The organism is Burkholderia seminalis, assembly GCF_001718535.1.
Classification (GTDB): Bacteria; Pseudomonadota; Gammaproteobacteria; order Burkholderiales; family Burkholderiaceae; genus Burkholderia; species Burkholderia seminalis.
On the sequence record NZ_CP013398.1, the window covers coordinates 1985482 to 2446854 of the forward strand.

At 67.5% G+C, this 461373-nt stretch carries 412 protein-coding genes, 13 tRNA genes, 1 other RNA gene and 4 pseudogenes (2 of these 430 cut by a window edge); 156 read left to right on the forward strand and 274 right to left on the reverse strand.

The genetic code is table 11. The features are described 5' to 3' along the window. The 3 genes from WJ12_RS08955 to WJ12_RS08965 form a co-directional block, all read left to right on the forward strand. Window positions 1-794: the 3' portion of a M16 family metallopeptidase gene (locus tag WJ12_RS08955; RefSeq protein WP_226103849.1), read on the forward strand. Its footprint begins 676 nt before the window's first position; the window shows 794 of its 1470 coding nt (coding positions 677-1470); its start codon lies off the left edge, out of view; the stop codon is at window positions 792-794. Next, window positions 791-2137: a M16 family metallopeptidase gene (locus tag WJ12_RS08960; RefSeq protein ID WP_059557612.1), complete on the forward strand. Its 1347-nt coding sequence runs from the start codon at window positions 791-793 to the stop codon at window positions 2135-2137. The genes WJ12_RS08955 and WJ12_RS08960 overlap by 4 nt, the downstream gene beginning before the upstream one ends. 229 nt (window positions 2138-2366) lie before the next feature. Continuing rightward, the gene (locus tag WJ12_RS08965) at window positions 2367-2621 is read left to right on the forward strand and encodes a hypothetical protein (protein ID WP_034186779.1); all 255 of its coding nucleotides are present in this window, start codon (window positions 2367-2369) and stop codon (window positions 2619-2621) included. 168 nt (window positions 2622-2789) lie between these two features. Here the strand turns inward: WJ12_RS08965 and WJ12_RS08970 are convergent, their stop codons facing one another. The 7 genes from WJ12_RS08970 to WJ12_RS09005 form a co-directional block, all read right to left on the reverse strand. Next, window positions 2790-3758, reverse strand: coding sequence for a lysozyme inhibitor LprI family protein (locus WJ12_RS08970; RefSeq protein WP_226103848.1), 969 nt, complete (start codon window positions 3756-3758; stop codon window positions 2790-2792). A gap of 286 nt (window positions 3759-4044) precedes the next feature. Further along, entirely contained in the window at window positions 4045-4611 is a 567-nt protein-coding gene (phaR, locus tag WJ12_RS08980) for a polyhydroxyalkanoate synthesis repressor PhaR (protein WP_034186777.1), read from the reverse strand. Window positions 4612-4735: 124 nt separating this feature from the next. Continuing rightward, the gene (locus WJ12_RS08985; RefSeq protein ID WP_006491801.1) at window positions 4736-5476 is read right to left on the reverse strand and encodes a 3-ketoacyl-ACP reductase; all 741 of its coding nucleotides are present in this window, start codon (window positions 5474-5476) and stop codon (window positions 4736-4738) included. Window positions 5477-5596: 120 nt separating this feature from the next. Then, window positions 5597-6778, reverse strand: a complete 1182-nt coding sequence (locus WJ12_RS08990) for an acetyl-CoA C-acetyltransferase (RefSeq protein WP_069245635.1) — start codon at window positions 6776-6778, stop codon at window positions 5597-5599. Window positions 6779-6877: 99 nt separating this feature from the next. After that, complete coding sequence (phaC, locus tag WJ12_RS08995; protein ID WP_059561596.1) at window positions 6878-8758, reverse strand: class I poly(R)-hydroxyalkanoic acid synthase; 1881 nt, start codon at window positions 8756-8758, stop codon at window positions 6878-6880. A 360-nt stretch (window positions 8759-9118) separates the two neighbouring features. Continuing rightward, window positions 9119-9958 carry a peptidoglycan editing factor PgeF gene (pgeF, locus tag WJ12_RS09000; RefSeq protein WP_059561885.1) on the reverse strand — a complete coding sequence of 280 codons (840 nt, stop codon included), beginning with the start codon at window positions 9956-9958 and terminating at the stop codon, window positions 9119-9121. A 6-nt stretch (window positions 9959-9964) separates the two neighbouring features. Then, window positions 9965-11176 (reverse strand): RluA family pseudouridine synthase, encoded by a 1212-nt coding sequence (locus WJ12_RS09005; protein ID WP_034188624.1) that lies wholly within the window; start codon window positions 11174-11176, stop codon window positions 9965-9967. A gap of 41 nt (window positions 11177-11217) precedes the next feature. On the opposite strand from WJ12_RS09005, the gene WJ12_RS09010 reads away from it, so the two are divergent. Continuing rightward, window positions 11218-12042, forward strand: coding sequence for an outer membrane protein assembly factor BamD (locus WJ12_RS09010; protein ID WP_034188625.1), 825 nt, complete (start codon window positions 11218-11220; stop codon window positions 12040-12042). Between the two features lie 121 nt (window positions 12043-12163). Here WJ12_RS09010 and WJ12_RS09015 read toward each other — a convergent pair whose 3' ends face one another. The 3 genes from WJ12_RS09015 to WJ12_RS09025 form a co-directional block, all read right to left on the reverse strand. Continuing rightward, a complete protein-coding gene (locus tag WJ12_RS09015) occupies window positions 12164-14413 on the reverse strand; it encodes an ATP-dependent DNA helicase (RefSeq protein WP_034188626.1) in 2250 nt (749 codons plus the stop codon). Between the two features lie 55 nt (window positions 14414-14468). Continuing rightward, on the reverse strand, window positions 14469-14684 hold the full coding sequence (locus tag WJ12_RS09020; protein ID WP_006478692.1) for a YdcH family protein: 216 nt from the start codon (window positions 14682-14684) through the stop codon (window positions 14469-14471). A 76-nt stretch (window positions 14685-14760) separates the two neighbouring features. Then, window positions 14761-15510: a hypothetical protein gene (locus WJ12_RS09025; protein WP_049028415.1), complete on the reverse strand. Its 750-nt coding sequence runs from the start codon at window positions 15508-15510 to the stop codon at window positions 14761-14763. Between the two features lie 160 nt (window positions 15511-15670). Between WJ12_RS09025 and WJ12_RS09030 the strand changes: the two genes are divergently transcribed. Beyond that, on the forward strand, window positions 15671-17995 hold the full coding sequence (locus WJ12_RS09030) for a Tex family protein (protein WP_034188628.1): 2325 nt from the start codon (window positions 15671-15673) through the stop codon (window positions 17993-17995). 102 nt (window positions 17996-18097) lie between these two features. Here the strand turns inward: WJ12_RS09030 and WJ12_RS09035 are convergent, their stop codons facing one another. From WJ12_RS09035 to ndk, 17 genes are all read right to left on the reverse strand, one after another. Then, window positions 18098-20014, reverse strand: coding sequence for a potassium transporter Kup (locus WJ12_RS09035; RefSeq protein WP_049036608.1), 1917 nt, complete (start codon window positions 20012-20014; stop codon window positions 18098-18100). Between the two features lie 276 nt (window positions 20015-20290). Continuing rightward, window positions 20291-20887: a phosphoribosyltransferase gene (locus WJ12_RS09040; protein ID WP_006485899.1), complete on the reverse strand. Its 597-nt coding sequence runs from the start codon at window positions 20885-20887 to the stop codon at window positions 20291-20293. Window positions 20888-20894: 7 nt separating this feature from the next. After that, a complete protein-coding gene (locus tag WJ12_RS09045; protein WP_034188630.1) occupies window positions 20895-22241 on the reverse strand; it encodes an adenylosuccinate synthase in 1347 nt (448 codons plus the stop codon). A gap of 113 nt (window positions 22242-22354) precedes the next feature. Beyond that, window positions 22355-23503, reverse strand: coding sequence for an ATP phosphoribosyltransferase regulatory subunit (locus WJ12_RS09050; protein WP_034188631.1), 1149 nt, complete (start codon window positions 23501-23503; stop codon window positions 22355-22357). A 101-nt stretch (window positions 23504-23604) separates the two neighbouring features. Next, the gene (locus WJ12_RS09055; protein WP_009687995.1) at window positions 23605-23796 is read right to left on the reverse strand and encodes a DUF2065 domain-containing protein; all 192 of its coding nucleotides are present in this window, start codon (window positions 23794-23796) and stop codon (window positions 23605-23607) included. Window positions 23797-23832: 36 nt separating this feature from the next. Next, on the reverse strand, window positions 23833-24732 hold the full coding sequence (gene hflC / locus WJ12_RS09060) for a protease modulator HflC (RefSeq protein WP_059561599.1): 900 nt from the start codon (window positions 24730-24732) through the stop codon (window positions 23833-23835). 15 nt (window positions 24733-24747) lie between these two features. Beyond that, window positions 24748-26088 (reverse strand): FtsH protease activity modulator HflK, encoded by a 1341-nt coding sequence (hflK, locus tag WJ12_RS09065; protein WP_059561603.1) that lies wholly within the window; start codon window positions 26086-26088, stop codon window positions 24748-24750. 47 nt (window positions 26089-26135) lie between these two features. Continuing rightward, on the reverse strand, window positions 26136-27311 hold the full coding sequence (hflX, locus tag WJ12_RS09070; RefSeq protein ID WP_175029016.1) for a GTPase HflX: 1176 nt from the start codon (window positions 27309-27311) through the stop codon (window positions 26136-26138). A gap of 72 nt (window positions 27312-27383) precedes the next feature. Continuing rightward, complete coding sequence (gene hfq / locus WJ12_RS09075; protein WP_006399927.1) at window positions 27384-27623, reverse strand: RNA chaperone Hfq; 240 nt, start codon at window positions 27621-27623, stop codon at window positions 27384-27386. A gap of 152 nt (window positions 27624-27775) precedes the next feature. Further along, the gene (gene der / locus WJ12_RS09080) at window positions 27776-29113 is read right to left on the reverse strand and encodes a ribosome biogenesis GTPase Der (RefSeq protein ID WP_049029189.1); all 1338 of its coding nucleotides are present in this window, start codon (window positions 29111-29113) and stop codon (window positions 27776-27778) included. Window positions 29114-29360: 247 nt separating this feature from the next. Continuing rightward, on the reverse strand, window positions 29361-30506 hold the full coding sequence (bamB, locus tag WJ12_RS09085; RefSeq protein WP_034188636.1) for an outer membrane protein assembly factor BamB: 1146 nt from the start codon (window positions 30504-30506) through the stop codon (window positions 29361-29363). Window positions 30507-30548: 42 nt separating this feature from the next. Beyond that, the gene (locus WJ12_RS09090; protein WP_049028713.1) at window positions 30549-31178 is read right to left on the reverse strand and encodes a tetratricopeptide repeat protein; all 630 of its coding nucleotides are present in this window, start codon (window positions 31176-31178) and stop codon (window positions 30549-30551) included. Window positions 31179-31233: 55 nt separating this feature from the next. Further along, window positions 31234-32574 (reverse strand): histidine--tRNA ligase, encoded by a 1341-nt coding sequence (gene hisS, locus WJ12_RS09095; protein ID WP_034188638.1) that lies wholly within the window; start codon window positions 32572-32574, stop codon window positions 31234-31236. 20 nt (window positions 32575-32594) lie between these two features. Beyond that, the gene (ispG, locus tag WJ12_RS09100; RefSeq protein WP_034188974.1) at window positions 32595-33899 is read right to left on the reverse strand and encodes a flavodoxin-dependent (E)-4-hydroxy-3-methylbut-2-enyl-diphosphate synthase; all 1305 of its coding nucleotides are present in this window, start codon (window positions 33897-33899) and stop codon (window positions 32595-32597) included. Between the two features lie 112 nt (window positions 33900-34011). Next, a complete protein-coding gene (locus tag WJ12_RS09105; protein ID WP_059561607.1) occupies window positions 34012-35025 on the reverse strand; it encodes a helix-turn-helix domain-containing protein in 1014 nt (337 codons plus the stop codon). 163 nt (window positions 35026-35188) lie between these two features. Next, window positions 35189-36328, reverse strand: coding sequence for a dual-specificity RNA methyltransferase RlmN (rlmN, locus tag WJ12_RS09110; RefSeq protein WP_006484457.1), 1140 nt, complete (start codon window positions 36326-36328; stop codon window positions 35189-35191). Window positions 36329-36383: 55 nt separating this feature from the next. Then, window positions 36384-36809, reverse strand: a complete 426-nt coding sequence (gene ndk, locus WJ12_RS09115; protein WP_006478674.1) for a nucleoside-diphosphate kinase — start codon at window positions 36807-36809, stop codon at window positions 36384-36386. Window positions 36810-37058: 249 nt separating this feature from the next. Between ndk and WJ12_RS09120 the strand changes: the two genes are divergently transcribed. Further along, on the forward strand, window positions 37059-37757 hold the full coding sequence (locus WJ12_RS09120) for a Bax inhibitor-1/YccA family protein (protein WP_006761414.1): 699 nt from the start codon (window positions 37059-37061) through the stop codon (window positions 37755-37757). A 63-nt stretch (window positions 37758-37820) separates the two neighbouring features. Here the strand turns inward: WJ12_RS09120 and rlmD are convergent, their stop codons facing one another. Further along, entirely contained in the window at window positions 37821-39125 is a 1305-nt protein-coding gene (gene rlmD, locus WJ12_RS09125; protein ID WP_233622711.1) for a 23S rRNA (uracil(1939)-C(5))-methyltransferase RlmD, read from the reverse strand. 318 nt (window positions 39126-39443) lie between these two features. Here rlmD and WJ12_RS09130 point away from each other — a divergent pair, with 318 nt between their 5' ends. Further along, the gene (locus WJ12_RS09130; protein ID WP_059561610.1) at window positions 39444-40298 is read left to right on the forward strand and encodes an endonuclease/exonuclease/phosphatase family protein; all 855 of its coding nucleotides are present in this window, start codon (window positions 39444-39446) and stop codon (window positions 40296-40298) included. Between the two features lie 30 nt (window positions 40299-40328). On the opposite strand, the gene WJ12_RS09135 is transcribed toward WJ12_RS09130, so the two are convergent. The 10 genes from WJ12_RS09135 to ffs form a co-directional block, all read right to left on the reverse strand. Beyond that, window positions 40329-41105, reverse strand: a complete 777-nt coding sequence (locus WJ12_RS09135) for a 3'-5' exonuclease (protein ID WP_034188642.1) — start codon at window positions 41103-41105, stop codon at window positions 40329-40331. 3 nt (window positions 41106-41108) lie between these two features. Continuing rightward, on the reverse strand, window positions 41109-42197 hold the full coding sequence (gene rpoS, locus WJ12_RS09140; RefSeq protein ID WP_034188643.1) for an RNA polymerase sigma factor RpoS: 1089 nt from the start codon (window positions 42195-42197) through the stop codon (window positions 41109-41111). A gap of 11 nt (window positions 42198-42208) precedes the next feature. Next, a complete protein-coding gene (locus WJ12_RS09145; protein ID WP_049028267.1) occupies window positions 42209-43096 on the reverse strand; it encodes a peptidoglycan DD-metalloendopeptidase family protein in 888 nt (295 codons plus the stop codon). 5 nt (window positions 43097-43101) lie between these two features. Beyond that, window positions 43102-44034 (reverse strand): protein-L-isoaspartate(D-aspartate) O-methyltransferase, encoded by a 933-nt coding sequence (locus WJ12_RS09150; protein WP_034188975.1) that lies wholly within the window; start codon window positions 44032-44034, stop codon window positions 43102-43104. Then, complete coding sequence (surE, locus tag WJ12_RS09155) at window positions 44031-44792, reverse strand: 5'/3'-nucleotidase SurE (RefSeq protein ID WP_034188645.1); 762 nt, start codon at window positions 44790-44792, stop codon at window positions 44031-44033. The genes WJ12_RS09150 and surE overlap by 4 nt, the downstream gene beginning before the upstream one ends. A gap of 209 nt (window positions 44793-45001) precedes the next feature. After that, complete coding sequence (locus WJ12_RS09160) at window positions 45002-46207, reverse strand: CaiB/BaiF CoA transferase family protein (RefSeq protein ID WP_059561612.1); 1206 nt, start codon at window positions 46205-46207, stop codon at window positions 45002-45004. 48 nt (window positions 46208-46255) lie between these two features. After that, window positions 46256-46852, reverse strand: a complete 597-nt coding sequence (gene recR / locus WJ12_RS09165) for a recombination mediator RecR (protein ID WP_006478665.1) — start codon at window positions 46850-46852, stop codon at window positions 46256-46258. A gap of 31 nt (window positions 46853-46883) precedes the next feature. Beyond that, complete coding sequence (locus tag WJ12_RS09170) at window positions 46884-47210, reverse strand: YbaB/EbfC family nucleoid-associated protein (protein ID WP_014896896.1); 327 nt, start codon at window positions 47208-47210, stop codon at window positions 46884-46886. Window positions 47211-47305: 95 nt separating this feature from the next. Further along, window positions 47306-49669: a DNA polymerase III subunit gamma/tau gene (locus WJ12_RS09175; protein ID WP_059561615.1), complete on the reverse strand. Its 2364-nt coding sequence runs from the start codon at window positions 49667-49669 to the stop codon at window positions 47306-47308. A gap of 127 nt (window positions 49670-49796) precedes the next feature. Continuing rightward, window positions 49797-49895, reverse strand: an RNA gene (gene ffs, locus WJ12_RS09180) — signal recognition particle sRNA small type. A gap of 390 nt (window positions 49896-50285) precedes the next feature. Here ffs and trxA point away from each other — a divergent pair. From trxA to WJ12_RS09220, 8 genes are all read left to right on the forward strand, one after another. Continuing rightward, entirely contained in the window at window positions 50286-50612 is a 327-nt protein-coding gene (gene trxA, locus WJ12_RS09185; protein ID WP_006402348.1) for a thioredoxin TrxA, read from the forward strand. A gap of 194 nt (window positions 50613-50806) precedes the next feature. Then, on the forward strand, window positions 50807-52069 hold the full coding sequence (gene rho, locus WJ12_RS09190) for a transcription termination factor Rho (RefSeq protein WP_006478662.1): 1263 nt from the start codon (window positions 50807-50809) through the stop codon (window positions 52067-52069). 124 nt (window positions 52070-52193) lie between these two features. Continuing rightward, window positions 52194-52694, forward strand: coding sequence for a MerR family transcriptional regulator (locus WJ12_RS09195; protein ID WP_034188648.1), 501 nt, complete (start codon window positions 52194-52196; stop codon window positions 52692-52694). Then, window positions 52691-54247, forward strand: coding sequence for an MFS transporter (locus WJ12_RS09200; protein WP_034188649.1), 1557 nt, complete (start codon window positions 52691-52693; stop codon window positions 54245-54247). The genes WJ12_RS09195 and WJ12_RS09200 overlap by 4 nt, the downstream gene beginning before the upstream one ends. A gap of 38 nt (window positions 54248-54285) precedes the next feature. After that, window positions 54286-55119 carry a M90 family metallopeptidase gene (locus WJ12_RS09205; RefSeq protein ID WP_034188650.1) on the forward strand — a complete coding sequence of 278 codons (834 nt, stop codon included), beginning with the start codon at window positions 54286-54288 and terminating at the stop codon, window positions 55117-55119. 157 nt (window positions 55120-55276) lie between these two features. After that, a complete protein-coding gene (locus WJ12_RS09210; protein ID WP_034188651.1) occupies window positions 55277-55540 on the forward strand; it encodes a type B 50S ribosomal protein L31 in 264 nt (87 codons plus the stop codon). A gap of 110 nt (window positions 55541-55650) precedes the next feature. Continuing rightward, on the forward strand, window positions 55651-57483 hold the full coding sequence (locus WJ12_RS09215; RefSeq protein WP_156444825.1) for an ArnT family glycosyltransferase: 1833 nt from the start codon (window positions 55651-55653) through the stop codon (window positions 57481-57483). 2 nt (window positions 57484-57485) lie between these two features. Further along, the gene (locus WJ12_RS09220) at window positions 57486-58847 is read left to right on the forward strand and encodes an MATE family efflux transporter (protein WP_034188653.1); all 1362 of its coding nucleotides are present in this window, start codon (window positions 57486-57488) and stop codon (window positions 58845-58847) included. An 11-nt stretch (window positions 58848-58858) separates the two neighbouring features. On the opposite strand, the gene lipA is transcribed toward WJ12_RS09220, so the two are convergent. The 6 genes from lipA to WJ12_RS09250 form a co-directional block, all read right to left on the reverse strand. Next, window positions 58859-59824, reverse strand: a complete 966-nt coding sequence (gene lipA, locus WJ12_RS09225; RefSeq protein ID WP_059561620.1) for a lipoyl synthase — start codon at window positions 59822-59824, stop codon at window positions 58859-58861. 2 nt (window positions 59825-59826) lie between these two features. After that, the gene (locus WJ12_RS09230; RefSeq protein WP_049030975.1) at window positions 59827-60942 is read right to left on the reverse strand and encodes an acetoin dehydrogenase dihydrolipoyllysine-residue acetyltransferase subunit; all 1116 of its coding nucleotides are present in this window, start codon (window positions 60940-60942) and stop codon (window positions 59827-59829) included. A gap of 4 nt (window positions 60943-60946) precedes the next feature. Further along, the gene (locus WJ12_RS09235) at window positions 60947-61951 is read right to left on the reverse strand and encodes an alpha-ketoacid dehydrogenase subunit beta (protein ID WP_034188656.1); all 1005 of its coding nucleotides are present in this window, start codon (window positions 61949-61951) and stop codon (window positions 60947-60949) included. 67 nt (window positions 61952-62018) lie between these two features. Next, on the reverse strand, window positions 62019-63002 hold the full coding sequence (locus tag WJ12_RS09240; protein ID WP_034188657.1) for a thiamine pyrophosphate-dependent dehydrogenase E1 component subunit alpha: 984 nt from the start codon (window positions 63000-63002) through the stop codon (window positions 62019-62021). Window positions 63003-63078: 76 nt separating this feature from the next. Further along, window positions 63079-63855 (reverse strand): SDR family NAD(P)-dependent oxidoreductase, encoded by a 777-nt coding sequence (locus WJ12_RS09245; RefSeq protein WP_034188658.1) that lies wholly within the window; start codon window positions 63853-63855, stop codon window positions 63079-63081. Between the two features lie 59 nt (window positions 63856-63914). Then, complete coding sequence (locus WJ12_RS09250; RefSeq protein WP_069245636.1) at window positions 63915-64973, reverse strand: ATP-NAD kinase family protein; 1059 nt, start codon at window positions 64971-64973, stop codon at window positions 63915-63917. Window positions 64974-65492: 519 nt separating this feature from the next. Here WJ12_RS09250 and WJ12_RS09255 point away from each other — a divergent pair. Then, window positions 65493-67409: a sigma-54-dependent Fis family transcriptional regulator gene (locus WJ12_RS09255; protein WP_069245637.1), complete on the forward strand. Its 1917-nt coding sequence runs from the start codon at window positions 65493-65495 to the stop codon at window positions 67407-67409. A gap of 19 nt (window positions 67410-67428) precedes the next feature. Here the strand turns inward: WJ12_RS09255 and WJ12_RS09260 are convergent, their stop codons facing one another. Both WJ12_RS09260 and WJ12_RS09265 read right to left on the reverse strand, forming a co-directional pair. Next, on the reverse strand, window positions 67429-67863 hold the full coding sequence (locus tag WJ12_RS09260; protein WP_034188661.1) for a carboxymuconolactone decarboxylase family protein: 435 nt from the start codon (window positions 67861-67863) through the stop codon (window positions 67429-67431). Beyond that, the gene (locus WJ12_RS09265) at window positions 67847-68308 is read right to left on the reverse strand and encodes a MerR family transcriptional regulator (protein ID WP_034188662.1); all 462 of its coding nucleotides are present in this window, start codon (window positions 68306-68308) and stop codon (window positions 67847-67849) included. The genes WJ12_RS09260 and WJ12_RS09265 overlap by 17 nt, the downstream gene beginning before the upstream one ends. Before the next feature lie 286 nt (window positions 68309-68594). Here WJ12_RS09265 and WJ12_RS09270 point away from each other — a divergent pair, with 286 nt between their 5' ends. Together WJ12_RS09270 and WJ12_RS09275 are read left to right on the forward strand one after the other, a co-directional pair. Continuing rightward, the gene (locus WJ12_RS09270; RefSeq protein ID WP_059561639.1) at window positions 68595-69206 is read left to right on the forward strand and encodes a ComEA family DNA-binding protein; all 612 of its coding nucleotides are present in this window, start codon (window positions 68595-68597) and stop codon (window positions 69204-69206) included. Between the two features lie 88 nt (window positions 69207-69294). Continuing rightward, window positions 69295-69726, forward strand: a complete 432-nt coding sequence (locus tag WJ12_RS09275; protein ID WP_034188664.1) for a YidB family protein — start codon at window positions 69295-69297, stop codon at window positions 69724-69726. Window positions 69727-69844: 118 nt separating this feature from the next. On the opposite strand, the gene clpB is transcribed toward WJ12_RS09275, so the two are convergent. Together clpB and WJ12_RS09285 are read right to left on the reverse strand one after the other, a co-directional pair. Next, complete coding sequence (gene clpB, locus WJ12_RS09280; protein ID WP_034188665.1) at window positions 69845-72442, reverse strand: ATP-dependent chaperone ClpB; 2598 nt, start codon at window positions 72440-72442, stop codon at window positions 69845-69847. Window positions 72443-72599: 157 nt separating this feature from the next. Further along, the gene (locus WJ12_RS09285) at window positions 72600-73118 is read right to left on the reverse strand and encodes an Rrf2 family transcriptional regulator (protein WP_049035025.1); all 519 of its coding nucleotides are present in this window, start codon (window positions 73116-73118) and stop codon (window positions 72600-72602) included. 252 nt (window positions 73119-73370) lie between these two features. Here WJ12_RS09285 and WJ12_RS09290 point away from each other — a divergent pair, with 252 nt between their 5' ends. Then, window positions 73371-73931, forward strand: coding sequence for a group III truncated hemoglobin (locus WJ12_RS09290; RefSeq protein ID WP_059561642.1), 561 nt, complete (start codon window positions 73371-73373; stop codon window positions 73929-73931). A 51-nt stretch (window positions 73932-73982) separates the two neighbouring features. Here the strand turns inward: WJ12_RS09290 and WJ12_RS09295 are convergent, their stop codons facing one another. From WJ12_RS09295 to WJ12_RS09320, 6 genes are all read right to left on the reverse strand, one after another. Next, window positions 73983-74459: a molybdenum cofactor biosynthesis protein MoaE gene (locus WJ12_RS09295; RefSeq protein WP_034188668.1), complete on the reverse strand. Its 477-nt coding sequence runs from the start codon at window positions 74457-74459 to the stop codon at window positions 73983-73985. Window positions 74460-74469: 10 nt separating this feature from the next. Beyond that, complete coding sequence (gene moaD / locus WJ12_RS09300; RefSeq protein WP_034188669.1) at window positions 74470-74727, reverse strand: molybdopterin converting factor subunit 1; 258 nt, start codon at window positions 74725-74727, stop codon at window positions 74470-74472. Between the two features lie 19 nt (window positions 74728-74746). After that, on the reverse strand, window positions 74747-75994 hold the full coding sequence (locus WJ12_RS09305) for a molybdopterin molybdotransferase MoeA (RefSeq protein ID WP_034188670.1): 1248 nt from the start codon (window positions 75992-75994) through the stop codon (window positions 74747-74749). Window positions 75995-76228: 234 nt separating this feature from the next. After that, complete coding sequence (gene thrC / locus WJ12_RS09310; protein ID WP_069245638.1) at window positions 76229-77680, reverse strand: threonine synthase; 1452 nt, start codon at window positions 77678-77680, stop codon at window positions 76229-76231. Window positions 77681-77694: 14 nt separating this feature from the next. After that, window positions 77695-79023: a homoserine dehydrogenase gene (locus tag WJ12_RS09315; protein ID WP_069245639.1), complete on the reverse strand. Its 1329-nt coding sequence runs from the start codon at window positions 79021-79023 to the stop codon at window positions 77695-77697. A 53-nt stretch (window positions 79024-79076) separates the two neighbouring features. Further along, window positions 79077-80315: a pyridoxal phosphate-dependent aminotransferase gene (locus WJ12_RS09320; RefSeq protein WP_034188673.1), complete on the reverse strand. Its 1239-nt coding sequence runs from the start codon at window positions 80313-80315 to the stop codon at window positions 79077-79079. A 317-nt stretch (window positions 80316-80632) separates the two neighbouring features. On the opposite strand from WJ12_RS09320, the gene WJ12_RS09325 reads away from it, so the two are divergent. The 9 genes from WJ12_RS09325 to WJ12_RS09365 all read left to right on the forward strand — a co-directional run bounded on the left by WJ12_RS09325 (window position 80633) and on the right by WJ12_RS09365 (window position 89004). Further along, window positions 80633-81007, forward strand: a complete 375-nt coding sequence (locus tag WJ12_RS09325; protein WP_012328660.1) for an Mth938-like domain-containing protein — start codon at window positions 80633-80635, stop codon at window positions 81005-81007. Window positions 81008-81130: 123 nt separating this feature from the next. Then, window positions 81131-82807, forward strand: a complete 1677-nt coding sequence (locus WJ12_RS09330; RefSeq protein ID WP_034188674.1) for a glycosyltransferase family 39 protein — start codon at window positions 81131-81133, stop codon at window positions 82805-82807. 13 nt (window positions 82808-82820) lie between these two features. Beyond that, a complete protein-coding gene (locus WJ12_RS09335; protein WP_034188675.1) occupies window positions 82821-83192 on the forward strand; it encodes an SMR family transporter in 372 nt (123 codons plus the stop codon). A 129-nt stretch (window positions 83193-83321) separates the two neighbouring features. After that, window positions 83322-84473, forward strand: a complete 1152-nt coding sequence (locus WJ12_RS09340) for a DegT/DnrJ/EryC1/StrS family aminotransferase (protein WP_069245640.1) — start codon at window positions 83322-83324, stop codon at window positions 84471-84473. A gap of 6 nt (window positions 84474-84479) precedes the next feature. Beyond that, complete coding sequence (locus tag WJ12_RS09345; RefSeq protein ID WP_049032769.1) at window positions 84480-85532, forward strand: glycosyltransferase; 1053 nt, start codon at window positions 84480-84482, stop codon at window positions 85530-85532. Beyond that, window positions 85529-86476 (forward strand): formyltransferase, encoded by a 948-nt coding sequence (locus WJ12_RS09350; RefSeq protein ID WP_034188678.1) that lies wholly within the window; start codon window positions 85529-85531, stop codon window positions 86474-86476. Before WJ12_RS09345 ends, WJ12_RS09350 begins: the two co-directional genes overlap by 4 nt. Next, entirely contained in the window at window positions 86473-87528 is a 1056-nt protein-coding gene (locus WJ12_RS09355; protein ID WP_006482864.1) for a bifunctional UDP-4-keto-pentose/UDP-xylose synthase, read from the forward strand. The genes WJ12_RS09350 and WJ12_RS09355 overlap by 4 nt, the downstream gene beginning before the upstream one ends. 13 nt (window positions 87529-87541) lie before the next feature. Then, entirely contained in the window at window positions 87542-88438 is an 897-nt protein-coding gene (locus tag WJ12_RS09360) for a polysaccharide deacetylase family protein (RefSeq protein WP_034188679.1), read from the forward strand. 104 nt (window positions 88439-88542) lie between these two features. Next, window positions 88543-89004, forward strand: coding sequence for a peroxiredoxin (locus WJ12_RS09365; RefSeq protein ID WP_006756046.1), 462 nt, complete (start codon window positions 88543-88545; stop codon window positions 89002-89004). A 191-nt stretch (window positions 89005-89195) separates the two neighbouring features. Here WJ12_RS09365 and WJ12_RS37095 read toward each other — a convergent pair. After that, window positions 89196-89436 (reverse strand): annotated as a pseudogene (locus WJ12_RS37095) (hypothetical protein); the annotation flags it as partial. Between WJ12_RS37095 and WJ12_RS09370 the strand changes: the two are divergent. Together WJ12_RS09370 and WJ12_RS09375 are read left to right on the forward strand one after the other, a co-directional pair. After that, the gene (locus tag WJ12_RS09370; RefSeq protein WP_059561658.1) at window positions 89332-91128 is read left to right on the forward strand and encodes a PhoH family protein; all 1797 of its coding nucleotides are present in this window, start codon (window positions 89332-89334) and stop codon (window positions 91126-91128) included. The pseudogene WJ12_RS37095 and the gene WJ12_RS09370 sit on opposite strands and share 105 nt — an antisense overlap. A 237-nt stretch (window positions 91129-91365) precedes the next feature. Beyond that, window positions 91366-92433 carry a C40 family peptidase gene (locus tag WJ12_RS09375; RefSeq protein WP_059561661.1) on the forward strand — a complete coding sequence of 356 codons (1068 nt, stop codon included), beginning with the start codon at window positions 91366-91368 and terminating at the stop codon, window positions 92431-92433. 148 nt (window positions 92434-92581) lie between these two features. Here the strand turns inward: WJ12_RS09375 and WJ12_RS09380 are convergent, their stop codons facing one another. From WJ12_RS09380 to WJ12_RS09425, 10 genes are all read right to left on the reverse strand, one after another. Beyond that, a complete protein-coding gene (locus tag WJ12_RS09380; protein WP_034188682.1) occupies window positions 92582-93592 on the reverse strand; it encodes an inorganic phosphate transporter in 1011 nt (336 codons plus the stop codon). Window positions 93593-93602: 10 nt separating this feature from the next. Further along, window positions 93603-94229 (reverse strand): DUF47 domain-containing protein, encoded by a 627-nt coding sequence (locus WJ12_RS09385; RefSeq protein WP_034188683.1) that lies wholly within the window; start codon window positions 94227-94229, stop codon window positions 93603-93605. Window positions 94230-94367: 138 nt separating this feature from the next. Then, window positions 94368-95750, reverse strand: a complete 1383-nt coding sequence (locus tag WJ12_RS09390) for a replicative DNA helicase (RefSeq protein WP_006486249.1) — start codon at window positions 95748-95750, stop codon at window positions 94368-94370. 135 nt (window positions 95751-95885) lie between these two features. After that, window positions 95886-96338 (reverse strand): 50S ribosomal protein L9, encoded by a 453-nt coding sequence (rplI, locus tag WJ12_RS09395; protein WP_021156519.1) that lies wholly within the window; start codon window positions 96336-96338, stop codon window positions 95886-95888. Between the two features lie 27 nt (window positions 96339-96365). Next, window positions 96366-96641, reverse strand: a complete 276-nt coding sequence (rpsR, locus tag WJ12_RS09400; RefSeq protein ID WP_011657068.1) for a 30S ribosomal protein S18 — start codon at window positions 96639-96641, stop codon at window positions 96366-96368. Between the two features lie 4 nt (window positions 96642-96645). Continuing rightward, complete coding sequence (gene priB, locus WJ12_RS09405; RefSeq protein ID WP_034188684.1) at window positions 96646-96945, reverse strand: primosomal replication protein N; 300 nt, start codon at window positions 96943-96945, stop codon at window positions 96646-96648. Between the two features lie 40 nt (window positions 96946-96985). Continuing rightward, a complete protein-coding gene (rpsF, locus tag WJ12_RS09410) occupies window positions 96986-97360 on the reverse strand; it encodes a 30S ribosomal protein S6 (protein WP_004193673.1) in 375 nt (124 codons plus the stop codon). A gap of 240 nt (window positions 97361-97600) precedes the next feature. Further along, window positions 97601-98491, reverse strand: a complete 891-nt coding sequence (locus tag WJ12_RS09415) for an anti-sigma factor family protein (protein WP_069245641.1) — start codon at window positions 98489-98491, stop codon at window positions 97601-97603. After that, window positions 98481-99122 (reverse strand): RNA polymerase sigma factor, encoded by a 642-nt coding sequence (locus WJ12_RS09420; protein WP_069245642.1) that lies wholly within the window; start codon window positions 99120-99122, stop codon window positions 98481-98483. The genes WJ12_RS09415 and WJ12_RS09420 overlap by 11 nt, the downstream gene beginning before the upstream one ends. 162 nt (window positions 99123-99284) lie before the next feature. After that, the gene (locus tag WJ12_RS09425; protein WP_031399242.1) at window positions 99285-100196 is read right to left on the reverse strand and encodes a LysR family transcriptional regulator; all 912 of its coding nucleotides are present in this window, start codon (window positions 100194-100196) and stop codon (window positions 99285-99287) included. 172 nt (window positions 100197-100368) lie between these two features. Between WJ12_RS09425 and gcl the strand changes: the two genes are divergently transcribed. From gcl to lysM, 4 genes are all read left to right on the forward strand, one after another. Further along, entirely contained in the window at window positions 100369-102144 is a 1776-nt protein-coding gene (gene gcl / locus WJ12_RS09430; RefSeq protein ID WP_034188687.1) for a glyoxylate carboligase, read from the forward strand. 42 nt (window positions 102145-102186) lie between these two features. Then, window positions 102187-102996 (forward strand): hydroxypyruvate isomerase, encoded by an 810-nt coding sequence (hyi, locus tag WJ12_RS09435; RefSeq protein WP_069245643.1) that lies wholly within the window; start codon window positions 102187-102189, stop codon window positions 102994-102996. A 41-nt stretch (window positions 102997-103037) separates the two neighbouring features. Then, window positions 103038-103931: a 2-hydroxy-3-oxopropionate reductase gene (locus tag WJ12_RS09440; protein WP_034188689.1), complete on the forward strand. Its 894-nt coding sequence runs from the start codon at window positions 103038-103040 to the stop codon at window positions 103929-103931. A 458-nt stretch (window positions 103932-104389) separates the two neighbouring features. Then, window positions 104390-104860, forward strand: a complete 471-nt coding sequence (gene lysM, locus WJ12_RS09445) for a peptidoglycan-binding protein LysM (RefSeq protein ID WP_034188690.1) — start codon at window positions 104390-104392, stop codon at window positions 104858-104860. Between the two features lie 88 nt (window positions 104861-104948). Here lysM and WJ12_RS09450 read toward each other — a convergent pair whose 3' ends face one another. Next, on the reverse strand, window positions 104949-105971 hold the full coding sequence (locus WJ12_RS09450) for an asparaginase (RefSeq protein ID WP_069245644.1): 1023 nt from the start codon (window positions 105969-105971) through the stop codon (window positions 104949-104951). Window positions 105972-106242: 271 nt separating this feature from the next. Between WJ12_RS09450 and WJ12_RS09455 the strand changes: the two genes are divergently transcribed. From WJ12_RS09455 to WJ12_RS09465, 3 genes are all read left to right on the forward strand, one after another. Next, the gene (locus WJ12_RS09455) at window positions 106243-106533 is read left to right on the forward strand and encodes a PsiF family protein (protein ID WP_011549641.1); all 291 of its coding nucleotides are present in this window, start codon (window positions 106243-106245) and stop codon (window positions 106531-106533) included. Window positions 106534-106803: 270 nt separating this feature from the next. Beyond that, window positions 106804-107253 (forward strand): membrane protein, encoded by a 450-nt coding sequence (locus tag WJ12_RS09460; RefSeq protein ID WP_034188692.1) that lies wholly within the window; start codon window positions 106804-106806, stop codon window positions 107251-107253. 231 nt (window positions 107254-107484) lie between these two features. Beyond that, on the forward strand, window positions 107485-108072 hold the full coding sequence (locus tag WJ12_RS09465) for a BPSL1445 family SYLF domain-containing lipoprotein (RefSeq protein ID WP_034188693.1): 588 nt from the start codon (window positions 107485-107487) through the stop codon (window positions 108070-108072). A gap of 105 nt (window positions 108073-108177) precedes the next feature. Here the strand turns inward: WJ12_RS09465 and WJ12_RS09470 are convergent, their stop codons facing one another. The 9 genes from WJ12_RS09470 to mltG form a co-directional block, all read right to left on the reverse strand. After that, window positions 108178-109242 (reverse strand): glycosyltransferase family 4 protein, encoded by a 1065-nt coding sequence (locus WJ12_RS09470; protein ID WP_034188694.1) that lies wholly within the window; start codon window positions 109240-109242, stop codon window positions 108178-108180. Window positions 109243-109479: 237 nt separating this feature from the next. Then, the gene (locus WJ12_RS09475) at window positions 109480-110655 is read right to left on the reverse strand and encodes an AAA family ATPase (RefSeq protein WP_069245645.1); all 1176 of its coding nucleotides are present in this window, start codon (window positions 110653-110655) and stop codon (window positions 109480-109482) included. A gap of 44 nt (window positions 110656-110699) precedes the next feature. Then, the gene (locus WJ12_RS09480) at window positions 110700-111872 is read right to left on the reverse strand and encodes a mechanosensitive ion channel family protein (RefSeq protein WP_069245646.1); all 1173 of its coding nucleotides are present in this window, start codon (window positions 111870-111872) and stop codon (window positions 110700-110702) included. 89 nt (window positions 111873-111961) lie between these two features. Continuing rightward, window positions 111962-112318, reverse strand: coding sequence for a Rap1a/Tai family immunity protein (locus tag WJ12_RS09485; protein ID WP_006485939.1), 357 nt, complete (start codon window positions 112316-112318; stop codon window positions 111962-111964). Between the two features lie 118 nt (window positions 112319-112436). After that, window positions 112437-113147 carry an ankyrin repeat domain-containing protein gene (locus WJ12_RS09490; protein ID WP_034188697.1) on the reverse strand — a complete coding sequence of 237 codons (711 nt, stop codon included), beginning with the start codon at window positions 113145-113147 and terminating at the stop codon, window positions 112437-112439. A gap of 45 nt (window positions 113148-113192) precedes the next feature. Then, window positions 113193-113972, reverse strand: a complete 780-nt coding sequence (locus WJ12_RS09495) for a TatD family hydrolase (RefSeq protein ID WP_069245647.1) — start codon at window positions 113970-113972, stop codon at window positions 113193-113195. 123 nt (window positions 113973-114095) lie between these two features. After that, complete coding sequence (locus WJ12_RS09500; RefSeq protein WP_034188699.1) at window positions 114096-115124, reverse strand: DNA polymerase III subunit delta'; 1029 nt, start codon at window positions 115122-115124, stop codon at window positions 114096-114098. Window positions 115125-115143: 19 nt separating this feature from the next. Beyond that, window positions 115144-115764: a dTMP kinase gene (gene tmk, locus WJ12_RS09505; RefSeq protein ID WP_034188700.1), complete on the reverse strand. Its 621-nt coding sequence runs from the start codon at window positions 115762-115764 to the stop codon at window positions 115144-115146. Next, window positions 115764-116783: an endolytic transglycosylase MltG gene (mltG, locus tag WJ12_RS09510; protein ID WP_034188701.1), complete on the reverse strand. Its 1020-nt coding sequence runs from the start codon at window positions 116781-116783 to the stop codon at window positions 115764-115766. Before mltG ends, tmk begins: the two co-directional genes overlap by 1 nt. Before the next feature lie 77 nt (window positions 116784-116860). On the opposite strand from mltG, the gene ygfZ reads away from it, so the two are divergent. Then, on the forward strand, window positions 116861-117895 hold the full coding sequence (gene ygfZ / locus WJ12_RS09515; protein WP_069245648.1) for a CAF17-like 4Fe-4S cluster assembly/insertion protein YgfZ: 1035 nt from the start codon (window positions 116861-116863) through the stop codon (window positions 117893-117895). A 76-nt stretch (window positions 117896-117971) separates the two neighbouring features. Next, window positions 117972-118823 carry an NRDE family protein gene (locus WJ12_RS09520; RefSeq protein WP_069245649.1) on the forward strand — a complete coding sequence of 284 codons (852 nt, stop codon included), beginning with the start codon at window positions 117972-117974 and terminating at the stop codon, window positions 118821-118823. A 16-nt stretch (window positions 118824-118839) separates the two neighbouring features. Here the strand turns inward: WJ12_RS09520 and WJ12_RS09525 are convergent, their stop codons facing one another. The 7 genes and pseudogenes from WJ12_RS09525 to WJ12_RS35860 form a co-directional block, all read right to left on the reverse strand. Beyond that, window positions 118840-119280, reverse strand: coding sequence for a GNAT family N-acetyltransferase (locus WJ12_RS09525; protein ID WP_049034503.1), 441 nt, complete (start codon window positions 119278-119280; stop codon window positions 118840-118842). 39 nt (window positions 119281-119319) lie between these two features. After that, complete coding sequence (locus tag WJ12_RS09530; protein ID WP_069245737.1) at window positions 119320-120279, reverse strand: alpha/beta hydrolase; 960 nt, start codon at window positions 120277-120279, stop codon at window positions 119320-119322. Between the two features lie 155 nt (window positions 120280-120434). Next, on the reverse strand, window positions 120435-120914 hold the full coding sequence (locus WJ12_RS09535) for a PaaI family thioesterase (protein ID WP_034188705.1): 480 nt from the start codon (window positions 120912-120914) through the stop codon (window positions 120435-120437). Continuing rightward, complete coding sequence (locus tag WJ12_RS09540; protein ID WP_059561688.1) at window positions 120911-121225, reverse strand: Dabb family protein; 315 nt, start codon at window positions 121223-121225, stop codon at window positions 120911-120913. The genes WJ12_RS09535 and WJ12_RS09540 overlap by 4 nt, the downstream gene beginning before the upstream one ends. 259 nt (window positions 121226-121484) lie before the next feature. Then, a pseudogene (locus WJ12_RS36740) lies at window positions 121485-121721 on the reverse strand (IS3 family transposase); the annotation flags it as partial. Between the two features lie 36 nt (window positions 121722-121757). Continuing rightward, on the reverse strand, window positions 121758-122915 hold the full coding sequence (locus WJ12_RS09545) for a sensor histidine kinase (RefSeq protein ID WP_069245650.1): 1158 nt from the start codon (window positions 122913-122915) through the stop codon (window positions 121758-121760). Between the two features lie 226 nt (window positions 122916-123141). Further along, window positions 123142-123336, reverse strand: coding sequence for a hypothetical protein (locus WJ12_RS35860; RefSeq protein WP_156810492.1), 195 nt, complete (start codon window positions 123334-123336; stop codon window positions 123142-123144). A 417-nt stretch (window positions 123337-123753) separates the two neighbouring features. Here WJ12_RS35860 and WJ12_RS09550 point away from each other — a divergent pair, with 417 nt between their 5' ends. Beyond that, window positions 123754-125895: a glucosidase family protein gene (locus WJ12_RS09550; RefSeq protein ID WP_069245651.1), complete on the forward strand. Its 2142-nt coding sequence runs from the start codon at window positions 123754-123756 to the stop codon at window positions 125893-125895. Between the two features lie 71 nt (window positions 125896-125966). Here WJ12_RS09550 and WJ12_RS09555 read toward each other — a convergent pair whose 3' ends face one another. From WJ12_RS09555 to WJ12_RS09575, 5 genes are all read right to left on the reverse strand, one after another. Next, complete coding sequence (locus tag WJ12_RS09555; RefSeq protein ID WP_034188751.1) at window positions 125967-127367, reverse strand: GGDEF domain-containing protein; 1401 nt, start codon at window positions 127365-127367, stop codon at window positions 125967-125969. A 261-nt stretch (window positions 127368-127628) separates the two neighbouring features. Continuing rightward, entirely contained in the window at window positions 127629-128807 is a 1179-nt protein-coding gene (locus tag WJ12_RS09560) for an acetyl-CoA C-acyltransferase (RefSeq protein WP_069245652.1), read from the reverse strand. 43 nt (window positions 128808-128850) lie between these two features. Next, window positions 128851-129483 (reverse strand): bifunctional nicotinamidase/pyrazinamidase, encoded by a 633-nt coding sequence (gene pncA / locus WJ12_RS09565; RefSeq protein WP_034188753.1) that lies wholly within the window; start codon window positions 129481-129483, stop codon window positions 128851-128853. A gap of 44 nt (window positions 129484-129527) precedes the next feature. Then, the gene (locus WJ12_RS09570; RefSeq protein WP_059561732.1) at window positions 129528-131612 is read right to left on the reverse strand and encodes a 3-hydroxyacyl-CoA dehydrogenase NAD-binding domain-containing protein; all 2085 of its coding nucleotides are present in this window, start codon (window positions 131610-131612) and stop codon (window positions 129528-129530) included. A gap of 189 nt (window positions 131613-131801) precedes the next feature. Continuing rightward, window positions 131802-133445, reverse strand: a complete 1644-nt coding sequence (locus tag WJ12_RS09575) for a 3-(methylthio)propionyl-CoA ligase (protein ID WP_069245653.1) — start codon at window positions 133443-133445, stop codon at window positions 131802-131804. A gap of 151 nt (window positions 133446-133596) precedes the next feature. Here WJ12_RS09575 and WJ12_RS09580 point away from each other — a divergent pair, with 151 nt between their 5' ends. The 5 genes from WJ12_RS09580 to WJ12_RS09600 all read left to right on the forward strand — a co-directional run bounded on the left by WJ12_RS09580 (window position 133597) and on the right by WJ12_RS09600 (window position 137428). Continuing rightward, window positions 133597-135165: a protein adenylyltransferase SelO gene (locus WJ12_RS09580; protein ID WP_069245654.1), complete on the forward strand. Its 1569-nt coding sequence runs from the start codon at window positions 133597-133599 to the stop codon at window positions 135163-135165. Between the two features lie 45 nt (window positions 135166-135210). Then, window positions 135211-135642, forward strand: a complete 432-nt coding sequence (gene msrB / locus WJ12_RS09585) for a peptide-methionine (R)-S-oxide reductase MsrB (RefSeq protein ID WP_034188757.1) — start codon at window positions 135211-135213, stop codon at window positions 135640-135642. Between the two features lie 144 nt (window positions 135643-135786). After that, window positions 135787-136317, forward strand: a complete 531-nt coding sequence (locus tag WJ12_RS09590) for a septation protein A (RefSeq protein ID WP_034188758.1) — start codon at window positions 135787-135789, stop codon at window positions 136315-136317. Between the two features lies 1 nt (window position 136318). Next, entirely contained in the window at window positions 136319-136627 is a 309-nt protein-coding gene (locus WJ12_RS09595) for a BolA family protein (protein WP_034188759.1), read from the forward strand. A gap of 18 nt (window positions 136628-136645) precedes the next feature. After that, entirely contained in the window at window positions 136646-137428 is a 783-nt protein-coding gene (locus tag WJ12_RS09600; protein WP_034188760.1) for a peptidylprolyl isomerase, read from the forward strand. Between the two features lie 132 nt (window positions 137429-137560). On the opposite strand, the gene WJ12_RS09605 is transcribed toward WJ12_RS09600, so the two are convergent. After that, window positions 137561-138106, reverse strand: coding sequence for a GNAT family N-acetyltransferase (locus tag WJ12_RS09605; protein ID WP_069245738.1), 546 nt, complete (start codon window positions 138104-138106; stop codon window positions 137561-137563). 5 nt (window positions 138107-138111) lie between these two features. Beyond that, on the reverse strand, window positions 138112-142176 hold the full coding sequence (gene purL, locus WJ12_RS09610; protein ID WP_059561740.1) for a phosphoribosylformylglycinamidine synthase: 4065 nt from the start codon (window positions 142174-142176) through the stop codon (window positions 138112-138114). A gap of 329 nt (window positions 142177-142505) precedes the next feature. On the opposite strand from purL, the gene WJ12_RS09615 reads away from it, so the two are divergent. The 3 genes from WJ12_RS09615 (at window position 142506) to pgi (ending at window position 147141) form a co-directional block, all read left to right on the forward strand. Beyond that, entirely contained in the window at window positions 142506-143807 is a 1302-nt protein-coding gene (locus WJ12_RS09615) for an FAD-dependent oxidoreductase (protein ID WP_059561744.1), read from the forward strand. Window positions 143808-143862: 55 nt separating this feature from the next. Next, window positions 143863-145407 carry an NAD(P)H-hydrate dehydratase gene (locus tag WJ12_RS09620; RefSeq protein ID WP_034188763.1) on the forward strand — a complete coding sequence of 515 codons (1545 nt, stop codon included), beginning with the start codon at window positions 143863-143865 and terminating at the stop codon, window positions 145405-145407. Between the two features lie 111 nt (window positions 145408-145518). Then, window positions 145519-147141, forward strand: coding sequence for a glucose-6-phosphate isomerase (gene pgi / locus WJ12_RS09625; protein WP_059561747.1), 1623 nt, complete (start codon window positions 145519-145521; stop codon window positions 147139-147141). Window positions 147142-147213: 72 nt separating this feature from the next. On the opposite strand, the gene WJ12_RS09630 is transcribed toward pgi, so the two are convergent. Next, the gene (locus tag WJ12_RS09630) at window positions 147214-147915 is read right to left on the reverse strand and encodes an ABC transporter ATP-binding protein (protein WP_034188765.1); all 702 of its coding nucleotides are present in this window, start codon (window positions 147913-147915) and stop codon (window positions 147214-147216) included. Between WJ12_RS09630 and WJ12_RS09635 the strand changes: the two genes are divergently transcribed. After that, on the forward strand, window positions 147914-148582 hold the full coding sequence (locus WJ12_RS09635; RefSeq protein ID WP_034188766.1) for an arylesterase: 669 nt from the start codon (window positions 147914-147916) through the stop codon (window positions 148580-148582). The genes WJ12_RS09630 and WJ12_RS09635 overlap by 2 nt on opposite strands. Window positions 148583-148652: 70 nt before the next feature. Here the strand turns inward: WJ12_RS09635 and WJ12_RS09640 are convergent, their stop codons facing one another. Beyond that, window positions 148653-150587 carry a SurA N-terminal domain-containing protein gene (locus WJ12_RS09640; RefSeq protein ID WP_069245655.1) on the reverse strand — a complete coding sequence of 645 codons (1935 nt, stop codon included), beginning with the start codon at window positions 150585-150587 and terminating at the stop codon, window positions 148653-148655. A 607-nt stretch (window positions 150588-151194) separates the two neighbouring features. Here WJ12_RS09640 and WJ12_RS09645 point away from each other — a divergent pair. Beyond that, on the forward strand, window positions 151195-152586 hold the full coding sequence (locus tag WJ12_RS09645) for a DUF1254 domain-containing protein (protein WP_167361871.1): 1392 nt from the start codon (window positions 151195-151197) through the stop codon (window positions 152584-152586). 257 nt (window positions 152587-152843) lie between these two features. Here the strand turns inward: WJ12_RS09645 and WJ12_RS09650 are convergent. From WJ12_RS09650 to tig, 6 genes are all read right to left on the reverse strand, one after another. Beyond that, window positions 152844-152920 (reverse strand) — tRNA-Asp (locus WJ12_RS09650). Window positions 152921-152943: 23 nt separating this feature from the next. Continuing rightward, window positions 152944-153019: transfer RNA gene (locus tag WJ12_RS09655), tRNA-Val, on the reverse strand. A 205-nt stretch (window positions 153020-153224) separates the two neighbouring features. Beyond that, window positions 153225-155648, reverse strand: a complete 2424-nt coding sequence (gene lon, locus WJ12_RS09660; RefSeq protein WP_012328699.1) for an endopeptidase La — start codon at window positions 155646-155648, stop codon at window positions 153225-153227. 197 nt (window positions 155649-155845) lie between these two features. Next, entirely contained in the window at window positions 155846-157117 is a 1272-nt protein-coding gene (gene clpX / locus WJ12_RS09665) for an ATP-dependent Clp protease ATP-binding subunit ClpX (RefSeq protein ID WP_006489345.1), read from the reverse strand. A 164-nt stretch (window positions 157118-157281) separates the two neighbouring features. After that, window positions 157282-157935, reverse strand: coding sequence for an ATP-dependent Clp endopeptidase proteolytic subunit ClpP (gene clpP / locus WJ12_RS09670; RefSeq protein ID WP_010092137.1), 654 nt, complete (start codon window positions 157933-157935; stop codon window positions 157282-157284). A gap of 140 nt (window positions 157936-158075) precedes the next feature. Next, the gene (gene tig / locus WJ12_RS09675) at window positions 158076-159422 is read right to left on the reverse strand and encodes a trigger factor (RefSeq protein WP_034188768.1); all 1347 of its coding nucleotides are present in this window, start codon (window positions 159420-159422) and stop codon (window positions 158076-158078) included. Window positions 159423-159809: 387 nt separating this feature from the next. On the opposite strand from tig, the gene WJ12_RS09680 reads away from it, so the two are divergent. Together WJ12_RS09680 and WJ12_RS09685 are read left to right on the forward strand one after the other, a co-directional pair. After that, window positions 159810-160955, forward strand: coding sequence for a glycerate kinase (locus WJ12_RS09680; RefSeq protein WP_069245656.1), 1146 nt, complete (start codon window positions 159810-159812; stop codon window positions 160953-160955). Between the two features lie 62 nt (window positions 160956-161017). Continuing rightward, the gene (locus WJ12_RS09685; protein WP_069245657.1) at window positions 161018-161467 is read left to right on the forward strand and encodes a MarR family winged helix-turn-helix transcriptional regulator; all 450 of its coding nucleotides are present in this window, start codon (window positions 161018-161020) and stop codon (window positions 161465-161467) included. 170 nt (window positions 161468-161637) lie between these two features. Here the strand turns inward: WJ12_RS09685 and WJ12_RS09690 are convergent, their stop codons facing one another. Both WJ12_RS09690 and WJ12_RS09695 read right to left on the reverse strand, forming a co-directional pair. Continuing rightward, window positions 161638-162636: a 2-dehydropantoate 2-reductase gene (locus WJ12_RS09690; protein ID WP_069245658.1), complete on the reverse strand. Its 999-nt coding sequence runs from the start codon at window positions 162634-162636 to the stop codon at window positions 161638-161640. Window positions 162637-162742: 106 nt separating this feature from the next. Continuing rightward, window positions 162743-163888 carry a helix-turn-helix transcriptional regulator gene (locus WJ12_RS09695; protein WP_049029568.1) on the reverse strand — a complete coding sequence of 382 codons (1146 nt, stop codon included), beginning with the start codon at window positions 163886-163888 and terminating at the stop codon, window positions 162743-162745. A gap of 302 nt (window positions 163889-164190) precedes the next feature. Here WJ12_RS09695 and WJ12_RS09700 point away from each other — a divergent pair, with 302 nt between their 5' ends. From WJ12_RS09700 to WJ12_RS09715, 4 genes are all read left to right on the forward strand, one after another. Beyond that, the gene (locus WJ12_RS09700; protein ID WP_034188774.1) at window positions 164191-165237 is read left to right on the forward strand and encodes a porin; all 1047 of its coding nucleotides are present in this window, start codon (window positions 164191-164193) and stop codon (window positions 165235-165237) included. Between the two features lie 22 nt (window positions 165238-165259). Further along, window positions 165260-166468 (forward strand): MFS transporter, encoded by a 1209-nt coding sequence (locus tag WJ12_RS09705; protein ID WP_069245659.1) that lies wholly within the window; start codon window positions 165260-165262, stop codon window positions 166466-166468. 14 nt (window positions 166469-166482) lie between these two features. Next, a complete protein-coding gene (locus tag WJ12_RS09710) occupies window positions 166483-167592 on the forward strand; it encodes a class II histone deacetylase (RefSeq protein WP_069245660.1) in 1110 nt (369 codons plus the stop codon). Window positions 167593-167703: 111 nt separating this feature from the next. After that, window positions 167704-167934, forward strand: a complete 231-nt coding sequence (locus WJ12_RS09715) for a hypothetical protein (protein ID WP_069245661.1) — start codon at window positions 167704-167706, stop codon at window positions 167932-167934. A 64-nt stretch (window positions 167935-167998) separates the two neighbouring features. Here WJ12_RS09715 and WJ12_RS09720 read toward each other — a convergent pair whose 3' ends face one another. After that, window positions 167999-168292, reverse strand: a complete 294-nt coding sequence (locus tag WJ12_RS09720) for a hypothetical protein (protein ID WP_069245740.1) — start codon at window positions 168290-168292, stop codon at window positions 167999-168001. Between the two features lie 199 nt (window positions 168293-168491). Beyond that, window positions 168492-168578: transfer RNA gene (locus WJ12_RS09725), tRNA-Leu, on the reverse strand. Between the two features lie 237 nt (window positions 168579-168815). On the opposite strand from WJ12_RS09725, the gene hpnD reads away from it, so the two are divergent. Further along, window positions 168816-169649: a presqualene diphosphate synthase HpnD gene (hpnD, locus tag WJ12_RS09730; protein WP_034188778.1), complete on the forward strand. Its 834-nt coding sequence runs from the start codon at window positions 168816-168818 to the stop codon at window positions 169647-169649. 10 nt (window positions 169650-169659) lie between these two features. On the opposite strand, the gene WJ12_RS09735 is transcribed toward hpnD, so the two are convergent. The 3 genes from WJ12_RS09735 to WJ12_RS09745 all read right to left on the reverse strand — a co-directional run bounded on the left by WJ12_RS09735 (window position 169660) and on the right by WJ12_RS09745 (window position 172864). Then, window positions 169660-170880: a DUF1501 domain-containing protein gene (locus tag WJ12_RS09735; protein WP_069245662.1), complete on the reverse strand. Its 1221-nt coding sequence runs from the start codon at window positions 170878-170880 to the stop codon at window positions 169660-169662. Between the two features lie 67 nt (window positions 170881-170947). Next, window positions 170948-172450 carry a DUF1800 domain-containing protein gene (locus WJ12_RS09740; protein WP_069245741.1) on the reverse strand — a complete coding sequence of 501 codons (1503 nt, stop codon included), beginning with the start codon at window positions 172448-172450 and terminating at the stop codon, window positions 170948-170950. Between the two features lie 135 nt (window positions 172451-172585). Next, complete coding sequence (locus tag WJ12_RS09745) at window positions 172586-172864, reverse strand: hypothetical protein (protein WP_034188780.1); 279 nt, start codon at window positions 172862-172864, stop codon at window positions 172586-172588. 257 nt (window positions 172865-173121) lie between these two features. Here WJ12_RS09745 and ompR point away from each other — a divergent pair, with 257 nt between their 5' ends. The 4 genes from ompR (at window position 173122) to WJ12_RS09765 (ending at window position 176600) form a co-directional block, all read left to right on the forward strand. Next, a complete protein-coding gene (gene ompR / locus WJ12_RS09750) occupies window positions 173122-173856 on the forward strand; it encodes an osmolarity response regulator transcription factor OmpR (RefSeq protein ID WP_006478565.1) in 735 nt (244 codons plus the stop codon). A gap of 40 nt (window positions 173857-173896) precedes the next feature. Continuing rightward, the gene (locus WJ12_RS09755) at window positions 173897-175258 is read left to right on the forward strand and encodes an ATP-binding protein (protein WP_034188781.1); all 1362 of its coding nucleotides are present in this window, start codon (window positions 173897-173899) and stop codon (window positions 175256-175258) included. Window positions 175259-175447: 189 nt separating this feature from the next. Next, window positions 175448-175996: a peroxiredoxin gene (locus WJ12_RS09760; protein ID WP_006478563.1), complete on the forward strand. Its 549-nt coding sequence runs from the start codon at window positions 175448-175450 to the stop codon at window positions 175994-175996. 76 nt (window positions 175997-176072) lie between these two features. After that, window positions 176073-176600: a carboxymuconolactone decarboxylase family protein gene (locus WJ12_RS09765; protein WP_011352388.1), complete on the forward strand. Its 528-nt coding sequence runs from the start codon at window positions 176073-176075 to the stop codon at window positions 176598-176600. A 96-nt stretch (window positions 176601-176696) separates the two neighbouring features. Here WJ12_RS09765 and ispF read toward each other — a convergent pair whose 3' ends face one another. Both ispF and ispD read right to left on the reverse strand, forming a co-directional pair. Further along, window positions 176697-177182: a 2-C-methyl-D-erythritol 2,4-cyclodiphosphate synthase gene (ispF, locus tag WJ12_RS09770; RefSeq protein ID WP_034188783.1), complete on the reverse strand. Its 486-nt coding sequence runs from the start codon at window positions 177180-177182 to the stop codon at window positions 176697-176699. A 28-nt stretch (window positions 177183-177210) separates the two neighbouring features. Continuing rightward, on the reverse strand, window positions 177211-177921 hold the full coding sequence (gene ispD, locus WJ12_RS09775; RefSeq protein ID WP_059561773.1) for a 2-C-methyl-D-erythritol 4-phosphate cytidylyltransferase: 711 nt from the start codon (window positions 177919-177921) through the stop codon (window positions 177211-177213). Between the two features lie 107 nt (window positions 177922-178028). Between ispD and mfd the strand changes: the two genes are divergently transcribed. From mfd to WJ12_RS09795, 4 genes are all read left to right on the forward strand, one after another. Further along, the gene (gene mfd, locus WJ12_RS09780) at window positions 178029-181499 is read left to right on the forward strand and encodes a transcription-repair coupling factor (RefSeq protein ID WP_034188785.1); all 3471 of its coding nucleotides are present in this window, start codon (window positions 178029-178031) and stop codon (window positions 181497-181499) included. 105 nt (window positions 181500-181604) lie between these two features. Beyond that, window positions 181605-182825, forward strand: coding sequence for an acetylornithine deacetylase (gene argE, locus WJ12_RS09785; RefSeq protein WP_059561776.1), 1221 nt, complete (start codon window positions 181605-181607; stop codon window positions 182823-182825). 59 nt (window positions 182826-182884) lie between these two features. After that, on the forward strand, window positions 182885-183904 hold the full coding sequence (locus tag WJ12_RS09790) for a threonine/serine dehydratase (protein WP_034188787.1): 1020 nt from the start codon (window positions 182885-182887) through the stop codon (window positions 183902-183904). Between the two features lie 46 nt (window positions 183905-183950). Continuing rightward, window positions 183951-184478 carry a DUF3574 domain-containing protein gene (locus WJ12_RS09795; RefSeq protein WP_082744777.1) on the forward strand — a complete coding sequence of 176 codons (528 nt, stop codon included), beginning with the start codon at window positions 183951-183953 and terminating at the stop codon, window positions 184476-184478. An 86-nt stretch (window positions 184479-184564) separates the two neighbouring features. On the opposite strand, the gene WJ12_RS09800 is transcribed toward WJ12_RS09795, so the two are convergent. After that, window positions 184565-187081, reverse strand: coding sequence for a penicillin-binding protein 1A (locus tag WJ12_RS09800; protein WP_059561779.1), 2517 nt, complete (start codon window positions 187079-187081; stop codon window positions 184565-184567). Window positions 187082-187523: 442 nt separating this feature from the next. Here WJ12_RS09800 and WJ12_RS09805 point away from each other — a divergent pair, with 442 nt between their 5' ends. From WJ12_RS09805 to WJ12_RS09820, 4 genes are all read left to right on the forward strand, one after another. Further along, window positions 187524-188204 (forward strand): PspA/IM30 family protein, encoded by a 681-nt coding sequence (locus tag WJ12_RS09805; RefSeq protein ID WP_034188789.1) that lies wholly within the window; start codon window positions 187524-187526, stop codon window positions 188202-188204. A gap of 80 nt (window positions 188205-188284) precedes the next feature. Further along, window positions 188285-189466: a tetratricopeptide repeat protein gene (locus tag WJ12_RS09810; protein ID WP_034188790.1), complete on the forward strand. Its 1182-nt coding sequence runs from the start codon at window positions 188285-188287 to the stop codon at window positions 189464-189466. A 237-nt stretch (window positions 189467-189703) separates the two neighbouring features. Beyond that, the gene (mscL, locus tag WJ12_RS09815) at window positions 189704-190135 is read left to right on the forward strand and encodes a large conductance mechanosensitive channel protein MscL (RefSeq protein ID WP_006487991.1); all 432 of its coding nucleotides are present in this window, start codon (window positions 189704-189706) and stop codon (window positions 190133-190135) included. A 331-nt stretch (window positions 190136-190466) separates the two neighbouring features. After that, window positions 190467-190913: a hypothetical protein gene (locus WJ12_RS09820; RefSeq protein ID WP_027784713.1), complete on the forward strand. Its 447-nt coding sequence runs from the start codon at window positions 190467-190469 to the stop codon at window positions 190911-190913. Window positions 190914-190979: 66 nt separating this feature from the next. On the opposite strand, the gene WJ12_RS09825 is transcribed toward WJ12_RS09820, so the two are convergent. Next, window positions 190980-191873 (reverse strand): NAD(P)-dependent oxidoreductase, encoded by an 894-nt coding sequence (locus WJ12_RS09825; RefSeq protein WP_034188791.1) that lies wholly within the window; start codon window positions 191871-191873, stop codon window positions 190980-190982. A gap of 135 nt (window positions 191874-192008) precedes the next feature. Between WJ12_RS09825 and WJ12_RS09830 the strand changes: the two genes are divergently transcribed. Continuing rightward, on the forward strand, window positions 192009-192218 hold the full coding sequence (locus WJ12_RS09830) for a dodecin (RefSeq protein ID WP_006493215.1): 210 nt from the start codon (window positions 192009-192011) through the stop codon (window positions 192216-192218). A 221-nt stretch (window positions 192219-192439) separates the two neighbouring features. Continuing rightward, on the forward strand, window positions 192440-193369 hold the full coding sequence (locus WJ12_RS09835) for a LysR substrate-binding domain-containing protein (protein WP_034188792.1): 930 nt from the start codon (window positions 192440-192442) through the stop codon (window positions 193367-193369). A gap of 106 nt (window positions 193370-193475) precedes the next feature. On the opposite strand, the gene WJ12_RS09840 is transcribed toward WJ12_RS09835, so the two are convergent. Continuing rightward, window positions 193476-194888 (reverse strand): 8-oxoguanine deaminase, encoded by a 1413-nt coding sequence (locus WJ12_RS09840; RefSeq protein WP_059561780.1) that lies wholly within the window; start codon window positions 194886-194888, stop codon window positions 193476-193478. A 509-nt stretch (window positions 194889-195397) separates the two neighbouring features. On the opposite strand from WJ12_RS09840, the gene uraH reads away from it, so the two are divergent. Then, window positions 195398-195751, forward strand: a complete 354-nt coding sequence (gene uraH / locus WJ12_RS09845) for a hydroxyisourate hydrolase (protein WP_034188794.1) — start codon at window positions 195398-195400, stop codon at window positions 195749-195751. Window positions 195752-195803: 52 nt separating this feature from the next. Further along, window positions 195804-196997, forward strand: coding sequence for a urate hydroxylase PuuD (locus WJ12_RS09850; RefSeq protein ID WP_034188795.1), 1194 nt, complete (start codon window positions 195804-195806; stop codon window positions 196995-196997). A gap of 100 nt (window positions 196998-197097) precedes the next feature. On the opposite strand, the gene WJ12_RS09855 is transcribed toward WJ12_RS09850, so the two are convergent. Together WJ12_RS09855 and WJ12_RS09860 are read right to left on the reverse strand one after the other, a co-directional pair. Further along, entirely contained in the window at window positions 197098-197508 is a 411-nt protein-coding gene (locus WJ12_RS09855) for an ACT domain-containing protein (protein ID WP_034188796.1), read from the reverse strand. Between the two features lie 70 nt (window positions 197509-197578). Continuing rightward, window positions 197579-198499, reverse strand: a complete 921-nt coding sequence (locus WJ12_RS09860; protein ID WP_059561785.1) for a LysR substrate-binding domain-containing protein — start codon at window positions 198497-198499, stop codon at window positions 197579-197581. A gap of 131 nt (window positions 198500-198630) precedes the next feature. Between WJ12_RS09860 and WJ12_RS09865 the strand changes: the two genes are divergently transcribed. Next, complete coding sequence (locus tag WJ12_RS09865; RefSeq protein ID WP_059561790.1) at window positions 198631-199446, forward strand: aminotransferase class IV family protein; 816 nt, start codon at window positions 198631-198633, stop codon at window positions 199444-199446. A 16-nt stretch (window positions 199447-199462) separates the two neighbouring features. On the opposite strand, the gene WJ12_RS09870 is transcribed toward WJ12_RS09865, so the two are convergent. Continuing rightward, window positions 199463-199867: a RidA family protein gene (locus WJ12_RS09870; protein WP_034188799.1), complete on the reverse strand. Its 405-nt coding sequence runs from the start codon at window positions 199865-199867 to the stop codon at window positions 199463-199465. 152 nt (window positions 199868-200019) lie between these two features. Here WJ12_RS09870 and WJ12_RS09875 point away from each other — a divergent pair, with 152 nt between their 5' ends. Further along, window positions 200020-200982 carry a LysR family transcriptional regulator gene (locus WJ12_RS09875; RefSeq protein ID WP_059561792.1) on the forward strand — a complete coding sequence of 321 codons (963 nt, stop codon included), beginning with the start codon at window positions 200020-200022 and terminating at the stop codon, window positions 200980-200982. Window positions 200983-201064: 82 nt separating this feature from the next. Here the strand turns inward: WJ12_RS09875 and WJ12_RS09880 are convergent, their stop codons facing one another. The 11 genes from WJ12_RS09880 to WJ12_RS09930 form a co-directional block, all read right to left on the reverse strand. After that, a complete protein-coding gene (locus WJ12_RS09880; RefSeq protein WP_034188801.1) occupies window positions 201065-201577 on the reverse strand; it encodes an ureidoglycolate lyase in 513 nt (170 codons plus the stop codon). Further along, a complete protein-coding gene (alc, locus tag WJ12_RS09885; RefSeq protein WP_059561796.1) occupies window positions 201574-202587 on the reverse strand; it encodes an allantoicase in 1014 nt (337 codons plus the stop codon). The genes WJ12_RS09880 and alc overlap by 4 nt, the downstream gene beginning before the upstream one ends. 62 nt (window positions 202588-202649) lie before the next feature. Continuing rightward, window positions 202650-203171, reverse strand: coding sequence for a 2-oxo-4-hydroxy-4-carboxy-5-ureidoimidazoline decarboxylase (gene uraD, locus WJ12_RS09890; RefSeq protein WP_069245663.1), 522 nt, complete (start codon window positions 203169-203171; stop codon window positions 202650-202652). Then, window positions 203168-204121, reverse strand: a complete 954-nt coding sequence (puuE, locus tag WJ12_RS09895) for an allantoinase PuuE (protein ID WP_034188804.1) — start codon at window positions 204119-204121, stop codon at window positions 203168-203170. Before puuE ends, uraD begins: the two co-directional genes overlap by 4 nt. A gap of 148 nt (window positions 204122-204269) precedes the next feature. Next, on the reverse strand, window positions 204270-205061 hold the full coding sequence (locus WJ12_RS09900; RefSeq protein ID WP_034188805.1) for an aspartate/glutamate racemase family protein: 792 nt from the start codon (window positions 205059-205061) through the stop codon (window positions 204270-204272). Between the two features lie 10 nt (window positions 205062-205071). Beyond that, a complete protein-coding gene (locus WJ12_RS09905; RefSeq protein ID WP_034188806.1) occupies window positions 205072-206556 on the reverse strand; it encodes an NCS1 family nucleobase:cation symporter-1 in 1485 nt (494 codons plus the stop codon). 149 nt (window positions 206557-206705) lie between these two features. Continuing rightward, window positions 206706-207410, reverse strand: a complete 705-nt coding sequence (locus WJ12_RS09910) for a GntR family transcriptional regulator (RefSeq protein WP_034188807.1) — start codon at window positions 207408-207410, stop codon at window positions 206706-206708. A gap of 308 nt (window positions 207411-207718) precedes the next feature. Continuing rightward, window positions 207719-208657, reverse strand: coding sequence for a muramoyltetrapeptide carboxypeptidase (gene ldcA, locus WJ12_RS09915; RefSeq protein ID WP_034188808.1), 939 nt, complete (start codon window positions 208655-208657; stop codon window positions 207719-207721). 82 nt (window positions 208658-208739) lie between these two features. After that, window positions 208740-209336 carry a tRNA adenosine(34) deaminase TadA gene (gene tadA / locus WJ12_RS09920; RefSeq protein WP_049034427.1) on the reverse strand — a complete coding sequence of 199 codons (597 nt, stop codon included), beginning with the start codon at window positions 209334-209336 and terminating at the stop codon, window positions 208740-208742. Next, window positions 209333-209734: a DnaJ family domain-containing protein gene (locus tag WJ12_RS09925; protein WP_034188809.1), complete on the reverse strand. Its 402-nt coding sequence runs from the start codon at window positions 209732-209734 to the stop codon at window positions 209333-209335. The genes tadA and WJ12_RS09925 overlap by 4 nt, the downstream gene beginning before the upstream one ends. 280 nt (window positions 209735-210014) lie before the next feature. Then, window positions 210015-211232, reverse strand: a complete 1218-nt coding sequence (locus WJ12_RS09930) for an MFS transporter (RefSeq protein ID WP_059561799.1) — start codon at window positions 211230-211232, stop codon at window positions 210015-210017. A gap of 289 nt (window positions 211233-211521) precedes the next feature. Here WJ12_RS09930 and WJ12_RS09935 point away from each other — a divergent pair, with 289 nt between their 5' ends. From WJ12_RS09935 to WJ12_RS09975, 9 genes are all read left to right on the forward strand, one after another. Beyond that, entirely contained in the window at window positions 211522-212292 is a 771-nt protein-coding gene (locus WJ12_RS09935) for a GntR family transcriptional regulator (protein ID WP_034188811.1), read from the forward strand. Continuing rightward, entirely contained in the window at window positions 212289-214028 is a 1740-nt protein-coding gene (locus WJ12_RS09940; RefSeq protein ID WP_059561802.1) for a fumarate reductase/succinate dehydrogenase flavoprotein subunit, read from the forward strand. The genes WJ12_RS09935 and WJ12_RS09940 overlap by 4 nt, the downstream gene beginning before the upstream one ends. Before the next feature lie 11 nt (window positions 214029-214039). Next, complete coding sequence (locus WJ12_RS09945; RefSeq protein WP_034188813.1) at window positions 214040-214285, forward strand: 4Fe-4S dicluster domain-containing protein; 246 nt, start codon at window positions 214040-214042, stop codon at window positions 214283-214285. A gap of 31 nt (window positions 214286-214316) precedes the next feature. Beyond that, window positions 214317-215312, forward strand: coding sequence for a HEAT repeat domain-containing protein (locus tag WJ12_RS09950; RefSeq protein WP_059561805.1), 996 nt, complete (start codon window positions 214317-214319; stop codon window positions 215310-215312). Next, window positions 215309-215587 (forward strand): gamma-butyrobetaine hydroxylase-like domain-containing protein, encoded by a 279-nt coding sequence (locus WJ12_RS09955; RefSeq protein WP_059561807.1) that lies wholly within the window; start codon window positions 215309-215311, stop codon window positions 215585-215587. The genes WJ12_RS09950 and WJ12_RS09955 overlap by 4 nt, the downstream gene beginning before the upstream one ends. A 97-nt stretch (window positions 215588-215684) precedes the next feature. Continuing rightward, window positions 215685-216563: an NAD(P)-dependent oxidoreductase gene (locus tag WJ12_RS09960; protein WP_049032642.1), complete on the forward strand. Its 879-nt coding sequence runs from the start codon at window positions 215685-215687 to the stop codon at window positions 216561-216563. A gap of 8 nt (window positions 216564-216571) precedes the next feature. Beyond that, window positions 216572-217060, forward strand: coding sequence for an NUDIX hydrolase (locus WJ12_RS09965; RefSeq protein WP_059561809.1), 489 nt, complete (start codon window positions 216572-216574; stop codon window positions 217058-217060). Window positions 217061-217157: 97 nt separating this feature from the next. Further along, the gene (locus tag WJ12_RS09970) at window positions 217158-217607 is read left to right on the forward strand and encodes an acetyltransferase (RefSeq protein ID WP_059561812.1); all 450 of its coding nucleotides are present in this window, start codon (window positions 217158-217160) and stop codon (window positions 217605-217607) included. 389 nt (window positions 217608-217996) lie between these two features. Beyond that, window positions 217997-218614 (forward strand): 3'-5' exonuclease, encoded by a 618-nt coding sequence (locus tag WJ12_RS09975; RefSeq protein WP_049032646.1) that lies wholly within the window; start codon window positions 217997-217999, stop codon window positions 218612-218614. A gap of 117 nt (window positions 218615-218731) precedes the next feature. Here the strand turns inward: WJ12_RS09975 and WJ12_RS09980 are convergent, their stop codons facing one another. Next, window positions 218732-219169 carry an ester cyclase gene (locus WJ12_RS09980; protein WP_059561815.1) on the reverse strand — a complete coding sequence of 146 codons (438 nt, stop codon included), beginning with the start codon at window positions 219167-219169 and terminating at the stop codon, window positions 218732-218734. Between the two features lie 158 nt (window positions 219170-219327). Between WJ12_RS09980 and WJ12_RS09985 the strand changes: the two genes are divergently transcribed. Further along, a complete protein-coding gene (locus WJ12_RS09985; protein ID WP_059561817.1) occupies window positions 219328-219891 on the forward strand; it encodes a TetR/AcrR family transcriptional regulator in 564 nt (187 codons plus the stop codon). Window positions 219892-220174: 283 nt separating this feature from the next. Here WJ12_RS09985 and WJ12_RS09990 read toward each other — a convergent pair whose 3' ends face one another. After that, the gene (locus tag WJ12_RS09990; protein ID WP_059561820.1) at window positions 220175-221332 is read right to left on the reverse strand and encodes an epoxide hydrolase family protein; all 1158 of its coding nucleotides are present in this window, start codon (window positions 221330-221332) and stop codon (window positions 220175-220177) included. Further along, window positions 221329-222258 (reverse strand): NmrA family NAD(P)-binding protein, encoded by a 930-nt coding sequence (locus tag WJ12_RS09995; RefSeq protein WP_059561823.1) that lies wholly within the window; start codon window positions 222256-222258, stop codon window positions 221329-221331. Before WJ12_RS09995 ends, WJ12_RS09990 begins: the two co-directional genes overlap by 4 nt. A 117-nt stretch (window positions 222259-222375) precedes the next feature. Here WJ12_RS09995 and WJ12_RS10000 point away from each other — a divergent pair, with 117 nt between their 5' ends. Next, complete coding sequence (locus tag WJ12_RS10000) at window positions 222376-223272, forward strand: LysR family transcriptional regulator (RefSeq protein WP_059561825.1); 897 nt, start codon at window positions 222376-222378, stop codon at window positions 223270-223272. Between the two features lie 150 nt (window positions 223273-223422). Here WJ12_RS10000 and guaA read toward each other — a convergent pair whose 3' ends face one another. The 3 genes from guaA to guaB form a co-directional block, all read right to left on the reverse strand. Then, complete coding sequence (gene guaA, locus WJ12_RS10005) at window positions 223423-225042, reverse strand: glutamine-hydrolyzing GMP synthase (protein ID WP_034188823.1); 1620 nt, start codon at window positions 225040-225042, stop codon at window positions 223423-223425. A gap of 107 nt (window positions 225043-225149) precedes the next feature. After that, a complete protein-coding gene (locus WJ12_RS10010; protein WP_069245664.1) occupies window positions 225150-225755 on the reverse strand; it encodes a hypothetical protein in 606 nt (201 codons plus the stop codon). 6 nt (window positions 225756-225761) lie between these two features. Further along, entirely contained in the window at window positions 225762-227222 is a 1461-nt protein-coding gene (gene guaB / locus WJ12_RS10015) for an IMP dehydrogenase (RefSeq protein WP_034188825.1), read from the reverse strand. Between guaB and WJ12_RS35865 the strand changes: the two genes are divergently transcribed. After that, window positions 227221-227457 (forward strand): hypothetical protein, encoded by a 237-nt coding sequence (locus WJ12_RS35865; protein WP_156444829.1) that lies wholly within the window; start codon window positions 227221-227223, stop codon window positions 227455-227457. The two genes, guaB and WJ12_RS35865, sit on opposite strands and share 2 nt — an antisense overlap. Before the next feature lie 42 nt (window positions 227458-227499). Here the strand turns inward: WJ12_RS35865 and WJ12_RS10020 are convergent, their stop codons facing one another. Beyond that, window positions 227500-228303, reverse strand: a complete 804-nt coding sequence (locus WJ12_RS10020) for a DUF2182 domain-containing protein (RefSeq protein WP_059561831.1) — start codon at window positions 228301-228303, stop codon at window positions 227500-227502. A gap of 30 nt (window positions 228304-228333) precedes the next feature. Beyond that, complete coding sequence (locus WJ12_RS10025; RefSeq protein WP_049034476.1) at window positions 228334-229098, reverse strand: DUF899 domain-containing protein; 765 nt, start codon at window positions 229096-229098, stop codon at window positions 228334-228336. A 112-nt stretch (window positions 229099-229210) separates the two neighbouring features. On the opposite strand from WJ12_RS10025, the gene WJ12_RS10030 reads away from it, so the two are divergent. The 3 genes from WJ12_RS10030 to WJ12_RS10040 all read left to right on the forward strand — a co-directional run bounded on the left by WJ12_RS10030 (window position 229211) and on the right by WJ12_RS10040 (window position 232230). Further along, window positions 229211-230431: a hypothetical protein gene (locus tag WJ12_RS10030; RefSeq protein WP_059561833.1), complete on the forward strand. Its 1221-nt coding sequence runs from the start codon at window positions 229211-229213 to the stop codon at window positions 230429-230431. Window positions 230432-230462: 31 nt separating this feature from the next. Continuing rightward, the gene (locus WJ12_RS10035; RefSeq protein WP_059561897.1) at window positions 230463-231149 is read left to right on the forward strand and encodes a Vgb family protein; all 687 of its coding nucleotides are present in this window, start codon (window positions 230463-230465) and stop codon (window positions 231147-231149) included. A 115-nt stretch (window positions 231150-231264) separates the two neighbouring features. Next, window positions 231265-232230 carry a DMT family transporter gene (locus WJ12_RS10040; protein WP_059561836.1) on the forward strand — a complete coding sequence of 322 codons (966 nt, stop codon included), beginning with the start codon at window positions 231265-231267 and terminating at the stop codon, window positions 232228-232230. Window positions 232231-232274: 44 nt separating this feature from the next. Here the strand turns inward: WJ12_RS10040 and WJ12_RS10045 are convergent, their stop codons facing one another. Together WJ12_RS10045 and WJ12_RS10050 are read right to left on the reverse strand one after the other, a co-directional pair. Beyond that, window positions 232275-232598: an RnfH family protein gene (locus WJ12_RS10045; protein WP_059561839.1), complete on the reverse strand. Its 324-nt coding sequence runs from the start codon at window positions 232596-232598 to the stop codon at window positions 232275-232277. Between the two features lie 4 nt (window positions 232599-232602). Next, window positions 232603-233040 carry a type II toxin-antitoxin system RatA family toxin gene (locus WJ12_RS10050; protein ID WP_034188832.1) on the reverse strand — a complete coding sequence of 146 codons (438 nt, stop codon included), beginning with the start codon at window positions 233038-233040 and terminating at the stop codon, window positions 232603-232605. Window positions 233041-233138: 98 nt separating this feature from the next. Here WJ12_RS10050 and smpB point away from each other — a divergent pair, with 98 nt between their 5' ends. Beyond that, complete coding sequence (gene smpB, locus WJ12_RS10055) at window positions 233139-233585, forward strand: SsrA-binding protein SmpB (RefSeq protein WP_006478511.1); 447 nt, start codon at window positions 233139-233141, stop codon at window positions 233583-233585. Window positions 233586-233740: 155 nt separating this feature from the next. Here the strand turns inward: smpB and WJ12_RS10060 are convergent, their stop codons facing one another. The 3 genes from WJ12_RS10060 to ppsA all read right to left on the reverse strand — a co-directional run bounded on the left by WJ12_RS10060 (window position 233741) and on the right by ppsA (window position 237734). After that, entirely contained in the window at window positions 233741-234670 is a 930-nt protein-coding gene (locus WJ12_RS10060) for an SPFH domain-containing protein (protein ID WP_059561841.1), read from the reverse strand. Between the two features lie 33 nt (window positions 234671-234703). Next, entirely contained in the window at window positions 234704-235138 is a 435-nt protein-coding gene (locus tag WJ12_RS10065; protein WP_059561899.1) for an NfeD family protein, read from the reverse strand. A gap of 193 nt (window positions 235139-235331) precedes the next feature. Continuing rightward, window positions 235332-237734: a phosphoenolpyruvate synthase gene (gene ppsA / locus WJ12_RS10070; protein ID WP_059561843.1), complete on the reverse strand. Its 2403-nt coding sequence runs from the start codon at window positions 237732-237734 to the stop codon at window positions 235332-235334. Window positions 237735-238110: 376 nt separating this feature from the next. Between ppsA and ppsR the strand changes: the two genes are divergently transcribed. Beyond that, window positions 238111-238926 carry a posphoenolpyruvate synthetase regulatory kinase/phosphorylase PpsR gene (gene ppsR, locus WJ12_RS10075; protein ID WP_034188836.1) on the forward strand — a complete coding sequence of 272 codons (816 nt, stop codon included), beginning with the start codon at window positions 238111-238113 and terminating at the stop codon, window positions 238924-238926. A gap of 100 nt (window positions 238927-239026) precedes the next feature. On the opposite strand, the gene WJ12_RS10080 is transcribed toward ppsR, so the two are convergent. The 16 genes from WJ12_RS10080 to rpsB all read right to left on the reverse strand — a co-directional run bounded on the left by WJ12_RS10080 (window position 239027) and on the right by rpsB (window position 254655). Continuing rightward, window positions 239027-239809 carry a TrmH family RNA methyltransferase gene (locus WJ12_RS10080; protein ID WP_049031460.1) on the reverse strand — a complete coding sequence of 261 codons (783 nt, stop codon included), beginning with the start codon at window positions 239807-239809 and terminating at the stop codon, window positions 239027-239029. Next, a complete protein-coding gene (rnhB, locus tag WJ12_RS10085) occupies window positions 239806-240450 on the reverse strand; it encodes a ribonuclease HII (protein WP_034188838.1) in 645 nt (214 codons plus the stop codon). The genes WJ12_RS10080 and rnhB overlap by 4 nt, the downstream gene beginning before the upstream one ends. After that, complete coding sequence (gene lpxB, locus WJ12_RS10090; RefSeq protein WP_034188839.1) at window positions 240447-241616, reverse strand: lipid-A-disaccharide synthase; 1170 nt, start codon at window positions 241614-241616, stop codon at window positions 240447-240449. Before lpxB ends, rnhB begins: the two co-directional genes overlap by 4 nt. Before the next feature lie 3 nt (window positions 241617-241619). After that, window positions 241620-242408 (reverse strand): acyl-ACP--UDP-N-acetylglucosamine O-acyltransferase, encoded by a 789-nt coding sequence (lpxA, locus tag WJ12_RS10095; protein WP_059561845.1) that lies wholly within the window; start codon window positions 242406-242408, stop codon window positions 241620-241622. 58 nt (window positions 242409-242466) lie between these two features. Further along, window positions 242467-242934: a 3-hydroxyacyl-ACP dehydratase FabZ gene (gene fabZ / locus WJ12_RS10100; RefSeq protein ID WP_006495559.1), complete on the reverse strand. Its 468-nt coding sequence runs from the start codon at window positions 242932-242934 to the stop codon at window positions 242467-242469. Window positions 242935-243063: 129 nt separating this feature from the next. Beyond that, window positions 243064-244143 (reverse strand): UDP-3-O-(3-hydroxymyristoyl)glucosamine N-acyltransferase, encoded by a 1080-nt coding sequence (gene lpxD, locus WJ12_RS10105; protein ID WP_034188841.1) that lies wholly within the window; start codon window positions 244141-244143, stop codon window positions 243064-243066. A gap of 16 nt (window positions 244144-244159) precedes the next feature. Beyond that, window positions 244160-244657: an OmpH/Skp family outer membrane protein gene (locus WJ12_RS10110; RefSeq protein ID WP_034188842.1), complete on the reverse strand. Its 498-nt coding sequence runs from the start codon at window positions 244655-244657 to the stop codon at window positions 244160-244162. A gap of 64 nt (window positions 244658-244721) precedes the next feature. Then, window positions 244722-247031 carry an outer membrane protein assembly factor BamA gene (bamA, locus tag WJ12_RS10115; protein WP_034188843.1) on the reverse strand — a complete coding sequence of 770 codons (2310 nt, stop codon included), beginning with the start codon at window positions 247029-247031 and terminating at the stop codon, window positions 244722-244724. 61 nt (window positions 247032-247092) lie between these two features. After that, entirely contained in the window at window positions 247093-248478 is a 1386-nt protein-coding gene (gene rseP, locus WJ12_RS10120) for an RIP metalloprotease RseP (protein WP_059561848.1), read from the reverse strand. A gap of 11 nt (window positions 248479-248489) precedes the next feature. Next, the gene (locus WJ12_RS10125; RefSeq protein ID WP_049031464.1) at window positions 248490-249686 is read right to left on the reverse strand and encodes a 1-deoxy-D-xylulose-5-phosphate reductoisomerase; all 1197 of its coding nucleotides are present in this window, start codon (window positions 249684-249686) and stop codon (window positions 248490-248492) included. Between the two features lie 15 nt (window positions 249687-249701). Beyond that, window positions 249702-250523, reverse strand: coding sequence for a phosphatidate cytidylyltransferase (locus tag WJ12_RS10130; RefSeq protein WP_059561850.1), 822 nt, complete (start codon window positions 250521-250523; stop codon window positions 249702-249704). After that, a complete protein-coding gene (gene uppS, locus WJ12_RS10135; protein ID WP_034188847.1) occupies window positions 250517-251299 on the reverse strand; it encodes a polyprenyl diphosphate synthase in 783 nt (260 codons plus the stop codon). The genes WJ12_RS10130 and uppS overlap by 7 nt, the downstream gene beginning before the upstream one ends. A 49-nt stretch (window positions 251300-251348) precedes the next feature. Next, window positions 251349-251909 carry a ribosome recycling factor gene (frr, locus tag WJ12_RS10140; protein WP_027787089.1) on the reverse strand — a complete coding sequence of 187 codons (561 nt, stop codon included), beginning with the start codon at window positions 251907-251909 and terminating at the stop codon, window positions 251349-251351. A gap of 91 nt (window positions 251910-252000) precedes the next feature. After that, the gene (gene pyrH, locus WJ12_RS10145; protein WP_011352459.1) at window positions 252001-252714 is read right to left on the reverse strand and encodes a UMP kinase; all 714 of its coding nucleotides are present in this window, start codon (window positions 252712-252714) and stop codon (window positions 252001-252003) included. A gap of 156 nt (window positions 252715-252870) precedes the next feature. Then, complete coding sequence (gene tsf / locus WJ12_RS10150) at window positions 252871-253752, reverse strand: translation elongation factor Ts (protein ID WP_034188848.1); 882 nt, start codon at window positions 253750-253752, stop codon at window positions 252871-252873. A gap of 162 nt (window positions 253753-253914) precedes the next feature. After that, a complete protein-coding gene (rpsB, locus tag WJ12_RS10155) occupies window positions 253915-254655 on the reverse strand; it encodes a 30S ribosomal protein S2 (RefSeq protein ID WP_006483818.1) in 741 nt (246 codons plus the stop codon). A 377-nt stretch (window positions 254656-255032) separates the two neighbouring features. Between rpsB and map the strand changes: the two genes are divergently transcribed. The 3 genes from map to WJ12_RS10170 are packed head-to-tail and all read left to right on the forward strand — an operon-like array spanning window position 255033 to window position 260490. Next, window positions 255033-255848, forward strand: coding sequence for a type I methionyl aminopeptidase (gene map / locus WJ12_RS10160; RefSeq protein WP_069245665.1), 816 nt, complete (start codon window positions 255033-255035; stop codon window positions 255846-255848). 45 nt (window positions 255849-255893) lie between these two features. Further along, entirely contained in the window at window positions 255894-258470 is a 2577-nt protein-coding gene (locus WJ12_RS10165; RefSeq protein WP_034188850.1) for a [protein-PII] uridylyltransferase, read from the forward strand. Window positions 258471-258486: 16 nt separating this feature from the next. Further along, on the forward strand, window positions 258487-260490 hold the full coding sequence (locus WJ12_RS10170) for a pseudouridine synthase (RefSeq protein WP_063896739.1): 2004 nt from the start codon (window positions 258487-258489) through the stop codon (window positions 260488-260490). A gap of 79 nt (window positions 260491-260569) precedes the next feature. On the opposite strand, the gene def is transcribed toward WJ12_RS10170, so the two are convergent. The 5 genes from def to WJ12_RS10195 form a co-directional block, all read right to left on the reverse strand. Beyond that, the gene (gene def, locus WJ12_RS10175) at window positions 260570-261103 is read right to left on the reverse strand and encodes a peptide deformylase (RefSeq protein ID WP_034188851.1); all 534 of its coding nucleotides are present in this window, start codon (window positions 261101-261103) and stop codon (window positions 260570-260572) included. Then, entirely contained in the window at window positions 261100-263175 is a 2076-nt protein-coding gene (gene ligA, locus WJ12_RS10180; RefSeq protein ID WP_034188852.1) for an NAD-dependent DNA ligase LigA, read from the reverse strand. The genes def and ligA overlap by 4 nt, the downstream gene beginning before the upstream one ends. A 165-nt stretch (window positions 263176-263340) precedes the next feature. Beyond that, a complete protein-coding gene (locus WJ12_RS10185) occupies window positions 263341-264627 on the reverse strand; it encodes a cell division protein ZipA C-terminal FtsZ-binding domain-containing protein (protein ID WP_059561856.1) in 1287 nt (428 codons plus the stop codon). A gap of 85 nt (window positions 264628-264712) precedes the next feature. Then, window positions 264713-268225 (reverse strand): chromosome segregation protein SMC, encoded by a 3513-nt coding sequence (gene smc, locus WJ12_RS10190; RefSeq protein ID WP_059561858.1) that lies wholly within the window; start codon window positions 268223-268225, stop codon window positions 264713-264715. A 139-nt stretch (window positions 268226-268364) separates the two neighbouring features. Continuing rightward, entirely contained in the window at window positions 268365-269306 is a 942-nt protein-coding gene (locus WJ12_RS10195; protein ID WP_034188855.1) for a DMT family transporter, read from the reverse strand. Between the two features lie 166 nt (window positions 269307-269472). On the opposite strand from WJ12_RS10195, the gene dapC reads away from it, so the two are divergent. From dapC to cls, 6 genes are all read left to right on the forward strand, one after another. After that, entirely contained in the window at window positions 269473-270705 is a 1233-nt protein-coding gene (gene dapC, locus WJ12_RS10200) for a succinyldiaminopimelate transaminase (RefSeq protein WP_034188856.1), read from the forward strand. A gap of 44 nt (window positions 270706-270749) precedes the next feature. Further along, a complete protein-coding gene (gene dapD / locus WJ12_RS10205; protein ID WP_059561861.1) occupies window positions 270750-271577 on the forward strand; it encodes a 2,3,4,5-tetrahydropyridine-2,6-dicarboxylate N-succinyltransferase in 828 nt (275 codons plus the stop codon). Beyond that, window positions 271577-271945, forward strand: coding sequence for an ArsC family reductase (locus WJ12_RS10210; RefSeq protein ID WP_006478478.1), 369 nt, complete (start codon window positions 271577-271579; stop codon window positions 271943-271945). Before dapD ends, WJ12_RS10210 begins: the two co-directional genes overlap by 1 nt. 90 nt (window positions 271946-272035) lie before the next feature. Continuing rightward, the gene (gene dapE / locus WJ12_RS10215) at window positions 272036-273175 is read left to right on the forward strand and encodes a succinyl-diaminopimelate desuccinylase (protein WP_059561866.1); all 1140 of its coding nucleotides are present in this window, start codon (window positions 272036-272038) and stop codon (window positions 273173-273175) included. Between the two features lie 11 nt (window positions 273176-273186). After that, window positions 273187-274095, forward strand: coding sequence for a 50S ribosomal protein L3 N(5)-glutamine methyltransferase (prmB, locus tag WJ12_RS10220; protein ID WP_034188858.1), 909 nt, complete (start codon window positions 273187-273189; stop codon window positions 274093-274095). A gap of 108 nt (window positions 274096-274203) precedes the next feature. Continuing rightward, window positions 274204-275643: a cardiolipin synthase gene (gene cls, locus WJ12_RS10225; RefSeq protein ID WP_034188859.1), complete on the forward strand. Its 1440-nt coding sequence runs from the start codon at window positions 274204-274206 to the stop codon at window positions 275641-275643. A gap of 37 nt (window positions 275644-275680) precedes the next feature. Here the strand turns inward: cls and WJ12_RS10230 are convergent, their stop codons facing one another. Next, window positions 275681-276160, reverse strand: coding sequence for a glutathione peroxidase (locus WJ12_RS10230; protein ID WP_034188860.1), 480 nt, complete (start codon window positions 276158-276160; stop codon window positions 275681-275683). Window positions 276161-276296: 136 nt separating this feature from the next. On the opposite strand from WJ12_RS10230, the gene WJ12_RS10235 reads away from it, so the two are divergent. Next, window positions 276297-278228, forward strand: a complete 1932-nt coding sequence (locus tag WJ12_RS10235; RefSeq protein ID WP_069245666.1) for an ATP-binding cassette domain-containing protein — start codon at window positions 276297-276299, stop codon at window positions 278226-278228. A gap of 145 nt (window positions 278229-278373) precedes the next feature. Here WJ12_RS10235 and WJ12_RS10240 read toward each other — a convergent pair whose 3' ends face one another. The 3 genes from WJ12_RS10240 to alr form a co-directional block, all read right to left on the reverse strand. Beyond that, window positions 278374-278640 (reverse strand): DUF2866 domain-containing protein, encoded by a 267-nt coding sequence (locus tag WJ12_RS10240; RefSeq protein WP_034188862.1) that lies wholly within the window; start codon window positions 278638-278640, stop codon window positions 278374-278376. Window positions 278641-278787: 147 nt separating this feature from the next. Then, window positions 278788-280164: a DNA repair protein RadA gene (gene radA / locus WJ12_RS10245; protein ID WP_059561868.1), complete on the reverse strand. Its 1377-nt coding sequence runs from the start codon at window positions 280162-280164 to the stop codon at window positions 278788-278790. 11 nt (window positions 280165-280175) lie between these two features. Continuing rightward, window positions 280176-281246 (reverse strand): alanine racemase, encoded by a 1071-nt coding sequence (gene alr / locus WJ12_RS10250; RefSeq protein ID WP_034188864.1) that lies wholly within the window; start codon window positions 281244-281246, stop codon window positions 280176-280178. A 218-nt stretch (window positions 281247-281464) separates the two neighbouring features. Between alr and lplT the strand changes: the two genes are divergently transcribed. Together lplT and thiD are read left to right on the forward strand one after the other, a co-directional pair. After that, the gene (gene lplT / locus WJ12_RS10255; RefSeq protein ID WP_034188865.1) at window positions 281465-282772 is read left to right on the forward strand and encodes a lysophospholipid transporter LplT; all 1308 of its coding nucleotides are present in this window, start codon (window positions 281465-281467) and stop codon (window positions 282770-282772) included. 58 nt (window positions 282773-282830) lie between these two features. Further along, window positions 282831-283640 (forward strand): bifunctional hydroxymethylpyrimidine kinase/phosphomethylpyrimidine kinase, encoded by an 810-nt coding sequence (gene thiD / locus WJ12_RS10260; protein ID WP_059561871.1) that lies wholly within the window; start codon window positions 282831-282833, stop codon window positions 283638-283640. An 18-nt stretch (window positions 283641-283658) separates the two neighbouring features. Here the strand turns inward: thiD and WJ12_RS10265 are convergent, their stop codons facing one another. Genes WJ12_RS10265 through tsaB form a run of 4 tightly spaced genes read right to left on the reverse strand, consistent with a single transcriptional unit; the run spans window position 283659 to window position 286861 of the window. After that, the gene (locus WJ12_RS10265) at window positions 283659-284621 is read right to left on the reverse strand and encodes a DUF1853 family protein (RefSeq protein ID WP_059561874.1); all 963 of its coding nucleotides are present in this window, start codon (window positions 284619-284621) and stop codon (window positions 283659-283661) included. Beyond that, window positions 284618-285610: a uracil-DNA glycosylase gene (locus tag WJ12_RS10270; protein WP_059561876.1), complete on the reverse strand. Its 993-nt coding sequence runs from the start codon at window positions 285608-285610 to the stop codon at window positions 284618-284620. The genes WJ12_RS10265 and WJ12_RS10270 overlap by 4 nt, the downstream gene beginning before the upstream one ends. After that, entirely contained in the window at window positions 285597-286097 is a 501-nt protein-coding gene (gene rimI / locus WJ12_RS10275) for a ribosomal protein S18-alanine N-acetyltransferase (RefSeq protein ID WP_034188869.1), read from the reverse strand. The genes WJ12_RS10270 and rimI overlap by 14 nt, the downstream gene beginning before the upstream one ends. Beyond that, entirely contained in the window at window positions 286094-286861 is a 768-nt protein-coding gene (tsaB, locus tag WJ12_RS10280; protein ID WP_034188870.1) for a tRNA (adenosine(37)-N6)-threonylcarbamoyltransferase complex dimerization subunit type 1 TsaB, read from the reverse strand. The genes rimI and tsaB overlap by 4 nt, the downstream gene beginning before the upstream one ends. A gap of 147 nt (window positions 286862-287008) precedes the next feature. Between tsaB and WJ12_RS10285 the strand changes: the two genes are divergently transcribed. From WJ12_RS10285 to aceA, 3 genes are all read left to right on the forward strand, one after another. Beyond that, a complete protein-coding gene (locus WJ12_RS10285) occupies window positions 287009-287278 on the forward strand; it encodes an acyl-CoA-binding protein (RefSeq protein WP_034188871.1) in 270 nt (89 codons plus the stop codon). A 361-nt stretch (window positions 287279-287639) separates the two neighbouring features. Then, window positions 287640-289190, forward strand: a complete 1551-nt coding sequence (locus WJ12_RS10290) for a DEAD/DEAH box helicase (RefSeq protein WP_034188872.1) — start codon at window positions 287640-287642, stop codon at window positions 289188-289190. Between the two features lie 397 nt (window positions 289191-289587). Beyond that, complete coding sequence (gene aceA / locus WJ12_RS10295) at window positions 289588-290895, forward strand: isocitrate lyase (protein ID WP_059561878.1); 1308 nt, start codon at window positions 289588-289590, stop codon at window positions 290893-290895. A 204-nt stretch (window positions 290896-291099) separates the two neighbouring features. Here aceA and WJ12_RS10300 read toward each other — a convergent pair whose 3' ends face one another. Further along, the gene (locus WJ12_RS10300) at window positions 291100-291534 is read right to left on the reverse strand and encodes a universal stress protein (protein WP_034188874.1); all 435 of its coding nucleotides are present in this window, start codon (window positions 291532-291534) and stop codon (window positions 291100-291102) included. A gap of 129 nt (window positions 291535-291663) precedes the next feature. Then, complete coding sequence (locus WJ12_RS10305; RefSeq protein ID WP_034188875.1) at window positions 291664-292599, reverse strand: LysR family transcriptional regulator; 936 nt, start codon at window positions 292597-292599, stop codon at window positions 291664-291666. Window positions 292600-292753: 154 nt separating this feature from the next. Between WJ12_RS10305 and WJ12_RS10310 the strand changes: the two genes are divergently transcribed. Together WJ12_RS10310 and aceB are read left to right on the forward strand one after the other, a co-directional pair. Then, window positions 292754-293515 carry a haloacid dehalogenase type II gene (locus WJ12_RS10310; RefSeq protein ID WP_034188876.1) on the forward strand — a complete coding sequence of 254 codons (762 nt, stop codon included), beginning with the start codon at window positions 292754-292756 and terminating at the stop codon, window positions 293513-293515. Window positions 293516-293582: 67 nt separating this feature from the next. Beyond that, a complete protein-coding gene (aceB, locus tag WJ12_RS10315) occupies window positions 293583-295175 on the forward strand; it encodes a malate synthase A (protein WP_034188989.1) in 1593 nt (530 codons plus the stop codon). A 123-nt stretch (window positions 295176-295298) separates the two neighbouring features. Here the strand turns inward: aceB and WJ12_RS10320 are convergent, their stop codons facing one another. Then, window positions 295299-295715: a gamma-glutamylcyclotransferase family protein gene (locus WJ12_RS10320; protein ID WP_034188877.1), complete on the reverse strand. Its 417-nt coding sequence runs from the start codon at window positions 295713-295715 to the stop codon at window positions 295299-295301. Window positions 295716-295970: 255 nt separating this feature from the next. Here WJ12_RS10320 and WJ12_RS10325 point away from each other — a divergent pair, with 255 nt between their 5' ends. Next, complete coding sequence (locus WJ12_RS10325) at window positions 295971-296849, forward strand: AraC family transcriptional regulator (protein WP_059561881.1); 879 nt, start codon at window positions 295971-295973, stop codon at window positions 296847-296849. Window positions 296850-296872: 23 nt separating this feature from the next. On the opposite strand, the gene WJ12_RS10330 is transcribed toward WJ12_RS10325, so the two are convergent. The 9 genes from WJ12_RS10330 to gltX form a co-directional block, all read right to left on the reverse strand. After that, window positions 296873-297337 (reverse strand): GNAT family N-acetyltransferase, encoded by a 465-nt coding sequence (locus WJ12_RS10330; RefSeq protein WP_034188879.1) that lies wholly within the window; start codon window positions 297335-297337, stop codon window positions 296873-296875. Between the two features lie 337 nt (window positions 297338-297674). Beyond that, window positions 297675-297751 (reverse strand) — tRNA-Asp (locus tag WJ12_RS10335). 73 nt (window positions 297752-297824) lie between these two features. Continuing rightward, a tRNA-Glu gene (locus WJ12_RS10340) sits at window positions 297825-297900 on the reverse strand. Between the two features lie 65 nt (window positions 297901-297965). Then, window positions 297966-298042, reverse strand: a tRNA-Asp gene (locus WJ12_RS10345). A 79-nt stretch (window positions 298043-298121) separates the two neighbouring features. Then, window positions 298122-298197, reverse strand: a tRNA-Glu gene (locus WJ12_RS10350). Window positions 298198-298260: 63 nt separating this feature from the next. Beyond that, window positions 298261-298337, reverse strand: a tRNA-Asp gene (locus tag WJ12_RS10355). A gap of 81 nt (window positions 298338-298418) precedes the next feature. Continuing rightward, window positions 298419-298494: transfer RNA gene (locus WJ12_RS10360), tRNA-Glu, on the reverse strand. A 137-nt stretch (window positions 298495-298631) separates the two neighbouring features. Continuing rightward, a tRNA-Ala gene (locus WJ12_RS10365) sits at window positions 298632-298707 on the reverse strand. Between the two features lie 127 nt (window positions 298708-298834). Continuing rightward, the gene (gltX, locus tag WJ12_RS10370; RefSeq protein WP_059561959.1) at window positions 298835-300244 is read right to left on the reverse strand and encodes a glutamate--tRNA ligase; all 1410 of its coding nucleotides are present in this window, start codon (window positions 300242-300244) and stop codon (window positions 298835-298837) included. Window positions 300245-300523: 279 nt separating this feature from the next. Here gltX and WJ12_RS10375 point away from each other — a divergent pair, with 279 nt between their 5' ends. Beyond that, window positions 300524-301438, forward strand: a complete 915-nt coding sequence (locus WJ12_RS10375; protein ID WP_034188881.1) for a patatin-like phospholipase family protein — start codon at window positions 300524-300526, stop codon at window positions 301436-301438. Window positions 301439-301573: 135 nt separating this feature from the next. On the opposite strand, the gene WJ12_RS10380 is transcribed toward WJ12_RS10375, so the two are convergent. From WJ12_RS10380 to WJ12_RS10405, 6 genes are all read right to left on the reverse strand, one after another. Continuing rightward, entirely contained in the window at window positions 301574-302248 is a 675-nt protein-coding gene (locus WJ12_RS10380; protein ID WP_034188882.1) for a C40 family peptidase, read from the reverse strand. Window positions 302249-302376: 128 nt separating this feature from the next. Continuing rightward, entirely contained in the window at window positions 302377-303999 is a 1623-nt protein-coding gene (locus WJ12_RS10385) for an ABC transporter ATP-binding protein (protein WP_059561962.1), read from the reverse strand. Next, window positions 303996-305093 carry an ABC transporter permease gene (locus tag WJ12_RS10390; protein ID WP_034188884.1) on the reverse strand — a complete coding sequence of 366 codons (1098 nt, stop codon included), beginning with the start codon at window positions 305091-305093 and terminating at the stop codon, window positions 303996-303998. Before WJ12_RS10390 ends, WJ12_RS10385 begins: the two co-directional genes overlap by 4 nt. A gap of 48 nt (window positions 305094-305141) precedes the next feature. Next, complete coding sequence (locus WJ12_RS10395) at window positions 305142-306185, reverse strand: microcin C ABC transporter permease YejB (protein ID WP_069245667.1); 1044 nt, start codon at window positions 306183-306185, stop codon at window positions 305142-305144. 51 nt (window positions 306186-306236) lie between these two features. Further along, window positions 306237-308120, reverse strand: a complete 1884-nt coding sequence (locus WJ12_RS10400; RefSeq protein WP_034188886.1) for an extracellular solute-binding protein — start codon at window positions 308118-308120, stop codon at window positions 306237-306239. Between the two features lie 150 nt (window positions 308121-308270). Further along, window positions 308271-308636, reverse strand: coding sequence for a hypothetical protein (locus tag WJ12_RS10405; protein WP_034188887.1), 366 nt, complete (start codon window positions 308634-308636; stop codon window positions 308271-308273). A 296-nt stretch (window positions 308637-308932) separates the two neighbouring features. Between WJ12_RS10405 and WJ12_RS10410 the strand changes: the two genes are divergently transcribed. From WJ12_RS10410 to WJ12_RS10425, 4 genes are all read left to right on the forward strand, one after another. After that, window positions 308933-312151, forward strand: coding sequence for an efflux RND transporter permease subunit (locus WJ12_RS10410; RefSeq protein ID WP_034188990.1), 3219 nt, complete (start codon window positions 308933-308935; stop codon window positions 312149-312151). Continuing rightward, window positions 312141-313316, forward strand: a complete 1176-nt coding sequence (locus WJ12_RS10415; RefSeq protein WP_069245668.1) for an efflux RND transporter periplasmic adaptor subunit — start codon at window positions 312141-312143, stop codon at window positions 313314-313316. The genes WJ12_RS10410 and WJ12_RS10415 overlap by 11 nt, the downstream gene beginning before the upstream one ends. Next, the gene (locus WJ12_RS10420) at window positions 313309-314724 is read left to right on the forward strand and encodes an efflux transporter outer membrane subunit (RefSeq protein WP_069245669.1); all 1416 of its coding nucleotides are present in this window, start codon (window positions 313309-313311) and stop codon (window positions 314722-314724) included. The genes WJ12_RS10415 and WJ12_RS10420 overlap by 8 nt, the downstream gene beginning before the upstream one ends. Before the next feature lie 110 nt (window positions 314725-314834). After that, complete coding sequence (locus tag WJ12_RS10425; protein WP_034188890.1) at window positions 314835-315092, forward strand: DUF4148 domain-containing protein; 258 nt, start codon at window positions 314835-314837, stop codon at window positions 315090-315092. Window positions 315093-315165: 73 nt separating this feature from the next. Here the strand turns inward: WJ12_RS10425 and WJ12_RS10430 are convergent, their stop codons facing one another. Genes WJ12_RS10430 through WJ12_RS10440 form a run of 3 tightly spaced genes read right to left on the reverse strand, consistent with a single transcriptional unit; the run spans window position 315166 to window position 317928 of the window. Continuing rightward, the gene (locus WJ12_RS10430) at window positions 315166-315831 is read right to left on the reverse strand and encodes a response regulator transcription factor (protein WP_059561975.1); all 666 of its coding nucleotides are present in this window, start codon (window positions 315829-315831) and stop codon (window positions 315166-315168) included. Between the two features lie 19 nt (window positions 315832-315850). Then, a complete protein-coding gene (locus tag WJ12_RS10435) occupies window positions 315851-317242 on the reverse strand; it encodes a sensor histidine kinase (RefSeq protein ID WP_034188991.1) in 1392 nt (463 codons plus the stop codon). A gap of 11 nt (window positions 317243-317253) precedes the next feature. After that, the gene (locus tag WJ12_RS10440) at window positions 317254-317928 is read right to left on the reverse strand and encodes a response regulator transcription factor (RefSeq protein WP_034188892.1); all 675 of its coding nucleotides are present in this window, start codon (window positions 317926-317928) and stop codon (window positions 317254-317256) included. A gap of 218 nt (window positions 317929-318146) precedes the next feature. On the opposite strand from WJ12_RS10440, the gene WJ12_RS10445 reads away from it, so the two are divergent. Continuing rightward, window positions 318147-318446 (forward strand): DUF4148 domain-containing protein, encoded by a 300-nt coding sequence (locus WJ12_RS10445; RefSeq protein ID WP_034188893.1) that lies wholly within the window; start codon window positions 318147-318149, stop codon window positions 318444-318446. 113 nt (window positions 318447-318559) lie between these two features. Here WJ12_RS10445 and cyoD read toward each other — a convergent pair whose 3' ends face one another. The 13 genes from cyoD to cysS form a co-directional block, all read right to left on the reverse strand. Continuing rightward, window positions 318560-318892: a cytochrome o ubiquinol oxidase subunit IV gene (gene cyoD / locus WJ12_RS10450; RefSeq protein WP_011352504.1), complete on the reverse strand. Its 333-nt coding sequence runs from the start codon at window positions 318890-318892 to the stop codon at window positions 318560-318562. Then, entirely contained in the window at window positions 318893-319501 is a 609-nt protein-coding gene (gene cyoC, locus WJ12_RS10455) for a cytochrome o ubiquinol oxidase subunit III (protein ID WP_034188894.1), read from the reverse strand. After that, window positions 319501-321507, reverse strand: coding sequence for a cytochrome o ubiquinol oxidase subunit I (gene cyoB / locus WJ12_RS10460; RefSeq protein ID WP_034188895.1), 2007 nt, complete (start codon window positions 321505-321507; stop codon window positions 319501-319503). The genes cyoC and cyoB overlap by 1 nt, the downstream gene beginning before the upstream one ends. Window positions 321508-321510: 3 nt before the next feature. Beyond that, complete coding sequence (cyoA, locus tag WJ12_RS10465) at window positions 321511-322398, reverse strand: ubiquinol oxidase subunit II (protein WP_034188896.1); 888 nt, start codon at window positions 322396-322398, stop codon at window positions 321511-321513. Next, complete coding sequence (locus WJ12_RS36355) at window positions 322325-322564, reverse strand: hypothetical protein (RefSeq protein WP_167361858.1); 240 nt, start codon at window positions 322562-322564, stop codon at window positions 322325-322327. The genes cyoA and WJ12_RS36355 overlap by 74 nt, the downstream gene beginning before the upstream one ends. A gap of 103 nt (window positions 322565-322667) precedes the next feature. Further along, on the reverse strand, window positions 322668-324197 hold the full coding sequence (locus WJ12_RS10470) for a complex I subunit 4 family protein (protein ID WP_034188897.1): 1530 nt from the start codon (window positions 324195-324197) through the stop codon (window positions 322668-322670). A gap of 481 nt (window positions 324198-324678) precedes the next feature. Then, window positions 324679-326067 carry a glycosyltransferase family protein gene (locus WJ12_RS10475; RefSeq protein ID WP_069245670.1) on the reverse strand — a complete coding sequence of 463 codons (1389 nt, stop codon included), beginning with the start codon at window positions 326065-326067 and terminating at the stop codon, window positions 324679-324681. Window positions 326068-326272: 205 nt separating this feature from the next. Continuing rightward, window positions 326273-326366, reverse strand: a tRNA-Ser gene (locus WJ12_RS10480). Window positions 326367-326476: 110 nt separating this feature from the next. Further along, complete coding sequence (locus WJ12_RS10485) at window positions 326477-327730, reverse strand: aspartate kinase (protein ID WP_034188899.1); 1254 nt, start codon at window positions 327728-327730, stop codon at window positions 326477-326479. A gap of 354 nt (window positions 327731-328084) precedes the next feature. Further along, the gene (tilS, locus tag WJ12_RS10490) at window positions 328085-329506 is read right to left on the reverse strand and encodes a tRNA lysidine(34) synthetase TilS (protein ID WP_069245671.1); all 1422 of its coding nucleotides are present in this window, start codon (window positions 329504-329506) and stop codon (window positions 328085-328087) included. Between the two features lie 46 nt (window positions 329507-329552). After that, window positions 329553-330524 carry an acetyl-CoA carboxylase carboxyltransferase subunit alpha gene (locus WJ12_RS10495; RefSeq protein WP_006478433.1) on the reverse strand — a complete coding sequence of 324 codons (972 nt, stop codon included), beginning with the start codon at window positions 330522-330524 and terminating at the stop codon, window positions 329553-329555. A 103-nt stretch (window positions 330525-330627) separates the two neighbouring features. Further along, a complete protein-coding gene (locus WJ12_RS10500) occupies window positions 330628-331455 on the reverse strand; it encodes a DNA-3-methyladenine glycosylase family protein (protein ID WP_034188901.1) in 828 nt (275 codons plus the stop codon). 43 nt (window positions 331456-331498) lie between these two features. Continuing rightward, a complete protein-coding gene (cysS, locus tag WJ12_RS10505) occupies window positions 331499-332896 on the reverse strand; it encodes a cysteine--tRNA ligase (RefSeq protein WP_034188902.1) in 1398 nt (465 codons plus the stop codon). Between the two features lie 233 nt (window positions 332897-333129). Between cysS and WJ12_RS10510 the strand changes: the two genes are divergently transcribed. The 4 genes from WJ12_RS10510 to WJ12_RS10525 all read left to right on the forward strand — a co-directional run bounded on the left by WJ12_RS10510 (window position 333130) and on the right by WJ12_RS10525 (window position 335872). Next, a complete protein-coding gene (locus WJ12_RS10510; protein ID WP_083262742.1) occupies window positions 333130-333852 on the forward strand; it encodes a tetratricopeptide repeat protein in 723 nt (240 codons plus the stop codon). 40 nt (window positions 333853-333892) lie between these two features. Continuing rightward, window positions 333893-334468: a peptidylprolyl isomerase gene (locus WJ12_RS10515; RefSeq protein WP_034188904.1), complete on the forward strand. Its 576-nt coding sequence runs from the start codon at window positions 333893-333895 to the stop codon at window positions 334466-334468. 88 nt (window positions 334469-334556) lie between these two features. Next, window positions 334557-335048: a peptidylprolyl isomerase gene (locus WJ12_RS10520; protein WP_006478428.1), complete on the forward strand. Its 492-nt coding sequence runs from the start codon at window positions 334557-334559 to the stop codon at window positions 335046-335048. 23 nt (window positions 335049-335071) lie between these two features. Continuing rightward, on the forward strand, window positions 335072-335872 hold the full coding sequence (locus WJ12_RS10525; RefSeq protein ID WP_034188905.1) for a UDP-2,3-diacylglucosamine diphosphatase: 801 nt from the start codon (window positions 335072-335074) through the stop codon (window positions 335870-335872). Between the two features lie 52 nt (window positions 335873-335924). On the opposite strand, the gene cysE is transcribed toward WJ12_RS10525, so the two are convergent. Both cysE and WJ12_RS10535 read right to left on the reverse strand, forming a co-directional pair. Further along, complete coding sequence (cysE, locus tag WJ12_RS10530; RefSeq protein WP_034188906.1) at window positions 335925-336698, reverse strand: serine O-acetyltransferase; 774 nt, start codon at window positions 336696-336698, stop codon at window positions 335925-335927. A gap of 296 nt (window positions 336699-336994) precedes the next feature. Continuing rightward, window positions 336995-337819, reverse strand: a complete 825-nt coding sequence (locus WJ12_RS10535) for an RNA methyltransferase (RefSeq protein WP_049030217.1) — start codon at window positions 337817-337819, stop codon at window positions 336995-336997. A gap of 280 nt (window positions 337820-338099) precedes the next feature. Here WJ12_RS10535 and WJ12_RS10540 point away from each other — a divergent pair, with 280 nt between their 5' ends. Both WJ12_RS10540 and WJ12_RS10545 read left to right on the forward strand, forming a co-directional pair. Continuing rightward, complete coding sequence (locus WJ12_RS10540) at window positions 338100-338903, forward strand: inositol monophosphatase family protein (protein WP_034188908.1); 804 nt, start codon at window positions 338100-338102, stop codon at window positions 338901-338903. 318 nt (window positions 338904-339221) lie between these two features. Then, complete coding sequence (locus WJ12_RS10545) at window positions 339222-340844, forward strand: NAD(P)/FAD-dependent oxidoreductase (RefSeq protein ID WP_034188909.1); 1623 nt, start codon at window positions 339222-339224, stop codon at window positions 340842-340844. Window positions 340845-340962: 118 nt separating this feature from the next. Here WJ12_RS10545 and WJ12_RS10550 read toward each other — a convergent pair whose 3' ends face one another. Further along, on the reverse strand, window positions 340963-341658 hold the full coding sequence (locus WJ12_RS10550) for a methyltransferase family protein (RefSeq protein ID WP_059561985.1): 696 nt from the start codon (window positions 341656-341658) through the stop codon (window positions 340963-340965). Window positions 341659-342023: 365 nt separating this feature from the next. Between WJ12_RS10550 and WJ12_RS34620 the strand changes: the two genes are divergently transcribed. Next, window positions 342024-342560 (forward strand): 2'-5' RNA ligase family protein, encoded by a 537-nt coding sequence (locus WJ12_RS34620; protein WP_082744779.1) that lies wholly within the window; start codon window positions 342024-342026, stop codon window positions 342558-342560. 64 nt (window positions 342561-342624) lie between these two features. Here WJ12_RS34620 and WJ12_RS34625 read toward each other — a convergent pair whose 3' ends face one another. Continuing rightward, complete coding sequence (locus WJ12_RS34625) at window positions 342625-343203, reverse strand: nucleotidyltransferase family protein (protein ID WP_124609714.1); 579 nt, start codon at window positions 343201-343203, stop codon at window positions 342625-342627. A 253-nt stretch (window positions 343204-343456) separates the two neighbouring features. Between WJ12_RS34625 and mutS the strand changes: the two genes are divergently transcribed. Both mutS and WJ12_RS10560 read left to right on the forward strand, forming a co-directional pair. Then, window positions 343457-346114, forward strand: a complete 2658-nt coding sequence (gene mutS / locus WJ12_RS10555) for a DNA mismatch repair protein MutS (protein WP_059561987.1) — start codon at window positions 343457-343459, stop codon at window positions 346112-346114. Then, entirely contained in the window at window positions 346095-347366 is a 1272-nt protein-coding gene (locus tag WJ12_RS10560; RefSeq protein ID WP_059561990.1) for a hypothetical protein, read from the forward strand. Before mutS ends, WJ12_RS10560 begins: the two co-directional genes overlap by 20 nt. On the opposite strand, the gene WJ12_RS10565 is transcribed toward WJ12_RS10560, so the two are convergent. Next, entirely contained in the window at window positions 347346-347891 is a 546-nt protein-coding gene (locus WJ12_RS10565) for an FKBP-type peptidyl-prolyl cis-trans isomerase (RefSeq protein WP_034188913.1), read from the reverse strand. The two genes, WJ12_RS10560 and WJ12_RS10565, sit on opposite strands and share 21 nt — an antisense overlap. A 32-nt stretch (window positions 347892-347923) precedes the next feature. Here WJ12_RS10565 and WJ12_RS10570 point away from each other — a divergent pair, with 32 nt between their 5' ends. After that, a complete protein-coding gene (locus tag WJ12_RS10570; RefSeq protein WP_059561992.1) occupies window positions 347924-349144 on the forward strand; it encodes a cupin domain-containing protein in 1221 nt (406 codons plus the stop codon). A gap of 56 nt (window positions 349145-349200) precedes the next feature. Next, a pseudogene (locus WJ12_RS37100) lies at window positions 349201-349447 on the forward strand (hypothetical protein). Here the strand turns inward: WJ12_RS37100 and WJ12_RS36360 are convergent. From WJ12_RS36360 to WJ12_RS10620, 11 genes are all read right to left on the reverse strand, one after another. Further along, the gene (locus WJ12_RS36360; protein ID WP_006487056.1) at window positions 349448-349651 is read right to left on the reverse strand and encodes a hypothetical protein; all 204 of its coding nucleotides are present in this window, start codon (window positions 349649-349651) and stop codon (window positions 349448-349450) included. A gap of 103 nt (window positions 349652-349754) precedes the next feature. Next, the gene (locus WJ12_RS10575; protein WP_059561995.1) at window positions 349755-350531 is read right to left on the reverse strand and encodes an MBL fold metallo-hydrolase; all 777 of its coding nucleotides are present in this window, start codon (window positions 350529-350531) and stop codon (window positions 349755-349757) included. 4 nt (window positions 350532-350535) lie between these two features. Further along, a complete protein-coding gene (gene bamC / locus WJ12_RS10580; protein ID WP_034188916.1) occupies window positions 350536-351681 on the reverse strand; it encodes an outer membrane protein assembly factor BamC in 1146 nt (381 codons plus the stop codon). A 111-nt stretch (window positions 351682-351792) separates the two neighbouring features. Then, entirely contained in the window at window positions 351793-352695 is a 903-nt protein-coding gene (gene dapA, locus WJ12_RS10585) for a 4-hydroxy-tetrahydrodipicolinate synthase (RefSeq protein WP_034188917.1), read from the reverse strand. A 46-nt stretch (window positions 352696-352741) separates the two neighbouring features. Next, complete coding sequence (locus WJ12_RS10590) at window positions 352742-353344, reverse strand: class I SAM-dependent methyltransferase (protein ID WP_059561997.1); 603 nt, start codon at window positions 353342-353344, stop codon at window positions 352742-352744. 8 nt (window positions 353345-353352) lie between these two features. Further along, the gene (locus tag WJ12_RS10595) at window positions 353353-354555 is read right to left on the reverse strand and encodes a tryptophan--tRNA ligase (protein ID WP_006487046.1); all 1203 of its coding nucleotides are present in this window, start codon (window positions 354553-354555) and stop codon (window positions 353353-353355) included. An 8-nt stretch (window positions 354556-354563) separates the two neighbouring features. Continuing rightward, window positions 354564-355226 (reverse strand): site-2 protease family protein, encoded by a 663-nt coding sequence (locus tag WJ12_RS10600; RefSeq protein WP_034188919.1) that lies wholly within the window; start codon window positions 355224-355226, stop codon window positions 354564-354566. Window positions 355227-355273: 47 nt separating this feature from the next. After that, the gene (locus WJ12_RS10605; protein WP_034188920.1) at window positions 355274-355906 is read right to left on the reverse strand and encodes an L-threonylcarbamoyladenylate synthase; all 633 of its coding nucleotides are present in this window, start codon (window positions 355904-355906) and stop codon (window positions 355274-355276) included. A 69-nt stretch (window positions 355907-355975) separates the two neighbouring features. Continuing rightward, window positions 355976-356806, reverse strand: coding sequence for a 3',5'-nucleoside bisphosphate phosphatase (locus WJ12_RS10610; RefSeq protein ID WP_059562000.1), 831 nt, complete (start codon window positions 356804-356806; stop codon window positions 355976-355978). Between the two features lie 82 nt (window positions 356807-356888). Then, window positions 356889-357779, reverse strand: coding sequence for an alpha/beta fold hydrolase (locus tag WJ12_RS10615; RefSeq protein ID WP_059562003.1), 891 nt, complete (start codon window positions 357777-357779; stop codon window positions 356889-356891). A 141-nt stretch (window positions 357780-357920) separates the two neighbouring features. Further along, complete coding sequence (locus WJ12_RS10620; RefSeq protein WP_059562005.1) at window positions 357921-358778, reverse strand: ferritin-like domain-containing protein; 858 nt, start codon at window positions 358776-358778, stop codon at window positions 357921-357923. A 143-nt stretch (window positions 358779-358921) separates the two neighbouring features. Here WJ12_RS10620 and WJ12_RS10625 point away from each other — a divergent pair, with 143 nt between their 5' ends. The 3 genes from WJ12_RS10625 to WJ12_RS10635 all read left to right on the forward strand — a co-directional run bounded on the left by WJ12_RS10625 (window position 358922) and on the right by WJ12_RS10635 (window position 360913). Next, entirely contained in the window at window positions 358922-359446 is a 525-nt protein-coding gene (locus WJ12_RS10625) for a gamma carbonic anhydrase family protein (protein ID WP_034188924.1), read from the forward strand. Between the two features lie 25 nt (window positions 359447-359471). Then, on the forward strand, window positions 359472-360422 hold the full coding sequence (gene hslO, locus WJ12_RS10630; RefSeq protein WP_034188925.1) for an Hsp33 family molecular chaperone HslO: 951 nt from the start codon (window positions 359472-359474) through the stop codon (window positions 360420-360422). Between the two features lie 134 nt (window positions 360423-360556). Further along, a complete protein-coding gene (locus WJ12_RS10635; protein ID WP_049034861.1) occupies window positions 360557-360913 on the forward strand; it encodes a hypothetical protein in 357 nt (118 codons plus the stop codon). An 87-nt stretch (window positions 360914-361000) separates the two neighbouring features. Here the strand turns inward: WJ12_RS10635 and ftsB are convergent, their stop codons facing one another. The 9 genes from ftsB to WJ12_RS10680 all read right to left on the reverse strand — a co-directional run bounded on the left by ftsB (window position 361001) and on the right by WJ12_RS10680 (window position 371962). After that, window positions 361001-361426 carry a cell division protein FtsB gene (gene ftsB / locus WJ12_RS10640; RefSeq protein WP_059562008.1) on the reverse strand — a complete coding sequence of 142 codons (426 nt, stop codon included), beginning with the start codon at window positions 361424-361426 and terminating at the stop codon, window positions 361001-361003. A gap of 81 nt (window positions 361427-361507) precedes the next feature. After that, a complete protein-coding gene (gene eno / locus WJ12_RS10645) occupies window positions 361508-362791 on the reverse strand; it encodes a phosphopyruvate hydratase (protein ID WP_006478406.1) in 1284 nt (427 codons plus the stop codon). Window positions 362792-362897: 106 nt separating this feature from the next. Then, on the reverse strand, window positions 362898-363752 hold the full coding sequence (gene kdsA / locus WJ12_RS35875) for a 3-deoxy-8-phosphooctulonate synthase (protein WP_034188928.1): 855 nt from the start codon (window positions 363750-363752) through the stop codon (window positions 362898-362900). Between the two features lie 3 nt (window positions 363753-363755). After that, window positions 363756-365408 (reverse strand): CTP synthase, encoded by a 1653-nt coding sequence (locus tag WJ12_RS10655; RefSeq protein WP_034188929.1) that lies wholly within the window; start codon window positions 365406-365408, stop codon window positions 363756-363758. A gap of 181 nt (window positions 365409-365589) precedes the next feature. Continuing rightward, on the reverse strand, window positions 365590-366435 hold the full coding sequence (locus WJ12_RS10660) for an alpha/beta fold hydrolase (RefSeq protein ID WP_034188930.1): 846 nt from the start codon (window positions 366433-366435) through the stop codon (window positions 365590-365592). Window positions 366436-366560: 125 nt separating this feature from the next. After that, complete coding sequence (locus tag WJ12_RS10665) at window positions 366561-369044, reverse strand: DNA internalization-related competence protein ComEC/Rec2 (RefSeq protein ID WP_059562010.1); 2484 nt, start codon at window positions 369042-369044, stop codon at window positions 366561-366563. Window positions 369045-369101: 57 nt separating this feature from the next. Then, entirely contained in the window at window positions 369102-369890 is a 789-nt protein-coding gene (locus WJ12_RS10670; protein ID WP_059562012.1) for a TatD family hydrolase, read from the reverse strand. 67 nt (window positions 369891-369957) lie between these two features. Further along, window positions 369958-370716 (reverse strand): lipoprotein-releasing ABC transporter ATP-binding protein LolD, encoded by a 759-nt coding sequence (gene lolD, locus WJ12_RS10675; RefSeq protein WP_080287859.1) that lies wholly within the window; start codon window positions 370714-370716, stop codon window positions 369958-369960. After that, a complete protein-coding gene (locus tag WJ12_RS10680) occupies window positions 370709-371962 on the reverse strand; it encodes a lipoprotein-releasing ABC transporter permease subunit (protein ID WP_034188934.1) in 1254 nt (417 codons plus the stop codon). Before WJ12_RS10680 ends, lolD begins: the two co-directional genes overlap by 8 nt. 162 nt (window positions 371963-372124) lie before the next feature. Between WJ12_RS10680 and WJ12_RS10685 the strand changes: the two genes are divergently transcribed. The 5 genes from WJ12_RS10685 (at window position 372125) to WJ12_RS10700 (ending at window position 378859) form a co-directional block, all read left to right on the forward strand. Continuing rightward, entirely contained in the window at window positions 372125-373189 is a 1065-nt protein-coding gene (locus tag WJ12_RS10685; RefSeq protein WP_124609693.1) for a regulator, read from the forward strand. 14 nt (window positions 373190-373203) lie between these two features. Beyond that, entirely contained in the window at window positions 373204-374901 is a 1698-nt protein-coding gene (gene recJ, locus WJ12_RS10690) for a single-stranded-DNA-specific exonuclease RecJ (RefSeq protein ID WP_059562018.1), read from the forward strand. Between the two features lie 167 nt (window positions 374902-375068). Then, window positions 375069-376173 (forward strand): peptide chain release factor 2 gene (gene prfB / locus WJ12_RS34640; RefSeq protein ID WP_124609692.1). Its coding sequence is split into 2 segments (ribosomal slippage): window positions 375069-375149 and window positions 375151-376173, totalling 1104 coding nucleotides; the frame shifts between segments, so codons are not numbered across the junction. 73 nt (window positions 376174-376246) lie between these two features. After that, window positions 376247-377773, forward strand: a complete 1527-nt coding sequence (gene lysS, locus WJ12_RS10695; protein WP_034188937.1) for a lysine--tRNA ligase — start codon at window positions 376247-376249, stop codon at window positions 377771-377773. A 345-nt stretch (window positions 377774-378118) separates the two neighbouring features. Further along, window positions 378119-378859: a glycine zipper 2TM domain-containing protein gene (locus tag WJ12_RS10700; protein WP_034188938.1), complete on the forward strand. Its 741-nt coding sequence runs from the start codon at window positions 378119-378121 to the stop codon at window positions 378857-378859. A 145-nt stretch (window positions 378860-379004) separates the two neighbouring features. On the opposite strand, the gene iscX is transcribed toward WJ12_RS10700, so the two are convergent. From iscX to WJ12_RS10760, 12 genes are all read right to left on the reverse strand, one after another. Then, the gene (gene iscX, locus WJ12_RS10705) at window positions 379005-379214 is read right to left on the reverse strand and encodes a Fe-S cluster assembly protein IscX (protein WP_021157676.1); all 210 of its coding nucleotides are present in this window, start codon (window positions 379212-379214) and stop codon (window positions 379005-379007) included. A gap of 19 nt (window positions 379215-379233) precedes the next feature. Beyond that, entirely contained in the window at window positions 379234-379575 is a 342-nt protein-coding gene (fdx, locus tag WJ12_RS10710; RefSeq protein WP_034188939.1) for an ISC system 2Fe-2S type ferredoxin, read from the reverse strand. Window positions 379576-379670: 95 nt separating this feature from the next. Then, the gene (gene hscA / locus WJ12_RS10715) at window positions 379671-381539 is read right to left on the reverse strand and encodes a Fe-S protein assembly chaperone HscA (RefSeq protein WP_034188940.1); all 1869 of its coding nucleotides are present in this window, start codon (window positions 381537-381539) and stop codon (window positions 379671-379673) included. 54 nt (window positions 381540-381593) lie between these two features. After that, a complete protein-coding gene (gene hscB, locus WJ12_RS10720; RefSeq protein WP_006491598.1) occupies window positions 381594-382121 on the reverse strand; it encodes a Fe-S protein assembly co-chaperone HscB in 528 nt (175 codons plus the stop codon). Window positions 382122-382215: 94 nt separating this feature from the next. Next, on the reverse strand, window positions 382216-382539 hold the full coding sequence (iscA, locus tag WJ12_RS10725) for an iron-sulfur cluster assembly protein IscA (RefSeq protein ID WP_011885413.1): 324 nt from the start codon (window positions 382537-382539) through the stop codon (window positions 382216-382218). 66 nt (window positions 382540-382605) lie between these two features. Next, window positions 382606-383013 (reverse strand): Fe-S cluster assembly scaffold IscU, encoded by a 408-nt coding sequence (gene iscU, locus WJ12_RS10730; protein ID WP_006481982.1) that lies wholly within the window; start codon window positions 383011-383013, stop codon window positions 382606-382608. A gap of 67 nt (window positions 383014-383080) precedes the next feature. Further along, on the reverse strand, window positions 383081-384304 hold the full coding sequence (locus WJ12_RS10735; protein WP_034188941.1) for an IscS subfamily cysteine desulfurase: 1224 nt from the start codon (window positions 384302-384304) through the stop codon (window positions 383081-383083). A gap of 65 nt (window positions 384305-384369) precedes the next feature. Next, window positions 384370-384909: a Fe-S cluster assembly transcriptional regulator IscR gene (gene iscR / locus WJ12_RS10740; protein WP_006401955.1), complete on the reverse strand. Its 540-nt coding sequence runs from the start codon at window positions 384907-384909 to the stop codon at window positions 384370-384372. A gap of 117 nt (window positions 384910-385026) precedes the next feature. Further along, window positions 385027-385509, reverse strand: coding sequence for a low molecular weight protein-tyrosine-phosphatase (locus WJ12_RS10745; RefSeq protein ID WP_059562021.1), 483 nt, complete (start codon window positions 385507-385509; stop codon window positions 385027-385029). 101 nt (window positions 385510-385610) lie between these two features. After that, window positions 385611-385838, reverse strand: a complete 228-nt coding sequence (locus WJ12_RS10750; protein WP_034188943.1) for a hypothetical protein — start codon at window positions 385836-385838, stop codon at window positions 385611-385613. 129 nt (window positions 385839-385967) lie between these two features. Further along, a complete protein-coding gene (locus WJ12_RS10755) occupies window positions 385968-387377 on the reverse strand; it encodes a lactate utilization protein B (protein WP_059562024.1) in 1410 nt (469 codons plus the stop codon). Window positions 387378-387410: 33 nt separating this feature from the next. After that, window positions 387411-388133 carry a (Fe-S)-binding protein gene (locus tag WJ12_RS10760; protein WP_059562027.1) on the reverse strand — a complete coding sequence of 241 codons (723 nt, stop codon included), beginning with the start codon at window positions 388131-388133 and terminating at the stop codon, window positions 387411-387413. A 184-nt stretch (window positions 388134-388317) separates the two neighbouring features. Here WJ12_RS10760 and WJ12_RS10765 point away from each other — a divergent pair, with 184 nt between their 5' ends. Next, window positions 388318-389127: an IclR family transcriptional regulator gene (locus tag WJ12_RS10765; RefSeq protein WP_034188946.1), complete on the forward strand. Its 810-nt coding sequence runs from the start codon at window positions 388318-388320 to the stop codon at window positions 389125-389127. Between the two features lie 87 nt (window positions 389128-389214). On the opposite strand, the gene pbpG is transcribed toward WJ12_RS10765, so the two are convergent. After that, window positions 389215-390384: a D-alanyl-D-alanine endopeptidase gene (gene pbpG / locus WJ12_RS10770; RefSeq protein WP_034188947.1), complete on the reverse strand. Its 1170-nt coding sequence runs from the start codon at window positions 390382-390384 to the stop codon at window positions 389215-389217. Window positions 390385-391036: 652 nt separating this feature from the next. Between pbpG and WJ12_RS10775 the strand changes: the two genes are divergently transcribed. Next, window positions 391037-391603 carry a phasin family protein gene (locus tag WJ12_RS10775; RefSeq protein WP_034188948.1) on the forward strand — a complete coding sequence of 189 codons (567 nt, stop codon included), beginning with the start codon at window positions 391037-391039 and terminating at the stop codon, window positions 391601-391603. 204 nt (window positions 391604-391807) lie between these two features. Here WJ12_RS10775 and lpdA read toward each other — a convergent pair whose 3' ends face one another. The 4 genes and pseudogenes from lpdA to WJ12_RS37180 form a co-directional block, all read right to left on the reverse strand. Continuing rightward, window positions 391808-393580 carry a dihydrolipoyl dehydrogenase gene (gene lpdA, locus WJ12_RS10780; protein ID WP_069245673.1) on the reverse strand — a complete coding sequence of 591 codons (1773 nt, stop codon included), beginning with the start codon at window positions 393578-393580 and terminating at the stop codon, window positions 391808-391810. Window positions 393581-393863: 283 nt separating this feature from the next. Continuing rightward, window positions 393864-395516: a dihydrolipoyllysine-residue acetyltransferase gene (gene aceF, locus WJ12_RS10785; RefSeq protein WP_059562034.1), complete on the reverse strand. Its 1653-nt coding sequence runs from the start codon at window positions 395514-395516 to the stop codon at window positions 393864-393866. A gap of 67 nt (window positions 395517-395583) precedes the next feature. Next, window positions 395584-398280: a pyruvate dehydrogenase (acetyl-transferring), homodimeric type gene (gene aceE / locus WJ12_RS10790; protein ID WP_034188951.1), complete on the reverse strand. Its 2697-nt coding sequence runs from the start codon at window positions 398278-398280 to the stop codon at window positions 395584-395586. A 136-nt stretch (window positions 398281-398416) separates the two neighbouring features. Next, window positions 398417-398634: pseudogene (locus WJ12_RS37180) on the reverse strand (hypothetical protein); the annotation flags it as partial. Here WJ12_RS37180 and fixL point away from each other — a divergent pair. The 4 genes from fixL (at window position 398554) to WJ12_RS10810 (ending at window position 405177) form a co-directional block, all read left to right on the forward strand. Then, the gene (gene fixL, locus WJ12_RS10795; protein WP_034188952.1) at window positions 398554-401070 is read left to right on the forward strand and encodes an oxygen sensor histidine kinase FixL; all 2517 of its coding nucleotides are present in this window, start codon (window positions 398554-398556) and stop codon (window positions 401068-401070) included. The pseudogene WJ12_RS37180 and the gene fixL sit on opposite strands and share 81 nt — an antisense overlap. After that, the gene (gene fixJ, locus WJ12_RS10800) at window positions 401067-401705 is read left to right on the forward strand and encodes an oxygen response regulator transcription factor FixJ (RefSeq protein ID WP_006493245.1); all 639 of its coding nucleotides are present in this window, start codon (window positions 401067-401069) and stop codon (window positions 401703-401705) included. Before fixL ends, fixJ begins: the two co-directional genes overlap by 4 nt. A gap of 242 nt (window positions 401706-401947) precedes the next feature. Then, window positions 401948-402808, forward strand: a complete 861-nt coding sequence (folD, locus tag WJ12_RS10805; protein ID WP_034188953.1) for a bifunctional methylenetetrahydrofolate dehydrogenase/methenyltetrahydrofolate cyclohydrolase FolD — start codon at window positions 401948-401950, stop codon at window positions 402806-402808. Window positions 402809-403089: 281 nt separating this feature from the next. After that, the gene (locus tag WJ12_RS10810) at window positions 403090-405177 is read left to right on the forward strand and encodes a M3 family metallopeptidase (protein ID WP_059562036.1); all 2088 of its coding nucleotides are present in this window, start codon (window positions 403090-403092) and stop codon (window positions 405175-405177) included. A 58-nt stretch (window positions 405178-405235) separates the two neighbouring features. Here the strand turns inward: WJ12_RS10810 and dinB are convergent, their stop codons facing one another. Beyond that, complete coding sequence (gene dinB, locus WJ12_RS10815) at window positions 405236-406399, reverse strand: DNA polymerase IV (protein ID WP_059562040.1); 1164 nt, start codon at window positions 406397-406399, stop codon at window positions 405236-405238. A gap of 137 nt (window positions 406400-406536) precedes the next feature. Between dinB and WJ12_RS10820 the strand changes: the two genes are divergently transcribed. Then, a complete protein-coding gene (locus WJ12_RS10820; RefSeq protein ID WP_059562043.1) occupies window positions 406537-407229 on the forward strand; it encodes an aspartate/glutamate racemase family protein in 693 nt (230 codons plus the stop codon). 116 nt (window positions 407230-407345) lie between these two features. On the opposite strand, the gene WJ12_RS10825 is transcribed toward WJ12_RS10820, so the two are convergent. After that, window positions 407346-407422, reverse strand: a tRNA-Met gene (locus tag WJ12_RS10825). Window positions 407423-407605: 183 nt separating this feature from the next. On the opposite strand from WJ12_RS10825, the gene xth reads away from it, so the two are divergent. Continuing rightward, window positions 407606-408382: an exodeoxyribonuclease III gene (gene xth, locus WJ12_RS10830; RefSeq protein WP_034188957.1), complete on the forward strand. Its 777-nt coding sequence runs from the start codon at window positions 407606-407608 to the stop codon at window positions 408380-408382. Window positions 408383-408403: 21 nt separating this feature from the next. On the opposite strand, the gene WJ12_RS10835 is transcribed toward xth, so the two are convergent. The 4 genes from WJ12_RS10835 to glnA all read right to left on the reverse strand — a co-directional run bounded on the left by WJ12_RS10835 (window position 408404) and on the right by glnA (window position 414876). After that, window positions 408404-410512 (reverse strand): prolyl oligopeptidase family serine peptidase, encoded by a 2109-nt coding sequence (locus tag WJ12_RS10835; protein WP_059562045.1) that lies wholly within the window; start codon window positions 410510-410512, stop codon window positions 408404-408406. Between the two features lie 89 nt (window positions 410513-410601). Continuing rightward, window positions 410602-412110, reverse strand: a complete 1509-nt coding sequence (ntrC, locus tag WJ12_RS10840) for a nitrogen regulation protein NR(I) (protein ID WP_059562047.1) — start codon at window positions 412108-412110, stop codon at window positions 410602-410604. A gap of 46 nt (window positions 412111-412156) precedes the next feature. Continuing rightward, on the reverse strand, window positions 412157-413299 hold the full coding sequence (gene glnL / locus WJ12_RS10845) for a nitrogen regulation protein NR(II) (RefSeq protein WP_034188960.1): 1143 nt from the start codon (window positions 413297-413299) through the stop codon (window positions 412157-412159). Window positions 413300-413460: 161 nt separating this feature from the next. Further along, on the reverse strand, window positions 413461-414876 hold the full coding sequence (gene glnA / locus WJ12_RS10850) for a type I glutamate--ammonia ligase (protein WP_017331833.1): 1416 nt from the start codon (window positions 414874-414876) through the stop codon (window positions 413461-413463). A 404-nt stretch (window positions 414877-415280) separates the two neighbouring features. On the opposite strand from glnA, the gene WJ12_RS10855 reads away from it, so the two are divergent. Then, complete coding sequence (locus WJ12_RS10855; protein ID WP_006478364.1) at window positions 415281-415745, forward strand: rhodanese-like domain-containing protein; 465 nt, start codon at window positions 415281-415283, stop codon at window positions 415743-415745. A gap of 112 nt (window positions 415746-415857) precedes the next feature. Here WJ12_RS10855 and WJ12_RS10860 read toward each other — a convergent pair whose 3' ends face one another. From WJ12_RS10860 to hrpA, 5 genes are all read right to left on the reverse strand, one after another. Beyond that, the gene (locus WJ12_RS10860) at window positions 415858-416673 is read right to left on the reverse strand and encodes a competence/damage-inducible protein A (protein ID WP_049034902.1); all 816 of its coding nucleotides are present in this window, start codon (window positions 416671-416673) and stop codon (window positions 415858-415860) included. Beyond that, the gene (locus WJ12_RS10865; RefSeq protein WP_034188962.1) at window positions 416670-417497 is read right to left on the reverse strand and encodes an EI24 domain-containing protein; all 828 of its coding nucleotides are present in this window, start codon (window positions 417495-417497) and stop codon (window positions 416670-416672) included. The genes WJ12_RS10860 and WJ12_RS10865 overlap by 4 nt, the downstream gene beginning before the upstream one ends. Window positions 417498-417608: 111 nt before the next feature. Beyond that, on the reverse strand, window positions 417609-418583 hold the full coding sequence (locus tag WJ12_RS10870) for a sterol desaturase family protein (RefSeq protein ID WP_034188963.1): 975 nt from the start codon (window positions 418581-418583) through the stop codon (window positions 417609-417611). A 16-nt stretch (window positions 418584-418599) separates the two neighbouring features. After that, window positions 418600-419589, reverse strand: coding sequence for a YVTN family beta-propeller repeat protein (locus WJ12_RS10875; protein WP_034188964.1), 990 nt, complete (start codon window positions 419587-419589; stop codon window positions 418600-418602). A 180-nt stretch (window positions 419590-419769) separates the two neighbouring features. Beyond that, entirely contained in the window at window positions 419770-423975 is a 4206-nt protein-coding gene (gene hrpA / locus WJ12_RS10880; protein WP_059562048.1) for an ATP-dependent RNA helicase HrpA, read from the reverse strand. Between the two features lie 23 nt (window positions 423976-423998). Between hrpA and argA the strand changes: the two genes are divergently transcribed. Together argA and WJ12_RS10890 are read left to right on the forward strand one after the other, a co-directional pair. Continuing rightward, window positions 423999-425378, forward strand: a complete 1380-nt coding sequence (gene argA / locus WJ12_RS10885) for an amino-acid N-acetyltransferase (protein WP_034188966.1) — start codon at window positions 423999-424001, stop codon at window positions 425376-425378. Between the two features lie 50 nt (window positions 425379-425428). Beyond that, the gene (locus tag WJ12_RS10890) at window positions 425429-425704 is read left to right on the forward strand and encodes an oxidative damage protection protein (protein ID WP_006478357.1); all 276 of its coding nucleotides are present in this window, start codon (window positions 425429-425431) and stop codon (window positions 425702-425704) included. A 106-nt stretch (window positions 425705-425810) separates the two neighbouring features. On the opposite strand, the gene WJ12_RS10895 is transcribed toward WJ12_RS10890, so the two are convergent. The 3 genes from WJ12_RS10895 to WJ12_RS10905 form a co-directional block, all read right to left on the reverse strand. Beyond that, window positions 425811-427223 carry an MFS transporter gene (locus tag WJ12_RS10895; RefSeq protein ID WP_059562051.1) on the reverse strand — a complete coding sequence of 471 codons (1413 nt, stop codon included), beginning with the start codon at window positions 427221-427223 and terminating at the stop codon, window positions 425811-425813. Window positions 427224-427311: 88 nt separating this feature from the next. Next, window positions 427312-428538 (reverse strand): CaiB/BaiF CoA transferase family protein, encoded by a 1227-nt coding sequence (locus WJ12_RS10900; RefSeq protein ID WP_059562053.1) that lies wholly within the window; start codon window positions 428536-428538, stop codon window positions 427312-427314. Beyond that, window positions 428535-430286 (reverse strand): acyl-CoA dehydrogenase family protein, encoded by a 1752-nt coding sequence (locus WJ12_RS10905; protein WP_059562058.1) that lies wholly within the window; start codon window positions 430284-430286, stop codon window positions 428535-428537. The genes WJ12_RS10900 and WJ12_RS10905 overlap by 4 nt, the downstream gene beginning before the upstream one ends. Window positions 430287-430464: 178 nt before the next feature. Here WJ12_RS10905 and WJ12_RS10910 point away from each other — a divergent pair, with 178 nt between their 5' ends. From WJ12_RS10910 to cysC, 3 genes are all read left to right on the forward strand, one after another. Beyond that, window positions 430465-431367: a LysR family transcriptional regulator gene (locus WJ12_RS10910; RefSeq protein WP_059562060.1), complete on the forward strand. Its 903-nt coding sequence runs from the start codon at window positions 430465-430467 to the stop codon at window positions 431365-431367. A 96-nt stretch (window positions 431368-431463) separates the two neighbouring features. After that, window positions 431464-431538 (forward strand) — tRNA-Val (locus WJ12_RS10915). Window positions 431539-432159: 621 nt separating this feature from the next. Continuing rightward, entirely contained in the window at window positions 432160-432702 is a 543-nt protein-coding gene (cysC, locus tag WJ12_RS10920; RefSeq protein ID WP_034188971.1) for an adenylyl-sulfate kinase, read from the forward strand. A 226-nt stretch (window positions 432703-432928) separates the two neighbouring features. On the opposite strand, the gene WJ12_RS10925 is transcribed toward cysC, so the two are convergent. From WJ12_RS10925 to hutH, 10 genes are all read right to left on the reverse strand, one after another. Then, window positions 432929-434314, reverse strand: a complete 1386-nt coding sequence (locus WJ12_RS10925) for an aspartate aminotransferase family protein (RefSeq protein WP_069245674.1) — start codon at window positions 434312-434314, stop codon at window positions 432929-432931. A 28-nt stretch (window positions 434315-434342) separates the two neighbouring features. After that, window positions 434343-435680 carry a glutamine synthetase family protein gene (locus tag WJ12_RS10930; protein WP_034190391.1) on the reverse strand — a complete coding sequence of 446 codons (1338 nt, stop codon included), beginning with the start codon at window positions 435678-435680 and terminating at the stop codon, window positions 434343-434345. A gap of 12 nt (window positions 435681-435692) precedes the next feature. After that, complete coding sequence (locus tag WJ12_RS10935; RefSeq protein WP_034190390.1) at window positions 435693-436499, reverse strand: gamma-glutamyl-gamma-aminobutyrate hydrolase family protein; 807 nt, start codon at window positions 436497-436499, stop codon at window positions 435693-435695. Between the two features lie 750 nt (window positions 436500-437249). Continuing rightward, window positions 437250-438047: an N-formylglutamate deformylase gene (hutG, locus tag WJ12_RS10940; protein ID WP_059560186.1), complete on the reverse strand. Its 798-nt coding sequence runs from the start codon at window positions 438045-438047 to the stop codon at window positions 437250-437252. A 54-nt stretch (window positions 438048-438101) separates the two neighbouring features. Next, window positions 438102-439478, reverse strand: a complete 1377-nt coding sequence (locus WJ12_RS10945) for a formimidoylglutamate deiminase (RefSeq protein WP_034190388.1) — start codon at window positions 439476-439478, stop codon at window positions 438102-438104. Window positions 439479-439541: 63 nt separating this feature from the next. Further along, entirely contained in the window at window positions 439542-440765 is a 1224-nt protein-coding gene (hutI, locus tag WJ12_RS10950) for an imidazolonepropionase (protein ID WP_069245675.1), read from the reverse strand. Between the two features lie 4 nt (window positions 440766-440769). Further along, the gene (locus WJ12_RS10955) at window positions 440770-441381 is read right to left on the reverse strand and encodes a HutD/Ves family protein (protein WP_059560180.1); all 612 of its coding nucleotides are present in this window, start codon (window positions 441379-441381) and stop codon (window positions 440770-440772) included. A gap of 2 nt (window positions 441382-441383) precedes the next feature. Further along, on the reverse strand, window positions 441384-443072 hold the full coding sequence (gene hutU, locus WJ12_RS10960) for a urocanate hydratase (RefSeq protein ID WP_034190385.1): 1689 nt from the start codon (window positions 443070-443072) through the stop codon (window positions 441384-441386). A gap of 39 nt (window positions 443073-443111) precedes the next feature. After that, the gene (gene hutC / locus WJ12_RS10965; protein ID WP_059560177.1) at window positions 443112-443807 is read right to left on the reverse strand and encodes a histidine utilization repressor; all 696 of its coding nucleotides are present in this window, start codon (window positions 443805-443807) and stop codon (window positions 443112-443114) included. Between the two features lie 4 nt (window positions 443808-443811). Continuing rightward, window positions 443812-445335, reverse strand: a complete 1524-nt coding sequence (gene hutH, locus WJ12_RS10970; protein WP_034190383.1) for a histidine ammonia-lyase — start codon at window positions 445333-445335, stop codon at window positions 443812-443814. A 214-nt stretch (window positions 445336-445549) separates the two neighbouring features. Here hutH and WJ12_RS10975 point away from each other — a divergent pair, with 214 nt between their 5' ends. Beyond that, window positions 445550-446470, forward strand: a complete 921-nt coding sequence (locus tag WJ12_RS10975) for a glutamate/aspartate ABC transporter substrate-binding protein (RefSeq protein ID WP_059560174.1) — start codon at window positions 445550-445552, stop codon at window positions 446468-446470. A gap of 21 nt (window positions 446471-446491) precedes the next feature. Here WJ12_RS10975 and WJ12_RS10980 read toward each other — a convergent pair whose 3' ends face one another. Next, on the reverse strand, window positions 446492-447247 hold the full coding sequence (locus WJ12_RS10980; RefSeq protein WP_059560171.1) for a 4'-phosphopantetheinyl transferase family protein: 756 nt from the start codon (window positions 447245-447247) through the stop codon (window positions 446492-446494). A gap of 122 nt (window positions 447248-447369) precedes the next feature. Further along, complete coding sequence (locus WJ12_RS10985) at window positions 447370-448410, reverse strand: alpha/beta hydrolase family protein (RefSeq protein ID WP_059560169.1); 1041 nt, start codon at window positions 448408-448410, stop codon at window positions 447370-447372. Window positions 448411-448659: 249 nt separating this feature from the next. Here WJ12_RS10985 and WJ12_RS10990 point away from each other — a divergent pair, with 249 nt between their 5' ends. From WJ12_RS10990 to WJ12_RS37030, 3 genes are all read left to right on the forward strand, one after another. After that, complete coding sequence (locus WJ12_RS10990; protein WP_059560166.1) at window positions 448660-449604, forward strand: LysR substrate-binding domain-containing protein; 945 nt, start codon at window positions 448660-448662, stop codon at window positions 449602-449604. Between the two features lie 156 nt (window positions 449605-449760). Continuing rightward, entirely contained in the window at window positions 449761-450993 is a 1233-nt protein-coding gene (locus WJ12_RS10995; protein ID WP_034190378.1) for an MFS transporter, read from the forward strand. Then, window positions 450984-451106 carry a hypothetical protein gene (locus tag WJ12_RS37030; RefSeq protein WP_034190377.1) on the forward strand — a complete coding sequence of 41 codons (123 nt, stop codon included), beginning with the start codon at window positions 450984-450986 and terminating at the stop codon, window positions 451104-451106. The genes WJ12_RS10995 and WJ12_RS37030 overlap by 10 nt, the downstream gene beginning before the upstream one ends. A gap of 30 nt (window positions 451107-451136) precedes the next feature. On the opposite strand, the gene WJ12_RS11000 is transcribed toward WJ12_RS37030, so the two are convergent. The 3 genes from WJ12_RS11000 to WJ12_RS37185 all read right to left on the reverse strand — a co-directional run bounded on the left by WJ12_RS11000 (window position 451137) and on the right by WJ12_RS37185 (window position 454035). Then, entirely contained in the window at window positions 451137-452615 is a 1479-nt protein-coding gene (locus tag WJ12_RS11000) for a cryptochrome/photolyase family protein (RefSeq protein ID WP_059560198.1), read from the reverse strand. A gap of 299 nt (window positions 452616-452914) precedes the next feature. Then, window positions 452915-453895 (reverse strand): hypothetical protein, encoded by a 981-nt coding sequence (locus tag WJ12_RS11005; RefSeq protein WP_059560195.1) that lies wholly within the window; start codon window positions 453893-453895, stop codon window positions 452915-452917. Window positions 453896-453912: 17 nt separating this feature from the next. Beyond that, window positions 453913-454035: an SDR family oxidoreductase gene (locus WJ12_RS37185; protein WP_226103845.1), complete on the reverse strand. Its 123-nt coding sequence runs from the start codon at window positions 454033-454035 to the stop codon at window positions 453913-453915. A gap of 365 nt (window positions 454036-454400) precedes the next feature. Between WJ12_RS37185 and WJ12_RS11010 the strand changes: the two genes are divergently transcribed. Then, window positions 454401-455768 carry an MFS transporter gene (locus WJ12_RS11010; protein ID WP_034190376.1) on the forward strand — a complete coding sequence of 456 codons (1368 nt, stop codon included), beginning with the start codon at window positions 454401-454403 and terminating at the stop codon, window positions 455766-455768. After that, a complete protein-coding gene (locus tag WJ12_RS11015; protein WP_059560163.1) occupies window positions 455755-456801 on the forward strand; it encodes a lactonase family protein in 1047 nt (348 codons plus the stop codon). The genes WJ12_RS11010 and WJ12_RS11015 overlap by 14 nt, the downstream gene beginning before the upstream one ends. A gap of 21 nt (window positions 456802-456822) precedes the next feature. On the opposite strand, the gene WJ12_RS11020 is transcribed toward WJ12_RS11015, so the two are convergent. Next, on the reverse strand, window positions 456823-457860 hold the full coding sequence (locus WJ12_RS11020; protein WP_059560160.1) for an AraC family transcriptional regulator: 1038 nt from the start codon (window positions 457858-457860) through the stop codon (window positions 456823-456825). Window positions 457861-458060: 200 nt separating this feature from the next. Between WJ12_RS11020 and WJ12_RS11025 the strand changes: the two genes are divergently transcribed. Beyond that, on the forward strand, window positions 458061-459170 hold the full coding sequence (locus WJ12_RS11025) for a fatty acid desaturase (protein WP_059560156.1): 1110 nt from the start codon (window positions 458061-458063) through the stop codon (window positions 459168-459170). 18 nt (window positions 459171-459188) lie between these two features. Here the strand turns inward: WJ12_RS11025 and WJ12_RS11030 are convergent, their stop codons facing one another. The 3 genes from WJ12_RS11030 to WJ12_RS11040 form a co-directional block, all read right to left on the reverse strand. Further along, window positions 459189-459809, reverse strand: coding sequence for an HAD family hydrolase (locus WJ12_RS11030; RefSeq protein ID WP_049029398.1), 621 nt, complete (start codon window positions 459807-459809; stop codon window positions 459189-459191). A gap of 132 nt (window positions 459810-459941) precedes the next feature. Beyond that, window positions 459942-460808 carry a hypothetical protein gene (locus WJ12_RS11035; RefSeq protein WP_059560153.1) on the reverse strand — a complete coding sequence of 289 codons (867 nt, stop codon included), beginning with the start codon at window positions 460806-460808 and terminating at the stop codon, window positions 459942-459944. 51 nt (window positions 460809-460859) lie between these two features. After that, window positions 460860-461373 carry the 3' portion of a TerD family protein gene (locus tag WJ12_RS11040; RefSeq protein ID WP_034190370.1) on the reverse strand. The gene runs 143 nt beyond the window's last position, so the window shows 514 of its 657 coding nt (coding positions 144-657); its start codon lies beyond the right edge, outside the window — the gene reads right to left on this strand; it ends in the stop codon at window positions 460860-460862.

The following is a 461373-nucleotide window of genomic DNA, read 5'->3' on the forward strand; positions in this document are numbered from 1 at the left end:
CACACCCCTACCACCATCCCACCATCGGCTGGCGCAGCGACATCGAGCATGCGAGCGTGGACAAGCTGCGCCGCTTCTACGACACCTTCTACTGGCCGGACAATGCCGTCGTCATCCTGGTCGGCAATTTCCGGCCGGACCAGGCATTGGGCTGGATCAAGCAGTATTACGGCGGCATTCCGCGCGCGCCCCAGCCCATCCCGGTGGTCACGACCGAGGAACCTCCGCAGCAGGGGCCACGACGGCTGGTGCTCAAGCGCGCTGGCGCGACAGGCAATCTGATCATCGCCTTCAAGGCGCCGCGCGCGCTCGACCCCGATGCGGCGGCCCTGACCGTCCTGGGCCTGGTATTGAGCCAGGGCAAGAGCAGCCGGCTGTATCGCGCACTGGTCGACACCGCGGTTGCCACGCATGCCGGCGCCAGCTTCCATGCGCTGCGTGATCCCGGCCCGTTCGTGGTGACGGTCAGCCTGCCGCCCGACGCGAAACACGAGCAGGCCGAGAAAGTCGTCTGGACCGAACTGGAGCGAGTCAAGACCGAGGGCGTCACGCGCGACGATATCCAGCGGGTGCTGGGCCCTTACCGGGCCGATCAGATCTACCAGCGTGACGGCGTCGGCTTGACGTCCGCCCGATTGGGCCACGCGGTCTCGCTGGGCGACTGGACACGGTTCGTCACCGAGCTCGAAGAACTGGAGAAGGTGACGCCCGCCGATGTGCAGCGCGTCGCCCGCAAGTACCTCGTTGAAAACCAGAGCACCACCGGCTGGTTCGTTCCGGAGAAATCGTCATGATGCAGGCTCGTTTCAACCATCTGCGGACGTGGTTCGTGTGGTTCGCCGTGCTGTGGCTGCCTGTTGCCGCTCATGCGGGCATCGCCGATCGCATCGTGCGCACCCAGGCCGGCAGCATCGCGCTGCTGACCTATTCGATGTCGCCGCGGGAAATGGTGTCCGTTGCCGGCGTGATGCCGCTGGGCGATGCCGACACGGCCAGCAAGGCAGCCAATCCCGCCGTGCCGTTGCTGACGGGCATGTTGCTGCAGGAGGGCAGCACCCGTCGCGACAAGGTGGCGATCTCCGCGCTGCTGGAGAGCCTGGGCGCCCAGTTGTCGTTCCGGACCGACGGAGGCTACGTCGGCATCTACGGCCAAAGCCTGACCAAGGATTTGCCGACGCTGATCGACCTGATGGCCGAGCAGTTGCGCCGGCCGGCCTTCAAGCCGGAGGAACTGGCCAAGGCCAAGACGCGGCTGGAGGCCGCGGTCCGCAACGCCGCGGAAAACCCGTCGGTCCGGGCCAGCGAGGCGCTGAACCAGTCGATCTACCCCGCCGCGCACCTCAACGCCCCGGTGCCGCGCGAGCGGATGCTCGAGGCCATCGCCGCCGCCACGCTGGACGACATCAAGGCCTTTCATCAAGCCTATTACGGGCCTGCACACATGACGCTGGTCGTGGTCGGCGGCGCGGACCCTCGCCGCCTGCAGTCCCTCGTGACCGAAGCGTTCGCGGGCTGGAGCGGCGGCCAGGCGCTCGTGCGGCGGGGGCCGCCGCGCAAGGCAAGTCAGCCCGACATACAGCGCATCGCCATGGGGGACAAGGAATCCATCAGCGTGATGCTGGGTCAGGCCATCGACCTGCGCGCCAACGATGCCGACTACCTGCCGCTCAGCGCGGCCGTCAACATCCTGGGCAACGGCTTCACCGGCCGGCTGATGGCAGGGGTGCGCGATCAGGAGGGCCTGACCTACGGCATCCGTGCCGGCCTGTCCGGGCTCTCGCTGATGGACGGCGGATTCGTCATCACCAGCAGTTTCGCCCCGCCTCTGCTGGACAAGGGCGTCACCAGCACGCGCCGCATTCTGGACACCTGGTGGAAACAGGGCGTGACGCAGGCGGAACTGGATGCCCGCAAGGACGGCATGATCGGCCGCCATCAAGTCGCCATGGAAACGACCGGCCAGATGGCCGCCATGATCGCCCAGACGGTGCTCCAGGACCGCCCGCTGAGCGACCTGGACACCTATCCCGAGCGCGTGCGCGCGTTGACCGTCGAGCAGGTCAACACCGCCATCCGCACGTACCTGGACCCCGGCAAGATGACGTTGGTGGAAGCGGGCACGTTTGCGGAGAAATAACCGCAACCTCGCTTCGTTCCGCGCCGCGCCCGGCTTCGGCCGGGCCGCCGCCATCGCACTGCCACGGCTCTCCAACGGGAGGTTCGCTGCAACGCTCGTGGAACATCCTCGACGCGTGCGGACTCGAGTGCGCCGGAGCCCGGCGCACGACAATCGCCCCGGACGCGAGGCGCCGTTATGCGAGAATCGGAACCTCCAACCGCTTCACACCACCCATGACGGGGCTCGCATGACCACCCACATCACGATCGAATTCACCGAACACGCAGCGGAAGCCGTCGGCGAGCAAACCAGCACCAGTTTCTCCTACGACCAGGGCGCGCATGTGCCGCAACCGGGCGACTTCGTCGAGCTCGAGCATTCGCGACAGACGTTCCTCGTGATCGGCCGCGTGTTTTCGCTCAAGGCGAATTACTGCGCCGTCAAGCTCGTGCTCGACCTTCCTCCGCCGGACGACGATCAGGACTTCGGTCCCGCGCACTGAGCACCGCAGCAACGCATGCCATCGGCCCGAACCGATGACCACGCAGCGCACGCGTGCGCGACATCGCAGTCGACGATCGATCGACATCGGCTGCGCACGAAACCCCTGCCGACGAAAAACGACCCGGCCCGCGATCGCGGGCCGTGCAGGAACATGAAGCGTTGCCCGTCACCGCGCATCCGGAAACACCGGCGCAGTCAGACACCGCTCGAACCACACTGCATCGTCGCCGTCGCCGATCGGCCACATTTCCGCATCCAGTTGCGGCATGCCCGCGGCCGGCGCAGGCGCGCGGCCATCCACGCCGGACGCACCGGCCCGTACCCATCCTGACTGCGCGCCGCCGCCATCGCACGATTGCGCATGCGCCTGCGCCTCGCAGAACGCCACCGGATGCACCTTCCCGCCGACGGTCGCACTCACCGAGCGGTATTGATAGACCGCGCCGGTCGCCCAGTCCTCGCTCTGGCTGCAGATCCGCGCACGATGCTGCACGTGGACCGCGCCGAAGCACGCGTAGGACACGTGCGTGCCGCTCGCGTCGTCCGGAATGAAATCGCAGTTGCCATCGAAACCGGTCAACGGGCCGCCGGTATATTTCGCGAGCCACTGCCGCTCGGCCAGCGCCCGCGCGATCAGCCCTTTGGCCGACCGATCGGCCAGCATCGCCGTGCGCCGATCGATGGCCTTGCGCACTTCGTCGACCGCCATCGGATGGCCATCGTAATCGGCATCGAGTCGGTTGTTGCGTGCGCCGATCCAGCGCCGCTGGCTGCGCACGAGCATGTCGCGGATCGCGGCGTCCGGCGCGGCCTTCAGCGCGCCCGCATAGGCCGTATTCATCCTCGCGTCGGCTGCCCGCAGCGCGGGGCTCGCGCAGATGCGCTTCTCGACCGGTTGCACGGCCTTCGCGCAATCGATCGCCAGGGCCGGCAAGGCCAGGCCCATGCCACACATGAACATCGAAGCAAGACCGGCGAGCCTGCCGGCCGATGCCATTCGAATCCCTCGCATGCGCTCTCTCAATCGGTTTGTTGTTCTTGGTCGCGCCGGGTCGACCCGGCATCGCCTGTATCGTCGCAACCGGAACCGGTACCGCGCGTCACCGTGCAGCGCCGCTTCGGGTGCGACAGGCACACACCCCGCGCCGCGGTGCGAACGCACGCGCTCCGGCGCAGCGCACCCCGGCTTTCATTCGTTGATGACGGGATCTCGATCGACTGGACGACGGTCATGCACGCCGTTGCCCGGCACGCGCATCGGTGCCGACGATCATGAACGACCGTCGGCGGCATCTCACGGCAGGCAGCGGCCGCGCATCGTCATGCCCGAACACACGATCGGCTGCGCTGCCCGCGCTGCTTTGCGGCCCCGTCGCCCGACGGCTCGCGCCGCCGCGGCCGGCGTGCCGCGCCACGATTAATTACTTCTTTTCCGGCTCCGACGCACCCGGCTGCTTGAACGGGAACGTGCTGAACATCGACTTCGCCTGGTTCTGCATCTGCTCCTGCATCTGCACGAACATGTTCTTCGACTGCTCGATGTAGCTGGTCATCATCCCCTGCATCATCGGCGCCTGCATGTTCATGAACTGCGACCAGACTTCCGGATTCATCGCGTTGGTGTCGTACAGGTTCTTCGACTGATCCGCGAGCTTGTTCTGGATGTCGATGAACGCCTGGATGTTCTTTTCCAAGTACGTGCCCATCATGCCCTGCATCGCATGGCCGTAGAAACGGATGATTTGCGACAGCATCGACGACGAGAACATCGGCACGCCGCCGCTTTCCTCTTCGAGAATGATCTGCAGGAGGATGCTGCGCGTCAGGTCTTCGTTGGATTTCGCATCGACGACCTTGAAGTCCTCCTGCTCCAGCACGAGCTGCTTGACGTCCGTGAGCGTAATGTACGTGCTTGTCTCGGTATCGTAGAGCCGGCGGTTCGGGTACTTCTTGATGAGCCGTTCGGCAGTCTTCTTTGTAGTAGTCATGTAACGCCTTTCAGTGCAGCGTAGCGCAAGCGCAAGTGACGAATCCCCGCCGCCCGAATCCGGGAGGCGGGGGCCTTCGGAACCCACCCGGCTGCGCGGCCACCCGGCCCGCGCAGCCCGGGCGTCAGCCCATGTGCAGGCCGCCGTTCAGCGAGAAGTCGGCGCCCGTCGCGAAGCCGGAATCGTTCGACGCGAGCCACGCGACGATCGAGCCGATTTCCTCCGGGCCGCCCAGACGCCGCACCGGGATCGTCGCGACGATCTTCTCGAGCACGTCGGGACGGATCGCCTTCACCATGTCGGTGCCGATGTAGCCCGGCGACACCGTGTTGACCGTCACGCCCTTCGTCGCGACTTCCTGCGCGAGCGACATCGTGAAGCCGTGAATGCCGGCCTTCGCGGTCGAGTAGTTGGTCTGGCCGAACTGCCCCTTCTGGCCGTTCACCGACGAAATGTTGATGATGCGGCCCCAGCCACGCTCGACCATCCCGTCGATCACCTGCTTCGTCACGTTGAAGAGGCTCGTCAGGTTGGTGTCGATCACGGCCGTCCAGTCTTCATGCGTCATCTTGCGGAACACGACGTCGCGCGTGATGCCCGCGTTGTTGACCAGCACGTCGATCTCGCCGACTTCGGCCTTGACCTTGTCGAATGCTTCCTTGGTCGAGTCCCAGTCGCCGACGTTGCCTTCCGACGCGATGAAGTCGTAGCCGAGCGCCTTCTGGTCCTCGAGCCACTTCACGCGGCGCGGCGAGTTCGGGCCGCAACCCGCGACGACCTTGAAGCCGTCCTTCGACAGACGCTGGCAGATGCTGGTGCCGATGCCGCCCATCCCGCCCGTTACGTACGCAATTCGCTGAGACATGAATCTCACTCCATTTTTTGGTTTCGAGAGCTATCGAGGCTCCCTCTGACTTCACGTGGCGCCGGCCGAAGCCGCAATCGGCCGGCGCCCGGATTCGGTTCGACGGTGACGAACAGCCGGTTACGGGCGCTCGACCGCGAGCGCGACACCCATCCCGCCGCCGATGCACAGCGACGCCAGCCCGCGCTTCGCGTCGCGCTTGGCCATCTCGTGCAGCAGCGTCACCAGGATCCGGCAGCCCGACGCGCCGATCGGATGGCCGATCGCGATCGCCCCGCCGTTCACGTTCACCTTCGACGTGTCCCAGCCCATCTGCTTGTGCACCGCCAGCGCCTGCGCCGCGAACGCCTCGTTGATTTCCATCAGGTCCAGGTCGCCCGGCGTCCAGCCCGCGCGCTCCAGGCACCGGCGCGACGCCGGCACCGGGCCCATGCCCATCACGCTCGGATCCACGCCCGCGTTCGCGTACGCCTTGATCCGCGCCAGCGGCGTCAGGCCGAGCGCCGCCGCCTTCTGCGCCGACATCACCAGCACCGCCGCCGCCCCGTCGTTCAGCCCCGACGCGTTCGCCGCCGTCACCGAGCCGTCCTTCGTGAACGCCGGCTTCAGACCGGCCAGCGATTCCGCCGTCACGCCGTGACGCACGAATTCGTCGGTGGCGAACTGCAGCGGCTCGCCCTTGCGTTGCGGAATCGACACCGGCACGATTTCATCGTCGAAACGGCCGGCCTTCTGCGCGGCTTCCGCCTTGTTCTGCGACAGCGCCGCGAACGCGTCCTGCTCCTCGCGCGTGATCCCGTATTCCTTCGCGACGTTCTCCGCCGTGATGCCCATGTGGTACTGGTTGTACACGTCCCACAGGCCGTCGACGATCATCGTGTCGACCAGCTTCGCGTCGCCCATCCGGAACCCGTCGCGCGAGCCCGGCAGCACGTGCGGCGACGCGCTCATGTTCTCCTGGCCGCCCGCGATCACGATGTCCGCGTCGCCCGCGACGATCGCGTTCGCCGCCAGCATCACGGCCTTCAGGCCCGAGCCGCACACCTTGTTGATCGTCATCCCCGGCACCGCGTTCGGCAGCCCGGCCTTGATCAGCGACTGCCGCGCCGGGTTCTGCCCCGAACCGGCCGTCAGCACCTGGCCCATGATCACTTCGCTGACCTGATCGGGCTTCACGCCCGCACGCTCCAGCACCGCGCGGATCACCGTCGCGCCCAGCTCCGGCGCTGCAATCTTCGCAAGCGAGCCGCCGAATTTGCCGACCGCGGTCCGCGCGGCCGATACGATCACTACGTCCGTCATTTCCCTTTCCTCCAGGCCCGCACGACACGGCGCATCGTTACCGGCCCTGTTAAAAAAACTGCGGTGCTCCGGACAGCGTGCGCCGCTGTCCGGTTTTCGTCAATCGCGCTGCAATACGTAGCGCCCGGGTGCCGGCTCGATCACCGGAAACTGCGCGGAACCCGCCTCGGCCGGCGGCGCCACCTTGCGGCCGCCGTACGCATCGAGCCATTCGACCCACGTCGGCCACCAGCTGCCCGGCTGCTCGGCCGCACCGGCGAACCAGTCGTCCGCGGATTCGGGCAGGTCGTCGTTGACCCAGTAGCTGCGTTTCTTCTTCGCCGGCGGATTGATCACGCCCGCGATATGCCCCGACGCGCCGAGCACGAATTTCAACGGGCCCGACAGGATCGACGTCGACGCGTAGGCCGTCTGCCACGGCACGATGTGATCCTCGCGCGAACCGTAGATGAAGGTCGGCACGTCGATCAGCGACAGGTCGACGGATTCGCCGCATACGGTCAGCGCGCCCGGCTCGCGCAGCTTGTTCTCGAGATAGGTATTGCGCAGGTACCACGCGTACATCGGGCCCGGCAGGCTGGTCGAATCGCTGTTCCAGTACAGCAGGTCGAACGGCGCGGGTGTGCGGCCCTTCAGGTAGTTGTCGACGACGTAGTTCCACACGAGGTCGTTCGGACGCAGGAACGAGAACGTGTTCGCGAACTCGACGCCGCGCATCAGCCCCGGTGGCGTGCCGTTCTTGCCGCCGATGGTCTGCTCGCGCATCTGCACGTGCGCCTCGTCGACGAACACGTCGAGGATGCCGGTATCGCTGAAGTCGAGCATCGCGGTGAGCAGCGTCATCGACGCGGCCGGATGTTCGCCACGCGCGGCAAGCACCGCGAGCGCGGTCGCGAGCATCGTGCCGCCGACGCAGAAGCCGAGCGTGTTGATCTGCTCGCGGCCGCTGACCTGCTGCACGGCGTCGATCGCCGCGAGCAGCCCTTCGTTCATGTAGTCGTCCCACGTCTTGTGCGCGACCGATGCGTCCGCATTGCGCCACGACACCAGGAACACCTGATGACCGTTCGACAGCGCATGCGCGACGAGCGAATTCTCGGGCTGCAGGTCGAGGATGTAGAACTTGTTGATGCACGGCGGGACGATCAGCAACGGCCGCTCGAACACCTTGTCCGTCTTCGGCGTGTACTGGATCAGCTGGATCAGGTCGTTCTCGTAGACGACCGCACCTTCAGTACACCCGAGGTTCTTGCCGACCACGAACTGCGATTCGTCGGTCTGCGAAATCTTGCCGCGCTGCAGGTCGCCGAGCAGGTTCATCATCCCCTGCCGCAGGCTCTCGCCCTGCGTGTCGAGAATCGATTTCTGCGCGTCGGGATTGAGTGCGAGGAAGTTGCTCGGCGCGGCGGCGGCCGTCCATTGCTGGACCGTGAAGCGGATGCGCTCGCGCGTCTTCGGATCGGTCTGAAGCGAGTCGGCGAGTTCCTGCAGGTAACGCGCGTTGAGCAGATACCACGCAGCCGCGAACGCATGCGCGGGCGACGACTTCCATGCGTCGCCGCTGAAGCGGCGATCCTTCAGTTCGGGGGCCTCGAGCTTCGCGGCGGCAGCCTGCTGCATCAGCGTCATGCAATCGCGCGCGTAGTCGGCCTGCAGCGCCTGGAGCCGTTCCGGCGGAATCGCGGCAACCGGCAGCTTCAGCCCCGCGAACGGCGACGCCATGCCGCCAAGCCCCGCGAGGCCACCGAGATCGGGCATCGACGGCATCTGGAACGGAAACGAAGCCGGAAACTGGAAAGTCGCGAACGGATTGACGGTGGCCGATGCAGTCGCGGCGCGCGCCGGATCTGCAAAACCGCGCCACGCGTTCAGCCACGACTCGAACATCTGCTGCATCGGCTGGGCGGCCGGATCAAAACCGGTGCTGCCTGCGGAAGTGCCCGCCTGAGCGGACGTCGACGAATTTTTCGATGCTGTCATTACCTGCCTTACCGGTGATTCGTGAGCGTCAATCGTGAAATCCTGCTCGCGCGCGGCGTGCCGGCTGCGAGCCGGGCCGTCATGCTCTGGAGAGGCGTCTCCAGATTCTGCCGCAGTGCGGTATTTTTATCATTATCGTTTTCCCCATGTGAAGCGCCAAGTCAAACCACTGAACATTTCTGCACGGAGATAATCCGCGTGCAACAGGCGGGACAAGGGTTCCGGCGAAACATAAACCATTTTGTCCGGCTTGACTTCGGGATTTTCCATTCAGTTGCGCATGCGATGCCGCAGTGCCGTCTAAATATCGAGATAACCCGATTTCGCGACGCGGCAAATCCCGCACGCATGCGCATGCCGTCAATCGGCCAGCCAGATCGCCGCTGCCATGCGGCCCGTCACGCGATCGCGGCGGTACGAATAGAAGCGTGCCTGTTCGGCGACCGTGCAAGCCGCCCCGCCGCTCACGTGCGCGACGCCCGCACGGGCGAGACGCAAGCGCGCGAGCGCGTACAGATCGGCGAGAAACTTGCCGGGCGCGCCCTCGATCGCAACGAACGCGAGCCCGGTTTCATCATGCTCCGACTGCGGAGCCGTGTCGAGAAACGCGTCGCGCACGTCCGCGCCGACCTCGAACGCCTGCGGGCCGATCGCCGGCCCCAGGTACGCATGCAGCGTGTCCGTCGCGCCGCCGGCAAGCGCCGCGACGCGAGCCGCGGTCTGCTCGACGATGCCGGCCGCGAGCCCGCGCCAGCCCGCGTGCGCGGCGCCGACCGCGCGGCCTTGCGCATCGCACAACAGCACGGGCAGGCAATCCGCGACCATCACGACGCAGACGGCGCCGGCCCGGTCCGTGACGCTCGCGTCGGCCCGCACCGGCGCAGCAGCCGCGGGCGCCGCCGCGATCACCTCGTCGGCGCGGACGATGTCCGCACCGTGAACCTGCTCGAGCCACGCGGCGCTCGACTGGCCCGCGAGGGCGAGCAAACGCGCGCGATTCGCGGCGACACGGGCCGGGTCGTCACCGGTGTGCAGGCCGAGATTCATCCCGCCCGGCCGCGCCTCTCCCTCCTGCCAGCGCCCGTAAGGGCCTTCGCTCACACCGCCGTCGCGCGTCGTGATCAGCGCGCGCACGCGCGGCGACACCTGCCAGTCGGGCTGCACGCAGTCCTGCCACGTCAACGGCGCCACGTTCGTCATCGGCACTCACGCCTCCTCGTCGTCTTCCAGGTACGGCTCGTCATCGTGATACTCGCCGCCGAAATCGTCATCGTCGTAGACACCATCGTCGTCGTCGAATTCCTCGTCGCCCTGCCCGAAACCGAGCGCCGCGACGAGCGTGTTCAGGTCGTCCGGCAGCGGACAGCGCCATTGCATCGCCTTGCCCGTGACCGGATGCACGAGGCCGAGCCGCCACGCATGCAGCGCCTGTCGCGCGAAGCCGTCCGGCAGCGGCGTGACCGAACGCTTGCCGCGCGCGCGCCCGTAGACGGGATCGCCGAGCAGCGGGTGCCCGATGTGCGCGCAGTGCACGCGGATCTGGTGCGTGCGGCCGGTTTCGAGATCGCACTGGATCGCCGACACCGGCTGACGTTGCCACAGACATGTGTCAACCGTACGGAAATGCGTGCGGGCCGGCTTGCCCGACGCGCCGGTGACGACGGCCATGCGCGTGCGCTCGCGCGGATCGCGGCCGATCGGCGCGTCGATCGTGCCTTCCTCGGGCATCGTGCCCCACACGAGCGCGAAGTAGCGGCGCTTCACCGTGCGGGCCTGCAACTGCCGCACGAGGTCCGTCTGCGCGGCCAGCGTGCGCGCCACCACCATCAGGCCGGAGGTTTCCTTGTCGAGCCGGTGGACGATTCCCGCGCGCGGCAGGCCGGCCGCCGCGTCGCCGTAGCGATGCAGCAGCCCGTTGAGCATCGTGCCGCTCCAGTTGCCGGCGGCCGGATGCACGACGAGGCCGGCCGGCTTGTTGATCACGACGAGCGCGTCGTCCTCGTAGATCACGTCGAGCGGCACCGGCTCCGGCGTGAACGCGAGCTGCTCGGGCAGCAGGTCGGGCACGAGCGCGATCTTCGCGCCGAGCGGCACCGGCTGGCGGATCTTCGCCGGCGCGCCGTCGACGAGCACGCGTTGCGCCTCGATCCAGCTCTGCAGGCGGCTGCGGGAGAATTCGGGGAACAGCTGGGCAAGCGCCTTGTCGAGGCGCTCGCCCGCGAGCGACAGCGGCACTTCGACGACGCGCGGCGCCTCGTCGACCGCCGCGGACGGTACGACGGGCGGCTGCATGACGTCGCCGGCCAGATCGTCATCGAGGGAATCCCCCGACGCAGCGTCGGCGGGCCGATCGCTTGGGCTATAATCTTCGCGATTTGGTGTGCCCGGCTGGGCATTCTGCGAACTTGAACGGGTCATTTAGACTGGGTCACCGAGACTTGAAGCTAGGACATGCGAGCATGATGAATTCGACCAAACGCACGGCCAGAACCGCCGCCGCCCGGGCTGCGGCGGTAGCGGCCGCGGCCCTCATCGCCGGCTGCCACGGCTTGCCGCAGAAGCAGGACGAGACGGCTACCTGGTCGAATAACAAATTATACTCAGAGGCCCAGGACGCACTGTCCGGCGGCGACTGGGGCAAGTGCGCGAAATATTTCGAATCGCTGCAAGGCCGCGATCCGTTCGGTCATTTCGCGCAGCAGGCACAGATCAACGTTGCATACTGCAACTGGAAGGACAACGAAGCGGCCGCCGCCGACCAGGCCGTCGACCGCTTCATCCAGCTCCACCCCGATCATCCGGATATCCCGTACGCGTACTACCTGAAGGGGATGATCCACTTCAACGACGATCTCGGCCTGTTCGGGCGCTTCTCCGGCCAGGACATGAGCGAACGCGATCCGCAGGCGCTGCGCGAGTCGTACGATGCGTTCAAGGTCGTCGTCGACCGCTTCCCGAAGAGCAAGTACGCGCCCGATGCAGCGGCACGGATGCGCTACATCGTCAACGCGCTCGCGTCGCACGAAGTGCACGCGGCCGACTACTACTACCGTCGTGGCGCCTACGTGGCGGCAATCAACCGCGCCCAGCTCGCGATCAAGGATTACAAGGGTGCGCCGGCGATCGAAGATGCGCTGCACATCATGATCCTGTCGTACAACAAGCTGAACCAGCCGCAGCTCGCCGAGGACACGAAGCGCGTGCTCGCGGGCACGTTCCCCGACAGCCCGTACGTCACGGGCCATTCGCGCCCCGGCGCGAAGAAGTCGTGGTGGCAGTTCTGACGAACCGCGCGGCGCAACGCCCGTTGCACGAACAAAAAACCCGGCCATCGAGCCGGGTTTTTTATTGGCGCCGCAATCCGGCGCCGCGGGGGCGATCGCGCGGCGCCGGCCGCGCGGATCGTCACATGCGTTTGTCCGAGCGATGCTCGTCGAAGAAATCCTGCACGACCGCGATCTCGCGCGTGCGCTTGAACGGCGGCAGGCTCTGCCAGATCCGGCGCCCGTAGGGCTTGTCGACGAGCCGCGTGTCGCAGATCATCAGCACGCCGCGATCCGTCTCCGCGCGAATCAGCCGGCCTGCGCCCTGCTTCAGCGTGATCACGGCCTGCGGCAGCTGATGCACGGCGAACGGGCTCAGGCCCTTCTTCGTCAGGGCATCGAGACGCGCGGCCAGCACCGGATCGTCCGGCGGGGCGAACGGCAGCTTGTCGATCACGACGAGCGACAGCGCGTCGCCGCGCACGTCGACGCCCTCCCAGAAACTCTGGCTGCCGACCAGGATCGCATTGCCGTATGCGCGGAAACGGTCGAGCAGCTCGGTGCGGCTCGCATCGCCCTGCACGAGCAGCGGCGTGTTCCAGCCGCGCGATTCGATGACATCGCGCAACTTCGACGCGATCCGGTCGACCGCGCGCAGCGTCGTGCACAGCATGAACACGCCGCCGCCGGACGCCTCGATCGCCGGCAGCGCGGCATCGAAGACGGCATCGGTAAACGCCGGCGAAGACGGCTGAGGCAGGTTGCGCGGCACGTACAGCAGCCCTTGCGACTGGTAGTCGAACGGGCTCGCGAGCGTCATCGAGCGGCGCGAGCTGAGGCCCATCTGCGCCGCGTAGTGCGTGAAATCGCCGCGCACCGACAGCGTGGCCGACGTGAACACCCATGCCCGCGGGACACCTGCACGCTGCTTCGCGAAGATCGGCGCGACCGACAGCGGCGTTTCGTGCAGCTGCACGGTATGCGCGAACACCTCGACCCAGCGCACCTTCTCGTTCGGATCGCCGTCGGAGGTCGCCTTGTCGCCGGCCGCTGCCGCGTCGGCCTGCGCGGCCGCCTCCGCCGCGCCGGGCGCGACCCAGCCGGCCAGCAGATCCTGCAGCTCGCGCGCGCGCCGCAGGCACGCGCCGAGCGACTCCGCCCGCTCGGCCTGGCTCGCGAGCGCCGACGCGAGCGCGTCGAGCGCCACGTCGAGCGCGTCGAGCGCGCCGAACATCGGATGATCGTCGCCGAGCTGCGCCAGCGACATGCGCACGATCTGGTCGTTCGCGAACGCGAGGCGCAAGTCGCGCGCCGCACGTTCGAGATCGCCGCCGAGCTTCACCCACTCGACCGCGTCGCGCGCGTGGCCCAGGCCCTCGGCCACCGTGTCGCGCGCGAGTTCGAGGATCTGCGTGGTCGACAGCGTCTCGCCGAAGAACAGCGTCGCCGTCTCCGGCAACTGGTGCGCTTCGTCGAAGATGACCGTGTTCGCGTTCGGCAGCAATTCGGCCATCCCGGTGTCGCGCAGCATGATGTCCGCGAAGAACAGGTGATGGTTGACGACCACCACGTCGGCCTGCTGCGCCTCGCGCCGCGCCTGCATCACGAAGCATTCCTTGTAATGCGGGCACTCCTGGCCGAGGCAGTTGTCGCGCGTCGACGTGACCATCGACCACACGGGCGCCGTTTCCGGCACGCTCGCGAGCTCGGCCTTGTCGCCGCTCTTCGTGATCTTCGCGAAGCGGACGATCTCCTGCAGATACGCGGTGTCCTGCCGCGACGGCAGGCGGCCGTTGTCGGCCGTGCGTTGCAGGTAGTAATGGCACAGGTAGTTGGCGCGCCCCTTGAGCATCGCCACCGACACCGGCACCGCGAGCGCGTTGCGCACGGTCGGGATGTCGCGCTGGAACAGCTGGTCCTGCAGGTGTTTCGTGCCGGTCGACACGATCACCTTGCCGCCCCACAGCATCGCGGGCACGAGATACGCGTAGGTCTTGCCGGTACCCGTACCGGCTTCGACGATCAGCGTGTTGTCGGCCGCATCGGTGTCGGATTCGGCTGATGCGGCGCCGTCCGCGCCCGGCTCGGCTGCCTTGTCGCCGTCGCCGAGGCGGCGCGCCGGCCGCTTGCGTGTTTCGAAGATCTCGGGCTCGGGCATCCGGCGCGCGGACGCTTCCATCGCCGACGCGACCGCGCGCGCCATCTCGATCTGCGAGGTACGCGGCCGGTAGCCGTCGAGCGCGCGCGCCAGCAACCCGCCCTCGCCGAAAATCGTGTCGAGTTCGTCGACGCGCTTGCGGCTCAGCTCGAAGGTGCCTTCGGGCGCACGAGCGCGCCCGGCGGACGTCGCGTCACGCCGGGCATCGGGGGTGGCTTCAAGCGGTGAATTCAAGGCAAGCGTTCCTGTGTCCAGCGCCCGGGCGGCGCCGGCGCTTGCCAGGCCGCGCTCAGGCGCGCTTATCCGGTTCGAGCTGCGATTGCAGCAGAATGATTTTGTCCTTGGCTGCCAGCTTTTCCTTCTTCAGCCGGTGCAGCGTGATGTCGTCGATGTCGGAGTGCCCTTCCTTCAGCTCGATCTCCCGAGCGAGCTGCTGGTGCTGCTCCTGCAATGCAGCCAAACGGTTGTGCAATTCCTGCTGCTGTTCCGTGTGACGGTTTTGCATAGTTGCCTCCTCATCGAAGCAGCGCGGCGGCTGGCATGCCGACGCGCCCGAGACTGATCCCGATCAATCCAACACGTTACTGCCCCTGCTGTTGCTGCTTGGCCTTCTCGGCCGCTTCCTGCTGACGTCGCTCGACATCGGCCTTGTGCTGCGCGGCTTCCTTCTGCTTCTGCTCGTAGCGCGCGGCGTTGTCCGCCCGCTCCTGCGCCTTCTGCGCCGCCTGCTGGTGCGCCTGGTCGAGCTTGCGCTGGAAGTCGCCCTGCTTCTGGTCGTATGCCTGCTTGCTCGCCGCGCGCTGCGGCCCTTCCGCGCCGCGCTGCGCCTGCTTCAGTGCATTCTGCTCCTGCTTGTCGCGGAACGCAGCCGCGTTCGCCGCATCGTTCGCCGCCCGCTGCGGCGCTTCCGCCGCGTTCTGCGCCTGCTTCAGTGCCTGCTGTTGGTCGCGCTGCTGCGCGCGCACCGCGCGCTGCTCGTCGTTGAGCGCGAGTTGCTCCTGACGGATGCTCGCGCGCTCGTCGCGCATCTGGTCGCGCGCCTTGCCGAGACAGTGATTGACGAAAAAGGTGCTGTAGCAATTATGCTCGGCCACCGCATAACGATAATCGTTTTCCGCGGTGCGTTGATTGAGCACTTTTTGACGGGCGTCGAAATCCGGTGCGGCGGAGGCCGCAACGGGCGCGGCCGCGACGGCGTCCGGCGCGGTTGCGCCCGAGGCTTGCGCGAACGCGCCGGAAGGCCCGGCGGACAAAGCCGCGGCGAGCGCTGCGCCGAGCGCGACGAGAGAAATTCGGGAAGTTGGCAACGTCGTAGGAAAGCTGCGGGACATGTGTCAAATTCTATCACCCCCGGCTGGACGCTCCGCCATTTATGGCAAAATGCCCCGCTTCACTCACCCGCGGCATCAGGCCCGTCGGGCCCGCCATGCAGCCCGCCGCGTCGGGCCTGCCGGCCCGCGCCGCGATTTCAGCAGGCAGATCATCCACGACATGACGGAAACCGTAGCACTCAAGATCGTACAGCGCATCGCCACCGAACTGTCCGTCCAGCCGCGCCAGGTCGCGGCGGCCGTGCAACTCCTCGACGAAGGCTCGACCGTTCCGTTCATTGCCCGGTACCGCAAGGAAGTGACCGGCAACCTGGACGACACGCAGCTGCGCCAGCTCGAGGAACGTCTCCTGTATCTGCGCGAACTCGAGGATCGCCGCGCGGCGATCCTGTCGAGCATCGACGAACAGGGCAAGCTGACGGACGAACTGCGCGCCGCGATCGACGCGGCCGACAGCAAGCAGGTGCTCGAAGACCTTTATCTGCCGTACAAGCCGAAACGCCGCACGCGTGCGCAGATCGCCCGCGAAGCCGGCCTCGAGCCGCTCGCGCAGGCCCTGCTCGCGAACCCGCTGCTCGACCCGCAGGCCGAGGCGGCCGCGTATGTCGACGCCGACAAGGGTGTCGCCGACGTGAAGGCCGCGCTCGACGGCGCGCGCGACATCCTGTCCGAACAGTTCGGCGAAACGGCCGAGCTGCTCGGCAAGCTGCGCGACTACCTGCACAACCAGGGCGTCGTGTCGTCGGCGGTCGTCGAGGGCAAGGAAAACGAGGAAGGCGAGAAATTCCGCGACTATTACGACTACGCGGAAACGATCAAGACCGTGCCGTCGCACCGCGCCCTCGCGCTGTTCCGCGGCCGCAACGCGGGCGTCCTGACGGTCAAGCTCGGCCTCGGCGAAGAGCTCGACGCGCAGGTGCCGCATCCCGGCGAGGCGATGATCGCGCGCCATTTCGGCATCGCGAACCAGAACCGCCCGGCCGACAAATGGCTGTCCGACGTCTGCCGCTGGTGCTGGCGCGTGAAGGTGCAGCCGCATATCGAGAACGAACTGCTCACGCAACTGCGCGAAACGGCCGAAACCGAGGCGATCCGCGTGTTCGCGCGCAACCTGAACGACCTGCTGTTGGCCGCGCCGGCCGGCCCGAAGGCCGTGATCGGTCTCGACCCCGGCCTGCGCACGGGCGTGAAGGTCGCGGTCGTCGACCGCACCGGCAAGGTGCTCGCGACCGACACGATCTACCCGCACGAGCCGCGCCGCGACTGGGACGGCTCGATCGCGAAACTCGCCCGCATCGCCGCGCAGACGCAGGCCGAACTCATCAGCATCGGCAACGGCACCGCGTCGCGCGAAACCGACAAGCTCGCGAGCGAACTGATCGCGAAGCACCCGGAGCTGCGCCTGCAGAAGATCGTCGTGTCCGAAGCCGGCGCGTCGGTCTATTCGGCGTCCGAGCTCGCCGCGAAGGAATTCCCGGAGCTCGACGTATCGCTGCGCGGCGCCGTGTCGATCGCACGCCGCCTGCAGGACCCGCTCGCGGAGCTCGTGAAGATCGAGCCGAAGGCGATCGGCGTCGGCCAGTACCAGCACGACGTGAACCAGCGCGAACTCGCGCGTTCGCTCGACGCGGTCGTCGAGGATTGCGTGAACGCGGTCGGCGTCGACGCGAACACCGCATCGGTCCCGCTGCTGGCGCGCGTGTCGGGCCTGAACGCGACGCTCGCCCGCAACATCGTCGACTACCGCGATGCGAACGGCCCGTTCCCGTCGCGCGAGCACCTGCGCAAGGTGCCGCGCCTCGGCGACAAGACCTTCGAGCAGGCCGCCGGCTTCCTGCGCATCAACGGCGGCGAGAACCCGCTCGACCGCTCGTCGGTGCACCCGGAAGCCTATCCGGTCGTCGAACGGATGCTCGCGAAGATCAACAAGCGCATCGACGACGTGCTCGGCAACCGCGAAGCGCTGTCGGGCCTGTCCCCGACGGAATTCGTTGACGAACGTTTCGGCCTGCCGACCGTGCGCGACATCCTGTCCGAACTGGAGAAACCGGGCCGCGATCCGCGGCCGGAATTCAAGACCGCGACGTTCCGCGAAGGCGTCGAGAAGGTGTCGGATCTCGTGCCGGGCATGACGCTCGAAGGCGTCGTGACGAACGTCGCCGCGTTCGGTGCGTTCGTGGATATCGGCGTCCATCAGGACGGCCTCGTCCATGTGTCCGCGATGTCGACGAAGTTCATCAAGGACCCGCACGAAGTCGTGAAGGCCGGCCAGGTCGTCAAGGTGAAGGTGCTCGACGTCGACGTGAAGCGCCAGCGCATTGCGCTGACGATGCGCCTCGACGACGACGCGGCAGCGCCCGGCATGTCGTCGCGCGGCGGCCAGGATCGCGGCAACGCGGCGCGCGGCGCGGCTCGCCCGCAGCGCTCGCGCGAGCCGGAACCGGCCGGCGCGATGGCCGCGGCATTCGCGAAGCTGAAGCGCTGAACACGCGAAAGCCGCCGCCAGAAGAAAGCCCGCCGAAAGGCGGGCTTTTTTATGCACCGGCAGCCGTGGCGCGCGGCTGAACGGCTCGCGCGCCGCGTCCGGTCAGATCTCGATCTTCGTGCCGAGCTCGACGACGCGGTTCGCGGGAATCGAGAAGAAGTCGGTCGGCTTCGCGGCGTTCTGGTGCATCCACGCGAACACGCGCTCGCGCCAGATCGACATCCCGGGCAGGTGGGTCGGCACGACCGTTTCGCGTGCGAGGAAGAACGACGTGTCCATCAGCTCGAACGTCATGTCGTGCGCGCGGCCGAATTCCTCGAGAACGGCCTTCACGTCCGGCGTCTCGTTGAAGCCGTACTCGGCCTTGACGATGTACAGCCCGCCGCCCGCATCGCGCGAGGTCTGGCGCTTGTCGTCGCGCACATAGGGAAAGTCGCGCGTGACGAACGTCAGGAAAATGGTCCGCTCGTGCAGCACCTTGTTGTGCTTCAGGTTGTGCAGCAGGCTGACGGGCACGAGCTTGTCGTTGCCGGTCAGGTAGATCGCGGTGCCCGATACGCGATGCGGCGGATGCGCGAGCAAGCCCTGCAGGAACGGCTCGAGCGGAATACCGTCGGCCGCCGTGCGTTCCTTGACGATGTGACGCCCCTTGTACCAGGTCATCAGCAGGAAGAACAGCAGCGCGCCGATGCCGAGCGGCAGCCAGCCGCCCTGCGCGACCTTCAGCAGGTTCGCGCCGAAGAAGCCGAGGTCGATCGCGAGGAACACGGTGATGATCGCGCCGACCAGCAACCGGTTCCAGTTCCACACCTTCACCATCACGACGCACGCGAGCACCGTGGTGATCACCATCGTCGCCGTCACCGCGATGCCGTACGCGGCCGCGAGATTGTCGGAGCTCTTGAAGCCGACCACGATGCAGAGGATCACGAACAGCAGCAGCCAGTTCACGACCGGCACGTAGATCTGGCCGATCGCGAGCTCGGACGTGTGCAGCACCTTCATGCGCGGCACGTAGCCGAGCTGGATCGCCTGCGACGTCAGCGAATAGGCGCCCGAGATCACGGCCTGCGACGCGATCACGGTCGCGACCGTCGACAGCACGACGAGCGGCAGCAGCCCCCATTCGGGCGCCAGCAGGAAGAACGGGTTTTCGATCGCTTTCGGATTCTGGATCAGCAGCGCGCCCTGGCCGAAGTAGTTCAACACGAGCGACGGCATCACGAGCCCGTACGCGGCGATCCGGATCGGCTTCGCCCCGAAGTGGCCCATGTCCGCGTAGAGCGCTTCCGCGCCGGTCAGCACCAGCACGACCGAGCCGAGCACGACGTAGGCCTGCAGCAGGTGGTCGGCCATGAACGACGCCGCGTAATACGGGTTGACGGCCGCGATGATGCCCGGCACGCGCACGATGTGGTACACGCCGAGCGCCGCGATCACGACGAACCACAGCACCATGATCGGGCCGAACAGCTTGCCGACCAGTGCGGTGCCGTGACGCTGGATCCAGAACAGCGCGATCAGGATCACGATCGTGATCGGCAACACGAGGTGGGACAGGTGCGGCGTCGCGATTTCGAGACCTTCGACCGCCGACATCACCGAGATCGCCGGCGTGATCACCGCGTCGCCGTAGAACATGCACGCGCCGAAGATCCCGAGCGCCATCAGCGCGCCCGCGACGCGGGTCTTCGAGTCGAGCGGCCGCAGCGACAGCGCCATCAGCGCCAGCACGCCGCCTTCGCCGTTGTTGTCGGCCCGCATCACGAACAGCAGGTACTTGACGCCGACCACCAGGATGATTGCCCAGAACAGCAGCGAGATCACGCCGAGAATCGATCCTTCGGTGAGCGGAATGCCGTGTGCGGGGCTGAACGCCTCCTTCAGCGAATACAGCGGGCTGGTGCCGATGTCGCCGAACACGACGCCGATGGCTGCTATCGCTAGCGCCCGCATCGAGTGTTGTTGCGTCGAATGCGGCGCGTGTGCGGCGTCGGTCGCGTGGATCGTGTCGTTCATATGAAGCGTAATAATCGGGTCCGGGTCGGACAAAACGAGCGCTATTCTACTCGCGCCCCCGTGAAACGCCGCCCTGCTCTGTTGCCTTGGAACCACGTGATCCACGCTGCGCATGCAATCCGGCGCGAGCTGTGGCAGGGCTGCCATCATAGCCGGGGCAGCGCCGTCTGCCTACTATCGGATTCGTGAAACGCACCGCCCGACGCCCCCGCCGCGCAATGAAAAACGGCGCCGCAAGCGGCGCCGTACCAGGCTTTCCTTCGATCGGCCACGCGCTTACGCGCCCGAACCGTCGCGCTGCGCGCGACCGCGCTTGATCCACGCCTCGAGGTTGTGCGGACGCACCGTGTCCCACTCCTCGAACGGCTGATGAATCCACGGATTCGTCGGCAGAAACTGCGTGTGATAGTCGGGCTTGACCTTCGAGCAACCCTTGTACCAGAGGACGGCCGAGCGAACGGCCGTCACGGACGGGTAACGCTCCTTCAGGTGCTCCTGCACGCGCGCGAGCGTGACGCCCGAATCGACGAGATCGTCGACCAGCAGCACGTTGCCCGCGAGGTTGCCGCGCGTCATCGTGATGTACTGAGCGATGTCGAGCTCACCCTGCTCGGTGCCGGCCGCTTCGCGGTACGAACTCGTCGCGAGGATCGCGAGCGGCACGTCGTAGATGCGCGACAGCTGGTCGCCGACGCGCAGGCCCCCGCGAGCGAGGCACAGGATCTGGTCGAACTTCCAGCCCGACGCGTGCACCTGGAGCGCGAGCAACTCGATCAGACGGTGATACTCGTCCCAGCCTACCCACAGGTTCTTGTCGTCGTTGCGCGGATCGGTCATCAAGTCTGCCGCCGTCATCGTGATTTGCTGCGTCATCTTGGAATTACACCTTGAACGGATGGCGGAGCAGGATCGTTTCGTCGCGGTCCGGGCCCGTCGACACCATGTCGACCGGCACGCCGGCCACGTCCTGGACACGGGACAGGTATGCCTGCGCGTTCACCGGCAGCGCATCCCACGTCTTGATGCCGACCGTGCTTTCCTTCCAGCCGGGGAAGGTTTCGTATACGGGTTCGCAACGCGCCACGTCGGCGGCGCCGCGCGGCAGGATGTCCACGTCCTTGCCGTCGATCTTGTAGCCGACGCACAGCTTGACTTCGTCGAGGCCGTCGAGCACGTCGAGCTTCGTCATGCACAGGCCCGACACGCCGTTGATCTGGATCGAGCGGCGCAGCGCGGCTGCGTCGAGCCAGCCCGTGCGGCGCGGACGGCCGGTGACCGAACCGAATTCCTTGCCGACGTTCGCGAGCGTGACGCCGACCTGGTCCTGGCGCTGCGGATTGTCCGCATCGTACAGTTCGCTCGGGAACGGGCCCGAACCGACGCGCGTGCAATACGCCTTCGTGATGCCGAGGATGTAGTTGAGCTTCTGCGGACCGACGCCCGCGCCGGCCGACGCCGCACCCGCGACGCAGTTGCTCGACGTGACGAACGGATAGGTGCCGTGGTCGATGTCGAGCAGCGTGCCCTGCGCGCCTTCGAACAGCAGGTTCTGGCCCGCGTTGTTCGCGTCGTACAGGCGGCGCGACACGTCGGCCACCATCGGCTTCAGGCGGTCGGCATAGCCGAGCATCGTGTCGAGCGTGGCCTGGAAATCGACGGCCGCGCCGCCCAGGTACTGGGTCAGCACGAAATTGTGGAAATCGAGGTTTTCGCGCAGGCGGTCGGCGAAGGTCTTCGCGTCGAACAGGTCCTGCACGCGCAGCGCGCGACGGCCGACCTTGTCTTCGTACGCCGGGCCGATGCCGCGGCCGGTCGTGCCGATCTTGCCCGCGCCCTTGCGCGCTTCGCGCGCCTGGTCGATCGCGATGTGGTACGGCAGGATCAGCGTCGTGGCTTCGGAGATGAACAGACGGTCGCGCACGTTCACGCCGGCTTCTTCGAGCTCGCCGATTTCCTTGAACAGTGCTTCGGGGGACAGGACGACGCCGTTGCCGATGTAGCAGGCGACGCCTTCACGCATGATGCCCGACGGAATGAGGCGCAAGATCGTTTTCTTGCCGCCGATGATGAGGGTGTGGCCGGCGTTGTGACCGCCCTGGAAACGCACGACGCCCTGAGCGTGGTCCGTCAGCCAGTCGACGATCTTGCCCTTGCCTTCATCACCCCATTGCGTTCCCACGACGACGACATTGCGCCCGGGAGTCACGTTCACTGCGCTGGCAGACATGTTGATTCGTTAGCTGGTTAAAAACGTATTCTACCTATGTTCGCGGGCGATTCCGAATTTTTCCGTTTCGCTTCAACGATATGCACGTCGAAGCACGGCCCGCGAACGCCTGTTTATCGGGGTTCGACCACCCATGCGCCGTCGCGCTCGACGAGCGAACGGTCGCATGCGAATTCGTCGAGCACGTGGTCGTGGCCGGGCAGCGCCTGGATCACGACCTCGCCCGCATCGCGCAGCGCGGCGACGGCCGCGCCCAGCGCGTCGTCCTGCGCCCACGGCGCGAGAATCGCGGTGCCGCGCGCCTCGACCGGCGAGATCCGCGCGAGCTCGCGCAGGTCGAGCGAGAAGCCCGTTGCCGGGCGCGCACGGCCGTACGCCTGGCCGACGTGGTCGTACCGGCCGCCGCGCGCGATCGCGTTCGGCACGCCGTCGATGTACGCGCTGAACATCGCGCCGCTGTGGTACGCATAACCGCGCAGGTCGGCGAGGTCGATCGCCACTTCCGCGCCCTTCGCCTGCGACGCGAGCTGCGCCAGATCGTCGAGCGCCCGCGTGATTTCCGGCAGCACCGGCAAGCGTGTGCGCGCCTCGGCGAGCACGCCCGCATCGCCGTAAAGGCTCGGCAGCGCGCGCAGCGCGGCGCGCGTATCGGCGCCGAGATCGTCGGTGAGTTCGTTCAGGAGCGGCACGTCCTTGCCCGACAGCGCGTCGTACAGCGACTCGCCGCGCTCGGCGGCCTGCGCGTCGCGCGCCAGCAGCGCCGCGAGCACGCCCGCATGGCCGAGGTCGAGACGGATGCGCGACAGGCCCGCGAGATGCAGCGCGTCGAGCATCAGCTGCTGGATCTCGAGGTCGGCTTCCAGCCCGGCATGCCCGTAGATTTCGGCACCGATCTGGATCTGCTCGCGCGTCGCGTGCAGGCCGCGCGGGCGCGTATGCATCACATGGCCGGCGTAGCACAGGCGCGTCACGCCCTGGCGGTTCAACAGGTGCGCATCGATCCGCGCGACCTGCGGCGTGATGTCGGCGCGCAGGCCGAGCGTGCGGCCCGACAGCTGGTCGACCAGCTTGAAGGTGCGCAGGCGCAGGTCGCTGCCGCCGCTCGTCAGCAGCGACTCGAGATACTCGAGCAACGGCGGCATCACCATTTCGTAGCCGTACGAACGGAAGCGGTCGAGCAGCCTGCGGCGCAGCTCCTCGATCTTGCGCGCTTCCGACGGCAGTACGTCGGCGATATTCTCGGGAAGTAACCAGGTCGACATCGGTACGGTCCTACGACGGGAAACGGCGCGCGCCACGCGCGCCGCGAGTTGAATCGGAACTTCGGAATCGGGCGGGACGGACGGCGGATGCGCCGTCCGGATCACGTGGCGAGCAGCAGCAGCACGAGCCCGAGCGCCATCACGATCAGGCCGCCGATCCGGATATGATGCGGCGGCCGCTCAGCTATTCTACGAAACGTGTCGCGCCAGGCGACGGGAAACACGAAGGGGAACGCCCCCTCAATGATCAGCATCAGCGCTACTGCGAGCAACAACGAGCCAGCCAGGTCCATGCGAGCGACGGCGCCGCTCGACGCGGCGCCTCAAAGTCAATGTTTGCGGGGAGCAGGCGCCGCCGGTGCGGCGCCGCCCGTCGGGCTGCGCATGAAGCGGAAGAACTCGCTGTCGGGATCGACGACGATGATGTCGTTGCGCTTGAACGTATTCCGGTAGGCCTGCAGGCTCGCGTAGAACTGATAGAACTGCGGATCGCGGCCGAACGCATCGGCGGCAATCGTCGCGGCCTTCGCGTCGCCCTCGCCCTTGATCGTCTGCGCGGACTTGTATGCGTTCGCGAGCACGGCCTGCTGCTCACGTTCGGCATCGGCCTTGATCCGCTCGACGTCGGCCGCGCCTTCCGCACGCACCTGCGCCGCCTGATCGCGCAGCGTGCCGATCATCCGTTGATAAACGGCATCCGTCTGTGCAGCCGGCAGGTCGACGCGCGTCAGCTGGACGTCGACGACGTCGACGCCGAAGCCCGACGCCTTCGCCTTGACCGCATCGCGGGCCGCATCGGCGATCGCGCGCTGGCCGCCGAGGGCGTCGTCGAGCGCGCGCTGGCCGAACGCGTCGCCGAGCGCACCCTTCAGCGCGCCGGCCAGGCGGTCGGCAGCCGCAGCCGGATCGCCGCCGGTCGCCGTGAAATACTTCAGCGGATCGCTGATCCGGTACTTCACCGCATACGCGACGAGCAGGTCGTGCTTGTCCTGGGTGGCGAGCTGCAGCGGATCGGACGACTCGAGCGATTGCAGGCGCGTGTCGATCAGCGTGACCGTCTGCAACGGCGGCGGCAGCTTGAAGTGGAGGCCCGGGCCCGCGAGTTCGGGCTGCGCGCCGTCACGACCGGACAGCACGGCCGCATGACGCGGATCGACGGTCAGGACCGTCGAGGACGCCGCGAAGGCAACGATCACGATCGCGACGACGAGCGCAATGATTCGGTTCATGTTCTGCGCTCCCCGTTACTTCGTATCGTCTTCGCGCGACCGGCTGCGAAACACTTCGCGCGATCGCAGCACGTCGACGCCCGACGCCGCGGCCGCCGGTGCGGCGCTCGCGGGTACGGCGGCGGCCGGCGCAACGGCTGCCGGTGCCGACGCCGCATCGGGCGCGGATGCGCCGGTCGACGCCGCGGCGTTCTGCCGCCCCTGCTCGACGAGCTTGTCGAGCGGCAGGTAGACGACGCTGTTGCCGCCCTTGTTGCCGACGAACACCTTCGTCGCGTTCGAATAGATTTCCTGCATCGTCTCGAGGTACATCCGCTCGCGGATCACCGCGGGCGCCTTCGAGTACTGCGCGTAGACCTGCTTGAAGCGGTCGGCATCGCCCTCGGCTTGCGTGACCACGCGATCGGCATACGCCTTCGCTTCGTCGACGAGCTTCGCGGCGTCGCCCTGCGCCTTCGGCAGCAGGTCGCTTGCATACGCCTGCGCGGCGCGCTTCGCGGCCTCGCGCTCGTCGCGTGCCTTCGCGACTTCGGCGTAGGCGGCCTGCGTCTGCTCGGGCGCCGCGACGCTCTGCATCGTGACGGCCGTCACCTCGAGCCCCGACTGGTAGCGGTCGAGATCGCGCTGGATCGCGGTGGACAGCTGCTCGCGCAGCGCGTCGCGGTCCTGGTTCAGCATGTCGGCCGCGCTGCGCGTGCCGACGATCGCGCGCACCGCGGCCTGCGCGGCCTGCGAGACGCTGCGCTCGGGGTCGACGCTGCGGAACAAGTAATCGGTGGCGGAACGGATCCGGTACTGAACGATGAAACGCACGTCGACGATGTCGGCATCGCGCGTCAGCATCGCCGCTTCCTTCACGTTCGCCAGACGCACGACGTTGTTGCGGCCGATCTCGATCGAGCGGACCTGCGACGTATCGACGATCTCGTGGGACGCGAACGGATACGGCGGGCGCCAGTGCACGCCCTGGCCAACCGTGCCCGACAGCTTGCCGAGCTGCAGCACGACGCCCGTCTGGCCGTCCTGCACGACGAACAGCCCGCTGCCCGCGTAAACCGCGACCAGCACGCCGATCACGATGCCGACGCCGACTCGCGCGGCCCGGCCGTTGTCGGGACGCAGGCCGTTGCCGCCCTTGCCGCCGAACAGGCCGCTCAGGCGCCGGTTGAAGTTGCGCCACATCTCGTCGAGATCGGGCGGACCATCGCCGTCGCCGCCTTGCGGACGCTTCGATTCATTCGAACGCGGACGGGATCCGTCCTTGCCATTGCCTTCGCCGCGTCCCCAGCGGGGATCGTTGATCGACAGCAAGGCACGCATCCGCCGCCAGGTAATCCGCTCGTTGTATTCGTTCACCAGAGTTTGTTCACCAGATAAGACGCCGGCGAACCGGCCGAGGCCGGTTAGCGCCCGTGTTCGGAAATCGTGTGGTCTTCGTGTGGTTCAGCGGGTGCGCCGTCGAGCGCGCCGCTGGGTAACGTCGCGCTGGAAAGGTGTTCCGCGGAGGCGATTTCGGCGATGGCGGCACGCAACGTATCAAGACCCTGACCGGTGCGCGCGCTCAAAAAGACGCGCGAAATATTACCATATTCGTCCCGCTCGACCGCGTCGCCGCGGGCCGCCAGCTCAGGCACCGCGTCGATCTTGTTGAACACCAGCACCTGCCGGATCGTGTCCGCGCCAATCTCGTGCAGCACGCCGTTGACCTGCTCGATCTGCTCGAGCCTGACCGCGCTCGATGCATCGACCACGTGCAGCAGCAGATCCGCGTGGATCGTTTCCTCGAGGGTCGCGCGGAATGCCGCGACGAGCTGGTGAGGCAGCTCGCGGATGAACCCGACCGTATCGGACACGACGATCTGGCCGACCTCGTCGCCGAGGTACACCCGCCGCGACGTCGTGTCGAGCGTGGCGAACAGCTGGTCGGCCGCGTACGCCTGCGCTTTCGTCAGCGCATTGAACAGCGTCGACTTGCCCGCGTTCGTATAGCCGACGAGCGATACCGACATCGTGCCGCTGCGCGCGCGCTGCCGACGCTGGGTGCTGTGCTGACGGCGCAGCCGGTCGAGCCGCGACTTCAGCATCTTGATGCGCTCGCCGATCAGCCGGCGGTCGGTTTCGAGCTGCGTTTCGCCGGGGCCGCGCAGGCCGATACCGCCCTTCTGGCGTTCAAGGTGGGTCCACGCGCGAATGAGCCGCGTCGACAGGTATTGAAGCTGCGCGAGTTCGACCTGCAGCTTGCCTTCATGGCTGCGGGCACGCTGCGCGAAGATGTCGAGGATGAGGCTGGTGCGGTCGACCACACGCCTGTTAAGTGCCTGCTCCAGATTGCGTTGCTGGGCCGGCGCCAGGGCGTGATTGAAGATGACGATTTCGACATTGTGCGCGTCGCAGGCAAGCCGCAGTTCTTCGGCTTTGCCGCTGCCGATGAACATCTTGGCATCGGGACTGGAGCGACGACCCGTGAGGGTGACGGCGGGACGGGCCCCCGCGCTGGAGGCGAGAAGACTGAGTTCTTCGAGACTGGCTTCGAAATCGGTCTTGCCGAAATCGATGCCGACGAGCGCTGCGTTGATCAAATTATCGGGTGTCAAGATAAGGCGGCTGGCATCGGTCGCTCGCGGCGACCGGATGCCGGCCGCTGCGATAGGTTAGGACGAGGCTTCCGCGTCCGGGTGGAAATTCACCGGGCGCGCCGGCACGACCGTCGAGATGGCGTGCTTGTAGACCATCTGGGTCACCGTATTACGGAGCAACACGACGTACTGGTCGAACGATTCAATGTTCCCTTGCAGCTTGATGCCGTTGACGAGGTAAATCGAAACGGGAACGTGCTCTTTGCGCAGTGCGTTCAAAAACGGGTCTTGTAACAATTGCCCTTTGTTGCTCATGGCGTACTCCATCTTTTTTTGCAGGTTGATCTGGATTGGCGGGAAAGAAAAAGAGATCCGGCGCCAATCGCTACACTATAGCTGATTTTGCCTGCCCCGCCCGCCGCGCAGGCCTTACGGCCTACCCTTGCGGGACGCATGACAGGCGTGCGTCAGCCCTTGTCCGCGTACGGGTTGTTCGACGAACGGAACTCTATGCGCAATGGAGTCCCGGTCAGCGAGAAAGTTTCGCGGAACCGGTTTTCGAGGTAGCGCTTGTAGGTTTCCGTGACCGCGTCGAGCGCGTTGCCGTGGATGACGATCAGCGGCGGATTCTGGCCGCCCTGGTGCGCGTAGCGCAGCTTCGGACGCACCGGGCCGCGACGGCGCGGCTGCTGGAATTCGACGGCCTCGATCAGCGCGCGCGTGAGCTTCGGCGTCGGCAGCTTCGCCATCGCCGCCGCGTACGCGTCGTCGACCGAGCGCATCAGCGCGCCGATGCCCGTCTTCTTCGCGGCCGAAATGAAGTGCGATTTCGCGAAATCGAGGAATTTCAGCTTGCGGGTCAAATCCGCTTTCGCGCGGTCGCGCGCGTGCTCGTCGAGGCCGTCCCACTTGTTGACGCCGATCACGAGCGCACGGCCCTGCTCGACGACGAAGCCGGCGATGTGCGCGTCCTGGTCGGAAATGTCCTGCTGCGCATCCAGCAGAAGAATGACGACGTTCGCGTCGGAGATCGACTGCAGCGTCTTCACGACCGAGAACTTCTCGATCGCCTCGAACACCTTGCCGCGGCGGCGCAGGCCGGCCGTGTCGATCAGCGTGTATTTCTTGCCGTTGCGCTCGAAGTCGACGTAGATCGAATCGCGCGTCGTGCCCGGCATGTCGAACGCGATCACGCGATCCTCGCCGATCAGCGCGTTCACGAGCGTCGACTTGCCGACGTTCGGACGGCCGACGATCGCGATCTTGATGCCGCGCGACGGGTCGTTCTCGTCCTCTTCCTCCGGACGGTCGGCGTAAGCCACCGCCAGCGCCTCGTTGATCATGTCGGTCACGCCGTCGCCGTGCGCGGCCGAGATCGCGCGCGGGTCGCCGAGCCCGAGCTCGTAGAAGTCGGCCGCGACCGCCGTGTACCGCATCCCCTCGGCCTTGTTGACGACGAGGAAGATCGGCCGGCCGGTCTTGCGCAGGTAGTCGGCGATCGACTTGTCCTGCGGCGCCAGCCCGTTGCGGCCGTCGACGATGAACACGACGATGTCGGCTTCCTCGACGGCCTGCCGCGTCTGGCGCGCCATCTCGTGCAGGATGCCGTCCTTCGCGACGGGTTCGAAGCCGCCCGTATCGACGACCAGGTACGGCCGTTCGCCGACGCGCCCTTCGCCGTAATGGCGATCGCGCGTCAGGCCAGGCAGGTCGGCGACCAGCGCATCGCGCGAGCGCGTGAGCCGGTTGAACAGCGTGGATTTCCCCACATTGGGGCGCCCAACGAGGGCAATGACCGGTTTCATCTGTGTTTTCTACGGTGATGCGCAGCAGCGGGAGGCCCGCTGCTGCGGGCGGCTGCGCTGAATGAAAATATCACGAATTCGCGCCGCGCCGGATGCGCGCGCCGGGCGCGCGTTGCGCGCCGTCGTCTTTCGTCTCGAACTGCCTTTCAAATACCGAGCGGCCGGGAGCACCGGCCGCCTTCATGCTGCACGGCCGGGGCGCGCGGGACAAGCCCGCCGCGCCGCGGCCACACGTGTTTCCTGCTTATCAGCGCGGACGGAATCCGTACAGGCCGCCGTCCTTCGTCTGCACGACGAGCGTATTGCCCGCGAGGACCGGCGCCGCCGTAATCGCGCTGCCGTCGGTCTTCATCCGCGCGATGAAGCTGCCGTCTTCGCGCGACAGGAAGTGCACGAAGCCCTTGTAGTCGCCCATCACGACCGCGTGCCCGAGCAGGTACGGCACGCCGACGTCACGGCTCTTCAGCTTGTCGTTGCGCCACAGCTGGTTGCCGGACGCCGCGTCGTACGCCGTCACGACCGACCAGTCGTCGCCGCCGGCGACCACCGAATCGTCCTGCGCCAGACCGCTGCGGCTCGAGAACGGCTTTTCCCACAGCGGGCGGCCCGAGTTCGCGTCGAAGCAGCCGAGCTGACCCTGGAACGTCACCGCGCAGGCTTCCGCGCCGACGAGCGTCGGCGGGCCGCTGACGTCGTTGATGCGCTCGACCTCGGTCACGCCCTTCGGGAACGACACCGGGGTCTGCCAGAACGGCTCGCCCGTCTGCAGGTTGATCGCGACGAGACCGCCGCCCGGGAAGCCCGCCAGCACCGCCGCGTCGCCCGCGAACGTCATGCCGGCCGACACGCGCAGGTTCAGCGGCACCGCGCGGTTGCGGTAGTTCCACTTCTGCTCGCCCGTCTGCGCGTTGAACGCGATCACCTGGCCGTCGATCGTGCGGACGATCACGAGGCCGTTGCCGACGAGCGGCGGCGAGAAGATCTCGCCCTGCACGCTGGTCTTCCACAGTTGCTTGCCGTCCGGACCCAGCACGAACACGCCGCCCTTCAGCGCGCCGACCGCGGTCAGGTTGCCGTCGCTGCCGACCCCGGCCGACAGGTCCGAGCCAACCTTCGCGCGCCAGACGGTCTGGCCCGTCTTCGCATCGATCTTCTCGACCGAACCGTTTTCGCCCGCCGCATAAACGGCGTCGCCCACGGCCACCGGCGAGAACAGGTAGCGCCCGCCCTTGCCGACGCTTGCCTTCCAGACCTGTTGCACGTCCATGACGGGCTTGAACTCGGTCAGCGGCGTCGGCACGCGGCGCGCGTCCTTCGACGACGAGCAGGCCGCCAATGCGAGGACAGCCGCCGCGCAGGCGACGGGCACAGCGTAACGTTTCAGCAAATTCATCGGTTAGCGAAGCAGAAGTTAAGAGGTTGAGGGGACCGCGATTCAGCCGCCGAGCGCGTCCAGCTTGAACTGCACGAGCTGGCGCGCAGACTGGTCGTCCTTCGACAGGCCGTCGAGCGCGAGCTTGTAAGCGGCGCGCGCATCGTCGGTCTTGCCTTGCGCGGCCAGCAGATCGCCGCGGCGATCGGCCACGAGGCCCTTGAACGCTTCGACCGGCGTGCCCGACAGCAGCGTGAGGCCCGCGTCGTACGCCTTTTCGTCGAGCAGCAGCGACGCGAGGCGCAGCTTCGCGATCTGCTTGTACTCGTCGTCCTTGGCGTGATCGACCGCCCATTGCAGCTGCGCCTTCGCGCCCGCCGCGTCGCCGGCCGCGTACAGCGTCTTCGCGGCCGTGAGCGCCGTCATCTGTGCATACGGCGTGCTGCCGAACTTGTCTTCCATGTCGGCGGCCGCGCGGGCCATCGTCGCCTTGTCGTTCGCGGCGGCGGCCTTCTGGACCTGCTCGTACAGCCCGGACGCCTCGGCAGCCTGACGGCGCTGCCAGTAGTTCCAGCCGTTGAAACCGGCCGCGACGACGAGCGCCGCGAGCACGATCCACGTGGTGAGGTTGCCCCAGCGGGCCCACCACGCCTTGAGACTTTCAATCGATTCTTGTTCGTCGTGATAACTCATCGGCGAGCGATTCCTTCCTGTTCAGGCCTTTCTTGTCGAGCGAACGCCGGCGCGATCAGTCGTCGCCGTCTTCGGCGGATGCAACCATCGCATTGATTAGGAATTCGGTCAAGCTTTCGACCGGTACGGTCTGCTGAACGTTCTTTTCCCCGTCCGCGCCCGCACCGCGCAGCGCTTTCACGCCCACCGTGCCGTTCGCGACTTCTTCTTCGCCGAAGATCACCGCGAACGCGGCGCCGCTCGCGTCGGCCCGCTTCATCTGCGACTTGAAGCTTGCCGTCGCGCCGTCGGCGCTGCAGTGGAAGATCACGTCGAGGCCCGTATCGCGCAGGCGCTCGGCCGCGATGAACGCCTGTTCGCGCGCGGTCTCGCCCTGGTGCACGACGTACACGTCGACGCCTTCCTGCTCGGGCGCGAGATCCTCTTCCTTCAGCAGCTCGAGAATCCGCTCGATGCCCATCGCCCAGCCGCACGCGGCGGTCGGCTTGCCGCCGAGCTGCTCGATCAGCGGATCGTAGCGGCCGCCGGCCGCGACCGTGCCCTGCGCGCCGAGCTTGTCGGTCACCCACTCGAACACGGTCAGGTTGTAGTAATCGAGGCCGCGCACGAGACGCGGGTTGATCTTGAACGGAATGTTGTTCGCGAGCAGCAGGCGCTGCAGCCCTTCGAAGTGCGCGCGCGATGCCTCGCCAAGGAAGTCGATCAGCTTCGGCGCGTTCTGCGCGATCTCCTGCAGCGCGGGATTCTTCGTGTCGAGCACGCGCAGCGGGTTCGTATACAGACGGCGCTTCGCGTCCTCGTCGAGCACGTCGGCGAACCGTTCGAGGTACTTGATCAGTTCGACGCGGTGCGCGGCGCGCTCTTCGGCCAGGCCGAGCGAGTTGATCTCGAGCTTGATGCCGGTCAGGCCGAGGTCGTCCCACAGGCGCTGGCACATCATGATGATCTCGGCATCCGCATCGGGACCCGCGAAGCCGAGCGCCTCGACGCCGACCTGATGGAACTGGCGGTAGCGGCCGCGCTGCGGACGCTCGTGACGGAACATCGGGCCGATGTACCACAGGCGCTTCGGGCCGTCGTACAGCATGTTGTGCTCGATCGACGCGCGCACGACGGCCGCGGTGTTTTCCGGGCGCAGCGTCAGGTTCTCGCCGTTCAGCGCGTCGGTGAAGCTGTACATCTCCTTCTCGACGATGTCGGTGACTTCGCCGATGCCGCGCGTGAAGAGCTGCGTGTGTTCGACGATCGGCGTGCGGATGTTCTGGTAGCCGTATGCGCGCAGCAGCGATTTCACGGTTGCTTCGAAGAACTCCCACAGGCCGGCATCCTGCGGAAGGATGTCGTTCATGCCCTTGACGCCGGTGAGCTTCTCGATCTTGCGTTTCTGTTCAGTCATCGTTCGTGTGTGTGGACGAATTAGTTCAGGGCCTCGGTGCGGCCGTAATTGCGTGCGACGTAGTCGCTGACGATCTGCTGGAATTCCTCGGCGATCCGCTCGCCGCGCAGCGTCTTGACCTTCTCGCCGTCGATGAAGACGGGCGCGGCCGGGTTCTCGCCCGAACCCGGCAGGCTGATGCCGATGTTCGCGTGCTTCGATTCGCCCGGACCGTTGACGATGCAGCCCATCACCGCGACGTTCATCTTCTCGACGCCCGGATACGCCTTGCGCCAGACCGGCATCTGCTCGCGCAGGTAGGTCTGGATCTGCATCGCGAGTTCCTGGAACAGCGTGCTCGTCGTGCGGCCGCAGCCCGGACACGCGATCACCATCGGCGCGAACGAGCGCAGACCCATCGTCTGCAGGATTTCCTGGCCGACGATCACTTCACCCGTGCGCGACGCGCCCGGCTCCGGCGTCAGCGAGATGCGGATCGTGTCGCCGATCCCTTCCTGGAGCAGCACGCCGAGCGCGGCCGTCGACGCGACGATGCCCTTCGAGCCCATGCCGGCCTCGGTCAGCCCAAGGTGCAGCGCAAAGCCGCAGCGGCGGCCGAGCTCGCGGTACACGGCGATCAGGTCCTGCACGCCGCTGACCTTGCACGACAGCACGATGCGGTCGCGGCCGAGGCCGAGTTCGACCGCCCGTTCGGCCGAGCCGATCGCCGACTGGATCAGTGCCTCGTACATCACGCTCTGCGCGTCCCACGGCTGCGAACGCGCGCCGTTCTCGTCCATCATGCGCGCGAGCAGATCCTGGTCGAGGCTGCCCCAGTTCACGCCGATCCGCACCGGCTTGTCGTACTTGGCCGCGGCCTCGATCATCTGTGCGAACTGCGTATCGCGCTTCGCACCCTGGCCGACGTTGCCGGGGTTGATCCGGTACTTCGACAACGCCTCCGCGCAGCCCGGGTAGTCGCGCAGCAGCAGATGGCCGTTGTAGTGAAAATCGCCGACGAGCGGCACGGTCACGCCCATCCGGTCGAGCTGCTCGCGGATCGCCGGCACGGCGGCCGCGGCCTCGGGCGTGTTGACCGTGATGCGCACCAGTTCGGAGCCCGCGTTCGCGAGTTCCTTGATCTGGATCGCCGTGCCGATCGCGTCGGCCGTGTCGGTATTCGTCATCGACTGCACGCGCACCGGCGCGTCGCCGCCGATCGTCACGAGCTGCCCGCCCCAGCGGACATCCACCGCATGCGATACGCGGCGCGGCTGATGCCCGCCGAACACCGGCTCGGTTGAACAAATCTGACTGCTGCGTGGGGATTGAGCTTCGGATTGCATCGATAGATCCATTTACGCGGAATGCGCCGCGACACGGCGCATGAATTGAAAAAGCGCCGTGCCCTCACGGCCTGCCGAGATCGACGACAGGCCTTCGCCACGGCGCTTGACGTCAGGGCAACGTGAACCGTGCCACATTACCCCGCGCTGCCGAATATTTTGCCGGATCGACAGGTTTTCCGTCGAACGCGACTGTGTCGAGGCCCGCCTTGTTGCCGATCGTGACCTTGAACGGCCCGTCGCCGGCGACCTGCTTCGTCTCGCCGGCCCGCACCAGCGCCGAGAACAGCTCCTTGCCGTTCTTGTCGCGCACGCTGAACCAGCAATCCTGCTTGACCTTCAGTTCGATCATCGACTGGCCTGCCGCGACCGCGACGCTCGCCGGCTGGACCGGCACGGCGGCGCTCGCCGCCGCCGCCGCGACCACGACCGGCTGCGATGCCGCGGCCGTCGCCACGGGCGCCGGGACAGCGGATGCCACTGCCTGCGCCGGCGCCGCGGATGCCGCCGCCGGGGCCGGAACGTCGTTGGCGGAGACGGTCGACGCGCCGCTCGCGGCCGCCTCTTCGGCAGCCGCCGGCGAGGCAGCCGAGGCGCTCGCCGCCGACGCATGCTCCGCGTCATTGCCCTTCAGGCGCGCGAGCAGGCCCGACGAATCGCCGCCAGTGTGCCACATCAGTACGGCGACCACCGCGACGACGACGATCGCCGTTCCCCACAGCCACGGATGATGACGCGACGAGCCGCCCAGCGGAATCGACACGCGGCCGCGCGGCAGATCCGTCCCCGACGACGCGGGCATCGACAGGTCGACTTCCGGCACCCCGCGCTCACGGCGCAACGCCTGCGCGAACGGCTCCGGATCGACGCCGAGCATCTTCGCGTAGCTGCGCACGACACCGAGCGCGAACGTCACACCGGGCAGATGGCTGATGTCGCCGGCCTCGAGCGCCCGGAGCTTCTGCGGTGCGACCTTGAGTCGCGCCGATACGTCGTCGACCGACCAGCCCTTCGTCTCCCGAAGCTGCGCCAGCCGGCTGCCGACCGCCGCCAGCGATTCCAGTCCCGCCGGTGCCGGTTTCGCGGCATTCGTCTCTGCGCCGTTAGTCGGCTGCGGCTCACTCATCCTTGTCCTCGCGTCGATTCTTCTTCACTGGCGGGCGCCGCCGGCCCTGCCGGCCGACACCCGCAACTGTCCATACCATGCGCGGCGCCGAGGCGCCGCGACCGATCGCTATTCGCGTGTTGCACCGCCAAAGGGTTCGGGCGTCCCCGGCCAGGTGCCCCCGTCAAACTGCCCGAACTTCGATGATTTTTCCTGCTGCACCCGTTCGCTCCGCCAGGCGCGTGCGGTCCTTCACCGCGCCGGCCAGCTGGCCGCACGCGGCATCGATGTCGTCGCCGCGCGTCTTGCGCACGGTCGTGACGACACCCGCGTCGATGAGGACCTGCGCGAAGCGCTTGATCTGCTCCGGCTTCGAGCGGATGAGGCCCGATTCCGGAAACGGATTGAACGGGATCAGATTGAACTTGCACGGCACGTCGCGCGTGACGGCCAGCAGTTCGCGCGCATGCGCTTCGGTGTCGTTGACGCCGTCCAGCATGCAGTATTCGAATGTAATGAAGTCACGCGGCGCGACTTTCAGATAGCGCTGGCATGCAGCCATCAGCTCGCGAAGCGGATACTTCTTGTTGAGCGGCACCAGCTCGTCGCGCAGCGCATCGTTCGGCGCGTGCAGCGAAACGGCCAGCGCGACCGGCAACTCGGCGCCGAGGCGATCCATCATCGGCACCACGCCGGACGTGGACAGCGTCACGCGGCGGCGCGACAGGCCGTACGCGTTGTCGTCGAGCATCAGCCGCATCGCGGGAACGACCGCGCTGTAATTCAGGAGCGGCTCGCCCATGCCCATCATCACCACGTTGGTGACGACCCGTTCGGCCTTGCCGTTCGGGCCAGGCGCGCGGCCCAGCGACGCTCGCAATGCAAATTCGGCCATGCGGAGCTGGCCGATGATTTCGGCTGTCGACAGGTTGCGGGAAAAGCCCTGCTTGCCCGTCGAACAGAAGCGGCAGTTGACCGCGCATCCGGCCTGCGACGACACGCACAGCGTGCCGCGCGTCTCTTCCGGGATGAACACGGTTTCGACCGCATTGCCGTTTCCGACGTCGATCAGCCACTTGCGCGTGCCGTCGGTGGAAACGTGATCGCTGGCGATCTCGGGCATCACGATCGACGCGCGGCCCTTGAGCTTTTCTCTCAGGGACTTCGCGAGATCGGTCATGCCGTCGAAATCGCCGGCGTTGTACTGGTGGATCCAGCGCTGCAACTGCTTGGCGCGGAACGGCTTCTCGCCCAGGCTGCCGCAGTACGCGACAAGACCCTCGGCATCGAAGTCGAGAAGATTGACGGAAGTTTCGCTCGTCATGATGTGCTGCCTTGCCGCGTACGCTGAATCCTGCCTACTTGCTGTCAGCCAGGGCTTAACGCGAGTAAACGTTCATTTCCGGGAAGAAGAACGCGATTTCGACCGCTGCCGTTTCCGCAGCGTCCGAGCCGTGAACGGCGTTCGCGTCGATGCTGTCGGCGAAATCGGCGCGGATCGTGCCCTTTTCCGCCTTCTTCGGATCCGTCGCGCCCATCAGGTCGCGGTTCTTCAGGATCGCGCCTTCGCCTTCCAGAACCTGGATCATCACCGGGCCCGAGATCATGAAATCGACGAGGTCCTTGAAGAACGGACGCGCTGCGTGAACCGCGTAGAACTTCTCTGCGTCAGCACGCGACAGGTGTGCCATGCGCGATGCGACGATCTTCAGGCCGGCGCCTTCGAAACGGCTGTAGATCTGGCCGATCACGTTCTTTGCCACCGCATCCGGCTTGATGATCGACAGGGTGCGCTCGATTGCCATAAAAACTCCAAAAAATTAAGAAGTTACAGGTTCAAATGAATCCGCTATTGTAGCACGATCCCGTGTATCATTGCGATTGAACCCTTACACACGTGAAAGGTTCCGAATCCATATGTTTTCTGCCGCACGGCCATTGAAACCTCCCGGCACGGAACGTATCTTAGCCATAGCTGCTCCGGTTTGCTGCGCCGCACACCGCGTGCGCCGAACCGGCCCCGGACGCTCACGCGTTCAATGTTAGGAGAAACCATGAACGACTATCCGTACAATTTCGGCCGCGGCGGTTCCGTCAGCACCGCCGAGGTGCGCAACCGCGTGCTGCGGAACACGTACTGGCTGCTCGCGCTGTCGATGGTGCCGACCGTGCTAGGCGCCTGGGTCGGCGTCGCGACGGGCTTCTCGCTGTTCGCCGCCACGAGCCCGATGATGAGCCTGCTCGCGTTCTTCGCGATCGCGTTCGGCTTCATGTTCGCGATCGAGCGGACGAAAAACAGCGCGGCCGGCGTGTTCGTGCTGCTCGGCTTCACGTTCTTCATGGGCCTGATGCTGTCGCGGCTGCTGAGCTTCATCCTCGGCTTCTCGAACGGCCCGTCGCTGATCATGCTCGCGTTCGGCGGCACCGGCATCATCTTCGCCGCGATGGCGACGATCGCCACCGTCAGCAAGCGCGATTTCTCGGGCCTCGGCAAGTGGCTGTTCATGGGCGTGATCGTGATCCTGCTCGCGTCGGTCGCGAACATCTTCCTGCAACTGCCGGCGCTGATGCTCACCGTGTCGGTGCTCGCGATCGCGATCTTCTCCGCATACATGCTGTTCGACGTCCAGCGCGTCGTGAACGGCGGCGAGACGAACTACATCTCGGCCACGCTCGCGATCTACCTCGACCTGTACAACGTGTTCACGAACCTGCTCGCCCTGCTCGGCATCTTCGGCGGCAACCGCAACTGACGTTCGCGGGGCTCCATGAAAAAACCGGCCTTCGGGCCGGTTTTTTTACGTCCGCCGCCCGGCTCAGTCGCGCTCGAACAGCGCGATCGATTCGACGTGCGACGTATTCGGGAACATGTTGACGACACCGGCGCCCTTCAGCCGGTAACCGGCCTCGTGCACCAGCAGGCCCGCGTCGCGTGCAAGCGTCGACGGGTTGCACGACACGTAGACGATGCGCTTCGGCAGCGGGCCTGCGCCGCTCTGCGCGATCTCGGCCAGCGCCTTCGACACCGCGAGCGCGCCTTCGCGCGGCGGGTCGATCAGGAACTTGTCGAAGGCGCCAAGCGCGCGGAGGTCGTCGCCCGTCACCTCGAACAGGTTCCGGCACGCGAACGTCGTGTGGCCGTCGACACCGTTTTCGCGTGCATTCGCGAGCGCGCGCGTCGTCAGCGTGTCGCTGCCCTCGATGCCCATCACTTCGCGCGACAGCCGCGCGAGCGGCAGCGTGAAGTTGCCGATGCCGCAGAACAGGTCGAGCACGCGGTCGTCGCGCGACGGCGCCAGCAGGCGCAGCGCACGCCCCACCAGCACACGGTTGATCTGATGATTGACCTGCGTGAAGTCGGTCGGCTTGAACGGCATGCGGATCCCGAATTCCGGCAGCGTGTAGTCGAGCGGCACGTCGAGCGGATAGAACGGCGTCACCGTGTCCGGGCCCTTCGGCTGCAGCCAGAACTGCACCTTGTGCTCGTCCGCGAACGCGCGCAGCAGCGCTTCGTCGTCAGCATTGATCGGCTCCAGCACGCGCAGCACGAGCGCCGTGACTTGCGAACCGACCGCCAGCTCGATCTGCGGCATCCGATCGCGGATCGACAGCCCCTCGACGAGCCGGCGCAGCGGCACCAGCATCGCCGACACGTGCGGCGGCAGCACTTCGCAGCTCGTCATGTCGGCAACGTAGCTGCTCTTCTTCTCGTGGAACCCGACCAGCACGCCGCCCTTCTTCGCCACGTTGCGCACGGTCAGCCGCGCACGGTAGCGATAGCCCCACGACGGGCCGTGGATCGGCGCGAACATCGTTTCCGCGCGCAGCTTCGCCAGGTGCCACAGGTTGTCCTCGAGCACGCGCTGCTTGACCGCCACCTGCGCACGCATGTCGAGATGCTGCATCGAGCAGCCGCCGCAGGTACCGAAGAACTTGCATTTCGGCTGCGTGCGCATCACGCTCGGGCGCAGAATATCGACAACCGTCGCCTGCTCGTAGCTCGGCTTGCGGCGGTAGCTCGAATAGGTCACGCGTTCGCCCGGCAACGCGCCCTCGACGAAGATGACCTTGCCCGGCTCGCCGTCCTCGGTGATCGTGCGGCCGACACCGCGCGCTTCCATGTCGAGCGATTCGATCTCGAGAACCGGGGCGGGCCCGGGCGCGACGGGCGCATTTTTCGATTTGCGCGCAGAAGTGGGGACGGCTTCGGACACCAGCTTTTCCTGACAAACGTTGAAGAAGGCGAGATTGTAGACGACGAAGGCCCGTACCGCCCGCTTTGGATGGCGCGACCGTCGATACTCGATCAGGGACGGCCCTGCATGGCGCCGAAACTCGCGCAGCCGGCTGACAGCCCACGGCCCACGGGCGCGCAAGACACTGGAACGCGCGAGGGCGCGGCCCTGACGCCCGACGCCCAACCGGCAGGAGATTCGACCATGCGACTGATCGACTGGAACATCCAATGGGGTCGGGACGCGGACGGCGTCGTCGACCTTTCCCGCACCGTCTCGACGATCCGGCGGCTCGGCGATTTCGACGTGCTGTGCCTGCAGGAGGTCACGCGCGGCTTCGGCGCACTGCCCGGGCAGCCGGGCCCCGACCAGTTCGCCGAACTCGCGGCGCGGCTGCCCGGCTACACGATCATCGAAGCGATCGGCGCCGACCTGCCGGCAATCGAACCGGGCGCATCGCGCCGCCAGTTCGGCAATGCGATCGCGACGCGGCTGCCGGTCGGGCGCGTGCTGCGCCAGTGGCTGCCGTGGCCGGCCGACGCCGGCGCGCCCTCGATGCCGCGCGTCGCGCTCGACGTCGAACTGCAGGCGCCCTTCGGCGCGCTGCGCGTGGTGACGACCCATCTGGAATATTATTCGGCGCGCCAGCGGCTCGCACAGGTCGATGCGTTGCGCGGCCGGCATCGCGAGGCCTGCGCGCACGCGAAACACCCGGCGCCGGCCGAGACTGCCGAGGGACCGTTCAGCGCGACCGGCCAGCCGTGCGATGCGATCGTCTGCGGCGACTTCAACAGCGCATTCGACAGCGACGCGTACCGGCGCTTCCTGGCCCCGATCGCGGACGCGCCGCGCTTCGTCGACGCTTGGGTCGCGCGACACCCGGGCCGCGCGCCGCCACCGACGGCCGGCGTCCACGATACGGCGCAATGGCCGGAAGGGCCGCTCGCGTGCGACTTCGTATTCGTGACCGAGACGCTGCTGCCGCGCGTCGTGTATTGCGAGATCGAAGGCGACGTGCGCGCGTCCGACCATCAGCCCGTGCTGCTCGAGCTGGCCTGACCGCGCCGATTGCGGCGCCGGCCGCCCGCGCTACGCGTCGAAGCCGGCCAGGTACTCGACCCAGTGCGGCGCCGGCTCGAGCGCGAGCGCATTCTTCACGATCAGGATCTCGTCCGCATACTCGCTCGGTGTCAGGCCGCCGCGCATCAACTGGAACCGGCAGTACAGCAGATAGGTGTTGACGACGTCGGTTTCGCAATAGTTGCGGATTTCGTCGATCCGGCCATCGCGGAACGCCGGCCACACCTGGCTGCCGTCCATCCCGAGCTTGCCCGGAAAGCCGCACAGCTTCGCCAGCGCGTCGAGCGGCGCGTTCGCGCGCGCCTGATACATCGCGAGCACGTCCATCAGGTCGGTATGCCGCGTGTGATAGCGCGAGATGTAGTTGTTCCACTTGAATTCGCGGTCGTCCTCGCCGAGATCCCAGTAGCGGGTCGCGGGGATACCGTGCACGAGCGCGCGATAATGGAGCACCGGCAGGTCGAAGCCACCGCCGTTCCACGACACGAGCTGCGGCGTGTATTTCTCGATCACGCGGTAGAACGACTGGATCAGCGTCGCTTCGTTGTCCTGCGGCGTGCCGAGCGAGCGCACGCGAAAACCGTTGTTGTCGCGGAACACGCACGAGATCGCGGCGATCCGCTGCAGGTGATGCGGCAGGAAATCGCTGCCGGTCTTCTCGCGGCGCGCGGCGAATGCATGTTCGGCCACCGCGGCATCGTCGAGCGTTGCAGGGAGGTCTTCCAGACGGCGAATGCCGTCGACATCGGGAATCGTCTCGATGTCAAAAACAAGAATCGGAGTCATCGGTTACAGAACGGCGTCCTTGCGCACGCCGTTGGAGGCAAAGAACCGCTTGAGGCGCACCAGCGCTTCCTGCTGGATCTGCCGCACGCGCTCGCGCGTCAGCCCCATCTCGTCGGCGAGCTCCTCGAGCGTCGCCGGTTCGATGTGGTTCAGGCCGAAGCGGCGTTCGATCACGTGCCGATGCTTGTCCGACAGACGCGACAGCCATGCGCGCGTCAGCGTCTCGAGCTCGCGGTGCTGCACCTCGGCATCGGGCGACTGGCTCTGGTCGTCGGGCAACAGGTCGAGCAGGCTGCTCGCGGGATCGAGGTCGAGCGGCGCGTCGAGCGACGCCGTATGCTCGTTGAGCGCGAGGATGTCGGTGACTTCCTCGGCGGTCTTGCCGGTGAGATAGGCGATGTCGTCGATGCTGGCTTCGCGGCGCTCGGCCGCCTCGCCCGTCGACATCGAATTCTTTTCGAGGTGGCGCTTCGCGCGCAGCACCTGGTTCAGCTCGCGGATCACGTGCACGGGCAGGCGCACCGTGCGGGCCTGGTTCATGATCGCCCGTTCGATGCTCTGCCGGATCCACCACGTCGCATAGGTCGAGAAACGGAACCCGCGCGTCGGGTCGAACTTCTCGATCGCGTGCATGAGGCCGAGGTTGCCTTCCTCGATCAGGTCGAGCAGCGGGACGCCGCGGTTCAGATACCCCTTCGCGATACTGACGACGAGACGCAGGTTGCGCTCGATCATCACCTGCCGCGCCTCGAATTCGCCGGCCTTCGCCAGGCGGGAATAGCGCTGCTCTTCCTCGACGGTCAGCAGCGGCTTCACGCTGATTCGGTTCAGGTAATGCTGGATCGTGTCGGCCGTGAGCTCGGCCTGCAGCAGCGTGCGGAAATCGTCGACATCGGGCGATGCTTCCGGGCGGCCTTCGCGCTCGTCGTCGCCGCCGTCCACCTCGGCGTCGCGTGCCTCGATATCGCGCTCGTTGTCCGCGATATCGTCCTCGTCGTCCGTCGAAGCACCAGCTCGCCCCACCGATGCTTGCGTGGCACGACTGATCTTCTCAGATTCGGCTTGCGGCTCGTGGCGCTTCGATTTCGGCATGGTCGTCTCGGTTATTGAGGCGGCAAATACTTCAGCGGATCGACAGGCTTACCCTGCCGGCGAACCTCGAAATGCAGCATCACGCGGTCGGCGTCGCTGTTACCCATCTCGGCGATCTTCTGCCCCTTCGTTACCGCGTCCCCCTCTTTTACCATCAAAGCGCGATTGTGTGCATACGCCGTGAGGTAAGTTGCATCGTGTTTGATGATAATGAGGTTGCCGTAACCACGCAGGCCATTGCCGGAGTAAACGACGCGGCCGTCCGCTGCCGCCTTCACGGCCTCGCCGGCGGACCCGCCGATATTGACACCCTTGTTCTTCGCGTCGTCGAACCCGTTCAGCACGGGGCCGCGCGCGGGCCACGCGAACGTCACGGGGCCGCTCGGGGCCGCCGCCGTATCGCTGGATCCGGTCGCCGCGGCCGGCGGCGTCGCGAGCGTGGACGACGTGCCGGCGGCCGGCGTGGCCGGACCGCTGCTCAGCGGCGCGGTCGCCACGGCCGCACCCGCGATCGGCGCGGTGGCCGGTGCGCCCGCAACGGCGGCACCGCCCGGCGGCGCCACGCGCAGCAACTGGTCGACTTCGATCTGGTTCGGGTTCGCCAGGTTGTTCCACGACGCGATGTCGCGATAGTTCTGCCCGTTCTCGAGCGCAATCCGGTACAGCGTGTCGCCCGGTTTCACGCGGTAGAAGCCCGGCGGCGGCGGGCCGAGCGGCACCGCGGGCTGCGCGGCGCCGGTCGTGCCGAGCGAGCCGGAGCGATCGACGACAGGCGCGTTGTCGAGCCGCGTCGCACAGGCGGCCAGTAGCGTGGAGAGCGCAGCCACACAGATCGCGCGCTGGGCGAGCGTGAGCGGTTCCCTGGATCGGTTGTTTTGCATCGCGCGCAACATACTCATCGGTTTCAAATCACTCCGGATTTTAAAGGGACAAAGAAAACGCGATCAAGCCGGGACTCTCGCCATTGCGCGTGCGCGACGCGCTCGACGAGCGTGAGCACCTGGTGCTGCCCGCTCTGCGCGCCGACCGGCGCGACGAGCCGCCCGCCGATCGCGAGCTGCTCGAGCAGCGCTTGCGGCACGTCGAGCCCCGCCGCCGCGATCACGATCGCGTCGAACGGGGCCGCGGACGGCAGGCCGACACGCCCGTCGCCGTAGTGCAGACGGATGTTCGGCACGCGCAGCGGCCGCAGGTTCAGCTTGGCGCGCTCGTAGAGCGGCTTGATGCGTTCAATCGAATACACGTCGCGTGCCACGTGGCTCAGCACGGCGGCCTGATAGCCGCATCCCGTGCCGATCTCGAGGACGCGCTCGAGTGTGCGGCCGGCCATCGCGAGCTCGATCATGCGCGCGACGACCGACGGCTTGGAAATGGTTTGCTGGTGGCCGATCGGCAACGCCGAATCCTCGTAGGCCTGCGTCGCGAGCCCCGGATCCACGAACATGTGGCGCGGCACCGCGGCCATCGCGTCCAGCACGCGCGCGTCGGTCACACCGTTCGCACGCAGTCGTTCGACCATCCGCTCGCGCACCCGTTCCGACGTGAGCGCGAACGCGCCGGCCGGCGCGACGCTCGGCGCAGCCGGTTTCGGCATCGCGGGCTTCGGCGCGGTCGGCTTCGGCGCGGTCGCGGGCTTCGCGGCGACGGGACCGGGCAACGCCGACCGCCCGGCAGCGGGCTTTACCGCAACCGGTTTCAGCACGGCAGCGGGCTTGTCGGCCGCCTTCGACACCGCGCCCGCCGCATGGCGTTCACCGGTCCGACCTTCCGATTTGCGTGGCGCTCGCTTGAGATCTTCGAGCGCGAGCGGAAACCGCTTCGCGCGCTCGCCGCTCATGAAGCCCGCCCTCCGGCGCGCGCCCATTCGCGCGTCGCGGGCAGCATCTGCGTATGCGTGAGGTCGAGCTGCAGCGGCGTGATCGACACGAAACCGTTTGCGACGGCGTGGAAATCGGTGCCGTCGCTCGCGTCCAGCGCCGCGCCCGCCGCGCCGATCCAGTAGACCGGCTCGCCGCGCGGGTCGGTCTGGCGAATCACCGGCTGCGACGGATGACGCTTGCCCAGGCGCGTGACCTGCCAGCCCTTCAGCGCGTCGTACGGCAGGTTCGGAATATTGACGTTCAGCAGCGGGTTGCCCGGCAGCGGATGCGCGAGGTAGTGCTCGACGATTTCCGCGGCGACGCGCGCGGCGTCCGCCAGATGGGCCCAACCCTTGTCGGCCAGCGAGAAGGCGATGGCCGGCACGCCGAACATGATGCCTTCGGTGGCGGCCGCAACTGTCCCTGAATAGAGCGTGTCTTCGCCCATGTTCTGGCCGTTGTTGATTCCGGAAACGACGAGATCCGGCCTCGCGCCGGCCATCCCCGTCAACGCGACGTGCACCGAATCGGTCGGCGTGCCGTTCACGTAGAAGAAACCCGTACCCGCCGCACGCTGCACCGACAGCGGCCGCGACAACGTGAGGGAATTCGACGCGCCGCTGCAGTTCTGCTCGGGCGCGATCACCGTGAGCTCGCCCAGCGGCTGCAGCGCTTCGCTGAGCGCGGCGAGACCGGGGGCAAGATAGCCGTCGTCGTTGCTGAGTAGGATTCGCATCCGGCGATTGTAACCGAGGAAAGATGGCGCGAGAGCGACAGTCCGGCGAGCGCGGACGGACGGGGCACGCATGCGCGCACGGTGCGCCGCCGCATTGCGCGGCGGCCTTCCGCATGCCCGGGAAAACGCGTGGCTGCCCCGGGTTTTCCTTCTCGAAAGCCGTCCCGTCGCGGATCTGGCGCGACGCGACAGGTCCGCGGGCGCTTCCCCTAGATCGCGCCCGCTTCGCGCAGCGCGGCGATCGCCTGCGCGTCGTAGCCGAGGCCGCGCAGCACCTCGTCCGTATGCTCGCCGAGTTCCGGCCCGAGCCAGCGCGTTTCACCCGGCGTATCCGACAGCTTCGGCGTGATGTTCGGCAGCGGAATGTCGGTACCGTCGGCCAGCTTGAAACGCTGGATCATCTGCCGCGCGACGAACTGCGGATCGGTGAACATGTCGGCGGCGCTGTAGATGCGCCCGGCCGGCACGTCGGCCGCGTTGAGCACGACGAGCGCCTCGTCGATCGTGCGCGGCGCGAGCCACGCGGCGATCGCGTCGTCGATCTCCCGCGTACGCGGCACGCGCCCGTCGTTTTGCGCAAGCGCGGGATCGTCGGCGAGGTCGTCGCGTTCGATGGCCTTCATCAGCCGCTTGAAGATCGGGTCGCTGTTGCCGCCGATCACGATGCTGCCGTCGCGGCACGCATAGGTATTCGACGGCACGATGCCCGGCAGCGACGCGCCGGTGCGCTCGCGCACCATCCCGTACACGCCGTATTCGGGCACCACGCTTTCCATCATGTTGAAGACGGCCTCGTACAGTGCAACGTCGACCACCTGCCCCGCGCCGCCGTTGACCTTGCGGTGATGGAGCGCCATCAGCGCGCCGATCACGCCGTGCAGCGCGGCGATCGAATCGCCGATCGAGATGCCGATGCGCGGCGGCGGCAGATCGGGATAACCGGTGATGTGACGCAGCCCGCCCATCGATTCGGCGATCGCGCCGAAGCCGGGCCGGTCGCGGTACGGGCCCGTCTGACCGTAGCCGGACAGGCGCACCATCACGAGGCCCGGGTTGTCGGCCGACAGCACGTCGTAGCCGAGCCCGAGCTTCTCGAGCAGGCCCGGACGGAAGTTTTCGATCACGATGTCGGCCTCGCTCGCGAGCTGACGCGCGATCGCCTTGCCGGCGTCGGCTTTCAGGTTGAGCGTGACCGATTTCTTGTTGCGCGCCTGGACGGACCACCACAGCGACGTGCCGCCCTGCTCCGGGTGGAGCTTGCGCCACTTGCGCAGCGGGTCGCCGCCGTTCGGATCCTCGATCTTGATCACTTCCGCGCCGAATTCGGCAAACAGCCGCGACGCGAACGGCCCCGCGATCAGCGTTCCGAATTCGAGCACTTTGACGCCCGCGAGCGGGCCCTGGGTGGTGCTCATGTGTCTCCCTGGCATGAGGAACGGCGCCGCCTGCCGGCGGCGCCCGGCTTACATCGTGCGGCGATCGAGCATCGCGCGGGCGATGGTGCCCGCGTCGACGTATTCGAGCTCGCCGCCGACCGGCACGCCTCGCGCGAGACGCGTGACCGCGAGGCCGCGCGCCTTCAGCGTCTGGCCGAGGTAATGGGCGGTGGCTTCGCCCTCGTTCGTGAAGTTGGTCGCGAGGACGACCTCCTTGACGACACCGTCGGACGCGCGCCGCACGAGGCGGTCGAAATGGATTTCCTTCGGGCCGATCCCGTCGAGCGGGCTCAGTCGCCCCATCAACACGAAATACAGCCCGCGGTACGTCATCGTCTGCTCGAGCATGATTTGATCGGCAGGCGTCTCGACGACGCACAGCAGCGTCGGATCACGCTCCTCGTCGCTGCAGACCTCGCAGATCTGCGCTTCGGTGAACGTGTTGCACTTCTCGCAGTGCTGCAGGTGCTCGGTCGCGAACAGCAGCGACCGGCCGAGCCGCTCCGCGCCCTCGCGGTCGTGCTGCATCAGGTGGACCGCCATGCGCTGCGCGGATTTCGGCCCGACACCGGGCAGCACGCGCAACGCTTCGACGAGAGCGGACAGGGCGGACGGCTGTTTCATACGGCGGCAAACGGTGGCACGGACGCCGCGCTCAGAACGGCAGCTTGAAGCCCGGGGGCAGCGGCAGGCCCGACGTCATGCCGCTCATCTTTTCCTGCGACGTCGCTTCGGCCTTGCGCACCGCGTCGTTGAACGCCGCGGCGACGAGATCCTCGAGCATGTCCTTGTCGTCCGCGAGCAGGCTCGGGTCGATCGCGACGCGACGCACTTCGTTGCGGCACGTCATCGTCACCTTGACGAGGCCGGCGCCCGACTGCCCTTCGACTTCGATCAGCGCAAGCTGCTCCTGCATCTTCTTCATGTTTTCCTGCATTTGCTGCGCTTGCTTCATCAGTCCGGCGAGGTTGCCTTTCAACATGGGAATACTCCTTCTTGATCGTGTGAAAACCGGCACGCGGCGCGTGCCGGCCAATGTGTGCGGGGCGTGATTGTGCCTGTCGCGGGGCGGTCAGTTCAATGCAGCGTCGGCGGCACGCCGTCCGGCGCCGAATCGGCGAGCGGACGGATCGAGCCGTCGACGATGCGCGCACCGAAGTCGCGCACGAGCTGCTGGACGAACGGATCGCCGTGAATCTCCTGCTCGGCCTCGCGCTGGCGTGCCGCGCGCGCGGCCGCGTCGAGCGCCGCCGCGGTGCGCCGCGCGGGCCCGACCTCGACGGCTACCTCGACCGGCTTGCCGAGCGCATCGGCCAGCGCCGCCTTCAGCTTCGCCACCTGCGCGGCGTCCGCGTACTGCGGCACCGGCACCGAAAGTTTCAGGGTGGTCGCATCGACGGCCGTCAGTTCGCTGTTGAACGCGAGCTGGTACGCGACGCCCTTCAGCGGCAGGCGCGCGGCCAGCGCCGGCCATTCGCCGTCGAAACCGACCGGATCCAGCGCGATCGCGGGCGGCAACGGGCGCGTGTCGACCGGCGCGGACGGACGCGCTTCCGCCGGCTTCGGCGTCACGCGCACATCGTCGGGGCCGCTGTCGAACACCGGCACGAAGCCGTCGTCAGGGCCGCCGAACATCTCGTCGGCGCTGAGCGGCACGTAGTCGTCGGGCGGGATGTCCTCCCACGGCGGCGACGTCGGGCGCGCATCGGCAGCCTGCGGCGCACGGGCGGCAGCACGCGGCGTCGGCACCTGCACGGCGGGACGCGGCGCGGCCGGCTTTTCGACGACCGGCTGGGCGACCGGCTTCGGCGCGGCGCCCGCACGCCCGCGATCGGACGACACGCGCATTCCTGCATTGCGCAGCACGTCGAGCGCGGCGGCGGCACCGCCTGCGCGCGCGGCCGGACGGGCAGCCGGTTCCGGCGACGCAGCGCGCGGTGCCGGCGCGGCCGGTGCGGCCGGCTCCTCGATTCGCGATGCAACCGCGGCGACGCCGGCCGCGGGCAGCTCGGGTTCGTTGCGGGCGGGTGGCGGCACGTCGCTGGCCGGCGCCGCTTGCTGCGCGACATCCGTTCCAGCCGGCTGCGTTTCGACGACAGGTGCGTCGACCGACGCAGGCGCCTGCACCTGAACGGCAACCGGCTTCGCCGCCGGCGGGCTGGCTTCTTCGCCGGATCGAGCCGGCGCCGGACGCGCGGCGGGGACGATCGGCGCAGCCGCCGCAGCCGGCGGACGCGCCGCCTCGGCGGGCGCAGCCGACACCGGCTTCGCCGCAGCGGCCGATGCCGCGGCAGCGCGCGGAGCCGGCACGGCACGCGGCACGGACGGCTGGCCGCCCGGCGCACCGCCGGCGGCAACAGCCGGCTCGAACGCGAGCATCCGCAGCAGCGTCATCGTGAAACCGGCATATTCGTCCGGCGCGAGACCGAGCTCCGCGCGACCGACCGTCGCGATCTGATAGAACAGCTGAACCTGCTCGGGGCTCAACGCCTCCGCGAAGCGGCGCAGGTCGGCCGCTTCCGGCCATTCGTCGAGTACCGATCCCGGCGCGAACTGCGCCCACGCGATCCGGTGCAGCAGGCTCGCGAGATCCTGCAGCGCGGTCGAGAACGACAGGCTGCGCAGCGACATTTCGTCGGCGATCGTCAGGATTTCGGGGCCGCTGCCGGCCGCGAGCGCGTCGAGCAGGCGCACCATGTAAGTCTGGTCGAGCGCGCCGAGCATGCCCGACACGGCCGACTCGGTCACTTCGTTCGCCGAATAGGCGATCGCCTGGTCGGTGAGCGACAGCGCATCGCGCATGCTGCCCTGCGCCGCACGCGCGAGCAGACGCAGCGCCTGCGGCTCGAACGTGATGCGCTCTTCGCCGAGGATCCGCTCGAGATGCGACACGATGTGCCCGGCCGGCATCTGCTTGAGGTTGAACTGCAGGCAGCGCGACAGCACGGTGACGGGAATCTTCTGCGGATCGGTCGTCGCGAGGATGAACTTGACGTGCGGCGGCGGCTCTTCGAGCGTCTTCAGCATCGCGTTGAACGCGTGGTTCGTCAGCATGTGCACTTCGTCGATCATGTAGACCTTGAAGCGCGCATCGACGGGCGCGTACACCGCGCGCTCGAGCAGCGCGGCCATCTCGTCGACGCCGCGGTTGCTCGCGGCATCCATTTCGACGTAGTCGACGAAACGGCCCTCGTCGATCTCGCGACAGGCGCGGCACACGCCGCACGGCTGCGACGTGACGCCGGTTTCACAGTTGAGCGCCTTGGCGAAGATCCGCGACAGCGTCGTCTTGCCGACACCGCGGGTTCCGGTAAACAGATAGGCGTGATGGAGACGCCCGCCGTCGAGCGCGTGCGTGAGCGCCCTGACGACGTGCTCCTGGCCGACGAGCGAAGCGAAATCCTTCGGACGCCACTTGCGTGCGAGAACTTGATAGGTCATCGGGAAATTGTATCAGTAACGCTGCGTCGCGCCGACACGCGAAACGGTGCGGAGAACGGGCAAGGTACGGGTCGAACGGAGTGTGACGCGGAAATAAAAAACGCCCGGCGAACGGGGCGAGAAGGAAGGTGACGAGCCCAACCCTCGGCACTGGCGGAAAACGATTGTGGCTGCTTCGTTCCCGACCTGACCAGGTTCACCGCCCCACCATGCGAGGAGGCCCGTCACGGCATATTCTATCACCGCTCCCGGACAAATGCGACCGTTTGTTCGCCTCAATGCAAATATCGCCGGGCAAACCGGCGCGCCATCCGTTCGCACGACGCACATGCGCACCCGCCCCTTGTAATCCGCCGGCCAGCCTCCACCTGCGTGGCACAACGGTCGAACGCCGCGTCGTACCCCTACTCGCGTAGCGGCTACTATCGCCGCCCGCAGCAGATAGCAATTTAGGCTAATATGACGCCCGAACGACCCGCGAGCCGCGGCATGCAGCGCCCACGCCTCTCCTTTCCGGGGAGCGGAGTGACCTGCCGCAGCGGCCGGCAGCCTACGGCGGCCGGTACGCCGCAACGCGCAAGCAGGCAGTCCCCGAACCGTAAGAGGTATTGACCCAATGAGCGAACAGATCAAACACATCAGCGACGCATCGTTCGAACAGGACGTCGTCAAGTCCGACAAGCCCGTGCTCGTCGATTTCTGGGCCGAATGGTGCGGCCCGTGCAAGATGATCGCCCCGATCCTCGACGAAGTCGCGAAGGACTACGGCGACAAGCTGCAGATCGCGAAAATCAACGTCGACGACAACCAGGCGACGCCCGCAAAGTTCGGCGTGCGCGGCATCCCGACGCTGATCCTGTTCAAGAACGGCGCGGCCGCCGCGCAGAAGGTCGGCGCGCTGTCGAAGTCGCAGCTCACCGCATTCCTGGACAGCCACCTGTAATACGGGCAGGCTCACGGACGTGTTGTCAGCCGGCAACACGTCCGTCGCCAAGCCGCCGATCGCTCGCTCAAGCGCGAATCGGCCTATGCTAGAATTAAAAAACGTCGACAAGACGCATTTAAGTCTCTGAGCGCTTCCGCTCGCCCTCCTCCCTTATTTCTTTCGTCGCTTCTCCTCCCTGGCGGGTTCTCCGTATGCATTTATCCGAGCTCAAGTCTCTGCACGTCTCCGAACTGATCGAAATGGCCAATGGCCTGGAGATCGAAAACGCGAACCGCCTGCGCAAGCAGGAGTTGATGTTTGCCATTCTTAAAAAGCGCGCCAAGACGGGAGAGACGATCTTCGGCGACGGTACGCTCGAAGTGCTGCCGGACGGCTTCGGTTTCCTGCGCTCGCCGGAAATGTCGTATCTCGCCAGCACCGACGACATCTACATCAGCCCGTCGCAGATCCGCCGCTTCAACCTGCACACCGGCGACACCATCGAAGGTGAAGTCCGCACGCCGAAGGACGGCGAGCGCTACTTCGCGCTGGTGAAGGTCGACAAAGTCAACGGGCAGCCGCCCGAGGCCTCGAAACACAAGATCATGTTCGAGAACCTCACGCCGCTGCACCCGAACAAGCCGCTGTCGCTCGAGCGCGAAATGCGCGGCGAAGAAAACGTCACGGGCCGCATCATCGACATGATCGCGCCGATCGGCAAGGGCCAGCGCGGCCTGCTCGTCGCGTCGCCGAAGTCGGGCAAGACCGTGATGCTCCAGCACATCGCGCACGCGATCAAGCAGAACCACCCGGACGTGATCCTGTTCGTGCTGCTGATCGACGAACGCCCTGAAGAAGTGACCGAAATGCAGCGCTCGGTCGCCGGCGAGGTGATTGCCTCGACGTTCGACGAACCGGCCACGCGCCACGTCCAGGTCGCCGAAATGGTGATCGAGAAGGCCAAGCGCCTCGTCGAAATGAAGCACGACGTCGTGATCCTGCTCGACTCGATCACGCGTCTCGCCCGCGCGTACAACACCGTGATCCCGGCGTCGGGCAAGGTGCTGACGGGCGGTGTCGACGCGAACGCACTGCAGCGTCCGAAGCGCTTCTTCGGCGCGGCGCGCAACATCGAGGAAGGCGGTTCGCTGACGATCATCGGCACCGCGCTGATCGAAACCGGCAGCCGCATGGACGACGTGATCTACGAAGAGTTCAAGGGCACCGGCAACATGGAAGTGCACCTCGAGCGCCGTCTCGCGGAAAAGCGCGTCTACCCGTCGATCAACCTGAACAAGTCGGGCACGCGTCGCGAAGAAATGCTGATCAAGCCCGAGATCCTTCAAAAGATCTGGGTGCTGCGCAAGTTCATCCACGACATGGACGAAGTCGAGGCGATGGAATTCCTGCTCGACAAGATCCGCCAGACGAAGAGCAACTCCGAGTTCTTCGACCTGATGCGTCGCGGCGGCTGATCGCCCTCGCCTCGCAAAACGGCCGCCCGCGCATCCAGCCCGGCGGCCGTTTTTTCGCCTCAACCTGAACGTGAACGTACAGGTTGATCTATAATCGCGTCATCGCCCGCCCCTCCGACGCCCGATGCCGAACGACACCTCCCCCGCACTGCTGACCGTGAGCGACGCCGCTTCGCGGCTCGGCGTCACGCCGCGCACGCTGAAATATTACGAAGAGCGCGGGCTCGTCACGCCGTCGCGCAGCGAAGGCCGCTACCGCCTCTACGACGAAGCCGATCTCGAGCGTTTCGCGCGCATCCTGCGGCTGCGCGCGCTCGGCTTCTCGCTGCACGGCATCACCGAAATGCTGAAGCGCCCGCTGGAAGAAACGGGGGACGGCCGGCGCCGCTATTCGGACGCGTCGCTGCGCGACATCCGCACGGGCCTCGCCGAACAGATCGACACGCTCGACCGGCGGATCGCGGCCGTCCAGCGCGAACTGAAGGAAGCCGTCGCACTGCGCAAGGAACTGCAGCACGACATCGACTACGTCGAACGGCGCCTCGCCGGCGAAAACCCCGACGCGCTCATCGCGCAGCGGCGGGCCGAAGCCGGCACGCGACGCCCCCGCAAGGATCGCGAATGAATGCGGTGCCCGGCCGAGCGCCGCTGTGGAGCCGCGCCAACCTGCGCACGGACCTGTTTCCGTGGGCGCTCGCGCTCGTCACCGGCATCGACTATTTCGACAACGCGGTCTTCTCGTTCTTCGCGAGCTACATCGCGGGCGGCATCAACGCATCGCCCGACGAACTCGTCTGGTCGTCGAGCGCGTACGCGGTCACGGCCGTGCTCGGCATCCTGCAGCAGCAATGGTGGGTCGACCGGCTCGGCCATCGCCGCTACGTCGCCGGCTGCATGCTGATGTTCTCGTGCGGCGCGATCGCGTCGGCGCTCGCCGACACATCGCTGCAACTCGCGTTCGCGCGCGGTTTCCAGGGGTATTTCATCGGCCCGATGATGGGCGCCTGCCGGATCCTGATCCAGATCAGCTTCAAGCCGCAGGAACGGCCGCCCGCGACGCGGGCGTTCCTGATCATGATCCTGCTCGGCAGCGCGCTCGCGCCGATCGTCGGCGGACTGCTCGTCGCGCATTCGACCTGGCGTGCACTGTTCGCGTGCACGGCACCGGCCGGCATCGCCTTCGCGATCCTCGCGCTGCTCACGCTGCCCGACTCGGGCCGCACGCCCGACGACGAACGCGGCTCGGGACACTTCTGGCCGTACGTCGTATTCGCGCTCGCGCAGGGCGCGCTGCAGATCGTGCTGCAGCAGGTGCACTACCAGCTCTACAGCGGTTCACCGATGCTGATCCTGCTGACGATCGCGGGAGTCGGCGCGCTCGCGTGGTTCGCGTATCACCAGTGGAACCACCCGACGCCGCTCGTGCGGCTGCATGCGTTTCGCGAGCGGACCTTCCAGGTCGGGCTGCTGCTCTACATGTTCTATTACTACGAGACGACGGGGTTCAGTTACCTGACGTCGCGCTTTCTCGAAGGCGGGCTCGGCTATCCGGTCGAGAACGCCGGCCGCCTGGTGGGCACGATGTCGCTGATTTCGGCCACCGCGCTGTTCGCGTACCTGCGCTACGCGAAACTCGTCGCGCACAAGAAGTGGTTCGTCGTGCCGGGGTTCGCGATCGCCGTCGCGGCCGCGCTATGGATGACGCGCATGACGCCGCAGGTCGGCGAGGCCGCGCTGATCGTCCCGCTGCTGCTGCGCGGGCTGCTGCTGCTCTTCATCGTGCTGCCGGTCGCGAACCTGACGTTCCGGATCTTCGCGATCGACGAATACACGCACGGCTACCGGCTGAAGAACATCGTGCGGCAACTGACGATCTCGTTCGCGACGTCGTCGGTGATCATCGTCGAGCAGCACCGCGTCGCCGTGCACCAGACGCGGCTCGTCGAGCGTGCGAACGTGTTCGACCCGCTGTTCCAGCAGACCGCCGACGCGCTGACGCACAGCTACGCCGCCGCCGGCCACGCGCTGAACGAGGCGCACGCCCTCGCGATCGCGTCGATCGCGCGAATGGTCGCGCAACAGGCATCGTTCCTCGCATCGCTCGACGGGTTTTACTTCCTGGCGGGCGTCGCGCTGGTCGGCGGCGTCTTCGCGGCATGGCAAAAAGAGATCGATTGAGTTAAAAGACAGGCTTTGGATTATCGTCAGCCGTCTCCATGCTTTCAAAACTGACCCGCTGGTTCGACGACCGCCGCCGCGACCGCGCGCTGCGCAGCCACCCGATCTCCGACACGCTGTGGCAGGACACCGTCGAGCGCCTGCCGTTCCTCGCGGCGCTGGCGCCCGACGCGCTCGGCCGGCTGCGCGAGCTGACGAGCCTGTTCATCGCGAAGAAATCGTTCTCGACCGCGCACGGGCTGGCGCTGACCGACGAGATGATCGTCGCGATCGCTGCGCAGGCCTGCCTGCCCGTGCTGAATCTCGACCTGTCGCTGTACGACGGCTGGGTCGGCGTCGTCGTGTATCCGGGCGAATTCGTGATCCGCAAGACCGTGCAGGACGAGGACGGCGTCGTCCACGAGGTCGAGCAGGACGCGAGCGGCGAGGCCTGGGAAGGCGGGCCGGTGATCCTGTCGTGGGAAGACGCGCAGATGACGGACGGCCGGGACGCGTACAACGTCGTGATCCACGAATTCGCGCACAAGATCGACATGGTCAACGGCGCGGCCGACGGTTATCCGCCCCTATTTCGCCGCTGGCACGCGCCGCACCTCGACGCGCAGGCCTGGGCCGACGTGTTCGAACACGCGTACGACCAGTTCTGCGCACGCGTCGATGCGGTGCCGGACCGTGCATGGGCGCGCTTCGAGCGGGACTCGCTGATCGATCCGTATGCGGCCGACCACCCGTCGGAGTTCTTCGCGGTGTGCAGCGAGGCGCTGTTCGTGCGGCCGAAAGCGTTCGAGTCCGAATTTCCGGAGCTGTACCGGCTGCTCGCGCGTTACTACCGGCAGGATCCGGCCGGCACCGGCGCACTCGACGCGCCGTGAAAATTATTCGTCAACCATCTGATTTTCTGGCATAATCGCCGTTTTTCGACCTTAGGCAAGTGGCTCGCGCCGGGCTTGACGTCAACCGAATCGCGCCAGTTTGGGCGGCAAGGCACGGCAAGCGGCGGGTTGGCTACCGCTCTCACCAAGGAAAATCATGAAACCTGGCATTCACCCGGACTACCGCGAAGTCGTCTTCCAAGACATGTCGAACGGCTTCAAGTTCATCACGCGCTCGACGATCCAGACGCGTGAAACCATCGACCACGAAGGCAAGACCTACCCGCTCGCCAAGATCGAAGTGTCGTCGGAATCGCACTCGTTCTACACGGGTCAGCAAAAGATCATGGACACGGCAGGCCGTGTCGAGAAGTTCAAGAACAAGTTCGGCGCACGCGCCAGCGGCAAGATCGCGAAGTAAGCTTCGCATCGGCATCGCACAAAAGGGCAGCCCAGGCTGCCCTTTTTCGTCTCTGCTCGCCCGGAAGCGTCCGGGCATCGACCTGACGCGGCGCGGCCGGCGCGTCTACAATGCCGGATGCTCGAAACCGGCTCGCCCGCGCGCAACCGCGCCAGGCGCCCGCCCATAACAAAACGCTCATCTGCATGAAGCCTGTCGTCCGTCTCACCGCCTCCGCCACGCGCGCGCTCCCGCGCTGGCTGCTGCTCACGCTCTGCCTCGTCTACGCGGCGTTCGGCCTGTTCGGCCGCGACCCGTGGAAAAACGAGGACGCGGCGGGCTTCGGCGTGATGTGGACGATGGCCAAGGGCAGCTGGCACGACTGGCTGCTGCCGAACCTGGTCGGCAAGTTCATCACGACCGACGGACCGCTCGGCTACTGGCTCGGCGCGCTGTCGATCCGCGGCCTCGGCCCGTGGGTCGATGCCAGCAACGCGTCGCGCGTCGACACCGGCGTGCTGTTCTGCGTCGCGTGCGCTTTCGTCTGGTACGCGGCCTACCTGCTCGGCCGGCGCGCCGAGGTGCAGCCGTTCAAATACGCATTCGGCGGCGAACCCGAGCCGCGCGACTACGGCCGCACGCTCGCCGACGGCGCGCTGCTGGTGCTCGTCGCGTGCTTCGGCCTCGCGGAACGCGGCCATGAAACGACGCCGCAGCTCGCGCAGTTCGCGTGGATCGCGATGCTCGTCTACGGGATCGTGCGCGGCATCGACAAGCCGCTGCAGGGCGCGCTGTGGTGGGGCGTCGCGATCGGCCTCGTCGCGCTGTCGGGCAACCCCGTGCTGGTCGCCGCGCTGCTCGCCGGCACGGCCGCGCTGTGGCTCGTCACGCCCGAGATGCGCAACCTGCGCCTGCCGCTGGTCGGCGTGCCGCTCGCGGCCGCGATCTTCGCGCTGTGGCCGCTCGCCGCCTTCATCGCGGCGCCCGACGACGCCGCCTGGTTCTTCAACCAGTGGATCCACGGCAGCCTGATGCGCTTCTCGGGGCCGCCGACCGCCGTGCTCGGCTATGCGGCGAAGAACCTGCCGCTGTTCACGTGGCCGGCGTGGCCGCTCGCGATCTGGGCCTGGTGGAGCTGGGCCGGCATGCGCCGCCGCGCGCACATCGCGATTCCGCTGTCGGTTGCCGTGCCGCTCGTCGCGCTCGTGATCCTGCAAAGCCAGCAGTCGAACCGCATGTACATGCTGCTGCTGCCGCCGCTCGCGGTGCTCGCGACGTTCGCGCTGCCGACCCTCAAGCGCGGCGCGATCAATGCGATCGACTGGTTCGCGGTGCTGAGCTTCACGATCCTCGGCACCTTCGTATGGCTCGTATGGCTCGCCTCGCTCACGGGCTTCCCGCATCCGCTCGCACGCAACCTCGCGCGGCTCGTGCCCGGCTACGAACCGCATTTCAAGATCCTGTCGTTCATCTGCGCGGTGATCGTCACGGTGTGCTGGTGCTTCCTCGCGCGCTGGCGCATCTCGCGACAGCCGAAGGTGCTGTGGCGCAGCGTCGTGCTGTCGGGCGCCGGCACCACGCTGATGTGGGTGCTGCTGATGACGCTGTGGCTGCCGATCGTCAACTACGGCCGGACCTATCGCGATGTCGCGCAACAGATCGCCGTGCACCTGCCGTCCGACTACGAGTGCATCTCGCCCGTGCGGCTCGGCGATGCGCAGATCGCGACCTTCGCGTATTTCGGCAACATGCACTTCGACTTCTCCGGCGACTGCGACGTGATCCTGCGCCAGGATCGTTCGGACTTCGGCGAGCCGAGCGCGATGTCGCAGTATGTGTGGCGCCTCGTGTGGGAAGGCCGCCGCGTCGCCGACCGCGATGAGCGCTTCCGCCTGTACGAGCGCATCGAGCGGCCGAAGACGCCCGTCAAGCGGCGTCCGCCGCGCCGCCAGGCGGCCGATTGACGATGTTCGGCGACATCCGCCGGATCGTCGGTCTCGCGTGGCCGGTGCTCGTCGGCCAGCTCGCGATCATCGCGTTCGGCGTGATCGACACCGCGATGGTCGGCCGCTATTCGGCCGTCGATCTCGCCGCGCTCGGGCTCGGGTCGTCGATCTACGTGTCGATCTATATCGGCCTGACGGGCATCCTGTCCGCGCTGCAGCCGATCACCGGGCAGCTGTACGGCGCGCGGCGCTATGCCGAAATCGGCGAGGAAGTACGCCAGGCGCTGTGGCTCGCGCTGCTGCTCGCGATTCCCGGCTTCCTGCTGCTGCATTTTCCCGAGCCGCTGCTGCGCATCGCGCATGCGCCTGCCGCGCTGCACGAGCGCACCGTCGACTACCTGCGCATCCTGTCGTACGGGCTGCCCGCCAGCCTCGTCTTTCGCATCTACAACGCGCTGACCAACGCGGCCGGCAAGCCGCGGCTCGCGATGATCCTGCAGATCGGCGCGCTGCTGCTCAAGTTTCCGCTCAACGTGTGGTTCATCTTCGGCGGGTTCGGCGTGCCGGCCCTGGGCGGCCCGGGCTGCGGGCTCGCCAGCACGCTGATCAACTGGGCGCTCGCGCTGATCGGCTACACGCTGCTCGCGAAGCTCGACGTGTTCGCGCCGCTCGCGATCTTCTCGCGCTTCTGCTGGCCCGTCTGGGCACGCCAGAAGGCCATCCTCAAGCTCGGCGTGCCGATGGGCCTGTCGTACCTGATCGAGGTCACGTCGTACACCTGCATGGCGCTGTTCATCGCGCAGTTCGGCACGACGACGCTCGCCGGCCACCAGATCGCCGGCAACATCGGCGCGGTGCTGTACATGACGCCGCTGTCGATCGGCGTGGCGGCGTCGACACTGGTCGCGCGCGCGCTCGGCGCCGGGCGCCCGGAAGAAGCGCGGCTGCTCGGCCGGCACAGCGTGATGTTCGCGTGCGGCGTGGCGGCCGCCTACGGCGTGCTCGTGTTCACGCTGCGCCCGCTGATCATCGGCGGCTATACGCCGAACCCGGCCGTCGCCGCGGCCGCGATGCCGCTCGTCGCGATCGTCGCGTGCTACCACTGCTTCGATGCGCTGCAGGTCACGTCGGCGTTCGTGCTGCGCGCGTACAAGGTCGCCGTCGTGCCGACCGTGATCTATGCGGTCGCGCTGTGGGGCATCGGCCTGAGCGGCGGCTACGTGCTCGGCTTCGACGTCGGCGGCATCGCTCCCGCATGGCTGACGGGCGCGCGCGGCTTCTGGTTCGCGAACACCGTCAGCCTGATGCTCGCGGGCGCCGGGCTCGTGCTGTACCTGCGCCGCGTGAGTCGTGCGCACGCCTCCGCCGCCACCGCCGCCTGACGCACGGCCCGCTACGCGTCCTCCAGCACGTCGGCCGCGTGATACGACGACCGCACGAGCGGGCCGGCGACGACTTCCCTGAAACCGAGTGCGAGCGCCTCGCCGCGCCACGCGGCGAACGCCTCAGGGCTCACGTAACGCCGCACCGGCAGATGGTGCGCCGACGGCGCGAGATACTGGCCGAGCGTCAGCACGTCGACGTCGTGCGCGCGCAGGTCGCGCAGCGTGTCGCGCACTTCGTCGTCACGCTCGCCGAGCCCGAGCATCAATCCCGACTTCGTCACCAGCCCCGGCCGCGCGCGCTTGGCCTGCAAGAGCAGGTCGAGCGAACCGCGATAGTCGGCGCCCGGCCGCGCCGCGCGATAGTGCGACGGCACCGTCTCGACGTTGTGGTTGAACACGTCCGGCCAGGCCGTCGACAGCGCATCGAGCGCACGCGCCACGCGGCCGCGGAAGTCCGGCGTCAATACCTCGACACCGATGCCGGGCACGCTCGCGCGCACCGCCGCGATGCACGCGGCGAAATGCGCGGCGCCGCCGTCGCGCAGGTCGTCGCGATCGACCGACGTGATCACGACGTAGCGCAGCCCGAGCGCGGCGGCCGCGGCGGCCAGCCGTGCCGGCTCGTCGGGATCAAGCGGCTCGGGACGGCCGTGCGCGACATCGCAGAACGGGCAGCGCCGCGTGCACAGGCCGCCCATGATCATGAAGGTCGCGGTGCGCTGCGCGAAGCATTCACCGATGTTCGGACACATCGCCTCCTCGCAGACGGAATGCAGCCGATGCTCGCGCAGCACGGCGGCCATGTCGGCCACCGCCGCGCTCATCATCGGCCGCGCGCGCAGCCACGACGGCTTCGGCAGCGCCGCGCCGGCCGCGGGCTCGACGCGCACCGGAATGCGCGCGAGCTTGTCGCGGCTGCGCGCGCCCGGCTGGCCGAGCGCCGTGAGGCTAGATCGTTCGGGCGCGGCAGCCATCGTCACGCTCCGAGAAACGCGACGATCAGGCGGTTCACGTCGGCGGCCGCCTCCATCTGCACCATGTGCCCGCTGCCGGCGATCACCTCGGCACGCACGCCGTCAGGCAGGCCCCGCGCATGCTGGGCGGGAATCACCTGGTCGCGCTCGCCCCAGATCACGAGCGTGCGCGGCGCAAGCGTCGCGAGCCGGTCGCGGAACACGCGCCGCTGGGCGGCGCCGTCGAACGCGGCGTTCGCGATCTTCTCCAGTGCGGCCTGCACGCCTTCGAGCCGCTTGTACTTGACGAGATCCTCGACGAGCTGCCGCGTCACCAGCGCGTGGTCGGCGAACAACGCGCCGAGGTGCGGCTTCAGCGTGTTGCGGCTGTTGCCGGCGACGAAGCCGTCGATGTAGGCACGGTTGATGTCGGTGCCGAGCCCCGCGCTCGCGATCAGCGTCAGCGACGCGACCCGTTGCGGCGCGCGCTCGGCCGCCGCCATCGCGACCGCGCCGCCCATCGAATGGCCGATCAGGTGCGCGTGCTCGATGTGCTGCGCATCGAGCAGCGCGAGCACCGCATCGGCGAGTTCGTCGAGGCTGCCCGTATCGAGCGCCTTGCCCGACTCGCCGTGACCGGGCAGGTCGAGCGCCCACACCGGCCGGTGCGCGGCGAGTTCCGCGTGATTGAACAGCCAGTTGTTCAGGTCGCCGCCGAAGCCATGGATCAGCACGGCAGGCGTGCCTGCCCCGTCGCCGAGCTTCAGGAAGCGCACCGTGCGGCCGCCGATCTGCGCCTTCTCGGGCTGCGGGCCGGCAGCCTCGTCGGTGGCGGCGCTCGGCACGAAATCGCGCTGGAAGTCGGCGATCGCCGCATCGATGTCGGCATCGCTCGCCTCGGCGGCCGCGACGACGCCGAGCAGCGCGCCGACCGGCAGCGTCTCGCCTTCCTGCGCGACCTGCCGGCGCAGCGTGCCGTCGAACGCGCACTCGACGCCCGACGAGATCTTGTCGGTCTCGACGTCGAGCAGCTCATCGCCCTTCGTCACGCGTTCGCCGATCGCCTTCAGCCAGCCGTTGACCTGCCCCTGCTCCATCGACAGCCCCCACTTGGGCATCGTGATCATGTGAATCGACATCGTGTCAGCTCCTCGTCTTCAGGACCGCCTGCGCAATCGCATCGGCGGACGGGATGTACAGGTCTTCCAGCACGCTCGCGAACGGCGCCGGCGTATGCGGCGCGGTGACGAGCCCGATCGGCGCCTTCAGCGAATGGAACGCGCGCTGCGCGACGAGCGCGGCGATGTCGGTCGCGATCGAGCAGCGCGGATTCGCTTCGTCGACGACCACCACGCGCCCCGTGCGTTCCGCGCTTTCGAGAATCGTCTCCTCGTCGAGCGGCGACGTCGTGCGCAGGTCGATCACGTCGCACTGGATGCCGTCCTTCGCGAGCTTCGCGGCCGCGTCCATCGCGAGATGCACCATCCGGCCATACGTGACGATCGTCACGTCGTCACCGTCGCGAACCACGTTCGCCTCGCCGAACGGAATCGCATAGGACTCCTCCGGCACGTCGCCTTCGCGCGTATAGAGCAGCTTGTGTTCGAGGAAGATCACGGGATCGTTGTCGCGGATCGCCTGGATCAGCAGCCCCTTGGCGTCGTACGGCGTCGACGGGCACACGACCTTCAGCCCGGGAATGTGCGTGAACAGCGACGTCAGCATCTGCGAGTGCTGGGCGGCCGCGCGCAACCCGGCGCCGTACATCGCGCGAATCACGACCGGCGTCACGGCCTTGCCGCCGAACATGTAGCGGAATTTCGCGGCCTGGTTGAAGATCTGGTCGAAGCACACGCCCATGAAATCGATGAACATCAGTTCCGCGACGGGCCGCATCCCGCATGCGGCCGCGCCGACCGCCGCGCCGATGTAGCCGCCCTCCGACAGCGGCGTATCGAGCACGCGGCCCGGAAACTTGTGGAACAGCCCTTTCGTCACGCCGAGGACGCCGCCCCATGCATCGTCCTCGCCCGGCGCGCCCGCGCCGCCCGCGTTGTCCTCGCCCATCACGATCACGCTGTCGTCGCGCGCCATTTCCTGCGCGAGCGCTTCGTTGATCGCCTGCGAATAAGTGATCTTCCTTGCCATGTCTGTCTCCTGGAATGTTCGGTTTGCCGTGCCGGCCGCGATGTCAGGCCGCGATGTCAGGCCGCGCTCACGGATACGACACGTAGACGTCGGCCAGCAGGTCGGCGGCATCCGGCACCGGCGCGGCCTTCGCCTGCGCGACCGCGTCGTCGATCAGCGCCTTGACCTGCGCGTCGACCGCGCGCAGGTCGGCCGTCGTCAGCGCTTCGGCGCGCACGACACGCGTCTCGAAATGCTTCAGGCAGTCCTTCTCGTCGCGCAGCTTCTGTACCTCGCCCGGCGCGCGATAGGTTTGCGCATCGCCTTCGAAATGGCCGAAATAGCGCGTGAACTTCACCTCGACCAGCGTCGGGCCGCCGCCGTTGCGCGCGCGCTCGACGGCTTCGCCGAGCGCTTCGTGCACCGCGAAGAAGTCGAAGCCGTCGACGATCACGCCCGGCATCCCGAACCCGTTCGCGCGGTCGGCGATGTTGTCGGTCGCGACCGACCAGCTCGACGACGTCGCTTCCGCATAACCGTTGTTTTCGGCGACGAAGATCGCGGGCAGGCGCCACACCGACGCCAGGTTCATCGATTCGAAGATCACGCCCTGGTTCGACGCGCCGTCGCCGAAGAAGCACACGCCGACACCGCCCGTCTTCTTGTGCTTCGCCGCGAGCGCCGCGCCGCACACGAGCGGGCCGCCCGCGCCGACGATCCCGTTCGCGCCGAGCATCCCCATCGACAGGTCGGCGATGTGCATCGAGCCGCCCTTGCCGTGGCAGACGCCCGTCTTCTTGCCGTAGATCTCGGCCATCATCCCGTGCACGTCGACGCCCTTCGCGATGCAATGGCCGTGACCGCGGTGCGTGGTGGCAACGTAGTCGGCGAGGCCGAGATGCAGCATCGTGCCGACCGCGGACGCCTCCTCGCCCGCGTACAGGTGAACGAAGCCGGGAATCTCGCCGGTCGCGAATTCGACGTGCAGGCGCTCCTCGAATTCGCGGATCGTGCGCATCAGCCGGTAGGCGTCCAGCAGCGTGTCCCTGCTGAGCTGGGTCGAAGCGGTCATGTGTGTCTCCTGGTAGGTTTGACTGCGAATGCCGCCGCGTCCGTGCCGCGGCGGCGGATTGCACGGCCGGCGGCCGTCAATGGAACGTGAAACCGCCGTCGACGTTCACGGCCTGGCCCGTCACGTTGTCCATCGTCGCGAAGAACAGCGCGAGCCGGCCCATGTCCTCCGGCGTCTGCGCGCGGCCCTGCGGGATCAGCGTCAACTGGTGCCGCTGCCACGATTGCTCGACCGTTTCGCCGTCGGTCTTCCATGCGTCGGACAACCGGTCCCACATGTCGGTCCGGACGATGCCGGGGCAGATCGCGTTGACGGTCACGCCGTCGCGCGCGAGTTCCTTCGCAAGCGCGTTGGTGAAGCCGACGACCGCGAATTTGGATGCGCTGTAGTGCGCGAGATTCGGAAAACCCTCCTTGCCCGCGATCGACGCGACGTTGATGATCCGGCCGCGACCCTGTGCCTTCAGGTGCGCGAGCGCCGCGCGGCAACCGAGGAACGTGCCCTTCGCGTTCACGTCCATCACGACATCCCAGTCGCGCTCGGTCAGTTCGGCGACCGGATGAATGCTGATCACGCCCGCGCAGTTCACGAGGATGTCGAGCCCGCCGAGTTCGGCGAGCGCCTGCGCGACCATCGCGTCGACCTGCGCGGCCTGCGTGACGTCGACCTTCGCGACCGCCGCCCGGCGGCCAAGCGCACGCACCTCGCGCGCGGTGGCGTCGAGCGCGTCGTCGAGCAGGTCGGCCAGCAGGATGTCGGCGCCCGCGCCGGCAAGCGTCAGCGCGATGCCGCGGCCGATGCCGCGCGCGCCGCCAGTGACGATGGCGACCTGTCCTTCGAGAACGGTTGTCATGACGATGTCTCCTTGAAAATCGTGCTGGATGGCGAAGCGTCCTGCATCAAACCGGATGCTCAGTCGCGCCACGCGCCGGCGCTGCGCAGCAATTGCCGCGACGACGCGTAGCGCAGCGTGCGGCCGACGTCGACCGTCAGCGGTCCGCGCCAGTCGAGCGAGATTTCGTAGCGCTCGCCGCACGCGACCTCGATCTCGCGCTCGCCGTCGAACGCGAGCGTGCCGCGTTCGAACGGAATCACCTGCCACGTGTCCGGCTCGAGCCGCTCGCAACTGCGCATCACGACGCGATCGACGCGCCCCGGCGCGATCGGCGCGACGAGCGGCGTGCCGGCTGCCTTGCCGGCTTCCGCGAAGCGCATCGCAAGCCCGTGCGGCGCGCTGCGTTCGAGCGGCGCCCACGCGCCGCCGAGCGCGGACAGCCCGATGCCGTCCGGTTCCGCGAAGGTCAGGTAGAGCGCGTCGAGGTCGTCGGACCCGGAGATCGCACGTGCGCCGATGAAGCGCTGCCGCGCGGCGCACACGTCGACGAGCGCGATCTCCTCGCGCCCCGGCTGCGCGCCCGCCGCACAGCGCACGACGAGCCGCTTGTTGCGCACAAACGCGACCTCGGCGGGCACGGCGCCGGTCGCGGCGAGCCCTGCCGCGACGCCGGCGACGGTCGCCTCGCGATGTTCGGGAAACGCATTGTTGGTGCCGGTGGACAGCGCGACGAGCGGCGTCGCGCCGCAATGCGCGGCCACCGCGCGATGGGTACCGTCGCCGCCGAGCACGACGATCAGCGCGACTTCCATCCGGTGCAGGTACGCGGCGCCGGCCTGCGTGTCGGCGACGGTATCGGTGATCGGCAGGTCGACGAACTCGACCTCGGGCCAGCGTTCGTGCGGCGCGACCGCGCGATGCGTGTCGATCGCGCGCAGTAGCAGCGTCGCGATGCCCGTGCGGTCGCGCAGCGTCAGCACGCGCTCGACGCCCATCGCACCGAGGCCGGCCAGCAGGCGCACGATCATGTTCGCCTTCTCGGCCGTCGGAAACACGGATGCATGCGTCGTGAGGCGGCGGATGTCGCGCCCCGATGCGGGGTTCGCGATCACGCCGACGGTAACGGGCGTCGTCACGGGTTCGTCTCCATCCAGTGGACCGGCCATGCCGGCCCGGTCTGTGTCGTCCGCTGCCATCGACGGGCGGCGGATCGTCGTCGCCGACGCGACCGCATCGGCTTGCCCGTGATCTCTGCAAGCGGCGTGCCATCGTCGCTGCGACGACCGCGGAACCCGCGTGCACACTGGCGCGACAGGCAGGCACGCGTTCGCGCTTCGTGACCGTGGCGACACGGCACCTGGCGAATCCACCCGTGCGTCTCACGCAGCCGATGCGACGAAACGATCGCCCCGGCCTCTGCGCTTGCGCGCCGCCCTGCCCGCAAACCCCGCACGCGCGCGGCTCGACGCGGGCGTCGGCCAGCCGGACGGCCACCGTGCGCCGTGCATGCGGATGTCTCACGCGCGCGCGACACGGCGAGCGACCGGTGAGACGAACGTCTCACGCCGGCCGCGTGCTGCGATGCAATGTGATCCGCCGAACGGGATGTGCTACAAGAACATCGCATTCCCCGCCGTACGGAACCGGAGCCGACCATGCCCTACGCCGTTCCCCAGGCCCAGCACGCCGACCGCGTGCTCGGCGCGCTCGCCGGACGCCTGCCCGCGCCGGCCGACTCCGCGCGCCTCGTATCGTCGTGGCAACGGTCGCTGGAGCGCTACCGTCTCGACCCCGCTTCGTCGATCGGCCCGCGTGTGCTGACCGCGGCCGAGCTGCGCGAAGTGCGCGACAAGGAAGAGGCGTTCCTGCGCGCGTCGGGCCAATGCCTGACGCGGCTGCACGACATGATCCGCGTCGCCGACTACTGCGTGATGCTGACCGACGCGCACGGCGTGACGATCGACTACCGGATCGACCGCGAGCGCCGCAACGACTTCCGCCATGCGGGGCTGCACATCGGCTCGTGCTGGTCGGAAAGCGAGGAAGGCACCTGCGGCGTCGCGAGCGTGCTGACCGATCTCGCGCCGATCACCGTGCACAAGACCGATCACTTTCGCGCGGCGTTCACGACGCTCACCTGCAGCGCCGCGCCGATCTTCTCGCCGGGCGGCGAACTGATCGGCGTGCTCGACGCGTCGGCCGTGCATTCGCCCGACGGCCGCGACAGCCAGCGCCTCGTCTACCAGCTCGTGCGGCAAAGCGCGGCGCTGATCGAGGACGGCTACTTCGTGCACAGCACCGCGCAGCACTGGATCCTGTTCGGGCATCCGAACCGTCACTACGTCGAGGCGCAACCGGAATGGATGATCGCGTTCGACGAATGCGGCAACATCGTCGCCGCGAACCGGCAGGCACGCGACGCGCTGCCGGCGCTGCGCGAGCCGCGCCATATCGACGAGATCTTCGATGCGACCGAGATGCCGCTGCGCGACGCCGCGCGGCTCGATACGATCGTCGCGCTGCGGCTGCGCGCCACCGGCGCACCGCTCTATGCGCGGTTGCGGGCGCCGCTACGACGCGCGGGCCGCGAGCCCGGCACCGTATCGCGCCGCGCGGGCACCGCGCCGCGCAACGTCGGCGCGCTGACGCCGTTCCTGCACAGCAGCGATGCGCATATCGCGCAACAGGCCGAACTCGCGCTGCGGGTCGCGAGCAAACGGCTGCCGATTCTCGTGCTGGGCGAAACCGGTGCGGGCAAGGAGGTGTTCGCCCGCGCGATCCACGACGCCGGCGCACGGCGCGCGCGGCCGTTCGTCGCCGTCAACTGCGGCGCGCTGCCCGACGCGCTGATCGAGAGCGAACTGTTCGGTTATGCGGCCGGTGCGTTCACCGGCGCACGCAAGCACGGCGCGCGCGGCAAGATCGCGCTCGCCGACGGCGGCACGCTGTTTCTCGATGAAATCGGCGACATGCCGCTCGCGCTGCAGACGCGCCTGCTGCGCGTCCTCGCCGACGGCGAGGTCGTGCCGCTCGGCAGCGATACGCCCGTGCGCGTCGATCTCGACGTGATCTGCGCGACGCACCGCGATCTCGCGCGGATGGTGGCCGACGGGACCTTCCGCGAAGACCTGTACTACCGCCTGAGCGGCGCGACGTTCGAACTGCCGCCGCTGCGCGCACGCACGGACGTGCGCGACGTGATTGCCGCCGTGTTCGCCGAGGAAGCGCAGGCGACCGGCCACGTGCTCACGCTCGATCCGACGCTCGCCGAACACCTCGCCGCGTACGCGTGGCCCGGCAACGTGCGGCAACTGCGCAACGTCCTGCGCTACGCGTGCGCGGTGTGCGACGCCGCGCGCGTGACGCGGCGCGACCTGCCGGCCGAGCTCGCCGCTCAACTCGGCGGTGCTCCGCCGGGCGCACTGCCCGACGACGAACGCGGCCGCATCGTCGCCGCGCTCACCGCGCATCGCTGGCGGCCCGACGCGGCCGCGCAGGCGCTCGGCATGTCGCGCGCGACGCTGTACCGGCGCATCGCGAAGTACCGGATCGTCGCACCGCACCGCGCGTGACGCGCGGGCGCACGCTCCGTCATGCGGGCTGCCCGGCCGCTTCGTTCGCATCGTCCGTCACGCCGGCCGTTTCGTCGCGCCGCTTGAACACCTCGTGCGCGGCAAACAACGCGTTCAGCGCGGCCGGCATCCCCGCATACACGGCCATCTGCATGAACACCTCGACGATCTCGTCGCGCGTGCAGCCGACGTTCAGCGCGGCCTCGATATGCACCTTCAACTGCGGCTGCGCGTTGCCGAGCGCGGCCAGCGCCGCGATCGTCGCGATTTCGCGCGCTTTCAGGTCGAGCTGCGGCCGGCTGTAGATGTCGCCGAAGCTGAATTCGACCAGGAGCCGCGCGAAGTCCGGCGCGATCGGCGCCAGCGCCGCGATCACGCGTTCGCCCGCTTCGCCGTCGATTTCCTTCAGTTTGTTCCAGCCGCGCGTGTAGCGATCCTCAACGAGTCGTTCCATCGTGTCCGTCCTGTTCCGATAAAGAGAGAGAAGGTTTCGCCCGTCGTTCCGTTTCCCGTTCCTGCGCCTCGTAGTACGCGATCTTGTCGCCGATCGCATCGAGGTTCGCCTGCAGCTCCGCGATATGCGCGCGCACCGCGTCGCGATGCGCGACCAGCAAGTCGCGCCGCGCGCCGAACGTCGACTCGCCCTGCTCGCGCAGCACCGCGAACGCCTGGATCTGCGCGATCGGCATGCCGGTCGCCTTCAGGCGCATCACGAAGGCCAGCCCGGCAAGGTCGGCCGGCGCATAGAGCCGGTGCCCGGCCGCCGTGCGCGAAATCGCGCGCAGCAGCCCGGCCTGCTCGTAGTACCGCAACGTGTGCGTCGACACGCCCGTCAGTTCGGCGACTTGCCCGATCGTCAGCGGACCGGCGGAGGAGGATGGGGATACGGTTTTCGACATGGCAGGAACAAGGTTAGGAGTTAGAGTTCACTCTAAGTCAAGCGTGATCGCACGGCCAGCGCGACGACGATCCGCTCGCCCCCGGCGACACCGTAAACAATGGTCAAAAGCGGCGCCCGGCGCGGGTTTCGGCCTTTACAGCACCGCAAGCCTTCAGCAAGATTCAGTCAGCCTGTCTTAAAAAGGGCACGCATTTGTCCTATGCTTAACGGCGACGCCCGGCCACCTCGCGCCCCGCCGTCCGTTGCAACAGCCATTCATCCGTCAGAACCAGGGAGCCTTTGCCATGCTGAAAAAGCTGCTGATGCTGTTCGTCGCGCTGTCGCTGTCGCTCGCCGCCGGCCTTGCCGCGGCCGTCGAAGTCAACACGGCCGACCAGGCCGCGCTCGAATCCGTGAAGGGTCTCGGGCCCGTGAAGTCGAAGGCGATCATCGACGAACGCACCAAGAACGGCCCGTTCAAGGACGCCGACGATCTCGCGAACCGCGTGAAGGGTCTCGGCACGAAGTCGGTCGGGCATCTGGAGGAAAACGGCCTGACGATCGGCGGCTCGTCGACGCCGCCGAAGGGCGTCAAGCTGTCGAAGCCGGCCGCAACGGCACCGGCCACCACGCCGGCCACGACCTCGGCAGGCACCGCATCGACGTCCACGACCGCGACGGCCGGCACGACGGCTGCGACGCCGGCCCCGGCGGCCAGCGCATCGGATGCGGCGGCGAAGCCGGCCAAGGCGAAGCGCGCATCGAAGAAGGAAAAGGCAGCGGCCGCGGCGGCGGCATCCGCCGACGCGGGTGCGAGCGCACCGGCCGCCGCGTCGTCCACGAAGGCGACGAAGGGTTCGAAGAAGAAGAGCAAGAAGGACAAGGCAGCCTCCGCCGCCGCGGCGTCGGGCGCCTGATGTGCGCCGCGCGCGCGACGGCGTGCGCGCGGCATTCGTTCAACGGGCGCCGTCGTCACGGCGCCCTTTTCAGTGAAGGTGAAGAACCATGGGTCTCCTCGACATCGTTGGCGGTCTGATCGGCGGCCAGGCCGGCGGCAACTCGCAAAGCGCGCTGATCACCACCGCGCTCGAATTCATCAACAACCAGCCGGGCGGCCTGAACGGCCTGATCGAGAAATTCAAGGCCGGTGGCGCCGGCGACATCATCGGTTCGTGGGTCGGCAACGGCGAAAACCAGCCGATCTCGGCCGACACGCTGCAGAACGTGCTGGGCTCCGACGTCGTCGGCTCGCTCGCGAGCAAGGTCGGCATCGACCCGTCACAGGCCTCGTCGATCCTCGCGCAGGTGCTGCCGCACGTGGTCAACGGCGCGACGCCGAACGGCGAAGTGCCGGCCGGCGGCCAGGTCGACACGTCGAACGTGCTCGGCACGCTCACGCAGCTCGCCGGCATGTTCGGCGGCAACAAGCAGGGCTGAGCGTCCCGGCCCGCGCGGCGGCCCGTTCGGCCGCCCCATAAGCAAACACCCCGCCGAGGCGGGGTGTTTGTTTTTGCGCGCCCGGCGCGAACCGGGCGGGCCAACCGATGGCAGGCGATCAGTGAACGACGCGGTCGAACACGAACTTGCCGTCGTTGACGTCGACCGGAATCACGTCCTTCGGACCGAAACGGCCCGCGAGGATCAGCTTCGCGACCGGGTTCTCGATCTCCTGCTGGATCGCGCGCTTCAGCGGCCGCGCGCCGAACAGCGGATCGTAGCCGACCTTGCCGATCTGTTCGAGCGCCGCCGGCGACACGTCGAGCGCCATGTCGAGCTTCGCGAGCCGGTCGTGCAGGCGGGCGAGCTGGATCTTCGCGATCGACTCGATGTTGCTGCGGTCGAGCGCATGGAACACGACGACGTCGTCGATCCGGTTCAGGAACTCGGGGCGGAAATGCTGCTTCACCTCGAGCCACACCGCGTCCTTGATCTCTTCCTGCGGCGCGCCCGTCATCGCCTGGATCACCTGCGAGCCGAGGTTCGACGTCATCACGATCACCGTGTTCTTGAAGTCGACCGTCCGCCCCTGCCCGTCCGTCATGCGGCCGTCGTCGAGCACCTGCAGCAGCACGTTGAACACGTCCGGGTGCGCCTTCTCGATCTCGTCGAGCAGGATCACGCTGTACGGCTTGCGACGCACGGCTTCCGTCAGGTAACCGCCTTCCTCGTAGCCGACATAACCCGGCGGCGCGCCGATCAGCCGGGCGACGCTGTGCTTCTCCATGAACTCGCTCATGTCGATGCGGATCAGGTGCTCTTCCGAATCGAACAGGAACGACGCCAGCGCCTTGCACAGCTCGGTCTTGCCGACGCCCGTCGGGCCGAGGAACAGGAACGAGCCGTACGGACGGTTCGGATCGGCGAGACCCGCGCGCGAACGACGGATCGCATCGGCCACCGCACTGATCGCCTCGTCCTGCCCGACCACGCGCTCGTGCAGCTTTTCCTCGATGTGCAGCAGCTTCTCGCGTTCGCCCTGCATCATCCGCGACACGGGGATCCCGGTCGAGCGCGACACGACTTCCGCGATTTCCTCGGCGCCGACCTGCGTGCGCAACAGGCGCGGACGCGTCGGGTTGTGCTGCTCCTGCTCTTCGGCCTGCGTGACCTGCTTCAGTTGCGCCTCGAGCTGCGGCAGCTTGCCGTACTGCAACTCGGCGACCTTCTCCAGCTTGCCGTCACGCTGCAGCCTCGCGATGTCCGCGCGCACCTTCTCGATCTCTTCCTTGAGCTGTGCGCTGCCCTGCACCGCGGCCTTCTCGGCGGTCCAGATCTCTTCCAGGTCCGCGTACTCGCGGCCGAGGCGCTCGATCTCTTCCTCGATCAGCTGCAGGCGCTTCTGCGACGCTTCGTCCTGCTCCTTCTTCACGGCCTCGCGCTCGATCTTCAGCTGGATCAGCCGGCGGTCGAGCTTGTCCATCTCTTCGGGCTTCGAATCGATTTCCATCTTGATCTTCGAAGCGGCTTCGTCGATCAGGTCGATCGCCTTGTCGGGCAGGAAGCGGTCGGTGATGTAGCGGTGCGACAGCTCGGCCGCGGCGACGATCGCCGGGTCGGTAATGTCGACGCCGTGGTGCAGTTCGTACTTCTCCTGCAGCCCGCGCAGGATCGCGATCGTCGCCTCGACGCTCGGCTCGTCGACGAGCACCTTCTGGAAGCGGCGTTCGAGCGCGGCATCCTTCTCGATGTACTTGCGGTATTCGTCGAGCGTGGTCGCGCCGATGCAGTGCAGCTCGCCGCGCGACAGCGCCGGCTTCAGCATGTTGCCCGCATCCATCGCGCCTTCGGCCTTGCCCGCACCGACCATCGTGTGGATTTCGTCGATGAAGACGATCGTCCGGCCTTCGTCCTTCGCGATGTCGTTGAGCACGGCCTTCAGGCGCTCCTCGAATTCACCGCGATACTTCGCGCCGGCGAGCAGCGCCGCCATGTCGAGCGACAGCACGCGCTTGCCCTTCAGCGTCTCCGGCACTTCGCCGTTGACGATCCGTTGCGCGAGCCCTTCGACGATCGCGGTCTTGCCGACGCCCGGCTCGCCGATCAGCACCGGGTTGTTCTTGGTGCGGCGCTGCAGGATCTGGATCGAGCGGCGGATTTCGTCGTCGCGGCCGATCACCGGATCGAGCTTGCCCGCACGGGCCCGCTCGGTCAGGTCGACCGTGTACTTCTTCAGCGCCTCGCGCTGGCTTTCCGCATCCTGGCTATGCACCTGCGAGCCGCCGCGCACCGCGGCGATCGCGGCTTCGAGCGCCTTGCGCGTGAGGCCGTGCTGGCGCGCGAGCTTGCCGGCTTCGCCCTTGTCGTCGGACGCGGCGAGCAGGAACATTTCACTCGCGATGAACGTGTCGTTGAGCTTCTGCGCTTCCTTGTCGGCCTGGTTCAGCAGCCCGGCCAGTTCACGGCCGATCTGGATGTCGCCGCCCGTGCCCGTCACTTGCGGCAGGCGCGAAATGGCTTCGTTCAGCGCGCCTTGCAGCGCCTGCACGTGAACACCCGCGCGCGACATCAGCGAGCGGGCGGACCCGTCCTGCTGCGCGACCAGCGCCGCGAGGACGTGAACGGGTTCGATGTATTGATTGTCGCGGCCTGCCGCGAGGCTTTGCGCGTCCGCGAGTGCTTCCTGGAACTTGGTGGTGAGCTTGTCGATTCTCATTTAGTCGAGACCTCCAATTTTCGATTAACACCAAGATAAGGATGGTTATGCGGCTTTCAAGCCAAATTCGGGTTGATTCAGCGCAAAAATTGCTGGATAGGCCGGAAGCGGCCCCGGGACGGGCCGCGTTCGGATCGCGGGACGCGGCGCGCGCGCGTCAGCCGGCCGCCGACGGCGGCTCGGCGGTCGCCGATGGGTCGTCCGGCGACGATTCGGCACGCACGGGCACGACCGGACGGATGCCGAGCAGCGCCGCGAGCGGCGACGCGGGCTCGGCCAGCTCGCCGAGCCGGTGACGGTCGAGCTCGGCGAAGAACGCATCGCGCGCGGCCGCCAGCACGCCTTTCAGGCGGCACCGCGGCTCGATCACGCAGCCGCGCGATTCGCCGCCGTCGGTCGCGAAACAGCCGACCAGCGCGAAGTCGCTCTCGGTCGCGCGCACGACCTGGCCGACCGTCAACTCGAGCGATGCCGGGAAGAGCCGCAGCCCGCCGTTGCGGCCGCGAACCGTGTCGACCCATCCCAGCTCGCCGAGCTGCTGCACGACTTTCATCAGATGGTTCTTCGAGATGCCGTAGGCATCCGAGATCTCCTGGATCGTCGCGAGCCCCTCGCCGCGCACGGCAAGGTACAGCATCACGCGCAGCGAATAGTCGGTGTAGTCAGTGAGTCTCATGGACGGATACGGAAATGATCGATCGTGCCCCGATGACGCGGGCCGGGCCGATCGCGGGGCGTGCGGGGGCCGGCTGACGGTCCCGTTCCGCGACCCCGGGTTGCCGGGATCGCGTGCGCGCAATAAGATGCATGACACTTGCGCGTTTTTCAGCGGGTATTGGACGCTATTTTGCGACAAAATCCGACCGGCGTCCTGCCTGCCCTCCCGCCACTGCCCGTCAGCACTCCGATCTACCGGCCCCTTTTTGCCATGAATGCCCTGCCCGCCTCGCCCGAAACCGCACCGGCCCGCCCTCGCGACACCGAGCCGACCGAAGACAACATCCGCGCGCTCGTCTACGCGTTCTACGACCGCGTGCGCGCCGACCCGCTGCTCGGGCCCGTGTTCGACGCGAAGCTGGCCGGCCGCTGGGACGACCATCTGCCGAAGATGGTCACGTTCTGGTCGAGCCTCGTGCTCGGCACCAAAGGCTATCGCGGCAACGTGCAGCAGGCGCACCAGCCGCTCGACGGGATCGAGCCGGCCCATTTCAGCCGCTGGCTGGCGCTGTTCCTGAGGACCGTCGAGGCGCGCTACGCGCCGCCCGCGGCGATCCGCTTCATGGCGCCCGCGCTGCGGATCGCCCAGAGCCTGCAGTTGAGCCGGTTCGGCTGGGATTATCGGATTCCGCCCGAGCAGCAGGCGCTGCTCGATGCGATCGCGCCGCGCCGCCGCGACGCGGGCGACGATCCGCACGCGCTGCCGTCGCGTGCCTGCGGCGAACCGTTTCCGACGAAGATCGTCGGACGCAGCGCCGACCCGGACGCGTGACGCGCGGCCCGTGACGCCGGGCGCACCACCCGCGGCAGATCGACGCACCGCCTAGCGCGGCGTATTGCCCGACTCGACGCCCCAGCGCGCGAGCGCGGCATCGTCGGTGCTGCGCGCATCGACCCAGCGCTCGCCGTCCGGCGTCGTTTCCTTCTTCCAGAACGGCGCCTCGGTCTTCAGATAGTCCATCACGAATTCGCACGACGCGAACGCATCGCCGCGGTGCGACGCGACCGTCGCGACCATCACGATCTGGTCGAGCGGCAGCAGCCTGCCGACGCGATGCACGATCGCGACGTCGATGCCCGGCCAGCGCCGGCCGGCCTCGGCGGCAATCTTCTCGAGCGCCTTCTCGGTCATCCCCGGATAGTGCTCGAGCTCCATCGCGGCAACCGAATCGCCTTCGTTCAGGTCGCGCACCGTGCCGACGAAACACGCGACGGCGCCGATCTTCGGGTTGCGCGCGCGCAATGCCGCGACTTCGGCATTCAGATCGAAATCGTCGGCCTGGACTCGTACCGTTGCCATCGCGCGCCCCTCAGCCGCCCGTCACCGGCGGAAAGAACGCGACCTCGCAGCCTTCGGTGAGCCGCGTGTCGGGATCGGTCATCTCGTGGTTGCAGGCCATGCGCAGCGCGCGCCCCTCGGCGAGCGTCTCGGCCCATACGCCGCCGCGCACGCGCAACCAGGCGCGCACGTCGCCGACGGTCGTCACGCTGTCCGGCACGGTTGCCGCTTCGTCGGCGACACCCAGTGCCTCGCGCACGCTTGCAAAAAATTTCAGCTGAATCTTCATGGTTCGGGAAGCCGTCGCGTTACGACAGCAGTTCGGAAAACGGAATGAAACGGACGGTCTCGCCGGCGCTGATCACGTGCTGCGGCGGGTTGTCGATCAGGCCGTCGCCCCAGACCGTCGACGTCAGCACCGCCGAGCTCTGGTTCGGAAACAGGTCGAGCCCGCCGGCCGCGTTGACGCGCGCACGCAGGAATTCGTTGCGCCGGTCGCCCTTGCCTTGCGAAAAGTCCGCGCGCAGCGACAGTGCGCGCGGCGCGACGTCACGCACGCCGGACAGGCGCAGCAGGAACGGCCGCACGAACAGCAGGAACGTGACGAAGCTCGACACGGGGTTGCCAGGCAAGCCGATGAAGTGCGCGTCCGCACGCTCGTCGCCGCGGCGCACCGCGCCGTACGCGAGCGGCTTGCCGGGCTTCATCGCGATCTGCCACAGCGCGAGCCGCCCTTCGGCCTCGACGGCGGGCTTCACGTGATCCTCGTCGCCGACCGATACGCCGCCGCTCGTCAGGATCACGTCGTGATCGCGCGCGGCCTCGCGCAGCGTGTCGCGCGTCGCGGCGAGCGAATCGGGCACGATCCCGTAGTCGGTCACGTGGCAGCCGAGCCGCTCCAGCAACCCGCGCAGCGTGAAGCGGTTCGAGTTGTAGATCGCGCCGGGCTTCAGCGGCTCGCCCGGCATCGTCAGTTCGTCGCCGGTGAAGAACACGGCGACGCGAATCCGCCGTGCGACCGACAGCTGCGCGCAGCCGACCGATGCGGCCAGGCCGAGCGCCTGCGGCGTGAGCCGCGTGCCGGCCGGCAGGATCACCGAACCCTGGCGGATGTCCGCGCCCTGCGCGGTGATCCATTCACCGGCCTTCGGCGTGTGCAGGATCTCGACCGCGTCGCCGTCGGCCGATGCCTGCTCCTGCATCACGACCGCGTCGGCGCCGGGCGGCACCGTCGCGCCGGTGAAGATCCGCGCGGCCGTGCCGGCCGCGAGCGGCCCAGCCGGATGGCCGGCCGGAATGCGCTGCGACACCGGCAACCGCCGATCGCCGTGTAGCAGGTCGGCGACGCGCACCGCATAGCCGTCCATCGCGCTCGTATGCATCGGCGGCACGTCGAGCGGCGAGCTCACGTCGGCGGCCAGCACGCGGCCGAGCGCATCGAGCGTGGCGACGGTCTCCGCGCCGGGCAGCGGCTTCGCGGCATCGAGCAGCGCGGCGAGCGCCTCGGCGGTCGACAGCATCGGCGCGCGCGGCGCCGCGGGATTCGGGTTCGACATCGATGGAATCGGGGATCGTTGGAGTCAATACGTCATTGTAGCGACGCCGTCGCACCGGCGCGCGATATGGCGGACATGCGAAAACTGTGATCGGCGCGAACGCGCGGGTCTGGCACTTGTTTCGCGCGACAGGCCATGCCCGGGCGCCAAACGAAACGGCCGGAACCCCGATCCGTTCGACGAATCGGCGTTCCGGCCGTCCCGCGCAGCCGGGCCCGCGGGCCCGGCCGTGCGTCATGCACCCGTGTGGGCGACGATGAAGTCCTTCACCTGCCGGGCATCGGCCTTCACGACCTCGAAGCGCTGCGGCAGCGCCTCGAGCCCGTCGAACGCGGCCGGCCGCTCGGCTTCGCGATCGAGCGCCTCGCGGATCGTCTCGCCGAACTTGATCGGCTGCGCCGTCTCGAGCACGACCATCGGCACGCCGGCATCCAGGTGCTCGCGTGCGACCTTCACGCCATCGGCCGTGTGCGTGTCGATCATCGTGTCGTAACGCGAGAACACGTCGCGAATCGTCGCGATCCGGTCGGCGTGGCTGCTGCGGCCCGACACGAAGCCGAACTCGGCGACGCGCGCGAAATCGCCGCTCGCCGCGAGATCGAAACCGCCCTTCTCCTCGACGTCGCGGAACAGCTGCATCACGCGCGCCGGATCGCGGCCGAGCAGGTCGAACACGAAACGCTCGAAATTCGACGCCTTCGAGATGTCCATGCTCGGGCTGCTCGTGTGATACGTATTCTCGGCGCTGCGCACGCGATACGCGCCCGTGCGGAAGAACTCGTCGAGCACGTCGTTCTCGTTGGTCGCGACCACGAGCTTCGCGATCGGCAGCCCCATCATCCGCGCGATGTGGCCCGCGCAGACGTTGCCGAAGTTGCCCGACGGCACCGTGAACGACACGCGCTCGTCGTTGGACTGCGTCGCCGCGAAGTAGCCCTTGAAGTAGTACACGACCTGCGCGACGACGCGCGCCCAGTTGATCGAATTGACCGTGCCGATCTTCTGCTGCGCCTTGAACGCGTGATCGTTCGACACGGCCTTCACGATGTCCTGGCAGTCGTCGAACACGCCTTCCACCGCGAGATTGAAGATGTTCGGGTCCTGCAGGCTGAACATCTGGGCCGTCTGGAACGCGCTCATCTTCTTGTGCGGCGACAGCATGAACACGCGCACGCCGGCCTTGCCGCGCATCGCGTATTCGGCCGCGCTGCCCGTGTCGCCCGACGTCGCGCCGAGGATGTTCAGCGCTTCGCCGTGCTTCGCGAGCGTGTACTCGAACAGGTTGCCGAGCAACTGCATCGCCATGTCCTTGAACGCCAGCGTCGGGCCGTTCGACAGCTCGAGCAGCGACAGCGCCGCGCCATGCTCGGTGCCGAGCGTCTTCAGCGGCGTGATGTCGGACGCGTTCTCGCCGTGGCGCGTGTTGCGGTACACGTCGGCCGTGTACGTGCGGCGTGTGATCGCGCGCAGGTCGTCGGCCGGCACGTCGTCGCAGAACTTCGACAGGATCTCGAACGCGAGATCCGCGTACGACAGCGTGCGCCAGCGCGCGAGCTCGTCGGCGGACACCCGCGGATACTCGGCCGGCAGGTAGAGCCCGCCGTCCTTCGCGAGACCGCCGAGCAGGATGTCGGAGAACGTATGGCGCTCGCCGATGCCGGCGCCGCGCGTGGAGATGTAGTTCATGTCGCTTTCCGTCCTCAGTTCAGCGCTTCCATGCGCAGCTTCGTCACATTCGACACGACCGTCGCGAGGCGCTCGATCTGCGCGATCGCCGCATTGACGTTCTTCTCGACCGTTTCGTGCGTGATCAGGATGATGTCGGTTTCGCCCTTCGCGTCGTCGACCTGCTCCGACTCCTTCTGCAGCAGCGCGTCGATCGAGATGCCCGACGCGGCGAGGATGCGCGTGATGTCGGCCAGCACGCCGGTTTGATCGGCGACGCGCAGGCGCAGGTAGTAGCCGCTCGTCACTTCCTCGATCGGCAGGATCGGCGTGTTCGACAGGCTGTCCGGCTGGAACGCGAGATGCGGCACGCGATGCTCGGGGTCGGCCGTATGCAGGCGCGTGACGTCGACGAGATCCGCGACCACCGCCGACGCGGTCGGCTCCGCGCCCGCGCCCTTGCCGTAGTACAGCGTCGTGCCCACCGCATCGCCGTGCACGACGACCGCGTTCATCGCGCCCTCGACGTTCGCGAGCAGGCGCTTCTCCGGGATCAGCGTCGGGTGCACGCGCAGCTCGATGCCGTTCTCGGCGCGACGCGTGATGCCGAGCAGCTTGATCCGGTAGCCGAGCTCTTCCGCGTAGCGGATGTCGGTCGCGTCGAGCTTGCTGATGCCCTCGACGTAAGCGCGGTCGAACTGCACCGGCACGCCGAACGCGATCGCGCTCATGATCGTCGCCTTGTGCGCGGCGTCGACGCCTTCAATGTCGAAGGTCGGGTCGGCTTCCGCGTAGCCGAGTTCCTGCGCGGCCTTCAGCGCGGTCGCGAAATCGAGCCCGCGGTCGCGCATTTCCGACAGGATGTAGTTGGTCGTGCCGTTGATGATGCCCGCGATGTACTGGATGCGGTTCGCGGTCAGGCCCTCGCGCAGCGCCTTGATGATCGGGATGCCGCCGGCGACGGCCGCCTCGAACGCCACCATCACGCCCTTTTCGCGCGCGGCCTCGAAGATCTCGGTGCCGTGCACCGCGAGCAGCGCCTTGTTCGCCGTCACGACGTGCTTGCCGTTCGCGATCGCGCGCAGCACGAGCTCGCGCGCGATGCCCGTGCCGCCGATCATCTCGGCGATGATCGCGATCGACGGATCGTCGACGACCGAATTGAAATCGTCGGTGATCTGCGCGGCGGCGGCATCACCGCCAAGCACGGCCCGCGCCTTGGCCGGATTACGCACGGCAATGCGCGCGACCTCGATGCCGCGCCCCGCGCGTCGCTTGATTTCTTCCTGGTTGCGGCGCAGCACCGTGAAGGTGCCGCTGCCCACCGTGCCGAAGCCCAACAGGCCAACTTTGATCGGTTCCATGCTGCGTGTGATCGATGAGTAAGAAGTAGTGAATTCCGCGTGACCCTGCCCGCTCAGGCCGAGTGGCGCTTGCGGTAGCCGTCGAGGAAGCGTGCGATCCGGTTGATCGAATCGGTCAGGTCGTCGAGGTTCGGCAGGAAGACCACGCGGAAGTGGTCCGGCGTCGCCCAGTTGAAACCCGTGCCCTGCACCAGCAGCACACGCTCCTCGAGCAACAGGTCGAGAATGAACTGCTGGTCGTTCTGGATCGGGTAGAGCTTCGGGTCGAGGCGCGGGAACATGTACAGCGCGGCCTGCGGCTTCACGCAGGTCACGCCCGGGATGGACGTCAGCATGTCGTACGCGAGCTCGCGCTGCTTGTACAGGCGCCCGCTCGGCACGATGAGTTCGTTGATGCTCTGGTAGCCGCCGAGCGCCGTCTGGATCGCGAACTGCCCGGGCACGTTCGCGCACAGGCGCATCGACGACAGGATACCCAGCCCCTCGAGGTAATCCTTCGCGCGCCGGCGGTTGTCGCCGCCGAGGCCCGACACGGCCATCCAGCCCGCGCGGTAGCCGCACGAGCGATAGCTCTTCGACAGGCTGTTGAACGTGACGGTGATCACGTCCTCCGACAGCGAACCCATCGCGGTGTGCTCGAGGCCGTCGTAGACGATCTTGTCGTAGACCTCGTCGGCGAACACGATCAGCCCGTGCTGGCGCGCGATCTCGAGCAGCTCGAGCAGCAATTCGTCGGAGTAAAGCGCGCCCGTCGGGTTGTTCGGGTTGATCACGACGATCGCCTTCGTGTTCGGCGTGATCTTGCTGCGGATGTCGTCTAGATCGGGCATCCACGCGTTCTGCTCGTCGCACACGTAGTGCACCGGCGTGCCGCCCGACAGGCTCACCGCGGCCGTCCACAGCGGGTAGTCGGGTGCGGGCAGCAGCACTTCGTCGCCGTCGTTCAGCAGCGCCTGGGTCGCCATCACGATCAGCTCGGACGCGCCGTTGCCGATGTAGATGTCGTCGAGGCCGACGCCCACGACGCCCTTTTCCTGCGTGTAGTGCATCACGGCCTTGCGCGCCGAGAACACGCCCTTCGAATCGGAATAACCCGACGACGACGGCAGGTTGCGGATCATGTCCTGGATGATCTCGTCCGGCGCGTCGAAACCGAACGGCGCGAGGTTGCCGATGTTCAGCTTGATGATGCGGTGGCCTTCTTCCTCGAGGCGCTTCGCGTGCTCGAGCACCGGGCCACGGATGTCGTAGCAGACGTTGAGCAGCTTGTTCGACTTCTGAATCGGTTTCACGACGACACGGTTCCTGGGTTGGCCTTGCGGCCGGGGGGACGGGATCAAAACTGGAAAGCGGCCGGTCTGTGCGCGCTGTCTAGACTGGGAAAAAGCGGGCGGTCGGACGCGGCTTGTGGCGACGCACGACGCAAGTGGCGCCCGGGGGCGGCCAAAAAGTTATAATTTAGCGGATTTTGGCCGACTTTCGCAATGCACCATAGCCGCGCCGGGCCCGCGCCGTCAGGCGTCCCCATGTGGCCAGGCGCGCGAAACCGGCCATCCGGGCCCCTGCGGCCCTTGCGATACATGCCCTTACGGAACCGCGGAATACCGATTTGAAACTGCACCAGGACACGAGCGGCGCGCTCAATACCGTCACCGGCTACGGCCCCGATTACGTCGACGTCAATCTCGAACGCCATGAAACGAGCGTCATCGTGCTGCCCGGCGCGCCGGTCCAGGCATGGCCGGTGTCGTCGTTCGACGCGCTCGCGCCCGAGCATTTCGCGATGCTGCTCGACCCGACGCCCGAGCTCGTGATCTTCGGCAGCGGCGCGCGGCTGCGCTTCCCGCACCCGCGGCTCGTCGCGGCGCTCACGGCGAAGCGGATCGGCGTCGAGACGATGGATTTCCAGGCGGCCTGCCGCACCTACAACATCCTGATGGCCGAGGGCCGCAAAGTCGCCGCCGCGCTCTTAATTGAACGTTAATCCCCGATGCGGTAAAACTCGGGCCGGCGCAACGGGTCGATCCCCCGATCGGTCCGGCCAGGCCGCCCGCCGCCGGCACAACCCGCCGGCGGCCCGTCACCCCAACCAACAGGCTGAAAATCCATGAACGATACGCCCTCGAGGCTACCGCTCAACCGCATCACGCTCGTCCTCCTGATCGTCGCGCTCGCGATCGTCTGGTTCGCGCCGCTCGGGCTGCGCCACCTGATCCCGAGCGACGAAGGCCGCTACGCGGAAATGGCGCGCGAGATGTTCGTCACCGGCGACTGGATCACGCCGCGCTACAACGGCTACAAGTACTTCGAGAAGCCGCCGCTGCAGACCTGGCTGAATGCGCTGACCTTCGCGTGGTTCGGCATCGGCGAATGGCAGGCGCGCCTCTACACGGCCGTCGCGAGCTTCGCCGGCGTGCTGCTCGTCGGCTACACGGGCGCGCGCCTGTTCAACCCGCTGTCGGGCTTCCTCGCGGCCGTCGTGCTCGCGAGCTCGCCGTACTGGAACCTGATGGGCCACTTCAACGCGCTCGACATGGGGCTCGCGTTCTGGATGGCGCTGTCGCTCTGCTCGCTGCTGCTCGCGCAGCGGCCCGGGCTGCGCCCGGCCGCGGTGCGCGGCTGGATGTGGGCATGCTGGGCCGCGATGGCGCTCGCGGTGCTGTCCAAGGGCCTCGTCGGCCTGATCCTGCCCGGCGCCGTGCTCGTGCTCTATACGCTGATCGCGCGCGACTGGGCGCTGTGGAAGCGCCTGTACCTGGTCAGCGGCCTCGTGATCTTCTTCGCGATCGTCACGCCGTGGTTCGTGCTGGTGCAGCAGCGCAACCCCGAGTTCTTCAACTTCTTCTTCATCGTCCAGCAGTTCCGCCGGTACCTGACCCCGGAACAGAACCGCCCGGGCCCGCTGTACTACTTCGTGCCGGTGCTGCTGGTCGGCTTCCTGCCGTGGCTGTCGGTCGCGTGGCAGAGCATCCGCCATGCGCTGCGGATGCCGCGCCAGCCGAACGGCTTCTCGCCGATGCTGGTGCTGCTGATCTGGAGCGCCTTCATCTTCCTGTTCTTCAGCACGTCGCATTCGAAGCTGATCTCGTACGTGCTGCCGGTCGCGCCGGCGCTCGCGCTGATCATCGGCGCGTACCTGCCGCTGATGACGGCCGACCGGTTCCGCCGCCACCTGCTCGGCTACCTCGTGTTCTTCGTCGCCGCGGCGTTCGGGATCATCTTCCTCGCGTACCAGGGCGATGCCCGCACGCCGAACGCGCTGTACCGCGCGTTCCAGATGTGGCTGTACGCGGGCCTCGCGGTCTCGGCCGCGCTGACGCTCGCGGCCGCGTGGCTGAACCGCCGGACGGGCGCGGCCGCCGCGCTCGCCGCGTTCGGCGCCGCATGGCTCGCGTTCGGCACGATCGGCGGCACCGGGCACGACGAGTTCGGCCGCTACAGCTCGGGCGCGCTGCTCGCGCCGGCCGTGCGCGCCGAACTGGCGAAGCTGCCGCCCGACACGCCGTTCTACTCGATCGAGATGCTCGACCATACGTTCCCGTTCTACATGGGCCACACGACGATCATGGTCCAGCGCCAGGACGAGCTCGCGTTCGGGATCTCGATGGAGCCGAACAAGTGGATTCCGACGGTCGCCGAATGGATCGCGCGCTGGAAGCAGGAAACCCATGCGCTCGCGATCATGCCGCCCGGCCAGTACGACGCGCTGGTCAGCCAAGGTGTGCCGATGCGCGTGATCGCGCGCGACAACCGCCGCGTGATCGTCGAGAAACCGCAATCGTAAGGACGCCCCTCGCATGAATCCCGTTTCGTTCGTCTGCATCATCACCGGCGTGATGCTCAACGCCTGTGCGCAACTGCTGCTGAAAGCCGGCGTCAACGCCGTCGGGCACTTCGAATTCAGCCGTGCGAACATCCTCCCGGTCGGCCTGAAGATCGCGACCCAGCTGCCGATCATCGGCGGCCTCGGCTGCTACGTGCTGAGCGTCGTGGTCTGGATTCTCGGGCTGTCGCGGGTCGACGTGTCGATCGCGTACCCGATGCTGTCGCTCGGCTACGTGGTCAACGCGTTCGCGGCGTGGTACCTGTTCGGCGAGGTGCTGTCGGTCCAGCGGCTCGTCGGGATCGGCATCATCCTGATCGGCGTGCTCGTGCTCGCGCGCAGTTGAGCATGCCCCGCGGCGTTAAGTGTCCGCCTACAAAAAATCACGGTGCGAATCCGCCAACCGGTGTTTAATGCCGGTTTCGGGCGGATCGCCCGACCCTTTTATTACACGCCATTACAGGCCAACGCGTTCATGAGCCAGACTACCGCTCCGTTTCTGCCGTTCACCCGACCGGAAATCGACGAGGAAACCATCCAGGGCGTCGTCGACGTGCTGCGCTCGGGCTGGATCACCACCGGCCCGCAATGCCAGAAATTCGAGGCCGCGCTGTCCGACTACTGCGGCGGGCGGCCGGTCCGCGCGTTCAATTCGGGCACCTGCACGCTCGAGATCGGCCTGCGCATCGCGGGCGTCGGTGCCGGCGACGAGGTGATCACGACGCCGGCGTCGTGGGTCTCGACCAGCAACGTAATCATCGAAACGGGCGCGACGCCCGTGTTCGCCGACATCGATCCCGTCACGCGCAACATCGACCTCGACAAGCTCGAGCAGGCGATCACGCCGCGCACGAAGGCGATCATCCCCGTGTTCCTGTCCGGCCTGCCGGTCGACATGGACCGCCTGTACGCGATCGCGCGCACGCACAAGCTGCGCGTGATCGAGGACGCCGCGCAGGCGTTCGGCTCGACGTGGAACGGCAAGCGCATCGGCGCGATCGGCGACATCGTGTCGTTCAGCTTCCACGCGAACAAGAACCTGACGACGATCGAAGGCGGCGCGCTGGTGCTGAACAACGAGGACGAAGCGACACTCGCGCAGAAGTACCGGCTGCAGGGCATCACGCGCACCGGCTTCGACGGGATGGACTGCGACGTGCTCGGCGGCAAGTACAACCTGACCGACGTCGCCGCCCGCGTCGGCCTCGGCCAGCTGCCGCACATCGAACGCTTCACCGCGCAGCGCCGCGCGCTCGCCCGCGCGTATTTCGCCGCGTTCGACGGCGGCGCGGCCGTGAAGCTCGGCGCCGGCCTGCCGGTTGCCGACTTCGCGAACAGCAACTGGCACATGTTCCTGATCACGCTGCCGCTCGAGCGGCTGACGATCACGCGCGCCGAATTCATGGCGCAGCTGAAGGAACGCGGCATCGGCACGGGCATCCACTACCCGGCGATCCATCTTTTCACGCTGTACCGTGCGCGCGGCTTCAAGGAGGGAATGTTCCCCCACGCCGAACGGTACGGCGCGTCGACCGTCACGCTGCCGCTGTTCACGCAGATGACGGAAGGCGACGTGCGTCGCGTGGTCGACGCCATCAACCAGATTTGTGAACAATACGGAAAATAAGCGTACATGAGTCACCTTGAAGCACGCGCCGGGCATCCGGGGGCCGGCCATCCGGTCGCCGGGCACCTGGACGCCGGTCGGCCCGAAGTCTCGGTCATCATCCCCGTATACAACGAGGAAGACGGCCTCGCCGCGCTGTTCGCGCGGCTGTATCCGGCGCTCGACGCACTCGACACGTCGTATGAAGTGATCCTGATCAACGACGGCAGCCGCGACCGCTCGGCCGCGATGCTCGCCGATCAGTTCCACGTACGGCCCGACACGACGCGCGTCGTGCTGCTCAACGGCAACTACGGTCAGCACATGGCCATCCTCGCGGGCTTCGCGCAGTCGCGCGGCGAGATCGTCATCACGCTCGACGCCGACCTGCAGAACCCGCCCGAGGAAATCGGCAAGCTGATCGCGAAGATGCGCGAGGGCTACGACTACGTCGGCTCGATCCGCAAGCAGCGCCAGGACAGCCTGTGGCGGCGCAAGGCGTCGCAGATGATGAACCGGCTGCGCGAGCGCATCACGCGCATCAAGATGACCGACCAGGGCTGCATGCTGCGCGCGTACAGCCGCCGCATCATCGACACGATCAACGTGTGCGGCGAAGTCAACACGTTCATCCCCGCGCTCGCGTACACGTTCGCGCAAAAGCCGACCGAAATCGAGGTCGCGCACGAGGAACGCTTCGCAGGCGAATCGAAGTATTCGCTGTACAGCCTGATCCGGCTGAACTTCGACCTCGTGACCGGCTTCTCGGTCGTGCCGCTGCAGTGGCTGTCGTTCATCGGCGTGATCCTGTCGCTCGGCTCCGCCGCGCTGTTCGTGCTGCTGCTCGTGCGCCGCTTCATCGTCGGCGCGGAAGTGCAAGGCGTGTTCACGCTGTTCGCCATTACGTTCTTCCTGCTCGGCGTGATCATCTTCGCGCTCGGCCTGCTCGGCGAGTACGTCGGCCGCATCTACCAGCAGGTGCGCGCACGGCCGCGCTACCTGATCCAGGCCGTGCTCGAGCAGCACGACGGCGTGCCGCCGGTGCCGGCCGACGCGAACCGCACGGGAGCCGGGCAATGAAGCCGCGCGCGGTCGTCTTCGCGTATCACAACGTCGGCGTGCGCTGCCTGCAGGTGCTGCTCGCGCGCGGCGTCGACGTCGCGCTCGTCGTCACGCACGAGGACAACCCGAACGAGAACATCTGGTTCGGCAGTGTCGCGTCCGTCGCGGCCGAGCACGGCATCCCGGTCGTCACCCCGGCCGATCCCGCCGATCCGGCGCTGCGCCGCGCGGTATCCGACGCGCGGCCCGACTTCATCTTCTCGTTCTACTACCGGCACATGCTGCCGGTGGACCTGCTCGCGATCGCGCCGCGCGGCGCGTACAACATGCACGGTTCGCTGCTGCCGAAATACCGGGGTCGGGTACCGACCAACTGGGCCGTGCTGAACGGCGAGACCGAAACCGGCGCGACGCTGCACGAGATGGCTGCGAAGCCCGACGCGGGCGCGATCATCGGCCAGACCGCGGTGCCGATCCTGCCGGACGACACGGCCGCGCAGGTGTTCGACAAGGTCACGGTGGCCGCCGAACAGACGCTCTGGCGCGTGCTGCCCGCGCTGCTCGCCGGCGAGGCGGCGCACCTGCCGAACGACCTGTCGAGCGGCAGCTACTACGGCGGGCGCAAGCCCGAGGACGGCCGCGTCGACTGGTCGAAACCGGCCGCGCAGGTCTACAACCTGGTGCGCGCGGTCGCGCCCCCGTATCCGGGCGCGTTCACAGACGTCGACGGCACGCGTTTCGTGATCGCGCGCGCGCGTCTCGCGGCGCCCGGCAGCGCGGCAGCGGCCGCCGCGGCGGATTTGCCGCCCGGCCTGCACGTAAGCGATAATGCGCTATTCGGCGTCTGCGGCGACAGCCGCGCCTTGTCCATTCTCGAGCTGTGGCAGCAGCGCGACGGCAGCGAAACCGTCGTGACGCCCGCGGAATTCGCGCAGTTCATTCATTCTTCCCGTCATTCATGAAAGCAAAAAAAGTCCTGATCCTGGGTGTGAACGGCTTCATCGGCCATCACCTGTCGAAGCGCATTCTTGAAACCACCGATTGGGAAGTGTTCGGCATGGACATGCAGACCGATCGGCTGGGCGACCTCGTCAACCACGAGCGGATGCATTTCTTCGAAGGCGACATCACGATCAACAAGGAGTGGGTCGAGTATCACGTGAAGAAGTGCGACGTGATCCTGCCGCTCGTCGCGATCGCGACGCCGGCCACCTACGTCCAGCAGCCGCTGCGCGTGTTCGAGCTCGACTTCGAGGCGAACCTGCCGATCGTGCGTTCGGCCGTCAAGTACGGCAAGCACCTCGTGTTCCCGTCGACCTCCGAGGTCTACGGCATGTGCTCGGACGAGCAGTTCGATCCGGACGCGTCGGCACTCACCTACGGCCCGATCAACAAGCCGCGCTGGATCTACGCATGCTCGAAGCAGCTGATGGACCGCGTGATCTGGGGTTACGGGATGGAAGGCCTGAACTTCACGCTGTTCCGCCCGTTCAACTGGATCGGCCCGGGCCTCGACTCGATCTACACGCCGAAGGAAGGCAGCTCGCGCGTGGTCACGCAGTTCCTCGGCCACATCGTGCGCGGCGAGAACATCAGCCTCGTCGACGGCGGCTCGCAGAAGCGCGCGTTCACCGACATCGGCGACGGCATCAGCGCGCTGATGAAGATCATCGAGAACAAGGACGGCGTCGCGTCGGGCAAGATCTACAACATCGGGAATCCGAAGAACAACTTCTCGGTTCGCGAACTCGCGCACAAGATGCTCGAACTGGCCGCGGAATTCCCCGAGTACGCCGACTCGGCCAAGCAGGTGAAGCTCGTCGAAACGACGTCCGGCGCCTACTACGGCAACGGCTACCAGGACGTGCAGAACCGCGTGCCGAAGATCGACAACACGATGCAGGAGCTCGGCTGGGCGCCGCAGGCGACGTTCGACGACGCGCTGCGCAACATCTTCGAGGCGTATCGCGGCCACGTCGCCGACGCGCGCGCGCTCGTCGAACAGCAAGGCTGACCGGGACGTTCGCTTGGCTCGTATCGTCCTCAAGATCGACGTCGACACGCTGCGCGGCACACGCGAAGGCGTGCCGAACCTCGCGCGCATCTTCGATCGCTTCAGCGCGCGCGCGACCTTCCTCTTCAGCCTCGGGCCCGATCACACCGGCTGGGCGCTGCGGCGGGTGTTCCGCCCGGGTTTCCTGAAGAAGGTGTCGCGCACGTCGGTGGTCGAACACTACGGCGTGAAGCAGCTGATGTACGGCGTGCTGCTGCCGGGCCCCGACATCGGCCGCCGCGCGATCGCCGACATGCGCGCGATCCACGAGGCCGGCTTCGAATGCGGGATCCACACGTGGGATCACGTGTACTGGCAGGACAACGTCCGTGCGCGCGATCGCGACTGGACCGCGCGTGAAATGCAGAAGAGTCACGCGCGCTTCATCGAGATCTTCGGCGCGCCGCCCGTCACGCACGGCGCGGCCGGCTGGCAGATGAACGATGCCGCGTTCGAGCAGATCGACGCGTGGGGCATGCGCTACGCCTCCGACGGGCGCGGCCACTCGCCGTACCTGCCGGTCGTCGGCGGCCGCACGCTGTCGCACGTGCAGATGCCGACCACGCTGCCGACGCTCGACGAAGTGCTCGGCATCGACGGCGTCGACACGCACAACGTCGCCGCGCACCTCCTCAAGTTCACCGAAACCAATCCGCACGACCAGGTGTTCACGCTGCATGCGGAACTGGAAGGCCAGAAGCTCGCGCCCGTGTTCGAGCAGCTGCTCGCCGGCTGGCGCGCGCAAGGCCACACGTTTGCGACGATGGGCGACTACCACGCGACGCTGGACCGCGACACGCTGCCATCGTACCCTGTCACGTGGGGCGAAATCCCCGGCCGCTCCGGCGAACTGATCGTCCAGCCCGACTGAGTCCGCGCGCGAGCCGGCGGCGCCCGCAGCGCCCTGCCGCGCGTTGCCGGGACGCCGCACCGCGCCGCCGCAGCGGCGCCTTTCCATAACAACAGGAGAAACACGTGTCTGTCGAAGTTGACCGTCAAGTTCCCGATTTCACCGCACCGGCCACGGGCGGCGACATTTCGCTGTCCGACCTGAAAGGCAAGAAGCTCGTGCTGTACTTCTATCCGAAGGACAACACGCCGGGCTGCACGACCGAAGGGCTGCAGTTCCGCGATCTCTATCCGAAGTTCAAGAAAGCCGGTGCGGAAGTCATCGGCGTGTCGCGCGACAGCCTGCGCTCGCATGACAACTTCAAGGCAAAGCTCGAACTGCCGTTCCCGCTGATCTCCGATGCCGACGAAGCGCTGTGCGCGCTGTTCGATGTCATCAAGATGAAGAAGATGTATGGCAAGGAAGTGCGCGGAATCGAGCGCTCGACGTTCCTGATCGACGCCGACGGCGTGCTCCGTCAGGCATGGCGCGGCATCAAGGTGCCGGGTCACGTGGACGACGTGCTAAGTGCTGTACAAGCGCTTTGAGGCGCGTTATATTGGGCCGCAATGAATGCCCGTTCGACCCATATTTCTCGTAGCTGCGCCGGTGCTCGATGCGATGCTTCCCGGCACCTGACGCGCATCACGACATCAGCCGAGCCGCATGTCCCTGTCGACGGGGCAGCGGCTTTTTTTATGGATTGCGCGCCGGCCCTCCCGGTCCGGCCCTAACCGCATCAAGGAGCTGATCGACACTTAGGCGAACCGGCTAGACGAATTTCCTGTGCGCCACCGCGCGCAAACTGCGTCTACGTCACGCAGGATGCGATCAGCGGCGCACGCCATGCGACACGATTCCTCCCGAGGGACACCATGCCTTTGCCTACCCCCCCCAGCAAGCTCGGCAGCCTGCTGCCGCCCGACGAATACAAGGCGAAAGCGCGGCCCGCGAAAGCCGCGAAGAAATCCGCCGAAGGGGACGCATCCACAGCCGGTGACTATGGTCCGGCCAGCGTGGCCCAACCGATGATCGAAGCCGCGAACACGGCCGCGCCGCTGCGTGCCGTCGCGTCTTCGGCGCCTGATGCCGCACCCGCGCGCGGCCGCAAGACCAAGCAGACGGCCGCGCTGCTGCAGCCGATGCCGGCCCCCGCCGCACCCGCGGCGCCGGTCGTCGCGCGCAACGACAAGCCGGCCGCCGGCAAACCCGCCGCCGCGCCCGCGCGCGACGCCGGCGCCGCCACCAAGTCGCGCAGCCGCAAGCCCGCCGAGGCCGAACTGCAGAAACTGTTCGTGCTCGACACCAACGTGCTGATGCACGACCCGAGCAGCCTCTTCCGCTTCGAGGAACACGACGTCTATCTGCCGATGATGACGCTCGAGGAACTCGACAACCACAAGAAGGGGATGTCGGAAGTCGCGCGCAACGCACGCCAGGTCAGCCGCACGCTCGACGCGCTGGTCGCCGACGGCGGCCCGATCTCGGACGGCATCCCGCTGTCGCGCCTCGGCAGCCGCGAGGCGCTCGGCCGCCTGTACTTCCAGACGAAGCTCGCCGACATCGCGCCGGTCGAAGGCTTGCCCGTGGGCAAGGCCGACAACCAGATCCTCGGTGTCGTGCGCGCGCTGCAGCGCGACCGGCCCGACCGCCAGGTCGTGCTGGTGTCGAAAGACATCAACATGCGAATCAAGGCGCATGCGCTCGGGCTGCCCGCGGAAGACTACTTCAACGACCAGGTGCTCGAGGACTCCGATCTCCTGTACAACGGCGTGCGCGAGCTGCCGCAGGATTTCTGGACCAAGCATGCGAAGGGCATGGAGAGCTGGCAGGACACGAAGACGGGCACCACGTACTACCGCGTGACGGGCCCGCTCGTCGCGTCGATGCTCGTCAACGAGTTCGTCTATCTCGAACCGCAGAACGGCGAGCCGACGTTCCATGCGATCGTCCGCGAACTGAACGGCAAGACGGCGCTGCTGCAGACGCTGCGCGACTACAGCCACCACAAGAACAACGTGTGGGGCATCACCGCGCGCAACCGCGAGCAGAACTTCGCGCTGAACCTGCTGATGAACCCCGAGATCGACTTCGTCACGCTGCTCGGCCAGGCCGGCACCGGCAAGACGCTCGTCGCGCTCGCGGCCGGCCTCGCGCAGGTGCTCGACGACAAGCGCTACAACGAGATCATCGTGACGCGCGCCACCGTGCCCGTCGGCGAGGACATCGGTTTCCTGCCCGGTACCGAGGAAGAGAAGATGCAGCCGTGGATGGGCGCATTCGACGACAACCTCGAGGTGCTGCAGAAGACCGACGACGCGGCCGGCGAATGGGGCCGCGCCGCAACGCAGGAACTGATCCGTTCGCGCCTGAAGGTGAAGAGCATGAACTTCATGCGCGGCCGTACGTTCGTCGACAAGTACCTGATCATCGACGAAGCGCAGAACCTGACGCCGAAGCAGATGAAGACGCTCGTCACGCGCGCGGGCCCCGGCACGAAGATCGTGTGCCTCGGCAACATCGCGCAGATCGACACGCCTTACCTGACCGAAGGCAGCTCGGGCCTGACCTACGTCGTCGACCGCTTCAAGGGCTGGGGCCACAGCGGCCACGTGACGCTCGCTCGCGGCGAACGTTCGCGGCTGGCCGACTACGCGTCGGACATCCTGTAACGCGGCCTGCCGGCCGATCGGCCGGCTGTCGACGCCACACGGCGCTCCGTTTCCGGAGCGCCGTTTTTATTTGGGGTCGAAGAAAAAAGTAACGCTTCGTCACGCAAAAGCGCAGTTTACGCGCGAAACTTCAAGTAAATTCTCAAGAATGGTTGCTTAAGCCCCGTCCGAGCGTCTACCATCGGGTCTGTCTGTTGTCATACGATTCGCGAGCGCGCCGCGCTCGCCCGCCTTGCCATGCTTCGAATCTGGGTTCCCGTCGCCGTCGTTTCCCTGCTTGCGGCCTGCTCCAGCGTGCCGCCGCAGTCGGCATCGCGTTCCGCGTCGGGCATGAAGATCACGACGCCGCGCGCGTTCCCCGCTCCGGCCAATTTCCCGAAATTCGTCGATCACAGCGTCGGCCAAGAAGAAATCTCGATCCAGGCGATGAGCCTCGTCGGCATCCCGTATCGCTGGGGCGGCAACACACCGACGAGCGGCTTCGACTGCAGCGGGCTCGTGCGCTACGTGATCGGCCGCGCGGCCGACGTGAACCTGCCGCGCACGACCGCCGACATGAGCGGCCGCGGCGTGTCGATCGAACCCGACGAGATCGCGCCGGGCGACCTGATTTTCTTCAATACGACCGGGCGGCCGCATTCGCACGTCGGCATCTATGTCGGCAAGCTGCGCTTCGTCAACGCACCGTCGACGGGCGGCACCGTGCGGCTCGACTACCTGACGAACCCGTACTGGGCCAAACGTTTCGACGGTATTCGCCGCGTCGCGCCGCCGCGCACGGCGCCGACGCCGTTCGATGCGCCGACCTACGAGGCGAAGCGCGACGAGCCGCGCACGCCGCCGGCGGTCGCAGCCGCGCCGGTGGTCGTGACGACCGCGGCGGCGCGGCAGCCTGCCTATGCGCCACAGCAAGCACGCGTGACGCAGGCACCCGCGCCGGTCGTCACGGCCGCCGCCGCACCAGCGGCCCCCGCCGCCGATCCGTACGAACCGCCTCCGCCGCGTGTGCAGGCCGCCCGGCAGCAGGCAACGTCGATGAACGATGGCATGACTGCGATGACGGCCAATGCAGCACCCGCCGTCCAGGCGGAGTCCGGCACGCAGATTCCGACGACGGCGCTGACCGCCGCCCAGGCTGCCGCGTTCGACGACGAACCGCCTCCGGCGGCCGCATCGGCATCGCCACGCAGCATCGAGCCCGCACCCGTGCAGGTCTGGCGCGCGTCGACGCAATCCGCGCCCGTCAGCCCGCGTACCGGCACCGCGGACGATCCGATCGCGCGGTTCGCGAACGGCAGTTACTGACCGGTTGCCCGGCCGTCGACGGCAAGTCCCGTCGGCGACCTCTGTCGGCGCCCCGCCCGTTCCGTCGCCCACTCGCCGCTCCAAAAGAAAATGCGCCGCAGCCTTTCGGCTTGCGGCGCATCGGATGTCGATCCGGCAGTGTCGGCAATCAGAAGATCTGGTGGCCGAGCCACCATCCGCCGGCCGCGAACAGCGCGGCGGCGGGCAGCGTCAGCACCCACGCCCACACGATGTTGCCGGCGACGCCCCAGCGCACGGCCGACAGCTTCTGGGTCGCGCCGACGCCGACGATCGCGCCGGTGATGGTGTGCGTGGTCGACACCGGAATGCCGAGGAACGACGCGAGGAACAGCGTCATCGCGCCACCGGTTTCCGCGCAGAAACCGCCGACCGGCTTGAGCTTCGTGATCTTCTGGCCCATCGTGCGCACGATGCGCCAGCCGCCGAACAGCGTGCCGAGGCCCATCGACAGGTAACACGCGCCGATCACCCACGCAGGCGGCGCATCGGCGCCGGCCGACGCGTAGCCGCTTGCGATCAGCAGCATCCAGATGATGCCGATCGTCTTCTGCGCGTCGTTGCCGCCGTGGCCGAGGCTGTACAGGCCGGCCGACAGCAGCTGCAGACGGCGGAAACGCCGGTCGACCTTGCTTGGCGCGGTACGGAAATACAGCCACGACACGCCGAGCATGAACAGCGAACCGAGGATGAAGCCGAGCAGCGGCGAAATGAAGATGAACGCAACCGTCTTCAGCAGCCCGTCGATGTTCAACGAGCTCCAGCCCGACTTCGCGAGCGCCGCGCCGACGAGGCCGCCGATCAGTGCGTGCGACGAGCTCGACGGAATCCCGTAATACCACGTGATCACGTTCCAGCCGATCGCACCGACCAGCGCGCCGAAGATGACGTAGTGGTCGACGATTTCGGGATCGATCGTGCCTTTACCGACGGTCTGCGCGACTTTCAGGTGGAAGATGAAGTACGCGATGACGTTGAACGCCGCCGCGAACACGACGGCCTGCTGGGGCTTCAGCACCCCGGTCGACACGACGGTGGCGATCGAGTTCGCCGCGTCGTGAAAGCCGTTCATGAAGTCGAATACGAGCGCGACGAGCACCAGCGCCGCGACCATCCATAGGGCGAGTTGTATCGAATGCATCGTGGTCCGCTCAGGCGTTTTCCAGCACGATGCCTTCGATGATGTTCGCGACGTCCTCGCACTTGTCGGTGATCTCTTCGAGCAGCTCGTAGATCGCCTTCAGCTTGATGAGCGTCTTCACGTCGTCTTCCTCGCGGAACAGCTTCGACATCGCCGCGCGCAGCACGCGATCGGCCTCCGACTCCCAGCGGTCGATCTCCTCGCATTGCTTGAGGATCTGTGCCGACTGCTTCATGTCGGACAGCAGCCCGACCGCCTGTTGCACGTGCTGGGCCGACTGCGTAACGATGTGCGCGAGCTGGCTCGCCTCCGACGTGACCGAACGCACGTCGTACAGCGACACGGCCGTCGCGACGTCTTCCATCAGGTCGAGGATGTCGTCCATCGTCGTGATCAGCTTGTGGATCTCGTCGCGATCGAGCGGCGTGATGAAGGTCTTGTGCAGCAGATCGATCGCCTCGTGCGTGAGCTTGTCGGCGGCCTTCTCGGCGGTCTGCACGTTTTGCTTGTGAATCTCGGCGTCGGCGAGATTGTCGATCAGCAGTTCGAGCTCGCGGCCACCGGAAACGATGTGCTTCGCGTGCGCGTTGAAGAGTTCAAAGAACTTGCCCTCGGTGGGCATGAATCGACCGAACATGGGATTCCTGAGAGATTGTCAAACTACTGTCACGAAAACGGGCGACATTGTACCGTTTTCGGTTGCGACGCGACGCGCGCATATGCGCGCGCCGGGATTGGATACAACGTTTGGCGATTTAGGCCTTTACAAGCGGCGTCACTCGCCGTAGAAGGTCTGCGCCCCTGCAAAGTTATCGAACTTCGTATATTGACCCAGGAACGTGAGCCGAACGGGGCCGATCGGACCGTTACGCTGCTTGCCGATGATGATCTCGGCCGTTCCTTTGTCCGGGCTGTCCGGATTGTAGACTTCATCGCGGTAAATGAACAGGATCACGTCCGCATCCTGTTCGATTGCGCCTGATTCGCGCAGATCGGACATCACCGGACGCTTGTTCGGGCGCTGTTCGAGGCCGCGGTTCAGCTGCGACAGCGCGATCACCGGCACGTCGAGCTCCTTCGCGAGGCTCTTCAGCGATCGCGAGATTTCCGAGATTTCGGTCGCGCGGTTCTCGCCCTGCGACGAACCCGACATCAGCTGCAGGTAGTCGACGATGATCAGGCCGAGCTTGCCGCATTGCCGCGCAAGACGCCGCGCGCGCGAGCGCAATTCCATCGGGTTCAGGCCGCCCGTCTCGTCGATGAAGAGCTGCGCCTCGCTCATCTTCTGCACCGCATGCGTCAGCTTCGGCCAGTCCTCGTCCGTCAGCCGGCCCGTCCGCATCCGGTGCTGGTCGAGCCGGCCGATCGAGCCGAGCATACGCATCACGAGCTGGGTGCCCGGCATTTCCATCGAGAACACCGCGACCGGCAGCCCGTACTCGACCGCGACATATTCGCCGATGTTCATCGAAAACGCGGTCTTGCCCATCGACGGCCGTCCCGCCACGATGATCAGCTCGCCGCCGTGCATCCCGGACGTCATCCGGTCGAGGTCGACGAAGCCCGTCGGCGTGCCCGTGACGTCGCTCGGATTCGCGGTGTGGTACAGCGTGTCGATCCGCTCGACGACCTGCGTGAGCAGCGGGCCGATCTCGAGGAAGCCCTGGTTGCCGCGCGCGCCCTCTTCCGCGATCGAGAACACCTTCGATTCGGCTTCGTCGAGCAGCTGACGGACTTCCTTGCCTTGCGGATTGAACGCGTCGGCCGAGATTTCGTCGGCAACCGACACGAGCCGGCGCAACACCGCGCGATCGCGCACGATTTCCGCATAACGACGGATGTTCGCGGCGCTCGGCGTGTTCTGCGCGAGGGCGTTCAGGTACGCGAGGCCGCCGACGTCGTCGGCCTTGCCGGACGTGGTCAGCGCTTCGTACACGGTCACGACGTCGGCCGGCCGCGTCGACGCGATCAGGCGGCCGATGTGCTCGTAGATGATCCGGTGGTCGTAGCGATAGAAATCGCCCTGCGACAGGAAGTCGGCAATCCGGTCCCATGCCGCGTTGTCGAGCAACAGGCCGCCGAGCACCGACTGCTCGGCTTCGACCGAATGCGGCGGGACTTTCAGCGATTCGATTTGAGGATCTTGCGGCGCGTTCATGGGTTGGGATTATCGCGAATAGATCGCTGCAGCGCTACCGCTCAGGCGATCGGGCAATAAAAAAGGCAGGCCCCGGTTGCCCGGGCGCCTGCCCTTGTCCGGACGACGGAAGCCGCCCGGAAAGCCTGCGTACGCTTACGCGTGGTCGCCGATCACGTTGATCGTGACGTCGACGACGACGTCCGTGTGCAGCGCGACCTGCACGTTGTGCTCGCCGATCATCTTCAGCGGGCCTTCCGGCATGCGAACTTGCAGCTTCTCGACTTCGAAACCTGCCTTCTTCAGCAGTTCCGCGACGTCGCCGTTCGTGACCGAGCCGAACAGACGGCCGTCAACGCCCGACTTCTGCGTGATTTCGAACGACTGGCCGTTCAGCTTCTCGCCGACTGCCTGCGATGCCGCCAGCTTTTCAGCGGCGATCTTTTCGAGTTCAGCGCGGCGCACTTCGAATTCGGCGATCGCTTCCTTCGTTGCACGGCGAGCCTTGCGGTTCGGGATCAGGAAGTTGCGAGCGTAACCGTCCTTGACCTTGACGATGTCGCCGAGGTTACCCAGATTGGCGACTTTTTCCAACAGAATGATTTGCATTCGAATTCTCCTTATTGCGTCGCCTGATTACGCCTTGTGCTGATCGGTGTACGGCAGCAGCGCGAGGAAACGCGCACGCTTGATGGCCGTATCCAGCTGACGCTGATAGTGCGCCTTCGTACCCGTCAGACGAGCCGGCGTGATCTTGCCGTTTTCGCCGATGAAGTCCTTCAGCGTTTCCGTGTCCTTGTAGTCGATCTGGTCGACGCCTGCAGCCGTGAAACGGCAGAACTTCTTGCGCTTGAAGAGCGGGTTTTGTTGCTGACGACGCTTGTCGAATTTCTTACCAGTCGGGCGGGGCATGATTTCAGTCCTTTCCAATGTCCTGCAATGCTGTGATGTGAAACACCAAGGTTCTCGCGTTGCGGCTTTTCTTGGCCAGGAAGCCCGTGAACAGCGTTTCGACGCCCATTTCACGACTCTCCAGCCTGCCGCTCGCCTCACCGGCCGCCACCGCCTCGATCGTCATTTCGACCTGACGGGGGATGCCTGCCTCGACGACTTCCGTGCGGTGCTGCAATGTGGCGCTAGCGATCGGAACACCTGCCGGCGTATATCGCACCGGTGCGCGTTCGACGACGCTCGCCGTCAATTGCAACCTGTTCACGAGAGTGGCGCGCTCCTTGATGGCTTAATGAATGACGAACTTAAGCCTGCGCTTCGGTCGGCTGAGCTGCAGCCGCCTTCTTGGCTTCTTCGCGCTGAACTTCCTTCATCATCGGCGACGGGCCGGTTTCGGCCTTCTTCATCTTGACGATGAGGTGACGCAGCACGGCGTCGTTGAACTTGAACGCGTGTTCGAGTTCGTCGAGCGTCGTCTGGTCGCACTCGATGTTCATGCAGACGTAGTGAGCCTTCGCGAGTTTCTCGATCATGTAGGCCAGTTGGCGACGGCCCCAGTCTTCGACACGGTGGATCTGGCCACCGTGCGACGTGATCGTGGACTTGTAGCGCTCGATCATCGCGGGCACTTGCTCGCTTTGATCCGGGTGCACGATGAAGACGATTTCGTAATGACGCATTACACACTCCTTGTGGATTAAAGCCACCCGGGCGTCTGAACCGGTGTGGCAAGTGAGAAGCCGAAGATTCTAACCCGATTACGGGGCGCATGCAAGGCCAATCAACGATCGGCACGCGGATTCGGCCATGTTTTCAAAGACTTGAACGGACGGGCCGGCGCATGTGCTCGCCTGTCGGCTCTTTTTATCGGGGCCCGAACGCCCGCCGCGCGCGCGGCGGGGCGCGGCCGGCGTCGCGCATCACTCGCCGCGCGTGCCCGACAGCCGCGCGTCGAGCGCCGTCCGGAACGCCGTGAGCGCCGACGGCTCGGCGTCGGTCACGGCCCACCACGTCATCCCGGCCGCGTCCCAGCGGTCGAGCGCATAGCCCTGCGACACGGTCGTGTACGGGGCCGCCGGCCCTTCGCCGGCCGGCCGCACGTAGACGTCGATCACGTGCTGCCGGTAGCGGTACACGAGCACCGCGACGCGACGCCGCCCGACGTAGTCGAGCCGCCCGCCGACCAGCGCGAAGCCGTCCGCCGCGAGATCCTCGACCGGCGGCGCATAGTCGAGCCGGCCGTTGAACCATGGCTTGACCGTGTGGCGGTCGGTCGAGATCACGTCGATGTCGCGCGCCGACAGGCCGGCCCGCACGTGGCTCGAGACGAGTTCGTCGACGGTGCGGTCGGTGTCGGCATGGCGCGCGGACAGCGTCATCCCGCCCGCCGCCGCGAGCGCCACCAGCAGCGCGACGCCCCAGCCGAGCCCCGGCCATGCGGCGACGCGCGGCCCGACGCCGGCCGCGGCAGGCCGTGTCGGCCCGCCCCGCCCCGCCAGCCAGGGAAACCAGCCGCGACCGCGCGGACGCGGCTGCGATCGAGGCTCGGGCCGAAACCCCGCGCCCGCCGGCTCGCGAACGGGCGCGTCGGCCGCGGCCGGCAGACCGGCCAGGATGCCCGCCCGCAGCGCATCCGGCGCACGGTGGTAATCGGCCTGCCGCACGGCCTGCACCAGCGTGACGATCCGCGCGCGTTCGCGGCGGCACGCATCGCACCCTTCGACATGCTGCTGGACCCGCAACGCATCGGGCGCCGACAGCTCGCGGTCGACGTCCGCGTCCAGCAACGCGCGCGCTTCGTTACAGTCCATCGATAGCCTCCGATGCGGTTCCGCCGGCCGGCGTACGGGCCGGCCTGCCTTCGGGCGCCGGTGCCGGCGCGCCGCCCAGCAGCGCGGCCAGCTTGCGCCGGCCGCGCGCGAGCCGCGACATCACCGTGCCGACCGGCACGTCCGCGATCGCCGCGATCTCGCGGTAACTCAGGTCCTCCATCTCGCGCAGCACGAGCACCTCGCGGTACTCGGGCGGCAGCTTCGCGAGCGCCGCATTCACGAGCCGCACGTTCTCGCCGCGCAGCAGCTGCGCGAGCGGATCCTCCGCCGCCGGCTGCCAGTCGTCGGGCACGTCGGTGTCGTCCAGCGTATCGGGCAGCGCGACCTCGTGCGCATGCGTGCGGCGCCGCCACTCGGTGTACCAGGTGTGGCGCACGATCGTCAGCAGCCATGGCCGCGCGTTGTCGCCGCGACACGAATCGACGAAGCGCAGCGCGCGCATGCACGCGTCCTGCACGACGTCGTCCGCGTCGCCGGCATTGCCGCTCAGCCAGCGCGCGAGGTTGTACGCGGCGTCGAGATGCGGCAGCACGAGCGTGCGAAACCGCTCGCCGCGCGCGACCGCGTCGTCCGCCGCCCGTTCATCGACCGCCTGTCCGGCTTGCCCCACATGGCCTCCCTGGTCCCGGCGGCCGATGCCGCGCCCGTTCCGCGCACGGCGCCCGGACAGACCGGCAGCGTGCGCGCTCGATGACCATACCGTTGCTGCGTCGAGTTTATTCCCGCGCCGGGGGCACGAAGCGAAAAAAAGCGCCGGGGCGCCCGCCGCTCGTTACGGCGTGGTGCTCCAGTAGCCGGGGCGCGCATACGCGGCCCTCAGGTAGTCGATGAAATAGCGCACGCGCGCCGGCACGTAGCGCTGCTGCGGGTAGACCGCGAGGATGTCGTAGTCGGGCAGCGCGTATTCGTCGAGCACGGTCTCCAGCTCGCCCGTCTCCAGCTGCGCGGCGATTTCCCAGGTCGAGCGCCAGCCGAGCCCGAGCCCCTCGGCCACCCAGCGGTGCAGCAGCTCGCCGTCGTTGCAGTCGAGGTTGCCGGTCACGCGCATCGTCGCGATCTTGCCGTGGCGCTGGAAATACCAGCCGCGGTTCTGTCCGCCCTGCAGGTTGAAAGCCAGGCAGTTGTGCTTCAGCAGGTCGTCGAGCGATTTCGGCCGGCCGTGCCGGCGGAAATACCCGGGCGTGCCGCAGACGACGCGCCGGTTCGACGCGAGCTTCACCGCGACGAAGTTCGGATCGACGGCGCCGCCGATCCGGATCGACAGGTCGTAGCCTTCGCGCACGAGATCGACGACGCGGTCGGTCAGGTTGAACGACAGCTGCATCTCGGGCTTGTCGGCCAGAAAGCCGGGCGCATGCGGCGCGACGTGCTTGCGCCCGAATGCGGCCGGCGCCGAGACGATCAGGTGCCCGCTGACCGCGCGCCGCCCGGCGGCCAGCTCGTTCTCTGCCTGGTCCCATTCGGACAGCAGCCCGCGGCAGCGCTCGAGGAACGCGGCGCCCTCCTCGCTGACCACCAGCCGCCGCGTCGAGCGGTACATCAGCTTCACGCCGAGGCGTTTCTCCAGCGCGTCGATGCGCCGCCCGAGCACCACCGGCGACACCCCCTCCTCGAGCGCCGCCGCCGCGAGGCTGCCGGCATCGGCAACCCGCACGAACGTCTCGATCTGCTTGAAGCGATCCATCTCCTGTCTCCGTCTCTGTTCCGGCCCCGCGAGAAGCCCCGTCAGGCCGTCATTCCATACTTTTAGTTTCGAAATAAGCGACTTGGGCGGATCTTATCAAACCTTTCCTGCATCCCTAAAGTGTCCCCAACAGACCCATTCGCAAGATCCGCCACATATCAAGGAGACATTCATGGCCAAGATGAGAGCCGTCGACGCGGCAGTGCTCGTGCTCGAGAAGGAAGGCATCCAGACCGCGTTCGGCGTGCCGGGCGCGGCGATCAACCCGTTCTACTCCGCGATGCGCAAGTCCGGCGGCATCAGTCACGTGCTGGCGCGCCACGTCGAAGGCGCATCGCACATGGCCGAAGGCTTCACGCGTGCGGCGCCCGGCAACATCGGCGTGTGCATCGGCACGTCGGGCCCCGCCGGCACCGACATGATCACCGGCCTCTACTCCGCGTCCGCCGACTCGATTCCGATCCTCGCGATCACCGGCCAGGCGCCGCGTGCCCGCCTGTACAAGGAAGACTTCCAGGCCGTCGACATCGAGTCGATCGCGAAGCCCGTCACGAAGTGGGCCGTCACCGTGCGCGAACCGGCGCTCGTGCCGCGTGTGTTCCAGCAAGCCTTCCACCTGATGCGCTCGGGCCGTCCGGGCCCGGTGCTGGTCGACCTGCCGATCGACGTGCAGCTCGCCGAAATCGAATTCGACATCGACACGTACGAACCGCTGCCGGTCTACAAGCCCGCGGCCACCCGCGCGCAGATCGAGAAGGCGCTCGCGATGCTCAACGACGCGGACAAGCCGCTGATCGTGTCGGGCGGCGGCGTGCTCAACGCGGCGGCCGAAGACCTGCTCGTCCAGTTCGCCGAAACGATCGGCGTGCCGGTGATCCCGACGCTGATGTCGTGGGGCGCGATTCCGGACGACCACCCGCTGATGGCCGGCATGGTCGGCCTGCAGACGTCGCACCGCTACGGCAACGCCACGCTGCTCGCGTCCGACTTCGTGCTCGGCATCGGCAACCGCTGGGCGAACCGCCACACGGGCAGCGTCGAGGTCTACACGAAGGGCCGCAAGTTCGTGCACGTCGACATCGAGCCGACGCAGATCGGCCGCGTGTTCGGCCCGGATCTCGGCATCGTGTCCGACGCGAAGGCCGCGCTCGAGCTGTTCGTCGCCGTCGCACGGGAATGGCAGGCCGCCGGCAAGCTGAAGGACCGCGGCGCATGGGTCGCGGAATGCCAGGCACGCAAGCGCACGCTGCAGCGCAAGACGCACTTCGACAACGTGCCGGTCAAGCCGCAGCGCGTGTACGAAGAGATGAACAAGGTGTTCGGCCGCGATACCTGCTACGTCAGCACGATCGGCCTGTCGCAGATCGCCGCCGCGCAGTTCCTGCACGTGTTCAAGGCGCGCAACTGGATCAACTGCGGCCAGGCCGGCCCGCTCGGCTGGACGATCCCCGCCGCGCTCGGCGTGCGTGCCGCCGACCCGAGCCGCCCGATCGTCGCGCTGTCCGGCGACTACGACTTCCAGTTCATGATCGAGGAGCTGGCGGCCGGCGCGCAATTCAAGCTGCCGTACGTGCACGTGGTCGTGAACAACTCGTACCTCGGGCTGATCCGCCAGGCCCAGCGCGCGTTCGACATGGACTACTGCGTGCAGCTCGCGTTCGACAACGTGAACGCGCCGGAATTGAACGGCTACGGCGTCGACCACGTGGCCGTCGCGGAAGGCCTCGGCTGCAAGGCGCTGCGCGTGTTCAAGCCGGAAGAGATCGAGCCGGCGCTGCGCCAGGCGCAAACGCTCGCGGAACAGTTCAGCGTGCCGGTGGTCGTCGAAGTGATCCTCGAGCGCGTGACGAACATCTCGATGGGCACCGAAATCGACGCGATCAACGAATTCGAGGATCTCGCCGAGAAGGCCGAGCACGCGCCGACCGCGATCTCGATGCTCGACTGAACCGCCAGACCATTTGACTGACCGACCGAAGAGGCTTAGCTCATGCCGAAGTTTGCTGCAAACCTGACCATGCTGTTCAACGAAGTGCCGTTCCTCGACCGCTTCAAGGCGGCCGCCGACACGGGCTTCGACGCCGTCGAATTCCTGTTCCCGTACCCGTACGCGAAAGAGGAACTCGCCGAGCGGCTCGAGACGCACCGCCTGCGCCTCGTGCTGCACAACCTGCCCGCCGGCAACTGGGACCAGGGCGAGCGCGGCATCGCCTGCCTGCCCGATCGCGTCGGCGAATTCCAGGAGGGTGTCGGCCGTGCGATCGAGTACGCGAAGGCGCTGAAGGTGCCGCAGCTGAACTGCCTCGTCGGCATTCCGTCGGCAAGCACCGCGCGCGACAAGACGTTCGTCACGATCGTCGACAACCTGCGCTTCGCGGCCGACGCGCTGAAGCGCGCAGGCATTCGCCTGCTCGTCGAGCCGTGCAACAGCTTCGACATTCCGGGCTTCGCGCTTAACCGTTCGTCGGAAGGCCTCGACGTGATTCGCGCGGTCGGCTCGGACAACCTGTTCCTGCAGTACGACATCTATCACATGCAGCGCATGGAAGGCGAACTGGCCGCGACGATCGAACGCAACCTCGCGTCGATCGGCCACGTCCAGCTCGCGGACAACCCGGGCCGCAACGAGCCGGGCACGGGCGAGATCAACTACGCGTTCCTGTTCGCGCTGCTCGACCGGCTCGGTTATGCCGGCTACGTCGGCTGCGAATACAAGCCCCGCACCACCACGACGGAAGGCCTCGGCTGGCTGCAAAGCGTCGCCGGCTGCGCACCGGGCTCGGCGCGTCGCGCCGCCTGAGTCGTCCCCTTCCCGTCATCCGCCCAATAGGAGACTTTCACATGGCAACCATCGGTTTCATCGGCCTCGGCATCATGGGCGCGCACATGGCGCGCAACCTGCTCAAGGGCGACCACCAGCTCGTCGTGAACGGCGCGTTCCCGATCCCGGACGATCTGCGCGCGAGCGCGAAGGTCGTCGCGAACTCGACCGAAGTCGCGCAGCACGCCGACATCATCATCTCGATGGTGCCGGATACGCCGGACGTGCGTAACGTGCTGTTCGCCGACGACGGCGTCGCGAAGGGTCTGACGGCCGGCAAGCTCGTGATCGACATGAGCTCGATTTCGCCGCTCGACACGCAGGCTTTCGCGAAGCAGATCAACGCGCTCGGTTGCGACTACCTCGACGCACCGGTGTCCGGCGGCGAGGTCGGCGCCCGCGAAGCGACGCTGACGATCATGGTCGGCGGCCCGGAGAAGGCGTTCGAGCGCGCGAAGCCGCTGTTCGAGAAGATGGGCAAGAACATCACGCTCGTCGGCGACAACGGCGCCGGCCAGACCTGCAAGGTCGCGAACCAGATCATCGTCGCGCTGAACATCGAGGCCGTCGGCGAAGCGCTCCTGTTCGCCGCGCGCTCGGGCGCCGATCCGGAGCGCGTTCGCCAGGCGCTGATGGGCGGCTTCGCCGCGTCGCGCATCCTCGAAGTGCACGGCGCGCGGATGACGAAGCGCACGTTCGATCCGGGCTTCCGCATCGAGCTGCATCAGAAGGACCTGAACCTCGCGCTCGACGGCGCACGCAAGCTCGGCCTCGCGCTGCCGCATACGGCCAGCGCGCAGCAGCTGTTCAGCGTGTGCGCATCGCACGGCGGCAAGGCATGGGATCACTCGGCACTCGTACGCGCGCTCGAGATCATGTCGAACTTCGAGATCGGCCAGACGCCGGCCGCGTAACGCGACTGCCGCACCGCGCGTTTCCGCTGCAATGGCGGAGGCGCGCGACAGACATGCGCGAACCGGCCGCGGCCGGTCGCATCGATGCGCGGACACGCGCGCATCACGGTGGGGCGCCCCGCCCTGCATCGCCAACGGCGTGCGGGACGGGGCGAAAAACGCCGCTCTGGGCTGAGAGCGGCGTGGTGGGGTCCGCAGCGGCACCCGGCGGCGCCGGGGAAGCCTTGGTCGGTCAGACGTCGTCGTCGGGTGTCCGCCTGTCGGATTTCGCGTATTACATTTCTTTACGTTCGAGCGCGCGATTTTTCATGCAATCGTCGCGCTGAACGCCTACACTTTCGCCACGCCTTTCGAGAAAACCGCCGCGCTTGCGTTCACGTTCGTGAATGCGCCCAGCGCGGTGTTTTTTTCGCCACTTCATGGCGCGTTTTCTGTTCAACCACCTAAGGAGTGCAGCGATGGGTCTTCTTTCGTTTATCAAAGAGGCGGGTGAAAAACTGCTGGGTCATGCCGATGCGCAAGCAGCGGAAGATCCGAATGCCGCAAACCAGACCGCGGCCGATGCGATCAAGAATTACATCAACTCGCAAGGGCTCGACACGTCGAACCTGACCGTCGCGTTCGACGGCGCATCGCGCACCGTCACGCTGTCGGGCAGCGTCGCCGACCTCGACACGAAGGCGAAGGTCAAGGTCGCGGCCGGCAACGTGCAAGGCGTCGCGGGCGTCAACGACGACGATCTGCAGCCGGACGATCCCGAAGTGCAGTATCACGACGTGAAGCCGGGCGACACGCTGTCGGCGATCGCCAAGGAAGTGTATGGCGACGCGAACAAGTATCCGGCGATCTTCGAAGCGAACAAGCCGATGCTGTCGAGCCCGGACCGGATATACCCGGGCCAGAAGCTCGTGATTCCGCCGCAGTCCTGAGCAAACTTGCCGGACTGATGCAAAAAAGGCAGGCCGATGGCCTGCCTTTTTCATGGGCGCCGCGCGCCGCCCGACCGGCCTGTCGCCGTTACAGCGTGTCGAATGCGCGCTGCAGCGCGTCGCGACCGACAATGCCGTTCGCGAGCGCGAGCATCAGCAGCACGCGTGCCTTGAACGGATTCAGCGAGCCCGCGCTGACGAAACCGAGCGCATCGTCGCTCGCGGCGCCGTTGCGCATCACATGCCCCGACCCGACGCGCGACGCGCGGACCACCGCCACGCCGGCCTTCACCGCATCGGCGAGCGCCGCCTGCAGCGTCGCATGGATCGACCCGTTGCCGGTGCCCGCGACGACGAGGCCGCGCACGCCGGCAGCCACGAGCGCGTCGACGGCCGTGCGCGTGACGCCCGCATAGCTCGCGACGACTTCGACGGGCGGCCACGCCGCGGCGATCGACAGCTGCGAGTCGCGCGAACGCGTGACACGGCGCGCGAATTCGACGCGGCCGTCCTGCACCCAGCCGAGTGCGCCCAGTTCCGGCGACTGGAAGGCGTCGACCGCATAGGTGCTCGTCTTCACGACGTCGCGCGCGGCGTGGATCCGGTTGTTGAACGCGACCAGCACGCCTTGCCCGCGCGCGGCCGGATGGCCGGCCACCGTCACCGCGTTCAGCAGGTTGAGCGGGCCGTCGGACGACAGCGCGGTCGCCGGCCGCATCGCGGCCGTCAGCACGACCGGCTTGTCGCCCGTCACGACCAGATGCAGCGCGTACGCGGTTTCCTCGAGCGTATCGGTGCCGTGCGTGATCACGATGCCATCGATCGCCGGATCGGCCATCAGCGCGTCGATCCGCGCGGCAAGCGTGTTCCACAGCGGCAGCGCGAGATCCTTGCTGTCGATGCTGGCGATCTGCTCGGCGTCGATGCGCGCGACCGACGCGAGCGCCGGTACCGCGTCGACCAGGAAATTGACGCCGAGCGCGCCGGCCTGGTAGCCGGCCGTGCTGGCCGCGTCGGGCGCGGCGCCGGCGATCGTGCCGCCGGTAGCGAGCACGGCGATGCGCGGCAGCGCCGCCGCGGACGAAGGGGATGCGGGATTCGGAGTATTCATGGCCGCGATTGTAATGGCTCGCGGCCGGGATCCGGCAGGTTCCGGCGCGGCGGCCGATGCCGACGGCCGCGCATCATGGTTTGTCCCGATCGCCCGGTCGCATGCGCGGTCAACGGCCGTGGCGTCCGCAACGTTATAGAAAGTGCCGTTGTGGTGTTTTCACATGGATTTGCCATAATCGGAGCGCACGGCGCGATGCGGCCCTATCCGCAACGCGGCGTGCTTCGTGACGGCGTCGATAACACGCAATTCACCCCATGGGAGTGTCGAAATGAAAATCCAATCGCTCGTAGCCGCAGTGCTGCTCGGCGGCATGCTGGCTTCCCCCGCATTCGCGGCGAACAGCCAGCAGGACAAGATGAAGGCCTGCAACACCCAGGCAGCCGGCAAGACGGGCGACGAACGCAAGGCGTTCATGAAGGACTGCCTGTCGGCGAAGCCCGCGAAGGCGATGACGCAGCAGGAAAAGATGAAGGCGTGCAACACGCAGGCCACCGGCAAGAAGGGCGACGACCGCAAGGCGTTCATGAAGAGCTGCCTGAGCAATCAGCCGGCCGCCTGAGTTCCGGCGCTCCCGTATCGAATGCCGCGCACCGCTCCGGCGGGCGCGGCATTTTTCGTTTTCGTTGCACGTGCATCGACATGCGCGGTTCCCCTCCGTCCTCCCCCTTCCCGCCCCGCTTTTCCGGCCCGCTGCCCAGGCACCGCCACATGGTGCGGCAATTCGCCGCGTTTTCTTCTATGATGGCTGCAACGCGGCCCACCCAAGTACAAGAAGCGCCATCGGGCCGCCCTCGAGACGGACGCGCACGCGCGTCAAACGGAGGCTTGGATGGCATGGAGACAACACCGCTGGTTCCGCCGCTGGCTGATCGTGATCGTGTTCTGGGCCGTGCCCGTCGCGATCGTCGCCGTGCGCGAGATCCGCGAGGAAATGGCCTACAACAAGGCGGACCTGCAGCTCGCGCTGACCACCTGGCAGCTCACTGAAGCCCAGCAAGCCGCCGGTGCCGCCGCGAAGTGCCACGGGGATCCTGACGAGGCGCGCGCGGCCGGCTGCCCGGCCGACGTGCTGGCCGCCAACGCGCCGCGCCAGCAGGCGGCCCGCGACGAATACGTGGTGCGCCGCAATACGCTCGCCGGCTACCTGTGGCATGCGTTCGTCGGCTACTGGGTCGTCCCGGCCGCGTTCCTGTTCGCATGCGGGGTCGTGATCGCGCTGATCCGCCGCGCGCTGCGCCGCCCACCGATCAAGCCGCCCGTCCCGCCCGTCACGCATTGATGTGCGGCGCAAACGCCGCCCTCCCGTCGATCGATCGACCGCCGCCGTGCACCGAATCCACCCGGCGCGCAGGCGCCGGTCCGTCCGTTGGCGCGCCGCGACACCCCCGCGCGATTTGACGCTTTTTCACGTGCCGACGAAAAGAGGCTGTAATCCGCTGTGTTATAACTGCCGACGTGATCCGCTCCATGAGCGAGACTCACTCCGAACATCATCCGATGGAGAAGAACGATGCAAAAACGGAATCTTGTGCTGAAAGCCGCCGCTGCGCTCATCGTCGGTAGCCTCGCGCTCACCGGTTGCACCACCACCCCGGACAAGCCGGACAACGCCGCCACCAACGCGTCGAAGCGCCAGTCGATCGACGCGAGCGTCGACGCCACGCTGTCGCGCATGTACTCGACGGTCAAGGGTTCCCGCGAACTCGTCGCGAAATCGCGCGGCGTGCTGGTCTTCCCCGACGTGATCCAGGCCGGCTTCATCGTCGGCGGCCAGTCGGGCAACGGCGCGCTGCGCGTCGGCGGCAGCACGGTCGGCTACTACAACACGTCGTCGCTGTCCGTCGGCCTGCAGGCCGGTGCGCAGTCGAAGGCGATCGTGTTCCTGTTCATGACGCAGGAAGCGCTCGACGAATTCCGCGGCTCGGACGGCTGGGCAGCCGGCGCCGGCGCTTCGGTCGCACTCGTGAAGATGGGCGCGAACGGCGCCGTCGACACGACCACGGCCACCGCGCCGGTCCAAGTCGTCGTGCTGACGAACGCGGGCCTGATGGGCGACGTGTCGATCAACGGCACGAAGGTCACGAAGCTCAAGATCTGACGCTGACGCACCGCCCGTGCGCGCCGCGCGCGGGCCATGCGCAAACGGCGATGTCCCTGCGGACATCGCCGTTTTTTCATCCGTCCGCGTGCCGCGTCGGCGCGTTCAGGTCGTCGAGTCGATCACCTTGAAGCGCGAGCGTTTCTGCGCGCGGATCACCGACTGGTAGACGTCGACGTACTGCTGCGCCATCCGGCGCGACGTGAAGCGCTCCTCGAAGCGCTGCCGCACGCGCGCACGCGGCAGCAGGTGCAGCCGGTTCACGGCGGCCACCGCGCTGATTTCATCCTCGACGATGAACCCCGACACGCCCTCGTCCACCACCTCGGGCACCGCGCCGCGATTGAACGCGACCACCGGCGTGCCGCACGACATCGCCTCGATCATCACCAGGCCGAACGGCTCCGGCCAGTCGATCGGAAACAGCAGCGCATGCGCGCCCGACAGGAACTCGGCCTTCTGGTGATCGGCGATCTCGCCGATGTATTCGACGTGCGGCAGCGCGAACAGCGGCTTGATCTCGCGCTCGAAGTACTCCTGGTCGGCCGCGTCGATCTTCGCGGCGATCCGGATCGGCAGCCCGCACTGGCGCGCGATGCGGATCGCGGTATCGACGCGCTTTTCCGGCGAGATGCGGCCGAGGAACGCGAGATAGCGCGGCTCGACCGGTTGTGGCATGTACAGCGTGTCGGGCAGCCCGTGATAGACGGTCGTCAGCCATTTCGCCTGCGGCAGCGGCTGGCGCTGCGAGTTCGAAATCGAGATCACCGGCGCCGTGTTGAACGTGTCGAACACCGGCTGCTGCTCGGGCAGGTCGAGCCGGCCGTGCAGCGTCGTCACGTACGGCGTCTCCTGCCGGTTGAAGACCGAGAACGAGTAGTAGTCCATGTGGAAATGGAGCACGTCGAAATCCTTCGCGCGGCGCGCGACCGTCTCCATCAGCAGCATGTGCGGGGCGACGCGGTCGCGGATCGACGAATCGAGCCGCAGCGCGCGCGGCCACACGGGCTCGAGCCGGGCCCGTGTCGTCGAGTCGCCGCTCGCGAACAGCGTCACGTCGTGGCCGAGCTCGACGAGCGCCTCGGTGATGTAGGACACGACGCGCTCGGTGCCGCCGTACAGCTTCGGCGGCACGGATTCGGTCAGCGGGGCGATCTGCGCAATTCTCATGGTCCACGTCTCCTGTGTCCTTCCCTGGCGGCCCGGCCGGCGGGCGATCGCGCATTGCGCGCGCCCGACCCTTGCAGCGCTGGCCGGCAAGGCGCCAGCCGCCTATCTCGACATTATTCGCGATCCCGCTGCCGGGAGCCGCCCGTCTTGCATTTTATGGGCGTTGTTACAGACAGGATACATTCCGTTCGCGGGGCAGCCGCCTCCACCGCGCACGGCCGAATCGATCCGGCCCCGTCAACGCGACGGCCACTTCCAGGCCGGCAGGTCGCGCGTGTCGGCATCGACGAGCGCGGTCGCGCCGAGCTGCTTGTCGAGCACCAGCGATTCGCAGCCGGCCTCGCGCTCGAGCGTCGCGATCAGCCGCGCCGCGTGCGACACGACGAGCACCTGCGAGCGCCGCGCGGCCTGCGCGATCAGGCGGCCAAGCGCGGGCAGCAGATCGGGATGCAAGCTCGTCTCCGGTTCGTTCAGCACCATCAGCGCCGGCGGGCGCGGCGTCAGCAGCGCGGCCGCGAGCAGCAAGTAGCGCAGCGTGCCGTCGGACAGCTCGGCCGCCGCCAGCGGCCGCAGCAGCCCCGGCTGGCGCATCAGCACGTCGAACCGGCCGCGGCCGCCCGGATTGTCGATCTCGACCGACGCACCGGGAAACGCGTCGTCGATCGCCGCGTCGAGCGCGGCCGCGTCGCCGATTTCGCGGATCGTCTGCAGCGCGGCGGCGAGATCGGCGCCATCGTCCGCGAGCACCGGCGTGTGGGTGCCGATGTGCGACTGGCGCGCCGGCGCCTGCGCATCGGTCCGGAAATGGTCGTAGAAGCGCCACGACCGGATCCGCTCGCGTACCGCGATCATCTCGGGCGCGCCGGTCGGATCGGCGAATTCGGTCATCATGCTGTCGAAGCTCGCGACCGGCTGCGGAATCGTCCACCAGTCGCCCGACGCGGTGCGCGCGCGGATCTGCGCGCCCTGCCGGTCGACCAGCAGCGTCGACGGACGCGGCAGCGCGCCGCCCCAGATGCATTCGCGCTTGACCACCGGATCGAGCGCGAACTGCGAATGGCTCGCGACCGGCAGGCCGAGATCGATCGAATAACCGAAGTCGGCGCACGCGAAGCCGAGCTTCAGGCTCACGGGCCCCTTGCGCACCGTGCCCGTCACCGGCGCATCGCCGTCCAGCATCGCGCGCGAGAAGCGCTCGGGGCCGGCCCACAGCGTCGACGGCAACCCGCCCTCGCGGGCGAGCGACGGGATCACGCGGCCCTGCGCGGTGTCGGCGAGCAGCCGCAGCGCGCGGTACACGCTCGACTTGCCGCTGCCGTTCGGCCCCGTCACGACGTTGAGCGCCGCGAGCGGCACGATCAGCTCGCGCAGCGAGCGGTAATTGGCGATGGCAAGCGTCTTCAGTGCGGTCATGGGAAGAGGGGAATCCTCCGTGGCGGACAGGCGCCGGGCCGCGCTCAGCGGCCGTCGACGGCCTGCGGATCGGCCGCGGTATTGGCCGCCGTGCTGGCGGCAGGCTGCCGCGCGTGCGGCCGTTCGGGATTCGGCGCGTCCGGCGCGGATTCGTGCGGATACAGCTCCATCCGGCTGCGCGGCAGGCATTGCGGGTAGCGGTCCTGCAGGTATGCGATCAACCCTTCGCGCACGCGGCAGCGCAGATCCCAGCACGACGACGCATCGGCCGCGCTGACGAGCGCGCGCAACTGCATCGTGCGCTCGGTCGCGTCGGTGACCTGCAGCACCTGCACGCGGCCGTCCCACTCGGGCGCCGCATGGACGAGCCGCGCGAGTTCCTCGCGCAGCGGCGCGAGCGGTGTCCGGTAGTCGACCGACAGGTAGACCGTGCCGATGATTTCCGAACTGCTGCGCGTCCAGTTCGTGAACGGGTTCTCGATGATCCATTGCAGCGGCACGACGAGGCGCCGCTGATCCCACAGCCGCACCGACACGAACGAGCCGGTGATTTCCTCGATGCGCCCCCACTCGCCCTGGATCACGACCACGTCGTCGAGCCGGATCGGCTGCGTGAGCGCGATCTGCAGCCCGGCGATCAGGTTGCCGAGCACCGGCCGCGCGGCGATACCGGCAACCAGCCCCGCGACGCCGGCCGACGCCAGCAGGCTCGCGCCCACCTGACGCACGTTCGGGAACGTCATCAGCGCGGCGCCGGTGCCGATGATCACGATCAGCACCATCACGGTCCGCACGAGCACCTTGGCCTGCGTATGGATGCGCCGCGCCTGCAGGTTGTCGGCCGTATCGATCGGATGGGCCTGGATGATCGCGTCGCCGACGCCGGCCGCGAGCCGCACCAGCAGCCACGTGAGCGACACGATCGAGCCGACCGCGGCCGCGGTGCGCATGCCGCGCACGAACGACATGCCGTCGTCCGCCTGGACCCACACGAACTCGAGCGCCAGCAGCGCGAGCACGACGAGCGACGGCTTGTCGATGTAGCGCAGGATCGCGCTCATCAGCGGATACGGCTGCGCGACGCGCTTGACGATGCGTGCGCCGAGGCGGTGCACGACCGCGACGACCAGCATGACGATGACCGACACGGCCAGCGTGCCGAGCCACGCATGCAGCGGCGCATCGGCGATGCGCTGCAGTTCCTCGATTGAAATCATCGGCGCCCTTGGGTGATGAGGCGTGCAGCCTCGTCCTGGGATGCGTCGGCGACGTCCGGGCCGCGCATGCGCCCGGACACGGCGTCAGGTCAGTTGCCGCTCCTGCACGGAAACGCCTTGCCGAGACCGAGCGACACGGCGGTGCTCGCGTTGTAGTCGGCCAGCTTCGGATTTTCCGCGATGTACTTGCGCACCGCGTCGGTCATCTGCTGCGCCCGGATGTCGGGCGGCAGGCAGAAATACTGGCCGACGCGCGGCCCCGTGGTGCCGCCGATCGCGTCGATCGTGTTGTAGACGCCGTCGGCGGCGCCTTCGATATAGGCCGCGCACGACGCCCGCGACTTCACGTCCGTCTTCGCGCACAGCCGGTCGAGATCCGCGCCCGTGAAAGCCGCCGCCGACAACGGCACGGCAAACGCCGCGGCACAAAACATTGCGCGCAACATGGTGTTCCTTATATCAATGCGGCCCGAGGCCGCCTGCTGCCTTGGCCGGCGCGGCGCCGGGCACCCTGCTCCGGCCGGAATCCGGCCGGCCGGGCGCACCGTCCCGCACCGAAAACCGTCATTTTGCACTCTTTTGCGCATCTGCCGGCGTCGCCGCACCAATGCGCGTCGTCCGCTTGCTCAGGATCTCGATCGCGTCCGGCGCGTTGTAGTGCTTCGCGAACTCGAGCGCGGTGATGCCGAGCTGGTTCTTGACCTGCGGATCGGCGCCCTGGTCGAGCAGCAGCGTGACCGTCGACGCATGGTTGCCGCGCGCGGCCATCATCAGCGGGGTCGTGCCGTTCGGCGACGCCGTGTCGATGTAGGCATCGTGGTCGAGCAGCAGCTTCACGACCGCGTCCTGGCCGTTGGTCGCCGCGTAGTGCAGCGGCGCCCAGCCCTTCTTGCTGACTTCCGCGCCCTTGTCGATCAGCAGCTTCGCGAGGCCCAGGTCGCCGTTCAGCGACGCGAGCATCAGCGCGTTCTCGCCGGCCTTGTCTTCCTTCTCGAGGTCGACGTTCGGCGTCGTCGCGATCGCGGCCGCGACCTTGTCCGACTTCTCGCGCGCGGCGATCACCAGGATCGGATCGCCGTTCGGCGCGAGCGTGTTCGGGTCGAGCTTGCCGCTCTTGAGCTGCTTGCCGATGTCGGCGATGTCGTCGAACTTGACGGCCTTGACGATCGCGTCGAGCGACTCGGCATGCGCGCCGGCGGCGGCGAACAGGCCGCTCGCGACCAGCGCGGCGGCAACGAGGGCGCGTTTGGGCAGATGATTGGTCGGCTTCGTCATTGTTGTGGGCTCCTTCCCTGGGTTGTGTCGGCTGCGCGCACGTCGTTAGCGGGCGATCTTGAACAGCCGGAAAAAGTTCTGCGTCGTCGCATCGGCGAGCGCCTCGACGGCCATCCCGCGTTCGGATGCGATAAAGCGTCCGACATGGCTGACGTACGCAGGTTCATTCGGCTTGCCGCGATACGGCACCGGCGCGAGGTACGGCGAGTCGGTCTCGATCAGCAGCCGGTCGAGCGGCATGCGCCGCGCGACGTCCTGCACGTCGGTCGCGTTCTTGAACGTGACGATGCCCGACAACGAGATATGGAAGTTCTGCGCGAGCGCCTGCTCGGCGACGGACCACGGCTCGGTGAAGCAGTGCATCACGCCGCCGGGCACGTCGGCCCGCTCCTCGGCCATGATCCGCAGCGTGTCTTCCGACGACGCGCGCGTATGGATGATCAGCGGCTTCATCGTCGCGGTCGCCGCGCGGATGTGCGTGCGAAAGCGTTCGCGCTGCCATTCCATGTCGGCGATCGAGCGGCCTTCGAGGCGGTAGTAGTCGAGGCCCGTTTCGCCGATCGCGACGACCTTCGGGTGCGCGGCCAGCTCGACGAGCTCCGCGAGCGTCGGCTCGCGCGCGTCCTCGTGATCGGGATGCACGCCGACCGACGCGTAGACGTTGTCGTGCGCGTCGGCGATCGCAAGCACGTCGGGCAGCGTCTCGAAATCGACGGACACGCACAGCGCGTGCGTGACGTCATGCTCGCGCATGTTCTCGAGAACGGCCGGCAGGCGGTCGGCCAGGCCCTTGAAATTGATGTGGCAGTGAGAGTCGACGAACATCGTGTTTCCTGAATACGTAAGACGCGCGCTCACGCGCTCGCCGGCATGCGGCGACGGGCCGCGTCGCCGAGTGGTCCGTTCGATCCGTTCACCATTTCGCAACCCACGGGAAGCAATACCGGATCACGCGAACATTTCCCGATATCCGAGAAACAATTCCTCGAATACGAGCCGTGCATTGAGCGGATGGTTCTCGACCGTCCGCTGCCGCGTCACGGCTTTCATGAAACGCGCGAACGCGTTCGCGTCGACCGCCTCCGCGCAACGCGCGAGCGCCGCCGCGTGCATCGGGAAGTAGCGCGGCGCGCCCGCCATCCGCTGCGCGAGCAGATCGTACAACCAACGCTGCAGCCAGCCGAGCACCAGCGGCACCGGCAGCTTCTGCAGCGTCTCGCCGCACGCGAACGGATCGCATCCGGCCCCGGCCGCGAGCTGCCCGAGCGTGTAGTCGCGCAGCGGGCGGTTCTCGTCGCTCGCGAGCGCCAGCGCGGCGAGCGGCGCGCCGCCGGCTTCCGCGAGCAGCGCGCGGGCGTGGTCGACGCCCTGCGCCGCGAGCCATGTCTCGGCCGCGTCGGGCGCCGGCACCGTCATCGGCCACTGCCGGCAGCGGCTGATGATGGTCGGCAGCAGGCGGTCGATACGCGCCGACACGAGCAGGAACACGACGCCGGACGGCGGTTCCTCCAGCGTTTTCAGCAGCGCGTTCGACGCGGCGACGTTGAGCGCCTCGGCCGGATACAGCACGACGACGCGCGCGCCGCCGCGGTGCGAGCCGACCCCGCAGAAGTCCAGCAGCGCGCGCACCTGCTCGATCTTGATTTCCTTGCTCGGCGCACGCGTCTTCTTGCCGCCTTCGTCCGCGTCGGCCGGCTTCGCGTCGTCCGCGGCGCCCGGCGCTTCGCCCGCCAGCGCCTCGGGCAGCACGATCCGGTAGTCCGGATGGTTGCCCTGCGAGAACCACGTGCAGGCCGCGCAGGTGCCGCACGGCTCGCCGTTCGGCCGCGGCGATTCGCACAGGAAGCCCTGCGCGAGATGCTGCGCGAACTGCAGCTTGCCGATCCCGGCCTGGCCGTGCAGCAGCAGCGCATGCGGCCATTGCGCGCGCAGCTGCTGCAGGCGGTTCCAGTCGTCGGTCTGCCACGGATAGATCATGTGGTGCGTTCCTTGCGGGTTACAGCGCGGCGAGCACGCGTTCGAGCTGCTGGCGGATCTCGGGAATCGACTGCGTCGCGTCGACGATCGCGAAACGGTGCGGCGCCTCTTCCGCGCGCCGCAGATATTCGCCGCGCGTACGCGAGAAGAACGCGTCCGATTCGCTTTCGAACTTGTCGGGCATGCGCGCGGCGCCACGGCGCTCGCTCGCGACGTGCGGCGCGACGTCGAACAGCACCGTGAGGTCGGGCTGGAAACCGCCCTGCACCCAGCGCTCGAGCGTTTCGAGCTTGTCGCGCGGCAGCCCGCGGCCGCCGCCCTGGTACGCGAACGTCGCGTCGGTGAAACGGTCGGACACGACCCAGTCGCCGCGCGCGAGCGCCGGCTCGATCACGAGCGCGAGATGCTCGCGGCGCGCGGCGAACATCAGCAGCGCTTCCGTCTCGAGGTCCATCGGCTGGTTCAGCAGGATCTCGCGCAGTTTCTCGCCGAGCTGCGTGCCGCCCGGCTCGCGGGTGACGACGACCTGCCGGCCGGCCGCGGCCAGCTTGCCCTGGAGCCGTTCGCAGAACCATTGCAGGTGGGTGGTCTTCCCCGCCCCGTCGATGCCTTCGAACGTGATGAATTTACCGCTCGCCATTATTGACCTCGTATGTACTTGTCCACGGCCTTGTTGTGATCGCCCAGCGTGTCCGAGAACACGCTCGTGCCGTCGCCCTTCGCGACGAAATAGAGCGCGCTCGTCGGTGCCGGATTGATCGCCGCCTGCAGCGCAGCGACACCCGGCAACGCGATCGGCGTCGGCGGCAGGCCGCGTCTCGTGTAGGTATTGTAAGGAGTGTCGGCCTGCAGGTCGCGCTTGCGCAGGCGGCCGTCGTACGCGTCGCCGAGCCCGTAGATCACCGACGGATCGGTCTGCAGCGGCATGCCGATGCGCAGCCGGTTCGCGAACACGGCCGCGACGAACGCGCGGTCGGCCGCGTGGCCCGTTTCCTTCTCGACGATCGATGCGATCGTCAGCGCTTCGTAAGGCGACTTGTACGGCAGCCCCGGCACGCGGGCGGCCCACGCCTCGTCGAGACGCGTCTGCATCAGGTGATACGCGCGCCGGTAGATGTTCAGGTCGCTCGTGCCCTTGTCGAACAGGTAGGTATCGGGGAAGAACAGCCCCTCGCCGCTGCCGCGCTGCACGGCGCTGTCCGATGCGCCGATCGCACGCAGCAGCTCGGCGTCGCTCATGCCGGCCGTCGAGTGCGACAGGTCGGGATTCGCATCGAGTTCCGCGCGCATCCGCTTGAAGGTCCAGCCTTCGATGACCGTCGCGACGTACTCGTTCACGTCGCCGCGCGCGATCTTCTGCAGCACCTCGTAAGGCGTGATGCCGGTCTTGAATTCGTAGTTGCCGGACTTGAGCCGGCTCGACAGCCCGAGCACGCGCGTCATCGCGACGAACCCGAACGGTTCGACCGGCACGCCGCCGCGCTTGAGCTGCAGCGCGACGCTCTTCACGGTGCTGCGCGGCTTGATCGTGACGTCGAGCGATGCCGAGCCCAGCAGCAGCGGCCGGGTCGCCCAGTAATACCCGCCGCCCGCGCCGGCAGCGGCCACAACGACGGCCAGCGCCACGATCGTCGCGGCGCATTTCTTCAGTAGGGACATGGAAACGTGACTCAGGTAAGACCCATATAATACTTGCTCGCCTTCGTCAAAGTCAGGGTTGACTGTTCCCTCATTCCATGAGCACACCGTTCGCTTCACCGGCTGCCCAGGCCGCATCTGCCTCGCTCCCCGTTTTCCCCCGCCCGTCCGCCGCCGATTTCGACGCGCCGGGCGCCTGCATGCCGCTGCCGCAGTTCGGCGTGATCGACGTGGCCGGCGACGACGCCGCGACATTCCTGCACAGCCAGCTGACCAACGACATCGAGCACCTCGATGCCGCGAGCGCACGGCTGTCCGGCTATTGCTCGCCGAAGGGGCGCCTGCTGGGGTCGTTCCTCACCTGGCGCGCCGGCCACGACGTGCGCCTGCTCGTGTCGAAGGACGTGCAGCCGGCCGTGCAGAAGCGGCTGTCGATGTTCGTGCTGCGCGCGAAGGCGAAGCTCACCGATGCAAGCGACACGCTCGCGGTGGCCGGCTTTACGGGCGACGTACGCGACGCGCTGTCGGGCATCTTCGACGCGCTGCCGGACGGCGTGCACGTGAAGGTCGACGGCCCGGCCGGCGCGCTGATCCGCGTGCCCGATGCGGCCGGCCGCAAGCGCTATCTGTGGATCGGCCCGCGCGCCGAGGTCGACGCGCGCCTCGCGGCGCTCGCCGGCACGCTGCCGGTCGTGTCGCCGGCCGTGTGGGACTGGCTCGACATCCGCGCGGGCGAGCCGCGCATCACGCAGCCGGCCGTCGAACAGTTCGTGCCGCAGATGGTCAACTTCGACGTGATCGGTGCCGTTAACTTCAGGAAAGGGTGCTACCCGGGCCAGGAAGTCGTCGCGCGCAGCCAGTACCGCGGCACGATCAAGCGCCGCACCGCGCTCGCGCACGTCGCCGGCGACATCGATACCGTGCATGCCGGCGTCGAGCTGTTCCACAGCGACGATCCCGGCCAGCCGTGCGGGATGATCGTCAACGCGGCGGCCGCGCCCGCCGGCGGCGTCGACGCGCTCGTCGAGATCAAGCTCGCCGCGCTCGACAACGGCACGGTGCACGTCGGTTCGGCCGACGGCCCGGCGCTCGCGTTCGACGCGCTGCCGTACGCATGGCCGACGGAAGCGTGACGCACTGACAACCCATTCGGGCGCCGGCTCGCGAGTCGCAGCCGGCGCCCGATGTTTCCTGCGAGAGATTCGCCCGATGTGTCTGATTGCCTTCGACTGGCAGCCTGATGCCGCCGCCGGTCCCGTCTTTACCCTCGCCGCCAACCGCGACGAGTTCTTTCGCCGGACCAGCGCGCCGCTCTCGTGGTGGGAAGATGTGCCGGGCGTCCTTGCCGGCCGCGATCTCGAAGCGGGCGGCACGTGGCTCGGCGTTTCGCGCGACGGCCGGTTCGCCGCGCTGACGAACTACCGCGCGCCGTTCGACATCCGCGCGGGCGCACCGACCCGCGGCAAGCTCGTGTCCGATTTCCTCGGCGGCCCGCCCGTCGCGCCGCTCGAGTATCTCGGGCAACTTGCCGAGCATGCGGCCGTCTACAACGGCTTCAACCTGCTCGTCGGCGACTGGCGGCGGCGCGAACTCGCGTGGTTCTGCAACCGTGCGCCCGAAGGTGAAAGCAAGGTCGCCGCGCCGGTCGCGGTCACGCCCGGCGTGCATGCGCTGTCGAATGCGCGGCTCGATACGCCCTGGCCGAAAGTCGTGCGCAAGCGCGCGGAACTCGGCACGCTGCTCACCGACGATCCGACCCCGCCGCTCGACGAGCTGATTGCACTGATGCGCGACCCGCACGTCGCGGACGACGACGCGCTGCCGCACACCGGCATCCCGATCGAGCGCGAGCGTGCGCTGTCGGCCGCGTTCATCGAGACGCCCGAATACGGCACGCGCGGCACGACCGCGCTGCGCGTCACGATGAAGGAAGGCGTGCGGCTGACGGTGGAGATCAAGGAGCGCTGCGACGACGACGGTTCGCACCGTACCGTGCGGCCGGGTTCGTTCGAGCGCGCGTTGACGTTCGACATCGACGTGGCGTCGGCACGGCCGCGCTGAACGCGCGCCTTTCGCGCTACGGCGCGCGCGTCATCTCGACATGCGGCACGCCGGCCTCGACGAACGGTTCGCCGACCGCCGCGAAGCCGTGCCGCACATAGAACGCCACCGCCGAATCCTGCGCATACAGCCGCACGGCGGCTTCGCCGCGCCGCCGCGCGGCCTCCAGCAGCGCGTTCAGCACGGCCGACCCGACGCCCTGCCCGCGCGCGTCGGCCAGCACCGCAACGCGGCCGATCGTACCCGACGGCAACAACCGTCCCGTGGCGACCGCACGGCGCGTGCCGGTTACCGCGTCGATCCGGTACGCGACCGCATGCAGCGACAGCGGATCGTCGTCGTCGAGTTCCCATTCCGGCGGAATCTGCTGCTCGCGCACGAACACCGCGTCGCGAATCCGCGCGGCGTCGCCGCCCAATACCGCCCAGTCGCCCGTTTCCACCACGCCGTCCGTCATCGCAGCCTCCCTGCGACGCGCGCCTTCGAGCGCCCGCCGTCAAATGTCGTCGAATGCGGCCTTCAGCGCCGCGACCGCATCGCCATGCGCGGCCCGCACCTCGGGCACGTAGCCGCCCATCTTGAAGAATTCGTGAATCATCCCCGGATAGCAGACCAGCGTGACCGCATTGCCGGCCGCGCGCAGCTTGTCCGCGTACGCGGTCCCCTCGTCGCTCAGCGGATCGTATTCGGCCGTCGCGATCCACGCCGGCGCGACGCCCGCGAACGACGGCGCGCCACGCGTGCCGTCGAGCGGCGCGAAGCGCCAGTCGTCGCGATCCGCCGGATCACGCACGTATTGCGTGAAGAACCACTGGATCGTGTCCTGCGTCAGCAGGTAGCCGTTCGCGAGCCGCGCGTGCGATGCGGTGTCCTGGTAACCCGTCACGCCCGGATAGATCAGCATCTGCAGTGCCAGGCGGATGCCCGCATCGCGCGCGAGCACCGCGCAGACGGTGGCAAGCGTGCCGCCCGCGCTGTCGCCGCCGACCGCCAGCCGTGCGGCGTCGATGCCGAACGTGGCGGCTTCGCGATGGAGCCACCGCAACGCGTCGTCGGCGTCGTTCACCGCGGTCGGAAACCGGTGTTCGGGCGCGAGCCGGTAATCGACCGACAGCACCGCGCACTGCGCATCGCGCGCGAACATCCGGCACAGCGCATCGTGCGTGTCGACGCTGCCGACCGTGAAGCCGCCGCCGTGGTAGTAGACGAGCGCGGGCAACGGCTCCGCGAGGCTCGGCGCGACCGGCAGGTACAGCCGCGCACCGATCGTGCGGCCGTCGCGCGTCGGCACGACGCACGCCTCCACCGCATGCATCGGCGCCGGCGCGACATCGAGGATCGGCGCGCTCTTCTCGTACGCGGCGCGCGCCTGCTGCGGCGTCTGGTGGTGATAGGACGGGCGTTTCGCGCGCTCGATCATGTCGAGCACCTGGGCGATCTTCGGATTCAGCGGCATCGGGGAAAACAGCGCCTGCGCGGCGCCGTGAACGGACAAGCGTGCATGATGCCACGCCCGAATCAGGCAGGCGTGACGCGCGATGTGCCGGCTTTCCGTGCCGCCAAACGCAACGGCCCTGTCCGACCAGCAGACCGGGCCGTGCGCCCGGGTGCCTACGCGTCGCTCGGGCCGGGCTGGGCGTCCGGCGCGGTGCGCGAACGCTGCCGCTTGATGTCGCGGCCGACCGCGAGCCGCCGCATGTACTTGAACGTGCCGAGCGCCTTCGCGACGAAATTGCCGTCGCTGTCGCGCACTTCGCCTTCGCAGTAGGCCATCGTCGTCGAGCGGTGCATCACACGCCCATAGGCGCGCAACTCGCCGCGCCCCGGCTGCATGAAGTTCACCTTCATCTCGACCGTGACGACGCCAACGCCGTCGTCGGTCAGGCTGCGCGCCGCCATCGCGAGCGCGATGTCGGAAAGCGTCATCGTCACGCCGCCGTGCGCGATGCTCCACGTGTTCATGTGCCGCTCCTCGAGCGGCAGCACGATCTCGCTCGCCCCATCCTTCGCGGACACGAGCTGCACGCCGAGCAGGTCGACGAACGGGCTTTCGATCGACGGGCCGTCCGTCGGGGTTGCCGCGTCGCTCATCGTGTGCTGTCAACGATGTAGTCGACGCACTCGCGCGATTCGGCGACCGCGACGACGAATTTCTTCACTTCCTGGTGGACCGGGTGCACCTGGTACGCGTCGAGCGCGGCCTTGTCCGCGAAATCGGATACGAGCACGATGTCCGCGGTCGCGTCGAGGCCCGGCGTCGCCACGCCGACGTCGATCTGCAAGGTGCCTGGTACGAGGTCACGGCAGCCTTCGAGCTTTTCCTTCAGCTTCAGCGCGTTCTGTGCGCGCGTCGCGCCTTCGGCCGATTCCTTCAACTTCCACATGACGATATGTCTGATCACTTCGGTTGCTCCAGTTTCTGTTGGTTCGGCACTTTGCCATAACCCTTTGCCAGTCGGGCGCTTCACGCCCTTCCGTCGTTCGCTTGCGTGCGCCGGAAATCGTGCCCGGCCGAGAAAAAAAGGGGGTATTACTTCAACCCTCTCGGGACGATACCCCTTTTCCACCGTTTCGCTTACTGAGGCTGGTCCAATTTCCGTCCCGGTCTTGGAGGGAAAATTCCGGCTCTTCGGGGTGGGCCGAATCGGCCCGGTCGGTACGCTAGCGGACGAATTCCATCGATGTCGTCCGCTGTAGCGCGGCGCGAGGGCGCGCCTCGTTATGGTACCCGCACCAAACTTCGATTTGGCGTCTGGCGTTCTTCTGCGACAAGAACCCATTTGCCGGCCGGCCTGCCGGGGCGCGAGCAGTCAATCTCCACGCCGTTCTCATACGCCCGTTTGTCGAGCGCCTTCGAATGAATTCACTGCCATCATCAACCTCGATATAGCCGGGAATCTCAGAACAACGCGCCCCCACGAAACCCACTCCGCATCACTGCCGCTCGACACGAGCTCCGGGACGCTCGTTTCGCGCACCTCTCGGCAGATGTACCGAGAAAACTGTTTCCGTCGAATCGGACCGCGCCTCGATACGACCCTGATGTGCCTTGGCGATCTCGCTGGCGATGTACAAGCCCAACCCCAATCCGACATCGTCATCGACGTTTTCCGATCGGTCGGATCCACGCTGAAGCGGATCGAAGATCCGGTCGAGCGTGAGCCGATCGATAGCGGGCCCCTTATTCCCGACCTCGATATGCGCCTCTGCGTCGTCCGAAGTCGCCGTCACCCGCACGGGTGTATCGGGCGCTCCATACTTGACTGCGTTGCTCACCAGATTGCTCAGGAGCTGCTCGAGCCGCTGATCATCCCAGTCACCCCGCAGGTCGCCGTTCACCTCGAGATTGATCTCGCGATTCGGATGAGCCGTCTGCAATTCGTCGACCACATTGCCGAGCACTTGCACGAGATCGGCATCGCGGCGCACGACGTTGATACCGAGCCCGAGTTGCGTCCGGTTGAAATCGCAGAGATCGTCAAGGAGAGCGTGCATGCGCCCGCCGCTGCGAATCAGCCGGGCCGCGGCCTCCGATATGTCTTCTCCGGCATTGAGCGCGGCCAAATAGGACGCTGTTATCTGAATGGTCTGCAGCGGCGTGCGCATATCGTGACCCAGCATACCGAGCAACAAGTTGCGGGCCAGCTCCACCTGCTCGGTAAAAAAAGCAACGGATTCCGCGAGCGCCTGATCGATCGCCTCATTGAAGCGAATCATGTCGTCCACATGAGGTGCGTCCGGCTGGCATGCGTCGATCCACAAGCGCAGCACACTGGCACGCAGCGCCCGATACTCGGCCGTCAATTGATTGATGTTGAAGCCTCGACGGGCGCGCAGGACGGCATGCGTCTGCGCGGCCGTTTTCTCCGCGTTCACCGGTTCGGGCGCCCGTCCAAGCGATTTTTCATGTTGCTCCGCCGTCGTTTGCGGCGTATCGATGTCCTCGGCCACCGCCTGCAGGATCTGACGCGCGTGATCGCGTAGCCCATGCGCGTCCATGCTCCGCGCAGCCGGCAGCAGCGTGGCGGCAAATGCCTCCCACTCCACCAGGATCGGCTCCATGTTCTGAACGATGAAATCAGCTAGACGCATGTCGCCTCTCACAATGGAATAAACGGTGGATGGCTTCCGACGCTCCGCGACGATATCACGTGAATATGGGCAATCGAAGGTGCCGCGTCGCGGACGGGCAGCGCGCGGCCGTCGCAACCGCGAAAAAACGCGTACCGAATCGGCGGTCGTCCGTTCCGGCGACGATATCTGCTCTTTTACCGCATCGAACACCGACGGCGCCGGCCGCATGAACGGCGACGGGCGCTCAGGACCCGGCGGCCTGAACACGCGAACTGCGGTTTCCCGGCAGGAACGAGAATTGCACGGCTTCGCGCGCCGCTCCGACCACGGCCGGCATGAACGAGACGATTCCCTTGCTTTCCGGCGTCAATCGCCGGTATGAAACGCCATTGCCGATCGTTTCGCCATCGGATATCCGGACCGCGTTATCCAAATCCATTCAATCGCATATTTTACCGACCCAATGCGTAACAATTTCAGTCGGCTTTTCAATTCCGAATTACAAAATCACAAAACATTATTGACTTCGGCTTTCCAGGAAATCTAGAATCCCTACGACGGCTTACGTTTCGATTTCTTCTGCCGCACGCAATTCGCCACGCACCCGTGCGAGGGCCTGCCGCATTGCTTTCCCTTGCTGCATCAAGGCCGCACCCTCTGCTGCCGCGGTTTTCTGCTTTTACCAATCGCTCGCTTATTTACCGCCTATTTCTCTTTTTCAAAACGGCGCTACACCCCGATCAATTCCAGTCATTCACCAGAAAAGAATGACCGCGACACGAGACCAAACGGACCCAAGATCCGTTGATTCGCACATCCAGATAAAAAATCGCCATTCATCAGGAGGGACATCAACATGCATCGCCTTGCGAAGTCGCTGTGTCTCGGGCTCGTCTGCGCCGGCCTGCTCGCGGCCTGCAACGACGACGACGTTCAGTCGAACACCCCGCCGTCGAACCACGCCGCGCTGTCGTTCCGCATGGACACCGGCGGCCAGATCAACGCGTTCTACCGGCAGGACAAGGTTGCCGCGCACCTGCTGGTGCGTTCGTCGACGAAGCCGCGCCTGCTGGTGGTCTTCCCCGCCGGCAACAGCGGTACGGGCCTGTGGTTCGACGACACCGCGCAACCGGTGAACTGGAGCCTCGACACGCCGCCGTCCGCGCTGTCGGCACCCGACGCGCGCGGCCGCCCGCTGTACGGCATCGGCGCCGACGTGTCGGTCGACACCGGCACGCTGACGATCCGCCAGGGCGTGCTCAGCAACGTGCGCTTCCTGCGCGACTTCAACGGCGGCGCGACGATTCCGCAGCAGATCCTCACCGCGCCGACGGTCCAGGGCGGCACCGCGCAATGGCAACGCGACCGGATCGACGGCGCGCCCGGCTATGCGTTGCGCATCACGCTGCGCGACGGCGGCAGCATCGCGCCGGCAGCGGGCGGCAAGCTCGTGCTGAACGCGCCGGCCGGCTCGCACACGCTGAAATTGCACATCGATGCGCTGTCGGGCGAGACGCCGCTTTCGCCGATCACGCGCGCCGACCTGTTCGCCCCGTCCGTGAACCCCGACCCGGTGAGCCAGAACGTGCTCGAATTCCTGAGCTTCAACGACAAGCTGCTGGCCGGCTCGTGGCAGTACGACACGTACTTCGGCCGCGATACGCTGATCTCGGTCCGCATGCTGATGCCCGTGCTCGCGCCCGCGGCGATCGAGGCCGGCCTGTCGTCGGTGCTGAGCCGCCTGTCGGCCGACGGCAAGGTCGCGCACGAGGAAGGCATCGGCGAATTCGCGCTGGTCGACAACCAGAAGAACGGCAAGCCGAACGATCCGACGCCGACCTACGACTACAAGATGATCGACAGCGACTACCTGCTCGCGCCGATCGCGGCCGCGTGGCTGATCGACGATACGCGCGGCCAGGCGCGTGCGGCGGCGTATCTCGCACAGCGCGGCAGCGACGGGCAGACCAACGGCAGCCGCCTGGTCGTCAACCTGCTGCACGTCGCGACGACCGCGCAGGCGTTCGCGCAACAGCCGTCGGTCGCGAACCTGATTCACCTGCGGCCCGGCGAGATCGTCGGCAACTGGCGCGACAGTACCGACGGGCTCGGCGGCGGCGTCTACCCATACGACGTGAACGCGGTGCTCGTGCCGGCCGCGCTGCGCGCGGCGAACGCATTCCTCGCGCGCGGCCTGCTCGATCCGTATCTCGATGCCGGCCAGCGCGCGACGCTCGCCAACACGGCGAACGAGGCGACCACGTGGGAGACGCAGGCGCCGCCGCTGTTCCAGGTCAGCGTGCCGGCCGCGCAGGCGGCCACCGACGTGTCGGCCTATGCGCCGTCCGCCGGCGTGCCGGCCGGGGCCGCGCCCAGCGCGCCGCTCGCGTTCTACGCGCTGTCGCTCGATCAGCAAGGCAACCCGATTCCGGTGATGAACTCCGACGGCGGCTTCGCGCTGCTGTTCGGCTCGCCGCCGGACGACCAGCTCCAGCGGATCGTCGGCGACGTCACGCGGCCGTTCCCGACGGGGCTCGTGACCGATGCCGGGATGCTGATCGCGAACCCGGCGTATGCGAGCCAGGCACTGTGGCCGAAATTCACGAGCTCCGCGTATCACGGCACGGTGATCTGGTCGTGGCAGCAGGCGATGTGGGTCGCCGGGCTCGATCGTCAGCTCGCGCGCCAGGATCTGTCGGGCGCGACCCGCGCGCTGCTCACGCAGGCACGGCAGACGATCTGGCAGGTGATCTCGAACGGACGCGACATGCGGACGTCCGAGATGTGGACGTGGTCCTACGTAAAGGGCACGTACCAGACCGATGCGTTCGGCACGCGCAGCGCGGATGCGACCGAGGCCAACGCGGCCCAGCTGTGGAGTACGACGTATCTCGCGATCCGCGATCCGCAGCAGCGCGCGGGCAAGTACTGGTGGCAGGCATCGCAGCGGATGCAGGACACGCAGCCGAAACAGGCGACGGCGCTGGCGTCACGCTAGCGCCGCGCGGGCCGACCGGCATGCAAAAGCCCCGGGGCGTCGCCGCCTCCGGGGCTTCGATCGACGATGCATCACCGCGACACGACGCGATTCCGCCCTTCCCGCTTCGCCTGATACAGCCGCTCGTCGACCACCCTCAGCAACGCATCGACCGTACTCCCGTCGACGCCATATTGCGCGACGCCGACGCTGACCGTCACCTGCACGCGCTTGAAGTCCAGCCCAAACGGCGAACTCGCGATCGACGAACGCACGCGCTCGGCCGTCATCCGCGCGCCTTCGAGCGGCATGTCCGGCAGCAGCGCCATGAACTCCTCGCCACCGACGCGCGCAAGCCCGCCCGCCGGCCGGATCGCCTCGAGGCACTGGCGCACGACGCCGCGCAGCACTTCGTCGCCGATCTGGTGCCCGTAGGCATCGTTGATGTTCTTGAAATTGTCGAGATCGAGCGCGAGCAGGCAGAACGGCGTGCCGTCGCGTTCCGCCCGCACCATCTCGCGCTCGACCTGCGCGATGAACTGCCGGCGGTTCGACGCGCCCGTCATCGGATCGGTCGCGGCCATGTACTCGAGCTTCTGGTTCGTGCGCCGCAGCTCCTGCAGCGCGCTCTCGGTGCGCGCCATCGATTCCGACAGCCGGCTCATCAGGTCTTCCTGGCTGTAGATCGCCGAGAACGAGCGTGTCGTCTGCAACGCCTGCACGACGCCGTAGCTGAGCAGGAAGAAGCCGCCCGCGAAAATCGCGTGCGCCAGCCACCACATGTGATTCCACGGCTTGCCGAGAATGAATGCGAGCGAAGACAGCGCGAAGGCCATGATCGACACGCCGTAGATCACCATCAGCGGCGAGCGGATCCGCCGCGCGAGCAGCACGCAGACGTTCAGCAGCGAGAACACGAGCGCGCCGCCCTCCATCGACAAGCGCGTACCGAGCGCGCCGGCGATCGGCGAATACGCAAGGTAGGCAACGACGACGTCGACGATCACGAAGAACACGATCCACGGCAGCCACGTTCGCGCGCTCATGCGCCTCTCGATCCGGTCGGGCGGACGCGAATACGACAGCAGGCCCGTCAGCAGCAGGATCGACATCACGAGCCGCGACGCGGGCCCGTACAGCAGGAACAGCCAGATATTGTGGTGCGCCATCCCGGTGAACGCACCGTGCAGCGCATAGATCATCGCGAAGCCGAGAAAGCCGAGCGTCAGCCAGCGCAGCAGCGGCTCGCCGGACGACCGGTAGCACACCCACGTCACATAGGTGACGAACGCGCCCTCGAGGGTAGCGGCCGCAATTGCGATTTCATGGAATGCGTGGTTCTCGAACCCGACGTGCGGGTCGCTGAAGAACCACAGGTAGGCGATCAGATACGCAGGCAGCAACGCGAATCCGACCAGCAGGCATTTCGCGTAAAGCCTCGCGGCCGCGCTGACGACGCGCGGCGGTTCCCCGGCTGCATAGGTCGTACTCATTCGGTCCCCGGTCGGTCTGCTGCGTTGGTTCGAACCTTCGCGGCACGGATCGCGCCATGCGCGATCCTGCCCATCGTGCCGAAAGGCAAATGTCAGAGCAAGTATAGGTGGGGCAATTCGTTTGACAAGTCAGGGGAAACGGCATTGCCGGGCGCACGCCTTTTGCTTCCCGATTGTTTCGAATCGCGGCGCTGCCGCACCGATTGATGTCGCGGCCGCGGGCGTCGCCGAAGCGAAACCGCGGCCGCGACCGGCCAAAGATCAGAGGATTTCGAACAGACCGGCCGCGCCCTGCCCGCCGCCGATGCACATCGTGACGACCACGTACTTCACGCCGCGCCGCTTGCCTTCGATCAGCGCGTGGCCGGTCAGGCGAGCGCCCGACACGCCGTACGGATGGCCGACCGCGATCGCGCCGCCGTTCACGTTCAGGCGATCCTCAGGAATCCCGAGCGTGTCGCGGCAGTACAGCACCTGTACCGCGAATGCTTCGTTCAACTCCCACAGGCCGATGTCGTCGACCTTCAATCCGGCCTGCTTCAGCAGCTTCGGCACCGCGAACACGGGGCCGATGCCCATCTCGTCCGGCTCGCAGCCGGCCACCGCGAAGCCGCGGAACACGCCCATCGGCTGCAGCCCTTCGCGCTGCGCGGCATCGGCGCTCATCACGACACACGCCGACGCGCCGTCCGAGAACTGGCTCGCGTTGCCGGCGGTGATCACGCCGCCCGGCACGGCCGAACGGATCTTCGACACGCCTTCGAGCGTCGTGTCGGGGCGAATGCCTTCGTCGGCCGATACCGTCACTTCCTTCGTGAACAGGCGGCCCGTCGCCTTGTCGGCGATGCCCGCGAGCACCGTGATCGGCACGATCTCGTCGCGGAACCGCCCGGCTTCCTGCGCGGCCGCGGCGCGCAGTTGCGACTGCACGCCGTACTCGTCCTGCCGCTCCTTCGAGATGCCGTAGCGCTTCGCGACGTTCTCGGCCGTCTGCAGCATGTTCCAGTAGATTTCCGGCTTGTGCTGGACGAGCCAGCCTTCCTGGATCATGTGCCGGTTCATCTCGTTCTGCACGCACGAGATCGATTCGACGCCGCCGGCGACATAGACCTCGCCTTCGCCCGCGATGATTCGCTGCGCGGCCAGCGCGATGGTCTGCAGCCCCGACGAGCAGAATCGGTTCACCGTCATCCCCGGCACGGTCACGGGCAAGCCCGCGCGCAGTGCGATCTGGCGCGCGATGTTCGCGCCGGTCGCGCCTTCGGGGTTCGCGCAGCCCATGATCACGTCCTCGACGCGAGCGGGGTCGAGCTTCGCGCGTTCGAGCGCGGCGGCGACCACGTGGCCGCCGAGCGTCGCGCCGTGCGTCATGTTGAATGCGCCACGCCAGGATTTCGCCAGCGGCGTGCGTGCGGTCGATACGATTACGGCTTCGGTCATGCGAGTCTCCTTCGGTGCTGCCCTGAATCGGATGGGAAATGCGCTACGCCGCCGGGCGCGCGCCCGCGGACGTCACATGCGCGACGCCCGCTGCCTGCATCTGCTGCCATGCGTGCGCGAGCGACCCGTTCAGGTCGATCGCACGGCACGCATCGTTGATCACCGCGGCGTCGAACCCGGCCGCGCGCGCATCGAGCGCCGACCACGCGACGCAATAGTCGGTCGCGAGCCCGCAGCACCACACGCGCTTCGCGCCGAGTTCGCGCAGGTAGCCCGCGAGCCCCGTGCGCGTCGTGCGGTCGGCTTCGACGAACGCGGAATAGCTGTCGACCTGCGCGTCGCCGCCCTTGCGGATTACGAGCCGCGCGTGCGGGATGTCGAGGTCGCGATGCAGCGCCGCGCCGTCGGTGTCCTGCACGCAATGCACGGGCCACAGCACCTGCTCGCCGTACGGCAGCGCGAGCGTGGAAAACGGCTCGCGGCCCGGATGGTTCGCCGCGAACGACACGTGCTCGCGCGGGTGCCAGTCCTGCGTCAGCACGACCTGGTCGAAGCGCTGCGCGAGCGCGTTGATCACCGGCACGACCGCATCGCCGTCCGGCACCGCGAGCGCGCCGCCCGGCATGAAGTCGTATTGCACGTCGATCACGAGCAGGACGTCGTCGGTGCGTTTCATTGCGTGTCTCCAGACAGGATCGGCCGCGCCGCCATGCGGCGGCGTCAGCCGTTGAACCCGCGGCCGGCCTTCGCCAGTTCCGCGATCGACGGCGCGAGCTGCCATGCGTCGCCGTTCGGTGCCGCCGCATAGCGGCGAATCGCGCGCTCGACGTTGTAGAGGCCGACCGTGTCCGCATACAGCATCGGGCCGCCGCGCCACAGCGGGAAGCCATAGCCGGTCAGGTAGACCATGTCGATGTCGGATGCCTTCGACGCGATCTTCTCCTCGAGGATCTTCGCGCCTTCGTTGACGAGCGCGAACACCAGCCGCTCGACGATCTCGTCGTCGCCGATCTTGCGCCGCTCGACGCCGCGCTCCTTCGAATACGCGACGACCATCTCGTCGACGAGCGACGACGGCTTCGCCTTGCGATCGCCCGGCACGTAGTCGTACCAGCCGCCGCCCGTCTTCTGGCCGAAGCGGCCCTGTTCGCACAGGCGGTCGGCGATCTTCGAGTACTGCAGGTCGGGTTGCTCGACGTAGCGGCGCTTGCGGATCGCCCAGCCGATGTCGTTGCCGGCGAGGTCGCTCATCCGGAACGGCCCCATCGCGAACCCGAACTTCTCGATCGCGCGGTCGACCTGCGCGGGCAGCGCGCCTTCCTCGAGCATGAACAGCGCCTGGCGGATGTACTGCTCGATCATCCGGTTGCCGATGAAGCCGTCGCACACGCCCGACACGACCGCCGTCTTGCGGATCTTCTTCGCGACGGCCATCACGGTCGCGAGCACGTCCTTCGCGGTCTGCGCGCCGCGCACGACCTCGAGCAGCTTCATCACGTTCGCCGGGCTGAAGAAGTGCATGCCGACCACGTCCTGCGGACGCTTGGTGAACGCCGCGATCTTGTCGACGTCGAGCGTCGACGTGTTCGACGCGAGGATCGCGCCCGGCTTCGCGACTTCGTCGAGCTTCCTGAACACCTGCTCCTTCACGCCGAGCTCCTCGAACACGGCCTCGACGATCAGGTCGGCGTCCTTCAGGTCGTCGTAAGAGAGCGTCGGCGCGATCAGCGCCATGCGCGCGTCGAGCTTCTCCTGCGTGAGCTTGCCCTTCTTCACCTGCGCGTCGTAGTTCTTGCGGATCGTCGCGATGCCGCGCTCGAGCGCTTCCTGCTTCGTCTCGAGCAGCGTGACGGGCAGGCCCGCGTTGATGAAGTTCATCGCGATCCCGCCGCCCATCGTGCCCGCGCCGATCACGCCGACGCGACGAATCTCGCGCAGCGGCGTGTCGGACGGCACGTCGGGAATCTTGCTCGCCGCACGCTCGCCGAAGAACGCATGGCGCAACGCGCGGCTTTCCGGCGTCATCATCAGCGCGACGAAACCTTCGCGCTCGGCGATGCTGCCCTGGTCGAAGCCGTTCAGCACGCCCGCCTCGATCGCATCGATGCACTTGTGCGGCGCGGGGAAATTCGGCGCGGCGGCCTGCGCGGAATTGCGCGCGAACTGAATGAAGCCCGCGGCGTTGTCGTGGACGATCTTGCGATCGCGCACCCGCGGGTGCGGCCCTGGCCGCGCGCCGGCCTTGCGCGCGAACGCGACGGCCGCCTCCAGCAGGTCGCCGTCGGCCATCTCGTCGAACAGCCCGCTGTTCGCCAGTTGCTCCGACGGCACCGGTGCGCCCGACACGATCATGTTCAGCGCGGTCTCGAGCCCGACCGCGCGCGGCAGGCGCTGCGTGCCGCCCGCACCCGGCAGCAGGCCGAGCTTCACTTCGGGCAGCGCGACCTGCGCGCCGGGCGCCGCGACGCGGTAATGCGCGCCGAGCGCGAGTTCGAGGCCGCCGCCCATCACGACGCTGTGCAGCGCCGCGACGACGGGCTTCGCGCTCGCTTCCACCGCGCGGATCACGGTGTGCAGCGTCGGCTCCTGCAGTGCCTTCGGCGTATTGAATTCGGTGATGTCGGCACCGCCCGAGAACGCGCGGCCCGCGCCGGTCAGCACGATGGCCGTGACCGACGGATCCTGCGCGGCGCGATCGAGCGCGTCCATGACGCCCTGACGGGTCGACAGGCCGAGCCCGTTGACCGGCGGATTGTTGAGCGTGATGACGGCCACGCCGTCGCGAGTCGAGTAATCCACTGCCATCTGCCTGCCTCCATGCATCGCGCGCCGGGTTGGCTGCGCTTCATTGTGCGCGGTCGAACAGCCGCATGTCCGGATGAACTGAGGCAGCATACAACGAAAAAGCACGGTCGTTCAATTTGAATTTTGTTGCCGATCCGGGGACGGATCGGGCGACCGGTTCGCGGGCCGTCGCCGGCCCGGGCGCGATGCTTACGGCTCGCCCACCGCCGTCGGCAACACGTAGTCGCGGAACGTCTCGCGCAGCTTCAGCTTCTGCAGCTTGCCGGTCGCGGTGTGCGGCAGCGATTCGACGAACACGACGTCGTCGGGGATCCACCATTTCGCGACCTTGCCTTCGTAGAACGCGAGCAGCGTGTCGCGGCTCAGGTTCGCGCCTTCGCGCGGCACCACGACGAGCAGCGGGCGCTCGGTCCATTTCGGGTGCGCGCATGCGATGCACGCGGCTTCGGCCACGCCCGGGTGGGCGACCGCGACGTTCTCGATGTCGATCGAGCTGATCCATTCGCCGCCCGACTTGATCACGTCCTTGCTGCGGTCGGTGATCTGCAGGAAGCCGTCGGGATCGATCGTCGCGACGTCGCCGGTCGGGAACCAGCCGTCCGACAGCGGCGATTCGTCGCCGCGAAAGTAGTGATCGATCACCCACGGCCCGCGCACCTGCAATTCGCCGAACGCGACGCCGTCCCACGGCAGCTCGTGGCCGTCCTCGCCGACGATGCGCATGTCGACGCCGCAGATCACGCGGCCCTGCTTTTCCAGCAGCCGGCGCTGCGCGTCGAGCGGCCGCTGCGACTGCGCCCAGTTGAGCTTCGCGAGCGTGCCGAGCGGCGACAGCTCGGTCATTCCCCATGCATGGATCACGCGCACGCCGTATTCGTCCTCGAACGTGCGCAGCATCGCGGGCGGGCACGCGGAGCCGCCGATCACCGTGCGGTTCAGCGTCGAGAAGCGTACGCCGGCTTCGCGCATGTAGTTGAGCAGCCCGAGCCACACGGTCGGCACGCCCGCGGAAAACGTCACGCGCTCGGCCTCCATCAGCGCGTACAGCGACTTGCCGTCGAGATCCTTGCCGGGCAGCACGAGCTTGCCGCCGGTCAGCGGCACCGCGTACGGCAGCCCCCACGCGTTGACGTGGAACATCGGCACGACGGGCAGCACGGCGTCCATCGCGGACAGGTTCATCGCGTCGGGCAGCGCGGCGCCGTATGCGTGCAGCACCGTCGAGCGGTGCGAATACAGCACGCCCTTCGGGTTGCCGGTCGTGCCCGACGTGTAGCAGAGCCCCGACGCCTGCTGCTCGTCGAGGCGCGGCCAGTCGTAGCGGCCGTCTTCGGCGTCGACGAGCGTTTCGTAGCAGAGGTACGGCGTCGCGCCCGTCGGCAGGTGCGCGGCATCGGTCATCGCGACCCAGCCCTTCACGTGCGGACACTGCGGCGCGATGGCGTCGACGAGCGGCGCGAAATTGATGTCGAAGAAGACGTAGCGGTCTTCAGCGTGATTGACGATGTACGCGATCTGCTCGGGAAACAGGCGCGGGTTGATGGTGTGACAGACGGCGCCCATCCCGCCGATCCCGTAGTACGCCTCCAGATGCCGGTAGCCGTTCCACGCCAGCGTGCCGACGCGGTCGCCGGCGTCGACGCCGAGCCGCGCAAGCGCCTGCGCCAGCTGCTTCGCGCGGCGCTCGCAATCGCGGTACGTATAGCGATGCAGGTCGCCCTCCACGCGCTTCGACACGATCTCCGTGTCGCCGGCGTGCCGCGCGGCATGCGAAATCAGCGAGGACACCAGCAGCGGCACGTCCATCATCTGGCCCAGCAACGGCTTACCCATCGTCTTGTTCTCCGTGAGGATGCGAATCGGTGACCGGCCCCTGCAACGCGCCCGTCAGCGGCCCCGGACGGGCGTGGCGCACGGTGCGCGCGCCGCCATGCGGGCGGCGCGGCGCCGCCTTACAATATCGGCTTACCCAGAGGCGCTCAACATGTCGTTTTCCCGAAGCGCAGCCGATGCGGCTGACACTCTCCCCGACCTCGCCGCCACGCTCGGCGCGCCCGCCGCAGGCGCGTTCGTCACGCTGGGCGACGCGTTTCATACGCGGCTGCCGGCCGCGCCGCTTGCCGCGCCGTACGTCGTCGGCTTTTCCGGCGAAGTCGCCCGGTTGCTCGACCTGCCGCCGTCGCTGGCCGCGCAGCCCGGCTTCGCCGAGCTGTTCGCCGGCAATCCGACGCGCGACTGGCCCGCGCACGCGATGCCGTATGCGTCCGTGTATTCCGGCCACCAGTTCGGCGTGTGGGCCGGCCAGCTCGGCGACGGCCGCGCGCTGACGATCGGCGAACGCACCGGCACCGACGGCCGCCGCTACGAGCTGCAGCTGAAAGGCAGCGGCCGCACGCCGTACTCGCGGATGGGCGACGGCCGCGCGGTGCTGCGCTCGTCGATCCGCGAATTCCTGTGCTCGGAAGCGATGCATCACCTCGGCATCCCGACCACGCGCGCGCTGACGGTGATCGGTTCCGACCAGCCGGTGGTGCGCGAGGAAATCGAGACGTCGGCCGTCGTCACGCGCGTGTCGGAGAGCTTCGTGCGCTTCGGCCACTTCGAGCACTTCTTCTCGAACGATCGCCCCGACCTGCTGCGCCAGCTCGCCGATCACGTGATCGACCGCTTCTATCCGGCCTGCCGCGACGCGGACGATCCGTACCTCGCGCTGCTCGAGGCCGTGACGCTGCGCACGGCCGAGCTCGTCGCGCGATGGCAGGCCGTCGGCTTCTGCCACGGCGTGATGAACACCGACAACATGTCGATCCTCGGTGTGACGATCGACTACGGCCCGTTCGGCTTCGTCGACGCGTTCGATGCGAATCACATCTGCAACCACTCGGACAACGGCGGTCGCTACGCCTACCGGATGCAGCCGCGCATCGCGCACTGGAACTGCTACTGCCTCGCGCAGGCGCTGCTGCCGCTGATCGGGCTGCAGCACGACATCGCCGACGACGATGCGCGCGCCGAGCGCGCGGTGGACGATGCGCAGGACGTGCTCGCGACCTTCCCCGAGCGTTTCGGCCCCGCGCTCGAACGCGCGATGCGCGCGAAGCTCGGCCTCGAACTCGAACGCGAGAACGACGCCGACCTCGCCAACAAGCTGCTCGAGACGATGCACGCGAGCCACGCGGATTTCACGCTGACGTTCCGCCGCCTCGCGCAGATCTCGAAGCACGACGCGAGCCGCGACGCACCGGTGCGCGACCTGTTCATCGACCGCGAAGCGTTCGATGCGTGGGCGAACCTCTACCGCGCGCGGCTGTCCGAGGAAACGCGCGACGACGCGGCGCGCGCGGTTGCGATGAACCGCGCGAACCCGAAATACGTGCTTCGCAACCATCTGGCCGAAGTCGCGATCCGGCGCGCAAAGGAAAAGGATTTTTCGGAAGTCGAGCGGCTCGCGCAGATCCTGCGCCGCCCGTTCGACGAACAACCGGAGCATGAAGCGTACGCGGCGTTGCCGCCCGACTGGGCCGGGTCGCTCGAAGTGAGCTGCTCGTCCTGAGCCCGCAACCCGCGCGTATCGACCGACCGATCAGGAGAACCCCACATGTCCCACGATTCCGACGACAAGACCTTCCCGTACCAGAAGGACGACGCCGAGCTGCGCCGCCGCCTCACGCCGATGCAGTACGAGGTCACGCAGCACGCGGCGACCGAGCGCGCCTTCACCGGCGAATACACCGACACCGAGGATGCCGGCATCTACAAATGCATCGTCTGCAGCACGCCGCTGTTCGAGTCCGGCTCCAAGTTCCATTCCGGCTGCGGCTGGCCCAGCTACTTCAAGCCGCTCAACGGCGAGGTGATCGACGAGAAGGTCGACTACTCGCACGGGATGGTGCGCGTCGAGGTGCGCTGCAACCACTGCGGCGCGCATCTGGGCCACGTCTTCGAGGACGGCCCGCGCGACAAGACCGGTTTGCGGTACTGCATCAATTCGGCTGCGTTAAACTTCGAGTCCCGACCCGAAAACGACTGAGCGGCGCCGGGCGGATCGGCGGGGTCGACTCTCGCCGGCCGGCCAGCCCCGGGCTGGCCGCCCCGATCCGCGACGGTGGTGCCTGGCGGGTCCCTACAACGGTGAAAGGCCGCGCGAGCGGCCTTTCACGCAGCTGCGAGCGCCATGAAATTCCTGTTCGATCTGTTTCCGATCATCCTGTTTTTTGTCGCCTTCAAGGTCTGGGGCATCTTTACCGCCACCGCCGTCGCGATCATCGCGACACTGGCCCAGGTCGCATGGGTCGCCTTCCGGCACCGGAAGGTCGACACGATGCTGTGGGTCAGCCTCGGCGTGATCGTCGTCTTCGGCGGCGCCACCCTCGTCCTGCATGACGAGAAATTCATTCAATGGAAACCAACTGTGCTGTACTGGTTGTTTGCGATCGGGTTGCTCGCCGCGCGTTATGCGTTCAGCAAGAACCTGATCGAGAAGATGATGGGCAAGCAGCTCACGCTGCCGACGCCCGTGTGGGACAAGCTGAACGTCGCATGGGCGCTGTTCTTCGCGGTGCTCGGCGTCGCGAACCTGTATGTGGTACACAACTTCACCGAATCGCAATGGGTGAACTTCAAGCTGTTCGGTACGACGGGCGCGATGGTCGTGTTCATCATCCTGCAGAGCCTGTGGCTCACGAAATACCTGAAGGACGAGTGACATGACGGACGCCTTTCTCCACGCCTCGCCCGACGAGCGCATCGCGCTGATCGAGGCGCGCCTCACCGCGTCGCTGGCGCCGCTGGCGCTCACCGTGCGCGACGACAGCGCGCAGCACGCGGGCCACGCCGGCGCGGCCGCCGGCGGTCATTTCACGGTCACGATCGTCTCGGCCGCCTTCACGGGCAAGCCACGCGTCGCGCGGCACCGGCTGGTGTATGATGCGCTCGCTGATGCGATGCAGCGCGGCATTCACGCGCTCGCGATCGTGGCTTATACGCCCGAAGAATTCAACGAATCTTCAATCTAGTCTCATTAGGAATTCCCGATGATCCTGAAATCCCCCCGCCTGTGGGTCGCGGCGGCTGCTTTCGCAGCGGCACCGGCATTCGCCCAGAACATCGCCGTCGTCAACGGCACGCCGATTCCGAAGTCGCGCGCCGACGCGATGGTCGCGCAGCTCGTCCAGCAAGGGCAGACCGACGGCCCGCAACTGCAGCAGGCCGTGCGCCAGGAACTCGTGAACCGCGAAATCCTGATGCAGGAAGCAATCCGCGAAGGCATCCCGAATCGTCCGGACGTGAAGGCGCAGGTCGCCGTCGCGCAGCAGACCGTCGTGCTGCGTTCGATGATCGAGAGCTTCCTGAAGAAGAACCAGCCGACCGACGCCGAAGTGAAGGCGCGCTACGACGACCTCGTCAAGGGCGCGGGCGGCAACCGCGAATACCACCTGCACCACATCCTCGTCAGCGACGAGCAGCAGGCGAAGGACCTGATCGCGAAGATCAAGGCCGGCGCGAAGTTCGAGGATCTCGCGAAGCAATACTCGAAGGATCCGGGTTCGGGCAAGAACGGCGGCGATCTCGACTGGTCCGATCCGAAGGCGTACGTGCCGGAATTCGCGGCAGCGGCGCAGAAGCTGCAGAAAGGCCAGATGACCGACACGCCGGTGAAGACGCAGTTCGGCTGGCACATCATCCGCGTCGACGACATCCGCGACATCGCACCGCCGCCGCTCGAGCAGGTCAAGGCGCAGATCGCGCAGCAGCTCGTGCAGCAGAAGCTGCAGGCGTTCGAGGAAGGCCTGCGCCAGCAGGCGAAGATCCAGTAACGCCGGCGCGCGTCGCCCGCGCAACGAAAGAAAGCCGCTCTCCGGAGCGGCTTTTTCTTTTGATGCGCCGGACCATGCCATGCAAAAGGCCGCTCCTCAGAGCGGCCTTTTCCGTACCGGACGCGACCCGCGCTACGCGGGATAAAACACGTCGTGATAGCGCACGTCGCCCGATGGCGGCGGTGCCGATTCGTCGAACGACAATGCGAGGAAATACTCGGGCGGCACGCCCGGAAACACGATGCCGTCACGCGGTTCGAACCCGAAACGCGCATAGTACGCCGGCTCCCCGAGCACGACGCAGCCGCGCGCGCCGAGCCGGCGCAGCGCGTCGAGCCCCGTGCGCACGAGCCCCGCGCCGATGCTCTGCCGCTGGCAGTCGGGCAGCACCGCGAGCGGCGCGAGCCCATACCATTGCTGGCTGCCGGACGGCGCGCCGCCGATCGCCACCGGCGAGAACGCGACGTGGCCGATGACGCGCCCGTCGCGCTCCGCGACGAGCGACACGCTCAGCGCGCCGTCCGCGCACAGCGCATCGACGATACGCTGCTCGAACTGCCCGCCCTGCGGCTCGCCCGCGAACGCCGCGCGGATCACGCGGCCGATCGCGTCGGCCTCGCTCGCGCGTGCGTCGCGCAGCGTGACGACCTCGACCGGCGCGTGCGGATCGAACATCATCGGGATCAGCCGATCCAGCGGCGCGCGTTGCGGAACACGCGCATCCACGGGCTCGCTTCACCCCAGCCTTCCGGATGCCAGCTCATCGTCACCGTACGGTGCACGCGCTCCATGTGCGGCATCAGCACCGAGAAGCGGCCGTCGGCCGTCGTGACCGACGTGATGCCGGCCGGCGAGCCGTTCGGGTTGAACGGATAACGCTCGGTCGCCTCGCCGCGGTGGTCGACGTATCGCATCGCAACCGCGACGCGATCGATGTCGCCCTGCTGCGAGAAATCCGCATAACCTTCGCCGTGAGCGACCGCGACCGGGATCCGCGAGCCTTCCATCCCCGCGAAGAAGATCGACGGCGACTTCTCCACTTCGACGAACGAGAAGCGCGCCTCGAACTGCTCGGACTTGTTGCGCGTGAACTTCGGCCACGCTTCCGCGCCCGGGATCATCGACGCGATGCTCGACAGCATCTGGCAGCCGTTGCAGATGCCGAGGGCGAACGTGTCGGGGCGCGCGAAGAACGCCGAGAACATGTCGGCGAGGTTCGCGTTGAAACGAATCGTCTTCGCCCAGCCTTCGCCCGCGCCCAGCACGTCGCCATACGAGAAGCCGCCGCACGCGACCGCACCCGCGAAATCGGCGAGCGTCGCGCGGCCGGCGAGCAGGTCGCTCATGTGCACGTCGTGCGCGTCGAAGCCCGCACGGTCGAACGCGTAGGCCGTTTCCAGGTGCGAATTCACGCCCTGCTCGCGCAGGATCGCGACGCGCGGCCGCGCGCCCGTCGCGATGAACGGCGCGGCGATGTCGTCGGCCGGATCGAAGCTCAGCACCGGCGAGATGCCCGGATCGGCCGCATCGAGCAGCGCGTCGTATTCGGCGTCCGCGCAGGCGGGGTTGTCGCGCAGGCGCGCGATGCGCCAGCTCACTTCGCTCCACGCGCGATGGAGTTCGGCACGCGGCGCGTCGAAGATCTTCTTCGCGTCGCGGTACACCTCGATCACGTCGCGGTCGTTGACCGAGCCGATCACGTGCGAGCACGCCGACAGGCCGAACTCGCGCAGCGCGCCGAGCACCGCGTCGCGGTCGGCCGCCCGCACCTGCACGACGGCGCCGAGTTCTTCCGAGAACAGCGCGCGCAGCGTGCGGTCGTCACGACGGCCGCTCGTCTGCTTCGCCCAGTCCTTCGCGTCGCCGTAGTCGGATTCGTGGTTCGGGTCGAGCGTCAGCATGTCGACGTTCAGCGACACGCCGGCGTGGCCCGCGAACGCCATTTCGCACACCGTCGCCCACAGGCCGCCGTCCGAGCGGTCGTGGTACGCGAGCAGCTTGTCTTGCGCATTGAGCGACTGGATCGCGGTGAAGAAGCGCTTCAGGTCTTCGGCGTCGTCGACGTCCGGCGTCGTGTCGCCGACCTGCTGCGTGACCTGCGCGAAGATGCTGCCGCCCATCCGGTTCTTGCCGCGGCCGAGATCGATCGCGATCAGCACGCTGTCGCCCGCGTCGGCGATGCGGCGCAATTGCGGCGTCAGGTGACGGCGCACGTCCTCGACCGGCGCGAACGCGGAGATGATCAGCGACACCGGCGACACCACTTCCTTCGCGACGCCCTGCTCGTCCCACTTCGTCTTCATCGACAGCGAGTCCTTGCCGACCGGGATGCCGATCCCGAGTGCCGGGCACAGCTCCATGCCGATCGCCTTGACCGTGTCGAACAGCGCGGCGTCCTCGCCGGCCGTGCCGCACGCGGCCATCCAGTTCGCCGACAGCTTCAGCTTGTCGAGCGACGCGATCGGCGCGCTCGCGATGTTCGTGATCGCCTCGCCGACGGCCATGCGGCCCGATGCGGGCGCGTCGATCACCGCGAGCGGCGTGCGCTCGGCCATCGTCATCGCCTCGCCCTTGAAGCCCGCGTAGTCGAGCGCGGTCACCGCGCAGTCGGCCACCGGCACCTGCCACGGGCCGACCATCTGGTCGCGCACCGACGTGCCGCCGACCGAACGGTCGCCGATCGTGATCAGGAACGACTTGCTGCCGACCGTCGGGTGCTTCAGCACGTCGATCGCGACTTCCGACAGCGCGATGCCCGTCACGTCGACCGGCGCGCGCTCGGTCGTCACGCGCGCGACGTCGCGATGCATGCGCGGCGGCTTGCCGAGCAGCACTTCCATCGGCATGTCGACCGGGTATTCGTCGGCGCCCGTCGCTTCGTCGTCGACCAGCTTCAGCTGGCGCTCGTCGGTCGCGACGCCGACCACCGCGAACGGGCAGCGCTCACGCGCGCAGATCGCCTCGAAGCGCGGCAGGTCGGCCGGCGCGATCGCCAGCACGTAGCGCTCCTGCGCTTCGTTCGACCAGATTTCGCGCGGCGACAGGCCCGATTCCTCGAGCGCGACCTTGCGCAGTTCGAAGCGCGCGCCCTTGCCCGCGCCGTCGACGATTTCCGGGAACGCGTTGGACAGGCCGCCCGCGCCGACGTCGTGGATGCTCAGGATCGGGTTTTCCGCGCCGAGCTGCCAGCAGCCGTTGATCACTTCCTGCGCGCGCCGCTCGATTTCCGGGTTGCCGCGCTGCACGGAGTCGAAGTCGAGCTCGGCCGTGTTCGCGCCGGTCGCCATCGAGCTCGCCGCGCCGCCGCCCATCCCGATCCGCATGCCGGGGCCGCCGATCTGGATCAGCAGCGAGCCGGCCGGCACGTCATGCTTGTGCGTATGCTGATCCGCGATGTTGCCGAGGCCGCCCGCGATCATGATCGGCTTGTGATAACCATGCACCTTCCCGCCGACGTTCTGCTCGTACACGCGGAAGTAGCCGCCGAGGTTCGGGCGGCCGAATTCGTTGTTGAACGCGGCGCCGCCGAGCGGGCCGTCGATCATGATCTGCAGCGGCGACGCGATGCGGTCCGGACGGCCGTACGGGCCGTGCGCGTCGTTCGGGTTGCGCTCGCCGACCGGCTGCGCCGCGTCACGTGCGTTTTCCCACGGCTGGCGGGCGTCCGGCAGGTCGAGGTTGGACACGGTGAAGCCCGTCAGGCCGGCCTTCGGACGCGCGCCGCGGCCCGTCGCGCCTTCGTCGCGGATCTCGCCGCCCGCGCCGGTCGCCGCGCCCGGGAACGGCGAGATCGCCGTCGGGTGGTTGTGCGTCTCGACCTTCATCAGCGTGTGCGTGAGCTCGGTATGGCGGCCGTAGCGCTCGCCCGGCTCGCCGGCCGCGCCCGCGTTGCGCGGGAACCAGCGCTCGGCTTCGGCGCCCACCATGATCGACGAGTTGTCCGAATACGCGACGATCGTGCCCTGCGGGCTCAGTTTTTCGGTGTTGCGGATCATCGCGAACAGCGACATGTCCTGCGCTTCGCCGTCGATCGTCCACTGCGCGTTGAAGATCTTGTGGCGGCAGTGTTCGCTGTTCGCCTGCGCGAACATCATCAGCTCGACGTCGGTCGGGTTGCGTTCGAGCTTGCGGAACGCGTCGACCAGGTAGTCGATCTCGTCGTCGGCGAGCGCGAGGCCCAGCTCGACGTTCGCGCGCTCGAGCGCGCCGCGGCCGATACCCAGCACGTCGACGGTCGACAGCGGCTTGGCCGGCAGTTCGTCGAACAGGTGCTTCGCGTCGTCGCGCGCCGCGACCACGCTTTCGGTCATCCGGTCATGCAGCGCGGTCGCGACGGCCGCGCGCGCCTCGTCCGACAGCGCCTTCTTGCCGCCGAGCAGGCCCGACTTCAGCGTGACCGTGAATTCGACGCCGCGCTCGATGCGGCGCACGTGCGTGAGGCCGCAGTGCTGCGCGATGTCGGTCGCCTTGCTCGCCCACGGCGAGACGGTGCCGAAGCGCGGCAGCACGACGAAGGTCTCGGTGGCGCCCTTCTCGCTCGCCGGCTGGAACGGCGCGCCGTAGTGCATCAGCGCGTCGATGCGCGCGCTGTCGTCGGCCGACAGCGGCTCGGCCGCATTGACGAAGTGCAGGAACTGGCCGCGCACCGCGACGATGTTGGCGTCGATTTGCCTGAGCGTGTCGAGCAGACGGGTTTGACGGAAATCGGAGAGGGCCGAAGCGCCGGGAAAACACGAGAAGTGAGCCATGGGCTGGACTGACGTCGATGAGTCGCGCGAGGTGGCGACGTGGGGCGAAAGGAAGGCCGTAATTATACCCGGAAGTCGAGCGCCCAAGACCGGCGATCGGTCGTCCGCATGCACCGCGACGGTGCCCGGGTACGTGCCGCGCGCGGCGGCCCGCCAGGCCGGCCCGCACGGGTGCGCTGGCAGGCCGCCGTGGTGCGACCGCACGGCGCATGTTCGCCCGCCGCCGGTTCCGGCGCTTTTGGCGCTATCATTCCGGGTTCACCGGGCCGGGGGCCTCAGCGAATTTTCACCGGGCAGCGTGCGCGCCACCCGTCATCGAAGCAATCTCCATGGATGTCATCGTCATCGGCGGCGGAATCAGCGGCGTCGCCACCGCCTACCAGCTGCGCGCGGCCGGCCATCGCGTCTGCGTGGTCGAACGCCACGCGACCGTCGCGCAGGGGGCGACCTACGGCGACGGCGGCGCGCTGCTGCCGAGCCCGCTCGACGTCTGGTTCGGCCCGACCTTCATGCGCCAGCGCCAGCCGCGCGACAGCGGCATCGTCTACAAGCCGGGCCTCAACGGCGGCGTCCGCCGCTTCGTCAAGCAGCTCGGCACGCTGCGCGAGCCCGACGCGTTCGCCGCGCAGTACGCCCGGCTGCGCCCGCTGATCGACGCATCGCGCGACACGCTCGCCGACATCGAGGCGCGCCTCGAACTCGAATTCGAGCAGAAGCCCGGCATCCTGCACGTGGTGCGCGACCCGCGCGACTGGGATGCGCTGCAGCCCGCGCTCGACCTGCTGCGCACGCTCGACCAGCCGTACCGCACGCTCACCGCCGCCGAATGCGCGGCGCTCGAACCGTCGGTACCGGCCGAGCCCGGCTTCGCCGGCGGCGTGCTGCTCGAAACCGAGCGCACCGGCAACTGCCCGCTGTTCGCGAAACTGGTCAAGCAGACGCTCGACGAGCACGGCGTGCAGTTCCGCTTCGGCGCGGACGTCGCCGCGATCCGCGTCGACAGCGGCCGCGCCGCGGTCGAGCTCGCGCCGTCCGGCAACCGGACCGCGGCCCGGGCGCGCGAGGTCGACGTGATTTCCGCCGACGCGATCGTGGTCGCCGCCGGCGCCGGCAGCGTACCGTTGCTCGAACGGCTCGGCTGGCGCCTGCCGCTGCACCCGGTGCGCGTCCACACGCTCACCGCGCCGGTCGCGTACGAGGAACACGCGCCGCACCTGAGCGTCGTCGATTCGATCAAGCGGATCTCGATCACGCGCACCCACCAGCGGCTGCGCGTCGGCGGCGGCGCCGTGCTGCAAAGCCTCGCCGACACCGCGAAGCCGCTCGCCGAGCCGCTGTCCGAGGCCGCGCTCGCGCTGCTCGGCCAGGCCGTTCACGACTGGGTGCCGGGCGCCGCGAGGATTTCGGCCGCGCTGTCGTGGCAAGGCATGCAGCTGCTGTCGCCGGACGGCCTGCCCGTCGTGGGTCCGACCCCGCATCCGCGCGTGTTCGTCAACTTCGGGCATGGCCCGACCGGCTGGGGCCTCGCATGCGGGTCTGCTAAAGTGGTGACCGACTACCTGGGCGGCGACGCCCGGCAGTGGCCCGCCGACACGCTCGCCGCGCTCGGCGCCGGCCGCTTCACCCCCTGACCGCCACGCGGGCTCGCCCCGTGGCGGCATCCTTGCCAGCCGCCACGATCCCGCGATGACCGTTACCCGCCCGCTTCCCGATTCCGACCCGATCGCGCTGCTGCGCGTCGCCGACCTGCGCGCGGCCGAAGCCGACGCCGCCGCGGCGCTGCCGCCGCACACGCTGATGGGCCGCGCGGGCGCCGCCGCCGCGCACTGGCTGTCCGAGCGCGTCGCCGGCGACGACCGCCCCGTCTGGTTCGCGGTCGGCCCCGGCAACAACGGCGGCGACGCGCTGGTGGCCGCCGCGCACCTCCAGCAGCTCGGTGTCGCGACGCAGGCGTGGATGCCGGTACCGGTCAAGCCGGACGACGCGCAATGGGCGCTCGGCCTCGCCCGCACGGCCGGCGTGCCGCTGTCGGCCACACCGCCCGCCTCGCTGGACGAATACGCGTGGGTCGTCGACGGGCTGTTCGGCATCGGTCTCGGCCGCGCGCTCGACGGCGCATTCGCCGAGCAGGCCGCGCGGATCGCCGCGCATGCGCGCAACGGCGGCCGGGTGCTCGCCCTCGACGTGCCGAGCGGGCTCGACAGCGATACCGGCCGGATCGTCGGCGCGGGTGTCGCCGTCGCGGCCACCCACACGCTCACCTTCATCGGCGCGAAACCGGGCCTCTACACGGGCGACGGCCGCGACCTCGCCGGCGCGATCGACATCGCATCGCTCGACGTCGCGCCGCCCGCCGCGCCGGCCATCGTGCTGAATGCGCCCGCGCGGTTCGTGGCGGCGCTGCCCGCGCGCGCGCATTCGTCCCACAAGGGTACGTACGGCAGCCTGGCGGTGCTCGGCGGCGATACCGGCATGTGCGGCGCGCCGATCCTGGCCGCGCGCGCCGCGCTGTTCGCCGGCGCCGGCAAGGTGCACGTCGGCTTCCTTGGCGCCGGCGCGCCGCCGTACGACCCGCCGTTCCCCGAACTGATGCTGCACCCGGCCGACGGCCTCGATCTCGATGCGATGACCGCGCTCGCCGCCGGCTGCGGACTCGGTATGCGCGAGGCCGCGGCGACCCTCGTGCGCGATGTGCTCGCGCACGCCGCCGCGACGCTGCTCGATGCCGACGCGCTGAACCTCGTCGCGACGCACGCGGATCTCGCGGCCGCCGTCGCCGCACGCGGCGCGCACGGCCATCCGTGCGTGCTGACGCCGCATCCGCTCGAAGCCGCGCGGCTGCTCGGCGGCGACACGGCCGCCGTGCAGCGGGACCGCGTCGCGGCCGCGCAGGCGCTTGCCACGCGTTATGCGGCGATCGTCGTGCTGAAAGGCTCGGGCACGGTGATTGCGGCACCCGACGGCCGCGTGACGATCAACCCGACCGGCAACGCGGCGCTCGCCACGGGCGGCACCGGCGACGTGCTCGGCGGCCTGATCGGCGCGCTGCTCGCGCAGCGCGTCGCGCCGTACGAAGCGGCGCTCGCGGGCGTCTACCTGCACGGGCTCGCCGCCGACACGCTGACCGCGAACGGCATCGGCCCGGCCGGGCTCACCGCGGGCGAACTCGCGCCGATGGTCCGCACGCTGATCAATCGCCTTTTTTATCCGTCGCCGCGCGCCGACACGTAACGCCGCTATACTGACTGCCCCGCCGCACGGCGGGCCCTCTCGTCCGCCGGCCTTCCGATCCCGATGAGCCGGCGCGGCATTCCTCCCGATTCACGCTTCACTCGAACCGCCATGACGCTGAATTCGCTCCCCGCCTGGACTGCCCTTCAATCCCACTTCGAACAGATCCGTCACGCCCGGTTGCGCGACTGGTTCGCGCCGGAAAACGACCGTGCGCCGACCCGCGCCGAACGCTTCACGATTCCGGGCGGCGGTCTCGCGGCCGATTTCTCGAAGAACCGCATCGACGACGAAACCCTGCGCCTGCTCGTGCAGCTCGCACGCGACGCAGGTGTCGAAGCGCGCCGCGACGCGATGTTCGCGGGCGAGATCGTCAACCCGACCGAAGGCCGCGCCGCGCTGCATACCGCGCTGCGCGCGACCGACCCGCAAGCGCCGTTCCACGCGCAGGTGAGCGCCGAGCGCGCGAAGATGGCAACCTTTGCGCGCGCCGTGCGCAGCGGCACCTGGACGGGCTACACGGGCAAGCGCATCCGTCACGTGATCAACATCGGCATCGGCGGTTCCGATCTCGGCCCGAAGATGGTCGTGCATGCACTGCACCACGTCGCGACGCCGGAAATCTCGACCCACTTCGTGTCGAACGTCGACGGCGCCGATCTCGCGCGCGTGCTCGAACAGGTCGATCCCGAGGAAACGCTCGCGATCATTGTGTCGAAGACCTTCACGACGCTCGAGACGATGACGAACGCCCGCTCGCTGCGCGACTGGTTCGTCGCGCGCGGCTGCCCCGAGGACGCGCTGTCGAAGCACTTCGTCGGCGTGTCGGCGAACCCGGCCGAAGTCGTGAAGTTCGGCATCGCCGCGGACAACGTGTTCGAAATGTGGGACTGGGTCGGCGGCCGCTATTCGCTGTGGTCGGCGGTCGGCCTGTCGATCATGATCGCGATCGGCCCCGAGCAGTTCGACGAACTGCTGGCCGGCGCGAACGACATGGACCGCCATTTCCGCGAAGCGCCGCTGGAACGCAACCTGCCGGTGCTGCTCGGCCTGATCGGCATCTGGTACCGGAATTTCTTCGGTTCGCAGAGTTATCTCGTCGCGCCGTACTCGGAAGCGCTGCACTACCTGCCGTCGTACCTGCAGCAGCTCGAAATGGAAAGCAACGGCAAATCCGCGCGCCTGGACGGCACCTTCGTCGATTACCCGACGTCGGCCGTCACGTGGGGCGAGCCGGGCACCAACGGGCAGCACGCGTTCTTCCAGATGCTGCACCAGGGGCCGACGATCGTGCCGATCGACTTCATCGCGGTGCTGACGCCCGAGCATCCGCTCGCGAGCCATCATCCGAAGCTGCTCGCGAACTGCTTCGCGCAGAGCGAGGCACTGATGCTCGGCCGCACGCTCGACGAAGCGCGCAAGATCGCCGGGCCCGGCAAGGAGGCGCTCGCGCCGCACCTGACGTTCCCCGGCAACCGCCCGACCACGACGCTGCTCGTCGATGCGCTGACGCCGCGCACGCTCGGCGCGCTGATCGCGCTTTACGAACACAAGGTGCTCGTGCAGGCAACGGTGTGGGACATCAATCCGTTCGACCAGTGGGGCGTCGAGCTCGGCAAGATTCTCGGCAAGGTGGTCGAAGCCGACCTGTCGGCCGAGTCGGTCGATCCGGCGAAGCACGACTCGTCGACCACGGCGCTGATCGAGCGCGCCCGCGCGGCGCTGAAGCGCTGACGCGACGGCGTCATGCCCGTGGCGGCCGCGCGGCCCACCCTGCGCGGCCGGCAGAACGATTCACGCGTGGCGCTATGCCGTATGCGGTGTGACGATGCGGCCGGTGTCGAGCGTCACGGTCGTCTCGCAGCGGCGCGCGAGTTCGGCATCGTGCGTGACGAGCACGAGCGTGGCGCCGTGCGTGCGGTTCAGTTCGAACATCAGGTCGATGACCGCATGGCCCGTCGCCGCGTCGAGACTGCCGGTCGGCTCGTCGGCGAACAGGACCGCCGGGCGCGTGACGAACGCGCGCGCGAGTGCGACGCGTTGCTGCTCGCCGCCCGACAACAGCTTCGGGTAATGCGCGGTGCGTTCGCCGAGCCCGACCTGCACGAGCAGCGCGCGGGCCCGGTCGGCTGCCTCGCGCGCGCTGATGCCGCCCCGCAGCTCGAGCGGCAGCATCACGTTCTCGAGCGCCGTCAGGTGCGGCATCAGCTGGAACGACTGGAACACGAACCCGACCGCGCCGTTGCGCAGCGCGGCGCGCTCGTCCTCGTCGAGCTGGTCGAGCACGCGGCCGAGCAGGCGAACCGTGCCGCTCGTCGCGCTGTCCAATCCCGCAAGCAGGCCGAGCAGCGTCGATTTGCCCGACCCGGACGCGCCGACGATCGCGAGGCTGCTGCCCGGCTGCACCGCAAGCGTGATGCCGTCGAGGATCGTCAGCTCGCCCGTCGCATCGGCGACCCGCTTGCATACGTCATGGACTTCGATGATCGGATCGGTAATCTTGAACATGAACACGACATTTCGCTGGAAAAGACGCACGGCGCTCACCGCGCTGCTGGGCACCCTGTTTGCCACCACGCTACCGGCACACGCCGCGACGACGCCGACATCGGGCCAGCCCGTGATCGCCGTGCTCGGCGACAGCCTGTCGGCCGAATACGGGCTGCCGCGCGACACCGGCTGGGTGGCCTTGCTGCGGCAGCGGCTCACGACCGAGCGAATCGATTATAGCGTCGCGAACGCCAGCGTCAGCGGCGACACCACGAGCGGCGGCCGTGCGCGGCTGCCCGCGGTGCTGCAGCGGCTCAAGCCGTCGATCGTCGTCGTCGAACTCGGTTCGAACGATGCGCTGCGCGGCGTGCCGCTCGCGACGACCGAGCAGAACCTGCGCGACATCATCGCCGACGCGCGACGCGCACAGGCCCGCGTCGTCCTGGTCGGCATGTACGTGCCACCCAACTACGGCCCCGACTACACGCAGAAGTTCCACGCCGTCTATACGCGACTGTCGAAGGATCTCGGCGTGCCGCTCGTGCCGTTCCTGCTGGCCGGTATCGAGAACAAGCCCGAGATGTTCCAGGCCGATCAGATGCATCCGTCGCAGCAGGCGCAGGGCGTGCTGCTCGACAACGTGTGGCCGGCGCTGAAGCCGCTGCTCGGCAAGCCGCGCGGCTGACGCCGCCGCCCGGCCGGAAAACAAAAAGCCCCGCTCGAAGCGGGGCTTTTTGTTGCGTGCGAAACGATGCTCAGTCGTCGCCGTCCTGCTTCTGGCTGGACGGCGAACCGTACAGCTTGACCTTCGAGCGATCGCGCAGCGCGCTCAGATAGGCCTCGCCTTCGCTCTGTGCGTCGACTTGCGCCATCTGCTGCTGCGCGGCCGCCAGTTGCTGAGGATCGACCGCCGAACCGGGGATCACCGCGTTCACGCGGTAGATCGCATAGCCATCCGCGCCGAGATCGACCCCGACGTAGGCCGGCAGCGTCTTCGCATCGACCTTGTAGACGGCGCTCAGCGCAGCCGGCGTCAGGCCTTGCGACTGCGTGCGCGACACCTTCTGCGCAGCCGAGAACCCGTCGGCCGATTTCGACTTCTGCAGTTCGGCGAGCTTCGCCGCGCCATCCTTCTTCGCGAGTTCCGCAGCCTGCTCGGCGACGACCTTCTGACGCACGACGTCCTTGATCGCGTCGAGCGCGGGCACGGCCGCCGGCTTGTAGTCGGTCACGCGCGCCGAGATCAGCGTGTTGTTGCCGACGTCGATCGCCTGCGTGTTGTTCCGGTTCTTCACCGAGTCGTTCGCGAACACGGCAGCCAGGAACTTCGGATTGTTCAGCGGGCTCGTCGGCGGCAGCTGCGGATTCGGCGTCGGCGTGACGGTGGCCGTCTGGATCGTCAGCTTGTACTTGTCCGCGGCCGGCTGCAAAGTTTTCGCCTTTTCGTAGACGGTCGACGTGAAGCCTTCCGCGTTGTCCGTGAACGCCTTCGACGCGTACTGCTGCTTCAGGTCGGCCGCGATCTGGTCCTTCACGTCCGCGAACGGCTTCACGGCCGCCGGCTTCACTTCGGTCGCCTTCAGGATGTGGAAGCCGAGATCCGACTGCACGACACCGCTCACGTCACCCTGCTTGAGCGCGAACGCGGCATCGTCGAACGCCTTGCCGCCGGCCGTCGAGCCGCGCGTGATGAAGCCGAGGTCGCCGCCCTTCGCCGCCGACGGCGCGTCCTGCGAGTTCTTCTGCGCAATCTGCGCGAACTGATCCGGATGCGCCTTCACGTCGGCGAGCAGTTGCTCGGCCTTCGCCTTGGCCGCTGCCTTGTCGGCCGCGCTCGCGCTGCCCGGTGCGGCGATGAAGATGTGGCTCACGCGCACCTGCGCTTCGGTGCGGAAATGCGTCGGGTTGTCGTCGTAGAACTTCTTGATGTCCGCGTCGGTCGGCTGCGCGCTCGCGGCGGCCGCGGCCGGCGAATAGACGAGGTACTGGATCGTCGCGGTCTCCGGCGCCGCGAAGCTCTGCTTGTGCGCGTCATAGTACGCGGTGAGCTGCGCGTCGGTCGGCTGGACCTTCGCGGCGAAGTCGCTCGTCTTCAGCACGAGCGCCTGCACTTCGCGCTGCTGCGCGGCGAGTTCGGACAGGCGTTGCGCGAGGCTCTTCGGCGTGAACGCGCTCGACACGATGCTGGCCGGAATCTGCTGCAGCGCGAGGCTGTAGCGCACGCGCTCCTGATACTGCTCGGGCGTCATCCCCTGGAACGACAGCAGCTGCGCATAGCGCTCGACGTCGATCGAGCCGTCGGGCTTCTTCAGCGACGCGATCATCGGGTCGCTCATCAGTGCGTCGCGCACGGCATTGTCCGATGCGGTCAGGTGCAGACGTTGCGTCTCGTCGGCCAGCACGCGTTGCTGGATCAGGCCGTCGAGCACCTGCTTGCGATGCTCGGGCGTATCGAACATCTTGATGTCGAACTGCCCGCCGAGTGCCTGGCGCGCCTGGTCGATCTGCTGGCGGAACGCGCCGTCGAATTCGACCCGCGTGATCTTGTGCCCGTTGACTGCCGCGACGTTCGCACTATCGTCGAAGAAGCCGCGGAAGCCTTGGATCCCGACGAAACCCAGCCCCGGCAACACGATCAGGAGCAGGAGCGCCATCATCAGGCGCTGGTGATTACGGAAGAAATCGAGCATGCGTGACGGGAAAATTGGACAAAACGCCCGATATTACAACATACGGGGTGGGACGGGAGAAAAGCGGCGACGCCCGCGGCAGGCACCATCGGAAGTACGAGCAAAAATACCCGCCTTTCGGCACGGGGCGCACGCCATCACCGGCCCCTCCTCGCGAAGCTCCGACAGCCACTCGCCCAATTGTCGCCTTCCCATCGCGGCGGCCCCGGCTCGCGGCACACGATCATTCGTTCGCCGAGCGGGCTTGCCTGATGCGGCGCTGCCGCCATCGGCACCGACGACCGCAAGGCAGGGCCGGGGCCGCGAATCGAGCCAGTCAATGGAAGACGCCGGACACCGGGGCACACGACACAAGCCTGGCATGCGCGTCCGGGTCTTTGGCCGCGAGCAATGCGACGGCCGGAAAGACGACAAGGATCGACCGCACGACGCTGATCGGTCGATACCGCCCTAACGAGTCGTCGGACTTTGCATATCGAAAATAGATCGTTCGTGCCGCATCGCAAGCCGGATACGCTTTCCGCGCCGTGCAGCCCGTGCCACGCTCATCGACGGAACGATGAAAGGGTGCGGCCCATTCGACCATTCGACCATACCGCACCATTCGATGAGTTTTCTTCACCACGCGCGCCTCGCCGCATTCGCTGCCTCCGTCGGCCTGCTGGCCGGCTGCAACGGGGACAGCGTCGACAGCTCGGGCGCTTCGCCCGTCGCGACGGAAAATGCCGCGAACAGCGCCACGCTGTTCACGATCCCGCTGTACCAGTTCTACGCAACGCGACAGAGCTACATCGCTCAGGGCCTCGCGCCGAATACGTTTCTGCACAATCGCCAGCTGTCCGATGCTTCGTCCACCTCGGTGACGAAGCCCAATCACGACACGCTGTATTCCATCGCCATGCTTCAACTGGACGCGGGCCCTGTTCAGATCGACACGCCCGCCAGCGGCACCCGCTACTTCTCGCTCGCGCTGATGGATGCCTATACGAACAACTTCGCGATTCGCGGCACGAGCGCCGACAACGGCATCGCGAAGGTCTTCTGGGTCGTGGGGCCGAACTGGCAGGGAACCGCCCCGGCAGGCATCACCGTGCTCCGCTCGTCGACCAACGCGGTGTGGGCGTTGGCGCGGACTTACGTGAGCGATGCGAACGATTATCCCGCGGCGTGGGCCGTCCAGAATCAACTGGTCGTGTCGCGACCCGCCGGAACCGGTGTCGCGGCGTGGGACAGCGTGGACACGCAAAAGCCGCCCGGTTATGCCAACTGGCCATCGTATTTTCAGTACGTGAACCGGCTCTTGAAAAAGAGTCCGCCGACGCCGCAGGATACGGCCGTGCTGACGAACGCGCTCGACGTGATAGGCATAGGCCCGACGCAGACCTTCAACCCGTCGTCTGCCGACGCGGCATCGATCGACGCAGGCGCGGCACAGGCGCTGGCGAGTCTGACGGGCGGCGGGACGCAGCAAGCCGCCGCCCAGACGAGTACCGACGCGAATGGCTGGACAGGCGGTCCGGCCGATGTCGGCAACTATGGAACCCAATACACGCTACGGGCGCGCGTTGCGCTGAACGGCCTCGGTGCGCTGCCCGGCAGCGAAGCGATTTACTACACGAGTACGGGAGCGGCGAACGCGTCGGGGGCGAATTACGACGGCAACGGCGTCTATCAGATGACCTTCCCGGCGGGACAGCTTCCTCCGGCGCGCGCCTTCTGGTCATTGACGCTGTACGGCGGCACGAACCAGGCGCAGGCATTCTTTTATCCGAATCCCGATCGAATCTATGCGCTGTCCTATCCGGCGTCGAACTTTCAGTTCGCGAGCGACGGCTCGCTCGTGCTCACCATCAGCCATGTGCGACCCGCGGGCGTACCCGCCAGCAACTGGCTGCCGGCTCCCGCTGGCGCGTTCAATCTGACGCTGCGCACCTACCTGCCGGACACCCCGCTCCTGAACGGAACCTACAAGCTGCCGCCGGTGATACGCGTTCAGTAAGGCCTCCCCGCGCGAGCCGGAAAACCGGCACCTCTGCGCCGAGAACCATGAAAAACCCGCGATCGCGTTCGAGCCGTCGCGGGTTTTTCGTTCCGGCGGCCGCGTGCCGGCGTTTCCTGTCGTATTGTTTGCTGCCACTCCGCTCGCCGGGCATCGCAAGGTCGAGCCTTGCCGGCGATCATCCCCGCAGTCATGCACGCACACGAATCGAACGCACAAACAACAATGCCCGCACGAGGCGGGCATGGTTGTTTGTTTGGCGGAGCGGACGGGACTCGAACCCGCGACCCCCGGCGTGACAGGCCGGTATTCTAACCGACTGAACTACCGCTCCTTGGTCTGGCTGAATCGGGAAACTGGTGGGTGCTGAGGGGTTCGAACCCCCGACCTACGCCTTGTAAGGGCGCCGCTCTACCAGCTGAGCTAAGCACCCGTTTCCGATTCGTTCTGACTGCGATCTGCGTTTCCGCATCAACAATCAGCGAGCCCGCAAGTTTAATTCATCCCCGATCATTTTGCCAAGCCTGAACGTGAATTTTTTTAAACGCCCGCACATGCGTTTGGGATGCCCATAAAAAAACCCGCGGACACGCCGCGGGTTTCGTGAGCCACCGTCAGCAACGACGGCGCTCAGGGTCTCAGTGCTTGACGACTTCCGTCGAGCCGGCATCCTTCGCCGCCTCGCCGACCGGTGCTGCCGCCTTCGCTTCTTCTTCCGGCGGCAGCGGCGTCGGCGAACGCTCGAGCGCGAGTTCCAGCACCTTGTCGATCCAGCGGACCGGCACGATCTCGATCGCGTTCTTCACGTTGTCCGGAATGTCCGCGAGATCCTTCACGTTCTCTTCCGGAATCAGCACGAGCTTGATGCCGCCGCGATGCGCGGCCAGCAGCTTTTCCTTCAGCCCGCCGATCGGCAGCACTTCGCCACGCAACGTGATTTCGCCCGTCATCGCGACATCGGCACGCACGGGGATACCCGTCAGCACCGACACCAGCGCGGTCGTCATCGCACCGCCTGCGGACGGACCGTCCTTCGGCGTCGCGCCTTCCGGCACGTGAATGTGAATGTCCTGCTTCTCGAACGCTTCGTCCTTGATGCCCAGACGCCGCGAACGCGAGCGCACGACCGAACGCGCAGCCTCGACCGACTCCTTCATCACGTCGCCGAGCGAACCCGTGCGGATCACGTTGCCCTTGCCCGGCATCACCGCGGCTTCGATCGTCAGCAGATCGCCGCCGACTTCCGTCCACGCGAGGCCGGTAACCTGACCGACCTGGTTTTCCTTCGCCGCGAGGCCGAAGTCGTACTTGCGCACGCCGAGGAACGTGTCGAGGTTCTCGCCGTCGACCTTGATCGCGCCCGATGCCTTCTTCAGCAACAGCATCTTCACGACCTTGCGGCAGATCTTCGACACTTCCCGCTCGAGCGAACGCACACCGGCTTCACGCGTGTAGTAGCGGATGATGTCGCGGATCGCCTGCTCGGTGACCTCGATCTCGCCGTCCTTCAGCCCGTTGTTCTTCTTCTGCTTCGGCAGCAGGTAACGCTGGGCGATGCTGACCTTCTCGTCTTCCGTGTAGCCCGACAGACGAATCACTTCCATCCGGTCGAGCAGCGGCGGCGGGATGTTCAGCGAGTTCGACGTCGCGACGAACATCACGTCCGACAGGTCGAAGTCGACTTCGATGTAGTGGTCGGCGAACGTGTGGTTCTGTTCGGGATCGAGCACTTCGAGCAGCGCCGACGACGGATCGCCGCGGAAATCCATGCCCATCTTGTCGACTTCGTCGAGCAGGAAGAGCGGATTGCGCACGCCGACCTTCGCAAGGCTTTGCAGGATCTTGCCCGGCATCGAACCGATGTACGTCCGGCGGTGACCGCGGATCTCGGCCTCGTCACGCACGCCGCCGAGCGCCATCCGGACGAACTTGCGGTTCGTCGCACGGGCGATCGACTGGCCGAGCGAGGTCTTGCCGACACCCGGAGGCCCGACGAGGCACAGGATCGGCGCCTTGACCTTGTCGACGCGCTGTTGCACCGCGAGGTACTCGAGGATCCGTTCCTTCACCTTCTCGAGGCCGAAGTGATCCTCGTCGAGCACCTGCTCGGCGTTCGACAGGTCGTTGTTGACCTTGCTCTTCTTGCGCCACGGCAAGCCGATCAGCGTGTCGATGTAGTTGCGCACGACGGTCGCTTCCGCCGACATCGGCGACATCAGCTTCAGCTTCTTCAGCTCGGCATCGGCCTTTTTCTTCGCTTCCTTCGGCATGCGCGCGGCGTTGATGCGCTTCTCGAGTTCCTCGAGATCCGCCCCTTCCTCGCCTTCGCCGAGTTCCTTCTGGATCGCCTTGACCTGCTCGTTCAGGTAGTACTCGCGCTGGCTCTTTTCCATCTGGCGCTTCACGCGCCCGCGGATGCGCTTTTCGACCTGCAGGATGTCGATCTCGGCTTCGAGTTGCGCGAGCAGGTGCTCGAGGCGCTCGATGACCGGGAACATTTCGAGGATGTGCTGCTTCTGGTCGAGCTTCAGCGGCAGGCGCTCGGCGATCATGTCCGCGAGGCGGCCTGCTTCGTCGATACCCGACAGCGACGTGAGGATCTCCGGCGGGATCTTCTTGTTCAGCTTCACGTACTGGTCGAACTGCGACACGATCGCGCGACGCAGCGCTTCCGTTTCAGCGCTGTCCGCGTGATCGGGCTCGAGCGGCATCACGTCGCAGGAGAACTGCGTCTCCTGTTCTTCGATCGACAACGCCTTCGCGCGCTGCAGGCCCTCGACGAGCACCTTCACGGTGCCGTCCGGCAGCTTCAGCATCTGCAGGATGTTGGCGATACAACCGACCTCGTACATGTCCTTTTCGGTCGGTTCGTCCTTGGCCGCGGTTTTCTGGGCGACGAGCATGATGTGCTTGCCGCCTTCCATCGCTGCTTCGAGGGCCTTGATCGATTTCGGCCGGCCCACGAAGAGCGGAATCACCATGTGCGGGAAAACGACGACATCCCGCAGCGGCAGCAGCGGGAGCGTGATGCGTTCCGGCGGAAGAAGTTGGGTGCCTGACATTTCATTTCCCCATGAGTGGAATCAATTGTTCGGTAATTGAGGCCGCCACAACGAATTGCAAGCCTTCAAGTGCGGGAAATATTCGGTAAGAAAGTAACCACCGCGTGTCGAGTCAGAGTTACCCACAAGATAAACGAAAAAAAGCCGCCCACGGTCTCATGAACGGCCTTTTTCGCTGAACATCGTCGGCAAGCCGGTCAGTTCGAACCCGCCACCTTCGGCGTGTCCTCGTAGATCAGCAAGGGCTTGCCGTCGCCATCGATGACGTTCTCGTCGATGATGACCTTGCTGACCCCTTTCATCGTCGGCAGCTCGTACATCACGTCGAGCAACGCCTGTTCGATGATCGAACGCAAACCGCGCGCGCCGGTCTTGCGGCGGATCGCCTTGCGGGCGACTGCCTGCAGCGCGCCCGGCCGGATTTCCAGCTCGACGCGCTCCATCGCGAACAGCTTGTGATACTGCTTGACGAGCGCATTCTTCGGCTCGACCAGGATCTTCATCAGCGCGGCTTCATCGAGCTTGCCGAGCGTCGCGACCACCGGCAGGCGGCCGATCAATTCGGGGATCAGACCGAATTTGATCAGGTCTTCCGGTTCCGTTTCGCGCAGCACCTCGCCCGCGTCGCGTTCCTGCTTGCTCTTGACCGTCGCGCCGAAGCCGATGCCGGTTTTCTCGGTGCGATCGGTGATCACCTTTTCGAGACCGTCGAACGCGCCGCCGCAGATGAACAGGATGTTGGTCGTGTCGACCTGGATGAAATCCTGGTTCGGGTGCTTGCGGCCGCCCTGCGGCGGCACCGACGCCATCGTGCCCTCGACGAGCTTCAGCAGCGCCTGCTGGACGCCCTCGCCCGACACGTCGCGCGTGATCGACGGGTTGTCCGACTTGCGGCTGATCTTGTCGATTTCGTCGATGTAGACGATCCCGCGCTGGGCCTTGTCGACCTCGTAGTTGCAGTTCTGCAACAGCTTCTGGATGATGTTCTCGACGTCCTCGCCGACGTAGCCGGCTTCGGTGAGCGTCGTCGCGTCGGCAATCACGAACGGCACGTTCAGCAACCGCGCGAGCGTCTGCGCGAGCAGCGTCTTGCCGGAGCCCGTCGGGCCGATCAGCAGGATGTTGCTCTTCGACAGCTCGACGTCGTCCTTCTTGTCGAGGTGCTTCAGGCGCTTGTAGTGGTTGTACACGGCCACGGCGAGGATCTTCTTCGCGCGCTCCTGGCCGATCACGTACTGATCGAGGATGTCGCGAATTTCCTGCGGGCTCGGCAGATCCGACCGCGACAGGCTGGCCTCGACGCCGGCGGCAGCCGCCTCGTCGCGAATGATCTCGTTGCAGAGGTCGATACATTCATCGCAGATGAACACCGACGGGCCCGCGATGAGTTTTTTCACCTCATGCTGGCTCTTCCCGCAAAACGAGCAATACAACAGCTTCTCGCTGTTCGAACCTTTTTTGTCCGCCATGAATGTAGAGCCTCCGGACAGGTAAATGACATGATACGCCGAATGCTCCGGACGCCGCGCCTAGGGCGCGACCGGAGCCGGCCGGATGCGCTTGCCGCAGATGCTCGGCGCGTGCGGAACATCGCCGGGGCGCCGCGCGAATCGGGGCGGCACCCCACTTAAGGTCACGGGCGCTTCAGCAGCACCTGATCGATCAGCCCGTACGCTTTCGCGTCTTCGCTCGACATGAAGTTATCACGGTCGGTGTCGCGCGCGATGCGCTCGACGTCCTGACCCGTGTGTTGCGCGAGCAGCTGGTTCAGCCGCTCCTTCAGGTAGAGGATTTCGCGGGCCTGGATCTCGATGTCGGACGCCTGGCCGCGCGCGCCGCCGAGCGGCTGGTGGATCATCACGCGCGAGTTCGGCAGCGCGAAGCGCTTGCCCTTCGCGCCCGACGCGAGCAGGAACGCGCCCATGCTGGCCGCGAGCCCCATGCACAGCGTCGACACGTCCGGCTTGATGAACTGCATCGTGTCGTAGATCGCCATGCCGGCCGACACCGACCCGCCCGGGCTGTTGATGTAGAGGCTGATGTCCTTGTCGGGATTCTCGCTCTCGAGGAACAGCAATTGCGCGACCACGAGATTGGCGGTCTGGTCGTTCACTTCGCCGACCATGAACACCAGGCGCTCCTTCAGGAGACGCGAGTAGATATCGTACGAACGCTCGCCGCGGCCGCTCGTTTCGACGACGATCGGCACCAGCCCCAGCGCTTGCGCCTCGAAACCCTGCGGCGCGTTCGAAGCAAGCATGTCCAGCAATTCAGCGCGAGTGATCATTCAATGAACCTTGTTCGAATGGAAAATTGAACGGAAGGAAGCCGCCCGCTCAATCGCCATATTAATGGCAACCGTGCGCTTGACGTAAAAACGGCGTGCGGGCCGTCGCTCCGACAGCCGGCACGCCGCTAGAGCAGCACTTACGCTTGCGCCGATGCGCTCGCGAGTGCCTCGAAGCTCACTTCCTTGTCCGTCACCTTCGCCTTGCCCAGCACGAAATCGACGACGTTGCTTTCAACGACGAACGCTTCCATCTCGGCGAGGCGCTGCTGGTTGGAATAATACCAGCGGACCACTTCCTTCGGGTCTTCGTAGCTCTTCGCGAACTCGTCGACTTCCGCGCGGATCTGTTCCGGCTTCGCTTCCAGGCCGTTTGCCTTCACGAGTTCGGCCAGCACGAGGCCCAGCTTCACGCGACGCTCGGCCTGCTCGGCGAACATTTCCGCCGGGATCGGCGCGTCCTTCGCGTTCGGCACGCCGCGCTGCGCCAGATCCTGGCGAGCCATTTCGACGAGGCGTTGCTGGTCCTGCTCGATCAGCGCCTTCGGCACCTCGAGTTCGGAGATCTTCAGCAGCGCGTCCATCACCTGGTTCTTGACGATCGACTGCGTGCGGCGCTTCGCTTCGCGCTCGAGGTTTTCCTTGATCTCGGCGCGCATCTTCGTGAGGTCGCCGTCTTCGATGCCGAGCGACTTCGCGAATTCGGCGTCGATTTCCGGCAGGTGCGGCCACTCGATCTTCTTCATCGTGACCGTGAACTGTGCCGTTTTGCCGGCGACGTCCTTGCCGTGGTAATCCTCAGGGAACTTCAGGTCGAACGTGCGTTGTTCGCCGACCTTCAGGCCCAGCGCCGCCGTTTCAAATTCCGGCAGCATCCGGCCTTCGCCGAGCACGAACGGGAAATCTTCGGCCGTGCCGCCCTGGAACGCGACGTCGTCGATCTTGCCGACGAAGTCGACCGTCACGCGGTCGCCGTTCTTCGCTGCGGTGTCCGCGCCGCCGTCGCCGTGCTCGCCGGCTTCGCCGCGGGCGTGGAAGTGCACGCGCTGCTTGCGCAGGATGTCCAGCGTGCGGTCGATTTCGGCGTCGCCGATCGACGTCGTCGAGCGCTCGACTTCAGCCGTCGCCAGATCGCCGATCTTCACTTCCGGGTAGACCTCGAACGTCGCGTCGAACGCGTATGCGTCCTCGGCCTGTTCCTGCTTCGGCTCGAAGCTCGGCTGGCCGGCGACGCGCAGGTTTTCCGCGCGGCTGATCGTGAAGAATTCCTGGCCGATCTTGTCGCTCAGCACTTCCGCCTCGACCTGACCCGCGTACTGTTGCGCGACCATCTTCAGCGGCACCTTGCCCGGGCGGAAACCCGGCATGCGCACGTTCTTCGCGAGTTTCTGGATACGGGCGTCGATTTCCTTCTGCACCGTGTCTTTCGGCAGGGAAATCGTCACGCGGCGTTCAAGCTTGCCGAGGTTCTCAACAACGTTAGCCATGGCTTCAATCGTCCTAAAATTATTCGAGCGAATCGGGTTTTCCTTGCCGTGCCTGCCTGCGGCCGCGGTGCGTCGCACGCGCTCGCCGCGCCGGAGCGCCACGCCATCCCTGCACGCGCCGGATGGCTAGCGCAAGCGGCTCGGAGCACGGCTTTGGCCGGAAGAATCGACTATTCTAGCAAACAATTTTCCTCGTACCGCCAGATCAGCACGTCGCACCTGCATCCCCGCCGGGCAGACAGCCCCTCGCACCGCAATGCGAGCGGATCGCGGCTATGCCGAACGCCGTATCCTCCCCAGCCCCGCCATCCTGTAAGCTCCGATGGAGCGTGACCCGCCATGACGGTCCCGCCATTCTTCACACCAATCACGCCTTCCGGAGACACCATGCCGCAACACCCGTCCGCGCCTGTCGTCGTTATCGCGCCCGATTCGTTCAAAGGTTCGCTTTCCGCCGAACAGGTCGCGGACGCGATCGCCACCGGCATCCGCCGCGCGCGGCCCGACGCGGTCGTGCGCTGCTGCCCGATGGCCGACGGCGGCGAAGGCACGCTCGACGCGATGCTGGCGGGCGGCGGCACGCGGCGCACGCTGCGGGTGGCCGGCGCGTCGCTCGCGGCACGCGACGCGGCGGTCGGCGTGATCGACGCGCGCACGGCGATCGTCGAGACGGCCGAGATCGTCGGCATTACCGACGCGGTCGGCATGAGCGTGCCGGTCGACGCGCGCAGCACGCGCGGAATGGGCGAGGCGATCCGCGCGCTGCTCGACGACGGCGTGCGCCGCTTCTTCGTCGCGCTCGGCGGCAGCAGCACCAACGACGCGGGCGCCGGCCTGCTCGCCGGCCTCGGCCTGCAGTGCTTCGACGCCGGCGGCCAGCCGGTCGAGCCCGTGCCGTCGCGGCTCGCGGATATCGCGCGCATCGACGCGTCGGCACTCGACCCGCGCCTGAAGGACACGGAATTCGTCGGCATGTCCGACGTCGACAACCCGCTGACGGGCGCGCACGGTGCGACCGCCGTGTTCGGCCCGCAAAAGGGCGTGACGCCCGAGCAGGTTGCGACCCTCGACGCCGTGCTCGCCCGCTTCGCCGACCTGCTCGAAACCGCGCTCGACCGCCGCGGCCGCGACCTGCCGGGCGCGGGCGCCGCCGGCGGCCTCGGTTTCGCGCTGCACATGCTCGGCGCGCGGTTCGAAGCGGGCGCCGAAGTCGTCGCGCGCCAGGTCGGACTCGACGCCGCGCTCGCCGGCGCCGACTGGCTGATCACCGGCGAAGGCCGCTCCGACGTGCAGACGCTGCACGGCAAGGCGCCGTTCATCGCGTGTCGTCACGCGCGGGCCGCCGGCGTGCCTGCGTCGCTGCTGTCGGGCGCGGTCGATCCGGCCGCGCTGCCGCGCCTGTCCGAGCATTTTTCCGGCTGCTTCTCGCCGGCTCCCGGGCCGATCACGCTCGACGTCGCGATCCGCGACGCGGCCAATCTGCTCGCGAACGAAGCGGAACAATTGACGCGCCTGAAATACGGTGCACACTGACCGTTGACCCGAGCGTGCGATACAGGAACAATCGGGCCCGCCCTTTTTCTTCAGGATTCGACATGAAAGGCCGTCAAGCCGGGCTCGATCAGTTTCTGACCTATCGCCTCCATGCGCTCACGAAGCGCTCCGACCGCGGGATCGGCGAGGTGTACCGGCACAAGCTCGACATCTCGCTGCCCGAGGCGCGCGTGATCGCCGCCGTCGGTGCGTTCGGTCCGTTCTCGATCATGGATCTCGCGCGTCACACCAATCTCGACAAGAGCCAGGCAAGCCGCGCAGCCGAGGCGCTGTTGCGCCAGGGCCTGCTCGAGCGCAGCGCGAGCGAGGAGGATGGCCGGATCGTGCTGATCGCGCTGACCGCCGACGGCCGCGCGCTGCACCGCAAGATCATGCCGATCGTGCGCAAGTGGAACGACGGCCTGCTGTCCTGCCTGTCCGACGGCGAACGCCAGACGTTCGAGCGGCTGCTCGACAAGGTCGTCGCGCACGCCACCGAGCGGGACGACTGAGCCGAATCAGGAGCGCCGCGCCAGCCCTATTGATCCGACGAATTCGACGGGCCGCCCACGTTGCTTGACCGGCAACGCGGGTGGCCCGCTTTGCGTCACGCGGCGGGCGCGGCGAACGTCCCGCGCTTCGCCGCTGCCGTGCGGCGGCGCCTGGCGGCGCCCGGCACGCGCTAGAGCCCGCTGTTCGCCGCGCGCTGGCGCAACAGTCCGAGCACCGCGTCGCAGTACGGGGTCGGCACGCCAAGCTTGCGGCCGAGCTCCGGGAATACGCCGAGGATCGGCCCGATCTCGAGCGACCGTCCTGCCTCGACATCCTGCAGCATCGACGTCTTGAACGCGCCGAGCTTGCGCGTGACCGCGATCCGCTCGGGCCCGCTCATCCCCGTGGACAGGCCGAGCTTCGCGCCGATCGCGGCCGCTTCCTCCATCATCCGCAGCGCGAGTGCCTGCGTGAACGGATCGTCGAGCAACTGCTCGGCCGTCGACCCGGTCAGCGCACTCAGCGGATTCATGTTCATATTGCCCCACAGCTTCGTCCAGATCTCGGCCCGGATCGCGGGCGTCGACTCGACGTCGAAACCGCCCGCCACAAGCGCCGCGGCAAACCGCGCCGTGGCCGCGGCGAGTCGCTGATCCGGCGCGCCGACGATCAGCCGGTTGCCGCGCCCGCGGCGCACGACGCCCGGCGCGTCGGTACTCGACGACAGATGCACGACGCAGCCGATCGCCTGCGCGGGCGGCAACGCGGCGGACACCGCGCCGGCCGGGTCGACCGCATCGAGCGGCACGCCGTCGAGCGAGCCCGCGAGCCCGTGCGTGAACCACCACGGCAACCCGTTCATCGCCGCGACGATCACGGTGTCGGGCCCGACCAGCGGCGCAATGCGCGCAGCCAGCGCCGGCAGCGCCTGCGCCTTCAGCGCGATCACCACGTAGTCCTGCACGCCGAGCGCATGCGCATCGTCGCTCGCCCGCACCGGCACCGACGCGGCATCGCCGCCTTCGTCGATCACGCGCACGCCGTGCGTGTTCAGCGCGTCGAGCGTCGCGCCGCGCGCGTATGCGCTCACGGTCATGCCGGCCCGCGACAGCGCGGCCGCGAGCAATCCGCCGATTGCACCGACACCGACCACCGCCGCGCGCACCGACCCTGAATTCGTGTCGTTCATGATGGAATTCCGTCTCCTGGGAGCTGACGAGCATAACGCTCAATAGTTGTGGGCACAACCATTTACACGGGAATGGGCCACACGCCCCCGCTCGCGCTCGTTCGCGTCAGCGCGGCACGCCGCCGGCATCGAGGGGCGCGTCGTCGGCCACGCCGCCCGTGGCGCCCAGCACGCCCGCGATCTGGCTCTTGTCGTGCATGCCGAGCTTGCGGTACGCGCAGCGCAGGTAGTGGCGCACGGTGGTCGGCGAAATGGCCATCTGTTGCGCGACCTCCTTGTGCGACCGCCCGGCGCCGTAATAGCGGATCGCCGCGAGCTCGCGCGGGCTCAGCCGGTCGAGCAGCGAGCGCGGCCGCGCTTCGATCTGGAACAGCCCCGCGACGGGCACGCACTGGATGCGCAGCGCGTCGCCGACGAAAGGCTGGCCCGACTGGCGCCGCAGGTGCGCGACGAGCGGCTCCGGCACGCGCGCGCCGGCCCAGGCCGGCCACTCGGTGCGCAGTACGTCGTCGAAACCGTGATCGGCATGGTGGAGCACCCCGAAGCTGTCGCACAGCGCGCGCGCCGCCGGCGCCGCCGTCTCGGCGCGCTCGCGCGTGAGCTGCGCGGCGCGATTGATCGTCAACGCGGCCGCGAGATGCGGAATCACCTCCTCGAAGCGACGCGCATCGTCGTCGCCGAACGGACGATTGAGCCCCTGCCGGTAAATCGACATGAACGTCGTCAGGCCGAAACGGCGATCGAGCGTGGATACGCACATCAGCTGCGCGAGCCCGTACTTCACGCACCAGTCGCGAAACCGTGCATCGAGCCCGGGCTCGACGACCGTGAGCCGCACCGCGCGACCAGGCGCGCCGTGCAGCGTGCGGTGCGCGAGCGGATCGCAATCGCGCACGCGCTTCCAGTCGATGAAGAACGCGTGCGGCAAACGGTACAGGAAGCTGTTGTGCATCACGGGGCCGGTCGGCGCGTGGGTCGCGACGCCAGTCCACGCGGCGTCGAACGGAATGAGCGCCTGCAGCAGCGAAAAAAACCGACATTCGAATTCGCCGATGCCGGATTGCGCGGCCACGGCGTACAGGTCGAGCAGCATGAGGCCGAGTTCGCGCTGTGCCGCGTCGCCGCGCGTGACGCCGTCGAAATCGGCGCGCCGGGACGGCAGCGGCGGCCACGCGAATTCGTCGAGCACGATGGCGGCCGGCACGTCGCGCAGCGCGTCGAGATCCTGCCCGATATCCGTCGTGATCCTCACCTTCCGCTCCCCTGCCCGATCGGGCTGCTGATGTGCGCAACGGCACCGGCCGATTATAGCCAGCGGCTTTTTTGGCGGGCCACGGCGCCGGAACGGGCGCCAGCCCCATCCATTTGAACGGTGCACGGCACGTTGCTGCTCCGCAGCACGCCGCTGCGCGGCTTCGCTCCGCGCTGACGCCGTGCACCGCGGGTTTTCCGCACCGTTCATCTGGACGACTGTTCGACGGTTTTCCCGCTGCGGACACTCCGTCGCGACCACACCAACGACACACCGATGCAGCACGGCATGGAGAACCCCACGTGACGAAATCCCGCTTCATCCGCACGGCCGCGGCCACCGCGACGCTTGCCGCGTGCAGTGCCGCCGCGCAGGCGCAGTCGGCCCTCACCCTGTACGGCGCGCTCGACGCCGGCGTGCAATACCTGACGCATGCCGACGGACGCCACTCGGCCGTGCAGTTGCAGAACTACGGCATCCTGCCTTCGCAGGTCGGGATCAAGGGCCACGAGGATCTCGGCGGCGGCTGGCGCGCGCTGTTCAAGCTCGAACAGGGCCTCAACGTCAACGACGGCACCGCGACCGCACCGGGCTACGCGTTCTTCCGCGGCGCGTACGTCGGCATCGCGGGGCCCGTCGGCACCGTCACGCTCGGCCGGCAGTTCAGCGTGCTGTTCGACAAGACGCTGTTCTACGACCCGCTCTGGTACGCGTCTTACAGCGGCCAGGGCGTGCTCGTGCCGATGCAGGCGAACTTCATCGACCATTCGGTGAAGTACCAGTCGCCGACGTTCGCGGGTGTCGACGTCGAGGCGCTCGCCGCGACGTCCGGCGTCGCCGGCAATACCCGCGCCGGACGCGTGCTCGAACTCGGCGGCCAGTACACGAGCAACGGGCTGTCGGTCAGCGCGGTGCTGCATCAGGCGCACGGCGACGTGTCGGCGGCCGACGACGCGTCCGCGCGGCGCCGCGAACTCGGTACGCTCGCCGCGCGTTATGCGTTCGCCACGCTGCCGCTCACCGTCTATGCGGGCGTCGAACGCCTGACCGGCGACCTCGATGCGGCGCGCACGATCGTCTGGGGCGGTGCGCGCTACCAGACGTCGAGCGGGATCGGCCTGAACGCGGGCGTCTACCACACCGATTCGCACACGCCCGCCATCGGCCACCCGACGCTGTTCATCGCGAGCACCACGTACGCGCTGTCGAAACGCACCGTCGCGTACGTGAACCTCGGCTACGCGCGCAACAGCGGCCAGAGCTCGCAAACCGTCTACGAGTACGACCCGACGCCGCTCGCCGGCGCGTCGCAGTTCGGCGCGATGGTCGGCATGTACCACCTGTTCTGACTTCCCCCAACGAGATCCCGCCATGAAAACCCTGTCCCCGGATGCCGCATGCTCGCCCGACGGCCGTGCGCCGGCCTTCGCCCGCTCGACGCTCGCCGCGCTCGTCGTGTTCGCGGCCATCACGCCGCTCCTGCTGCTCGTTGCACCGGCCGTGGCCGGTCAGCTCGCGACGCAACTCGGCTTGTCGGCGTCGCAGATCGGCACCTACTTCTTCGTCGAACTCGGTGCGTTCAGCCTCGCGACCGTGCCGTCGTACCTGTGGCTCGGCCGGGTCGACGCGCGCCGCGTCGCCGCCTTCGCGATCGCGCTGTTCGGCGCGGGCAACCTGCTGACCGCACTGTGGATGCCCGGCTTTGCCGCGCTGCTCGCGCTGCGGGCCGTCACCGCGCTCGGCGGCGGTTCGCTGATGGTGCTCTGCATGACGAGCGCGGCGACGAGCGAGAACAGCGACCGTGTGTACGGCCTGTGGGTCGTCGGCCAGCTGATCGCGGGGGCGATCGGCCTGTTCGTGCTGCCGCACGTGTTCGCCGCGTTCGGGCTGCGCGCGCTGTACGTGGCGCTCGCCGGGCTCGCCCTGCTCGCGGCGCCGTTGTCGCGCGGCTTTCCGTCGTCGCTCGGTACGCGGACGGCAGCCGCGCGCACCGCACGCGGCGATGCGATGCAGACGCCGCGAAGCTGCGTCGTGCTCGCCATCGGCGCGGTGCTGACGTTCTATCTCGCGATCGGCAGCGTGTGGACGTTCGCGAGCCGCGCGGCGGCCGACGCCGGGCTCGATCCGCAGTCGACCGGCAACGTGCTCGCGATCGCGAGCGTGATGGGGATCGCCGGCGCGGCGCTCGCGTCGTGCGCGGGCGGCCGGCTCGCGCGACGCGCGATGCTCGCGGCCGGTTACGCGCTGCTCGCGGCGTCGCTCGTCGCGCTCGCCGCGATGCATGACACCGGCGGCTACAGCGCGGCGATCTTCGCGTTCAAGTTCGCGTGGACGTTCGTGCTGCCGTTCATCCTCGCGACGGTCGCGCAGATCGACACGTCGGGCCGGCTCGTCGCCACGCTCAATTTCGTGATCGGCGCCGGCCTTGCCGCCGGCCCGCTGCTTGCCGGGCTGATGCTCGACGCCGGCAGCACGATGCGCACGTTGTTCATCGCCGCGACAGCCGTCGCGATCGTGTCGTTCGCCGCGCTGCGCCATATCGATCGCCGCGCGCGCGCCTCCGCTTCCCCCCAACCGTGACAGGTCACGCATCCATGAATCGCACTGCCTTCTTCACCGACGAACGCACCTTCTGGCATACCGGCGGCACGCACGCGCTGTTCTTCCCGGTCGGCGGCTGGGTCCAGCCGCCGTCGAGCGCGGGCTACGCGGAATCGCCCGACTCGAAGCGCCGCTTCCTGTCGCTCGTCCAGGCATCGGGCCTGGCCGCGCAACTCGACCTGCGCGGCGCCGAGCCGGCGACGAGCACCGACCTGCTGCGCATTCATCCGGCGCACTATCTCGACGCGTTCCGCGCACTCAGCGACGCGAATGGCGGCGACCTCGGCGATCTCGCGCCGTTCGGCAAGGGCAGCTACGAGATCGCCGCGCTGTCCGCCGGCCTCGCGATCGCGGCCGTCGATACGGTCGTCGGCGAGCGCGCGGCCAACGCGTTCTCGCTGTCGCGGCCGCCCGGCCACCACTGCCTGCGCGACCGTCCGATGGGCTTCTGCATGCTGGCGAACATTCCGATCGCCATCGAGGCCGCTCGCGCGAAACACGGTATCGAGCGCGTCGCGGTGATCGACTGGGACGTGCATCACGGCAACGGCACGCAGTCGATCTACTACGATGACCCGGACACGCTGACGATCTCGCTGCACCAGGACCGCTGCTTTCCGCCCGGCTACAGCGGCGCGGACGATCGCGGCGAAGGCGCGGGTATCGACGCGAACCTGAACGTGCCGCTGCTCGCCGGCAGCGGCGACGACGCGTATCGCTACGCGTTCGAGCGAATCGTGCTGCCTGCGCTGGAGCGCTTCCGGCCCGAGCTGATCGTCATCGCAAGCGGCCTCGACGCGAGCGCCGTCGATCCGCTCGCGCGCATGCAACTGCATACCGACAGCTACCGGTTCATGACGCGTGCGGTGAAGGAGGCCGCGCAACGCCATTGCGGCGGGCGGCTCGTGATCGTCCATGAAGGCGGCTATTCGGAGGCATACGTGCCATTCTGCGGACTCGCGATCGTCGAGGAACTGGCCGGCATTCGCACCGACGTCGCCGATCCGATGCTCGATCTCGCGATCGCCCAGCAGCCGGGTGAACGGTTCGTCGCGTTCCAGCGCGCGCTGCTGGACGAACTGGCTGCGTCGTTCGGGTTGTAACGCGCGGGAACGGACGTGACGGGGCCGGCCCGCGCCGGCCCTTGCGCGATCCGTGCGGATGGGGTTTCCTGTGCCTTTACCCCTGTTCCGGCTCGAGGCCGCACTCTTCCGATGAAATCGTCCCCGCGCGATGACAACGACAACACCAGAACGCGCCGCCAGCCGTCGAAGCTGGTCCTGAACATCGCCACCGTCACGGTCGGCCTCATCACGTTCGCGATCGGCGCGGCGTGGGTGATCTACAGTTGGGTCGTCGATCGCGAAGCGCAGTATTTCGCCATTCCGCTGGTGTTCTCGGTGCCGGTGATCGTGGCGGTCGCGATCCGAAGTTTCTGGGAGTAGGCGCGCCTGGTACCGGGCTTGTTGCAGATGAAGCGGCGAACCCCGCGATTCGCTCGCACGCCGGTCACAGGCCGGGACGCGGGCACGGATTGGGCGCCGCGCCCTGATATCCGCCGACGACGGCACCCAGTGCGGCGCCAGCCAGCGACTTGCCGAGCACTTTCAGCACACCCTCGGTCGACAACGGCTCGCCGTTCAACATCACCCGCCCGGAATACGCGGAGCATGCCGACGGCGATGCAACCGTCTGCACGGGCCTCGCGCTCCATGCGACGTTGTCGGCCGGCGTATTGGCCATGGCCGGCGCGGACAGCATCAGCGCCAGAACGGAAATCGGGATGTGTAGGGTGTTCTTCATCGGCGGCCCCTCGGTGTATTTGTGCTTCTTGTATTCGATCGCGATATGACACATTACACGCGGCCGAATTTCCGTGTGCGTCCATATGGACCTGCGTCCCGGCAAGAAAAACGGCCATCAAACGAAAAAAGCGCTGCGGTCAGTCGACCGGCAGCGCTTTTTTGGGGAACCGCCCCTTGACGGGTGCGTATCCGACTTCTGGTGCGTGAGGCCGGACTCGAACCGGCACACCCTTGCGGGCGTCAGGACCTAAACCTGGTGCGTCTACCAATTTCGCCACTCACGCGCATTTCCGTCGCCTGACCGCGCGGCACGCAAGATGCGTGCGCCACGCGCCCGGGACTTTCATGCCGGCCCGAAAACCGGCACGCCCGATCAGGCGAGCGCGAGATTCTACCCGATCCGTGCAGCCTTGTCTCGCCCCGCCGGCACCCATCGTGCAGCGATGCTAGAATGCCGCGCTCGACGTTTCGGCACCGCGCCGCCGCGCGTCCCCCGAACCCGCCCCCACCCGATTCCGCCCGTGAACTTCGACGACTACTGTCAGCAAAAGGCCGCCCCCGCGGGCTCCAGCGTCTACTACGCGTTGCGTCAGGCGCCGCTCGCCACGCAGCCGCGCCTGACGGCGCTGTTCGCGCTGCGCCGCGAACTCGAGGAAACCGTCAAGGAAACCAGCGACCCGACCGTCGGACACACGAAGCTCGCGTGGTGGCACAAGGAACTCGCGGCGCTGGCCGACGGGCAGCCGTCGCACCCCGTCACGAAGGCACTCGCGCAGCATCACCCGGCGATCGCGGCCGAGGCCGATGCGTTGCGCACGCTCGTCAACGGCTACGGGATGGATCTCGAACAGGCGCGCTACCTCGATTTCGCGAACCTGCAGCGCTACATCGCTCAGGCGGGCGGCACGTTCGCGTCACTGGTTGCGCGCGCAAGTGCCGCGAACCCGGCCGACCCGCAGCCGTGGGCCGCGGAGGCCGGCCGCGCGCTGATGCTCGCGCAGTTCGTGCAGGAACTCGGCAACGACGCGCGCCACGGCCGCATCTACCTGCCGATCGACGAACTGCAGCGCTACAACGTGACCGCGGCCGATCTGCTGAATCGCCGCTACAGCCCGGCCTTCACCGAATTGCTGCAATTCCAGACGGCCCGCGCGCGCGAAGCGCTCGCCGCCGCCGACGCGGCGATCCCCGCGTCCGAACGCCGCGCGCAGCGCACGCTGCGCGCGCAGATCGCGCTGGCCGGCGCGCTGCTCGACGAAATCGAGCGCGACGGCTACCAGGTGCTGCACCAGCGCATCGCGCTCACGCCGATCCGCAAACTGTGGATCGCGTGGCGCGCGTCGCGGCGCCGCTGACCCTTACGCGTCACGCCTTCAACAGCGGCAGCGTGTCGAAGCGCTGCTGCAGCACGCGCGTCGCGTCGAGCCCCCACCACGGCCCGAGCACGGTGGCATAAAGCTGGCGGAAATCGACCGCGACCGGCAGGTTGCCGTTGCCGTCGAGCCGGCCGAGCGCGGGCGGCGCGCCGTACAGCCCGCCGGCCACGCGGCCGCCCATCACGAAATGCGGCGCGGCCGTACCGTGATCGGTGCCGTTGCTCTGGTTCTCGCGCACCCGCCGCCCGAATTCCGCATACGTCATCACGAGCGTCTGGTTCCAGCGCCCGAGTTCGATCAGCGCGCCACGCATCGCGCTCATCCCTTCCGCGAACTGCTTGAGCAACGCAGCCTGCTGCCCCGGCTGGTTCTGGTGCGTATCGAAACCGTTGAGCGTCAGACGCAGCACCGCGACGCCATCCCGCGCGCCGGGCCCGGACGCCTCGCACGCGGCCAGCACCTGCATCGCGGTCTTCACCGACGTGCCGAACGCGCCGGCCGGGAAGGCCGTCCTGAACTCGCGCATGCCGCCGCGCGGCCGCAGCCGGTCGGCCGCCTTCACGATGTCGTTCTCGACGTCGATGATGTGCGCGAGCGCCGGGTTCTGCTCGCGCAGCGACGACGGCTCGGCGAGCCGCGCCGCCCGGATGAACTGCGCGGGGTTGACGAGCGCGATCGCACGCGCGCCGTTCGACAGCGGCCCCATCTCCGCGCTGCCGAGGACGACGCCGTCCGCCGCGAAACCGGGCGGCACGGGCGCCTGCGCGAACGTGCGCGTCAGCCACCCTTCATGCAGATACTGGTCGGACCGCGATGCGGTGTCCCAGATCTCGATCGAACGGAAATGCGACAGGTTCGGCTGCGGATAACCGACGCCTTGCACGACCGCGACCTGCCCGTCACGCCACAGCGGCATCAACGCCGCGAGCGACGGGTGCAGCCCCGTGTGCGCGTCGAGCTGCAGCACCTGCTCGCGCTTGATGCCGATGCTGCGCCGGAACTGGTAGTACAGCGGGTCCGCGTACGGCACCACCGTATTGAGGCCGTCGTTGCCGCCCTTCAGCTCGACGAGAATCAGCACGTTCGCGTACCCGGCCGCCGGTTGCCGCCCCGCCTGCGCCGCGGAAGCGGCGATCGCGGGCGCTTGCCACATCGACACGCCGGCCGCGGCCGCGGCGCCGGTCAGCGTCAGAAAATCACGTCGGTTCATCGCGCATCCTTTGGTTCGCCGTCCGGCACGTTTGCCGCGGCGGCGCCCCGCTTCGTCGTCGTTTGCATCATTTCAGCTGATAGGCCGGATCCATCAGCAGCGCCTCGAGATACGCGCTGCCGGTCGAATCCGTGTCGATCGCCGCGACCGGCGACAGTTGCAGCACCGCGTGCTGCAACTGAAGCTCGGTCGACAATCCGGCGATTGCCTGCGGCCGCGCGCGATATTGCGCGAGCCAGCGTTCGAGGTCGAACCGCAGCCCGCCGCGCGCGGGCCTGGCCGGCGTGCCGCGCATGCCGGCCGCGGACGCCATGTCGGCCACCGGCATCGCATGCGCCCGCGCATTCGGCGGCGGCGCCATCGGATGCGCGGGCACGCGCATGCCGGCCGTCTCCGTCGCGCGGAACAACTGTTCGACGAACTGCTTGCGCGACAGCAGCGTGGTGCTGTTGATCCACAGCGCGCCGCCCGGCCAGCCTTTGACGTTCGGCGGATAGAACAGGTTCTGCCCGAGCGTGCGCACGGTGTTCGCGAGCATCTGCGGATCGCCGTACGCCACGTCGAACAGCCGCACCGACCCGACGACGAACTCGGCCGGCGACTTGACGAGCACGCCGCGGTTGCGCGGATCCCAGAACGCGTCGGTCGACCACAGCGCGGCGAGCGCCGCGCGAATGTCGTAACCGCTCGCGCGGAACCGTTCGGCGACCGTATCGAGCGCCCCCGGATCGGGCGTGTCGGACACGAACTCGCGCCACAACTTGGCGGCGATGAAACGCGCGGTGCCCGGCCGCTTCAGCAGGATGTCGAGAAAGCCGTCGCCGTCGAACGGCCCCGTTTCGCCGAGAATCGTCTTCTCGCCGGCGTCGTGGGTGTCGGGCCGCACCTCGAAGCGCAGCGTATCGGGATCGATCGTCCAGCCCGTCATCGCGCGCGCGGCCTCGGTCACGTCGACCTGCGTGTAATGCCCTTCGCCGAGCGTGAACAGCTCCATCACCTCGCGCGCGAAATTCTCGTTCGGACGCCCCTTGCGATTGCTCGCGCCGTCGAGATACTGCAGCATCGCCGGATCCTTCGCGACCGCATGCAGCAGCGTGCCGAAGTTGCCGAGCGCCTCGCGGCGAAACAGCGCGTTCTGCGCGGCCATCGTCTGCGGGTAAGGCACCTTGTCCTGGCCCGACGTGAAGTGCCCGTGCCAGAACAGCGTCATGCGCTCGGTCAGCGGCGACGGCGTGACGACCATCTCGTTGACCCAGGCGGCACGCAATTCATCGTAGCGGCGGTTGCGCTCGCGCTGCTCGTCGCGCCGCATGTCGGGCGTGAGCGCCTGGCGCTGCGCGCGCGTCGGCGGCGGCTCGGCGATCCAGTCGGGCCATGTCGTCACGGGTTCGCGGCGCACGCTGCCGAGCGTGTCGGCCACGATCTGCGCGCGCGTCATGCCGACGACACGCGCGACGTCGGCGGGCGCGGGAGAGAAACCGGTGCGACTGAGGAAAAACAGCGCGTCGTCGGCATCGAGCGGCGACTGCATGGCAAGCGACGACGCCGGTATGGCAGCGTTCGCTTTCATCGTCATGGACTCTCCCGGAACGCACCGGCGGTGCGGATGCCGGTACAACGGCATTCGGCACGCGAAAGTTGACCGAAAAAGTGCTACGAATTCTTTCTGCGCGGGGCGGGCCGCGCAGGGCAAGGACGGCACGTGTCAGCGCTTGTACAACTCGCGAACGGCGTCTTCGATGTGCTGGCGCAACAGGTGCCGCTCTTCGGGCGTCATGTGCCCGTCGCGGCGGCGCTGTTCGAGATCGGGGGGCACGGCGGAACGAACCGTCGCCTCGGCGGCACGGTCGGGCTGCGGCGCTTTGCCGCGCGGCAGCTTGCGCGACGGTGCGCCCTGCTCGGGGCGCTGCGCATACGCGAAGTTCGACGCATACGGACCGGCGAGCGCGATCGTCAGCGTCAGTGCAATCCGGAAAGATCGCATGACCGTCCTCGCTTCTTTGGTCGATTTGTTCCCTTCGTCACGCGGCAACCGGCTACCTCTGGTACTTGAAAAACCCTGCGGAAATCGGGTGTACAAAGATGAAAGATGGAGTGCAGGGAGTATCTACCGAATTTCGGCTTCGAGTAAAGGAATCTATATAGCCTGCCTTTACTCGGCGCGACACTACGGGTAAATTTTGTAACCGACTGTAACGCACGAAAATACGTGGCCGTGCGTCAATTCCCATTCGCGATAAGATGCCGATCATGGAAACGAAAAACCCCTCCAAGATTCTCGTCGTTGACGACGACCCTCGCCTGCGCGATCTGCTGCGCCGCTATCTCGGCGAACAGGGTTTCAACGTATACGTCGCCGAAAACGCGACCGCGATGAACAAGCTCTGGGTACGCGAGCGTTTCGACCTGCTCGTGCTCGACCTGATGCTGCCGGGCGAGGACGGCCTGTCGATCTGCCGCCGCCTGCGCGGCAGCAACGACCGCACGCCGATCATCATGCTCACCGCGAAGGGCGAGGACGTCGACCGCATCGTCGGCCTCGAGATGGGCGCCGACGACTACCTGCCGAAGCCGTTCAATCCGCGCGAACTCGTCGCGCGCATTCATGCGGTGCTGCGCCGCCAGGCGCCGGCCGAACTGCCGGGCGCACCGTCGGAAACCACCGAGGTGTTCGAGTTCGGCGAATTCTCGCTGAATCTCGCCACGCGCACGCTGACGAAGTCCGGCCAGGAAATCCCGCTGACGACCGGCGAATTCTCGGTGCTGAAAGTGTTCGCGCGTCATCCGCGCCAGCCGCTGTCGCGCGAAAAGCTGATGGAGCTCGCGCGCGGCCGCGAATACGAAGTGTTCGACCGCAGCCTCGACGTGCAGATCTCGCGCCTGCGCAAGCTGATCGAACCGGATCCGGGCAGCCCGCGCTTCATCCAGACCGTCTGGGGCCTCGGCTACGTGTTCATCCCGGACGGCGCCGCCTGACCTTTCTCCCTCCCGGTTTCGCCCGTCCACGGCCCGTCCCATGCGTATCGACCGGCGCCTCCTGCAGCTCGCGTTCGGCGGGCTGTTCTGGCGCACCTTCCTGCTGATCGCGCTGCTGATCTCGGTCAGTCTCGCCGCGTGGTTCCAGAGCTTTCGCGTGATCGAGCGCGAGCCGCGCGCGCAGCGCGTCGCGCTGCAGCTCGTCGCGGTCGTCAAGCTCACGCGCACCGCCCTGCTCTATTCCGATCCCGATCTGCGGCGCGCGCTGCTGCAGGATCTCGAGAGCAACGAGGGCGTGCGCGTCTACCCGCGCGAAAAGACCGACAAGTTCAAGCTGCAGCCCGACGAATCGCTGAACCGCCTGATCGAACACGACATCCGCAGCCGCCTCGGCGACGATACCGTGATCGCGCAGTCGGTCAACGACATTCCCGGCGTGTGGATCAGCTTCAAGATCGACGACGACGATTACTGGGTCGCGCTCGACCGCGACCAGCTCGACAACGTCACGGGCCTGCAATGGGCCGGCTGGGGGCTGTTCGCGCTCGCGCTGTCGCTGTTCGGCTCCGCGTTCATCACCAGCCTCGTGAACCGGCCGTTCTCGCGGCTCGCGCTCGCCGCGCGCCAGGTCGGTTCGGGCCAGGCGCCCGAACCGCTGCCCGAGCGCGGGATGGGCGTCGCGGCCGACACCAACCGCAGCTTCAACCAGATGGTGCGCGACCTCGAACAGCTCGAGGCCGACCGTGCGCTGATGCTCGCGGGTATCTCGCACGACCTGCGCACGCCGCTCGCGCGGCTGCGGCTCGAAACCGAGATGAGCCCGTCCGACCAGGCGACCAAGGACGCGATGGTCGACGACATCGAGCAGATGGACCGCATCATCGCGGCCTTCATCGACTACGCGCGCCCGTCGCAGCGCAAGCCCGAGCCGGTCGACCTGTCGTCGATCGCGCAGGAAGTCGCCGCGCGCGTCTCGGGCGAGGACGGCGTCGAGATCCGCACGCGGCTCGCGCCGAGCGCGATCATCGAAGCGGACGAGACCGACATGCGCCGCGTGATCGGCAACCTCGTCGAGAATGCGCGCAAGTATGGCCAGAGCAAGCAGGACGGCGTCTCGCGCATCACGGTCGAGACCCGCGTGTCGCATGCGCGCGTCGAGCTGTCGGTGAGCGACGAAGGACCCGGCATCCCCGAGGATCAGCTGCCGCTCGTGATGCGCCCGTTCTACCGCGTCGACACCGCACGCACCAAGGCGGACGGCACGGGCCTCGGGATGGCGATCGTGCTGCGGCTCGTCGGCCGCTATCGCGGCGCGCTGCGCCTGCGCAACCGGAACCCCGACGCGGGCCTCGAAGTCACGCTCGAATTCCCCGGCGCCGGCAAGGCGCGTGCGACCGCGTGACACGCTCGCGCCTGCCTCCCGCGCGTCACACTATCGATCCGGTTGAAAAAAGCTATGAGGATAGTTAGTCAAAATCTATTGAAGTGTTTTACTAATAGTGTTATAGTTTGCCTCATGCTGTCACATCATCGTTGCAGCACCGAGGTAGCTTGACTCAGTCTTCTTCCCCATTCACACAGGAGTATCCGCATGAAAACCGTGGGCGATAAACTCGAAGCTTTCACCGTCGTAGCCGCGAAGCCGGGCTTCAACAATCACGAGGAAAACGGCCAGTCGGCGTTCGAGACCGTCACCGAAGCGTCGTTCCCGGGCAAGTGGAAGATCATCTACTTCTATCCGAAGGATTTCACGTTCGTGTGCCCGACGGAAATCGTCGAGTTCGCGAAGCTGACGAAGCAGTTCGAAGAGCGCGATGCCGTCCTGCTCGGCGGCAGCTCGGACAACGAATTCGTCAAGCTCGCATGGCGCCGTGAGCACAAGGACCTCGACAAGCTGAACCACTACTCGTTCGGCGACGTCAAGGGCGAGCTGATCGACCAGCTCGGCGTGCGCGACAAGGAAGCCGGCGTGGCCCTGCGTGCAACGTTCATCGTCGATCCGGACAACACGATCCAGCACGTTTCGGTGAACAACCTGAACGTCGGCCGCAGCCCGGAAGAAGTCCTGCGCATTCTGGACGGCCTGCAGACGGACGAACTGTGCCCGTGCAACCGTGCAGTCGGCGGCGCAACGCTGTAAGCGCATCGATGCACGAAGCCCGCGGCGCACGTCCTGCCTGCGGGCTTTTTTAACGGCCAACCCATAGGAGATATCAATGGAATTCATCGACTCGATTAAGGCACGTATCCCCGATTACGCGAAGGACATTCGCCTGAACCTCGACGGCACGATCTCGCGCTCGTCGCTCGAAGGCACCGACGCGGTGGGCGTCGCGCTGGCGGCGGCCATCGCGGCGAAGAGCACCGTGCTCATCAAGACGATCCGCGAAGCCGGCGTCCTGTCGCCCGAAGAGACGAACGCCGTGCTGACGGCGGCCGCGCTGATGGGGATGAACAACACCTGGTATCCGTATGTCGAGATGGCCGACGACGCCGACCTGAAGACGCAGCGCGCCGAGCTGCGGATGGGCGCGTATGCGACGCACGGCGGTGTCGACAAGCGCAAGTTCGAGATGTACGCGCTCGCCGCGTCGATCGTCGGCAAGTGCCACTTCTGCGTGAAGTCGCACTATGCGCTGCTGAAGAACGAGCAAGGCATGACCGTCACGCAGCTGCGCGACGTCGGCCGCATCGCGTCGGTGATCAACGCCGCCGCGCAGGTGATCGCCGCCGAAGGCGAATAAGCGGTCGCGTGCCGTGCGGCAGCCATGCCGCGTGGCGCCCGCTTCAAACGACGATGCCACGCCGACGCGTGGCATTTTTCATTGCACCGGCAGCCGTCAGCCGCCCTGCTTCACCAGCAGCGCGGCGGCCTGCGCCTCGATGCCTTCGCCGCGGCCGAGATAACCGAGCTTCTCGTTGGTCTTCGCCTTCACGTTCACGCGATCGAGCGGCAGCCCGAGATCGGCCGCGATGTTCGCGCGCATCCCGTCGATATGCGGCGCGAGCTTCGGCGCCTGCGCGATCACGGTGCTGTCGACGTTCTGGATCGTGAAACCCGCCGCCTTCACGCGCTCGGCGCACGCACGCAGCAGCACGCGGCTGTCCGCGCCCTTGAACGCCGCGTCCGTGTCGGAGAAATGACGGCCGATGTCGCCGAGCGCCGCCGCGCCGAACAGCGCGTCGGTGATCGCGTGCAGCAGCACGTCCGCGTCCGAGTGGCCGAGCAGGCCGCGCTCGTACGGAATCGTCACGCCGCCGATGATGAGGGGGCGTCCTTCGACGAGCTGGTGCACGTCGTAGCCTTGTCCGATTCTGAAATCCATGCGTGTTCCGATTGAGAGGGGGTGAATGTCAGGAAGCGTTCGCGGCACGCGCGAGGATCGCTTCCGCGAGCGCGAAATCTTCCGGGTACGTGACCTTGAAATTGCGCAGGCTGCCCTGGACGACGCGCGGCGTGTGGCCCGCCCATTCGATCGCGCTGGCCTCGTCGGTCAGGTCGTGCCCTTCGCGCTGCGCGCGCAGGATCGCCTCGCGCAGCATGCCGATGCGGAACATCTGCGGCGTCTGCGCCTGCCACAGCGCGTCGCGCGATTCCGTGCGCGCGATCGCGTCGCCGCCGGCCGGCACGCGCTTGAGCGTATCGGCCACCGGCAGCGCGACGATGCCGCCGACGGGGTCGTCCTTCAGCGTCGCGACGAGCGTGCGGATCAGCGCCGGCGTGATGCCCGGGCGCGCCGCGTCGTGCACGAGCACCCAGTCCTGGTCGGTCGCGCCGAATTCGGCCAGTTCGAGCAGCCCGTTCAGCACCGACGCCTGCCGCGAGCCGCCGCCGCAGCGGCGCACCGCGAAACGCAGGCCCGCGAAGCGGCGCGCGTCGAAATGGGAATCGTCGGGCGCGAGCACGACGAGCGTCTGCGCGAACTCGCTGCACGCGTCGAACGCGGCGAGCGTGTAGTGCAGCAGCGCGCGGCCGGCCAGCGTGCGGTATTGCTTCGGCACGGCCGAGCCGGAACGGCTGCCCGTGCCGGCACAGGGAATCAGGGCGAAAAGTCGGGGAGTCACGAAGGGAAACGCCGGAAAGATGAAATCGAGAAGCGGATTTTATAATAGGTCTTTCGTCTCGACCGGCGCACCGCGATGCGCCCGTGCACGCCACCCCTGTCGTCCCTATGCCAGATAACGCTTCCAACCCGTCAGCCTCCCCCGTTGCCCGCGTCAAGCCCGGCCAGCGCTTCGCCTTCGACGGCGCGCACGGCTCCGCCGACGCGCTCGCCATCGCCCGTTATCTCGCCGACAACCGTCAGGACGTGCCGCTCCTCGCGGTGATCTGCGCGAATGCGGTCGACGCGCAGCGGCTGTCGCAGGAAATCCGCTATTTCTCGCCCGACGCGCGCGTGCGCCTGCTCCCGGACTGGGAAACGCTGCCGTACGACACCTTTTCGCCGCACCAGGACCTCGTGTCCGAGCGGCTCGCGACGCTGCACGACCTCGGCGAGGGCCGCTGCGACATCCTGCTCGTGCCCGCGACCACCGCGCTGTACCGGATGCCGCCCGCGTCGTTCATGGCCGCGTACACGTTCGCGTTCGCGCAGGGCGAGCGGCTCGACGAGGCGAAGCTGAAGGCACAGTTGACGCTGGCCGGCTACGAGCACGTGAGCCAGGTCGTGCGGCCCGGCGAATACTGCGTGCGCGGCTCGCTGATCGACCTGTACCCGATGGGCTCGCCGCTGCCGTACCGGATCGACCTGTTCGACGACCAGGTCGACTCGATCCGCGCGTTCGACCCCGACACGCAGCGCAGCCTCTACCCGGTGCGCGACGTGCGCCTGCTGCCCGGCCGCGAGTTTCCGTTCGACGAAGCCGCGCGCACGGCCTTCCGCAGCCGCTGGCGCGAAACCTTCGAAGGCGACCCGAGCCGCGCGCCGATCTACAAGGACATCGGCAACGGCGTGCCGTCGGCCGGCATCGAGTACTACCTGCCGCTGTTCTTCGACGAAACCGCCACGCTGTTCCACTACCTGCCGCAGGACGCGCACCTCGTGTTCACCGGCGATCTCGAGGCGTCGATCCGCCGCTTCACCGCGGACACGAAGCAGCGCCATGCGTTCCTCTCGCACGATCGCGAGCGGCCGATCCTCGAGCCGCAGCGGCTGTTCCTGTCCGACGAGGATTTCTTCGCGTTCGCGAAACCGTTCGCGCGCGTCGTGCTGCCCGCGCAGCCGGCCGGCGGCTGGGCAACCGCGCTGCCCGAGCTGACCGTCGACCGCCATGCGGACGACCCGCTCGCGTCGCTGCGCACCTTCGTCGAAACGTCCGGCAAGCGCGTGCTGCTGACCGTCGAATCAGCCGGCCGCCGCGAGACGATCCTGCAACTGCTCGCCGAGCATCACCTGCGCCCCGCGTCGAACGACCACTTCGCGGGCTGGCTCGCGAGCGACGAACGTTTCGCGCTCGGCGTCGCGCCGCTCGCGAACGGCTTCGCGGTGCCAGGCGAAGGCTACGCGGTCGTCACCGAAACCGAGCTGTACGGCGCGCTCGGCCGCCGCGCGGGCCGCCGCCGGCAAGAACAGGCGAGCAACGTCGACGCGATGGTGCGCGACCTGTCGGAGCTGAAGGTGGGCGATCCGGTCGTGCACTCGCAGCACGGCATCGGCCGCTACCTGGGCCTCGTCTCGATGGATCTCGGCGAAGGCGAGACCGAATTCCTGCATCTCGAATACTCGGGCGAAAGCAAGCTCTACGTGCCCGTCGCGCAATTGCACGTGATCTCGCGCTACAGCGGCGCCGACCCCGACAGCGCGCCGTTGCACGCGCTCGGCTCCGGCCAGTGGGAACGCGCGAAGCGCAAGGCCGCGCAGCAGATCCGCGATACGGCCGCCGAGCTGCTGAATCTGTACGCGCGTCGCGCGGCCCGCGAAGGCCACGCGTTCACGCTCGACCCGCGCGACTACGTGAAATTCGCGGAAAGCTTCGGCTTCGAGGAAACGCCCGACCAGGCCGCGGCGATCGCGGCCGTGATCGGCGACATGACGAGCGGCAAGCCGATGGACCGCCTCGTGTGCGGCGACGTCGGCTTCGGCAAGACCGAGGTCGCGCTGCGCGCCGCGTTCATCGCGGTGCTGGGCGGCAAGCAGGTCGCGCTGCTGTCGCCAACCACGCTGCTCGCCGAGCAGCACACACAGACCTTCGCCGACCGCTTCGCGGACTGGCCGGTGCGGATCGTCGAGCTGTCGCGCTTCAAGACCACGAAGGAAGTGAACGCGGCGATCGCGCAGATCAACGAAGGCAGCGTCGACATCGTGATCGGCACGCACAAGCTGCTGTCGTCGGACGTGCAGTTCAAGCGCCTCGGCCTCGTGATCATCGACGAGGAACACCGCTTCGGCGTGCGCCAGAAGGAAGCGCTGAAGGCGCTGCGCGCGGAAGTCGACGTGCTGACGCTCACCGCGACGCCGATCCCGCGCACGCTCGGGATGGCGCTCGAAGGGCTGCGCGATTTCTCGGTCATCGCGACCGCGCCGCAAAAGCGGCTCGCGATCAAGACCTTCGTGCGCCGCGAGGAGGAAAGCGTGATCCGCGAGGCAATGCTGCGCGAGCTGAAGCGCGGCGGCCAGGTGTACTTCCTGCACAACGAAGTCGAGACGATCGAGAACCGCAAGGCGATGCTCGAGGCGCTCGTGCCCGAGGCGCGGATCGTGATCGCGCACGGCCAGATGCACGAGCGCGAGCTCGAACGCGTGATGCGCGATTTCGTCGCGCAGCGCGCGAACGTGCTGCTGTGCACGACCATCATCGAGACCGGCATCGACGTGCCGAGCGCGAACACGATCATCATGCACCGCGCGGACAAGTTCGGCCTCGCGCAGCTGCACCAGCTGCGCGGCCGCGTCGGCCGCTCGCATCACCAGGCCTATGCGTACCTGCTGGTCCACGATCCGCAGTCGCTGACCAAGCAGGCGCAGCGCCGGCTCGAGGCGATCCAGCAGATGGAGGAACTCGGCTCGGGTTTCTATCTCGCGATGCACGACCTCGAGATCCGCGGCACCGGCGAGGTGCTCGGCGACAAGCAGTCGGGCGAGATCCACGAGATCGGCTTCCAGCTCTACACGGACATGCTGAACGACGCGGTGAAGGCGCTGAAGAACGGCAAGGAGCCCGACCTCACCGCCCCGCTCGCCGCGACGACGGAAATCAACCTGCATGCGCCCGCGATCCTGCCGGCCGACTACTGCGCGGACGTGCAGGAGCGGCTGTCGCTGTACAAGCGGCTCGCGAACTGCGAGCACGGCGACGCGATCGACGGCATCCAGGAGGAGTTGATCGACCGCTTCGGCAAGCTGCCGCCGCAGGCGCACGCGCTCGTCGAGACGCATCGGCTGCGGATCGCCGCGAAGCCGCTCGGCATCGTGAAGATCGACGCGAGCGAGGCCGCGATCGGGCTGCAGTTCGAGCCGAATCCGCCGATCGATCCGATGCGGATCATCGAGATGGTGCAGAAGCACCGGCACATCAAGCTCGCGGGCCAGGACAAGTTGCGCATCGAGACGCGCTCGCCCGATCTCGCGATCCGCGTGTCGACGATCAAGGAAACGCTGCGCGCGCTCGGCCCGAAACAGGGCGCGGCCGCCGCGGCGCGCTGACGCGATACCGGCGGGCGCGACGTTGCTGCACCGCATCGCGCCCGACGAAGGCGGGCCGGCGCGTTTTTGAGTATGATTTTCCCATTCATCAGACGGAGTTTTGCCATGTCCACTCTCGACGCGACGGCGCCTTCCGCCGCAACCCGGGGCGACGAATCGCTCGTCAGCCTGCCCTGGGTCAAGCAACTGGTGTCGATGGACACGACGAGCCGCGTGCCGAACCTCGGCCTGATCGAGACGGTACGCGACGCACTCGCCGCGAAGGGCATCGCTTCGACGATCACGCACGATCCGCGCGAAGGCTGGGCGAACCTGTTTGCCACCGTGCCCGCGCACGACGGCGCGACGAACGGCGGCATCGTGCTGTCGGGGCATACCGACGTCGTGCCGGTCGACGGCCAGCAATGGGACAGCAACCCGTTCGCGCCGGAGATCCGCGACGGCCGCCTGTACGGCCGCGGTACCTGCGACATGAAGGGCTTCATCGGCGCGGCGCTCGCGCTGCTGCCCGAGATGCAGGCGACGAAGCTCGCGAAGCCGATCCATTTCGCGCTGTCCTACGACGAGGAAATCGGCTGCGCGGGCGCGCCGCTGATGATCGCCGACCTCGTGAAGCGCGGTGTGCAGCCGTCGGGCTGCATCGTCGGCGAGCCGACCAGCATGCGGCCGATCATCGCGCACAAGGGCATCAACGCGTACCGCTGCTGCGTGCGCGGCCACGCGGCCCATTCGTCGCTGACGCCGAAGGGGCTCAACGCGATCGAATATGCGGCACGCCTGATCTGCCATATCCGCGACATCGCCGACCGCTTCCGTGCCGAAGGCCCGTTCGACGAACTGTACGACGTGCCGTTCACGACCGCGCAGACGAGTACGATCCAGGGCGGCAACGCGATCAACACGGTGCCGGCCGAGTGCCGCTTCGATTTCGAATTCCGCAACCTGCCCACGCTCGACCCCGAGCAGATCTTCACGCGCATCGAGGCGTATGCGCGGGAAACGCTGCTGCCGCAGATGCTGCGCGAGCATCCGAACGCCGCGATCGAGCTCTCGAAGATCGCCGCGGCGCCCGGCCTCGATGCAACCGAACAGGCCGCGATCACGCAGCTCGTGCGCGCGCTGACGGCCGACCAGGACAAGCGCAAGGTCGCGTACGGCACCGAGGCCGGCCTGTTCGAACGCGCGGGCATCCCGAGCGTCGTGTGCGGGCCCGGCAACATCGAGCAGGCGCACAAGCCGAACGAGTATGTCGAGCTCGCGCAGCTCGCCGGCTGCGAGCAGTTCCTGCGCAAGTTCATCCGCAGCATGTCGGTCGACGCGCACTGACTGCCTCCCGCCACGCCGGCCCGCGTGTGCGGGCCGGCCCACTCCGCCACCGCCACGTCATGCCGACCGAACAACAGGGCACCGCCCATACGACGATCGACGGCGAGCCGATTCCGACGCTCGACGAAATCGCCGCGCAGCATTTCGCTTTGTCGCCGTGGGTCGCGCGCACGCCCGTGTTCGAGCGCGCCGACCTGCCGTCCCTCGAGGGCACGCACGTCAACTTCAAGTTCGAGCTGCTGCAGGCGAGCGGCAGCTTCAAGGCGCGCGGCGCGTTCACGCACCTGCTCTCGCTGGACGAGGCGCGCAAGAACGCGGGCGTCACCTGCGTGTCGGCCGGCAATCACGCGGCGGCCGTCGCGTATGCGGCCATGCGGCTCGGCAGCAGCGCGAAGGTCGTGATGTTCCACACCGCGAGCCCGTCGCGCATCGCGCAATGCAAGCAGTACCGCGCGGAAGTCGTGCTCGCGGGCAGCGCGTCGCAGGCCTTCGATCTCGTGCGCCGCATCGAGGCCGAGGAAGGCCGCTTCTTCATTCATCCGTTCAACGGCTATCACACGATCCTCGGCACCGCGACGCTCGGCTACGAATGGGCGACGCAGACGCCCGACCTCGACGCGGTGATCGTGCCGATCGGCGGCGGCGGGCTCGCGGCCGGCATGGCGACCGCGCTGCGGCTCGCGAACCCGCGCGTACACGTGTACGGCGTCGAGCCGGAAGGCGCCGACGCGATGAGCCGCAGTTTCGCGGCGAATCACACGATCAAGATGAGCGCGATGCAGACCATCGCCGATTCGCTGATGGCGCCGCACACCGAGGAATACAGCTACCAGCTGTGCCGGCGCCACGTCGACCGCATCGTCACCGTGTCCGACGACGCGCTGCGCGCCGCGATGCTGTTCCTGTTCTCGCACCTGAAGCTGTCGGTCGAACCGGCCTGCGCGGCCGCGCTCGCCGCGCTGCTCGGCCCGCTGCGCGAAACGCTGCAGGGCAAGCGCGTCGGCGTGCTGCTGTCGGGCACGAATACCGATCCCGCCACGCTCGGCATGCACCTCGCGCACGCGAAACTGCAGCACTGACCCCACATCGGGCACCGACGAACCACCCTAGGGTTATCCCCAGATTATGTTGACAGCCCTGTTGATAACCCGCCGGACACGCACGCAAGTGGTTGAGCGCGCAGCATTTTGCGCGCGCGAAGGTCGATCGTCACGAAATGAGCAGACACGCACGCTGGTCGCATGCGCGGCGGCGCTCACGCTGCTCGCCGGTTGCGCGACGGCGCCGTCGCCCGTCGCGCAACCGGTGTCCTGCACGCAACCGGGCGAAAGCCGGATGCTGCAGGCCGACCTGCTGTTCGGGCGCGACGTCACGGGGCGCGGTCCCGTCACCGATGCGGAACGCGCGACGTTTCTCGCCGACACGGTCACGCCGCGCTTCCCCGACGGCCTCACCTACTGGGACACGCACGGACAGTGGCGCGACCGCGCGACCGGCGGCGTCACGCGTGAAGACAGCTTCGTGATCCGTATCATCGCCGACGATACACCCGACACGCGCACACGGCTCGCCGCGATCCGGCTGGCGTACATGCAGCGATTTCACCAGCAATCGGTCGGCGTGACGATCGCGCCGGCCTGCGTATCGTTCTGATTCACCTTCTCCTGCTGCTCGCGACTCGCACAAGAAAAACGGGCGCCCGAAGGCGCCCGTCGCATGTCCGAAGCACCGCGTATCGCTTACTTGTTCTCGAACATGTCCATGATCTGCTGCTTCTCCTGCGGCGTGACGGGCGGCGGTGCCAGCCCGGCCGCGCCGGCCGAACCGAGCGCGTCGTTCGCGCTGATCGCGTTCTCGGCCGGGTTGATGTCGACGTTCGCGACGAAGCCGTTGCCCGGCGTGCGATCGGCGTAGTACAGCTCGCCGTCGATCGTGGTCAGGCCGTCCGGCATCGGCATCTGCTGCTCGGGCACGCCGTTCAGCGCGGTGCGCATGTAGTTCACCCAGATCGGCAACGCGAGCTGCGCGCCGAATTCGCGGCTGCCGAGGCTCTTCGGCTGGTCGAAACCCATCCATGCGACCGCGACGAGCGACTGCTGGTAGCCGGCGAACCAGCCGTCCTTCGCGTCGTTCGTCGTACCCGTCTTGCCCTGCAGGTCGCTGCGGCCCAGCACGTTGGTGCCGGCCCCCGTGCCGGCCGTCGCGACCGAGTGCAGCAGGCTGTTCATCACGTATGCGTTGCGGCCTTCGATCGTACGCGGCGCCGTGCCGCCCGCGATCACCGGCTGCGACTTCTGCAGCGGCTGGCCGCGCGCGTCGTCGACTTCGGCGATCAGGTACGGATCGACCTTGTAGCCGCCGTTCGCGAATACCGCGTAGCCGGTCGCGAGCTGCAGCGGCGTGACGAGGCCCGCGCCGAGCGCCATCGGCAGGTAAGGCGGCGTCTTCGCCGGATCGAAGCCGAAGCGCTGCGTCACGTACTGCTGCGCATACTGCGTGCCGATCGACGCGAGGATCCGGATCGACACGAGGTTCTTCGAACGCTGCAGGCCGGTGCGCATCGTCATCGGGCCGTCCGGCTGGTCGTCGTCCTTCGGCTCCCACGCAGTGCCGCCCGGCACGCTCGGCGGGAAGTACAGCGGCGCGTCGTTGATCATCGTCGCCGGCCCGAGCCCCTTGTCGAGCGACGCCGAGTAGATGAACGGCTTGAACGACGAGCCCGGCTGCCGCCATGCCTGCGTCACGTGGTTGAACTTGCTCTTGTTGAAGTCGAAGCCGCCCACGAGCGAGCGGATCGCGCCGTCCTGCGGCGCAATCGCGACGAGCGCGCCTTCGACCTGCGGCAGCTGCACGACCTGCCAGCCCGTCTTGCCGTCCTTCAGCACGCGCACGACCGAGCCCGGCTTGATGCGCAGCGCGTTGTTCGCGCGCGGGCCGAGCGCGGCCGACACGAAGCGCAGCCCGGCCGGGCCGATCGTGGTGGTCGCGCCGCCGACGAACTGCACCTCGACCGCGTTCGGCGACGCCGACAGCACGACCGCCGATTGCAGGTCGCCGTTGTCCGGATGATCGGCGAGCGCGTCGTCGATCGCCTCGTCGCGCTCGTCGCCGGCCGCGGGCAGGTTGATCGACGCCTCCGGCCCACGGTAGCCGTGGCGGCGCTCGTAGTCGAGAATGCCGCGGCGCACGGCCTGGTACGCGGCTTCCTGGTCGGCCGAGTTGATCGTCGTCGTGACGGTCAGCCCGCGCGTATAGGTTTCGTCCTTGTACTGCTGGTACATCATCTGCCGCACCATCTCGGCGACGTATTCGCCGTGCACCGCATACTGGTTGCCCGGCGTGCGCACGTGGATCTCTTCCTTGATCGCTTCGTCGTACTGCGGCTGCGTGATGTAGCCGACCTCGAGCATGCGCTTCAGGATGTACTCCTGGCGCACCTTCGCGCGCTTCGGATTGACGACCGGGTTGTACGCGGACGGCGCCTTCGGCAGCCCCGCGAGCATCGCCGCCTCGGCAAGGGTGATGTCTTTCAGGTCCTTGCCGAAGTACACGCGCGCGGCGGCCGCGAAGCCGTATGCGCGCTGGCCGAGATAGATCTGGTTCATGTACAGCTCGAGGATCTGGTCCTTCGTCAGGGCCTTCTCGATCTTGTACGCGAGCAGCATTTCGTAGATCTTGCGCGTATAGGTCTTCTCGCTCGACAGGAAGAAGTTGCGCGCGACCTGCATCGTGATCGTGCTCGCCCCCTGCCGCGCGCCGCCGTGCATCAGGTCGGCCACGCCCGCCCGCAGGATGCCGACGAAGTCGACGCCGCCGTGTTCGTAGAAGCGGTAGTCCTCGATCGCGAGCACGGCCTTCTTCATCACGTCGGGAATGTCCTGGAAGCGCACGAGGCTGCGGCGCTCCTCGCCGAACTCGCCGATCAGCACGTGATCGGCCGTGAACACGCGCAGCGGCACCTTCGGCTGGTAGTTGGTCAGCGCGTCAAGCGACGGCAGCTGCGGCGCCATCACGACCAGCGCATAGCCGACGATCAGCGCGCCGACGATCGCCAGCGTCGCGAACAGGCCGGCGAACCACAGCGCGACGCGCGAGCCGAACGTGCGGCGGCGCCCGCCGCCGCCGCTGCGCTGCTGCGCGCGGCGGTCGTCACGATCGTCGTCATCGGGGTAATAGGCCCCGGACGGCGAACGGCGCAGCGTGTAGTGGGGTTCGTTCCTGTCGGAAGAAGAAGGCGGTCGTTTGATAATTGGCATGTCGGAATGGCGGGCGGTCGTGGCGCCCTCGAACGCATGCGGAAATGCAAGCGGATGAATCAGAGTGGGTGCATCGAGATGCGGCTGTCACGTCGACAGACCCCGCCGCGCGGCGATCCGTTCCCGCGACGTGACAGCGCATTTTAATGAAATCGACCGGGCGCCTTCGCGATTTTTTGTAAAAATTCCCGCAATGCCGTGATTTGCGGAACGTATTGTCGGCCTCCTCGGCCTATGATGGACACGCAATGGGGCGTGTCGCCGGCTTTTTCTTTCAACCGCGAAAGGTTTGGTATCCCGATGCGCACGCCGCTTGAACTCACGCGTTTAAGCCGTATTTAAGTGAACCGGTGGTGTAATATCCGCCGGCTCACGCGGGTCGGAACCGGCCCGCGGCGGGCACGGCCGCGAATGCGCGGCGCCTTTAACCACGGAGGATTTCATGTCGCTTTTCGACTCTATTTCGCGCACGATCAAAGGCCTGCTGAACGATGCGGCCGATTCGGTACAGGATCCGTCGCGCGACGCACGGCAGATCGTGCGGGAGCTCGACGACAGCATCGGCCGCGCCGAGAACTCGCTGATCGAGATCGAGGCACAGGTCGCGACCCAGCGCAGCAAGCGCGATGCGGCCGACGACAAGGTGAAGAAGTACGAGGACGGCGCGAAACGTGCGCTGCAGTCCGGCGACGAAGCGCTCGCCCGCGAGGCCCTCGCCGCGCAGTCGAACGCGGAAGCCGAGCGCGATGCGCTCGCGGCCGAGCTGACGACGCTCGAGCCGTCGGTCGACAAGCTGAAGGGGCAGATCGCCGACATGCGTCAGCGCCGCAACGACCTGAATGCGCGCTCGAACATCCTGCAGGCCAAGCAGGAAATCGCGCAGGCGAAGGACGTCGCGGCCAGCGCGCTGGGCGGCATCGGCGGCAAGAACCTGTCCGAGGATTTCCAGAAGCTCGAGGACAAGGTCGCGCTGCAGAACGCGCGTTCGGACGCACGCCTGAATTCGGCCGACACGTCGAGCGGCAAGGCGCTCGACGACAAGCTCGCCGCGCTGAACAAGGGCCCGTCGGTCGAGGATCGCCTCGCCGCGCTGAAGAAGCAGCTCGACACGCCCGCGCAGTAACGGCAAACGTGCCGCGCCCCGGCCCGGGTGCGCGGCGCGAACCGATCGTCAGGAGACGGGCGCCTGCGCCCGGTTCGACCATGAAGAAATCTCTCGCCGCACTCGGCCTCTCGCTGATGTTGCTGTCGTCCGCCGCGTTCGCGGTCCCGTCGCTGCAGCAGGTCGAGCAATCGATCGCGCAGCGCAACTGGCAACAAGCCGACGCGCAGCTGTCGCAAGTCATCGACGCCCATCCGAACAACGCGCACGCGCGCTACCTGTATGCGCAGGTGCTGGACCGCGAGGGCCGCGCGTCCGACGCGCTCGCGCAGCTGCAGCGCGCGAAATCGCTCGATCCGCAACTGCGCTTCACCGATGCGTCGCGGTTCGCACAGACGGAGTCGCGCATTCGCGCCGACGCCGCGCGCGTGAGCGGCAACGTGCCGTCGGCCACGCAGGCCGGCACGCTGCAGCCGGGGCTCGCCCCGGCCGTCGCGCCGGCCGAAAAACACGGCCCGTCGACCGGCATGTGGATCGGCCTCGGGCTGATCGTCGCCGTGATCGCGCTGGTGCTGCGCTGGACGCTGCGGCGCGCACGCACCGCCGACAACGGCCGCGCCGACGACGAACGCCGCACGCAGCTCAAGCGCGCGACCGACGTGCTGAACGACATCCGTCCGCTGAAACTCGACGCGAAGCTGTCGACGGCGCCCGGCGCCGCGGCGCTCACGGGCGAACTCGAAACGATCGAGGCCGACGCGCGCACGCTCGTCGAGACGCTGTCGAACGGCAAGAATCCGGTGCCGCCGTATCGCGTCGATGAACTCGAGCAACGCCATGCGAGCGTGAAGGCCCGCGTCGAAGGCCGGCCCGACCCGGCCGCGCAACCCGCGGCACCGGCGAACGGCAGCGGCTCCGTGTACGCGCAGGAAGCCGATCGCATGACGGGCGCGCAAGGCCAGCCGTATCAGCAGCCCTACCCGCCGCAACAGCCGTATCCGCAACAGCAGCCGCCCGTCGTGATCCAGCAAGGCGGCGGCGGTTTCGGCGGCGGGATGGGCGGGCTGCTGACCGGCGTGCTGCTCGGCGAGGCGATGTCGGGCGGCCGCGAGCGCGTCGTCGAACGCGACGTGATCGTCGACGGCGAGCGCCGCCGGCAGGAAGCCGACCCGGGCTTCGACCTCGGCCGCGGCGACGATTCGAACTGGAGCGACGGCAGCGGTAGCGGCGGCGGCATGGACCTCGGCAGCAACGACGACGGCTGGACCGACGACAACACCTGAGCACCCACGCACCGGGCGCCGGCGCGCATGCCGGCGCTCCGTCACGCACGCCATGCTCCGCTGCACGGCCGGCCGCGCCCACGCGCGGATTTGTCAATCATTTCAAGATGGACTACCGGCAATGGGGAGCGTTCGTTATCATGCGGCCATCGGCGTGCCACCGACCCTCATTCGACGCAAAGCAATCCTGCGCGTCGCGGCACGCCTCCCCTCGCCCCAACCAGGAGAAAGCCGCTCATGAGCATCATCAAGGAATTCAAGGAGTTCGCCGTCAAGGGCAACGTGATGGATCTCGCCGTCGGCGTGATCATCGGCGGCGCATTCTCGAAGATCGTCGACTCGGTCGTGAAAGACCTCATCATGCCGGTCATCGGCGTGCTGACCGGCGGTCTGGATTTCTCGAACAAGTTCGTTCTGCTCGGCACCATCCCCCCGACGTTCAAGGGTAATCCCGATTCGTTCAAGGACCTGCAGGCCGCCGGTGTCGCCGCATTCGGTTACGGCTCGTTCATCACCGTGGCGATCAATTTCGTCATCCTCGCGTTCATCATTTTCCTGATGGTGAAATTCATCAACAAGCTGCGCAAGCCGGAAGAAGCCGCGCCGGCCGCGACGCCGGAAGACACCGTGCTGCTGCGCGAGATCCGCGATTCGCTCAAGCAGCGCTGAGCGCCAAGCGCTCCGCCCGCCAGGCCCGCCGCGTGCGGGCCTTTTTATTGCGCGCGGCGCACCGCCACAAGCGGCCTATCTCACTTTTTTGTGACGGGCGAATGCACGCGCGGGAAAAGCAGGTCTATGATGGAGACTAAACGACAGTACGGGCGCCAAGACGCTGGCTGTGTCGATCATGGCGAGCAGGTCGACGGGAGACATTGATCGTCGTACTGCACGAATGCAGCATTTTCGTGTGCTATAAAGGATCGACATGCGGCGTACATAGCCGGGAGTGGGTCGCATGAAAGTGCCGCATTTCTTGCAATTGTTTTTGAGGCGAGTGTTTATGTCCTTCCCGAAAAAACGTCGGCGTGCGCAACAGGATGGCCAGGAGTCGTTCCTCGCGGTCTTGCGCCACTCGAAACCGTTTGCGCAACTCGACACCAAGATTGCCCGCGCCCGTGCGCAGGACGAACCCGTCCTCTATGCGCACGTGCTGCCCGGTCTCGACGTGCTCCTGTGCAGCGTGCGCGGCGCCCAGCCGCCCTATCCGGCGATCGCGGAGCTGCGCAAGCGCTGCATCGAATCGATCGCCAACGCGCTCGAGCAGCCGCTCGACGGCCTCGAAAACGGCGGCTACTGGTACGAGGCGAACGGCTTCGGCTTCCTCGTATTCGCGAGCCGTGCGCGAGCGCGCATCCTGCCCGAGTTTGGTGCAGGCACGAAAGCGAGCCTGCGCGGCGGGCTCGGCCGCCAGAACGCCGGCGACACGACACCCCGCTCGCTCGGTTGATTCGCCAGCCATTCGATGGGCCGCCTCCGGGCGGCCCATCTGTCATTCACGCGCTCCGCTTGCCCATCACGATGCCTGCCCGCGGCCGTTGCCCGGCCGCACGATGTCGATGAACGCGGCGAAATCCGCGCCCGCGAGCCCCTGCGCGGCACCGAGCCGCAGCACCTGCTGGACGGTGGCCGACACGGGCATCACCGCGCCCGTGTCGCGCGCGGCATCGGCAATCGCATCGACATCCTTCTGGAACGTGCCGAGCGCGCCGATCGGCGGATGACCGCCCGACGTCATGCGCGGCACGAACGTCTGCAGCAGCACCGAGTCGGCCCAGCCGCCGGCCAGCGCCTCGGCCAGGCGCGCGGCGTCGATGCCGCTCGCCTGTGCGAGACCGACGGCCTCGGCGATCGCCGTGACCGTCGCGGTGACGATCGCCTGGTTGCACAGCTTCGCCGTCTGGCCCGCGCCCGCGTCGCCCATGTGCGTGACACGCGACGCGTACGAGTCGATCAGCGGCCGCACCGCGTCGAGATCGGCCGCGCGGCCGCCCGCCATCACCGCGAGCGTGCCGGCCTGCGCGCCCGGCACGCCGCCGGACACCGGCGCATCGACCCAGCCGACCCCGAGCGCGGCCGCGCGCGCCGCGTAGTCGCGCGTCGCCGCGGGCGGAATGCTCGAATGATCGACGATGCGCAGCAGGCGGCGCGCAGCCGCGTCACCGGAGAGCAGCCCGTGCTCGCCGAACACGACGTCGCCGACCGCACGGCCGTCGAGCACGCACACGAATACCGTCTCGACACGTTCGGCCAGTTCGCGCGGCGTGCCGGCCACCTGCGCACCGTCCCCGACCAGCGCCTCGGCCTTGTCGCGCGAACGGTTCCACACGCTGACGCGGTGCCCCGCCGCCAGCAAATGCCGAATCATCGGCGCGCCCATCAATCCCGGTCCGCAAAATCCGACTTCCACGATGTTCCTCGTCTCCAATACGGGTTGCACTTGCCGCCCATCATACCTATCACTCAAGAAGCCGGGCACGCGCGGCACCGCTTCGGGACCGCGGCTTGCACCGGCAATACGGACCGATATCCCAGGGAGCGCATCATGAGCGACCACGTGTACAAGATGATCGAGCTGACCGGTTCGTCGCGGCAATCGAGCGACGACGCGATCCGCAACGCGATCTCGAAAGCCGGCAAGACGCTGCACAACCTGCACTGGTTCCAGGTGACCGAAACGCGCGGCCACATCGAAGGCGACCAGGTCGTGCACTGGCAGGTCACGCTGAAGGTCGGCATGCGCATCGACGACTGACGCATCCGTCGCCTCACCCGCCGCGTCGCGATCCGGATCCGCGCAATACAGACCCGCGCGGCGCCGCGCGTCCCGCATTTCACCTCGTTCGGGCCCCTTGTCGCGGCCCGACCGGCGGGTAGCCGCGGGTATCCATCTCTTGACGCTGCTTTTCGTTCATATTAAAAACAATATACCCACCCCATCCCTCGATCAGCCCAGCCATATAAACCGGAGATAACATGAGTCAGCAACGCGAGGCGATCGACACGTACCTCTTGCGCGTCTTGCACACCTTGTTGATGGAGCGCAGCGTCACGCGCGCGGCCGTCAAACTGAACCAGTCGCAACCGGCGATCAGCGCCGCGCTGCGACGCCTGCGCGACATCACCGGCGATCCGCTGCTGGTGCGCGGCAAATCCGGCATGGTGCCGACCGAATACGGGCTGCGCCTGCTCGAGCCCGTGCAGAACGCGTTGCGAGAAATCGAGCGCATCAAGTTCCAGCAGCACAACTTCGACCCGGCCACGTCGATCCGCTGCTACCGGATCGGCTGCCCCGACTACCTGAACGTGCTGTTCGTGCCGACCGTCGTCGAGCGTTTCCGCCTGGCCGCGCCGAACGCGACGCTCGAGTTCCATTCGCTCGGCCCCGCGTTCGACTACGAGCTCGCGCTGGAAGACGGCAAGCTCGACATCGTCGTCGGCAACTGGCCCGAGCCGCCCGAGCAGCTGCACCTGTCGAACCTGTTCGTCGACGAAATCGTCTGCCTGATGAGCAACACGCACCCGTTCGCGAAGCGCGGCGGGCTCACGCTCGACCAGTACCTGAACGCGCCGCATCTGGCGCCGACGCCGTACTCGGTCGGCCAGCGCGGCGCGATCGACGTGCATCTCGCGCGCGAGCGGCTCAAGCGCCACGTGGTCGTCACGCTGCCGTACTTCAACCTCGCGCCGTACGTGCTCGTGAAGTCGGACCTGATCTTCACGACCACGCGCCTGTTCGCCGATCACTATGCGAAGTTCCTGCCGCTGTCGGTCGTGCCGGCGCCGCTCGACTTCCCGCCGATGCAGTACTACCAGCTGTGGCACGAACGCTGCCATTACTCCGACGAAGTGCGCTGGCTGCGCGGCCTCGTCGCCGAAGCCACCCGCACGCTGATCGAGCCGTAACGGCACGCGCGGCCCGCGCCGTCGTCGCGCGTCGCGGCCCCTCAGGGCGCGACGACGGCCGGCGGCACGCCCCGTCGGGCGGCGGCCGCCCGACGTCGGTCCCGCGTCAGCGCGACGCCTCGACGAGCGCGTGCGCCAGCGCGTTGTGGCGCTCGATGACGGGCGGCAGATCGAGCGTCGCCAACCGCCCTTCCCGTACCACCACCTTCCCGTTCACCACCGTGTAGGCCGTCTGCGACGGCGCGCAGAACACGAGCGCCGCGACCGGATCGTGCAGCGCGCCCGCGAACAGCGGCTGGCGCAGGTCGAACGCGGCGAAGTCCGCGGCCATGCCGGGCTTCAGCGCGCCGATGTCGTCGCGGTTCAGCACCTTCGCCCCGCCGAGCGTCGCGATCTCGAGCGCTTCGCGCGCGGTCATCGCGTCGGGCCCGAACCCGACCCGCTGCAGCAGCAGCGCCTGCCGCACTTCCGCGACCATCTGCGCGCCGTCGTTCGACGCGGAGCCGTCGACGCCGAGGCCGACCGGCACGCCCGCGAGACGCATCTTCTTCACCGGCGCGATGCCCGACGCGAGCCGCATGTTCGAGCACGGACAGTGCGCGACGCCCGTGCCGGTGCGCGCGAACAGGCCGATGCCCGCGTCGTCCAGCTGCACGCAGTGCGCATGCCACACATCGTGGCCGACCCAGCCCAGATCCTCCGCATATTCGGCCGGCGTCATCCCGAACTTCTCGCGGCTGTAAGCAATGTCGTTGACGTTCTCCGCGAGGTGCGTGTGCAGCGACACACCGTATTCGCGCGCGAGCACGGCCGCATCGCGCATCAGGTCGCGGCTCACGGAGAACGGCGAGCACGGCGCGACCACCACGCGCAGCATCGCGTAGCGGCCTTCGTCGTGATAGGTTTCGATCAGGCGCTGCGTGTCGCGCAGGATGTCGGGCTCGCGCTCGACGACCGAATCGGGCGGCAGCCCGCCGTCGCGTTGCCCGACGCTCATCGCGCCGCGGCTCGCGTGAAAACGCATGCCGATTCGCTGCGCGGCGCCGATGCTGTCGTCGAGCCGGCTGCCGTTCGGGTAGATGTACAGGTGATCGCTCGACGTCGTGCAGCCCGACTGCAGCAGCTCGGCCATCGCGGTCAGCGTCGACACCTCGATCATCTCGGGCGTCAGGTGCGCCCAGATCCGATACAGGTTCGTGAGCCAGCCGAACAGTTCGGCGTTCTGCGCCGTGGGCACCGCGCGCGTGAGGCTCTGGTACATGTGGTGATGCGTGTTCACGAGCCCCGGGATCACGAGGTGGCCGCGCAGGTCGAGCACTTCGTCGGCCGTGTCGGGCAGCTCGGCGGTCGGGCCGACCGCGACGATCCGGTTGTCTTCGATGTAGAGCCCGGCATCGCGCAGTTCGCGGCGCGTGTCGTCCATGGTCACGAGCACGTCGGCGTGCTTGACCAGCAGGGTGGTCGGGCGGGATGAGGTGGGGTTCGGCGCGCGTGCGCCAGCGTGCTGCTCGAGGTTCATGCGTTCTCCGCGTCGGTCTGCCTCCAGGAGTTGCCTGGCGGCGGTCACACAGCCGTTCGAACGCTGAATCGCGGCACGCCCCGGTGCCTGCGTCCGTTCGAACGCCCTGGCCCGGTTACCCGGCGTGCTCGCCGTCTTCGGGGTACGCGCGGGCCACGGGCCGACGCGCACGGCGGGAGGATCGCCCACGCGCGCGCCGCGCACAATGCGCGAACCGGAATACCGTACCTCAGGGTTTCGATATGGTACGCCGCCCGCGGCGCCGCCCGGCGCCCGAAACCGGGCCGGCAGCCTTGCCCGGCGGGCCGTCGACAGCCGCTCATGCTCGGCGCATTATCTTCGATATCGCGCACGTATTTGCACGGGGAACCTTTTTACAATGCCTGCACGGCGCTCGCTTCAATCTCGCCGACGGGTATGTAGCCACGTGTGACGTGGAGCCTCGATCCGCCGCATAGTCAATGGATCGGGTCGCCGCCGAACCTCGCATTCACACAAGGACACAACGAATGGGAAAGCTCACTACCCACGTACTCGATACGGCGCACGGCCGTCCCGGCGCGGCCATCAAGGTGGACCTCTACGCGCTCGACGGCGAATCGCGCCGCGCGATCAAGACCGTGCTGACCAATAGCGACGGCCGCTGCGACGAACCCCTGCTCGAAGGCGCCGCGCTCGCCACCGGCGAATACGAACTCGTGTTCCATGCCGGCGACTACTTCGCGGCGCTCGGCGTGAAGGTGCCCGAACCCCGCTTCGTCGACCGCGTCGTGCTCCGCTTCGGCATCGCCGACGCCGGCTCGCACTACCACGTGCCGCTGCTCGTGTCGCCGTGGTCGTACAGCACCTATCGCGGCAGCTGACAGACGAATCAGCGCCCGCATCGAACAAACGAATTGAGTCTGGAGGAGTTTCATGGAAGGCTTCATCACCGACTGGCTGAACCTCGCGCTGCGATGGCTGCACGTCATCGTCGCCATTGCGTGGATCGGCGAGTCCTTCTATTTCGTCGCGCTCGACAACAGCCTGAAACCGCCGACCGACGCGAACCAGCGCAAGCGCGGCGTGTTCGGCGAGCTGTGGCACGTGCACGGCGGCGGGTTCTACAACATGCAGAAGTACACGGTGGCCCCGCCGGAAATGCCCGATGACCTGCACTGGTCGAAGTGGCCGTCGTACACCACGTGGCTGTCGGGCTTCTCGCTGTTCTTCGTGCTGTACCTGCTCGCGCCGAACACGTACCTGATCGACAAGAGCGTGCTCGACATGGGCCCGGTGGTCGCCGTCGCCTCCGCGCTCGGCTTCCTCGCGGCCGGCTGGATCGTCTACGACTCGCTGTGCCGCATCCTCGGCACCAACGACCGCGTGCTCGGCATCTGCGTCGGCCTCTACGTCGTCGTCGCCGCGTACCTCGCGTGCCACATCTTCTCGGGCCGTGCCGCCTACCTGATCGTCGGCGCGATGCTCGCGACGATCATGTCGGCGAACGTGTTCTTCGTGATCATCCCCGGCCAGCGCAAGATGGTCGACAAGATGCTCAAGGGCGAGGAACCGAACCCGATCTACGGCAAGCGCGGCAAGCAGCGTTCGGTGCACAACACGTACTTCACGCTGCCGGTCGTGTTCGCGATGCTGTCGAACCACTATGCGATGACGTACACGAACAAGTTCAACTGGGTCGTGCTCGTGCTGATCATGCTGGCCGGCGCGCTGATCCGCCAGTTCTTCGTGATGCGCCACCGCGGCAAGCAGTTGTGGTACCTGCCGATCGGCGGCGTCGCGCTGCTGTCGGGCGCGCTGGTGTGGACGATGCCGAAGCCGGTCGCACCGGAAGCGCAGGCCGCGAACGCGCCGAAGATCGCGATCAACGACATCATGCCGATCCTGCAGCAGCGCTGCGTCGAGTGCCACTCGTCGAAGCCGACGCTGATGGGCAGCGCTCCCGCAGGCGTGATGTTCGACACGCCGGACGAAGTGTCGAAGAACGCGCAGCGTATCTACGAACAGGCCGTGCGCCTGAAGGCGATGCCGATCGGCAACGTCACGCACATGACCGACGACGAGCGGACCAAGCTCGCCGCCTGGTTCGAGGGTGGCGCGGTCAAGTAAGCCGCCGTGCGCCGGTCGCCGGCGCGATCCTCTCCGTTCGCGGGCCCGATGACGGGCCCGTTTTTTTCATGCGCCGCGTGCGCCGCATGCACTTCGGGCACTAGCCGCGCATCGCGTCGCGCTGCAGGGCAACGAGCGCATCGCGCGCGCGCGGGCCGTCGTCGACCGGTACGAAGATGTGATCGTGGCATGCGGCGGCCATCACGTTGCAGCTGATGCCGGCCGCGCCGAGCGCCCGCGCGAAGGCGGCCGTGAGACCGACGGCCGCGAGATCGGAATGGACGGTGAGCGTGATCCATGCGGCGCGGAACAGCACGGGCCAGCCGCGACGTGCTGCCGTTGCCTCTTCGACCACGACCGTCAGCCCTTCCGCTTCGCGGAACGTCGCGATGACTTCGGATAACGATACGTCCGCACCGGTCGGCAGCGACACGAAGGCGAACGCGCCCGGATGCAGTTCGGGTTGCATCGTCCGTAGCAGGACCCTGAGGTCGTTTTCAGGTTGGCTCATCGAAGGGGCACGTCCGGCGCCGGACGTCGTGCGGTGGTAATCCGGGCACGATAGCACGCACGACGACGCGCTACGCGTGCGCCATCGCCGCTTCGTCCGCGAGCCAGTCGCGCAACGCGACGATGCGCGGATCGTCCTGCGTGTGCGCCGGATACACGACGTGATACGCGAGCCCCGGCGCCACCTCGACGTTCACGTCGAACAGCCGGACGAGGCGCCCGTCCGCGAGATCGCGCGCAATCATGTGCGGCTCCGCCAGGCCGATCGTCGTACCGTCGATCACGGCCTGCACGACGTGGCTCGAATCCGGAAACGCAACGCACCGGCTGTCGTCGAAACCGTCGACGCCGGCGGCGGCCATCCACGCCGACCAGCGCGGCCAGGTCACGCCGTCGACTTCGCAGTCGGCGTGGCAAAGCGTGTGGCGCAGCAGGTCGCGCGGCTTGCGCAACGCGGGGCCGGCCGACACCAGCGCGGGGCTGCAGACCGCGACGACCGATGTGCCGAACAGGCGCTGCACGCACGCGTCGCGATAACGCCCGGTGCCGAAGCGGATCGCGACATCCACGTCGTCGCCGTCGAAATCGCGCAGCCGGTCAGTGATGTCGAACGTCAGTTCGAGCGCCGGATGCGCGGCCTTGAAGCGCGGCAGGCGCGGCAGCAGCCAGTGCGTCGCGAAGCGCGCGCCGACCGACACGCGCAGTTCCGTCCGCTCGCGCGCGATGCGCCGTGCCCGCGCGGTCGCGTGGCGCAGGCCCGCCAGCGCATCGGCGGCGGCCGCAGCCAGCACCGCGCCGGCCAGCGTCAGCCGGATGCTGCGGCTCGTCCGGACGAACAGTTCGATGCCGAGCTGCGCCTCGATTTCCTTGATCTGGTGACTGACGGCTGCCGGCGTCAGCCCGACCTCGTCGGCCGCCCGCGAAAAATTCAGGTGCCGCGCCGCCGCCTCGAACGTCCTCAGCGCGCGCGTGCCAGGCCACATGCGTTCCATCGATCTTCAAACAGAATTTGACGACCGTTCCAAAACTACTCGTTTTTCACGACACCATCAATCGGCAAACAATAGGTTTTCTTGAAGATGCCGCGCCGCCCCGCGCCCGCGGCCAACCTGGAGATTCGCCGATGACCGCTGCACCGTTCCCGTCCGTCGCCCACATCAACGGCGTGGCCGCCACGCCCGATGCGCTTGCCGCGCTGGCTTTCGCGGGCCACGCACATTTCACCGCGATGCAGGTTCGCGACGGCCGCGTACGCGGCCTCGACCTGCACCTTGCACGGCTGCGCGATGCATCGAACGCGCTGTTCGGGCATGCGCTGCCCGATGCACGGATTCGCGCGTTCCTGCGCGCCGCGCTCGATCGTGCGCCGTCGGCGCTGTCGCTGAGCGCGACCGTCCATGCGACGACCGGCGAATTCGCCGCGCCGCGCGACGACGAAGCGCTCGACGTGCTGATCCGCACCGCCGCGCCGTCGTCGGGGCCGGCCGGCCCGCTCGATCTCGCGCTGTTCGAACACGAGCGCGTGCTGCCGGCCATCAAGCACGTCGGCGAAGTCGCGAAAACGCACTTCCTGCGCCGTGCGGCGGCGCAAGGGTTCGACGACGCGGCGTTCATCGATCGCCGTGGACGCATCAGCGAAGGCTCGATCTGGAACATCGCGTTCTGGACCGGCGACGCGCTCGTGTGGCCGGTGGCCGGCATGCTCGGCGGTGTCACGATGGGCATCCTGCGGCGGCAGCTGGCACGTCTGGGCATCGCGCAGCACGACCGTGAAGTGACGCCGGCCGACCTGCCGTCGATGGCCGGCGCCGTCGTGATGAATTCGTGGACGCCGGGCATCGCCGTGCGCCGGTTCGGCACGGCGACGCTGCCCGATTCGCCGTCGCTGGCCGCGCGACTGCATCGCGCGTATGAACAGGAGCCGCCCGTCGCGCCGTGATACGCACGCGCCATGCTCACGCATCGGCCGACTCCGGCAGCCGTGCGATCGCCTTGATCTCGAACTGGAAACCGTACAGCCAGGTCACGCCGACGGCGGTCAGCGCCGGATGCGGCGCATCGCCCCAGTATTCGGGGACGATCGCCCAGATCCGTTCGAACGTCTCCTCGGGATCGACGAGGAACACCGTCACGTCGACGACGTCGTCGAACGTGCAGCCGGCCGCGCGCAGCACCGCATTCAGGTTGTCGAACGCGCGGCGGACCTGCGCGCCCAGCTCCGGCTCGGGCGAACCGTCGTCGCGGCTGCCGACCTGCCCGGACACGAACAGGAAGCCGTTCGCGCGCACCGCCGGCGAATAGCGATTGCGGTCATACAGCGCCCGGCGACCGGGCGGAAAAACTACGCTACGCTTTGCCATTCAACCCCTCCATCGGTCGGTGGGGCGTCGCCGCCCCGGTCTCAACGATGAAGGCACTTTAAGGACCGTTGCACGGCGGATAAACCGGCAACCTTGTCCAACACTGTTTGCGCGCGCCAAACAATGTCCGGGCGCCGCGGAGTCCTGACCCGATGGATCGATTCGACGCAATGCAGGCGTTCGCCCGCGTGGTGGAGGCCGGCAGCTTCACGAAGGCAGCCGACACGCTGCACATGAGCCGCACCACCGTCACGCAACTGGTGCAGCAACTCGAGGCGCGGCTGCGCGTGAAGCTGTTCCACCGCACGACCCGCAAGGTCGTCGTCACGGCCGACGGTGCCGCGTACTACGAGCGCGTCGTGCGGCTGCTGGCCGACATGAACGATGCCGAAACGAGCCTGTCCGCCGCGTCGGCGTCGCCGACGGGGCGGCTGCGCGTGGACGTGCCGACCCCGCTCGCGCGCCTGATCCTGATCCCCGCGCTGCCCGCGTTCCACGCGCGCTATCCGGACATCCAGCTCGACATGGGCGTGAGCGACCGCGTGGTCGACGTGATCGGCGAGAACGTCGACTGCGTCGTGCGCGGCGGCGAGCCGGCCGACCGCTCGCTGATCGCGCGCCGCATCGGCGACCTGCGGCTCGGCGTATACGCATCGCCCGCTTACCTCGCGCGCGCCGGCACACCGACGCACCCGGGCGAACTCGAAGGCACGCATCACCGCATCGTCGGCTTTCTGTGGGCGCGCACCGGCAAGGCACTGCCGTTTGCGATGGCGCGCGACGGCGAGCAGATCACCGTACGCGGCCGCTACGTGCTCGCCGTCGACGACGGCAATGCGTACCTCGAAGCCGGCCTCGCCGGGCTCGGCATCCTGTGGCTGCCCGACTACATGGCCGCCGCGTATCGCACGCGGGGCGAACTCGTACCGCTGTTCGAGCCATGGCAACTCGAACCGATGCCGATGTACGTCGCATTCCCGCCGAACCGCCACGTCAGCGCAAAGCTGCGCGTGTTCGTCGACTGGGTCGCCGACCTGATGGCCGAGCATGCGCCGGTCGCGAACCGTCGTCGCGGCAGCGGTTCGCGCGACGCGCGCAAGGCCGTGTTGACCTGAGTCGCGACAAAGCGAGCGCACATAAAAAAACCCGCGCATCTTGCGCGGGTTTCGGCGGGCAGGCAACGGAAGCGTCGACGACTCAGGCGGTCAGCGCATGCAGCGCCTCGTCGGTGAGCCAAAGCGATTCCTGCAGATCCTGCTCGTTCAGGTTCAGGCCGTCACCGCCGCGATCGACGACGATGAAATCGCTGACGCCGCCGAGCGCGATCAGCGGATGATGCCACACGCCCTTCGCGTAGTTGACGCCCTGCCAGCCGCTCGTCACGAACGCACGGATCTTCGCCGGATCGAGATCGCCCGCGGGCGCGACGACGACGAGATACGGCTGGTCGTTCAGCGGCACGAACGCCTGGCTGCCGAGCGGGTGCCGCTCCAGCATCTTCACTTCGAACGGCAGCGTGCGCGGCTGGCCGCGGAACAGGTTGACGAGCGTGCGGCCGCCCTCGTCCGTCACGTCGACTTTCGCGAGATCGTGAAAGCGGATCGTCGTGCCGAGGTTGATCGGGATCTGCTTCGCCCCGTCCGTTTCGATCACGTCGCCGAACGGCGCGAAGGCTTCCCTGGTCAGCGGTTCGATAACGAGCGTCTTCATTTGTCGAGCGTTCCCCACAGGCGCAGGCGCGACACGCCGCCGTCCGGAATGATGTTCAGTCGCACGTGCGTGACGGGGCCAAGCGACGCGATGTCCTGTTCGAAATAGTGCTGCTTGTCCATCTGCAGTTTCTGTTCGCCGAGCAGCACCGGCCAGAACATCGACTGCGTGATCAGCGAGCTGTCCGTGCCGCCCGACACGTACGCGGCCTGGATCGAGCAGCGGTCCGGGAAGTTGCCCTTGAAGAACGCGGTATCGACTTCGATCTTGCGGATCACGCCCGGCTGCGCGAGCGCGATGATCGCCCAGTCGTTGCCCGGCTCGCGGCGGCGGCGGGTTTCCCAGCCATCGCCCATGTTCACGCCGCGGCCCGGCAGCAGCAGGTTCGACGCGACGCCGAAATGCTGGTTGTTCGCGGCCACGACGTAACCGCCGTTTTCCATCGCCGCGAGGTCGAACTGCTCGGTCGCGCTCGCGCCGGCCCAGTCGAGCTGCGGCTGGCCGTACACGCGCAGGCGCGCGATGCCGCCGTCCGGGTAGATGTTCACGCGCAGGTGCGTGAACGCGCGTGCGTCGCTCGCTTCGACGTAGTGATGGCTGTTGCCCTGCAGCGTCGTCGACGGCACGATCTCGACCCACTCGGTCGCATGCGTCGGCGCGCCGTCGGCCACGAACGCGGCCTCGATCGACGCGGCCGGCGGGAAGTTGCCGGTGAAGTGACTCGTGTCGATGTCGAAGCCCTTGATCACGCCCGGGCGCGCGAGCTTGACGATGCACCAGTCGTACCCCGTCGTGCGCTTGCGGCGCGTTTCCCAACCGTCCATCCACTTGCCGTGGTCGTCGTACTTGCCGGGGATGAAGACGGCCGGCTCGGGGTTCAGCATCCGGTCCTTCGGCGCGAAGAAATCGTCGCTGGCCTCGAGCGCCTGCGCACCGAGACGCGGGTCGGCAAGATTCACGTAGCGCCGCGTGAATTCGGGTGCGTTGGGATCGAGAAGCGGAACAGCCATGATGTTTCCTTGTTTCAGTGATTGCGATCCGGCCGCCGCGACGCAGCGGGCCGTGCGCGGTGTCAGGCGTCGATCAGGTCGTCGAGGCGAAAGCGCGCGATCCGGTAGATCTGGTCGAGGCTCGCACGCAGTTCCTCGGTGCGCGAATGATTCACGCGCGACTCGAAGTTCGCGATGATGCCGTGGCGGTCAAAACCGCGCACCGCGAGGATGAACGGGAAGCCGAACTTCTCGCGATACGTGCGGTTCAGCGTCAGCAGCTTGTCGAATTCTTCCTGCGTGCACTGGTCGAGGCCCGCGCCGCTCTGCTCGCGCGTCGACTCGGCCGTCAGCTCGCCGCGCACGGCGGCCTTGCCGGCCAATTCCGGGTGAGCGTTGATCAGCGCGAGCTGGCGCGCTTCGCCGCCCGTTTCCACCGCGTCCGCCATCGTCTTGTGCAGCGCGTCGATGCTCGCGAACGGCCGCTCGCCCGCGGCGACCTCGGCCACCCACGGCGAATGTTCGAAGATCCCCGACAGCGCCGCGACAAATGCGCTCGGCGCCATCGTGTTCAGTTGTTCCAACGTGTAGCGCATCGCCTTCATGCTTTCCCTTCGTCTTGATGATTGGGCTGATACGGATGATGTTCACGCCAGTGACGCGCGATATCGACACGGCGCGTCACCCAAACGCGATCGTGCTTCTCGAGGTGATCGAGAAAACGCTGCAGCCCGCGGAACCGGCCCGGCCGGCCGAGCAGCCGGCAATGCATGCCGATCGACAGCATCTTCGGCGCCTCGTCGCCCTCCGCGTACAGCACGTCGAATGCGTCGCGCAGGTAGTCGAAGAAGTGATCGCCGGTGTTGAAACCCTGCGGCGTCGCGAAGCGCATGTCGTTCGTGTCGAGCGTGTACGGCACGATCAGTTGCGGCGACGTGCCGCCGCCCGACACCTTGACGTCCATCCAGAACGGCAAGTCGTCGCCGTAGTTGTCGGAGTCGTACAGGAAGCCGCCGTATTCCGCGACCAGGCGGTGCGTATTGGGGCTGTCGCGGCCGGTATACCAGCCGAGCGGACGCTCGCCCGTCACGCGCTCGATCGCTTCCATCCCGAGGCGCATGTGCTCCGCTTCGAGTTCCGGCGTCATGCTCTGGTAGTGGATCCAGCGCCAGCCGTGGCACGCGATTTCATGGCCGAGCTCGACGAAGGCGCGCGCGAGTTCCGGATGACGCTCGATCGCCATGCCGACGCCGAAGACCGTCAGCGGCATCCCGCGCTTCTCGAATTCGCGCAGGATGCGCCACACGCCGGCCCGCGAACCGTATTCGTAGATCGACTCCATGCTCATGTGGCGGTCCGGATACGCGGCCGCGCCGACGATTTCGGACAGGAACTGCTCGGAGCCCGGATCGCCGTGCAGCACGCAGTTCTCGCCGCCCTCCTCGTAGTTCAGCACGAATTGCACGGCGACGCGGGCGCGCCCCGGCCAGTTCGCCTGAACGGGATGGCGGCCGTAGCCGATCAGGTCGCGAGGATAGTTGGGATCGAGTGACATGGGTTCGAAGTACGGCGAAAGCGGGCTGAAATAATGGGTTCGCATCGACCGCGCGGCGCCGGAAGCCGGCCGCACGAGCCGATGCGATGACGGCCCAGTGTAGCGAAAACGTTCATACGCGCCCATACAGCGACGCAGATAGTGCGTGTCAGACGGTGTGTATGTGCGGTTGCGGCAAATTCGGGACCGGCTCCGCCGCCTCCCCGTCCGGCGGGCTGAAGCGGGCGAATGCGCCGTCGTAGCGTTTCGCCAGCGGCCGCGCGTAATCGCCGCGTTTCGCGGTCGCGAGGCGCAGCGCGACGAGCGCCTCGGCCCACTTGACGGCCGCCGTGACGCCTTCGACCACCGGCGCGCCGATCTGCTGCTCGATCTCGTGCGCGAACTCGGCCATCCCCGCGCAGCCGAGCACGATCGCGTCGGCGCCGTCCTCGTCGAGCGCGCGCCGGCATTCGTCGACGATGATCCGGCGCGCGGCCGAGCCCGGCCGGTCGAGTTCGAGCACCGCGACGTCGGTCGCGCGCACGTTGCGGCAGAAGCGCTTCATCCCGTAGCGCTCCGCGAGGTGCCACGCCATCCCGCAGGTGCGTGCGAGCGTCGTGACGACCGAGAAGCCCGGCGCGAGCACGCTCGCCGCATGCATCGCGGCCTCGGCGATGCCGATCACCGGCCCGCGCGCGAGTTCGCGCGCCGCGTACAGGCCCGGGTCGCCGAAGCACGCGATCACGTAGGCGTCGCAGCCGTCGCGCTCGCCCTGCGCGATCTCGGCGAGCAGCCCCGGCGTCGCGAGCGCTTCGTCGTAATAACCTTCGATCGACGGCGGCCCCATCGGCGGGCTCACCGCGACGATCTCCGTGCCCGCGGCCGCGACCTCGCGGGCGCAGCGCCCCATCGCGTCGGTCATCCGCTGCGTCGTATTCGGATTGATCAGTCGGATCTTCATCGCACGCTCCTCACGCCTTCGCGCTCACGAGCAGCCGGTAGAACACGAAGCCGAGCCCCGCGCCGATGAACCAGGAAAAATTCGCGGCGGCCTGCCAGCCCGGCACCATCACGCAGACGACCGCGATCACGGCCGCCGGCAGCAGCGCGGCGAGCGCGCGGCGGTTCACGCCGCCCGTGTACCAGTAGCTGCCGCTCTCCGACATCGTGTACAGGTCGTCGCGCACGAGCCGGCCGCGCTTGACGAGATAGAAGTCGGCGATCAGCACGCCGTACAGCGGGCCGATGAACGCGCCGAGCACGTCGAGCGTGTAGTGGATCACGGCCGGGTTGTTGAACAGGTTCCACGGCGTGATGAAGATCGACGCGACGGCCGCGAGCATCCCGCCCGCACGCCAGCTGATCAGCCGCGGCGCGACGTTCGAGAAGTCGAACGCGGGCGACACGAAGTTCGCGACGATGTTGATGCCGATCGTCGCGATCGTGAACGTCAGCGCGCCGAGGATCACCGCGGTCGGATGGTCGATGCGGCCGACCGTCTCGACCGGGTCGGTGATCAGTTCGCCGAACACCGGCAAGGTCGCCGCCGTCGTGATCACCGTGACGAGCGAGAACGCGAGGAAGTTGACGGGCAGCCCCCAGAAATTGCCGCGCTTCACGTCGCCGAACGAGCGGCAGTAGCGCGAGAAGTCGCCGAAGTTCAGCATCGGCCCGGAGAAGTACGACACGACCAGCGACACCGCCGTGATCATCACCGGGATCACTTCCGCGCCGTGATACTTGACGCCGCCGAGGTTGATGCCGATGTTGCGCCAGCCCGCGCGCCACACCATGTAGCCGGCGAGGATGAACATCACGACGTAGACCGCCGGGCCGGCGAAGTCGATGAACTTCTTGATCGTCTCCATCCCATTCCAGAACACGAACGCCTGAAGCACCCACAGCAGCATGAAGCCGGCCCAGCCGACCGCCGACAGCCCGAGGAAGCCGTAGCGATGGACGTCCGCGTACGGCAGCCATTGCGGGAAGAACTTCAGCACGACGATCACGAGCGCGCTCGACGCGAGATAGGTCTGGATGCCGTACCACGCGATCGCGATCAGCCCGCGGATCACCGCCGGCACGTTCGCGCCGAGCACGCCGAAGGTCGCGCGGCACGCGACCGGATACGGCACGCCGATCTGCTGGCTCGGCCGCGCGATCAGGTTGCACAGCGCGTTCACGAGGCCGATGCCGACGATCAGCGCGATCAGCACCTGCCAGCTCGTCAGCCCGAGCGCGAACAGGCTGCCCGCGAACACGTAGCCGCCGACGCTGTGCACGTCCGACATCCAGAACGCGAAGATGTTGTACGCGCCCCACGTCTGATTCTTCAGGGGTGCCAAATCTTCGTTGTACAGACGTTCGCTGTAACCATCCGGCAGCGTCGGATCGCCGCCCTCGCCGCCTTCTTTCGCCGGAAAGGCGCTCTCGTGCGCCACACTGAACTGAGCCATGACTTCTCCTTGACGCGGCCGGGCGGCCGCTCCACCGTCATCGATATCGCTCCGGATCGTCGCCCGGAGTCGGACCAGCGGCCCGCGGCAAATACCGCGGGCCTGCATTTCGCTCGTTCTGTGGCGCGCGGCCGGGTTCGCGTCGCCGCTCAGGCGCCGCCGAACACTTCGCGCAAATCGACCTGCCCTTGCGCGGGCCGGTCCAGCATCTTCAGTTCGACATGCTGCAGGTGGCGCGCCATCAGCGTCACCGCCTGCTTCGGGTCTCCCGCCTCCAGCGCGGCGAGGATCTCGTCGTGGTCGTCGCACGAGCACGGGCTGCGCCCGTGCGATTCGTACAGCGCCGACATCAGCGTCGAGCGTGCGACGAGCCCTTCGAGGCACGCGCTGAGCGTCGCATTGCCCATCAGCGTGGCGAGCGCCGTGTGGAATTCGCCCGACAGCCGGATCCACGCCGCGAAGTCGTGCCGCTCGAACGCCTTGCGTTCCTTGTCGATCAGCGCGGCGACGCCCTTGAGCCGCTTCGCGCCGGGCCCGGTTGCCAGCCGCTCGACCACCGCCAGCTCGATGATCCGGCGCATCTCGAACACCTCGTGCACGTCCTGCAGCGTCGGGCTCGCGACGAACGCGCCGCGGTTCGGCTCGAGATCGACCAGCTTGTCGGTCGCGAGCTGCGCGAGCGCCTGGCGGATCGTCCCGCGCTTCACGCCGAACACGTCGCAGAGCTGCGCCTCCGTCAGCTTCGCGCCGGGCGCGAGCCGATGCTCGAGGATCGCGGTGCGGATCCGCTCGGCGATCGCTTCGGGACCGGCTGCGCCGGACGGCTGGGAATCGGGCTCGTTCATGATCTGCATCGTGTGATGGTCCTCATCCTAGGGCGGACATAAAGATTGTCAACAATTCTTTTCCGGGATTTCGCACAATCGGCGTGCATCGACGCGACCCGGTTCGGTGCAGGATGCGCTTATTCCATGCAAGACAAGCCTCACATGCCCTGTCGGAGTCCTTTCCTGTCGTATACCCGACCGGCCATTTTGTTGACAAAACTGGTGCATAACCGGGCAACAATCGGTCGTGCGTCGACGAAAATTTTCGACCGTTAGTTGCGCATTTACATAAAGAAAAAGGCGGGAAACCCGCCTTTCGATCGATCGCGCCTGCATCAGCCGAGATGCGGGTAGTCCGACAAGGTCAGCCGGAAGCCGTGCGCATTCGCGACCAGTTGCGCCTGCGCGCCGAACGGCAGCGTCAGCAGGTCGGGCACATGGCCGAACTGGAGCCCCGTGACGACCGGGATCCCGATCACCGCTCGGACCTGGTCGATCATGGCCTGCATGTCGTAGCCGTTGTCGTACTCGAACGGCCGCGCGCCGGTGAACTGGCCGAGCACGAGCGCCTGCTGGCGCGCGAGCAGCCCCGACAGGTGCAACTGGTAGATCATCCGCTCGATCCGGAACGGCTGCTCGTTGACGTCCTCGATGAACAGGATGCCGCCTTCGATGTCGGGCATGTACGGCGTGCCGATCAGCGACGTCAGGATCGCGAGGTTGCCGCCCCACAGCGTGCCCGTCACGTTCGCCGCCTGCACCTGCGGCGCCTCGGTGACGATCGTCGTGCCCGGCTGCGTCAGCGTCTGCCAGAAGTGCTGCATCGTGAAGTCGCTCGGCGTTTCCGCGCCGAAGTCGGCGGACAGCATCGGGCCGCCGAACGTCTTGATGCGCGCCTTCGCATACAGCGCGAGCTGGATCGCGGTGAAGTCGCTGTGGCCGACGAGCGCGACCGGCTGGTCGCGCAGCCGACGCTCGAGCCCGCGGTAGTCAAGCCCGTGCAGGATCCGCGCGGCGCCGTAGCCGCCGCGCACCGCGAGCGCGATGTCCGGCAGCGGCCGCTCGGGATCGGCGAGGCGGTTCAGGTCGCCTGCCCGCTCCCCGTCGGTACCGCCGAACCGCTGGTAGCGCCGCTGCGTCGCCTCGATGTTCTCGATGCGATGCTGCGCGGTGCTGAGGCGTTCGAGCGCGCGATTGATCGCGTCCGGGTCGTGCGGATAACCGGACGGCGCCAGCAGGCGGATGGTATAGGACGCGGCGGGCTGGAAGGACATGGGGGAAAGGTGTCGGGTCGTCAAACCTGCTTAGAGGGTCCGAACCGTCTCCGGTTCACGGCGTCGTGCCTGACGGGTGGGCTTATGACGCGCCGGGTGCGGCATCGCGGGCGAGCCGCGCCTCGCGCAACGCGCGACGGCGCTCGGCGAAGAACGACTTCAGCGCGGCGCCGCACTCGTCGGCGAGCACGCCGCCCGTCACTTCGGTATGGTGGTTGAGCTGCGGATTCGCGAACGCGTCGATCACGCTGCCGCACGCGCCCGTCTTCGGATCGGCGGCGCCGTAGACGACCCGCGCGATGCGCGCATGCATGATCGCGCCCGCGCACATCAGGCACGGCTCCAGCGTCACGTACAACTCGCAGCCGGGCATCCGGTAATTCCGCAGATGCTGCGCGGCCATCCGCAGCGCGGCCATTTCCGCATGCGCGGACGGGTCGTGCCCGCCGATCGGATGGTTGAAACCGCGCGCGATCACTTCGTCGCCGCGCACGAGCACCGCGCCGACCGGCACCTCGCCGGCCGCGCGCGCCTCTTCGGCGGCGGCCTGCGCGAGCCGCATGAAATGCAGGTCGCGCGCCGACACGGGCGTGGCTTCGGGAACAGGTGTATCGGTGGCCGGTTCGGCCGCCGGAGCGGTTGCCGACCGGGCTGCGTCGTGCAGCGCGTCGGACGTCACATCGGCCCCGTGTCGGCGGGCGCTTCGTCGAGCCCGCGCTCGCACAGGCGCTCCGCGATGCGCCGGCAGTAGTCGCGCGGCATCACCATCGGGCCGCCGCGCAGCGATTCGAGCGCCATGTCGAGCGCGAGGATCTTCGCCTGCAGCCGGCAGCGCGCGGCACGGTCGCTGACCGCCTGCACTTCGTCATGCAGGTTGCGCAGCGCGCGCAATTGTTCGACGGCCGGCGGCACGAAGCCCGCGTTCTTCAGGATACGGTTGGCCACCCGCACCTCCTCGGGCACGAGCAGGTCGTCATCCAGCGCCTGCGGCGCGCCGGTACCCGGCAAATCGTCGAACTCGCCCCGCGCGGCGGCGGCGGCGATACGTTGTTCGACCAGGGCGTCAAGCAATCTCATCAGTCAATCGGAACAATGCGGCAGGCCGAATTCTAGCAGGGTGACGCGGCTATGACAGGCCCTTCGAATATATGCTCGATATTGTGCTTTTTAGGGGCCGAATCGCCACGCATGCACGCCGATCCCCGTCAAATGCCGCTCTGCTGCGCCGCAGCGGGCCGAGCGCCGTGCGGGCCGCTCCAGACGCAAACGGCGTCGGGCCCTGTTTTCTATTCGTGACGAGGCGCGCCGGACCGCGCCGGTCCGACGAAACGGCAGCCGTTCCGTTTCCGCCGCCGCATCAAGCGGCCGCCGTTTCCGGCCGCGTTTTCGCGAACGGGCGAAACATCATCGCGATCAGGAACGCGCCGAGGCCGATCGCGAACGAACCGAGGTACAGCCAGCCGTAACTGCCGAACGTATCGACGATCAGGCCGCCGGCGACCGGGCCTGCGGCCATCCCGAGGCTGCCGGCCATCGCGCAACCGCCGATCACGGTGCCCATCATCCGCAGCGGGAAGTTCTCGCGCGCGAGCACCGCATACAACGGCATCACGCCCGCATAGATGAAGCCGAACAGCGTCGCGACCGCGTAGAACCCGTCGAGCGAGCGCACGAAGTAGTAGCCGAGCGCGCCGAGCGCCTGCGCGAGCAGCCCCGCCACCAGCATGCGCTTCGCGCCGAGGCGGTCGCCGAGCATGCCGAACGCGATCCGGCCGCCCATCCCGGCGAGCCCCTCGACGCTGTAGATCGACACCGCGACGATCAGCGGGATGCCGCACGTGACCGCGTAGCTGACCGTGTGGAAGATCGGGCCCGAGTGCGTCGCGCAGCAGAAGAAGTTGGTCAGCAGCAGGATCATGAACTGCGGCGAGCGCAGCGCATCCGCGACCGACATCGCCGCCGGTGCGCCGGCAGCCGAAGGCGCGGCGTGCGCGGAGGCAGGGTCGAGCGCGGGCGGCCGCCGTACCAGGAGCGACACCGGAATCATCACGACGGCCGCCAGCCCGGCGATCAGCAGCATCGACGTGCGCCAGTCGCGCACCGATACGAGCCACGCGGCGAGCGGCGCCATCGTCATCGGCGCCATTCCCATGCCGGCCGACACGAGCGACACCGCGAGGCTGCGGTGCGTGTCGAACCAGCCCGTCACGCACGCCATCATCGGCGCGAATATCGCGGCCGTCGCGCCGCCGACGGCCAGGCCGAAGGTCAGCTGGAACGCGAACAGCGACGGCGCGCGGCTCGCCAGCGCGAGGCTCGCCGACAGCAGCACCGCGCCCGCGAGGACGACCGGCCGCGTGCCGATCCGGTCCGACAGGCTGCCCCACGCCATGCTCGCGAAGGCCATCGCGATGAAGCCGAGCGTCATCGCCGTGGAAATGCCGGTCATCGACCAGCCCGTGTCGCGCGCAATCGCGCGCAGGAACACCGGCAGGGAAAACATCGCGCCGATCGCGACGCAGCCCATCAGGCCGCCCGCGGCGACGATCACCCAGCGGTAACGGGAATCCGTCATTTGGCGTCTCCTTGTCTGTTTCGGCCATCCTCGGAAACCGGGTACAGGCCGCATGTGCGGCGCCATACCCGGTCGACATGGATACGACGGGCGAATCATCGGGAAATCGACATCCGCGGGTCACGGGCCGGCGATTTTTCATTGTCGGCCAATCCGCGCGGCCGGCAACGAACCGGTCACGCGTTCGCCCCGCTTTGCCGGAATCGGAAATTCGTTATCGGAAATGGTTGGTTTGGCCGCGCGGCCACGCTGACTACACTCGGTCCATCTTGTCATAACAAGTTGATCGATGACCGCATCCAACGTCGTGCCGCTGTCGGCGGCCCCGCTCTACGTACAGATCAAGGACATGCTGCGCGCGCGCATTCTCGACGGCACCTATGCGCCGCACAGCCGGATGCCGTCCGAGCACGAGCTGTGCGCGATGTTCGACGTCAGCCGCATCACGGTGCGCCAGGCGCTCGGCGACCTGCAGAAGGAAGGACTGCTGTTCAAGCTGCACGGCAAGGGCACGTTCGTGTCGAAGCCGAAGGCGTTCCAGAACGTGACGTCGCTGCAGGGCTTCGCCGAGGCGATGTCGTCGATGGGCTACGAGATCGTCAACCAGCTGCGCAGCCTGCGCACCGTGAAAGCCGACCGCCATCTCGCGACCAAGCTGAACGTGCCGGAGGGCGCGCCGCTCGTCGAAATCCACCGCGTGCGGCTGCTGAACCGCGAACCGGTGTCGCTCGAACAGACCTGGGTGCCGGAAGCGCTCGGCAAGCGCCTCGCGGGCGCCGATCTCGCGACCCGCGACATCTTCCTCGTGCTGGAAAACGACTGCGGCATCCCGCTCGGCCATGCCGACGTGTCGATCGACGCGATCCTCGCCGACGACGAGATCGTCGATGCGCTGCACGTCGAGGACGGCAGCCCCGTGCTGCGCATCGAGCGCCTCACGCACGACGCGTCGGGCGCCCCGATCGACTACGAATACCTCTACTTCCGTGGCGACGCATTCCAGTACCGGCTGCGCATCGACCGGCAAAAACCACGCAAATCTGCAAGGAAACAGCGATGACAACCCAGGTTCACGAATACGACGTCGTCGTGGTCGGCGGCGGCACGGCCGGGCCGATGGCGGCGATCAAGGCGAAGGAGCGCGACCCGTCCCTGCGTGTGCTGCTGCTCGAGAAGGCCCACGTGAAGCGCAGCGGCGCGATCTCGATGGGCATGGACGGCCTGAACAACGCGGTGATCCCCGGTCATGCGACGCCCGAACAGTACACGCGCGAAATCACGATCGCCAACGACGGCATCGTCGACCAGGAAGCCGTGTACGCGTACGCGGCGCACAGCTTCACGACGATCGAGCAGCTCGACCGCTGGGGCGTGAAGTTCGAGAAGGACGGCACCGGCGACTACGCGGTGAAGAAGGTCCATCACATGGGTTCGTACGTGCTGCCGATGCCGGAGGGGCACGACATCAAGAAGGTGCTGTACCGGCAACTGAAGCGCGCGCGCATCGCGATCACGAACCGGATCGTCGCGACGCGCGTGCTGACCGATACGCAGGGCCGCGCAAGCGGCGTGCTCGGTTTCGACTGCCGCACCGCCGAGTTTCACGTGATCCGCGCGAAGGCCGTGATCCTCTGCTGCGGCGCGGCCGGCCGTCTCGGCTTGCCGGCATCGGGTTACCTGATGGGCACCTACGAGAACCCGACCAACGCGGGCGACGGTTACGCAATGGCCTATCACGCGGGCGCCGCGCTCGCGAATCTCGAATGCTTCCAGATCAATCCGCTGATCAAGGACTACAACGGCCCGGCGTGCGCGTACGTGACGGGCCCGCTCGGCGGCTTCACCGCGAACGGCAAGGGCGAGCGCTTCATCGAATGCGACTACTGGAGCGGCCAGATGATGTGGGAGTTCTACCAGGAACTGCAGAGCGGCAACGGCCCCGTGTTCCTGAAGCTCGACCATCTCGCGGAAGAAACGATCCAGACCATCGAGCAGATCCTGCATACGAACGAACGGCCGAGCCGCGGCCGCTTCCACGCGGGGCGCGGCACCGACTACCGCAGCCAGATGGTCGAGATGCACATCTCCGAGATCGGCTTCTGCAGCGGTCACAGCGCATCGGGCGTGTACGTGAACGCGCGCGCGGAGACGACCGTGCCGGGGCTCTACGCGGCCGGCGACATGGCGGCCGTCCCGCACAACTACATGCTCGGCGCGTTCACGTACGGCTGGTTCGCCGGGCAGAACGCGGCCGACGACGTGGCCGGACGCGACCTTGCGCCGGTGGACGACGAACAGGTCGAGGCCGAACGCGCCCGCGTGATGGCCCCGCTTCTGCGCGAACACGGCCTCGCGCCGGCGCAGGTCGAATACAAGCTGCGTCGCATGGTGAACGATTACCTGCAACCGCCGAAGGTGACGCGCAAGATGGAAATCGGGCTGCAACGCCTTGACGATATTACTGAGGATATCGAACAGATCAAGGCCGGTCATCCGCACGAACTGATGCGGGCGGCCGAAGTGCGCGCGATCCGCGACTGCGCGGAAATGGCCGCGCGCGCGTCGCTGTTCCGCACCGAGAGCCGCTGGGGGCTGTACCACCATCGCGTCGACTTCCCGCGTCGCAACGACGCCGAATGGTTCTGCCACACGTGGCTGCGCAAGGATGCCGATGGCACGATGCGCAACGAGAAGCGGCCAGTCGAACCGTACGTCGTGCCGCTGGCCGACGACGATCGCGGTGCCTACACGAATCTGCGCATCCGCGAACCGGCCGCGCTCGCGACTGCCCTCTAAGGAGCCCTACCGTGCCCCATACCCCGCACGACATCTTCCTGCGCAGCAGCGCACCCGTGACGATCGACGAGGAACGCTGCATCGCCGACAAGGGGTGCACCGTCTGCGTCGACGTGTGCCCGCTCGACCTGCTCGCGATCGACGTGACCAAGGGCAAGGCCTACATGCAGTTCGACGAATGCTGGTACTGCATGCCGTGCGAGCGCGATTGTCCGACCGGCGCAGTCAAGGTCGAAATCCCTTACCTGCTGCGCTGACCGCGTACGTCAACGCTCTTTTTCTTCGCTCATGACCGACTCTCCTTTCGCCGCCCCGCTACCCGGCGCACACGAGCGCGACCCGGCCGCGCTCGTCGCCCGCCTCGCCGCGTCCGACGCATCCGTGCGCCGCGTCGCGCTGTTCGAACTCGCGGATCTCGAGGATCCCGAACGCGTGCCGGCGTTCGTCGCCGCGCTGCGCACCGACCCGTCGGCCGACGTGCGCGGCGAAGCCGCCCGCGTACTCGGTGCGTGGGAACAGCCCGACGTCGTCGAGGCGCTGTGCGGCGCGCTGCTCGATCCGGACGACGACGTGCGCGCCGCCGCCGCCCAGAGCCTGTCCGAACTGAAGGATCCGGCGTCGGGTCCCGTACTGTGCCGCTGGGCCGACCGGCCCGAGCCGTTCGTGCGCCGTGCCGTGCTGCGCGGATTGCGCGAGTTGCGCGACCCCGGTGCGTTCGCACCCGCGCTGCATGCGCTCGAGGCCGAGCCCCCCGCCGTGCGCGCCGAAGCCGTCACGGTGCTCGGCTGGCTCAAGGATCCGCGCGCGCTTTCGCCGCTCGCGCGCATCGCGACGGCCGATACCGATGCGGACGTGCGACGTGCCGCGGTCGGCTCGATCGGCTTCGCGGCAGCCGGCGATGCGGCCGTCATCGATGCGCTGCTCGCCGCGCTGCGCGATCGCGCATGGCAAGTACGCGAGGAAGCAGCCACCACGCTCGGCAAGCTGCGCGTGACGCTGGCACGCGAGCCGCTCGTCGCCGCGCTCGACGACGACTACTGGCAGGTGCGTCTGCGCGCAGTACGCGCACTCGGGCAGTTGCGCGACGCGGCTGCGGCGCCGGCCGTCGTCGCGCTGCTCTCGCATGCGATCAGCAATCTGCGCAAGGAAGCCGCGCTCGCGCTCGGCGAATTGCGCGACCCCGCGACGCTGCCCGCCCTGAACGATGTGCTCGAGGATCGCGACCCGGAAGTCCGCAAGGCCGTACGGATCGCGATCCGGCAAATCGGCGACGCGCCCCGATGATCGCGCCGACCGAAATCGCGCTCGACCATCCGGCAAGCGCGCTCATGCTGCGTTGGCCCGACGGCGCAACGCAGCGCATCGGCTATGCGCGATTGCGCTCCGAATGCCCGTGCGCGGCATGCCGACGCATCCGGCGTGACGGCGGTCGCATCGATGCCCGGCCCGACCTGACGCTCGAAGGCGTGGAGCCGGCCGGCTACGGCGTGCGCTTCATGTTCGGCGACGGCCACGCGCGCGGCATCTATCCGTGGCCCTATCTGGCGGACGTCGACTAGCAGCCGCCGCGCGGGTTCGCGGGCGCGATGGCACGCGTGTGGAAACGCTGCGATACTGACGCCCACGAACGTCTCCACCCACCGTGGGAGCAAGGACATGCAAACCGCAGTCGGATTCATCGGCCTCGGCGTGATGGGCACGCCGATGGCGCTCAATCTCGCGCGTGCCGGCACGCCGCTCGTCGCGTGGAGCCGGTCGCGCGGCAGCGACGATGCGCTGCGCGCCGCCGGCGCGCGCATCGCCGAGCACGTCGACGACGTGTTCGCGGCGTGCCGCACCGTGATCCTGATGCTCGCGAACGACGCGGCAATCGACGCCGTCCTCGCGCGCGGCACACCCGGTTTTGCCGCGCGCGTCGGCGGCCACACGATCGTGAACATGGGCACCAACGCACCCGGGTATTCGCGTGCGCTCGCCGATGAAATCGCCGCCGCGTCGGGCCGCTACGTCGAGGCGCCCGTATCGGGGTCGCGCAAGCCGGCCGAAGCGGGCCAGCTCGTCGTGATGCTGGCCGGCGCGCCGGACGACGTCGATGCCGTGCGCGCGCTCGTGAAGCCGCTGTGCCGCGACAGCTTCGTGTGCGGCGACGTGCCGTCGGCGCTGACGATGAAGCTGGCCGTCAACCTGTTCCTGATCACGATGGTCACCGGCCTGACCGAAGCCACGCATTTCGCACAACGTCACGGTATCGATCTCGCACGTTTCGCCGACGTGCTGAACGCCGGCCCGATGGCAAGCGACGTATCGCGCGTGAAGCTCGGCAAGCTCGTCGCGGAAGATTTCTCCGTGCAGGCCGCGATCACCGACGTGCTGAAGAACGCGCGCCTCGTCGCCGAATCCGCGCGCGGCACCGGCATCGCGTCGCCGCTGCTCGACGTCTGTCACGCGCTTTACGGCGAGACCGAAAAAGCCGGACATGGATCGGACGACATGGTCGCGGTGATTCGCGCGATCGAACGACGCACCGACGCATAGGCGCGCCCATGTCCGGAACGCAGCCCTCCGCAATCGGCGCCGCCGCAACCGGGCGCCCCGTTCCCGCCGTGATCGGCATCGTGCTGCGCGAGCGCGACGTTTTGCTCGTGCGCCGCGCGAATCCGCCCGACGCGGGCTGCTGGGGGTTCCCCGGCGGCAAGATCGAACCGGGCGAACCGATCGCGGACGCGGTCGTTCGCGAGATCGCCGAAGAGACGACCGTCGCGGTCGATGCACTCGACGCCTTTACCGCGCTCGATGCGTTCGATTACGATGCGGGCGGCGCCGTGCGCCAGCATTTCATCATGGTCGCGGTGCTGTGCCGATGGCTGCGCGGCACGCCCGCCGCCGGCGACGATGCGCTCGATGCGCGCTGGTTCGCCCTCGACGAGCTCGATCGTGGTGACGTGCCGATGAGCGCGGGCGTGCGCGACGTCGCACGACGGGCGATCGAACGGTCGGCATCCCTGGGCGACGCGCGGCGCTCGCCCGTTTGACGCTTCGCCGTCGTTTCCGCGCTACCGCGCGGACGATGCGCTCGATCCATCGCGGTGCGGGCTACCCGCCGGGCACCGGATCACAACCTATCCAATCATGATCAAAATTCGCCAATCCACCGAGGCCGACGGCACACGCGTGCTGGATATCTGGCGCCGTGCCGTCGACGCAACCCACCCCTTCCTGAGCGACGACGACCGCCGCGCCATCGAAGCCGAAGTCGTCACGTTCCTGCCGGCCGCGCCGCTCGACCTCGCTGTCGACGCGCACGATCGGCCGATCGGCTTCATGCTGCTCGACGGCAGTCACATGGAAGCGCTGTTCGTCGATCCCGCCCATCATGGGACGGGTGTCGGTCGGCGGCTTGTCGAAGCTGCGCTCGGGCGCCACCCCGATTTGACGACCGACGTCAACGAGCAGAACGAAGCGGCGACGGCATTCTACGAGCGGCTCGGGTTCGAGCGCTGCGGACGATCGGCCTGCGACGGACAAGGGCGGCCGTATCCGCTGATTCACCTTCGTTATCGCGGTAGCGAACGATCCTGAGCAGGATCGGGAACCGGTGCGACATCCATTCGCACGTTATCCGAGCGATGACATCTCGATTCCCGTTCGCGGCCCGCTGTCGGACGCCAATCGCGCCGATGCCATGTCGTTCTCGAGCGCAGGTAACGGATAGCCGCCGCGCTGGCAAGCCCGGATTTCCTGCCGTCATCCGATCTTGATCCGGATGGCCGAAGGTCCGGGCGAGCTTGCCGCGCGACGATCACGCGTGGAACAACGTCAGTCGGATCACGCCCCTGCATCGCAGCCAGTCACAAACGGTGCAATAGCGAGACGCGCGTTTCTCGGGCCAAACGAGCCTATCTCCGCCCCGATGATGCTACTCTCTCGGCCAACCCAAACGTCACCCCATGAAGCAGCAGGATTCAACCATGCAGACCGTCGCGGTACTGGACTTCGAAACCACCGGGCTGTCGCCGAACATGGGCGACCGTGCGACCGAAATCGCCGTCATCCTTCTGCGTGACGGGCAGATCGTCGACCGCTTCCAGAGCCTGATGAATGCGGGCCGGCGCATCCCGTCCGATGTCGTCGCGCTCACCGGCATCACGAACGACATGATCGCGTCGGCACCGCCGGCGTCCGAAGTCATGAAGGAAGCCGCGGCGTTCGTCGGCAAGCATGCGGTCGTCGCCCACAACGCCGGTTTCGACAAACGCTTCTGGCAGTCGGAGCTCGGGCAGCTCGGCATGCCGGCCGAGCATGCGTTCGCCTGCACGATGCTGGTGGCGAGACGGATCTACCCGGACGCTCGCAGTCATCGCCTGTCGAGCCTGGTCGAGATGCTGCGGTTGCCGAAATCGGGCCGCGCGCACCGGGCGATGGTCGATGCCGAAATGGCCGGCCATCTGTGGTGCCGGTTGCAGCACGACATCGCCCGGACGTACGGGCTGGATCGCATCGATCACGCGCTGATGTCGCGGGTCCAGGCAACGAGCAAGGCGAAGGTGCCGACGTATCTGCGTTCGCTCGGGTGCGCGCACGCGTAGGCATCCGGTCGCGCCCGGTGACACGACGCGTCCCGTTCCACGCGATGCGTGAATGCAAAAACGGCTTGGCAAGCGCCAAGCCGTTTTTTTGCCCGGACGTGAACCCGACCCGGAAGCTTACGCAGGCTGCTTGGGCGGCTGGACGGCGCCGATCTGGATGAAGACCTCGAGGGTGTTGAGTTCGTCCCAGTGTTCGACGAAGCGGCCGTGTTCCACCCGCCAGATGTCGATCGAGCGCATGACGAAGGGCCTGCCGGTCGCGGGGTAGCCGAGAAGGTTGCCGGTGTGGGTGCCCTCGTAGCGATAGCGACCGACCACGCGGGAGCCGTCTGCCGACACGAAAACGTCTTCCGCGGTGACCTTCAGGTCGGGAACGCCCGCGATGATGGCCCCAAGTACCTTCTTGGAACCTTCCAGTCCGGGCTCAGCGAATGCGTTGTGGTTCACGTAGTTCGGCGCCTTGATCTCGTCGAGGCGCGACACATCGTGGTTGGACATGATCTCGGCAAAGAGGTAGCCGAGCCTGGCCAGATCAGGGGAAGGAGCGCTGTTCATGGATGAAGTCCTTTTGCGGTTAGGGGGTCACATCACTGCCTGCTTCGAAGCTCTATCCGAGCAAAAATATCTAGCAACGCTAGAATCATAGTCTAGCAACGCTATTTCTTCAAGCGCCGGTATAATTACGGATCAAAGAGGCTTTTGGGGAATCAGTGATGGGGGTCGCCGAGCGCAAGAACAGGGACCGGGACGCACGCGAGCAGCGCATCACCGCAGCGGCCCGACAAATTGCGGAGGCAGAGGGCTGGAGCGCCGTTACGGTTCGCCGCCTGGCTGACGAGATCGAGTACAGCCAGCCCGTACTCTATTCGCACTTCAGGAACCGGGACGCGATAGTCGGCGCCGTTGCGCTCGAAGGCTTTCGGGAAATCAAGACGGCGCTTCATCAAGCGGCGCAGCGATCAACCGATCCCCGCCAGGCGTGCGAAAGTGTTGCGATCGCCTATCTCGACTTCGCTCGCGACAATCCCGCGCTCTACGAGGCGATGTTCACCATGCCGACCGACTTGCTTTTCGCAGAGGCCGACACCAGGCCTGAACTGAGAGAAGCCTTCGAGGTGCTTGCCGCTGTCGTGCCGTCGAGTCTGAATGTCGACGTGGCGACGGAGACGTTTTGGGCAACCCTTCATGGGCTGGTTCAGCTCGAAAGCTCAGGCCGGATCAAGCACAGCACGCGGCTGGCGCGGGTAGCATTGGTTATCCGCGGCCTGTTCGGATGAGCGATCCTCCTGCTATTTCAGGCCGGTCCGATCAAGCCGTTCACGCGGCTCGGTTTGGACGGCGTGACAGTCCGCCAAAGGTGGCGGATGAAATTCGTGCGGCGCACCCCGACCGGCGCCCCACCCCATACGTTGATTGACGGACGATTGCTGCATCGCCCCGGCAAGGAACCGCACTGTTTCGTCTGCGTCCGCCGCAATCGTGTTCGCCGTCCAGGCTTTTGCGGCCGAGCTAAATCCCTTCCGAACAACGTTCGGAAGCAGATGGGCCATTGGCTCATCTTTAACGGATGCTCGCAAATGTCGCGCGAATATCGCTTACCAGCGCATTCGGATTTTCCAACGCGGCGAAATGGCCACCCTGCTCGTGCTCGCCGAAGTGCCGCACATCGCGGTAGCGTCGTTCGATCCACCGCCGCGATTTTCGTACGTGTTCGCCAGCAAGCATGGTGAATCCAGACGGCACGGCAATGGGACGATCGATACGAGCCGCGGAGGACCAGTTGGATCGCTTCAGTTCCCAATACAGTCGTGCTGACGAAGCCGACGTATTGGGTATCCAGTACAACATGATGTCGTCTAGCATGTCGTCGAGCGTGAAGGAAGCTTCCGCGTTGCCCGCGGTGCCGCACGTGTCCTGGAACATCGCGTAAATCCACGCTGCCTGCGCAACCGGAGAATCCGCGAGCGCGTAGCCTATCGTCTGCGGTCGCGTCTGCTGCTGTTGAGCGTGTCCGGATAGCGTGCTCCAGAAATACCGGGCACTGTCGAGCATGCCCTGCTCATCCGGCGTCGCGTCGCGCATTTCGTCCGGCGTGGGCATGAACATCGCGAAGTTCAGATGGATACCCATAAGCTCGGGGAGCGCCAGTGACGCGACTTCGTCCGTCACGCCTGCGCCAAGATCACCACCTTGCATGACCCAACGGTCATAGCCCAGTCGGTGCATCAGCTGAACGTAAGCGCGCCCAATGCGCGACATGTCCCATCCGGGTTCATCAGGTTTGTCGGAAAAACCAAATCCCGGCATCGACGGAATGACGAGGTGAAACGCCTGCCTCGGATCGCCGCCATGTGCGGCGGGATTGCCGAGCGGCCCTATCACCTTGCGGAACTCAAGCACGGAACCGGGCCAACCATGCGCCATCAGCAATGGAACGGCATCGGGTTCAGGTGACCGAATGTGGAGGAAGTGGATGTCAAGGCCGTCAATGGTCGTCTTGAACTGCCCGAAGTCATTCAACATCGACTCGCAGCGACGCCAGTCGTAACCCTCTATCCAATGCGCGACCAGTGCCTGCAGCTTTGAAAGCCGCGGACCCTGACTCGTGTCATTGACGGTCTCAGGGTCGGGCCAGCGCACCCGCCGCAGTCGCTCGCGCAAATCGGACAATTCGTGCTCGGGCACATCGAGATGAAACGGCTTGATCAGATCACTCATGACTTGCTGCCTTTAGTTGCGTAGCGACGTTTCATGAAGTCGACGAGCGATGTCGGCCGCACCGCCGGATATCGGTCATTCGCGATGTCGCGCAAAGTCCCTTCGCCCGACATCATCGGTAGCAGATACTGGAGCGACAGCATCGCCGTCGGATGAGCACCGGCCTTCGCCATTCGCCGTAGTTCTGCGTATCCGTCCGCGATCGAGCCTCGACGAATCCGATGAAGCGCGCTGCCCGTCGCCGCTGCATAGTCACCTGCGATCTGGGCAATGGTGCGGCAGTCACCTGCCACGGACACCACCCGGTTGGCCGATGCCGGATCCTCGACGACCGCCACCGTCCAGGCCGCGACGTCGCTCATGGAAGTGAAATCGAGCGGCACCTCGTCGTCACCCCAGTAAGTGATCGTGCCCGCGTTGGCATCGATCAGGCCGGGGTGGGAGAACACGGCCTCCATGAATCCACCGTTCAGGATGTGGGTATAGCCGATGCCACTCGGGGCGACCTTACGATCGAAGGTCCGCCGCATGTCGAGGTAAGGGTTAATGCCTTCAGGAATCGAGAACAGGTTCTCCGAGAAGTCCGACGGGACGAATCGCCCGACGTTCGCCGCGAGCGCTGCATCGAGCAAACGGGACTGGCCGTCAATGATGGTGTCAGGTCCGCCCTGAACTGCCGAAATGACGGTACCGACGCCGGCACAGGCGTGCCTGAGGCTGAGCGGGTCGTCCAGATCCATATTGACGACGGTCACGCCGTTCGCTGCCCACCCCTTTGCACGATTGGCATGTTTGCCTGCTGAACCGCCGCGAACACCCGCACGGATCTCACTGGCGGGCCGCGTGCGAAGCAACGCATCAATGACCCTGCGCCCAAGATTGCCGGCGGCGCCGGCGACCAGATAGCTCGTTTGCGTGTTCTCCATGACTTCCTCGGTTCGTCATGACGCGCGGTGTACGTCGTTGAGAAGAAGTCTAGGTTGTTCCGGGTTTGAATATAAGATGGCTGAATCGCGACTCGCTGTTCCGGAAAACGATACGAAATGGATCAGGCCGACCTCATCATCTTTCTTCGGTTAGCCGATAGCGGCAGCCTTTCCGGCACCGCACGGGCGCTGAAGATGCCCAAATCGTCCGTCAGCCGGGCGCTCGTCCGATTGGAGACGGAGATTGGATCAGCGCTCTTCGACCGGTCCACACGACATTTCCGGCTGACTGACGCGGGAAAACTGCTGCTGCCCTACGCGTCGCGGGCAGTTCAGGACCTGCAGGAAGCGCAGGCGATCATCGATGGCTACGCGGGGAAACCGCGCGGGCTTCTACGGATCAACACGACGCAATCGTTCGCGCAGGGACTCCTGGCGCCCATGCTGCCTGAATTTCTCGACCGCTATCCGGAACTCGCCGTGGAGCTGACCACGGACTCGAACTACGTCGACATTGCGCGCGACGGTATCGACGTAGCGGTGCGCGTCGGCACACTGCCTGACTCGTCGCTCATCGCTCGCAGGCTGCCACCCGTTGAATTGTGGTTATGCGCAAGTCCGTCCTACCTGGCGCGAGCGGGCGTTCCGATGGAGGCAGCTGAACTTCACGGACATGCGCTCGTCGTTCGGGAGGCGCCCACGAACTGGATTTTTCAGGATGGCAAAACGGAATTGACCATACAGCCGCGTGGCAGGGCAATCATCCCGGACGCGGCTGCGCAGAAGATCGTTCTTGAAGGCGGCGGCGGGATTGGTTTTCTTCCCAGCTACCTCGCGGCTCCCGCCTTGACGGCGGGCACCCTGGTGCGGGTCCTTCCGTCATTGCGACGGGAACCCATCGAGCTTCACGCGTTGTATCCGACGCACCGCAGCATGTCGGCAAAGGTCCGGGCTTTCATCGATGCCCTGATCGGTCACCTTGATACGGTCAGGCTAACGTCCTCGCGCGACTAGCCAGCCGTCTCATGCGGTACCGTCATTCGTACCGCCCGAATGACCGGGATTGAGTGAAACAGGATGCGCGCTGAATCACTCAATCCCTTGACACAAAAGGCTCACGGTCGATTTTTGATACTGATCGAGACGACGTGAGCCGATTGTGAATCACTCCCACTCGATCGTCGCCGGCGGCTTGCCCGAAATGTCGTACACCACGCGATTGATCCCGCGCACTTCGTTGATGATCCGGTTCGACGCACGGCCGAGCAGCGCGTACGGCAGGTGTGCCCAGTGTGCAGTCATGAAGTCGGTCGTCTGCACCGCGCGCAGCGACGTCACGTAGTCGTACGTGCGGCCATCGCCCATCACGCCGACCGACTTGACCGGCAGGAACACCGCGAATGCCTGGCTCGTCAGGTCGTACCAGCTCTTGCCGACATCGGCTTCGCCGCACAGGCCGGCCGCCGCGTCCTGCGCGGTCGCGGTCGTGTTGCGCAGTTCCTCGATGAAGATCGCGTCCGCGCGGCGCAGCAGGTCCGCATACTCGCGCTTCACTTCGCCGAGAATCCGCACGCCGAGGCCCGGGCCCGGGAACGGATGGCGGTACACCATCTCCGGCGGCAGGCCGAGCGCGACGCCCAGCTCGCGCACTTCGTCCTTGAACAGGTCGCGCAGCGGTTCGAGCAGCTTCAGGCCGAGCGTTTCCGGCAGGCCGCCGACGTTGTGGTGGCTCTTGATCGTCGTTGCCTTCTTCGTCTTCGTGCCGCCCGATTCGACCACGTCCGGGTAGATCGTGCCCTGCGCGAGCCACTTCGCCTTCGACAGCTTCTTCGCCTCGGCCTGGAACACCTCGACGAACTCGCGGCCGATGATCTTGCGCTTCGCTTCCGGATCGGTCACGCCGGCCAGGTGGCCGAGGAACTGGTCGGACGCATCGACGTGCACGACCTTCGCATGCAGGCGGCCCTCGAACATGTCGAGCACCATCTTGCCTTCGTTCAGGCGCAGCAGGCCGTGGTCGACGAACACGCAGGTGAGCTGGTCGCCGATCGCGCGGTGAATCAGCGCGGCCGCGACGCTCGAATCGACGCCGCCCGACAGGCCGAGAATCACTTCCTCGTCACCGACCTGCTCGCGGATCTTCGCGACGGCTTCCTCGATGTGGTTCTTCATGATCCAGTCGGGCTTCGCGCCGGCGATCTGCAGCACGAAGCGTTCGATGATCTGGCGGCCCTTCACCGTGTGCGTGACTTCCGGGTGGAACTGCACCGCGTAGTAGCCGCGCGCCTCGTCGGCCATGCCGGCGATCGGGCAGCTCGGCGTCGACGCCATCAGCGCGAAGCCCGGCGGCAGCTCGGCAACCTTGTCGCCGTGGCTCATCCAGACCTTCAGCATCCCGTGGCCTTCGGCCGTCGTGAAATCCTCGATGCCGTCGAGCAGGCGCGTATGGCCGTGCGCACGCATTTCCGCGTAGCCGAATTCGCGATGGTCGCTCCACTCGACCTTGCCGCCGAGCTGCACGGCCATCGTCTGCATGCCGTAGCAGATGCCCAGCACCGGCACGCCGAGATCCCACACGGCCTGCGGCGCGCGCAGCTGATGGTCTTCGTACGTGCTCGCGTGGCTGCCCGACAGGATCACCGCCTTCGGCGCGAACTCGCGGACGAAGTCGTCGGACACATCGTTCGGGTGGATTTCGCAGTAGACGTGCGCTTCACGCACGCGCCGCGCAATCAGTTGGGTGACTTGCGAACCGAAGTCGAGAATCAGGATTTTGTCGTGCATGGCTGCGGACGGGATGAAGAGAATAAGAAAAGCAGCGCATCGAGCGCTGCGTCAAAAGCATGGACAGCGGCGTCGGGCGGCAGGCGGCTCGCGCGACGCATCGCCGGTCAATCCTGCATCGGCGGGCGTTCGTCGAGTGCGACGCCGCCGGACGATCGACTGGAACCGGATGACGCCGGCGACGATGCTTCGGGTGCCGCGGGACGGCCGACGACGGGCTCCACGCGCTGCGGTGCGGGCGACGCCGCCGGCGCCATCGCCGGCTCGGCCGGACGCTGGGCCGGTGCGCGTGCCTCGAGCGCCTGCGCCTTCTCGCGCCGGCGCACGGCCGCTGCGATCCGCACGCCGCCGAGACCGAGCACGATCAGCGCGACGCCGGCCACGACCGACAGCACCCTGCCGGCGGCCGCCAGCGCGGGGCCGCTGCCGGCGCCGAGCGACCAGACGATCGTCAGCGCGCCGGTCAGCCAGTACACGTGGCCGACCGACCGCGCCACCGGCGCCGTGAGGTCACCGTTGAACGCCGCATGAAACGCGAGCCACGCGAGCCCGAGCAACGCGATGCCGAACGCCTGGCCGAGCATGACCGGCTGGATGTTCTGCAACTGCAGCGCGTTGAACAGCGACTGCCAGGGCGTCAGCACGAACAGCACGCCGAACGCCAGCAGCAGCACGGCATCGAGGATCAGCACGGCTCGCAGCAGCGGTTTCATCGGCGATCAGTCCACGTGGTAGTTCGGCGCTTCCTTCGTGATCTGCACGTCGTGCACGTGCGACTCGCGCATGCCCGCCGCGGTGATCTGGACGAATTCGGCCTTGTCGTGCAGCTCGTCGATCGTGCGGCAGCCGCAGTAGCCCATGCTGGCGCGCACGCCGCCGACCAGCTGGAACAGGATCGCGTTGACCGAACCCTTGTACGCGACGCGGCCTTCGATGCCTTCCGGCACGAGCTTGTCGATGTTCGCCGAGTTGTCCTGGAAGTAGCGGTCCGCCGCGCCGTCCTTCATCGCGCCGACCGAACCCATGCCGCGGTACGACTTGTACTGGCGGCCCTGGTACAGGAACACGTCGCCCGGCGCCTCTTCGGTGCCCGCGAACATGCTGCCCATCATCACCGCGTTCGCGCCGGCCGCGAGAGCCTTCGACACGTCGCCCGAGAAACGCACGCCGCCGTCGGCGATGCACGGCACGCCGGTACCCTTCAGCGCATCCGCGACGTTCGCGATCGCGCTGATCTGCGGCACGCCGACCCCCGCGACGATCCGCGTCGTGCAGATCGAGCCCGGGCCGATACCGACCTTGACCGCGTCCGCGCCGTATTCGACCAGCGCCTTCGCGGCGGCGGCCGTCGCGATGTTGCCGCCGATCACCTCGACGTGCGGGAAGTTCTGCTTGACCCAGCGCACGCGCTCGAGCACGCCCTTGCTGTGACCGTGCGCGGTATCGACGACGATCACGTCGACGCCGGCCTGCACCAGCAGCTCGACACGCTCTTCGTTGTCCGGGCCGACACCGACCGCCGCGCCAGCGCGCAGCTTGCCGTGTTCGTCCTTGCACGCGTCCGGGTGCTCGGTCTGCTTCGTGATGTCCTTGACGGTCATCAGGCCGCGCAGTTCGAACGCGTCGTTGACGACCAGCACGCGCTCGAGGCGGTGGCTGTGCATCAGCGCCTTCGCTTCGGCGAGCGGCGTGCCTTCCTTGACCGTGACGAGGCGCTCGCGCGGCGTCATGATCGACTTGACCGGTTCGTCGAGGCGCGTTTCGAAGCGCAGGTCGCGGTTCGTGACGATCCCGACGAGCTGCGGGCCTTCGACGACCGGGAAACCCGAGATGCCATGCTGGCGCGACAGCGCGATCACGTCGCGCACCTTCATTTGCGGCGGCACGGTGATCGGGTCGCGGACGACGCCCGACTCGAAACGCTTGACCTTCGCGACTTCGCGGGCCTGTTCGGCCGGCGTGAGGTTCTTGTGGACGATACCGACGCCACCCTGCTGTGCCATCGCGATCGCGAGGCGACCTTCGGTGACCGTGTCCATCGCGGCGGACACGAGCGGCATGTTCAGGGAGATGTTGCGGGTCAGCTTGGTCTTGAGGCTGGTGTCGCGCGGGAGAACGTCGGAGAAGGCGGGAACGAGGAGCACGTCATCGAAAGTGAGTGCTTTTTGGATCAGACGCATGGCAAATCCTATGGGCGCAAAAGCGAATTATACGCGAAGCGCCGTGAATTTTCACAACACGAACAACGGCTTAGCCGGTTTCGGCCGTTCGGGGGCCGAATCGTTCGGATCGCCGTTCGGTTCGTTTTCGATCGCCTTTCGTTTCACCGCCGCATCGAACGATTCGCGCAACAGCCGGCAAAACGGCCGTCCCGCCTGTTGTGAGCAGGCCACGCGGCGGTCGCCGCCGCGCTGAAGCGAGGCCGGCGACGTGTCGAGGCGACCTGTCTGCCACGTGTTACAGCAGCCCTGCCGCGCGCGCGATCATCTCGATGCCGCCACCGACCGCCGCGCAGCCGGCGATCCGCGCCACGCGCCAACTGGCCGGCGCAAGGCGCTCGGCGGCGATGGCGACCGTCACGGCGGCCATGACGCGCAAGTCCATCATGCCGGCCGCCAGCGCGACCACCATCAGGTTCCCGCAACAGGCGCTGCAGTGCCTGGCGGCCCGCACGCCAAACCGCCAGGCTGCGCCGGCAACAACCGGCGGCCGGTGCGTGTCGCCTGCCGCGTGCCGGCAGCACGCCAGCCGCCGCGCCTTCCACGCGGTGAATTGCAGCATGCCCGCGGCCAATACGACCGCACCCGCCGCGAACGGCAGCGCACGCGCCAGCACCGGCAGCCGCGCGGCGGCGGCCGTCAACGCCGCGCCAGCCGGAAACACGAGCGCCCCGAGCGCCATCCACACCGAGAAATACCCGACGCCCGCGACGACGACGAGCCAGGCCGAACGCGCCGTGGCCAGCGGGCCGACGCGCCGTGCATATCGCCAGAGCGTCGGCGCCAGCACCGGCAGCATCATCGCCACCGTCATCGCTCCCCACATTCCGGCGAACGCCGCGAACGCGTGCCCGGCGCCCCGCCCGCACGGCCGCAGCCATGCGGCCGAAGCCATCCAGCCGCCGGCCATCGGTTCGCTGCCCATCGCGGCCATCGACGCGTGCTGCGCGAGGGTCGCCATGACCGCGACGACGAACACGACGGCGACCACCCCACCGAATGCCCGCGGATCGGGGCCGGTGTCGCCGGTCGGCGGTCGCATCGTCGCACGCCTCGTCCGTCGCCGGCCCGCTCAGCCGCGCGCGTACTCGTCGTGGCGGCGCCACCACGGGCCGGCCTCGTTGCGCCCGCGCGGCGCGCGATCGAGCCACTGGTACATCCCCCACAGCCCGTCGAGCCCGCGCGCATAGGTCGAATACGTGTGATAGACGGCGCCGTCCTCGCGCACGAACGCGCTCATCCCCGGCCGGTCGAGCGAATAGGTGCGCGCGTCGGTGCCGCACGTCGCCGCGAACTGCACGACGGGCGCCGGCGGCGGATCCATGTCCATCGCGTGGCCGGCCCGCGCGTAGTTGTATTCGACGTCGCCCGCGCGCTGCTGCGTTTCGGTGAACGACACGTTGAAATCGAAGTTGAAATCGCTGCCGACCGACGACGCCCACGGGAAGGCCCACCCCATCCGCTCGCGGTAGGCGAGCAGCTTCGCGAGCGGGGCGCGCGACACGGCCGCAAGCGTCACGTCGTGGTGCGCGAGATGCACGGCAAAACCGTCGAAGCCGTCGGCAAGCGCCGAGCACGACGGACAGCCGGCCTTGTAGTCGGGGCCGAACATGAAGTGATAGACGAGCAGTTGCGAGCGGCCGCGAAACAGGTCGTCGAGCGTCGCCTGCCCGTCTTCGGTGTCGAACCGATAGGTCTTGTCGACACGCACCCACGGCAACGCCTGGCGCCGCCGCGCGAGTTCGTCGCTTTGCCGCGTCAGCGCCTTTTCGGCATCGAGCAAGGCGCGGCGCTCGGCCAGCCATTCGTCGCGTGTTCCGGTGAGATGGGTCGTCATTGCGGGGTCCTCCTTCGGTGGGTATCCGGCACGGCGGACGGCGCCGTGTGCGTGGTGCTAGATTAGTGGCGGGCATCGGACCGGAGGGAGTGACAAGTGTGTCGGGATTCGGATGGATTCGCTGATCACCGCGGCCGCGCGCGCGCTCGCGGCCGGTGACGCGCTCGGCGCGCTGAACCGCGTCGCGCTGCGCGACGATGCGCCGGCGCTCGCGCTGCGCGGCATCGCGATGGCGCAGCTCGGCGATTTCGAGCGCGCGCGCACCCTCGTGCGCAGCGCCGCCCGCGCATTCGGCGCGAAGGAAGCCGTCGCACGCGCGCGCTGCGTCGTCGCGGAAGCGGAGATCGCCCTCGCGTCGCGCGACTTGCGCTGGCCGACGCGCGCACTCGATGCGGCCTGTGCGACGCTCGACGCGCACGGCGACCGCGCGAATGCCGCGCATGCACGCTATCTCGGCGTACGCCGACTGCTGCTGATCGGCCATGTCGACGACGCCGAGCGGCTGCTCGCGCATCTCGATCCCGCGCCGCTGCCGTCCGCGTCGCGCGCCGCCCATGAACTGATCGCGGCCGGCATCGCGATGCGCCGCCTCCGCACGCACGCCGCCCGCGCGGCGCTCGCCCGGGCACGCGCGGCCGCCCGCGACGCCGGCATCGCCGCGCTGACGGCCGAGGTCGACACCGCCGCCCGCGTGCTCGACGCACCGGCCGCGCGACTCATCGCACGCGGCACGTCGCGGCTTGTGCCGCTCGACGAAGTCGAGACGCTGTTCGCGTCGAACTCGCTCGTCGTCGACGCGTGCCGCCACACCGTGCGCGATGCGCGCACGACCGTGTCGCTCGCGCGCCGCCCCGTGCTGTTCGTGCTCGCCCGCGCGCTCGGCGAAGCGTGGCCGGCCGACGTGTCGCGCAATGCGCTCGTGGCCGCCGCGTTCCGCGCCAAACAGGCGGACGAATCGCATCGCGCGCGGCTGCGCGTCGAGATCGGCCGGCTGCGCGCGGTGCTGCGCCCGCTCGCGAACGTCGTCGCGACACCGCGCGGCTTTGCGCTCGAACCGCTCGGCGTACGCGAGACCGTCGTCCTCGCACGCCCGGTCGACGATCGCCACGCGGCCGTCCTCGCGCTGCTCGCCGACGGCGAAGCGTGGTCGAGTTCCGCGCTGGCGCTCGCGCTCGGCGCGAGCCAGCGCACCGTGCAACGCGCGCTCGACACGCTCGCGGAGGCCGGCAAGGTGCAGGCGCTCGGCCGCGGCCGCGCGCGCCGCTGGATGACGCCGCCGCTGCCCGGATTCGCGACGACCTTGTTACTCCCGGCGCCGCTGCCGGGCGATTAGGATGGCCGCATTGAACGACGAGGGGACGAACATGAAACGCTCCGCGGCAGAGATCATTCGCGAATACGGCCCGTTTCCGGGCGTCGACGGCGTGCACGGCGTCACGTTCGACGGACGGCACGTGTGGTACGCGTCCGGCGACAAGCTGAATGCGCTCGATCCCGAGCGCGGCACGACCGTGCGCTCGCTCGACGTTGCCGCGCATGCAGGCACGGCGTTCGACGGCCGCCACCTGTTCCAGATCGTCGAGGACCGCATCGAGAAGCTCGATCCCGAATCGGGTCGCGTGCTCGCGACGATCCCGGCCCCCGGCGGCGGCGCCGACTCGGGGCTCGCGTGGGCCGAAGGCACGCTGTGGGTCGGCCAGTACCGCGAACGCAAGATTCATCAGATCGATCCGGAATCGGGCGCCGTGCTGCGCACGATCGAATCGAACCGCTTCGTCACCGGCGTGACGTGGGTCGACGGCGAGCTGTGGCACGGCACGTGGGAAGCCGACCAGAGCGACCTGCGGCACGTCGACCCGCACACGGGCCAGGTCCTCGAACAGGTCGACATGCCGGCTGGCGTCGGCGTATCGGGGCTCGAATCCGACGGCCGCGACCGCTTCTACTGCGGCGGCGGCAACAGCGGCACCCTGCGCGCCGTGCGGCGCCCGGCACGCGCGCGTGCAGCGGGCGACGGCGCGCCCGCCTCGCCCGATCCGGCCGAGGGCTGATTCGCCGCAGCCGGCCGACGCGCCGCGCCCCATGCCGAGTGCAGGAATGAACAAGACACCGCCGCGACGGCGTCGCTAAGATGCGCGCACATCAGTCATTCGTTCGGAGCGGTCGATGCAGCGCGGCGTGGTTTACGGTGTCCTGGCAGGCGCCCTGTGGGGCATGGTGTTTCTCGTTCCGCGGCTGCTGACCGACTTCTCGCCGCTGCTGCTGAGCGCCGGCCGCTACGCGATGTACGGCCTCGTGTCGCTCGCGGCCGCCCTGCCCGCCGCCCGCTCGCTGCTCGCGCGGCTGACCCGCGAAGACCTCGTCGCGCTGGTGAGGCTCGCCGTCATCGGCAACGTCGCGTATTACATGCTGCTGTCCGGCGCCGTGCATCTGATCGGCATCGCGCCCAGCTCGCTGATCGTCGGCGTGCTGCCCGTGACCGTCACGCTCGCGGGCCTCGGCGACCACGGCGCCGTGCCGCTGCGGCGGCTCGCCGCCCCGCTCGCGCTGGTGATCGCGGGCATCGCCTGCATCAACGTCGACCTGTTCACGTCCGAAGCCGCGCATGCGACCACCCTCGGCCAGAAACTCGCCGGCATCGCCTGCGCGGCCGGCGCGCTCGCCAGCTGGACCTGGTACGCGGTCGCGAACGCACGCTACCTGCAGCGCCATCATCATTTCGACGGCAACGAATGGTCGGTGCTATGGGGTGTCGTGACGGGCCTGATCGGCGCGCTCTGCTGGATCGCGATCCTCGCGCTGCCCGCCGGCACGGTGCAGGCGGCCGTCCCGGCGTCGCGCTGGCAGCTGTTCTGGCTGCTGAATCTCGGGCTCGCGATCGGCGCGTCGTGGCTCGGCAACGGCCTGTGGAATGCGGCGTCGAAGCGCTTGCCGCTCACGCTGTCGGGGCAGTTGATCGTGTTCGAAACCGTGTTCGCGATGCTGTACGCGTTCGTGTACGACCAGCGGATGCCGCACGCGCCCGAAATCACCGCGCTCGTGCTGCTGCTCGCCGGCGTGTACGGCGCGGTGCGACAGCACGGCGACACGCCGGGCAGCGCGCCGACAAACGCAAACGCCGCGGCCCACTGAGCGCGCCGCGGCGTGCGATCAGGCGAATCGGAACGAAAAACGCGTCAGCGCGCGTCCTTGTGCATCCACTTGCGGCCCTCGATCGAGCCGTCGCGGCGGGACTTGTCGACGCGCCGCTGACGCGCCAGCTTCGGGTCAACGATCAGCGGGCGGTAGATCTCGACGCGATCGTGATCGGCGAGCGGCGCGTCGAGCGGCGCGAACTTGCCGTACACGCCCGTCTTCGCGTGCGCGAGATCGATCTCCGGATGCAGCGCGAGCACGCCGCTCGCGTCGATCGCCGAGCGTACGGTCGCGCCTTCGGGCAGCGACAGCGGAATCAGCGTCTGGCGGTCCGGCAGCGCATAGCAGACTTCGATCGACAGCATCGCGTCACCCCTTCCCGTAGCGCTGGTCCGCGCGCTTCACGAACGAATCGACGAACGTGTTCGCGATGTGGCTGAACACGGGCCCGATGATCTTTTCGAGCAGGATGCTCGAAAACTCGTAATGCAGCGCGAATTCGATCTTGCACGCATCGGCGCGCAGCGCGGTGAAGCGCCACGAGCCCGTGAACTTCTTGAACGGGCCGTCCGTGAACTCCATGTCGATCCGCGTCGGGCGCTGCTGCGTGTTGCGCGTCGCGAAATGCTGCTTGATGCCCTTGAAGTTGATGTCGATGCGCGCTTCCATCCCGCTCTCGTCCTGACGGCGAATCTCGACACCGCCGCACCAGGGCAGGAAATTGGGGTAGTCGGCCACGTCGGTGACGAGGTCGAACATCTGTTCCGCCGAATGGCGGATCAATACGGTTTTCTGGACATCTGCCATAAATCGCGCGGCATCGCTTGAGGTGGGAACGCAAGCCGGGCGATTCCCGCCCCGCTTTGCTAAAATCGTGATTTTAAACGAGTTGGGCCGATCCTTTCATGAGCATCATCGACAACAGGAAAGCGCACTTCGATTATCACATCGAGGAACGCTACGAGGCGGGGCTCGTGCTGGAGGGCTGGGAAGTCAAGGCGCTGCGCGCCGGGCGCGGCCAGATCAAGGAAGGCTACGTCGTGGTGAAGAACGCCGAGATCTTCCTGATCGGTACCCATATCAGCCCGCTGCCCGAAGCCTCGACGCACATCAAGCCCGACCCGGTTCGCACGCGCAAGCTGCTGCTGCACCGCGAGGAAATCAAGAAACTGATCGGCAAGGTCGAGCAGCGCGGCTACACGCTCGTGCCGCTGAACTTCCACTACAAGGGCGGTCGCGTGAAGTGCGACATCGCGCTCGCGAAGGGCAAGAAGCTGCACGACAAGCGCGAAACCGAGAAAAAGCGCGACTGGGAACGCGAAAAGGCACGCATCATGCGCGCCGGCACCTGACGCGCGCGACCCGCCACGCAAACGACACGGCCCGCTCGAAGCGGGCCGTGTTGCTTTGGGCGATCTGATTCCTGCCTGCCGGTCGCCCGGCTGCGCGACGATTCGCCGCACGCCGATCGCACGCGGCGACCGCCTGGGCCGCGGTTGCGCGCGGTTCAGCCCTTCACGGGCGTCGATGCGTTCTTGACGATCGTCAGCGCCGACGAGATCGCCGTACCGAGGTCCGACAGGTTCGACGGCACGATCAGCGTGTTGCCCTGCTTCGCGAGATTCGAGAACGCGTTCACATACTGCTCGGCGACCTTCAGGTTCACCGCATCCATCCCGCCTTGCGACTGGATCGCATTCGCGATCTTCTGGATCGCCTGCGCGTTCGCCTCGGCCACCGCCAGGATCGCGGCGGCCTCGCCCTGCGCCTGGTTGATCGCGGCCTGCCGCTCGCCTTCGGACTTCTGGATGGCCGCTTCACGCGCGCCCGACGCGAGGTTGATCTGCTCCTGCTTGCGGCCTTCCGAAGCGGCGATCAGCGCGCGCTTCTCGCGCTCCGCGGTGATCTGCGCCTGCATCGCGTGCAGGATTTCCTTCGGCGGCGTCAGGTCCTTGATCTCGTAGCGCAGCACCTTCACGCCCCAGTTCGCCGCGGCCTGGTCGAGCGCCGACACGATGTTGTGGTTGATGAAGTCGCGCTCCTCGAACGTCTTGTCGAGTTCGAGCTTGCCGACCACCGAGCGCAGCGTGGTTTGCGCGAGCTGCGTGATCGCGAGCACGAAGTTGCTCGACCCGTACGACGCCTTCATCGGATCGGTCACCTGGAAGTACAGCACGCCGTCGACCTGCAGCTGCGTGTTGTCGCGCGTGATGCAGACCTGGCTCGGCACGTCGAGCGGAATTTCCTTCAGCACGTGCCGGTACGCGATGCGATCGACGAACGGCAGCACGATGTTCAGGCCGGGCGACAGCGTCGCGTGATAGCGCCCGAAGCGCTCCAGCACCCATGCATGCTGCTGCGGCACGATCTTCACCGTCTTCGACACGATCACGATCGCGATGACGAGCAGGACAACCCAGATGATCAGCGAATCCATGAAATATTCCCTCCTTGTTGTATCAGCGGACGATCAGCCCGCGGGTTTCGCCACGACCACGAGACAATTGCCGCGCACGGCGCTCACCTGATAGACGTGCGCATCGTCGCGCTCGCCGTGCGCGAGCTCGACATCCCAGTCGGCGCCGCGATACTGCACGCGCGCGCGGCCGTCGTGCCACGCGTCGACCGTGACGGTCGAGCCGATATCGAGATTGACGTCGGGATTCGTCGACGTGTCGCGCTTCTGCTTGCGGCCGAGCCCCGAACGGCGCAGCGCGATCATCGCGACGATCGCGACCGCGGCCGCCGCGCCGAACTGCACGTGCGGCGCGAAACCGGCCAGTTGCAGCAACCCGCCCGCGAGAAAGCCGAGCGCGATCATCAGCAGATAAAACGTACCGGTCAGCAACTCGGCGACGACCAGCACGCCCAGCGCGACCCACCAGAACAGATGCCCCGACATGATTGTGGTCTCCTCGAAAACGCCCCCGCGCTTGCTCTCGCTCGCTACTCCCCGCGGGGGCGGCCCGGCGTGTACCTGTACCGACAAACAAAAACACCCCGGTGCTTACCGGGGTGTTTATAGCATGAACCTTGCATTTTGCCTTCATCGAAGGAGCGACGTTGCCGCTCCTTCGCCGAAGATGCATTACCGGGCGTTACTTCCGGTTCGCGGCGAGCGCTTGCCACGTGTCAATGATCGTGTCCGGGTTCAGCGAGATCGACACGATGCCTTCGTCGGTCAGCCACTGTGCGAAGTCCGGGTGATCGGACGGGCCCTGGCCGCAGATACCGACGTACTTGCCCATCTTGCGGCAGGTATCGATCGCACGCTTGAGCAGGAACTTGACGGCCGGGTCGCGTTCGTCGAAGTCGACGGCCAGCAGTTCCATGCCGGAGTCGCGGTCGAGGCCGAGCGTGAGCTGCGTGAGGTCGTTCGAGCCGATCGAGAAACCGTCGAAGTGCTCCAGGAACTCTTCGGCGAGGATCGCGTTGGTCGGAACTTCACACATCATCACGAGGCGCAGGCCGTTTTCGCCGCGCTTCAGGCCGAACTTCTCGAGCAGGCCGACGACACGCTCCGCCTGCTTCACGGTCCGCACGAACGGCACCATGATCTCGACGTTGGTCAGGCCCATCTCGTCGCGCACGCGCTTCAGTGCACGGCACTCCATCTCGAACGCCTGCGCGAAGTCCTCGGCGATGTAACGCGACGCACCGCGGAAGCCCAGCATCGGGTTTTCCTCGTCCGGCTCGTAACGCGAACCGCCGATCAGCTTCTTGTACTCGTTCGACTTGAAGTCGGACAGGCGCACGATCACGGGCTTCGGATAGAACGCCGCCGCGATCGTCGCGACGCCTTCGGTCAGCTTGTCGACGTAGAACTGACGCGGCGATGCGTGACCGCGCGCGACGCTCTCGACCGCCTTCTTCAGGTCCTGGTCGATGTTCGGGTACTCGAGAATCGCCTTCGGGTGAACGCCGATGTTGTTGTTGATGATGAACTCGAGACGCGCGAGACCCACGCCGCCGTTCGGCAGTTGCGAGAAATCGAACGCGAGCTGCGGGTTGCCGACGTTCATCATGATCTTGACCGGGATTTCCGGCAGTTCGCCGCGCTGCACTTCCGTGACTTCCGTCTCGAGCAGGCCGTCGTAGATCTTGCCTTCGTCGCCTTCCGCGCACGATACCGTGACGAGCGCGCCGTCCTTCAGCACGTCGGTCGCGTCGCCGCAGCCGACGACTGCCGGCACGCCGAGCTCACGCGCGATGATCGCCGCGTGGCAGGTACGGCCGCCGCGGTTCGTGACGATCGCGGCCGCACGCTTCATCACCGGCTCCCAGTTCGGGTCGGTCATGTCGGCCACCAGCACGTCGCCCGGCTGCACGCGTTCCATTTCCGACGGATCCTGGATCACGCGCACGGGGCCCGCGCCGATCTTCTGACCGATCGCACGGCCCGTCGCCAGCACCTGCGACTGGCCCTTCAGCTTGAAGCGCTGCTCGGCCTTGCCGGTTGCCTGGCTCTTCACCGTTTCCGGACGTGCCTGCAGGATGAAGATCTTGCCGTCGCGGCCGTCCTTGCCCCACTCGATGTCCATCGGACGCTGGTAGTGCTTCTCGATGATGACCGCGTACTTCGCCAGCTCGATCACGTCCTCGTCGGTGATCGAGTAGCGGTTGCGCTGTTCGTGCGGCACGTCGACCGTCTTCACGCGGCCCGGCTCGCCCGGCTGCGTGAATTCCATCTTGATCAGCTTCGAGCCGATCGAGCGGCGGATGATCGGGTATTTGTCCTGGGCGAGCGTCGTCTTGAACACGTAGAACTCGTCCGGGTTCACCGCGCCCTGCACGACGGTTTCGCCCAGGCCGTAGCTCGACGTGATGAACACGGCGTCCTTGAAGCCCGATTCGGTGTCGATCGTGAACATCACGCCGGCGGCGCCGACGTCCGAGCGGACCATGCGCTGCACGCCGGCCGACAGCGCGACTTCCGCGTGCGTGAAGCCCTTGTGCACGCGGTACGAGATCGCGCGGTCGTTGTACAGCGACGCGAACACGTGCTTCATGCGATCGAGCACGTCCTCGATGCCGACGACGTTCAGGTAGGACTCCTGCTGGCCGGCGAACGATGCGTCGGGCAGGTCTTCCGCGGTCGCGGACGAACGCACGGCGAACGACAGTTCGCTCGGCGAGCCATTCTTGAGGATGTCGAACTGCGCGCGGATTTCTTCCTCGAGGCGCGCCTGCAGCGGTGCGTCGACGATCCACTTGCGGATCTCGGCACCGGCTTCGGCGAGCGCCTTCACGTCGTCGATGTCGAGCGACTCGAGACGCTTGGCGATACGATCGGTGAGGTCGTTGTGCTTGAGGAAATCGCGGAACGCGAGCGCGGTCGTGGCGAAACCGGTGGGTACGCGAACGCCTGCTTCGGAAAGCTGGCTGATCATCTCGCCGAGCGACGCATTCTTGCCGCCCACGATCTCCACATCGGTCATCCGCAACTGCTCGAACGGAATTACATACGCCTGGTCCTTTGCGACGTTTGCTGCGTTAGTCATACAAGCCCCTAAGTGTGAAAAAAATGCTCGATCGCGCAAGTGGGCTCGAACGCGGGCGCTTGCAAAAAGGCGCGGCGCGTCTTGCGCAACCTGTTAGATAAACACTCGCAGCGGCGGAAAATATTCCGACCCGATTTGCAAAAATCCCGGCAGAAGGGCGATATATGCAGACAAATCGCCAGACTTGCCGGGAATTCTGGAATCCAGCGGTCAAGCCGCGGGCGCCGTTCGCGCCCTGCCCCCGCAATTGCTTATCCAACAGGTTGCCGCTATTCTACCGTGCCGGCTGCCGGATGTGGCGCGACCTTGTCACTGGGTCTGGAGGCGCACCTCCAGCCGCCCGCGCAACCGCCCTTCACGCTCGACGTCCAGATTCATGCTGCCTACCGTATTCATCGTCTCCGACGGCACCGGGATCACTGCCGAAACCTTCGCGCACTCGATCCTCTCCCAGTTCGACCAGAAATTCCGTCTCGTGCGTGTGCCGTTCGTCGACTCGCCCGACAAGGCCTATGCGACCGTCGAGAAGATCAACGAGGCCGCCGTGCACGACGGCCGCCGCGCGATCGTGTTCACGACGCTCGTCGACAGCGAATCGAACGACATCGTCAAGCGCTCGAACGCGCTCGTGCTCGACATGTTCCAGCGCTTCGTCGAACCGCTCGAGCAGGAACTGGAGCTCAAGTCGAGCCACGCGATGGGCCGCGGCCACCAGAATGCGGACACCGAGGAGTACAAGACGCGGATCGAGGCGATCAACTTCTCGCTCGCGCACGACGACGGCCAGTCGAACCGCAACCTGTCGGAAGCCGACGTGATCCTCGTCGGCGTGTCGCGCAGCGGCAAGACGCCGACGAGCCTGTACCTTGCGATGCAGTACGGCGTGAAGGCGGCAAACTATCCGCTGATTCCGGAGGATTTCGAGCGCGGCAAGCTGCCGTCGGCACTCTCCCCGCACCGCGAAAAGCTGTTCGGGCTGTCGATCGACCCGCAGCGCCTGTCGGAGATCCGCAACGAGCGCCGTCCCGGCAGCAAGTACGCGGCCCCCGAGAATTGCCGCTACGAGATCAACGAGGCCGAGGCGATGATGCGTCGCGAGGGGATCAAGTGGCTGTCGTCGACGCACAAGTCGATCGAGGAAATCGCGACGACGATCCTGCAGGAAATCCGTCTCGACCGGCAGTCGTACTGAGCACCGGCGCACGGGCGGCCGCATGGCCGCCGCCGGAAACGGAAAGGCCGCGTCGAACGCGGCCTTTTTTCGTCGTGCGGCGCTTGGCGCGCGCCGTGCGTCAGGCAGGCCGCTGCTGGCGCACCTGCTCGAACAGGCACACCGCGGCCGCCGCTGCGACGTTCAGCGACTCCATTCCGCCCGGCTGCGGAATCGTCACGCGATGCGTGGCCGCGTCGCGCCAGAACGCCGACACGCCGGCGCCCTCGTTGCCGAACACCCAGGCGACCGGCCCCGACAGGTTGCAGTCGTAGACCGCCTGCGCGCCGTGCGAGTCGGTCAGCGCGACCGGCACGTCGAGCCGTTCGGCGAGCGCGGCAGCGTCGACATCCTCGTGGATCGACAGCAGGAAATGAGCGCCCATGCCCGAGCGCAGCACCTTCGACGACCACGCGTACGCCGTTCCCGGCGCACAGAACACGTGGCGCACGCCGGCCGCCGCCGCGCTGCGCAGGATCGAGCCGACGTTGCCGGCATCCTGCACGCCGTCGAGCACGATCGACGTATGCGCGACGCGCGCGGGCAGCGGATGTTCGGGCCGGTCGACGAGCAGCAGGAAGCCGACGCCGTTGACGACGTTCGACAACTGGCCGAACAGTGCGTCGGGCAGCGTGACGACCCGCTGCGCGTCGATACGCGCGACGATCGTCTGCGCTTCCGCGTGGCCGAGCGCGCCCTCGGTCGTCACGCACAGCTCGGGCGTCGCGCCCGTATCGAGGTACGCGCTCGCGAGATGGAAGCCTTCGAGCAGCGCCTGGCCGCTGCGGCGCTGATGGGGCGTCGAACCCGCCAGCGCCTTCAGGCGCTTGTACAGCGGGTTGTCGCGGGAAGTGATGCTTTTCATCGAATCAGGTCGAGTGCCGCACGCACCGGTGCGAAAGTGCGTCGATGCGCTTCGCACGGGCCGTGCTCGCGCAGTGCGGCAAGGTGTTTCGCGGTGCCGTAGCCCGCATGCACGTTGAAACCGTACACCGGGAAGCGCTCGTGCAGGTCGACGAGCATGCGGTCGCGCGTGACCTTCGCGAGGATCGACGCGGCCGAGATGCTCGGCACGAGCGCATCGCCGCTAACGATCGCCTCGGCCCGCACGGTCAGCGTCGGGCAGCGGTTGCCGTCGATCTGCGCGAGCGTCGGCAGGACCGACAGGCCCTCGACGGCCCGCTTCATCGCGAGCATCGTCGCGTGCAGGATGTTCAGCGTGTCGATCTCGTCGACGCTCGCCGACGCCACGCAATACGCGCGCGAACGTGTGACGATCAGCTCGTACAGCGCATCGCGCTTCTTCGCGGACAGCGCCTTCGAATCGTCGAGCCCGTCGATCGGCCGCGCCGGATCGAGAATCACCGCGGCGGCCACCACCGGCCCGGCGAGCGGGCCGCGGCCGGCTTCGTCGACGCCGCAGACGATCTCGTCGGGGCGGCTGAAGTCGAAACCGCCCTGCACGTCGATCGACGCGCGCCGGCGTGGGACGCGTACTGCGGTCATGCGCGCCCCTTGCGATGTTCAAGCACGCGCACGACGGCTTCGGCCGCCTTCACGGCCGTATTCTGCCGCAGCGAAAGATGCATTTCGGTAAACACTTCGGTCAGCGTGCGGCGGTTCGCGTCGTCGCGCAACTGCGTGAGCGTCGCATCGGCGAGCGCCTCGGGCGTCGCGAAATGCTGCAGCAGCTCGGGCACGACGAACCGCCCCGCCAGGATGTTCGGCAAGCCGACGTACGGCAGGTAGCCCTGCCGGCGCATGATCTGCCCGGTCAGCCAGGGCACCTTGTACGAGATCACCATCGGCTTCTTCAGCAGCGCGGCTTCCAGCGTGACGGTGCCGCTCTTCACGAGGATCGCGTCGGCGGCCGTCATCGCGACCTGCGAGCGGCCGTCGGTGATCGTCAGCGCGAGTTGCGGATGCGCATCGACGAGCGGCTGCAGCAGTTCGCGCAGGGCGGGCGTCGCCGCCGGCATCACGAACCGCACGCCGGGCTCGCGCTGCTGCATCAGCGCCATCGCCGCGAAGAAGGTCGGGCCGATCAGCGCGATCTCGGAGCGCCGGCTGCCCGGCAGCACCGCGATCACGGGGCCGTCCGCGGGCAACCCCAGTGCGATGCGCGCGCCGTGCGTGTCGGGTTCGAGCGGAATCTCGTCGGCCAGCGGATGGCCGACATAGGTCGATGCGACGCCGGCCTTGTCGAGGATCGCCGGCTCGAACGGGAACAGGCACAGCATGTGGTCGACGGACTTGGCGATCTTCTTGATCCGGCCGCCGCGCCATGCCCAGATCGACGGGCACACGAAGTGGATCGACGGAATGCCCGCGTCGCGCGCGGCCTGTTCGACGTTGAAGTTGAAGTCGGGCGCGTCGACGCCGATGAACGCGTCAGGCCGCTCGGCGAGCAGCTGGCGCTTCAGTTCGCCGCGAATCCGCAGGATCTCGGGAATCTGGCCGAGCGCCTCGACATAACCGCGCACGGTCAGCTTGTCCATCTGCCAGTGCGAGTCGAAGCCGTGCGCGATCATCCGCTGCCCGCCGATCCCGTAATACTGGGCCGATTCGGGCAGCCGCTCGCGCAGCCCGCCGAGCAGCGACGCCCCGAGCAGGTCGCCCGACGGCTCGCCGGCCACCATCGCGAGCCGGAGCTGATTGGTCGGAAGCGGCATCGCTTAGCGGATGATGCCGCGTTGCGACGCGTCGATGAAATCGACGAACGCCTTCACCGGCACGTCGCCGTCGCTGCCCGCCTCCGCCAGCTCGCGCAACTGCACCTTCGCTTCCTCGAACGACAGGCCGCTCTTGTAGAGCACGCGGTACGCGCTGCGCAGCGCCGAGATCGCATCGGGCGAGAAACCGCGCCGGCGCAGCCCCTCGACGTTGATCCCGTGCGGTTCGGCCTTGTTGCCGGCCGCGATCACGAACGGCGGGATGTCCTGCACGAGCGCCGATGCGCCGCCCAGCATCGAGTGCGCGCCGATGCGCACGAACTGGTGGACGCCCGACATGCCGCCGACGATCGCCCAGTCGCCGATCTCGACGTGGCCGGCCATCTGCGCGTTGCTCGACAGGATCACGTGGTTGCCGACGCGGCAGTCATGGCCGATGTGCACGTAGGCCATGATCCAGTTGTCGTCGCCGAGCGTCGTCACGCCGAGGTCCTGCACGGTACCCGTGTGGATCGTCGTGAACTCGCGGATCGTGTTGCGGTTGCCGATCACGAGCTTCGTGGGCTCGTCCTTGTACTTCATGTCCTGCGGACGGCCGCCGACCGACGCGTAATGGCCGATGCGGTTGTCTTCGCCGAGCGTCGTATGGCCTTCGATCACGCTGTGCGAGCCGATCGTCGTGCGCGCGCCGATCGTGACGTGCGGCCCGACGATCGCGTACGGGCCGATCTCGACCGATTCGTCGATCTGCGCGCCCGGCTCGACGATCGCGGTGGGATGAATCCTGGTCATGCGCCGTTGCCTCTCGATGTGATGTGTCGCGTTGCGTTGCCCATGCGTGCCGCGTCGCTCAGGGCGCCGCGTCGGCCGTCTTGACCGTGCACATCAGTTCGGCTTCCGCCGCCACCTTGCCGTCCACTTCCGCCACCGCCTTGAACTTCCAGATGCCGCGGATGTAGCGTTCGAACGTCACGTTCAGAATCAGTTGATCGCCCGGCTCGACCACGCGCTTGAACCGCGCGCCGTCGATGCCGACGAAGTAGTACAGCGTGTTCTCCGGATCCTTCGGCTGCTCTTCCGCGAAGGTCAGCAACGCAGCCGCCTGCGCGAGCGCCTCGAGGATCAGCACGCCCGGCATCACCGGCCGCTTCGGGAAATGCCCCTGGAAAAACGGCTCGTTGATCGACACGTTCTTCAGCGCTTTGATCCCTTTGTGCGGTTCGAGTTCGAGCACGCGGTCGACGAGCAGAATCGGGTAGCGATGCGGCAGCAGCGTGAGGATCTTGTGGATGTCGAGATTGATTTTTTCAGTGCTCATGATGGTTCGTCTCACGCAGAGGCTGCGCGGTGGTGATGCAAAGGCTGAAGCGGGCCGCCGCGCGGCCCAGTCTGGCAAACCGGGCCGGTTGCGCTGGCCGTGCCCGGTTGGTGGTCTCGCATGATGCGCTCAGGCGCCCGTGCCGCCCTGGGCGGCGAGCGCGGCTTCGAGCGCCTTGATGCGCTCGCGCAGCTTGTCGAGGTTGCGCACGAGTGCGGCGCTCTTGTTCCATTCGCCGTGATCGACGGCCGGGAACGCGCTGGTATAGATGCCGGCCTTCGGCAGTGACTTCGATACGCCCGAGTTCGCGGTGATGATGACATAGTCGCCGAGCGTCACGTGACCGGCGATCCCGGCCGCGCCGCCGATCATGCAGTGGCGGCCGATCGTCGTGCTGCCCGCGATGCCCGCCTTGCCGGCGATCACCGTGTACGCGCCGATCCGGCAGTTGTGGGCGATCTGCACCTGGTTGTCGATCTTCACGCATTCGTCGATGACGGTATCCGCCATCGCACCGCGGTCGATCGTCGTGTTCGCGCCGATTTCGACGTCCGGGCCGATCGTCACGCCGCCGACCTGCGGGATCTTGACCCAGCTGCCGGTGCGCGCATCGCCGTCGCCGACGAAATCCGGCGCGAAACCGAAACCGTCGGAGCCGATCACGGCGCCCGCATGGACGATCGCGCGCGGGCCGATCTTGCAGCCGTGGTACACCGATGCGTTCGGATAGAAGTGCGAGCCGGCGCCGATCGTCGTGCCGCGGCCGACGAAGACGTTCGCGTCGAGTTGCACGCCGTCCTCGATCACCGCGCCGGCCTCGACCGTCACGTGCGGGCCGATCACCGCGCTCGCGGCGACCTTCGCGGCCGGATCGATCGTCGCGCTCGGATGCACGCCGGCGGCGCGCTGCGGCGTGGCCAGGTCGATGAACATCTGCGCGACGCGCGCGAAGTACGCGTACGGATTGGGCGTCACGATGAAGTTGCGGCCGCCGGCCGCCGCGCCCAGCTTTTCGAGATCCTTCGGTGCGATCAGCACCGCGCCCGCGCGGGTCGACTCGACCTGCGACAGGTACTTCGGGTTCGCGAGGAACGCGAGCTGCTGCGGGCCGGCCTGGTCGAGCGGCGCGAGCCCGCCCACCTTGCACTGTGCGTCGCCGGCGATCTCGCCGCCGAACCGCTTTACGAGTTCCTCAAGCGTCAATGCCATTCGTCGTCTGCTCCGTTCAGTTCGCCGAGCCGGACGCGAGCGCCTTGAGCACCTTGTCGGTGATGTCGATGCGCGGGCTGACGTACACGGCTTCCTGCACGATCAGGTCGTAATTCTGCTGCTCGGCGATCTGCTTGATGACCTTGTTCGCCCGCTCCAGCACGGCCGCCAGCTCCTCGTTGCGACGCTGGTTCAGGTCCTCGCGGAACTCGCGCTGCTTGCGCTGGAAGTCGGTATCGAGCTGGGCGAGGTCGCGCTGCTTCTGCGCGCGGTCGGCCGCCGACAGCGACGTGCCGTTCTTGTCCAGCGAGTCGGACATCGACTTCAGGCGCGCGGCCAGGTCCTGCAGATCCTTGTCGCGCTTCGCGAACTCGGCTTCGAGCTTCGTCTGCGCCGCCTTCGCGGGCGCCGACTCGCGCAGGATCCGATCCGAATTGACCGCCGCGATGCGGGCGACGTCCTGTGCGTGCACCGTTGCCGCGCCCAGGGCCAGCGCAACGGTCAGCGCGCACATCACTCGTTTCGAAAACTTACCGGTTAGCAAAATTACCCTCTCGTTGCTGTTGTCATGCGTTCGGTCAGAACGCCGTCCCGATCTGGAACTGGAATTTCTGGTACTGGTCGCCTTCGTGCTTCTGCAGCGGGAAGCCGAGGCTCAGCTTCAGCGGGCCGATCGGCGAGATCCACGCGAGACCCACACCATAGCCGTAGCGCAGGCCGTTCGCGCCCGTACTCGTGCCGCCCGGCGCGTTGCCCCACACGTTACCGCCGTCGAGGAACGTGAACACGCGCAGCGTGCGGTCGTAGCCCGTGCCCGGCAGCGGGAACGTCAGTTCGATGTTGCCGACGACCATCTTCGAACCGCCGATCGGGTCGTTCGTCTTCGTGTCGCGCGGGCCCAGCGAGCTCGGCTCGTAGCCACGCACGGAGCCGATACCGCCCGCGTAGTAGTTCTTGAAGATCGGGTACGGGTTGCCGATACCGTTACCGTAGCCGCCTTGCAGGTTCAGGCCCAGGATGAAGCCGCGCGAGAACGAATAGTAGTACTGCGCCTGCAGGTCGGCCTTGTAGTACTGGATCTTGCCGACCGGCACGCCGTACTCCATGTTCGCCTGCGTGAAGTAGCCGCGGCTCGGAATCAGCGCGCTGTCGCGCGCGTCGCGCGACCATGCCACCGTCAGCGGCACCGTGTTCGACACGCGGCCGAACTGGTTCACGTAATCCTGATAGCTCTGCGGCGTGTTCGAATCGACGTCGAGGCGGTTCTGCTCGAAGCCCGCGCCGAAGTAGACGGTGTCGACTTCCGAGAACGGGATGCCGAACTTCAGGTTGCCGCCCGCGCTGATGATCCGGAAGCTCGAGCTGGTCGAATAGTAGAGCGGCTGGTACGTGCGGTAGTAGACGTCCGTGATCCGCTTGATGCCGTCGACCGTGAAGTACGGGTCGACCTGCGTGACGGTCAGCGTCCGGTAGCTCTTCGCGGTGTTGACGTTCACCGACAGGCTGGTACCCGAACCGAACACGTTGTCCTGCGACACGCCGGCCGACAGCACGACCTTGTCCGTCGACGAGAAGCCGGCGCCCAGCGTGATCGCGCCGGTCGGCTTTTCGTCGACCTTCACGTTCACGTCGACCTGGTCGTTCGTGCCTTCGACCGGCACCGTCGTCACGTCGACGTTGGTGAAGTAGCCGAGACGGTTCACGCGGTCCTTCGACAGCGCGAGGCGGTTCGAATCGAACCACGAGCTTTCGAGCTGGCGCATTTCGCGACGCACCACTTCGTCGCGCGTGCGCGTGTTGCCGACCACGTTGATGCGGCGCACGTACACGCGGCGGCTCGGATCGACGACGAGGTTCAGGTTCACCTTGTGGTTCGCCTGGTCGATGTCCGGCTGCGCGTTGACGGTCGCGAATGCGTAACCGTATTCACCGAGCTTGTCGACGATCGACTTGGTGGTCTGCTGCAGCTTTTCGGCCGAGAAGCGGTCACCCGGCTTGATCTTGATCAGCTTGTTGAGTTCGGCTTCGCGATCGAGCAGGTTGCCCGACAGCTTGATGCCCGACACCGTGTACGGCTCGCCTTCGTGCAGCGTGACCGTCAGGTACATGTCCTTCTTGTCGGGCGAGATCGACACCTGGGTCGACTCGATGTTGAACTCGAGGTAGCCGCGGTTCAGGTAGTACGAGCGTACGGCCTCGAGGTCGCCCGTGAGCTTTTCCTTCGAGTACAGGTCGTTCTTCGTGTACCAGGAGAACCAGTTCGGCGTCGACAGCTGCATCTCGTCGCGCAGCGTGCTGGTGCTGAACGCCTTGTTGCCGATGAAGTTGATCTGGCGGATCTTCGCGCTCGGGCCTTCGGCCACCGCGAACAGGATCGACACGCGGTTCGCGTCGACCGGCGTGATCGTCGTCTTGACTTCGGCCGCATAGAAGCCGCGCGTCAGGTACTGGCGCTTGAGCTCCTGCTCGGCCTTGTCGACGAGCGCCTTGTCGTAGTAGCGGCCGTCGGCGAGACCGACCGCGCGCAGCGCCTTCGTCAGGTTGTCCTTGTCGAATTCCTTCGTGCCGGTGAAGTCGATCGACGCGATGGCCGGACGCTCCTGCACCTGCACGATGACGACGTTGCCTTGCGTGGCGATGCGCACGTCGTTGAAAAAGCCCGTCGCGTACAACGCGCGGATTGCTTCGGATGCCTTGTCGTCCGTGAAGGTATCGCCCTGCTTGATCGGCAGATAGGCGAACACCGAACCCGCTTCGACGCGCTGCAGCCCCTCGATCTTGATGTCTTGCACCACGAACGGTGCCGCTGCATGCGCCGCGAGGCCGTGAGCGGCGAGCGCGGCCGCTGCAACTGTCTTAGGTACAAAGCGATGAGGTTTGAACAACATGCATCCCCAATATTTAGCTGCATCAAATCGGGCGACTGCCGAGCGGCGGCCGCCTGACGCTTCAGAAATGGATTAACCGAGCCAGATCGTTGAACAGCGCGATCGCCGACAATGCGACGATGCAGATCAACCCGGCTCTTTGCAGAATCAGCTGCCAGCGCTCCGAGACGGCTTTCCCGGTCGCGGCTTCAACCGCATAATATAACAGATGCCCCCCGTCCAAAACGGGAATCGGCAACAAGTTCAGGACGCCAAGGCTAATGCTGACAAGGGCGAGGAACGACAGGAACGCCGACGGTCCGAGCCGCGCGCTCTTGCCCGCGTAGTCGGCGATCGTCACCGGGCCGGACAGGTTCTTCAGCGACGCGTTGCCCGTGATCATGCGCCCGAACATCTTCAGCGAATACACGGAGATGTCCCACGTGCGGTGCGCGCCGAGCCGCAGGCTCTCGATCGGCCCGTAGCGCACGTCGACGGACGGCGCGTGCATCGACAGCGCCGCGCCGATCCGGCCGACCTGCTGCCCCGATTCGTCGTCGCGCTGCATCTGCGGCACGATCGACACCGTCTGCGCGGCGCCGTTGCGCTCGATCCGCAGGTCGAGCGCCTGCCCCGCATGGTGCTTCACCGAATCGATGAAACGCGTCGCGCCGCCGATCGGCTTGCCGTCGAGCGCCAGCAGCGTGTCGCCGGCCTTCAGGCCCGCCTGCTCCGCCGCGCTGCCCGGCTGCACGGACGCGACCGACAGCGTGCCGCCGCCGGTCTCGAAGCCCAGATGGGCCATGAAATCGTCGTCGAGCTGACTGTCGGGAACCTGGCGGAGGTCGACGCGGAAATCGAACGTCGTGTTGCCGTCGCGTGCGCCGAGCACGATCTCGCGGTGATCGAACGCGGCCGACAGCAGCTTCCAGCGCAGGTCCGACCACGACCGCACCGGCTCGGACTCGCTGCCCTGCGCGTCGCCGGTGCGCGCGTCGCGGATCGACACGACCGTCTCGCCGCCGTCGAAGCCCGCACGGGCCGCCACCGTTCCGGCGGCCGGCGGCGCGACGACCGCGGCCGGCTCGGTCACGCCGGTGGCAAACACGATCGAGAACAGCGCGATTGCCAACAGGAAGTTCGCAATCGGGCCGGCCGCGACGATCGCGATCCGCTTGTAGACGGACTGCCGGTTGAACGCCTGCCCGAGTTCGTCGGGCCGGATGCCGGGGCCCGGATCGCGCTCGTCGAGCATCTTCACGTAGCCGCCAAGCGGCAGCGCGGACAGCGTCCACTCGGTGCCCGTGCGGCGGCTGACCCAGCGTGCGACGGGCTGGCCGAAGCCGATGGAGAATCGCAGGACCTTCACGCCGCACCAGCGCGCGACACGATAGTGCCCGTACTCATGTACGACGACCAGTACCCCGATCGCCACCGCAAACGCGACCAGTTCGACCAGCACGTTCATGAGCACTCCATTCAGACGGTACGCTCCACGCGTGGCGCAGGCGCTTTTGCAATGATTTCGGCGGCGAGGCGGCGTGCCTCGGCGTCCGCCGCCAGGACGTCGTCGAGCCCGTCGGGCGCGCGGTTCGGCAGCGCGTTGAGCACCGCGTCGACCGTCGCCGCGATCGCCATGAAGCCGATCCGGCGCTCGAGAAATGCTTCGACCGCAACCTCGTTCGCCGCGTTCAATGCGGCGCTCGCGATGCCGCCTTCCTCGAGCGCCTTCAGCGCGAGCGCGAGGCACGGGAAGCGCGCGTAATCGGGCTTCTCGAACGACAGCTGCGCGATCTGCGCGAGGTCGAGCGGGCCGACGCCCGCGTCGACGCGCTCGGGGAACGCGAGCGCGTGCGCGATCGGCGTGCGCATGTCGGGGTTGCCGAGCTGCGCGAGCACCGAGCCGTCACGGTACGACACGAGCGAATGGATCACGCTCTGCGGATGGATCAGCACGTCGATGCGATCGCCCGGCAACCCGAAGATCCAGTGCGCCTCGATCACCTCGAGGCCCTTGTTCATCATCGTCGCCGAATCGACCGAGATCTTGCGGCCCATCACCCAGTTCGGATGCTTGCACGCCTCGTCCGGCGTCACGTCGGCGAGCGTGGCCGGTTCGCGCGTGCGGAACGGGCCGCCCGACGCGGTCAGGATGATCTTCGAGATCCCGCCGTGCTCGGCCGCGTCGCGCGGCATGCACTGGAAGATCGCGTTGTGTTCGCTGTCGACCGGCAGCAGGATCGCGCCATGATCGCGCACGGCGTCCATGAAGATCGCACCCGACATCACGAGCGATTCCTTGTTCGCGAGCAGGATCCGCTTGCCGGCGCGCGCGGCCGCGAGGCTCGGCGCGAGGCCGGCCGCGCCGACGATCGCCGCGACCACCGTATCGCAGCCGTCGCTCTTCGACACGTCGACGAGCGCCTGCGGGCCGTACAGCACGGTCGTCTTGCTGCCCGCCGCGCGCAGCTTCGCCTCGACGTGCGCGGCTGTCGCGGCATCGCCGACCACCGCCACTTCGGGCGCGAAGCGCAGACACTGCTCGACGAGCTTGTCGCCGTTGCGGTGCGCGGTCAGCGCGTAGACCGAGAAGCGTTCGGGATGGCGCGCGACCACGTCGAGCGTGCTGTCTCCGATCGAGCCCGTGGAACCGAGCAATGTCAGACGTTTTTGCATAAAAGAATGAATGGTTTAACCAAGCAGCAGCATCGCGAGCGGCAGCACCGGCAGCAGCGCGTCGACCCGGTCGAGCACGCCGCCATGGCCCGGCAGCAGTCCGCTCGAATCCTTCACGCCCGCCTGCCGCTTCAACAGTGACTCGAACAGGTCGCCGATCACGCTGTACACGACCAGTAGCGTCAGCGCGGCCCACGCGCCGGGCATCCCGTAGCGGGCGGCAAATGCGGAAAACAGGGTCGGCTCGAACGCATGCGCGGCCATCGCGACACCGGCGACGATCATCACGGCCAGCCAGCCGCCGATCGCGCCTTCCCAGCTCTTGCCGGGGCTGATCGTCACGGCCAGTTTACGCTTTCCGAAGGCCTTGCCCGCGAAGTATGCGCCGATATCGGCCAGCCAGACGACCAGCAGCAGCGACAGCACGAACGGCACGCCTTGCGCGCGTGCCGCGACAAGCGCATGCCAGCAGGCCGCGAACACGATCAGGCCGGCGGCGAGCAGGAACGGCCGCCAGACGCCGCCCGCGAGTTCGGGCTTGCGCCGCAGCGCGAACGGGCCGACCAGCAGCCAGAACACGCCGGCTGCCATGAAAAGGGGACGGGATCCGGCCGCGTCGATGCCGAGCGGCGTGGTGGCCGCCAGCGCAAGCGCCGCGACGACCGCATAGACGACGGAGCCGACGCCGCCGAGTTTCAGCAGGCGCGCCCACTCCCACGCGGCGAACACGAGCACGGCGCCGATCAGCGCGCCGAACGCCGTGAGCGGCGCGAACAGCGTCACCGGCAGCAGCACTGCCAGCATCACGATCGCCGTGATCACACGGGTTTTCAGCATGAAAGGGAGTCGGCGTTCTGCGATTGCGGTTCGAGCTGCGCACTCGTGCGCCCGAAACGGCGCTCGCGCTCGGTATACGACGCCAACGCGTCGGCCAGGGCCGCGCCGTCGAAATCCGGCCAGTATTTGTCGGTGAAATAGAACTCGGCGTACGCGAGCTGCCACAGCAGGAAGTTGCTGACGCGCTGCTCGCCGCCCGTACGGATGAAGAGGTCGGGCTCCGGCGCATAGGCCATCGCCAGGTGCGGCGCGAATGCGTCCTCGGTCACCTCGACCTCGCGCCCCTCGCGCACGGCCTGCTCGACGAGCTTCTTCGTCGCCTGCAGGATGTCCCACCGGCCGCCGTAGTTGGCCGCGATGGTGAGCGTCAGGCGCGTATTGCGCGCCGTCTTGGTTTCGGCGCGGCGGATCAGCTCGCGGATGCGCGGCTCGAAACGGTCGAGATCGCCGACGACACGCAGGCGGATCCCGTTTGCATGCAGCTTGCCGACCTCGCGCTCGAGCGCGGTGATGAACAGCCGCATCAGGAACGACACTTCGTCGTTCGGCCGGCGCCAGTTTTCGGAACTGAACGCGAACAGCGTCAGGTATTCGACACCGGCGCGCGCGCAACCTTCGACCACTGCCCGTACGGCATCGACGCCGCGGGTGTGCCCCGCGACGCGCGGCAAGCGGCGTTCGGTCGCCCAACGGCCATTGCCGTCCATGATGATCGCGATGTGACGCGGCACGACGCCGACGTCAGGCACGCGAACGGTAGAGCTGGTATAGGTCATGGCCGTTGAGACAGTAATGCGGGAGGAAGGCGGCGCGCGAGGACGGTCGTCAGACCGTCATGATCTCGGCTTCCTTGGTCTGCACGAGCTTGTCGATTTCGGCGACGTGCTTGTCGGTCAGCTTCTGCACGTCGTCGCTCGCACGGCGCTCGTCGTCTTCCGAGATTTCCTTGTCCTTCACGAGCTTCTTGAGCGCTTCGTTCGCGTCGCGGCGCAGGTTGCGGATCGCGACCTTGGCCGTCTCGCCTTCGCCCTTCACGACCTTGGTCAGCTCGCGGCGGCGCTCTTCCGTCAGCGCGGGCATCGGCACGCGGATCAGGTCGCCGGCCGTCGCCGGGTTCAGGCCCAGGTCGGCTTCGCGGATGGCCTTCTCGACCTTCGCGACCATGTTCTTTTCCCACGGCTGCACGCCGATCGTGCGCGCGTCGACGAGCGTCAGGTTCGCGACCTGCGAGATCGGCACCATCGAGCCGTAGTAGTCGACCTGCACGTGATCGAGCAGACCGGTGTGTGCACGGCCCGTACGGATCTTGGCCAGATCGTTCTTGAACGCTTCGATCGAGCGCTGCATCTTTTGCTCGACGCCCTTCTTGGTATCAGCGACACTCATTTCAACCTCCGAACCTTCAAACCTTCAAAGAACGCGGGCCCCGCCCGGCGCAGGAGATACGCCGCGGCCGATGACCCGCATCCGCGGGAGTTTACACGTGGACGAGCGTACCTTCGTCCTCGCCCAGCACGATGCGCTTGAGCGCGCCCGGCTTGTTGATCGAAAACACGCGAATCGGCAGCTTCTGGTCGCGGCACAGCGCAAAGGCCGTCGCGTCCATCACCTGCAGGTTGCGGCTGATCGCCTCGTCGAAAGTGATCGTCGTGTAGCGCGTAGCCGACGGATCCTTCTTCGGATCGGCAGAATATACGCCATCGACCTTGGTTGCCTTCAGCACGACCTCGGCACCCACTTCCGACCCGCGCAGCGCGGCGGCGGTATCCGTCGTGAAGAACGGGTTGCCGGTACCGGCCGCGAAGATCACGACGCGGCCTTCCTCGAGCTGGCGGATCGCGCGGGGCCGGATGTACGGCTCGACGACCTGGTCCATGCGCAGCGCGGACTGCACGCGCGCCTCGATGCCGGCGTGGCGCATCGCGTCCTGCAGCGCCAGCGCGTTCATCATCGTCGCGAGCATCCCCATGTAGTCGGCCGTCGCGCGGTCCATGCCGGCCGCGCCGCCCGCGACACCGCGGAAAATATTACCGCCACCGATCACGACCGCGAGCTGCGTACCGAGACGCACGACTTCGGCGATATCGGCCACCATCCGTTCGATCGTCGCGCGATTGATGCCGAAGGCATCGTCGCCCATCAGCGCTTCGCCGGAGAGTTTGAGGAGGACGCGTTTATAGGCATTGGACATAGGGGCTTCCGAGCGACGAGAGGATGACAACCACGAACTGTAGGGGCGAAATACTGATTCGGGCAAGCGCCGCCGACCGGACCGGGGTTCCCGGCCGGCCGGCGGCGCCGCCGGCCGCGGCGGAGCGGACGCCCGCCGCGGATACTGCCTGACTGCTTACTGCTGCTTTGCTGCTGCGACTTGCGCGGCCACTTCGGCGGCGAAGTCGTCCTGGCGCTTCTCGATGCCCTCGCCGACGACGAACAGCGCGAACTTCTGCACGGCGGCATTGGCTGCCTTCAGCATCTGCTCGATCGTCTGCTTGTCGTTCTTCACGAACGTCTGGTTCAGCAGCGACACTTCCTTCAGGTACTTCTGGACACTACCGTCGACCATCTTCGCGACGATTTCGGCCGGCTTGCCCGATTCGGCAGCCTTCTGCTCGGCCACGCGGCGTTCCGTTTCGATCAGTTCCGCCGGCACGTCGGCCGACGACAGCGCGACCGGCTTCATGGCCGCGATGTGCATCGCGACGTCCTTGCCGACCTGCTCTTCCGCGCCCGTGTACTCGACGATCACGCCGATCCGCGCGCCGTGCAGGTAGGTGGCGATCTTGTTCGCGGTTTCGAAACGGACGAAACGGCGGATCGACACGTTCTCGCCGATCTTGCCGATCAGTGCCAGACGCACCGCGTCGACCGTCGAACCGTCGAGCGGCAGCGCCGACAGCGCAGCCACGTCGGCCGGGTTTTGCGTCGCGACGAGCTCCGCCACCGTCTTCGAGAATGCGAGGAAGTCGTCGTTCTTCGCGACGAAGTCGGTTTCGCAGTTCAGTTCGACCAGCGCGCCTGCGTTGCCGCCGACGAACGATGCGACGACGCCTTCGGCCGTCACGCGCGATGCCGCCTTGCTCGCCTTGTTGCCGAGCTTGACGCGCAGCAGCTCTTCAGCCTTGGCCAGGTCGCCGTCGGCTTCCGTCAGCGCCTTCTTGCACTCCATCATCGGTGCGTCGGTCTTCGCGCGCAGTTCTGCCACCATGCTTGCGGTAATTGCCGCCATCATTCGCTCCTTGAGTCTGTATTCACAACGCCGCCCGCTTGGACGCGAACGGCCGAGATTCGTTTCCGGACCCGCGCCGATTCGGCGCGATCAGGTCCGGCGCACAAGCTTAAAAAAAGGGGGCCTGTTGAGAGCCCCCTTTTTGCGCCGGCTCGGGGCCAGTTACGCGTTTTCCTCGACGTACTCGTCGTCGCCGCGTGCGGCCTGGACCACTTCGTTGACCGCGTTCGCACGGCCTTCGAGGATCGCGTCGGCCACGCCTTCGGCGTACAGCGCGACTGCCTTGCTCGAGTCGTCGTTACCCGGGATCACGTAGTCCACACCTTCCGGCGAGTGGTTCGTATCGACCACGGCGATGACCGGCACGCCCAGCTTGTTCGCTTCCGTGACGGCAATCTTGTGGTAGCCGACGTCGACGACGAAGATGGCGTCCGGAATGCCGCCCATGTCCTTCACGCCGCCGATCGACTTCTGCAGCTTGGCGATTTCGCGTTCGAACAGCAGCGCTTCCTTCTTGCTCATCTTCTCGAGCTCGCCCGCCTCGACTGCCGCTTCCATGTCCTTCAGGCGCTTGATCGATACCTTCAGCGTCTTGAAGTTGGTCATCATGCCGCCGAGCCAGCGTGCGTTGACGTACGGCATGCCTGCGCGCTGCGCTTCCTGGGCGATCGTGTCACGCGATTGACGCTTCGTGCCGACGAACAGGATCGTGCCGCGGTTCGCTGCCAGCTGGCGCACGTACTTCTGTGCGTCCGTGAACATCGGCAGCGTCTTTTCGAGGTTGATGATGTGAATCTTGTTGCGGTGACCGAAAATGAACGGAGCCATCTTCGGGTTCCAGAAGCGCGTCTGGTGACCGAAGTGGACACCCGCTTCCAGCATTTGGCGCATCGTAACTGCCATGTAAATTCTCCACGAGGGTTGGGTCTTAAGCCGGCCGCCGTACCGCCGCGCGAACCCGCCCCGAAGGGCGCGAATTCCGCGCGGCCGGCACCCTGGTTGCGCCGGCTTGCGATTCGGCACGTGCAAAACGCCCGTGCCGCAAGCCTTTCGTCGCCATGCCGCCCCAAAATGAGGCAAGTTCGGCATTTGGACATCGACTTAGCCAAAGAGTATAGCACGCCGAGTTGTCCGCCCTCAAGTCGCCCGACACTTTCGCTGCCGCGCGCCAGCCGGCCGGACAATCCGCGAAAACCCGCATCCGCGCGGCCGGCAGGGGCTGCGAGGGCAGCCATAAGGTGCGATAATCCGTCAATTCACCGCATTCCAGGCATACCTCGATGGCTATTACGCTCAAAAACGAACACGATATCGCGGAGATGCGCGTCGCCTGCCGTCTCGCGAGCGAAGTGCTCGATTTCATCACGCCGCACGTCGTCGCGGGCGTCACGACCGCCGAACTCGACCGTCTCTGCCACGAGTTCATGCTCAACGAACAGGGCACGATCCCCGCGCCGCTGAACTACCAGCCGCCCGGCTATCCGCCGTACCCGAAGGCCACCTGCATTTCGGTCAACGACGTGATCTGTCACGGCATTCCCGGCGAGAAGGTGATCAAGAACGGCGATGCGCTGAACATCGACATCACCGTGATCAAGAACGGCTACTTCGGCGACACCAGCCGGATGTTCATCGTCGGCGGAGGTTCGATCCTCGCGAAGCGCCTCGTGCAGACCACCTACGAGTGCATGTGGCTCGGCATCGACCAGGTCAAGCCCGGCGCGCACCTCGGCGACATCGGCTACGCGATCCAGAAGCACGCGGAAGCGCAGGGCTACAGCGTCGTGCGCGAATACTGCGGCCACGGCATCGGCACGGTGTTCCACGAGGATCCGCAGGTCGTCCATTACGGCCGCCCGGGCACCGGCATCGAGCTGAAGGCCGGGATGATCTTCACGATCGAGCCGATGATCAACGCCGGCAAGCGCGACATCCGCACGATGCCCGACCAGTGGACGGTCAAGACGCGCGACCGCAGCCTGTCGGCGCAGTGGGAGCACACGGTGCTCGTCACCGAAACCGGCTACGAGGTGCTGACCGTGTCGGCCGGCACGCCGGCGCGCCCCGTGTTCGCGCAACCGGCTGCCGCGGTCTGAGCGCCGTCGCGCCCGCCCGCCCCGCCCGCACCTGAACGGCTGCCCATGAGCGCTCACGCCGCCCCCTCGCCCGACGCGCTGTCGCGGCGCGCCGAATTCAAGGCCGCCAAGACGGAGTTGCTCGAGCGTTTTCGCCACGCAACGACCGTGGCATCGCTGATGCACGCGCTGTCGAAACTCACCGACGATGCGCTCAAGCGCGTGTGGGACGACTGCGGGCTGCCCGCGACGCTCGCGCTCGTCGCCGTCGGCGGCTACGGGCGCGGCGAGCTCGCGCCCTATTCCGACGTCGATATCCTCGTGCTGCTGCCCGATGCGCACGACCCGGCGCTCGACGCGCGCATCGAGCGCTTCATCGGGATGGCGTGGGATCTCGGCCTCGAGATCGGCAGCAGCGTGCGCACGGTCGCGCAGTGCATCGAGGAGGCGTCGCAGGACGTCACGGTGCAGACCTCGCTGCTGGAGGCGCGCCGCATCGTCGGCAGCACCGCGCTGTTCGAGCGCTTCACGGTGCGCTACCACGAGGCGCTCGACGCCCGCGCGTTCTTCACCGCGAAGGTGCTCGAGATGCGCCAGCGCCACGCGAAGTTCCAGGACACGCCGTACAGTCTCGAGCCGAACGTGAAGGAAAGCCCCGGCGGGCTGCGCGACCTGCAGACGATCCTGTGGATCGCGCGCGCGGCGGGCTTCGGCAGCAGTTGGCGCGAACTCGACACGCGCGGCCTCATCACCGATCGCGAAGCACGCGAGCTGCGCCGCAACGAGGGCTTCCTGAAGACGCTGCGCGCGCGGCTGCACGTGATCGCCGGCCGCCGCCAGGACATGCTCGTGTTCGACCTGCAGACGCAGGCCGCCGAGAGCTTCGGCTACCAGCCGACGCAGACCAAGCGCGCGAGCGAGCAGCTGATGCGCCGCTACTACTGGGCCGCGAAGGCCGTCACGCAGCTCGCGACGATCCTGATCCAGAACATCGAGGCGCAGCTCTTCCCCGCGACGAGCGGCATCACGCGCGTGCTGTCGCCCGATCGCTTCGTCGAGAAGCAGGGGATGCTCGAGATCGTCGACGACGGCGTGTTCGAGCGTCATCCCGACGCGATCCTCGAAGCGTTCCTGCTGTACGAGACGACCCGCGGCGTGAAGGGCTTCTCCGCCCGCACGCTGCGCGCGCTGTACAACTCGCGCGAAATCATGAACAACGCGTGGCGCCGCGATCCGCAGAACCGCGACACGTTCATGCGGATCCTGCAGCAGCCCGAGGGCATCACGCACGCGTTCCGGCTGATGAACCAGACGAGCGTGCTCGGCCGCTATCTGCTGAACTTCCGCCGCATCGTCGGCCAGATGCAGCACGACCTGTACCACGTGTACACGGTCGACCAGCACATCCTGATGGTGTTGCGCAATATCCGCCGCTTCGCGGTGGCCGAGCATGCGCACGAATACCCGTTCTGCAGCCAGCTGATCGGCAACTTCGAGCGCCCGTGGGTGCTGTATGTCGCGGCGCTGTTCCACGACATCGCGAAGGGCCGCGGCGGCGACCATTCGACGCTCGGGATGGCCGATGCGCGGCGCTTCTGCCGCGAGCACGGCATCGCCGGCGACGACGCGTCGTTGATCGTGTGGCTCGTCCAGCATCACCTGACGATGAGCCAGGTCGCGCAGAAACAGGACACGAGCGACCCCGAGGTCATCAAGCGCTTTGCCGAAGTCGTCGGCAACGAACGCTACCTCACCGCGCTGTACCTGCTGACCGTCGCCGATATCCGCGGCACGAGCCCGAAGGTGTGGAACACGTGGAAGGGCAAGCTGCTCGAGGACCTGTACCGCATCACGCTCGCGGTGCTCGGCGGCGCGAACCCCGACGCGCACTCGGAGCTGAAGTCGCGGCAGGAACAGGCGCTCGCGCTGCTGCGCCTCGAGACCGTGCCCGACGACGCGCATCGCGCGCTGTGGGATCAGCTCGACGTCGGCTTCTTCCTGCGTCACGATGCGGCCGACATCGCGTGGCAGACGCGCGTGCTGTACCGGCACGTGAACGCCGAAACCGCGATCGTCCGCGCGCGGCCGTCGCCGATCGGCGACGCGCTGCAGGTGCTCGTGTACGTGAAGGATCGCCCCGACCTGTTCGCGGGCATCTGCGCGTATTTCGACCGCAACGGGCTGTCGGTGCTCGATGCACGCGTCAGCACGACGCGGCACGGTTATGCGCTCGACAACTTCATCGTCACGCAGACCGAACGCGACGTGCGTTACCGCGACATCGCGAATCTCGTCGAGCAGCAGCTCGCGACGCGGCTTGCCGAAACCGCCCCGTTGCCGGAGCCGTCCAAGGGCCGCCTGTCGAGGCTGTCGCGGACGTTTCCGATCACGCCGCGCGTCGACCTGCGGGCCGACGAGCGCGGCCAGTACTACATCCTGTCCGTGTCGGCCAACGACCGGCCGGGCCTTCTCTATTCGATCGCGCGCGTACTCGCCGAGCATCGGGTCGGCGTCCATGCGGCGCGGATCAATACGCTCGGCGAGCGCGTCGAAGACATCTTCCTGCTCGCGGGCGCCGGCCTGTCCGACAACCGCCTGCAGATCCAGCTCGAAACCGAATTGCTGCGTGCGATCGCAGTCTGAATGAATTCCAGCGTTTATGCGCACCAAACTAACCGTCAAGAATCCGAAGCCGGCGTCGCCGACCCGCGCCCCTGTCCGCTCCGGCAGCCTCGTCGCCCGCAAGGCGGTGCGTCCCGCCGCGCCGCCCGCGGGGGACAAGCCGGCCCGTCCGAAGAAGGCCGCCCCGGCCGCCGCTGGCGAACGCTCGTTCAAGCCGCGCGGTGCCGCCGGCGCCGAGCGCCCGGGCACGGATCGCGCACCGGCCAAGCGTGCGCCGCGTGACGGCGGTGCCGAACGCGGCACCCGCGCGCCTTATCGCGACAACGCCGCCGGCGAAGGTGCGAAGCGCAGCTTTGGCGACCGCCGCCCGTTGTCCGATCGTCCGCCGCGTCGTGACGACGATGCCCGCCCGCGCCGCGCGGGTGGCGACGACGACAAACGCCCGTCCTATCGCGACAAGGCTGCCGGCGAAGGTGCAAAACGCAGCTTCGGCGACCGCCGCCCGTCGTCCGATCGTTCGCCGCGCCGCGATGACGATGCGCGCCCGCGCCGCGCGGGTGGCGACAACGACAAACGTCCGTCCTATCGCGACAAGGCTGCCGGCGAAGGTGCAAAGCGCAGCTTCGGCGACCGCCGCCCGTCGTCCGACCGTCCGCCGCGTCGTGACGACGATGCTCGCCCGCGCCGCGCGGGTGGCGACGACGACAAACGCCCGTCCTATCGCGACAAGGCTGCCGGCGAAGGCGCAAAACGCAGCTTCGGCGACCGCCGCCCGTCGTCCGATCGTCCGCCGCGCCGCGACGACGATGCGCGCCCGCGCCGCGCAGGCGACGACGACAAACGTCCGTCCTATCGCGACAAGGCATCCGGCGAAGGTGCAAAGCGCAGCTTCGGCGACCGCCGCCCGTCGTCCGACCGTCCGCCGCGTCGTGACGACGATGCTCGCCCGCGCCGCGCGGGTGGCGACGACGACAAACGCCCGTCCTATCGCGACAAGGCTGCCGGCGAAGGCGCAAAACGCAGCTTCGGCGACCGCCGCCCGTCGTCCGATCGTCCGCCGCGCCGCGATGACGATGCGCGCCCGCGCCGCGCAGGCGCCGACGACGGCAAGCGTCCGTCCTATCGCGACAAGGCATCCGGCGAAGGCGCGAAGCGCAGCTTCGGCGACCGTCCGGCTCGTCCCGCACGCGATGGCGAGCGCCGCTCGTTCGGCGCGGTCAAGACCGCGCAACCGGTCAAGCGTGCGTCGGCCGACGTCGACTACGGCGACTACGGCGACGAAACGGGCCTGATGCGCCTGTCGAAGCGGATGTCCGAGCTCGGCATGTGCTCGCGCCGCGAAGCCGACGAATGGATCGAAAAAGGCTGGGTGCTCGTCGACGGCGAACGCATCGACACGCTCGGCACCAAGGTCCGCGCGGACCAGAAGATCGAGATCGACGAGCGCGCGAGCGCCGCGCAGGCCGCGCAGGTGACGATCCTGCTGCACAAGCCGGTCGGCTACGTCTCGGGTCAGGCCGAAGACGGCTACGAGCCGGCGGCCGTGCTGATCACGCGCGCGAACCGCTGGAGCGGCGACCATTCGCCGGTGCGCTTCTCGCCGCAACACCTGCACGCGCTCGCGCCGGCCGGCCGGCTCGACATCGACTCGACCGGCCTGCTCGTGCTGACGCAGAACGGCGTGATCGCGAAGCAGCTGATCGGCGAGCAGTCGGACATCGACAAGGAGTACCTGGTGCGCGTGCGCTTCGGCGAGCGGCTCATCGACATCGACCAGCACTTCCCGGCGGAATCGCTCGCGAAGCTGCGCCACGGCCTCGAACTCGACGGCGTCGCGCTGAAGCCCGCGATGGTCAGTTGGCAGAACGGCGAGCAACTGCGCTTCGTGCTGCGCGAAGGCAAGAAGCGCCAGATCCGCCGCATGTGCGAACTGGTCGGCCTCGACGTGATCGGCCTGAAGCGCGTGCGCATGGGCCGCGTGATGCTCGGCGCGCTGCCGCAAGGCCAATGGCGCTACCTGTCGGCCGACGAGACGTTCTGAGCGCGGGCACACCCGGTGCGCCATGCAATGAAAAAGCCCGCGCAAGCGGGCTTTTTTCTTGTCCGCCGGACGCGGACGATCAGTCGTCGTCGGTCGGGTCGAGCCCCGGGAACAGCACCTCGGTGAAGCCGAAGCGCGTGAAGTCGGTGATCCGCATCGGATACAGCTTGCCGATCAGGTGATCGTATTCATGCTGGACCACGCGCGCGTGGAACCCGTCGGCGACGCGGTCGATCTTCGCGCCGAACTGGTCGAAGCCGCTGTAGCGCACCTTCGCGTAGCGGCTGACGACGCCGCGCATGCCCGGCACCGACAGGCAGCCTTCCCAGCCCTCTTCCATGTCCGGCGGCATGTACTCGACCTTCGGGTTGATCAGCACGGTCTCCGGCACCGGCGGCGCGTCCGGGTAGCGGTTGTTGTTGCCGAAGCCGAAGATGATGATCTGCAGGCCGATGCCGATCTGCGGCGCGGCCAGCCCGGCGCCGTTCGCGTGATGCATCGTCTCGAACATGTCCGCGACGATTTCGTGCAGTTCGGGGGTATCGAACTGCTCGACCGGCTTGGCGATGTCGAGCAGGCGCGGATCGCCCATCTTCAGGATCTCGCGAATCATGGCGTATTGCCCTCCAGGAGTTGGTGCAGACCGTCTTCGTCCAGCACGGGGATGCCGAGTTCCTCGGCCTTCGCGAGCTTGCTGCCGGCTTCGGCGCCCGCGACCACGTAATCCGTCTTCTTCGATACCGAGCCCGCGACCTTCGCGCCCGCCGCCTCGAGCATCTCCTTCGCGGCATCGCGCGTGAGGTTCGGCAGCGTGCCCGTCAGCACGACCGTCTTGCCGGCCAGCACGCCCTGCGGCGCCTTCGGCGCGGGCGGCCCTTCCGGCCACGTGACCTTGCCCGGCGCGCGCAGCTGCTCGATCACCGTCCGGTTGTGCGCTTCCGCGAAGAACTGGTGGATCGACTCGGCGACGATCGGGCCGACGTCGTTGACTTCGAGCAGTTCCTCGATCGACGCGTCCATGATCGGCGTCAGCGAGCCGAAATGCTTCGCGAGATCCTTCGCGGTCGATTCGCCGACGTGGCGGATGCCGAGGCCGTAGATGAAGCGCGCCAGCGTCGTGTGCTTCGCCTTTTCGAGCGAGTCGAGCAGATTCTGCGCGGACTTCTCCGCGAAGCGGTCGAGCTCGGCCAGCGTCGCGAAACCGAGATTGAACAGGTCGGCCGGCGTGCGCACGAGATTCAGCTCGACGAGCTGGTCGATGATCTTCTCGCCGAGCCCGTCGATGTCGAGCGCGCGGCGCTGCGCGAAGTGCCACAGCGCCTGCTTGCGTTGCGCCGGGCAGAACAGGCCGCCCGTGCAGCGGGCGATCGCCTCGTCCGGCAGGCGCTCGATCTTCGAGCCGCACACCGGGCATTCGGTCGGCATCACGAATTCGGCCGCGTCGGCCGGACGCCGGTCGAGCAGCGCGCCGACCACCTCGGGAATCACGTCGCCCGCGCGGCGCACGATCACGGTGTCGCCGATCCGGATGTCCTTGCGGCGCACTTCGTCCTCGTTGTGCAGCGTCGCATTGGTCACGGTCGCGCCGCCGACGAACACGGGCTCGAGGCGCGCGACCGGCGTGATCGCGCCGGTGCGGCCGACCTGCACGTCGATCGCGACGAGCTTTGTCAGCGCTTCCTGTGCGGGAAACTTGTGCGCGAGCGCGAAGCGCGGCGCACGCGACACGAAGCCCAGGCGCTCCTGCTCGTCGCGCCGGTTGACCTTGTAGACAACGCCGTCGATGTCGTACGGCAGCGACTCGCGCTTCTCGCCGACCTTGCGGAAGAAATCGAGCAAGCCCTCGGCGCCGTGCACGACCGCGCGCTCGCGGTTCACGGGCAGGCCGAGCGACTCGTACCAGTCGAGCAGCGCGCTGTGCGTGTCGGGCATCGGCATCCCGTCGAGCACGCCGATCCCGTACGCGAAGAACGACAGCGGACGCTGCGCGGTGATCTTCGAATCGAGCTGGCGCAGGCTGCCGGCCGCCGCGTTGCGCGGGTTCGCGAATTCGCGCTGCTCGGCCGCGCGCTGGCGTTCGTTCAGGCGTGCGAAATCGCGCTTGAACATCAGCACCTCGCCGCGCACGTCGAGCACGGCCGGTACGTGCTTGCCCTTCAGTTTCAACGGAATCGAGCGGATCGTGCGCACGTTCTCGGTCACGTCCTCGCCCGTCGTCCCGTCGCCGCGCGTCGAAGCCTGCACGAACACGCCCTGCTCGTAGCGCAGCGAGATCGCGAGACCGTCGAATTTCAGTTCGCACGCGTATTCGACGGGTTCCGTCACCGAGCCGGCGAGATCGGTCGGCTTGTCGAGCGCATCGGCGACACGCTTGTCGAATGCGACGATGTCCTCGTCGGCGAAGCCGTTGTTCAGCGACAGCATCGGCGCGTCGTGGACGACCGGCGTGAAGCCGCCGGCCGCCTCGCCGCCCACGCGCTGCGTCGGCGAATCGGGCGTCACGAGTTCGGGATGGTCGGTTTCGAGCTGCTGCAGTTCGAGGAACAGCCGGTCGTATTCGGCGTCGGGCAGATCCGGCTGGTCGAGCACGTAATAGGCGTGGTTCGCCCGCTCGAGTTGGTCGCGCAGCCACGCGGCACGCGCGTCGGGCTGGCTGGCTGGCGGTTCGGCTTGGGTTCGGGCCATGCTGGCGGCAGATTCGTTCTGAAAAATCGGATGCCCGATTATCTCAGTTTGACGCCGTGACGGGGCGTGCAATGCAAGCCCGAGGAGCGTGTTGCGGCGCACACGGAAGGGGGTGCGCCGCAGCGGCGAACGGTGGCGCGCACGCCCGCCGTCCGCGCCGTCGCGTTACTGGCTGAAGAGGCGGCGCGTGACGGCCGAACCGGCCGGGATGCCGGCTTCCTCGAGCTTCGCGTACAACTTCATCAGCTGCTGCTCGATCGCGAGCAGCGTCGATTCCGGCAGCGGCCGGCGCGAATCGTCGACGACGCGCGCGCCGATCCGTTCGGACAGCGATTTCGCGTAGTCGCACATCAACCGGAACGGCAGGATGTCCTCTTCGGCAACCGGCACGTCGAGCACCAGCGTGATCATGTTGCCGCCCTTGTAGGTCAGGTCGTCGCGCAGGAAGTTCGTGTCGCCGAACTGCAGCATGAACACCGGGTTCTGCTTCGCGTCGAGCTTCACGAACCGCGTGCCGTCACGCGACAGCAGCAGCCCGTCCTGCGACGCGACCGCCTGCACGTAGTTCGCCGACCACGGCGCGCCGTCCGACATCACGTTGATCGACAGCTGCGCGTCGCACTGCGCGGCGAACGCGTCGAGCTCGCGCGCCATCGCGACCGTTTCCATCATGTCCGGGAATTCCGGTGCGCCGTCGATCGTGTCGGCGAACTGCTGGACGCCCGTCACGAATTCCGAGAATTCGAGTTCGTTCAGCGCGCCGCTGCGGTTCGCGAGCTGCGCGGCCGCGCGCAGTTCCTCGTAGCGCACGCCGTTCTGCAGCAGCTCCCACTGGCCGCCTTCCGGCTTGCCTTCGATGTGCACGGGCTTGCTGCCCGCGCGGCGCAGCCGCTGCGCGGCCGGCAGGATCTTGTCGCCCGGCAGCGGCCCGGCGAGGCGGATCGGCACGATGCAATCGATCCGGCGATCGACGATCGCGGGCGGCGCCGACGAAATCGTCGTCGCGGCCGGGATCACGGGTTCGGTCGGCTCGGCCGGTTCGGACGCCTCGCCGGTTGCCGCGGGCTCGGCGGCGTGTGCGGCCGCTTCACCGGCGGCCGGTTCGATCGCCTCGGACGGCGTATCGCCGCCGGTCGCCTCGGCCTGCAGATCGGCCGGCGTGTCGGCCGGTGCGACCCCGCCGAACGTCGGTTCGACGCGCGCGACATCCGCCGACGCGGCGGCGGCGGCCGCGACCGGGGCCGCGGGCTCGCGGCGCACCGGCTGACGCACCGGCTCGATGAACGGCAACTCTTCGTCGCGCTCGGGGCGGTTCATCGCCTCGGCCGCTTCCTCCGGCATCGGGCGCGGCATCCTGCGCCGTACTTTCGCGCCCTGCCACGCGTTGTAGACCACGACGCCGCCCACCACGACAGCACCCGCGCCGATCAAACCGAGTGTCAACTCGTCCATGCACGCTCCATCAGCAATTCTTTTTGTCGGGACCGCGAACGGGCGCGTCATGCGCCGCGCGAACGCGATCCGGTTTCGTCAAACGTCAATTCTGGGCAAAACCCGCGGCCGTTTCCATGTCCACCGCGACGATCCGCGACACGCCCTGCTCCTGCATCGTCACGCCGATCAGTTGCTGCGCCATTTCCATCGCGATCTTGTTGTGCGAGATGAACAGGAACTGCGTCTTGTCGGACATCGCGCGCACGAGATTCGCGAAACGCTCGGTGTTCGCGTCGTCGAGCGGCGCGTCGACCTCGTCGAGCAGACAGAACGGCGCCGGGTTCAGCTGGAACATCGCGAACACCAGCGCGGTCGCGGTCAGCGCCTTCTCGCCGCCCGACAGCAGGTGAATCGTCGCGTTCTTCTTGCCCGGCGGCTGCGCCATCACCTGCACGCCGGCATCGAGAATCTCGTCGCCCGTCATGATCAGCTTCGCCTGGCCGCCGCCGAACAGACGCGGGAACAGGTCGCTGAAATGGCGGTTGACCTCGTCGAAGGTGCCCTGCAGCAGCGTGCGGGTTTCCTGGTCGATCTTGTGGATCGCATCCTCGAGCGTCGTGATCGCGTCGATCAGGTCGGCCGACTGCGCGTCGAGGAACACCTTGCGCTCGCTCGCGGCCTTCAGCTCGTCGAGCGCGGCCATGTTCACCGGGCCGAGCGCGTTGATCGCGTTGTTCAGGCGCGTGACTTCGCCCTGCAGGTACGACGGCTTCAGGTCCGGCGTCAGCTTCGCGGACAGCGCGGCCTCGTCGACCTCGGCCGTCGCGAGCTGCTCGGCGAACTGCTCGACGGACAGGCGCGCGGCCTGCTCCTTCAGCTGCAACTCGGTGATACGGTCGCGCAGCGGCTGCAGCGAGCGCTCGGCCACGAGGCGTTGCTCGTCGGACGCGCGCAGCTTCGCGGTCAGGTCGTCGAGCTCGATCCGTGCGGCCTGCAGCGCCTCTTCCTTCACCGCGCGAATCTCGAGCGCGTCCTGCAGGCCCGTGTGCGCGGTCTGCTCGTTGATCGTCTCGAGTTCGGCGCGCGCGTCTTCGAGCGACCCGGCGACGCGCTCGCTCTGCTCGTGCGCGACCTGGATGCTGCGCTTGAGCTCGTCGATCCGCGTCACCGCGTTGCGCGCGGCGAAGCGCGCGTCGTTCGCGCCGCGCTCGAGGTCGCGCGCTTCCTGGCGCGCCTGCGTCAGCGATTCGTCGAGCGATTCGAATGCGAGCTGGTTGTCTTCGAAGCGCGCCTGCAGCTCCGCGAGCTCGCCGTCGAAGCGCTCGAAATTCGTTTCCGATTCCGCGCGCAGCGCGCGCTGCTCCTCGATCTGCGCGCCGATTTCCTCGAGCTCCTCGCGGATCTGCGTGCTGCGCTGCGTGTAACGTTCGTGCGCCTGCGCCAGCTTCAGCACGTCCATCTGCAGCGCGTGCACGCGCTGGGTCGCACGTTCGGCCTGCGCGCGCACGTCGCCGAGCGCCTGCGTGGCCTGCGTGTGCGCGGCTTCCGCACGCACGGCGGCCGTGCGCGCCTCGTCGGCGAGCAATGCCTGCGCACGCACCTGGCGCGTCAGGTTTTCGATTTCCTGCTGGCGGGCCAGCATCCCGGCCTGCTCCGAATCGGCGGCGTACAGCTGCACGCCGACGCGCGTGACGATATGGCCGGCCTTCACGACGAACGCGCCGCCTGCCGGCAGCTGCGCACGCGCGGCAAGCGCCTGCGCGACGTCGTCGGCGACGTACACGCTGCCGAGCCAGTCGTTGAGCACCGCGCGGATGCCCGCGTCGTCGATGCGCACGAGCGACAGCACCGGACGCAGCCCGGCCACCGCGGCGGGCGGCTCACCGGCCGCGGGCGGCGCGTAGAACGCGAGCTTCGCCGGCGGCGCATCGGTCGCGAACGCCTTCACCCAGTCGAGATTCGACACTTCGAGCGCCGCGAGGCGCTCGCGCAGCACGGCCTCGAGCGCCGCTTCCCAGCCGGCCTCGACGTGCAGCTTCTTCCACAGACGCGGCAACGCGCCCAGCTCGTGCTTGTCGAGCCACGGCTGCACCTTGCCTTCGGTCTGCACGTTTTCCTGCAGCTGCTTCAGCGCGGCGAGGCGCGCCTCGAGCTGGTGGATCTGCGCGGCTTCGGCCTGCACGCGCTCCTGCGCGGCGCGGCGCTCGCCGTCGAGGCGCGGCACGGTTTCCTGCGCGTCGGCCAGGCGCGCCTGCGCTTCGGCGAGGATCTCTTCCTGCTCGGCCAGCTGCATGCGCAGCTCCTCGAGCTGCGCCTCGTCCGGCGCGTCGAGCCCGCCCGCTTCGCTCTTCAGGCGCTCGTGGCGCTGCTGAAGCTGCTGCAGCTGCTGGTCGGCGTTGCGCTGGTGCGCGGCCTCGAGCTTCAGCGACTGCTCGGTCTGCGCGATCCGCGCGCGCTCGTCGTTGAGCTGCGCCTGCGCGTCGCGCCACTTCGCTTCGAGCGCCGGCAGCGCATCGTGCTTCGCGGCCGCGTTGTCTTCGGCGAGCGCGGCCTTTTCGTCGGCCATCGCGCGGGCCTCCTCGGCCTCCTCCAGCTCGTCCTGCGACTTCTCGGCCTGCGCGCGCCATTGCTCGCGCTGCGCGTTCAGCGCGGCGATCTGCGCCTGCACGCGATTGCGCGATTCGACGATGAACTTGATCTCGGCTTCGAGGCGGCTGACCTCGGCGTTGGCCTCGTAGAGCGCGCCCTGCGCGCCCTGCATCGCGTCGCTTGCCGAGTAGTGCGCGACGCGCAGCGTCTCGAGCTGCGCCTCGACTTCGCGCAGCTTCGCCGTCTGCGCCTCGAGGTCGATCTGCGCCTGCTCGATCGCGCGCTGCTGCTTCTGCTGCTCGCCGGCGGCCTCGTTCTTGCGCAGCAGCCACAGCAGGCGCTGCTTCTCCTCGCCGTCGGCGACGAGTTCCTTGTACCGGGTCGCGACGACGGCCTGCGCCTCGAGCTTCTCGAGGTTCGCGCCGAGCTCGCGGACGATGTCCTCGACGCGCGTCAGGTTCTCGCGCGTGTCGTGCAGGCGGTTCTCGGTTTCGCGGCGGCGCTCCTTGTACTTCGACACGCCGGCGGCTTCCTCGAGGAACACGCGCAGCTCTTCCGGCTTCGCCTCGATGATCCGCGCGATCATGCCCTGCCCGATGATCGCGTAGGCGCGCGGCCCGAGGCCCGTGCCGAGGAAGATGTCCTGGATGTCGCGGCGGCGCGCCGGCAGGTTGTTGATGTAGTAGCTCGACGTGCCGTCGCGCGTGAGCACGCGCTTCACGGCGATCTCGCCGTACTGGCCCCACTGCCCGGCCGCGCGGCCGTCGGAGTTGTCGAAGATCAGCTCGACGCTGGCCCGGCTGCCGGGCTTGCGTGCGGTCGAGCCGTTGAAGATCACGTCCTGCATCGACTCGCCGCGCAGCTCGGAGGCGCGCGACTCGCCGAGCACCCAGCGCACGGCATCGATGATGTTGGACTTGCCGCACCCGTTCGGGCCCACCACGCCGACAAGCTGGCCCGGAACCTGGAAATGCGTGGGATCGACGAAGGATTTGAAGCCAGCGAGTTTGATCGAGCTCAGACGCACGGCGGTATCGGATGTGAAGAAGGTGTGAAACGGACGGGGCCGCACTGCGCGGGGCCGGAGGGCCCCTGCGCGCGACGCGCCCCGGAATTCAAAAACGGGGCCGCGCGCATCCAGCGTTGGGCCCCGCAAACGGCTTCCATCATACCATCGCGCGTGCGCCGTCCCGACCGTCGCCGGGTTTGCCCGATGCGGGCGCGGCACGATGGACCCGGCTCGACAGCAGCGTGGCCAGCACGATGCACGCGCCGCCCGCCCATTCGCGCGCGGTCGGCAGCTCGCTGGCGAACACCCACGCCGACAGCGCGGTGATCACGATCTCGAACAGCATGATGATCGACGCGCGGTTCGCCGGCACGCGGGCGAGGCCGTATTGCACGAGCAGGTTGTTCGACGCCATCGTCACGCCGATCGCGGCGATGATCAGCGCGGCCACGCCGAGCTGGCCGCCTGCCGGCGCGGCCGGCAGCCCTTCGAACAGCGACGCGATCGCGCCGAACACGGCCGCGCCGCCGAACAGCGTCGCGGTGCGCATTTCCGCGCGCATCTCCGGCAGTTCGCGGCTTGCCTTGATCACGAGCACGTTGCTCATCGCGAAGCTCAGCCCGGCCGCGAGGCCGGCCCATTCGGCCGGGTTGGCCGGCAGCGGCAGGCCGAGCTTCGGCGACCACAGCATCAGCATCGCCCCGCCGATCGACAGCGCCGCGAGCCCCGCGCCGGCCCAGGTCAGCCGCTCGCGCAACAGGAAGTGCGCGTAGACCGCGGTCCAGGCCGGGGTCAGGTAGAACAGCAGCATCACGCGCAGCACCTCGCCGTGGATCGTGCCCCACACGAAGCCGAGGTTCGTCACGCCGGCCGTCAACGCGATGCCCGGCAGCACCCAGTGCCAGCGCAGCGTCGCGATCGTGCGGCGCCGCGCGACGACCACGAACAGGAAGGCGACGAGGCTCGTCAGCGCGCTGGCCAGCGTACCCGTCACGCCGAGCGACGCGAGGATCCGCAACGGATACCAGATCAGGCCCCATACCGATGCGCCGATCAGGATGGCCAGCGTCGGCAGGCTGCCGCGTACCGCGTTATTCATTTGGTTCAATACCCTTCATTCCCTTTATTCGGCGGGCCTGGCCGCCGTTCCGGCCGGCCGTGACCGCATTCCGTCACGCTATAATCGTCCGTTGCGACCCGCGCCGTCGGCGCCCGTTCGCAGCCGTGCGGCACGCCCGCCGCTTCTTTCGCTCCAACCGGCCGCGATGGCCGCTTCGCCCGTGAACCCTCGACTCGACTCGCTCCAGCCCTATCCCTTCGAAAAGCTGCGCGCCCTGTTCAAGGACGTGACGCCTTCCGGCGACCTCAAACCGATCAGCTTCGGCATCGGCGAGCCCAAGCACGCGACGCCGGCGTTGATCCGCGACGCCGTGGTGGCCGCCCTCGACGGCCTCGCGTCGTACCCGGCCACGGCCGGCTCGGACGCGCTGCGCACGTCGATCGCGCACTGGCTCGAGCGCCGCTACGGGCTGCCGGCGATCGATCCGGCCACGCAGGTACTGCCCGTGTCGGGGTCGCGCGAGGCGCTGTTCTCGCTCGCGCAGACGGTGATCGACGCCCGCCCGACCGCGCACGGCGAGAAGGCGATCGTACTCTGTCCGAATCCGTTCTATCAAATTTACGAAGGCGCGGCGCTGCTGGCCGGTGCCGAACCCTATTTCGCGAACAGCGACCCGGCCCGCAACTTCGCGTGCGACTACGCGGCCGTGCCGGATGACGTCTGGGCGCGCACGCAGCTGCTGTACGTGTGCTCGCCGGGCAACCCGACGGGCGCCGTGCTGACGCTCGACGACTGGCGCGAACTGTTCGCGCTGTCCGACCGCCACGGTTTCGTGATCGCGTCCGACGAGTGCTACTCGGAAATCTATTTCGACGAAGCCGCACCGCCGCTCGGCGGCCTCGAGGCCGCGCACCGCCTCGGCCGCGGCTTCGAGCGGCTCGTGATGCTGTCGAGCCTGTCGAAGCGCTCGAACGTGCCGGGCATGCGCTCGGGCTTCGTCGCCGGCGACGCGGCGCTGCTGAAGCAATTCCTGCTGTACCGCACGTACCACGGCGCGGCGCTGTCGCCGGTCTGGCAGCACGCGAGCATCGCCGCGTGGAACGACGAGGCGCACGTGCGCGAGAACCGCGCGCTGTACCTGCAGAAGTTCAATACGGTCACCCCGATGCTCGCCGACGTGATCGACGTGAAACTGCCCGACGCCGCGTTCTACCTGTGGGCCAACGTGTCGCGCACCGGCCTGTCGGACACCGAGTTCGCCCGCCGCCTGTACGCCGACTATAATGTGACGGTTCTGCCCGGCTCGTACCTGGCGCGCGATGCGCACGGCACGAATCCGGGCCGCGATTTCATCCGGATCGCGCTCGTCGCGGGCACCCCCGAATGCGTCGAGGGCGCGCAACGCATCGTCGATTTCTGCCGGGCTCTCGCGCGGTAATCGTCCATCCCGATCAATTCCATCCATCTCCTGCGAAAACGAACATGTCGCAACAACTTCAGCAAATCATCGATACCGCCTGGGAAAACCGCGCCGAGCTGTCGCCCAAGGCCGCGCCCGCCGACGTCCGCGAAGCCGTCGCTCACGCGATCGAACAACTCGACCGCGGCGCACTGCGCGTCGCCGAGAAGATCGACGGCAACTGGACCGTGCACCAGTGGCTGAAGAAGGCCGTGCTGCTGTCGTTCCGCCTGGAAGACAACGCGCCGCTGCCGGCCGGCGGCTACTCGCAGTTCTACGACAAGGTGCCGTCGAAGTTCGCGAACTACACGGCCGAAGATTTCGCCGCGGGCGGCTTCCGCGTCGTGCCGCCGGCGATCGCACGCCGCGGCTCGTTCATCGCGAAGAACGTCGTGCTGATGCCGTCGTACACCAACATCGGCGCGTACGTCGACGAAGGCACGATGGTCGATACGTGGGCAACGGTCGGTTCGTGCGCGCAGATCGGCAAGAACGTGCACCTGTCGGGCGGCGTCGGCATCGGCGGCGTGCTCGAGCCGCTGCAGGCGAACCCGGTCATCATCGAAGACAACTGCTTCATCGGCGCACGCTCGGAAGTCGTCGAAGGCGTGATCGTCGAGGAAAACTCGGTGATCTCGATGGGCGTGTACCTCGGCCAGAGCACGAAGATCTACGATCGCGAGACGGGCGAGGTCAGCTACGGCCGCATCCCGGCCGGCTCGGTCGTCGTCGCCGGCAACCTGCCGTCGAAGGACGGTTCGCACAGCCTGTACTGCGCGGTGATCGTCAAGAAGGTCGACGCGAAGACGCGCGCGAAGGTCGGCCTGAACGAGCTGCTGCGAGGCGACTGATGGCCAAGCCGCACACCGTGGTCGTCTACGGCATTCCGAACTGCGACACCGTGAAGAAGGCCCGCGTGTGGCTCGACGATCACGGCGTCGAGTTCGAGTTTCACGACTTCAAGAAGCTCGGCGTCAGCGCGCCGCTGATCGAGGACTGGCTGAAGGACGTGTCGCTCGACGCGCTCGTGAACAAGCGCGGCACCACGTGGCGCGGCCTGGACGACGCCATGAAGGCGGCCGCCGAAACGAAGACCGGCGCGGTCGCGCTGATGATCCACAAGCCGTCGGTGATCAAGCGCCCCGTGCTCGTCGTCAACGGCCGCGTGAAGTCGCTCGGCTTCGTGGCCGATCAATACGCGGCGCTGTTCGCCGCCTAGGGCCGCCCGCGCTGCGCCCGTCGGCGCAGCCCGACGTCCCGTCGCTGCCGGCCACCGCGCCGGCATTTTTTATCGAAAGTGGTCCGAACCATGTCCGCCACCCTAGCCCTTACCGAACAGCTGATCGCCCGCGCGTCCGTGACGCCCGACGACCAGCACTGCCAGCAGATCATGACCGAGCGCCTCGCCGCGCTCGGCTTCGAATGCGAGACCATCGCGTCGCACGGCGTGACCAACCTGTGGGCCGTCAAGCGCGGCGCCGACGGCCGCGCCGGCAAGCTGCTCGCGTTCGCGGGCCACACCGACGTCGTGCCGACCGGCCCGCTCGAGCAATGGACCTCGCCGCCGTTCATTCCCGCCCATCGCGACGGCAAGCTGTACGGCCGCGGCGCGGCCGACATGAAGACGTCGCTCGCGGCGTTCGTCGTCGCGTCCGAGGAATTCGTCGCGGCCCACCCCGGCCACCGCGGCGCGATCGCGTTCCTGATCACGAGCGACGAGGAAGGCCCGGCCACCGACGGCACCGTGAAGGTCGTCGAATTGCTGCAGGAGCGCGGCGAACGCCTCGACTACTGCATCGTCGGCGAGCCGACGTCGACGACCGAGCTCGGCGATGTCGTCAAGAACGGCCGCCGCGGGTCGATGTCGGGCGAACTGGTCGTCAAGGGCGTGCAGGGCCACATCGCGTACCCGCATCTCGCGAAGAACCCGATCCACCTGCTCGCGCCGGCGCTCGCCGAGCTCGCCGCCGAGCAGTGGGACGAAGGCAACGAATATTTCCCGCCGACCACCTGGCAGGTGTCGAACCTGCACGCCGGCACCGGCGCGACCAACGTGATCCCCGGCCACGCCGACCTGATGTTCAACTTCCGCTTCTCGACCGCCAGCACGGTCGAGGGCCTGCAGGCACGCGTGCACGCGATTCTCGACAAGCACGGCCTCGAATACACGCTGAAGTGGTCGGTCAGCGGCCTGCCGTTCCTCACGCCGCGCGGCGAACTGTCGAACGCGCTGGAGAACGCGATCCGCACCGAGACCGGCATCACGACCGAGCTGTCGACGACGGGCGGCACGTCGGACGGCCGCTTCATCGCACGCATCTGCCCGCAAGTAATCGAATTCGGCCCGCCGAACGGCAGCATCCACAAGATCGACGAGCACATCGAGGTGCGCTTCGTCGATCCGCTGAAGAACGTGTACCGCCGCGTGCTCGAACAACTGATCGCCTGATGGAGCCTCGCATGACGACACCTTTTGCCACCGTTCGCGACCTGCTGCGCTACGCGGTCACGCGTTTCTCGAAGGCGAAGCTCGCGTTCGGCCACGGCTCGGACAATGCGTACGACGAAGCGGCCTACCTCGTGCTGCGCACGCTCGACCTGCCGCTCGACACGCTCGAGCCGTTCCTCGACGCGCGCCTGCTGCCCGACGAGATCGCGGCCGTGCTCGCGGTGATCGAGCGGCGCGCGGCCGACCGCGTGCCGGCCGCGTACCTCACGCATGAAGCGTGGATGCACGGCCACCGCTTCTACGTCGACGAACGCGTGATCGTGCCGCGCTCGTTCATCGGCGAGCTGCTCGACGACGGCCTGCAGCCGTATGTCGCCGACCCCGAGCAGGTCGGCGCGGTGCTCGAACTGTGCACGGGCTCGGGCTGCCTCGCGATCCTCGCCGCGAGCGCGTTCCCGAATGCCGAGATCGACGCGGTCGACCTGTCGGACAAGGCGCTCGAAGTCGCCGAGATCAACGTGCGCGACTACGGCCTCGAGGACCGCATCGGGTTGTACCGCGGCGACCTCTACGCACCGCTGCCCGCCTTCCGCACCGACCCGGGCTCGCGCTACGACGTGATCCTGACGAACCCGCCGTACGTGAACGCGGCGTCGATGGCCGCGCTGCCGCCCGAATACCGGCACGAGCCGGAGATGGCGCTCGCGGGCGGCGACGACGGCATGGACATCGTGCGGCGCATCGTCGCCGAAGCGCACCGCTGGCTGCACGACGACGGCGTGCTCGTCGTCGAGATCGGCAACGAGCGCGAGCACGTCGAAGCCGCGTTCGGCGGCCTCGAACTCACGTGGCTGCCCACCAGCGCGGGCGACGACGCCGTCTTCCTGATCCAGGCATCGGACCTGCCGCGCAAGGCCTGAGCCTTTCCGGCCCGCCCGCCGTGCGGCGCACCATTGCGCCGCACGGTTGGGTAAGATGCGCGTAGGCGGCCGCCCGGCCGCCCGACTTCAGGAGTCCGTCACGCGCCCATGACCCTCGACTGGCTACATCTCGGCACCCTGATCCTGACCGTCCACGTGCTCGGGATCGTCGCGGCGTGCCACGCGATCATGAACACGCGCACATCGCAAGGCGCGATCGCGTGGGCCGTCTCGCTTGCGGCCATGCCGTACCTGACGCTCGTTCCGTACCTGTTCCTCGGCCGCAGCAAGTTCTCCGGCTACGTCGACGCGCGGCGCCACGAGCTGGAAATGTTGCGCATGCACACACCGCGCTCGCCGTGGCTCAGCACCGACGCGACCGACGGTCCGGCCGCCGACGCGCTCGGCCAGTCCGCCGTGCTCGCGCTGACGCGGCTCGGCGGCATGCCGTTCCTCGGCGGCAACTCGGTGCGCACGCTCGTGAACGGCGACGCGACGTTCTCGGCGATCCTGTCGGCGATCGACGCCGCGCGCGACTACGTGGTCGTCCAGTTCTTCATCGTGCGCGACGATGCGCTCGGCCAGACGCTGCGCGACTCGCTGCTCGCGCGCGCGGCCGCCGGCGTGCGCTGCTGCCTGCTGTACGACAGCATCGGCAGCTTCGACCTGCCGCACAGCTACGTCGACACCTTGCGCCGCGGCGGTGTCGAGGTCCATCCGTTCGCGACCAACCGGAAGTTCGTCAACCGCTTCCAGCTGAACTTCCGCAACCATCGCAAGATCGTCGTGGTCGACGGCAATCGCGCGTTCGTCGGCGGCCACAACGTCGGCGTCGAGTATCTCGGCGCGAAACCGCGCCTGTCGCCGTGGCGCGACACGCACATCGAGATCCGCGGCCCGGTGGTCGCGAGCATCCAGTACGTATTCGCCGAAGACTGGCACTGGGCGACGCAGAAGCTGCCGCCGATCGCGCTGCCGCCGCCGGCCGAGCCCGGCGACGGCATGCATTGCCTCGCGGTGCCGATGGGGCCGGCCGACAAGCAGGAAACCGGCTCGCTGTTCTTCGTCGAGGCGATCAATGCCGCACGCGAGCGGGTCTGGATCACCACGCCGTATCTCGTCCCCGACGAGGCGGTGATCTCCGCGCTGAAGCTCGCGGTGATGCGCGGCGTCGACGTGCGCATCCTGATCCCGAGCCGGCGCGATCACTACGTGGTGTTCGAGGCGTCGAAGCTGTACGCGCGCGACCTCGTCGACGCGGGCGTGAAGGTATTCCGCTACCGGCCCGGCTTCCTGCACCAGAAGGTCGTGCTGATCGACCGCATCGCCGCGGCGATCGGCAGCGCCAATCTCGACAACCGCTCGTTCCGGCTCAATTTCGAGATCATGGTGCTGACCGTCGACCGCGCGTTCGCCGGCGAGGTCGAGACGATGCTCGAGGCCGACTTCGCGCAGGCTTACGAGGTCGACGCGAACGAATACCGCCAGTCGCCCGCGTGGCGGCGCATCGCGATGCACGTCGCGCGGCTGTTCGCGCCGATCCTGTAGCGGCCCGGACAACATCGGAGCCGCCCGGCCGCCGCCCTCACAGCAGCTTGTCGATGTCGGCGGCGATTTCCTCGGGCTTCGTCGACGGCGCGTAGCGCTTGACGATGCGCCCGTCGCGATCGACCAGGAACTTCGTGAAATTCCACTTGATCGCCTTGAGGCCGAGAATGCCCGGCGCCTCGTCGGTCAGGTAGCGGTACAGCGGATGCGCGTGATCGCCCTTCACGTCGATCTTCGCGAACATCGGGAACGTGACGCCGTAGTTGCGCTCGCAGAACGCGCCGATCTGCGCGGCGTCGCCCGGCTCCTGCTTGCCGAACTGGTTGCACGGGAAACCGAGCACGAAGAAGCCGCGCGCCGCGTACTGGTCGTACAGCTTCTGCAGGCCCGCGTACTGCGGCGTGAAACCGCACTCGCTCGCGGTGTTGACGATCAGCAGCACCTTGCCGCGATACGCGTCGAGCGGGGCCGGCGCGCCGGCGAGCGTCTCTGCGCTGAACGAATACAGGGTGGACATCGGGCACTCCTTTTACGAAACCGGATCGACGTGGAGTCTAGGCGAAATTGCGCGGTTGCGGCATTCGCCGAGCGGCCGATGCCCGGCGAGCGCGGCGCGCAGTCTAGAATAGCGGTTTTGGCCAGTCATTTCCGCCGTGATCCGTTTCAATCAGTTCAGTCTTGCGCGCGGCACCAAGCCGCTGTTCGAGTCGACCTCGTTCGTGCTCAATCCCGGCGAGAAAGCCAGCCTGATCGGCGCGAACGGCGCCGGCAAGTCGACGCTGTTCGCGGTCCTGCGCGGCGAGCTGCACTCGGACGGCGGCGATTTCTCGATGCCGCCGTCGTGGCGAATCGCCCATGTGTCGCAGGAAACGCCCGCCGTCGACCGCTCGGCGCTCGACTACACGCTCGACGGCGACGCCGCACTGCGCGAGATCGAAGCGCGCATCGCCGCTGCCTCCGCCGCGCATGACGGGGCGGCGGAAGCCGACGCGCACGCGGCGTTCGCCGACGCCGACGGCTACACCGCACCGGCCCGCGCCGAAGCGCTGCTGCTCGGCCTCGGCTTCACGCTCGCGCAGACGCGCGAATCCGTCGCGAGCTTCTCCGGCGGCTGGCGCATGCGCCTGAACCTCGCGCAGGCGCTGATGTGCCGTTCCGATCTCCTGCTGCTCGACGAACCGACGAACCACCTCGACCTCGACGCGATCGTCTGGCTCGAAGACTGGCTGCACCGCTACCCCGGCACGCTCGTCGTGATTTCGCACGACCGCGAGTTCCTCGATTCGATCTGCAACGTCACGCTGCATCTGGAAAACCGCCAGGTGAAGCGCTACGGCGGCAACTACTCGCAGTTCGAAGTGCTGCGTGCGCAACAACTGGCGCTGCAGCAAAGCGCATACGAAAAGCAGCAGAAGACGATCGAACACCTGCAGAGCTTCGTCGACCGCTTCAAGGCCAAGGCGACCAAGGCCAAGCAGGCGCAGAGCCGGATGAAGGCGCTCGAGAAGATGGAGCTGATCGCGCCCGCGCACATCGCGTCGCCGTTCACGTTCGAATTCCGCACGCCCGACGCCGCGCCGAACCCGATGATGGTGATGGAAGACGTCCGCTGCGGCTACCATGCCGACGACGGCGCGGACATCCCGATCGTCGAGCGCGTCGCGCTGTCGATCCAGAACGGGCAGCGCATCGGCCTGCTCGGCGCGAACGGCCAGGGCAAGTCGACGCTGATCAAGACGCTGGCCGGCACGCTCGCGCCGCTGTCGGGGCACGTCCGCGACGGCAAGGGCCTGACGATCGGCTATTTCGCGCAGCACCAGCTCGAAACGCTGCGCGAGGACGATTCGCCGCTCGCCCATCTGGCGCGGCTCGCGCCCGACACGCGCGAGCAGGAACTGCGGGACTTCCTCGGCGGCTTCAATTTCTCGGGCGACATGGCGACGAGCCCGGTCGGCCCGTTCTCCGGCGGCGAAAAGGCGCGCCTCGCGCTGGCGCTGATCATCTGGCAGAAGCCGAACCTGTTGCTGCTCGACGAACCGACGAACCACCTCGACCTCGAAACGCGCCACGCGCTGACGATGGCGCTCGCGCAGTTCGAAGGCACGCTGATCCTCGTGTCGCACGACCGCCACCTGCTGCGCGCGACGACCGACCAGTTCATGCTGGTCGCGAAGCACCGGCTGCAACCGTTCGACGGCGACCTCGACGACTACCGCGACTGGCTGCTGCAGCACGCGGCCGAGCAACGCGCGGCCGCGAAGGCCGATAGCGCGGCTTCGCCGGGCGCCGGTGCCGCGGCCACCCGCAAGGACCAGAAGCGGCAGGCCGCCGAGGAACGGCAACGCCTGTCGGTGCTGAAAAAGCCGCTGCAGACGCGCATCACGAAGCTCGAAAAGGAAATGGAGACGCTGCACGCGGAGAAGGCGCGGCTCGACGCGTTCGTCGCCGATCCGGCCAGCTACGAGGCCGAGCGCAAGACGGCGCTGACCGACGCGATCCGCAAGCTCGGCGACGTCAACACGCGTCTCGAAACGGTCGAGGCCGACTGGCTCGCCGCACAGGAAGAACTCGAGCAGATCGGCTGATACACGCGCGCGGTGCGCCGGCTGCCCCGGGGCGATTCGACACGTCGCCGGGCACGCTCCGACCCCCGATACGACAAGGCCGGACGCACCGGCCCGGCCTTGCAGACTGGATTGCCGCAGCCCGGCGGTTCGCCGCGCCGCCGGCTCAGCGCCGCGGCAACGTATCGCGCGGCATCTGCTCGTCGTCACTCATCAGGTATCGGCGCCCTTCGGTCGGCCGCCGGATCGCGGCAGCGACTTCCGCTTCCGTCACGTCCTCGGACACGACCTTGCGCGCGAGGCGCCCTTCGTCGTCGATCCATTCGACGATCCGGCATCCGCCGCCCCACGGCTGGCGAATCGGCTCCGACACGCGGCAGCCGCGCAGGTTGTAAAGGCGTCCGCCCGGCGCTTCACCATACGATTTCAACATAGGTTCCCTTCGCATTGCGCGGTTCGACAACCCGGCAAAGGATAGGGAAAAGCGATGTCCGGCGGGTTACAGGAGCCTACATATTCTTTACAACGAATTACGCGCCAGATCGCCGGGCATGCCCGGCCCGCATGCCTGCCCGGCCGGTCACTCGAGATCGCGCACGCGGTCGATCGCCTGCTCGAGGCGATCGACCGCCATCACGTTCAGCCCTTCGATCGGCTGCTTCGGCGCATTCGCCTTCGGGATCAGCGCGGACGTGAAACCGAGCTTCGCGGCCTCGCGCAGCCGCTCCTGCCCGCGCGGCGACGGCCGGATCTCGCCCGCCAGCCCCACTTCGCCGAACACGATCAGCCCCTTCGGCAGCGCCTTGTTGCGCATCGACGAATGGATCGCGAGCAGCACCGCGAGGTCGGCCGCCGGCTCGGTGATCTTCACGCCGCCCACCGCATTGAGGAACACGTCCTGGTCGAAGCACGCGATGCCCGCATGCCGGTGCAGCACCGCGAGCAGCATCGCGAGCCGGTTCTGCTCGAGGCCGACCGCGAGCCGTCGCGGGTTCGGCACGTGCGCGGTATCGACGAGCGCCTGGACTTCGACGAGCAGCGGCCGCGTGCCTTCCTGCGTGACGAGCACGCACGAGCCGGGCACGACCTGCTCGTGCTGCGACAGGAACAGCGCGGACGGATTCGCGACGCCGCGCAGCCCGCGCTCGGTCATCGCGAACACGCCGAGTTCGTTGACCGCGCCGAAGCGGTTCTTGAACGCGCGCACGAGCCGGAACGACGAGTGCGTATCGCCTTCGAAGTACAGCACGGTGTCGACGATGTGTTCGAGCACGCGCGGGCCGGCCAGGTTGCCTTCCTTCGTCACGTGACCGACCATGATGATCGCGGTGCCCGACTGTTTCGCGATGCGCGTGAGCTGCGCCGCGCACTCGCGCACCTGCGCGACCGAGCCCGGCGCCGACGTGAGCGCTTCCGAATAGACGGTCTGGATCGAGTCGATCACGGCCACGTCCGGCCGTTCCGTATCGATCGCGGCCTGGATCTTCTCGAGCTGGATCTCGGCGAGCAGCTTCAGCTCGTCGGCCGGCGCGCCGCCGTCGAGCAGCGCAAGCCGTTGCGCGCGCAGCGCGATCTGCGCGGCCGACTCCTCGCCGCTGATATAAAGCGCGCGCCGCTCGCTCGCGATATCCGCGAGCGACTGCAGCAGCAGCGTCGACTTGCCGATGCCGGGATCGCCGCCGATCAGGACGACACCGCCCGGGACCAGCCCGCCGCCAAGTACACGGTCGAATTCGCCGATGCCGGTCGAGAAGCGCGGCACGTCGGCCGCTTTGATATCGACGAGACGCTGCACGGGCGCCCGCTTCGCGAGCGACTGGAAACGATGGGCAGCCGGCGATTCGGCGACCGATTCGACGAGCGTGTTCCAGGCCTGGCACGACGGGCACTGGCCCTGCCACTTCGGGGTCTGTCCGCCGCACTCGCTGCAGACATAAACGGTTTTCTGTTTGGCCACGCGCGACGCCCTTATTCCGCTCGCACGGGCACGCGGCCGGCGACCGCGCACATCAGCTCGTAACCGATCGTCCCGCAATGGCGCGCGACGTCGTCGATCGGCAGCGCGTTGCCCCACAGCTCGACACGCGCGCCGACGCCGGCCTGCGGGCACGGGGTCAGGTCGACCGTAATCATGTCCATCGACACGCGGCCGACGATCCGCGTGCGGATGCCGTCGACGATCACCGGCGTGCCTTCGGGCGCGACGCGCGGATAGCCGTCCGCGTAACCGCACGCGACGACGCCGATCCGCATCTGCGCCTGCGCGGAGAAGGTCGAGCCATAACCGATCGCCTGGCCCTTCGCGATCGTCTGCACGGCGATCAGCTCGGACGCGAGCGTCATCGCGGGCTTCAGCCCGGTGTCGGCGATATCGGACGACAGCCCGGACGGCGACGCGCCGTACAGCACGATCCCCGGCCGCACCCAGTCGAAGTGCGTATCCGGATGCCACAGCACGGCCGCCGAATTCGCGAGGCTGCGCGCGCCGGCGATGCTCTCCGCGCCGCGCTCGAAGGTCGCGAGCTGCTCGGCGACGCCGCGCTCGTTGTCCGCATCCGAAAAATGGGTCATCAACGTGATCTGGCCGATGCCGGGACACGCCCGGGCACGCTCCCACGCCGCACGATATTTTTCCGGCACGTAGCCGAGCCGGTTCATCCCGCTGTTCATCTTGAGCTGCACGTTGACGGGCTTCGACAGCCGCGCCGTTTCCAGCATCCGCATCTGCTCGTCGTTGTGGACGGTCGTGGTCAGGCTGTAGCGGTCGATCACGTCGATGTCGGTCGACCGGAAGAAGCCTTCGAGCAGCAGGATCGGGCCGGCCCAGCCGAGCTCGCGCAGCTTCACGGCTTCGTCGAGGTCGAGCAGCCCGAAGCCGTCGGTGCCGCGCAGGCCCGGAAACACGCGGGCGAGACCGTGCCCGTACGCGTTGGCCTTGACGACCGCCCAGACCTTGGACGGGCCGGCAAATCGACGGACGACGGAGAGATTGTTCGCGAGAGCGGCGGTGTGGATGGTGGCGGAGATCGGGCGCGGCATGGGAAATTTACGTAAAGACGCTTGCGAATCATCAGCTTACCGCGCCTTTTGAGCACCGAAGCCGACAATTTGCGGAACGATCGGGGAATCTTGCTAGTCCGAATTGGCGTATTTTCATGTTATAAAGCCGTGCGCACAACCCATTTCGAACGGAATAAGCCGATCGCATACCAGGCGGCCTACGCGGCCCTGCCGCAGCGACGAAAGCATCGCATCAGATGAAAAAAGGTTTTTACACCATCATGGCCGCGCAGTTTTTCTCGTCGCTGGCCGACAATGCGCTCCTCATCGCCGCCATCGCCCTGCTGAAAGACCTCCACGCCCCCAACTGGATGACACCGCTGCTGAAGCTGTTCTTCGTGTTGTCGTACGTGGTGCTGGCGGCGTATGTCGGTGCGTTCGCGGATTCGCGCCCGAAGGGCCGCGTAATGTTCATCACGAACTCGATCAAGGTGATCGGCTGCCTGATCATGCTGCTCGGCGCCCATCCGCTGATCGCGTACGGGATCGTCGGCTTCGGCGCGGCCGCCTACTCGCCCGCCAAATACGGGATTCTCACCGAGCTGCTGCCGGCCGACCGGCTGGTCGCCGCGAACGGCTGGATCGAAGGCACGACCGTCAGCTCGATCATCCTCGGCACCGTGCTCGGCGGCGCGCTGATCAGCCCGCACATCGCCTCGCACGTGATCGCGCACACGCCCGCCTGGATCGGCACGCCCGCCGAAGCGGCGATGGCGATCATCATGGCGATCTACGTGGTCGCCGCGCTGTTCAACCTGCGCATTCCCGACACGGGCGCCCGCTACCCGAAGCAGGAACGCGGCCCGGTCAAGCTCCTCACGGATTTCGCCGACTGCTTCATGGTGCTGTGGCGCGACAAGCTCGGGCAGATCTCGCTGGCCGTCACGACGCTGTTCTGGGGCGCGGGCGCGACGCTGCAGTTCATCGTGCTGAAGTGGGCCGAGGTATCGCTCGGCATGTCGCTGTCGGAAGGCGCGATCCTGCAGGCCGTGGTCGCGGTCGGCGTCGCGGCCGGCGCGATCGCCGCCGCCGCCCGGATCCCGCTGAAGAAGTCGCTGACCGTGCTGCCCGTCGGCATCATCATGGGCATCGCGGTGATGCTGATGGCGTTCTACACGCGCGACCTGTTCCCGGCGCACTGGGCCGTGCACGTCGGCCACCTGCGCATGCCCGTCTACCTGATCATCGCGTATCTCTTCCTGATCGGCGTCGGCGCGCTGTCGGGCTACTTCGTCGTGCCGATGAACGCGCTGCTGCAGCATCGCGGCCACGTGCTGCTGTCGGCCGGCCACTCGATCGCGGTGCAGAACTTCAACGAGAACCTGTCGGTGCTCGTGATGCTGTGCCTGTACGCGGTACTCGTGTGGCTCGACGTGCCGGTCGGCGTCGTGATCGTGCTGTTCGGCACGTTCGTCTGCCTGACGATGTGGCTCGTGATGCGCCGCCACCAGGCGAACCAGCGTCAGTTCGACTCGGTCGCGCTGATCGGCGAATCGCGGCACTGACGCTACACTTCCCGTTTCCGTCCGCCGGCGCCGGTCTTCGAACCGGCGCGCTGCCCTCATGACGCACCCGATACCCAACCTCCTGACGATCGCCGGCTCCGATTCGGGCGGCGGCGCAGGCATCCAGGCCGACCTGAAGACCTTTTCCGCGCTCGGCGCGTACGGCGCGAGCGTGATCACCGCCCTGACCGCGCAGAACACGCGCGGCGTGACGGGGGTACACGCGCCGGACGCCGCATTCGTCACCGCGCAGCTCGACGCGGTGTTCGACGACATCCGCATCGATGCGGTCAAGATCGGCATGCTCGCGAACGCGGCGATCGTCCACGCGGTCGCCGACGCGCTGCGGCGTTACGCGCCGCGCTTCGTCGTGCTCGACACGGTGATGATCTCGAAGAGTTCGCACGCGCTGCTCGCGCCCGATGCAGTCGATGCGCTGCGCGACGCGCTGCTGCCGCTCGCGACGGTCGTCACGCCGAACCTGCCCGAAGCGGCCGCGCTGCTGGGCGATGCGCCCGCCACCACCGAGGACGACATGGTCCGGCAAGGCCACGCGTTGCTGCAAACGGGCGCGCGCGCGGTGCTGATGAAAGGCGGTCACCTGCCCGACGCGTCCGCGAGCCCCGACTGGCTCGTCGAGGCGGCGCGCACCGTGCGGCTCGACGGCGCGCGCGTGCCGGTCAGCAACACGCACGGCACCGGCTGCACGCTGTCGTCGGCGATCGCCGCACTGCTGCCGCAGCAGCCCGACCTCGAAAGCGCGGTGCGTGAAGCCAAGGCCTACCTGACCGGCGCGATCGCCGCGAGCGGGCACCTCGACGTCGGCCGCGGCGTCGGCCCCGTCCATCACTTTCATCGCTGGTGGTAAGCGCCCGCTGACGCGGCGTCAGTGATCCTGCGCGGCGAACGCCCGCGCACGCGCCGGCCAGTCGTCGGGCACGACGAAGCCGCGCGCCGTTTCGCGCCACGTGCCGTCGCTGCCCTTTTCATGGATGCCGATCAATGAGGGCGCCTCGCGCGTCAGCACGGGCGGCAGTTCCAGGGCCGCCGTCAGCGGTTCGGGTTCGAAGCCGGCATCGGCGGCAACCCGCCGCGGCGCGAGCCACGCCAGCCGCGGCAATACACTCCACGCGAGACCGGCACGCTGCGCGGCCGCCCACGCCCGCCACTGCGCGTGCGTCAGCCAGAATCCACGCGGATGATCCGGCGCGATTTCCGCTGAAACCGGCGGCAACGGCGCGCCGTGCGGATAGAACAGCCAGCCCTTGATGAACATCTGGGCGTCGGACGGCGCGCCATAGCCGAGCCGCGCGAACCCGTCGTGTTCGCCGAGCCGCAACTGGTGATCGAGCAACCGGCCGCGCTTGCGGTCGAACCGGTCGACGAGATTGGGGCCGACGAAATCGGCGAGCGTCGCGCCATCATGCACCGGTGCGCACAGATAGCACTTCACCGCGAGTTCCCAATGCAGGCGCTGCCCATCCGGCGCGTCGACGAGGAAATCGACTTCGCCGAGCGTCCTGCCGTTGCTGCGCAGCGGGAGATTGGCCGCGACCAGCCGCAGCGACGGACCGTGCGTGAGGAAATATTCGAGCAAGCATTCCGCGTAACGGCCGAGCCGGGTCGGCCGGAACCCATCGAGCGCGCGATGCAGCGGCTCGGGCTGCGCATCGAGCGCGGCGAGCCACGCTTCGACGGCCGCTCGCCCGGCCGCATCCGGCCACGGCCGCGCAAGCGGCGCGCCCGGCACCGCGGTCAGCAGGCTCGGGCTGGCCAGCAGCCAGCCGAGATCGCGAACCGCGGTATCGCGCAGCGTATCGACGAATGCGTACGCCGCGCCGGTCGTCATTGCCCGGCCGGCCCGCTCGCGTCGGCGCCTTCCGTACGCTGGAACGTGTCGCGCGCAAGGCACAGGTCGGCCCACGCCTTCGACTTGTCCTGCAGGCTGCGCAACAGGTACGCCGGGTGATAGGTGACGATCACCGGCACGCCTTCGTAGGCATGCACGCGGCCGCGCAGCGACGCGATGCTCGCGTCCGTCTTCAGCAGCGTCTGCGCGGCGAAACGGCCGAGTGCGACGATCAGCTTCGGCTTCACGAGCGCGACCTGGCGCTGCAGATAAGGCTCGCAGCTGGCGACCTCGTCCGGCTCCGGGTTGCGGTTGCCGGGCGGGCGGCACTTGATCACGTTCGCGATGTACACGTTGTCGCCACGCTTGAGGGACAGCGACTGCAGCATGTTGTCGAGCAGCTTGCCGGCCTGGCCGACGAACGGCTCGCCCTGCTTGTCCTCGTTTTCGCCCGGCGCTTCACCGATCAGCATCCAGTCGGCTTCGCGGTCGCCGACGCCGAACACCGTGTTGGTCCGCTTCTCGCACAGCCGGCACAGCGTGCAGTCGGCCACGCGCGCGGCCAGCGCCTCCCAGTCGAGGGCGGCGACCGGCGGGCCGGCGGGACGCGCTTCGGCCACCGGCGCGGGATTGCCCGGCGGCGCCGCGTCGAACCACGCGAAATCGTCGGCGCCGGCGGGCGGCACGTCGTCCATCGGCGGGATCGTGTCGGCCGAGGCAACCGGCGCGGGCGCGCGATCGCCCGCGGCAACACGGCGCGCCGGTGCAGCATCGTCTGCGCTTACCGCTGCAGGCGACGCATCGTCTTGTACCGGCGGGCGCGCCGTGCGTCCCGGCCGCTCGGCCGCGGCGGCGGACACCCCGTCGTCCGCCCCGGCTTGCGCAAGAACGGGCGCTTCGGCCGCCGCACCGTTATCCGCGCGCTGCCCGCGTCGCACCCAGATCTGCGCGAGGCCCAGTTCCTCGAGCGCCGCTTCAGCCCATGCCATGCGCGTTCCCCTCGTCCTTGTTCAGCGTCAGACGCATCACGATCGCGTCCTCCCGGCTGCGATGCTTCGCCGGATAGTAGTTCTTGCGGCGGCCGATCGTCACGAAGCCGAACCGTTCATACAGATGAATCGCACGCGGATTGGACGGCCGCACCTCGAGCAGCACCCCGTCGAGCCGCTCCGCGCGCGCAATGCGCACGGCCTCGCGCAGCAGCGCAAGGCCCGCGCCCGCGTGCTGCGCGGCCGGCGCGACGCACAGGTTCAGCAGGTGCATCTCGTCGATCACGGGCATCAGCACGCAATAGCCGACGAGCGTCCCCGTCACGTGCCGCAGGCACACGCCCAGGTAGCCGTTGCGCAACGAATCCTCGAAGTTGCCGCGGCTCCACGGGAATTCGTACGCGACGTGCTCGATCGCGACGACCTCGTCGAGATCGGCGTCCGTCATCGGCGTGAGATAGCGGTCGCTCAGCAAAACCCCTGTCATCCCTTCGCTCCGCCCGTCTGCGCGGCCCGTGCCGCGACGCGCTCGGCGGTGGTCTGCGCGACCTTGTCACGTACGTATTCCGGCGCGGCCTGATCGGCCGGCACCACCCGCCCGGCGCGGAAGGCGCGCAGCGCGGCATGCGCGACGGCCAGCGCATGCGGCATCGCGTCGCCGTCGATCACGGCCGCACGCGCCGCGGCCGGCAACTGCGCGCCGAAGGCGGCGGCCGCGTTGCCCGCGAGCGTGAACGGCACGTCGGGCACACCGACGGCACCCGGCGCATCGAGCGAAGCCGGATGCAGCGTGCGCCAGTCGCCGGCGGCGGCGTCCCATTCGAAATCGGCCCAGTAGGCCTCATCCATCCGCGCATCCAGCGCGGCCAGCACGCGGGTCGTGCCGGGTGCGCGCAGCCGCGCGTGCTCGGCGCACGCGAGCAGCGTGCCGATCGGCACGACCGGCAGCCCGCCGCCGAACGCGAGGCCTTGCGTGATGCCGGTCGCGGTGCGCAGGCCCGTGAACGAGCCGGGGCCCGCGCCGAACGCGATCGCGTCGCAATCGGCGAGCGTCAGCCCCGATTCGGCGAAGAGTTCCTGGATCGCCGGCAGCACGCGCGTGCTCGACACGGCGCCCGTCGGTTCGTGGCGGACCCAGGTTTGCGGGGAGGAAACGGCGTCATCGGCATGGGCCGAGCGCAGCAGCGCGACCGAGCAGTATTCGGTCGACGTATCGATGGCGAGGAGCACTGTTTGCGTCATGGCCGACATTGTAATGCGGCGCCCCGCTCCCACGGGCGATCGGGACCGATCCGTGCGCATACGCGGCAGCGGCGGCGGTTTGGAAGGATCGCTCGACCCCGCGCGGCGGTCCGCTTGTTAAGATCGCCCGATCTGAAACCCTTACGGAGACACCCGATGAGCGAACTCGCCGCCCAATTCGACCAGGCCCAGATCGACGTCAAGCAACTGACCGAACGCCCGGGCAACCTCACCCTGCTGCGCCTCTACGCGCTGTTCAAGCAGGCCACCGACGGCGATGCGCATGGCGACAAGCCCGGCTTCACCGACATCGTGGGCAAATACAAGTACGACGCGTGGGACGCGCTGAAGGGCACGTCGCCGGATGCGGCAAAGCAGCAGTACGTCGAACTCGTCGAATCGCTGAAAAACGGCACGGCTTCCTGAGCGGATCGCCCGCCGCCGCAATAGGCAATCAAATCAGTGGCGCAGCGCAGCAAATATCTTTATAATGCTGGCTGCGTCACCTCCCGCGCTCGGCTCGCAAGCCGTTCCGGCCAGACGCCTCGTAGCGTTAAGCTCCAATCCGGTTTAGAACCTGTCCCCTCCTGCTTCGACCTTCGCGGTCGTCACTTATCAGGCTGGCGGCCCCGCTCCTGAAGCGCGCCGCACCCAAAACAGCTTCTAATGCCTCATCCGCCGACGGTTCGGCGGATTGCACCCGTTTCCCGATTTGCTCGCTGAATCCGACGACTTGGGTATGCGCGATTGGCGCCGACGTTTCACCCACTGTGTTTCAAGGATTGTTATGACTTCGAGCATCAACTCCAGCCCGCTCAACGCGATCGCCGACCAGGCGCTCGGTCTCGACGACGCCGCCGCACCGGCCGCGGTCGAACCGGCGTCGGACGAGCCGAGCTTCGCGTCGCTCGGGTTGTCGCCGGAGATCGTCTCCGCGCTGCAGGCCGCCGGCTACGTGAAGCCGACGCCGGTCCAGCAGCGCGCGATTCCGGCCGGCATCGCCGGCCGCGACCTGCTGGTGTCGAGCCCGACCGGTTCGGGCAAGACCGCCGCATTCATGCTGCCCGCGATCGAACGTTTCGCGCAGCTCCAGAAGACGCTGGCGCAGCAACCGCGCGCGCCGCGTGAACCGAACCAGGGCGACCGCCGTGCGCGCCGCCCGCAACCCGTCGCGCGCCCGGGCCTGCTCGTGCTGACGCCGACCCGCGAACTCGCGATGCAGGTCACCACGGCCGCATCGACGTACGGCAAGCACCTGAAGCGCCTGCGCACGGTCAGCATCCTCGGCGGCGTCGCCTACGGCCAGCAGCTGATGCTGCTCGCGAAGAACCCGGAAATCCTGGTCGCCACGCCGGGCCGTCTGCTCGATCACCTCGAGCGCGGCCGTATCGACCTGTCCGAACTGAAGATGCTCGTGCTCGACGAAGCCGACCGCATGCTCGACATGGGCTTCATCGAAGACATCGAAACGATCGTCGACGCCACGCCCGCGTCGCGCCAGACGATGCTGTTCTCGGCCACGCTCGACGGCAAGATCGGTTCGCTGACGAGCCGCCTGCTGAAGGATCCGGAACGCATCGAGATCCAGCAGCGCCTCGAGTCGCGCGCCAACATCGCGCAGACCGTGCACTACGTCGACGACCGCGATCACAAGGATCGCCTGCTCGATCACCTGCTGCGCGACGACGCACTCGACCAGGCCATCATCTTCACGGCGACCAAGATCGACGCCGACCAGCTCGCCGGCCGTCTTGCCGATGCAGGCTTCGAATCGGCCGCGCTGCACGGCGACCTGCCGCAGGGCGCGCGCAACCGCACGATCCGTGCGCTGCGCGAGCGCCGCGTGCGCGTGCTGGTGGCCACCGACGTCGCGGCACGCGGCATCGACATCCCGGGCATCACGCACGTGTTCAACTACGACCTGCCGAAGTTCGCGGAAGATTACGTTCACCGTATCGGCCGTACCGGCCGCGCAGGCCGTTCGGGCACGGCAGTGAGCCTCGTGCACCACGCCGAGCAAGGCGCGCTCAAGCGCATCGAGCGCTTCGTGCGCTCGCCGCTGCCGGTCAACGTGATCGAAGGGTTCGAGCCGCGCAAGGCGCCCCCGCGCAACGGCGGCACCGGCGGCCGCGGCCGTCCGGGCGGCGGTAACGGCGGCGGTCGTCGCTTCGGCGGCAAGCCGGGCGGCGGTTACGCCGGCAACGGCAGCGGCGGCCGCAGCTACGGCGGCGGCAATGGCGGCGGCTGGAGCGGCAAGCCGGGTGGCAGCCGTGACGGCGGCCCGCGTCGCGACGGCCAGCGCAGCGGCGGCCCGCGCCGCAGCAACTCCGCGTCGTAAGCACGCACGGGCGGCGCCTCGCCGCCGCCCCACGGATGGGTCCCACCCGTCCAGCCGACCGGCGCACCTGCGCCGGTTTTTTTTCGCCTCGCCCGACATTTCACGATGCGAAAAATTTTTTTGCGTCGTAAAAAATCATGTTGCACGGCACAACCGGTGCGATTGCGGGATGGGAAAAAGCATTTCTTATCTCGAAATGATAAATATAAATCGTTGATTTAAAACGGTTAAAAATTTACCCGATCCCGTGCAAAGCCCCCTGTTTCGCGCCTGCCGATTTGCCTAGACTCTTATACAAGACTTCACGAAACGGAATGGCACGCGCCCCGCTTCGCGAACCGCATCACGACCGTCAGATTCGGCGCATTCGGCAATACACCGCATCAAGGAGCTCATCATGTCGCGTCAGCAACAGGCACTGGAACTGCAGAAGCAATGGGAAACCGATCCGCGCTGGAAGGGCATCAAGCGCGGCTACTCGGCGGAGGACGTCGTCCGCCTGCGCGGCTCGGTCCCGATCGAGCACACGCTGGCCAAGCGCGGCGCGGAAAAGCTGTGGGGCCTCATCAACCACGAACCGTTCGTCAACGCGCTCGGCGCGCTGACCGGCAACCAGGCGATGCAGCAGGTGAAGGCCGGCCTGAAGGCCATCTACCTGTCCGGCTGGCAAGTGGCCGGCGATGCGAACGTCGCGGGAGAAATGTACCCGGACCAGTCGCTGTACCCGGCGAACTCGGTGCCGCTCGTCGTGAAGCGCATCAACAACACGCTGACGCGCGCCGACCAGATCCAGTGGTCGGAAGGCAAGAACCCGGGCGACGAAGGTTATGTCGACTTCTTCGCACCGATCGTCGCCGACGCGGAAGCCGGTTTCGGCGGCGTGCTGAACGCGTTCGAGCTGATGAAGGCGATGATCGAGGCCGGCGCATCGGGCGTCCACTTCGAGGACCAGCTCGCGTCGGTGAAGAAGTGCGGCCACATGGGCGGCAAGGTGCTGGTGCCGACGCGCGAAGCCGTCGCGAAGCTGTCGGCCGCGCGTCTCGCGGCCGACGTGATGGGCACGCCGACCGTGCTGGTCGCGCGTACCGACGCGGAAGCGGCCGACCTGATCACGTCCGACGTCGACGACAACGACAAGCCGTTCCTGACCGGCGAGCGCACGGTGGAGGGCTTCTTCCGCACCAAGCCGGGCCTCGGGCAGGCGATCTCGCGCGGCCTCGCGTACGCGCCGTACGCCGACCTGATCTGGTGCGAAACCGGCAAGCCGGATCTCGAGTACGCGAAGAAGTTCGCGGAAGCGATCCACAAGCAGTTCCCGGGCAAGCTGCTGTCGTACAACTGCTCGCCGTCGTTCAACTGGAAGAAGAACCTCGACGACGCGACGATCGCGAAGTTCCAGAAGGAACTCGGTGCGATGGGCTACAAGTTCCAGTTCATCACGCTGGCCGGCTTCCACGCGCTGAACTACTCGATGTTCAACCTCGCGCACGGCTATGCCCGCACGCAGATGAGCGCGTTCGTCGAATTGCAGCAGGCCGAGTTCGCGGCCGCCGACAAGGGCTTCACGGCCGTCAAGCATCAACGCGAAGTCGGCACCGGCTACTTCGACGCGGTGACGCAGACGGTCGAGCGCGAAGCGTCGACGACCGCGCTGCACGGCTCGACCGAGGACGAACAGTTCTTCGACGGCAAGAAGGTCGCGTAACACGCGCAAGCGCCGCGCCGGGGCGCGCCTCGTCACGGCGCGGCGCCGGCCACCGGACAACAATCAGGGAGGAGACGGCAGGCGCGCGATGCGAATCGCGCGACCGGCCGCGCGGCCTGCGGGCCGCCTGCAACGATGCGCGCCGGCTTCGTCCGGCGCGCCCTTTTTTGCGACGCTGCCCGCCCGGCCGAGGGCGGCACCGCCCTACCGATAAACGATCACCGGAATTTTCGTATGGGTCAGCACGCGCTGCGTCTCGCTGCCGATCAGCAGGCTGCCGAGCCCGCGGCGTCCGTGGGACGCCATGAAGATCACGTCGCAACCGCCGCGTTCGGCCGCCTCGATGATGCCGAGATACGGCGACGGATGCACGCTCGTCCACGTGTCGCAGACGACACCGGCCGCCCGCGCGGCCGCTTCGACCTCGCCGAGATGCGCGCGTGCCTCGCGCTCGCTGCGCGCGCGGAAATCGGCGGGCGGTTCGATGATCACTTCGGAAAACGGCGAGTACGGGTACTGCGGCAGGCACGCGTAGGCCGTCACGCGCGCGCCGACCGCGCGCGCCAGGTCGATCGCGCCGTCGATCGCCTTCTGCGACAGTTCGGAACCGTCGGTTGGAACGAGGATGTGCCGGAACATCGCGCCCTCCTTCGTCAATCGCACGCCGCGCGCCGCGAGCCCAGCGGGACCGGCCGCGACGCATCGGAGATGCCTCCTACGATTGTAGTGCGCGAAATCGCTCGACCGGCACCGGCAGCGGGTTCGCCCTCATATCGGAAACGCGCGGGCGCGCGCCGCCTGCTCGCCCCAATAACCGGGCTGCTCGTAGGTGTGCTTCAGGTAATCGAGAAACAGGCGCACGCGCAGCGGCAGATGACGGCGCTGCGGAAACACCGCGTGGATGCCGATCGGCGGCGCGGCAAACGCGTCGAGCACGCTGACGAGCCGGCCGGCCGCGATGTCGTCGCCGACCTCCCACCACGAACGCCATGCCAGGCCGTAACCTTCGAGGCACCACTCGTGCAGCACCGCGCCGTCCGAGCATTCCATCGTGCCGTTCACGCGGATCGACACGACCTTGTTGCCCTCCTGGAACGTCCAGCCGCGCTGCTGGTTCGCGTTCGCCGCGAGCGCGAGGCAGTTGTGCCGTGCCAGCTCCGCGAGCGTGACCGGCGTGCCGCGCCGCGCCAGATAGGCGGGAGACGCGACGCAGACGCGGCGGTTCTCGCCGAGCTTCAGCGACACGAGCGACGAATCGGGCAGCTCGCCGAGCCGCACCGCGCAATCGAACCCCTCGTTGACGAGGTCGACCATCCGGTCGGACAAGTCGAGCGTGACCGATACGTCCGGATGCCCGACGCTGAATTCGGGCACGAGCGGCGCGACGTGCCGCCGGCCGAAGCCGGCCGGCGCGGAAATCCGCAGGTGGCCGCTCGCCTTGACGCCGCCGGCCGACACGCTCGCCTCCGCGTTCTGCATGTCGTTGATGATCCGCTGGCAATCCTCGAGAAACGCCGAGCCTTCGAACGTCAGCGTGAGCTTGCGCGTGGTGCGCACCAGCAGCTTCACGCCGAGCCGCTCCTCGAGCGCGTCGAGGCGGCGGCCGATGATCGCCGGCGCGACCCCTTCCGCGTGCGCGGCCGCCGACAGGCTGCCCTTCGCCGCGACCGCGGCGAACGTTTCGATCTGCTTGAACCGGTCCATGAGTCGCAAGGACGGCACCGCCGTCCGTCAAATAGCTTGAGCCGCTCAAGATTAGGTATATGAAAGTAAAAGATCAAGTGATGAATAGCGTCTTTTTTAGACCATACGATCACGAATAGAATCGATCCGACCTCTGAAACTGGAGCGCAAGGCTATGTCGGCCACAACGACACTCTCCTCTCCCGACGCCATCCTCTTCGACGCATTCGGCACGTTGTTCGACGTGCGCGCGGTCCTGGCCGCGGCGGAGCAGATGTTTCCCGGACACGGGGAACGGTTGTCGCAGCTGTGGCGACGCAAGCAAATCGAATACTCGCAACTGCGCACGCTCGCCGATCCGGGCGGTGCGCGCTATCGCCCGTTCCGGGACATCACGCTCGACGCGCTGCGCTTCGCCGCGCGCCGGCTCGGCCTGGCGCTGAACAGCGCGGCCGAGAAGCGGCTGATGGACGAATACGCGTGCCTGTCCACCTATCCCGACACCGTGCCCGCGCTGCGCAAGCTGCGCGCGCTCGAACCGCGCCCGCCGCTCGGGATCCTGTCGAACGGCACCCCGCAGATGCTCGACATCGCGATCAAGAGCGCCGGCATGTCCGGACTGTTCGATCGCGTGCTGTCGGCCGACACCGCGCGTGCGTACAAGCCGAGTCCGGCCGCCTACGCGCTCGGCACCGCCGCGTTCGGGTCGAACCCGCGCGGCATCGTGTTCGTGTCGTCGAACGCGTGGGACGTCGCCGGTGCCGTCTGGTTCGGCTACACGACGTTCTGGCTCAACCGTACGGGCGCGCCCGCCGAGGAACTCGGCGCGCCGCCCGACGGCACGGGCACCGGCATGGCCGATCTGCTCGCCTTCCTCGCCGCCCCGGCTCCGTCCGGCAGGCCCGCAAACCGCACGCGCCCCGGCCCGGGCGCATGACGTTCGCGGCGCTGCCGCCTTCCCCCTTCACCGAAACCGCAACTGACCGACCAAGGAGATGAGACTCATGAGCACCCCGATCACGCTGCCGCAAGGCATGACGATCACCGGCGAAATCAAGCCGGGTTACGAAGCGATCCTGACGCCCGCGGCACTGGAACTCGTCGCCGCGCTGCACCGTGCGTTCGAACCGCGTCGCCAGACGCTGCTGCAGGCGCGCGTCGAGCGCACCAAACGCCTCGACGCGGGCGAGCGCCCCGACTTCCTGGCCGAAACGAAGTCGATCCGCGAAGGCGACTGGAAGGTCGCGCCGCTGCCGGCCGACCTGCAATGCCGCCGTGTCGAGATCACGGGGCCCGTCGAGCGCAAGATGATCATCAACGCGCTGAACTCGGGCGCCGATTCGTACATGACGGACTTCGAGGACTCGAATGCGCCGAGCTGGACCAACCAGATCGACGGCCAGATCAACCTGAAGGACGCGGTGCGCCGCACGATCTCGCTCGAGCAGAACGGCAAGTCGTACCGGCTGAACGACAAGGTCGCGACGCTGATCGTGCGTCCGCGCGGCTGGCACCTCGACGAGAAGCACGTGACGGTCGACGGCCAGCGCGTGTCCGGCGGCATCTTCGATTTCGCGCTGTTCCTGTTCCACAACGCGAAGGAACTGATCGCGCGCGGCTCGGGCCCGTACTTCTACCTGCCGAAGATGGAAAGCCATCTCGAGGCGCGCCTGTGGAACGACATCTTCGTCGCCGCGCAGGAAGCGGTCGGCGTGCCGCGCGGCACGATCCGCGCGACGGTGCTGATCGAGACGATCCTTGCCGCGTTCGAGATGGACGAGATCCTGTACGAACTGCGCGAACACAGCTCGGGGCTGAACGCCGGCCGCTGGGACTACATCTTCTCGGCGATCAAGAAATTCAAGAACGACCGTGACTTCTGCCTCGCGGACCGTTCGAAGATCACGATGACGGTGCCGTTCATGCGCGCGTACGCGCTGCTGCTGCTGAAGACCTGCCACAAGCGCAACGCGCCGGCGATCGGCGGGATGAGCGCGCTGATCCCGATCAAGAACGATCCGGAAGCGAACGACAAGGCGATGGGCGGCGTGCGCTCGGACAAGCAGCGCGACGCGACCGACGGCTACGACGGCGGCTGGGTGGCGCATCCCGGCCTCGTGCCGATCGCGATGGAAGAGTTCGTCAAGGTGCTCGGCGACCGGCCGAACCAGATCGCGAAGCAGCGCGACGACGTGCAGGTCGAAGGCGGGAACCTGCTCGACTTCCAGCCGGAAGCGCCGATCACCGAGGCCGGCCTGCGCAACAACATCAACGTCGGCATCCACTACCTCGGTGCATGGCTCGACGGCAACGGCTGCGTGCCGATCCACAACCTGATGGAAGACGCGGCCACGGCCGAGATCTCCCGCTCGCAGGTGTGGCAATGGATCCGCTCGCCGAAGGGCGTGCTCGACGACGGCCGCAAGGTCACGGCCGAGCTCGTGCGCGCATTCGCGAAGATCGAGCTCGACAACGTCAAGCGCTCGGTCGGCGGCAACACGCAGCCGTACGAGCGCGCCGCGGCCATCTTCGAACAGATGTCGACGTCGGAAGGCTTCACCGAATTCCTGACGCTGCCGCTGTACGAGGAAATCTGACGTCGCGACACGCAGCGACCGGCGGCCGGCCACGCGTCGTCGCCCGTCCCCTGCGATGACCGCAAAAAAGCGCCCCGCGGGGCGCTTTTTCATTTGACGCGAATCCGGCTGCCGCCGGAACGCTCACGCGGTTTCCTGCTCGCGTCGGTGCTGGGCCCAGTCACCCGATTCGATACGCGGACGCCCGGCGACCGCATGCGCGGCGATCGGATAATACAGGCATGCATACTGCCGGCCGCCCAGCGCGACGGTCACTTCTTCCGGCTTGAACAGCGAGTCGACGCCCGGATAGACGCGCTCGATCTCGTCGAGCACGGGGACGAGTCGCTCGTCGACCTCGTAGACATCGCCCCAGACCAGCGACTTGCCGGACACCGGCCCGGCGATCATCCCCGGATACGTGCCGAAATCGTACAGCTCGCCCGGCAGCGCGGCCGCGCCCAGCAGCGTCGGCGCCGCGATTCCGTGCCGTGCGGCAGCATGGCCGATGTCGTTGGCTTGTCCGGCACGCAAGGTGCCGTAGACGAATACGTAACGCATCGTGGTTCTCCTCTTCGATTCGTGATTGCCGTGTTCGCGCGCTTCACATGAAAATGCGCCTGCCACGATAGACCGCGATACCGGCCGGATGGTTCGAAGCCGCCGGCGCTCGCAGCGGCGGCCCGCTGCCCGGGAAGCGCCGGCGCCCACACAACGTTCATTTGAACACGGCATGATCGCCCGGGAAACCGCCGCATGCGCACGCGCTGCGCCTTCTAAAATAACGGCATCGCCGCCGCGCTGCCCGAACCGCCCATGAATCCGCCCGTCCAAGCCGACGCATCGAACCCGTACGACGTCATCGACATTCCGCCCGAATTCGCGCCGACCGCCGTCCATCCGATGCGCGTGCGCGCGCGGCAGGTCGACGCCGGCCGCCGCATCCCGCTGCATACGCACGCGTGGGCGCAGCTCGCGTATGCGTCGCGCGGCGTGCTGCGCGTCGCGACGACCGGCACGACGTGGATGGTGCCGCCGTCCCGCGCGATCTGGGTGCCGCCGCACGTGACGCACGAGGTCGTGATCGTCGAGGAGGCCTATCTGCGGACGCTGTATATCGACGAGTCGATCGTGCCGGACGGGCTCGACGCGTGCCGCGTCGTCGAGGTGACGGGGCTGCTGCGCGAGCTGATCGTCGCGCTCGACGCACGCGACCTGAGCGCCGCGCGCGAGCGGCTGCTGTGCGGGCTCGTGCTCGACGAGCTGAGCCACGCCGAACCGCTGCCGCTCGCGGTGCCGATGCCCGACGAGAAGCGTCTGCGCATGCTGTGCGAATCGGTGCTCGCGCACCCGGCGCATGCGGAGTCGCTCGAACACTGGGCGAGCGAGGTCGGCGCGAGCACACGCACGATTTCGCGGCTCTTCAAGCAGGAGCTGGGCGTGAGCTTTTCGCAGTGGCGCCAGCAGGCGCTGCTGGCGCGGGCGATCCCGCTGCTGAACCAGGGGCGCCCGCTGTCGCATATCGCGCGCGAACTCGGCTACCAGAGCCAGAGCGCGTTCTCGGCGATGTTCCGCCGTGCCTTCGGTCAAAGCCCGCGCGCGTTCATGCTGCGCGGCTACGAGCATCGCGGCGTGGAAGGCAGCCTCGCGGAAGACGAAACACCCGACGACAACGCGATCGACGCGGCTCGCTGACCGCGCGCCGCATCGCCGGACCTTCAGACCGGCCGCACCATGTGGCGGATCGAGCCCAGCTGCGAGAGCCGCGGCCCGGCGACCCGGTAGCCCATGCGCAGGTAAAGGCGCGCGGCGGGATTGTCGACGAACACGCGCAGCTGCAGTTCGTGCAGCCCGCGCGCACGCGCCCAGCGATGCGACATGTCGAGCATGTAGGTGCCGGCCCCCTGCCCGCGATGGCCGGCCGCGATCTGCACGTCGCGGATGTGCAGCGAATCGCCTTCCTCGGTCACGCGCAGCACGCCGATGCGCTCGCCGTCGGCCTCGAGGATGAAGTTCTCGGATTCACGCCAGCTCGCGTAGAACAGGTCGCTGCGCCACACGAGTCCATGGCGCTTGTAATAGCCGCCCATGTTGCCGTGCGTCAGCGCTTCGGCGAACGGGAAATCGCCGGGTTCCGCGGGCCGGAGCTGATACAGGAGTCGCAGGTCGGTCGGGTCGAGCATCACGCAGGGGTCAAGAACGCATCCCGCCACGATAGCGCAGTCGCGCGCGGATGCAATCGCGAATTTCTCGTAGCGGTGGGCGGGTGCGCGACCGGCGATATGCGCGACGACGATGCAAATGAAAAAGCCCGCACGAGGCGGGCTTCTTCATTTTTTGGCGGAGCGGACGGGACTCGCCTACATCCTGCAGGCCGCGGATGCGCGTGCACGCGCATCCCTTCGAGTCCCGCCGGAAGCCGCGCAGGCGGCTTCCTCCGCTCCGCGGTCACGCGCCCGCCAGCGGGCGCGACGACGATGCAAATGAAAAAGCCCGCACGAGGCGGGCTTCTTCATTTTTTGGCGGAGCGGACGGGACTCGAACCCGCGACCCCCGGCGTGACAGGCCGGTATTCTAACCGACTGAACTACCGCTCCAGTCTTGCTGCTTGCCTGGCAGGCGTCGGTTACTTCCTGCCGGCGCATCGTTTGTTCGAACGACGCCGAAATCTGGCGTCCCCTAGGGGATTCGAACCCCTGTACTCACCGTGAAAGGGTGATGTCCTAGGCCTCTAGACGAAGGGGACAACGTACTGCTTACATCCTTAACGAGAAAGCCCGTTCAAAAACGTTCTTTGAACGGGCTTCGTTCTGGCGGAGCGGACGGGGCTCGAACCCGCGACCCCCGGCGTGACAGGCCGGTATTCTAACCAACTGAACTACCGCTCCAGCTTTCTGCACCACCGCCTGCAGGATCTCGTCACGTTCCTGCACGCGTTGCGACACTTCGATGAAACGCCGCTGAATCTGGCGTCCCCTAGGGGATTCGAACCCCTGTACTCACCGTGAAAGGGTGATGTCCTAGGCCTCTAGACGAAGGGGACAACGTACTGCTTACATCCTTAATACAAAAGCCCGCTCAAAAACGTCTTGAACGGGCTTCGTTCTGGCGGAGCGGACGGGACTCGAACCCGCGACCCCCGGCGTGACAGGCCGGTATTCTAACCGACTGAACTACCGCTCCAGCTTTCTTACCCAACCCGCAGGACGTCGGTTACGTTCCTGCAAGCCTCGCGACACTTCTACGACGAAACGCCGCTGAATCTGGCGTCCCCTAGGGGATTCGAACCCCTGTACTCACCGTGAAAGGGTGATGTCCTAGGCCTCTAGACGAAGGGGACATGATCTTTTCAGATTTGTCTGACTTTCGCTATTCACTTCTGGTCAACAGCGAAGGCCGAAATTCTAACTGCTTTGAATCATTTTGTGAAGCATTTATTACCACCACTGCTTCGCAAATCAACTCAGCTTGTTCTGTTGGTGGAGGTAAGCGGGATCGAACCGCTGACCTCTTGCATGCCATGCAAGCGCTCTCCCAGCTGAGCTATACCCCCTTGCAGAACAGAAATGAGATTATATGGACCTACTTTGAACTTGTAAATACCCTTTTTGCGATTCGCGCGAAATATTTTGCGAAGCTGCCGCGCACCCGCACGCGGACAGCTTCGTCGACGCACGACCTCAGGCGAGCGCGGCCTCGATGCGCGACACCACGACGTCGCGACCGAACAGCACGAGTACCGCATCGATCGACGGCGTATGCGTCGTGCCCGCCACCAGCAGACGCACCGGCATCGCGAGCTGCGGCATCTTCAGCTTGTGCGTGGCAAGCGTCGCCTTCAGCGCGGCCGACACCGCTTCCTTCGTCCAGTCGGCCGCCTTCAGCGCGGCGGCGAGATCGGCCAGCGCCGGGCGCACCGCATCGGTCACGTGCTGAGCAAGTGCGTCGGCTTCCGGTGCCGGCACCCGGTAGAACATCGTCGCGCCTTCGGCGATCTCCTTGACCGTCGTCGCGCGATCCTTCATCAGGCCGACCACCGCGTCGAGCGCCGGACCCGTCGCGATCGCCGCGTCGTCGATGCCGAGCGCGTCGAGGAACGGCTTCGCGAGTTCGGCAAGGCGCGCGTTGTCGGCTTCCTTGATGTAATGCGCGTTCAGCCAGTTCAGCTTGCTGTGGTCGTACTGCGCGGGCGACTTGCCGAGATGCTCGAGATCGAACCATTCGACGAACTGCTCGCGCGAGAAGATCTCGGCGTCGCCGTGCGACCAGCCGAGGCGTGCGAGATAGTTGACGACCGCCTCCGGCAGGAAGCCCGCGTCGCGGTACGCCATCACGCTCATCGCGCCGTGCCGCTTGCTCATCTTCTCGCCCTGCTCGTTCAGCACGGTCGGCAGGTGCGCGTAGACGGGCGGCTCGCCGCCGAGCGCATTCAGGATGTTGATCTGGCGCGGCGTGTTGTTCACGTGGTCGTCGCCACGGATCACGTGCGTGATGCCCATGTCCATGTCGTCCACCACCACGCAGAAGTTGTAGATCGGCGTGCCGTCCGGGCGCGCGATCACGAGGTCGTCGAGTTCCTCGTTCGAGATCTCGACACGCCCCTTCACCGCGTCGTCCCACACGACCGTGCCCGTCAGCGGATTGCGGAAGCGCAGCACGGGCTTCACGCCGGCCGGCGGCTCCGGCAGCACCTTGCCGGGCTCCGGACGCCACGTGCCGTCATAACGCGGCTTCAGGCCGGCTTCGCGCTGGCGTTCGCGCAGCGCGTCGAGTTCCTCGGCCGACATGTAGCACGGGTAGGCGAGGCCCTTCTCGAGCATCTGTGCGAGCACTTCGCGATAGCGGTCCATCCGCTGCATCTGGTAGATCGGGCCTTCGTCGAAATCCAGGCCGAGCCATTGCATCCCCTCGAGGATCGCATCGACCGCTTCCTGCGACGAACGCTCGACGTCGGTATCCTCGATGCGCAGCACGAACGTGCCCTTCATCTTGCGGGCGAATGCCCACGGATACAGTGCGGAGCGGATGTTGCCGAGGTGAATGAAGCCGGTGGGACTCGGCGCGAAGCGGGTACGGACAGGACGGGTCATAAACGGTAACTCGAACGCCTGGGGCGCATGAATGATTCGACGCGGGACGGCGGCGGCAGCCCGGACAGCAACGGAGCCGGCGACGCCCGGAACGGGAAAGAAGCCGGAATTATACTCGCGCCGGACATCGCGCCAAGCGCGCCGCTTGCTTTATGATGTGCGCGCCGCGGCCGCCAGCCGGCGCGGCGCCGGCCGCCCGGAACCTGCCGCGCGGCCGCTCGGAACCTATCGCCGCCGCGGGCCGTGTAACCCGCCGCCAAGCCGCCGGAGAACCATTCGATGTCGTCCCCTCGCCTGTCGCGCCGCCACTTCACGATCGCCTGCGCGTCCGCCAGCCTCGCCGCCTGCACGTCATTCGGCGACAAGTCCCGCCCCAACCCGGCCCAGTCGCAGGAGAAGCCCGTGAAGATCGGCATCGCGCTCGGCGGCGGTGCCGCGCGCGGCTTCTCGCACATCGGTGTGCTGAAGGCGCTCGAGGCGCGCGGCATCCCGGTCGAGATCGTCGCCGGCACGAGCGCGGGATCGGTGGTCGGCGCGCTGTATGCGTCCGGCATGAGCGCGCTGCAGATCAACAAGATCGCGCTCGACATGGACCAGGCGGCCATCAGCGACTGGGCGCTGCCGTTCCGCTCGCGCGGCCTGCTGCAAGGCGTCGCGCTGCAGAACTTCCTGAACAAGACGCTCAACAACCGGCCGATCGAGAAGATGGCGAAGCCGCTCGGCGTCGTCGCGACGGATCTGCAGAGCGGCCAGCCGATCCTGTTCCAGCAGGGCAACACGGGCCTCGCGGTGCGCGCGTCGTGCAGCGTGCCGTCGGTGTTCGAACCGGTGAAGATCGGCAATCGCGAATATGTCGACGGCGGCCTCGTGAGCCCGGTGCCCGCGTCGTACGCGCGCAAGATGGGCGCGAGCTTCGTGATCGCGGTCGACATCTCGGCGCGGCCGGACGGCGCGGCAACCAACAACCCGATCGAGATGCTGCTGCAGACCTTCACGATCATGGGCCAGACGATCAAGACCTACGAGCTCGACAAGTACGCGGACGTCGTGATCCGCCCGAACCTCGCGGCGATGGGCGGCAGCGACTTCAACCAGCGCAACGCGGCGATCCTCGCGGGCGAGGAAGCGGTCGCGCGGATCATGCCGGAACTGCAACGCAAGCTCGCGGCCGCGCGCGGCGTGGCGGCCGCGTAAGCCCGGCTGTCGCCGCGACGGGCGGCCCGGGCCGCCGCCCCGCGACCCGCCTCGCCACCAACGCCGGCCCCAAAAACAAAAAACCCTGCCGCCTTTCGGTGACAGGGTTTTTCCGGTCCGACCGACCGGCGAACGTCAGTTGTTGCCGTTCGCCGAATCGTCGCCGATCGTCGCGCGCACGCGCCGCAGGTCTTCCGGCTTCATCGCCGGGAATTCCGATTCGATGCGGCGCGCGCCGGTGAACCGCTTTTCCCAGTAGCCGCTGTCGAGATCGTCGACGCGAACGGTGCTGCCCGTCGACGGCGAGTGCACGAACTTGTTGTCGCCGATGTAGATGCCGACGTGCGAGAACGTACGGCGCATCGTGTTGAAGAACACCAGATCGCCCGGCTTCAGGTTGCTCATGCTCACCTTCTCGCCGACGCGGCTCATCTCTTCCGCGCGACGCGGCAGCGACATGCCGAGCGTGTCCTGGAACACGTAGCGGACGAAGCCGCTGCAGTCGAGGCCCGAATCCGGCGAGTTGCCGCCCCAGCGATAACGCACGCCGATCATGTTCAGCGCGCCGACGACCACGTCGCCCGCCTTGCCGGCCATGCCGGCGAGGAACGACTTCGCGCCGCCGCTCGACGGCTGCGTGCTGGCCTGCTGGAGGGAAGAACCCGACCCGATCTGAGTCGAATTGGTGACATTCTGGTTAAAACTGCTGACTTCGTCGGCGAACGCGCCGGGAGCTGCTGCGAACAGGGCGCCGATGAATAGCCCGGCGATGGTGCGCGCGCATGCCTGGGTCAGGGATCGATGCTGCATTGGTCGATGGAATGTGCTTAAAAATCAGCTGATTGGCGGAAAATTTCGGTCGATACTAGCCAGCGCGTAATCGTTTGTCAAAACAAATTAATAAATACAATCGAGATGATCAGACCATTGGACGCCTATCACGCTTTCCAGACCGCTTTCAACAGCTTTTGTGTGTAAGGATGTGACGGTCTCGCGAAGATGTCGGACACGTCCCCCGACTCGACGACGGCGCCGCCCTGCATCACCGCGACGCGGTGCGCCATCGCGCCGATCACCTCCAGGTCGTGGCTGATGAACACATAGCCGAGGTTGTATTTCTGTTGCAAATTCGCGAGCAGCTTCAGCACCTGCTGCTGGATCGACACGTCGAGCGCCGACGTCGGCTCGTCGAGGATCAGGATCCGCGGCTCCAGCACCAGCGCCCGCGCGATCGCGATCCGCTGGCGCTGGCCGCCCGAGAATTCGTGCGGATAACGCTGCAGCACCGTGCGGTCGAGGCCCACCTCGCGCAGCACCGCGAGCGACTTCGCGCGGCGCGCGTCGGGCGTCATGTCCGGGCGATGCAGTTCGAGCCCCTCGCCGACGATCCGCTCGATCGTGTGACGCGGCGAAAGCGAACTGAACGGATCCTGAAAGACCACCTGCATGTTCGAGCGCAGCGCGGTCTGCTCGCGGCCGCGATAGCTCGACAGCGCGCGCCCCTGGAATTCGATCTCGCCGCCGGCCGTCTTCTGCAGCCCGAGCAGCGCCATCGCGAGCGTCGACTTCCCCGACCCGGATTCCCCGACGATGCCGAGCGTCTCGCCCTGCCGCACCGACACCGACACGTCGGCGACGGCCGTCACCGGCACCGTGCCGAACCAGCCCGCGAAGCCCGGCCGCTTGCGCGCGAACTGCACGCTCACGTGCCGCGCGTCGAGCACGACGGGCGCGATCGGCATCACCGGCATGACCGTGCGCTGCGGCCGGCTGTTCAGCAGCCGCTGCGTATACGGATGCTCGGGTTGCGCGAAGATCCGCTCGACCGGCCCGCTCTCGACGAGCCGGCCATGCTCCATCACCGCGACGCGCTCGGCGAAATGCCGCACCAGATTCAGGTCGTGCGTGATCAGCAGGATCGCCATCCCGCGCTTTTCCGCTTCCTCGCGCTGCAGCTCCAGCAACAGGTCGACGATCTGCGCGCGGATCGTCACGTCGAGCGCGGTGGTCGGCTCGTCGGCGAGCAGCAGCCGCGGCCGGCACGCGAGCGCCATCGCGATCATCGCGCGCTGCCGCTGGCCGCCCGACAACTGGTGCGGATAGCTGTCGACGCGCCGGTCCGGCTCCGCGATGCCCGTGCGCGCGAGCAGCGCGATCGCGCGCTTGCGCGCCTCGACGGCCGAGACGCCGTCGTGCAGCACGATCGTCTCGCCGATCTGCACGCCGATCGTATACAGCGGGTTGAGCGCCGTCATCGGCTCCTGGAAGATCATCGCGATGTCCGAGCCGCGCAGCCCGCGCATCTCGCGCTCGCTCCTGGTCGAAAGGTCCTGCCCCGCGAAGCGGATCGCGCCGCTGACCTCCGCGTCGCGCAGCAACCGCAGGATCGACAGCGCGGTCACGCTCTTGCCGGAACCCGACTCGCCGACGAGCGCGACGCGCTCGCCGCGGCCGATCGCCAGCGTCACGTCGTCCACCGCGACCGTGTCGCCGAAGCGCACGCGCAGATGCTCGAGCGACAGCAGCGGCTCGTGCTGCGTCGATACGGTCGGCTTGCTCATCGCTGCCCTCCCGCCGCGCGCACCGAATCGGCGATCCGCGTGTCGAGCGCATTGCGCAGCGCATCGCCCATGAAGGTCAGCAGCAGCAGCGTCGCGACCAGCACGCCGAACGTCGACAGCGAGATCCACCACGCGTCGAGGTTGCCCTTGCCCTGCGCGAGCAATTCGCCGAGGCTCGGCGTCGGCGGCGGCACGCCAAGCCCGAGGAAATCGAGGCTCGTGAGCGCGAGGATCGAGCCGCTCATCCGGAACGGCAGGAACGTGATCACCGGCGTGAGGCTGTTCGGCAGCACGTGGCGCCAGATGATCTGCCAGTTCGTGAGCCCCATCGCGCGGGCCGCGCGCACGTAGTCCTGCGTGCGGTTGCGCAGGAACTCCGCGCGCACGTAGTCGGCGAGCCCGATCCAGCCGAACAGCGACAGCAGCACGATCAGCAGCAGGAAGCTCGGCTCGAAGATCGACGCGAAGATGATCAGCAGGTACAGCTCGGGCAGCGAGCTCCAGATCTCGATCAGCCGCTGCCCGACGATGTCGATGCGCCCGCCGAAGAAGCCCTGCACGGCGCCCGCGGCGATCCCGAGCAGCGTGCCGATCACGGTCAGGATCAGCCCGAACTCGACCGAGATGCGAAACCCGTAGACGAGCCGCGCGAGCAGGTCGCGCCCCTGCGCGTCGGTGCCGAGCCAGTTCTCGCGCGACGGCGGCGCCGGGTTCGGCACGTTCGAGAAGTAGTTCAGCGTGTCGTAGTAATAGCGGTTCGGCGGATAGACGACGAAGTTGCCGGGCGCCTCGAGCCGCTTGCGCACGTACGGATCGAGGTAGTCGGCCGGCGTCGGGAAATCGCCGCCGAAGGTCGTTTCCGGATACGCATGGAACATCGGGAAATAGGTCTGGCCGTCGTAGCGCACGACGAGCGGCTTGTCGTTCGACCACAGCGGCGCCGCGAGGCTCGCGGCGAACGCGACGACGAAGATCACGAAGCTCCAGTAGCCGAGACGCTGCTGCCTGAAGCGCTGCCACACGCGGCGCGCGGGCGACGGCGACACGCGCGCGCGCGCGGCGTCGATGCGGGATGACGCGACGGCCCGGTTCATCGCGCCCCTCGCCCGATCACGCCGGGCATGCGAATGGATCGTTTCATGTCAGCGTTCCAGATTGTCGAATTGAATGCGCGGATCGACCCACACGTAGCAGAGATCGGAAAGCAGCTTGGTCGCGAGCCCGATCAGCGTGAACAGGTACAGCGTGCCGAGCACGACCGGATAGTCGCGCCGCACGACCGACTCGTACGACAACAGCCCGAGGCCGTCGAGCGAGAACAGCGTCTCGATCAGCAGGCTGCCGGTGAAGAACGCGCCGATGAACGCAGCCGGGAAGCCGACGATCAGCGGCAGCATCGCGTTGCGGAACACGTGCTTCCACAGCACGCTGCGCTCGGAGAGCCCCTTCGCGCGCGCGGTCAGCACGTATTGCCGGCGGATCTGGTCGAGGAACGCGTTCTTCGTGAGCATCGTGACGACCGCGAAGCTGCCGACGACCGACGCCGTGATCGGCAGCGCGATGTGCCACAGGTAGTCGAGCACCTTGCCGACGAGCGACAGCTGCGCGAAATTGTCCGACGTGAGGCCGCGCAGCGGAAAGAGCTGCCAGAACGAGCCGCCGCCGAACAGCACGAGCAGCAGCACGCCGAGCACGAAACCCGGGATCGCATAACCGACAAGCACGACGAGGCTGGTCGCGACGTCGAACGGCGAACCGTTGCGCACGGCCTTCGCGATGCCTAGCGGCACCGAGATCAGGTACGTGAGGAAGAAGGTCCACAGCCCGATGCTGATCGACACGGGCAGCTTCTGCACGACCAGCGACCACACGCTCTGGTGGCGAAAGTAACTGTCGCCGAGATCGAAGCGCGCAAAGCGCTTGAGCATCAGCCAGTAGCGTTCGAGCGGCGGCTTGTCGAACCCGTACAGCGCCTTGAGCTGCGCGAGCTGCTGCGCGTCGACGCCGGTGTGCGCGCGCAGGCCGAACGGCACCGCGCCCTGCTCCGTCGCGCCCTTGCGCAATTCCTGCACGGCCTGCTCGACGGGGCCGCCCGGCACGAACTGGATCACCGCGAACGTCAGCGTCAGCACGCCGACGAGCGTCGGGATCATCAGCAGCAGGCGTTTGAGGATGTAGCTCCACATAGGGCGTCGACTCGTGATCGGTTGGGCGATTGGACGAAAGGCGGGTGCGGGTCAGTGATCGGGCTTCGCCCACCATGTCGACACGACCCAGCCTTCGGCCGAATAGTACAGCGGCAGCGTCTGCGGATAGGCGAGCGAGCGCTTGTAGGCGATCCGGTGCGTCGTGCTGTACCACTGCGGTACCGCGTAGTAGCCGTGCATCAGCACGCGGTCGAGCGCGTGCGTCGCGTCGAGCAGATCCTCGCGCGTCTGCGCGGTGCCGAGCGCGTGCAGCAATGCGTCGACGGCCGGCGACTTCAGCCCGATGAGGTTGTCGGAGCCCGGCTCGTCGGCGAACTTGCTCGCGTAACGCGAATATTGCTCGGCGCCCGGCACCTGCACGCCCGGCAGGCGGATCGTCGTCATGTCGTAGTCGAACGCGTCGAGACGCTTCTGCAGCAGCGCGAAATCGGCCGTGCGAAAACGTACGGCGATGCCGAGCTTCGCGAGGTTGCGCTGGTACGCGGTCACGACGCCTTCCATCGCGCCCCCCGCATCGTCGAGGATCTCGAACGCGAACGGCTCGCCCTTCGCGTTGCGCAGCGCGCCGTCGCGATAGGTCCAGCCGGCCTGCGCGAGCAATGCGCGCGCCTTCAGCAGGTTCGCGCGCAGCGAACCCGGCGGATTCGTGTCCGGCTGCGTGACCATCGGGCCGAACACGGCCGGATCGAGCTGCGCGCGCAGCGGCTCGAGCAGCTTCAGCTCGCCCTCGCCCGGCATGCCGGTCGCCTGCAGGTCGGTGTCGGCGAAATAGCTGTCGAGGCGCGTGTACGCGCTGTAGAACAGCTGGCGGTTCAGCCATTCGAAGTCGAACGCGAGGTCGAGCGCCTGGCGCACGCGCGCGTCGCGAAACAGCGGACGGCGCAGGTTCATGAAGAAACCCTGCATGCCGGCGCCGTTGTGCTGGCGGAATTCGCGCTTGACGAGCTCGCCGCTGTCGAAACGCTTGCCGACGTCGCGCCGCGTCCAGTTGCGCGCGATGTACTCGACGAGCACGTCGTATTCGCCGGCCTTGAACGCCTCGAGCCGCGCGACGCCGTCGCCGTACAGCTTGTAGACGATCCGCTCGAAGTTGTTGGTGCCGATCCGCACCGGCAGGTCGGCGCCCCAGTACGCGGGGTTGCGCCGATAGGTGATCGTGCGGCCGTTGTCGTAGCGCTCGATCAGATACGGGCCGCTGCCGATCGGCTGCTCGAACGCGAGCTGGTCGAACGGGATGCGCGAGCCGTCCGCGCGCACGCCCCACTTGCGCGAGAACACCGGCACGCCGCCGGCGATCAGCGGCAGCTCGCGGTTCGCGCTGCGGAACTCGAAGCGCACGGTGGCCGGATCGACCACCACGGCCTTCGCGATTTCCGCGAAATACGCGCCGAACTGCGGCGCGGCCTGCTTGCTCTTCAGCGTATCGAACGAAAACTTGACGTCGTCGGCCGTGACGCGATCGCCGTTCGAGAAACGCGCGCGCGGATTCAGGTGGAACGTGACCGAACGACGATCGGGCGCGACGTCGATGTCGTCGGCCAGCAGCCCGTAGGCGGATGCCGGTTCGTCCGAGCTGCCGGTCGCGAGGCTCTCGAACAGCATGTCGATGCCCGGCGCCGGATTGCCGCGCATCGTGAACGGATTGAACTTGTCGAACGACGTCAGCCGGTTCGGGTTCGCAAGCACGAGCGTGCCGCCCTTCGGCGCATCGGGGTTGACGTAGTCGAAATGCTTGAAACCCGGCGGATACTTCGGCTCGCCGTACTGCGCGATCGCATAGGCCGCGTGCGCGGCCGGCGTGGCCAGCGCGGCGCATAGCGCAAACGCCGCGGCCGCGCGGCCGGCAGCCCGTACGGCACGCAGCGCGCCGGAACCGGCCCGCACGGCGGCGGCCCGGGGCGAACCCTTCGTCATAGAGGCCCTGTCGGTCGAATGAGGGTAGTAACGTGGGACGATTCTACCCATTCAATCGGCCGGGCCAAAAGAAAACCGCCACGCGGGCGGTTTCCGGTCTTGTTGACGGGCAGACGGCGCGCACGCGTCACGCGCGCGCACCGCGCCGTATCAGCGCCAGCCGTTGTGGCGACCGTTGTCCCAGTGACCGTGACCGCGGTCCCAGCCGGGACGCCCGCCATGGTGGCGATACCAGTCGTCGCGGCCCCAGTAACGGCGGCCGTCCCAGTAGCGGTCGCCGTGCCAGCCGATCACGATCGCCGGTCCCGGCGCGTACACGGGCGCCGGCGCATACACCGGCGCAGGCTGGTAGACGACCGGCGGCGGGGGCGGCGGCGCATACACGGGCGCGGGCGCGACGTAGACCGGCGCCGGCACGCCGACGTTGATCCCGACATTGACTCCCGCCATTGCTGCGCCCGACACGAGCAAGGCCGTCATACCGGTCAAGAGCGAGGCAACACGCAAGGTCTTCATGGATTCCTCTTCTGGTTGTGTCATGTGTGACTGGACTATAACGGCAAGCCCCGCCTCCGCATATTTCAAGTTTGTAAGAACTGATGCGTCACATCGCAACGGAAAGCCCGCGCTAACGTCTTGTAACAATCGGCGCCCGTCCGCCCCCGCCGTGCCCTTTCCTAAAACATCTTTCATCCTGCCTCGCGCCCGGCGTTAAGCGCCGCCTCGCACACTGCGCGAGCCGGATCGGGCGCCCGCCACGCTTCGGCACTTTGCTGACAGGCCGGCGCCCCGCGCCGGCGGAGACCTCGCCGATGCTGAAACTCGTCCGACTCGCGCTCGCGCGCCCCTACACGTTCATCGTCCTCGCGCTGCTGATCCTGATCGCGGGGCCGCTCGCCGCGCTGCGCACGCCGACCGACATCTTTCCCGACATCCGGATCCCGGTGATCAGCGTCGTATGGAACTACGCGGGCCTGCAGCCGGCCGACATGTCCGGGCGCATCGTCACGTATTACGAGCGCACGCTCGGCACGACGGTCAACGACGTCGCGCACATCGAGTCGCAATCGTTCCGCAGCTTCGGGATCGTCAAGATCTTCTTCCAGCCGAGCGTCGACATCCGCACCGCGACCGCGCAGGTCACGTCGATCTCGCAAACCGTGCTCAAGCAGATGCCGCCCGGCACCACGCCGCCGCAGATCCTCAACTACAACGCGTCGACGGTACCGGTGCTGCAGCTCGCGCTGACGAGCGACACGCTGAACGAACAGCAGCTCGGCGACTACGCGACCAACGTGATCCGGCCGCAGTTGCTGTCCGTCGCGGGTGTCGCGATTCCGTCGCCGTACGGCGGCAAGGTGCGCCAGGTGCAGATCGACCTCGACCCGCAGGCGCTGCAGGCCAAGGGGCTGTCCGCGCAGGATGTCGCGACCGCGCTCGCGCAGCAGAACCAGATCATCCCGGCCGGCACGCAGAAGATCGGCGGCTTCGAATACAACATCCGCCTCAACGACAGTCCGCTGACCATCGACCAGCTCAACGCGCTTCCGATCCGGACGGTTAACGGCGCGGTGATCTTCATGCGCGACGTCGCGCATGTCCGCGACGGCTTTCCGCCGCAGGGCAACATCGTGCGCGTCGACGGCCGCCGCGCGGTGCTGATGAGCGTGCTGAAAAGCGGCTCGGCGTCGACGCTCGACATCATCGCGGGCGTCAAGGCGCAGTTGCCGCGCATCGAGGCGACGCTGCCGCCGTCGCTGCGGCTCGTCGTGATGGGCGACCAGTCGGTGTTCGTCAAGGGCGCCGTGAGCGGCGTCGCGCGCGAAGGCCTGATCGCCGCGGCGCTCACTTCCGCGATGATCCTGCTGTTTCTCGGCAGCTGGCGCTCGACGCTGATCATCGCCGCATCCATCCCGCTCGCGGTGCTGGCGGCGATCGCCGCGCTGGCGGCCGCGGGCGAGACGCTCAACGTGATGACGCTCGGCGGGCTCGCGCTCGCCGTCGGTATTCTGGTCGACGACGCGACCGTCACGATCGAGAACGTCAACTGGCACCTGGAACAGGGCAAGGACGTGCGCAGCGCGATCCTCGACGGCGCGTCGCAGATCGTCGCGCCGGCCTTCGTGTCGCTGCTGTGCATCTGCATCGTGTTCGTGCCGATGCTGCTGCTCGACGGCGTCGCGCGCTTCCTGTTCGTGCCGATGGCCGAGGCCGTGATCTTCGCGATGATCGCGTCGTTCGTGCTGTCCCGCACGTTCGTGCCGATGATGGCCCGTTACCTGCTGAAGCCGCATGCCGCCCATCCGGCCGCCGTGCTCGCGCCGCACGGCGCGCCGTTCGCGCCGCCGCGCGCACGCAATCCGCTCGTCGCGTTCCAGCAGGGCTTCGAACGCCGCTTCGCCGCGCTGCGCGCCGGCTACCGCGTCGTGCTCGGGCTGGCCCTCGCCCACCGCGGCCGCTTCGTCGCACTGTTCCTCGCCGCGGTCGCCGTGTCGTTCGTGCTGGTGCCGGGGCTCGGCCGCAATTTCTTCCCGTCGGTCGACTCGGGCGAGATCGCGATCCACGTGCGCGCACCGATCGGCACGCGCATCGAGGAAACCGCCGCGCTGTTCGACCGCGTCGAACGCACGGTGCGCGGCGTCGTGCCGCCGCGCGCGCTCGCGAGCATCGTCGACAACATGGGCCTGCCGAACAGCGGGATCAACCTCACGTACAGCAACAGCGGCACGATCGGCCCGCAGGACGGCGACATCCTCGTGTCGCTCACCGGCGACCACGCGCCGACGGCCGGCTACGTGAAGCAACTGCGCACCGCGCTGCCGCGCGCGTTTCCGGGCGTGACGTTCTCGTTCCTGCCCGCCGACATCGTGAGCCAGATCCTCAACTTCGGCGCCCCCGCGCCGATCGACGTGCAGGTGACCGGCCCCGACCGGGCAGCCAACCGCGCGTACGCGACCGAGCTGCTGCGCCGCATCCGCACGGTGCCGGGCGTCGCCGATGCGCGCGTGCAGCAGGCGTCGACCTATCCGCAGTTCACGGTGTCGGTCGACCGCGCGCGCGCCGCGCAGCTCGGCGTCACCGAGCAGGACGTCACCAATGCGGTGGTCGCCAGCCTGTCCGGCACGAGCCAGGTGTCGCCGACCTACTGGCTCGATCCGCACAACGGCGTGTCCTATCCGATCGTCGCGCAGACGCCGCAGTACCGGATGACGTCGCTGTCGGACCTGCGCGCGTTGCCCGTCACGGGCCGCACGGGCGCCCCGCAACTGCTCGGCGGCCTCGCGACGATCGTGCGCGGTCAGACCGACGCGGTCGTCTCGCACTACGACATCGCGCCGCTGTACGACATCTTCGCGACGACGCAGGATCGCGATCTCGGCGCGGTCAGCGCCGACATCGAACGCGTGCTGCGCGCGAATGCCGCCGGCCTGCCGAAGGGCTCGCGCGTGACCGTGCGCGGCCAGGTGCAGACGATGAACGGCGCATTCGGCGGACTGCTCGCCGGCCTCGCCGGCGCGGTGCTGCTGATCTACCTGCTGATCGTCGTGAACTTCCATTCGTGGCGCGACGCGTTCGTGATCGTGAGCGGGCTGCCCGCGGCGCTCGCCGGCATCGTCTGGATGCTGTTCGTCACGCGCACGCCGCTGTCGGTGCCGGCGCTGACGGGCGCGATCCTGTGCATGGGGGTCGCGACCGCGAACAGCATCCTCGTCGTCACCTTCGCGCGCGAACGGCTCGCGCACACCGCCGACGCGGCCGTCGCCGCGCTCGAGGCCGGCTTCACGCGCTTTCGGCCCGTGATGATGACCGCGCTCGCGATGATCATCGGCATGGCGCCGATGGCGCTCGGTCTCGGCGACGGCGGCGAACAGAACGCCCCGCTCGGCCGCGCGGTCATCGGCGGCCTGCTGTGCGCGACCGTCGCGACGCTGGTGTTCGTGCCGGTCGTGTTCAGCCTCGTCCACCGGCGCGATCGCGCGCCGCGCCCCGAATCCCTTTCCGTCACTCCGGGAGAACAGCATGTCCACTGAATTCGAAGTCCGTCCCCCCGGCACGCCGCGCTACCTGAAGCCGCTCGCGATCGCAGGCGCCGTCGCCGCGCTCGCGGTCGCGGCCGCCGGCGTCCTCGCCCGCGTGCACGATGCCCATGCGGTCGCCGCGTGGACCGCGCAGCAAGCGATCCCGACCGTCGCCACGGTCGCGCCGCAGCCGGCCGCGGCCGACGCACTCGTGCTGCCGGGCCGGCTCGACGCCTATGTCGACGCCCCGATCTACGCACGCGTGCCGGGCTACCTGCATGCGTGGTACGCGGACATCGGCGCGCACGTGAAGGCGGGCCAGCTGCTTGCGTCGATCGACACGCCCGATCTCGACCAGCAGTTGCAGCAGGCCCGCGCGGACCTGCAAAGCGCGAGCGCGAACGAGCGGCTCGCCGCGATCACGGCCGCCCGCTGGGCCGAGATGCTTGCGCAGGATTCGGTGTCGCAGCAGGAGGCCGACGAGAAACGCAGCGACCTCGATGCGAAACGCGCGGCCGTCGCCGCGCGCACCGCCGACGTACGGCGGCTCGAAGCGCTCGAATCGTTCAAGCGGCTCACCGCGCCGTTCGACGGCGTCGTGACGGCCCGCAAGACCGACGTCGGCGCGCTGATCGACGCGGGCAGCGGCAACGGCGCCGAGCTCTTCACCGTGTCGGATGCGCGGCGACTGCGGCTGTACGTCCACGTGCCGCAGGACGACGCGGCCGCGATCCGCGCGGGCATGCAGGCCGTGCTGACCGTACCCGAGCGCCCGGGCCAGACGTTCGACGCCACGCTCGCGGATTCCGCGCAGTCGATCGACCCGGCGTCCGGCACGCTGCTCGCGCAGTTTTCGATCGCCAATCCGGCGGGCACGCTCTTTCCCGGCGAATACGCGCAGGTGCGGCTTGCGATGCCCGGCGCCGCGCATGCGCTGACGATTCCGGCCAGTACGCTGATCTTCCGCCACGACGGGTTGCAGATCGCGGTGCTCGACGCGAACGGGCATGCGAGGTTGCGCAACGTGTCGATCGCGACCGATCTCGGCACGCGCGTCGAGATCGCCTCGGGACTCGCGGCCGGCGATCGCGTGATCGACAATCCGCCCGATTCGCTCGCTGACGGCGACCCTGTACGTATCGCCGGCACCGCGACGACGGAGCACGCACATGGCTGACCGACTGCTTGCCGCATGGCTGGGCAGCATCGCGCTGCTCGCCGGCTGTTCGCTCGCACCGGCCTACCGCGTGCCGGCCGTTCCGGTGCCGGCCGCGTTTCGCGAAACGGGCCCGTGGGTCGATGCCGCGCCGGCCGACCGCCTGCCGCGCGACGGCTGGTGGCGCGTGTACGGCGACGCGACGCTCGACCGGCTCGAACCGCTCGTCGCACGCGCGAATCCCGACCTCGCGGCCGCCGTCGCGCGGCACGACGAGGCGACCGCGCTGTTCGACGAAGCGCATGCGGCGTTGCTGCCGAGCGTGGGTATCGAAGCCGAACCCGACCGCGACCGGCAGTCGGCGCGCCGGCCGCTGCGCGGCAGCGGCCAGCCCGACGTCTACGAGTCGAACACGCTCGAAGCCGGCATCGGCTACGACGTCGATCTGTGGGGCAAGGTCCGCAACACGGTCGCGGCCGGCCGCGACGACGCGCAGGCGGCCGACGACGATCTCGCGTCGGTCCGGCTCAGCCTGCAGGCCAGCGTGGCCGCCACCTACTTCGACCTCGCGGGCCTCGACCGCGAAGCGGCCACGCTCACGCAAACGATCGACACGTATCGCCGCGCGTGGCAACTCACGGTCAGCCGTCATCGCGGCGGCCTCGCGTCGGGGCTCGACGTGTCGCGCGCACGGACACAACTCGCGCTCGCCCGGGCACGCGCCTCCGACATCGCCGCCCGCCGCGCACTCGACGAACACGCGATCGCCGTGCTCGTCGGCACATCCGCGTCGACGTTCACGCTGCCGCCCGTCGCGGCGCTGCCCGGCGTGCCGGCGATTCCGACCGGCCTCGCGTCGACGCTGCTCGAACGCCGGCCGGACATCGCCGCCGCCGAACGTCGCGTCGCGGCGGCGAACGCGCGGATCGGCGTCGCCCGCGCCGCCTATTTCCCCGACCTGTCGCTCGGCCTCGCTGCCGGCTTCCAGAGCGATACGTTCTCGCCGTGGCTCGCCGCGCCGAACGAGATCTGGTCGATCGGGCCGCGTCTCGCGGCGACGCTGTTCGACGGCGGCCTGCGCGCCGCGGGCGTACGCAAATCACGTGCGCAATTCGCCGAGCAGGGCGCGCGCTATCGCGCCGTCGTGCTGCAGGCATTCCGGGAAGTCGAGGACGATCTCGCGCTGCTGCACCGCCTCGGCGACGAATCCGACCAGGACGACGCGGCGCTCGTCGCGGCGCGGCAGTCGCTCGCACTCGCGATGTCGCGCTATCGCGACGGCGCGGTCAGCTATCTCGACGTGGTCACGGCGCAGACGACCGAACTCGATACGCAGATCGCGTCGCTCGATGCCGACGCGCGACGCCTGCAGGCATCCGTCGGGCTCGTGCGCGCGCTCGGCGGCGGCTGGCACGGCACGCATTCATGAACGTTTCTTCATCGGCGCGCCCGGCGCCCGCACGGGCGCGCCCGATAACGTGGTGCCTGCCGGCATCGCCATCACGTCACCGGCTACTGTCACTTGAAAAGGACCACGCCATGAAGACCCTGATGTTCACCTCCCTCCTCTGCGCCCTCTGCGTCACGTTGCCCGGCCGGGCCAGCGCGATGCCGCCCGCCGCGGCGACCGCACCACACACGTTCGCGTCGGCCGCACCCGCACCGCTGCCGTCGCGACCGGCATGGGCGGCCTCGCCAGCCGCGCCGCTCACGCGCGCGCAGGTCTATCGCGAACTCGTCCACGCCGAACGCGACGGGCAGCTCGCGCAACTCAACCGCGAACTGTATTCACACTGACTGCACGCACACGGACGTGTCGCGCGACGCGCGGCACGCCTGCGCTCGTCGCACGCAACGCGCTACCGCGCCGTCATCCGCCCGCGTCGAACCTGAACCCGAATCGCGCGACGGTCTCGATCCGCGCGGTGAATGCGTGGGCGGCCAGCTTGCGCCGTAACCGCACGACCAGCGCATTGACCGTTTCGGGTTCGATATCGGCGTCGCCCCATGCATAACGCAGCACGGCGTCGCGCCCGACCGGCCGGCCCGATTCGCGCAGCAGGCATTCGACGAGACGGAATTCCCGCGCACTGAGCGCGAGCCGCCTGCCGTGCTCCTCGAGCGCTCGCGTCGCCGCGTCGAGCCGGACCGGCTCGCGCGTCCCGATCGCGCCGGTCCGGCGCCACAGCGCGCGCAACCGTTCGTGCAGCTCGACGAACGAACACGGATGGGCAAGACACACGTCGCACCCGGCCTGCAGCATCCGCGCGCGCTGCACGGGCGTGGCGCCGGTGACGATCGCGGCGATCGTCGCGCCGCCGGCCGACACGGCAAGGTGCGGCAATCCCGTGAGGATCGCCGGATCGGCCGCCGCATCGGGTGCAACGATCACGATGGCGTCGAAGCGGTCCTGCGTCGCCGCGAAGCAGCCGTCGCGCCATCCGTCGACCCGCTCGACGCCGTGCATGCTCTCGCGAAACGCCTTGTCGAGCCGCGCGGCCTCCGGCGTCGACGGAGCAATCAGCAGGATGCGCATCGATCGCTCCCCGGCGCCGTCACGCGAGCGAGCGCGGCCAGCATTCGACCGTGATCGCCGTGCCGGCCGGCTGCGCATCGCCGATTCGCAGTGCGAAATCGTGCACGCGCATCACGGCCGACACCACGCTCAAGCCGAGCCCCGACCCGTTCACGTGGCGCGTGCGCTCGCCGCGATAGAAGCGTTCGAGCACCGCGTCGCGCTCGCCTGGCGGGATGCCCGGACCGGTGTCCTCGAACCGGACGAGCGGGCCGTTCGGCGTCGTGTGGAGCACGACGTGCACGCGCCCGCCCGGCGGCGTGAACTTGATGGCATTGTCCGCGAGATTGCTGAACGCCTCGAACAGCAATGCGCGGTCGCCGTGAATGCCGTCGACGCGTGCGGCATCGAGTTCGAACGACACGTCGACGGCTTCGGCCAGCGGCTCGTAGAGGTCGCACACGTCGCGCAGCAACGCCGCGACGTCGACCGCGGCAAAGCCGCCGCGCCGGCTCAGCGTGCCGATCTCCGAGATGCGCAGCATCGCGCGAAAGCGTTCGAGCAGCCGGTCGGTTTCGTCGCGCGCGGACGCCAGCAGTGCCGCCGACGCAGGATCGTCCGCGCAGAACGGCTGGTCGGCCAGCCGCGCCAGCATCGTATGCACGCGTGCGAGCGGCGTGCGCAGGTCGTGCGCGATGCCGTCGCAGGTATGGCGCACCTCGCCCATCAGCCGCTCGACTTCGTCGAGCATGTGGTTCACGAGATGCGCGAGCAGGTCGAGTTCGTCGTAGCGGCCGACCGGCAGCCGCTTGCCGAGATCGCCTTCGGCGATCTGCCGCGTGACGCGCCGGATCGCGGCGACGCGGCGCATCTGCCGCATGCCGAGCATGCTGCCGCCCGCGATGCCCGCGATCAGGATCATCACGCCGCCGATCACGAGCCCGCGGATCGCGACATCGCGAATCTGGATGAAATGCGACAGGTCGCGCGCGACGACCAGCGTCATCCCGTTGTCGCGGCGCACGGCCATCGCGCGCGTGATCGGCGCGGGCTGGCCGTCGAGCGGCGCGAGCGTGCGGTTCAGCGTGCGGCCGTCGCGATCCGTGCGCAGCGCGGGCAGCGTCGCGATGTCGCCGGCCACGCGATGCCCGGCCGCGTCGAACAGCCCGTAGAAACTCGTATGCATGCGCTCGTGCTCGAGCCGCCGGTGGATCGCGAGCGGCAGCGCCGCATCGGGGATCGAATCGAAATAGATCAGCTGCCACGCGAGCACCTCGTCGGTGTCGTGCGTCATCGTGTGTGTCGCCGCCGCGTTGATGACGCCCGCGAGCAGCAGCAGCGACACCGAGAAGATCGCCGCATACGCGCACAGCCAGCGAAACGTCGTCGTATGCCAGCGGCGCGTGAAATTCGCCGCGCGAGCCGTGTCCATCGCCGCCTCCGTCACGCGAGCATGTAGCCCGAGCCGCGCACCGTCTGGATCATCGGTTCCGCGCCCGGCGGATCGATCTTCTTGCGCAGCCGGCCCATGTGGACGTCGATCAGATTGGTGCCGGGATCGAAGTGATAACCCCACACGGTCTCGAACAGCATCGTGCGCGTGATCGTCTGGCCCGCGTTGCGCATCATGAACTCGAGCACGCGAAATTCGGTCGGCAGCAGCGGAATCTCGTCGCCGCCGCGCCGTGCGCAGCGCGAAATGAGGTCGAGCTCGAGTGCGCCGACCTTCAGCAGCGTCTGCTGCGGCACGCCCGATGCCTGCCGGCGGCGCAGCAGCACCTCGATGCGCGCGCTCAGCTCGCCGGAATCGAACGGCTTCGTCAGGTAATCGTCGCCGCCCGCGCGCAGCCCGCGGATGCGCTCGTCGACATCGCCGAGCGCACTCAGCATCAGCACCGGCGTATCGATGCCGACCGTGCGCATCGCGGTCAGGATCGCGAGGCCGTCCGCGCCCGGCAGCATCCGGTCGAGCGTGATCGCGTCGTACGATGCGCTCATCGCGCGCATCATCCCTTCGCGGCCGTTGTCGATCCAGTCGACCTCGAACCCGCGCGCGGTCAGCTCGCCGACGATCTCGTTCGCGGTCACCGCATCGTCCTCGACCGTCAGTACTCGCATGGTTGTCCTCTCAATGAACGTCGCGACGGGCGCACACGACGCGCCCGCGACTATCGTAGGCGACGCGCTCGCCGTCCGGCGTTACATGAAAAATGCTTCATCCCGCGCCGCGACAAGCACGCGTGAAACATGTTTCATCCGTGCGTCGCCCGCCTCGTCGTGCGGGCCGCCTACGCTGACGTCATGCGGCATCGAGCCGCGCAACCAGGAGCCACCGGATGAAACTGTCGACCACCGTCGCCTGCATGCTGCTCGCATGCGCTAGCACCGCCGCGTTCGCGGGCCCCCGCCTCACCCCGCAGGAATGTCGTGCGTACCCGTTCGTTCATACGGGCCACGACGTCACGCATGCGGACCTCGTGCGCGAACTGACCGAGCTCGAACAGGTCGGCTACAACCCGGCTCACGCGAGCCCCTACTACCCCGACGATCTCGACGACGCGAAGCAGCGCCTCGCCGCCGAATACCGCGCGGACTGCACCCATGCGCTGACGGCCGACGCCGGCGTGCGGCACTGACCGCGCACGGCCCGGCGCAACGCGGCCGGGGGAGAAATGAAAAAGGCGGCACGCGAGTGCCGCCTTTTCGTCATGAGCGCGCATGGATATCGGCCGCCGCGCCGCGACGCCGCTCAACGCGACATCATGTTCATGCTGACGTTGTGCATCACCCACAACGTGCCGACGATCAGGATCGCCGCGGTCAGCACCGTGTAGCTGAACGCCATCACGTTCCAGCGCTGGCCCGACGAGCCGTTCATGTGCAGGAAGTACACGAGGTGCACGACGATCTGCACGAAGGCGAGCACGGCCAGCGCGATCAGCGACGCATGCGGCGACAGCACGCCGCCCATCACGAGGCCGAACGACGCGGCCGTGAGCAGCACCGACAGGATGAAGCCGGCGACGTAGCCGCCGACGCTGCCGTGCCCTTCTTCGAGTTGAGACGAATGCGAATGGGCCATTTAGATCACGCTCGCGAGATAGACAAAGGAAAACACGCAGATCCACACGATGTCGAGGAAGTGCCAGAACAGGCTCAGGCACGTGAGGCGCCGCAGGTCGCGATCGGTCAGGTCGCCGCCGCGGAACACGATCTGCCCGGCGAGCACGATCATCCACAGCAGGCCGGCCGTCACATGCAGCCCGTGCGTGCCGACCAGCGTGAAGAACGCCGACAGGAACGCGCTGCGCTGCGGGCCCGCGCCTTCCGCGATCAGGTGCGAGAACTCGCGCAGTTCCATCGCGAGAAACGCCGCGCCGAGCACGAACGTCACCGCGAGCCATGCGAGCAGCGCGCCGCGCCGCTGCTTGTACGCCGCGAGCATCGCGAAACCGTACGTGATGCTCGACAGCAGCAGCGCGGCGGTTTCCACCGCGACGCCCGGAATGTCGAACAGCTCCTTCGCGGTCTGGCCGCCCGCGTACTGGTGGCCCAGCACCGCGAACGTCGCGAACAGCGCCGCGAAGATCACGCAGTCGGTCATCAGGTACAGCCAGAAACCGAACACCGAATGCGACGGCGGATGGTCGTCGTGCTCGAGCAGGGTCGCGCTCAAGGTTTTCTGCAACATCAGTTGGCCTCCAGTTCCACGTCGTCGACGCGCGCGGCCGTGCGCGTCGTCGGCTGCTTGTCCTCGATCTTCCGCACCGTCGACGCGGGGATGTAATAACCGTCGTTATCGCGCGAGCTGTAGATCACGAGCGTCGCGATGATCCCGACGAGTCCGCCGATCGCCATCCACCAGATGTGCCACACCAGCGCGAAGCCGAGCACCAGGCTGAAGATCGCGATCACGAGACCCGCGCAGGTATTCGACGGCATGTGGATGTCGCGGAACGTCGCCGGGTTCGGCCGCCCTTCGCCGCGCGCCTTCATGTCCGCGTACGCGTCGAGCGTGCGCACCTGCGGGATCACCGCGAAGTTGTAGTCGGCCGGCGGCGACGACGTCGCCCACTCCAGCGTGCGGCCGCCCCACGGATCGCCCGTCGTGTCGCGGTACTCGGGCAGGTGGCGATTGCGGATGCTGACCACCAGTTGCAGCAGCTGGCACGCGATGCCGATCGCGATCAGCACGGCGCCGAACGCGGCGACCAGCAGCCACGGATGCCAGGCCGGGTTGTCGTAGTGGTTCAGGCGGCGCGTCATGCCCATGAAGCCGAGCACGTAGAGCGGCACGAACGCGACGTAGAAGCCGATCTGCCAGAACCAGAACGCGGCCTTGCCGAGCTTCTCGTTCAGCTTGAAGCCGAACGCCTTCGGGAACCAGTAGTTGAAGCCCGCGAGATAGCCGAACAGCACGCCGCCGATGATCACGTTGTGAAAGTGCGCAATCAGGAACAGGCTGTTGTGCAGCACGAAGTCCGCGCCGGGAATCGCCATCATCACGCCGGTCATGCCGCCGAGCGTGAACGTGACCATGAAGCCGATCGTCCACAGCACGGGCGTCGTGAATTCGATCCGGCCGCGATACATCGTGAACAGCCAGTTGAACACCTTCACGCCGGTCGGGATCGCGATGATCATCGTCATGATCCCGAAGAACGCGTTCACGTTCGCCCCGGAGCCCATCGTGAAGAAGTGATGCAGCCACACGAGGAACGACAGCACCATGATCGCGCAGGTCGCGTACACCATCGTCTTGTAGCCGAACAGCGGCTTCTTCGCGAACGTCGCGATCACTTCCGAGAAGATCCCGAACGCCGGCAGGATCAGGATGTACACCTCCGGATGGCCCCACGCCCAGATCAGGTTCAGGTACAGCATCGCGTTGCCGCCGGCGTCGTTCGTGAAGAAGTGCATGCCGAGGTAACGGTCGAGGCCGAGGAGCGCAAGCGTCGCGGTCAGGATCGGGAACGACGCCATGATCAGCACGTTCGTGCAGAGCGCGGTCCACGTGAACACCGGCATCTTCATCAGCGTCATGCCGGGCGCGCGCATCTTGATGATCGTCACGAAGAAGTTCACGCCGGTCAGCAGCGTGCCGACGCCCGAGATCTGCAGCGCCCACAGGTAGTAGTCGACCCCTACCCCCGGACTGAACTGCAGCTCCGACAGCGGCGGGTACGCGAGCCAGCCCGTCTGCGCGAATTCGCCGATCACGAGCGACACGTTGATCAGGATCGCGCTGACGGCCGTCATCCAGAACGAGAGCGAGTTGATGAACGGGAACGCGACGTCGCGCGCGCCGATCTGCAGCGGCACGATCAGGTTCATCAGGCCGACCATGAACACCATCGCCATGAAGAAGATCATGATCACGCCGTGCGCCGTGAAGACCTGGTCATAGTGGTGCGGCGGCAGGTAGCCGGGCCCGTTGTACGCGAGCGCGAGCTGCATGCGCATCATGATCGCGTCGGCGAAGCCGCGCAGCAGCATGATCAGCGCGACGATGATGTACATCACGCCGAGTCTCTTGTGGTCGACCGTGGTCAGCCATTCCGTCCACAGCCATTTCCACCGGCCGGTGATCGTCAGCGCGGCGAGAATGCCCAGCACGACCAGCCCCATGAAGGCGCCTGCCCCCATGATGATGGGCTGATCGAACGGGATCGCCGAAAGTGTGAGTTTGCCGAACATGCGTTACCCCTTCGTGCCGCAGGCGGCGTCCTTCAGGTCGAGGACGTGGCCATCGTTGTATTTCGCGATGATGTTGTGGAAGAGCCGCGGATCGACCGACGAGAAGTAGCGCACCGGCGCCTTCTCGCTCGGCTGCGCGACGGTGCCGTACACGGTCGCGTCGAGCCGGTCCGGCGACGCCTTGACCTTCTGCACCCAGGCATCGAACTGTTCGCGCGGCTCCGCGAGCGTGCGGAACTTCATGTCGGAGAAACCGCGGCCGCTGAAGTTGGCGGACGTGCCCGCGTAGTTGCCGGGTTCGTCGGCGATCAGGTGCAGGCGCGTCTGCATCCCGGCCATCGCATAGACCTGGCCGCCGAGCTGCGGAATGAAGAACGAGTTCATCACCGAATCCGACGTGATGCGGAAATTCACCGGCGTGCCCACCGGAATCGCGAGCTGGTTGACCGACGCGATGCCGAGCTCCGGATAGATGAACAGCCACTTCCAGTCGAGCGCGACGACCTCGACGTCGATCGGCTTCACCGACGACTCGAGCGGCTTGTACGGGTCGAGCTCGTGCGTGGTCTTCCACGTGAGCACCCCAAGGAACAGGATGATCAGCGTCGGCACCGTCCAGATCACGACCTCGATCGCGGTCGAATGCGACCAGTTCGGCGCATAGGTCGCGTTCCGGTTCGATGCGCGATAACGCCACGCGAACCACAGCGTGAGCAGGATCACCGGCACGACGACGACCAGCATCGCCCAGGTGGACGTCGCGATCAGCGCCTTTTCGGCGGCGCCCACGCTACCTTTCGGATTTAGTACATCTAAATTACAGCCTGACAGGCTCAACGCCGCGCCGATCGACATCAGCGCCGCCCAGCCTCTTGAAGCTTTTCTTTTCATCACACAGCCCGAGGGTCATTGAATCCGTTTGCGTATGCCCGATGCGCATTCGATCCACGAAAGTGGCCGAATCATACGTCGCGCGGGTGTGATGAAAAACCGGTGGATGCGGCAAATCATCATTGCAAAATCTGCCGTGAGTCACATTGTCGCGGGGCAATTTCACGCAGCCGGAAGCCGGCCCGGCGCCCCTGCGCCGGACCTCGATCGATGTGCGCGCAACGACCGCGTCGCCACGCGATGCGGCCTGCTTGGCGCGCGCGCCGCGCTCAGTCGTGCGTCGACGCCATGTACGACGGCAGCGCCGGCACGGGGCCGTCCCCTGCCGGCACCTTCGAGTGGCTCGCTTCCTGGATCAGCTTGCCGACGGTCGGATCGATCGCGTCGGTAAACGGCTTCGGATCGATGCCGATCGCCAGCACGATCAGCGCGAGCGACGCGAACATCACGATCTCGCGACGGTTCAGGTCGGCGAGCTTCGCGATCCGCTGGCTCGCGACCTTGCCGAACACCACGCGCTTGAGCATCCACAGCGTGTACGACGCGCTGAGGATCAGCGTGAGCGCCGCGATCGCGCCGATCCAGAAGTTGAAGCGGATCGCCCCCATGATGACCATGAACTCGCCGACGAAACCCGACGTGCCCGGCAGGCCGACGTTGGCCATCGCGAACAGCAGCGTGAAGGTCGCGAAACGCGGCATCACGCCCGCCACGCCGCCGTACGCGGCGATCTCGCGCTGCTTCGTGCGATCGACGAGCACGTTCACGCACAGCAGCATCGCGCCGGCGACGAAGCCGTACGACACGAGCTGCACGATCGCGCCTTCGACGCCGATCCGGTTGAACAGGAACAGCCCGAGCGTGACGATGCCCATGTGTGCAACGGTCGAATACGCGAGCAGCTTGCCGAGATCGGTCTGCGCGAGCGCGATCAGGCTCGCATAGACGATCGCGAACAGCGATAGCGCGATCACGGCCGGTGCGAAGAAGTGGCTCGCATCGGGCGTGACCGGCAGCGCGAAGCGCAGGAACCCGTAGCCGCCGAGCTTGAGCATCGCGAGCATCAGCGCGGCACCGGTCGGGCCGTCGGTATAGACGTCGCTCAGCCACGTATGGACCGGCCACATCGGCACCTTCACCGCGAACGCCGCGAAGAAGCCGAGGAACACCAGCAACTGCGGCGCGAAGCCGAGTTGCAGCGTGCGCCACGCGGCCATGTCGAACGTATGCGACTGCGCATACAGGTACAGCATCGCCATCAGCAGCAGCAGCGAGCCGGCGAACGAGATGAAGAAGAACTTCACGGCCGCATAGACGCGTCGCTCGCGCCCCCACGTGCCGATCAGCAGGTACAGCGGGATCAGCGTCGCCTCGAAGAAGATGAAGAACAGCAGCCCGTCCTGCGCGACGAACACGCCGACCATCAGCCCCGACAGGATCAGGAACGACGCGTAGTACTGCGCGACGCGCACCGTGACCGACTCCCACGACGCGATCACCACCACCAGCGTCGTGAAGGCGGTCAGCACGACGAGCCACAGCGACGCGCCGTCGATGCCGACACGCCATCCGGAATTGAACGCCGCCAGCCAGTCGCGGCTTTCGACAAACTGCATCGCCGCCGAATGTGCGTCGAAGCCGGCAACCAGCGGGACGACGGCCGCCAGCCCCACGATCGCGCCCGCGAGCGCGATCAGCCGCGTCCGGCGCGGGTGATGGTCGGAACCGACGCGCAGCAGGCACGCGCCTAACAGGATCGGAGCCCAGATGGCCAGGCTCAGGAAGGGGAAATCATGCATGTCAACAAAGCCTTGAGGAGGTCGCGCACTGTATCGGGGACAGGCGAGACGAAAGGTACGAAATCAAATCGACAGGTAGATTTCGTGAATCGCCAGCGTTGGCAAAATGTAAAGCGGCATCACGGAAAAACTTGATGCCGCTCAAACGCGATCGGGTTAACGAGCATAAGGCGATTGATTATTTTCTGCAGCGCAGCAGAGCCTCAATTTTCCACGCCGACGCATGGCGCTGATTTGATTGAGTAATTTTTTGTATTACGCGCCGGGCTCATCATGAAAAACGACGCAATGCCGCATTTTTGACATCGTCGGTTCATTTCGTGGGGCCGGAATGGAATTATCGAGGCCGGGCAGGACGATGGTCCGGCGCACCTCTTTTTCTTACATCGATACTTACATTCATCTTCCGATCGGCCGAGCGAATGGCCACCCTGCCCGCCCACCGTCACGGCAGCCCGCGCATGCTTCATGCTCCCGGCCGTCAGCGCCGATGGCTTTGCCGGTCCCACACGCGCATCGTCACCGCTCGATAGTGGTCGTGTTGCGCGGGGAAATGAACGAAGCGGCTGTCGCGCGTCGCGTAGACCGGCGACGCCGCAAGCGTCGTCGCGTCGACGATATGACGTGCATCGATCATGCCGGACTCCAGCAGTTCCACATAGATCGCCTGCTGGTCGCCGCCGCTCGCGTAGACCGACGACCGATCGTCGAAGCGCTCGATGCGCGCGCAGATGCGCTCGACGAGTGCGCGCATCGGCGCCACGTTGCGCACGCCGATCATGCATGAATTGATCGCCCAGGCCGTGTGATCGGTACCGATCAGGAAGTCGCGGCCCTCGATCACGCCGTCGATGGACCGACTCTGGTCGATTGCCAGGATGTCCGCATCGACCCAGAACACGAATTCGTGGTGCGGCAGATGTTCGCGAATCAGATGCAGCTTCGCCCAGTTCGCATCGATGCCGCCCGGCAGAAACGCGGGCGCCTCGCGATACGTGTGGTACGCATAACCGTGCCGCGTGCAGTAGCGGACGAAGTTTTCCTCGTGCAGATCGCCATAGCCCGCGATATGCGGCGTATGCAGGCTCACGAACGCAACACGCGCGTGCGGATTCACGTGCCGCTCCGCTTCGCGCGTTCGCTGCTGCGCGGCGCGCCAGTCGTCCAGCGCGCGCGGGGAATCGCCGCGCTGGTACCGCTCGGCATCGTCGACGAGCGCGACCACGTAGCGAAAGTCGTAGTCGGCCGCCGGCGCCCAGCCACCGTCCACGTCCTGCCACTCGGGCGCGTGGTGCGCGACCAGCGGCCGAGCGCCGGCGATCGAATCGATCGCGATGCCCTCGCTCCAGACCGTCTGCACCGACGCGAAATGCCCGTTCGCGAGCGGTACATCGAACGGCAGCGGCGCAAAGTGCTCCGCGAGCAGCGTCGCCTCGCACGCGTGACGCCGTTCCGGAAGGCGCATCGCCCACTTGCCCAGTTCGAGCGCGAGCTCGCGCAATCGCTCCCGCACGCCGGGCACGTTGCGGAAAATCATGCCGCTCGCGGCAGGCAGCGGCGACTTCGACGTCTGGGTGGTGACGATTGCGTCGTAACCGTGCGCGACGTCCGGCAGCGCGTGCGGATCGAACACGACGGAGAACGGATCGAGCACGAGCAGCAACGCGCCCGGCTCCATCGCGACGAGCTGCGCGATGAGCGCGTGGTACTTGTGCAGGATCTGCTGGCGCTCGCCGTACACGTGCGTGCCGTCGACGATCGCATGCCGGTAGCCGTGCAACTGCGCGTAACGCGCGTGATTGTCGACGAGTCCGTCGACAGGCCGATGAGAGCGGAACGTCAGAACTGCATGCGGGCTTGCCACGAGCATCACCTTGAATTGCGCCGGTCGATACGCGTATGTTGCGCATGACAGGGGCTCAAGTCGAGCATTCATTGCCCGAGGGGCCGCGACAAGGTTCGCGTGAGGACGCGATCCGGCAGCATCGGACCTGTCGCGCGCGACACGGCACGACGGGCCGGAAAAAGAAAAAGCCCCGCAAGTCCGAGAACTTGCGGGGCTTTGTCACCGCTTTTGGCGGAGACGGAGGGATTCGAACCCTCGATCCAGGTTTTGGCCCAGATGCTCCCTTAGCAGGGGAGTGCCTTCGACCTCTCGGCCACGTCTCCCAAACTTTCGCTCGCACCAGGGAGGCAGTGCGACGAGAACGAGATATTATAGGGTTTCGAACCGTGCGTCAATTTCGGTGATGCATTTTCTTCAATGCATCACGAAAAATTCACGATGCCTGGTCGAGTTCGAATGCCTTGTGCAGCGCGCGGACGGCCAGCTCCATGTATTTCTCGTCGATCAGCACCGAAATCTTGATTTCGGACGTCGAGATCATCTGGATGTTGATGCCCTCTTCCGACAGCGTGCGGAACATCTTGCTCGCGACGCCCACGTGCGAACGCATGCCGACGCCGACGACCGACACCTTCGACACCTTCGGGTCGCCCTGCACGCGCTCGGCGCTGACATGGCCCTGCACCTGGTTGGTGAGGATGTCCATCGCCTTCTGGTAGTCGCCGCGGCCGACCGTGAACGTGAAGTCGGTTTTGCCTTCGACGCTCTGGTTCTGGATGATCATGTCGACGTCGACGTTCGCGTCGGCGACCGGGCCGAGGATCTGATATGCGATGCCCGGCTTGTCGGGCACGCCCATCACAGCAATGCGTGCTTCGTCGCGCTGGAACGCGATGCCGGAAATGACTGCCTTTTCCATGGTCTCGTCTTCTTCAAAAGTAATCAGGGTGCCCGAGCGCATTTCTTCGTCGAGCGCAATCAGCGGATCGGTCAGGCTCGACAGCACACGCGTCTTCACCTGGTATTTGCCGGCGAATTCGACCGAGCGGATCTGCAGGACCTTCGAGCCGAGGCTGGCCATTTCCAGCATCTCTTCGAACGTCACGCGATCGAGGCGGCGCGCCTCTTCGACGACGCGCGGGTCGGTCGTGTAGACGCCGTCGACGTCCGTGTAGATCAGGCACTCTTCGGCATCCAGCGCGGCCGCGACCGCCACCGCCGACGTATCGGAGCCGCCTCGGCCCAGCGTCGTGATGTGGCCGTCCGGATCGACGCCCTGGAAGCCCGTGATGATCACGACCTTGCCGGCGTTCAGATCGGCCTTCACGCGCTCGTCGTCGATCGAGTGAATGCGCGCTTTCGTGAACGCGCTGTCGGTCTTGATCGGTACTTGCCAGCCGGCGTAGCTCACGGCCTCGACGCCGATTTCCTGCAGCGCGATCGACAGCAGGCCGACGCTGACCTGCTCGCCGGTCGACGCGATCATGTCGAGCTCACGCGGGCTCGGCTGGCTCGAAATCTCTTTCGCAAGACCGAGCAGACGGTTGGTTTCGCCGGACATCGCCGAAGGCACGACCACCATCTGGTGCCCGGCCTGATGCCATTTTGCGACGCGTTTCGCGACGTTCTTGATGCGCTCGACCGAGCCCATCGAAGTGCCGCCGTATTTGTGTACGATGAGTGCCATTGTCGTTCTGAACTGGAGGAGAAACCGCACGGGCGCGCTGGGCAGGCCGCGTAGCCGTTCGGTCACGCGGCTTGTGGCTGTGGACGGACGACAAGGGGGACGGCTGGGACGCAACACGCAAGCGTGACGGATTTTGCCCGGAAGGCCGATCAGGCCGCGCAAACCGGGTACGTCACGCGGAAAACCTGCACAAAACGCTCAAAAATCGAGCCGAGCAAACGACCGAGCGTACCCGATAGAAGCCCGCTTGACAAGCCGCCCGCCGTGCTGGGAGCCGTTCAGGCGCTGTTTACCAAATGGTGAAAATGGGCGCGCCATCGCGCCGCCGGACGCGTGCCGGACGCGTGCCGGACGCTACGCGATCAGCAGGTCGGGGCGCCATTCGATCCGGCGCCAGTCGCCGTTGCCGGCCGTCTCGCTCCCGGACAGGCCGATATCGCGATCGAGGCCAAGCCGCGGCACGTAGAGCAGCCGGTCGCCCGCGAACAGAAGCGGCACGTCGCGCTGCCAGGCCGGCACGCCGCGCTCCTGGAACAGGTTCTTCAGCGTGCGGCCCGGGCCGCCCGGCGACATGCGCATCCGCTCGCCGCCCGCGCGGGCGCGTACCGTGAGCCTGGCGCCGCGCAGCAGCGCCTCCGGCACCGCGCCGGCGCTCGCCGCGTCGGCCGGCGCGAACACGAACGTGCCGCGCCAGCCCGGCACGTGCCAGACCTCCTGCCCATCCCACGCGAGCGCTGCTTCCGGGTGCGGCGTGCCCGTGCCGTCATCGGCCGGTTCGCTGCTGTCGCCCGCTTCCCAGTAAACGGTATCGCGATAGAGCCGCAGGCACTGCCCTGCGTGATCGACACGCAGCGCGTGCGCGTCATGCGCGGCGCGCAGCTGCCGCATCATGTTGGCGAGCCGCGCGGCCGACGCGCCCGGCAAGCCGAGCCGGCGCATCCAGAAGCGCAGCAGGTTCGCGCCGCGCGTGTCGTCGAACGCGACCAGCGCGTCGCGCGACAGCGCATGCCCGTCGTCGCGCGCAACGGCGGCGAAATCCAGTTCGGCCAGATCGTCGAGCAGCTTCTGCGCGGCGGCCGCATGCTGCGCCGCGCGGCCGAGCGCATCGCGAAAGCCCGGGAAATGCACGGCCAGCGCCGGCAGCACGTCGATGCGCAACGCATTGCGCGCATAACGCGTGTCGCCGTTCGATTCGTCGTCGATCCATGCGAGCGCATGCTGCTCCGCGTAGCGCTCAAGTTGCGCGCGCAACAATCGCAGCAACGGGCGCACCCGTTCGACGCTCACGCCGTCGGGGCGATAGCGCGGCGCCATCGCGGCGAGCCCGGCGATGCCCGCGCCGCGCAACAGCTGCAGCAGCACGGTCTCCGCCTGATCGTCCGCATGTTGCGCTAGCCACAGCGTGGCCGCGCCATGGCGCTCGCACATCGCGCCGAGCGCCGCGTAACGACGCTCGCGTGCCGTGGCCTCGATACCGAGGCCGCTGTCGCGCGGCACGTCGACGCGCATCGATTCGAACGCGACGCCGAGCCGCGCGGCTTCCGCTTCGGCATGTGCAACCCATGCATCGGCGTTCGCGCTCAGGCCGTGATGCACATGCAGCGCGACGCAACGCGACGCGCCCGCGACGCGCACGGCCGCATCGAGCAGCACCGTCGAGTCGAGGCCGCCGCTGAAGGCGATCGCGATGCGCGCATCGGCCGTCATGCCGGAAAGCGCAACGCCGACCGCGTCGAGGACGGCGCGGTCGGCGGAGAATTCGGTCGGTGGGATCACGAGAGGAACGCGCGCGCAGCGGCGCGCGAATCGAATACGCAGCCGGTCATGCGCCCGGCGTGGTTTCCTTGAACTTGCCGTAGGCCATCAGGCGCTCGAAACGGCGCTCGCGCAGCGCATCGATGCTCATGCCCTGGAACTGGCGCAGCGAATCGGCGAGCGCGCGGCGCAGCAGTGCGGCCATGCCCTTCGGGTCGCGATGCGCGCCGCCGAGCGGCTCGTTGATGATCTTGTCGATCAGGCCGAGCGCCTTCAGGCGGTGCGCGGTCAGGCCCAGCGCTTCCGCGGCTTCCGGCGCCTTCGCGGCGCTCTTCCACAGGATCGACGCGCAACCTTCCGGCGAGATCACCGAATAGGTCGAGAACTGCAGCATCATCACGGTATCGGCCACGGCGATCGCGAGCGCGCCGCCCGAACCGCCCTCGCCGATCACGGTCGTGATGATCGGCGTCTTCAGCTCGGCCATCACGTACAGGTTGCGGCCGATCGCCTCCGACTGGCCACGCTCTTCCGCGCCGATGCCCGGGTACGCGCCCGGCGTGTCGACGAACGTGAAGATCGGCAGCCCGAACTTCTCGGCGAGGCGCATCAGGCGTTCGGCCTTGCGATAGCCTTCCGGACGCGGCATCCCGAAATTGCGCGCGGCGCGCTCCTTCGTGTCGCGGCCTTTCTGGTGACCGATCACCATGCACGGATGACCGCCGAAGCGCGCGAGACCGCCGACGATCGACAGGTCGTCCGCGAATGCGCGGTCGCCATGCAGTTCGTGAAAATCGGTAAACAGTTCCGCAACGTAATCGAGCGTGTACGGACGCTGCGGATGCCGCGCGATCTGCGACACCTGCCACGGCGACAGGTTCGCGTAGAGGTCTTTCGTCAGTTGCTGGCTTTTCTTCGACAGCCGCTCGATTTCTTCCGAAATATCGACAGCCGAGTCGTCCTGCACGAATCGCAGCTCTTCGATCTTGGCCTCGAGTTCGGCGATCGGCTGTTCGAAATCCAGAAACGTGGTCTTCATGTGTTCGAATCCTTGGGTCTTGCGGCAGCGCGTATTCTACCCGCGCGGGCGACGCTCAAAACCGGCTCTCAACTATTGACATTCAAAACCCGATAGTCGACGCTCAGGCGTCGGCGTCGGGCGCATCGAGGCTGCGCCACATGTACCAGGTCGCGACGGTGCGCCACGGCTCCCAGTTGGCGGCGACTTCACGCGCCTCGCTGCGCGTGACGGGTTCCCCGCTGAAGTAATTGACGCTGATCGCGCGGATCAGGCCCGGGTCGTCGAGCGGCAGCACGTCCGGCCGCGACAGGTTGAAGATCAGGAACATCTCGGCCGTCCAGCGGCTGATGCCGCGGATCTGCGTGAGTTCCGCGATCACGTCCTCGTCGTCCATCGACGTCCATTTGTCGACGTGCAACGCGCCCGAGACGAAATGCTGCGCCAGATCCAGGATGTATTCCGTCTTGCGTTTCGACAGCCCGCATGCGATCAGCTTGTCCGCGCCGAGCCGTATCACCGGCTGCGGCGCGAGCTTCGGACACGCGTCCTCGATGCGCGCCCACAGCGACTGCGCGGACGGCACCGAAATCTGCTGGCCGACGACCGAGCGTGCGAGCGTGACGAACGGGTCGCCGCGCTTCACGAGATGCGCGGGACCGAACTTCGGAATCAGTTTCTTCAGGATGCGGTCGCGCTTGACGAGATCGGCGCACGCCTTGTCCCAGTAAGCAGGACGCACGACGACCTCCTCGCCGCCCGCTTCGGGCGCACGCGTCTTGCGGGCCGCGTCGGCGGCCGGCTGCGCAGCCGCCGGCTGCGCGTGACCGTTCAGCGCACCGTTCGGCACGGCGCGCGTCGCGTCCGCCTTCGCCGCCGGCACGCGCCTGGCTGCCGGACGTGCGGCGACCGCGGTCGCGCGCCTGACCGGCGCTTTTCTAGCCGTTGCCATCTTGCCTCCTACCTGACGGATCGGTCAGTGGAACGCGCCGCGCTCATACGCGACGCCATTCGGTCGATCCGCCCGGTTTGTCTTCAAGTGCGATGCCGGCTTCGAGCAGCTGCGCCCGGATCCGGTCCGCTTCGGCATAGTCCTTCGCTTGCTTCGCCGCGACGCGCGCGGCGATCTTCGCTTCGATCTCGTCGGCTGCGAGCGCGCCCGCCTGCGCGGCGCCGGACGCCTGCTGCAGGAATGCGCGCGGTTCGCGGCCCAGCAGGCCGAGCAGGCCCGCCAGCTGTTTCAGCTGCCGCGCGAGCGACGCGTCGCGCGTGCGATTCACTTCGCCGGCGAGCTCGAACAGCGTCGCCACCGCGACCGGCGTGTTGAAGTCGTCGTTCATCGCGGCCGCGAAACGCTGCGCATGCGGCTCGTTCCAGTCGAGCGCGAGCGTGTCGGCCTCGACGTCCTTCAACGCCGTATACAGGCGCGTGAGCGATGCGCGCGCGTCGTCGAGATGCACGTCGCTGTAGTTGAGCGGCGACCGGTAGTGCGTGCGCACGATGAAGAAGCGCATGACTTCCGCGTCGTAGCGCTCGAGCACCTCGCGGATCGTGAAGAAGTTGCCGAGCGATTTCGACATCTTCTCGTTGTCGACCTGCACGAAGCCGTTGTGCATCCAGTAGTTGACGAACGTCTCGCCGGTCGCGCCTTCGCTCTGCGCGATCTCGTTCTCGTGGTGCGGGAATTGCAGATCCTGCCCGCCGCCGTGGATGTCGAAGTGATTGCCGAGCAGCGAGCAGCCCATCGCCGAGCACTCGATGTGCCAGCCCGGGCGGCCCATCCCGTACTTCGACGCCCACGACGCGCCTTCCGGCTCGTCCTCCTTCGCGCGTTTCCACAGCACGAAGTCGAGCGGATCCTGCTTCGCGTCGTTCGCCGCGACGCGCTCGCCCGCGCGGAGGTCGTCGAGCGACTTGCCCGACAGCTTCCCGTAGTTCGCGAACTTGCGCACCGAGTAATTGACGTCGCCGTCGGTCGCCTGGTACGCGTAGCCGTTCGCCTCGAGCGTCTCGATCATGCCGAGCATCTGCGGGATGAACTGCGTCGCGCGCGGCTCGAGGTCGGGCCGCTGGATACCGAGCGCGGCTTCGTCCTCGTGCATCGCGTTGATGAACCGGTCGGTCAGCGACTTGATCGTCTCGCCGTTCTCGACCGCGCGGCGGATGATCTTGTCCTCGATGTCGGTGATGTTGCGCACGTACGTGACCCGATAGCCGATCGCACGCAGCCAGCGCTGGACGAGGTCGAACACGACCAGCATGCGCGCGTGGCCCACGTGACAATAGTCGTAGACGGTGATCCCGCATACGTACATCCGCACTTCGCCGGACTGGCGCGGCACGAAGACTTGCTTGTCACGCGCGAGCGTGTTGTAGATGCGCAGTGATTCCATAGAGATGAACCGTGAGCCGAAGGAAACCGCCCTGGCGAAGCTCGCCCAGCATGCGACACGGACGGACCATCTGCTGCGGCACCGGGCCGAGCGTCCTCGTATCACATGGGGCGGTCAGGCTGCAAGCACAGCGGTGACGGCCACGAGAGGCTAAGAAAGACTGTCTGCGGCTCGCCGGAACGCGCAGACGTTTTGTTAGAATGGCTCGGAGTATAACATTCCGATTTACGCCTATGAAACCTCATCGCGGCCGCGCGCCGAGCGCTGCGACCCTCGTTGCGACCACCGTCATGGGCGTCGTGCTGACGCTTTTCGCGGCCCCCGCGGCGCATGCGCAGAAAGCCCCGGCCGTCGCCGACGGCACCCCCGAAATCGACTCGTCCATCGCCGGCAAGCAGTGGAAGCAGGCGCTCGCGCAACTCGACGCGCGCATCGCGTCGAACCCGCACGACGTGCAGGCGCAGTTCAAGCGCGGCACCGTGCTGGCCCGCCTGAACCGCGACGACGACGCGATCCAGCAGTTCGTCGCGATCACGCAGGCGTACCCGGAACTGCCCGAGCCGTACAACAATCTCGCGGCGCTTTACGCGAAGCATGGCCGCTACGACGAAGCGCGCACCGCGCTCGTCACCGCGACGCAATCGAACCCGAGCTATTCGCTCGCATACGAGAACCTCGGCGATCTCTACCTGAGCCTCGCGGCCGAGTCGTACAAGCGCGCGCAGTCGCTCGGCCGCACGAGCGGCGCGACCGCGCAGCGCCTCGCCGATCTCCAGAAGATCGTGTCGCCGCCGAAAGCCGCGCCGAATGCGCGCGCGGTGACGCCGGCCACGCGCGACTACACCGACCGCGCCGCCGCGAACGTGAGCACCACCACGCTGCCGATGTCGCCGACGTTCCAGTTCAACGGTCCGTCGGGCGCGCTGGCGGCGCCGTACGTCGCGCCGTCGCAATAAGCGGCGCGGCCTTCTTTCCCCTCCCAACCTGAGGATCGCAATGAAACGTCTGTTGCTGGCGCTTGGCGGCGCCGCCCTTCTCGCGACCGCACCCGCGTTCGCGCAATCGGCCACCGCGCACCCCGTCGTGCAGCTGAAGACCTCGCAGGGCGACATCCGTGTCGAGCTCTACCCGGAGAAGGCGCCGAAGTCGGTCGCCAACTTCCTCGATTACGTGAAGGCCGGCCAGTACAACGGCACGATCTTCCATCGCGTGATCAAGGGCTTCATGATCCAGGGCGGCGGCTACAAGACCAACTTCGAGGAGAAGCCGACCCGCGCGCCGATCCCGCTGGAGAGCCGCAATGGTCTGAAGAACCTGACGGGCACGATCGCGATGGCCCGCACGAGCGATCCGAATTCGGCCACCGCGCAGTTCTTCATCAACACGGTCGACAACAGCGGCCTCGACTACCCGAACCCGGACGGCAACGGCTATGCGGTGTTCGGCAAGGTCGTGTCGGGTCTCGACGTCGTGAAGAAGATCGAAGGCGTGGCGACGACCTCGCGCGGCCCGATGCAGGACGTGCCGGCGCAACCGGTCGTGATCGAATCGGCCAGCATCGTCTCGAAGTAAGAACCTGCCGGCACGTCCGGCGACTCACGCGGCCGCGTCGCACGACCGGCCGCGTGCCATTTAAACCGCCTCACCGAAGGAATTCATCATGGTTGAACTGCATACGAACCACGGCGTGATCAAGCTCGAACTCGACGCCGCGAAGGCACCGAAGACGGTCGAGAACTTCCTGAACTACGTGAAGAAGGGTCACTACGACGGCACCGTGTTCCATCGCGTGATCAACGGCTTCATGATCCAGGGCGGCGGCTTCGAGCCGGGCCTGAAGCAGAAGCCGACCGACGCGCCGATCGACAACGAGGCGAACAACGGCCTGAAGAACGACAACTACACGGTCGCGATGGCGCGCACGAACGATCCGCACTCGGCGACCGCCCAGTTCTTCATCAACGTGAACGACAACGACTTCCTGAACCACTCGTCGCCGACGCCGCAAGGCTGGGGCTACGCGGTGTTCGGCAAGGTCGTCGAAGGCCAGGACGTGGTCGACAAGATCAAGGGCGTCAAGACGGGCAACGCTGGTTTCCACCAGGACGTGCCGACCGACGACGTCGTGATCGAAAAGGCCGTCGTGGTCTGACGCACGGTTACGGAGACACTTCGATGTTGCAGGAGAGTCCGCCGCGAAGCGTCTCCGCGGGCGTGCCTGGCGAACGCCAGTACGCGCAAGCCGCACGCCCGTTCCTGTTTCTGTCCGATCTGCATCTGAGCGAAGCGATTCCGAAGACGGTCGCCGCGTTCGAGCATTTCGTGAAGTACACCGCCGACAGCGCCGACTCGGTGTTCATCCTCGGCGATCTATTCGAATACTGGATCGGCGACGACCTCCTCGACGACGACCCGTTCGCGGCCCGCATGGCCGCGCTGATGCACACGTTCTCCGAGCGCGGGATCGCGCTCTACGTGATGCACGGCAATCGCGATTTCCTGCTCGGCCGGCGCTTCATGAAGGCAGCCGGCGCGATGCTGCTGCCCGACCCGTCGCTGATCATGGCGTTCGGCCAGCGTATCGTGCTCGCGCACGGCGACGCGCAATGCACGGCCGACCGCGGCTACCAGGTGTTCCGCCGCTTCGCGCGCAACCGCGTCGCGCAATGGCTGTTTCTCGCGTGGCCGTTCCGCTGGCGCCGCGCGCTCGCGCAACGCATGCGCTCGAACAGCGAAGCGGGCCGGATGCGCCCTGCCTCGGCCATCTACGACGTCACGCGCGAAGGCGTGGCCGCCCTGTTCCGCAAGAGCCGCGCGAGCGTGATCATTCACGGCCACACGCACCGCCCCGCGCGCCATCTGGAACCCGGCGGCATCCGCTGGGTGCTGCCCGACTGGGATCTCGATCACGGCACGCCGCGTGGCGGCTACCTGCGCGTCGATGCGGAAGGCATCCACGCCATGCCGCTCGAGTGACGCCGCCGCTGCCGTTGCATTGACCGGCCGCCGTCGGCGCCCGCCGCGTGGATTACATCTGGCGCTCGACCGTCTTGCCTTCCAGCACCGCCGACAGCCGGCGCAGATCGAGGCGCGCCGCATCGGCGCCCTGCAGCGTTTCCAGATGCGTGCCGAGCTGCTCGAGCGCCGCGACGATCTCGTCGACACGACGGCTTTCCTTCGCCGCGTGATCGATCAGGCCGTGGATCGCGAGCGACATCGGATCGTCGGCGTTCGGCGTGATCCCGTAGGCGCAGAATGCCGCACGCTCGGGCTGCGGCTTCGGCTGCGCCGGCATCACGATGCGCGCCGGATTGCCGACCGCCGTGCCGCCTGCCGGCACCGGCTTCACGACGACCGCGTTCGAGCCGATCTTCGCCCCCGCCCCGACCGTGAAACCGCCGAGCACCTTCGCGCCCGCGCCGACGATCACGCCGGCTTCGAGTGTGGGGTGGCGCTTCGCGCCGCGCGTGAGCGACGTGCCGCCCAGCGTCACGCCCTGATAGATCGTGCAGTCGTCGCCGATGATCGCCGTCTCGCCGATCACGACGCCCATGCCGTGGTCGATGAACACCCGCCGGCCGATCGTCGCGCCGGGGTGGATCTCGATCCCCGTCAGGAACCGCCCGGCCTGCGACGCGAAACGCGCGAGCCAGTAGCGCTTCGCGCGCCAGCAGGCGTGCGCGAAACGATGCAGCACGAGCGCATGCAGCCCCGGGTAACAGGTCAGCACTTCCCATGCACTGCGAGCGGCGGGATCCCGCTCGCGAATCGTGGCAACGTCTTCGCGCAGTCTCGTGAACATGATGTGGTCTGGGAAAAGGCCGGCGGGCATCGCCGGCAATGCCCGGCCGTTATCGCACCGGGTAATTTGCTTATGACGTCCGGCGATTGTAGGGCCAGTCGCACATGGCCGCACGCGGTCGCGCGTTCACCCCGCCGCCGGCGCGGGTATTCGAACGACAGGCTTGCTGGAACGGGCTTGCGGGGAGGATCGGCCGGATGGAATGGACCGGACCCGGCGCCGCCGGTCGACCGACGCGCGGCCCGACGCGACACCCAGGCGGCGACCGAACGACCGGCAACCGGTGCGCCGGCCGCTTACGCGTCGCCGTCGGGCTTGCCCGACTTCAGCAGGATGTGCTTCGCGACGCCGCGCAGGATGTTGACCTCCTCGCGCTCGAGGCCCGTGCGCGCGAACAGGCGCCGCAACCGCGGCATCAGCTTCTTCGGATTGCGCGGATCGAGGAAATCGAGCGCGATCAGCGCGTGCTCGAGGTGGACGTACATCCGCTCGATCTCGTCGCTCTGCGCGAGCGTGCCGGCTTCGGCCGACGGTTGCGCCGACGGCTCGCTCGCCTGTTCGAGAAACGCGACGCGCAGCTCGTACGCGAGCACCTGCACGGCCTGCGCGAGGTTCAGCGAGCTGTAGGCCGGGTTCGCCGGAATATGCGCGAGCGCGCTGCACTGCTCGACATGCTCATTGGCCAGGCCCGTGCGCTCGTTGCCGAACACGAGCGCGATGTCGCCCGTACCGACCTGCGCACACGCGTGCGTGGCGGCCGCGCGCGGCGCAAGGCGCGGCGGCCCGTATTCGCGCGTACGCGCGGTCAGCGCGATCGACCAGTGGACGCCCGACAGCGCGTCGCCGAGCGTCGGCACGACATGCGCGGACGCGAGGACGTCGTCCGCGCCGCTGGCCATCGCGATCGCCTCGGGGTCGCTCTGCACGTGCGGCACGCGCGGCGCGACCAGCACGAGACGCGAGAAGCCCATCGTCTTCAGCGCACGGGCGGCCGCCCCGACATTGCCGGGATGGCTCGGCTCGACGAGCACGAAGCGGGTGGACGTGAAGCCGCCGGACGGCGGCGGAGACGAGGCCGCGCCCGGCTCGGCCGGCGCGGCGGTGTTCTGCGGGGTTTCCACTACGATACGACTCGGTTCATCAGAATGGCAGTATGGTATCGCCATCGCCGCGGCAAACCCACTCGTCCGGACGGACAGTGGGGGTTTCCCCGTATCCCGGTCGCCTGAAACCGTCAAAAATCGGGTAAAATCATGCCTTTACGCGTCGCACACCGTGCGGCGCGGGTCGTACCCCGCTCTTTGTCAATTCGCGTCTCACCTCGCCCGGCATGCTTGCGCCGTTCCGGGCGGTTGTTCCACTTCGTGGCGGCCCGTGCCGCCGGCTACAGGATCCAGGCCCATGCATCCCATGCTCAACATCGCTGTCAAGGCTGCGCGCCGCGCCGGACAGATCATCAACCGCGCGTCCCTCGATCTCGACCTGATCGAGATCCGCAAGAAGCAGCAGAACGACTTCGTCACCGAAGTGGACAAGGCCGCCGAAGAGGCGATCATCGAGACGCTGAAGACCGCCTACCCCGATCACGCGATCCTCGCGGAAGAATCGGGCGAATCCGACAACGAATCCGAATTCAAGTGGATCATCGATCCGCTCGACGGCACGACCAACTTCATCCACGGCTTTCCGTACTACTGCGTGTCGATCGCGCTCGAGCACAAGGGCGTCGTCACGCAGGCCGTCGTCTACGATCCGAACAAGAACGACCTGTTCACGGCCACGCGCGGCCGCGGCGCGTACCTGAACGATCGCCGCATCCGCGTCGGCCGCCGCGACCGCCTGGCGGACGCCCTGGTCGGCACCGGCTTCCCGTTCCGCGAGAAGGACGGCCTCGACGCATACGCACGCCTCTTCACCGAAATGACGCAGGCCTGCACGGGCCTGCGCCGCCCGGGCGCGGCGGCACTCGATCTCGCGAACGTCGCGGCCGGCCGCCTCGACGCGTTCTTCGAGCAGGGCATCAACGTGTGGGACATGGCGGCGGGCAGCCTGCTGATCACCGAGGCCGGCGGCCTCGTCGGCAACTACACGGGCGACGCCGATTTCCTGCATCGCCATGAGATCGTCGCGGCAAACCCGAAGATCTACGCGCAGATGATCCCGATCCTCAACCGCTACAGCCGCTTGCATCCGGCAGCGGAGTAAACGCCCGGGCCGCGCCCGCATGGCGCGGCTTTCGCGCAAACGCTCGCGGGCATCGCCAGGATCGCGTGCCGTCCGCCTCCCGGTCACCCGGGAGGCGCGGTAATCTTCCGTGCGCAAGGCGTGCTTCGTGCGCCTATCCTGAAGTTGCCCGAGTTGTCCGGACGGGTCGGCGCGCTGCCGCTCGCACCGCTTGCCCGTAACGACAACGAATGGTTTGCGCCCGGCAGGCGCGCGCGGCGAACAACGCCGTCATCGGCATGCCGGCCCCCCCCTGTATCAACATCGCCACGGCGCCGTGGCAATCGCATCCGAGTCCCCATGTTACGGCTAAGCGAAATCAAACTCCCCCTCGACCACCCCGAAAGCGCGCTCGAGGCCGCGATTCGCGCGCGCCTCGCCGAGCTCGGCGTGGCGGCGGACGCGCTCCTCCGTTACACCGTGTTCCGTCGCGCGCACGATGCGCGCAAGCGTTCGGACATCAAGCTCACGTATATCGTCGATCTCGAGGTCAAGGACGAAGCGGCCGCGCTCGAGCGCATCGCCGGCAAGCCGCATTGCGGCGTGACGCCCGACATGGCCTACCACTTCGTCGCGAAGGCGCCCGAGCGCGCCGATTTCCTGCGCCCGGTCGTCATCGGCATGGGGCCGTGCGGCCTGTTCGCAGGCCTGATCCTCGCGCAGATGGGCTTCCGCCCCATCATCCTCGAACGCGGCAAGGCCGTGCGCGAGCGCACCAAGGACACCTTCGGCCTGTGGCGCAAGAGCGTGCTCAACCCCGAATCCAACGTGCAGTTCGGCGAAGGCGGCGCCGGGACCTTTTCCGACGGCAAGCTGTACAGCCAGATCAAGGATCCCCACCACTATGGCCGCAAGGTGCTGGACGAGTTCGTCAAGGCCGGCGCGCCGGAAGACATCCTGTACCTGAGCCGGCCGCACATCGGCACGTTCCGCCTCGTCAGCATGGTGGAAAAGATGCGCGCGTCCATCCACGAACTCGGTGGCGAAGTGCGTTTCGAAACGCGGGTCGACGACATCGAGATCGACCAGGGCAAGGTGCGCTCGCTCAAGCTGTCGAACGGCGAAACGCTCCGGTGCGACCATGTCGTGCTGGCCGTCGGCCACAGCGCGCGCGACACGTTCCAGATGCTGCACGATCGCGGCGTCCATATCGAGGCGAAGCCGTTCTCGCTGGGTTTCCGGATCGAACATCCGCAGGGGCTGATCGACCGCAGCCGCTTCGGCAAGTTTGCGGGCCACAAGCAGCTCGGCGCGGCCGACTACAAGGTGGTCCATCACTGCAGTAACGGCCGGGCCGTCTACAGCTTCTGCATGTGCCCGGGCGGCACGGTGGTCGCGGCGACCTCCGAGCCGGGCCGTGTCGTCACCAACGGGATGAGCCAGTATTCGCGCGCCGAGCGCAATGCGAACGCCGGCATCGTCGTCGGCATCACGCCGGACGACTATCCCGGCGGCCCGCTGGCGGGCATCGCGTTCCAGCGCAAATGGGAGGAACGCGCGTTCGAACTCGGCGGCGGCGACTACCGCGCGCCGGGCCAGCTGGTCGGCGATTTCATCGCGGGCCGGCCGTCGACCTCGCTGGGTTCCGTGGAGCCGTCGTACAAGCCCGGCGTGAATCCGACCGACCTCAGCACCGCGCTGCCGGACTACGTGATCGAAGCCATCCGTGAAGCCCTGCCCGAGATCGACAAGAAGATCGCCGGCTTCGCGATGCACGACGCCGTGCTGACCGGCGTGGAGACACGCACGTCTTCACCGATCCGGATTCGACGCAAGGACGACTACCAGAGCATGAACGTCGAAGGCCTGTATCCGGCCGGCGAAGGCGCCGGATATGCGGGCGGCATCTATTCGGCCGCCATCGACGGCATCGAAGTCGCGCAGGCGGTCGCACTCAGCATGACGTCGGGGCACACGTCCTGACAGGCCGGAAGGGGTCAGCGCGCGAAGGTCCGTGACCTGAGCGCGCCGACTTTTTTCATGTCTGCCGCACGGGTGCGCTTCGTCGACGCTCGGCCATTGCGCGCTTTCCGCATTCCCGTCAAAACACGCCCGGAATCAGCCGGTACCGGACTGTCGCCTTGTACGCGCGATAATCGGCATCCTCCGACAGCACCCGTTCTTCCATGCTGATTCGGCCGATCTGCAACAGCATCCAGACGCCGATCGTGACCACGTTTCGGGTACTGAAGTTGGCAAGCAGGAAACCGATTTCGGACAACAGATAACCGGCATAGATCGGGTGCCGCATGAACCGGTACGCGCCGGTCGAGACGACCCCGCGATTCGCCGGCAGCAAGCCGAACGAGCGTCCGAGCGACAGTTTGGCGAACAGCTGCCACGCGATCCCGATAATTTGCCAGGTGCCCCCCGCCCACTCCGGAATCAGTTGGGTACTGGCGGTCAGCTGATAGGTCAGGCAGTAGAACGAGCCGCCCAGAGAAAAGCACACCGCGACGGGATGCCAGTCGCGCTGTTTCGGCAGTTTCGCAAAAGCCGACATGCCGACGGTCAGTACCGCGGAAACCAGCAGCAGGATCAGCGTGATCCGGCTCGGGTCCGATCGCCACGGTATATAGATCAGATAGGCAAATACGCCCAGCACGGTGACCGACGCCACGCGAGCGCAAAGCTCGATCCAATTGATCCGCTCCGACTCATCCGCGACCGCCGTAACGTGCGGCACCAGGGTATTCTGCGCGCACGCGCCCCCCGCGTCCTGTATGGCCTGCTTCATGGTTGTGCCCCGTAACTCATTGCGTTTTTATATATTGCCGTTTCAGACTAGCACGCTCCCCTCCTTGAAACTTGTCTAAGTTTCAGTTTAGAGAGGTTGATTGGTGTAAGTCCCGAGAGAACAGGCGATTAAAACGGCCGAGTCACTGGAGCAGGTGGCGTGCCAAACGTTTCACAGTTTGCGGCACTCTTCGGCGGACGAAATCGCCTGCAGTCTCCGGTAACGGGCGGCTGGTGTCTTCGATGAAATGGGGGCCTGATTATCCGCACTGTTAAGGCTCTGATCGGAAGGTTACGCTGCAAGCTACGCCACCGCATTCCTACCGTATTGCCGCAATGCGGCGGCCGCCAAAAGAGGATCGCAGTATGGTCACGACAGCGTTTGTCGTCGAAGTTTCCGCAGCCGAACCTGCAGTCGCCGACCTGCGGCGGCGCTTCGATGCTTCTGCAAGCCTGGGCGTCCCGCCACATATCACGCTTCTGTTCCCTTTCATGTCACCCGACGAAATTACGTCGACCGTAATACGACAATCCGAAAGCGCGTTGAGCTTTGTGCCATCGTTCGATTTTTCGTTGACGCAGATTGGTCGGTTTCCGACCACCACCTATCTCACCCCCGACCCTGCCGAGCCGTTCGTCGCACTGACAACTGCCTTAGTCGAACGCTTTCCCGGATATCGTCCGTACGGCGGCGTACACGATGGCACGATTCCGCATCTGACTGTCGCGCACGGTGACGCCGCAACCGCAAATTCCGCAGCCATCGCGCTGGAAGAACGTCTGCGCATGCTTGCGCCGATTCGAACGCGGTGTAGTTCCGTGTCTTTGCTTGAAAACACCTCAGGGCGCTGGAAACAGATGCATGTATTCGAACTTCCCGCAATCAACGTGCGGAGCCGATAGGCCCAGCCCCACCACGCCCGCAACACTATTGAATGCGCCAGTGACACCGGTACGCCTCGGATAATCAGCAAGGTACGATGACAACTCGAGGCCAGCGCTTTCGGTATTGCTTTTCCGCTACACGCTTTCGATATGTCTCGACACTCACTCGCCGTGGGTTGCGCCGAATGACCATTGAAAAAAGATCGTCCAGCCCATGAGGCGCAATAACGTCGACCGAGTCGTCATCACGAAGCACGACCCCGACCGAGGTCGCAAATTCGGGCCACGACGCGACTGACTCCTCCAGCGAACCCAATGGTGAAACTGGATGGCCAAAGGTTCGCTCGAACCAGAGGTGAACGGCGGCCTGATTGGTTACCTCCCAGCGCACACCGGGAAGCATGTCGGTCAAACGAAGCTTGAAGCGCGCGTCCCGTGCGGCGGAGAAATCGGTCGAGTCAAAGTAAGCAACATCGATGTCCGATAGCGCAGACGGCGTCCGAAACGCGTGCAGTTCATCCCACACCAGGTTGCGTACCGCTCCTGCCCCAATACACCATGAGGTGAGCTTCAGGCTACGCGTGGCGACGAGTGCCGCCCAGAACCATTCCGATTGGCGCACGATACTCGTGAGACGTGCTTCCAAGTCGACTGCTGACATGGGCGCTTTTTCTCCATTGACGACGCGTTGACTGCCGGCCAAACAGCGCAAGATCCAATAGCGGAAATCGGCAATCAACTTGCCCACCCTTCCGGACGATTGTCGTCCCATCCGAGCGTCATCGTCCAACTATTCGGACACGTGATCTGCCACGCTCCCTCGCCCGCACCTGGCCAAACGGCGAACTTCGCGCGTGCACGTGGACGCGACTGGTAAACTCGTGCAACCCAAGCAACAACTTCCCGCCTGACCTATGACCACGCTGTCGCCCGAAGCCTTCGCCGGCCATACTCCGATGATGCAGCAGTACCTGCGCATCAAGGCCGATCATCCCGACACACTCGTCTTCTACCGGATGGGCGACTTCTACGAGCTGTTCTTCGAGGACGCGGAAAAGGCCGCACGCCTGCTCGACCTGACCCTCACGCAGCGCGGCGCGTCGGCCGGCACGCCGATCAAGATGGCCGGCGTGCCGCATCACGCGGTCGAACAGTATCTGGCGAAGCTCGTGAAGATGGGCGAATCGGTCGCGATCTGCGAGCAGATCGGCGACCCTGCCACATCGAAGGGGCCGGTCGAGCGCAAGGTCGTGCGTGTCGTCACGCCCGGCACGCTGACCGATGCCGCGCTGCTGTCCGACAAGAACGACGTGTACCTGCTCGCGATGTGCACGGGCCACAACAAGCGCGGCGTCGCGGTCAATGTCGGCCTCGCCTGGCTGAACCTCGCCAGCGGCGCGCTGCGGCTCGCCGAAATCGAACCCGATCAGCTCGCAGCCGCGCTCGAGCGCATCCGGCCGGCCGAAATCCTGACGCCGGACGGTGCGACCGACGCCGTGCCCGCAAGTGCAGGCGCGAGCAAGCGCGTGCCGGCCTGGCACTTCGACATCGCATCGGGCGCGCAGCGCCTGTGCGACCAGCTCGACGTCGCGAGCCTCGACGGATTCGGCGCCCATTCGCTGACGAGCGCGTGCGGCGCAGCCGGCGCGCTGCTGCTCTATGCGGCAGCCACGCAAGGCCAGCAGTTGCGGCACGTGCGCAGCCTGAAGGTCGAGAACGAAACCGAATACATCGGACTCGATCCGGCCACGCGCCGCAACCTCGAACTGACCGAGACGCTGCGCGGCACCGAATCGCCGACGCTGTATTCGCTGCTCGACACCTGCTGCACGACGATGGGCAGCCGCCTGCTGCGTCACTGGCTGCATCACCCGCCGCGCGCGTCGGTCGCCGCGCAATCGCGCCAGCAGGCAATCGGCGCGCTGCTCGATGCGCCGGCGAACGCGAGCCTCGACGCGCTGCGCGGCGCGCTGCGCCAGATCGCCGACGTCGAACGGATCACCGGGCGGCTCGCGCTGCTGTCCGCGCGCCCGCGCGACCTGTCGAGCCTGCGCGATACGTTCGCCGCGCTGCCGGCACTGCGCGAGCGCATCAGCGCGATCGTCGCGAATGCCGATGCGCTCACGCGCGTCGACGCGGCGCTCGCACCGCCCGCGGAATGCCTCGACCTGCTCACCAGCGCGATTGCGCCCGAGCCTGCCGCGATGGTGCGCGACGGCGGCGTGATCGCGCGCGGCTACGACGCGGAACTCGACGAACTGCGCGACATCTCGGAGAACTGCGGGCAGTTCCTGATCGACCTCGAAGCGCGCGAACGCGCGCGCACCGGCATCGCGAACCTGCGCGTCGAATACAACAAGGTGCACGGCTTCTACATCGAGGTCACGCGCGGCCAGACGGACAAGGTGCCCGACGATTACCGCCGCCGCCAGACGCTGAAGAACGCCGAGCGCTACATCACGCCCGAACTGAAAACCTTCGAGGACAAGGCGTTGTCCGCGCAGGAACGCGCGCTCGCGCGCGAGCGCGCGCTGTACGACTCGGTGCTGCAGGCACTGCTGCCGTTCATCCCCGAATGCCAGCGCGTCGCGTCGGCACTCGCCGAGCTCGACCTGCTCGCCGCCTTCGCCGAACGTGCACGCGCACTCGACTGGGTCGCGCCCACCTTCACCGACGAGATCGGCATCGACATCGAACAGGGGCGCCACCCGGTCGTCGAAGCGCAGGTCGAGCAGTTCATCGCGAACGACTGCCGGTTCGGGCCCGAGCGCAAGCTGCTGCTGATCACCGGCCCGAACATGGGCGGTAAATCGACGTTCATGCGGCAGACCGCGCTGATCGCGCTGATGGCTTACGTCGGCAGCTACGTGCCGGCGAAGTCGGCGTGCTTCGGCCCGATCGACCGGATCTTCACGCGCATCGGCGCAGCCGACGATCTCGCGGGCGGCCGTTCGACGTTCATGGTCGAGATGACCGAAGCCGCGGCCATCCTCAACGATGCGACACCGCAAAGCCTCGTGCTGATGGACGAGATCGGGCGCGGCACGTCGACGTTCGACGGCCTCGCACTCGCGTGGGCGATCGCCCGCCATCTGCTCGCGCACAACGCGTGCTACACGCTGTTCGCGACACACTACTTCGAGCTGACCCAGTTGCCGGCCGAATTCCCGCAAGCGGCCAACGTCCACCTGTCGGCCGTCGAACACGGCCACGGCATCGTGTTCCTGCACGCGGTCAACGAAGGCCCGGCGAACCAGAGCTACGGCCTGCAGGTCGCGCAGCTCGCCGGCGTCCCGGCCCCGGTGATCCGCGCCGCACGCAAGCACCTCGCGTATCTCGAACAGCAGTCGGCATCGCAGCACACGCCGCAACTCGACCTGTTCAGCGCGCCGCAGGCGGTCGTCGACGATCTCGAATGCGCGGATGCGCCGGCGTTGCCGGACACGACGCATCCGGCGCTCGACAAGCTGCGCGACATCGATCCCGACGATCTCAAGCCGCGCGAGGCGCTCGACCTGCTGTACGAACTGCGCACGCTGGTCCGGTCGCACGATGCCGACGGCCACGCTTGAACGCGTCTCGCCGGGCCTGCCGGCTCGCGCGGCCGCCGCGCTCGTCGCGGCGGTACTCGTGCTCGCGCAGGCCGGCGCGCAGGCTGCACCGCCGAAGCGCACCGCCGCGCCCTACTCGTTCGCGGTCGTGTCGGGCGTCATCAACGGCCCGGCGGACGAACCGTCCGCCCAGCGGCTGCTCGATGCGATCGCGCGCGAGCGCAACCTCGCTTTCGTCGTCTATGCGGGCGATCTCAAGGGTTCGAAGGAAGCGTGCCGCGACGCGCTGTATTCACAGCGCGGCGCGATCCTGGATTCGGCACGCGTGCCGCTCGTGTTCATTCCCGGCCACGACGACTGGTTGACGTGCAATACGGCAGCCGGCGGCGGTTACGATCCGGTCGAGCGGCTCGACTTCCTGCGGCAGACGCTGCTCGCCGATGCGGCATTGCCCGACCCCGGCGCGCTGCAGATCACGCGGGAGAGCGAAGTCGCACGGTTCCGGCCATATCGCGAGAATGCCCGCTGGATGCGCGACGACATCGTCTACGTCGCGCTCAACGCACCGGCACCGAACAACCATTACCTGACGGCCGGCGGCCGCAACGGCGAATTCGAGGATCGCATCATCGCGAACGGTTTCTGGATCGACCACGCGGCCGAATACGCGAAGCGGCGCGAAGCGCGCGCGATGGTGGTGATTTTTGAAGGCGATCCGCAGTTCGAACGCTACGAACGCGCGGAACGCTTTGCGTGGCTGCGTTTCAACCGGCCGCGCGTACGCGACGGCTTCCGTGAACTGAAACGTACGCTGGTGAAGGCAGCGGCGACGTTCCGCGGCCCGATACTGGTGATGCACGCGAGCGGCGAACCGCTGGCGAACGGTTTCCTGATCGACCGGCCGCTGCGTGCCGACGACGGGGAGCTGATAGGAAACGTGACGCGCGTCGCGATCGGACCACGCCATCCGGCGAATCAGTGGGTCAAGGTAAGCGTGTCGCCATCGCGGCAGACGATCTTCAACGTCAGCCTGCAGGAGGTGCCGAAGAACCTGCCGGTGCCGCCCACGCTGCCGCTCGTGCCGCATGACGACGTGCCGCTGCCGCAGATGCCGGAAATCCCCGCGCTGCCGGCACTGCCCGACTCGTCGTCGGTCGCGCCGCCGCTGCAGGGTGACGGCGCCGCTCCGGGCGGCGCGTCGTGGCCGGCGCCGCCCCCTGCATCGGGGCCGGCGCCCGGCCTGCCTGCAAGCTCAGTGCAGGGTACGCCCTGACGACGGCGCTTCGCCGTCTTCGTCTTCGTCCTCGTCGACGATCTCGAGCCCTTCGGCGCCATGCGCGTGCTCATGTTCGATTTCGTCTTCGGTGGCTTCGCGAACGTCCTTCACGGTCAGCGCGAAACGCAGCGCCATGCCGGCCAGCGGGTGATTGCCGTCGAGCACGACCTTGTCTTCGGCGATGTCGGTGACCGTATAGATCAGCGAGTCGACTTCCTCGTCGCCGTCTTCCGGCGTGCCTTCGAACTGCATGCCCACTTCGAGCGGCTCGGGAAAACGATCGCGCGGCTCGACCTTCACGAGTTCCGGATCGTAGTCGCCGAACGCGTCCTGCGGCTCGAGCTGCACCTGCGCCTCGTAGCCCGGCTCGTGGCCGTCGAGCTGTTCCTCGATCTTGGGGAACGTGCCATCATAGCCGCCGTGCAGATAGACCATCGGCTCGTCGCTTTCCTCGATCAGATTGCCCTGTGCATCCGACAGCTTGTAAGTGACCGACACGACGGTGTTTTTTGCGATTTTCATCCAATTCTCCCAAATACAACTGTCATTATACGATGCGCAACCGGTCTCAAGCCGAACTGCGGGATGCCGCTGCCGCCCCGCTCGGCGCGCCGCCTTCCGATCTTCCCACACCGCTGCTCGGCGGTCTTACGCCGGCGCAATTCATGCGCGGCTACTGGCAGAAGAAGCCGCTGCTGATCCGCCAGGCGATCCCCGGCGTCGCTTCACCGGTCTCGCGCGACGCGCTGTTCGAGCTCGCCGCCGACTATGACGCGGAATCGCGACTCATCACCCATTTTCGTAACAAGTGGCAACTGTCGCACGGCCCGTTCGAACCGGGCTCGCTGCCGGCCGTCACGCGCAAGGCATGGACCCTGCTCCTGCAGGGGCTCGACCTGCACGTCGACGCGGCGCGCGCGCTGCTCGACCGCTTCCGCTTCATCCCCGACGCGCGACTGGACGACCTGATGATCTCGTATGCGACGGACGGCGGCGGCGTCGGCCCGCATTTCGATTCATACGACGTCTTCCTGCTGCAGGTCGAAGGCCGGCGCCGCTGGCGCGTCGGCGCGCAGAAGGATCTGTCGCTGCAACCGGACGTACCGCTGAAGATCCTCGAAAACTTCGAGCCGAGCGACGAATGGGTGCTGGAGCCCGGCGACATGCTCTACCTGCCGCCGCACATCGCGCACGACGGCGTCGCCGAAGGCGAGTGCATGACCTGCTCGATCGGCTTCCGGGCCCCGTCCGCCGGCGAACTGGGCGCCCAGTTCCTGTACTATCTCGCGGAGCGCGGCGGCCTGCGCGACGGGGGCGGCAACGACCTCTACCGCGACCCGAAGCAACCGGCCGTCGACACGCCCGCGCAATTGCCTCCGGCGATGGTCGAGCGTGTCGCCGAGATCGTCGACGCGATCCGCTGGCGCAAGCGCGACGTCGCCGAATTCCTCGGTTGCTACCTGAGCGAGCCCAAGCCGAACGTCGTCTTCGACCCGCCGGCGCGCCCGTTGTCCGAGTCCGCGTTCGTCACGCAAGCGTCACGGCGTGGCGTGTGTCTCGACAGAAGGGCCGCATTGATGTATAACGCGCGCTCGTACTTCATTAATGGCGAGGAAGGACCGCTCGAGCAGGCCGATGAATGGCTGCCCGAACTGGCCAATCAACGCCAGATGGAGGCGAAACGGTTTGTAACACTATCCCGGGTTCCCTCGATGACAGCCTTGTTGCACGAGTGGTATTGTGCGGGCTGGATACGGGTCGGAAGCCGGAATTAGTGTGAGTCGCCCCGTATGCCCGTACGGATCAAATTCTGTATGGGAAAGACAACGTATTGACCCCGCATTTGTCGACGGTCGATAGGAAAGTGCATATAATTTCCGCCCAAGCCGTAGGGAAGATTCACGCTCTAAGAAGTGCATCTCCACCAGCGGCCCAGGTCGGTGTTGGAGCACATTACCGGTATTGTTTCGCGCTGTTGCTTACCTTTAACCATAAAAGGACGTGATCATGAAGAAATCCCTCCTCGTAGCTTCCCTGTTGGCTGCTGTTGCACTGGCTGCTTGCAACAAGAGCGCTGATCAAGCTGCTTCGTCGGCTGCAAGCGACGCGGCTGCTGCTGCTTCGTCGGCTGCTTCGGCAGTTGCTGGTGCTGCGAGCGACGCTTCGGCTGCTGCTTCGTCGGCAACGGCTGCTGCGAGCGACGCTGCTGCTGCAGTGGCGTCGGCTGCTTCGGCAGCGACGGCTGCTCCGGCTTCGGGCGCAAGCCAGTAAGCCTTCAGCATCAGCTGAAAAAAAACCGGCCCGAGGGCCGGTTTTTTTACGTCTGCCGTTTCCGAACACCGCGCCCGGCAGCCGCACCGGGCCGCAGCAGCGGCCCTGCCCTGCTCATCCGAGCATCAGCCAGTCGAAGCCCGCGTCCTGCGAGGCCACGATCACGTCCTCTCCGTCCGTCCCCAGCACGCCGCCAAACGCCCGGCGGGCCAGTTCCGGCAGGTTGTTCTGCTGGCTCAGGTGAGCCGCGACCAGGTGCTGGAGGCGGCTGCGCTCGAGCGACGCGAGAATGTCGGCCGCCGCGTCGTTGCTCAGGTGGCCATGGTTGCCGCCGATCCGCGCCTTCAGCGATTGCGGATAGCGGCTCGCGGCCAGCATCGCGGTATCGTGGTTGGATTCGAGCACCAGCGCGTCACAGCCGCTCAGGACGGCCGTAATGTGCGGCGTAGCCATCCCGACGTCCGTCAGCACGCCGAGCCGGCTGCAGCCGTCCATGAAGACGAACTGGAGCGGCTCCCGCGCATCGTGGGGGACCGTATAGGGCATCACGGCCAGATCGCGGATCGGGGCCGTCTCGTCGCCCCACAGCACGTGGAGATCGACATCGGCGTCGTCCGCGCCCACCGCGCGCGCGGTGCCCCAGCTCATGTAGAGCGGCAGCGACGCACGGCGGGCGAGCGTCAGCGCGCTGCCGACGTGGTCGCTATGTTCGTGGGTGATGAGAATCGCATCGAGATCGTCGATGGCGAGATTCAGTCGGCCGAGCCGGCGCTCGACCTCCTTGGCGGAAAAGCCGCAGTCGAGCAGCACGCGGGTGGTCGTCGTGCCGCTCGAGGCCTCGACGACCAGCGCATTGCCTTCGCTGCCGCTTCCGAGGCTGGCGAATCGCACGCGCTCAGTTCAGCTGAGCGTGCAGCAGCGAGATGATCCGCTGCGCGTCCGACGAGTTGTCGATCTGGCCGTTCGCACCGACCACCGCGACCTGCGTACCGCCGGCGCCCTGCGCGCGCACGTTGACGAGATATTCCTTGCCCGGCTTCGCCGCTGACGGGCCGCCGTAGAACAGCTTGCCGAACAGGCCGTCACGCTTGAGCTCTTCCATCGAATTCGCATAGCGCACGGTGTACACGCCCTTCTCGCGGTCGCGATTGTCGACCGTGAAGTTGGTGCGGTCGAGCGCCAGGCCCACGCGCAGCCACGCGCGATCGAACGACTCGGCCAATTGCAGCGTCGCCGCGCCGCTGCTCGTGTCGCTGACCTGCGCCGGCGCCGTCGCGGGGCGCGCATCGGTCAGCAGTTGCTTCGCCTGGGCGTCGGTGAGGCCGAACTTCTGCATCAGCTTCGACAGGAACACGGCTTCGAGCACCGGGTTGCGCGGACGCTCTTCCCAGCGCGACGACGTGCCGCCCTGCGGGCCGACCATCATTTCCTCCATCGCGCTGTGCGTGATCGAGATGTCGGTGTTGCCGTCCGACGTACGGTTCACGAGCGTGCGGAAACGGTCGCGTGTGCCCGACGAATACGCGAAATCGATGACCTTGCCGATCGTGCGGCGGAACCAGTCGTCCGGAATGTTCGCGCGGTTTTCGGCCCAGTCGGTGGCCATGATGCCGGTCGACGGCGCGTCGGTCTTCAGCGAGAAGCCGTTCTCCTGCCAGAACTCCTTCAGGATCGGCCACAGCTGCTCGGGCGTGCGGCCATCGACGACGAGCCAGCGGCGATCGCCGTCGCGCTCGATGTGCATGCCGAGCGGATCCTGCGCGCTCGGGATGCCGTCGGTCGCGTTGCCGGCCTGCGTCGTGACCCGCGGCGGCAGCGTGCCGAGCCCGGCGTTGCTCGGCGGCGCAACGAACTGCTGCGTCGTCGGCACCGGCTTCAGGTCGCTCGGCACGGCCAGCGGCGGCGCCGACCCGGTGTTCTTGTAGTTGACCCGGTCGGGGGCCAGGTAATCGTTCAGCGTATCGCAGCCAGCGAGCGCGCCCAGCGCCAGCGCCACCACCGACAGCTGGATGGCGCGAGAGGAAATGGCGAAACGTTTCATGAAATCCTTCGTCTTGCTAGAACGCTCGTCAGGAGCGGCGCCGGACGGAGCCGGCCGGTGCGGGTTGATCAGGGGTCGAGCCGGCGGCCGCAGGACGCGGCCGCCTCGGCATCAGAGGACGCCGGCCTCGACGAGAGCCGAACGCACGGCATCGTGGCAGCGCTCGTCGAGCGCCGTGAGCGGCAGCCGGATGCCGCCCTGCATCTTGCCCATCGCCTGCAGCGCCCACTTCACGGGGATCGGGTTCGCCTCGATGAACAGGTTCTTGTGCAGCGACAGCAGCTTCATGTGCAGCGCGCGGGCCGTCTGGACGTCGCCGGCCAGCGCCGCGCGGCACAGATCGCTCATCGCACGCGGTGCGACGTTCGCCGTCACCGAGATATTGCCGTGGCCGCCGAGCAGCATCAGCGCGATCGCGGTCGGATCGTCGCCGCTGTAGATCGCGAAATGCTTCGGCGCGGCCTTGATCAGATGCGCGGCGCGATCGATGTTGCCGGTCGCTTCCTTCACGCCGATGATGCCCGGCACTTGCGCGAGGCGCAGCGTCGTCTCGTTCGCCATGTCGGCGACCGTGCGGCCCGGCACGTTGTACAGGATCACCGGCAGGTCGACCGCTTCGGCGATCGTCCGGAAATGGCGGTACATGCCTTCCTGCGTCGGCTTGTTGTAGTACGGCACGACCTGCAGCGTCGCGTCCGCGCCGACGGCCTTCGCGTGCTTCGTCAGCTCGATCGCCTCGGCGGTCGAGTTGCCGCCCGCGCCCGCGATGATCGGGATGCGCTTCGCCGCATGCTCGACCGCCGTGCGGATCATCAGGATGTGCTCTTCGACGTTGAGCGTTGCCGACTCGCCGCTCGTCCCGACCACGACGAGCGCATCGGTGCCTTCCGCGATGTGCCAGTCGATCAGTTTGCGAAACGCCGGCAGGTCGAGACTGCCGTCTTCGAGCATCGGGGTGACGATCGCGGGGATGCTGCCGCGGATTTGAATGCCGTCTTGGGTGCCGTTAGCCATGAAACGCGATTGAATGTGTACCGGTAAACGTTGAGATTGTAGCGGATTAGCCGGGCAGTTCGTAACGTGGAATTCCCGCCCCCGCCTTCGGGGTCGCGCCCTCGCGCACCGCGCTGAGACGCTGGACGAACGCCTCGCGCGGCGCGGCGACGAAACCGTCCTCGTACGCAACCACCCGCAGGTGGCCGTGCACGGCGTCCAGCAACTCGCCCGGGGCGAGCAGGAACGCGGGGTTGGACGGTTTGCCGACCGTTTCGTTTCCTTGCGCGAAGGTTTCGTAGATCAGCACGCCGCCCGGCGCCACCGCATCGAGCAGATGGGGCCAGAGCGGACGATGCAGGTAGTGGGTGACGAGCACGGCCGAAAACCGCTCGCCGGCCGGCAGCGGCCACGGCGCGCCTTCGAGATCGGCCGCACGGGCATCGACGCCGGGAATCGCCCGCAACGCGGCCAGCGCGGCCGGATCGCGGTCGAGCGCGACGACCGGATGCCCGCGCGACGCGAACCAGCGCGCATGGCGCCCGCCGCCCGCGGCGACGTCGAGCACCGCGCCGCCGGCCGGCACGAGCCGCGACCATTGCGCGACCCAGCGCGACGGCTCGGCCTGGGCGGCGTGGCCGCCCGCGGCGGCGATGACGGATTCGCTCATGCGCCGGATCAGTTGTACGACAGGCCCATCGCGTCGCGCACGTCGCGCATCGTTTCCGTCGCGTACTTGCGTGCCTTGTCGCAACCGTCCGCGACGATCGCGCGCAGCAGCGACGGATCGTCCATGTACTTCTGCGCGCGCTCGAGCATCGGCTGCTGTTCGCGCAGGATGCCCTCGACGACCGGCTGCTTGCAGTCGAGGCAACCGATGCCCGCCGAGCGGCAGCCCTTCTGCACCCACTCGTGCGTCGCTTCGTCCGTATAGACCTGGTGCAGCTGCCACACCGGGCACTTGTCGGGATCGCCCGGATCGGTGCGGCGCACGCGCGCGGGGTCGGTCGGCATCGTGCGGACCTTCTTCGTGATCGTCTCGGCGTCTTCGCGCAGGCCGATCGTGTTGCCGTACGACTTCGACATCTTCTGCCCGTCGAGGCCCGGCATCCGCGATGCCTCGGTCAGCAGCGCCTGCGGCTCGACCAGGATGATCTTGCGCGCACCCTCGAGATAGCCGAACAGACGCTCGCGGTCGCTCATCGACAGGCTCTGCGATTCCTGCAGCATCGCGCGCGCCTGTTCGAGCGCCTCGTCGTCGCCCTCCTGCTGATACGCGTTGCGCAGTTCGTGATAGAGCTTCGCGCGCTTGCCGCCGAGCTTCTTCGCGGCTTCGAGCGCCTTCTCCTCGAAGCCCGGCTCGCGGCCGTACAGGTAGTTGAAGCGGCGCGCGATCTCGCGCGTCATCTCGACGTGCGGCACCTGATCCTCGCCGACCGGCACGAGCGAGCCGCGATACAGCAGGATGTCGGCCGCCATCAGCACCGGGTAGCCGAGGAAGCCGTAGGTGGACAGGTCCTTGTCCTTCAGCTTCTCCATCTGCTCCTTGTAGGTCGGCACGCGTTCAAGCCAGCCGAGCGGCGTGCTCATGCCGAGCAGCAGCGCGAGTTCCGCGTGCTCGGGCACCTTGCTCTGGATGAACAGCGTCGCCTGCGCCGGATCGATGCCGGATGCGAGCCAGTCGATCAGCACGTCCCACACGTTCTTCTCGATGACCTCGGGCGTCTCGTAGTGCGTCGTCAGCGCATGCCAGTCGACGACGCAGAAGAAACACGGGTACTCGGACTGCAGCTTCACCCAGTTTTTCAGCACGCCGTGGTAATGACCGAGGTGCAGCGACCCGGTAGGTCGCATGCCGGAGAAAATACGTTCTGGGAACATGATTGTCGTTAGAAAAGCGAGGCGAATGGGGACAGGATGGCGCTCAGGACGGCATAACCGACGTTGACGAGCGGGCGCAGCCAGAAGTTCGTCAGCACGCCCGTCGCGACCAGCGCGAGGACGATGATGAAACCGTACGGCTCGATGCGCGACAGCGCGATCGATTGCTTCGGCGGCAGCAGCGCCGCCAGGATACGGCCGCCGTCGAGCGGCGGCAGCGGAAACAGGTTCAGCACGCCGAGCACGAGGTTCGCGCTGACGCCGGCGAACGCCATCCGCGTGAAGAACGGCTCGTCGATGCCGACGGCGGGCAGCACGAGGGTCAGCAGGCCCCAGACCAGCGCCTGCACGAAGTTGCAGGCCGGACCCGCGAGCGATACCCACAGGCTGCCCCAGCGCGGATTGCGCAAATTGCCGAACGAAACCGGCACCGGCTTCGCATAGCCGAACAGGAACGCGCCGCCCGTCACGAAGTACATCACGAGCGGGATCGCGATCGTGCCGAGCGGATCGATGTGGCGCATCGGGTTGAACGACACGCGCCCCATCACGTAGGCGGTGTTGTCGCCGAGCAGGCGGGCGGCGTAGCCGTGCGCGGCCTCGTGCAGCGTGATCGCGAAGATCACGGGCAGCGCGTAGACGGCGATGGTCTGTATCAGGGAAGCATCCATATCGCGTTATTGTAACAAGCGCATTCGCGCAAAATTGAACGACCCGCTCAGGCGGCCGAGAGGCCGAACGGTTCCAGCGCGCCGCGCCCCGCACGCACGAGCTCCGGCGCGTCGCCGGTCAGGTCGATCACCGTCGACGGTTCGCGCGGGCAGGCGCCGCCGTCGATCACGAGGTCGACCTGTTTCTCGAGCCGCGTGCGGATTTCCTCGGGATCGTTGAGCGGCTCGTCGTCCGGCGGCAGGATCAGCGTCGTGCCGAGCAGCGGCTGGCCGAGCGACTCCAGCAGCGCGAGCGTGATCGCGTGGTCGGGCACGCGCAGCCCGATCGTCTTGCGCGACGGATGCGACAGCCGGCGCGGCACTTCCTTGGTCGCCTGCAGGATGAACACGTACGGGCCCGGCGTCACCGACTTGATCTGCCGGTACTGGCGGTTGTCGACCATCGCGAAGTTGGCCAGCTCCGACAGGTCGCGCACGAGCAGCGACAGGTGCTGCTTCTCGTCGAGGCCGCGAATCCGGCGCACGCGCTCGACCGCATCCTTGTCGTCGAGATGGCACGCGAGCGCATAGCTCGAATCGGTCGGCATCGCGATCACGCCGCCCTTGCTGATGATCTCCACGGCCTGCTTGATCAGGCGCGGCTGCGGATTATCCGGATGAATCCTGAAGAACTGGGACATGGGGGTACGTAAAGGGGGATGAATCGGCAACGCACGGCGGCGGCACGGGCGGCGCTCCGCCGCCCGGCGTCAGAGCCAGCGCTCCCAGACCGGCGTGAGGTCGGACGGCAACGGCGGCAGGCTGCCGAGCTCGACGCGGCCCTCGCCCGGCGCATGGAAATCGGAGCCGCGCGACACTTCGAAGCCGAAGCGACGCGCGACGTCCGCGTATTCGCGGTACTGGTCGGGCGTATGGCTGCCCGTGATGACTTCGATCGCGCGGCCGCCCAGATCGATGAACTCGCCAAAGAAGGCGTCGAATTCGACGGGCGTGTACCGGTAGCGGCCCGGATGCGCGACCACGGCTTCGCCGCCCGCCGTACGGATCCAGCCGACCGCGTCGGACAGCGATGCCCAGCGATGCGGGACGAAGCCGGGCTTGCCGTCGCCGAGCAGGCGGTCGAACACGTCGGACGTCGATTCGGCGTGGCCGTTCTCGACGAGAAAGCGCGCGAAATGCGTACGCGAGATCAGGTCGGGATTCGACACGTACTTCAGCGCGCCGTCGTATGCACCGGGAATGCCGAGCGTCACAAGCTGCTCGCCGATCGCCACCGCGCGGGCCGCACGACCGTGGCGCGTACGGTACAGGCCGTCGACCAGCGCCGGGTTCGCGGGATCGATGTTCAGGCCGACGATGTGCACGGTGCGCGACGCCCACGTGACCGAAATCTCGACACCGCTCAGGTAGCGCATGCCGAGCGCTTCCGCCTCGCTGCGTGCCGCTGCCTGGCCGCCGATTTCATCGTGGTCGGTCAGCGCCCACAGGGTCACGCCGCCCGCATGTGCGCGGCGCGCGACGTCGGCAGGCGACAGCAACCCGTCGGAAACATTGGAATGGCAGTGGAGATCGGCGTTCATTGTCGGTATGGCAGGTAAGGCTTCATTCTACTGCAACGCGGCAATTGCGCCGCCCGCCTGCCCTGCCGCCGGCGTCGCGCGCCTACGCGCAGAACGCCTCGATCAGCGCCGCGACCTGCTCGGGCTGGTCGTGATGCACCATGTGACCGGCGTCCTCGACGAGCTTTTCGCGCCAGTCGGGGAACGCGGCGAAGCGCGCCTTGAACTCGGGCAGCGGGATGTCGCCGGCGATGTGCGCGAGCGTCGGTGAGTTGACGGCTTCGACGTGCAGCACCTTCGCGCGCACCTGCTTCCACGTGGCCATCACCTCGTCGAGCCGGTACAGCAGCGGGCCGGGCATCTTGTGCGCCGGGTCGGCCAACAGGTGGTAGAGACCGTCGTCGCCGCGCGTCGACCAATGCTCGGCGAGGAATGCGGCCCGGCGCGGGGCGAGCCGCGGATTGGTCTTGATCAGGCGCGCCGCCACGTCGTCGAGGGACGCGTAGGGCCGCAACGCGGGCGGCTCGCGCAGCTCGTCCAGCCAGCCGCGCAACCGGCGCGGCGCCTGTTCGGCACGCGCGGGCGCGAGCCCGAAGCCTTCGAGGTCGACCACGCGCCGCACGCGTTCCGGCCGAGCGCCGGCGTACAGGCACACGACGTTCGCACCCATGCTGTGGCCGACCAGGTTGACTTCGCCGCCCGGCGCATAGTGGTCGACGAGCGCATCGAGATCGCCCAGGTATTCGTGGAACCAGTAGTGGCCGCCGCCCTGCCGGGCGACCGGCCAGTCGGACAGCCCGAAACCGCGCGCATCGGGCGCGATCACCTGCCAGTCGCCCGCGAACGCATCGACGACGAACTGGAACGACGCCGCGACGTCCATCCAGCCGTGCAGCATGAACAGCGTCGGCGCATCGGGCCGGCCCCAGCGCCGCACATGCAGCCGGACGCCGCGCACCGTGACGAAATCGGAAACAGAACTCGAGGCACTCATTGCAGCCGCCAAAAAAAGAATGGTCGTTCGATTATAGCGGCGGCGCTTCCGTTCCGGCGGCCCGCAATCGAGGCCGCGCTCTAGCGGCGGCGGCATTCGAGCGGCCGCCGGCTCGCACCGCCGGCCGGGCGCGCGGGTCGGCTAACGTGCCGCGTGTGCGTCCGCGGCGTCCTGCGCGGTCAGTTCGTCGAGTTCGGCCTGCTCGAAGCCGGCATCGCGCCGCGCGTCGACATTGAACGGGCCGCGCAGCCGCGGCGCATGGTATTGCCCGGCGAGCTGCCGGTAGGTCGGCACCGGATCGCGGCCGGCTGCGTCGCACAGATGCCGGAACCAGCGGTTGCCGATCGCGACATGGCCGATCTCGTCGCGCAGGATCACGTCGAGGATCGCGGCCGACGCGTCGTCGCCCGCCTGCACGAGCCGCGCCCGGATCGGCGGCGAGGCATCGAGCCCGCGCGCCTCGAGCGTGCGCGGCACGAGCGCCATGCGCGCCAGCACGTCGCCCTTGGTCCGCTCGCACATCTCCCACAGTCCGTTGTGCGCGGGAAAATCGCCGTACGCATGCCCGAATGCCGCCAGCCGGTCGGACAGCAGCGTGAAGTGATAGGCCTCCTCGGCCGCCACCTTCAGCCAGTCCGCGTAGAACGCATCCGGCTGGCCCGCGAAGCGCCAGACCGCGTCGAGCGCCAGGTTGATCGCGTTGAATTCGATATGGGCGAGCGCGTGCAGCAGCACCGCGCGCCCTTCGGGCGAACGCATGCTGCGCCGTTGGAGCTGGCGCGGCTCGACGAGCGGCGGGCGGGCCGGACGTCCGGGCAGGTCGGCCGGTTCAGGCAACGCGAGCGACGGTGCGATCGTGGCCTGCCCGGCCCGCAGCGCATCGTGCAGCGCGCGGACCCGGGCTGCCTTCGCCGCCGGTTCGGACAGGCACAGCGCATCGAGCGCCACGCGGCGCACGCAGGCCGGCGCGATGCCGGAAGAAGAAGACTCCATGCTCATAAACGGGGACACCTTGCGTACGCGTCGCGGGAGCACCTGCACGCGACGGTTTACAATATGCGTTTGTTCCGCGGCGCCACGCGCCGGGCAAACCGGACGCGCCATTTTACCGGCGCCCCTCATCGAAGAGACAAGGAGACTCCGTGACGATCTACAAGCTGGGCGAGACGGCCCCGACGATCCACGAAAGCGTGTTCGTCGCCGATACGGCGGCCATCATCGGCAAGGTCGTGCTCGAGGAGAATTCGAGCGTGTGGTTCGGCGCGACGATTCGCGGCGACAACGAGACCATCGCCGTCGGCGCGGGCAGCAACGTCCAGGAAGGGGCGGTCCTGCATACGGACCCGGGCTTTCCGCTGACGATTGCCGAAAACGTGACGATCGGGCACCAGGCGATGCTGCACGGCTGCACGATCGGCGAAGGTTCGCTGATCGGGATCCAGGCGGTGGTCTTGAATGGAGCGGTCATCGGCCGCAACTGTCTGGTGGGTGCCGGCGCGGTCGTGACGGAAGGCAAGACGTTCCCGGACAACTCGCTGATTCTCGGCGCGCCGGCGAAAGTCGTGCGCGAGCTGTCGGCGGAAGACATCGCGCGGCTGCGCGCGAACGCGAAGACGTATGTCGAGCGGCGCGCGCATTTCAAGGAGCAACTCGTGCGGATCGGGTGATTCGCGCGGATTTCAAGGAAGAAGAGTGAGCGACCAGTTACAGAAATTCATGTTCAATGCGGCGCCCGTGCGCGGCGAGATCGTTTCGCTGCGCAATACGTGGCAGGAAGTGCTCGCCCGCCGCGACTACCCCGCCCCGGTGCGCACGGTGCTCGGCGAGATGATGGCCGCGTGCGCGCTGCTGTCCGCGAACCTGAAATTTCACGGCACCCTGATCATGCAGATCTTCGGCGACGGGCCGGTCCAGATGCTGGTCGTCCAGTGCGGCTCGGATCTGTCGATGCGGGCTACCGCGAAATTCGCCGGCGACGCGGCGCAGACGATCGGCGACGACACGAGCTTCGCGTCGCTCGTCAACGCGAGCGGCCACGGCCGTTGCGTGATCACGCTCGACCCGGCCGACAAGCTGCCGGGCCAGCAGCCGTACCAGGGCATCGTGCCGCTGAACGGCGTCGACGGCCCGCTCGAATCGGTGTCGCAGGTACTCGAGCACTACATGCATCACTCAGAGCAGCTCGACACGCGGCTGTGGCTCGCGGCCGATCGCGACCGCGCGGTCGGCATGCTGCTGCAGAAGCTGCCGGGCGACGGCGGCATCGTGCCGCGCAACGCCGAAACCGATATCGACACGTGGGAGCGCGTCTGTACGCTCGGCGGTACGCTGTCCGCGAAGGAGCTGCTCGAGGTCGAACCGGAAGTCGTGTTCCGCCGGCTCTTCTGGCAGGAAAACGTGCAGCACTTCGAGCCGGCCGGCACGCGCTTCCAGTGCTCGTGCTCGCGCGAGAAGGTCGGCGCGATGCTGCGCATGCTCGGCCGCGAGGAAGTCGACAGCGTGATCGTCGAGCGCGGCCACGTCGAGATCCACTGCGAGTTCTGCAACCAGCGCTACGAATTCGATCCCGTCGACGTCGCGCAGCTGTTCGCGGCGCCCGGCGTCGAGACCGGCATCGCGCCGGCAACCGACCAGCGTCACTGAGCGGCGTGCCCGTGCCCGCCACCCGGGCACGGGCGCATAATGACGCACGAGCGCCGCACGCACGGTTCTGGCGCCGGAGGCCCGGCCTTCGGCGCACACCGCTTCCCGCCGTCGGCGCGCTGCAGGAGAAACACATGAATCGCCTCCGCCCGTTTCGCCCCCTCATCCTGACGAGCGTCGCCGCCGGCACGCTCGCGCTCGCCGGCTGCGCGATGCCGCCGCCGACTTCCACGATCCTGAGCCGCCTGCCCGAGCCGGGCGCGTCGAACGGCCGCCCACCCGCGCTGTCGAGCGCCGAACGCAAGCGCTACGACGAAATCGACCAGCAGGTCCTGCGCGAACAGAACAGCGCGATCGCAGCCGAGGCCGCCGCGCGCGCATGGGCGTACTACTCGCCGCCACCCGTGACGGTCTACGGCGGGTATTACGGCGGATGGGGAAATCGCTGGGGAACGGGTATCGGCTACGGCTACCCGGGCTGGTGGTGGTAAGCCGTCAATCGATCGATTGATGCCTGGCAGGAAATAAAAAAGCGCGGTATTTCCCGCGCTTTTCCAATGGATTCGACCGTATCGCGATCAGTGATGCGCTGACTTGCCCTTGTCGCCGCCATGGTGCCGCGACGGCTTCGCGATCGACTGCGGATTCGGCACGACACGCACCGGCGCCGCGGAGACGGTACCACGCGTCGACGTGTTCGACGGCGTGTTGTTCATCGGCCCCGCAGGCGCATTGGGCGACACGAACTGCACGAATACCTCGCCGTCCTTCACCATGCCCATCTCGTAGCGCGCACGCTCCTCGATGGCCGCGGTGCCGCTCTGCAGATCCTGCACTTCGCCGGCCGTGCGCTCGTTGCGCAGCTTCTCGTCCGCATTCTTCTGGAGCTGGTCGTCGAGCTGCTGACGCAATTCATGCACCCGCAGCCAGCCGCCGTGTCCCCACCATAGGGGGTACTGAATGAGCGCCAGCAAGGCAATCAGGACGACAGTGACAAGCCGCATGTAAGAGACGCAGATATAAGAAGCGCCGCTCCGCGCACGAGCACAGAGCGGCGTCGATATGACAAACCCGATAGTAGCGCGTTAGCGCAGGTTATAGAAAGCCGATTTACCCGGGTAGCTCGCGATGTCGCCGAGATCTTCCTCGATGCGCAGCAGCTGGTTGTACTTCGAGATGCGGTCGCTGCGCGACAGCGAACCCGTCTTGATCTGACCGGCGTTCAGGCCGACCGCGATGTCCGCGATCGTCGAATCTTCCGTTTCGCCCGAGCGGTGCGAGATCACGGCCGTGTAGCCCGCGCGCTTCGCCATTTCGATCGCCGCGAACGTTTCGGTCAGCGTACCAATCTGGTTGATCTTGATGAGGATCGAGTTCGCGATGCCCTTCTCGATGCCTTCCTTCAGGATGCGCGTGTTGGTGACGAACAGGTCGTCGCCGACCAGCTGCACCTTCTTGCCGAGGCGGTCGGTCAGCAGCTTCCAGCCGTCCCAGTCGCTTTCGTGCATGCCGTCCTCGATCGACACGATCGGGAACTTGTCGGCGAGCGTCGCGAGGTAGTCGGTGAATTCGGCCGACGACAGTTGCAGGCCTTCGCCCGCGAGCTGGTACTTGCCGTCGTGGTAGAACTCGGATGCCGCGCAGTCGAGCGCGAGCAGCACGTCTTCGCCCGCACGGTAGCCGGCCTTCTCGATCGCCTGCAGGATCGTCGACAGGCACTCGTCGTTGCTGCCGAAGTTCGGCGCGAAGCCGCCTTCGTCGCCGACCGCCGTGCTCATGCCGCGGTCGCTCAGGATCTTCTTCAGCGCGTGGAACACTTCCGCGCCGCAACGCAGGGCTTCACGGAACGTCGGCTGGCTGACCGGGACGATCATGAATTCCTGGATGTCGAGGCTGTTGTTCGCGTGCGCGCCGCCGTTGACGATGTTCATCATCGGCACCGGCAGCTGCATGGCGCCCGAACCGCCGAAGTAGCGGTACAGCGGCAGGCCGGCCTCTTCGGCGGCCGCCTTCGCGACGGCCATCGACACGGCCAGCATCGCGTTCGCGCCGAGGCGCGACTTGTTGTCGGTGCCGTCCAGCTCGAGCAGCGTCTTGTCGAGGAACGCCTGTTCCGACGCGTCGAGGCCCATGATGGCTTCGGAGATTTCGGTGTTGATGTGCTCGACGGCCTTCAGCACGCCCTTGCCGTTGTAGCGGCCGGCTTCGCCGTCGCGCAGTTCGATCGCTTCACGCGAGCCGGTGGACGCGCCCGACGGCACCGCCGCGCGGCCCATCGTGCCCGATTCGAGCAGCACGTCGCATTCGACGGTGGGGTTGCCGCGCGAATCCAGAATCTCGCGGCCGATGATATCTACGATGGCACTCATGGGTTTCCTCTGAGAATGACGATGGATTCTTCAAACTGCGACGGCGCGCGCGCCGAAACCGCTTTCGCTACAGACGCGCGAAGCCGTCGCAAGGTTCATTCGATCTTTAATTGAAATCGTTTTCCAGGAACGGATTGCGCTTCACCGCCTGGTCGAGCGTGACGAGCGTCTCCAGCAACGCGCCCATCCGGTTCAGCGGCACCGCGTTCGGGCCGTCCGACTTCGCTTCCGCCGGATTCGGGTGCGTTTCCATGAAGAGGCCGGCGACACCCGTCGCGACCGCCGCACGCGCGAGCACCGGCACGAATTCGCGCTGGCCGCCCGAGCTCGTACCCTGCCCGCCCGGCAACTGCACCGAGTGGGTCGCGTCGAACACGACCGGCGCGTGCGTCTCGCGCATGATCGCGAGCGAGCGCATGTCCGACACGAGATTGTTGTAGCCGAACGAGACGCCGCGCTCGCACGCCATGAAGCGGTCTTCCGACAGCCCCGCTTCGCGTGCCGCGTCGCGCGCCTTGTCGATCACGTTCTTCATGTCATGCGGCGCGAGGAACTGGCCCTTCTTGATGTTCACGGGCTTGCCCGAGCGCGCGCATGCGTGGATGAAGTCGGTCTGGCGGCACAGGAACGCCGGCGTCTGCAGCACGTCGACGACCGACGCGACCTGCTCGATCTCGTCGATCGCGTGCACGTCGGTCAGCACCGGCAGGCCGAGCTGGCGCTTCACCTCGGCGAGGATCCGCAGGCCTTCGTCCATTCCGAGGCCGCGGAACGACTTGCCCGAGCTGCGGTTCGCCTTGTCGTAGGACGACTTGTAGATGAACGGAACGTTCAGCTTCTCGCAGATCTCCTTCAGGCGGCCCGCCGTGTCGATCGTCATTTGCTCCGATTCGACGACGCAGGTACCCGCGATCAGGAAGAAAGGCTTGTCGAGACCGACCTCGAAATCGCACAGCTTCATGCTTTACACTCCGCGCGCTTGCTTGTTGGCGAGCGCGGCTTCGACGAACGACTTGAAGAGGGGATGGCCGTCACGCGGCGTGGACGTGAATTCCGGGTGGAACTGGACGCCGACGAACCACGGGTGCATCGAGCGCGGCAGCTCCATCATTTCCGGCAGATCCTCGCTCGGGGTACGGGCGCTGATGATAAGGCCGCCGGCTTCGAGCTGGGGCACGAAGCGGTTATTCACTTCATAACGATGGCGATGGCGTTCGTTCACGTCCTTGCCATAGATTTCTTCCGCCATCGTGCCCGGCTTGATCGGGCAACGCTGCGAACCCAGGCGCATCGTGCCGCCGAGGTCGGATTCCTCGGTGCGCGTCTCGACCTTGCCTTCGCGGTCGTACCATTCGGTGATCAGCGCGACCACGCGCTCCGGCGTGTCCGGATCGAATTCCGTGCTGTTCGCCTGCTTCAGGCCGACGACGTCGCGCGCGAATTCGATCACCGCGAGCTGCATGCCGAGGCAGATGCCGAGGTACGGCACCTTTGACTCGCGCGCGTAGCGGATCGCCGCGATCTTGCCTTCCGTGCCGCGACGGCCGAAACCGCCCGGCACCAGCACGGCGTCGAGATGCTTCAGGCTGTCGACACCGTTCGTCTCGATCTCTTCCGAGTCGATGTACTCGATGTTGACCTTGGTCGACGTATGCAGCGATGCGTGGCGCAGCGCCTCGATCAGCGACTTGTACGACTCGGTCAGGTCGACGTACTTGCCGACCATGCCGATCGTCACTTCGTGCTTCGGGTTCTCGAGCTTCTCGACGAGCGCCGACCACATGCTCAGGTCGGCGTCCTTCGGCGACAGCTTCAGCTCGTCGCAGATGATGCGGTCGAGGCCCTGGTCGTGCAGCATCTGCGGAATCTTGTAGATGCTGTCGGCGTCCCACACCGAGATCACGGCGTCTTCCGGCACGTTCGAGAACATCGAGATCTTCTTCGATTCGTCGTCGGGGATGCGGCGATCCGCACGGCACAGCAGCACGTGCGGCAGGATGCCGATCTCGCGCAGCTTCTGCACGCTGTGCTGGGTCGGCTTCGTCTTCAGCTCGCCCGCCGTCGCGACGTACGGCACCAGCGTCAGGTGCACGAAGCACGCGCTGTTGCGGCCGAGGCGCAGGCTCATCTGGCGCGCAGCCTCGAGGAACGGCAGCGACTCGATGTCGCCGACCGTGCCGCCGATCTCGACGATCGCGACATCCGGCTCGCCGCAGGTGGCCGACGCGGCCCCGCGCTCGATGAACGCCTGGATTTCGTTCGTGATGTGCGGAATGACCTGCACGGTCTTGCCGAGATAGTCGCCGCGGCGTTCCTTGCGGATCACCGATTCGTAGATCTGGCCGGTCGTGAAGTTGTTGGCCTTGCGCATCTTCGTGCTGATGAAGCGCTCATAGTGGCCGAGGTCGAGGTCGGTCTCCGCCCCGTCTTCCGTCACGAACACTTCCCCGTGCTGGAACGGGCTCATCGTGCCGGGGTCGACGTTGATGTACGGATCGAGTTTGAGGAGGGTGACTTTCAGACCGCGCGATTCAAGGATCGCGGCGAGGGAAGCGGCGGCAATACCCTTGCCAAGGGAAGAAACTACGCCGCCGGTGACGAAAACATATTTGGTCATCGCTGGATGCTCGCGGGAAAAACGGATTATACCGTAAAGCCCGCCCTTTTCTCAGCAATTGCCGTGGTGATCGCGCCCTTTCGCGCCGGCCCGCGCCAGCCGTACGCGCCGCGGAAAACCGGCCGGCCGGGCAACGCGGCCGGCTCGCCGCGGCCCATGACGGGCCTCGCCGGACGACGCGTCAGGCGCGCCTCGCGAGCGGTGCGCCGCCGTGCGCCGCCCCGGCCTCTTCCGCCCGCAGCGAATTCAGCATCCGCTGCAATGCGCGGGCGGTCTCGAGCGGCCGCTCCATCGGGAACAGGTGGCTGCCTTCCAGCCACTCGACGCGGCCGCGCGCCGCCCGCCGCGTCGCATCGAGCCCGACCTGCCGCACCTCGCGCGAACGCGTGCCGGCGAGGAAGCCGAGCGGCACCGGCGCGCCGTGCGCGAGCCGCGGGCCGAGCGTGTGCGGCAACGTCCGGTAGATCAGGTATTCGACCTGCCGGTCGAACGCGAGCGCCCGCTCGCCGTCGGCGCCAGCCTGCGGAATCCCGTAATCGATGTAGTCGGCCAGCATCCGTTCGTCCCAGCGCGCGAACGCCGGCTTCTCGCGGAAGTGCCGCCAGACTTCGTCGCGGCTCACCCAGCGCGTGCGCCGGTTGCGCGTCGCGGCGGCCGGCGACAACCGCTCGTCGAGCCCCGCCCACTGGCTCGCCCGCAACGCGCCGGCACGCCATCCGGCGATGATCGGCGAGTCGATCATCACGACGCCGCGCACCCATTGCGGCTTCTTCAGCGCGGCCATCAGCGACAGGTAGCCGCCGAGCGAATGGCCGACGAGCCATACCGGGCGCTCGTAGCGGCTGCCGATGTCGTCGAGCAGCTGCTCGACGAGATGCGGCCAGTCGCGCGTCACCGGATAGCGGCGGTCATGGCCGATCCGCTCGATGTAGCGCAGCTCGTAGTCGTCGGCCAGTTCGGCGAAGATCGTCCGGTACGTGGACGCCGGGAAGCCGTTCGCATGCGAGAAGTGGAGGATGTCCTTCAAACGCCGATGTCTCCTGTGTCGACCGGAGTGAGTGCTTCGGCACGTGCTCCGGCTCCATGCTTTGCGTTCTGTCGGGCCCGCGCGCCGGCACGGTGCGCGGGCCGCGCTTTCCGTCCCGCCCGCCGTCACCGCTCCATCCAGTACCGGCGCCGCTCGTCGCGATAACGCGCGAATGCGAACCCGCCGCCGGCCGGCGCGACGTCGAACCGCACGGCACCGTCGCGATCGGTGCGCGGCAGCGGTATCCCGCGCGCCTCGTAGCGCGCGAGGACGGTCCGGTGCGGATGCCCGAAACGATTGCGATAGCCTACAGGAAATACCGCGACGCGCGGCCCGACCGAATCGAGGAAAGGCTCGACCGACGACGTGCGGCTGCCGTGATGCGGCACGACCAGGATCTGCGCGGCCAGCGCGTCGGGCGTCGCGTTCACGAGCTCGCGTTCGCCGCGGGCGTCGATGTCGCCCGTCAACAGCGCGGACGTGCCGCCCGCGTCGACGCGCAGCACGCACGACTGCCCGTTCGACGAGCCCGCGCCCGGGCCGCCGCGCGGCCACAGGATCGTGAAGACGACGCCGTCCCAGGTCCAGCGCTGCCCGGCCGCGCACGGCAGCCGGTCGGCGACGCCGGCGGCCTCGGCGTCGCGCCACAGCCGGTTCGTCGGCGGAATGCCGGCCAGCAACTGGCGCACGTCGGCCGCCGCATAGACGGCCGGCGCACCGCCCGCATGGTCGGCATCCGCATGACTGAGCACGAGCGAATCGATTGCCGCGATGCCGCGCGCTCGCAACGCCGGCGCGACGATCCGCGTGCCGGCGTGCGTCGACTCCGGCCCCGGGCCGGCATCGAACAGCAAGGTCCGCCGCGCGGTTTCGACCAGCACCGACGCCCCCTGCCCGACATCGAGCACGGTCATCCGGAAACCGCCAGGCGGCGGCGCATCGGGCGCCGGCGCAACGAGCGGCAGCCACGTGAGCGGCGCCGCCCAGCGCAACGGCCAGCCGCGCGGCATCAGCGCCCAGGCGACGCCCACGCAGGCGAGCGCCAGCACCGGCCAGTCGGGCATGCGCAGCCAGAACACGCCGGCCGGCCAGTCGGCGAGGCGCCCGAGCAGCGTCATCATCGGTTCGAGCGCCGCATGCGCGAGCCGGAACGCGTAAGCATCGAACGGCGCGGGCAACGCGATGCCGGCCAGCACGACCGGCGTCACGACCGAGCTGACCCACGGAATCGCGAACGCATTGCCGAGCGGCCCCGACAGCGAAACCTGCGCGAACCACGCGGCGGTGAGCGGCGCGAGACCGATCGTCACCGCGTATTGCACGCGCGCGGCCTCGGCGACGCGGCGGCCGGCGCGCCGGCCCCACGCAAGCAACCGGCTCGACGGACTCGCGCCGCCGCTGCCCTCGTCGCCCTCCGCGTCGGCCACACGCGCGGCGCGCCAGCCGGCGACGGCCAGCAGGATCACGGCGACTGCACCGAACGACAGCCAGAACCCGGCCGACAGCACGGCCCACGGATCGGCGAGCAGCACGCCGCCGAGTGCCGCGCCCAGCACCGCGGATGTCGGCACGCTGCGTCCGGCCAGGTACGCGACGCCCCCGCCCGCGATCATCCACCACGCCCGCTGCGCCGGCACGTTGAAGCCGGCCAGCGCCGCGTAGCCGGCCGCCGCCGCCAGCGCGGCGAGCGCGGCCGCGTACGGCGCCGGCAATACGAGCGTCGCGGCCCGCGCGCGCCAGCGCACGCGGCGCCAGACCATCGACACGAGCCCGCCCGCGATCGCGCCGACCAGCCCGACATGCAATCCGGAAATCGCGACCAGGTGGCTCGTGCCCGTGTTGCGCAGGACACGCCAGTCGTCGTCGCCGATGGCCGACTGGTCGCCGATCGCCAGTGCGGCAACGATGCCGCGATGCGCCGCATCGACACCGAGCGTCTCGCCGATGCGTGTCCGCAGCCAGTCGCGTACCCGGTCGATCGACGCGCGCCATCCCGTTGCGCGCGCATCGAGCAATGCCGCCCGGTGCGGCGCGCTGACATAGCCGATCGCGCGAATCCCCGCGGCGAGCCACGCCGCCTCGCTGTCGCGCACGCCGGGATTGGCCTCGGCATGCGGACGCTTCAGGCGCACGACGAAACGCCAGCGCTGGGCGGCCCGCAGGTCGGGCAGCGCGTCACGTGCCGCGGGCGCGCCATACGCGCGCCACGACAGCCGGATCAGCGGCGGGAAACGGGCCAGCCCGGCATCGTTCGACTCGACCGCGAACAGCAGCCGCGCACCGCTCTCGTCGACGACGGGCAGCCCCCTGATCACGCCGGTGACGACGATGTCGCGCCCTTCCCATTCCGCCGGCAAGCTGTCGCTCAACCGCCATTCGGCGCGCACGGCCGCGTAGCCGAATCCCGCGACGCAGGCCGCGAGCGTGCACAGCATCCATCCGAGCGCGGCCGTCGCGCGCGTGCGCCGGCGACGCATGCACCACGCACCCAGCGCCGCGCATCCGGCGAGCACGGCCGCACCGGCCATCCATGCGATCGCACCCGGCAACGCCGCCTGCCGCTGCAGCACGGCGACGCCGAGCGCGAACGCGATCCACCCCACGCGCATCGCGCCTCCTCGTCGACCTGGCGCCGCGCTGACGAATGCGGCGCCTTCCGGCAACGATTATGCGGACGAAAGCGCGAGTCGCGGCAGCGCGGCGAGCGCGTTGGCCGTTGTGGATAGACCGAGTGAACGGGTATCGGTCCCGCGCAGTTCGGCGAGCACGTCACCGATGCGCGGCACCTGGTCGGGCGTATTGCGGGATTTGTACGCCCATTCGGGCGCGATGTCGGGCGCGTCGGTCTCGACGACGAGCGCGTCGAGCGGCAGTTCCGTGGCGAGCCGGCGGATCTGCAGCGCGCGCGAGAACGTCACGTTGCCGCCGAAGCCGAGATGCAGCCCTTGCGCGAGATACGCGTCGGCCTGCTGGAAACTGCCGTTGAACGCATGCGCGATGCCGCGCCGCACGCCGAAACGGCGCAACCCCGCGAGCACGCGATCCTGCGACTTGCGCACGTGGCACAGCACGGGCAGGTCGAATTCGCGTGCCAGCTTGAGCTGTCCCTGATAGAAGAACTGCTGCCGGTCTTCGTCGAGCCCCGGCACGAAGTAGTCGAGGCCGATCTCGCCGATCGCGACGAAGCGCGGATCGTCGAGACTCGCTTCGATCTCCATGCGCAGGCGGTCGAGATCCTCGTCGCGCGCCTGCGGCGTATACATCGGATGGATGCCGAGCGCATAGACGGCGCCCGGCGTGCGTTGCGCGAGTTCGCGCACCGTCGTGAAGTTGTCGCGCCCGATGCTCGGGATCACGATGCGCGACACGCCGGCCGCGCGCGCCGCATGCGCGACCGCGTCGCGGTCGGCGTCGAACTCGGCGGCGTCGAGATGGCAGTGCGTGTCGATCCACATGGCGGCAGTCCTGCGCCCCTGCGCCGCGCCGGGACCCACCCGGCATCGGCTCAAGGACGATCGCGTATCACACCGGCAGCGCCGGCTCCTCGTGCAGCACGCCGTCGCGCAGCCGCATGATGCGGTCGCAGCGTGCGGCGAGATCGGGATCGTGCGTGACGATCACGAAGCTCGTTTCGAGCGTCTCGGACAGTTCGAGCATCAGGTTGAACACCGTGTCGGCCGTCGTGCCGTCGAGGTTGCCGGTCGGCTCGTCGGCGAGCACGCATGCCGGCTTCGTGACCAGCGCGCGCGCGATCGCGACGCGCTGGCGCTCGCCGCCCGACAGCTCGCCCGGCCGGTGCTTCGCGCGCGGGCCGAGACCGACGCGCTCGAGCATCGCCTGGGCCTGCTCGCGCGCATCCTCGGTCGTCATCCGGCGGATGCGCAGCGGCATCGCGACGTTGTCGAGCGCGGTGAATTCGGGCAACAGGTGATGGAACTGGTAGACGAAACCGAGCGCGCGGTTGCGCAATTCGTTGCGCTCGCGCTCGGCGAGTTGCGTAAACGGCTTGCCGAGCAGCGAAACCTCGCCCGCGCTCGGCTCGTCGAGCCCGCCGAGCACATGCAGCAGCGTGCTCTTGCCGGAGCCCGATGCGCCGACGACCGCGAGTTTCTCGCCGCGCCGCACCGTCAGCTCGGTGTTGCTGAGCACCTGCACGTTGAAGCCGCCCTGCACGAACGCCTTCGTGATCCCGCGCGCCTGAAGCACGTATTCCTGCATACCAGCCGAATCCTGTCTGTTGTGTTGTCGTGAATCCGCGAATGCGGTCGCGCGGTCATTCATAGCGGAGCGCCTCCGCCGGCTTCACCTTCGCGCCGCGCCAGCTCGGATACAGCGTCGCGACGGCCGACAGCGCGAACGCGATCAGCCCGATCCGGATCACGTCGCTCGCGACGAGTTCGGACGGCAGCTCGCTGATGAAGTACACCGACGGCGGCAGGAACTGCACGCCGAACAGGTGCTCGATCATCGGGATCAGCCACGGGATGCTCCACGCGATCAGGCAGCCGAGCGCGACGCCGGATGCGGTGCCGACGAAGCCGATCGTCACGCCCTGCACGACGAAGATCTTCATGATCGACCCCGGCTGCGCGCCGAGCGTGCGCAGGATCGCGATGTCCGCCTGCTTGTTGGTCACCGTCATCACGAGCGACGACACGAGGTTGAACGCGGCCACCGCGATGATCAGCGTGAGGATGATGAACATCATCCGCTTCTCGATCTGCACGGCCGAGAACCAGGTCTTGTTCTGCTGCGTCCAGTCGCGGATGTACAGGCTGCCCGACAGCGTGTGCGACAGCTCGACCGCGACCTGCGGCGCCTTCTGCATGTCCGTCAGCCGCAGCCGCACGCCGGTCGGCGCGGTCATCCGGAACAGCGCCTCGGCGTCGCGGATGTTGATCATCGCGAGCGTGCTGTCGTATTCGTAGTGGCCCGATTCGAACACGCCGACGACCGTGAACTGCTTCAGCCGCGGCATCATGCCGGCCGGCGTGATCGAGCCTTCGGGCGCGACCAGCGTGACCTTGTCGCCGACCGTCACGCCGAGGTTGCCGGCGAGCGCATCGCCGAGCACGATCCCGAACTGCCCCGGCACGAGCGCGGCGAGCTGCCCGGCCTTCATGTCCTTGCCGATGTCGGACACCTGCGGCTCGAGCGTCGGCTCGACGCCGCGCAGCATCACGCCGCTCACCGCGTCCTGGCGCGTGAGCAGCGCCTGCGCGTCGACGTACGGCGCCGCGCCGATCACCGACGGATTGCGGCGCGCTTCCTGCGCGGTCAGTTGCCAGTCGGGCATCGAGCCCGTCGGCGAGAACACCTCGACGTGCGCGAGCACCGACAGCATGCGGTCGCGCACTTCCTTCTGGAAGCCGTTCATCACCGACAGCACGACGATCAGCGCCGCGACGCCGAGCGCGATCCCGAGCATCGACACGAGCGCGATGAAGGAAATGAAGCCGTTGCCGGTCGTGCGTTTGCCGGCGCGCGTGTAGCGCCAGCCGATCTGCCATTCATACGGAAGTTTCAAGCGAATCCTTTCTGCTGGTTACGGCGGGGAGGCGCCCCGCGGCCGGACCGCCGCCCGGTGGCGGCCATCGGTCCGGGCACGGTCGAAAAACGGCCGCCGGACGCAAACGGGCCGTCGGCCGGCCCGATCACGCGCGCAGTTTGCCATACAATGCGCACCATCATGCACGACCGACGCCTCCATTTTCTCGTTCCGTTCGCACTGCCGTCGGCAGCCGATGCGGCCTCGTCCCTGCACACGCTGGACAGCCCCGCGCTCGAAAAGTTGCTCGCCCGCGCCAGCCTCGTCGAGCGCGTGGCCGGCGAGGACTTCCAGCGCACGCTGCCGCACGAGCGCTGGCTGGCCCGCCGGTTCGGCGCGACCCAGGGCAACGCCGCGGACGAGGCGCCGCTTGCGCCCTACATGCTGCTGGCCGACGGCGGCGACCCCGGCGCGCACGCGTGGGCGTGCGTCGAGCCCGTTCACGTCGAAATCGCGCACGATCACCTGGTGCTCGTCGATCCGGCCGCCCTCGCGCTCGACGAAGGCGACGCGGCCGCGCTGCTCGCGGTCGCGCGGCCGCTGATCGAGGAGCTCGGCGTGCGGCTCGACGCGCCGAACCCGGCGCGCTGGTACCTGTCGAGCGACCAGCTCGCCCGGCTGGCCGGCGCCGCGCCGCTGCGCGCGAGCGGCCGCAACATCGAGATCTGGCTGCCGCACGAGGCCCACACCGGCGAACGCTCGCGGATGTGGATGAAGCTGCAGAACGAAGTGCAGATGGCGTGGTTCCAGCACCCGGTCAACGAAGCCCGTGAGGCGCGCGGGCTGCCGGCCGTCAATTCGATCTGGTTCCATGCGCAGGGCACGCTGAAACCGGTCGGCAAGCCGTTCGCGCGCGTGCTGTCGGCGTCGCCCGCCGCGCTCGGCCTCGCGCGCGCCGCGCAAATCGAAGGCGGCAGCGCCCCCGCGACGTTCGGCGCGCTGCCCGCCGCCGACGGCGCGACGCTCGTCGAGCTGCCGGCGCTGACCACCCCGTTCATCGAACAGGACTGGGCGCGCTGGCACGACGGGCTCGCCGCGCTCGAGCGCGACTGGTTCGCGCCGGCCCTCGCCGCGCTGCAGACCGGCGCCTTGTCGAGCGTCGATGTCACGTTGTGCGGCGACACGAGTTCCGTGACGCTGCATGCGACGCGCGGCGACCTGCGCAAGTTCTGGCGCCGCCGCGCCCTCGCCTCCCTGTTCGAATAACCCACCCACCGCGTATGACCCGGATCGTTACCCGCCCCGTCGCGCCCGCCGACGCAGAAGTGCTCGCGCGCCACGGCCTGCACCCCGTGCTCGCGCGCCTGTATGCGTCGCGCGGCGTGCAGTCGCCCGCCGACATCGAGACCGCGCTGGCGCGCCTCGTCCCGCCCACCGAACTGAAGGGCTGCGCCGATGCGGCGTCGCTGCTCGCCGACGCGATCGCCGACAAGCGGCGCCTGCTCGTCGTCGCCGACTACGACTGCGACGGCGCGACCGCCTGCGCGGTCGCGGTGCGCGGCCTGCGGATGTTCGGCGCGCAGATCGACTACCTGGTGCCGAACCGCTTCGAATACGGCTACGGCCTCACGCCCGAGATCGTCGAACTCGCGGCCGCGCGCAAGCCCGACCTGCTGATCACCGTCGACAACGGGATCGCGAGCGTCGCGGGCGTCGAAGCCGCGGCCGCGCGCGGCATCGACGTGCTCGTGACCGACCACCACCTGCCCGGCGACGCGTTGCCCGCCGCCCGCGCGATCGTCAACCCGAACCAGCCCGGCTGCGCGTTCCCGAGCAAGCACCTCGCCGGCGTCGGCGTGATGTTCTACGTGCTGCTCGCGCTGCGCGCCGAGCTGCGCCGCCGCGGCGCGTTCGCGAGCAAGGAAGCCGAACCGCGCCTCGACGGGCTGCTCGACCTCGTCGCGCTCGGCACCGTCGCCGACGTCGTGCGGCTCGACGGCAACAACCGCGTGCTCGTCGCGCAGGGGCTGCAACGCATCCGCAACGGCCGCATGCAGCCGGGCGTCGCCGCGCTGTTTCGCGCCGCCGCGCGCGAAGCGCGCACCGCATCGGGCTTCGACCTCGGCTTCGGCCTCGGCCCGCGCCTGAACGCCGCCGGGCGGCTGTCCGACATGTCGCTCGGCATCGAGTGCCTGATCACCGACGACATCGGCCGCGCCTGGGATCTCGCGCAGCAGCTCGACGTGATGAACCGCGAACGCCGCGAGATCGAGGCCGGCATGCAGCAGCAGGCGCTCGCCGATCTCGCCGACCTCGACCCGGCCGACGCGTGCACGATCACGCTGTTCAACCCCGAGTGGCACCAGGGCGTGATCGGCATCGTCGCCGGCCGGCTCAAGGAAAAATTCCACCGGCCGTCGTTCACGTTCGCGCACGCCGACGAAGAAGGCAAGCGGGTCAAGGGTTCGGGCCGGTCGATCGCCGGCTTCCACCTGCGCGACGCACTCGACCTCGTGTCGAAGCGCGAGCCCGACCTGATCGTCGCATTCGGCGGCCACGCGATGGCGGCCGGCCTCACGCTCGACACCGAGAACGTGCCGCGCTTCGCGGCCGCGTTCGAGGCCGTCGCGCGCGAATGGCTGTCCGACGACGCGCTCGCCCGCGTAATCGAGACCGACGGCGAGCTCGAGGACGCCTACTTCACGCCGCAGTTCGTCGGCCTGCTCGACGAGGCCGTGTGGGGGCAAGGCTTTCCGGCCCCGCTTTTCTCGGGTGAATTCGACGTCGTATCGCAGTCGCTCGTGAAGGAAAAGCACCTGAAGCTGCAGCTCGCGCGCGGCCGCCAGCGCTTCAACGCGATCTGGTTCAACCACACCGAGCCGCTGCCCGCGAGCGCGCTGGTCGCGTACCGGCTCGTTGCCGACACGTGGAACGGCGTCACGCGCGTCCAGCTGATCGTCGAGCACGCGGCCGGCTGAGCGGCGGGCCACTTGGCCCGCCCCGAGTGCGCCCCCGAGTACGCCCCCGCACGCGCACCGCGCCGGACGGGGCCGCGGCACGCATGCGCCCACCGTTTGCGTCACCGGGCAACCCGGCCGATCGGCTATAATTCCGCTTTTTTACGAAGCAAGAACAGCGAACGATCATGGAAGCGGAACGACTCAACGCGATCGAAAGCTCCCTGCTCGACCTGCGCAACCGCGCGGGCGAGCTCCGGGGGTATCTTTGACTACGACGCCAAGGCTGCGCGTCTGACCGAAGTCAACAAGGAACTCGAAGACCCGAACGTCTGGAACGATTCGAAGAACGCGCAGGCGCTCGGTCGCGAGAAAAAGCTGCTCGAAGGCGTCGTCACGACGCTCACCGCGCTCGATAGCGACCTGCGCGACGCGCTCGACCTGTTCGAGCTGGCGCGCGAGGAAGGCGACGAAGACACGCTCGTCGCGTCGGAAGAAGACGCCGCGAAGCTCGAAGCGCGCGTCGGCGACATCGAATTCCGCCGGATGTTCTCGAACCCGGCCGACCCGAACAACTGCTTCATCGACATCCAGGCAGGCGCCGGCGGCACCGAGGCGTGCGACTGGGCGTCGATGCTGCTGCGCCAGTACCTGCGCTACTGCGAACGCAAGGGCTTCAAGGCCGAAGTGCTCGAAGAGTCCGACGGCGACGTCGCCGGCATCAAGAACGCGACGGTCAAGGTCACGGGCGAATACGCGTACGGCTTCCTGCGCACCGAGACGGGCATCCACCGCCTCGTGCGCAAGTCGCCGTTCGACTCGTCGGGCGGCCGCCACACGTCGTTCTCGTCGGTGTTCGTCTATCCGGAAATCGACGACTCGATCGAGGTCGAGATCAACCCGGCCGACCTGCGCATCGACACGTACCGCGCATCGGGCGCGGGCGGCCAGCACATCAACAAGACCGACTCCGCGGTGCGGATCACGCACATGCCGACCGGTATCGTCGTGCAGTGCCAGAACGACCGCTCGCAGCACCGCAACCGTGCCGAAGCGATGGCGATGCTGAAGTCGCGCCTGTACGAAGTCGAGATGCGCAAGCGCCAGGCCGAACAGGACAAGCTCGAATCGAGCAAGACCGATGTGGGCTGGGGCCACCAGATCCGCTCGTACGTGCTCGACCAGAGCCGCGTGAAGGACCTGCGTACGAACGTCGAAATGAGCAACACGCGTGCGGTGCTCGACGGCGATCTCGACGACTTCATCAGCGCGAGCCTCAAACAGGGCGTGTAAGCGCCGCGGCGCGGCCTGGCCCGCGCCGCCCTTCCCGTTTGCGTTGCCGCACCCATTCCGAATTCCGACCATCATGACCGAACCGACCCAAACGCAGCCCGCCGTCACGGCGGACGAAAACCAGATCATCGCCGAGCGCCGCGAGAAGCTGCGCGCCCTGCGCGAGCAAGGCGTCGCCTATCCGAACGACTTCCGGCCCGAGCACCACGCAGCCGACCTGCAGGCGAAATTCGCCGACTCGGACAAGGCCGCGCTCGAAGCGAACCCGGTCGAGGTGTCGGTGGCCGGCCGCATGATGCTCAAGCGCGTGATGGGCAAGGCGAGCTTCGCGACGGTGCAGGACGGTTCGGGCCAGATCCAGTTCTTCGTGACGCCGAACGACGTCGGCGCCGACACCTACGACGCGTTCAAGAAGTGGGACCTCGGCGACATCGTCGCCGCGCGCGGCGTGCTGTTCCGCACCAACAAGGGCGAGCTGTCGGTCCAGTGCAAGGAGCTGCGCCTGCTGTCGAAGGCGCTGCGTCCGCTGCCGGACAAGTTCCACGGCCTGTCCGACCAGGAAATGCGCTACCGCCAGCGCTACGTCGACCTGATCGTCACGCCGGAAACGCGCGATACGTTCCGCGCCCGCACGAAAACGATCGCGTCGATCCGCAAGTTCATGGACAACGCCGCGTTCATGGAAGTCGAAACGCCGATGCTGCACCCGATCCCGGGCGGCGCCGCGGCGAAGCCGTTCGTCACGCATCACAATGCGCTCGACATGCAGATGTTCCTGCGCATCGCGCCGGAGCTGTACCTGAAGCGCCTGATCGTCGGCGGCTTCGAACGCGTGTTCGAAATCAACCGCAACTTCCGGAATGAGGGCGTGTCGCCGCGCCACAACCCGGAATTCACGATGATGGAGTTCTACGCCGCGTACACCGACTACCGCTGGCTGATGGACTTCACCGAGCAACTGATCCGCCAGGCGGCGATCGATGCGCTCGGCACCGCGACGATCCAGTATCAAGGCCGCGAGCTCGACCTCGCGAAGCCGTTCCATCGCCTGACGATCACGCAGGCGATCCAGAAGTACGCACCGGACTATACCGACGGCCAGCTGTCGGACGACGCGTTCCTGCGCACCGAACTGAAGCGCTTCGGCGTCGACGTGTCGCAGCCGGCGTTCCTGAACGCAGGCATCGGCGCGCTGCAGCTCGCGCTGTTCGAGGAAACGGCCGAAGCACAGCTGTGGGAACCGACGTTCATCATCGACTACCCGGTCGAGGTGTCGCCGCTCGCACGCGCATCGGATACCGTGCCGGGCATCACCGAGCGTTTCGAGCTGTTCATGACCGGCCGCGAGATCGCGAACGGCTTCTCCGAGCTGAACGATCCGGAAGACCAGGCCGCGCGCTTCAAGAAGCAGGTCGAACAGAAGGATGCGGGCGACGAGGAAGCGATGTTCTTCGACGCCGACTACATCCGCGCGCTCGAATACGGGATGCCTCCGACGGGCGGCTGCGGGATCGGCATCGACCGTCTCGTGATGCTGCTGACCGACAGCCCGACGATCCGCGACGTGTTGCTGTTCCCGCATCTGCGCCGCGAAGACTGACGGCCGCGACCGCGTGTGCGCCGCGCCCCTGCGGCGCGCACGCGTCAGCTTTGTAACGACGCGTAAATCCCGCCAGCCGGCGTTCGCCGGCTTTCGATCTCTCCCCGTTTTATTCCCTCGTCGCGACGGCCTTCTGCGGGTTTTCCCTGCCATGACCGCCGCTGCCCTGCTGCAATTCGTTACACCTTGATACGGCGCGCCGCTTGCCGGTGGACGACACTCCTCTTGCGTCACCACGCATGACCACGGGACCAGAACTGGGCGCAGGAACGCCGAGTCTGCTCGCTCCCGAGCGTGGGATCCGGCCCGGCGCCGCGCCGATCCGGATCGACATCGGAGAAAAAAATGGACAACCAGAATCAGACCACGCCGCAAAAGCAACGCCTCCATCCGCTCATCGCCACCGCCGCCGGCGCCGTCATCGTCGCCAGCCTCGCGGCGACGGCAGCGATCACGGGGCTCATCCCGAAGGCCAGCAGCAACAACGCGCAAAGCGGCCAGACCCAGGCCGCGCTGATCGCGTCGCAGCCGGCCGTCGACACGGCCGCAGCCGCCAGCGCGGCGCTCGCCGCGCAAGCGCAGCAGCAGGCCGCGGAACAGGCCGCGCAGCAAAAGCTGGCCGCCGAGAAAGCGGCGGCCGCGCAAGCCGAGCCGAAGCCCGCGCCGCGTCCGGCCGCGCCGCATCGCCGTCATACGACGGCACCGCAGCCGCCGCAGTACGCGCAGCAGCCGTCCGCGCCCGCGCAGACTTACTGCCAGAGCTGCGGCACGATCGTCGCGATCACGCAGACGCGCACGCCGGGCCAGAGCTCGGGGATCGGCGCCGTGGGCGGTGCCGCCGCCGGCGGCCTGCTCGGCAACCAGTTCGGCCACGGTAACGGCCGCACCGCGATGACGATCATCGGCGCGCTGGGCGGCGGTCTCGCCGGTAACCAGGTCGAGAAGCAGGTGCGCGCGGAAACCGACTATCAGGTGCAAGTGCAGATGGAAAGCGGCGCGACGCGCACGTTCACGTACCACAACCCGCCGCCGTTCGGCCAGGGCCAGCGCGTGCGGATCGAGAACGGCACGCTGGTCGGCGCGTAATCGCCCGATCGCTGCGCCCCCTGCCCGCCTGTCGTGCGGGGGCATGGCCGGCCTGAAAACGAAAACGGCTCGCGAGCAATTGCCCGCGAGCCGTTTTTTCATTGGTGCCACGCGCGCCCACGCGACGCACGCCGTGCCCGATCGGTCAGTCCTCGTCGTCGAAATCCGATTCGTCGATCCAGTGTGCCTGGATCGCTTCGAGGATCTTCTCGCCGGAGTGCTTCGGATCGTCGTCGAAGCCGTCGAGTTCGAGCACCCACTGGCGCAGGTCGACGAAATTGATCCGCTGCGGGTCGATGTCGGGGTGCTTGTCCGCCAGCGCAATGGCTATTTCACGCGAATCGGTCCATTTCATCGCCTGCCTCCGGGTTAGGTCAGTGGTTTTCCTTCGCGTGGTTGATCGAGTACTTCGGAATCTCGACCACCAGGTCCGAATCTTCCGTCACGATCGCCTGGCACGACAGCCGCGACGTCGGCTCGAGGCCCCACGCCTTGTCCAGCAGATCGTCCTCGTCCTCCTCGGACGGCGCCAGATCGTTGAAGCCCTCGCGGATCACCACGTGGCACGTCGTGCATGCGCACGACTTCTCGCATGCGTGCTCGATCTCGATCCCGTGATCGAGCAGGTTGTCGCAGATACTCTTGCCGGGCGTCGCGTCGATCACTGCGCCATCCGGGCACAGTTCGACGTGAGGCAGCACCACCAGTTGAGGCATGTCCGTTCCGTCAGTCAGGGTACGGCGCCACGCGCCGCACGGTTCATTACATGATCGCGCGCGGGCCGTCGCCGGCCGACGCGCGGTTCGCAAGTTCAGATCTCGTCGAGCCGGCGGCCCGACAGCGCGCGCTTGATGCTCTTGTCCATCCGGCGCGCCGCGAATTCGTCGGTGCCGTCGGCCAGCGCCTTGGTCGCCGCTTCGATCGCGTTCGTATCGTCGCCCTGCGCGACCGCGCGCAGCGCGGCGGCCAGCGCATCGACCTGCGTGCGCTCGTCGGCGTCGAGCAGTTCGCCGTCGGCCGCCAGCGCGGCCTGCGTCGCCTCGAGCATCCGCTCGGCCTCGACCTGCGCTTCGCGCAGCGCGCGGGCGCGCATGTCGATTTCGGCGGTCTTGAAGCTGTCCTCGAGCATCTTCGCGATGTCGTCGTCGGCGAGGCCGTACGACGGCTTCACGACGACCGACGCCTCGACGCCCGACAGTTGCTCGCGTGCGAACACCGACAGCAGGCCGTCCGCGTCGACCTGGTAGGTCACGCGAATGCGCGCGGCGCCGGCCGTCATCGGCGGAATGCCGCGCAGCTCGAAGCGCGCGAGCGACCGGCAGTCGGCGACGAGCTCGCGCTCGCCCTGCACGACGTGGATCGCCATCGCGGTCTGGCCGTCCTTGAAGGTCGTGAATTCCTGCGCACGCGCGATCGGAATCGTCGAGTTGCGCGGGATGATCTTCTCGACGAGACCGCCCATCGTCTCGACACCGAGCGACAGCGGAATCACGTCGAGCAGCAGCCAGTCGTCGCCGGTGCCGCGATTGCCCGCGAGCAGGTCGGCCTGGATCGCCGCGCCGAGCGCGACGACCTGGTCCGGATCGAGGTTCACGAGCGGCGGCTGACCGAAATATTTCGCGACCGCGTCGCGGATCACCGGCATGCGCGTCGCGCCGCCGACCAGCACGACACCCTTGATGTCGGCCGGCGTGACCTGCGCGTCGCGCAGCGCCTTGCGGGTCGGCGTGAGCGTACGCTGCACGAGTGGCTCGACGAGCGACGCGAACGTATCGTGCGAAATCGTCTGAACGAGGTGCGCACCGCCCGACAGCGTCACGTCGAGCGCGGCCTCCGGTGCCGACGACAGCGCTTCCTTCAGCACGCGCACGCGGTCGAGCAGCAGGCGCACGTCCTCGGGCGCCAGCGTCTTCGCGTCGATGCCGGCCTGCGCGAGCACGTGGCCGAACAGCGCATGGTCGAAATCGTCGCCGCCGAGCGCTGAATCGCCACCCGCGGCCAGCACCTCGAATACGCCCTTCGTCAGTTTCAGGATCGACAGGTCGAACGTGCCGCCGCCGAGGTCGTACACCGCGTAGAGGCCTTCGGACCCGTTGTCGAGCCCGTAGGCGATCGCGGCGGCGGTCGGTTCGTTCAGCAGGCGCAGCACGTTGAGGCCCGCGAGACGCGCCGCGTCCTTGGTCGCCTGGCGCTGCGCGTCGTCGAAGTACGCGGGCACCGTGATCACCGCGCCGACCAGATCGTCGCCAAGCGAATCCTCGGCGCGATAGCGCAGCGTCGCGAGGATCTCGGCCGACACTTCGACCGGGCTCTTCACGCCGTCGACGGTGCGGATCTGCACCATGCCCGGCGCATCGACGAATTCATACGGCGCGTTCGCCGCGCCTTCGACTTCGGCCTTGCCGCGGCCCATGAAGCGCTTGACCGAGACGATCGTGTTGCGCGGATCGGTCGCGGCCTGCTCCTTCGCTTCGTGGCCGATGCGGCGGCCGCCCTTTTCGAGGTAGCGGACCACCGACGGCAGCAGCACACGGCCCGCTTCGTCCGGCAGCACCTCCGGCACGCTGTTGCGCACGGCCGCGACGAGCGAGTTCGTCGTGCCGAGATCGATCCCGACGGCAAGTCGCCGCTGGTGCGGCGCCGGCGCCATGCCCGGTTCGGAAATTTGCAGTAAAGCCATCTTGGTTCGTTCGGGCGCTCGGCCCGTTTGCTGCGCGTGCCGCGAGGCACGCGGTTAAGTTTCGAGGCGCTCGATCTGCGCGCCCACTTCCGACGCGACGCGTTCGATGAACATCAACTGGCGCACGGCTTCCGCGGCGGCCTGGTCGGCGCCGCTGTCGAGCAGCGTACCGAGGCGCTCGACGCGCACGCGCTTCTCGTCGCGCAACTCGGCGAGCAATGCGTCGAGCGCGTCGACGTTGCGGGCGGCCGCGGCATCCTCGATGCCCTCGCGCCACTCCATCTGCTGCATCAGGAATGCAGGCTCCATCGCCGTGTTGTTTTCCGCGCCGATGTCCACACCGCGCAGCGACAGCAGATAGGACGCGCGCTTCAGCGGATCGCGCAGCGTGCGGTACGCCTCGTTCGCACGGGTTGCCCATTGCATCGCGATGCGCTTCTGCGCATCGCCGGCCGCCGCGAAGCGGTCCGGATGCACCTGCGTCTGCACCGTTCGATAGGCGGCGTCGAGCGCCGTTTCGTCGAGCGCGAATTGCGCCGGCAGGTGAAACAGGTCGAAGTGGCTGTCTTTCAGCGAGACCATCGTCGCGTTCAATTCCGGTTCGTCGCGCGGCAAACGCCGCACATTAAAAAGGCGGCCCGTGCCGCCTCTTGCCCGCATCGCGCGGAGACCCGCGTCACACGCGGAACGATTCGCCGCAACCGCACTCGTCCTTCACGTTCGGGTTGTTGAACTTGAACCCTTCGTTCAGGCCTTCGCGGGCGAAGTCGAGCTCGGTGCCGTCGATGTACGCGAGGCTCTTCGGATCGACGACGACCTTCACGCCATGGCTCTCGAACACCTGATCCTCGGGAGCCAGCTCGTCGACATACTCGAGCTTGTACGCGAGCCCCGAGCACCCGGTCGTGCGAACGCCAAGCCGCAGGCCCACCCCCTTGCCGCGACGGACGAGGTATTTCTGAACGTGCTGTGCTGCTTTTTCGGTCAGTGTAATTGCCATGATGTCCTTGCCGCGGCGCGCCACCGGGGCCCGCCGCGTTCCCTTCTCTAACCCGCTCGATGCCGCTCAGGCTGCTGCCTGATCGCCTTCCTTGGTGTCGTGGCGCTTCTTGTAGTCGGCCACGGCTGCCTTGATCGCGTCTTCCGCGAGGATCGAGCAGTGAATCTTCACCGGCGGCAGCGCGAGTTCCTCGGCGATCTGCGTGTTCTTGATCGACAGTGCCTCGTCGAGCGTCTTGCCCTTCACCCACTCGGTGACGAGCGAGCTCGACGCGATCGCCGAACCGCAACCGTAGGTCTTGAACTTCGCGTCTTCGATCACGCCGTCCGCGCCGACGCGGATCTGCAGCTTCATCACGTCGCCGCACGCCGGCGCGCCGACCATGCCCGTGCCGACCGTGTCGTCGTCCTTCGCGAACGAACCGACGTTGCGCGGGTTTTCGTAGTGATCCAGAACCTTGTTGCTGTAAGACATGACTCAGACTCCTTGACTCGTTACGTCTGCGTGCGTCAATCCGCCCGCGGGTGCATTCAATGCGGTGTTAGTGAGCGGCCCATTCGATCGTCGACAGATCGATGCCTTCCTGGTGCATTTCCCAGAGCGGCGACAGTTCGCGCAGCTTCGCGATCTTGCTGTTCAGCAGGTTGATCACGAAGTCGACTTCCTGCTCCGTCGTGAAGCGGCCGACCGTGAAGCGGATCGAGCTGTGCGCGAGTTCGTCGTTGCGGCCGAGCGCACGCAGCACGTACGACGGCTCGAGCGACGCCGACGTGCACGCGGAGCCCGACGACACCGCGACGTCCTTGATCGCCATGATCAGCGACTCGCCTTCGACGAAGTTGAAGCTGATGTTCAGGTTGTGCGGGACACGGCGTTCCATGTCGCCGTTCACGTAGGTTTCCTCGATCTGCGACAGGCCGCGCAGCAGCTTGTCGCGCAGCATGCGCACGCGCTCGTTCTCGGTCGCCATTTCCTCGCGGGCGATGCGGAACGCTTCGCCCATGCCGACGATCTGGTGCGTCGGCAGCGTGCCCGAACGCATGCCGCGCTCGTGACCGCCACCGTGCATCTGCGCTTCGATGCGCACGCGCGGCTTGCGGCGCACGTACAGCGCGCCGATGCCCTTCGGGCCGTAGGTCTTGTGCGCCGAGAACGACATCAGGTCGACCTTCAGCTTCGCGAGGTCGATGCCGACCTTGCCGGTCGACTGCGCGGCGTCGACGTGGAACACGATGCCCTTCTCGCGGCAGATCTCGCCGATCGTCTCGATGTCCTGGATCACGCCGATCTCGTTGTTCACGTGCATCACCGACACGAGGATCGTGTCCGGGCGCAGCGCGGCCTTGAACACGTCGAGGTCGATCAGGCCGTCATCCTTCACGTCGAGGTAGGTGACGTCGAAACCGTCGCGCTCGAGCTCGCGGCAGGTATCGAGCACGGCCTTGTGCTCGGTCTTCACCGTGACGATGTGCTTGCCCTTGCCCTTGTAGAAGTTCGCGGCACCCTTGATCGCGAGGTTGTCCGATTCGGTTGCGCCGGACGTCCAGATGATCTCGCGCGGATCGGCGTTCACGAGTGCGGCCACCTGTTCGCGCGCTTCCTCGACCGCACGCTCCGCGTCCCAGCCGTAAGCGTGGCTGCGCGACGCCGGGTTGCCGAACTGCTCGCGCAGGTACGGCACCATCTTGTCGACCACGCGCGGGTCGACGGGGGTCGTCGCGCTGTAATCCATGTAGATGGGCAGGTGGAGAGTCTCTTGGGTCATCTGTCGCTCCGGGTATTCTGTGCAGGGACTATGTGCGTTATGGGGTATGGCGGGCGCCTTCGCGCTCACGAACTCGCGATGTTGAACACCGAATTGGGGCCCAGCGGCATCGTGCGCACGGGCTCGGCCGGTGCGGCGACGGGCTCCGGCGCGCGGCGGTCGCGCAGCACCGCGGGCGCGCCCTCGCGTGCGCGCTGCTGATCGACGAGATCCTGCAGCGACACGGAGTCGAGGTATTCGACCATCTTCTGGTTCAGGGTCGACCACAGCTCGTGCGTCATGCAATGGCCGTCGGGCTGCTTCGAGCCGTCGCACGTGCCTTTGCCGCCGCACTGCGTGGCGTCGAGCGGTTCATCAACCGCGATGATGATGTCGGCAACGGTGACGTCCTGCGCGCGGCGCGCGAGGTTGTAGCCGCCGCCCGGGCCGCGCACGGATTCGACGATTTCATGCCTGCGCAGCTTGCCGAACAGCTGTTCGAGATACGAGAGCGAAATCCGCTGGCGCTGGCTGATGCCTGCAAGCGTCACCGGGCCCTGCTCCTGGCGCAGTGCCAAGTCAATCATCGCCGTGACGGCGAAACGGCCTTTGGTGGTGAGTCTCATGGTGTCTAGGGGACTGCAATCTTGACGATTTTGGTCAAGTATAAATATTTGACGTTTTTAGTCAAGTATCCATGTCTTTGAAAGGGTATTCGCAGACCGCTGAATACCACCGGGCGATCAGCGCGCCGTACGGGCCCGGAGTGTCTCCAGCAGGCCCGCGCACGCGCGTTCGACCTGATCGAGCACCTGTTCGAAGCCCTTCGCGCCGCCGAAATACGGGTCGGCCACTTCGGTTTCGGTCGAATCCGGCGCGAATTCCATCAGCAGGCGCACCTTGTCGCGATACTGCGGCGGGCAGCGGCGCTGCAATTCCGCGAGATTCGCCTCATCCATCGCAAGCAGCAGGTCGAAGCGCTCGAAATCCGCCGCACTCACCTGCCGCGCGCGCAGCGCCGACAAATCGTAGCCGCGACTGCGTGCCGCCGCCTGCGCCCGTGTATCGGGCGGCTCGCCCACGTGCCAGTCGCCGGTGCCGGCCGAATCGATCGCGATCCGGTCGGCCAGCGCGGCCGCGTCGACCTGGTGGCGCATCACGCCTTCCGCGGTGGGCGAACGGCAGATGTTGCCGAGACAGACGAAACAGATCGCAACGCGGGTCATCGCACTATCGAAAAGTTGCGGCGGACCGCGTGGAAGAACAACACGCCATTATACAAAGGCGGCCGAAATCGCGCCGTCGCCCGACGCGACGGCGCCATGCCTCACAGCGCCTTCGGCGCGGCGAGCACGATGTCGCCGGATGCCGCCGGCAGCGGCTGCGCCGCGTCGCCGACCAGCCCGAACGACACCGCGCGCGCCAGCTCGGCGGACGCCTGGTGAACCGCGAGCGGACCGCGCGACGGCGCATCGGCCATCGTGTGCAGATAGGCTGCCGCTGCCAGCGGGACGACGATTGCCAGCGGCCAGTACATCGATATTGTCTTTCTCATGATGCGGACCTCCTTGACCCGGTACCCCGAAACCCAATTCCGGGGACTACAGACCAGATTCTATAGACCGCATCTATCGAGATAAATATGCAAATAGCGAACGCACTGTTGCCGCCCGCTGAACAGTCGTCAGCCGAGGTGGCTCTGGGACGCCGCGTACAGCTCGCGGAACGTGCGCCCGGTCGGCGTCGGCATGTCGCGCGTGTCCATCCAGCCGCCCATCATCGGCAGGCGCCGCAGCGTGCCGCCGTTGCCCAGCCGCTCGAGGACGCGCACCGCGAGCTTGGTCGTCAGCGCGTACAGCATCGGCCGCCGCGCGAAGAAGCCCCATGCGGCGAGCGCCGCCCGCTCGCGCCACGGCCGCAGGTGCCGCTCGACCTGCTTCTCGCGCAGCGTGCGCAGCAGGTGCGACAACGGAATCCCGGCCGGGCACACGCTGTCGCATTCGCCGCATAGCGTCGCGGCCTGCGGCAGGTCGAGCGTACGGTCGAGCCCGACGTAGCTCGGCGTCAGCACCGACCCCATCGGCCCCGGATAGACCCAGCCGTACGCATGGCCGCCGACCTTCTGATATACCGGGCAATGGTTCATGCACGCGCCGCAGCGGATGCAGCGCAGCATCTCCTGGAATTCGCCGCCGATCAGGCCCGTGCGGCCGCCGTCGACCAGTACCACGTAGTTGTGCTCGGGGCCATCCTCGTCGGCCGGCCCGCGCGGCCCGGTCAGCAGCGAGAAATAGTTCGACGTCTTCTGCCCGGTCGCCGAACGCGGCAGCAGGCGCATCGCGGTCGCGAGATCCTCGAGGGTCGGCAGCACCTTCTCGATGCCCGTCACCGCGACGTGCACGCGCGGCATCACCGTGCACATGCCTTCGTTCCCTTCGTTCGTCACGATTGCGACCGAGCCCGTCTCGGCGATCACGAAGTTGCCGCCCGTCACGCCCATGTCGGCCGACATGAAATGCGGGCGCAGCACCTCGCGCGCCTCGCGCGTCATGTCCGGAATCTCGGTGAGCCGCTCGCGGTGGTGCGTGCGCGCGAACAGGTCGGCGATCTCGTCCTTGTCCTTGTGCACGACGGGCGCGATGATGTGGCTCGGCGGCTCGTTGTCGTTGATCTGCAGGATGTATTCGCCGAGGTCCGTCTCGATCGACTGCACGCCCATCTCCGCGAGCACCGCGTTCAGGCGCATTTCCTCGGACACCATCGACTTGGTCTTGATGACCTTCTTCACGTCGTGCCGGCGCGCGATGTCGGCCACCAGCCGCGCGGCATCCGCGGTCGTTTCGGCGAACAACACCGTCGTGCCGCGCCGCGTCGCCTCCTGCTCGAAAGCCTCGAGCCACACGTCGAGGTTCTCCAGCGCGCGGTTGCGGCGCGCCTTGAGCGCGGCGCGCGTGGCCGGGAAGTCGATCGCGGTCATCGCGTCGGCGCGCGCGGACACGAACTTCGTCGACAGCTTCTTCAGGTTCTGCTGCAGGCGCTGGTCGGCCAGCTTCTGGCCGGCGCGCGCCTTGAAATGCATCGATTGGACTTGCATCGCGGTATCGGGAAAAGTGAGCGGAACCGGGCGTCAGACGTCGCCCGCCAGCACCTGCGCGACGTGCAGCACGCGCGTGTCGCGGTCGCCGGTGCGGCGCAACCGCCCTTCGATGTTCAGCATGCAGCCGAGATCGCCGAGCACGACGGCACCCGCGCCCGACGCACGCACGTTCGCGCATTTCTCGTCCGCGATGGCCGCCGAGATGTCGCCGTACTTGATCGCGAACGTGCCGCCGAAGCCGCAGCAGTGCTCGCAGTCCTTCATCTCGGTGACCGCAACGCCGCGCTGCGCGAGCAGCGCGCGCGGCTGCGCCTTCACGCCGAGTTCGCGCAGGCCCGAACACGAGTCGTGATAGGTGACGGGGCCGGTGAACTCGCCCGGCGCGAGCGACACCTTCGCGACGTTCGCGAGGAAATCGGTCAGTTCGTAGACCTTCTGCTGGAACCGCGTGTAGCGCCCCATCAGTTCGGGGTCGTCGCGAAACAGGTCGCCGTAGTGCGCGCGGATCATCCCGCCGCACGAGCCCGACGGCGCGACGACGTAATCGAACTGCTTGAACTCGCGCAGCGTCTTTTCGGCGAGGTCGCGCGCGAGCGCGCGGTCGCCCGAGTTGTAGGCCGGTTGCCCGCAGCAGGTCTGCGCGGGCGGCACGATCACTTCGTAGCCGGCGTCGCGAATCAGCTTGAGCGCCGAGAAACCGATTTCGGGGCGCATCAGATCGACCAGGCAGGTCACGAACAAACCGACTCGCATACGTGCTCCTTCGAGAAAACGACTCTCATTATCCGCCGTTTGGCCAGCAAGACCAACGCCGGCTCGCATGCAAGCCCGTCGTGCACGAAACGAGGACTTCCTCGAACGGCGTTCGCTTTTTTCACAATACGAGATACAATCGTTGCAACACCGCTTGACGCGTCAACCGATTTCTCCCCCCGACATGAGCCAACCCACCCCGGATTCAAAAACGTCGATCCAGGTGATCGAACGCATGATGCGGCTGCTGGACGCGCTCGCCGCGCACAGTGATCCTGTCAGCCTGAAGGAACTGGCGCAGCGCACGGAGCTGCACCCGTCGACCGCGCACCGCATCCTCAACGACATGGTGACCTGTCGCCTCGTCGACCGCTCCGATCCCGGCACCTACCGCCTCGGCATGCGGCTGCTGGAGCTCGGCAACCTCGTGAAGGCGCGCCTGTCGGTACGCGACGCGGCGCTGATGCCGATGCGCGAGCTGCATCGCCTCACCGGGCAGACCGTGAACCTGTCGGTGCGCCAGGGCGACGAGATCGTCTACATCGAGCGTGCGTATTCCGAGCGCTCGGGGATGCAAGTCGTCCGCGCGATCGGCGGCCGCGCGCCGCTGCACCTGACGTCGGTCGGCAAGCTGTTCCTCGCGGCCGACGAAACGTCGCGCGTGCGCGCCTATGCGACGCGCACGGGGCTGTCCGGCCATACGCAGAACAGCATCACCGACATCGCGAAGCTCGAGCGCGAGTTGACGATCGTCCGCCAGCAATCGTGCGCGCGCGACAACGAGGAGCTGGAGCTCGGCGTGCGCTGTATCGCGGCCGGCATCTACGACGATTCGGGCAAGCTCGTCGCGGGCCTGTCGCTGTCGGCACCGGCCGACCGCCTGCAGGACGCATGGCTCGGCCAGTTGAGCCGCACGGCACTCACCATCTCGGAATCGCTCGGCTACCGGCCGACGCCCGCGAAGGACGTGGACGGGCTGCAGCGGCAGGCGTAAGCCTGCTCGCCGGCCTCGATGCCGGTTCCGCCGGACGTAAAAAAGCCCCGCGATTGCGGGGCTTTCTTGTTGCAGCCTGCGGCGCGATCAGGTTCCGCCGTTCGGCGTGTTGGCCGCCGTCAGGCGTTCGCCGCCGCCGGCGTCGAGCCAGTTGCGCAGGCGCGATGCGTCGGCGAAGCGCGAGTACTTGCCGAACGAGTCGAGCAGCACCATCACCATCGGCCGGCCATGGATCGTCGCCTGCATCACGAGGCATTCACCCGCTTCGTTGATGAAGCCCGTCTTCTGCAGGCCGATGTCCCACGAGCCGTTGCCGCGGATCAGCGCGTTCGTGCTGTTGTACGCGAGATTGCGCTTGCCCGTGAACACCTCGTAGCTGCGATCGGTCGAGAACTGGCGGATCATCGGATATTGATACGCGGCATTGACCATCTTCACGAGATCACGCGCACTCGACACGTTCGAGCTGGACAGGCCGGTCGAATTCTCGAAATGCGTATCGGCCATGCCGAGCGCCTTCGCCTTCGCGTTCATCGCGGCGATGAACGCCGGACGGCCGCCCGGGTAATAACGCGACAGCGCCGCGGCCGCGCGGTTTTCCGACGCCATCAGCGCGATGTGCAGCATGTCCTCGCGCGACAGCACCGAGCCGACCGACAGGCGCGAGCCCGTGCCCTTCTCGTAGTCGCGGTCTTCGTCGGTGACTTCGATCTGATCGGTCATCGGCGCCTTCGAGTCGAGCACGACCATCGCCGTCATCAGCTTCGAGATTGACGCGATCGGCACGACGGCGTGCGAATTCTTGTCGAACAGCGGCTCGCCGGAATTCTGGTCGACGACGTACGCGACGCTCGAACGCAGCGCGAGCGCGTCGGGCGTATCGTGCAGGCCGAACGCCTGACCGACCGTCGGCCGGCGCGGCTGGAACGCGACCTTGCGGACCGCGCCGCGATGGCCGCCATGCAGGTTGTTCGCCGCGAGCGTCACGCGCTTTCGCGACGCCTTCGCGCGCGGCGCATCGGCCGCGGCGACCTTGGCGGATTTGTCGGACGTCGCCTTCGCCGACTTCTTCTTCGCTGACGAAGCAGGAGCGACGGCTTTTTTCTTGGCGGCTTGTTGGGTCTTCGCAGTGGCGGCAAAGGCGTCAGCAGGCGCGACGGACGCGGTGGTCGCCAGCAAGGCGACTGCGACCGACACAGCCGTGCCGAGCGTCATGCTCTGCAACAATCTGCGCGGTGAAAACGATTCGGCTTTCATTGGGGTCTGGACAAAGCGGCGGGAGGTTTCCGCAAGTGTAGTTAAAGCTGAAAAAAAGAGCAATATTAGGCACTTACCGATCGTCGTTAAACCGGAATGTAAGGGTCGGCCAACCTCAGACCAATCGACCCTCCCGCCCCCATCGAAAAAACTCATGGGTGCACTGCCCGACAGCGCCCGTCTCCCGATTACCACTCGGTTAATTGAGATAACGTCACTTCGGAGGCGATTTAAAGCGGGGAAACTACGTATCCGGTGCTCGGCATGCCAGGGGCGCCGGTCTCGACCGTGGCGGCGGCACGTCGCCACGGCACGCGCATCGAAACGGCGCGTTTTTCGACAGGAACAGAAGGATAACGTTCCATGGGCCTGTCAGGTTTACCTGTGCATGATCATGGTGCGCCGCGCTTTCCCCGCCGTCGTGCGCACCATCTGGGAACGCGCCTGAAACCGATTCCGGACGACCGCGATAACCCGTTGTTTTATCGATAATTTGTCGCGATTGTGCAACGCACAAAAAACACTTGACATCCGTTTTCTCTGCCCTAAAATAAGCCTCATTGCTGCGTTGCACAAAGCACGCGCATCCGAGATTCCCCGTCGTAGTGCCCTTTACCCTGCGATCGACGCGATCGCTTTTCAGGAGCTGGACATGTCCTTGCTGACCCCCGAGCAAATCGCCGCTGCACAGAAAGCCAACCTCGAGAGCCTGTTCGGTCTGACGACCAAGGCGTTCGAAGGCGTCGAAAAGCTGATCGAACTGAACCTGCAGGTCGTGAAGTCGACGCTGGCCGAAGGCCAGGAAAACGCACAACGCCTGCTGTCGGTGAAGGACGCGCAGGAACTGATCGCGCTGCAAGCCAGCCTGTCGCAGCCGGTCGCTGAAAAGGTGCTGTCGTACGGCCGTCACCTGTACGAAATCGCATCGTCGACGCAAGCCGAGTTCGCGAAGGTTGCCGAAGCGCAATTCGACGAGCAGAACAAGAAGGTCCAGGCACTCGTCGACAACGTCGCGAAGAACGCCCCGGCCGGTTCGGAAACGGCTGTCGCCGCGCTGAAGTCGGCACTGAACGCCGCGAACACCACTTACGAAACGGTTCAGAAGGCCACGAAGCAAGCCGTCGAAATCGCTGAAACGAACTTCAACGCTGCTGCTGCCGTCGCGACGAAGGCTGCTACCGCCGCCGCCGCACGCCGTTCGAGCAAGCCGGCCGCGTAAGCGCCCCTGCTCCTGAAAGAGCCGCGCCCAGCGCGGCTTTTTCGTTTCTGGCGCCGGAACACGTGCGAACCGGCAAACGCCGGCCGGCTTCAAGCCGTCGTCCGGCCGCCGCGCCGGCTGCGCACAAAAGAAAACGCCGCCGCCCGGATCGTCCGGGCGGCGGCGTTTTTCGTGGCCGGCGCATGGCCGGCCGTGCCGGTCGCGTTACTTCTTGCGTTGCGGCGGCAGGTCCGTACAGACGCCTTCGTACAGTTCGGCGGCCATGCCGACCGACTCGCCGAGCGTCGGGTGCGGATGGATCGTCTTGCCGATGTCTTCCGCGTCCGCGCCCATCTCGACGGCGAGGCACACTTCGCTGATCAGGTCGCCTGCGTTCAGGCCGACGATGCCGCCGCCGATCACGCGATGGGTTTCCTCGTCGAAGATCAGCTTCGTGAAGCCTTCGTCGCGGCCGTTCGCGATCGCGCGGCCCGAAGCGGCCCACGGGAACACGGCCTTGCCGTACTTGATGCCTTCGGCCTTGCACTGGTCTTCCGTCTTGCCGGCCCACGCCACTTCCGGATCGGTGTAGGCCACCGACGGGATCTGCAGCGCGTCGAAATACGCCTTCTCGCCGTGCGCGGCTTCCGCTGCGACGTGGCCTTCATGCACGGCCTTGTGCGCGAGCATCGGCTGGCCGACGATATCGCCGATCGCGAAGATGTGCGGGACGTTCGTGCGCATCTGCTTGTCGACGTCGATGAAGCCGCGATCCGTGACCGCGACGCCGGCCTTGTCGGCACCGATCTTCTTGCCGTTCGGGCTGCGGCCCACCGCGACGAGCACGAGGTCGTAGCGCTGCGCTTCCGCCGGCGCCTTCTCGCCCTCGAACTTCACGTAGACGCCGTCTTCCTTCGCTTCCGCGCCGACCGTCTTGGTCTTCAGCATCACGTTGCCGAAGCGCTTCGCGTTGTACTTTTCCCAGACCTTCACGAGATCGCGGTCCGCGCCCATCATCAGGCCGTCCATCATTTCGACGACGTCGATCTCGGCGCCGAGCGTCGAGTACACCGTGGCCATTTCGAGGCCGATGATGCCGCCGCCGATCACGAGCATGCGCTTGGGCAGCTGGCGCAGTTCGAGTGCGCCGGTCGAGTCGACGACACGCGGGTCTTCCGGCATGAACGGCAGCTTCACGGCTTGCGAGCCCGCGGCGATGATCGCCTGCTTGAACTTCACGACCTTCTTGCCGTTTTCGCCCTGCACTTCCATGTGGAACGGATCGACGAACGCACCGACGCCGGTGACCACTTCGACCTTGCGTGCCTTGGCCATGCCGGCGAGGCCCGTCGTCAGCTTCTTGACGACGCCGCCCTTGAAGTCGCGCAGCTTGTCGAGATCGACCTGCGGCTTGCCGAACGTGATGCCGTGCGACGCGAGCGCCGCGGCTTCCTCGACGACGAGCGACGTATGCAGCAGCGCTTTCGACGGGATGCAGCCCACGTTCAGGCACACGCCGCCGAGCGTCGAGTAGCGTTCGACGAGCACGGTCTTCATGCCGAGGTCGGCCGCGCGGAACGCGGCCGAGTAGCCGCCGGGGCCGGCGCCGAGCACGAGCATGTCGCACTCGATGTCGGCGGCGCCGGCATAGCTGCCGGCTTGCGGCGCGGGCGCCGGAGCGGCGGCAGCCGGTGCCGGCGCGGCTGCGGGCTTCGGCGCTTCAGGCGCTTCAGGCGCTTTCGCGGGTGCGGCGGCACCGGCCGACGCTTCGACGATGGCGATGACGGTGCCTTGCGAGACTTTCTCGCCGGCCTTGACCTTGACTTCCTTGACGGTGCCGGCGACGTCGCTGGGCACTTCCATGGAGGCCTTGTCGGATTCGAGCGTGATGAGCGTTTGCTCTTTTTCGATCACGTCGCCGGGCTTCACGTTGACTTCGATGACATCGACGCCGCTGAAATCGCCGATATCCGGAACCTTGACTTCGATGAGACTCATGACTGTCCCCTTCTTGATTGGCTGCAGAGAGAGAGGGAGGGACTGGCGGAAAGACGGAACCTGACGACAGGCGGCCTGACAAGAGCACGCGACGTTGGGCAGGACTACCTTTGCCGTCCGCCCAAGGACGCGCCTTTCTTTTGGTCACTTTTCTTTGGAAGACAAAGAAAAGTGACCGCCGCCCCGCGCAGGGGCGACGCCGGCAGACCGTTGGCAAAACAGGTTCAACGACAAGCGCGTGGCGAACCGACAAGAACCACGCCCCCGCGAGCCCCTCATCTCATCAAAGAATGATGCGGCGGAAATCGGCCAGCAACGCACCGAGATACGCGTTGAACCGTGCGGCCTCCGCACCGTCGATGACACGGTGGTCATACGACAGCGACAGCGGCAGCATGAGACGCGGCACGAACTGCTTGCCGTCCCACACCGGCTTCATCTGCCCACGCGACAACCCGAGGATCGCCACTTCCGGCGCGTTGATGATCGGCGTGAAGTTCGTGCCGCCGATCCCGCCGAGCGACGAGATCGAGAAGCAGCCGCCCTGCATCTGGTCCGGCTTCAGCTTGCCTTCGCGCGCGGCCTTCGACAGGTCGCTCATTTCCTTCGCGATGTCGACGAGGCCCTTCTTGTCCGCATCGCGGATCACCGGCACGACGAGGCCGTTCGGCGTATCGGCCGCGAAACCGACGTGGAAGTACTGCTTGAACACGAGGTTGTCGCCGTCGAGGCTCGCGTTGAAGGTCGGGAATTTCTTCAGTGCGGCGACGACTGCCTTGATCACGAACGCGAGCATCGTGAACTTCACGCCCGCCTTTTCGTGTTCCTTGTTCAGCTGGACACGCAGCGCTTCGAGCTCGGTGATGTCCGCTTCGTCGTTGTTCGTGACGTGCGGGATCATCACCCAGTTGCGATGCAGGTTCGCGCCGGAAATCTTCTTGATGCGCGACAGCGGCTTCGCCTCGAACGGGCCGAACTTCGAGAAGTCGACCTTCGGCCACGGCAGCAGGTTCAGCTCACCGCCGCCTGCCGGCGCAGCCGCTGCTGCACCCGGTGCCGCGCGCTGGCCCGTCATCACGCCCTTCACGAAACCGGTGACGTCGTCCTTCGTGATGCGGCCCTTCAGGCCCGAACCCTGCACGCGTGCGACGTCGACGCCGAGTTCGCGCGCGAACTTGCGCACCGACGGCGATGCATGGCTCGCGCGGTACTCGCCCGACGGCGCGGCGGCCGGTGCGGCGGCAGCCGGTGCCGGCGCTGCCTTCGCGGGTGCCGGTGCGGCGGCGGGTGCCGGAGCCGGCGCGGCCGCAGCCGGCGCCGGTGCGCTGGCCTGCGCAGCGGCAGAGGACGCGCCTGCGGCTTCGAGCAGCACGATCAGCGTGCCTTCCGATACCGAATCGCCCACCTTGACCTTGATGTCCTTCACGACGCCGGCGGCCGGGCTCGGCACGTCCATCGTCGCCTTGTCGGATTCGAGCGTGACGAGCGACTGTTCCTTCTCGACCGTGTCGCCGACCTTCACGCCGATCTCGATCACCGGCACGTCCTTGTAATCGCCGATGTCGGGCACCTTCACTTCGAGCGTGCCGCCGGCTGCTGCCGGTGCGGCCGCCGGTGCAGCCGCGGCCGGGGCCGGCGCTGCCGCCGGAGCGGGCGCTGCGGCCGGTGCAGTCGCGCCGTTGGCCTGCGCCGCGCCGGCGCCTTCGAGCAGGATGATCAGCGAGCCTTCCGACACGGAATCGCCCACCTTGACCTTGATTTCCTTCACGACGCCGCCCACCGGGCTCGGCACGTCCATCGTCGCCTTGTCGGACTCGAGCGTGACGAGCGACTGCTCGGGCTCGACCGTATCGCCGACCTTCACGCCGATCTCGATCACCGGCACGTCCTTGTAATCGCCGATATCCGGCACCTTCACTTCGATCGCTTGACTCATCTGTTTCTGTCTCCATGGCCGCGCGCGCTCCTCGCGGGAGCGACGCGGGCATTACACGGCGTGTGCGTTAAACGGTCATCGGGTTGGGCTTGGACGGATCGAGGTTGTACTTGGCAATCGCGTCCGCGACCACCTTGCGCTCGATCGTGCCTTCGTCGGCCAGCGCGTTGAGCGCGGCGACGGTGACCCAGTGACGGTCGACTTCGAAGAAGTGACGCAGCTTTTCGCGGGTATCCGAGCGGCCGAAGCCGTCCGTGCCCAGCACGACGAAGCGGCGATCGATCTGGCCGCGGATCTGGTCGACCAGCGCACGGACGTAGTCGGTCGATGCGATGACCGGGCCCTGCGTGTCCTTCAGGCACTTCTGCACGTGCGACAGGCGACGCTCTTCGGTCGGATGGAGCAGGTTCCAGCGTTCGACCTGATGGCCTTCGCGCGCGAGCTCGGTGAAGCTCGGCACGCTCCACAGGTCGGCGGCGACGCCCCAGTCGTTCTTCAGCAGGTCGGCGGCGGCGATCACTTCGTTGAAGATCGTGCCCGCGCCGAGCAGCTGGACGCGCGGCGCCTTCTTGTCGGCGTCGGCCTTCCTGAACGCGTACATGCCCTTGATGATGTCGGCCGCCACGTGGTCGCCCTGCGGAATCGCCGGGTGCTCGTAGTTCTCGTTCATCACCGTGATGTAGTAGTACACGTCTTCCTGGTCCTGCACCATGCGGCGCAGGCCGTCCTGGACGATCACGGCGAGTTCATAGCCGAACGTCGGGTCGTAGCTCACGCAGTTCGGCACCGATGCCGCCCACAGGAGCGAGTGGCCGTCTTCGTGCTGCAGGCCTTCGCCGTTCAGCGTCGTGCGGCCCGCCGTGCCGCCGAGCAGGAAGCCGCGCGAACGCATGTCGCCCGCGGCCCATGCGAGGTCGCCGATCCGCTGGAAGCCGAACATCGAATAGAAGATGTAGAACGGCACCATGATCTCGCCGTGCGTCGAGTACGACGTCGCCGCCGCGATCCAGTCGCACATGCCGCCCGCTTCGTTGATGCCTTCCTGCAGGATCTGGCCGGTTTCCGATTCCTTGTAGAACATCAGCTGGTCGGAATCTTCCGGCACGTACTTCTGGCCTTCCTGGTTCCAGATGCCGATCTGGCGGAACAGGCCTTCCATGCCGAACGTACGCGATTCGTCCGGGACGATCGGCACCACGCGCTTGCCCAGCGCCTTGTCCTTCAGCAGGATGTTCAGGATCCGCACGAACGCCATCGTCGTCGAGATCTCGCGGCCTTCGCCCGTGCCCTTCAGCAGCGGCTCGAACGCGTCGAGCGCCGGCACCGGCAGCGACGTCGCCTTCTCGCGGCGATGCGGCAGGTAGCCGCCGAGGTCCATGCGCTTCTGGCGCATGTATTCGAGTTCCTTCGAACCTTCCTCGAACTTGAGGTACGGCACGTCGGCGATCTGCTCGTCGGTGATCGGCAGACGGAACTGGTCACGGAACTTCTTCAGTTGCTCGACCGGCAGCTTCTTCTGCTGGTGCGTGATGTTCATCGCCTGGCCCGACTCGCCCATCCCGTAGCCCTTGATGGTCTTCGCGAGGATGACGGTCGGCGCGCCCTTCGTGTTCGACGCTTCGTGGAACGCCGCGTAGATCTTGTGCGGATCGTGGCCGCCGCGGTTCAGCGCCCAGATGTCGTCGTCCGACCAGTCGGCGACGAGCGCCTTCAGTTCAGGCGTGTTGAAGAAGTGCTCGCGAACGAACGCGCCCGACTCCGACTTGTACGTCTGGTATTCGCCGTCGACGACTTCCATCATGCGGCGCATCAGCGCGCCCGACTTGTCGCGCGCGAACAGCGCATCCCAGCGGCTGCCCCAGATGACCTTGATCACGTTCCACCCGGCGCCGCGGAATTCCGATTCGAGTTCCTGGATGATCTTGCCGTTGCCGCGCACCGGGCCGTCGAGACGCTGCAGGTTGCAGTTGATCACGAACACGAGGTTGTCGAGCTTCTCGCGGCTCGCCATCCCGATCGCGCCGAGCGATTCCGGTTCGTCCGTCTCGCCGTCGCCGAGGAACGCCCACACCTTGCGGCCTTCCGTCTTCGCGATGCCGCGCGCCTGCAGGTACTTCATGAAGCGCGCCTGGTAGATCGCCATGATCGGGCCGAGACCCATCGACACGGTCGGGAATTGCCAGAAGTCCGGCATCAGCCACGGGTGCGGGTACGACGAGATGCCCTGGCCGTCGACTTCCTGGCGGAAGTTGTCGAGCTGCTCTTCCTTCAGGCGGCCGAGCAGGAACGCGCGCGAGTACACGCCCGGCGACGAGTGACCCTGCACGAACACGAGATCGCCGCCGTGCTGGTCGGACGCCGCGTGCCAGAAGTGGTTGTAGCCGACGTCGTAGAGCGTCGCGGCCGATGCGAACGAGGCGATGTGGCCGCCGACGTTCGTGTCCTTGCCGGCACGCAGCACCATCGCCAGCGCGTTCCAGCGCGTGTACGAACGGATGCGGTGCTCGATGTCCTGGTCGCCCGGGATCTTCGCCTGGGCTTCGACCGGGATCGTGTTGATGTACGGGGTGTTGGCGGAGAACGGCAGGTGCTCGCCGTGCATGCGGGCGAACTCGATCTGTTTTTCGATCAGGTAATGCGCGCGGCCGGTGCCCACGGAGGAGATCACGCCATCGAGCGACTCCAGCCACTCGATGGTTTCTTGCGGGTCGTCGTCACGATCGGCGGCGACATATTTCATCACTTCGTTCGGTACAGCGGACATTCTCGTCTCCTGGGTCCTGGAATGTGAGGATCGCTCTCATGCAGACGACGCGACGCGGCCGGCTGCGGGCAAGCTCCAGCGGATTGTAATGAGCGTGCGCGGGCCTGCGCAACAAAATTTTCGAATTGTGAGATCTTTTCTCGTAATGCGGAATATTGCTGCGCCGCACCCATGCTTCGGGGCGCGGCGGCACGCCACGGCGGAACAAATCCGTTTCCGTTCAACATATCCGGTACCGGTTTTCCATGTATTGCGCTGCGCTACAATCCTGCCATGTTGACCGATCGGCTTTTCGCACGCTCGGCGCGACCGTCGGGCCCGCCGGCGGAGTCGCAGCCGTCCCGTTGGCACCACGGACCGTGGTGGTCCAATTCCTATTTGCTGACGCCGCTGCTGTCGATCCTGGTATTTCTCGTGGTGATGAGCCTCATCCTGTGGAGCCTCAATCGCCGCGAACAGCAGCAGCAGGAAGACACCCTGTTCCGTAACGTCGCCTGGGCGCAGCAACAGATCCGCCTGTCGATGACGGGCGCGCAGGAACAGCTGCAGGCGCTGTCGCGCGATCTCGCGTCGGGCCGCCTCGACCAGAACGCATTCCAGATGGCCGTCGCGGACGTGATGCAGACGCATCCGGAAATCCTCTACCTGAACTGGTACACCGCGCCCGGCGTGCAGCGCTGGCCGACCGTGCATCCGCCGCTGCTCGGCCAGCGGCTCGCGAAGCCGGGCGACGCGCAGATGCAGGACGCCGTGCGCGGCGCGTACGACGAAGCGCGCAGCACGCGCCGCCAGGCCTATTCGCCGCTGATCTACGACGACTTCGGCAACGGCTTCATCACGCTGCAGACGCCCGTGATGCGCGGCGACCGCGAATATCTCGGCTCGATCGCCGCGGTGTTCTCGGTCGAGGGCATCCTGAAGCACGACATCCCGCAGGAACTGTCGTCGAAGTACAAGATCTCGATCACCGACGCGAACAACCGCGAGCTGTCGTCCACGTCGACGCGCCCGCGCCTGCCGCGCGACTCGCACTACGACCTGCCGCTCGATCCGCCCGGCCAGGGGCTGACGGTGCGCGTGTACGCATTCCCGCAGCTCACGAACCTGACCAACAACACGCTCGTGTGGCTCGTCGCCGGCCTGTCGTGCTTCGTGCTGTGGAGCCTCTGGAGCCTGTGGAAGCACACGCGCCAGCGCTTCGAGGCGCAGCAGGCGCTGTACGCGGAAGCGTTCTTCCGCCGCGCGATGGAAAACTCGGTGCTGATCGGCATGCGCGTGCTCGACATGCACGGCCGCATCACGCACGTGAACCCCGCGTTCTGCCGGATGACGGGCTGGGACGAAACCGACCTCGTCGGCAAGGTCGCGCCGTTCCCGTACTGGCCGCGCGACGCCTACCCGGAAATGCAGCGCCAGCTCGACATGACGCTGCGCGGCAAGGCGCCGAGCTCGGGCTTCGAGCTGCGCGTGCGGCGCAAGAACGGCACGCTGTTCCATGCGCGCCTGTACGTGTCGCCGCTGATCGACAGCTCGGGCCGCCAGACCGGCTGGATGTCGTCGATGACCGACATCACCGAACCGAAGCGCGCGCGCGAGGAACTCGCGGCCGCGCACGAACGCTTCACGACGGTGCTCGAAAGCCTCGACGCCGCGGTGTCGGTGCTCGCCGCCGACGAAGCCGAGCTGCTGTTCGCGAACCGCTACTACCGCCACCTGTTCGGCATCCGCCCGGACGGCCATCTGGAACTGTCGGGCGGCGGCTTCGACCGCGCGCAGGCATCGTCCGACTCGATCGACATGGTCGACGCGTTCGCGGGCCTGCCGGCCGCCGCGCTGACGAGCAGCACCGCCGACGCGCAGGAGGTGTACGTCGAAAGCATCCAGAAATGGTTCGAGGTGCGCCGCCAGTACATCCAGTGGGTCGACGGCCACCTCGCGCAGATGCAGATCGCGACCGACATCACGACCCGCAAGAAGGCGCAGGAACTCGCGCACCAGCAGGAAGAAAAGCTGCAGTTCACGAGCCGATTGATGACGATGGGTGAAATGGCGTCGTCGATTGCTCACGAATTGAACCAGCCGCTCGCCGCGATCAACAACTACTGCTCGGGCACGCTCGCGCTCGTCAAGAGCGGCCGCGGCACGCCCGAGACGCTGCAGCCCGCGCTGGAAAAGACCGCGCAGCAGGCGCTGCGCGCCGGGATGATCGTCAAGCGGATCCGCGAATTCGTGAAGCGCAGCGAGCCGAAGCGCCAGCCGGCCCGGGTCGCGGACATCGTCGCCGACGCGGTCGGGCTCGCCGAAATCGAGGCCAGGAAGCGCAGGATCCGGATCGTCACGGAAATCCTCGCAAGAATGCCTATTATTTATGTCGACCCCGTGCTGATCGAGCAGGTGTTGATGAACCTGATGAAGAACGCGGCCGAGGCGATGGCCGACGTGAAGCCGGCCTCGGCGGACGGCGTGATCCGCGTCGTCGCCGACATCGACGCGGGTTTCGTCGACATCCGCGTGATCGACCAGGGTCCGGGCGTCGACGAAGCGACCGCCGAGCGCCTGTTCGAACCGTTTTACAGCACCAAGTCCGATGGCATGGGCATGGGGCTGAACATCTGCCGTTCGATCATCGAATCGCATCGGGGGCGTCTGTGGGTGGTCAACAACGTCGAGCCGGATGGCCGCATTTCCGGCGCGACGTTCCACTGCAGCCTGCCCATTGGGGAACCCGCTGATCTCGGCCAAGGGGGGCGCGAGGCATCGGCATCACATACCGTTACGGGAGAACTATGAATAGCCCTGTCACCACCACTCAGGAAACCGTCTTTGTCGTCGACGACGACGAGGCCGTACGGGACTCGCTGCGCTGGCTGCTGGAGGCGAACGGCTATCGCGTGCAATGCTTCTCGAGCGCCGAGCAGTTCCTCGATGCCTACCAGCCGGCGCAGCAGGCCGGCCAGATCGCGTGCCTGATCCTCGACGTGCGGATGTCGGGCATGAGCGGCCTCGAGCTGCAGGAGCGCCTGATCGCCGACAACGCCGCGCTGCCGATCATCTTCGTCACGGGTCACGGCGACGTGCCGATGGCCGTGTCGACGATGAAAAAGGGTGCGATGGACTTTATCGAGAAACCGTTCGACGAAGCCGAGCTGCGCAAGCTCGTCGAGCGGATGCTCGACAAGGCCCGAAGCGAAAGCAAGAGCGTCCAGGAACAGCGTGCCGCGAGCGAGCGCCTGTCGAAGCTGACCGCGCGCGAGCAGCAGGTGCTCGAACGCATCATCGCGGGCCGCCTGAACAAGCAGATCGCCGACGATCTCGGCATCAGCATCAAGACGGTCGAAGCGCACCGCGCGAACATCATGGAAAAGCTCAACGTCAACACGGTGGCCGACCTGCTGCGCCTCGCGCTGTCGAAGAAGCAGGCCTGAGCGTCTTCAGCGGCCGCGGCGGCGCTGCCCGCCCGGCCCGCCACCGGCGCTTGCCGCCCCGCGCGATGCGGCCCACTCGCGCGGCGGCGGCCTTTCCTCCCGGCGCACGCGCGCCGCGACCATGACGCTTCCCGTTGATTCGCTGTCGGACGGCAGCAAGCGAACGGTATAATTGCGTGCTTTGCTGCGGCGCTTCCGGCGCCGTACGCCCGCATTCCAACTTCCCGGCAGGACCCACCACCATGACAGCCCTCCTCATCGACGGCAACGCCCTTTCGAAGACCTTGCGCGCCCAGGCTGCCGAACGCGCCGCCGCCCTGACCGCTCGCGGCCACCAGCCCGGTCTCGCGGTGATCCTCGTCGGCGAAAACCCGGCGAGCGAAGTCTACGTGCGCAACAAGATCAAGGCGTGCGAGGACAATGGTTTCTTCTCGCTGAAGGATGCCTACCCGGCCACGCTGTCGGAAGCCGACCTGCTCGCGCGCATCGACGAGCTGAACCGCGACCCGAAGATCCACGGCATCCTCGTGCAGCTGCCGCTGCCCGCGCATATCGACAGCCACAAGGTGATCGAGGCGATCGCGCCGGAGAAGGATGTCGACGGCTTTCACGTCGCGAACGCCGGCGCGCTGATGACCGGCAAGCCGCTGTTCCGCCCGTGCACGCCGTACGGCGTGATGAAGATGTTCGAGGCGCACGGCATCGCGCTGCAGGGCGCGAATGCGGTCGTGATCGGCCGTTCGAATATCGTCGGCAAGCCGATGGCGATGATGCTGCTCGACGCCGGCGCGACCGTGACGATCTGCCACAGCAAGACGCGCGACCTCGCCGCGCACACGCGGCAAGCCGACATCGTGGTCGCCGCGGTCGGCAAGCGCAACATCCTGACCGCCGACATGGTGAAGCCGGGCGCGACGGTGATCGACGTCGGCATGAACCGCGACGATGCGGGCAAGCTGTGCGGCGACGTCGATTTCGCGGGCGTGAAGGAAGTGGCCGGCTACATCACGCCGGTGCCGGGCGGCGTTGGCCCGATGACCATCACGATGCTGCTGGTCAACACGATCGAATCCGCCGAACGCGCCGCTGCCGCCGCGGCCTGACGCATCCCCGTTCAGCCGGCGCGCCTGCGTGCGCCGGCGTCTCGCCGGCCGCGTCGATGCGGCCGCACCGCGTCCGGCCGCAAGCCGCCGGACGCCCGTCCCCGGATGCCCGCTGTCGGATGCGCGCGGCCACGCATCCGACCCTGCGTCAATCGCGCCATTAGAAACTAACGATTGGAAAGCGCACGATGCGCCCCAATAATGTCAGTATCGGGCGCCGTCGCGCCCAGCCGCCGTTACCCTTTTCATCCCGGTTCATCCGGCAACAGACAGGGAGTCTTATGTCCGCCAGCGCCAACACCAATCCGCTCCTCGACTTCTCCGGCCTGCCCCGTTTCGGCGAAATCCGCCCGGAACACGTGACGCCCGCACTCGATACGCTGCTCGACGCCGCCAGCCGCGCGGTCGAAACCGCGAGCGCGCAGGAGACGCCGTCGACTTGGGCCGCCGTCGTCGAGACGGTCGAGCAGGCCACGGAGCCGCTCGGCCGCGCATGGGGCATCGTCGGCCATCTGAACGCGGTCGCCGACACGCCGGAGCTGCGCGCCGCCTACGGCGAAAACCTGCCGCGCGTGACCGAGTTCTGGTCGAGCGTCGGCCAGAATCTCGCGCTGTACGAGAAGTACAAGGCAATTGCCGCGAGCGCCGAATACGCGACGCTGTCCACCGAACGCAAGAAGATCCTCGATAACGCGCTGCGCGATTTCCGCCTGTCGGGCGCCGAGCTGCCGGAGGACCAGAAGCCGCGCTTCGCGGAACTGCAGGAGCAGCAGGCCGCGCTGTCGAAGGCCTTCTCCGACCACGTGCTCGACGCGACCAACGCGTACGCGTATGTCGTCGAGGACGAAGCCGAACTGGTCGGCTTGCCCGGCGATGCGATCGAGGCCGCCCGCGAAGCCGCGCAGAAGGACGGCAAGGCAGGCTGGAAATTCACGCTGCACTTCCCGTCGTACTTCCCGGTGCTGCAGTACGCCGAGAACCGCGCGCTGCGCGAGACGCTCTACCGCGCCTATGCGACGCGCGCGTCGGAACTCGGGCCGCAGTACGGCGGCGGCAAGGCCGAATGGGACAACACGGCGATCGTCGCCGACGAGCTGAAGCTGCGCCGCGAAGAGGCGCAGATGCTCGGCTACCGCAATTTCGCCGAAGTGTCGCTCGCGCCGAAGATGGCCGAATCGCCGCAACAGGTCATCGCCTTCCTCGAGGATCTCGCGACGCGCGCGCGTCCGCACGCGGACAAGGACTGGGACGAGCTGCGCACGTTCGCCGCGAAGGAACTCGGCCTCGCCGAACTCGCGCCGTGGGACGTCGCGTACGCGGCCGAGAAGCTGCGCCAGCAGCGCTACGCGTTCTCGGAAAACGAGGTCAAGCAGTACTTCCCGGAACCGGCCGCGCTCAAGGGCCTGTTCACCGTCACCGAAACGCTGTTCGGCGTGCGGATCAAGCCGGATGAAGCGCCGGTGTGGCACAAGGACGTGCGCTTCTTCCGCGTCGAGAACCGCGACGGCTCGCTCGTCGCGCAGTTCTATCTCGACCTGTACGCGCGCGAAGGCAAGCGCGGCGGCGCATGGATGGACGACGCGCGTTCGCGTGCGAAGCGCGGCAGCGACGTGCAGACGCCGGTCGCGTATCTCACCTGCAACTTCTCGGCGCCGATCGGCGGCAAGCCCGCGTGCTTCACGCACGACGAAGTCATCACGCTGTTCCACGAGTTCGGCCACGGGCTGCACCACATGCTCACGCGCGTCGACGAACTCGGCGTGTCGGGCATCAACGGCGTCGAATGGGATGCGGTCGAGCTGCCGTCGCAGTTCATGGAAAACTTCTGCTGGGAATGGGACGTGCTGTCGTCGATGTCGTCGCACGTCGATACAGGCGCCGCGCTGCCGCGCGAGCTGTTCGACAAGATGATCGCCGCGAAGAATTTCCAGAGCGGGCTCGGCACGCTGCGCCAGATCGTGTTCTCGATGTTCGACATGCTGCTGCACGTCGACTTCGACCCGGCCGGCGCCACCGGCGTGACCGCGTTCGCGCGCGAGATCAACGAGCGCTACCACGTGATTCCGCAGGCGGCCTTCTCGCGCTGGCCGAACACGTTCAGCCACATCTTCGCGGGCGGCTACGCGGCCGGCTATTACAGCTACAAGTGGGCCGAGGTGCTGTCGGCCGACGCGTACGCGGCGTTCGAGGAAGCGGCCGCCCAGAGCGGCAGCGTGCTCGACGCGGCCACCGGCACGCGCTATCGCCGCGAGATCCTCGAGGTCGGCGGCAGCCGCCCGGCGATGGATTCGTTCAAGGCGTTCCGCGGCCGCGAGCCGGAAATCGATGCGCTGCTGCGCCACAACGGGATGGCCGCGCCCGCGCACTGAGCGCGCCGCCCGACCCTTCCGGCTGCATCGACAGGCACCGCCGCGGCGGTGCCTTTTTTCATGGCGCGGGCGCTTCGTCGTCGAACAGCGAGAACTGCCCGTGACGCTCGGCCGTGTCCTCGTCGATGCGCACGCCGACGCCGAGCAGCCGTACGGCCTGCGCGCGCCGCTGCAGCCCCTTCGCGAGCAGCGTGACGGCCGTCTCCGCATGCGTCGCGTCGGCCACGCATTCGACCGTCGTGCGCTGGAAATCGGCGAAGCGGATCTTCACGTACAGCTTGCGGATCGACCGCGCGGCGCCAGCGCGCGCGATCCGCGCGTCGAGCTGCACGACGAGGCGGCGAATCTCGTCCGCGCATTGCTCGAGCGTCGTCAGGTCGGTCACGTAGGTCGTCTCGACGCTGACCGACTTGCGCTCCTGGTCGGCCTGCACGGGCCGCTCGTCGATGCCGCGCGACAGTTCGTACAGCCGCCGCCCGAATGCGCCGAACTCGCGATGCAGGTCGATCAGCGGCCAGTCGCGCAACTGCGCGCAGGTCTGGATGCCGAGCCGGTCGAGCCGCGTGGCCGTCACCTTGCCGACGCCGTGCAGCTTGCGCACCGGCAGCGCCGCGACGAACGCGTCGATCTCGTGCGGCCGCACGACGAACAAGCCGTCCGGCTTGTTCCAGTCCGACGCGATCTTCGCGATGAACTTGTTCGGCGCGACGCCGGCCGACACGGTCACGCCGACCGTGTCGAACACGCGCTGGCGGATCTCGCGCGCGATCAGCGTCGCACTGCCCTGGCACCGCTCGGACCCGCTGACGTCGAGGTACGCCTCGTCGAGCGACAGCGGCTCGACGTCGGGCGTGTAGTCGCGATAGATCGCCATGATCTGCCGCGACGCCGCGCGGTATTTGTCCATCGCGGACGGCAGGATCAGCAGGTCCGGGCACTTGCGCATCGCGAGCGCCGACGACATCGCCGAATGCACGCCATAGCGCCGCGCCTCGTAGTTGCAGGTCGCGATCACGCCGCGCTGGTCGGGCCGGCCGCCGACCGCGAGCGGCCGGTTGCGCAGCGACGGATCGTCGCGCATCTCGACCGACGCGTAGAAACAGTCGCAGTCGCAGTGAATGATCTTGCGCATGCGCGGCAGCGCGTCGCCCGGTGGCGGCACGTGCGGATCGACAGGCGGGATGGTGGTCGGGTTCACGGTGCCGATACTGTACAAAAACACAGTGCCGGTTTCAACTGTCGCGTGCGGCCGCGCCCGGCTGCGCCGTACCGGCCCGCTTTGCGCGGATCGTACCGGCCGCGCGCCGGCAGCGACGCCTATACTCGTCTGCCGCGACACACCAAACGAGAAGGTGACGGATGAAGACGATCGGATTGATCGGCGGCATGAGCTGGGAATCGTCGGCCGAGTACTACCGGATGATCAACCGGCATTCGAAGGCGCTGCATGGCGGCCACCACAACGCGAAAAGCGTGCTGGTCACGGTCGACTTCGCGGAAATCGAAGCGCTGCAGCGCACGCACGACTGGGCGGCGCTCGGCGAACGGATGGCCGACGCGGCGCGCCAGCTCGAAGCGGCCGGCGCCGATCTCGTCGTGCTGACGACCAATACGATGCATCGCGTGCACGACGCGATCGAAGCCGCGGTGAAGCTGCCGTTCCTGCACATTGCCGATCCGACCGGCAGCGCGCTGCGCGACGCGGGCGTCGAGCGCGTCGCGCTGCTCGGCACGCGCTACACGATGGAGTTGCCGTTCTATGCGGAGCGGCTGCGCGACAAATTCGGGATGGACGTGCTCGTGCCGGACGAACGCGGGCGCGACGACGTGCACCGGATCATCTACGACGAGCTGTGCCACGGCATCGTCGCGGCGAAATCGCGCGCGACCTACGTGTCGATCATCGAGGCACTGGCGCGGCGCGGCGCGCAGGCCGTGATTCTCGGCTGCACGGAAATCACGCTGCTGATCGGCGCGGACGATTCGCCGCTGCCGGTGTTCGACACGACCGCGCTGCATGCGAAGGCGGCCGTGGAGTGGGCGGCGCGGTAACCACGACAACCGCGCCGGCGATATCGCACGCGGAAAACAAAAAACCCGGCACGGGGCCGGGTTCCTGTCGACGAAGCGCGCATCGGTCACTTGCGCTGCACATCGTCTGGTGTGCTTGGTTGCGGGGGTAGGATTTGAACCTACGACCTTCGGGTTATGAGCCCGACGAGCTGCCAGACTGCTCCACCCCGCGTCAGAGAAATAAATTATAGGGTGATGAAGTACTCACGTCAACACTTTTGTCACAAATTCTTCTCTCGTCTTCCAGACGGCGTGGCCCGCGCCCTGCTCCGCGTCGCGTTTCGCGCGCGTTCGCCCCGCATGCTCGCGGTAAGATGGCGGCCTTCGCATTCACGCCGCACACATACTCCCGTTCATGAAAATCGCCACCTGGAACGTCAACTCGCTCAACGTCCGCAAGCAGCATGTGCTCGACTGGCTCGCGCAAAGCGGCACCGACGTACTGTGCCTGCAGGAACTGAAGCTGCCTGACGAGAAATTCCCGCGCGCCGATCTCGAGGCGATCGGCTATCGCAGCTGGTTCACGGGCCAGAAGACCTACAACGGCGTCGCGATCCTCGCGCGCGCGTCGCTCGCCGTCGACGAATCGGACATCGTGCGCAACATCCCCGGCTTCGACGATCCGCAGCAGCGCGTGGTCGCCGCGACGGTCGACGGCGTGCGCATCGTGTCCGCGTACTTCCCGAACGGCCAGGCGCCCGACTCCGACAAGTTCGTCTACAAGATGCAATGGCTCGACGCGCTGCAGGCGTGGCTGCGCACCGAGCTGCAGCGCTACCCGAAGCTCGCGCTGCTCGGCGACTACAACATCGCGCCGGAAGACCGCGACGTGCACGATCCCGCGAAATGGGAAGGCCAGAACCTCGTGTCGCCGCAGGAGCGCGCGCACTTCGCGCAACTGATCGAGCTCGGCTTCGTCGATGCGTTCCGCCGCTTCGAGCAGCCCGAGAAAACCTTCACGTGGTGGGACTACCGGATGATGGCGTTCCGCCGCAACGCCGGGCTGCGCATCGACCACATCCTGCTGTCGCCGGCGCTCGCGGAAACCTGCACGTCGTGCGAGGTCGATCGTACGCCGCGCACGTGGGAACAACCGTCCGACCACACGCCCGTCGTCGCGGTCGTCGGCTGATCGTCCCATCCGCCCGCGCGCTCAGTGCCGCGCGGGCGCCGGCCCGAGATGGGCCCACAGGAAGCCGAACTCGGCCGCATCGGCCTCCGCACGCTCCAGATCGTCGGCGCTGCCGTGGCCGCCGTCGGTGTTCTCCCAATACCACACCCGTTCGTGACCGAGCGCCTGCATGCGCGCGGCCATCTTGCGCGCATGCGCGGGATGCACGCGGTCGTCGCGCGTCGACGTCGTCAGCAGCAGCGGCGGATACGTGACGCCTTCGCGCACGCGGTGATACGGCGAATACGCGGCCAGCGCCGCGCCCGCGCGCGGATCGTCGGGGTCGCCGTATTCGTCGAGCCATGCAGCGCCCGCGTGCAGCTTCGGATAGCGCTGCATGTCGAGCAGCGGCACGCGGCACAGCACCGCGCCGAACAGCTCCGGCCGCTGCATCATGCACGCGGCGACCAGCAATCCGCCGTTGCTGCCGCCCTCGATCCCGAGCTGCGCGGCCGTCGTCACGCCGGTCGCGGCCAGATCCTCGGCCACCGCGATGAAATCGTCGAATGAACGCTGCCGATGTTCGCGCTGCGCGTCGACGTGCCAGCGCGGCCCGAACTCGCCGCCGCCGCGGATATGCGCGAACGCCATCACGCCGCCGCGTTCGAGCCACCCGATGCCGAACGCGTCGCTGTAGCCCGGCAGGTTCGGGATCGCAAAGCCGCCGTAGCCCGACAGCAAACACGGCCGCGCGACGCGCGCGGCGCCGTCGGCCGGATCGAGCGCATCGCGCGGCCCGATCAGCGTGTACGGCACCATCGTGCCGTCCCGCGAGCGCGCGCTCGCGCGGCGCACGACGAGCCCGGCCGCCTCGAACTGCACCGGCGGCCGGTCGAGCAGCACACGGCGCGACGGCGCATCGTCCGCCCGATCGGCAAGATCGGCCAGCCAGCATTCGGGCGGATCGAGATAGGTGTCGACGTCGACGTACACCTCGTCGTTCAGCGTCGCCTCGACGGGTTCGACGTCGATCTGCGCATCGCCCGTCCACTCGAACGGCCGCGCGTCCCATGTCCACGTGCTGTCGTCGGCCTGTCGAGGCTGCCACAGCATCGTCCGGTTGTGCACGTCGTCGAGCCAGCTCGCGATCAGCATCGTGCGCGTGTGCGTCCACGTGCACGCGGATGTGGTCGGCCGCGGCGCGAACAGCGTCGTGAATGCGCGCGACCCGGCCAGGAACGCCTGCTCGCGGATCGCGAGCAGCGAGCCGCCCGCATGGCGCACGCCGTCGCAATCCCAGTCGAGGCGCGGCTCCAGCACGAGCCAGCCTTCCCAGAACCCGACCTCGACGTGCGTCGGCACGTCGTAGCGCGCCCACTCGCCGGCGTCGGTCAGCCAGTACGCATGCGCGTCGAAGAAGTCGACGCTGCGCCACGCGACGTGACGCCGATCGATCGGATCGCACCACGCCCCGGCGCTGATGTCGTCGGGTTCGCCGCTGAACACGACGGGCGCATCGGCGAGCGCCGTGCCGCGCACCCAGCGCCGCGCTTCGTACGGATAGCCGGCCGCGGTCGCATGCGCTTCGCCGCAATCCCAGCTCACGTAGACGGTGTCGCGGTCGATCCAGCCGACCGTGTGATGGCCCGGCTCGTCGATCGTGAAGCCGCCGTCGACGAAACGGCGTTCGACGAGATCGAATTCGCGCACGACGACCGCGTCGGCACCGCCCGGCGACAGCGACAGCAGCGCGCGATCGCCGTCCGGATACAGGATCGCATCCTGCTCGAACACCCACGACTCGCCCTCTTCGGCACCGAGCGCATCGACGTCGAGCAGCGTTTCCCACGCGGGCCGACCGGCACGCCAGTCGTCCCAGCGCGCGCGGCGCCACAGCCCCTTCGGATGGAGATCGTCCTGCCACAGGTCGTACGCCCAGTCGCGCCAGCGGGTCGGAATCACCGGGCGCTCACGCGGCAGATAGGCCTTGGCGAGACGCGCGGCCAGCGCGCGATACGCATCGTCGTCGCGCAGCGCGGCGCGCGTGCGCGCATTCTGCTCGTCGACCCACGTGCGGGCGCGCTTGCTGTCGAGCGCTTCGAGAAAACGGAACGGGTCGGCCCCGGCGGGCCAGCGGAAGGAATCGGACATTGAGGATCGGCGGAATGGCAAACGGCGTGCAAACCGCGATTATGTCCGATCGCGGCATGCGCGACGCGCGCGCATGCCGCGATTCGTGCTCAGGGCTCCAGGTGGAGTTCCTGGATCTTGCGCGTGATCGTGTTGCGGCCGATACCGAGGCGCTCCGCGGCCTCGACCTTGCGGCCCCGCGTGAAGTCGAGCGCCTCGCGGATCACGGCCGCCTCGAAACGGCGTGCGAGCTCGTCCATCACGTCGGCCGAATTCTCGCGCAACAGCCGCGCGACTTCGGTGCGCAGGCCATGCTCCCACAGCGGATAGCCGTTCGGCACGCTGCCGTTCGGCGCGGCCGCGACGGGCGCGCTCGCCGCCGGCGCCGCACCGAGCGCGGGCGGCACGGCCGGCGCGCTGCCGGGCGCATCCGCACCTTCGCCCGTCGCGACGACCGGCGCACCGGCCGGCACGAGATCGGGCGGCAGGTCCTTGATCTCGACCGTCTGCGCGGGCGCCATCACGGTCAGCCAGTTCGCGAGGTTCTCGAGCTGCCGAACATTGCCGGGAAACGGCAGCGACGTCAGGTACGCGAGCGCGTCGTCGGACACGCGCTTCGGCTCGACGCCGAGATCGCGTGCGCTCTTCTGCAAGAAGTGGCGCGTAAGCAGCGCGATGTCCTCGCTGCGTTCGCGCAGCGGCGGCAGGCGCAGCCGGATCACGTTGAGCCGGTGGTAAAGGTCCTCGCGGAACAACCCCTGCCGCACGCGCGATTCGAGATTCTGGTGGGTCGCGGCGATCACGCGCACGTTCGCGCGCAGCGGGTTGTGCCCGCCGACGCGGTAGAACTGCCCGTCCGACAGCACGCGCAGCAGGCGCGTCTGCAGGTCGAACGGCATATCGCCGATTTCGTCGAGGAACAGCGTGCCGTTCTCGGCCTGCTCGAAACGGCCCTGCCGTGTCGTCTGCGCGCCGGTGAACGCGCCGCGCTCGTGGCCGAACAGCTCGGATTCGAGCAGGTCCTTCGGAATCGCCGCGGTGTTCAGCGCGATGAACGGGCCGTTCGCGCGCGGGCTGTGGCGATGCAGCGCCCGGGCGACGAGCTCCTTGCCGGTGCCCGATTCGCCGGTGATCAGCACGGTCGCGGCCGAATGCGACAGGCGGCCGATCGCGCGGAACATGTCCTGCATCGCGGGCGCCTGGCCGAGCATCTCGGGCGCCTCGGCAACGCGCTCGTCCTGCGGCGCGCCGCCGCGCAGGCTTTCCTCCACCGCGCGGCGGATCAGCTCGACGGCCTTATCGACGTCGAACGGTTTCGCGAGATATTCGAACGCGCCGCCCTGGAACGCCGCGACGGCGCTATCGAGGTCGGAGAACGCCGTCATGATGATGACGGGCAAGCCCGGCAGCCGCTCGTGCATCGCCTGCAGCAGCTCGAGGCCCGAGCCGCCCGGCATCCGGATGTCGGACACGAGCACCTGCGGCGTCTCGTGGTCGAGCGCGGCCAGCGCATCGCGCACGTTCGCGAAGCTCTTCGTCGCGAAGCTGTCCCGGGCGAGTGCCTTTTCAAGCACCCAGCGGATCGATTGGTCGTCGTCTACTATCCAGATCGGCTTCATAGGTCGGTCAGGTATGGGTGAATCCGGTGAATCGCAATGTCGCCGCTCAATGGTCGAGCGGCAGCAGAATCTGAAATTCGGTACGTCCGGGCCGGCTTTCGACCTCGATCATCCCGTCGTGCTGCTGCACGAAAGTCTGCGCGAGCGTCAGGCCGAGACCACTGCCGTCTTCGCGCCCGGACACGAGCGGATAGAAAATGCGGTCGCGGATCTCGTCCGGAATGCCGGGCCCGTTGTCGATCACGTGCAAGTCCAGTGCCAGCCGGTACAGGCGCTTCGCGATCGTGATCTTGCGCGCGATGCGCGTGCGCAGCTCGATCTTCGCGTCGCCCTGCGCGATCCGCTCGCGCAGCGCCTGCGCCGCGTTGCGCACGATATTGAGCAGCGCCTGGATCAGTTGCTCCTTGTCGCCGCGCAGGTCCGGCACGCTCACGTCGTAGTCGCGCTCGATCGTGAGCCCGCGCGGAAACTCCGCGAGCATCACCGCGCGCACGCGTTCGCACACTTCGTGGATGTTCACGTCGCCGACGATGTGCGGATGCCGATGCGGCTCCAGCAACCGGTCGACGAGCGTCTGCAGGCGATCGGACTCCTTGATGATCACCTGCGTGTATTCGCGCAACTCGCCGCGCTCGCGCTCGCCCAGTTCGAATTCGAGCAGCTGGGCTGCGCCGCGAATGCCGCCGAGCGGATTCTTGATCTCGTGCGCGAGGTTGCGGATCAGCTGCTTGTTGACCGCGGTCAGGTCGTGGATGCGCTCTTCCCGGTCGGTACGCGACTGCCGTTCGTTCTCGAACAGCTCGACGAGCACGAAATCGGGCGCCGACTCGAGGAAGCCGACGATCGCATGCACATGCAGCGGTTCGCGGCCGGGCCGGTCGAGCACGGTATCGAGGTGCGTCGCGTGAAAGCGTTCCTCGCCGATCGCGGTGATCGTCGATGCCAGCTCGTTCGCGTTCGGAAAAATCTCGCCCCACGGCCGCTGCGCGAGCTGCCGGCGCGAGATGTCGAGCATCGCCTCCGCCGACGGGTTCGCGAACGCGATCCGCAGCGTCTTGCGGTCGAGCACGATCACGACCGTCGGCAGCGCTTCCAGCCCCGCCAGCAGGCCCGAACGCGCGAGCCGCTCGTCGTCCGTCAGTCGCTCGGGCTGCCCCGTTTTCGCCTTGATCAGATTCTTCAGAACCATCTGCGTGCTTGTCGCGCCTCACCGGGCCAGAAAATGAAAATCACCGGAACAAAAAAGGGACGGCTGGACGCCGTCCCCTTTCAGACTCCGCCGTTCCCGCCGCAGGCCGCGCGACGGGAACGAACCGGCAAAATGGCGCTGAATCGTCGCGCCATCGCCGATTAGAGCGAGTAGTACATCTCGAACTCGATCGGGTGCGTCGTCATGCGGAACTTCGCCAGCTCCTGCTCCTTCAGCGCGAGGTACGCGTCGATCATGCCGTCCGTGAACACGCCGCCGCGCGTCAGGAACTCGCGATCCTTGTCGAGCGCTTCGAGTGCCTGGTCGAGGCCCGCGCAGACGGTCGGGATCTTTGCATCCTCTTCCGGCGGCAGGTCGTACAGGTTCTTGTCCGCGGCTTCGCCCGGATGGATCTTGTTCTGGATCCCGTCGAGGCCGGCCATCATCAGCGCCGTGAAGCACAGGTACGGGTTCGCCATCGGATCCGGGAAGCGCGTTTCGATGCGGCGGCCCTTCGGGTTCGACACGTGCGGAATGCGGATCGATGCCGAACGGTTGCGTGCCGAGTAAGCGAGCTTGACCGGTGCTTCGAAGTGCGGGACCAGACGCTTGTACGAGTTCGTCGTCGGGTTCGTGATCGCGTTCAGTGCACGGGCGTGCTTGATGATGCCGCCGATGTAGAACAGCGCCAGTTCCGACAGGCCGGCGTAGCCGTTGCCCGCGAACAGGTTCTGGCCGTCCTTCCAGATCGACTGGTGAACGTGCATGCCCGAACCGTTGTCGCCGACGACCGGCTTCGGCATGAACGTCGCCGTCTTGCCGTACGAGTGCGCGACGTTGTGGATGATGTACTTCGACCATTGCGTCCAGTCGGCGCGCTGCACCAGCGTCGAGAACTTCGTGCCGATTTCGTTCTGGCCCTGGCCCGCCACTTCGTGGTGGTGCACTTCGACCGGGATACCGAGCTGTTCGAGCAGCAGGCACATTTCCGAACGCATGTCCTGGAACGTGTCGACCGGCGCGACCGGGAAGTAACCGCCCTTCGTGCCCGGACGGTGGCCCGTGTTGCCGCCTTCGAATTCCTTGCCGGCCGACCACGGTGCTTCTTCCGAGTTGATCTTCACGAAGCAGCCCGACATGTCCGTGTTCCACTGGACCGAGTCGAAAATGAAGAATTCCGGTTCCGGACCGAAGTAGGCCGTGTCGCCGATGCCCGTGCTCTTCAGGTACGCTTCGCCGCGCTTCGCGAGCGAACGCGGATCGCGCTCGTAGCCCTTGCCGTCTGCCGGCTCGACCACGTCGCAGGTCAGCACGAGGGTCGACTCTTCGTAGAACGGGTCGACGAAGGCCGCGCTCGGGTCCGGCATGAGCAGCATGTCCGACGCCTCGATGCCCTTCCAGCCCGCGATCGACGAACCGTCGAATGCATGGCCGCTTTCGAACTTGTCTTCGTCAAACGCCGAAACCGGCACCGACACGTGCTGTTCCTTGCCGCGCGTATCCGTGAAGCGGAAATCGACAAACTTGACGTCCTCGTCCTTCACGAGCTGCATGACGTCGGCGACGGTTTTACTCATAACCTCTTCTCCTGATTGAACAATTCCGGCGGACTGGGAACCGCCTCGTTTATCGAGCTGACCGGGGTCTTGCTTTAGCGCAGCGCGCCCCGATTCGACCGAATTCTATATAGCAGCATCCGTGCCAGCCATCGCAAAACCGACGTAAATCGCGCCGGAGCGCGTCGCGACGGGACCCGGCTGCGCAATTCCGGGGCCGGCCACCGCACCGGCGGCCGCGCAAACGCACCGAAACGGTGCAATCACGCCAGCGCGCCGTCGCGGCGGAATCATTCTGGTGCATGCACGCCATTCTGCACCCTTTTGGTGAGTGCGTGGCGGTGCATGTGCCTGTCGGTAGACGGGCGTTCGTACCGCGACGCCGCGCTAGAATGTTCGTTTGACCGATACGGAGACTCCCTGCCATGAGTACGCTCGACCAGCTTTACGCGAAGGCCGACGAACGCCGCGCACAAGGCGCGCTCAACTACGCCGGCGCGCTGCTGCCGGTCGAGGCATTCGAACTGCTGCAGCTCGACCCGTCCGCGCGCCTCGTCGACGTGCGCACGCGCGCCGAACTCGACTGGATCGGCCGCCCGCTCGTCGGCGACGGCCAGTACCTGCACCTCGAATGGACGCGCTACCCGGGCGGCGTGCCGAACGCCGAATTCGTCAACGAACTGAAGGCGGCCCTCCCGGCCGATACGCCGATCCTGTTCCTGTGCCGCAGCGCCGCGCGCTCGAAGCTCGCCGCGGTCGCGTCCGCGCAGGCCGGCTTCACGAAGGCGTTCGACCTGCTCGAAGGCTTCGAGGGCGCCAAGGACGCCGAAGGCCACCGCAAGACGGTCGACGGCTGGTGCTTCCGCAAACTGCCGTGGATCGGCGCCTGACGAAGCACGACGCTCGGCGGCGACAGCCTCATCGTCGAGCCGGGCGATGACATGCCGATGACGGGCCGCGTTGCGCGGCCCGTGCTTTTTTTGCGGCCGCGTGGCGGGCCGCTCAGGCGCGCGGCGTATCGGGCTCGACGACGTCGCCGCCGAGCAGGTGCACGCCTTCGCGCAGCTTCACGAACGCAGCCGCGACGGCTTCCGGCTCGCCCTTCACGCCGAGGTCGATGTGACGGCGCGCATAGATGCCACCGCGCTCCGCATCGCCGACGCTCGGCAGGCTGAACACGCGCACGCCCGGGAAATCGCGCTCGATGCGCTCCATCAGCGGCGTGAGCGTCGATTCCGGCAGCTCGAACACGTACAGCGAGCGCTCCGCGTGCGGCGTCGCGTGATGCAGGTGCGCGTACTTCGTGTCGAGCACCCATTCGATCATCGGCCAGGCCATCACCGGGAAACCCGGCACGAAGTGCAGGTCGCCGGCCGAAAAACCGGGAATGCGGTTATAGCCGTTCGGGATGATGGTCGCGCCCGCCGGGAACACGCCCATGTTGAAGCGGTGCTGGTTCTCCGGCGAATCGAAGTCGACCGGCGTGGCCGGATCGGTATGCGTTTCGCGGATCCGCTCCGAAATCAGCACCTTCGCTTCCGGATGCAGTTCGAGCGGCACGCCGAGCGCGGCGGCCGCGCACTGGCGCGTGTGGTCGTCCGGCGTCGCGCCGATTCCGCCCGTCGAGAACACGATGTCGCCCGACGCGATCGCACGCGCGAGCGTCGCCGTGATGCGCGCCGGATCGTCGCCGACGTATTCGGCCCAGTCGAGCGCGAGGCCGCGCGCGCCGAGCAGTTCGATGACCTTCGCCAGATGCTTGTCCTGCCGCCGGCCCGAAAGGATTTCGTCGCCGATGATGATGATGCCGATGCTCATGCCTGCCCCATGTCGATTGCGGTGGCGCGCGCACTCGCGCGCAGGTCCTCCAGCGCGCGCAGGCAGTAGTGCCCGAACCACAGCGCCGAGAAGACGAGGATGAAAGCGTAAACCCAGATCATGGCCGCCGCGACGAATGGAAACAGCACCATCATCCAGACCGACGACACCCATACGAAGGTCGGTACGGTGCCGAGCAGCCCGGTCGCGACGCCGATGCCGATCAGCGGCCAGCGGTGGCGGCGCACGAGCGCGCGGCGCTCGTCGCGGCTCGCGTGCAGCGCGAGCGCGTCGTAGGTCATCACGCGGTACGTGAGCCAGCCCCAGATCACCGGCGGCAGCAGCGCGAAGAACGGCGGGATCAGCCACAGCGGGATCGTGACGACGAGCAGCACGACGCCGACCAGCGCCGCGCCGAGCGAATTGAACACGCTGCCGAAAAAGGTACCGCCCCGCTTCGGCTCGAGCGCCGCGAACTGCCGGTTCGACAGGTGCTTGATCACGACCGGCATCGAGATCGTCGCGATCAGCAGCAGCACGGTCAGCACGATCAGCGGAATCGCGAGCGACACGACCACGAACGGCGCGACGACCGCGTGCAGCTGCGACATGCCGATCGCATCGAACGCGCGATACAGCGCGGCCGTCAGCACGAAGCCGTCGAGCGCGCCGCGCGCGAGATCCAGCAGCGTCTGCCACGAAAACCACAGCACGGCGCCCCACAGCAGCGCCGAGACGACGAACGGCATCAGGGTGAGCCACAGCATGCGCGGGTGCAGCGCGCTGGCGATCGCCCGGACGAAGGAGCGCAGCAAGTCGTTCATGCGAACCTGTATCGACGGAGAAAAACGGGGAAAGGATAAACCACACGGCCCGCATGCGCCGAAGCGCATGCGGGCCGTGTGGGAATGCCGTTCAACGGGAGCGGGATCGCGTCAGGCCGACGCCGCGCCGCGCTTCGCGGGGAACAGACGCCGGAAGATCCGCACGAACGCGAGGCCGTGCTGCGACCAGAAGCCGTCGCCGTAGGACACGCCCTCGACCTGCTCGCGGATGCCGGTCGGCTCGACCGTGCGACTCCACGACGCGGTGCCGAACATCATGTCCCACCACGGGAACAGCACGCCGAAGTTGCAGCCGTACTTGGTGCCTTCGTGACCGTAGCCGACCGCATGGTGGCGCCGATGGAAGATCGGGCTGACGAGCAGGCGCTCGCCGAGCCAGCCGAACGACAGGCGCGCATTCGTATGCTGGATGCTCTGCATGAAGTTCGTGAACGCGGTCAGCACGACGAACTGCGACGGCGTCACGCCGATCACGAGCGCGATCGCCGCGAAAAAGCACGACTGGATCACGTCGTCGAGCAGGTGGTTGCGGTCGTCGCACCACAGCGACATCTGCCGCTGGCTGTGATGGACCGCGTGCAGCTCCCACCAGATGCCGAACTTGTGCTGCCAGCGGTGATACCAGTAGCCGGCGAAGTCGAGCACGACAAGGTAGATCGCGAACGCGACGATCGGCTGCGAGGTCACGCCCGGCCACAGGTAGTCGAGATTGACGTTCGCGACGCCGTGCAGGCGCAGCCAGGACTGGAAGCTGTCGAACACCGGCTGCAGCGCGAAGAAGAAGAACAGCGTGTAGATGCCGAGCTTCGAGATCGCCGTGTAGATCACGTCGACCCGCACCGCGCGGCGGTTTTTCCAGCGTTCGACCGGCAGCAGCGCCTCGAGCGGGCGCAGCAACGCGAACATCAGCACCATCTGCAACGCGCCGATGATCACCCAGTACAGCGCGTCGTAGGTGTCCTCGTCATAGTCCATCAGGTTGAACTTGAAGAGGAGCGGCTGCACGACGTCGACGTACAGCCAGGTCTGGATGTCCGACACGAACGCATCGATCAGGTGCAGCATCGTTCGCCTCCGCCCGTCACGCGCCGTTCGCCGCCTTCCACGGCGCGCGGTCGTAGAAGTAGATGCCGTGCGGCGAGCGGCCGACGGCGATCGTCTGCACCAGCTTGCGCGACGCCAGGTCGATGATCCCGACCTTCTTCGCGAAGCGGAACGTCACCCACAGCGTCTTCTTGTCGGCGGACAGTTCCATGTCGTCGGGGCCCGGCAGCAGGCCGGTGATGTCGCCGACGTTGGTGAGGGTGTTCTCGTCGATGATGCTGATCGTGTTCGCGACGCGGTTCGTCACCGCGACGTGCGTGCCGTCGGCGAGCGAGCGGAAGTTGTGCGCGCCCTTGCCGGTGTAGATCTGCTTGACGACCTTCTGGTTGCGCCAGTCGACGACCGCGACGTAATCCGCGCCCGTCATCCCGACCAGCAGGAATTTGTCGTCCGGCGTGAGCCACAGGCCGGCCGGCACCTTGCCGACCTTCATCTTCCACTTGACCGTCTGCGTCGGCAGGTCGATCGCCGCGATCTCGCCGGACACCTGCAGCGACACGAGCAGCGTCTTGCTGTCCTTCGTGAATGCGAGGTGGCTCGGCATCACCGCGAGCGGCACGCGCTTCACGAGGTGCAGGTCGCGGCCGTCGTAACCGTAGATGTCGACGCGGTCGAGCCGCAGGCCGGCCGCCGCGAACCATTTGCGGTCCGGCGAGAAGCCGAGCTGGTAAGGATCGTCGATCCCTTCGACGGTGCGCTGCAGCTTGCCCGTCTTCGGATCGAGGAACATCAGGCTGTTCGAGACCGAATTGGCGACGATCAGCGACGCATTGTCGGGCGTCGCCATCAGGTGATGCGGCTCCTTGCCGGTCGGCATCGTGCTGACGACCTCGCGGGTCTGCTGGTCGATCAGGGAAAGCGTCGCTTCGGCCGAGTTGAGGACGATCACGTTATTCGCGTGTGCGGCGGGCGCCAGTACGGCGGCGGCCAGCGCGAGCGTGCGGCCGAGGGAAAGGAAAGTGCGCATGAAGACTCACGTCGAGGAACAACCGTCATTGTAAAACGTTCAACCGGCCGCGCCGGTTGACGGCGGTCGGTATTGCGCCACTTCGACGCACGCCGCGGCGGCCGGACGAGCCGCCGCGGCAAGCACCGTACGGCCGGCCGGGGCCATCCGCCGCGGCGGGCCCGGGACGCCGATGTTGCGCTAGCGCTGCATCGACTCCCAGACCTTGTGCAGACGCTTGACAGAGACAGGCATCGGCGTGCGCAGTTCCTGCGCGAACAGCGAAATCCGCAGTTCTTCGAGCAGCCAGCGGAATTCCGCGAGCCGCGCATCGGCGACGCCGCCGCGCTGCGACACCGCGCGCTGGTACTGCTGGACAAGCGGCAGCAGGTCGGCCGACTGCTTCGCATCGCGCGCCGGATCGGCCTTCAGCTTGTCGATGCGCAGCGCGATGCCCTTCAGGTAGCGCGGGAAATGCGCAAGCTGCGCGTAAGGCGTGTCGATCACGAAGCGCTTGCCGACCAGCGCGGCGAGCTGCTGCTGCAGGTCCGCATGGGCCTGCGCGAACGGCTTCGCCTGCGCGAGCTTCTTCACGAGCCCCGCGTATTCGGCGAGGATCTGGCCGACCAGCCGCGCGATTTCCTGCGCGAGCAGGTTCAGGCGGCTCCGGCCCTCGTCGCGGCGCGCGTGGAAGCTTGCGTCGTCGTCGGGCAGCGGGTCCTGCAGGCACGCGCGGTCGAGCGCCGTATCGATCAGCTGGTCGCGCAACTCGTCCTGCGTGCCGAGCGACATGTACTGCATCGCCATCTCGCGCAGGCCCGGCAGGTTCTTCTCGAGGAACTTGATCGGCTCCTTCAGCTGCAGCGCGAACAGCCGCCGCAAGCCGGCCCGGTGGATGCGTGCGGCCTCCTCCGGCGAATCGAACACCTCGACGTCGCAATGCGTGCCGCGGTCGACGAGCGCCGGGTAGCCGTACAGCGTCTGGCCGCGCCGGCGGATTTCCAGCAGCTCGGGCAGCTTGCCGAAATTCCACGTCGTCAGGTTCTCGTACAGCGCCGTCGCGCCGGCTTCCGCCGGCGCGGCCGTCTGCGGCGCCGCGCCCTTGCCTGCCTTCGCGTTACGGCCGGCGGCACCGGCCGTGGCCGCCGCCGGCGCCTGGCCGACCGGCTGGCCCGCATCGACATCGCCGCCCGTCGCGATCGTCGACGCCGCCGCGATCTTCTGGAACTGCTGCTGCGCCTGCGCGCCGAGCTCCTGGCGAAGCTGCGCGAGATTGCGCCCCATCGCCAGCTGGCGGCCGTGCTCGTCGATCACCTTGAAATTCATGAACAGGTGCGCGGGCAGCGTCTCGAGCTTGAAGTCGGCCGTCTTCATCGCGACCTGCGTCTCGCCGCGCACGTCGGCGATCAGCGCCTCGACGAGCCCGCCCGCGCCGAAGCGCTCGCGCCCCATCCGCTCGACGAAGCCGGCCGCGTATTCGGGCAGCGGCACGCAGTGCCGGCGCAGCTTCTGCGGCAGCGACTTCAGCAGCAGCTGCACCTTTTCCTTCAGCATCCCCGGCACGAGCCACTCGCAGCGGCGCGCATCGACCTGGTTCAGCGCGTACAGCGGCACCGCGAGCGTCACGCCGTCGCGCGGCGTGCCGGGCTCGAAGTGGTACGTGAGGGCCATCTCGACGCCGGCCATCGTCGCGCGCTTCGGGAACAGCTCGGTCGTCACGCCGGCCGCCTCGTGGCGCATCAGGTCGTCGCGCGACAGGTACAGCAGCCGCAGCTTGTCCTCGGGCTGGCCGCCCTTCTTCACTTCGTCGCGATACCAGCGCTCGAACGCCGCGCCCGTGTGGATCCCCTCGGGAATCGCCTGGTCGTAGAACGCGTAGATCAGCTCGTCGTCGACCAGCACGTCCTGACGGCGCGACTTGTGCTCGAGCTGCTCGATGTCGGCGAGCAGCTTGCGGTTGTGCGCGAAGAACGCGAGCTTCGTGTCGAACTCGCCTTCGACCAGCGCACCACGGATGAACAGCTCGCGGGCACGCGCCGGATCCTGCTTGCCGAACGCGACGCGCCGGCGGTGGTAGATCGGCAGCCCGTACAGCGTCGCGCGCTCGTACGCGCTGACCTGCGCCGGGCGCTTTTCCCAGTGCGGCTCCGACAGCGATTTCTTCAGCAGGTGCGCGCCGATTTTCTCGACCCATTCGGGCTCGATCTTCGCGAGGCAGCGCGCGTACAGCCGGCTCGTCTCGACAAGCTCGGCCGCCATCACCCAGCGGCCGGCCTTCTTCGCGAGCGCGGAGCCCGGCCACAGGTAGAACTTGATGCCGCGCGCGCCGAGATAGTGCGGATCGTCGTCGGCCTTCAGGCCGAGGTTGCCGAGCAGCCCCGTCAACAGGGCCAGATGGACCTGTTCGTAGGTCGCCTCGACTTCGTTCAGGCGCCAGCCGTGCTCGCGCACGACGGTCAGCAACTGCGAATGGACGTCGCGCCATTCGCGCAGCCGCAGGTGCGACAGGAAATTCTGGCGGCACGCGTCGACGAGCTGGCGGTTCGACTTCTTGTGCGCGACGGCCTCTTCGAACCATGCCCAGATCTTCAGCCACTGCAGGAATTCGGAACGCTCGTCGGCAAACCGGCGGTGCGCCTGGTCGGCCTGCTCCTGCGCGTCGATCGGCCGGTCGCGCGGGTCCTGCACGGACAGCGCGCTCGCGATGATCAGCACCTCGCGCAGCGACTGCTGGTCGCGCGCGGCGAGAATCATCCGGCCGACGCGCGGATCGAGCGGCAGCCGCGCGAGTTCGCGGCCGAGCGGCGTCAGCGCGTTGTCGTCGTCGACCGCGCCGAGCTCGTTGAGCAACTGGTAGCCGTCCGCGATCGCGCGGCCGGGCGGCGGTTCGAGGAACGGGAACGATTCGATCGCCGTCAGGTGCAGCGACTTCATCCGCAGGATCACCGACGCGAGCGACGAGCGCAGGATTTCCGGATCGGTGAAGCGCGCGCGCGCCTGGTAGTCGCTTTCCTCGTACAAGCGGATGCAGACGCCGTCGGCCACGCGGCCGCAACGGCCCGCGCGCTGGTTCGCGGCCGCCTGCGAGATCGACTCGACCTGCAGCTGCTCGACCTTGTTCCGGTACGAATAGCGCTTCACGCGCGCGAGGCCGGTGTCGACCACGTAGCGGATGCCCGGCACCGTCAGCGAGGTTTCGGCGACGTTGGTCGCCAGCACGATCCGGCGGGCGTTCGACGCCTTGAACACCTTGTCCTGGTCGGCCGCCGACAGCCGCGCGAACAGCGGCAGGATCTCGGTGTGCGGCGGATGGTGCTTGCGCAGCGCCTCGGCCGCCTCGCGGATCTCGCGCTCGCCGGGCAGGAACACCAGCACGTCGCCGGGGCCCTCGCGGCACAGCTCGTCGACCGCGTCGACGATCGCGTCCATCAGGTCGCGCTCGGCTTCGCGCGCGGTCTTCACCCGGTCGCGGCCGCCCGTGCCTTCGGCATGCTTCACGGCCGGGCGATCCTCGGCCACCGGGCGGTAACGCATCTCGACCGGATACAGCCGCCCGCTCACCTCGATCACGGGCGCCGGGCGCTCGTCGGTGCCGAAATGGCGCGCGAAGCGATCGGCGTCGATCGTCGCGGACGTGACGATCAGCTTCAGGTCCGGCCGCCTCGGCAAGATTTCCTTCAGGTAGCCGAGCAGGAAATCGATGTTCAGGCTGCGCTCGTGCGCCTCGTCGATGATCAGCGTGTCGTACGCCTTCAGCAGCGGGTCGGTCTGCGTCTCGGCGAGCAGGATGCCGTCCGTCATCAGCTTCACGGACGCGCCCGGCGCGAGATTGTCGGTAAAGCGCACCTTGTAGCCGACCACCTCGCCGAACGGCGTGCCGAGTTCCTCGGCGATCCGGCGACCGGTCGACGACGCGGCGAGCCGGCGCGGCTGGGTATGGCCGATCAGGCCCGTGCCGCCGGCGCCGAGGCCGCGGCCGAGATCGAGACAGATCTTCGGCAACTGCGTGGTCTTGCCCGAACCCGTTTCGCCGCAGACGATGACGACCTGATGACCGGCGATCGCGCGCGCGATTTCGTCGCGCTTGCCCGACACGGGCAGGCTTTCGGGGTACGTGATCGGCGGGACGGGATTCGGCGCGACGACCGCTCGCGGCGGACGCTCGCGGCGCGGGACGCGCTCGCCCGATGCCTGCGGTACGCCCTTCGCGGCCGGCTGGCGCGCGTCGCCGCGCCGTTCGTCGCCGCGCGGCCCGCGCGGTGCGTGTGCCGGCGGGGCCGCCGGCTGGTCCTGCTGCTGGCGCGGCGGCTGGCCCTGCTGCCCGCGTGCGTCGACCGCACCATCCGGGTGCCTGGCCGACGGCGTATTGGCCCGCGTCGGCGCGGGACTTTTAGAAACATTCGACATGGGGGCGCATTATAATCCCGCCCATGAATTCCCAAACCGACCTCCCCCCCGCCCAGACCAGCGCCGCGACGCCGCCGGCCGCCGACGATTCGGCCGCCAGCCACGCGCAATTCGTCGACTGGATGCGCTCCGTCGCGCCCTATATCCACAAGTTCCGCAACAGCACGTTCGTCGTGGGGTTCGGCGGCGAGGTGGTGCAGCAGGGGCTGCTGAACGCGCTCGTCTCCGACATCGCGCTGCTGCAGGCGATGGGCATCCAGATCGTGCTCGTGCACGGCTCGCGCCCGCAGGTCGAGGAGCAGTTGAGCCTGCACGGTGTCGAATCCGAGTTTTCGCACGGCCTGCGCATCACCGATGCGCGCGCGCTCGAATCCGCGAAGGAAGCGGCCGGCGAAGTGCGTCTCGACATCGAGGCCGCGATCAGCCAGGGTCTGCCGAACTCGCCGATGGCGCACGCGCACATCAGCGTCGTGTCGGGCAACTTCGTCACGGCACGGCCGGTGGGGATTCTCGACGGGGTCGATTTCGCGCATACGGGCATCGTGCGCAAGATCGACGCCGAATCGATCCGTCATTCGCTCGCGAGCCGCAAGCTCGTGCTGCTGTCGCCGCTCGGTTTCTCGCCGACCGGCGAGGCGTTCAACCTGTCGATGGAAGACGTCGCGTCGGCGGCCGCGATCGCGCTGCGCGCCGACAAGATCATCTTCCTGACCGAAGCGCCGGGCATCGTCGACGACGAAGGCGGGCTGATCCGCGAAATGTCGCTCGACGCGGCGGCCGAGCTGCTCGATTCCGGCAACATCCAGGGCGACGACGCGTTCTTCCTGAAGCACTCGATCCGCGCGTGCCGCGGCGGCGTGACGCGGGCGCACCTGATTCCGCAATCGCTCGACGGCAGCATGCTGCTCGAACTGTTCCTGCACGACGGCGTCGGCACGATGATCTCGTACGAGAACCTCGAAAGCCTGCGCGAGGCGACGCCGGACGACGTCGGCGGCATCCTGTCGCTGATCGAGCCGCTCGAGACCGACGGCACGCTGGTGCGACGCGGCCGCCACCAGATCGAACGCGACATCGACCACTTCTCGGTGATCGAGCACGATGGCGTGCTGTTCGGCTGCGCGGCGCTGTACCCGTACCAGCAGGAGAAGATCGGCGAGATGGCTTGCCTGACGGTCGCGCCGGAAGCGCAGGGCTCGGGCGACGGCGAACGCCTGCTCAAGCGCATCGAGCAGCGCGCCCGCGCGCGCGGCCTCACGCACATCTTCGTGCTCACGACGCGCACCGAGCACTGGTTCCTCAAGCGCGGCTTCGTCAAGGTCAGTGTCGACGACCTGCCGGAAGACCGTCGCAAACTCTATAACTGGCAGCGCAAGTCGCTCGTGCTGATGAAGCAGCTCTGAGCGCAGGCACGACTGCCCTCCCCCCAGTTCGATTACAGGAGAAGTACACGATGGCTCGAATGATCCAATGCGCGAAGCTCGGCAAGGAAGCCGAAGGCCTCGATTTCCCGCCGCTGCCGGGCGAACTCGGCAAGCGCATTTACGAGAGCGTCTCGAAGGAAGCATGGCAGGGCTGGCTCAAGCAGCAGACGATGCTGATCAACGAAAACCGCCTGAACATGGCCGACCCGCGTGCGCGCCAGTACCTGATGAAGCAGACCGAAAAATACTTCTTCGGCGACGGCGCGGACCAGGCGTCCGGCTACGTGCCGCCGACGGAAGGCTGATGACGTGACGCGCGGCGCCGGCAGCGCGGCCACATGATCCGACGAACAACGGCACCGTGTCCCGCACGGTGCCGTTTTTCTTTCGGGCGCATGCGCCCGGCGTGCGTCAACCCGCCGGTTTCAGCGTGCCGCCGTCGCCCGGCTGTTGCGCGCCGCCGCTCGCGCTGTCGGCGCTGCCGCCTTCGGTGCCCCATTCCGCCGCATCGCTGCGTTCGGCCGTCGACAGTTCGTCGGCGCGATAGCCGGTGCGGTTCAGCAACGCCAGCATGCAGACGAGCGACACGAGCGCGTAGAGCCCCGATGCGACCGCGACGCCGACGATGCTGCCCGTCGCGTTGAGGATCGCCTGCGCGAGCACCGGCGTGCCGCCGCCGACGACCAGCGCGCTCAACTGGTACGCGAGCGACAGGCCCGTATAGCGGATGTTCGCCGGAAACACGCGCGCGAGCACGCCGCCGACCGCGCCGTAGAACATCGCCGACGGAATCGTCGAGATGCACATGCCCGCGACGGCGACCCCGTACGAACGCGTCGCGAGCGCATGGAACATCACCGGCATCAGCACGATTTCCGGAATCAGGATCCAGCACATCGCGCGCCGCATGTCGACCTTCGACACGAACCATGCGCCGACCGGCTGCATCAGGAACTGCACGACGAGCGAGATCGACAGGATGCCGAGGAACGTGCCCTGCGCGTAGCCGAGCTCCTTCGTCGCCCACGACAGCGCGAACGTGCTGCGGAAATACGTGACGTTGATCACGGGCAAGGTGCCGGCCGCGAGCAGCACGACCACCCAGTGATCGCGCACGACGTCGCGCAGCGGCAGCTTCACCGTGCGCTTGCGCGCGAGCACGCGCTGCATGTCGGCCGATTCCTCGAGCTTCAGCCGGATCACCATGCCGATGATCACGAGCACGGCCGACAGCAGGAACGGAATGCGCCAGCCCCACGTCAGGAACGACGGCGTCGGCAGCGCGCTCAGCGCGAAGAACGCGGCGGTGGCGAGCAGGTTGCCGGTGGGCGAGCCCTGCTGCGCGAACGCCGCATACAGGATGCTGCGGTGCTTCGGCGCGTTTTCGCTCGCGATCAGCACCGCGCCGCCCCACTCGCCGCCGACCGCGATGCCCTGCAGCACCCGCAGCACGACGAGGCCGGCCGGCGCCCAGACGCCGATCTGCGCATAGCCGGGCAGCAGGCCGATGCCGGTCGTCGCCAGACCCATCATCACCAGCGTGATCACGAGTGCGGTCTTGCGGCCGACGCGATCGCCGAGATGCCCGAACACGATGCCGCCGAGCGGCCGCGCGGCGAAACCGGCCCAGAACGTGACGAACGCGAGCAGCGTCGCGACGCCCGGGTCCATCGTGCTCGCGAAGAACACCTTGCCGAACACGAGCGCCGCGGCCGTGCCGTAGATGTAGAAGTCGTACCACTCGATCGTGGTGCCGACGAACGCCGCGAAGGCGGCGCGGCCAGGCCGCGGCAGCGCGGCGCTCGGGGATTGCGGACGGCTCATCGATGTCTCCTGTTGGGTGATCGGGGGCGCGACTCGCGCGCGCCTTTCCCGGGTGGCCGGCATCGCGCCGCCGGCCGGCGGCGTGATGTCAGCCGGGCGCCGGGTCCGGCGCCGTTTTCAGCACGCCGGCGTCGAGCAGTTGCTGCTGAAGCGCACGATCGACGCCGAGCCGGTCGAGCACCGCGCGCGTGTCGCGGCCAAGCGCGGGCGGTGCCGACCGATAGGTGGCCGGCGTGCGCGACAGCTTCACCGGCGACGCCGTGCCGCGATACGCGCCGATTTCGACGAACAGGTTACGGTGCAGCGCATGCGGATCGTGCGCGACCTCGGCCACCGTCCGCACCGGCCCGCACGGCACGCCGGCCGCCATCAGGTCGCGCGCGAGCGGCTCGCACGCGTGCGCGGCGAGCCGCGCTTCCAGTTCGGCCTTCAGCGCGGGCCGGTGCGCGCAGCGGCTGCGGTTATCGACGAAGCGCGCGTCGCCCGCGAGCGCCGGCGCACCGAGATGCGCGACGAGCCGCGCGAACTGCCGGTCGTTGCCGACCGCGAGGAAGATCGGCACGGTCGCCGTGCGGTAGCTGTCGTAGGGCGCGATGTTCGGATGCGCGTTGCCGCTGCGCTCCGGCACGCGCCCGGAGCCGAAGAAGTTCGGCAGGTGCGGATGCAGCAGCGATACACCGCAGTCGTACAGCGCGATGTCGATCGACTGCCCCTGCCCGCTTTTCTCGCGCTCCGCGAGTGCGAGCAGGATGCCGGCGAGCGCGTTGAGCCCCGTGACCATGTCGACGATCGGCAGGCCGATGCGCGTCGCGTCGCCGTCGCGCTCGCCGTTGACGCTCATCAGCCCGGCCATCGCCTGGATCACCGCGTCGTAGCCGGGCAGCCCGCCGAGCGGGCCGTCGTCGCCGAAGCCCGTCACCGCGCAATGGATCAGGCGCGGAAAGCGCGGCTGCAGGTCGCGCGCATAGTCCATCCCCCAGCGCGCGAGCGTGCCGGGCTTGAAGTTCTCGACCAGCACGTCGGCCTCTTCCAGCAGGCGCCACAGGATCGCGCGCCCTTCGTCGCGCGACAGGTCGAGCGCCAGCCCTTCCTTGTTGCGGTTGACGCCCATGAAGTACCAGGCCGTGTCGCCGAGGAACGGCGGCCCCCAGCCGCGTGTTTCGTCGCCGGCGGGCGGCTCGATCTTGACCACCGTCGCACCGTGGTCGGCGAGCGCCTGCGTGCAGTACGGGCCGCCGAGCACACGACTCAGGTCGACGACTTTCAGGCCGTCCAGCGCACCGCGTGACGCGCGCGTTACGTTCGTTGCGCTCATCGTTCGACCTCCGGCAGCAGGTCGAGCGCCGTGTCGAGCGCAACCGGCGTGCCGCGCAGCAACGCATCGAACGCGGCCGACTCGTCGTCGCGCAACGCCGGCGCGAGCGGATCGACCGGCAGCAGCTTGTGGCGCACGAGCAGGTGCGCGAGCGCGAGACGCCGGAAATCCGGCGCGAGCCGCACGCCCTCGCAGGCCATCAGCACGGCCGCGCTCGCGTAGTACAGCGCGGACGCGGCCTGCCGCACGTGCGCGTCGTCGCCGTCCGCCGCGACTCGCGCCAGTGCATCGCATGCGCGCGCGAGGATGCGCCGCAGCGCCGCGCGGCTCGCGTCGGGCAGCGGTGCCGCGCCGAGCCGGTCGCCGAGGAACGCGCGCAGCGCGTCGAGTGCGTGCTCGCGCTGCGCGGCCCGCGCAACGTCCAGCGCGACGATGTTGCTCGTGCCTTCCCAGATCGAGCCGAGATGCGCATCGCGCACGAGCCGTGCATCGCTCCATTCCTCGATGTAGCCGGTGCCGCCGCGCACTTCCATCGCGTCGCCCGTCACGCGGCGCGCATCGCGGCACGCGCGGAACTTGATCAGCGGCGTCAGGATCCGCACGCAGCGCGCGGCCTGCTCGTCACCGGCGTCGGCGTGCGGCAGCAGCAACGCGATCTGCATGAACATCGCGCGGGCAGCCTCGGCCGGCAGCAGCATTTTCATCAGCTGGCGCTGCATCAGCGGCATCTCGATCAGCTTGCGGCCGAACGCCTCGCGATGCGCGGCGACGTGCAGCGCCTCGTTCAGCGCGCGCCGCATCAGCCCCGCCGCGCGCACGCCGTTCGACAGCCGCGACATGTTGATCATGTCGGCCATCTGGTGAAAGCCGCGGCCGATCTCGCCGATCAGCCAGGCCTGCGCACCGTCGAGCACGATCTCGCCGCTCGCCATCGAACGGCTGCCGAGCTTGTCCTTCAGGCGCACGATCCGGTAGCGGTTGCGCGTGCCGTCGGGCAGCGTCTTCGGCAGCAGGAACAGCGCGAGGCCCTTGATGCCGTCCGGCGCGCCGTCGGGCCGCGCGAGCACCATCGCGAGGTCGGCATCCGCGTTCGAGCAGAACCACTTGTCGCCGGTCAGGCGCCAGACGGTCCCGCCGTGCGCGTCCGTCTCGCGCGCGGCGCGCGTCGCGATCCGCGCGACGTCGGAGCCGGCCGCCTGCTCGGTCATGAACATCGCCCCCTGGTACAGCGTGTCGAAGTCGCGCGACGCGAGCATCGGCAGATAACGCGCGACGAGCGCCGGATCGCCGAAGCGGCGCAGCGTGCGCGTCAGCGAGTCGGTCATGCTGACCGGGCAGCACAGCCCGAACTCCGCCTGCACGAACAGGAACGTCAGCGCGTACTTGACGAGCGGCGGCACGGATTGCGCCCCGTGGCTCATCGACGCGAGCCCGAGCTCCGCATACGCAACGCGTTCGAGCGCGACATACGCGGGATCCTTGTCGATCCGCTGCACGGCCTCGCCGCGCCGGTTGCGATGCTCGAGCACGGGCGGATGCTTGTCCGCGCGCGATGCCCATTCGTCGAGTTCGCCGGACACGCGTGCCCCGAGCGCGCGCAGTTGCGGCTCGAGTTCGGCATAGTGCGCATCGCCGAGGTGCAGCTTCAGCAACGCGCCGAGGTCGGTGTCGGCGGTGAAGAAATTGATGCCCCGGCTGTCGGGGATGTTGGATGTGCCGGGGTCCGGCGCGCCAGCGGTGTCGTTCATGCGAGTTGTCTCCTGAGTTGCCTGCGCGTTGATCCGGCCGGCCGGGCGCCGCCGCCCGCTGCCGGCTCCGCGCGAAACCTTCCGCAGAGCGTAGGCGCGCGATCGATAAGCGTCCAATACAGGATTCATCCGGTACGATAGATGTCGCTTATCGATGCCGACGCCAGGAGGAGACACCGTGGAACTGAGGCAATTGCGCTATTTCGTGGCGGTCGCGGAGGAGCTGCATTTCGGGCGCGCGGCGAAGCGCCTGTTCATCTCGCAGCCGGCGCTGAGTTTCGACATCCGCAAGTTCGAGGACACGCTCGGCGTGCAGCTCTTCTCGCGCACCAACAAGACCGTCGCGCTGACCAACGCGGGCGAGGTGCTGCTCGGCGAGGCACGCCGGCTGCTGCTGCAGGCGGCCGAGGCCGAGCGCCTGACGGTGCGCTCCGCGTCGGGCCTCGCGGGCCGGCTGCGGATCGGCTTCGTCCATTCGATGCTGTATCGCGGGCTGCCCGACGCGGTACGGCGCTTCGAAACCGACTACCCGGGCGTCGAGGTCGTGCTGAGCGAGATGAACACGCATGCGCAGGTACAGGCGATCCAGCGTGGCCAGATCGATCTCGGCTATGCGCACTGGGGCCACTTCCCGCCCGAAGTCGAATCGGTGCCCGTCTATGCGGAGCCGTTCGTGTGCTGCCTGCCGGCCGCGCATCCGCTCACGCGGCGCAGACAAGTCGCGCTCGCCGCGCTTGCGACGGAACCGTTCATCCTGTTTCCGCGCGAAGCGGCGCCGCACTATCACGACCTGATCATCGCGCAGTGCGTGAACGCGGGATTCAGTCCGTTGATCCGCCACGAAGCGCGGCTGTGGCAGACGATCCTGTCGATGATCGAGTTCGGGATGGGGGTCGCGCTGGTGCCGCGCGTGCTGCAGCAGGCGAAGAGCGACCGGCTCGCGTTCCGGCCGCTGAAGGATGCGTCGCTCGAATCGCGCACGCTTGCGCTCAAGCGCAGCGGCACCGCCGAGCCGGTCGCGCTACGCTTCGCCGACTATGTACGTGCGTCGATCGACAGGCTGCCCGCGCTCGCGGGCTGAACGGGCGGTCGGCGGCGGGTGCCGGCGGACATTCGAAAAAATTTGCAGAAAGGGCTTTACAGACCCTCAAAGCCCTGACATAATTTCAGCTTCTTTGGGCGGTTAGCTCAGCGGTAGAGCACTGCCTTCACACGGCAGGGGTCACTGGTTCGATCCCAGTACCGCCCACCAAAGAATTCAAGGCCCTGCGTCTCACGACGCAGGGCCTTTTCGTTTTGCCGCGCCGGATTCACGACGCAGCCGTTGTCACCTCCTCCACGTATCCGCGGCCTCGATCAACACGCCCCTGCGTGCGCGCGCGCGGATTTTCACCTGCGGAAAATCAATGTCCTCGCGGTCAACGCGCTGGAGTTCCGTGCGCTTTTCCAACAATATCGCCGCATTGCCAATCGGAATCCCGCGCAGGAACGCTGTCTCTCAAACTTTTATGGCCATCGATGCGCGTCAATTTGCCAAGCATCGATTGCTTGTATCGGCTGATGCAAATCAGGGAAATGCGCGATCAACGGCAAAATCGTTCATTTCTTCGCGGATCAACGTCCGCTGGTACCACACCGTCTTCCGACCCGGCGGACGAACAAAGATCAGACATTTCATTCAGGTCATTAGCAAGCTTTCAACACGAAAGAAAGAAAATTGCCAGTGTAATTTTTGGTAATTCTTCTGTAACATTTGTAGAAATCCGGATGCATAGAATCCTTACACCAAATAACAACCAGCCGAATCGGCATCGCATTTAGGCACGAAATCTTGACTTGCGATGGTCAGAGCTGGTGATAGAGATTGACACCCATGGCACAAGAGAAGAACGACTACACCCTGTGGCTTACCGGTCTGAGCGGCGCCGGCAAGTCAACCCTCTCGCGCGAGATCGCCAGGCAGTTGCGCGCGCGCGATATTCCGACATGCATACTCGACGGCGACGAATTGCGGGCGGGCGTGTCTCCCGATCTCGGTTTCTCGCGGGAAGATCGTACCGAGAACTGCCGTCGCACCGCCGAAATGGCGAAATTGCTCAATGCGCAGGGTTTTACCGTCATCGTCGCGCTGATCTCGCCTTATGAAGCCGACCGGCAACGGGCACGACATATCGTGGGCGCAGATCGGTTCGTCGAGGTTTATCTGAAAACCGATATTGCAACCTGTTCCGCACGCGATCCGAAGCAGCTTTACGCAAAAGCGTTCACCGGCCAGACGACGCAATTCACCGGCATCTCGGATCCCTACGAAGTTCCGGCCGCGCCCGATGTCGTCGTCGAAACCGGAGCGATGGATATCGCGTCTTCGGTTGCGCACATCATGGCCTTCGAGCGGCAGCGGTTCACGCACGTTTGATACCGCGTGGTTTTATTCCCCTTCAGGCAACGCGCGGTTCACGTTGCACCGACTGGACCGGCCGTCATGGCCGGTCCGGCGCAGGAAACACCACACGGCGGAGTCGCCGTCACCGCCAAACCGGTCCGGTCCACCGGCATTCACCGAATGTCCGCCGGTAAAGCCGCAACGCGCTGCGACATGATCGAGTCGCGGCCACGCGAGCACGGCCGAATCGTTGCACGACTTACCCCACCCGCTCCGCCGTCGCATCGAACGCATGCTTCGCCTTGTCGACGATCTCGTCGACTTCCGCCTCGCGAATCACGAGCGGCGGCGACAGCAGCATCCGGTCGCCGGTCGCGCGCATGATCAGGTGGCCGTTGAAGCAGAAGTCGCGGCAGATCGTGCCGATATCGACGTCCGCACCGAACCGCTCGCGCCGGCCGCGATCGCGCGCAAGCTGAACGCCTGCGACGAGCCCCGCGCCCGCGATCTCCCCGACGATCGGATGGTCACCCAGCGCATCGCGCAGCCGACGCTGGAAATACGGCCCGATATCGGTCTTCACGCGCTCGACGATGCCTTCGTCGCGCAGCAGCTTCAGGTTCGCGACCGCGACGGCCGCCGCCACCGGGTGGCCCGAGTACGTGAGGCCGTGATTGAATTCGCCGTTGTCGATGATCGGCCGCGCCACGCGCTCGTGAATGCCGACCGCCCCCATCGGCACATAACCCGACGTGAGGCCCTTGGCCATCGTGATCAGGTCCGGCTCGAAACCGAAGTGCTGATGCGCGAACCATTCGCCGGTGCGCCCGAAGCCGCCGATCACCTCGTCGGCGACAAGCAGGATGTCGTACTTGCGACAGATCCGCTGGATTTCCGGCCAGTACGTCGACGGCGGGAAGATCACGCCGCCCGCACCCTGGAACGGCTCGCCGATGAACGCGGCGACGTTCTCCGCGCCGAGCTCGAGGATCTTCGCCTCGAGCTGCTGCGCGCGCGCGAGGCCGAACGCTTCCGGCGTCTCGCCCGGCTGCGCTTCGCCGAAGAAATACGGCTGGTCGATGTGCACGATGTGCTCGACCTTCGACGGCATCTGCTCGTGCATGTAGCCCATCCCGCCGAGCGTGCCGCCCGCGATGGTCGAGCCGTGGTAGCCGTTCTTGCGCGAGATCACGAACTTCTTCTGCGGCTTGCCTTGCACGCGCCAGTACTGGTGCACGAGGCGCAGCACCGTGTCGTTGCCTTCCGAGCCGCTGTTGCAGTAGAAGAAGTGGTTGAAGCCGGCCGGCGTCAGTTCCGCGAGCAGCGCGGACAGCTCGATCACCGGCGGGTGCGTGGTCTTGAAGAAGGTGTTGTAGAACGGCAGTTCCTGCAACTGGCGATACGCGGCGTCGGCGAGTTCCTTGCGGCCGTAGCCGACGTTCACGCACCACAGGCCGGCCATCCCGTCGATCACCTTGTTGCCGTCCGAATCCCACAGGTAGACGCCGTCGGCCTTCACGATCACGCGGCTGCCGGCGCGGTTCAGCGCGCCCATGTCCGAGAACGGGTGGATATGGTGCGCGGCGTCGAGCGCGCGGTATTCGGCGGTCGAGTGCGGCGAGCGGGCTTCGTGTCGATCGGTCATGTTTCCTCCATGAAACGGCGCCGCACGTTCAGACGTGCAGCAGCAGATGCCTGCGTTCCCACGAGCTGATCACGCGGAAGAACGCTTCGTATTCGGTTTCCTTCAGCGCCAGATAGGCCTTCACGAACTTGTCGCCGAGAATGCCGGCGAGCGGCTCGCACGCGGCCATCAGCGAGATGCCCTCTTCCAGATTGCGCGGCAGCTGGTAAGGCAGGTCGTAACCGTCTGAGGCAATCGGCTCGGTCGGCGCGAGCTGCTGCGTCATGCCGAGATAGCCGGCGGCGAGCGTCGCCGCGAACGCGAGGTACGGGTTGCAGTCGACGCCCGGAATGCGGTTCTCGATGCGGCGCGCGACGGGGCTCGACTGCGGGATGCGAAAGCCGACCGTCCGGTTGTCGTAGCCCCACTGCACGTTGATCGGCGCGGCCATGAAGCGCGACAGCCGGCGGTACGAGTTGATGTACGGCGCGAAGATCGGCATCAGCGCCGGCGTGTATTTCTGCAGCCCCGCGAGATAGCTGCGGAACAGCGGCGACACGGAACCGTCCTCGTCGGCGAACAGGTTGCGCCCGGTGCGCATGTCCGCCAGGCTCTGGTGAATGTGCATCGCGGATCCCGGTTCGCCTTCCATCGGCTTGGCCATGAAGGTCGCGTACATGTTGTGGCGCAGCGCGGCCTCGCGCACCGTGCGCTTGAACAGGAATACCTGGTCGGCCAGCGGCAGCGCATCGCCGTGCACGAAGTTGATCTCCATCTGCGCGGCGCCGACTTCGTGGATCAGCGTCTCGATATCGAGGCCCTGCATTTCGCAGTACTCGTAGATGTCCTCGAACAGCGGATCGAACTCGTTGACGGCCTCGATCGAATACGACTGGCGGCCGGTTTCCGCGCGTCCCGTGCGGCCGATCGGCGGGCGCAGCGGCAGGTCGGGATCGGCATTCATGTCGACGAGATAGAACTCGAGTTCCGGCGCGACGACGGGCTTCCAGCCTTTCGCCTCGTACAGGTCGAGCACGCGGCGCAGCACGTATCGCGGCGAGATCTCGACCGGCGAACCGTCGAAATGCACGCAGTCGTGAATCACCTGCGCGGTCGGATCGACGGCCCACGGAATCAGGCAGATCGTCGACGGATCGGGCACGCACACCATGTCGGGATCGGTCACGCCGGTCAGCGTGCCGTCCTCCGGATAATCGCCGGTCACGGTCTGCACCATCACGGCCTGCGGCAGGCGCATCGATTCGCCTGATTCGAACTTGTTGCGCGGAATGATCTTGCCGCGCGCGATGCCGGCCATGTCGGGGATGATCGCCTCGACCTCGGTGATGCGGTGCTGCCGCAGGAATTCGCTCAGTTCGGGTTGCATGATCGGCCTCGTTCAGTCGACGTCGGATGCGCTCGGCGACGCGATCGCGCCGCCGGCTGCATGAATGCGGTGCGTCATGCGCACGCGGCACGCCGCGCCGAATGCCGCGAAGATGTCGCGCGACAGCGGCTGTTCCGCGTAGCGCCATTCGGGATGCCACTGCACGCCGAGCGCGAACGCGCGCGCGCCGCGCACGCTGACGGCCTCGACGAGCCCGTCGGGCGCGCTCGCTTCGACGACGAGCCCCGCGCCAAGCCGGGCGATGCCCTGGTCGTGCAGCGAATTGACGGTCGCCTCGTGCACGCCGCGCGCGACCCGCTGCAGCAGGCCGCCCGGCGCGAGTTGCACGACGTGCGCGGGACCATACTGCCGCTCGAGCGGATCGGCCGCCCGTTCGCGATGATCGTCGAAGCCGTTCGTCGCGTGCAGCCGCTGATGCAGCGTGCCGCCGTACGCGACGTTCAGCTCCTGCATGCCGCGGCAGATCGCGAGCACGGGTACGCCCGCCTCGATCGCCGCGCGGATCAGCGGCAACGCGGTCGCATCGCGCGCGGCATCGTGCAATGTGTCGGGCGCGCTCGCGGCGCCGCCGTAATGATGCGGCTCGACGTTCGAATAGCTGCCCGTAAACAGCAGCCCGTCGACCGCCGCGATGATCGCGTCGGGCGGCTGGCGCGCGCCGAGCGCGGGCAGCACCAACGCCAGCGCGCCGGCGCCGTCGACGAGCGCGGCGAGGTACTTCTCGCCGGCCGTGTGATTCGGATGCGCACCGCGCAGGATGCGGTCGGCGGTGACGGCTACGATCGGGCGCGCACGCATGAGCATCCCTCCCTCTCCGGTAATCGCGCGCCGCATGCGTGCGCACGGGACGACGAAGGCCGGCGGCTGCGCCGCACGCGCGTGCCATCGCGCAGCGCGAGCGCATGCGCGATCCGGCCGCGCGAACGATGCGGCAAGCCGCGGTGCGGCCCGCAACGGAAGCGGAACAAGACGCTAGGGCAACAACGATGCGCTGCCGTCGCACTGCACCGCGCTGAACACCTGCGCGGTCACGAGGTTGAAGCGGCGCGGGCCGCGATGGGAAATGGCGAAGAAACGAGGTTCGCGTAAAGGGGCGGCACGCGTGCCGCATTCAGCATGCCGGTTCGGCCCGGCCTGAGGCGGCGCGCCCGCCGACGGACTTCGCGTCCGGCGTATCGAAGGGCTGGCGGCTTTCACGATCGTACTCGACTGACTGAAGGAGGCAGGACACGCGTCGCGATCAAGCGCATGCGGCAAAGCCGCGCGGCGACACGTCGGCAAGGTGTCTCGCAGCGCATTCCGGCGCGGTACGGCCATCGTCGATGCCCTCGCCGCCGGTGCGCGCGTGACGACTTCCTGACATTCAGCTTATATCACCTAAAAATTGCGTCAAATTTTCAGGCACCGACGACGACATCGATCAGATGAAAAAACGGCATCGATCCCCTCGATCGATGCCGTGTTGTGCATTGCGTCGGCGCGCCTGCTGCATGCCGGCGGGCCGCGACGCCCTGCTCCGCCGCGCTGCCGCATGCGAGCGGCCCGCGCTCAGCGATGCGCGAGCGCGGTTTCGACGAGCGTCTGCAACAGCGGCGCAATCCGCGCGGCGCGCGCTTCGTCGTACGCGTACGGACGCGTCTCTTCCATGTAGGTGATCTGCGACAGCTCGAGCTGCACGGCTTCGACACCGGTGTCGGGCACGCCGTAGTGACGGGTAATGTAACCGCCCTTGAAGCGGCCGTTCGCGACGGCCGTATAACCGCCGTGTGCGAGCACGCGCGCGGCCAGCGCCTCCGCGAGACCGGGCCTGGCGCTCGCGCCGCTCGACGTGCCGAAATTGAAGTCCGGCAGGCGGCCGTCGAAGAAGCGCGGCACATGCGAGCGGATCGAATGCGCTTCCCACACGAGCACGCGGCCGTGCTCGCGCTTCAGGCGTGCAATCTCGCGCTGCAGCGCGTCGTGATACGGCAGCCAGTAGCGGTCGCGGCGACGCATGATCTCGTCGTTGCCGGGCAGCGCATTCGCCGGATAGAGCGGCGCCTTGTCGAACGTATCGACCGGCACGAGCCCCGTCGTGTCCTGCCCCGGGTACAGGTTCTCGTTGTCGGGCGGACGGTTCAGGTCGACGACGTAACGCGCGTGCGACGGCACCAGGATCGATGCGCCGAGATCGGCCGCGAAGCCGTACAGCCGCTCGAGATGCCAGTCGCAATCGTCGACGAAGCGCGCGTCGGGCGTCATCGTCGCCGCGATGTCCTCGGGGATGTGCGTGCCTGCGTGCGGAATCGAGATCAGCAGCGGCAGCGTGCCCTGCTTCAGCGTGAATACAGCCGGTTGTTCAGTCATGTCGCCTCACCGTAAGAGTCGGCCGGCGCACGCACGCGCGCCGGTTGCCGCGTGTCAGCGCAGCAGTTGCGCCAGCGCGGCGCGGTAGTCCGCGTATGCAGCGTCTTCGTCGCGATGGCGGCGGCCGCTCACGACGCGTTCGCCGCCCGTGTAGACGTCGAGCACGGGCGTCTCGCCGTGCTCGGCGAACACGATGCCCGACAGCCACGACGGGCTGCCATGTTCGGCGATCGCCGGATGATCGGGATCGAGCACCAGCCAGTCGGCGCGGCAGCCTTCGCGCAGCGCGCCGACACGCCGCCCGCTCGCCTGTGCGCCGCCCGCGAGCGATGCGTCGAACAGGCGATCGGCGACGTGTGCCTGCGACTCGCTCGCCAGCACGTTGCGCGCGCGGTGCACGAGCCGCTGCCCGTATTCGAGCAGGCGCAGCTCCGAGCGCCAATCGACCGAGGCGTGGCTGTCCGAGCCGACGCCGATCACGCCGCCCTGCGCGAGATAGTCGACAGCCGGGAACACGCCGTCGCCCAGGTTCGCTTCGGTCGTCAGGCACAGGCCGGCGACCGCGCGACGCTTCGCGAGCGCGGCCGTCTCGGTCGCATCGACGTGCGTGGCATGCACGAGGCACCAGCGCGCATCGACGTCGAAGCGATCGAGCAGCCATTGGACGGGACGCGCGCCGTACGCGCGCACGCAGTCGTCGACCTCGGCCGTCTGTTCGGCGATATGGATGTGAACGGGCGCGTCGTCGGGCAGCCCGTCGATCAGCGTGCGCAGCCCGTTCTCCGACACCGCGCGCAGCGAGTGCGGCGCGACGCCGTAGCGCAGGCCGCCGTGCTCGGGCGCCGCGCGACGCATCGCGTCGAGCAGTTCGAGCAGCCCGTCGGGCGTGTTGATGAAGCGGCGCTGGTCGTCGCGCGGCGGCTTGTTGCCGAAGCCGGCGAACTGGTACGACACGGGCAGCATCGTGATGCCGATGCCGGCGGCGCGTGCGGCATCGACGACGCGCGTGCCGAGCTCCGCGAGCTGCGGATAGCGCGAGCCGTCCTGTGCGTGATGCACGTAGTGGAATTCGCACACCGACGTGTAACCGCACTTGAGCATCTCGACGTACAGCCAGCGTGCGATCGCCGCGAGCGCGTCGGGCGTGATCTTCAGCGCGAAGCGGTACATCAGGTCGCGCCAGCTCCAGAAGCTGTCGGCGGGATTCGCGCGGTATTCGGTGAGCCCCGCCATCGCGCGCTGGAATGCGTGCGAATGCAGGTTCGGCATGCCGGGCAGCACCGGGCCGGCCGCACGCGCGACGTCTGCCGGCGCATCGGTATCGGGCGTCACGCCGGTCAGCGTGCCGGCCGCGTCCCAGCGCAGCAGCACGTTGCGGCGCCAGCCGTCGGGCAGGTAGGCGTGGTCCGCGAACAACATGGTGTCGGTCATTCTGATTCCTTGTCGAGCGGCCGGGTCGAGCGCGGTCGCACCCGGCCCGGCTCCCTGCAAAAACTATCCGTTCATCCGGCGAAACACGGTCGTACCGCCGCGCACGACCTGCTCGCACAGCGGCCGGCCGATCCAGTACGCGAGCTCCGACAGCGAACCGACCGACCACGCGGCGAAGTCGGCCTGGCGGCCGACCTCGAGCGCGCCGTGGCGATCCGCGCGGCCAAGCGCCGCGGCGGCATGGCGCGTGACGCCCTGCAGCACTTCCGGCACCGTCATGCGGAACAGCGTGCAGCCCATGTTCAGCGTCAGCAGCAGCGATTCGAGCGGCGACGTGCCGGGGTTGTGATCGGTCGCGAGCGCGATCGGCACGCCGTGCTTGCGCAGCAGCTCGATCGGCGGCAGTTGCGTTTCGCGGATGAAGTAGTACGCGCCGGGCAGCAGCACGGCGACCGTGCCGGCCGCCTTCATCGCCTCGATGCCGGCTTCGTCGAGAAACTCGAGGTGGTCGGCGGACAACGCGCGGTAGCGCGCGGCGAGCGCCGTGCCGCCGGCGTTCGACAGTTGTTCCGCATGCAGCTTCACGGGCAGGCCGCGGCGCGTCGCGGCCTCGAACACGCGCTCGGTCTGCGCGAGCGAGAAGCCGATGCGTTCGCAGAACACGTCGACCGCGTCGACGAGACCCTCGTCGGCGAGCGCCGGCAGCATGCGGTCGCACACTTCGTCGATGTACGCGTCCGCCCGGCCCGCGTATTCGGGCGGCAGCGCATGCGCGCCGAGGAAGGTCGTGTAGACCGTGACCGGAAAGCGCTCGCCGAGCTGGCGCGCGACGCGCAGCATCTTGCGCTCGCTCGCGAGGTCGAGCCCGTAGCCCGACTTGATCTCGATCGCGGTCACGCCTTCGGCGAGCAGCGGCTGCAGGCGCGCGGCGGCCTGCACGAACAGCGTCGTTTCGTCGGCCGCGCGCGTCGCGCGCACCGTCGACACGATCCCGCCGCCCTGCCGCGCGATTTCCTCGTAGCTGACGCCCGCGAGACGCTGCGCGAATTCGTCCGCACGCGTGCCGCCGTACACGAGGTGCGTATGGCAATCGACGAGGCCCGGCGTCACCCACGCGCCGTGCAGGTCTTCGCGCGGCCAGTGCGCGTAACCGTGCGGCAGCGCGGACCACGCGCCGAGCCACACGATCGTGCCGGTTTCGTCGACCGCGATCGCCGCGTCGTCGATCGTTTCGTCGGGATGGCCGTGCGGACACAGCCTCAGGTGATGCCAGACAGTCGGTTTCATGCGTTCAGTCTCGTTCGCCGACGGCGAGCGAGACGGCGAGCAACGCACCGCCCCCGCTCACGACGACGTCAAACGCACGCCGCGGCCCGTCGAGCCGCAGCGTGTCCATTTCTTCCAGTGCGTGGCGCGTGCCGTCGATTGAGACACCGACGGCGCCGGTCGCGCAGAACAGCAGCACGGTATCGGCCGGCGCGACATGGTGCGCGCCCGCGCGCCACACGTCGAGCGTGCCGCGCGCGGCCGAGCGGCGCGTCATCAGGTTGAAGTCGCGCGTCGCGCCGTCGTGCAGCGTCGCGTCGATCGCCGCTTCCCCTGCGAAATCCGCACGGGCCAGCGGCACGTCGAGCACATGGTGCGCACCGCCCGCTTCGGCGAGCGTCATGCCCGCGCCGGACAGCAGCACGAGCGTGCGGTCGATCCCGTCGAAACGCGAGAATGGGCCGGCCGTGCCGACGTCCGCGACGCTCACGCGCCACGCGAACGCGTCGAGCGCGGCGCCGGGCGGGAACGCGCCGATCTCGCGCGTCACGCCGCCGCCGTTCTTCCACGGCGACGCGACGAGATCCGCCGCGCGGATCAGCGTCGCGTTCACCGGCGCCTGGTCGAGCGCCGTCATGCTCAGCGGCCGAGCATCGGCAGCTTCAGGCCGGCTTCGCGAGCCGTCTGCTGCGCGAGTTCGTAGCCGGCATCCGCATGGCGCATCACGCCCGTCGCCGGGTCGTTCAGCAGCACGCGACCGAGACGCTCGTGCGCTTCAGCCGTGCCATCGGCGACGATCACGACGCCCGAGTGCTGCGAGAAGCCCATGCCGACGCCCCCGCCATGATGCAGCGACACCCACGATGCGCCGCCTGCCGTGTTCAGCAGTGCGTTCAGCAGCGGCCAGTCGCTGACCGCGTCCGACCCATCCTTCATCGATTCCGTCTCGCGATTCGGGCTGGCGACCGAGCCGGTGTCGAGGTGGTCGCGGCCGATCACGATCGGGGCCTTCAGTTCGCCGTTCTTGACCATCTCGTTGAATGCCTGGCCGAGACGATAGCGATCCTTCACGCCCACCCAGCAGATCCGTGCCGGCAGGCCCTGGAACGCGATGCGCTCGCGCGCCATGTCGAGCCAGTTGTGCAGGTGCGGATCGTCGGGGATCAGTTCCTTCACCTTCTGGTCGGTCTTGTAGATGTCTTCCGGATCGCCCGACAGCGCGACCCAGCGGAACGGGCCCTTGCCTTCGCAGAACAGCGGACGGATGTACGCCGGCACGAAGCCCGGGAAGTCGAACGCGTTCTCGACGCCCATTTCCAGCGCCATCTGGCGGATGTTGTTGCCGTAGTCGAGCGTCGCCGCGCCGCGTTCCTGCAGCGCCAGCATCGCGCGCACCTGGACGGCCATCGACTGCTTCGCGACCTTCACGATGCTCTGCGGATCGACCTTCTGCGCTTCGCGCCATTGCGCGACGGTCCAGCCTTGCGGCAGGTAGCCGTTGATCGGATCGTGCGCGCTCGTCTGGTCGGTCACGCAGTCCGGCGTGATGCCGCGCGTGACGAGTTCCGCGAACACGTCGGCGGCGTTGCCGAGCAGGCCGACCGACACGGGCTTGCCCGTGCGCTTCGCTTCCTCGATCATGCCGAGCGCTTCGTCGAGCGTCGTTGCCTTCTTGTCGACGTAGCGCGTCTTCAGGCGGAAGTCGATGCGCGTCTCGTCGCATTCGACCGCGATCATCGAGAAGCCGGCCATCGTCGCGGCCAGCGGCTGCGCGCCGCCCATGCCGCCGAGGCCGCCCGTCAGGATCCAGCGGCCCGACGGATCGCCGTTGAAGTGCTGGTTCGCGACCGAGAAGAACGTTTCGTACGTGCCCTGAACGATGCCCTGGCTGCCGATGTAGATCCAGCTGCCGGCCGTCATCTGGCCGTACATCATCAGGCCCTTGCGGTCGAGCTCGTGGAAGTGATCCCAGTTCGCCCAGTGCGGCACGAGGTTCGAGTTCGCGAGCAGCACGCGCGGCGCATCCTTGTGCGTGCGGAACACGCCGACCGGCTTGCCCGACTGGATCAGCAGCGTTTCGTTTTCCTCGAGATCCTTCAGCGACGCGAGGATCTGGTCGTAGCATTCCCAGTTGCGCGCCGCGCGGCCGATGCCGCCGTACACGACGAGCGCATGCGGATGCTCGGCGACTTCCGGGTCCAGGTTGTTCTGGATCATCCGGTAGGCCGCCTCGGCCAGCCAGGTCTTGCAGGTCTTCTCGCTGCCGCGCGGCGCGCGGATCGTGCGCGTCGGATCGAGACGGGGATCGATGTGTTTCGGATGGTTCATGACGACTGCTCCCGAGGGAAAATGACTATCAAATAGGAATCAGAAATGCCCGGTGAAGCGGTAACGGCTGCCGGGATGCCACAGATTCGCCACCGAGGCGACGACGCCCTGCGACCAGGTGCGCCGATGTAAAACCAGACACGGTTCGACGTCGTCCATCCGCAGCTGCTCGCGCCGCTCCGGCGCCGGGGCCGCCGCTTCGATCCGGTACTCGACGCGCTGCAGCGGGGCCGCGCGCATCAGGTACAGGTTCGGCGTCGTGTTCGTGAAATCCTGCTCGGCGTAATCCGGCGCGACCGCCGGATTCACCCACCGTTCTTCGAGCTGCACGGGCTCGTCGTTCTCGAAGTGCAGCACCTGCGAATGAAACAGCTTCGTGCGCACGGCCACCTGCATCTCGTCGGCGAGCGCGTCGTCCGCGCCGACCGTGTCGAGGCCGAGCACGCTCGCCCGATACGCATGCCCGCGCGCGCCGACCTCCTCCGAGATGCTGCGGATCGCCACCAGCGTCGACTCGTACTTCGGCCGCGCGACGTAGGTGCCCGCGCCCTTCATGCGCGTGAGCACCTGCTCGGCCGTCAACTCGCGCAGCGCGCGGTTGACGGTCATGCGCGCCACCTTGAATTCGCGCGCCAGCTCGTTCTCGGACGGCACCTGGTCGCCCTCCTCCCACTCGCCGGCGTGGATGCGGGCCAGGATGAAATCCTTGATCTCCTGGTAGACCGGCGCGCTCATCGGCTTACTGTTCCGATGCGAACGAGAACGGTGCGACCTTCGCGAACGCGCGCTCGCCGACGAGCTTCGCGACCGCCGCGATGTCCGGTGCGAAGTAGTGGTCGAGTTCGTAATGCGCGACCTTGCCGCGGATCGTCTCCATCACCGGCGCCAGCTTCGGGCTCGTGTGGTACGGCGCGCGCAGGTCGACGCCCTGGGCCGCGGCCAGCAGTTCGATCGCGAGGATGTGCTTCGTGTTGTCCGCGATGTCGGCGAGCTTGCGCGCGGCGAACGTCGCCATCGACACGTGGTCTTCCTGGTTCGCGGAAGTCGGCAGCGAGTCGACCGACGCCGGGTGGGCGAGCGTCTTGTTTTCCGATGCGAGTGCGGCCGCCGTCACGTGCGCGATCATGAAGCCCGAGTTCACGCCGCCGTCCCTCACGAGGAACGGGGGCAGGCCCGACAGCGTCGCGTCGATCAGCAGCGCGATGCGGCGTTCGGCCAGCGCGCCGATTTCCGATGCGGCCAGCGCGAGGTTGTCGGCCGCGAACGCGACCGGCTCGGCGTGGAAGTTGCCGCCCGACAGCACTTCACCGGTGTCCGGGAAGATCAGCGGGTTGTCCGACACGGCGTTCGCTTCGACCAGCAGCACGTCGGCCGCATGGCGCATCTGGTCCAGACACGCGCCCATCACCTGCGGCTGGCAGCGCAGGCTGTACGGATCCTGCACCTTGTCGCAGTCGCGGTGCGACTGGTTGATCGGCGAGCCTTCGAGCAGCTCGCGATACGACGCCGCCGCGTCGATCTGGCCCTGGTGGCCGCGCAGTTCATGGATGCGGGCGTCGAACGGTTTCACCGAACCGGCTGCCGCGTCGACCGACAACGCGCCGGCGACGAGCGCCGTGCGGTACAGGTCTTCGATCGCGAACATGTTGTCGAGCGCCAGCGCGGTCGATGCCTGCGTGCCGTTCAGCAGCGCGAGGCCCTCCTTCGCCTGCAGCGTCAGCGGCGCGAGGCCCGCGACGCGCAGCCCGTCGAGCGCGCTCGCACGCTCGCCGCGGATGAACACTTCACCGACGCCGAGCAGCACCGCCGACATGTGCGCGAGCGGCGCGAGGTCGCCCGATGCGCCGACCGAGCCCTTCACCGGGATCAGCGGCAGCACGTCGGCGTTGAACAGCGTGATCAGCGCGTCCATCACTTCGCGGCGGATGCCCGAGTGGCCGCGGCCGAGGCTCGACAGCTTCAGCGCCATCAGGAGGCGCACCGACGAACGGGCCATCGGCTCGCCGACACCGACCGCATGCGACAGCACCAGGTTCTTCTGCAGCAACTCGAGCTGGTCGTGCGGGATGTGCGTGCTGGCCAGGCGGCCGAAGCCCGTGTTGATGCCGTAGGCCGGCTCGCCCTTCGCGGCGATGTCGGCGACGGCCTTCGCGCCGGCGTCGATCTTCGCGAAGCTGGCCGGGTCGAGCGCGAGCTGCACGGATTCGCGCGCGATCTGGCGCAGTTGCGGGAGGGTCAGATGGCCGGGGGTCAACGTAATCATGTGAGCAATCCTGTCTAGACAAGTTCGGAATGGATTGAAGTGTAGCCACGACAACTTGTCTAGACAACCCGTTTTTCATCGATTTCGACTCGGGAGTTTCCCTGATGTCCGGCGCGGCCCGCCGGACCGGCCGGCGGGATCCGGTTATTAACATATGTTGCAATTATTTTGTTTTTTGCAACATACGAATCACCATTCGCCACGGAGACCCGCCATGCCCTTCCCGTCACGATTCGCCGCCCGGTTCGGCCGCCCGCTGCTCGCCGCGGCGTGCCTGCTGGCATGCGGCGCCGCGCTCGCCGCGGAACCGCTGTCCGGCACGCTCGAGAAAATCCGGCAGAACAACCTGATCTCGATCGGCCATCGCGAGACGTCGGTGCCGTTCTCCTACGTCGATACGGGCGGCAAGGTGATCGGCTTCTCGCAGGACCTGTGCGACCGCGTGATCGCGGCCGTGAAGGCGCGCACCGGCAAGCCCGACCTGCAGGTGCGCTTCATCCCCGTCACGTCGCAGAACCGCATTCCGCTCGTGCAGAACGGCACCGTCGACCTCGAATGCGGCGTGACGACCAACCTCGCCGCGCGCCATGCGCAGGTCGCGTTCTCGACCACCTTCTTCGTCGCGACGACGCGGCTGCTCACGCGCACGACGTCGGGCATCCGCGACTTCCCCGACCTCGCCGGCAAAACGGTCGTGACGAACCAGGGCACGACGTCCGAACGCCTGCTGCGCAAGATGAACGAGGACAAGAAGATGAACATGCAGATCATCAGCGCGAAGGACTACGGCGAGGGACGCCTCACGCTCGAATCGGGCCGCGCGGCCGCGTACATGATGGACGACGTGCTGCTCGCGGGCGTGCGCCAGCTCGCCGCGAAGCCGGCCGACTGGCAGATCGTCGGCACGCCGCAGTCGTCGGAAGCCTACGGGTTCATGCTGCGCAAGGACGATCCGCAGTTCAAGGCGCTCGTCGACGGCGTGCTCGCGCAGCTGATGAAAAGCGGCGAGATCAACGCGCCGTACGACAAATGGTTCATGAAGCCGGTGCCGCCGAAGGGGCTGTCGTTCGACTTCCCGATGAGCGACGTGATCAAGGCGCGCTATGCGGCGCCCAACGATGCGCCGCTCGAATGAGCACCGGGCGCCAACGCCCGCTTACACGCGCGTCCACGCGACGCACGCCGCATAGCCGGGCGCCGCGTCGAGCCACGCCGCGTCGAACGCTGCGACGCCGGCCGCAGGCGCGGCCGGCTCGACGATCGTCGTCGCGGGCGTCGCCGCGTCGCGCGGCGGCACCACGGCAAACGCGCGCAGCCCGCCGACGATGCCCGTGCCGAGCGCCTTCAGCAGCGCTTCCTTCGCGGACCACACGCGCATGAATTCGCTCGCGCGCACCGCGGGCGGCATGCTGTCGAGATGCGCGACCTCGGCGGGTGCGCAGACTTCACGCGTCAGCGCGCGCCAGTCGGCGACGCGGTCACAGCCCTCGATATCGACGCCGACGCGGCCCGCGGGCACCCATGCGATCAACGCGTGATCGCCTGCGTGCGACACGTTGAAGTCGAGCGACGCGCGATGCGCGCGATCCAGCGACGGCCGCCCCGATGCATCGACGACGATCGAGACCGCATGCGGCGCGACCTCGAGCGCCGCGCCGAGCACGTCGCGCAACGCGGCGCGCGTCGCGGCGCTGCGCACCGCATCCTCGTGGCGCATGTAGCGCGCGGCGCGCGCCCGCTCGGCGTCGCCGAGCGCCGCATACGCGGGCGACGACAGCGGCACGCGCCAGTCGAAATCGATACGCGCGACCCGCACGCCGGCACGGGATGCGGCCTCCGGCAGGTCGAGCGCGTGCACGCGCCACGCGCGGGGCGTGTCGAGCGGGGAAGCGGATTCGGACGGAGCGGACATCGGCACGCGCAGCCTGTGCTGTGAATGGAAATGTCCGATGTTAATCGATCGCGCCGGCCGGCAACCGGCGCGGCAGGACCGGGAAGCGGATCGCGACGGGGCGATGCGCGGCGGGCGCCACGTCAACCGTTCGCGGCCACACCCGGCACGCCGCCGGCCGCTATCGGCCAGCGCGACGCCGGGTGAAGCGCATGCACGGCGCCCGGCGCATCGACCGGCAGCACGCCGTGTTGCAGCCAGTACAGCGCGACGGGCCACAGCGAGTCGGTGAAGCGGCTGTGGAAAAACGCGAAATGACCGATCGCGTCGACGCCGATGTCGGCCGGCGCGATCCTCAGATGCGTGACGTTGCTGCCCGTGTAGTAGCCGACCAGCCGCTCGATCGCCTCGACCGTGCCGAACGCGTCGTCGTCGATGCCGATCGCGAGCATCGGCGCCGACAGCCCCGCGAAGCGCGCGGGCACCGCGGCGCGGCCGACGGTCCCGGTATCGAGCACGCCGCCGATGTAGCCATCCTCGAAACGCGGCTGCGCGCGCGCCCACGACAGCGCGACCCCGCGCGGCGTGTCCTCCATCCAGCCGAGCCGCTTCGCGGGCACATAGCCGAACACGGCCGCGAGCGCGGGCATCGCGACATGCCACTTCCACCACATGCGGCGCCGCTCGGCCGGCAGGTAGTCGCGCCAGTACGCATACTGCGCGCCGACGGTCACCGCATGCCGCACGTGTACGTTCGATGCCGCGAGCCCGAGCAGGCAGCCGCCGATGCTGTGCGCGACGACATCGAGCGGCTGGCCGGGAAACGCGTCGCGCGCATACTGCAGCGCGGCTTCGCAATCGAGCCGCCCCCAGTCAAGCCAGGTCGCGTGCAGCTTCGCGAGCTGCGCGGGGCGTGAAGCGCCGATCCCGCGATAGTCGTAGACGAGCACGTCGCGCCCCTGCGCGAACAGCCAGGCCGCGAAACGGAAGTAGTAGTCGCAGCGTACCGAGGTCGCGCAATTGACGACCGTGACGGGCCGCACGGCGCCGCCGCCGCGATGGCGCCACACATGGCCACGCAATTCGTAACCGTCGGCCGCGCGCAGCGTCACGGGCTCCGGCGGCCATGCGCCCGCCGCGCGACTGCGCTGCGCCGCCCCGCTTCCTTCGTTCGAAATCGTCATCCTGTCTCCTGTCGGCCCAAGTTAGCGCTTTAGCGCTTACTTGGGCCCCATGCTCTGCGGTCGGCGCCAAGTTGGCGCTTTAGCGCTGACTCGAACCCCATGCCTCGCGGTCGGCCCGAGTCAGCGCTTCAGCGCCTACCCATCCCCCTGCCTCGCGGCCGCCCCGCGCCCGTCGTCAAGCCTCCATTGAACTTGACGCGTGGCGCGTTCTCAACCAATCTTGCTGCTCCGTTCGCATGAGTCACGCGCATGTCAACGCCGCTCGTCCGTCTTCCGTCGCTCGATCTCGTCCGCGGTTTCGTCGCGGTCGGCCGCCGCATGAGCATCACGCTCGCCGCGCAGGACCTGTGCGTCACGCAGTCGGCGGTCAGCCGCCAGATCCACGCGCTCGAGGCGCATCTCGGCGTCGCGTTGCTGCAGCGCGGCTACCGGAAGATCGCGTTCACGCCGGAAGGCGAGCGACTGTTCCGCGTCGCGGATGCGGCGCTGCACGGCCTGCAGGACACCGTCGCGTCGCTCGCCGCCGCGCGCGAACGCCAGCCCGTCACGATCACCGCCAGCATCGGCGTCACCGCGCTGTGGCTGTTGCCGCGGCTCGGGCGGCTGCAGGCGCGCCTGCCCGCGGTCGACCTGCGCGTCGCCGCGAACGACAAGGTACTCGATTTGCGCACCGAAGGCATCGACCTCGGCATCCGCTATTGTTCGCGCGACCGCGCGCCGGCCGGCGCGCTGCGCCTGTTCGACGAGATCGTCGTCCCGGTCGCGCATCCCGCGCTCGCCGCGCGGCCGGTCACGCGCGCGGCCGCGATCGCCGACCACGTGCTGCTCGAATTCGACGGACCGCCGCAACCGCAGCTGCAGTGGCACGCGCACCTGCATGCGGCCGGGCTGGGCGACGCGCGCCCGAAAGGCGTGCTGCGCTTCAACCAGTACGACCAGGTGATCCAGGCCGCGATCGCGGGCCAGGGCGTCGCGCTCGGCCGGCTCGCGCTCGTCGCGCCGATGCTCGCGGACGGGCGGCTCGCGGTGCTCGGCCCGCACACGCAGGCGCTGACGGATACGTACGGCTACTGGCTGTTCCAGCACGATCCGGCCCCGCGCCGCGAAGTCGTCGAGGTGCGCGACTGGATGCTCGCCGAGGCCGCCGAATGCGATGCGGCGATGCGCGCGTACGACACGACGTCACCGGCGTAAGCCGCCGCCCGCGACTGCAGGCAGCGCCGCCGCACCCTCGCATTCCCGATGCGCATGCCAACCTGACCGAATGATCGCTTGAGCGATCGCGGGCCCGATCGTCTAATCGGATCGAGCGCGGCCGTTTCGACCGCGCACCTTCATCCGGAGACACGCATGACCCCGATCGAGCAGGAAGTCCGACGCCGCTGGCTGCCCGTGCTCGCCGGCGGCCTGATCATGGGCGCCGCGCTCGGCATCCGCCACGTGCAAGGCCTGTTCCTCGCGCCCGTCTCGCTCGACCACGGCTGGTCGCGCGAAGCGTTCGGCCTCGCGCTGGCGCTGCAGAACCTGGTCTGGGGCGTCGCGCAGCCGTTCACGGGAATGATCGCCGACCGCTTCGGCTCGGTGCGCGTGATCGTCGCCGGCATGCTGCTGTACGCGGCCGGGCTCGTCACGATGGCGCATGCGGCCACGACCGGCCTATTTACGGTCGGCGCCGGGCTCGTGATCGGCATCGCGCTGTCGGGCTCGGCCTTCGCGTCGATCTACGGTGCGCTGAGCCGCCTGTTTCCGCCCGAGCGGCGCGGCTGGGCGCTCGGTGTCGCGGGCGCGATCGGCGGGCTCGGCCAGTTCTGCATGGTGCCCGTCGCGCAGGCGCTGATCGGCGGAATCGGCTGGCGGCACGCGTTCATCGCGCTGGCGCTCGTCGCGGCGCTGCTCGCGCCGCTCGCCGTGCTGCTGCGCGACCGCCCCGTGCAGACGGCCGATGCCGCCGCCGGCCCCGGCCAGTCGATCGGCGAGGCCGTGCGCGAGGCATTCGCGCATCGCGGCTTCTGGCTGCTGAACGCGGGGTTCTTCGCGTGCGGTTTCCAGCTCGCGTTCATCGCGACGCACCTGCCCGCGTACCTGCTCGACCACGGGCTGCCCGCGCGCCATGCAAGCGTCGCGCTTGCGCTGATCGCACTGACCAACGTGGCGGGCACCTACGCGTGCGGCCATCTCGGCGGGCTGCTGCGGCGCAAATACGTGCTGTCGGTGCTGTACCTCGTGCGCGCGCTCGCGATGGCGGTGTTCGTCGCCGCGCCGCTGTCGCCCGCGAGCGTCTACGTCTTCGCGGCGGTGATGGGGTTCACGTGGCTCGGCACGGTGCCGCTGACGAACGGCGTGATCTCTCAGGTGTTCGGTGTGCGCTACATCGCGACGCTGTTCGGCTTCGTGTTCTTCGGGCACCAGCTCGGCAGCTTCTTCGGCGTCTGGCTCGGGGCCGTTGTATACGACGCGACGCACTCGTACATGCCGCTGTGGATCGGCTCGATCGCGCTCGGCGTGCTCGCGGCGCTGCTGCACCTGCCGATCAACGACGCGCGCGTCGCGCGGCCCGCGTCGGGCAACGCGGCATGGGCCTGATCCGTGCGGCGCTGGCCGCCGGCACGCTCGCGTTCGTCACGTGGTGCGGCGCGGCCTACTTCGGTCCGGACGTCGCGTATGCGCTGCTCGAACACGTCGCGTTCTGCAACTGACGTGTCAAACCGCGCCGCGCGAACGCGCGGTCAACGCCGCTTCGGCAATGCGGCCAGCGCATCGAGCGCACGGGCGCGTGCGGCCGCATGCTCGACGAGCGGTTCCGGATAGTCGACGCCGAGCCGCACGCCGGCCGCCTCGCGCTCCAGCGACGACGCATCCCACGGCGCATGGATCGACGCGTTGTCGAGGCCCGCGAGTTCGGGCACCCAGCGCCGCACGTAGGCGCCGTCCGGATCGAACTTCTGTCCCTGCGCGACCGGATTGAAGATGCGGAAATACGGTGCGGCATCGGCGCCGCAGCCGGCCACCCACTGCCAGCTCGCCGCGTTGTTCGCCGGGTCCGCGTCGACCAGCGTGTCCCAGAACCACGCTTCGCCCGCGCGCCAGTCGAGCAGCAGATGCTTGATCAGGAACGAGGCGACGACCATCCGCACACGGTTGTGCATCCAGCCGGTCGCCCACAGTTCGCGCAGGCCCGCATCGACGAGCGGATAACCGGTCAGCCCGCGCTGCCACGCGTGCAGCGCGGCGGGATCGTCGCGCCACGGCATCGCATCGAACTGCGCGCGGAAGTTGTCGGTCGCGAGCGCCGGGAAGTGATACAGCAGCGTGTAGCTGAATTCGCGCCAGCCGAGTTCGCTCAGGAATTTATCGGCGTCCGCGGCATAGGCCGCGCCGCCGGCATGCGCGGCGCCCTGCACCGCATGCCATACCTGTCGCGGCGACACGTTGCCGAAGCGCAGGAACGGCGACAGCCGGCTCGTCGCGGGGCGATCGGGACGGTCGCGCGCGTCCGCGTAGCCGGCGAGCGAGGTCGTCACGAATGCGTCGAGCCGCGCGTGCGCGCCGGCCTCGTCGGGTGCCGGCCATGCATCGCGCAAGCCGCCGGCCCAGTCCGGCGCATCCGGCAGCAGCGCGAGCGCGTCGAGCGACAGCGCGCGGTCGCGCACGGCTTCGGGCCACGGATGAAACGCGATCCGCCCGGGCTCCGGCAGCGGCGCGGCGACCGTGCCATCGCGGCGCGCCGCCCGCCAGTACGCCGTGAACACCTGGTACGGGCCGCCGCTGCCCGTCAGCACCTCCCACGGCTCGTTCAGCAGGCTGCCGTTGCTGCTCTCGACCGTGACGCCGCGCGCCTTGAGCGACGTCTTCAGCGCCGCGTCGGCGTCGCGCTGCGGCTGCGCATAACGACGGTTCCAGTACACGGCTGCCGCACGCGTATCGTGCACGACACGTTCGATCTCGCGCGGCGCGTCGCCGCGCAGCAGCAGCAGGCGTCCGCCATGACGCGCGAGCGCGGCATCGAGCCCGGCGAGCGACCCGTGCAGCCACCAGCGTGCCGCGCCGCCGAGCGGACGCCCGGCGCCAGCGCCGGTGTCGTCGACGAACACGCACACGAGCGGCCGGCCCGACTCGACCGCGCGCGTCAGCGCGGGCTGGTCGGTCACGCGCAGATCGTCGCGGAACCAGACGATCGCGGGAGCAACGGAGGACTGGGCGGGCACGGGCACCTCGATGACGAAAGCGGAAGGAGGTGCGTATTGTCGCGGCTGTGCCGCGCGGTGTCGACGCTCGCCGCCGCCGATGGCGGTCGCTGCCAGCGCAACGCGTTGCCCGGTGAAACGCGTTGCTCCATTCCGACGATGCTTCGCCGCGCACACCGGCCCACGCTCGATGTCGGGTCCGCCGCGCTGGGCAGCTCTACCTGCAAACAGGGTTTCGATCAGTGCGCACGCGACGGAAAGCGGCGCGCCGAAGCGCGGCATGCCGCGCGCCGCGTGACCGGGAGCGGCCGGCGGCTGCGTCAATCGAGCCGGAACGCGGCCTCGAAACGCTCGGCGAACGCGTCGAACTCCGCTTCCGGCAGATGGTTGATGCCGCCCGCGCGCTTGCGCCCGCCACCGGTCGCGAAACCGCGACAGAACTCGTCGGCGCCGAGCGGCCGGCCGTCGGGCACGCGCACGCTGACGACGAGCCCGCCGTCCGCACGCGGCGACAGCACCGCGAGCGCCGCATGCGGCGCCTTGCGCATCCGTTCGTTCGCAAGCATCCCCGTCGCGCGCCGCGCCCACGGGTGGTCCGGCATCCGGACCAGCGTCGCGCCCGGCACCTCGCGCAATGGCGCGAGCGCGCAGGCACGCGCCATGTCGTCGCGGTAGCCGTCGCGTAACGCGGCGAACACGTCGGTCCCGCGCACGAAGTCGAGCGGCTCGGCGCAGGGCAACATCGCGTCGGCGAGCACCGCCGGATCGAAGTGCAGATCGCCGACGCACTCGCCGTACGCGTTGTAGTTCAGGTAGAGGCCGAGTTCGGCGAGCGTGCCGCGCTCGGCCTCGCCGATCCCGTGCTCGCGTGCGAGCGCGTCGCCGAGCGCCGGCAGTTCGTCGCCGAATGCCGCGACGATCGCCCAGCGCACATGCCGGCCGCCGAGATGGCGGTTCACGATCACACTCGTGCAGACGTCGGCCGCCGTGTCGATATGCGCATCGAAACGCGGATCGTCGGGCAGCTCGCCCGCGAAGTGATGGTCGAAATAGCGGATCGTCGCACCGCCGCGCAGCAGCCGCGCGCAGGCGTCGCGGTTCTGGTCGTGCGACACGTCGAGCACGGTGACGATGTCGCTCGCGCGTGCGTCGATCCGCTCGAGCAGCCTGATGTCGCGCTTCACGCCGGTCACGAGCGTGCCGCGCACGCGCTCCGCGAGCCGCAGCTGCTGCAGCGCGCACAGGCCGTCCGCGTCGCCGTTGAACGCGAAAAAATGCCGCGCGTGTGGGTTGTCCTGCATGATCCGTTGCTCCATCGTCAAGGCATGAAATCGCCGCCGTCCGCGTCGAGCGTCGCGCCCGTCACCGCGTTCGCTTGGTCGGACGCGAGAAACAGCGCCGCGCGCGCAATCGTCGTCGGTCGGCAGCTTCGCGAGCGCAATATTAGACGCGATCGGCGCGAGGAATCTGCTCTTCCGTCATCCCGCCGCCTGCCGGAAACTCCTCGGGGGCGGCACGCCCCACCTCCAGCCCATGTGGACGCTGTTCGCGCGGATGCCGCGCACGCTGACCTCGCGCGTCAGGTAGGGCCGGCGTCTCCACCAATGTCATACGTCATCAGACATTAAGTACCGTCACGTCAGTCTCGTGAGATTCCCCAATATTTGAACCAATTCCGGGTAAACCCGCGACGTCTTCGGTCACGCTCCGGCGTACCATGTCATACGACGACATACTACAAAGACCGCCAACCAGACGCGCACGCGGGTCGCCGCCCCGTCCGCAGCCGTCCGACCGGAGACACCGTTGAACCCGCCCTCGCCCGCCCTGCCTGGCCGCGACCCGCTCGCGTCCGCCGTCTCGAAAGTGAAGTGGCACGTGCTGCCGCTCGTGCTGATCATGTTCATCGCGAACTACATCGACCGCGTGAACGTCGGCTTCGTCGATCGCCACCTCGAAGCGTCGATCGGCATCGGCGCGGCCGCGTACGGGCTCGGCGCCGGGCTGTTCTTCGTCGGCTATGCGCTGTTCGAGGTGCCGTCGAACCTGCTGATGCAGCGCTACGGCGCACGCGTGTGGCTCGCGCGGATCATGGCGACGTGGGGCATCGTCGCGGCCGCGATGGCGTTCGTGTGGAACGACACGTCGTTCTATACGCTGCGCTTCCTGCTCGGCGCGGCCGAGGCCGGCTTCTTCCCCGGCGTCGTGCTGTACCTGTCGCAATGGCTGCCGCCGCAGGAGCGCGGCAAGGCGATGGCGATCTTCCTCGGCGGCTCCGCGTTCGCGTCGGTGCTTTCGGGGCCCGTGACCGGCGCGCTGCTGTCGATCCGCGGCTTCGGCCTCGAAGGCTGGCAATGGATGTTCCTGATCGAAGGGCTGTTCTCGGTCGCACTGTGCGGCGCGAGCTGGCTGCTGCTGAAATCGCATATCCGCGATGCAACGTGGCTCACCGCCGAAGAGCGCACGGCGCTCCAGAACGCGCTCGACGAGGAACGGGCGACGCGCGACGTCCGTTCGAACGTGCCGGTGCGCGCGACCGCACTGTTGCGCGACCCGCAGATCGTGCTGTTCTGCTTCCTGTACTTCTCGATCCAGCTGACGATCTACGCGGCCACGTTCTGGCTGCCGACGATCATCCGCAAGATGGGCGGCCTCACCGATTTCCAGGTCGGCCTGTACAACACGATTCCGTGGATGATCGCGATCGGCGCGATGTACGGCTTCGCGGTGCTGTCGTCGAAGTGGAAGCATCCGCAGCGCTGGCTCGCCAGTGCGCTCGTGCTCGCCGCGTGCGGGCTGTTCGCGTCGACGTCGCACGACCCGGTGTGGTCGTTCGCGTCGATCTGCTTCGCCGCGCTCGGCTTCAAGGCCGCGGCGTCGCTGTTCTGGCCGATCCCGCAGGGATACCTCGACACGCGCGTGGCCGCGGCCGTGATCGCGCTGATCAACTCGGTCGGCAACCTCGGCGGCTTCGTCGCGCCGACGGCGTTCGGCTATCTGAAGCAACATACGGGTTCGATCACGGGCGGCCTGTATGCGCTCGCGATCGCTTCGCTCGTCGCCGCGTTCGCCGCGCTGTTCGCACGCACGCAGCGGCGCAGCGATCCGCCGCGCGGCCTGCCGGCCGACGAATCCTTCACGAACGCCTCGATGCTCCGCCATGCCGAACACTGACCGCCTGACCGTCGTCGTCTCGAATGCCGCCGACGGCGACCTCGCCACGTTCTCCCTCGCCGGCGACGGCACGCTCGCACCGCTCGCGCGCTACCCGGCCGCCGACGTCGCGATGCCGATCGCCGTACAGGCCGACCGCGCACGGCTCTACGTCGCGACGCGCGGCGAACAGCCGACGATCGTCGGGTTCCGCATCGCCGCCACGGGCGCGCTTGCGCGCATCGGCACGACGGCGATCGACGCGAGCCACGCGTACCTGTCGCTCGACCGCAGCGGTCGCTGGCTGCTCGGCGCGTCGTACGGCGGGAATTCGCTGAGCCTCTACGACGCCGCCCGCGTGCGCGACGGCGACGGCACGCCGCTGCAGGTCGCGCCCGGCATCGCGAACGCGCACTCGGTGATCGTGTCGCCGGACAACCGTTTCGCGTACGTCGGCTCGCTCGGCTCGGACCGCGTGTTCGCCTTCGCGCTCGTCGAGGATGCGGCCGGCCTGCGTGCGGTCGAACACGGCGACACGCGCGTGCCGGCCGGTTTCGGCCCGCGTCATCTGCGGTTCGCGGATGACGGTCGCACGCTCGTCGTCGTCAGCGAATTCCAGGCAACGCTCGCGTCCTTCGCGCGCGACCCCGACACCGGCAGGCTCGGCGACGCACACGTGAGCGCACGCCACCCGGCCGTCGCCGGACTCGCGCCCGGCCATGCGCGCCCGCCCGCGCCCGCCGAGCCGTCCGTGTGGGCCGCCGACCTGCACCTGACGCCCGACGAACGTTTCGCGTACGTCAGCGAACGCACGTCGAGCCGCCTGCTCTGCTATCGCCGCAACGAGGACGGGTCGTTCGAACCCGCGCACGCGACGGCGACCGAGACGCAGCCGCGCGGCTTCGCGATCGATCCGTCGGGACGCTGGCTCGTCACCTGCGGCGAACAGTCGGAACACGTGGCCGTGTATGCGATCGCGCCGGATGACGGCGCGCTGACGCTGCACACGCGCGTGCCGGGCGGACGCGGCGCGAACTGGATCGCGCTCGTCTGAAGCCGCGGCACGTGCCGGCGTTCAGCGCCGCTCGCTCGGCGCGACGCCGGTCCAGCGCTTGAACGCGCGCGTGAAATTGGCGCGGTCCGTATAACCGACGCGCGCCGCGATCTCGTCGACCGGCAGCCGCGTGCCTTCGAGCAGCCGCAGCGCGTCGCGCAGCCGGATCTCGTCGAGCAGCGCCGAATAGGTCGCACCGTATTCGGCGAGCTTGCGCTTGAGCGTGCGCGCCGACACATGGAGTTCGCGCGCGACGTCGTCGACCGACGGATAACCGTCGTCGCCGCAGATCAGCAGGTTGCGCACGCGCTCGACGATGCTCTCCGCATAACCGAGCCGAGCGAGTTCGGCCTCGCACTGCTGGACGATCATCTGCGCGGTCTGCGCGTTCGCGGTGCCGATCGGCTCGTCGAGCAGCGCGGCGTCGCAACGGATACGGTTCGCGCTCGCGTCGAAATGGCAGCGCGGCAGCCGTGCGCGATAACGCTCGAACCACGGCGGCTGGGGCCATTCGAAATGGAGTTCGGCACGCGACTGCAGCGTGCGGCCCGGCGTCGGATACAGCAGCGAATTGAACAGGATCGCCGTTTCGACCAGGAAGTTCTCGACCGCGAACTGGCGCAGCCGGCCGAGCGGAAACGCTTCGAGCACGTCGATGTCGACGATCCCGTCGAGCTGCGCGAGCCGCACCGAGAAAAACGGCACGCGCGTCGGCAGGTAGCGGATGCCGAGCGCGATCGCCTCGCCGAGCGTCGCGCAGCTCATCAGCCCGAAGCCGATCAGCCCCGCTTTCGTCAGGCTGCTGCGCAGGCCGATCTCGATCGCGATCGACGGGTCGTCGGTCGCATCGAGCAGGTTGAACACGATCGCCGCCTGCTGCAGCGGCGTGATGCGCGCATCGGGCTGCGCGAGCCGCTCGCGCTCGACGCCCGAGCCGGCGAGGATGCGGCCGCCGTCGATGCCGCGCTCCTCGGCCAGCATCAGCATGAACAGCGCATACGCGGACGACACCGTCGCCTTGTTCAGCTGGCGCGCGGCATCCGGGACGGACGGGACCATGCGGCGGACTCCGGAGCGGTTTCGGCGGATTGTAGCGTCGCTGGCCCGCAATGACACCGCGGCGGCACTCTAGCCCGGTCGCCAAGGTGGCCCGAAATGACACCGCCATTGGCACCGGCGGCCCTCGCGTGCGCTCCGGCGCGCGCCTATGCTTGTCACATCGGCATTGCGCCCCACTCTTTCCGCACGGATTCCGGTCGATGAGCCAACCCGCACGAACCATCTTTCGCCACGATGCAGACAAGGTCGCGTACGTCCGCCGCGAGGTCAACGCCGCGAGCGACGCGATCCGCGCGCGCTTTCCGCTGCTCGACAACCAGAACCTCGTCGGCGCGTCCGTGATGGTCGTGTCGGTGAGCGCGATGCTCGCGATCGCGTGGCTGTATGCGCGCGGCGCGATCGCCTGGTACGTCGCGCTGCCGCTTGCCGCATTCGTCACGTCGCTGATCCACGAGCTCGAGCACGACCTGATCCACCTGATGTACTTCAAGAAGACCCCGTGGGCCTATCACCTGATGATGGCGCTGTGCTGGCTCACGCGGCCCGGCACGATCAACCCGTGGACGCGGCGGCGCATGCACCTGCATCACCACAAGGTGTCGGGCGGCGAATCGGATCTCGAGGAATTCGGCATCACGAACGGCGAACGCTGGGGCGTGAAGCGTCTGCTGATGATCGCCGACGGCATGCTCGCCGTCGTGCTGCGGCCGGCCGCGATGCGCCGCAAGGTGAAGCAGTATGTGGCCGCGCAGCCGGTGCAGGATCCGTCGGAACGGTTGCAGCTGCGCGTCGAGCAGGTGTCGTCGTACATGCCGGTCGGTCACGTGTACTACCTGCTGTGGCACGCGTTCATCGTCTATCACGTCGGCCTGTTCGCGCTGCACGCGTTCGGCTATACGGCAACGGTACCGGCCGCCGTCGAGCGCGTGATGAATGTCGTCGATTTCCTCGCGGTGGTGTGGCTCGGACCGAACTTCCTGCGCAGCTTCTGCATCAACTTCGTCAGCTCGAACATGCACTACTTCGGCGACATCGATTCGCGCAACGTGATCCAGCAGACGCAGGTGCTGAATCCGTGGTGGATGCTGCCGTTCCAGCTGTTCTGCTTCAATTTCGGCAGCACGCACGCGATCCATCACTTCGTGGTGCGCGATCCGTTCTACATCCGGCAACTGACCGCGCGCACCGCGCATGCGGCGCTGCGCGAAGTCGGCGTGCGCTTCAACGACGTCGGTACGTTCGCGCGTGCGAATCGCTGGGGCGCCTATCGTCCGTCGCGCGGCACGCGTCAGGCACCGGCAGACGCATAACGGCGGCGGCGCGCGCCCTCAATCGCCGATCGGCGGCATCGGCCCCTGCCCGCGGATCCACGACCAGTTCGCGAGTTCGGCCATTTCCTTGTCGCCGCGGCTGTCGCCATACGCGAACAGCTGCTTCGGCGGCCGGTTGCCCCACCACCCGCGCAGCCGCACGACCTTCTGCGGCCCCCAGCAGTTCTCGCCGTCGAGCCGCCCGGCGAACGTGCCGTGCTCGAACGCGAGCCGCGTCGCGAGCACCGCATCGAAGCCGGCCGTCCTCGCCCACTTCTCCAGATACAGCGACGGCGACGCGCTGACCAGCACGACTTCGTGTCCGCGCGCCCGATGCTCACGGATGCGCTCGAGCATTTCCGGGCGCACGAGGCCCGGCAGATAGGTATCGACGAACGTGCGCGCCTGCGCATCGAGCACGCCCTCGCGGATCGGCCCGAATGCGAACGACGCGAACTTCGCCTTTGCGTCGCCGCGCGACAGCAGCCCGGCCTTCATCGCGACGATCCACGGCAACGCGCGCAGCCCGGCCCATGCGAAGCGCGGCGTGCCGACCGCGTAGCGGACGAAATGACGAAAGCTGTCGGTAGTCGTGATGGTGCCGTCGAAATCGAATGCGGCGACGATGCGGTCAGTCATGGAGAGTCGGCGGGAAAGCGATCGAATGCCCGGGAAGATAGCAGACTCGCGCCGCCGTGCGCGAAACCGCGAGACGCAGCACGACCCCGGCCGCATGCGCCGCAACGCACATGGCCACACGGCGCCGTTTGCTCAGCGCTGCGGCCGCGCGGCAAGCGCCGCCGGCAGCACGACGTTCATCAGGTGATCGGCGCGCGACAGCAGATCGGTCACACGCTCGTCGAGTCCGCGCAGTTGCGCCGGCTGCATCCGGATCTGCTGGACCGCCTGCCCGACGATGTTGCGGCGGTCGAACAGCGTGCGCTCGACGCCCGCATCGTCGGGCGCGCGCACGACGTCCGACACCGCGCTCAGCGCCGCGAGCACGACGACGAGGTTTTCCTCCGCCTGACGGACCTGCGCGGCGAGCGCCTCGGTGCGGCGCGGGAAGAAGCCGAGCGACTGCTTGAGCGCGCCGATCGCCGCCCGGTAGTCGACATGCCCCGATGCCGCGCCGAACCAGCGCTCGAACACGCCGGCCTTGCGCGTTGCCTGCGCGAGCATCCCGGCCATCATGTCGGCCGCGCCGAGTTCGTTGAATTCGCGCGTCGCCGCCGCGACGGCTTCGACGAGATTGCCGGCCGTCTCCAGCGCGCCGTCGCCGATCGTCGCGACCGTCGCGAGCTTCAGCGGCACCAGTTGCCGGATGTGCCGCTCGATGCGCGGCGCGTAGTCGGGATAGAGATTCGGGAAGCTGGCCTGCGCGGCGCGGAAGCACGCGTCGAGCTGCGGGTGGTTCGCTTCGCCGAACAGCGCGCGGCCGACCGCATCGGCGGGCGGCACGCGCGCGCCTTTGTCGGCCGCGGCTGCCGGCCCGAAGTCAAGCGCCTGCGGCGCGGGCCGCTCGGGCACGTGCGCGGCCGGCGCACCGGGCGGCGCGTCGAACGCAAGACGCCCGGGCGTGCGCTCGGGCGTCGTATCGAACTCGAGCCGCTTCGGCTCGTCGGACGGATTCGTCATCGCTGCTTCCTGCCCGGCGCCGCGGTGTTCCGCACGCCGGGCTGCCGCCAGTCAGACCGCGCCACCGTACGCGCGGACGAAATCGCCGAGGCCGCGGTTGTAGCCGGCGCCGACGGCCTTGAACATGAAGTGCCCGTCGCGGCGATAGAAGCTGCCGACCTGCACCGACGTCTCCATCGAGAAGTCTTCCTCGAGCGCATACTTCGCGATCACCGCACCCGTCACCTCGTCGGCGATCTGGATGTAGCTGTTGTGCACTTGCCCGAAATTCTGGCGGCGCGCTTCGGCCTGGTCGATCGTCACGACCACCGAGATTTCCTCGACGTCGGCCGCGAGCTTCGTCATGTCGATGAAGATCACCTCGTCGTCGCCGTCGCCGCTGCCCGTGCGGTTGTCGCCGCTATGCACGACGCCCAGACACGTCGACGCGGGCATCCCCCGTTTCGGAAAATCGTCGCCCGGCTGGATGAAGGTTTCCTTGCGCTCCATCGTGCGCACTTCGCTGTTGTAAAACACGAAGTGCCGATCCGAGATCAGCTTCGGATTGCTCTGCGCGTCGTACTTG

Coding starts and splice junctions, on each gene's coding strand:
- uraH (WP_034188794.1), top strand. CDS start 195,398: ATGGGAAAGCTCACTACCCACGTACTCGATACGGCGCACGGCCGTCCC.
- WJ12_RS10520 (WP_006478428.1), top strand. CDS start 334,557: ATGGTTGAACTGCATACGAACCACGGCGTGATCAAGCTCGAACTCGAC.
- clpP (WP_010092137.1), bottom strand. CDS start 157,935: ATGATCACTCGCGCTGAATTGCTGGACATGCTTGCTTCGAACGCGCCG.
- WJ12_RS09335 (WP_034188675.1), top strand. CDS start 82,821: ATGAATCCCGTTTCGTTCGTCTGCATCATCACCGGCGTGATGCTCAAC.
- WJ12_RS10420 (WP_069245669.1), top strand. CDS start 313,309: ATGGCTGACCGACTGCTTGCCGCATGGCTGGGCAGCATCGCGCTGCTC.
- WJ12_RS11035 (WP_059560153.1), bottom strand. CDS start 460,808: ATGACGAATCCGTCCGACGAGCCGAAGCGGCTCGAGTTCGATACGACG.
- cyoB (WP_034188895.1), bottom strand. CDS start 321,507: ATGTTCGGCAAACTCACACTTTCGGCGATCCCGTTCGATCAGCCCATC.
- WJ12_RS10210 (WP_006478478.1), top strand. CDS start 271,577: ATGGCCAAGCCGCACACCGTGGTCGTCTACGGCATTCCGAACTGCGAC.
- WJ12_RS10510 (WP_083262742.1), top strand. CDS start 333,130: ATGAAACCTCATCGCGGCCGCGCGCCGAGCGCTGCGACCCTCGTTGCG.
- WJ12_RS09570 (WP_059561732.1), bottom strand. CDS start 131,612: ATGGCAGTGGATTACTCGACTCGCGACGGCGTGGCCGTCATCACGCTC.
- WJ12_RS10890 (WP_006478357.1), top strand. CDS start 425,429: ATGGCTCGAATGATCCAATGCGCGAAGCTCGGCAAGGAAGCCGAAGGC.
- WJ12_RS09615 (WP_059561744.1), top strand. CDS start 142,506: ATGGATGTCATCGTCATCGGCGGCGGAATCAGCGGCGTCGCCACCGCC.
- WJ12_RS10525 (WP_034188905.1), top strand. CDS start 335,072: ATGTTGCAGGAGAGTCCGCCGCGAAGCGTCTCCGCGGGCGTGCCTGGC.
- aceB (WP_034188989.1), top strand. CDS start 293,583: ATGAGCACCCCGATCACGCTGCCGCAAGGCATGACGATCACCGGCGAA.
- WJ12_RS10385 (WP_059561962.1), bottom strand. CDS start 303,999: ATGAGCAAGCCGACCGTATCGACGCAGCACGAGCCGCTGCTGTCGCTC.
- WJ12_RS09580 (WP_069245654.1), top strand. CDS start 133,597: ATGTCGTTTTCCCGAAGCGCAGCCGATGCGGCTGACACTCTCCCCGAC.
- WJ12_RS10745 (WP_059562021.1), bottom strand. CDS start 385,509: ATGACCCGCGTTGCGATCTGTTTCGTCTGTCTCGGCAACATCTGCCGT.
- ndk (WP_006478674.1), bottom strand. CDS start 36,809: ATGGCAATCGAGCGCACCCTGTCGATCATCAAGCCGGATGCGGTGGCA.
- WJ12_RS10125 (WP_049031464.1), bottom strand. CDS start 249,686: ATGCAAAAACGTCTGACATTGCTCGGTTCCACGGGCTCGATCGGAGAC.
- tsf (WP_034188848.1), bottom strand. CDS start 253,752: ATGGCGGCAATTACCGCAAGCATGGTGGCAGAACTGCGCGCGAAGACC.
- WJ12_RS09545 (WP_069245650.1), bottom strand. CDS start 122,915: ATGCGTCTAGCTGATTTCATCGTTCAGAACATGGAGCCGATCCTGGTG.
- mfd (WP_034188785.1), top strand. CDS start 178,029: ATGCCAGATAACGCTTCCAACCCGTCAGCCTCCCCCGTTGCCCGCGTC.
- WJ12_RS09905 (WP_034188806.1), bottom strand. CDS start 206,556: ATGGCTCAGTTCAGTGTGGCGCACGAGAGCGCCTTTCCGGCGAAAGAA.
- WJ12_RS09755 (WP_034188781.1), top strand. CDS start 173,897: ATGCGTATCGACCGGCGCCTCCTGCAGCTCGCGTTCGGCGGGCTGTTC.
- cyoC (WP_034188894.1), bottom strand. CDS start 319,501: ATGTTGCAGAAAACCTTGAGCGCGACCCTGCTCGAGCACGACGACCAT.
- rpoS (WP_034188643.1), bottom strand. CDS start 42,197: ATGCCGAAATCGAAGCGCCACGAGCCGCAAGCCGAATCTGAGAAGATC.
- WJ12_RS09045 (WP_034188630.1), bottom strand. CDS start 22,241: ATGTCTGCCAGCGCAGTGAACGTGACTCCCGGGCGCAATGTCGTCGTC.
- pbpG (WP_034188947.1), bottom strand. CDS start 390,384: ATGAAAGCCGAATCGTTTTCACCGCGCAGATTGTTGCAGAGCATGACG.
- argE (WP_059561776.1), top strand. CDS start 181,605: ATGTCCACTCTCGACGCGACGGCGCCTTCCGCCGCAACCCGGGGCGAC.
- WJ12_RS10265 (WP_059561874.1), bottom strand. CDS start 284,621: ATGACGACCGGCGCGGCGTACGCATTCGTCGATACGCTGCGCGATACC.
- WJ12_RS09205 (WP_034188650.1), top strand. CDS start 54,286: ATGCTTTCAAAACTGACCCGCTGGTTCGACGACCGCCGCCGCGACCGC.
- rseP (WP_059561848.1), bottom strand. CDS start 248,478: ATGAACGTGCTGGTCGAACTGGTCGCGTTTGCGGTGGCGATCGGGGTA.
- WJ12_RS10305 (WP_034188875.1), bottom strand. CDS start 292,599: ATGGACCGGTTCAAGCAGATCGAAACGTTCGCCGCGGTCGCGGCGAAG.
- alr (WP_034188864.1), bottom strand. CDS start 281,246: ATGCCGCGCCCGATCTCCGCCACCATCCACACCGCCGCTCTCGCGAAC.
- WJ12_RS09555 (WP_034188751.1), bottom strand. CDS start 127,367: ATGAGTACGACCTATGCAGCCGGGGAACCGCCGCGCGTCGTCAGCGCG.
- WJ12_RS09025 (WP_049028415.1), bottom strand. CDS start 15,510: ATGTCCCGCAGCTTTCCTACGACGTTGCCAACTTCCCGAATTTCTCTC.
- WJ12_RS10405 (WP_034188887.1), bottom strand. CDS start 308,636: ATGAAGACCTTGCGTGTTGCCTCGCTCTTGACCGGTATGACGGCCTTG.
- WJ12_RS10765 (WP_034188946.1), top strand. CDS start 388,318: ATGAGCCAACCCACCCCGGATTCAAAAACGTCGATCCAGGTGATCGAA.
- hscA (WP_034188940.1), bottom strand. CDS start 381,539: ATGGCTTTACTGCAAATTTCCGAACCGGGCATGGCGCCGGCGCCGCAC.
- WJ12_RS09630 (WP_034188765.1), bottom strand. CDS start 147,915: ATGTTCAAGATTACCGATCCGATCATCGAAGTCCATGACGTATGCAAG.
- cysE (WP_034188906.1), bottom strand. CDS start 336,698: ATGTTCACGAGACTGCGCGAAGACGTTGCCACGATTCGCGAGCGGGAT.
- WJ12_RS09195 (WP_034188648.1), top strand. CDS start 52,194: ATGCCGAACGACACCTCCCCCGCACTGCTGACCGTGAGCGACGCCGCT.
- argA (WP_034188966.1), top strand. CDS start 423,999: ATGAATTCCCAAACCGACCTCCCCCCCGCCCAGACCAGCGCCGCGACG.
- iscR (WP_006401955.1), bottom strand. CDS start 384,909: ATGAGACTCACCACCAAAGGCCGTTTCGCCGTCACGGCGATGATTGAC.
- WJ12_RS10040 (WP_059561836.1), top strand. CDS start 231,265: ATGCAGCGCGGCGTGGTTTACGGTGTCCTGGCAGGCGCCCTGTGGGGC.
- purL (WP_059561740.1), bottom strand. CDS start 142,176: ATGGCTCACTTCTCGTGTTTTCCCGGCGCTTCGGCCCTCTCCGATTTC.
- WJ12_RS09030 (WP_034188628.1), top strand. CDS start 15,671: ATGACGGAAACCGTAGCACTCAAGATCGTACAGCGCATCGCCACCGAA.
- dapE (WP_059561866.1), top strand. CDS start 272,036: ATGTCCGCCACCCTAGCCCTTACCGAACAGCTGATCGCCCGCGCGTCC.
- WJ12_RS10985 (WP_059560169.1), bottom strand. CDS start 448,410: ATGACGATTTCGAACGAAGGAAGCGGGGCGGCGCAGCGCAGTCGCGCG.
- prmB (WP_034188858.1), top strand. CDS start 273,187: ATGACGACACCTTTTGCCACCGTTCGCGACCTGCTGCGCTACGCGGTC.
- WJ12_RS10945 (WP_034190388.1), bottom strand. CDS start 439,478: ATGACCGACACCATGTTGTTCGCGGACCACGCCTACCTGCCCGACGGC.
- phaC (WP_059561596.1), bottom strand. CDS start 8,758: ATGACAGCATCGAAAAATTCGTCGACGTCCGCTCAGGCGGGCACTTCC.
- WJ12_RS34625 (WP_124609714.1), bottom strand. CDS start 343,203: ATGTCAGCAGTCGACTTGGAAGCACGTCTCACGAGTATCGTGCGCCAA.
- WJ12_RS11025 (WP_059560156.1), top strand. CDS start 458,061: ATGAGCCAACCCGCACGAACCATCTTTCGCCACGATGCAGACAAGGTC.
- WJ12_RS09475 (WP_069245645.1), bottom strand. CDS start 110,655: ATGACCGCACTGAAGACGCTTGCCATCGCCAATTACCGCTCGCTGCGC.
- WJ12_RS37030 (WP_034190377.1), top strand. CDS start 450,984: ATGGGCCTGATCCGTGCGGCGCTGGCCGCCGGCACGCTCGCGTTCGTC.
- WJ12_RS10050 (WP_034188832.1), bottom strand. CDS start 233,040: ATGGCAGATGTCCAGAAAACCGTATTGATCCGCCATTCGGCGGAACAG.
- WJ12_RS09635 (WP_034188766.1), top strand. CDS start 147,914: ATGAACACGACATTTCGCTGGAAAAGACGCACGGCGCTCACCGCGCTG.
- WJ12_RS10900 (WP_059562053.1), bottom strand. CDS start 428,538: ATGAGCGCAACGAACGTAACGCGCGCGTCACGCGGTGCGCTGGACGGC.
- WJ12_RS09820 (WP_027784713.1), top strand. CDS start 190,467: ATGTCCTTCCCGAAAAAACGTCGGCGTGCGCAACAGGATGGCCAGGAG.
- WJ12_RS10760 (WP_059562027.1), bottom strand. CDS start 388,133: ATGCGAGTCGGTTTGTTCGTGACCTGCCTGGTCGATCTGATGCGCCCC.
- WJ12_RS10485 (WP_034188899.1), bottom strand. CDS start 327,730: ATGGCACTCATCGTACACAAATACGGCGGCACTTCGATGGGCTCGGTC.
- WJ12_RS09350 (WP_034188678.1), top strand. CDS start 85,529: ATGAAGCCGCGCGCGGTCGTCTTCGCGTATCACAACGTCGGCGTGCGC.
- WJ12_RS09880 (WP_034188801.1), bottom strand. CDS start 201,577: ATGAAGACGCTCGTTATCGAACCGCTGACCAGGGAAGCCTTCGCGCCG.
- WJ12_RS10045 (WP_059561839.1), bottom strand. CDS start 232,598: ATGCTGTCGATCGAAGTCTGCTATGCGCTGCCGGACCGCCAGACGCTG.
- ftsB (WP_059562008.1), bottom strand. CDS start 361,426: ATGCGGCTTGTCACTGTCGTCCTGATTGCCTTGCTGGCGCTCATTCAG.
- recJ (WP_059562018.1), top strand. CDS start 373,204: ATGACCCGGATCGTTACCCGCCCCGTCGCGCCCGCCGACGCAGAAGTG.
- WJ12_RS09795 (WP_082744777.1), top strand. CDS start 183,951: ATGTTGACAGCCCTGTTGATAACCCGCCGGACACGCACGCAAGTGGTT.
- WJ12_RS10470 (WP_034188897.1), bottom strand. CDS start 324,197: ATGCATGATTTCCCCTTCCTGAGCCTGGCCATCTGGGCTCCGATCCTG.
- WJ12_RS09800 (WP_059561779.1), bottom strand. CDS start 187,081: ATGCCAATTATCAAACGACCGCCTTCTTCTTCCGACAGGAACGAACCC.
- WJ12_RS09220 (WP_034188653.1), top strand. CDS start 57,486: ATGTTCGGCGACATCCGCCGGATCGTCGGTCTCGCGTGGCCGGTGCTC.
- gcl (WP_034188687.1), top strand. CDS start 100,369: ATGGCCAAGATGAGAGCCGTCGACGCGGCAGTGCTCGTGCTCGAGAAG.
- WJ12_RS10410 (WP_034188990.1), top strand. CDS start 308,933: ATGCTGAAACTCGTCCGACTCGCGCTCGCGCGCCCCTACACGTTCATC.
- WJ12_RS10545 (WP_034188909.1), top strand. CDS start 339,222: ATGTTACGGCTAAGCGAAATCAAACTCCCCCTCGACCACCCCGAAAGC.
- WJ12_RS10290 (WP_034188872.1), top strand. CDS start 287,640: ATGACTTCGAGCATCAACTCCAGCCCGCTCAACGCGATCGCCGACCAG.
- WJ12_RS09355 (WP_006482864.1), top strand. CDS start 86,473: ATGAAAGCAAAAAAAGTCCTGATCCTGGGTGTGAACGGCTTCATCGGC.
- WJ12_RS10925 (WP_069245674.1), bottom strand. CDS start 434,314: ATGACCGATCGACACGAAGCCCGCTCGCCGCACTCGACCGCCGAATAC.
- iscX (WP_021157676.1), bottom strand. CDS start 379,214: ATGAAATGGACCGATTCGCGTGAAATAGCCATTGCGCTGGCGGACAAG.
- WJ12_RS09460 (WP_034188692.1), top strand. CDS start 106,804: ATGGCATGGAGACAACACCGCTGGTTCCGCCGCTGGCTGATCGTGATC.
- WJ12_RS09415 (WP_069245641.1), bottom strand. CDS start 98,491: ATGGACTGTAACGAAGCGCGCGCGTTGCTGGACGCGGACGTCGACCGC.
- WJ12_RS09035 (WP_049036608.1), bottom strand. CDS start 20,014: ATGAACGACACGATCCACGCGACCGACGCCGCACACGCGCCGCATTCG.
- frr (WP_027787089.1), bottom strand. CDS start 251,909: ATGAGTGTCGCTGATACCAAGAAGGGCGTCGAGCAAAAGATGCAGCGC.
- WJ12_RS09245 (WP_034188658.1), bottom strand. CDS start 63,855: ATGACAACCGTTCTCGAAGGACAGGTCGCCATCGTCACTGGCGGCGCG.
- rnhB (WP_034188838.1), bottom strand. CDS start 240,450: ATGACCGCAGTACGCGTCCCACGCCGGCGCGCGTCGATCGACGTGCAG.
- recR (WP_006478665.1), bottom strand. CDS start 46,852: ATGAAACAGCCGTCCGCCCTGTCCGCTCTCGTCGAAGCGTTGCGCGTG.
- WJ12_RS10860 (WP_049034902.1), bottom strand. CDS start 416,673: ATGAGCATCGGCATCATCATCATCGGCGACGAAATCCTTTCGGGCCGG.
- WJ12_RS09735 (WP_069245662.1), bottom strand. CDS start 170,880: ATGAACCGACGTGATTTTCTGACGCTGACCGGCGCCGCGGCCGCGGCC.
- WJ12_RS09345 (WP_049032769.1), top strand. CDS start 84,480: ATGAGTCACCTTGAAGCACGCGCCGGGCATCCGGGGGCCGGCCATCCG.
- uraD (WP_069245663.1), bottom strand. CDS start 203,171: ATGAAGGCGATGCGCTACACGTTGGAACAACTGAACACGATGGCGCCG.
- WJ12_RS09425 (WP_031399242.1), bottom strand. CDS start 100,196: ATGGATCGCTTCAAGCAGATCGAGACGTTCGTGCGGGTTGCCGATGCC.
- WJ12_RS09740 (WP_069245741.1), bottom strand. CDS start 172,450: ATGAAAGCGAACGCTGCCATACCGGCGTCGTCGCTTGCCATGCAGTCG.
- WJ12_RS10600 (WP_034188919.1), bottom strand. CDS start 355,226: ATGGATGCTTCCCTGATACAGACCATCGCCGTCTACGCGCTGCCCGTG.
- WJ12_RS09290 (WP_059561642.1), top strand. CDS start 73,371: ATGAATGCCCTGCCCGCCTCGCCCGAAACCGCACCGGCCCGCCCTCGC.
- WJ12_RS09765 (WP_011352388.1), top strand. CDS start 176,073: ATGGAATTCATCGACTCGATTAAGGCACGTATCCCCGATTACGCGAAG.
- WJ12_RS09270 (WP_059561639.1), top strand. CDS start 68,595: ATGCTGAAAAAGCTGCTGATGCTGTTCGTCGCGCTGTCGCTGTCGCTC.
- WJ12_RS09855 (WP_034188796.1), bottom strand. CDS start 197,508: ATGAGCCAACCTGAAAACGACCTCAGGGTCCTGCTACGGACGATGCAA.
- eno (WP_006478406.1), bottom strand. CDS start 362,791: ATGAGTGCCATCGTAGATATCATCGGCCGCGAGATTCTGGATTCGCGC.
- WJ12_RS09850 (WP_034188795.1), top strand. CDS start 195,804: ATGGAAGGCTTCATCACCGACTGGCTGAACCTCGCGCTGCGATGGCTG.
- rho (WP_006478662.1), top strand. CDS start 50,807: ATGCATTTATCCGAGCTCAAGTCTCTGCACGTCTCCGAACTGATCGAA.
- thrC (WP_069245638.1), bottom strand. CDS start 77,680: ATGAACTACATCTCCACGCGCGGCGCCGGCATCGGCGAGCGCCATACG.
- rpsF (WP_004193673.1), bottom strand. CDS start 97,360: ATGCGTCATTACGAAATCGTCTTCATCGTGCACCCGGATCAAAGCGAG.
- hfq (WP_006399927.1), bottom strand. CDS start 27,623: ATGAGCAACAAAGGGCAATTGTTACAAGACCCGTTTTTGAACGCACTG.
- WJ12_RS09960 (WP_049032642.1), top strand. CDS start 215,685: ATGCAAACCGCAGTCGGATTCATCGGCCTCGGCGTGATGGGCACGCCG.
- WJ12_RS09055 (WP_009687995.1), bottom strand. CDS start 23,796: ATGGACCTGGCTGGCTCGTTGTTGCTCGCAGTAGCGCTGATGCTGATC.
- hscB (WP_006491598.1), bottom strand. CDS start 382,121: ATGGTCTCGCTGAAAGACAGCCACTTCGACCTGTTTCACCTGCCGGCG.
- WJ12_RS09925 (WP_034188809.1), bottom strand. CDS start 209,734: ATGAGATTGCTTGACGCCCTGGTCGAACAACGTATCGCCGCCGCCGCC.
- WJ12_RS09715 (WP_069245661.1), top strand. CDS start 167,704: ATGAAATCGTCCCCGCGCGATGACAACGACAACACCAGAACGCGCCGC.
- WJ12_RS10835 (WP_059562045.1), bottom strand. CDS start 410,512: ATGTCCGATTCCTTCCGCTGGCCCGCCGGGGCCGACCCGTTCCGTTTT.
- WJ12_RS10955 (WP_059560180.1), bottom strand. CDS start 441,381: ATGACGGCGCTCGACCAGGCGCCGGTGAACGCGACGCTGATCCGCGCG.
- WJ12_RS09870 (WP_034188799.1), bottom strand. CDS start 199,867: ATGGCAAAGCGTAGCGTAGTTTTTCCGCCCGGTCGCCGGGCGCTGTAT.
- WJ12_RS10540 (WP_034188908.1), top strand. CDS start 338,100: ATGCATCCCATGCTCAACATCGCTGTCAAGGCTGCGCGCCGCGCCGGA.
- lpxD (WP_034188841.1), bottom strand. CDS start 244,143: ATGGCATTGACGCTTGAGGAACTCGTAAAGCGGTTCGGCGGCGAGATC.
- puuE (WP_034188804.1), bottom strand. CDS start 204,121: ATGTCACTCGATCCCAACTATCCTCGCGACCTGATCGGCTACGGCCGC.
- WJ12_RS09860 (WP_059561785.1), bottom strand. CDS start 198,499: ATGGAACGCATGTGGCCTGGCACGCGCGCGCTGAGGACGTTCGAGGCG.
- WJ12_RS09930 (WP_059561799.1), bottom strand. CDS start 211,232: ATGACGGATTCCCGTTACCGCTGGGTGATCGTCGCCGCGGGCGGCCTG.
- WJ12_RS09810 (WP_034188790.1), top strand. CDS start 188,285: ATGAAGAAATCTCTCGCCGCACTCGGCCTCTCGCTGATGTTGCTGTCG.
- WJ12_RS09535 (WP_034188705.1), bottom strand. CDS start 120,914: ATGAGCGACGCGGCAACCCCGACGGACGGCCCGTCGATCGAAAGCCCG.
- pgeF (WP_059561885.1), bottom strand. CDS start 9,958: ATGACGAACGTGGCGCCGTTGACGTGGCAGGACTGCGTGCAGCCCGAC.
- WJ12_RS10500 (WP_034188901.1), bottom strand. CDS start 331,455: ATGGCAACGGCTAGAAAAGCGCCGGTCAGGCGCGCGACCGCGGTCGCC.
- def (WP_034188851.1), bottom strand. CDS start 261,103: ATGATTCGCGAGATCCTGAAGATGGGCGATCCGCGCCTGCTCGACATC.
- WJ12_RS09275 (WP_034188664.1), top strand. CDS start 69,295: ATGGGTCTCCTCGACATCGTTGGCGGTCTGATCGGCGGCCAGGCCGGC.
- WJ12_RS09680 (WP_069245656.1), top strand. CDS start 159,810: ATGCCGCAACACCCGTCCGCGCCTGTCGTCGTTATCGCGCCCGATTCG.
- WJ12_RS08990 (WP_069245635.1), bottom strand. CDS start 6,778: ATGACGGACGTAGTGATCGTATCGGCCGCGCGGACCGCGGTCGGCAAA.
- WJ12_RS09550 (WP_069245651.1), top strand. CDS start 123,754: ATGCATCGCCTTGCGAAGTCGCTGTGTCTCGGGCTCGTCTGCGCCGGC.
- hyi (WP_069245643.1), top strand. CDS start 102,187: ATGCCGAAGTTTGCTGCAAACCTGACCATGCTGTTCAACGAAGTGCCG.
- ompR (WP_006478565.1), top strand. CDS start 173,122: ATGCCGATCATGGAAACGAAAAACCCCTCCAAGATTCTCGTCGTTGAC.
- clpX (WP_006489345.1), bottom strand. CDS start 157,117: ATGGCGGACAAAAAAGGTTCGAACAGCGAGAAGCTGTTGTATTGCTCG.
- WJ12_RS09050 (WP_034188631.1), bottom strand. CDS start 23,503: ATGTCGACCTGGTTACTTCCCGAGAATATCGCCGACGTACTGCCGTCG.
- WJ12_RS10615 (WP_059562003.1), bottom strand. CDS start 357,779: ATGAGTGCCTCGAGTTCTGTTTCCGATTTCGTCACGGTGCGCGGCGTC.
- WJ12_RS09980 (WP_059561815.1), bottom strand. CDS start 219,169: ATGAACAGCGCTCCTTCCCCTGATCTGGCCAGGCTCGGCTACCTCTTT.
- folD (WP_034188953.1), top strand. CDS start 401,948: ATGACAGCCCTCCTCATCGACGGCAACGCCCTTTCGAAGACCTTGCGC.
- WJ12_RS11030 (WP_049029398.1), bottom strand. CDS start 459,809: ATGACTGACCGCATCGTCGCCGCATTCGATTTCGACGGCACCATCACG.
- WJ12_RS35865 (WP_156444829.1), top strand. CDS start 227,221: ATGGCAAATCCTATGGGCGCAAAAGCGAATTATACGCGAAGCGCCGTG.
- WJ12_RS09010 (WP_034188625.1), top strand. CDS start 11,218: ATGATGAATTCGACCAAACGCACGGCCAGAACCGCCGCCGCCCGGGCT.
- WJ12_RS09340 (WP_069245640.1), top strand. CDS start 83,322: ATGAGCCAGACTACCGCTCCGTTTCTGCCGTTCACCCGACCGGAAATC.
- WJ12_RS09480 (WP_069245646.1), bottom strand. CDS start 111,872: ATGATTTCAATCGAGGAACTGCAGCGCATCGCCGATGCGCCGCTGCAT.
- WJ12_RS10380 (WP_034188882.1), bottom strand. CDS start 302,248: ATGCAGCATCGATCCCTGACCCAGGCATGCGCGCGCACCATCGCCGGG.
- phaR (WP_034186777.1), bottom strand. CDS start 4,611: ATGACTACTACAAAGAAGACTGCCGAACGGCTCATCAAGAAGTACCCG.
- aceF (WP_059562034.1), bottom strand. CDS start 395,516: ATGAGTCAAGCGATCGAAGTGAAGGTGCCGGATATCGGCGATTACAAG.
- lipA (WP_059561620.1), bottom strand. CDS start 59,824: ATGGCTGCCGCGCCCGAACGATCTAGCCTCACGGCGCTCGGCCAGCCG.
- WJ12_RS09685 (WP_069245657.1), top strand. CDS start 161,018: ATGAAAGGCCGTCAAGCCGGGCTCGATCAGTTTCTGACCTATCGCCTC.
- WJ12_RS09910 (WP_034188807.1), bottom strand. CDS start 207,410: ATGCAGATCATGAACGAGCCCGATTCCCAGCCGTCCGGCGCAGCCGGT.
- rpsB (WP_006483818.1), bottom strand. CDS start 254,655: ATGGCAGTTACGATGCGCCAAATGCTGGAAGCGGGTGTCCACTTCGGT.
- WJ12_RS09160 (WP_059561612.1), bottom strand. CDS start 46,207: ATGAGCACCACCCAGGGCCCGCTCGCGGGCGTCAAAGTGCTCGAATTC.
- WJ12_RS10590 (WP_059561997.1), bottom strand. CDS start 353,344: ATGAGCGAATCCGTCATCGCCGCCGCGGGCGGCCACGCCGCCCAGGCC.
- WJ12_RS10230 (WP_034188860.1), bottom strand. CDS start 276,160: ATGTCCACCCTGTATTCGTTCAGCGCAGAGACGCTCGCCGGCGCGCCG.
- WJ12_RS34620 (WP_082744779.1), top strand. CDS start 342,024: ATGGTCACGACAGCGTTTGTCGTCGAAGTTTCCGCAGCCGAACCTGCA.
- pncA (WP_034188753.1), bottom strand. CDS start 129,483: ATGAAACGCACCGACGACGTCCTGCTCGTGATCGACGTGCAATACGAC.
- WJ12_RS10550 (WP_059561985.1), bottom strand. CDS start 341,658: ATGAAGCAGGCCATACAGGACGCGGGGGGCGCGTGCGCGCAGAATACC.
- WJ12_RS11015 (WP_059560163.1), top strand. CDS start 455,755: ATGCCGAACACTGACCGCCTGACCGTCGTCGTCTCGAATGCCGCCGAC.
- map (WP_069245665.1), top strand. CDS start 255,033: ATGGCTATTACGCTCAAAAACGAACACGATATCGCGGAGATGCGCGTC.
- WJ12_RS09020 (WP_006478692.1), bottom strand. CDS start 14,684: ATGCAAAACCGTCACACGGAACAGCAGCAGGAATTGCACAACCGTTTG.
- lplT (WP_034188865.1), top strand. CDS start 281,465: ATGAAAAAAGGTTTTTACACCATCATGGCCGCGCAGTTTTTCTCGTCG.
- WJ12_RS09375 (WP_059561661.1), top strand. CDS start 91,366: ATGCTTCGAATCTGGGTTCCCGTCGCCGTCGTTTCCCTGCTTGCGGCC.
- WJ12_RS10375 (WP_034188881.1), top strand. CDS start 300,524: ATGTCGTCCCCTCGCCTGTCGCGCCGCCACTTCACGATCGCCTGCGCG.
- WJ12_RS09450 (WP_069245644.1), bottom strand. CDS start 105,971: ATGAATACTCCGAATCCCGCATCCCCTTCGTCCGCGGCGGCGCTGCCG.
- pgi (WP_059561747.1), top strand. CDS start 145,519: ATGACGCTGAATTCGCTCCCCGCCTGGACTGCCCTTCAATCCCACTTC.
- WJ12_RS10000 (WP_059561825.1), top strand. CDS start 222,376: ATGGATCAGGCCGACCTCATCATCTTTCTTCGGTTAGCCGATAGCGGC.
- WJ12_RS10270 (WP_059561876.1), bottom strand. CDS start 285,610: ATGGCATGGGCTGAAGCGGCGCTCGAGGAACTGGGCCTCGCGCAGATC.
- WJ12_RS09265 (WP_034188662.1), bottom strand. CDS start 68,308: ATGTCGAAAACCGTATCCCCATCCTCCTCCGCCGGTCCGCTGACGATC.
- WJ12_RS10935 (WP_034190390.1), bottom strand. CDS start 436,499: ATGCGTGCGCGCCCGATCGTAGCCGTCACCGCCGACCGCATCCTGCGC.
- WJ12_RS10240 (WP_034188862.1), bottom strand. CDS start 278,640: ATGTTGAAATCGTATGGTGAAGCGCCGGGCGGACGCCTTTACAACCTG.
- alc (WP_059561796.1), bottom strand. CDS start 202,587: ATGGCTGTTCCGCTTCTCGATCCCAACGCACCCGAATTCACGCGGCGC.
- rpsR (WP_011657068.1), bottom strand. CDS start 96,641: ATGCCCCGCCCGACTGGTAAGAAATTCGACAAGCGTCGTCAGCAACAA.
- WJ12_RS10170 (WP_063896739.1), top strand. CDS start 258,487: ATGCGCACCAAACTAACCGTCAAGAATCCGAAGCCGGCGTCGCCGACC.
- WJ12_RS09835 (WP_034188792.1), top strand. CDS start 192,440: ATGAGTCAGCAACGCGAGGCGATCGACACGTACCTCTTGCGCGTCTTG.
- WJ12_RS09455 (WP_011549641.1), top strand. CDS start 106,243: ATGAAAATCCAATCGCTCGTAGCCGCAGTGCTGCTCGGCGGCATGCTG.
- WJ12_RS10445 (WP_034188893.1), top strand. CDS start 318,147: ATGAAACTGTCGACCACCGTCGCCTGCATGCTGCTCGCATGCGCTAGC.
- thiD (WP_059561871.1), top strand. CDS start 282,831: ATGACGCACCCGATACCCAACCTCCTGACGATCGCCGGCTCCGATTCG.
- WJ12_RS09255 (WP_069245637.1), top strand. CDS start 65,493: ATGCCCTACGCCGTTCCCCAGGCCCAGCACGCCGACCGCGTGCTCGGC.
- ispG (WP_034188974.1), bottom strand. CDS start 33,899: ATGCAATCCGAAGCTCAATCCCCACGCAGCAGTCAGATTTGTTCAACC.
- WJ12_RS09370 (WP_059561658.1), top strand. CDS start 89,332: ATGCCTTTGCCTACCCCCCCCAGCAAGCTCGGCAGCCTGCTGCCGCCC.
- WJ12_RS09720 (WP_069245740.1), bottom strand. CDS start 168,292: ATGAAGAACACCCTACACATCCCGATTTCCGTTCTGGCGCTGATGCTG.
- WJ12_RS10390 (WP_034188884.1), bottom strand. CDS start 305,093: ATGAACCGGGCCGTCGCGTCATCCCGCATCGACGCCGCGCGCGCGCGC.
- WJ12_RS10995 (WP_034190378.1), top strand. CDS start 449,761: ATGACCCCGATCGAGCAGGAAGTCCGACGCCGCTGGCTGCCCGTGCTC.
- ligA (WP_034188852.1), bottom strand. CDS start 263,175: ATGGCCCGAACCCAAGCCGAACCGCCAGCCAGCCAGCCCGACGCGCGT.
- WJ12_RS10195 (WP_034188855.1), bottom strand. CDS start 269,306: ATGAATAACGCGGTACGCGGCAGCCTGCCGACGCTGGCCATCCTGATC.
- WJ12_RS10595 (WP_006487046.1), bottom strand. CDS start 354,555: ATGTTCCCAGAACGTATTTTCTCCGGCATGCGACCTACCGGGTCGCTG.
- WJ12_RS10870 (WP_034188963.1), bottom strand. CDS start 418,583: ATGCTGCACCTGATCGATGCGTTCGTGTCGGACATCCAGACCTGGCTG.
- rimI (WP_034188869.1), bottom strand. CDS start 286,097: ATGACAGGGGTTTTGCTGAGCGACCGCTATCTCACGCCGATGACGGAC.
- smpB (WP_006478511.1), top strand. CDS start 233,139: ATGAGCATCATCGACAACAGGAAAGCGCACTTCGATTATCACATCGAG.
- WJ12_RS09240 (WP_034188657.1), bottom strand. CDS start 63,002: ATGACCGCTTCGACCCAGCTCAGCAGGGACACGCTGCTGGACGCCTAC.
- WJ12_RS10415 (WP_069245668.1), top strand. CDS start 312,141: ATGTCCACTGAATTCGAAGTCCGTCCCCCCGGCACGCCGCGCTACCTG.
- mutS (WP_059561987.1), top strand. CDS start 343,457: ATGACCACGCTGTCGCCCGAAGCCTTCGCCGGCCATACTCCGATGATG.
- kdsA (WP_034188928.1), bottom strand. CDS start 363,752: ATGAAGCTGTGCGATTTCGAGGTCGGTCTCGACAAGCCTTTCTTCCTG.
- ppsR (WP_034188836.1), top strand. CDS start 238,111: ATGCTGCCTACCGTATTCATCGTCTCCGACGGCACCGGGATCACTGCC.
- WJ12_RS10515 (WP_034188904.1), top strand. CDS start 333,893: ATGAAACGTCTGTTGCTGGCGCTTGGCGGCGCCGCCCTTCTCGCGACC.
- WJ12_RS10990 (WP_059560166.1), top strand. CDS start 448,660: ATGTCAACGCCGCTCGTCCGTCTTCCGTCGCTCGATCTCGTCCGCGGT.
- WJ12_RS10610 (WP_059562000.1), bottom strand. CDS start 356,806: ATGAACGCCGATCTCCACTGCCATTCCAATGTTTCCGACGGGTTGCTG.
- WJ12_RS09995 (WP_059561823.1), bottom strand. CDS start 222,258: ATGGAGAACACGCAAACGAGCTATCTGGTCGCCGGCGCCGCCGGCAAT.
- WJ12_RS09315 (WP_069245639.1), bottom strand. CDS start 79,023: ATGGAACCGATCAAAGTTGGCCTGTTGGGCTTCGGCACGGTGGGCAGC.
- WJ12_RS10895 (WP_059562051.1), bottom strand. CDS start 427,223: ATGAGCCGTCCGCAATCCCCGAGCGCCGCGCTGCCGCGGCCTGGCCGC.
- WJ12_RS10820 (WP_059562043.1), top strand. CDS start 406,537: ATGAAGACGATCGGATTGATCGGCGGCATGAGCTGGGAATCGTCGGCC.
- mltG (WP_034188701.1), bottom strand. CDS start 116,783: ATGTCCCTACTGAAGAAATGCGCCGCGACGATCGTGGCGCTGGCCGTC.
- glnA (WP_017331833.1), bottom strand. CDS start 414,876: ATGAGTAAAACCGTCGCCGACGTCATGCAGCTCGTGAAGGACGAGGAC.
- WJ12_RS10975 (WP_059560174.1), top strand. CDS start 445,550: ATGCCCTTCCCGTCACGATTCGCCGCCCGGTTCGGCCGCCCGCTGCTC.
- fdx (WP_034188939.1), bottom strand. CDS start 379,575: ATGCCTCAACTGGTGGTGCTGCCTCACGTCGAACTGTGCCCGGATGGC.
- WJ12_RS09990 (WP_059561820.1), bottom strand. CDS start 221,332: ATGAGTGATCTGATCAAGCCGTTTCATCTCGATGTGCCCGAGCACGAA.
- WJ12_RS09145 (WP_049028267.1), bottom strand. CDS start 43,096: ATGAGTATGTTGCGCGCGATGCAAAACAACCGATCCAGGGAACCGCTC.
- der (WP_049029189.1), bottom strand. CDS start 29,113: ATGAAACCGGTCATTGCCCTCGTTGGGCGCCCCAATGTGGGGAAATCC.
- tmk (WP_034188700.1), bottom strand. CDS start 115,764: ATGGCGAGCGGTAAATTCATCACGTTCGAAGGCATCGACGGGGCGGGG.
- WJ12_RS09530 (WP_069245737.1), bottom strand. CDS start 120,279: ATGCCGCTGAATCCGAAGATCGCCCAGGTGCTCGACATGATCGAGCGC.
- aceA (WP_059561878.1), top strand. CDS start 289,588: ATGTCGCGTCAGCAACAGGCACTGGAACTGCAGAAGCAATGGGAAACC.
- iscA (WP_011885413.1), bottom strand. CDS start 382,539: ATGGCAATTACACTGACCGAAAAAGCAGCACAGCACGTTCAGAAATAC.
- WJ12_RS10855 (WP_006478364.1), top strand. CDS start 415,281: ATGAGTACGCTCGACCAGCTTTACGCGAAGGCCGACGAACGCCGCGCA.
- glnL (WP_034188960.1), bottom strand. CDS start 413,299: ATGGTTCTGAAGAATCTGATCAAGGCGAAAACGGGGCAGCCCGAGCGA.
- WJ12_RS09440 (WP_034188689.1), top strand. CDS start 103,038: ATGGCAACCATCGGTTTCATCGGCCTCGGCATCATGGGCGCGCACATG.
- WJ12_RS10320 (WP_034188877.1), bottom strand. CDS start 295,715: ATGCGTTACGTATTCGTCTACGGCACCTTGCGTGCCGGACAAGCCAAC.
- WJ12_RS09305 (WP_034188670.1), bottom strand. CDS start 75,994: ATGTCGAACCCGAATCCCGCGGCGCCGCGCGCGCCGATGCTGTCGACC.
- WJ12_RS08985 (WP_006491801.1), bottom strand. CDS start 5,476: ATGTCTCAGCGAATTGCGTACGTAACGGGCGGGATGGGCGGCATCGGC.
- lysS (WP_034188937.1), top strand. CDS start 376,247: ATGACCGAACCGACCCAAACGCAGCCCGCCGTCACGGCGGACGAAAAC.
- dapA (WP_034188917.1), bottom strand. CDS start 352,695: ATGGCTAACGGCACCCAAGACGGCATTCAAATCCGCGGCAGCATCCCC.
- WJ12_RS10440 (WP_034188892.1), bottom strand. CDS start 317,928: ATGCGAGTACTGACGGTCGAGGACGATGCGGTGACCGCGAACGAGATC.
- hutG (WP_059560186.1), bottom strand. CDS start 438,047: ATGACTGAACAACCGGCTGTATTCACGCTGAAGCAGGGCACGCTGCCG.
- WJ12_RS10425 (WP_034188890.1), top strand. CDS start 314,835: ATGAAGACCCTGATGTTCACCTCCCTCCTCTGCGCCCTCTGCGTCACG.
- WJ12_RS10330 (WP_034188879.1), bottom strand. CDS start 297,337: ATGCTCGACCCGACCGACCTGCGACTCCTGTATCAGCTCCGGCCCGCG.
- WJ12_RS09875 (WP_059561792.1), top strand. CDS start 200,020: ATGGATCGATTCGACGCAATGCAGGCGTTCGCCCGCGTGGTGGAGGCC.
- WJ12_RS10560 (WP_059561990.1), top strand. CDS start 346,095: ATGCCGACGGCCACGCTTGAACGCGTCTCGCCGGGCCTGCCGGCTCGC.
- xth (WP_034188957.1), top strand. CDS start 407,606: ATGAAAATCGCCACCTGGAACGTCAACTCGCTCAACGTCCGCAAGCAG.
- WJ12_RS09330 (WP_034188674.1), top strand. CDS start 81,131: ATGAACGATACGCCCTCGAGGCTACCGCTCAACCGCATCACGCTCGTC.
- WJ12_RS10080 (WP_049031460.1), bottom strand. CDS start 239,809: ATGAAAAGCATCACTTCCCGCGACAACCCGCTGTACAAGCGCCTGAAG.
- rplI (WP_021156519.1), bottom strand. CDS start 96,338: ATGCAAATCATTCTGTTGGAAAAAGTCGCCAATCTGGGTAACCTCGGC.
- cyoD (WP_011352504.1), bottom strand. CDS start 318,892: ATGGCCCATTCGCATTCGTCTCAACTCGAAGAAGGGCACGGCAGCGTC.
- WJ12_RS09955 (WP_059561807.1), top strand. CDS start 215,309: ATGATCGCGCCGACCGAAATCGCGCTCGACCATCCGGCAAGCGCGCTC.
- dapC (WP_034188856.1), top strand. CDS start 269,473: ATGGCCGCTTCGCCCGTGAACCCTCGACTCGACTCGCTCCAGCCCTAT.
- trxA (WP_006402348.1), top strand. CDS start 50,286: ATGAGCGAACAGATCAAACACATCAGCGACGCATCGTTCGAACAGGAC.
- guaA (WP_034188823.1), bottom strand. CDS start 225,042: ATGCACGACAAAATCCTGATTCTCGACTTCGGTTCGCAAGTCACCCAA.
- WJ12_RS09935 (WP_034188811.1), top strand. CDS start 211,522: ATGACCGCATCCAACGTCGTGCCGCTGTCGGCGGCCCCGCTCTACGTA.
- WJ12_RS10185 (WP_059561856.1), bottom strand. CDS start 264,627: ATGGACGAGTTGACACTCGGTTTGATCGGCGCGGGTGCTGTCGTGGTG.
- tig (WP_034188768.1), bottom strand. CDS start 159,422: ATGGCTAACGTTGTTGAGAACCTCGGCAAGCTTGAACGCCGCGTGACG.
- mscL (WP_006487991.1), top strand. CDS start 189,704: ATGAGCATCATCAAGGAATTCAAGGAGTTCGCCGTCAAGGGCAACGTG.
- WJ12_RS10030 (WP_059561833.1), top strand. CDS start 229,211: ATGGATTCGCTGATCACCGCGGCCGCGCGCGCGCTCGCGGCCGGTGAC.
- hrpA (WP_059562048.1), bottom strand. CDS start 423,975: ATGTCGAATGTTTCTAAAAGTCCCGCGCCGACGCGGGCCAATACGCCG.
- WJ12_RS09590 (WP_034188758.1), top strand. CDS start 135,787: ATGAAATTCCTGTTCGATCTGTTTCCGATCATCCTGTTTTTTGTCGCC.
- WJ12_RS10020 (WP_059561831.1), bottom strand. CDS start 228,303: ATGCGACCGCCGACCGGCGACACCGGCCCCGATCCGCGGGCATTCGGT.
- WJ12_RS09525 (WP_049034503.1), bottom strand. CDS start 119,280: ATGACGGACGGCGTGGTGGAAACGGGCGACTGGGCGGTATTGGGCGGC.
- lon (WP_012328699.1), bottom strand. CDS start 155,648: ATGTCAGGCACCCAACTTCTTCCGCCGGAACGCATCACGCTCCCGCTG.
- WJ12_RS09385 (WP_034188683.1), bottom strand. CDS start 94,229: ATGTTCGGTCGATTCATGCCCACCGAGGGCAAGTTCTTTGAACTCTTC.
- WJ12_RS09620 (WP_034188763.1), top strand. CDS start 143,863: ATGACCGTTACCCGCCCGCTTCCCGATTCCGACCCGATCGCGCTGCTG.
- bamA (WP_034188843.1), bottom strand. CDS start 247,031: ATGTTGTTCAAACCTCATCGCTTTGTACCTAAGACAGTTGCAGCGGCC.
- WJ12_RS09120 (WP_006761414.1), top strand. CDS start 37,059: ATGAACGACTATCCGTACAATTTCGGCCGCGGCGGTTCCGTCAGCACC.
- WJ12_RS09900 (WP_034188805.1), bottom strand. CDS start 205,061: ATGAAGATCCGACTGATCAATCCGAATACGACGCAGCGGATGACCGAC.
- WJ12_RS09865 (WP_059561790.1), top strand. CDS start 198,631: ATGACCGCTGCACCGTTCCCGTCCGTCGCCCACATCAACGGCGTGGCC.
- WJ12_RS09830 (WP_006493215.1), top strand. CDS start 192,009: ATGAGCGACCACGTGTACAAGATGATCGAGCTGACCGGTTCGTCGCGG.
- WJ12_RS09975 (WP_049032646.1), top strand. CDS start 217,997: ATGCAGACCGTCGCGGTACTGGACTTCGAAACCACCGGGCTGTCGCCG.
- dapD (WP_059561861.1), top strand. CDS start 270,750: ATGTCGCAACAACTTCAGCAAATCATCGATACCGCCTGGGAAAACCGC.
- WJ12_RS09175 (WP_059561615.1), bottom strand. CDS start 49,669: ATGACCTATCAAGTTCTCGCACGCAAGTGGCGTCCGAAGGATTTCGCT.
- WJ12_RS09970 (WP_059561812.1), top strand. CDS start 217,158: ATGATCAAAATTCGCCAATCCACCGAGGCCGACGGCACACGCGTGCTG.
- WJ12_RS09130 (WP_059561610.1), top strand. CDS start 39,444: ATGCGACTGATCGACTGGAACATCCAATGGGGTCGGGACGCGGACGGC.
- lpxA (WP_059561845.1), bottom strand. CDS start 242,408: ATGACCAGGATTCATCCCACCGCGATCGTCGAGCCGGGCGCGCAGATC.
- WJ12_RS09390 (WP_006486249.1), bottom strand. CDS start 95,750: ATGAACGCGCCGCAAGATCCTCAAATCGAATCGCTGAAAGTCCCGCCG.
- WJ12_RS10395 (WP_069245667.1), bottom strand. CDS start 306,185: ATGTGGAGCTACATCCTCAAACGCCTGCTGCTGATGATCCCGACGCTC.
- WJ12_RS09965 (WP_059561809.1), top strand. CDS start 216,572: ATGTCCGGAACGCAGCCCTCCGCAATCGGCGCCGCCGCAACCGGGCGC.
- WJ12_RS09260 (WP_034188661.1), bottom strand. CDS start 67,863: ATGGAACGACTCGTTGAGGATCGCTACACGCGCGGCTGGAACAAACTG.
- WJ12_RS10475 (WP_069245670.1), bottom strand. CDS start 326,067: ATGCTCGTGGCAAGCCCGCATGCAGTTCTGACGTTCCGCTCTCATCGG.
- WJ12_RS09470 (WP_034188694.1), bottom strand. CDS start 109,242: ATGAGAATTGCGCAGATCGCCCCGCTGACCGAATCCGTGCCGCCGAAG.
- cyoA (WP_034188896.1), bottom strand. CDS start 322,398: ATGAAAAGAAAAGCTTCAAGAGGCTGGGCGGCGCTGATGTCGATCGGC.
- hutU (WP_034190385.1), bottom strand. CDS start 443,072: ATGAACCATCCGAAACACATCGATCCCCGTCTCGATCCGACGCGCACG.
- WJ12_RS10285 (WP_034188871.1), top strand. CDS start 287,009: ATGAGCGAACTCGCCGCCCAATTCGACCAGGCCCAGATCGACGTCAAG.
- cls (WP_034188859.1), top strand. CDS start 274,204: ATGACCCTCGACTGGCTACATCTCGGCACCCTGATCCTGACCGTCCAC.
- hutI (WP_069245675.1), bottom strand. CDS start 440,765: ATGAAACCGACTGTCTGGCATCACCTGAGGCTGTGTCCGCACGGCCAT.
- fabZ (WP_006495559.1), bottom strand. CDS start 242,934: ATGAGCACTGAAAAAATCAATCTCGACATCCACAAGATCCTCACGCTG.
- WJ12_RS09560 (WP_069245652.1), bottom strand. CDS start 128,807: ATGACCGAAGCCGTAATCGTATCGACCGCACGCACGCCGCTGGCGAAA.
- clpB (WP_034188665.1), bottom strand. CDS start 72,442: ATGAGAATCGACAAGCTCACCACCAAGTTCCAGGAAGCACTCGCGGAC.
- WJ12_RS09710 (WP_069245660.1), top strand. CDS start 166,483: ATGAATCGCACTGCCTTCTTCACCGACGAACGCACCTTCTGGCATACC.
- lpxB (WP_034188839.1), bottom strand. CDS start 241,616: ATGCCGCTTCCGACCAATCAGCTCCGGCTCGCGATGGTGGCCGGCGAG.
- WJ12_RS11005 (WP_059560195.1), bottom strand. CDS start 453,895: ATGCAGGACAACCCACACGCGCGGCATTTTTTCGCGTTCAACGGCGAC.
- WJ12_RS10755 (WP_059562024.1), bottom strand. CDS start 387,377: ATGCAAGTCCAATCGATGCATTTCAAGGCGCGCGCCGGCCAGAAGCTG.
- WJ12_RS09950 (WP_059561805.1), top strand. CDS start 214,317: ATGACCGACTCTCCTTTCGCCGCCCCGCTACCCGGCGCACACGAGCGC.
- ispF (WP_034188783.1), bottom strand. CDS start 177,182: ATGGATTTCAGAATCGGACAAGGCTACGACGTGCACCAGCTCGTCGAA.
- WJ12_RS10130 (WP_059561850.1), bottom strand. CDS start 250,523: ATGCTGAAAACCCGTGTGATCACGGCGATCGTGATGCTGGCAGTGCTG.
- WJ12_RS08960 (WP_059557612.1), top strand. CDS start 791: ATGATGCAGGCTCGTTTCAACCATCTGCGGACGTGGTTCGTGTGGTTC.
- WJ12_RS09575 (WP_069245653.1), bottom strand. CDS start 133,445: ATGGGTAAGCCGTTGCTGGGCCAGATGATGGACGTGCCGCTGCTGGTG.
- uppS (WP_034188847.1), bottom strand. CDS start 251,299: ATGACCTATACCAGCTCTACCGTTCGCGTGCCTGACGTCGGCGTCGTG.
- WJ12_RS09705 (WP_069245659.1), top strand. CDS start 165,260: ATGAAAACCCTGTCCCCGGATGCCGCATGCTCGCCCGACGGCCGTGCG.
- WJ12_RS09940 (WP_059561802.1), top strand. CDS start 212,289: ATGACAACCCAGGTTCACGAATACGACGTCGTCGTGGTCGGCGGCGGC.
- ntrC (WP_059562047.1), bottom strand. CDS start 412,110: ATGAAGCCGATCTGGATAGTAGACGACGACCAATCGATCCGCTGGGTG.
- WJ12_RS09805 (WP_034188789.1), top strand. CDS start 187,524: ATGTCGCTTTTCGACTCTATTTCGCGCACGATCAAAGGCCTGCTGAAC.
- WJ12_RS10670 (WP_059562012.1), bottom strand. CDS start 369,890: ATGTGGATCGACACGCACTGCCATCTCGACGCCGCCGAGTTCGACGCC.
- WJ12_RS08965 (WP_034186779.1), top strand. CDS start 2,367: ATGACCACCCACATCACGATCGAATTCACCGAACACGCAGCGGAAGCC.
- pyrH (WP_011352459.1), bottom strand. CDS start 252,714: ATGTCCAATGCCTATAAACGCGTCCTCCTCAAACTCTCCGGCGAAGCG.
- WJ12_RS09135 (WP_034188642.1), bottom strand. CDS start 41,105: ATGACTCCGATTCTTGTTTTTGACATCGAGACGATTCCCGATGTCGAC.
- WJ12_RS09760 (WP_006478563.1), top strand. CDS start 175,448: ATGAAAACCGTGGGCGATAAACTCGAAGCTTTCACCGTCGTAGCCGCG.
- moaD (WP_034188669.1), bottom strand. CDS start 74,727: ATGAAGATTCAGCTGAAATTTTTTGCAAGCGTGCGCGAGGCACTGGGT.
- hutC (WP_059560177.1), bottom strand. CDS start 443,807: ATGAGCGCGCCGGTCTACCAGGAGATCAAGGATTTCATCCTGGCCCGC.
- WJ12_RS09495 (WP_069245647.1), bottom strand. CDS start 113,972: ATGTTCGTCGACTCTCACTGCCACATCAATTTCAAGGGCCTGGCCGAC.
- hflC (WP_059561599.1), bottom strand. CDS start 24,732: ATGAACCGAATCATTGCGCTCGTCGTCGCGATCGTGATCGTTGCCTTC.
- lpdA (WP_069245673.1), bottom strand. CDS start 393,580: ATGAGTCTCATCGAAGTCAAGGTTCCGGATATCGGCGATTTCAGCGGC.
- WJ12_RS09600 (WP_034188760.1), top strand. CDS start 136,646: ATGATCCTGAAATCCCCCCGCCTGTGGGTCGCGGCGGCTGCTTTCGCA.
- hutH (WP_034190383.1), bottom strand. CDS start 445,335: ATGATTACGTTGACCCCCGGCCATCTGACCCTCCCGCAACTGCGCCAG.
- WJ12_RS10655 (WP_034188929.1), bottom strand. CDS start 365,408: ATGACCAAATATGTTTTCGTCACCGGCGGCGTAGTTTCTTCCCTTGGC.
- WJ12_RS10905 (WP_059562058.1), bottom strand. CDS start 430,286: ATGAACGACACCGCTGGCGCGCCGGACCCCGGCACATCCAACATCCCC.
- WJ12_RS09150 (WP_034188975.1), bottom strand. CDS start 44,034: ATGAGCGGCGAGCGCGCGAAGCGGTTTCCGCTCGCGCTCGAAGATCTC.
- WJ12_RS09645 (WP_167361871.1), top strand. CDS start 151,195: ATGAGTTTTCTTCACCACGCGCGCCTCGCCGCATTCGCTGCCTCCGTC.
- lolD (WP_080287859.1), bottom strand. CDS start 370,716: ATGAATGACCGCGCGACCGCATTCGCGGATTCACGACAACACAACAGA.
- WJ12_RS10565 (WP_034188913.1), bottom strand. CDS start 347,891: ATGAAAATCGCAAAAAACACCGTCGTGTCGGTCACTTACAAGCTGTCG.
- fixL (WP_034188952.1), top strand. CDS start 398,554: ATGTTGACCGATCGGCTTTTCGCACGCTCGGCGCGACCGTCGGGCCCG.
- WJ12_RS10605 (WP_034188920.1), bottom strand. CDS start 355,906: ATGTCCCAGTTCTTCAGGATTCATCCGGATAATCCGCAGCCGCGCCTG.
- ppsA (WP_059561843.1), bottom strand. CDS start 237,734: ATGACTAACGCAGCAAACGTCGCAAAGGACCAGGCGTATGTAATTCCG.
- WJ12_RS36360 (WP_006487056.1), bottom strand. CDS start 349,651: ATGCTGAAGGCTTACTGGCTTGCGCCCGAAGCCGGAGCAGCCGTCGCT.
- WJ12_RS10865 (WP_034188962.1), bottom strand. CDS start 417,497: ATGAACGACTTGCTGCGCTCCTTCGTCCGGGCGATCGCCAGCGCGCTG.
- WJ12_RS09490 (WP_034188697.1), bottom strand. CDS start 113,147: ATGACGAAGCCGACCAATCATCTGCCCAAACGCGCCCTCGTTGCCGCC.
- WJ12_RS09215 (WP_156444825.1), top strand. CDS start 55,651: ATGCCGGATGCTCGAAACCGGCTCGCCCGCGCGCAACCGCGCCAGGCG.
- bamB (WP_034188636.1), bottom strand. CDS start 30,506: ATGAATTTGCTGAAACGTTACGCTGTGCCCGTCGCCTGCGCGGCGGCT.
- WJ12_RS10875 (WP_034188964.1), bottom strand. CDS start 419,589: ATGCGCACTTTCCTTTCCCTCGGCCGCACGCTCGCGCTGGCCGCCGCC.
- WJ12_RS09200 (WP_034188649.1), top strand. CDS start 52,691: ATGAATGCGGTGCCCGGCCGAGCGCCGCTGTGGAGCCGCGCCAACCTG.
- WJ12_RS09500 (WP_034188699.1), bottom strand. CDS start 115,124: ATGATCTATCCGTGGCAGACCGACGACTGGAACCGCCTGCAGCAGCTG.
- WJ12_RS10620 (WP_059562005.1), bottom strand. CDS start 358,778: ATGAGCATGGAGTCTTCTTCTTCCGGCATCGCGCCGGCCTGCGTGCGC.
- WJ12_RS10750 (WP_034188943.1), bottom strand. CDS start 385,838: ATGAGAAAGACAATATCGATGTACTGGCCGCTGGCAATCGTCGTCCCG.
- WJ12_RS10430 (WP_059561975.1), bottom strand. CDS start 315,831: ATGCGCATCCTGCTGATTGCTCCGTCGACGCCGGAGGCCGCGCGGCTC.
- WJ12_RS10300 (WP_034188874.1), bottom strand. CDS start 291,534: ATGTTCCGGCACATCCTCGTTCCAACCGACGGTTCCGAACTGTCGCAG.
- WJ12_RS10700 (WP_034188938.1), top strand. CDS start 378,119: ATGGACAACCAGAATCAGACCACGCCGCAAAAGCAACGCCTCCATCCG.
- WJ12_RS09745 (WP_034188780.1), bottom strand. CDS start 172,864: ATGCGATCTTTCCGGATTGCACTGACGCTGACGATCGCGCTCGCCGGT.
- guaB (WP_034188825.1), bottom strand. CDS start 227,222: ATGCGTCTGATCCAAAAAGCACTCACTTTCGATGACGTGCTCCTCGTT.
- WJ12_RS10165 (WP_034188850.1), top strand. CDS start 255,894: ATGAGCGCTCACGCCGCCCCCTCGCCCGACGCGCTGTCGCGGCGCGCC.
- WJ12_RS10570 (WP_059561992.1), top strand. CDS start 347,924: ATGCGCAACCGGTCTCAAGCCGAACTGCGGGATGCCGCTGCCGCCCCG.
- bamC (WP_034188916.1), bottom strand. CDS start 351,681: ATGAAACGTTTCGCCATTTCCTCTCGCGCCATCCAGCTGTCGGTGGTG.
- WJ12_RS09005 (WP_034188624.1), bottom strand. CDS start 11,176: ATGACCCGTTCAAGTTCGCAGAATGCCCAGCCGGGCACACCAAATCGC.
- aceE (WP_034188951.1), bottom strand. CDS start 398,280: ATGTCCGCTGTACCGAACGAAGTGATGAAATATGTCGCCGCCGATCGT.
- WJ12_RS10635 (WP_049034861.1), top strand. CDS start 360,557: ATGAATCGCCTCCGCCCGTTTCGCCCCCTCATCCTGACGAGCGTCGCC.
- WJ12_RS10980 (WP_059560171.1), bottom strand. CDS start 447,247: ATGTCCGCTCCGTCCGAATCCGCTTCCCCGCTCGACACGCCCCGCGCG.
- WJ12_RS09210 (WP_034188651.1), top strand. CDS start 55,277: ATGAAACCTGGCATTCACCCGGACTACCGCGAAGTCGTCTTCCAAGAC.
- WJ12_RS10685 (WP_124609693.1), top strand. CDS start 372,125: ATGCACGACCGACGCCTCCATTTTCTCGTTCCGTTCGCACTGCCGTCG.
- WJ12_RS10310 (WP_034188876.1), top strand. CDS start 292,754: ATGTCGGCCACAACGACACTCTCCTCTCCCGACGCCATCCTCTTCGAC.
- WJ12_RS09520 (WP_069245649.1), top strand. CDS start 117,972: ATGTGTCTGATTGCCTTCGACTGGCAGCCTGATGCCGCCGCCGGTCCC.
- WJ12_RS11020 (WP_059560160.1), bottom strand. CDS start 457,860: ATGGTCCCGTCCGTCCCGGATGCCGCGCGCCAGCTGAACAAGGCGACG.
- WJ12_RS10735 (WP_034188941.1), bottom strand. CDS start 384,304: ATGACCCAAGAGACTCTCCACCTGCCCATCTACATGGATTACAGCGCG.
- lysM (WP_034188690.1), top strand. CDS start 104,390: ATGGGTCTTCTTTCGTTTATCAAAGAGGCGGGTGAAAAACTGCTGGGT.
- WJ12_RS10035 (WP_059561897.1), top strand. CDS start 230,463: ATGAAACGCTCCGCGGCAGAGATCATTCGCGAATACGGCCCGTTTCCG.
- WJ12_RS10110 (WP_034188842.1), bottom strand. CDS start 244,657: ATGTGCGCGCTGACCGTTGCGCTGGCCCTGGGCGCGGCAACGGTGCAC.
- WJ12_RS10435 (WP_034188991.1), bottom strand. CDS start 317,242: ATGGACACGGCTCGCGCGGCGAATTTCACGCGCCGCTGGCATACGACG.
- WJ12_RS09380 (WP_034188682.1), bottom strand. CDS start 93,592: ATGCATTCGATACAACTCGCCCTATGGATGGTCGCGGCGCTGGTGCTC.
- iscU (WP_006481982.1), bottom strand. CDS start 383,013: ATGTCTTACAGCAACAAGGTTCTGGATCACTACGAAAACCCGCGCAAC.
- fixJ (WP_006493245.1), top strand. CDS start 401,067: ATGAATAGCCCTGTCACCACCACTCAGGAAACCGTCTTTGTCGTCGAC.
- WJ12_RS10325 (WP_059561881.1), top strand. CDS start 295,971: ATGAATCCGCCCGTCCAAGCCGACGCATCGAACCCGTACGACGTCATC.
- rlmD (WP_233622711.1), bottom strand. CDS start 39,125: ATGGAAGCGCGCGGTGTCGGCCGCACGATCACCGAGGACGGCGAGCCG.
- WJ12_RS35860 (WP_156810492.1), bottom strand. CDS start 123,336: ATGGATTTGGATAACGCGGTCCGGATATCCGATGGCGAAACGATCGGC.
- hisS (WP_034188638.1), bottom strand. CDS start 32,574: ATGACTGAACAGAAACGCAAGATCGAGAAGCTCACCGGCGTCAAGGGC.
- WJ12_RS09235 (WP_034188656.1), bottom strand. CDS start 61,951: ATGGCAAGGAAGATCACTTATTCGCAGGCGATCAACGAAGCGCTCGCG.
- WJ12_RS09170 (WP_014896896.1), bottom strand. CDS start 47,210: ATGTTGAAAGGCAACCTCGCCGGACTGATGAAGCAAGCGCAGCAAATG.
- ldcA (WP_034188808.1), bottom strand. CDS start 208,657: ATGTCCTTCCAGCCCGCCGCGTCCTATACCATCCGCCTGCTGGCGCCG.
- WJ12_RS09040 (WP_006485899.1), bottom strand. CDS start 20,887: ATGACGCAGCAAATCACGATGACGGCGGCAGACTTGATGACCGATCCG.
- WJ12_RS09230 (WP_049030975.1), bottom strand. CDS start 60,942: ATGTCGATTCACATGATCACGATGCCCAAGTGGGGGCTGTCGATGGAG.
- WJ12_RS10400 (WP_034188886.1), bottom strand. CDS start 308,120: ATGACGAAGGGTTCGCCCCGGGCCGCCGCCGTGCGGGCCGGTTCCGGC.
- WJ12_RS10930 (WP_034190391.1), bottom strand. CDS start 435,680: ATGCAACCCGAACTGAGCGAATTCCTGCGGCAGCACCGCATCACCGAG.
- WJ12_RS10060 (WP_059561841.1), bottom strand. CDS start 234,670: ATGGATTCGCTGATCATCTGGGTTGTCCTGCTCGTCATCGCGATCGTG.
- surE (WP_034188645.1), bottom strand. CDS start 44,792: ATGCGAATCCTACTCAGCAACGACGACGGCTATCTTGCCCCCGGTCTC.
- WJ12_RS09485 (WP_006485939.1), bottom strand. CDS start 112,318: ATGTTGCGCGCAATGTTTTGTGCCGCGGCGTTTGCCGTGCCGTTGTCG.
- tsaB (WP_034188870.1), bottom strand. CDS start 286,861: ATGTCGGCCATGACGCAAACAGTGCTCCTCGCCATCGATACGTCGACC.
- msrB (WP_034188757.1), top strand. CDS start 135,211: ATGTCCCACGATTCCGACGACAAGACCTTCCCGTACCAGAAGGACGAC.
- gltX (WP_059561959.1), bottom strand. CDS start 300,244: ATGACCCGTCCTGTCCGTACCCGCTTCGCGCCGAGTCCCACCGGCTTC.
- WJ12_RS09465 (WP_034188693.1), top strand. CDS start 107,485: ATGCAAAAACGGAATCTTGTGCTGAAAGCCGCCGCTGCGCTCATCGTC.
- WJ12_RS09640 (WP_069245655.1), bottom strand. CDS start 150,587: ATGCTCGATTTCTTCCGTAATCACCAGCGCCTGATGATGGCGCTCCTG.
- WJ12_RS10495 (WP_006478433.1), bottom strand. CDS start 330,524: ATGAAGACCACGTTTCTGGATTTCGAACAGCCGATCGCCGAACTCGAG.
- WJ12_RS09985 (WP_059561817.1), top strand. CDS start 219,328: ATGGGGGTCGCCGAGCGCAAGAACAGGGACCGGGACGCACGCGAGCAG.
- cysS (WP_034188902.1), bottom strand. CDS start 332,896: ATGGAATCACTGCGCATCTACAACACGCTCGCGCGTGACAAGCAAGTC.
- rlmN (WP_006484457.1), bottom strand. CDS start 36,328: ATGACGAGCGAAACTTCCGTCAATCTTCTCGACTTCGATGCCGAGGGT.
- WJ12_RS10010 (WP_069245664.1), bottom strand. CDS start 225,755: ATGAAACCGCTGCTGCGAGCCGTGCTGATCCTCGATGCCGTGCTGCTG.
- WJ12_RS09595 (WP_034188759.1), top strand. CDS start 136,319: ATGACGGACGCCTTTCTCCACGCCTCGCCCGACGAGCGCATCGCGCTG.
- WJ12_RS09790 (WP_034188787.1), top strand. CDS start 182,885: ATGCCGACCGAACAACAGGGCACCGCCCATACGACGATCGACGGCGAG.
- WJ12_RS09090 (WP_049028713.1), bottom strand. CDS start 31,178: ATGAGTTATCACGACGAACAAGAATCGATTGAAAGTCTCAAGGCGTGG.
- WJ12_RS09690 (WP_069245658.1), bottom strand. CDS start 162,636: ATGAACGACACGAATTCAGGGTCGGTGCGCGCGGCGGTGGTCGGTGTC.
- WJ12_RS09840 (WP_059561780.1), bottom strand. CDS start 194,888: ATGAACCTCGAGCAGCACGCTGGCGCACGCGCGCCGAACCCCACCTCA.
- WJ12_RS09285 (WP_049035025.1), bottom strand. CDS start 73,118: ATGAGACTCACTGACTACACCGACTATTCGCTGCGCGTGATGCTGTAC.
- WJ12_RS10665 (WP_059562010.1), bottom strand. CDS start 369,044: ATGCGCGTGGGGTGGATCGCGTTCGCGCTCGGCGTCGCCGTGCTGCAG.
- ygfZ (WP_069245648.1), top strand. CDS start 116,861: ATGAGCACACCGTTCGCTTCACCGGCTGCCCAGGCCGCATCTGCCTCG.
- WJ12_RS09105 (WP_059561607.1), bottom strand. CDS start 35,025: ATGAGTGAGCCGCAGCCGACTAACGGCGCAGAGACGAATGCCGCGAAA.
- cysC (WP_034188971.1), top strand. CDS start 432,160: ATGGCACAAGAGAAGAACGACTACACCCTGTGGCTTACCGGTCTGAGC.
- WJ12_RS09605 (WP_069245738.1), bottom strand. CDS start 138,106: ATGATGTTCGATCCGCACGCGCCGGTCGAGGTCGTCACGCTGCGCGAC.
- WJ12_RS10025 (WP_049034476.1), bottom strand. CDS start 229,098: ATGACGACCCATCTCACCGGAACACGCGACGAATGGCTGGCCGAGCGC.
- WJ12_RS10810 (WP_059562036.1), top strand. CDS start 403,090: ATGTCCGCCAGCGCCAACACCAATCCGCTCCTCGACTTCTCCGGCCTG.
- WJ12_RS10775 (WP_034188948.1), top strand. CDS start 391,037: ATGTCCTTGCTGACCCCCGAGCAAATCGCCGCTGCACAGAAAGCCAAC.
- WJ12_RS09295 (WP_034188668.1), bottom strand. CDS start 74,459: ATGGCAACGGTACGAGTCCAGGCCGACGATTTCGATCTGAATGCCGAA.